The sequence below is a fragment of the Mucilaginibacter terrigena genome (assembly GCF_004168255.1).
GTDB lineage: Bacteria > Bacteroidota > Bacteroidia > Sphingobacteriales > Sphingobacteriaceae > Mucilaginibacter > Mucilaginibacter terrigena.
On sequence record NZ_SEWG01000005.1, the window covers coordinates 1 to 461,373 of the forward strand.

At 44.3% G+C, this 461,373-nt stretch carries 446 protein-coding genes, 4 tRNA genes and 2 pseudogenes (1 of these 452 only partly in view); 219 read left to right on the forward strand and 233 right to left on the reverse strand.

Annotation, left to right across the window (positions count from 1 at the left end; translation table 11 throughout):
• Positions 1 to 529 precede the first annotated feature (529 nt).
• The 13 genes from pgl to EWM62_RS12800 all read right to left on the reverse strand — a co-directional run bounded on the left by pgl (position 530) and on the right by EWM62_RS12800 (position 16,816).
• Complete coding sequence (gene pgl / locus EWM62_RS12750; RefSeq protein WP_129877060.1) at positions 530 to 1,249, reverse strand: 6-phosphogluconolactonase; 720 nt, start codon at positions 1,247 to 1,249, stop codon at positions 530 to 532.
• Between the two features lie 80 nt (positions 1,250 to 1,329).
• Complete coding sequence (gene zwf, locus EWM62_RS12755) at positions 1,330 to 2,847, reverse strand: glucose-6-phosphate dehydrogenase (RefSeq protein WP_129877061.1); 1,518 nt, start codon at positions 2,845 to 2,847, stop codon at positions 1,330 to 1,332.
• A 92-nt stretch (positions 2,848 to 2,939) separates the two neighbouring features.
• Positions 2,940 to 4,367, reverse strand: coding sequence for an NADP-dependent phosphogluconate dehydrogenase (gene gndA / locus EWM62_RS12760; protein ID WP_129877062.1), 1,428 nt, complete (start codon positions 4,365 to 4,367; stop codon positions 2,940 to 2,942).
• A gap of 1 nt (position 4,368) precedes the next feature.
• The gene (locus tag EWM62_RS12765; protein ID WP_129877063.1) at positions 4,369 to 4,992 is read right to left on the reverse strand and encodes an HAD family hydrolase; all 624 of its coding nucleotides are present in this window, start codon (positions 4,990 to 4,992) and stop codon (positions 4,369 to 4,371) included.
• A 9-nt stretch (positions 4,993 to 5,001) separates the two neighbouring features.
• A complete protein-coding gene (gene tal, locus EWM62_RS12770) occupies positions 5,002 to 6,096 on the reverse strand; it encodes a transaldolase (RefSeq protein WP_129877064.1) in 1,095 nt (364 codons plus the stop codon).
• Positions 6,097 to 6,314: 218 nt separating this feature from the next.
• Positions 6,315 to 7,013, reverse strand: coding sequence for a ribose 5-phosphate isomerase A (gene rpiA, locus EWM62_RS12775; protein ID WP_129877065.1), 699 nt, complete (start codon positions 7,011 to 7,013; stop codon positions 6,315 to 6,317).
• An 80-nt stretch (positions 7,014 to 7,093) separates the two neighbouring features.
• Positions 7,094 to 9,100 (reverse strand): transketolase, encoded by a 2,007-nt coding sequence (tkt, locus tag EWM62_RS12780; protein ID WP_129877066.1) that lies wholly within the window; start codon positions 9,098 to 9,100, stop codon positions 7,094 to 7,096.
• Positions 9,101 to 9,126: 26 nt separating this feature from the next.
• Positions 9,127 to 9,882: an ROK family protein gene (locus tag EWM62_RS12785; protein WP_129877067.1), complete on the reverse strand. Its 756-nt coding sequence runs from the start codon at positions 9,880 to 9,882 to the stop codon at positions 9,127 to 9,129.
• A 396-nt stretch (positions 9,883 to 10,278) separates the two neighbouring features.
• On the reverse strand, positions 10,279 to 10,788 hold the full coding sequence (locus tag EWM62_RS19485; RefSeq protein ID WP_203235042.1) for an alpha-L-rhamnosidase C-terminal domain-containing protein: 510 nt from the start codon (positions 10,786 to 10,788) through the stop codon (positions 10,279 to 10,281).
• 5 nt (positions 10,789 to 10,793) lie between these two features.
• Complete coding sequence (locus EWM62_RS12790; RefSeq protein ID WP_203235043.1) at positions 10,794 to 12,662, reverse strand: alpha-L-rhamnosidase-related protein; 1,869 nt, start codon at positions 12,660 to 12,662, stop codon at positions 10,794 to 10,796.
• 25 nt (positions 12,663 to 12,687) lie between these two features.
• Complete coding sequence (locus EWM62_RS19335; RefSeq protein WP_162499836.1) at positions 12,688 to 12,849, reverse strand: hypothetical protein; 162 nt, start codon at positions 12,847 to 12,849, stop codon at positions 12,688 to 12,690.
• Between the two features lie 59 nt (positions 12,850 to 12,908).
• Positions 12,909 to 14,441, reverse strand: coding sequence for a carboxylesterase/lipase family protein (locus EWM62_RS12795; RefSeq protein WP_129877068.1), 1,533 nt, complete (start codon positions 14,439 to 14,441; stop codon positions 12,909 to 12,911).
• Positions 14,442 to 14,485: 44 nt separating this feature from the next.
• The gene (locus tag EWM62_RS12800; protein ID WP_129877069.1) at positions 14,486 to 16,816 is read right to left on the reverse strand and encodes a glycoside hydrolase family 3 protein; all 2,331 of its coding nucleotides are present in this window, start codon (positions 16,814 to 16,816) and stop codon (positions 14,486 to 14,488) included.
• Between the two features lie 268 nt (positions 16,817 to 17,084).
• Between EWM62_RS12800 and EWM62_RS12805 the strand changes: the two genes are divergently transcribed.
• Together EWM62_RS12805 and EWM62_RS12810 are read left to right on the forward strand one after the other, a co-directional pair.
• Complete coding sequence (locus EWM62_RS12805) at positions 17,085 to 17,498, forward strand: VOC family protein (protein ID WP_129877070.1); 414 nt, start codon at positions 17,085 to 17,087, stop codon at positions 17,496 to 17,498.
• A 32-nt stretch (positions 17,499 to 17,530) separates the two neighbouring features.
• Positions 17,531 to 17,911 carry an iron chaperone gene (locus EWM62_RS12810; RefSeq protein ID WP_129877071.1) on the forward strand — a complete coding sequence of 127 codons (381 nt, stop codon included), beginning with the start codon at positions 17,531 to 17,533 and terminating at the stop codon, positions 17,909 to 17,911.
• Here the strand turns inward: EWM62_RS12810 and EWM62_RS12815 are convergent, their stop codons facing one another.
• Together EWM62_RS12815 and EWM62_RS12820 are read right to left on the reverse strand one after the other, a co-directional pair.
• Positions 17,912 to 19,189 carry a DUF3472 domain-containing protein gene (locus EWM62_RS12815; protein ID WP_129877072.1) on the reverse strand — a complete coding sequence of 426 codons (1,278 nt, stop codon included), beginning with the start codon at positions 19,187 to 19,189 and terminating at the stop codon, positions 17,912 to 17,914. It lies immediately after the preceding gene.
• Between the two features lie 46 nt (positions 19,190 to 19,235).
• Positions 19,236 to 21,194, reverse strand: coding sequence for a beta-galactosidase trimerization domain-containing protein (locus EWM62_RS12820; RefSeq protein ID WP_129877073.1), 1,959 nt, complete (start codon positions 21,192 to 21,194; stop codon positions 19,236 to 19,238).
• A gap of 224 nt (positions 21,195 to 21,418) precedes the next feature.
• Between EWM62_RS12820 and EWM62_RS12825 the strand changes: the two genes are divergently transcribed.
• From EWM62_RS12825 to EWM62_RS12835, 3 genes are all read left to right on the forward strand, one after another.
• On the forward strand, positions 21,419 to 22,957 hold the full coding sequence (locus EWM62_RS12825) for a YifB family Mg chelatase-like AAA ATPase (RefSeq protein WP_129877074.1): 1,539 nt from the start codon (positions 21,419 to 21,421) through the stop codon (positions 22,955 to 22,957).
• A 20-nt stretch (positions 22,958 to 22,977) separates the two neighbouring features.
• On the forward strand, positions 22,978 to 23,583 hold the full coding sequence (locus EWM62_RS12830; protein ID WP_129877075.1) for an SMI1/KNR4 family protein: 606 nt from the start codon (positions 22,978 to 22,980) through the stop codon (positions 23,581 to 23,583).
• Between the two features lie 129 nt (positions 23,584 to 23,712).
• Positions 23,713 to 24,087 (forward strand): response regulator, encoded by a 375-nt coding sequence (locus tag EWM62_RS12835; RefSeq protein ID WP_129877076.1) that lies wholly within the window; start codon positions 23,713 to 23,715, stop codon positions 24,085 to 24,087.
• 69 nt (positions 24,088 to 24,156) lie between these two features.
• Here EWM62_RS12835 and EWM62_RS12840 read toward each other — a convergent pair whose 3' ends face one another.
• Together EWM62_RS12840 and EWM62_RS19750 are read right to left on the reverse strand one after the other, a co-directional pair.
• Positions 24,157 to 27,078: an outer membrane beta-barrel protein gene (locus EWM62_RS12840; protein WP_129877077.1), complete on the reverse strand. Its 2,922-nt coding sequence runs from the start codon at positions 27,076 to 27,078 to the stop codon at positions 24,157 to 24,159.
• A gap of 225 nt (positions 27,079 to 27,303) precedes the next feature.
• The gene (locus EWM62_RS19750; RefSeq protein WP_317127814.1) at positions 27,304 to 28,149 is read right to left on the reverse strand and encodes a collagen-like domain-containing protein; all 846 of its coding nucleotides are present in this window, start codon (positions 28,147 to 28,149) and stop codon (positions 27,304 to 27,306) included.
• 204 nt (positions 28,150 to 28,353) lie between these two features.
• On the opposite strand from EWM62_RS19750, the gene EWM62_RS12850 reads away from it, so the two are divergent.
• A complete protein-coding gene (locus EWM62_RS12850; protein ID WP_129877079.1) occupies positions 28,354 to 28,626 on the forward strand; it encodes a hypothetical protein in 273 nt (90 codons plus the stop codon).
• A gap of 80 nt (positions 28,627 to 28,706) precedes the next feature.
• On the opposite strand, the gene EWM62_RS12855 is transcribed toward EWM62_RS12850, so the two are convergent.
• From EWM62_RS12855 to EWM62_RS12865, 3 genes are all read right to left on the reverse strand, one after another.
• Positions 28,707 to 31,319, reverse strand: a complete 2,613-nt coding sequence (locus tag EWM62_RS12855) for a zinc-dependent metalloprotease (protein WP_129877080.1) — start codon at positions 31,317 to 31,319, stop codon at positions 28,707 to 28,709.
• Between the two features lie 88 nt (positions 31,320 to 31,407).
• Entirely contained in the window at positions 31,408 to 32,496 is a 1,089-nt protein-coding gene (locus tag EWM62_RS12860) for an aspartyl protease family protein (protein WP_129877081.1), read from the reverse strand.
• A gap of 257 nt (positions 32,497 to 32,753) precedes the next feature.
• Positions 32,754 to 33,758 (reverse strand): YihY/virulence factor BrkB family protein, encoded by a 1,005-nt coding sequence (locus tag EWM62_RS12865; protein WP_129877082.1) that lies wholly within the window; start codon positions 33,756 to 33,758, stop codon positions 32,754 to 32,756.
• 60 nt (positions 33,759 to 33,818) lie between these two features.
• On the opposite strand from EWM62_RS12865, the gene EWM62_RS12870 reads away from it, so the two are divergent.
• Positions 33,819 to 34,433 (forward strand): SixA phosphatase family protein, encoded by a 615-nt coding sequence (locus EWM62_RS12870; protein ID WP_129877083.1) that lies wholly within the window; start codon positions 33,819 to 33,821, stop codon positions 34,431 to 34,433.
• Between the two features lie 97 nt (positions 34,434 to 34,530).
• Here EWM62_RS12870 and EWM62_RS12875 read toward each other — a convergent pair whose 3' ends face one another.
• From EWM62_RS12875 to porX, 3 genes are all read right to left on the reverse strand, one after another.
• Positions 34,531 to 35,757 (reverse strand): alanine dehydrogenase, encoded by a 1,227-nt coding sequence (locus tag EWM62_RS12875; RefSeq protein WP_129877084.1) that lies wholly within the window; start codon positions 35,755 to 35,757, stop codon positions 34,531 to 34,533.
• A 48-nt stretch (positions 35,758 to 35,805) separates the two neighbouring features.
• A complete protein-coding gene (gene tsaE / locus EWM62_RS12880; protein ID WP_129877085.1) occupies positions 35,806 to 36,225 on the reverse strand; it encodes a tRNA (adenosine(37)-N6)-threonylcarbamoyltransferase complex ATPase subunit type 1 TsaE in 420 nt (139 codons plus the stop codon).
• 125 nt (positions 36,226 to 36,350) lie between these two features.
• Entirely contained in the window at positions 36,351 to 37,904 is a 1,554-nt protein-coding gene (gene porX, locus EWM62_RS12885; RefSeq protein WP_129877086.1) for a T9SS response regulator signal transducer PorX, read from the reverse strand.
• Positions 37,905 to 38,043: 139 nt separating this feature from the next.
• Between porX and EWM62_RS12890 the strand changes: the two genes are divergently transcribed.
• From EWM62_RS12890 to EWM62_RS12910, 5 genes are all read left to right on the forward strand, one after another.
• Positions 38,044 to 39,270, forward strand: coding sequence for an HD domain-containing protein (locus EWM62_RS12890; RefSeq protein WP_129877087.1), 1,227 nt, complete (start codon positions 38,044 to 38,046; stop codon positions 39,268 to 39,270).
• A 127-nt stretch (positions 39,271 to 39,397) separates the two neighbouring features.
• Positions 39,398 to 40,441: a UDP-3-O-(3-hydroxymyristoyl)glucosamine N-acyltransferase gene (lpxD, locus tag EWM62_RS12895; protein ID WP_129877088.1), complete on the forward strand. Its 1,044-nt coding sequence runs from the start codon at positions 39,398 to 39,400 to the stop codon at positions 40,439 to 40,441.
• A gap of 97 nt (positions 40,442 to 40,538) precedes the next feature.
• Positions 40,539 to 41,936, forward strand: a complete 1,398-nt coding sequence (locus EWM62_RS12900; protein ID WP_129877089.1) for a bifunctional UDP-3-O-[3-hydroxymyristoyl] N-acetylglucosamine deacetylase/3-hydroxyacyl-ACP dehydratase — start codon at positions 40,539 to 40,541, stop codon at positions 41,934 to 41,936.
• Between the two features lies 1 nt (position 41,937).
• The gene (gene lpxA / locus EWM62_RS12905) at positions 41,938 to 42,723 is read left to right on the forward strand and encodes an acyl-ACP--UDP-N-acetylglucosamine O-acyltransferase (protein ID WP_129877090.1); all 786 of its coding nucleotides are present in this window, start codon (positions 41,938 to 41,940) and stop codon (positions 42,721 to 42,723) included.
• Positions 42,724 to 42,801: 78 nt separating this feature from the next.
• A complete protein-coding gene (locus EWM62_RS12910) occupies positions 42,802 to 43,422 on the forward strand; it encodes an ABC transporter ATP-binding protein (RefSeq protein WP_129877091.1) in 621 nt (206 codons plus the stop codon).
• A gap of 54 nt (positions 43,423 to 43,476) precedes the next feature.
• On the opposite strand, the gene EWM62_RS12915 is transcribed toward EWM62_RS12910, so the two are convergent.
• The 4 genes from EWM62_RS12915 to EWM62_RS12930 all read right to left on the reverse strand — a co-directional run bounded on the left by EWM62_RS12915 (position 43,477) and on the right by EWM62_RS12930 (position 46,515).
• A complete protein-coding gene (locus tag EWM62_RS12915) occupies positions 43,477 to 44,412 on the reverse strand; it encodes a hydrogen peroxide-inducible genes activator (protein WP_129877092.1) in 936 nt (311 codons plus the stop codon).
• Between the two features lie 188 nt (positions 44,413 to 44,600).
• Entirely contained in the window at positions 44,601 to 45,368 is a 768-nt protein-coding gene (locus EWM62_RS12920; protein ID WP_129877494.1) for an exodeoxyribonuclease III, read from the reverse strand.
• Positions 45,369 to 45,438: 70 nt separating this feature from the next.
• The gene (locus EWM62_RS12925) at positions 45,439 to 46,149 is read right to left on the reverse strand and encodes a peptidylprolyl isomerase (RefSeq protein WP_129877093.1); all 711 of its coding nucleotides are present in this window, start codon (positions 46,147 to 46,149) and stop codon (positions 45,439 to 45,441) included.
• 12 nt (positions 46,150 to 46,161) lie between these two features.
• Entirely contained in the window at positions 46,162 to 46,515 is a 354-nt protein-coding gene (locus tag EWM62_RS12930) for a hypothetical protein (RefSeq protein ID WP_129877094.1), read from the reverse strand.
• A 135-nt stretch (positions 46,516 to 46,650) separates the two neighbouring features.
• On the opposite strand from EWM62_RS12930, the gene EWM62_RS12935 reads away from it, so the two are divergent.
• Positions 46,651 to 46,980 carry a hypothetical protein gene (locus tag EWM62_RS12935; protein WP_129877095.1) on the forward strand — a complete coding sequence of 110 codons (330 nt, stop codon included), beginning with the start codon at positions 46,651 to 46,653 and terminating at the stop codon, positions 46,978 to 46,980.
• Positions 46,981 to 47,045: 65 nt separating this feature from the next.
• On the forward strand, positions 47,046 to 49,346 hold the full coding sequence (locus EWM62_RS12940; RefSeq protein ID WP_129877096.1) for a TonB-dependent receptor: 2,301 nt from the start codon (positions 47,046 to 47,048) through the stop codon (positions 49,344 to 49,346).
• 54 nt (positions 49,347 to 49,400) lie between these two features.
• Here EWM62_RS12940 and EWM62_RS12945 read toward each other — a convergent pair whose 3' ends face one another.
• From EWM62_RS12945 to thrA, 5 genes are all read right to left on the reverse strand, one after another.
• The gene (locus tag EWM62_RS12945; protein WP_129877097.1) at positions 49,401 to 50,015 is read right to left on the reverse strand and encodes an HAD family hydrolase; all 615 of its coding nucleotides are present in this window, start codon (positions 50,013 to 50,015) and stop codon (positions 49,401 to 49,403) included.
• The gene (locus EWM62_RS12950; RefSeq protein WP_129877098.1) at positions 50,012 to 50,434 is read right to left on the reverse strand and encodes a hypothetical protein; all 423 of its coding nucleotides are present in this window, start codon (positions 50,432 to 50,434) and stop codon (positions 50,012 to 50,014) included. The genes EWM62_RS12945 and EWM62_RS12950 overlap by 4 nt, the downstream gene beginning before the upstream one ends.
• Positions 50,435 to 50,444: 10 nt before the next feature.
• Complete coding sequence (gene thrC, locus EWM62_RS12955; protein WP_129877099.1) at positions 50,445 to 51,755, reverse strand: threonine synthase; 1,311 nt, start codon at positions 51,753 to 51,755, stop codon at positions 50,445 to 50,447.
• Positions 51,756 to 51,939: 184 nt separating this feature from the next.
• On the reverse strand, positions 51,940 to 52,926 hold the full coding sequence (locus tag EWM62_RS12960) for a homoserine kinase (protein ID WP_129877100.1): 987 nt from the start codon (positions 52,924 to 52,926) through the stop codon (positions 51,940 to 51,942).
• A 102-nt stretch (positions 52,927 to 53,028) separates the two neighbouring features.
• A complete protein-coding gene (gene thrA / locus EWM62_RS12965) occupies positions 53,029 to 55,479 on the reverse strand; it encodes a bifunctional aspartate kinase/homoserine dehydrogenase I (RefSeq protein ID WP_129877101.1) in 2,451 nt (816 codons plus the stop codon).
• Between the two features lie 360 nt (positions 55,480 to 55,839).
• Here thrA and rsgA point away from each other — a divergent pair, with 360 nt between their 5' ends.
• Together rsgA and dtd are read left to right on the forward strand one after the other, a co-directional pair.
• Positions 55,840 to 56,757 carry a ribosome small subunit-dependent GTPase A gene (gene rsgA, locus EWM62_RS12970; RefSeq protein WP_129877102.1) on the forward strand — a complete coding sequence of 306 codons (918 nt, stop codon included), beginning with the start codon at positions 55,840 to 55,842 and terminating at the stop codon, positions 56,755 to 56,757.
• Between the two features lie 104 nt (positions 56,758 to 56,861).
• Positions 56,862 to 57,314 (forward strand): D-aminoacyl-tRNA deacylase, encoded by a 453-nt coding sequence (dtd, locus tag EWM62_RS12975; RefSeq protein ID WP_129877103.1) that lies wholly within the window; start codon positions 56,862 to 56,864, stop codon positions 57,312 to 57,314.
• A 5-nt stretch (positions 57,315 to 57,319) separates the two neighbouring features.
• Here the strand turns inward: dtd and EWM62_RS12980 are convergent, their stop codons facing one another.
• On the reverse strand, positions 57,320 to 58,108 hold the full coding sequence (locus EWM62_RS12980; RefSeq protein ID WP_129877104.1) for a LytR/AlgR family response regulator transcription factor: 789 nt from the start codon (positions 58,106 to 58,108) through the stop codon (positions 57,320 to 57,322).
• Between the two features lie 140 nt (positions 58,109 to 58,248).
• Between EWM62_RS12980 and EWM62_RS12985 the strand changes: the two genes are divergently transcribed.
• The 4 genes from EWM62_RS12985 (at position 58,249) to EWM62_RS13000 (ending at position 61,556) form a co-directional block, all read left to right on the forward strand.
• The gene (locus tag EWM62_RS12985) at positions 58,249 to 58,887 is read left to right on the forward strand and encodes a dioxygenase family protein (protein ID WP_129877105.1); all 639 of its coding nucleotides are present in this window, start codon (positions 58,249 to 58,251) and stop codon (positions 58,885 to 58,887) included.
• Positions 58,884 to 59,327 (forward strand): DoxX family protein, encoded by a 444-nt coding sequence (locus tag EWM62_RS12990; protein WP_129877106.1) that lies wholly within the window; start codon positions 58,884 to 58,886, stop codon positions 59,325 to 59,327. Before EWM62_RS12985 ends, EWM62_RS12990 begins: the two co-directional genes overlap by 4 nt.
• A 43-nt stretch (positions 59,328 to 59,370) precedes the next feature.
• Entirely contained in the window at positions 59,371 to 60,948 is a 1,578-nt protein-coding gene (locus EWM62_RS12995) for a M1 family metallopeptidase (RefSeq protein ID WP_129877107.1), read from the forward strand.
• Positions 60,949 to 61,178: 230 nt separating this feature from the next.
• Entirely contained in the window at positions 61,179 to 61,556 is a 378-nt protein-coding gene (locus tag EWM62_RS13000; RefSeq protein WP_129877108.1) for a hypothetical protein, read from the forward strand.
• A 71-nt stretch (positions 61,557 to 61,627) separates the two neighbouring features.
• Here the strand turns inward: EWM62_RS13000 and EWM62_RS13005 are convergent, their stop codons facing one another.
• From EWM62_RS13005 to pdeM, 3 genes are all read right to left on the reverse strand, one after another.
• Entirely contained in the window at positions 61,628 to 62,071 is a 444-nt protein-coding gene (locus EWM62_RS13005) for a cupin domain-containing protein (protein ID WP_129877109.1), read from the reverse strand.
• A gap of 98 nt (positions 62,072 to 62,169) precedes the next feature.
• Positions 62,170 to 62,604 carry a CBS domain-containing protein gene (locus EWM62_RS13010; protein WP_129877110.1) on the reverse strand — a complete coding sequence of 145 codons (435 nt, stop codon included), beginning with the start codon at positions 62,602 to 62,604 and terminating at the stop codon, positions 62,170 to 62,172.
• An 85-nt stretch (positions 62,605 to 62,689) separates the two neighbouring features.
• Positions 62,690 to 63,355, reverse strand: coding sequence for a ligase-associated DNA damage response endonuclease PdeM (gene pdeM / locus EWM62_RS13015; RefSeq protein WP_129877111.1), 666 nt, complete (start codon positions 63,353 to 63,355; stop codon positions 62,690 to 62,692).
• A 300-nt stretch (positions 63,356 to 63,655) separates the two neighbouring features.
• On the opposite strand from pdeM, the gene EWM62_RS13020 reads away from it, so the two are divergent.
• Together EWM62_RS13020 and EWM62_RS13025 are read left to right on the forward strand one after the other, a co-directional pair.
• Positions 63,656 to 63,982: a nucleotide pyrophosphohydrolase gene (locus tag EWM62_RS13020; RefSeq protein WP_129877112.1), complete on the forward strand. Its 327-nt coding sequence runs from the start codon at positions 63,656 to 63,658 to the stop codon at positions 63,980 to 63,982.
• Between the two features lie 117 nt (positions 63,983 to 64,099).
• Entirely contained in the window at positions 64,100 to 65,032 is a 933-nt protein-coding gene (locus EWM62_RS13025; RefSeq protein ID WP_129877113.1) for a DUF4349 domain-containing protein, read from the forward strand.
• Here EWM62_RS13025 and EWM62_RS13030 read toward each other — a convergent pair.
• From EWM62_RS13030 to EWM62_RS13045, 4 genes are all read right to left on the reverse strand, one after another.
• The gene (locus EWM62_RS13030) at positions 65,019 to 65,735 is read right to left on the reverse strand and encodes a 2-phosphosulfolactate phosphatase (protein WP_129877114.1); all 717 of its coding nucleotides are present in this window, start codon (positions 65,733 to 65,735) and stop codon (positions 65,019 to 65,021) included. The genes EWM62_RS13025 and EWM62_RS13030 overlap by 14 nt on opposite strands.
• 96 nt (positions 65,736 to 65,831) lie before the next feature.
• Complete coding sequence (gcvT, locus tag EWM62_RS13035) at positions 65,832 to 66,911, reverse strand: glycine cleavage system aminomethyltransferase GcvT (RefSeq protein WP_129877115.1); 1,080 nt, start codon at positions 66,909 to 66,911, stop codon at positions 65,832 to 65,834.
• Between the two features lie 57 nt (positions 66,912 to 66,968).
• Positions 66,969 to 68,162 (reverse strand): glycosyltransferase family 4 protein, encoded by a 1,194-nt coding sequence (locus EWM62_RS13040; protein WP_129877116.1) that lies wholly within the window; start codon positions 68,160 to 68,162, stop codon positions 66,969 to 66,971.
• 60 nt (positions 68,163 to 68,222) lie between these two features.
• Positions 68,223 to 68,915, reverse strand: a complete 693-nt coding sequence (locus EWM62_RS13045) for a ribonuclease HII (protein ID WP_129877117.1) — start codon at positions 68,913 to 68,915, stop codon at positions 68,223 to 68,225.
• A gap of 129 nt (positions 68,916 to 69,044) precedes the next feature.
• Here EWM62_RS13045 and EWM62_RS13050 point away from each other — a divergent pair, with 129 nt between their 5' ends.
• Positions 69,045 to 69,509, forward strand: coding sequence for a DUF4920 domain-containing protein (locus EWM62_RS13050; protein WP_162499837.1), 465 nt, complete (start codon positions 69,045 to 69,047; stop codon positions 69,507 to 69,509).
• Between the two features lie 259 nt (positions 69,510 to 69,768).
• On the opposite strand, the gene EWM62_RS13055 is transcribed toward EWM62_RS13050, so the two are convergent.
• Both EWM62_RS13055 and carB read right to left on the reverse strand, forming a co-directional pair.
• Positions 69,769 to 70,461 carry an acyl carrier protein gene (locus EWM62_RS13055; RefSeq protein ID WP_129877119.1) on the reverse strand — a complete coding sequence of 231 codons (693 nt, stop codon included), beginning with the start codon at positions 70,459 to 70,461 and terminating at the stop codon, positions 69,769 to 69,771.
• Between the two features lie 83 nt (positions 70,462 to 70,544).
• Positions 70,545 to 73,361 (reverse strand): carbamoyl-phosphate synthase large subunit, encoded by a 2,817-nt coding sequence (gene carB, locus EWM62_RS13060; RefSeq protein WP_129877120.1) that lies wholly within the window; start codon positions 73,359 to 73,361, stop codon positions 70,545 to 70,547.
• A 284-nt stretch (positions 73,362 to 73,645) separates the two neighbouring features.
• Here carB and EWM62_RS13065 point away from each other — a divergent pair, with 284 nt between their 5' ends.
• Positions 73,646 to 74,161, forward strand: a complete 516-nt coding sequence (locus EWM62_RS13065; protein ID WP_129877121.1) for a hypothetical protein — start codon at positions 73,646 to 73,648, stop codon at positions 74,159 to 74,161.
• A 4-nt stretch (positions 74,162 to 74,165) separates the two neighbouring features.
• On the opposite strand, the gene panD is transcribed toward EWM62_RS13065, so the two are convergent.
• On the reverse strand, positions 74,166 to 74,516 hold the full coding sequence (panD, locus tag EWM62_RS13070) for an aspartate 1-decarboxylase (protein WP_129877122.1): 351 nt from the start codon (positions 74,514 to 74,516) through the stop codon (positions 74,166 to 74,168).
• Between the two features lie 106 nt (positions 74,517 to 74,622).
• Positions 74,623 to 75,453: a pantoate--beta-alanine ligase gene (gene panC, locus EWM62_RS13075; protein WP_129877123.1), complete on the reverse strand. Its 831-nt coding sequence runs from the start codon at positions 75,451 to 75,453 to the stop codon at positions 74,623 to 74,625.
• Between the two features lie 154 nt (positions 75,454 to 75,607).
• Here panC and EWM62_RS13080 point away from each other — a divergent pair, with 154 nt between their 5' ends.
• From EWM62_RS13080 to EWM62_RS13110, 8 genes are all read left to right on the forward strand, one after another.
• Complete coding sequence (locus tag EWM62_RS13080) at positions 75,608 to 76,432, forward strand: glycogen/starch synthase (RefSeq protein WP_129877124.1); 825 nt, start codon at positions 75,608 to 75,610, stop codon at positions 76,430 to 76,432.
• A 15-nt stretch (positions 76,433 to 76,447) separates the two neighbouring features.
• Positions 76,448 to 77,815, forward strand: a complete 1,368-nt coding sequence (locus tag EWM62_RS13085; protein ID WP_129877125.1) for a DUF4270 domain-containing protein — start codon at positions 76,448 to 76,450, stop codon at positions 77,813 to 77,815.
• A 141-nt stretch (positions 77,816 to 77,956) separates the two neighbouring features.
• Entirely contained in the window at positions 77,957 to 79,792 is a 1,836-nt protein-coding gene (gene glmS, locus EWM62_RS13090; RefSeq protein ID WP_129877126.1) for a glutamine--fructose-6-phosphate transaminase (isomerizing), read from the forward strand.
• A gap of 161 nt (positions 79,793 to 79,953) precedes the next feature.
• Complete coding sequence (locus EWM62_RS19690) at positions 79,954 to 80,076, forward strand: hypothetical protein (protein WP_262708473.1); 123 nt, start codon at positions 79,954 to 79,956, stop codon at positions 80,074 to 80,076.
• A 144-nt stretch (positions 80,077 to 80,220) separates the two neighbouring features.
• Complete coding sequence (locus tag EWM62_RS13095; RefSeq protein WP_129877127.1) at positions 80,221 to 80,493, forward strand: hypothetical protein; 273 nt, start codon at positions 80,221 to 80,223, stop codon at positions 80,491 to 80,493.
• A 197-nt stretch (positions 80,494 to 80,690) separates the two neighbouring features.
• Positions 80,691 to 82,646, forward strand: a complete 1,956-nt coding sequence (locus EWM62_RS13100) for a tetratricopeptide repeat-containing sensor histidine kinase (protein ID WP_129877128.1) — start codon at positions 80,691 to 80,693, stop codon at positions 82,644 to 82,646.
• A 1-nt stretch (position 82,647) separates the two neighbouring features.
• A complete protein-coding gene (locus EWM62_RS13105) occupies positions 82,648 to 83,280 on the forward strand; it encodes a response regulator (RefSeq protein WP_129877129.1) in 633 nt (210 codons plus the stop codon).
• A 120-nt stretch (positions 83,281 to 83,400) separates the two neighbouring features.
• A complete protein-coding gene (locus tag EWM62_RS13110; protein WP_129877130.1) occupies positions 83,401 to 83,928 on the forward strand; it encodes a hypothetical protein in 528 nt (175 codons plus the stop codon).
• Between the two features lie 54 nt (positions 83,929 to 83,982).
• On the opposite strand, the gene EWM62_RS13115 is transcribed toward EWM62_RS13110, so the two are convergent.
• From EWM62_RS13115 to EWM62_RS13155, 9 genes are all read right to left on the reverse strand, one after another.
• Positions 83,983 to 84,783 (reverse strand): carboxylesterase family protein, encoded by an 801-nt coding sequence (locus EWM62_RS13115; RefSeq protein ID WP_238989341.1) that lies wholly within the window; start codon positions 84,781 to 84,783, stop codon positions 83,983 to 83,985.
• A 97-nt stretch (positions 84,784 to 84,880) separates the two neighbouring features.
• Positions 84,881 to 86,230 carry a glucoamylase family protein gene (locus EWM62_RS13120; RefSeq protein WP_129877131.1) on the reverse strand — a complete coding sequence of 450 codons (1,350 nt, stop codon included), beginning with the start codon at positions 86,228 to 86,230 and terminating at the stop codon, positions 84,881 to 84,883.
• Positions 86,231 to 86,297: 67 nt separating this feature from the next.
• Positions 86,298 to 87,974: a glucoamylase family protein gene (locus tag EWM62_RS13125; protein ID WP_129877132.1), complete on the reverse strand. Its 1,677-nt coding sequence runs from the start codon at positions 87,972 to 87,974 to the stop codon at positions 86,298 to 86,300.
• Positions 87,975 to 88,068: 94 nt separating this feature from the next.
• Positions 88,069 to 88,974 (reverse strand): LamG domain-containing protein, encoded by a 906-nt coding sequence (locus EWM62_RS13130; RefSeq protein ID WP_162499838.1) that lies wholly within the window; start codon positions 88,972 to 88,974, stop codon positions 88,069 to 88,071.
• Between the two features lie 29 nt (positions 88,975 to 89,003).
• Positions 89,004 to 90,476: a RagB/SusD family nutrient uptake outer membrane protein gene (locus EWM62_RS13135; protein ID WP_129877134.1), complete on the reverse strand. Its 1,473-nt coding sequence runs from the start codon at positions 90,474 to 90,476 to the stop codon at positions 89,004 to 89,006.
• 17 nt (positions 90,477 to 90,493) lie between these two features.
• The gene (locus tag EWM62_RS13140; RefSeq protein ID WP_129877135.1) at positions 90,494 to 93,493 is read right to left on the reverse strand and encodes a SusC/RagA family TonB-linked outer membrane protein; all 3,000 of its coding nucleotides are present in this window, start codon (positions 93,491 to 93,493) and stop codon (positions 90,494 to 90,496) included.
• 258 nt (positions 93,494 to 93,751) lie between these two features.
• Entirely contained in the window at positions 93,752 to 96,637 is a 2,886-nt protein-coding gene (locus EWM62_RS13145) for a triple tyrosine motif-containing protein (RefSeq protein WP_129877136.1), read from the reverse strand.
• A gap of 218 nt (positions 96,638 to 96,855) precedes the next feature.
• Positions 96,856 to 97,818: an oxygen-dependent tRNA uridine(34) hydroxylase TrhO gene (gene trhO, locus EWM62_RS13150; RefSeq protein WP_129877137.1), complete on the reverse strand. Its 963-nt coding sequence runs from the start codon at positions 97,816 to 97,818 to the stop codon at positions 96,856 to 96,858.
• A gap of 122 nt (positions 97,819 to 97,940) precedes the next feature.
• Positions 97,941 to 100,421 carry a DUF5686 family protein gene (locus EWM62_RS13155; RefSeq protein ID WP_129877138.1) on the reverse strand — a complete coding sequence of 827 codons (2,481 nt, stop codon included), beginning with the start codon at positions 100,419 to 100,421 and terminating at the stop codon, positions 97,941 to 97,943.
• A 129-nt stretch (positions 100,422 to 100,550) separates the two neighbouring features.
• Here EWM62_RS13155 and kbl point away from each other — a divergent pair, with 129 nt between their 5' ends.
• The 13 genes from kbl to EWM62_RS13220 all read left to right on the forward strand — a co-directional run bounded on the left by kbl (position 100,551) and on the right by EWM62_RS13220 (position 111,882).
• Positions 100,551 to 101,741, forward strand: coding sequence for a glycine C-acetyltransferase (gene kbl / locus EWM62_RS13160; protein WP_129877139.1), 1,191 nt, complete (start codon positions 100,551 to 100,553; stop codon positions 101,739 to 101,741).
• A 43-nt stretch (positions 101,742 to 101,784) separates the two neighbouring features.
• The gene (locus EWM62_RS13165) at positions 101,785 to 102,045 is read left to right on the forward strand and encodes a DUF6364 family protein (RefSeq protein ID WP_129877140.1); all 261 of its coding nucleotides are present in this window, start codon (positions 101,785 to 101,787) and stop codon (positions 102,043 to 102,045) included.
• The gene (locus EWM62_RS13170) at positions 102,042 to 102,449 is read left to right on the forward strand and encodes a type II toxin-antitoxin system VapC family toxin (RefSeq protein WP_162499839.1); all 408 of its coding nucleotides are present in this window, start codon (positions 102,042 to 102,044) and stop codon (positions 102,447 to 102,449) included. Before EWM62_RS13165 ends, EWM62_RS13170 begins: the two co-directional genes overlap by 4 nt.
• Positions 102,449 to 103,483 carry a phenylalanine--tRNA ligase subunit alpha gene (gene pheS / locus EWM62_RS13175; protein ID WP_203235044.1) on the forward strand — a complete coding sequence of 345 codons (1,035 nt, stop codon included), beginning with the start codon at positions 102,449 to 102,451 and terminating at the stop codon, positions 103,481 to 103,483. The genes EWM62_RS13170 and pheS overlap by 1 nt, the downstream gene beginning before the upstream one ends.
• Positions 103,484 to 103,897, forward strand: coding sequence for a Rieske (2Fe-2S) protein (locus EWM62_RS13180; protein WP_129877141.1), 414 nt, complete (start codon positions 103,484 to 103,486; stop codon positions 103,895 to 103,897).
• A gap of 3 nt (positions 103,898 to 103,900) precedes the next feature.
• A complete protein-coding gene (locus EWM62_RS13185; protein WP_129877142.1) occupies positions 103,901 to 104,482 on the forward strand; it encodes a TetR/AcrR family transcriptional regulator in 582 nt (193 codons plus the stop codon).
• Between the two features lie 66 nt (positions 104,483 to 104,548).
• A complete protein-coding gene (locus tag EWM62_RS13190; protein ID WP_129877143.1) occupies positions 104,549 to 105,187 on the forward strand; it encodes a hypothetical protein in 639 nt (212 codons plus the stop codon).
• Between the two features lie 44 nt (positions 105,188 to 105,231).
• Positions 105,232 to 105,537 carry a winged helix-turn-helix domain-containing protein gene (locus EWM62_RS13195; RefSeq protein WP_238989342.1) on the forward strand — a complete coding sequence of 102 codons (306 nt, stop codon included), beginning with the start codon at positions 105,232 to 105,234 and terminating at the stop codon, positions 105,535 to 105,537.
• Between the two features lie 93 nt (positions 105,538 to 105,630).
• A complete protein-coding gene (gene creD / locus EWM62_RS13200; protein WP_238989343.1) occupies positions 105,631 to 106,950 on the forward strand; it encodes a cell envelope integrity protein CreD in 1,320 nt (439 codons plus the stop codon).
• 106 nt (positions 106,951 to 107,056) lie between these two features.
• The gene (locus tag EWM62_RS13205; RefSeq protein ID WP_129877145.1) at positions 107,057 to 107,809 is read left to right on the forward strand and encodes a ferritin-like domain-containing protein; all 753 of its coding nucleotides are present in this window, start codon (positions 107,057 to 107,059) and stop codon (positions 107,807 to 107,809) included.
• Positions 107,809 to 108,270: a hypothetical protein gene (locus EWM62_RS13210; RefSeq protein WP_129877146.1), complete on the forward strand. Its 462-nt coding sequence runs from the start codon at positions 107,809 to 107,811 to the stop codon at positions 108,268 to 108,270. The genes EWM62_RS13205 and EWM62_RS13210 overlap by 1 nt, the downstream gene beginning before the upstream one ends.
• 229 nt (positions 108,271 to 108,499) lie before the next feature.
• Positions 108,500 to 109,924, forward strand: coding sequence for a 23S rRNA (uracil(1939)-C(5))-methyltransferase RlmD (rlmD, locus tag EWM62_RS13215; RefSeq protein WP_129877147.1), 1,425 nt, complete (start codon positions 108,500 to 108,502; stop codon positions 109,922 to 109,924).
• A gap of 167 nt (positions 109,925 to 110,091) precedes the next feature.
• Positions 110,092 to 111,882, forward strand: a complete 1,791-nt coding sequence (locus tag EWM62_RS13220) for an ATP-binding protein (RefSeq protein ID WP_129877148.1) — start codon at positions 110,092 to 110,094, stop codon at positions 111,880 to 111,882.
• 182 nt (positions 111,883 to 112,064) lie between these two features.
• On the opposite strand, the gene EWM62_RS13225 is transcribed toward EWM62_RS13220, so the two are convergent.
• Positions 112,065 to 113,033: an NAD-dependent epimerase/dehydratase family protein gene (locus EWM62_RS13225; RefSeq protein WP_129877149.1), complete on the reverse strand. Its 969-nt coding sequence runs from the start codon at positions 113,031 to 113,033 to the stop codon at positions 112,065 to 112,067.
• Between the two features lie 148 nt (positions 113,034 to 113,181).
• Here EWM62_RS13225 and EWM62_RS13230 point away from each other — a divergent pair, with 148 nt between their 5' ends.
• Together EWM62_RS13230 and EWM62_RS13235 are read left to right on the forward strand one after the other, a co-directional pair.
• Positions 113,182 to 114,363: a formimidoylglutamase gene (locus EWM62_RS13230; RefSeq protein WP_129877150.1), complete on the forward strand. Its 1,182-nt coding sequence runs from the start codon at positions 113,182 to 113,184 to the stop codon at positions 114,361 to 114,363.
• A gap of 49 nt (positions 114,364 to 114,412) precedes the next feature.
• Positions 114,413 to 115,579, forward strand: a complete 1,167-nt coding sequence (locus EWM62_RS13235) for a TlpA disulfide reductase family protein (RefSeq protein ID WP_129877151.1) — start codon at positions 114,413 to 114,415, stop codon at positions 115,577 to 115,579.
• A gap of 123 nt (positions 115,580 to 115,702) precedes the next feature.
• Here EWM62_RS13235 and purD read toward each other — a convergent pair whose 3' ends face one another.
• Both purD and EWM62_RS13245 read right to left on the reverse strand, forming a co-directional pair.
• The gene (purD, locus tag EWM62_RS13240; RefSeq protein WP_129877499.1) at positions 115,703 to 116,980 is read right to left on the reverse strand and encodes a phosphoribosylamine--glycine ligase; all 1,278 of its coding nucleotides are present in this window, start codon (positions 116,978 to 116,980) and stop codon (positions 115,703 to 115,705) included.
• A gap of 228 nt (positions 116,981 to 117,208) precedes the next feature.
• Positions 117,209 to 118,738 (reverse strand): Do family serine endopeptidase, encoded by a 1,530-nt coding sequence (locus EWM62_RS13245; RefSeq protein WP_203235045.1) that lies wholly within the window; start codon positions 118,736 to 118,738, stop codon positions 117,209 to 117,211.
• A gap of 172 nt (positions 118,739 to 118,910) precedes the next feature.
• Between EWM62_RS13245 and dapF the strand changes: the two genes are divergently transcribed.
• Positions 118,911 to 119,696 (forward strand): diaminopimelate epimerase, encoded by a 786-nt coding sequence (gene dapF, locus EWM62_RS13250; protein ID WP_129877153.1) that lies wholly within the window; start codon positions 118,911 to 118,913, stop codon positions 119,694 to 119,696.
• A 26-nt stretch (positions 119,697 to 119,722) separates the two neighbouring features.
• Here the strand turns inward: dapF and EWM62_RS13255 are convergent, their stop codons facing one another.
• Complete coding sequence (locus EWM62_RS13255) at positions 119,723 to 120,286, reverse strand: dihydrofolate reductase family protein (protein WP_129877154.1); 564 nt, start codon at positions 120,284 to 120,286, stop codon at positions 119,723 to 119,725.
• Between the two features lie 5 nt (positions 120,287 to 120,291).
• Positions 120,292 to 120,852 carry a dihydrofolate reductase family protein gene (locus EWM62_RS13260; RefSeq protein ID WP_129877155.1) on the reverse strand — a complete coding sequence of 187 codons (561 nt, stop codon included), beginning with the start codon at positions 120,850 to 120,852 and terminating at the stop codon, positions 120,292 to 120,294.
• 138 nt (positions 120,853 to 120,990) lie between these two features.
• Between EWM62_RS13260 and EWM62_RS13265 the strand changes: the two genes are divergently transcribed.
• Both EWM62_RS13265 and EWM62_RS13270 read left to right on the forward strand, forming a co-directional pair.
• Entirely contained in the window at positions 120,991 to 121,962 is a 972-nt protein-coding gene (locus EWM62_RS13265) for a GlxA family transcriptional regulator (RefSeq protein ID WP_129877156.1), read from the forward strand.
• A gap of 22 nt (positions 121,963 to 121,984) precedes the next feature.
• Positions 121,985 to 124,777: a hypothetical protein gene (locus EWM62_RS13270; protein ID WP_129877157.1), complete on the forward strand. Its 2,793-nt coding sequence runs from the start codon at positions 121,985 to 121,987 to the stop codon at positions 124,775 to 124,777.
• A 65-nt stretch (positions 124,778 to 124,842) separates the two neighbouring features.
• Here the strand turns inward: EWM62_RS13270 and EWM62_RS13275 are convergent, their stop codons facing one another.
• The 3 genes from EWM62_RS13275 to dnaG form a co-directional block, all read right to left on the reverse strand.
• The gene (locus tag EWM62_RS13275) at positions 124,843 to 125,916 is read right to left on the reverse strand and encodes a glutaminyl-peptide cyclotransferase (protein WP_129877158.1); all 1,074 of its coding nucleotides are present in this window, start codon (positions 125,914 to 125,916) and stop codon (positions 124,843 to 124,845) included.
• Between the two features lies 1 nt (position 125,917).
• Positions 125,918 to 126,286 (reverse strand): YraN family protein, encoded by a 369-nt coding sequence (locus EWM62_RS13280; protein WP_129877159.1) that lies wholly within the window; start codon positions 126,284 to 126,286, stop codon positions 125,918 to 125,920.
• Positions 126,287 to 126,495: 209 nt separating this feature from the next.
• On the reverse strand, positions 126,496 to 128,427 hold the full coding sequence (gene dnaG, locus EWM62_RS13285) for a DNA primase (RefSeq protein WP_129877160.1): 1,932 nt from the start codon (positions 128,425 to 128,427) through the stop codon (positions 126,496 to 126,498).
• 276 nt (positions 128,428 to 128,703) lie between these two features.
• Here dnaG and EWM62_RS13290 point away from each other — a divergent pair, with 276 nt between their 5' ends.
• From EWM62_RS13290 to EWM62_RS13300, 3 genes are all read left to right on the forward strand, one after another.
• On the forward strand, positions 128,704 to 129,189 hold the full coding sequence (locus tag EWM62_RS13290; RefSeq protein WP_129877161.1) for a DUF6252 family protein: 486 nt from the start codon (positions 128,704 to 128,706) through the stop codon (positions 129,187 to 129,189).
• A gap of 145 nt (positions 129,190 to 129,334) precedes the next feature.
• On the forward strand, positions 129,335 to 130,771 hold the full coding sequence (gene asnS / locus EWM62_RS13295) for an asparagine--tRNA ligase (protein ID WP_129877162.1): 1,437 nt from the start codon (positions 129,335 to 129,337) through the stop codon (positions 130,769 to 130,771).
• A 122-nt stretch (positions 130,772 to 130,893) separates the two neighbouring features.
• Positions 130,894 to 131,358 (forward strand): SRPBCC family protein, encoded by a 465-nt coding sequence (locus EWM62_RS13300; RefSeq protein WP_129877163.1) that lies wholly within the window; start codon positions 130,894 to 130,896, stop codon positions 131,356 to 131,358.
• 82 nt (positions 131,359 to 131,440) lie between these two features.
• Here EWM62_RS13300 and EWM62_RS13305 read toward each other — a convergent pair whose 3' ends face one another.
• The 4 genes from EWM62_RS13305 to ffh form a co-directional block, all read right to left on the reverse strand.
• Complete coding sequence (locus EWM62_RS13305; RefSeq protein WP_129877164.1) at positions 131,441 to 132,625, reverse strand: M20 metallopeptidase family protein; 1,185 nt, start codon at positions 132,623 to 132,625, stop codon at positions 131,441 to 131,443.
• The gene (locus EWM62_RS13310) at positions 132,618 to 133,088 is read right to left on the reverse strand and encodes an SPOR domain-containing protein (RefSeq protein WP_129877165.1); all 471 of its coding nucleotides are present in this window, start codon (positions 133,086 to 133,088) and stop codon (positions 132,618 to 132,620) included. Before EWM62_RS13310 ends, EWM62_RS13305 begins: the two co-directional genes overlap by 8 nt.
• A gap of 109 nt (positions 133,089 to 133,197) precedes the next feature.
• Complete coding sequence (gene secA, locus EWM62_RS13315) at positions 133,198 to 136,506, reverse strand: preprotein translocase subunit SecA (protein WP_129877166.1); 3,309 nt, start codon at positions 136,504 to 136,506, stop codon at positions 133,198 to 133,200.
• Between the two features lie 177 nt (positions 136,507 to 136,683).
• Positions 136,684 to 138,012: a signal recognition particle protein gene (gene ffh / locus EWM62_RS13320; RefSeq protein WP_129877167.1), complete on the reverse strand. Its 1,329-nt coding sequence runs from the start codon at positions 138,010 to 138,012 to the stop codon at positions 136,684 to 136,686.
• Positions 138,013 to 138,178: 166 nt separating this feature from the next.
• Here ffh and EWM62_RS13325 point away from each other — a divergent pair, with 166 nt between their 5' ends.
• Complete coding sequence (locus EWM62_RS13325) at positions 138,179 to 140,629, forward strand: DUF5916 domain-containing protein (RefSeq protein ID WP_129877168.1); 2,451 nt, start codon at positions 138,179 to 138,181, stop codon at positions 140,627 to 140,629.
• Between the two features lie 11 nt (positions 140,630 to 140,640).
• Here the strand turns inward: EWM62_RS13325 and EWM62_RS13330 are convergent, their stop codons facing one another.
• The 7 genes from EWM62_RS13330 to ruvX all read right to left on the reverse strand — a co-directional run bounded on the left by EWM62_RS13330 (position 140,641) and on the right by ruvX (position 145,537).
• The gene (locus EWM62_RS13330; RefSeq protein ID WP_129877169.1) at positions 140,641 to 141,666 is read right to left on the reverse strand and encodes a DUF3078 domain-containing protein; all 1,026 of its coding nucleotides are present in this window, start codon (positions 141,664 to 141,666) and stop codon (positions 140,641 to 140,643) included.
• A 42-nt stretch (positions 141,667 to 141,708) separates the two neighbouring features.
• The gene (locus EWM62_RS13335; protein WP_129877170.1) at positions 141,709 to 142,038 is read right to left on the reverse strand and encodes a hypothetical protein; all 330 of its coding nucleotides are present in this window, start codon (positions 142,036 to 142,038) and stop codon (positions 141,709 to 141,711) included.
• On the reverse strand, positions 142,017 to 142,772 hold the full coding sequence (locus tag EWM62_RS13340) for a hypothetical protein (protein WP_129877171.1): 756 nt from the start codon (positions 142,770 to 142,772) through the stop codon (positions 142,017 to 142,019). Before EWM62_RS13340 ends, EWM62_RS13335 begins: the two co-directional genes overlap by 22 nt.
• Positions 142,773 to 142,834: 62 nt before the next feature.
• Positions 142,835 to 143,665, reverse strand: a complete 831-nt coding sequence (locus EWM62_RS13345; protein WP_129877172.1) for a glucosaminidase domain-containing protein — start codon at positions 143,663 to 143,665, stop codon at positions 142,835 to 142,837.
• A 49-nt stretch (positions 143,666 to 143,714) separates the two neighbouring features.
• Positions 143,715 to 144,266, reverse strand: a complete 552-nt coding sequence (locus tag EWM62_RS13350) for a glycoside hydrolase family 73 protein (RefSeq protein ID WP_129877173.1) — start codon at positions 144,264 to 144,266, stop codon at positions 143,715 to 143,717.
• Between the two features lie 2 nt (positions 144,267 to 144,268).
• Positions 144,269 to 144,907 (reverse strand): O-methyltransferase, encoded by a 639-nt coding sequence (locus tag EWM62_RS13355; protein ID WP_129877174.1) that lies wholly within the window; start codon positions 144,905 to 144,907, stop codon positions 144,269 to 144,271.
• Positions 144,908 to 145,126: 219 nt separating this feature from the next.
• Entirely contained in the window at positions 145,127 to 145,537 is a 411-nt protein-coding gene (gene ruvX / locus EWM62_RS13360; RefSeq protein WP_129877175.1) for a Holliday junction resolvase RuvX, read from the reverse strand.
• Positions 145,538 to 145,726: 189 nt separating this feature from the next.
• On the opposite strand from ruvX, the gene EWM62_RS13365 reads away from it, so the two are divergent.
• The 5 genes from EWM62_RS13365 (at position 145,727) to EWM62_RS13385 (ending at position 150,627) form a co-directional block, all read left to right on the forward strand.
• Entirely contained in the window at positions 145,727 to 146,869 is a 1,143-nt protein-coding gene (locus EWM62_RS13365) for a DNA polymerase III subunit (RefSeq protein WP_129877176.1), read from the forward strand.
• Between the two features lie 2 nt (positions 146,870 to 146,871).
• Positions 146,872 to 148,359: a regulatory iron-sulfur-containing complex subunit RicT gene (gene ricT, locus EWM62_RS13370; RefSeq protein WP_129877177.1), complete on the forward strand. Its 1,488-nt coding sequence runs from the start codon at positions 146,872 to 146,874 to the stop codon at positions 148,357 to 148,359.
• Entirely contained in the window at positions 148,359 to 148,838 is a 480-nt protein-coding gene (locus EWM62_RS13375) for a gliding motility lipoprotein GldH (protein WP_129877178.1), read from the forward strand. The genes ricT and EWM62_RS13375 overlap by 1 nt, the downstream gene beginning before the upstream one ends.
• A 69-nt stretch (positions 148,839 to 148,907) precedes the next feature.
• Positions 148,908 to 149,156 (forward strand): hypothetical protein, encoded by a 249-nt coding sequence (locus tag EWM62_RS13380; protein ID WP_129877179.1) that lies wholly within the window; start codon positions 148,908 to 148,910, stop codon positions 149,154 to 149,156.
• A gap of 64 nt (positions 149,157 to 149,220) precedes the next feature.
• Positions 149,221 to 150,627, forward strand: a complete 1,407-nt coding sequence (locus tag EWM62_RS13385) for a DNA recombination protein RmuC (RefSeq protein ID WP_129877180.1) — start codon at positions 149,221 to 149,223, stop codon at positions 150,625 to 150,627.
• A 24-nt stretch (positions 150,628 to 150,651) separates the two neighbouring features.
• On the opposite strand, the gene thiL is transcribed toward EWM62_RS13385, so the two are convergent.
• Together thiL and nadA are read right to left on the reverse strand one after the other, a co-directional pair.
• Complete coding sequence (gene thiL, locus EWM62_RS13390; protein WP_129877181.1) at positions 150,652 to 151,701, reverse strand: thiamine-phosphate kinase; 1,050 nt, start codon at positions 151,699 to 151,701, stop codon at positions 150,652 to 150,654.
• 9 nt (positions 151,702 to 151,710) lie between these two features.
• Entirely contained in the window at positions 151,711 to 152,703 is a 993-nt protein-coding gene (nadA, locus tag EWM62_RS13395) for a quinolinate synthase NadA (RefSeq protein WP_129877182.1), read from the reverse strand.
• 407 nt (positions 152,704 to 153,110) lie between these two features.
• Between nadA and nadB the strand changes: the two genes are divergently transcribed.
• The gene (nadB, locus tag EWM62_RS13400; protein ID WP_129877183.1) at positions 153,111 to 154,703 is read left to right on the forward strand and encodes an L-aspartate oxidase; all 1,593 of its coding nucleotides are present in this window, start codon (positions 153,111 to 153,113) and stop codon (positions 154,701 to 154,703) included.
• Positions 154,704 to 154,706: 3 nt separating this feature from the next.
• Here the strand turns inward: nadB and EWM62_RS13405 are convergent.
• Positions 154,707 to 154,779 (reverse strand) — tRNA-Gly (locus EWM62_RS13405).
• A gap of 74 nt (positions 154,780 to 154,853) precedes the next feature.
• On the opposite strand from EWM62_RS13405, the gene EWM62_RS13410 reads away from it, so the two are divergent.
• Positions 154,854 to 155,366, forward strand: a complete 513-nt coding sequence (locus tag EWM62_RS13410) for a gamma carbonic anhydrase family protein (RefSeq protein ID WP_129877184.1) — start codon at positions 154,854 to 154,856, stop codon at positions 155,364 to 155,366.
• On the opposite strand, the gene EWM62_RS13415 is transcribed toward EWM62_RS13410, so the two are convergent.
• The 5 genes from EWM62_RS13415 to EWM62_RS13435 all read right to left on the reverse strand — a co-directional run bounded on the left by EWM62_RS13415 (position 155,356) and on the right by EWM62_RS13435 (position 161,784).
• Positions 155,356 to 156,999, reverse strand: coding sequence for an Ig-like domain-containing domain (locus tag EWM62_RS13415; protein WP_129877185.1), 1,644 nt, complete (start codon positions 156,997 to 156,999; stop codon positions 155,356 to 155,358). The two genes, EWM62_RS13410 and EWM62_RS13415, sit on opposite strands and share 11 nt — an antisense overlap.
• Before the next feature lie 115 nt (positions 157,000 to 157,114).
• On the reverse strand, positions 157,115 to 158,977 hold the full coding sequence (gene mnmG / locus EWM62_RS13420) for a tRNA uridine-5-carboxymethylaminomethyl(34) synthesis enzyme MnmG (RefSeq protein WP_129877500.1): 1,863 nt from the start codon (positions 158,975 to 158,977) through the stop codon (positions 157,115 to 157,117).
• 38 nt (positions 158,978 to 159,015) lie between these two features.
• Positions 159,016 to 159,261 carry a CBU_0592 family membrane protein gene (locus EWM62_RS13425; protein ID WP_129877186.1) on the reverse strand — a complete coding sequence of 82 codons (246 nt, stop codon included), beginning with the start codon at positions 159,259 to 159,261 and terminating at the stop codon, positions 159,016 to 159,018.
• A 1-nt stretch (position 159,262) separates the two neighbouring features.
• Positions 159,263 to 161,128: an ABC-F family ATP-binding cassette domain-containing protein gene (locus EWM62_RS13430; RefSeq protein WP_129877187.1), complete on the reverse strand. Its 1,866-nt coding sequence runs from the start codon at positions 161,126 to 161,128 to the stop codon at positions 159,263 to 159,265.
• Complete coding sequence (locus EWM62_RS13435; RefSeq protein ID WP_129877188.1) at positions 161,128 to 161,784, reverse strand: NAD(P)H-binding protein; 657 nt, start codon at positions 161,782 to 161,784, stop codon at positions 161,128 to 161,130. The genes EWM62_RS13430 and EWM62_RS13435 overlap by 1 nt, the downstream gene beginning before the upstream one ends.
• A gap of 115 nt (positions 161,785 to 161,899) precedes the next feature.
• Here EWM62_RS13435 and EWM62_RS13440 point away from each other — a divergent pair, with 115 nt between their 5' ends.
• The 4 genes from EWM62_RS13440 (at position 161,900) to EWM62_RS13455 (ending at position 165,044) form a co-directional block, all read left to right on the forward strand.
• Positions 161,900 to 162,610, forward strand: coding sequence for a pirin family protein (locus tag EWM62_RS13440; RefSeq protein ID WP_129877189.1), 711 nt, complete (start codon positions 161,900 to 161,902; stop codon positions 162,608 to 162,610).
• 78 nt (positions 162,611 to 162,688) lie between these two features.
• Entirely contained in the window at positions 162,689 to 163,465 is a 777-nt protein-coding gene (locus EWM62_RS13445) for an MlaE family ABC transporter permease (protein ID WP_129877190.1), read from the forward strand.
• 2 nt (positions 163,466 to 163,467) lie between these two features.
• A complete protein-coding gene (locus EWM62_RS13450; RefSeq protein WP_129877191.1) occupies positions 163,468 to 164,253 on the forward strand; it encodes an ABC transporter ATP-binding protein in 786 nt (261 codons plus the stop codon).
• Positions 164,250 to 165,044 (forward strand): MlaD family protein, encoded by a 795-nt coding sequence (locus EWM62_RS13455; protein WP_129877192.1) that lies wholly within the window; start codon positions 164,250 to 164,252, stop codon positions 165,042 to 165,044. The genes EWM62_RS13450 and EWM62_RS13455 overlap by 4 nt, the downstream gene beginning before the upstream one ends.
• 148 nt (positions 165,045 to 165,192) lie before the next feature.
• On the opposite strand, the gene EWM62_RS13460 is transcribed toward EWM62_RS13455, so the two are convergent.
• The 4 genes from EWM62_RS13460 to EWM62_RS13475 all read right to left on the reverse strand — a co-directional run bounded on the left by EWM62_RS13460 (position 165,193) and on the right by EWM62_RS13475 (position 169,936).
• The gene (locus EWM62_RS13460; protein WP_129877193.1) at positions 165,193 to 165,708 is read right to left on the reverse strand and encodes a glutathione peroxidase; all 516 of its coding nucleotides are present in this window, start codon (positions 165,706 to 165,708) and stop codon (positions 165,193 to 165,195) included.
• Between the two features lie 61 nt (positions 165,709 to 165,769).
• Positions 165,770 to 166,195 carry an rRNA maturation RNase YbeY gene (gene ybeY, locus EWM62_RS13465; protein ID WP_129877194.1) on the reverse strand — a complete coding sequence of 142 codons (426 nt, stop codon included), beginning with the start codon at positions 166,193 to 166,195 and terminating at the stop codon, positions 165,770 to 165,772.
• Positions 166,195 to 166,629 (reverse strand): ATP-binding protein, encoded by a 435-nt coding sequence (locus tag EWM62_RS13470; protein WP_238989344.1) that lies wholly within the window; start codon positions 166,627 to 166,629, stop codon positions 166,195 to 166,197. Before EWM62_RS13470 ends, ybeY begins: the two co-directional genes overlap by 1 nt.
• Positions 166,619 to 169,936 carry a DUF4175 family protein gene (locus tag EWM62_RS13475; RefSeq protein ID WP_129877195.1) on the reverse strand — a complete coding sequence of 1,106 codons (3,318 nt, stop codon included), beginning with the start codon at positions 169,934 to 169,936 and terminating at the stop codon, positions 166,619 to 166,621. Before EWM62_RS13475 ends, EWM62_RS13470 begins: the two co-directional genes overlap by 11 nt.
• Before the next feature lie 264 nt (positions 169,937 to 170,200).
• On the opposite strand from EWM62_RS13475, the gene EWM62_RS13480 reads away from it, so the two are divergent.
• Positions 170,201 to 170,881, forward strand: a complete 681-nt coding sequence (locus tag EWM62_RS13480) for a response regulator transcription factor (protein ID WP_129877196.1) — start codon at positions 170,201 to 170,203, stop codon at positions 170,879 to 170,881.
• Positions 170,882 to 170,885: 4 nt separating this feature from the next.
• Here the strand turns inward: EWM62_RS13480 and EWM62_RS13485 are convergent, their stop codons facing one another.
• Positions 170,886 to 173,123 (reverse strand): T9SS type B sorting domain-containing protein, encoded by a 2,238-nt coding sequence (locus EWM62_RS13485; protein ID WP_129877197.1) that lies wholly within the window; start codon positions 173,121 to 173,123, stop codon positions 170,886 to 170,888.
• Positions 173,124 to 173,393: 270 nt separating this feature from the next.
• Between EWM62_RS13485 and EWM62_RS13490 the strand changes: the two genes are divergently transcribed.
• Positions 173,394 to 173,467, forward strand: a tRNA-Pro gene (locus EWM62_RS13490).
• A 60-nt stretch (positions 173,468 to 173,527) separates the two neighbouring features.
• Here the strand turns inward: EWM62_RS13490 and EWM62_RS13495 are convergent.
• Positions 173,528 to 174,400 carry an OmpA/MotB family protein gene (locus tag EWM62_RS13495; RefSeq protein WP_449406687.1) on the reverse strand — a complete coding sequence of 291 codons (873 nt, stop codon included), beginning with the start codon at positions 174,398 to 174,400 and terminating at the stop codon, positions 173,528 to 173,530.
• Positions 174,401 to 174,559: 159 nt separating this feature from the next.
• On the opposite strand from EWM62_RS13495, the gene EWM62_RS13500 reads away from it, so the two are divergent.
• Positions 174,560 to 175,030 (forward strand): hypothetical protein, encoded by a 471-nt coding sequence (locus tag EWM62_RS13500; RefSeq protein ID WP_129877199.1) that lies wholly within the window; start codon positions 174,560 to 174,562, stop codon positions 175,028 to 175,030.
• 4 nt (positions 175,031 to 175,034) lie between these two features.
• Here EWM62_RS13500 and EWM62_RS13505 read toward each other — a convergent pair whose 3' ends face one another.
• Positions 175,035 to 176,525, reverse strand: coding sequence for a sialate O-acetylesterase (locus EWM62_RS13505; protein ID WP_162499840.1), 1,491 nt, complete (start codon positions 176,523 to 176,525; stop codon positions 175,035 to 175,037).
• Between the two features lie 214 nt (positions 176,526 to 176,739).
• Here EWM62_RS13505 and EWM62_RS13510 point away from each other — a divergent pair, with 214 nt between their 5' ends.
• The 7 genes from EWM62_RS13510 (at position 176,740) to EWM62_RS13540 (ending at position 185,448) form a co-directional block, all read left to right on the forward strand.
• Entirely contained in the window at positions 176,740 to 177,216 is a 477-nt protein-coding gene (locus tag EWM62_RS13510) for a hypothetical protein (protein WP_129877200.1), read from the forward strand.
• A gap of 155 nt (positions 177,217 to 177,371) precedes the next feature.
• Positions 177,372 to 177,827 carry a hypothetical protein gene (locus EWM62_RS13515; protein WP_129877201.1) on the forward strand — a complete coding sequence of 152 codons (456 nt, stop codon included), beginning with the start codon at positions 177,372 to 177,374 and terminating at the stop codon, positions 177,825 to 177,827.
• Positions 177,828 to 177,910: 83 nt separating this feature from the next.
• On the forward strand, positions 177,911 to 179,104 hold the full coding sequence (locus EWM62_RS13520) for a threonine synthase (protein WP_129877202.1): 1,194 nt from the start codon (positions 177,911 to 177,913) through the stop codon (positions 179,102 to 179,104).
• Between the two features lie 155 nt (positions 179,105 to 179,259).
• Complete coding sequence (locus EWM62_RS13525; protein ID WP_129877203.1) at positions 179,260 to 179,658, forward strand: VOC family protein; 399 nt, start codon at positions 179,260 to 179,262, stop codon at positions 179,656 to 179,658.
• A 63-nt stretch (positions 179,659 to 179,721) separates the two neighbouring features.
• On the forward strand, positions 179,722 to 182,454 hold the full coding sequence (gene ligD, locus EWM62_RS13530; protein WP_129877204.1) for a DNA ligase D: 2,733 nt from the start codon (positions 179,722 to 179,724) through the stop codon (positions 182,452 to 182,454).
• Positions 182,455 to 182,962: 508 nt separating this feature from the next.
• On the forward strand, positions 182,963 to 183,325 hold the full coding sequence (locus tag EWM62_RS13535) for a BlaI/MecI/CopY family transcriptional regulator (RefSeq protein ID WP_129877205.1): 363 nt from the start codon (positions 182,963 to 182,965) through the stop codon (positions 183,323 to 183,325).
• Positions 183,322 to 185,448, forward strand: a complete 2,127-nt coding sequence (locus EWM62_RS13540; RefSeq protein WP_129877206.1) for a M56 family metallopeptidase — start codon at positions 183,322 to 183,324, stop codon at positions 185,446 to 185,448. Before EWM62_RS13535 ends, EWM62_RS13540 begins: the two co-directional genes overlap by 4 nt.
• Before the next feature lie 126 nt (positions 185,449 to 185,574).
• Here the strand turns inward: EWM62_RS13540 and EWM62_RS13545 are convergent, their stop codons facing one another.
• The 7 genes from EWM62_RS13545 to EWM62_RS13570 all read right to left on the reverse strand — a co-directional run bounded on the left by EWM62_RS13545 (position 185,575) and on the right by EWM62_RS13570 (position 189,670).
• Entirely contained in the window at positions 185,575 to 186,318 is a 744-nt protein-coding gene (locus tag EWM62_RS13545; protein WP_129877207.1) for a zinc ribbon domain-containing protein, read from the reverse strand.
• Positions 186,318 to 187,415, reverse strand: a complete 1,098-nt coding sequence (locus EWM62_RS13550) for a Nif3-like dinuclear metal center hexameric protein (RefSeq protein ID WP_129877208.1) — start codon at positions 187,413 to 187,415, stop codon at positions 186,318 to 186,320. Before EWM62_RS13550 ends, EWM62_RS13545 begins: the two co-directional genes overlap by 1 nt.
• Before the next feature lie 243 nt (positions 187,416 to 187,658).
• The gene (locus tag EWM62_RS19695; protein WP_262708474.1) at positions 187,659 to 187,784 is read right to left on the reverse strand and encodes a hypothetical protein; all 126 of its coding nucleotides are present in this window, start codon (positions 187,782 to 187,784) and stop codon (positions 187,659 to 187,661) included.
• 29 nt (positions 187,785 to 187,813) lie between these two features.
• Positions 187,814 to 188,173 (reverse strand): TM2 domain-containing protein, encoded by a 360-nt coding sequence (locus tag EWM62_RS13555; protein WP_129877209.1) that lies wholly within the window; start codon positions 188,171 to 188,173, stop codon positions 187,814 to 187,816.
• A 296-nt stretch (positions 188,174 to 188,469) separates the two neighbouring features.
• Positions 188,470 to 188,829 carry a TM2 domain-containing protein gene (locus EWM62_RS13560; RefSeq protein ID WP_129877210.1) on the reverse strand — a complete coding sequence of 120 codons (360 nt, stop codon included), beginning with the start codon at positions 188,827 to 188,829 and terminating at the stop codon, positions 188,470 to 188,472.
• Positions 188,830 to 188,958: 129 nt separating this feature from the next.
• A complete protein-coding gene (locus EWM62_RS13565; RefSeq protein ID WP_238989345.1) occupies positions 188,959 to 189,264 on the reverse strand; it encodes a DUF2752 domain-containing protein in 306 nt (101 codons plus the stop codon).
• Complete coding sequence (locus EWM62_RS13570; RefSeq protein ID WP_129877211.1) at positions 189,254 to 189,670, reverse strand: DUF4199 domain-containing protein; 417 nt, start codon at positions 189,668 to 189,670, stop codon at positions 189,254 to 189,256. The genes EWM62_RS13565 and EWM62_RS13570 overlap by 11 nt, the downstream gene beginning before the upstream one ends.
• A 138-nt stretch (positions 189,671 to 189,808) precedes the next feature.
• Here EWM62_RS13570 and mfd point away from each other — a divergent pair, with 138 nt between their 5' ends.
• Positions 189,809 to 193,159 carry a transcription-repair coupling factor gene (mfd, locus tag EWM62_RS13575; protein WP_129877212.1) on the forward strand — a complete coding sequence of 1,117 codons (3,351 nt, stop codon included), beginning with the start codon at positions 189,809 to 189,811 and terminating at the stop codon, positions 193,157 to 193,159.
• A gap of 6 nt (positions 193,160 to 193,165) precedes the next feature.
• Here mfd and EWM62_RS13580 read toward each other — a convergent pair whose 3' ends face one another.
• Both EWM62_RS13580 and hpt read right to left on the reverse strand, forming a co-directional pair.
• Entirely contained in the window at positions 193,166 to 194,224 is a 1,059-nt protein-coding gene (locus EWM62_RS13580) for a toxin-antitoxin system YwqK family antitoxin (RefSeq protein WP_162499841.1), read from the reverse strand.
• An 82-nt stretch (positions 194,225 to 194,306) separates the two neighbouring features.
• Positions 194,307 to 194,843 carry a hypoxanthine phosphoribosyltransferase gene (hpt, locus tag EWM62_RS13585; RefSeq protein ID WP_129877214.1) on the reverse strand — a complete coding sequence of 179 codons (537 nt, stop codon included), beginning with the start codon at positions 194,841 to 194,843 and terminating at the stop codon, positions 194,307 to 194,309.
• Between the two features lie 60 nt (positions 194,844 to 194,903).
• On the opposite strand from hpt, the gene EWM62_RS13590 reads away from it, so the two are divergent.
• Together EWM62_RS13590 and def are read left to right on the forward strand one after the other, a co-directional pair.
• On the forward strand, positions 194,904 to 196,133 hold the full coding sequence (locus EWM62_RS13590; protein ID WP_129877215.1) for a M16 family metallopeptidase: 1,230 nt from the start codon (positions 194,904 to 194,906) through the stop codon (positions 196,131 to 196,133).
• Between the two features lie 22 nt (positions 196,134 to 196,155).
• The gene (gene def, locus EWM62_RS13595) at positions 196,156 to 196,728 is read left to right on the forward strand and encodes a peptide deformylase (protein WP_129877216.1); all 573 of its coding nucleotides are present in this window, start codon (positions 196,156 to 196,158) and stop codon (positions 196,726 to 196,728) included.
• A 155-nt stretch (positions 196,729 to 196,883) separates the two neighbouring features.
• Here the strand turns inward: def and EWM62_RS13600 are convergent, their stop codons facing one another.
• From EWM62_RS13600 to EWM62_RS13610, 3 genes are all read right to left on the reverse strand, one after another.
• Complete coding sequence (locus EWM62_RS13600) at positions 196,884 to 197,504, reverse strand: peptidase associated/transthyretin-like domain-containing protein (protein ID WP_129877217.1); 621 nt, start codon at positions 197,502 to 197,504, stop codon at positions 196,884 to 196,886.
• 104 nt (positions 197,505 to 197,608) lie between these two features.
• Positions 197,609 to 197,887: a NifU family protein gene (locus EWM62_RS13605; RefSeq protein ID WP_129877218.1), complete on the reverse strand. Its 279-nt coding sequence runs from the start codon at positions 197,885 to 197,887 to the stop codon at positions 197,609 to 197,611.
• Between the two features lie 25 nt (positions 197,888 to 197,912).
• The gene (locus EWM62_RS13610; RefSeq protein WP_129877219.1) at positions 197,913 to 199,001 is read right to left on the reverse strand and encodes an Mrp/NBP35 family ATP-binding protein; all 1,089 of its coding nucleotides are present in this window, start codon (positions 198,999 to 199,001) and stop codon (positions 197,913 to 197,915) included.
• Positions 199,002 to 199,123: 122 nt separating this feature from the next.
• Here EWM62_RS13610 and EWM62_RS13615 point away from each other — a divergent pair, with 122 nt between their 5' ends.
• The 6 genes from EWM62_RS13615 (at position 199,124) to EWM62_RS13640 (ending at position 204,798) form a co-directional block, all read left to right on the forward strand.
• A complete protein-coding gene (locus EWM62_RS13615; RefSeq protein ID WP_129877504.1) occupies positions 199,124 to 201,376 on the forward strand; it encodes a biosynthetic peptidoglycan transglycosylase in 2,253 nt (750 codons plus the stop codon).
• Positions 201,376 to 201,768: a hypothetical protein gene (locus EWM62_RS13620; RefSeq protein WP_129877220.1), complete on the forward strand. Its 393-nt coding sequence runs from the start codon at positions 201,376 to 201,378 to the stop codon at positions 201,766 to 201,768. Before EWM62_RS13615 ends, EWM62_RS13620 begins: the two co-directional genes overlap by 1 nt.
• A 131-nt stretch (positions 201,769 to 201,899) precedes the next feature.
• Positions 201,900 to 202,265, forward strand: coding sequence for a response regulator (locus EWM62_RS13625; protein ID WP_162499842.1), 366 nt, complete (start codon positions 201,900 to 201,902; stop codon positions 202,263 to 202,265).
• A 91-nt stretch (positions 202,266 to 202,356) separates the two neighbouring features.
• On the forward strand, positions 202,357 to 202,590 hold the full coding sequence (locus tag EWM62_RS13630; protein WP_129877222.1) for a hypothetical protein: 234 nt from the start codon (positions 202,357 to 202,359) through the stop codon (positions 202,588 to 202,590).
• 95 nt (positions 202,591 to 202,685) lie between these two features.
• Positions 202,686 to 203,864: a DNA cytosine methyltransferase gene (locus EWM62_RS13635; protein WP_129877223.1), complete on the forward strand. Its 1,179-nt coding sequence runs from the start codon at positions 202,686 to 202,688 to the stop codon at positions 203,862 to 203,864.
• Entirely contained in the window at positions 203,848 to 204,798 is a 951-nt protein-coding gene (locus EWM62_RS13640; RefSeq protein WP_129877224.1) for a DUF4928 family protein, read from the forward strand. Before EWM62_RS13635 ends, EWM62_RS13640 begins: the two co-directional genes overlap by 17 nt.
• A gap of 4 nt (positions 204,799 to 204,802) precedes the next feature.
• Here EWM62_RS13640 and EWM62_RS13645 read toward each other — a convergent pair whose 3' ends face one another.
• The 6 genes from EWM62_RS13645 to EWM62_RS13670 form a co-directional block, all read right to left on the reverse strand.
• Positions 204,803 to 205,873, reverse strand: coding sequence for a PA0069 family radical SAM protein (locus tag EWM62_RS13645; RefSeq protein WP_129877225.1), 1,071 nt, complete (start codon positions 205,871 to 205,873; stop codon positions 204,803 to 204,805).
• Between the two features lie 30 nt (positions 205,874 to 205,903).
• The gene (locus EWM62_RS13650; RefSeq protein WP_129877226.1) at positions 205,904 to 206,542 is read right to left on the reverse strand and encodes a response regulator transcription factor; all 639 of its coding nucleotides are present in this window, start codon (positions 206,540 to 206,542) and stop codon (positions 205,904 to 205,906) included.
• Positions 206,511 to 207,329 (reverse strand): sensor histidine kinase, encoded by an 819-nt coding sequence (locus EWM62_RS13655; RefSeq protein ID WP_129877227.1) that lies wholly within the window; start codon positions 207,327 to 207,329, stop codon positions 206,511 to 206,513. The genes EWM62_RS13650 and EWM62_RS13655 overlap by 32 nt, the downstream gene beginning before the upstream one ends.
• Positions 207,302 to 207,769 carry a hypothetical protein gene (locus tag EWM62_RS13660; RefSeq protein WP_162499843.1) on the reverse strand — a complete coding sequence of 156 codons (468 nt, stop codon included), beginning with the start codon at positions 207,767 to 207,769 and terminating at the stop codon, positions 207,302 to 207,304. The genes EWM62_RS13655 and EWM62_RS13660 overlap by 28 nt, the downstream gene beginning before the upstream one ends.
• A gap of 217 nt (positions 207,770 to 207,986) precedes the next feature.
• A complete protein-coding gene (locus EWM62_RS13665; RefSeq protein WP_129877229.1) occupies positions 207,987 to 208,853 on the reverse strand; it encodes a hypothetical protein in 867 nt (288 codons plus the stop codon).
• A gap of 91 nt (positions 208,854 to 208,944) precedes the next feature.
• A complete protein-coding gene (locus EWM62_RS13670) occupies positions 208,945 to 209,331 on the reverse strand; it encodes a lipocalin-like domain-containing protein (protein WP_129877230.1) in 387 nt (128 codons plus the stop codon).
• A 232-nt stretch (positions 209,332 to 209,563) separates the two neighbouring features.
• Between EWM62_RS13670 and EWM62_RS13675 the strand changes: the two genes are divergently transcribed.
• From EWM62_RS13675 to EWM62_RS13685, 3 genes are read left to right on the forward strand one after another with little or no spacing between them, the layout of a single operon-like run.
• Positions 209,564 to 210,217, forward strand: a complete 654-nt coding sequence (locus tag EWM62_RS13675) for a hypothetical protein (RefSeq protein ID WP_129877231.1) — start codon at positions 209,564 to 209,566, stop codon at positions 210,215 to 210,217.
• 29 nt (positions 210,218 to 210,246) lie between these two features.
• Entirely contained in the window at positions 210,247 to 210,714 is a 468-nt protein-coding gene (locus tag EWM62_RS13680; RefSeq protein WP_129877232.1) for a hypothetical protein, read from the forward strand.
• A 46-nt stretch (positions 210,715 to 210,760) separates the two neighbouring features.
• Entirely contained in the window at positions 210,761 to 211,861 is a 1,101-nt protein-coding gene (locus EWM62_RS13685) for a metallophosphoesterase (RefSeq protein WP_129877233.1), read from the forward strand.
• A 44-nt stretch (positions 211,862 to 211,905) separates the two neighbouring features.
• Here EWM62_RS13685 and EWM62_RS13690 read toward each other — a convergent pair whose 3' ends face one another.
• The 3 genes from EWM62_RS13690 to rsfS form a co-directional block, all read right to left on the reverse strand.
• A complete protein-coding gene (locus tag EWM62_RS13690; protein ID WP_129877234.1) occupies positions 211,906 to 212,544 on the reverse strand; it encodes a LutC/YkgG family protein in 639 nt (212 codons plus the stop codon).
• A gap of 81 nt (positions 212,545 to 212,625) precedes the next feature.
• On the reverse strand, positions 212,626 to 214,737 hold the full coding sequence (ftsH, locus tag EWM62_RS13695; RefSeq protein ID WP_129877235.1) for an ATP-dependent zinc metalloprotease FtsH: 2,112 nt from the start codon (positions 214,735 to 214,737) through the stop codon (positions 212,626 to 212,628).
• 64 nt (positions 214,738 to 214,801) lie between these two features.
• The gene (rsfS, locus tag EWM62_RS13700) at positions 214,802 to 215,176 is read right to left on the reverse strand and encodes a ribosome silencing factor (RefSeq protein WP_129877236.1); all 375 of its coding nucleotides are present in this window, start codon (positions 215,174 to 215,176) and stop codon (positions 214,802 to 214,804) included.
• A gap of 92 nt (positions 215,177 to 215,268) precedes the next feature.
• Between rsfS and EWM62_RS13705 the strand changes: the two genes are divergently transcribed.
• From EWM62_RS13705 to pfkA, 5 genes are all read left to right on the forward strand, one after another.
• The gene (locus EWM62_RS13705) at positions 215,269 to 215,994 is read left to right on the forward strand and encodes a biotin--[acetyl-CoA-carboxylase] ligase (protein ID WP_238989346.1); all 726 of its coding nucleotides are present in this window, start codon (positions 215,269 to 215,271) and stop codon (positions 215,992 to 215,994) included.
• Positions 215,995 to 216,441 (forward strand): protein-disulfide reductase DsbD N-terminal domain-containing protein, encoded by a 447-nt coding sequence (locus EWM62_RS13710; RefSeq protein WP_129877238.1) that lies wholly within the window; start codon positions 215,995 to 215,997, stop codon positions 216,439 to 216,441.
• A 28-nt stretch (positions 216,442 to 216,469) separates the two neighbouring features.
• Positions 216,470 to 216,922: a protein-disulfide reductase DsbD N-terminal domain-containing protein gene (locus EWM62_RS13715; protein WP_129877505.1), complete on the forward strand. Its 453-nt coding sequence runs from the start codon at positions 216,470 to 216,472 to the stop codon at positions 216,920 to 216,922.
• A 2-nt stretch (positions 216,923 to 216,924) separates the two neighbouring features.
• Positions 216,925 to 218,661, forward strand: a complete 1,737-nt coding sequence (locus EWM62_RS13720; protein ID WP_129877239.1) for a protein-disulfide reductase DsbD family protein — start codon at positions 216,925 to 216,927, stop codon at positions 218,659 to 218,661.
• 119 nt (positions 218,662 to 218,780) lie between these two features.
• Positions 218,781 to 219,758: a 6-phosphofructokinase gene (pfkA, locus tag EWM62_RS13725; RefSeq protein WP_129877240.1), complete on the forward strand. Its 978-nt coding sequence runs from the start codon at positions 218,781 to 218,783 to the stop codon at positions 219,756 to 219,758.
• A gap of 173 nt (positions 219,759 to 219,931) precedes the next feature.
• Here the strand turns inward: pfkA and EWM62_RS13730 are convergent, their stop codons facing one another.
• Positions 219,932 to 221,824, reverse strand: coding sequence for an SPFH domain-containing protein (locus tag EWM62_RS13730; RefSeq protein ID WP_129877241.1), 1,893 nt, complete (start codon positions 221,822 to 221,824; stop codon positions 219,932 to 219,934).
• A gap of 308 nt (positions 221,825 to 222,132) precedes the next feature.
• A complete protein-coding gene (locus EWM62_RS13735; RefSeq protein ID WP_129877242.1) occupies positions 222,133 to 222,489 on the reverse strand; it encodes an endonuclease domain-containing protein in 357 nt (118 codons plus the stop codon).
• Positions 222,490 to 222,771: 282 nt separating this feature from the next.
• Here EWM62_RS13735 and EWM62_RS13740 point away from each other — a divergent pair, with 282 nt between their 5' ends.
• From EWM62_RS13740 to rplS, 13 genes are all read left to right on the forward strand, one after another.
• Positions 222,772 to 223,326 (forward strand): 30S ribosomal protein S16, encoded by a 555-nt coding sequence (locus EWM62_RS13740; RefSeq protein ID WP_129877243.1) that lies wholly within the window; start codon positions 222,772 to 222,774, stop codon positions 223,324 to 223,326.
• A gap of 77 nt (positions 223,327 to 223,403) precedes the next feature.
• The gene (rimM, locus tag EWM62_RS13745; RefSeq protein ID WP_129877244.1) at positions 223,404 to 223,931 is read left to right on the forward strand and encodes a ribosome maturation factor RimM; all 528 of its coding nucleotides are present in this window, start codon (positions 223,404 to 223,406) and stop codon (positions 223,929 to 223,931) included.
• Between the two features lie 246 nt (positions 223,932 to 224,177).
• A complete protein-coding gene (locus tag EWM62_RS13750; RefSeq protein WP_129877245.1) occupies positions 224,178 to 224,609 on the forward strand; it encodes a hypothetical protein in 432 nt (143 codons plus the stop codon).
• A 340-nt stretch (positions 224,610 to 224,949) separates the two neighbouring features.
• Entirely contained in the window at positions 224,950 to 225,411 is a 462-nt protein-coding gene (locus EWM62_RS19700; protein WP_129877246.1) for an IS1595 family transposase, read from the forward strand.
• A complete protein-coding gene (locus tag EWM62_RS19705) occupies positions 225,356 to 225,880 on the forward strand; it encodes an IS1595 family transposase (RefSeq protein WP_203235046.1) in 525 nt (174 codons plus the stop codon). Before EWM62_RS19700 ends, EWM62_RS19705 begins: the two co-directional genes overlap by 56 nt.
• 8 nt (positions 225,881 to 225,888) lie before the next feature.
• The gene (locus EWM62_RS19340; RefSeq protein ID WP_162499844.1) at positions 225,889 to 226,032 is read left to right on the forward strand and encodes a hypothetical protein; all 144 of its coding nucleotides are present in this window, start codon (positions 225,889 to 225,891) and stop codon (positions 226,030 to 226,032) included.
• Positions 226,033 to 226,070: 38 nt separating this feature from the next.
• On the forward strand, positions 226,071 to 226,520 hold the full coding sequence (locus EWM62_RS13765; protein WP_129877248.1) for a hypothetical protein: 450 nt from the start codon (positions 226,071 to 226,073) through the stop codon (positions 226,518 to 226,520).
• 83 nt (positions 226,521 to 226,603) lie between these two features.
• Positions 226,604 to 227,047, forward strand: coding sequence for a hypothetical protein (locus EWM62_RS13770; protein ID WP_129877249.1), 444 nt, complete (start codon positions 226,604 to 226,606; stop codon positions 227,045 to 227,047).
• A gap of 22 nt (positions 227,048 to 227,069) precedes the next feature.
• Positions 227,070 to 227,972, forward strand: a complete 903-nt coding sequence (locus tag EWM62_RS13775) for a hypothetical protein (protein ID WP_129877250.1) — start codon at positions 227,070 to 227,072, stop codon at positions 227,970 to 227,972.
• Positions 227,973 to 227,983: 11 nt separating this feature from the next.
• On the forward strand, positions 227,984 to 228,184 hold the full coding sequence (locus tag EWM62_RS13780; RefSeq protein ID WP_129877251.1) for a helix-turn-helix transcriptional regulator: 201 nt from the start codon (positions 227,984 to 227,986) through the stop codon (positions 228,182 to 228,184).
• Positions 228,185 to 228,206: 22 nt separating this feature from the next.
• The gene (locus EWM62_RS13785) at positions 228,207 to 228,590 is read left to right on the forward strand and encodes a VOC family protein (RefSeq protein WP_129877252.1); all 384 of its coding nucleotides are present in this window, start codon (positions 228,207 to 228,209) and stop codon (positions 228,588 to 228,590) included.
• Positions 228,591 to 228,677: 87 nt separating this feature from the next.
• Positions 228,678 to 229,352, forward strand: a complete 675-nt coding sequence (trmD, locus tag EWM62_RS13790; RefSeq protein WP_129877253.1) for a tRNA (guanosine(37)-N1)-methyltransferase TrmD — start codon at positions 228,678 to 228,680, stop codon at positions 229,350 to 229,352.
• 203 nt (positions 229,353 to 229,555) lie between these two features.
• Positions 229,556 to 229,903, forward strand: coding sequence for a 50S ribosomal protein L19 (gene rplS, locus EWM62_RS13795; protein WP_129877254.1), 348 nt, complete (start codon positions 229,556 to 229,558; stop codon positions 229,901 to 229,903).
• Between the two features lie 520 nt (positions 229,904 to 230,423).
• Here rplS and EWM62_RS13800 read toward each other — a convergent pair.
• From EWM62_RS13800 to EWM62_RS13815, 4 genes and pseudogenes are all read right to left on the reverse strand, one after another.
• Positions 230,424 to 231,077: pseudogene (locus EWM62_RS13800) on the reverse strand (phosphatidylserine decarboxylase family protein); the annotation flags it as partial.
• A gap of 26 nt (positions 231,078 to 231,103) precedes the next feature.
• Positions 231,104 to 231,946, reverse strand: a complete 843-nt coding sequence (locus EWM62_RS13805) for a phosphatidate cytidylyltransferase (RefSeq protein WP_317127816.1) — start codon at positions 231,944 to 231,946, stop codon at positions 231,104 to 231,106.
• Entirely contained in the window at positions 231,943 to 232,155 is a 213-nt protein-coding gene (locus EWM62_RS13810; protein WP_129877255.1) for a putative signal transducing protein, read from the reverse strand. The genes EWM62_RS13805 and EWM62_RS13810 overlap by 4 nt, the downstream gene beginning before the upstream one ends.
• On the reverse strand, positions 232,136 to 233,080 hold the full coding sequence (locus EWM62_RS13815; RefSeq protein ID WP_129877256.1) for a CPBP family intramembrane glutamic endopeptidase: 945 nt from the start codon (positions 233,078 to 233,080) through the stop codon (positions 232,136 to 232,138). Before EWM62_RS13815 ends, EWM62_RS13810 begins: the two co-directional genes overlap by 20 nt.
• 37 nt (positions 233,081 to 233,117) lie before the next feature.
• Between EWM62_RS13815 and dusB the strand changes: the two genes are divergently transcribed.
• Both dusB and apaG read left to right on the forward strand, forming a co-directional pair.
• Positions 233,118 to 234,110 carry a tRNA dihydrouridine synthase DusB gene (dusB, locus tag EWM62_RS13820; protein ID WP_129877257.1) on the forward strand — a complete coding sequence of 331 codons (993 nt, stop codon included), beginning with the start codon at positions 233,118 to 233,120 and terminating at the stop codon, positions 234,108 to 234,110.
• A 46-nt stretch (positions 234,111 to 234,156) separates the two neighbouring features.
• Positions 234,157 to 234,543: a Co2+/Mg2+ efflux protein ApaG gene (gene apaG, locus EWM62_RS13825; protein ID WP_129877258.1), complete on the forward strand. Its 387-nt coding sequence runs from the start codon at positions 234,157 to 234,159 to the stop codon at positions 234,541 to 234,543.
• A gap of 109 nt (positions 234,544 to 234,652) precedes the next feature.
• Here apaG and EWM62_RS13830 read toward each other — a convergent pair whose 3' ends face one another.
• Complete coding sequence (locus EWM62_RS13830; protein WP_129877259.1) at positions 234,653 to 235,477, reverse strand: ion transporter; 825 nt, start codon at positions 235,475 to 235,477, stop codon at positions 234,653 to 234,655.
• A 304-nt stretch (positions 235,478 to 235,781) separates the two neighbouring features.
• Entirely contained in the window at positions 235,782 to 236,498 is a 717-nt protein-coding gene (locus EWM62_RS13835) for a zinc metallopeptidase (protein WP_129877260.1), read from the reverse strand.
• 110 nt (positions 236,499 to 236,608) lie between these two features.
• Between EWM62_RS13835 and EWM62_RS13840 the strand changes: the two genes are divergently transcribed.
• On the forward strand, positions 236,609 to 237,748 hold the full coding sequence (locus tag EWM62_RS13840) for an NAD(P)/FAD-dependent oxidoreductase (RefSeq protein WP_238989347.1): 1,140 nt from the start codon (positions 236,609 to 236,611) through the stop codon (positions 237,746 to 237,748).
• Positions 237,749 to 237,945: 197 nt separating this feature from the next.
• Here the strand turns inward: EWM62_RS13840 and EWM62_RS13845 are convergent, their stop codons facing one another.
• Both EWM62_RS13845 and recQ read right to left on the reverse strand, forming a co-directional pair.
• Positions 237,946 to 239,304, reverse strand: coding sequence for a UDP-N-acetylmuramoyl-tripeptide--D-alanyl-D-alanine ligase (locus EWM62_RS13845; RefSeq protein WP_129877262.1), 1,359 nt, complete (start codon positions 239,302 to 239,304; stop codon positions 237,946 to 237,948).
• 19 nt (positions 239,305 to 239,323) lie between these two features.
• Positions 239,324 to 241,465, reverse strand: coding sequence for a DNA helicase RecQ (gene recQ, locus EWM62_RS13850; protein WP_129877263.1), 2,142 nt, complete (start codon positions 241,463 to 241,465; stop codon positions 239,324 to 239,326).
• A 100-nt stretch (positions 241,466 to 241,565) separates the two neighbouring features.
• Between recQ and EWM62_RS13855 the strand changes: the two genes are divergently transcribed.
• Positions 241,566 to 244,067: a M14 family metallopeptidase gene (locus EWM62_RS13855; RefSeq protein WP_129877264.1), complete on the forward strand. Its 2,502-nt coding sequence runs from the start codon at positions 241,566 to 241,568 to the stop codon at positions 244,065 to 244,067.
• Positions 244,068 to 244,225: 158 nt separating this feature from the next.
• Here the strand turns inward: EWM62_RS13855 and EWM62_RS13860 are convergent, their stop codons facing one another.
• The 3 genes from EWM62_RS13860 to EWM62_RS13870 all read right to left on the reverse strand — a co-directional run bounded on the left by EWM62_RS13860 (position 244,226) and on the right by EWM62_RS13870 (position 249,128).
• Complete coding sequence (locus EWM62_RS13860) at positions 244,226 to 246,673, reverse strand: outer membrane beta-barrel family protein (protein WP_129877265.1); 2,448 nt, start codon at positions 246,671 to 246,673, stop codon at positions 244,226 to 244,228.
• Between the two features lie 435 nt (positions 246,674 to 247,108).
• Entirely contained in the window at positions 247,109 to 248,770 is a 1,662-nt protein-coding gene (locus EWM62_RS13865; protein WP_129877266.1) for a PspC domain-containing protein, read from the reverse strand.
• A gap of 22 nt (positions 248,771 to 248,792) precedes the next feature.
• Positions 248,793 to 249,128 (reverse strand): PadR family transcriptional regulator, encoded by a 336-nt coding sequence (locus tag EWM62_RS13870; protein WP_129877267.1) that lies wholly within the window; start codon positions 249,126 to 249,128, stop codon positions 248,793 to 248,795.
• Between the two features lie 186 nt (positions 249,129 to 249,314).
• Here EWM62_RS13870 and EWM62_RS13875 point away from each other — a divergent pair, with 186 nt between their 5' ends.
• From EWM62_RS13875 to EWM62_RS13885, 3 genes are all read left to right on the forward strand, one after another.
• The gene (locus EWM62_RS13875) at positions 249,315 to 252,452 is read left to right on the forward strand and encodes a SusC/RagA family TonB-linked outer membrane protein (RefSeq protein WP_129877268.1); all 3,138 of its coding nucleotides are present in this window, start codon (positions 249,315 to 249,317) and stop codon (positions 252,450 to 252,452) included.
• Between the two features lie 12 nt (positions 252,453 to 252,464).
• On the forward strand, positions 252,465 to 254,057 hold the full coding sequence (locus EWM62_RS13880) for a SusD/RagB family nutrient-binding outer membrane lipoprotein (protein ID WP_129877269.1): 1,593 nt from the start codon (positions 252,465 to 252,467) through the stop codon (positions 254,055 to 254,057).
• Positions 254,058 to 254,120: 63 nt separating this feature from the next.
• The gene (locus tag EWM62_RS13885; RefSeq protein WP_162499845.1) at positions 254,121 to 255,005 is read left to right on the forward strand and encodes a BT_3987 domain-containing protein; all 885 of its coding nucleotides are present in this window, start codon (positions 254,121 to 254,123) and stop codon (positions 255,003 to 255,005) included.
• 387 nt (positions 255,006 to 255,392) lie between these two features.
• Here EWM62_RS13885 and EWM62_RS13890 read toward each other — a convergent pair whose 3' ends face one another.
• From EWM62_RS13890 to EWM62_RS13905, 4 genes are all read right to left on the reverse strand, one after another.
• On the reverse strand, positions 255,393 to 256,094 hold the full coding sequence (locus tag EWM62_RS13890) for a toxin-antitoxin system YwqK family antitoxin (protein ID WP_129877271.1): 702 nt from the start codon (positions 256,092 to 256,094) through the stop codon (positions 255,393 to 255,395).
• 348 nt (positions 256,095 to 256,442) lie between these two features.
• Entirely contained in the window at positions 256,443 to 256,793 is a 351-nt protein-coding gene (locus tag EWM62_RS13895; RefSeq protein WP_129877272.1) for a hypothetical protein, read from the reverse strand.
• A 211-nt stretch (positions 256,794 to 257,004) separates the two neighbouring features.
• Positions 257,005 to 257,412 (reverse strand): DoxX family protein, encoded by a 408-nt coding sequence (locus EWM62_RS13900; protein WP_129877273.1) that lies wholly within the window; start codon positions 257,410 to 257,412, stop codon positions 257,005 to 257,007.
• A 20-nt stretch (positions 257,413 to 257,432) separates the two neighbouring features.
• Positions 257,433 to 258,341: a S66 peptidase family protein gene (locus EWM62_RS13905; RefSeq protein WP_129877274.1), complete on the reverse strand. Its 909-nt coding sequence runs from the start codon at positions 258,339 to 258,341 to the stop codon at positions 257,433 to 257,435.
• Between the two features lie 128 nt (positions 258,342 to 258,469).
• On the opposite strand from EWM62_RS13905, the gene metG reads away from it, so the two are divergent.
• The 6 genes from metG (at position 258,470) to EWM62_RS13935 (ending at position 264,249) form a co-directional block, all read left to right on the forward strand.
• Entirely contained in the window at positions 258,470 to 260,536 is a 2,067-nt protein-coding gene (gene metG / locus EWM62_RS13910) for a methionine--tRNA ligase (RefSeq protein WP_129877275.1), read from the forward strand.
• 122 nt (positions 260,537 to 260,658) lie between these two features.
• Positions 260,659 to 260,730, forward strand: a tRNA-Arg gene (locus EWM62_RS13915).
• Between the two features lie 937 nt (positions 260,731 to 261,667).
• Positions 261,668 to 261,970: a hypothetical protein gene (locus EWM62_RS13920; RefSeq protein WP_129877276.1), complete on the forward strand. Its 303-nt coding sequence runs from the start codon at positions 261,668 to 261,670 to the stop codon at positions 261,968 to 261,970.
• A gap of 10 nt (positions 261,971 to 261,980) precedes the next feature.
• On the forward strand, positions 261,981 to 262,781 hold the full coding sequence (locus EWM62_RS13925; protein WP_129877277.1) for a hypothetical protein: 801 nt from the start codon (positions 261,981 to 261,983) through the stop codon (positions 262,779 to 262,781).
• A 534-nt stretch (positions 262,782 to 263,315) separates the two neighbouring features.
• Positions 263,316 to 263,855, forward strand: a complete 540-nt coding sequence (locus EWM62_RS13930) for a DUF4199 domain-containing protein (RefSeq protein WP_129877278.1) — start codon at positions 263,316 to 263,318, stop codon at positions 263,853 to 263,855.
• Positions 263,856 to 263,868: 13 nt separating this feature from the next.
• Positions 263,869 to 264,249, forward strand: coding sequence for a VOC family protein (locus EWM62_RS13935; protein WP_129877279.1), 381 nt, complete (start codon positions 263,869 to 263,871; stop codon positions 264,247 to 264,249).
• Between the two features lie 79 nt (positions 264,250 to 264,328).
• On the opposite strand, the gene EWM62_RS13940 is transcribed toward EWM62_RS13935, so the two are convergent.
• The gene (locus EWM62_RS13940) at positions 264,329 to 264,931 is read right to left on the reverse strand and encodes an FMN-dependent NADH-azoreductase (RefSeq protein WP_129877280.1); all 603 of its coding nucleotides are present in this window, start codon (positions 264,929 to 264,931) and stop codon (positions 264,329 to 264,331) included.
• Positions 264,932 to 265,040: 109 nt separating this feature from the next.
• Between EWM62_RS13940 and EWM62_RS13945 the strand changes: the two genes are divergently transcribed.
• Complete coding sequence (locus tag EWM62_RS13945; protein ID WP_129877281.1) at positions 265,041 to 265,397, forward strand: winged helix-turn-helix transcriptional regulator; 357 nt, start codon at positions 265,041 to 265,043, stop codon at positions 265,395 to 265,397.
• Positions 265,398 to 265,509: 112 nt separating this feature from the next.
• Here EWM62_RS13945 and EWM62_RS13950 read toward each other — a convergent pair whose 3' ends face one another.
• Positions 265,510 to 266,904 carry a Gfo/Idh/MocA family protein gene (locus tag EWM62_RS13950; RefSeq protein WP_129877282.1) on the reverse strand — a complete coding sequence of 465 codons (1,395 nt, stop codon included), beginning with the start codon at positions 266,902 to 266,904 and terminating at the stop codon, positions 265,510 to 265,512.
• Positions 266,905 to 267,129: 225 nt separating this feature from the next.
• Between EWM62_RS13950 and EWM62_RS13955 the strand changes: the two genes are divergently transcribed.
• Positions 267,130 to 269,034, forward strand: coding sequence for a beta-N-acetylhexosaminidase (locus EWM62_RS13955; protein ID WP_129877283.1), 1,905 nt, complete (start codon positions 267,130 to 267,132; stop codon positions 269,032 to 269,034).
• 86 nt (positions 269,035 to 269,120) lie between these two features.
• Here the strand turns inward: EWM62_RS13955 and EWM62_RS13960 are convergent, their stop codons facing one another.
• The 6 genes from EWM62_RS13960 to EWM62_RS13985 all read right to left on the reverse strand — a co-directional run bounded on the left by EWM62_RS13960 (position 269,121) and on the right by EWM62_RS13985 (position 271,682).
• On the reverse strand, positions 269,121 to 269,555 hold the full coding sequence (locus EWM62_RS13960) for a hypothetical protein (protein WP_129877284.1): 435 nt from the start codon (positions 269,553 to 269,555) through the stop codon (positions 269,121 to 269,123).
• Between the two features lie 117 nt (positions 269,556 to 269,672).
• The gene (locus tag EWM62_RS13965) at positions 269,673 to 270,053 is read right to left on the reverse strand and encodes a DoxX family protein (protein WP_129877285.1); all 381 of its coding nucleotides are present in this window, start codon (positions 270,051 to 270,053) and stop codon (positions 269,673 to 269,675) included.
• A gap of 30 nt (positions 270,054 to 270,083) precedes the next feature.
• Entirely contained in the window at positions 270,084 to 270,626 is a 543-nt protein-coding gene (locus tag EWM62_RS13970) for an SRPBCC family protein (RefSeq protein ID WP_129877286.1), read from the reverse strand.
• 2 nt (positions 270,627 to 270,628) lie between these two features.
• Positions 270,629 to 271,009 (reverse strand): DoxX family protein, encoded by a 381-nt coding sequence (locus tag EWM62_RS13975; RefSeq protein ID WP_129877287.1) that lies wholly within the window; start codon positions 271,007 to 271,009, stop codon positions 270,629 to 270,631.
• 18 nt (positions 271,010 to 271,027) lie between these two features.
• Positions 271,028 to 271,438, reverse strand: a complete 411-nt coding sequence (locus EWM62_RS13980; protein WP_129877288.1) for a VOC family protein — start codon at positions 271,436 to 271,438, stop codon at positions 271,028 to 271,030.
• Positions 271,439 to 271,469: 31 nt separating this feature from the next.
• Complete coding sequence (locus EWM62_RS13985) at positions 271,470 to 271,682, reverse strand: hypothetical protein (RefSeq protein WP_238989348.1); 213 nt, start codon at positions 271,680 to 271,682, stop codon at positions 271,470 to 271,472.
• A gap of 114 nt (positions 271,683 to 271,796) precedes the next feature.
• On the opposite strand from EWM62_RS13985, the gene EWM62_RS13990 reads away from it, so the two are divergent.
• The 3 genes from EWM62_RS13990 to EWM62_RS14000 all read left to right on the forward strand — a co-directional run bounded on the left by EWM62_RS13990 (position 271,797) and on the right by EWM62_RS14000 (position 274,302).
• On the forward strand, positions 271,797 to 272,777 hold the full coding sequence (locus tag EWM62_RS13990) for a GlxA family transcriptional regulator (RefSeq protein ID WP_129877289.1): 981 nt from the start codon (positions 271,797 to 271,799) through the stop codon (positions 272,775 to 272,777).
• A 118-nt stretch (positions 272,778 to 272,895) separates the two neighbouring features.
• Complete coding sequence (locus tag EWM62_RS13995) at positions 272,896 to 273,693, forward strand: alpha/beta fold hydrolase (RefSeq protein ID WP_238989349.1); 798 nt, start codon at positions 272,896 to 272,898, stop codon at positions 273,691 to 273,693.
• Positions 273,694 to 273,789: 96 nt separating this feature from the next.
• Positions 273,790 to 274,302 carry a DinB family protein gene (locus EWM62_RS14000; RefSeq protein ID WP_129877291.1) on the forward strand — a complete coding sequence of 171 codons (513 nt, stop codon included), beginning with the start codon at positions 273,790 to 273,792 and terminating at the stop codon, positions 274,300 to 274,302.
• Positions 274,303 to 274,327: 25 nt separating this feature from the next.
• Here EWM62_RS14000 and rlmF read toward each other — a convergent pair whose 3' ends face one another.
• A complete protein-coding gene (gene rlmF / locus EWM62_RS14005; RefSeq protein WP_129877292.1) occupies positions 274,328 to 275,239 on the reverse strand; it encodes a 23S rRNA (adenine(1618)-N(6))-methyltransferase RlmF in 912 nt (303 codons plus the stop codon).
• Between the two features lie 47 nt (positions 275,240 to 275,286).
• Here rlmF and EWM62_RS14010 point away from each other — a divergent pair, with 47 nt between their 5' ends.
• Entirely contained in the window at positions 275,287 to 275,772 is a 486-nt protein-coding gene (locus EWM62_RS14010) for a GyrI-like domain-containing protein (protein ID WP_238989350.1), read from the forward strand.
• A 6-nt stretch (positions 275,773 to 275,778) separates the two neighbouring features.
• On the opposite strand, the gene EWM62_RS14015 is transcribed toward EWM62_RS14010, so the two are convergent.
• The 3 genes from EWM62_RS14015 to EWM62_RS14025 all read right to left on the reverse strand — a co-directional run bounded on the left by EWM62_RS14015 (position 275,779) and on the right by EWM62_RS14025 (position 279,012).
• Entirely contained in the window at positions 275,779 to 277,215 is a 1,437-nt protein-coding gene (locus EWM62_RS14015) for a glucoamylase family protein (RefSeq protein WP_129877293.1), read from the reverse strand.
• A 62-nt stretch (positions 277,216 to 277,277) separates the two neighbouring features.
• Positions 277,278 to 278,261 (reverse strand): glycoside hydrolase family 43 protein, encoded by a 984-nt coding sequence (locus EWM62_RS14020; RefSeq protein ID WP_129877294.1) that lies wholly within the window; start codon positions 278,259 to 278,261, stop codon positions 277,278 to 277,280.
• Between the two features lie 7 nt (positions 278,262 to 278,268).
• A complete protein-coding gene (locus tag EWM62_RS14025) occupies positions 278,269 to 279,012 on the reverse strand; it encodes a YdcF family protein (RefSeq protein WP_129877295.1) in 744 nt (247 codons plus the stop codon).
• 97 nt (positions 279,013 to 279,109) lie between these two features.
• On the opposite strand from EWM62_RS14025, the gene EWM62_RS14030 reads away from it, so the two are divergent.
• The 3 genes from EWM62_RS14030 to EWM62_RS14040 all read left to right on the forward strand — a co-directional run bounded on the left by EWM62_RS14030 (position 279,110) and on the right by EWM62_RS14040 (position 282,079).
• Positions 279,110 to 280,423 (forward strand): S41 family peptidase, encoded by a 1,314-nt coding sequence (locus EWM62_RS14030; protein ID WP_129877296.1) that lies wholly within the window; start codon positions 279,110 to 279,112, stop codon positions 280,421 to 280,423.
• 334 nt (positions 280,424 to 280,757) lie between these two features.
• Positions 280,758 to 281,276 (forward strand): hypothetical protein, encoded by a 519-nt coding sequence (locus EWM62_RS14035; RefSeq protein WP_129877297.1) that lies wholly within the window; start codon positions 280,758 to 280,760, stop codon positions 281,274 to 281,276.
• Between the two features lie 116 nt (positions 281,277 to 281,392).
• Positions 281,393 to 282,079 carry a response regulator transcription factor gene (locus tag EWM62_RS14040; RefSeq protein WP_129877298.1) on the forward strand — a complete coding sequence of 229 codons (687 nt, stop codon included), beginning with the start codon at positions 281,393 to 281,395 and terminating at the stop codon, positions 282,077 to 282,079.
• A gap of 275 nt (positions 282,080 to 282,354) precedes the next feature.
• On the opposite strand, the gene EWM62_RS14045 is transcribed toward EWM62_RS14040, so the two are convergent.
• From EWM62_RS14045 to EWM62_RS14060, 4 genes are all read right to left on the reverse strand, one after another.
• Positions 282,355 to 282,987 carry a gluconate 2-dehydrogenase subunit 3 family protein gene (locus tag EWM62_RS14045; protein ID WP_129877299.1) on the reverse strand — a complete coding sequence of 211 codons (633 nt, stop codon included), beginning with the start codon at positions 282,985 to 282,987 and terminating at the stop codon, positions 282,355 to 282,357.
• 6 nt (positions 282,988 to 282,993) lie between these two features.
• Complete coding sequence (locus EWM62_RS14050) at positions 282,994 to 284,730, reverse strand: GMC family oxidoreductase (RefSeq protein ID WP_129877300.1); 1,737 nt, start codon at positions 284,728 to 284,730, stop codon at positions 282,994 to 282,996.
• Positions 284,731 to 284,765: 35 nt separating this feature from the next.
• A complete protein-coding gene (locus tag EWM62_RS14055) occupies positions 284,766 to 285,428 on the reverse strand; it encodes a 3-keto-disaccharide hydrolase (RefSeq protein ID WP_129877301.1) in 663 nt (220 codons plus the stop codon).
• Positions 285,429 to 285,587: 159 nt separating this feature from the next.
• A complete protein-coding gene (locus tag EWM62_RS14060) occupies positions 285,588 to 286,544 on the reverse strand; it encodes a hypothetical protein (RefSeq protein ID WP_129877302.1) in 957 nt (318 codons plus the stop codon).
• Between the two features lie 215 nt (positions 286,545 to 286,759).
• Between EWM62_RS14060 and EWM62_RS14065 the strand changes: the two genes are divergently transcribed.
• Together EWM62_RS14065 and EWM62_RS14070 are read left to right on the forward strand one after the other, a co-directional pair.
• Positions 286,760 to 288,007, forward strand: a complete 1,248-nt coding sequence (locus EWM62_RS14065) for a DEAD/DEAH box helicase (RefSeq protein WP_203235047.1) — start codon at positions 286,760 to 286,762, stop codon at positions 288,005 to 288,007.
• Between the two features lie 200 nt (positions 288,008 to 288,207).
• On the forward strand, positions 288,208 to 289,092 hold the full coding sequence (locus EWM62_RS14070; protein WP_129877303.1) for a TIM barrel protein: 885 nt from the start codon (positions 288,208 to 288,210) through the stop codon (positions 289,090 to 289,092).
• 234 nt (positions 289,093 to 289,326) lie between these two features.
• On the opposite strand, the gene EWM62_RS14075 is transcribed toward EWM62_RS14070, so the two are convergent.
• Positions 289,327 to 289,902 (reverse strand): pentapeptide repeat-containing protein, encoded by a 576-nt coding sequence (locus EWM62_RS14075; protein ID WP_129877304.1) that lies wholly within the window; start codon positions 289,900 to 289,902, stop codon positions 289,327 to 289,329.
• A 99-nt stretch (positions 289,903 to 290,001) separates the two neighbouring features.
• Here EWM62_RS14075 and EWM62_RS14080 point away from each other — a divergent pair, with 99 nt between their 5' ends.
• A complete protein-coding gene (locus EWM62_RS14080) occupies positions 290,002 to 291,162 on the forward strand; it encodes an alpha/beta hydrolase (protein ID WP_238989351.1) in 1,161 nt (386 codons plus the stop codon).
• On the opposite strand, the gene EWM62_RS14085 is transcribed toward EWM62_RS14080, so the two are convergent.
• The 3 genes from EWM62_RS14085 to EWM62_RS14095 are packed head-to-tail and all read right to left on the reverse strand — an operon-like array spanning position 291,163 to position 293,433.
• The gene (locus EWM62_RS14085) at positions 291,163 to 291,984 is read right to left on the reverse strand and encodes a molybdopterin-dependent oxidoreductase (RefSeq protein ID WP_238989352.1); all 822 of its coding nucleotides are present in this window, start codon (positions 291,982 to 291,984) and stop codon (positions 291,163 to 291,165) included.
• Positions 291,938 to 292,630, reverse strand: a complete 693-nt coding sequence (locus EWM62_RS14090) for a cytochrome b/b6 domain-containing protein (protein ID WP_238989353.1) — start codon at positions 292,628 to 292,630, stop codon at positions 291,938 to 291,940. Before EWM62_RS14090 ends, EWM62_RS14085 begins: the two co-directional genes overlap by 47 nt.
• A gap of 5 nt (positions 292,631 to 292,635) precedes the next feature.
• The gene (locus tag EWM62_RS14095; protein WP_129877306.1) at positions 292,636 to 293,433 is read right to left on the reverse strand and encodes a DUF1223 domain-containing protein; all 798 of its coding nucleotides are present in this window, start codon (positions 293,431 to 293,433) and stop codon (positions 292,636 to 292,638) included.
• Between the two features lie 183 nt (positions 293,434 to 293,616).
• Here EWM62_RS14095 and EWM62_RS14100 point away from each other — a divergent pair, with 183 nt between their 5' ends.
• The 5 genes from EWM62_RS14100 to EWM62_RS14120 all read left to right on the forward strand — a co-directional run bounded on the left by EWM62_RS14100 (position 293,617) and on the right by EWM62_RS14120 (position 296,031).
• A complete protein-coding gene (locus EWM62_RS14100; protein WP_129877307.1) occupies positions 293,617 to 294,204 on the forward strand; it encodes a sigma-70 family RNA polymerase sigma factor in 588 nt (195 codons plus the stop codon).
• A 1-nt stretch (position 294,205) separates the two neighbouring features.
• Positions 294,206 to 294,481: a hypothetical protein gene (locus EWM62_RS14105; RefSeq protein WP_129877308.1), complete on the forward strand. Its 276-nt coding sequence runs from the start codon at positions 294,206 to 294,208 to the stop codon at positions 294,479 to 294,481.
• A gap of 61 nt (positions 294,482 to 294,542) precedes the next feature.
• Positions 294,543 to 294,797, forward strand: coding sequence for a hypothetical protein (locus EWM62_RS14110; protein ID WP_129877309.1), 255 nt, complete (start codon positions 294,543 to 294,545; stop codon positions 294,795 to 294,797).
• Between the two features lie 78 nt (positions 294,798 to 294,875).
• On the forward strand, positions 294,876 to 295,454 hold the full coding sequence (locus EWM62_RS14115) for a peroxiredoxin-like family protein (RefSeq protein WP_129877310.1): 579 nt from the start codon (positions 294,876 to 294,878) through the stop codon (positions 295,452 to 295,454).
• 67 nt (positions 295,455 to 295,521) lie between these two features.
• Positions 295,522 to 296,031: a molybdopterin-binding protein gene (locus tag EWM62_RS14120; protein WP_129877311.1), complete on the forward strand. Its 510-nt coding sequence runs from the start codon at positions 295,522 to 295,524 to the stop codon at positions 296,029 to 296,031.
• 44 nt (positions 296,032 to 296,075) lie between these two features.
• On the opposite strand, the gene EWM62_RS14125 is transcribed toward EWM62_RS14120, so the two are convergent.
• The 3 genes from EWM62_RS14125 to modA are packed head-to-tail and all read right to left on the reverse strand — an operon-like array spanning position 296,076 to position 298,126.
• Positions 296,076 to 296,693, reverse strand: coding sequence for an ATP-binding cassette domain-containing protein (locus EWM62_RS14125; RefSeq protein ID WP_129877312.1), 618 nt, complete (start codon positions 296,691 to 296,693; stop codon positions 296,076 to 296,078).
• On the reverse strand, positions 296,690 to 297,361 hold the full coding sequence (modB, locus tag EWM62_RS14130) for a molybdate ABC transporter permease subunit (protein ID WP_129877313.1): 672 nt from the start codon (positions 297,359 to 297,361) through the stop codon (positions 296,690 to 296,692). Before modB ends, EWM62_RS14125 begins: the two co-directional genes overlap by 4 nt.
• A 3-nt stretch (positions 297,362 to 297,364) precedes the next feature.
• Positions 297,365 to 298,126, reverse strand: a complete 762-nt coding sequence (modA, locus tag EWM62_RS14135; RefSeq protein ID WP_129877314.1) for a molybdate ABC transporter substrate-binding protein — start codon at positions 298,124 to 298,126, stop codon at positions 297,365 to 297,367.
• A gap of 132 nt (positions 298,127 to 298,258) precedes the next feature.
• Here modA and EWM62_RS14140 point away from each other — a divergent pair, with 132 nt between their 5' ends.
• From EWM62_RS14140 to EWM62_RS14160, 5 genes are all read left to right on the forward strand, one after another.
• Complete coding sequence (locus EWM62_RS14140; protein ID WP_129877315.1) at positions 298,259 to 299,497, forward strand: glycoside hydrolase family 5 protein; 1,239 nt, start codon at positions 298,259 to 298,261, stop codon at positions 299,495 to 299,497.
• 265 nt (positions 299,498 to 299,762) lie between these two features.
• Complete coding sequence (locus EWM62_RS14145) at positions 299,763 to 300,509, forward strand: ABC transporter ATP-binding protein (protein ID WP_162499846.1); 747 nt, start codon at positions 299,763 to 299,765, stop codon at positions 300,507 to 300,509.
• Positions 300,509 to 301,777 carry a coiled-coil domain-containing protein gene (locus tag EWM62_RS14150; protein ID WP_129877317.1) on the forward strand — a complete coding sequence of 423 codons (1,269 nt, stop codon included), beginning with the start codon at positions 300,509 to 300,511 and terminating at the stop codon, positions 301,775 to 301,777. Before EWM62_RS14145 ends, EWM62_RS14150 begins: the two co-directional genes overlap by 1 nt.
• A gap of 6 nt (positions 301,778 to 301,783) precedes the next feature.
• Complete coding sequence (locus EWM62_RS14155) at positions 301,784 to 302,770, forward strand: ABC transporter substrate-binding protein (RefSeq protein WP_129877318.1); 987 nt, start codon at positions 301,784 to 301,786, stop codon at positions 302,768 to 302,770.
• A 142-nt stretch (positions 302,771 to 302,912) separates the two neighbouring features.
• On the forward strand, positions 302,913 to 303,548 hold the full coding sequence (locus EWM62_RS14160; RefSeq protein ID WP_129877319.1) for an ABC transporter permease: 636 nt from the start codon (positions 302,913 to 302,915) through the stop codon (positions 303,546 to 303,548).
• On the opposite strand, the gene EWM62_RS14165 is transcribed toward EWM62_RS14160, so the two are convergent.
• From EWM62_RS14165 to EWM62_RS14175, 3 genes are all read right to left on the reverse strand, one after another.
• Complete coding sequence (locus EWM62_RS14165) at positions 303,545 to 304,225, reverse strand: hypothetical protein (RefSeq protein ID WP_129877320.1); 681 nt, start codon at positions 304,223 to 304,225, stop codon at positions 303,545 to 303,547. The two genes, EWM62_RS14160 and EWM62_RS14165, sit on opposite strands and share 4 nt — an antisense overlap.
• A 76-nt stretch (positions 304,226 to 304,301) precedes the next feature.
• Entirely contained in the window at positions 304,302 to 304,487 is a 186-nt protein-coding gene (locus EWM62_RS14170) for a DUF6358 family protein (RefSeq protein WP_129877321.1), read from the reverse strand.
• A 1-nt stretch (position 304,488) separates the two neighbouring features.
• The gene (locus EWM62_RS14175; RefSeq protein WP_129877322.1) at positions 304,489 to 304,803 is read right to left on the reverse strand and encodes a rhodanese-like domain-containing protein; all 315 of its coding nucleotides are present in this window, start codon (positions 304,801 to 304,803) and stop codon (positions 304,489 to 304,491) included.
• Positions 304,804 to 304,924: 121 nt separating this feature from the next.
• Here EWM62_RS14175 and EWM62_RS14180 point away from each other — a divergent pair, with 121 nt between their 5' ends.
• From EWM62_RS14180 to ypfJ, 4 genes are all read left to right on the forward strand, one after another.
• Positions 304,925 to 306,043: a DUF4407 domain-containing protein gene (locus EWM62_RS14180; RefSeq protein ID WP_129877323.1), complete on the forward strand. Its 1,119-nt coding sequence runs from the start codon at positions 304,925 to 304,927 to the stop codon at positions 306,041 to 306,043.
• Positions 306,044 to 306,161: 118 nt separating this feature from the next.
• Positions 306,162 to 308,000 (forward strand): M61 family metallopeptidase, encoded by a 1,839-nt coding sequence (locus EWM62_RS14185; protein ID WP_129877324.1) that lies wholly within the window; start codon positions 306,162 to 306,164, stop codon positions 307,998 to 308,000.
• A 2-nt stretch (positions 308,001 to 308,002) separates the two neighbouring features.
• Complete coding sequence (locus tag EWM62_RS14190; protein ID WP_129877325.1) at positions 308,003 to 309,298, forward strand: M20/M25/M40 family metallo-hydrolase; 1,296 nt, start codon at positions 308,003 to 308,005, stop codon at positions 309,296 to 309,298.
• 150 nt (positions 309,299 to 309,448) lie between these two features.
• Complete coding sequence (ypfJ, locus tag EWM62_RS14195; RefSeq protein WP_129877326.1) at positions 309,449 to 310,297, forward strand: KPN_02809 family neutral zinc metallopeptidase; 849 nt, start codon at positions 309,449 to 309,451, stop codon at positions 310,295 to 310,297.
• Between the two features lie 145 nt (positions 310,298 to 310,442).
• Here the strand turns inward: ypfJ and EWM62_RS14200 are convergent, their stop codons facing one another.
• The 4 genes from EWM62_RS14200 to metK form a co-directional block, all read right to left on the reverse strand.
• Entirely contained in the window at positions 310,443 to 311,180 is a 738-nt protein-coding gene (locus EWM62_RS14200; protein ID WP_129877327.1) for a lysophospholipid acyltransferase family protein, read from the reverse strand.
• A 47-nt stretch (positions 311,181 to 311,227) separates the two neighbouring features.
• Positions 311,228 to 311,788, reverse strand: coding sequence for an NUDIX domain-containing protein (locus tag EWM62_RS14205; protein ID WP_129877328.1), 561 nt, complete (start codon positions 311,786 to 311,788; stop codon positions 311,228 to 311,230).
• 354 nt (positions 311,789 to 312,142) lie between these two features.
• Positions 312,143 to 313,081, reverse strand: coding sequence for an EamA family transporter (locus tag EWM62_RS14210; RefSeq protein ID WP_129877329.1), 939 nt, complete (start codon positions 313,079 to 313,081; stop codon positions 312,143 to 312,145).
• 78 nt (positions 313,082 to 313,159) lie between these two features.
• The gene (metK, locus tag EWM62_RS14215) at positions 313,160 to 314,410 is read right to left on the reverse strand and encodes a methionine adenosyltransferase (RefSeq protein WP_129877330.1); all 1,251 of its coding nucleotides are present in this window, start codon (positions 314,408 to 314,410) and stop codon (positions 313,160 to 313,162) included.
• A gap of 234 nt (positions 314,411 to 314,644) precedes the next feature.
• Here metK and EWM62_RS14220 point away from each other — a divergent pair, with 234 nt between their 5' ends.
• From EWM62_RS14220 to EWM62_RS14370, 30 genes and pseudogenes are all read left to right on the forward strand, one after another.
• Positions 314,645 to 315,565, forward strand: a complete 921-nt coding sequence (locus EWM62_RS14220; RefSeq protein ID WP_129877331.1) for a diacylglycerol/lipid kinase family protein — start codon at positions 314,645 to 314,647, stop codon at positions 315,563 to 315,565.
• A 197-nt stretch (positions 315,566 to 315,762) separates the two neighbouring features.
• Positions 315,763 to 316,098 carry a translation initiation factor gene (locus EWM62_RS14225; RefSeq protein WP_129877332.1) on the forward strand — a complete coding sequence of 112 codons (336 nt, stop codon included), beginning with the start codon at positions 315,763 to 315,765 and terminating at the stop codon, positions 316,096 to 316,098.
• A gap of 160 nt (positions 316,099 to 316,258) precedes the next feature.
• The gene (gene pckA, locus EWM62_RS14230) at positions 316,259 to 317,863 is read left to right on the forward strand and encodes a phosphoenolpyruvate carboxykinase (ATP) (protein WP_129877333.1); all 1,605 of its coding nucleotides are present in this window, start codon (positions 316,259 to 316,261) and stop codon (positions 317,861 to 317,863) included.
• A 298-nt stretch (positions 317,864 to 318,161) separates the two neighbouring features.
• Positions 318,162 to 318,995 (forward strand): MotA/TolQ/ExbB proton channel family protein, encoded by an 834-nt coding sequence (locus EWM62_RS14235; RefSeq protein WP_129877334.1) that lies wholly within the window; start codon positions 318,162 to 318,164, stop codon positions 318,993 to 318,995.
• A gap of 104 nt (positions 318,996 to 319,099) precedes the next feature.
• Positions 319,100 to 319,717: an ExbD/TolR family protein gene (locus EWM62_RS14240; protein WP_129877335.1), complete on the forward strand. Its 618-nt coding sequence runs from the start codon at positions 319,100 to 319,102 to the stop codon at positions 319,715 to 319,717.
• 6 nt (positions 319,718 to 319,723) lie between these two features.
• Complete coding sequence (locus EWM62_RS14245; protein WP_129877336.1) at positions 319,724 to 320,257, forward strand: ExbD/TolR family protein; 534 nt, start codon at positions 319,724 to 319,726, stop codon at positions 320,255 to 320,257.
• 33 nt (positions 320,258 to 320,290) lie between these two features.
• Positions 320,291 to 321,115 carry an energy transducer TonB gene (locus tag EWM62_RS14250; RefSeq protein WP_129877337.1) on the forward strand — a complete coding sequence of 275 codons (825 nt, stop codon included), beginning with the start codon at positions 320,291 to 320,293 and terminating at the stop codon, positions 321,113 to 321,115.
• A 226-nt stretch (positions 321,116 to 321,341) separates the two neighbouring features.
• Complete coding sequence (locus EWM62_RS14260; protein ID WP_129877339.1) at positions 321,342 to 322,256, forward strand: PstS family phosphate ABC transporter substrate-binding protein; 915 nt, start codon at positions 321,342 to 321,344, stop codon at positions 322,254 to 322,256.
• Between the two features lie 33 nt (positions 322,257 to 322,289).
• Entirely contained in the window at positions 322,290 to 323,999 is a 1,710-nt protein-coding gene (locus tag EWM62_RS14265; protein ID WP_238989354.1) for a tetratricopeptide repeat protein, read from the forward strand.
• Positions 324,000 to 324,074: 75 nt separating this feature from the next.
• Positions 324,075 to 324,446 carry an NADH-quinone oxidoreductase subunit A gene (locus tag EWM62_RS14270; protein WP_129877341.1) on the forward strand — a complete coding sequence of 124 codons (372 nt, stop codon included), beginning with the start codon at positions 324,075 to 324,077 and terminating at the stop codon, positions 324,444 to 324,446.
• Between the two features lie 202 nt (positions 324,447 to 324,648).
• A pseudogene (locus EWM62_RS14275) lies at positions 324,649 to 325,190 on the forward strand (NADH-quinone oxidoreductase subunit B).
• Positions 325,190 to 325,693 carry an NADH-quinone oxidoreductase subunit C gene (locus EWM62_RS14280; protein WP_129877342.1) on the forward strand — a complete coding sequence of 168 codons (504 nt, stop codon included), beginning with the start codon at positions 325,190 to 325,192 and terminating at the stop codon, positions 325,691 to 325,693. The pseudogene EWM62_RS14275 and the gene EWM62_RS14280 overlap by 1 nt, the downstream one beginning before the upstream one ends.
• Before the next feature lie 6 nt (positions 325,694 to 325,699).
• Positions 325,700 to 326,911, forward strand: coding sequence for an NADH-quinone oxidoreductase subunit D (locus EWM62_RS14285; protein WP_129877343.1), 1,212 nt, complete (start codon positions 325,700 to 325,702; stop codon positions 326,909 to 326,911).
• A complete protein-coding gene (locus tag EWM62_RS14290) occupies positions 326,904 to 327,428 on the forward strand; it encodes an NADH-quinone oxidoreductase subunit NuoE family protein (RefSeq protein WP_129877344.1) in 525 nt (174 codons plus the stop codon). Before EWM62_RS14285 ends, EWM62_RS14290 begins: the two co-directional genes overlap by 8 nt.
• Position 327,429: 1 nt before the next feature.
• Entirely contained in the window at positions 327,430 to 327,612 is a 183-nt protein-coding gene (locus EWM62_RS14295; RefSeq protein ID WP_129877345.1) for a hypothetical protein, read from the forward strand.
• A 2-nt stretch (positions 327,613 to 327,614) separates the two neighbouring features.
• Entirely contained in the window at positions 327,615 to 328,979 is a 1,365-nt protein-coding gene (gene nuoF / locus EWM62_RS14300) for an NADH-quinone oxidoreductase subunit NuoF (protein ID WP_129877346.1), read from the forward strand.
• A gap of 180 nt (positions 328,980 to 329,159) precedes the next feature.
• Entirely contained in the window at positions 329,160 to 330,158 is a 999-nt protein-coding gene (locus EWM62_RS14305) for a 2Fe-2S iron-sulfur cluster-binding protein (RefSeq protein WP_129877347.1), read from the forward strand.
• Positions 330,158 to 331,189 carry an NADH-quinone oxidoreductase subunit NuoH gene (gene nuoH, locus EWM62_RS14310; RefSeq protein WP_129877348.1) on the forward strand — a complete coding sequence of 344 codons (1,032 nt, stop codon included), beginning with the start codon at positions 330,158 to 330,160 and terminating at the stop codon, positions 331,187 to 331,189. Before EWM62_RS14305 ends, nuoH begins: the two co-directional genes overlap by 1 nt.
• 16 nt (positions 331,190 to 331,205) lie before the next feature.
• Positions 331,206 to 331,703 (forward strand): NuoI/complex I 23 kDa subunit family protein, encoded by a 498-nt coding sequence (locus EWM62_RS14315; RefSeq protein WP_129877349.1) that lies wholly within the window; start codon positions 331,206 to 331,208, stop codon positions 331,701 to 331,703.
• Between the two features lie 63 nt (positions 331,704 to 331,766).
• Positions 331,767 to 332,276 (forward strand): NADH-quinone oxidoreductase subunit J family protein, encoded by a 510-nt coding sequence (locus EWM62_RS14320; protein ID WP_129877350.1) that lies wholly within the window; start codon positions 331,767 to 331,769, stop codon positions 332,274 to 332,276.
• A complete protein-coding gene (gene nuoK, locus EWM62_RS14325; RefSeq protein ID WP_129877351.1) occupies positions 332,276 to 332,605 on the forward strand; it encodes an NADH-quinone oxidoreductase subunit NuoK in 330 nt (109 codons plus the stop codon). Before EWM62_RS14320 ends, nuoK begins: the two co-directional genes overlap by 1 nt.
• Before the next feature lie 121 nt (positions 332,606 to 332,726).
• The gene (gene nuoL / locus EWM62_RS14330; RefSeq protein ID WP_129877352.1) at positions 332,727 to 334,646 is read left to right on the forward strand and encodes an NADH-quinone oxidoreductase subunit L; all 1,920 of its coding nucleotides are present in this window, start codon (positions 332,727 to 332,729) and stop codon (positions 334,644 to 334,646) included.
• A gap of 8 nt (positions 334,647 to 334,654) precedes the next feature.
• Complete coding sequence (locus tag EWM62_RS14335; RefSeq protein ID WP_129877353.1) at positions 334,655 to 336,121, forward strand: complex I subunit 4 family protein; 1,467 nt, start codon at positions 334,655 to 334,657, stop codon at positions 336,119 to 336,121.
• Positions 336,122 to 336,137: 16 nt separating this feature from the next.
• A complete protein-coding gene (locus tag EWM62_RS14340; RefSeq protein WP_129877354.1) occupies positions 336,138 to 337,517 on the forward strand; it encodes an NADH-quinone oxidoreductase subunit N in 1,380 nt (459 codons plus the stop codon).
• Positions 337,518 to 337,573: 56 nt separating this feature from the next.
• Complete coding sequence (locus tag EWM62_RS14345; protein ID WP_129877355.1) at positions 337,574 to 338,212, forward strand: DedA family protein; 639 nt, start codon at positions 337,574 to 337,576, stop codon at positions 338,210 to 338,212.
• An 18-nt stretch (positions 338,213 to 338,230) separates the two neighbouring features.
• Positions 338,231 to 338,776, forward strand: a complete 546-nt coding sequence (locus EWM62_RS14350; RefSeq protein WP_129877356.1) for an inorganic diphosphatase — start codon at positions 338,231 to 338,233, stop codon at positions 338,774 to 338,776.
• Positions 338,777 to 338,784: 8 nt separating this feature from the next.
• Positions 338,785 to 340,125 (forward strand): hemolysin family protein, encoded by a 1,341-nt coding sequence (locus EWM62_RS14355; RefSeq protein ID WP_129877357.1) that lies wholly within the window; start codon positions 338,785 to 338,787, stop codon positions 340,123 to 340,125.
• A 92-nt stretch (positions 340,126 to 340,217) separates the two neighbouring features.
• Positions 340,218 to 340,925 (forward strand): 16S rRNA (uracil(1498)-N(3))-methyltransferase, encoded by a 708-nt coding sequence (locus tag EWM62_RS14360; protein ID WP_129877358.1) that lies wholly within the window; start codon positions 340,218 to 340,220, stop codon positions 340,923 to 340,925.
• On the forward strand, positions 340,926 to 341,588 hold the full coding sequence (locus EWM62_RS14365; RefSeq protein ID WP_129877359.1) for a DUF4159 domain-containing protein: 663 nt from the start codon (positions 340,926 to 340,928) through the stop codon (positions 341,586 to 341,588). It begins immediately after the preceding gene.
• A 50-nt stretch (positions 341,589 to 341,638) separates the two neighbouring features.
• Positions 341,639 to 342,136, forward strand: a complete 498-nt coding sequence (locus tag EWM62_RS14370) for an acetyl-CoA carboxylase biotin carboxyl carrier protein subunit (RefSeq protein ID WP_129877360.1) — start codon at positions 341,639 to 341,641, stop codon at positions 342,134 to 342,136.
• A gap of 88 nt (positions 342,137 to 342,224) precedes the next feature.
• Here the strand turns inward: EWM62_RS14370 and EWM62_RS14375 are convergent, their stop codons facing one another.
• The 4 genes from EWM62_RS14375 to EWM62_RS14390 form a co-directional block, all read right to left on the reverse strand.
• A complete protein-coding gene (locus EWM62_RS14375; RefSeq protein WP_129877361.1) occupies positions 342,225 to 342,773 on the reverse strand; it encodes an NUDIX hydrolase in 549 nt (182 codons plus the stop codon).
• 78 nt (positions 342,774 to 342,851) lie between these two features.
• A complete protein-coding gene (locus EWM62_RS14380) occupies positions 342,852 to 343,652 on the reverse strand; it encodes a TPM domain-containing protein (protein ID WP_129877362.1) in 801 nt (266 codons plus the stop codon).
• 9 nt (positions 343,653 to 343,661) lie between these two features.
• Positions 343,662 to 344,096 (reverse strand): TPM domain-containing protein, encoded by a 435-nt coding sequence (locus EWM62_RS14385; protein WP_129877363.1) that lies wholly within the window; start codon positions 344,094 to 344,096, stop codon positions 343,662 to 343,664.
• Between the two features lie 103 nt (positions 344,097 to 344,199).
• Entirely contained in the window at positions 344,200 to 344,778 is a 579-nt protein-coding gene (locus EWM62_RS14390; protein ID WP_129877364.1) for a LemA family protein, read from the reverse strand.
• A 201-nt stretch (positions 344,779 to 344,979) separates the two neighbouring features.
• Between EWM62_RS14390 and EWM62_RS14395 the strand changes: the two genes are divergently transcribed.
• Positions 344,980 to 347,268 carry a GH92 family glycosyl hydrolase gene (locus EWM62_RS14395; RefSeq protein WP_129877365.1) on the forward strand — a complete coding sequence of 763 codons (2,289 nt, stop codon included), beginning with the start codon at positions 344,980 to 344,982 and terminating at the stop codon, positions 347,266 to 347,268.
• A gap of 209 nt (positions 347,269 to 347,477) precedes the next feature.
• Here the strand turns inward: EWM62_RS14395 and EWM62_RS14400 are convergent, their stop codons facing one another.
• A complete protein-coding gene (locus tag EWM62_RS14400) occupies positions 347,478 to 348,047 on the reverse strand; it encodes an RNA polymerase sigma factor (protein ID WP_129877366.1) in 570 nt (189 codons plus the stop codon).
• 431 nt (positions 348,048 to 348,478) lie between these two features.
• On the opposite strand from EWM62_RS14400, the gene EWM62_RS14405 reads away from it, so the two are divergent.
• Together EWM62_RS14405 and EWM62_RS14410 are read left to right on the forward strand one after the other, a co-directional pair.
• Positions 348,479 to 350,029 (forward strand): NAD(P)/FAD-dependent oxidoreductase, encoded by a 1,551-nt coding sequence (locus tag EWM62_RS14405; RefSeq protein ID WP_129877367.1) that lies wholly within the window; start codon positions 348,479 to 348,481, stop codon positions 350,027 to 350,029.
• A gap of 113 nt (positions 350,030 to 350,142) precedes the next feature.
• Positions 350,143 to 350,628, forward strand: coding sequence for a DinB family protein (locus EWM62_RS14410; RefSeq protein ID WP_129877368.1), 486 nt, complete (start codon positions 350,143 to 350,145; stop codon positions 350,626 to 350,628).
• A 40-nt stretch (positions 350,629 to 350,668) separates the two neighbouring features.
• Here the strand turns inward: EWM62_RS14410 and EWM62_RS14415 are convergent, their stop codons facing one another.
• The 3 genes from EWM62_RS14415 to EWM62_RS14425 form a co-directional block, all read right to left on the reverse strand.
• Complete coding sequence (locus tag EWM62_RS14415) at positions 350,669 to 350,884, reverse strand: hypothetical protein (RefSeq protein WP_129877369.1); 216 nt, start codon at positions 350,882 to 350,884, stop codon at positions 350,669 to 350,671.
• A 95-nt stretch (positions 350,885 to 350,979) separates the two neighbouring features.
• Complete coding sequence (locus EWM62_RS14420) at positions 350,980 to 351,381, reverse strand: hypothetical protein (protein WP_203235048.1); 402 nt, start codon at positions 351,379 to 351,381, stop codon at positions 350,980 to 350,982.
• Between the two features lie 20 nt (positions 351,382 to 351,401).
• Positions 351,402 to 351,980 carry an RNA polymerase sigma factor gene (locus EWM62_RS14425; protein WP_238989355.1) on the reverse strand — a complete coding sequence of 193 codons (579 nt, stop codon included), beginning with the start codon at positions 351,978 to 351,980 and terminating at the stop codon, positions 351,402 to 351,404.
• 211 nt (positions 351,981 to 352,191) lie between these two features.
• Between EWM62_RS14425 and EWM62_RS14430 the strand changes: the two genes are divergently transcribed.
• Positions 352,192 to 352,557, forward strand: a complete 366-nt coding sequence (locus EWM62_RS14430) for a CoA-binding protein (protein ID WP_129877370.1) — start codon at positions 352,192 to 352,194, stop codon at positions 352,555 to 352,557.
• A gap of 79 nt (positions 352,558 to 352,636) precedes the next feature.
• On the opposite strand, the gene EWM62_RS14435 is transcribed toward EWM62_RS14430, so the two are convergent.
• Positions 352,637 to 353,209 carry a C40 family peptidase gene (locus EWM62_RS14435; protein ID WP_129877371.1) on the reverse strand — a complete coding sequence of 191 codons (573 nt, stop codon included), beginning with the start codon at positions 353,207 to 353,209 and terminating at the stop codon, positions 352,637 to 352,639.
• A gap of 97 nt (positions 353,210 to 353,306) precedes the next feature.
• Between EWM62_RS14435 and EWM62_RS14440 the strand changes: the two genes are divergently transcribed.
• The 5 genes from EWM62_RS14440 to EWM62_RS14460 are packed head-to-tail and all read left to right on the forward strand — an operon-like array spanning position 353,307 to position 356,749.
• Positions 353,307 to 353,729: a very short patch repair endonuclease gene (locus EWM62_RS14440; RefSeq protein ID WP_129877372.1), complete on the forward strand. Its 423-nt coding sequence runs from the start codon at positions 353,307 to 353,309 to the stop codon at positions 353,727 to 353,729.
• Between the two features lie 53 nt (positions 353,730 to 353,782).
• Complete coding sequence (locus EWM62_RS14445) at positions 353,783 to 354,016, forward strand: helix-turn-helix domain-containing protein (protein WP_129877373.1); 234 nt, start codon at positions 353,783 to 353,785, stop codon at positions 354,014 to 354,016.
• Positions 354,013 to 355,203, forward strand: coding sequence for a DNA cytosine methyltransferase (locus EWM62_RS14450; RefSeq protein WP_129877374.1), 1,191 nt, complete (start codon positions 354,013 to 354,015; stop codon positions 355,201 to 355,203). Before EWM62_RS14445 ends, EWM62_RS14450 begins: the two co-directional genes overlap by 4 nt.
• 6 nt (positions 355,204 to 355,209) lie before the next feature.
• Complete coding sequence (locus EWM62_RS14455; RefSeq protein ID WP_129877375.1) at positions 355,210 to 356,286, forward strand: HpaII family restriction endonuclease; 1,077 nt, start codon at positions 355,210 to 355,212, stop codon at positions 356,284 to 356,286.
• Between the two features lie 52 nt (positions 356,287 to 356,338).
• Complete coding sequence (locus EWM62_RS14460; RefSeq protein WP_129877376.1) at positions 356,339 to 356,749, forward strand: DUF4476 domain-containing protein; 411 nt, start codon at positions 356,339 to 356,341, stop codon at positions 356,747 to 356,749.
• Between the two features lie 55 nt (positions 356,750 to 356,804).
• On the opposite strand, the gene EWM62_RS14465 is transcribed toward EWM62_RS14460, so the two are convergent.
• Positions 356,805 to 357,332, reverse strand: coding sequence for a YfiT family bacillithiol transferase (locus tag EWM62_RS14465; RefSeq protein ID WP_129877377.1), 528 nt, complete (start codon positions 357,330 to 357,332; stop codon positions 356,805 to 356,807).
• An 85-nt stretch (positions 357,333 to 357,417) separates the two neighbouring features.
• Between EWM62_RS14465 and EWM62_RS14470 the strand changes: the two genes are divergently transcribed.
• On the forward strand, positions 357,418 to 359,244 hold the full coding sequence (locus EWM62_RS14470; RefSeq protein WP_129877378.1) for an FAD-dependent oxidoreductase: 1,827 nt from the start codon (positions 357,418 to 357,420) through the stop codon (positions 359,242 to 359,244).
• A gap of 24 nt (positions 359,245 to 359,268) precedes the next feature.
• On the opposite strand, the gene EWM62_RS14475 is transcribed toward EWM62_RS14470, so the two are convergent.
• Genes EWM62_RS14475 through EWM62_RS14490 form a run of 4 tightly spaced genes read right to left on the reverse strand, consistent with a single transcriptional unit; the run spans position 359,269 to position 362,453 of the window.
• Positions 359,269 to 360,669 (reverse strand): hypothetical protein, encoded by a 1,401-nt coding sequence (locus EWM62_RS14475; protein WP_129877379.1) that lies wholly within the window; start codon positions 360,667 to 360,669, stop codon positions 359,269 to 359,271.
• A gap of 8 nt (positions 360,670 to 360,677) precedes the next feature.
• On the reverse strand, positions 360,678 to 361,475 hold the full coding sequence (locus tag EWM62_RS14480) for a hypothetical protein (RefSeq protein ID WP_129877380.1): 798 nt from the start codon (positions 361,473 to 361,475) through the stop codon (positions 360,678 to 360,680).
• 23 nt (positions 361,476 to 361,498) lie between these two features.
• Positions 361,499 to 361,999 (reverse strand): heavy-metal-associated domain-containing protein, encoded by a 501-nt coding sequence (locus EWM62_RS14485; RefSeq protein WP_129877381.1) that lies wholly within the window; start codon positions 361,997 to 361,999, stop codon positions 361,499 to 361,501.
• A 55-nt stretch (positions 362,000 to 362,054) separates the two neighbouring features.
• On the reverse strand, positions 362,055 to 362,453 hold the full coding sequence (locus EWM62_RS14490; RefSeq protein WP_129877382.1) for an HYC_CC_PP family protein: 399 nt from the start codon (positions 362,451 to 362,453) through the stop codon (positions 362,055 to 362,057).
• Positions 362,454 to 362,574: 121 nt separating this feature from the next.
• Between EWM62_RS14490 and EWM62_RS14495 the strand changes: the two genes are divergently transcribed.
• Positions 362,575 to 363,492: a DUF6607 family protein gene (locus EWM62_RS14495; protein ID WP_129877383.1), complete on the forward strand. Its 918-nt coding sequence runs from the start codon at positions 362,575 to 362,577 to the stop codon at positions 363,490 to 363,492.
• A 212-nt stretch (positions 363,493 to 363,704) separates the two neighbouring features.
• Here the strand turns inward: EWM62_RS14495 and EWM62_RS14500 are convergent, their stop codons facing one another.
• The 7 genes from EWM62_RS14500 to EWM62_RS14530 all read right to left on the reverse strand — a co-directional run bounded on the left by EWM62_RS14500 (position 363,705) and on the right by EWM62_RS14530 (position 369,019).
• A complete protein-coding gene (locus tag EWM62_RS14500; protein WP_129877384.1) occupies positions 363,705 to 364,193 on the reverse strand; it encodes a DUF3347 domain-containing protein in 489 nt (162 codons plus the stop codon).
• Positions 364,194 to 364,237: 44 nt separating this feature from the next.
• Positions 364,238 to 364,627 carry a hypothetical protein gene (locus tag EWM62_RS14505; protein WP_203235049.1) on the reverse strand — a complete coding sequence of 130 codons (390 nt, stop codon included), beginning with the start codon at positions 364,625 to 364,627 and terminating at the stop codon, positions 364,238 to 364,240.
• 40 nt (positions 364,628 to 364,667) lie between these two features.
• Positions 364,668 to 365,102: a low molecular weight protein-tyrosine-phosphatase gene (locus tag EWM62_RS14510; RefSeq protein WP_129877385.1), complete on the reverse strand. Its 435-nt coding sequence runs from the start codon at positions 365,100 to 365,102 to the stop codon at positions 364,668 to 364,670.
• Between the two features lie 88 nt (positions 365,103 to 365,190).
• Entirely contained in the window at positions 365,191 to 365,991 is an 801-nt protein-coding gene (locus tag EWM62_RS14515; RefSeq protein WP_129877386.1) for a S1/P1 nuclease, read from the reverse strand.
• Between the two features lies 1 nt (position 365,992).
• Positions 365,993 to 366,490, reverse strand: coding sequence for a fumarate hydratase (locus EWM62_RS14520; protein WP_129877387.1), 498 nt, complete (start codon positions 366,488 to 366,490; stop codon positions 365,993 to 365,995).
• A gap of 58 nt (positions 366,491 to 366,548) precedes the next feature.
• Positions 366,549 to 367,946 carry a class II fumarate hydratase gene (fumC, locus tag EWM62_RS14525; protein ID WP_129877388.1) on the reverse strand — a complete coding sequence of 466 codons (1,398 nt, stop codon included), beginning with the start codon at positions 367,944 to 367,946 and terminating at the stop codon, positions 366,549 to 366,551.
• 83 nt (positions 367,947 to 368,029) lie between these two features.
• Complete coding sequence (locus EWM62_RS14530) at positions 368,030 to 369,019, reverse strand: tetratricopeptide repeat protein (RefSeq protein ID WP_129877389.1); 990 nt, start codon at positions 369,017 to 369,019, stop codon at positions 368,030 to 368,032.
• A 111-nt stretch (positions 369,020 to 369,130) separates the two neighbouring features.
• Here EWM62_RS14530 and EWM62_RS14535 point away from each other — a divergent pair, with 111 nt between their 5' ends.
• The 3 genes from EWM62_RS14535 (at position 369,131) to EWM62_RS14545 (ending at position 371,564) form a co-directional block, all read left to right on the forward strand.
• Positions 369,131 to 370,342: a serine hydrolase domain-containing protein gene (locus EWM62_RS14535; protein ID WP_129877390.1), complete on the forward strand. Its 1,212-nt coding sequence runs from the start codon at positions 369,131 to 369,133 to the stop codon at positions 370,340 to 370,342.
• Positions 370,343 to 370,451: 109 nt separating this feature from the next.
• On the forward strand, positions 370,452 to 370,766 hold the full coding sequence (locus EWM62_RS14540; protein WP_129877391.1) for a YbaB/EbfC family nucleoid-associated protein: 315 nt from the start codon (positions 370,452 to 370,454) through the stop codon (positions 370,764 to 370,766).
• Between the two features lie 120 nt (positions 370,767 to 370,886).
• Positions 370,887 to 371,564, forward strand: a complete 678-nt coding sequence (locus EWM62_RS14545; RefSeq protein WP_129877392.1) for a metal-dependent hydrolase — start codon at positions 370,887 to 370,889, stop codon at positions 371,562 to 371,564.
• A gap of 65 nt (positions 371,565 to 371,629) precedes the next feature.
• Here EWM62_RS14545 and EWM62_RS14550 read toward each other — a convergent pair whose 3' ends face one another.
• The 9 genes from EWM62_RS14550 to EWM62_RS14590 form a co-directional block, all read right to left on the reverse strand.
• Entirely contained in the window at positions 371,630 to 372,892 is a 1,263-nt protein-coding gene (locus EWM62_RS14550; RefSeq protein ID WP_129877393.1) for a glucose-1-phosphate adenylyltransferase, read from the reverse strand.
• Positions 372,889 to 374,313, reverse strand: coding sequence for a glycogen synthase (locus EWM62_RS14555; protein WP_129877394.1), 1,425 nt, complete (start codon positions 374,311 to 374,313; stop codon positions 372,889 to 372,891). Before EWM62_RS14555 ends, EWM62_RS14550 begins: the two co-directional genes overlap by 4 nt.
• A gap of 231 nt (positions 374,314 to 374,544) precedes the next feature.
• Positions 374,545 to 375,642 (reverse strand): S41 family peptidase, encoded by a 1,098-nt coding sequence (locus tag EWM62_RS14560; RefSeq protein WP_129877395.1) that lies wholly within the window; start codon positions 375,640 to 375,642, stop codon positions 374,545 to 374,547.
• A gap of 89 nt (positions 375,643 to 375,731) precedes the next feature.
• Positions 375,732 to 376,133 carry a hypothetical protein gene (locus EWM62_RS14565; protein ID WP_129877396.1) on the reverse strand — a complete coding sequence of 134 codons (402 nt, stop codon included), beginning with the start codon at positions 376,131 to 376,133 and terminating at the stop codon, positions 375,732 to 375,734.
• 36 nt (positions 376,134 to 376,169) lie between these two features.
• Entirely contained in the window at positions 376,170 to 376,565 is a 396-nt protein-coding gene (locus EWM62_RS14570; protein WP_129877397.1) for a hypothetical protein, read from the reverse strand.
• 4 nt (positions 376,566 to 376,569) lie between these two features.
• Positions 376,570 to 379,377, reverse strand: a complete 2,808-nt coding sequence (gene polA, locus EWM62_RS14575; protein WP_129877398.1) for a DNA polymerase I — start codon at positions 379,375 to 379,377, stop codon at positions 376,570 to 376,572.
• Between the two features lie 114 nt (positions 379,378 to 379,491).
• On the reverse strand, positions 379,492 to 379,992 hold the full coding sequence (locus EWM62_RS14580) for a DNA-3-methyladenine glycosylase I (RefSeq protein ID WP_238989356.1): 501 nt from the start codon (positions 379,990 to 379,992) through the stop codon (positions 379,492 to 379,494).
• Between the two features lie 171 nt (positions 379,993 to 380,163).
• The gene (locus tag EWM62_RS19590; RefSeq protein WP_262708475.1) at positions 380,164 to 380,430 is read right to left on the reverse strand and encodes a four helix bundle protein; all 267 of its coding nucleotides are present in this window, start codon (positions 380,428 to 380,430) and stop codon (positions 380,164 to 380,166) included.
• 59 nt (positions 380,431 to 380,489) lie between these two features.
• Complete coding sequence (locus EWM62_RS14590) at positions 380,490 to 380,843, reverse strand: carboxymuconolactone decarboxylase family protein (protein ID WP_129877400.1); 354 nt, start codon at positions 380,841 to 380,843, stop codon at positions 380,490 to 380,492.
• A 49-nt stretch (positions 380,844 to 380,892) separates the two neighbouring features.
• Here EWM62_RS14590 and EWM62_RS14595 point away from each other — a divergent pair, with 49 nt between their 5' ends.
• From EWM62_RS14595 to EWM62_RS14615, 5 genes are read left to right on the forward strand one after another with little or no spacing between them, the layout of a single operon-like run.
• Complete coding sequence (locus EWM62_RS14595; protein WP_129877401.1) at positions 380,893 to 382,140, forward strand: hypothetical protein; 1,248 nt, start codon at positions 380,893 to 380,895, stop codon at positions 382,138 to 382,140.
• An 18-nt stretch (positions 382,141 to 382,158) separates the two neighbouring features.
• A complete protein-coding gene (locus tag EWM62_RS14600) occupies positions 382,159 to 382,536 on the forward strand; it encodes a VOC family protein (RefSeq protein ID WP_129877402.1) in 378 nt (125 codons plus the stop codon).
• 57 nt (positions 382,537 to 382,593) lie between these two features.
• On the forward strand, positions 382,594 to 383,835 hold the full coding sequence (locus EWM62_RS14605; protein ID WP_129877403.1) for a hypothetical protein: 1,242 nt from the start codon (positions 382,594 to 382,596) through the stop codon (positions 383,833 to 383,835).
• Between the two features lie 37 nt (positions 383,836 to 383,872).
• Positions 383,873 to 384,238 carry a VOC family protein gene (locus tag EWM62_RS14610; protein ID WP_129877404.1) on the forward strand — a complete coding sequence of 122 codons (366 nt, stop codon included), beginning with the start codon at positions 383,873 to 383,875 and terminating at the stop codon, positions 384,236 to 384,238.
• Positions 384,239 to 384,289: 51 nt separating this feature from the next.
• On the forward strand, positions 384,290 to 384,661 hold the full coding sequence (locus tag EWM62_RS14615; protein ID WP_129877405.1) for a hypothetical protein: 372 nt from the start codon (positions 384,290 to 384,292) through the stop codon (positions 384,659 to 384,661).
• Here EWM62_RS14615 and EWM62_RS14620 read toward each other — a convergent pair.
• From EWM62_RS14620 to EWM62_RS14670, 11 genes are all read right to left on the reverse strand, one after another.
• Positions 384,642 to 384,974, reverse strand: a complete 333-nt coding sequence (locus EWM62_RS14620; RefSeq protein WP_129877406.1) for an MGMT family protein — start codon at positions 384,972 to 384,974, stop codon at positions 384,642 to 384,644. The two genes, EWM62_RS14615 and EWM62_RS14620, sit on opposite strands and share 20 nt — an antisense overlap.
• 5 nt (positions 384,975 to 384,979) lie before the next feature.
• Positions 384,980 to 385,627 (reverse strand): tRNA (guanosine(46)-N7)-methyltransferase TrmB, encoded by a 648-nt coding sequence (gene trmB, locus EWM62_RS14625; protein WP_129877407.1) that lies wholly within the window; start codon positions 385,625 to 385,627, stop codon positions 384,980 to 384,982.
• 208 nt (positions 385,628 to 385,835) lie between these two features.
• Entirely contained in the window at positions 385,836 to 386,291 is a 456-nt protein-coding gene (locus tag EWM62_RS14630) for a hypothetical protein (RefSeq protein WP_129877408.1), read from the reverse strand.
• 4 nt (positions 386,292 to 386,295) lie between these two features.
• The gene (locus tag EWM62_RS14635) at positions 386,296 to 386,637 is read right to left on the reverse strand and encodes a phage holin family protein (RefSeq protein WP_129877409.1); all 342 of its coding nucleotides are present in this window, start codon (positions 386,635 to 386,637) and stop codon (positions 386,296 to 386,298) included.
• 45 nt (positions 386,638 to 386,682) lie between these two features.
• A complete protein-coding gene (locus EWM62_RS14640; RefSeq protein ID WP_129877410.1) occupies positions 386,683 to 386,949 on the reverse strand; it encodes a YtxH domain-containing protein in 267 nt (88 codons plus the stop codon).
• Positions 386,950 to 387,014: 65 nt separating this feature from the next.
• Positions 387,015 to 388,061 carry an AI-2E family transporter gene (locus EWM62_RS14645; RefSeq protein ID WP_129877411.1) on the reverse strand — a complete coding sequence of 349 codons (1,047 nt, stop codon included), beginning with the start codon at positions 388,059 to 388,061 and terminating at the stop codon, positions 387,015 to 387,017.
• Between the two features lie 82 nt (positions 388,062 to 388,143).
• Positions 388,144 to 388,344: a histidine kinase dimerization/phospho-acceptor domain-containing protein gene (locus EWM62_RS14650; protein WP_129877412.1), complete on the reverse strand. Its 201-nt coding sequence runs from the start codon at positions 388,342 to 388,344 to the stop codon at positions 388,144 to 388,146.
• Between the two features lie 2 nt (positions 388,345 to 388,346).
• Positions 388,347 to 389,759: a sigma-54-dependent transcriptional regulator gene (locus EWM62_RS14655; RefSeq protein ID WP_129877413.1), complete on the reverse strand. Its 1,413-nt coding sequence runs from the start codon at positions 389,757 to 389,759 to the stop codon at positions 388,347 to 388,349.
• 170 nt (positions 389,760 to 389,929) lie between these two features.
• Positions 389,930 to 390,514 carry an outer membrane beta-barrel protein gene (locus tag EWM62_RS14660; RefSeq protein ID WP_129877414.1) on the reverse strand — a complete coding sequence of 195 codons (585 nt, stop codon included), beginning with the start codon at positions 390,512 to 390,514 and terminating at the stop codon, positions 389,930 to 389,932.
• A gap of 270 nt (positions 390,515 to 390,784) precedes the next feature.
• A complete protein-coding gene (locus EWM62_RS14665) occupies positions 390,785 to 391,567 on the reverse strand; it encodes an enoyl-CoA hydratase/isomerase family protein (protein WP_129877415.1) in 783 nt (260 codons plus the stop codon).
• 12 nt (positions 391,568 to 391,579) lie between these two features.
• The gene (locus EWM62_RS14670; RefSeq protein ID WP_129877416.1) at positions 391,580 to 392,002 is read right to left on the reverse strand and encodes a cobalamin B12-binding domain-containing protein; all 423 of its coding nucleotides are present in this window, start codon (positions 392,000 to 392,002) and stop codon (positions 391,580 to 391,582) included.
• 395 nt (positions 392,003 to 392,397) lie between these two features.
• Between EWM62_RS14670 and EWM62_RS14675 the strand changes: the two genes are divergently transcribed.
• Positions 392,398 to 394,056 carry a glutamine--tRNA ligase/YqeY domain fusion protein gene (locus EWM62_RS14675; RefSeq protein WP_203235050.1) on the forward strand — a complete coding sequence of 553 codons (1,659 nt, stop codon included), beginning with the start codon at positions 392,398 to 392,400 and terminating at the stop codon, positions 394,054 to 394,056.
• Positions 394,057 to 394,175: 119 nt separating this feature from the next.
• Here the strand turns inward: EWM62_RS14675 and EWM62_RS14680 are convergent, their stop codons facing one another.
• A complete protein-coding gene (locus EWM62_RS14680) occupies positions 394,176 to 395,003 on the reverse strand; it encodes an N-acetylmuramoyl-L-alanine amidase (RefSeq protein ID WP_129877417.1) in 828 nt (275 codons plus the stop codon).
• 177 nt (positions 395,004 to 395,180) lie between these two features.
• On the opposite strand from EWM62_RS14680, the gene EWM62_RS14685 reads away from it, so the two are divergent.
• The 6 genes from EWM62_RS14685 (at position 395,181) to EWM62_RS14710 (ending at position 399,309) form a co-directional block, all read left to right on the forward strand.
• Positions 395,181 to 395,516, forward strand: a complete 336-nt coding sequence (locus EWM62_RS14685; protein ID WP_129877418.1) for a tRNA-binding protein — start codon at positions 395,181 to 395,183, stop codon at positions 395,514 to 395,516.
• Positions 395,513 to 395,887: an SdpI family protein gene (locus EWM62_RS14690; protein ID WP_129877419.1), complete on the forward strand. Its 375-nt coding sequence runs from the start codon at positions 395,513 to 395,515 to the stop codon at positions 395,885 to 395,887. The genes EWM62_RS14685 and EWM62_RS14690 overlap by 4 nt, the downstream gene beginning before the upstream one ends.
• Entirely contained in the window at positions 395,887 to 396,360 is a 474-nt protein-coding gene (locus EWM62_RS14695; protein ID WP_129877420.1) for a nucleoside deaminase, read from the forward strand. The genes EWM62_RS14690 and EWM62_RS14695 overlap by 1 nt, the downstream gene beginning before the upstream one ends.
• Positions 396,361 to 396,527: 167 nt before the next feature.
• Positions 396,528 to 397,139 (forward strand): superoxide dismutase, encoded by a 612-nt coding sequence (locus EWM62_RS14700; protein WP_129877421.1) that lies wholly within the window; start codon positions 396,528 to 396,530, stop codon positions 397,137 to 397,139.
• Positions 397,140 to 397,295: 156 nt separating this feature from the next.
• The gene (locus EWM62_RS14705) at positions 397,296 to 398,291 is read left to right on the forward strand and encodes a quinone oxidoreductase family protein (RefSeq protein ID WP_129877422.1); all 996 of its coding nucleotides are present in this window, start codon (positions 397,296 to 397,298) and stop codon (positions 398,289 to 398,291) included.
• 4 nt (positions 398,292 to 398,295) lie between these two features.
• Positions 398,296 to 399,309: a ferredoxin--NADP reductase gene (locus EWM62_RS14710; protein WP_129877423.1), complete on the forward strand. Its 1,014-nt coding sequence runs from the start codon at positions 398,296 to 398,298 to the stop codon at positions 399,307 to 399,309.
• Between the two features lie 203 nt (positions 399,310 to 399,512).
• Here EWM62_RS14710 and EWM62_RS14715 read toward each other — a convergent pair whose 3' ends face one another.
• Together EWM62_RS14715 and EWM62_RS14720 are read right to left on the reverse strand one after the other, a co-directional pair.
• The gene (locus EWM62_RS14715) at positions 399,513 to 400,691 is read right to left on the reverse strand and encodes a PepSY-associated TM helix domain-containing protein (protein WP_129877424.1); all 1,179 of its coding nucleotides are present in this window, start codon (positions 400,689 to 400,691) and stop codon (positions 399,513 to 399,515) included.
• Positions 400,691 to 403,135 (reverse strand): TonB-dependent receptor, encoded by a 2,445-nt coding sequence (locus EWM62_RS14720; protein WP_203235051.1) that lies wholly within the window; start codon positions 403,133 to 403,135, stop codon positions 400,691 to 400,693. Before EWM62_RS14720 ends, EWM62_RS14715 begins: the two co-directional genes overlap by 1 nt.
• 148 nt (positions 403,136 to 403,283) lie before the next feature.
• On the opposite strand from EWM62_RS14720, the gene EWM62_RS14725 reads away from it, so the two are divergent.
• Positions 403,284 to 403,817 (forward strand): 5' nucleotidase, NT5C type, encoded by a 534-nt coding sequence (locus EWM62_RS14725; RefSeq protein WP_203235052.1) that lies wholly within the window; start codon positions 403,284 to 403,286, stop codon positions 403,815 to 403,817.
• Between the two features lie 5 nt (positions 403,818 to 403,822).
• On the opposite strand, the gene ruvC is transcribed toward EWM62_RS14725, so the two are convergent.
• Genes ruvC through EWM62_RS14745 form a run of 4 tightly spaced genes read right to left on the reverse strand, consistent with a single transcriptional unit; the run spans position 403,823 to position 408,956 of the window.
• Positions 403,823 to 404,419: a crossover junction endodeoxyribonuclease RuvC gene (gene ruvC / locus EWM62_RS14730; protein ID WP_129877426.1), complete on the reverse strand. Its 597-nt coding sequence runs from the start codon at positions 404,417 to 404,419 to the stop codon at positions 403,823 to 403,825.
• A 19-nt stretch (positions 404,420 to 404,438) separates the two neighbouring features.
• Positions 404,439 to 405,077, reverse strand: coding sequence for a leucyl/phenylalanyl-tRNA--protein transferase (aat, locus tag EWM62_RS14735; protein ID WP_129877427.1), 639 nt, complete (start codon positions 405,075 to 405,077; stop codon positions 404,439 to 404,441).
• A gap of 10 nt (positions 405,078 to 405,087) precedes the next feature.
• The gene (locus EWM62_RS14740; protein ID WP_129877428.1) at positions 405,088 to 407,022 is read right to left on the reverse strand and encodes a DUF3857 domain-containing protein; all 1,935 of its coding nucleotides are present in this window, start codon (positions 407,020 to 407,022) and stop codon (positions 405,088 to 405,090) included.
• Positions 407,022 to 408,956 carry a DUF3857 domain-containing protein gene (locus EWM62_RS14745; protein WP_162499847.1) on the reverse strand — a complete coding sequence of 645 codons (1,935 nt, stop codon included), beginning with the start codon at positions 408,954 to 408,956 and terminating at the stop codon, positions 407,022 to 407,024. Before EWM62_RS14745 ends, EWM62_RS14740 begins: the two co-directional genes overlap by 1 nt.
• Before the next feature lie 222 nt (positions 408,957 to 409,178).
• Here EWM62_RS14745 and EWM62_RS14750 point away from each other — a divergent pair, with 222 nt between their 5' ends.
• Positions 409,179 to 411,029, forward strand: a complete 1,851-nt coding sequence (locus tag EWM62_RS14750) for a sensor histidine kinase (protein ID WP_129877430.1) — start codon at positions 409,179 to 409,181, stop codon at positions 411,027 to 411,029.
• Between the two features lie 3 nt (positions 411,030 to 411,032).
• Here EWM62_RS14750 and hisS read toward each other — a convergent pair whose 3' ends face one another.
• The 8 genes from hisS to prfA all read right to left on the reverse strand — a co-directional run bounded on the left by hisS (position 411,033) and on the right by prfA (position 419,413).
• Positions 411,033 to 412,406, reverse strand: coding sequence for a histidine--tRNA ligase (hisS, locus tag EWM62_RS14755; RefSeq protein ID WP_129877431.1), 1,374 nt, complete (start codon positions 412,404 to 412,406; stop codon positions 411,033 to 411,035).
• Between the two features lie 486 nt (positions 412,407 to 412,892).
• The gene (locus EWM62_RS14760) at positions 412,893 to 413,573 is read right to left on the reverse strand and encodes an OmpA family protein (protein WP_129877432.1); all 681 of its coding nucleotides are present in this window, start codon (positions 413,571 to 413,573) and stop codon (positions 412,893 to 412,895) included.
• A gap of 206 nt (positions 413,574 to 413,779) precedes the next feature.
• Positions 413,780 to 415,120, reverse strand: a complete 1,341-nt coding sequence (locus EWM62_RS14765) for a sensor histidine kinase (protein WP_129877433.1) — start codon at positions 415,118 to 415,120, stop codon at positions 413,780 to 413,782.
• Between the two features lie 4 nt (positions 415,121 to 415,124).
• A complete protein-coding gene (locus EWM62_RS14770; protein WP_129877434.1) occupies positions 415,125 to 415,808 on the reverse strand; it encodes a response regulator transcription factor in 684 nt (227 codons plus the stop codon).
• Complete coding sequence (locus tag EWM62_RS14775; RefSeq protein WP_129877435.1) at positions 415,809 to 416,687, reverse strand: hypothetical protein; 879 nt, start codon at positions 416,685 to 416,687, stop codon at positions 415,809 to 415,811.
• Positions 416,688 to 416,706: 19 nt separating this feature from the next.
• Positions 416,707 to 417,003: a hypothetical protein gene (locus EWM62_RS14780; RefSeq protein ID WP_162499848.1), complete on the reverse strand. Its 297-nt coding sequence runs from the start codon at positions 417,001 to 417,003 to the stop codon at positions 416,707 to 416,709.
• Between the two features lie 200 nt (positions 417,004 to 417,203).
• Complete coding sequence (locus tag EWM62_RS14785) at positions 417,204 to 418,154, reverse strand: FAD:protein FMN transferase (RefSeq protein WP_129877437.1); 951 nt, start codon at positions 418,152 to 418,154, stop codon at positions 417,204 to 417,206.
• 185 nt (positions 418,155 to 418,339) lie between these two features.
• Complete coding sequence (prfA, locus tag EWM62_RS14790) at positions 418,340 to 419,413, reverse strand: peptide chain release factor 1 (protein WP_129877438.1); 1,074 nt, start codon at positions 419,411 to 419,413, stop codon at positions 418,340 to 418,342.
• Positions 419,414 to 419,711: 298 nt separating this feature from the next.
• On the opposite strand from prfA, the gene tatA reads away from it, so the two are divergent.
• Both tatA and EWM62_RS14800 read left to right on the forward strand, forming a co-directional pair.
• Positions 419,712 to 419,876: a twin-arginine translocase TatA/TatE family subunit gene (gene tatA, locus EWM62_RS14795; protein ID WP_203235053.1), complete on the forward strand. Its 165-nt coding sequence runs from the start codon at positions 419,712 to 419,714 to the stop codon at positions 419,874 to 419,876.
• A 153-nt stretch (positions 419,877 to 420,029) separates the two neighbouring features.
• Positions 420,030 to 420,386 carry a hypothetical protein gene (locus EWM62_RS14800; protein ID WP_129877440.1) on the forward strand — a complete coding sequence of 119 codons (357 nt, stop codon included), beginning with the start codon at positions 420,030 to 420,032 and terminating at the stop codon, positions 420,384 to 420,386.
• Positions 420,387 to 420,476: 90 nt separating this feature from the next.
• On the opposite strand, the gene EWM62_RS14805 is transcribed toward EWM62_RS14800, so the two are convergent.
• The 9 genes from EWM62_RS14805 to EWM62_RS14845 all read right to left on the reverse strand — a co-directional run bounded on the left by EWM62_RS14805 (position 420,477) and on the right by EWM62_RS14845 (position 429,359).
• Positions 420,477 to 421,235: a UDP-2,3-diacylglucosamine diphosphatase gene (locus EWM62_RS14805; protein WP_129877441.1), complete on the reverse strand. Its 759-nt coding sequence runs from the start codon at positions 421,233 to 421,235 to the stop codon at positions 420,477 to 420,479.
• 120 nt (positions 421,236 to 421,355) lie between these two features.
• Complete coding sequence (locus EWM62_RS14810) at positions 421,356 to 421,913, reverse strand: DUF922 domain-containing protein (RefSeq protein ID WP_129877442.1); 558 nt, start codon at positions 421,911 to 421,913, stop codon at positions 421,356 to 421,358.
• 23 nt (positions 421,914 to 421,936) lie between these two features.
• Positions 421,937 to 422,878, reverse strand: coding sequence for an SPFH domain-containing protein (locus tag EWM62_RS14815; RefSeq protein ID WP_129877443.1), 942 nt, complete (start codon positions 422,876 to 422,878; stop codon positions 421,937 to 421,939).
• 109 nt (positions 422,879 to 422,987) lie between these two features.
• The gene (locus EWM62_RS14820; RefSeq protein WP_129877444.1) at positions 422,988 to 423,974 is read right to left on the reverse strand and encodes an L-histidine N(alpha)-methyltransferase; all 987 of its coding nucleotides are present in this window, start codon (positions 423,972 to 423,974) and stop codon (positions 422,988 to 422,990) included.
• Positions 423,975 to 423,992: 18 nt separating this feature from the next.
• A complete protein-coding gene (egtB, locus tag EWM62_RS14825) occupies positions 423,993 to 425,147 on the reverse strand; it encodes an ergothioneine biosynthesis protein EgtB (RefSeq protein ID WP_317127818.1) in 1,155 nt (384 codons plus the stop codon).
• 1 nt (position 425,148) lies between these two features.
• On the reverse strand, positions 425,149 to 426,720 hold the full coding sequence (locus EWM62_RS14830; RefSeq protein ID WP_129877445.1) for an ABC transporter permease/substrate-binding protein: 1,572 nt from the start codon (positions 426,718 to 426,720) through the stop codon (positions 425,149 to 425,151).
• A complete protein-coding gene (locus EWM62_RS14835) occupies positions 426,713 to 427,678 on the reverse strand; it encodes an ABC transporter ATP-binding protein (protein WP_129877446.1) in 966 nt (321 codons plus the stop codon). The genes EWM62_RS14830 and EWM62_RS14835 overlap by 8 nt, the downstream gene beginning before the upstream one ends.
• A 6-nt stretch (positions 427,679 to 427,684) precedes the next feature.
• The gene (locus tag EWM62_RS14840; protein ID WP_129877447.1) at positions 427,685 to 429,076 is read right to left on the reverse strand and encodes a mercuric reductase; all 1,392 of its coding nucleotides are present in this window, start codon (positions 429,074 to 429,076) and stop codon (positions 427,685 to 427,687) included.
• Position 429,077: 1 nt separating this feature from the next.
• Entirely contained in the window at positions 429,078 to 429,359 is a 282-nt protein-coding gene (locus EWM62_RS14845) for a DUF427 domain-containing protein (RefSeq protein ID WP_129877448.1), read from the reverse strand.
• Between the two features lie 216 nt (positions 429,360 to 429,575).
• Here EWM62_RS14845 and EWM62_RS14850 point away from each other — a divergent pair.
• Positions 429,576 to 429,647, forward strand: a tRNA-Glu gene (locus tag EWM62_RS14850).
• 234 nt (positions 429,648 to 429,881) lie between these two features.
• Positions 429,882 to 430,253: a response regulator gene (locus EWM62_RS14855; protein WP_129877449.1), complete on the forward strand. Its 372-nt coding sequence runs from the start codon at positions 429,882 to 429,884 to the stop codon at positions 430,251 to 430,253.
• Here EWM62_RS14855 and EWM62_RS14860 read toward each other — a convergent pair.
• Positions 430,250 to 432,652 (reverse strand): CHASE3 domain-containing protein, encoded by a 2,403-nt coding sequence (locus EWM62_RS14860; protein WP_129877450.1) that lies wholly within the window; start codon positions 432,650 to 432,652, stop codon positions 430,250 to 430,252. The genes EWM62_RS14855 and EWM62_RS14860 overlap by 4 nt on opposite strands.
• A gap of 201 nt (positions 432,653 to 432,853) precedes the next feature.
• Between EWM62_RS14860 and EWM62_RS14865 the strand changes: the two genes are divergently transcribed.
• Entirely contained in the window at positions 432,854 to 436,543 is a 3,690-nt protein-coding gene (locus EWM62_RS14865) for an ATP-binding protein (RefSeq protein ID WP_129877451.1), read from the forward strand.
• Here EWM62_RS14865 and EWM62_RS14870 read toward each other — a convergent pair.
• Both EWM62_RS14870 and EWM62_RS14875 read right to left on the reverse strand, forming a co-directional pair.
• On the reverse strand, positions 436,540 to 436,815 hold the full coding sequence (locus EWM62_RS14870) for a mechanosensitive ion channel domain-containing protein (protein ID WP_129877452.1): 276 nt from the start codon (positions 436,813 to 436,815) through the stop codon (positions 436,540 to 436,542). The two genes, EWM62_RS14865 and EWM62_RS14870, sit on opposite strands and share 4 nt — an antisense overlap.
• The gene (locus EWM62_RS14875; RefSeq protein ID WP_129877453.1) at positions 436,802 to 437,905 is read right to left on the reverse strand and encodes a hypothetical protein; all 1,104 of its coding nucleotides are present in this window, start codon (positions 437,903 to 437,905) and stop codon (positions 436,802 to 436,804) included. The genes EWM62_RS14870 and EWM62_RS14875 overlap by 14 nt, the downstream gene beginning before the upstream one ends.
• A 390-nt stretch (positions 437,906 to 438,295) precedes the next feature.
• Here EWM62_RS14875 and EWM62_RS14880 point away from each other — a divergent pair, with 390 nt between their 5' ends.
• From EWM62_RS14880 to EWM62_RS14895, 4 genes are all read left to right on the forward strand, one after another.
• Positions 438,296 to 439,084: an SDR family NAD(P)-dependent oxidoreductase gene (locus tag EWM62_RS14880; protein ID WP_129877454.1), complete on the forward strand. Its 789-nt coding sequence runs from the start codon at positions 438,296 to 438,298 to the stop codon at positions 439,082 to 439,084.
• Positions 439,081 to 439,959 carry a glycoside hydrolase family 130 protein gene (locus tag EWM62_RS14885; RefSeq protein WP_129877455.1) on the forward strand — a complete coding sequence of 293 codons (879 nt, stop codon included), beginning with the start codon at positions 439,081 to 439,083 and terminating at the stop codon, positions 439,957 to 439,959. The genes EWM62_RS14880 and EWM62_RS14885 overlap by 4 nt, the downstream gene beginning before the upstream one ends.
• 147 nt (positions 439,960 to 440,106) lie before the next feature.
• Positions 440,107 to 440,595, forward strand: a complete 489-nt coding sequence (locus tag EWM62_RS14890; protein ID WP_129877456.1) for a YkgB family protein — start codon at positions 440,107 to 440,109, stop codon at positions 440,593 to 440,595.
• A 128-nt stretch (positions 440,596 to 440,723) separates the two neighbouring features.
• Positions 440,724 to 442,085 carry a lactonase family protein gene (locus EWM62_RS14895; RefSeq protein WP_129877457.1) on the forward strand — a complete coding sequence of 454 codons (1,362 nt, stop codon included), beginning with the start codon at positions 440,724 to 440,726 and terminating at the stop codon, positions 442,083 to 442,085.
• A 91-nt stretch (positions 442,086 to 442,176) separates the two neighbouring features.
• Here the strand turns inward: EWM62_RS14895 and EWM62_RS14900 are convergent, their stop codons facing one another.
• From EWM62_RS14900 to EWM62_RS14935, 8 genes are all read right to left on the reverse strand, one after another.
• Positions 442,177 to 442,692: an RNA polymerase sigma factor gene (locus EWM62_RS14900; protein WP_162499850.1), complete on the reverse strand. Its 516-nt coding sequence runs from the start codon at positions 442,690 to 442,692 to the stop codon at positions 442,177 to 442,179.
• A gap of 72 nt (positions 442,693 to 442,764) precedes the next feature.
• The gene (locus EWM62_RS14905) at positions 442,765 to 443,634 is read right to left on the reverse strand and encodes a sensor histidine kinase (protein WP_129877459.1); all 870 of its coding nucleotides are present in this window, start codon (positions 443,632 to 443,634) and stop codon (positions 442,765 to 442,767) included.
• A complete protein-coding gene (locus EWM62_RS14910; RefSeq protein WP_129877460.1) occupies positions 443,612 to 444,202 on the reverse strand; it encodes a hypothetical protein in 591 nt (196 codons plus the stop codon). The genes EWM62_RS14905 and EWM62_RS14910 overlap by 23 nt, the downstream gene beginning before the upstream one ends.
• Positions 444,183 to 444,881, reverse strand: coding sequence for a response regulator transcription factor (locus tag EWM62_RS14915; RefSeq protein ID WP_129877461.1), 699 nt, complete (start codon positions 444,879 to 444,881; stop codon positions 444,183 to 444,185). The genes EWM62_RS14910 and EWM62_RS14915 overlap by 20 nt, the downstream gene beginning before the upstream one ends.
• A gap of 27 nt (positions 444,882 to 444,908) precedes the next feature.
• The gene (locus EWM62_RS14920) at positions 444,909 to 445,907 is read right to left on the reverse strand and encodes an L-histidine N(alpha)-methyltransferase (RefSeq protein ID WP_238989357.1); all 999 of its coding nucleotides are present in this window, start codon (positions 445,905 to 445,907) and stop codon (positions 444,909 to 444,911) included.
• 138 nt (positions 445,908 to 446,045) lie between these two features.
• Positions 446,046 to 446,375: a DUF6799 domain-containing protein gene (locus EWM62_RS14925; RefSeq protein WP_129877462.1), complete on the reverse strand. Its 330-nt coding sequence runs from the start codon at positions 446,373 to 446,375 to the stop codon at positions 446,046 to 446,048.
• Positions 446,376 to 446,557: 182 nt separating this feature from the next.
• On the reverse strand, positions 446,558 to 447,145 hold the full coding sequence (locus EWM62_RS14930) for a cupin domain-containing protein (RefSeq protein WP_129877463.1): 588 nt from the start codon (positions 447,143 to 447,145) through the stop codon (positions 446,558 to 446,560).
• 551 nt (positions 447,146 to 447,696) lie between these two features.
• On the reverse strand, positions 447,697 to 448,551 hold the full coding sequence (locus EWM62_RS14935; RefSeq protein ID WP_129877464.1) for a reverse transcriptase family protein: 855 nt from the start codon (positions 448,549 to 448,551) through the stop codon (positions 447,697 to 447,699).
• A 512-nt stretch (positions 448,552 to 449,063) separates the two neighbouring features.
• On the opposite strand from EWM62_RS14935, the gene EWM62_RS14940 reads away from it, so the two are divergent.
• The 7 genes from EWM62_RS14940 to EWM62_RS14970 all read left to right on the forward strand — a co-directional run bounded on the left by EWM62_RS14940 (position 449,064) and on the right by EWM62_RS14970 (position 458,320).
• Positions 449,064 to 450,386 (forward strand): sigma-54-dependent transcriptional regulator, encoded by a 1,323-nt coding sequence (locus EWM62_RS14940; protein WP_129877465.1) that lies wholly within the window; start codon positions 449,064 to 449,066, stop codon positions 450,384 to 450,386.
• A gap of 418 nt (positions 450,387 to 450,804) precedes the next feature.
• Positions 450,805 to 450,882 carry a K(+)-transporting ATPase subunit F gene (gene kdpF, locus EWM62_RS19805; RefSeq protein ID WP_203235058.1) on the forward strand — a complete coding sequence of 26 codons (78 nt, stop codon included), beginning with the start codon at positions 450,805 to 450,807 and terminating at the stop codon, positions 450,880 to 450,882.
• A gap of 9 nt (positions 450,883 to 450,891) precedes the next feature.
• Positions 450,892 to 452,607 carry a potassium-transporting ATPase subunit KdpA gene (gene kdpA / locus EWM62_RS14950; RefSeq protein ID WP_129877466.1) on the forward strand — a complete coding sequence of 572 codons (1,716 nt, stop codon included), beginning with the start codon at positions 450,892 to 450,894 and terminating at the stop codon, positions 452,605 to 452,607.
• Positions 452,608 to 452,702: 95 nt separating this feature from the next.
• Positions 452,703 to 454,736, forward strand: coding sequence for a potassium-transporting ATPase subunit KdpB (kdpB, locus tag EWM62_RS14955; RefSeq protein WP_129877467.1), 2,034 nt, complete (start codon positions 452,703 to 452,705; stop codon positions 454,734 to 454,736).
• 12 nt (positions 454,737 to 454,748) lie between these two features.
• Positions 454,749 to 455,315, forward strand: a complete 567-nt coding sequence (locus EWM62_RS14960) for a K(+)-transporting ATPase subunit C (protein WP_129877468.1) — start codon at positions 454,749 to 454,751, stop codon at positions 455,313 to 455,315.
• A gap of 135 nt (positions 455,316 to 455,450) precedes the next feature.
• Positions 455,451 to 456,569, forward strand: a complete 1,119-nt coding sequence (locus EWM62_RS14965; protein ID WP_129877469.1) for a sensor protein KdpD — start codon at positions 455,451 to 455,453, stop codon at positions 456,567 to 456,569.
• Positions 456,566 to 458,320, forward strand: coding sequence for a HAMP domain-containing sensor histidine kinase (locus EWM62_RS14970; RefSeq protein ID WP_129877470.1), 1,755 nt, complete (start codon positions 456,566 to 456,568; stop codon positions 458,318 to 458,320). Before EWM62_RS14965 ends, EWM62_RS14970 begins: the two co-directional genes overlap by 4 nt.
• 326 nt (positions 458,321 to 458,646) lie before the next feature.
• Here EWM62_RS14970 and EWM62_RS14975 read toward each other — a convergent pair whose 3' ends face one another.
• Complete coding sequence (locus EWM62_RS14975) at positions 458,647 to 459,045, reverse strand: GNAT family N-acetyltransferase (protein WP_129877471.1); 399 nt, start codon at positions 459,043 to 459,045, stop codon at positions 458,647 to 458,649.
• Between the two features lie 391 nt (positions 459,046 to 459,436).
• Between EWM62_RS14975 and EWM62_RS14980 the strand changes: the two genes are divergently transcribed.
• Positions 459,437 to 460,531, forward strand: coding sequence for an MBL fold metallo-hydrolase (locus EWM62_RS14980; RefSeq protein WP_129877472.1), 1,095 nt, complete (start codon positions 459,437 to 459,439; stop codon positions 460,529 to 460,531).
• Positions 460,532 to 460,542: 11 nt separating this feature from the next.
• Here the strand turns inward: EWM62_RS14980 and EWM62_RS14985 are convergent, their stop codons facing one another.
• A protein-coding gene (locus EWM62_RS14985; RefSeq protein ID WP_129877473.1) for a PAS domain S-box protein crosses the window boundary here: on the reverse strand, positions 460,543 to 461,373 show its end. The gene runs 1,560 nt beyond the window's last position; the window shows 831 of its 2,391 coding nt (coding positions 1,561-2,391); its start codon lies beyond the right edge, outside the window; its stop codon occupies positions 460,543 to 460,545.

A 461,373-nucleotide genomic window follows, 5' to 3' on the forward strand; every position in this document is an offset into this window, starting at 1 on the left:
TAACGGACGGCATGACGGGTTGAGTGGTTACTTGTCCTCTGAGATTGCCACGCTATCGCTCGCAATGACACCTTTTACCACTATCTCATTGCGAGGAACGAAGTGACGCGGCAATCTTAGCATATCCGTTTTGCTTGCGACGAGATTGCCACGCTACCGCCCGCAATTATATGGTAGAGAGTGGTTAGTTCGCACTTTGCATGTGGTGCCGATCCGTTGACTAACGGACGGCGTGACGGTTAGCATAGCGGCTGATAGATGCTTCACTACGTTCAGCATGACAAGCTTTTATCGCTTCATTAACACACCCCAAATCCTCTGAAGACGACACCTGTGCGGCTAACGGCTATATAAATTTTCCTTAACAAAGTGGTGTCACCACCTTGCCACCACTTTAACATTTAACCTACTGATTATTAATTAATTACGAAAAACACACCTGCTTGCGCAAACGTGAACGTGAACATTTTAGTGAACGCAGACCTTATTTTTAAACAGAAAAACCTCCGATTTGCGGAGGCTTTTCTGTTTATTTCTTTTCCAACTTAGCGGCTGCGGGTTCGTCTAAAAACCATTGAAGGTCCTTGCCTTTAATGAGTTGGGCGGGGTACTCCTGGATATTTTTGTTGTCTTCTAAAATATGCTTTACAGCTTCGGCCTTGCCTGCACCGTACACTAAAAACGCGATGTGATGGGCGTTATTAATAAGCGGGGCGGTGAAGGTAATACGGTTCATTTTTACCTCATCGATATACAATGCCTGGATGGACGCGCTTTCGTCCGTCAACACAGAAGTATGCGGGAACAGCGACGCGGTGTGCGAGTTATCGCCCAACCCCAATATCACCAGGTCGAAACAGGCGTTGTGCCCGTCAAAAAAGTGGATGAGGTGGCGGGTGTAATCTTTAGCGGCTTCCTCGGCACCCAAAGGCGTTTGCACCGCGTAAACATGCGAGGGATCTATCCCCAGCGGGTCGAACAAGGTTTGCTTGGCCATCAGGTAATTGCTTTGCGCGTCGGTTAACGGCACATCGCGCTCATCGCCAAAAAAGAAGTACACCTTATCCCAGTCAATTTTATCGCGGTACTCGCTGGCCAGCAGCTCGTGCAATTTTTTGGGCGAACTGCCGCCGCTTAGCGCCACTATAAAGCGGTCGCGGGCGTCTATGGCCTCTTTGGCGCAAGCTGCAAAGTAGTCGGCCAGTGCGGCCAGTACTTCGGTGTCCTTTTCAAATACGTTCAGTTTCATCTTTCAATTTGAAGATTTGTTAATTTGAAGATTTGAAGATGCCGGGTCAATTTTCAAATCTTCAAATCTTCAAATCAATATTATTTTTTTCCATTTACAGGTAGGGTAAACCAGTTAAACCCGTCGCGGGCAATTAATGCCTCGGCAGATTCAGGCCCCCATGAGTCGGCAGAATAATTAGGGAAATTCAAACTCTTTTTGTTTTGCCAGGTGCTTAATATCGGCATAACCAAATCCCAGGCAGCTTCTACCTGGTCGCCACGCATAAACAGGGTTTGGTCGCCCAGCATAGTGTCCAGTATCAACGTTTCGTAAGCTTCGGGCGCTTGGTTGGTATAAGTGCCTTTATAGTCGAACACCATATCAACGGCATTTAGTACCATATCTATGCCGGGGCGTTTGGCCTGTACCTGTAAACGGATGCTCATTTCGGGCTGTATGCTGATGATAAGCCTGTTTTGCTGCCAGCTTTCGGCCGCTTCGGTAGGGAATATCAGGTGCGGCACATCCTTAAACTGGATGGTAATAACCGATGACGACTGGTGCATGCGTTTACCGGTACGCAGGTAAAACGGCACACCCTGCCAGCGCCAGTTATCAATAAAAAATTTAATGGCGGCAAAGGTTTCGGTGTTCGATTGCGGGTCTACTTTTTGCTCCTCGCGGTAGCCCGGCACTTCCTGGCCCTTCATCCAGCCGCTGCCATACTGGCCCCTTACGGCCGAGTTACGCACATCCTCGGGACTAAACCTGCGCATCGCCTTCAACACGTCAACCTTGCGGTCGCGCACTTCATCGGCGTTGAAACTGACAGGCGGCTCCATGGCTACGTGGCAAAGCAACTGCAGCAGGTGGTTCTGGATCATATCGCGCATAGCGCCCGAGCCGTCGTAATAATCGCCGCGGTCTTCCACACCTAATTGCTCAGTAACCGAGATCTGTACGTGCTCGATATAGTTACGGTTCCACAGTGGCTCCATAATGGAGTTGGCAAAGCGGAAGGCCATGATGTTCTGCACGGTTTCTTTACCCAGGTAATGGTCGATGCGGTAGATCTGGCACTCGTCAAAAATGCCTTTAAGCAATTCGTTAAGTTCTTTGGCGGTTTCCAGGTCATGGCCGAATGGTTTTTCGATAATGATGCGCACCTTTTGTTTATCCTCGGCCAGTTTGGCTTTTGATATGTTAGAGGCGATGATCGGGAAAAAGTTTGGCGCTACGGCAAGGTAAAATATAACATTGGCAATGGTTTTCCATTCCTCGTTATGCGCATCGATGCGCTTGCCAAATTCTTTATAGGTCTCCGAATCGGTAGCGTCTGATACCTGGTAGTAGATGCTTTTTGAAAACTCGGCCCACTTTTTGGCTTCCACTTTTCCGCTGCGCGAAAACTGGTTGATATCGTTATGCAGGTTTTCCCTGAACTGTTCGTCGGTAAGTTTGGTACGGCCGGTGCCGATGATAGAGAACTGGTCTGGCATCCAGCCATCTAAGAAAAGGTTATAAAGGGCCGGTGCAATTTTACGGGAGTTTAGATCGCCCGTACCACCAAATATGATAAATATGGTGGGTTCTGATTTTGTGCTGTTACTGCTCATTGTAGTATGTTATAAGTTTTATCGTATCAAGTAGTTAGTATCAAGTATCAAGATTTCGATTGGTCTTGATACTTGATACGATATACTTGCTACTAACCGGCCGGTTCCCACTGCGTGTGGAATGTACCTTCTTTGCCTATCAGCTCGTAAGTGTGCGCGCCAAAATAGTCGCGTTGTGCCTGTGTAAGGTTCGATGGCATCCTCTCGTTACGGAAGTTATCAAAATACTCTAACGATGCCGCGTAAGCAGGGATGGCTATACCCGCATTAACTGCCGATGAAACCACCTTACGGATGCCCGGAAGCGTACCTTTAACAAGTTCGGCTACATCACTGTCTAATAACAAATGCTCAAGGCCTTTATCTTTACCATACGCGCCGTAAATGTTTTCGAGGAATTTAGAACGGATGATACATCCGCCCCTCCAGATCTTGGCTATCTCGTCAAGCTTCAGGTTGTATTTATATTCGGTAGAAGCAAGCGATAACATGTGCATCCCCTGCGAGTAGCTGATGATCATGGTGAAGTAGAAAGCCTGCTCTAAATCGGATAATAATTCATCTACGTTACCCTCAATAGTCTGGTTCTCATCCTTACTGTAGATGCCTGCGGCTTTTGTACGCAGGGCTTTGTATTTAGAAAGGTCGCGCATTTCAACCGCGCTATCTACCGTTGGGATTGGTGCCTGCAGGTCCATCGCGCTTTGCGATGTCCATTTGCCGGTACCTTTTGCGCGGGCTTCGTCTTTAATATCGTCTAAAAGCAAATGGTCAGTTCCCGGCGCTTTAAAGGCGAAAATATCCTTTGTAATATCTAAAAGGAACGATTGCAGGCGGCCGTTATTCCAATCGGTAAAGATCTTACCAATGGCGTCACCATCCAGCTTCAAACCTTTTTTCATGATCTCGTAGGTTTCGGCCAGTAATTGCATAATGCCATACTCGATACCATTATGCACCATTTTCACGAAGTGACCGGATGCACCGGGACCAATGTAAGTTACGCAAGGTGCGCCATCAACCTTGGCAGCGATAGCTTCGAAGATTGGTTTCATTACGTTGTAGGCATCCTTGTCGCCGCCCGGCATCATGCTTGGACCGCGGCGTGCGCCTTCTTCACCACCGGATACACCCATCCCGAAGAAGTGCAGGCCTTTAGCCTCCAGCTCTTCAACACGGCGGTTGGTATCGGTAAAGTGCGAGTTACCGCCATCAATTAAAATATCGCCTTTCTCTAAAAGCGGGGTAAGTTCCTCTATAACGGCGTCTACAATTTTACCCGCAGGTACCAGCATCATAATGGCGCGCGGCGTGGTAAGGCTTTGTATAAATTCCTTTACATCGCCAAAACCCTTTACTTTTCTGTCGCCTGCTTCTTCGTTTAACGATGCTACTTTCCCGGCATCTTTATCATGACCGGCGGCTGCATATCCGTGGTCGGCTATGTTTAGTAAAAGGCTGCGGCCCATTACGCCTAAGCCTATCATGCCGAAAGCATATTTATCTTTTGTATTGCTCATGTTAATTGAGATTTTCTTTCTTAAGGTCGTTTAATATTTTTTTGGTTGTCTCAAAATCGACGTGCTGAAACGAGCGGATGCCCAGCTTTTCGGCTGTGCGCACAAACATTATCCGGTCGTCAAAATAAACGCATTGGCTTGGTTTGGCCTGGGCAATACCCATGGCCAGCTGCCATATACCCGGGTCAGGCTTGCGCATTTTCACTTCGCACGATGATATAAAGGCATCAAAGCATTCGTGCAGCTTAAACTTCTGCACGCGGTAATCGTTCAGCTCTTTTCCTTCGTTGTTAACGGAGATAATACGGAAACCACAATCCTTTTTCCACTCCTTCAACCACTTCAGCATATCAGGCAGCTCAACCGACTGCGCATAGATAAACTCTTTAAAGTCCTCGCGCACAAAATCGCGCGGGTGGTTAAAAATTACGGTATCCAAATACTCGTCCAGCGTGATGCTCCCTATCTCGTACACGTTAAATATGAAGTTGTGCAGGGCGTTCACCTCGTCATAATCCAGACCAAATTTTTTGGCTGCTTCGTGGCGCGACTCGTGCCCCCATCCGTTGGTAAGCAAAATACCGCCAACGTCAAAGAAAAGGATCTTCAGATCTGAGTTTTCCATCGGCTTAAATTATGCCTTTGCTTTTTGGTCTTCGATAGCTTTCAGCAGTTTTTCAAATGGCTTGTTAAATTTCTCGATACCTTCATCCTCCAGGTCCTGGGTGATTTTATCCAGGTCGATACCTAAGGCTTTTAACCTGCCCAGAGTTTCGGTAGCCTGGTCTAAGCCCAACATCAAAGTATCAGCAGCTATACCATGATCGCGGAAGGCATCGATAGTTTCCAACGGAACAGTATCAACAGTGTCCGGGCCAATAAGGGCCTCAACGTATTTGGTATCTTTAAACGCGGGGTTTTTGCTGCCTGTGCTTGCCCAAAGTAAACGTTGTGGTTTAGCGCCTTTTGCTTCCAACGCTTTCCAGCGCTCTGTACTAAATACGCGTTTGTAAATTTCGTACGCCTTTTTTGCTGACGCGATAGCAACTTCGCCAACAAGCTCCTTAGCGCCTTTTTCTTCCAATAACGGGTCAACAACCACGTCAATACGGCTTAAAAAGAAGCTCGCGACAGATGAAATGTGGCCGATGTTATGGCCTGCTGCCAGGTGGTCTTCCAAACCGGCTATGTATGCTTCAGTTACCTCTTCGTAACGCTCTAAACCGAACAGCAACGTAACGTTGATGTTGATGCCTTTGGCGATAGACTCGCGGATGGCTTTTAAACCCGGTTTTGTACCAGGGATCTTGATCATCACATTTTTGCGATCAACTTGTTTCCAAAGCAATTCGGCTTGTTTAGCGGTGCCTTCGGCATCTAAAGCTAAAAATGGAGATACTTCTAAACTTACATACCCGTCAGCGCCAACAACACCTTCGTTATATACACCTTCAAATAGTTGGGCGGCAGCCTGTATATCTTTGATAGCTAACCCAAAGAAAAGCTCTTCGGTTGTTTTGGCTGTTGCGCCAAGTGCTTTTATATCTGCATCATAATCAGAACTGCTGGTTATGGCTTTTTCAAATATCGCGGGGTTAGAGGTTACACCTCTGATGCCATCCTCATCTATCAGTTTTTTTAATTTACCTGATGCGATGATCTCGCGGTCAATAAAATCAAGCCAGATGCTCTGGCCGAAATCATGTATTTGTTTTACGTTGTTTGCCATGATAAATGTATATAATATTGTTTTTGATTCTTGTTAATTTTTTATTGCTTTTAGCCCCCTCTAAATCTCCTCCGCTGGTTAGCGGAGAGACTTTTAAAGCTTATCCTTTTTGGGGGAGGCCAAATTTTTTTTATTTTCCGTTGCACAAATCTCAGCTTTAATAAAGCTGATAGTGTAATCTTAATCTCCTTATTATGTTAGGTTTACGTCACAAATAGTTAGTCATTTTCTGCTGTTAATATTTGCAGATTATAACCTATAAACAGGCCGCTTTCTATCACCCCGGTTATGGCTTTTATATCCCGTTCAAGGCTGTCTTTAATTTCATTAAAACGGCAATCTAAAATTAAATTATTATTCTCGGTTACTACCGGGCCATCCTTGCCTTTGGCAGGCCTTAGGGCAATGCTGTTAGCGCCAAGCTCTTTCAACTCGGCCTCTACGTGCAGTAATGCCTGCGGGTACACTTCTACAGGCACCGGGAAGTTAGTCCCCAACTTTGGTACCAGTTTGCTGTCGTCTACAATAATAAAATTAAGCGGACTGCTCCTGATCAATAGTTTTTCTTTAAACATCGCCCCGCCTCGGCCTTTTATTAAGCCGTTGTTGGGGTCAACTTCGTCGGCACCGTCAAATAACCAATCGGGCGTATGTTCAAACAGGGTAGTCAACGGTATACCAAGTTTGGCGCAAAACATCGTTATTTCTAATGATGTAGGGATAGCCAGGATGCTTAACCCTTCGGCCTTGATCCTTTCAGCTATCGCCAGCAGCGCCATGTAAACCGTAGAACCCGAGCCCACGCCAAGCACATCGCCATCCTTTACCTTTTGGGCAATTTGCTGCGCCACCTTTTGCTTGCCGGCCGGGTTAATGATCTGTGATGACCACTCCAGGTTACTGATTAAACTATCCATTTTTGAGAGAGTCAAGAATTAGGAGTCAAGAACCAAGAGCGAGGTTTGTCTTGACTCTTGATTCTTATCTCTTGTATCTTTTACAATAATGCTTTCGCCCTTTTAACTACGTTATCAACTGTAAAGCCAAAGTGTTTGTACAGGTCATCTGCCGGGGCGCTCTCGCCAAAGGTGGTCATGCCCAGCATATCGCCTTCATCGGTGGTGTATTTATGCCATCCCATTGGCGATGCCATTTCTACTGCCAAACGTTTGCGGCTTGCTTTTGGTAATACGCTTTCTTTATACGCGGCATCCTGCGCTTCAAACAACTCCCATGATGGCATGCTTACCACACGGGTAGAGATACCGTCTTTTTCGAGCTGTGCCTGTGCATCCATTGCCAGGGCAACTTCAGAGCCGGTAGCCAATAAGATCAGGTCATGGTTTTTACTTTCTTTAGATACAATGTACGCGCCTTTTTCAAGTCCGCTTGCTTTGCCGTATTTATCCTGGTCGAGGATAGGTAAGCCCTGGCGGGTGAACACCAGTACAGTTGGGCCGCCTTTTTTCTCGATAGCTACCTTCCACGCGAAGGCTGTTTCGTTTGCATCTGCCGGACGAATAACCGTAACATTTGGTATAGCGCGTAATGATGCTAAATGCTCTATTGGCTGGTGTGTTGTACCATCCTCGCCAAGGCCAATACTATCGTGCGTGTAAACAAATATCGGGCTTATCTTCATAATGGCCGCCAAACGGATAGGCGGGCGCATATAATCGGCAAATTGCAGGAAGGTTGCGCCGAATGGCAGCAGGCCCTTTGTTAAGGCCATGCCGTTTAATGCCGAACCCATTGCATGCTCGCGGATGCCGAAGTGGAAATTACGCCCCCCCCTGTTTTCGGATGTAAACGAATCAAAATCTTTAAGGTTGGTTTCTGTTGACGGCGCCAAGTCGGCAGCACCGCCCAATAAGTTTGGCAAACTTGCAGCAACAGCGTTCAATACTTTACCGGATGCCTGGCGGGTTGCCATCTTAGGGTCGGATGCTTTAAAGGTTGGCAATTTATCGGCCCAGCCTTTTGGTAATTCGCCAGCAAAAGCAGCTTCGTATTCGGCAGCAAGCTCAGGGAATTTCTCTTTATATTTAGCAAAAAGTTCGTTCCATTTGGCTTCGGTCTTTTCGCCACGCGCGCCTTTTTCGTGGTAATATTTTAATACTTTGGCAGGCACATCGAATGATTTTTCAGGGTCGAAGCCGAAGAACTCTTTCACCAGCTTTATCTCATCGGCACCCAGCGGCGAACCGTGCGAACCCGCGGTACCCGATTTGTTAGGGCTACCATAGGCGATCAGCGAACGAACACGGATCAAAGATGGTTTCTGTGTTTCGGATCTCGCGTTTATCAAAGCCAACTCTAAAGCATGGGTATCGTTAACATCGGGCAGGTCCTGTACATGCCAGCCGTATGCACGGAAACGCGCGCTTACATCTTCGTTGAAAGCTATATTTGTACTGCCTTCTATCGAGATATGGTTATCATCGTATAGGTATATCAGGTTACCTAACTCTAAGTGGCCCGCTAACGAAGCAGCCTCAGAAGTTACGCCTTCCATCATATCGCCGTCGCTCACTATCGAGTAGACCTTATAGTTGAAAAGATCGAACCCCGGTTTGTTATAACGCGCGGCTAAATGTTTTTGGGCGATGGCAAAACCAACACCGTTTGCAAAGCCCTGGCCAAGCGGGCCGGTAGTTACATCAACACCCGGTGCCAAACCATACTCGGGGTGGCCGGCGGTTTTGCTGTTTAACTGGCGAAAGTTTTTGATATCATCTAAAGAAAGGTCGTACCCTGTTAAATACAGGAAATTATATTGTAAGATACAGGCATGACCGGCAGACAGGATAAACCTGTCGCGGTTTGCAAAATCGGGGTTTTTGGGGTTATAATTTAAAAACTTGGTCCAAAGTACGTGGCCCATTGGCGCCAAAGCCATTGCCGTGCCGGGGTGGCCCGAGTTTGCTTTTTGTACTGCATCTGCCGAAAGTATCCTTACGGTATCTATTGCTAACTGTTCAAGTTCTTTGTTTTGTTTTTCCATTGTTGTGTGTAAAAAAAGAAAGATTATTATTTTGTTGGGGTTGCCATAGCTGTGTGCGTAACCGGATGTTTTTCCTCTTGCCACAACTTCGCCCCGCCTTTAATGCCATCGGCATTGGTTACTATTTTCATGTTTTTATCCAGCTTAAAATCAAGCAGGTCAGAGTTACCGCCGCCTATATATAAGTAGTCGTAATTGAATACGGTTTTCAATATTTTAAAAACCTTCTTCATACGGCGGTTCCATTTTTTTTCGCCTATATCCTCAAGCGCCTTATCGCCGATATACTGGTCGTAATCGCGGCCTTTTGATACCGGGTGGTGCGATACCTCCAAATGCGGCAGCAGGTGCCCGTCCATTAACAGGGCAGTGCCAAAGCCTGTGCCCAAGGTAATCACCATCTCCAGCCCTTTGCCGCTTACCACACCAAGGCCCTGCATGTCGGCATCGTTAACTACCTGCGCATCTTTGCCCAGGTCAGCTTCCAGCTTTTTCCTGAAATCAACGTCCTTCCAGAAATCGTTACCCAGGTTGGGCGCTGTTTTTACAACACCGTTACGCACGTAGCCGGGAAACCCCACAGAAACCTTATCGAAGGCGGGATAATCTTTTACAAGCGTATTAATAGCCTTAACCACATTGTCGGGATTGGCCGGATTTGGGGTAGCTATTTTCTTGTAATCCATGGTAAGGTCGCCCTTACTGTCCAGTATTGTAGCTTTAATACTTGAGCCACCGATATCAATGGAAAGGATCTTGAGCCTGGAAGGTGTAGTTTTCATGTAACCGGTGATAATGTGTTGAATGCGTTTACAGGTATTGCGCTGTAAATATCACATTTTAAATAATAAATAGGTATTATTAGCTATAATATTAACGCCAAATAAACGGTAAACAGGTAATATAAATGTAATGCAGGTGTTATTTTATCTGCGAAGACGTTGTAGTAGTAACCAGTTTAAGCCCTTGAGGTTTTTAAGGGGTGTATTTATGACATTGGAGCAACGGATGGGGTAGTTAAAGTTTGTGGATTATAAGATTAATATAATCGCATAAATTTTAATAATAATGATGTTGCCTGCGGCCCGGGCTTTCCGCTCATACTGCACGGGCCTTAGCCACAGGGCCGGTATCCGCTGCAATCCCTAACACAAAAAAGTTATGCGTCTTCGTGCACCTTAAATGGCAAACTTGTTAATGCCGCCCTTTAAATAATAGCTCTTCCCTTTCCAAACCAGCATCCCATCCGTTTTTATAGGCAGGCTGATACTGATATTCCATTTAGCGCCGCTTTTAACGTAGCTTACCGCCACAGTCCCGTTCGGGTGCGGGATCTCGCCGGAAGCATTTTCCATTTTACCCAGGTGTGGCTCTATTTTTACCTTGCTAAAACCAGGGGCATAACTGTCTATCCCCAGCACCGTGCGGAAAAACTCAATATTAGGGCTGGCGCCCCATGCGTGGCAATCCGACCGGTTATGCTCCAGGTCTGAGATCTCGGCCCAGGTGGTGAGGCCCATTTTAATGTTATTACGCCATACATCAAGCCAGCTGATATAGTCGTTGCCTAAGCCTGCTTTTACCATGGCCTGGTGCACGTAATATTTAAAATAGATGGTAGATTTTACCAGTTGAGCATCATTCTCTAATCTTTTAGCCAAAGCGGTCGCCGCGGGGCCGCTTGCCACGCCGCTTAATATGGCCAGCGCGTTGGCATGCTGCGAAAAGAGATCCTTATCCTTGGTATCGGCATAAAGCCCTTTGGCAGCATCCCAATATTTTTTTGGATGGATAATTTTAATTGCGCCGCTTTGGCTGTATACTGACTGGCATAAACCGGCATGCCCAGTTTGGTTTCCATTTCGGCGGCTTGGCGGTAGGTGAGCAACAGTTGCATGTCCAGTATGGCCGAGTTGCCGTCCTTATCTTTTGGCGGCTGTCCAAAATCCCAGCCCTTGGTATCAATCCAGTCAACAAACGTCCAGTAGGGTGGGTTTTTTAATAAACCATCGGCTTGCTGGTATTTACCGAAAAAGGCCAGCACCTGGCGCATACCGTCCAGCTTGCCCTTTACAAATTTTGGGTCGTTGCGGTACATCCAGTAATCGTGCAGCATGCTGATGTACCAAAGCGAGAAGGTGGAGATGATCTGCGGACTGTAGGAAGGGTGCCTGCTGAGGGTAATGCCCTCGGCAATGCGCGAGTGGTCTATCAGATTAATGGCATTGCGGGCAAGGCGGTCGTCGCCGGCGTTGTAGTACGATATCATGGCCTGGATGCGGCCATCGCCAATGTACTGTAACTGCTCGTAGTACGGACAATCGAAATAAGTTTCAACCGCGCATAAGCGGGCGGTGCGCCAGCCAATATCCAATATCTGCTGGTTATCGGGGTTGCCCGTTTGCAGTTTGGCATTCATTTTAAAAGGGTACCCGGTAAAGGTGCCGTAAATATCATCGATGGTCAGCGGCTGGTTTTTGGTGGTGATGTTCACCAAAATATACCTGAACGTACGGAAAGCCAGCGTTGTAAAGCTTTGGTTTGACGAGCCGTCTGCCGTAATGCTGTCTTTGCGGCCAACAAATTTGTAGCCTTCTATGTCGTTACGGTTCGGCTTAACCATCTGGTAGGTGTTACCCACATTAACCATCGGCGATTCGCAATAGGTGAACGATATGCCCGCTTTATCGCCGCCGCTCATGTTCAGCGTTAGATAGGCATTGGTCAGGAACGACTGATCGAGCAGCATAGAAGCTGTCGTATTGGCCGGGATGGTCACGGTGGCTTTTTCAACAGGGAAACCCGCGGGGGCATTAAAGCCTTTTGACCGGCGCAGCGATGCCAGCCGTTGTGTTTTTAATTCCATTTGCGGTATAGCCGAGGGTACCAGCATCCACCCAAAACCATTGGTAATACCTTTGGGGTTGCCATTATCAATCTGCTGCGCCTGCAGCCATTGGTTGTCGTTAAAGCTGCTGCCCGCCCAGTTTTTTAGGGTTTGGTGCATATCCACCATTTCGCCGGGCCCGGCAACATAATAGGTGGAGTAACCTACACCCGTTAATGGCTTATAGGCCTGGTTGCGGATGCATTTCCAGGTTTTGTTGGTGTTAAGCGCCTCTTCTATTTGAGTATCGCCCTGTAAAATAAACGCGGTGCGTTCAGATATTTGGGCTTCGGCACGCACGTCGCCATCGTTCCAAACCAGGGCGGCAACGGTATTTTTACCCGCTTCTAAATAGGGCGCTATATCAATGGTTTCGTAATTCCAGTAATAGGTATCGCCCCGGGCAGGGCCCATCGATACCAGTTTCTCGTTCACATAAAGTTTATATCGGTTATCTGCCGATACATGGATCACGAATTTGGCAGGTTTGGTGGGGAGGTCGATACTTTTGCGGAAGTGGTAAACGCCGTATTCCTTATTAGGCTCGTTTGGGACAGAGATCCACTGCGCCCGCCATTTTTTATTTAAGATGTCGGGATTGATGCTTTGCGATACGGCAGTTTTAGAAATAAAAAAGCATAGCAATAAGGTTGCAACAGTAAATGTAGATCTCATCGGGAAATGTATTATAGGTTTATCTTTAAAGATACGATTTGTAATAATACGATTTACCTATTTGGAAGGTGTGCTGTGGGGTGAGGTAACGTAAAATTTCGGTTGCTGTCGCGAGTTTAGCGCAGCGTAACTCGTGATAAAGCATAAAGTAAGCTTCCAGCTTACGACAGCTGAAAGCTGTAGCCATGCAGTATCACGAGCTAAAAGCTCGCGACAGCAACAAATCGCAATCACAATTTGGGTTATCTACTTCATCGCGTCCTTCACCATAAACTCCAATGCGGCTTTATCCGCAAGGGTTTTGGCTGCAGGCTTTTCGCCCAGATACATTACCTGGCTGGTGGTATTGTTGTAGGCAGGCCAGGCGAGTAAGCCGGTACCATTGGGATTACCTGTTTTGGCAAAGTTTACCCAGTACGATGATATGGTATTTGCAAGTTCATTGTCAACCGGCTCAAACGGGCGGTTTAAAAATTTTAGGTTGTTAAATACATAAGCCACCTCGCCGGTGTGGAATGCACCATACTTTTTAAAATCTTCAGTAGCGGGCAAACGGCGTGTAAAGCGGTACAGGTAAACCTTTGCCTTGCCTTTTGCGCTTTGCACCTTTGCCCAGGTATAGTTTTGCACGCCGAAGGTTTGGTCGCGGGAGATATTGATCTGAGAGCGTTCGGCCTCTGCGTCGGTAGCGCCGGGGTAAAGTTTTAAAAATTCTGCCGCGCGGGCACCATATCTTTTTTTAGCGTCGGCCTGGTAGGTGGCCGCGTCTTTCATTTTTCCTATAAATGCATCATCGGCGTTCCAGCCGGTTAGTACGGGTACCTGGTTCTCTTTACCGGCAGCAAAAATAGCAGCGATACTTTCGGGCAGTACATAACCATCAATAATGGGGCCGCCGCCAAATTGCTTTAGTAATGCTTCGGCCGGTAGTTTTCTCAGTTCGGCTAATGATGCCGCGCCAAGTATTTGCGCAGTTTTTACACCGTTCTCTTCTGCGCGTTTCAAAGTGGAGCCACCAAACGGCCCGGTAATGAAACTGGCCCCGCTTTCAGCAATCGCTTTCTGGAACAGACCCTTGCCTAAGGGCGAAGCCACTAAACTATTCACAGCCATTGATCCTGCCGATTGCCCCGCTATAGTCACATTATTCGGGTCGCCGCCGAAGGCAGCTATATTGGTTTTTATCCATTTTAAGGCCGCCAGCAGATCCATCAACCCATAATTGCCTGATGCATGGTTGGGCGATTCTTTGGTAAGTTCGGGATGTGCCAGGAAACCCAGTACGCCTACACGGTAAGGGATGCTTACCAGTATCCCACCTTTTTTGGCCAGCGCTTCGCCATCATAAATTGGTACGTTGGTACCACCGCTTACAAAGCCGCCACCATAAATCCATACCATAACCGGGCGTTTTTCCGTTGGTGCTTTAGCGCCTGTCCATACGTTAAGGTACAGGCAATCTTCGCTTAGGGGTTCGTCTTTTATTAAAAACTCGCGGGTATAAACGCCAAACTCGTTGGGTTTGCCCTGCATGGGGCTTTTGGCAAATTCGGTACATTGTTTTACGTCAATCCAATGCGCTACAGGCTGGGGCGCTTTCCAGCGCAGTTCGCCAACCGGCGGTGCCGCAAACGGGATGCCCTTAAATATATGAACGCTTTTATCCTCGCTCGTGGTTCCCGAGATCTTACCGGCATCGGTTTGTACTACATCAAAAGCGGTTTGCGCGGAACATCCGAAACTTAATAAAATCAGCGGAAGTAATAATAAGCGTTTCATAATTCAGGGTTGAGGTTTTACCACAGTTTAGAGATCAACCGAATTTACGGTTTTGCAGCGGGTTTACTATACTTTGCTGTGCGGCTATCTTTGATAACACCTTTCCAGTTTAAACCGTAGCCAAAATCGTAGGTGTGGCCTTCAGAGTCGGTATAACATTTCATATCGTGCGGTACATCCTCGTACTGTGCCTCAACAGTTTTCATATCCAGGGGCATTTGCAATGGCAACAATGCCGATGGTTCTGCTTTGCCGGTAATAATATCCAGGCTGGCCTGCCCCTGCACGTCAAAATCGGCGATTATGGCGTTAGCTTGTTTTTCGATCTCAGCAAAAACCATAGGGTTGCTTAAGTTTACCGATACGATAACCGGCTTGCCTTTCATTTTGGCATAGGTATCCGCTACCATGGCCATATCCGTTACATTGGTTGATATTTCTGATTTGCCTTTATAACTGCGGTTGGTGAATTTTTCGAGCGGATCGCCGCCTGCAAGGCTGTTTTCGCGCGCGGTTTCGGCCACGTACTTTCCATATTGTAATGATACCGGCAGATAGCCGTTACCACCAGCTTTAGCGTCATCTTCGCTATAACCACCATGGCCGATAGGGCTGGCAATAAATACCAACGCGTAGTCCGCCTCATCAGGGTTATCGGTTACCTTAAAATATTTTTTAACCGTTTCTATATTTACCGGGTATTCCAGCTTTTCTGGCGTTGGCATACCCATAAAGTTCCTGCCGGCCGGGGTAAACTTTTTAGGCACATACACCGTTTTGCCTGTTTGCAGCGGCAATATGTTCGCCTTATTCTTCAGCATTACTATCGATCTCAGCTGCGCATCGTATCCGGCCTTCATAAATTCGGGATTACCCACGGTTTTCCTGGTCGTTTCTACATCAAGGTACGGGTTCTCGAACAACCCGGTACGGAAGCTCCCCCTCAACAAACGCACAGCCGATTGCTCGAACCTTGATCGCATAAACGGCTCGCCGTGTTCTTTAACCCCCATCCGGTAGGCTTCCAGTACCGGGGCTATGTCGTTATTACCGCCAAACTGGTCAACGCCCGCCATCAAAATCTTGTAATGGCGCTCGGCAATGGTAGCTTTCTCCATTCCCCATGATTTACCCGACAAAAAGCTGTTGATAACGGTTTCATCCCCGGTTACCAGCCAATCGGTACAAACCACACCATCGTAATGGTACTTGTTACGCAGCAGGTCGGTGATGATATATTTATTGTAGTTATTGGCCACGTTCTCGTGGTTCTTGGTATCCTGGTTAAAGCTGATGGTGTAGTATGGCATTACCGCTGCAGCCATCCCGGTTTTACCGGAAAGCTTAAACGCGCCCTGTGTAAACGGGATCATTGCTTCACTGAAATTATTGCCGGGGTAAACCGCGTATTTTCCATAACCGTAATGCGCATCGCGGCCACCTTCGCCCGCGCCGCCGCCCGGCCAGTGTTTCACCATGGCGTTAACGCTGTTGTAGCCCCAACCGCCACTTATTTCTTTAGTGCCGGATGATGTCTGGAAGCCGTCGATATAAGCGCGGGCCATATCGGCAGCCAGCTGCGGGTCCTCACCAAAGGTGCCGCTTACGCGGTTCCAGCGCGGGTCTGTTGCAATATCCACCTGTGGCGATAACGCTGTTGCAATGCCCAGCGCCCTGTATTCCTGCGCGGCTATGTGCCCAAAATTTTGCGTTACCGCCGGGTCGAACGTTGCGGCCATACCTAACGAGCCTGGCCACATGGATATATTGCCACCCGCGCCGGCGTTAAACTCGGCAGTAGCCTGGGTGCCGTTGCGTGGGTCCGAACTGTTGTTCGCCGGGATACCCATGCCGGTGCCTTCGGCAAATGCCTGTACATTGTTGTTCCATCTGGCGGCAACTTCGGGGCTTTTTACCGATGTTACCAGCACGTGGCGCACATTATCTTTAGACAGGAATTGTTTTTGCTGATCAGACAGGTCATACGGGTTTGCACCGCTTTCGGCAAGGGGTTTGCCACCGTAAGTTCCTGCAAATGGCCCAACCGAAATAGACGGGATCATTTGGTGGCGGCTGTACAACATCAGGCCTGCAATTTGCTCAACGCTCATTTTAGCGGCAAGGTCTTTGGCACGCACATCAACCGGTAAACGCCAGTCTTCGTATTTGTCCAGTTTACCGTTCCTGTTTAGGTCCTTAAACGCAAGGCCATCAACAGTAAGTAGTTTAACGCCCGATCTAGTTGAATAGCCCAGGCTTTGGCCGCCCTTATTGGTTACAATGGCCAAATCGCCTGTTTGGGTTTCTGTCCATTTGTTTTGTGCCGATACGGCGCATGGCAGCAGCGCAATCAGCATTAGGTAATTTTTTCTCATAAAACACTTCCGGGTTAAGGCGGTTTCCATACAAGCGCTGTGCCTGTACGGTTAATTGGTTAAAACACAGCCAGTGGCATTGTGTCATTATTACACAATAGTATATATTATATTTTTAAATACCAAGCGTTGATTAAATTAGCTTTAAATTTTACACAAGGGGGCAGCATGGCGGGATTTACCCTTTAAATGGTCGCAATAACACCCTGCTGGCATGCAAAAACGCCCCTAACTTTGAATTATCATTAACCATTAAAAAACTGTAATCATGACAAAGGAACTATGGATGAACCTGCCTGTAAAGGACCTTAACCGCTCAAGAGAATTTTTCAATGCTATAGGATTTTCTTTTAAAGATGGCCCCGGCAATAGCGATACTATGGCAGCCCTTGCAGTTGGCGATAAAGGAACAATTGTGATGCTGATAGTAGAGGATGTATTTAAAGGCGCGACTCAAAACCCTGTATCGGATACCGAAAAAGGCACCGAGGTTATCTTTTCATTCAGCGCCGAAAGCCGCGAAGAAGTAGAAGAAGTTGCCAGAAAGGTAACCGCTGCAGGCGGTAATGTTTTTGCACCGCCTGCCGAGATCCAGGGCTGGATGTATGGCTGCGCCTTTACCGACCTTGACGGCCACCGTTGGAACGCGCTGTTTATGGATATGAGCAAGCATGGAAAATAGCAACATTTAATATAGTAAAACCAATTACAGCTATGAATAAACCAAAAGATGTTGACGAGTACATCGGCAGTTTTCCTGCCGGTGTACAACAAAAGCTGCAGCAGGTGCGCAATGCTATTAAAAAAGCCGCGCCACACGCAAAGGAAATAATTAGCTATAGTATGCCTGCCTACAAGCAGCACGGTAACCTGGTGTATTTTGGCGGCTGGGAAAACCACGTTGGCTTTTACCCGGGTGCCGGGGCAATTGTGCAGTTTAAAAACGACCTGGCGGCTTATAAAGGTGCAAAGGGTTCGGTTCAATTTCCGCTTGACGAACCCATGCCGCTGAGCCTGATAGCAAAAATTGTAGCATACCGTGTAAAAGAGGATGCCGGACATGCCGAAACAAAAAGGTTAAAAAAGGCGAAGTAATTATTGCGGCAAGTTTTTAAGATCAATTGCCGGCTGATGACTGCCGGCGCTGAGGCTAAACTTTTGGTTTAGCGGCGTAAGATCATTAAAAAACCCGCCATTACGCAGATAAAGCTTCCCGCCTGTAAGCCCGCCCGAATAATCCTTTCGGTAATTTTTACGTGCTGTTTCGTCGCCGGTGTAGGTTGCGCCGGTTATGCGGTGCCATTTACCCGCACTATCGCCCAGCCATTGCCCGGTAAAATAAGCCATGCGTACCTTGTCGCCGTTATTGGGTTCAAAGTTTTCTACAAACGAGTAAAGGCCGTTAAGATAACTATTGGTTTGGGGGCGGCTAAAGCTGGCTATCAGCAACCATTTACCGGCAGCAATATCTTTAAACCAGGCGGTATAAGTAGTGATATTATGCAAATTGTCGGGCTCGGCCTTTAATAAAAATGCGTAGGTTTTACCGGCCATCCAGGGGTAATTCATATAACTTTGCCCGCCCGAACCTTCATCCCCAAACTCGCCGCCGTGTACGGTAGCTCCTTTTTTCAACAGTTTTACGCGCAAACTATCTGGGATGCTTTTAGGGTCATCGGTGTTAAAGGGGCTCCATACCGAAAACAGCACCCTGCGTTCGGTTGCCGAGTTTACCTGCATGCCAAAATACCCTCCGTTAAAACCATCGGCCATAAAGTACGAGCCCGTCACGTCCATTTTTTGAGGAACGGTTATCTCGTTATAAAACCATTTAACATCTTTTTTTATTTCCTGCGGGATATCGTACCTTAAATGCACCGATGGCCCCCTGCGCCCAAAATGGAACGATGAGCCGGTTTTTACATAGGTGAGTTCGTTACCTGGATTTATACCACTTACAACCAGGTCGGTTACATCGGCATATGTCCTTCCGGTTTTGCTTAACCCTTTCAGGTCGATTTTTAAATAGCCGGGCTGTACCGCAACTGTACCAATAGTTATGGTATCAAACACGGGGTTGGCAACCTGCTTTATAAAAACATTTTTACCAATCGTTATACTCACCCTGCTTTTACCCATGGGCACACGTAAGCGTAATGCCAGCATAAGCTCCTGCGCGGCATCTGCCCTAAAATAAATGCTGATGATATCCTTCGCGCTTTTCCAGCTTGTTACACCAGTATCTGTTAATAAAGCATTGCCCTTAACCCAGGCATTGCCGCCAAGCGGTATAATGGCTTTAGAGGGTTGTGCGGCTGCATAAATTGTGCAGCCGAGTATGATACATACGATAAGCAGGGAAGTCTTTTTCATTTTTTTGCAATGGCAGCGCCGGGGGCTAAATTAAAAAATTAACCCGTTACACCCATTTTATCACCAGCGTTTCTTCGGCTTCTATACTAATGTGGTTGCCCCCGGCCTTGCCGCCTTTATTGGCAAAAAGCACAACCGGCTGAAGCATTGGGTCTTTTACCAGTATTTTAAATTCGCGGCGTATCGGTGCTTTGTTGATGATGATGGTCACCACTTCGTTATTAGCCCCCAATACTTTCATCAGCACGCCCTTTTGCGGTTCTTCAAAAACAAATGGCAGGTTTAGGGATGCATAATTAAGTGCCTTTACCATAAAAAGATTCAAGTGGGTATAATCGCCCATCATTCGGCTGCCCAAGCCAACAAGCGATGGCAGCCAGTAAGCTGTTCCATGGCCAAAGTTATTTTGCGTGGCGGTAACATCTCCATTACTATTAGCCATTGGGGTGGCTGTAGTGATATTAAGCTGCCCTTTCCATTGGTAAGCAGGGAGGGCAATACCGTTGGCTACCAACTCTTCCATCTCATCAATGGCTTTATATTCCAGCACATCGGCACCCATCAGATCACGCAGCGGGAAGCCCAACCGCATCAGGCCGACAGCATTCTCGTCATAATAACCCGTTAATCCATCGGCGATAAGCTTGCCGCCCTTTTGTACAAAGGCTGTAAGTAAAGGCCAGTATTTCGACGGGATGGAGATCTGGTGCGCCAGGATAATGGCCTTGCCCCGGTAATCGTCTTCCGAAAAATCAAACTCGCTTACCTCTTTAAAATTTGCCTGCACACCAGCCTCGCTTAACGCTTCGAAATAGGCCAGGGCAGATTTCATTACCCCGCCTTCATCGCGGCCCTCGTAACTTTTGCCTCCCATTTGCAGCGTTTTTTCTATCCATAACGATTCGCGGGTGTATAATATATTAACGCCCGATTCCATCTCCTTGGCCTGCTCAAAAAATCCTATATGCTCATCTACGGTTTCAATAACTTCGGCAGCAACCAGCAGCCTGTCTGATGGTTGGTTGTGATAGTTGAGCATCGCCCATTCCCCGGCTTCGATACCTGATGAACGCGGGTTAAGGCACCAAAATATGGCGCCCTTACTTTCTGTGCCAATGGCTATCCATAACCACTGGCAAATTTCTTCTTTAGTTGGGCAAAGCGATAAAAAGCCGCTGTAGGTATTATTGCCCCCCTGCAGTTCGGTCATAAACCACGGAATATCGCCCGCACCCGAGCGAATGATCTGGCAATTTGCCGAAACCGCCAGGGCATACTGCCCGCGGTTAAAATAACTAAAATGCCAGCTTGCATGCGCCGAACCCCCAAGACTGGTGAGAAAGCTTCGCCAGCTTGTAAAATCGTACTCGGCAACATTCTTAAAAATGGCGTGGTTGTTTACATGTATAATGCTGTCGGGGTCGTGCTTGTGGACCTCATCTGTAAGCCATTGCAAAAACCAGGTGTTATAGTACAGGTGAAAGCGCTCGTCGGCAAAATCAAAATGATCGTAACCGTTGCTGTTATAATCTACCTGCGCCTGGGCTGCCTTCCATTCCTGATATTTATCGGTAGCAAATTGTCCTTGCGGAAAATGCCCAACGCCCGGCTCGTTCACCGGCACCCAGCCATAGCACGATTTGAACTGCTTAAAGTGGACAACTACATTTTCTATATATCTGGCGATAGCGCCAAGGTGGTCTTCATCTTTCGGGAATTTTAAACCGCCCAGGTCGGTAAAGGCCGTGGCGGGGAACAGGTTACCGTATATTTTAATGCCATACTTTTCGGCTGCTTTATAGGCCGCGTCAAACAGGGAGTAATCCCATCTGCCGTCGGGCTGGTGCATATAGGTTTCAAACAGGCGGATACGCGTAACCGTCATGCCGGCATCCTGCAGCCTGCGAAACCAAAGGTCGATCTCTTCGGGTGTTTGCCCCGGTTCAATAAAAACCTCGGCGCCGATCATGATAGGCGTAGCCTGTGCTTTTGATGAATTATGCATATAATATCCTGAGGGATGTTTTTATCCTGCAAATGGTTAACTTTTAAAAAAACGAATGGTTTTAATAATGCACCACCTGCCTTGTTAAGATAATAACGGCCCTTAAGCCCCGGAGGTATATTTTAGCCTTTTTATTTGATAACGGTTACGCTAACAAATATTCAATATTTCAATTATCGCCTCAAATAAATTCTATATCTTTCGGTTTACAAAAATCCTGTAACGTGTTAGTTAAGACCTTTGGAAGTGCGGTATATGGTATCCAGGCAATTACCATTACAATTGAAGTGAATATTGCGGCTGGCACTAAATATTTTATAGTTGGCCTGCCCGATATTGCCGTGAAGGAAAGCTATTTCAGGATAGAATCGGCCCTAAAAAATTGCGGATACCGCATGCCCCGGCAGCAGGTAGTAGTTAATATGGCGCCCGCTGACATAAAAAAGGAAGGATCGGCATATGACCTGACCATTGCTACCGGTGTTTTGGCAGCATCGGGCCAGATAGAAGCCGAAGATCTGGATAAATATCTTATTATGGGCGAGTTATCGCTTGATGGTGGCCTGCAACCTATTAAAGGCGCATTGCCAATAGCAATACAGGCTCGCAAGGAAGGCTACAAAGGGTTTATCCTGCCCAAACAAAACGCCCGCGAAGCAGCCATTGTAGATAACCTTGAGGTTTATGGTGTTGAAAATATAAAACAGGTTGCCGACTTTTTTAACGGCGATACCACACTCGTGCCCGAAGTAGTAAACACCCGCGATGAGTTTTTTAACAGCCTTACCGCCTACGACAGCGATTTTAGCGAGGTGCGCGGGCAGGAAAACATCAAACGCGCCTTAGAAATTGCCGCCGCCGGTGGCCATAATGTAATACTGATAGGCCCGCCGGGAGCCGGGAAAACTATGCTGGCCCGCAGGCTGCCATCTATATTGCCGCCCCTGAGCCTGCACGAATCATTGGAAACCACCAAGATCCACTCCGTAGCCGGAAAACTCTCCGCAGCCGATGCCCTGGTTACTACAAGGCCGTTCCGCTCGCCGCACCATACCATTAGCGATGTTGCGCTGGTAGGCGGCGGCAGTAACCCACAGCCCGGCGAGATCTCGCTGGCGCATAATGGCGTATTGTTTTTGGATGAATTGCCCGAGTTTAAACGCAGCGCCCTTGAAGTAATGCGCCAACCGCTGGAAGAGCGCAGGGTTACCATATCTCGCGCCAAGTTTACGGTTGATTACCCCAGCAGTTTTATGTTGGTTGCTTCTATGAATCCATGCCCTTGCGGGTATTACAACCATCCCGAGAAGGATTGCATATGCCCGCCAGGGACAGTGCAAAAATACTTGAGCAAGATCTCGGGCCCGCTTTTAGACCGGATAGACCTGCATGTGGAGGTTACGCCGGTTAACTTTAGCGAGCTATCGTCTGACAGGCTGGCCGAGAAAAGCGAACTGATCCGCGACAGGGTGATAAAAGCCCGAGAGGTGCAGATGCAACGTTTTGGCGACCGCCCCGACCTGCACGCCAACGCGCAGATGAGCCCGCAAATGGTAAGGGATATCTGTAAAATAACCACCGCCGGCCAAACGCTGCTTAAAAAGGCGATGGAGAAGCTTGGCCTTTCCGCCCGAGCTTACGACCGGATCCTGAAAGTTGCCCGCACCATTGCCGACCTTGCCGGCAGCGAAGAAATATTATTAGAACACCTTGCCGAAGCCATACATTTCAGGAGTTTGGATAGAGAGGGGTGGGCGGGGTAATGTAGACTTGTAAGTAAATAATGTACAATACAGAAATAATAAATACGGCAATTGAAATATTTTTCGATACCGTAAAAAGATTTAACAAGAAGTTATACAATAACTTAGATAGCGGACTATCAGAAATTGAAATTAAAAATTTTGAATCTACGGTAAATTTCAAATTCCCTCCAGAGGTTTTTAGTTTATATCGTTTAAAAAATGGATTTAAAATAGAAAGTAAATTGAATTTACACCAAAGCCTCTTATTCGATAATGGACTGTTTTTATCAGTTGAACAGGCCACAAGCGAATACAATGCTTTATACAAGAACATTCCAGAATTAAAATTTAAGCTTCCGCTATTTGATAGCGGAGGTGGTGATTTTCTGTTGCTGGATTGCGACCCGAATAGTCCGAATTACAGAAAGATATTGATTTGGTCCCCACCGTTGGAAATTGTTGAGCCCGAAGTCATTTATCGTTCTTTGGCCGATTTGTGTCTGACTAACACCAGATGTCTTACAACAGATGTGTACAGATATGATGATAATGGGGATTTGCAATTTGATTTTCAAAAGTTAAAAGCCGCAGCAATATTAGCCAATGGCAGATTGGAATACTGGAATAAAAGATTTGATGTTTAATAGTAAATTTTTTGACAAGACCTTTCTTAAGATATATAAATTTGGAATAAGTACGCCTTACTTTCCACCCCAATTAAAAAATTTGCTTTTTTTAAAAGTTATTTATAGCTTCACGCCTCTACATTACCCATGAGCGATAAAACAAAAAAGATCATCATTTTTGATGATGATGAGGACATCCTATCTATCTGCAGCTACATTTTAGAGGAACAGGGCTGGGAGGTTCACACCTTTACCGATTGTAATAACATTACCGAAAAAGTTGCAGGCATTTCCCCGGATGTGATACTGATGGATAACTGGATCCCGGATGCAGGCGGCATTATTGCTACACAAACCCTTAAAAAAGAAGAAACCTTAAAAAATATACCGGTAGTATACTTTTCGGCCAATAGCGACATTCAATTGCTTGCCGACCACGCAGGCGCCGAAACTTTCCTGGCTAAACCTTTTGACCTGGAAGAACTTGAGCGTGTTATCAACTCGGTGCTGCTCAAAAACTAAAATATTTTCAAGATACAAAAAGAGCCATCCTGATAAATCGGTATGGCTCTTTTTGTTATGCGGCAACTCTTAAAATTCACCGTCGCGTGGGGGCCTGTTTCCACCGCCGCCGCCGCCTCTCATACCACGTCCCGGTTCTGCCGATGGGGCCTTACCCGAAAATTTTTGCAGGCGGAAGGTAAAGGTTAACAGGAAATAACGGCCAAGCTTATTTACATTAGACTGAGTGACCGTACTGCCATTGGTTACGGTAGAAAAGCCTGTATTTTCGTTGAACAGGTCATACGCCGCTAAGCGTAACGTACCGCGGTGGTCTTTTAAAAACCGGCGCTCTACGTAGGTATTAAATATGTTGGGGTTTTTAACCGGAATGGTGTATCCATAATTTAAATTTTTGGTGTAATCATAGCTAAAGGTCCAATCTTTCCAAAAATAATTTTTACCGTTTATACCCAATTCTAATCCCCGGATATTGGTGTTTTGATTACCTGATGTAGTTATCGAATTATCAGATTTATTAATGGTGTATCTGGTGTATATCTCCGCGTCAATTACATCGGTTATATTGGTACGGAAACTTAAACGCGGACTTAACGTTAGTGTTTTCGCAATGTTCTTCGCAATCGCTGTTTCTGTATTGTCTTCATTTACATCCTGCGAAAAGCCTATATTATTAGTATAATTAACATTGGCATTTAATGATAAAGTGTATTTACGCTCGCTCCATGGTTTCGAATACATGAAGAACGCACCCGCTGTATAATAGCCATCAGTATTTAAATACCGTATTAACGTAGCCCCTCTAAGTTTATCCAGGGTTGGGTTGGCAGCCAATACCGACGGGGTAAAGCTTGGGGCATAATTTACTATATTCTGTACAATTTTATTGTTGGTTTGGTTATAGCTTAAGCCTATCAGGAATATATTACCTGTTTGAAAACTGAACGCGTTATAGCGCAACGATACATTATTAGCAAATTCTGGTTTTAAATTAGGGTTACCCTGTACCGGATAAGATGCGTTTGAAAAATCGATAACCGGCTGCAATTGGTTAAATGCCGGCTGGTTGCTGCGGCCATTGTAGTTAAAACGCAATGCCTGGCTCCTGTTAAAGTTGTAATTAAAGCTTGCCGCAGGTATAACATTAAAGGTTGATACGCTTGTGGATACATTATTAAGCAGGTTTACACCATCCAGCTTTGAGGGCTGGCCGCCAACACCCAATGTAAGATTGTATTTTTTCTCAACAACCCGATAGTTTAGACCAAAGCGGTTTGTGGTAAAGGTGTAGTTATAATCATTACTCGATAAGTCGTACTTATGGTACCTATCCGGCGATGCCGAATAAAGCGTATCCGTTTCCTTATTGCTGGTTGTAAAATTATGGTTGAAGGCATAGTTGAACTCCAAAAACGATACCCGGCCTATCGGCTCCTGGTACGACAGGTTTAAGCCGTATGATGTAGTGCGGCTATCCGTATAAATAACCTGGTTAGCCGGTGCGCGTTCTGTTAAACTTATGGTGTAATTATTTATTGTGTTTTCGTAATCGTTGTTTATGTTATTACTTGCATTAAAGCCAATATTTAAATTACGCTTGCTGTTTTTAAAACGATGATTGAAAAACCCGTTCAGGCCGTAGTTTGGCGCGGTTGATGTATTGATGGTTGTTGATGTGTATGCCAATTGTGTAACGCCACCCCTAACAAGCGATTGATCATCAAAGCTGCTTACATCGGCGCCATTATAGCTAAAAGTTGGTGTAACCTTTAAATAATTAAGCGTATCGGGTTTCCATTCAAGGTTAAAATTAAACCTGTGGTTGGTTGGCGAACTGGTTTCCTGGCTGCTTTGGTTACTAATACTTGGGTTAGAAGATGTATTTGTTTGCAGCGTGGTTGAATTAGTAAATGTGCTATTGTTGCTAAAGCTATAGCTACCATAAACAGACAATGCTTTACCCCACTGGTCCCTAAAGTTTAACCCTATTGAACGGGCGTTAGTTATACCGTTTGCATTGGTGGTAGAGCCACTGCTTCCACCACGTAATGCATTGCCACGCCCACCGCCGCCGCCTCCAAAACCACCGCCACCTGAGGCGCCGCCGGTTGGTGAACCATAGCTAAAAGTATTAACGTTGGTATTATTAAGGTTGCCCAATACAGATATTTGCTGGTCGCCTTTAAACTTGAAAAAATTTACCAGGCCTATGTACCGGTTCTCGTTTTTAACACCTGGCTCTTTTGGTAACAGGTCAGAGCCATCCCCGGCTGTAGCCTGGCCAAAGTAGCCATAGTTTTTATCCTTGCGAATAGTAAAATTTAATATCTTATCAGGCTCGCCGGTTTTAACGCCGGTAAGGTTGGCCTGGTCGCCATAGTCGTCAATAATCTGTACGCTTTCAATCACATCGGCGGGCAGGTTTTTGGTAGCGCTTTGTACATCCCCACCAAAAAAGTCCTTACCGTTTACACGCACCCTGGTTATTTGCTTGCCCTGCGATGATACGGTACCGTCCTTGTCTACATCCACGCCGGGTATCTTTTTAAGCACATCCTCTATCGGTGCGTTTTCGCGCACCTTGTATGCCGATACGCTGTACTGCACCGTATCCTCTTTAAATACTACCGGGTTTACACCCACAATAGTAACGGCACCCAGCTGCCTGGTTGCTGATTTAAGAATTATAGGGTCAAAATCAATTGGCTTACTATCGGCAGGGAGTGTATAATGTTTTATTAAACCTTCGTATCCGATGGAGCTGATGGTTAGTGTTATTTTTGTGCCTCTTACTGATGGAAAAGTAAATTTACCGTTCACATCTGCAATGGTAACTGAGCTGTCGCCAAGTTCGTTGCGCAGCTTAACATTACTACCGGGCAGGGATAATTTGGTAGAATCAATTATAGTTCCGCTTACAGACCGTTGCTGCGCTGCTGACCTGGAAGCGTTAAAGCAAATTAATGCTAATATTAAATATAGGTATTTCATAATTTTAATAACATAAAGGGCTGTTACAGTACCCTATAGACACATTTATTGTGCAAATGTTCACTTAATTAAATTTATATATTTAATAATCATAGCATTGTTACATATTTTAATATCAAACAATAGGATTGTTACATATTATAAAAGTAAAGCCCTGCAATTGCAGGGCTTCATACAAACTTTTAAGAATTTTACCTGTACATATTAATGTACAACACTGGTTTTTTAGTTTAACCTGAAAGTAGAGGCTACCTGGTTAAAGTTTCTGACATTTAATCCGGGGTGACTAACAGATAGTGTAGTAATTGATGTTCCTTCTATTACAACTACCCTGAAATCTAACCCGGTTGCTGTAAAATTAGCTTTGATATCAACATATCCTACTCCGTAATTCGACACGCTGATGGTACGGTCAGCCTCGCTGTATGGCAACGCGTAATATCCTGTACCCGAACCATTTACCCTAAAATAAACCAACACCAGGCCCTGGTTAACAATACCTTGTGTAATAGCCGGCACCGAAAGCCTTGTAAGCCCGGTTAATGTAACGCTCTTATTTGGAAGCAAAAAGCTTTGTACGTTGGCGTTGCCATCCTGTCCGTTTTGTCCGTTTTGTCCGGCTTGCCCGGTTGCGCCGGTTGCACCAGTTGGGCCTTGCGGGCCTTGTGGTCCACGCGGGCCGGTGGCACCTGTTGCGCCTGTAGCACCGGTTGCGCCTGCCGGGCCTGTAGCACCTGTTGAGCCGGTTTCACCCTGCGGGCCTTGCGGGCCTGTAGCGCCGGTTGCTCCTGCTGGGCCTACCGGTCCTCCTGCCGGGCCTGCCGGGCCTTGTGGTCCTGCCGGCCCGGCCGGGCCTTGTGAACCTGTAGCGCCTGTGGCACCAGTAGCCCCGGTTGCTCCTGTTGGGCCTTGTGAACCCTGTGCGCCTGTAGCGCCCGTTGCACCGGTAGATCCTTTCGCTCCTGTTTCACCCTTTGGCCCTGCCGGCCCCGGGGTTGTTGATTTTTTACACGCGCCTACCGTTAAAAGACTAAGCGCTATAGTGGCTAATAAAAGTCTGTTTTTTTTCATATCCATTTTGTGAGTGTTAGGGTCTTGTACGGAGTTATTAACATTTGGTTTCATAAATTGGCGTTTGTGGATAATATTTTTATAAAACCCGGGATAATATGCTATAGATATCCACAATAGCTGTCAACCTTTGTTAATAATTATTTCTATTAAGCCATAACTTTGGGCACGGTTTTTTCGTTAAACATTAAAAACATTTAACCTATGGATAATTTTAGAGGGTCTTTGCACGCTAAAGTGCATAAATGGACAGATGCTATTGGCTTTAGGCTTAATACGTCGCAAACCAGTGGTAAAAGTAAGGTAACCACTAACCATTATTTTTTTGAAACTTTCAATTTTTTTGAAAAGTGGAAGGACAATGACCCCGCCAAAGCAAAATTCCTTTGTTTTGATACTTACGGCGAAAAGGTAAGCGTTAAAACATTGTTAGACCTGCAAACAGCTTTTTTTGAAAATATAAGTCAGTTAAAATAATATGCCGGTATGGCTTTCTGAAAGTTATACAAAAAACGCCCCTGTAAATTTACAGGGGCGTTTTTTGTTGCATTGATATATTACTGTTTTGTTTGCGGGAAGCAATCGTAATCAATTTGCGGGGCTTCGTCGTTTAAACGCCCCGGGCCGCCGGCTGCAATATTAACAACGGGGCGGGTTGGATACAAAGCTTCTTTAATGCGTAAACGCAGATCGGCAAAGTGAGCTGATGTTAAAGCATCGCCACCTTTTGGCAGGCTTGCGCTTATTTTAGCCAATTCGGCACGTACCATTGGCCTGATATCTGATAACGCTATATTAATTGGCGTTAACCCGTAACCCGCCAGTTGTGCCGGCGTAGCACCGGGGAAACTCGGGTTGGCATCATCATTCAATAAAATCCTTAACCTATCAATGTAACCGCGTTGCAGGTTGCGTTTAAACTCATCGGGGGTGCTGTTTGTAAAAATGCCCGGGCGCAGATCGTTAAACATATCGGCAACGGTATATGCGCTGGCACCGTTTTTGGCCTGGTTATCAAACATACGGGCCAGGCGCGATTGATTAAGTACGCTGGCAACCGAGTTTACCTGCAGGGCTTTTATACGCCCAATAACAACGCCGTTATCAAATTTGCTAAGTTCGGCATTGTTAATTAACCAGCGCGGTGTAATATATACTTGCTGATTTAAAAACACCAGCGCATCGTGCTGAAGGCTTTTGTTTACAAAACCGTAAACCGCTCCTTGCTGGTCGTAAGTTTTAAAGTTTTCGTTCATCCCGCCGATATTCATGGTAACATGGCCTATGTAACGGTTAAACTGCCCAATAACTTCGTTATATAATGTTTGTACGTCATCATAATCCTCACCTTTCTGGAAGGTCCATTTTTCAATGTTAGGCAGTATCCGTTTCAAATTGGCAATACCATAAACGCTGGCTTTCATGGCATTGTCGCCAAGGTCTTCGTTCTGTAAGCGCGGATCGATAGAGGTGCCCTGCCTGCCATAGTAATAAAGCGGGTTGCCGGCTTTCTCTTTTGTCCATACATCTAATAGCTCTTTTTCCTGCTTTGGAGTTTTCTTGCCAGGGAAATAACTGTATCCCCACTTAACCGCCCATAGATCGTACTCGCCAATTTGCGGGTATAAATGGGTTACACCATCGCCCGGTTGGGCAATATAATTAAAACGGGCGTAGTCCATTATAGAAGGGGCGGTACCGTGTTTATCAGTAAATGATTTTGAACGCAGCGAATCAACCGGGTAAGCATAGCTCGACCCAAAGTTGTGCGGCAGGCCTAAAGTGTGGCCAATTTCGTGCGATGATACAAAGCGGATCAGCTCGCCCATTTGCGCATCGGTAAATTTAGCCATGCGTACATTTGGGTTAACGGCTGCTGTTTGTATAAAATACCAGTTGCGCAGCAGGCTCATAACATTATGATACCAGCCAACATGGCTTTCCAGGATCTCGCCGCTGCGTGGGTCTGATATATGCGGGCCGTAAGCATTCTGCACATCAGATGCAAAGTATCTTAAAACGCTGTAGCGGGCATCTTCGGTACTAAATTCGGGGTCTTGTTTGGCAGTTGGGGCTTCTTTACCCACAATAGCATTTTTAAAACCGGCGGCTTCAAAGGCTTTGTTCCAATCATTTATACCTGCAATAAGGTATGGCACCCATTTTTTAGGTGTTGCCGGGTCAATGTAATAAACAATCTGTTTTTTAGGTTCAACAAGTTCGCCGCGACTATAGGCAGCCTCATCTTTGGGCTCCAGTTTCCAGCGGTGAATATAACCCGTAGCTTCTGCCTTTTGGGCGTCGGTGCCATAATCTGTTTGGCGCTGGCCAAAAAAACCTACCCGGTCGTCATTCAAACGCGCATTCATTGGCGTTTTTGGCAATAACAGCATCGAGGTGTTTAACTCAAAAGTAACCGCGGCGTTACTGTTATCAGTTGGCGATTCGCCGGCACGATAGGTTTTAAGCGTACGTGCCTCAATGTTTATCGGAAAGCTTTTTACCGTATCAATATACGAGCGCGTGTTATCCAGCGCGCTTATCTTATACATTTTTTTGATGTTATCCGGCAGGCCTATGGCAGCGACATCGCCATTATAAAGATCTGTAACATCAATTAATACACCGGTAGTATCTTTATTATAGGCTTTAATATCAAAAGCAGCCAGTACTGCATCAAGGTTTGAGTTTTTAACAGACTGGTACATATCGCTGGTGCTATCGGCCCTTACCGAGTAGCTTGGTACACGCACGAAAACCTGCTTATCATGCCGCTCCCATTTCCACACCTGGTCGTTAATTTCTTCACCGCCATACTGCTGCCCAAATGATTTTAAGCCCGTGGGGGTTTTTACAAAGCGGGTAACCACCAGCATTTCGCGGTTAATAAGGCTATCGGGTATTTCAAAATAATACTTGCCATCAACTTTATAAGTGTTAAAAAGGCCTGTATCGGCCTTTACTTTTCCAATAAGATCGCTGAATTTTTTAATGCCCTCTTTTTTGCCGGCGCCAATTGTAGCAGTAGCGGTTGAACCGCCTGGCGTGGTTGTGGTTTTTAAGGTAACTGTACGCTCTGTCTGTTTTTTAGTAGCGCACGAGCTTGCGAAAGCTGCTATTGTAAAAGCGGCTATGGTTAGGTAAGTATTTACCCGTAAATTTCTGTTCATTGGCTGTTTAAATAATAAGTAGGCTAAAAATATAGAATATATGCTTGAGAATACGAACGCAACAAGTTCGTTACGTTTGGTAACTGTGTTATATGCGGCGCTTTAGATTGATGATAACTCTATCATACTTTTTATCGTGATAAACTTCGAGCAATAAGCTTCGCTCGTTTGTTTTAAAGAACCCGTCAATTTCTTCGGCAGTCATTTTTGATATGGGTTTAAAATTTATAGAAGTAATTTCATCATCCTTTAACAACCCGATATCATCGGCAGGCGAACCGGGAGCTACACGGCTTACTATCAAATGCGAGTAATTTTCACCGGCCATGTAATATTCAATTCCGCTCATATCATGCTCAAACGCCTCTTTAAACTTTTCATTCGATTTTAAATAAAGCAAGTTGTTGCTATAATCAAATGCAAGGTTAAATTTTTTAAGTATGCCAATCCCGATGTTACCATCGCGGGCTATACTGAATTTTCTTTCTATATAATCTTTATCCGGAAAAGAGGTAATAACATTTTTTATTTTATAACTACCCAGCGTAATGTCTTTTATCCGGCTTAAATATCCAGTTATAGGCCCATTAAGCGCAACCCCTAAGTTTGCTTGTATAGCTTTTTTAGGAAGCTCATGCTTTTGCAGCATGTTTTCGAGTGATAAAGGGTGCCCCGCCCCAAGATCTATGATAAATTTATTAGTTGCTTTACTGCCATCGGGGAACGTTATCATTGCCTCCATATATGGTTTTTTATCCTCTATGGTAATGGGTATCTTCTGGCTTTTTTTAAATGGTTTAAGATCCTGTGGGCGGCAAACATTCATTGTACTGTCGCTAAAATCTATTTTTACGCCAAGGGAGTTAAAAAATTCATATCCCAATAAGCCGTGTATAGGCATGCCTACATAAGTCGACAGGTTAAAATAATCGGTTTTTAATATAGCTGCGGATACATTGTTACTTGTTAGCCCGGGGATCATAACATTTAAGGGCGATGTAACATAGGCTTCGTATGCCTCGCCCTCGCCAAGGCCGGATAACTTAATAATGCGTTTTGATGCAATGTTTATAGAATCTACCAGTTTAGGCTCGGTTATGATCATGAGCCCAACGCCAGTGTCTAATATAAAATTAAAGGGGCCTTTATTGTTAATATTAAGCTTTATCACCATCATGTTGCGGACAAGCTTAAACGGGACGTTTACATTTTTACGGTTACTGTCAACATCAAAAGATTGCGCATTTGCCGATATGAAAAGGCAATTTAATATGACAGCGAGCCATATATGTTTAAACTTGGGATATTTGTATATACCGGCTAACACCTGGTTTGAATTGGAAGCTAAAGCTACACTATTTTTTTATAAAATAACAGTTCGCTTTATGCCCGATACAGATAACAGGCTGTTTTAACAAAACTAATTTTTATGGCCTAACAACCCTCGGGCTTCTTACCATCTTTGTCATCATCGCATTTAAGATTGCCTTGTAGTTCGGGGTTTTGCGGGGGCAGTTTGGTAACAGTGCGCTCCACTTCGGTTTGCTGAACATGTACTGCGTACTCGGCGGGTTCAATGCGGCTGCCTATGGCTTCTGCATATACCTGGGTAAACTCCGCGCCTATGTAAAGTATAGCTGATGTGTAATAGATCCACACTAAAATAACGATAAGTGACCCTGCCGCACCATATGTGGAGCCTTGCGCGGTATATTGTATATACAAGCTAATGATGTATTGCCCCAACATGAATAAAATAGCGGTAAACATAGCTCCCGAACGTACATCCTTCCACTTGATCTTAACATCGGGCAGGAATTTAAATATGATACCAAACAAAACAGAGATCACTACAAAAGTAATAAACAGGTTGATGCCTTTCATCACCAGTTCTGTAACAGCGGGTAAAAAGTGTGTTATCTTATCACTTAATGCGGTTATCACAATATTAACCGCGAGCGATGCTATCAATAAAAAGCCAAGGCTGATGATAAGCGAAAAAGATAAAAACCTGTTTTGCAACATTTTTACCCAGCCTTTTTTGGGCTTGGCCTTTACACGCCATATAATGTTCAACGAATCCTGGATCTCTAAAAATATACTGCTTGCACCAATTAAAAGGGTAATAACCGATATCGTAACTGCGATACCGGATTTCCCCGAGAACTCAAGATTTTTTAACATCTCCTGGATTTGTTTGGCAGCGCTATCGCCAACAAAATGTGCAATTTCGGGGTATAAACGACCTGTTGCGGCATCATGACCAAAGAAAAGACCTGTTAACGAGATAATAAGTATCAGCAAAGGGGCTAATGAAAAAACAGTGTAGTATGCTAATGAAGCGCTAAATTTTAACCCGTTATCAGCCGAAAAGCCACTGAAGGTGGCCATCAGCACTTTCCATAGCTGTTTTAAATATTCTTTGCTAAAAACTTTCATATCAAAAATCGAATATATTTGTTAGTATCTTACCCTATTAAAAATAGACAACACCATTTTATGAAAATTGTAATGATGCCGGCTAACTTTTTTAAGTTATTGTTTATTTGTTTGTTACTAAGCAATTTTAGTGCCCGGGCGCAAAAAACCAATATCTGGATAGTGCGCCATGCCGAAAAAGCGGCCAATAGCACTAATGACCCCGACCCTGTTTTAAGCCCCGCAGGGCAAAAACGCGCCGAAGCCCTGGCTAAAGAATTAAAACGCGAAGACATAAAGGCCATATACGTAACCAAGTATAAACGTACCGGGCTTACCGCAAGGTCATTGGCTTATAAAATAAAGGTTTTGCCTCGCGTTTATGATACTGACACCGCCGCCCTCAAGAAATTCGCGAAAGCAATTTTAAAGAATTTTAAAGGCAACAATGTTTTAGTAGTAGGGCACTCAAATACGGTAATGCTGTTATTGAACGCCTTTGGTGCCGAGATGCCTTTTACCGCGCTTGATGAAGAAGATTATGATATGCTGTTTAGGGTAACGGTAAAAGATAACGGCAAGGTTGAACTGGCAATAGACTATTACGGCGATAAGCACCATACTAACGAGATCCCCGAAAAGTATCAGCCCGAAATAAACCATCCTGAAGCGATAAGGCCGTTTACTAACTATTGAGTAGAAGCAAGAAATAAAGACTCAGGAGCCAAGAAATAAATAAGAAGCTTGCAACATCGTTATATTTCTTGCCTGTTAATTTCTTGTCTCTCTTAACTTAATGGTTAGATACTACCAGCAGATCAAGATCTTTACTGGGGATAGAGAAGCGCTCGCCCATGTGCTTGTTGGTTAGATGCCCCTGGTATATGTAAACCGCGTTGCGAATCCCTGCTTTTTGCCAAATCACATTTTTAAGGCTGCCCTGCTCGCCAATGTCCAGTAAAATAGGCGCGAAGATATTGGTAAGCGCATAGGTTGCGGTACGCGCCACCCGCGATGCTATGTTAGGCACACAATAATGGATCACATCGTACTTGCGGAAAACCGGATGCGTATGATTGGTAACTTCTGATGTTTCAAAACAGCCCCCCTGGTCAATGCTCACATCTATAATAACCGAGTTGGGTTTCATTTTGCTAACCGTTTCTTCAGAAACTATACATGGGCTGCGGCCATCATCGGCGCGCATGGCGCCAATGGCAACATCGCAGGTGGTTATGGCTTTTTCGAGCACTATGGGCTGCACTACCGATGTAAATATCCGGGTACCGATATTGTTTTGCAACCTGCGCAGCTTGTAAATGGACGGATCGAACACTTTAACCTGTGCGCCAAGCGATATGGCGGTGCGCGCGGCATACTCACCAACGGTACCGGCGCCAAGTATCACAATTTCGGTTGGTGGTACGCCGGTTATACCGCCAAGCATCAGGCCTTTGCCTTCAAAAATATTGCTCAGGTATTCGGCGGCGATAAGGATAGATGTGGCCCCTACAATTTCGCTCATGGCGCGCACAACGGTTAACGAACCGCCCTCGTCTTCGAGGTGCTCAAAGCACAAGGCCGTTATCTTTTTCTTCATCAGCGCATGCAGGCACTCTGCTTTTAGGGTTGAAACCTGCAGGGCCGATATAAGCAGCTGGCCGGGTTTCATCATTTCTATCTCCTCCTTAGTAGGCGGGGCAATTTTTATAATGATATCGGCTTCGTAAACTTTTTTGGTGTCGTAAACTATCTGGGCGCCCTGCTCGCTGTAATTGCTGTCAGAAAAATTGGCGGCCTGCCCGGCGTTGCTTTCCAGCATTACATCGTGCCCGTTATTTACAAGCAAGGCTACGGATAAGGGGGTTAAAGGAATCCGGTTCTCCTGGAAGGAAACCTCTTTAGGGATGCCAATGTAAAGTTTGTTCTTTTTGCTTTTAACTTCCAGCATCGACTCCTGGGGCTGCATCATTGCCTGCCTGGCAACATTTGAGAACCCACTGTATTTCCCTGTACTCATGATAGCTATTTTTTCCGGCTGATGAAGATAAGAAAAAAACAGGTTTGATTATGAAATGTTTTCAACGGTTATTTGCCTGGATGTGGCATCTAAAACATGGATGCGTACGCCCGTATAGCTATCGGGTACAAGGTCGGCAATTTTTTCGGGCCACTCTATAAAGCAGTAGTTACCCGAGTAAAAATACTCTTCGTAACCCATGTCCATCGCCTCGCTGTGGTCTTTTAAACGATAAAAATCGAAATGGTAAACAGGCCCGTCGCTGCTTTCGTATTCGTTTACGATAGAAAATGTTGGGCTGGTTACTTCATCGTTAACGCCGAGCTTTTTACAAAGCGATTTGATAAGCGTGGTTTTACCCGCGCCCATATCGCCATAAAAAAGGAAGATGCGGGTATCGCCGGCATACTTAAATATCTCTGCTGCTGTCGCAGGCAGGTCGGTTGTGGATGTGGTGTGTAAGTCCATAATATACTCTCCCTAATGTCATTGCGAGGTACGAAGCAATCTCTCGAAGATGCATACCGGTTATGCAAAGTTCTGAGATTGCTTCGTACCTCGCAATGACGGGGCGAAATTAATACTTCAAAATCTTATTTAGGCCCGTAAGTAACTATCGGGATGATCATTTCTTCTAACGAGATACCTCCGTGCTGGAAGGTTTCGTTATAAAAATTAACAAAGTGGTTATAATTATTGGGGTACACAAAATAGCTGTCGCCTTTGGCGAATACAAAACTGCTGCTTACGTGCAGTTTTGGCAGCATGGCATCGTGCGGGTTACGGATGTGGAATACCTCTTTGGCATTGTAATTCAGGTTTTTACCTTGTTTGTAGCGCAGGTTGGTATTAGTGTTACGGTCGCCGATGATTTTACTTGGGTTTTTAACGCGGATGGTGCCGTGGTCGGTAGTAATAACCACCCTTACTTGTTTTGATGCCAAAAACTTCAACAGATCGAACAAAGGCGAGTGCTCGAACCACGACAGCGTTAACGACCGGTAAGCCGCATCATCGCTGGCCAGCTCGCGGATCATCTGCATATCGGTACGTGCATGGCTAAGCATATCTACAAAATTATACACCACCACGTTAAGCTCGTTATTCATCAGGTTATTTACCGATTCGTTCAGCGCGCGGCCTTCGTCGATATTTAAGATCTTATGGTACGAGTGTTTGATATCCTTGCGTAAAACGCGTTTAAGCTGATCGGTAACAAAGTCAGATTCGTAAAGGTTTTTACCGCCTTCGTCTTCGTCGTTTTGCCACATTTGCGGGTAACGGGTTTCCATCTCCAAAGGCATTAAGCCCGAAAAAATAGAATTACGCGCGTACTGGGTAGCCGTTGGCAGGATGCTGTAATACGTATCCTCTTCCTCCAGCCTGAAGTATTCCGAAATAATGGGGTTGATGATCTTGAACTGATCGTACCTTAAATTATCTATCAATATAAAAAACAGCGGCCCTTTGCCATCCAGCTTAGGGAATACCTTCTTTTTGAAAAGCTGCGGCGAAATGGTCGGCCCGTTCTCGGGGTCTTTTATCCAGCCTAAATAGTTACGCTCAACAAACTTGCAGAACTGCACGTTGGCTTCGGCTTTTTGCAGGGTTAGTATCTCGTGCATGCCGGCGTCTTCCAGTGTTTCCAGCTCCAACTCCCAGTAAATCAGTTTTTTATAAACATCAACCCACTCCTGGTAGCTTAAGTTATCATTCAGCGTCATGCCCAGGGTACGGAAATCCATTTGGTAGGCCATGGTTGTTTTTTCGGTAACCAGGCGCTTGTTCTCGGTAAGTTTTTTAATAGTAAGCAGTATTTGCTTAGGGTGTACCGGCTTAATCAGGTAGTCGTCAATTTTGGAGCCAATGGCGTCCTCCATCAAATACTCTTCCTCGTTTTTGGTGATCAGTACAATCGGTACGTCGTTATTAATATTTTTTATTTGCTGCAGCGTTTCCAGCCCGGTTAGTCCCGGCATGTTCTCGTCCAGGAAAACCAGGTCGAAGTACTGCTTCTTAAATTCTTCAATAGCATCGTTACCGCTGGTAACGGTGGTAATTTTATAACCCTTCTCGCTCAGGAAAAGAACATGTGGTTTTAGCAGATCAATTTCGTCATCGGCCCATAATATAGTGGTATCCTGCATAATATATTTATTTTTACTCCCCTATAACCCCGGGGTTGTATGTTTTGTTGTAAAAATATACAAAGGATTAACATTAATTAACAAATACACCGTGCTTGTTTTGTCATAATTCAACACATTTGTATTCTTAACAGCTGCTTTGAATAAAAAGAAAATTATAAACGACCCGGTTTACGGGTTTATCAGCATCCCAACCGAGTTGGTGTACGATCTGATAGAGCATCCTTACTTTCAGCGGCTGCGCTACATTAAGCAATTGGGGATGACACACCTGGTTTATCCAGGCGCGCTGCATACACGTTTCCATCATGCCCTGGGCGCCATGCACCTGATGAGCCTGGCCATAGAAACGCTTTGTAATAAAGGTGCCGAGATCTCGGCCGAAGAAAAGGAAGGCTTAATGATAGCCATTTTGCTGCACGATGTAGGGCACGGCCCCTTCTCGCACGCTTTAGAGCATACGATTGTAGAAGATATTAGCCACGAGGATATCTCTATCCTGCTGATGAATAAGTTGAACCAGGAGTTTGGTGGCAGGTTATCTTTAGCAATCAGCATATTCAAGGGCGATTATCCGAAGCATTTTTTACATCAACTGGTATCCAGCCAACTGGATATGGACAGGATGGATTACCTGAACCGCGACAGCTACTTTACCGGGGTATCCGAGGGGGTTATCAGTTCTGACAGGATCATCAAAATGCTGAACATTAAAGACGACAGTATTACGGTTGAAGAAAAAGGCATTTACTCGATAGAGAAATTTTTAATAGCCCGCAGGCTGATGTACTGGCAGGTATACCTGCACAAAACCGTTATAGCTGCCGAGCAGTTGCTTTGCAAAATTTTTACCCGCAGCCGGGAACTTGCGCTGCAAGGGATGCACTTTCCGTTAACACCCGCCTTAAGCTATTTTTTAGAGAACGTTATTACCAAAGAACAATTTATAGCGAGTGAACGGCATTTAAAAACCTTTGCCCTGCTGGATGATACCGATGTAATGGCCGCCGTAAAGATCTGGGCCGATAGCGACGACTTTGTACTGGCTACCCTTTGCAACAAACTGATAAACCGCGGATTGTACCATGTTGATATTACCGCCGAAAGGCCCGATGAAGCATTTGTAAGGCAATTAACCGCCAGCGCTATAAAAAAATATAACATCAGCGAGCATGAAGCCTCGTACTTTGTTTTTACCGATACTATACGCAACAATGCTTATAATAAAGGGGATGGGAATATCCATATATTAATGAAAGACGGCAGTATTAAAGATATTACGCTGGCCAGCGATAACTCTAACCTGGAGGCATTATCAAAAACTGTAAAAAAATATATACTTTGCTATACCAAAGACCTGTTATAGATAATGAGGGTGGATCTGCCGGTAGCTATCGGGGGATGAACAGTTAACATACAGTTCATCTTCGAGCACCATTAACTACTCATTATTAATAATTTGTTGCTATGGTTTTAACATTTAAATTTGTACAATGCAATTTACCGCAAAGGATATAGCCTTTATGCTAAACGGAACAGTTGAAGGCGATCCGCTTGTTGCGGTTAACCACCTGGCCAAAATAGAAGAGGGTGGCGCCGGTTCGTTATCATTTTTGGCTAACCCTAAATACGAGCAGTACCTGTACACAACCGATGCATCGGTTGTTATAGTAAACAACAGCCAGGAATTAACCGCACCGGTAAACACTACATTGATACGGGTAGATAACGCTTATGGCGCATTCACCTTACTGCTCGAAAAATACAACACCATTAAACTAAACAAAAGCGGGATAGAACAGCCAAGCTTTATACATACATCGGCCAAAGTGGGTACCGAGCCATACATTGGTGCGTTTACCTATATCAGCCAGGATGTTGTTTTGGGCGATAACTGCAAGCTCTATCCCGGCTGCTATATAGCCGATAACGTAACATTGGGTAATAACGTAACTTTATTCCCAGGTGTTAAGGTTTATTTTGATTGTGTAATTGGCAATAATGTTGTAATACATTCGGGCGCGGTAATTGGCAGCGATGGCTTCGGCTTTGCCCCCAATGCCGATGGTACTTACACCAAAATAGCACAAATAGGTAACGTTGTTATTGAAGATAACGTTGAAGTGGGTGCCAATACTACTATAGACAGGGCGACAATGGGGTCGACCATAATACGCAAAGGCGTAAAACTGGATAATCTGGTGCAGATAGCCCATAATGTAGAACTTGGGCAAAACACGGTAGTAGCGGCACAATCTGGTATTGCGGGCAGCACTAAGCTTGCCGAAAATGTAATACTTGGCGGACAGGTAGGTATTGTAGGGCATATTAACGTTGCAAAAGGCACACAGGTGCAGGCGCAATCGGGCATTAGCCGCACTATAACAGAAGAAGGAAAAAAATGGGCCGGTACGCCGGCAATTGCGTATGCAAACAACATGCGCTCAAACGTGGTTGTAAGCAGGCTGCCCGAACTGGAAAAAAGAGTTAACGAACTGGAAAAGATAATTACAGAACTAAAGAAAAAAGGCGATTAGTTCAGTTTTCATTGGTTTATTAGCATTGCGAAAGCGATTAATTGAATAACCCACCAATGAACAACTGAACTGACGGACCTATGAACATCTTCATAACATGAATGTAAAACAAAGAACTATTAAAGAACCCGTTTCGGTTTCGGGTACGGGTTTACACACCGGCGAAAGAGTTATCATGACCTTTAACCCGGCCCCAGAAAAACATGGCTACAAATTCCGCCGGATCGACCTGCCCGGCCAGCCTATTATTGATGCCGATGTTGATAATGTAACGGATACATCAAGGGGTACAACCCTTACCCAAAACGGCGCCAGCGTAAGTACTGTTGAACATGTACTTGCTGCATTAGTTGGTTTAGAGATAGATAATGTGTTGATTGATATGGACGGCCCCGAAACGCCTATTATGGATGGCAGTTCGATACAATTCATCGATGCTATTGAAAAAGCCGGGTTTGAAGAACAGGCTGCTGACAGGGAATATTACCATATCCCATACAATATCCATTATTCTGAAGCTGACCGCAAGGTTGATATGGTTGCCATGCCTTTAGATGATGAATACCGCTTTACCTGTATGGTAGATTATAATTCGCAAGTGCTGGGCAGTCAGCATGCAACAATATCTACACTTGCCGAGTTCAAGAAGGAAATAGCATCAAGCCGAACCTTCTGCTTTTTGCACGAACTGGAAATGTTGGTTAAGCACGACCTGATAAAAGGCGGCGACCTTAATAACGCTATTGTAGTGGTTGATAAGGAGGTTGACGAAGAAGAACTTGCACACCTGGCAAAGCTATTTAACCGTAAGGATATTAATGTTGCACCGCAGGGTATTTTAAACAACATCGAGCTTAGGCATCAGAACGAGCCCGCCCGCCATAAACTGCTGGATATGATAGGCGATCTTGCTTTGGTAGGTGTACCGCTTAAGGGCCACATTATGGCTGCAAGGCCCGGCCACGCGGCAAACGTTGCCTTTGCTAAAAAAATAAAAACGCTTATTAAAAAAGAGCGCAGCCGTAAGCATGTAAAAGTGTATGACCCAAACATGACCCCGGTGTACGATACCGTTCAGATCATGAACATATTGCCACACCGCCCGCCAATGTTATTGGTCGATAAAATTTTAGAGCTTACCAAAACGCATGTGGTAGGTTTAAAGGCCGTAACCATGAACGAACCTTTCTTTGTAGGCCATTTCCCGGGTGCGCCCGTTATGCCGGGCGTTCTGCAAATTGAGGCCATGGCACAAACCGGGGGCATACTGGTATTAAATACCGTGCCCGATCCCGAAAACTGGTTAACGCTTTTCCTTAAAATTGAGAATGCAAGGTTTAAAGACAAGGTTTTACCCGGCGATACGTTAATATTCCGTTGCGACTTGGTTGCGCCTATCCGCCGTGGCATTGCACAAATGAAAGGTATTGGAATGGTTGGCGAAAAAATTGTTGTTGAGGCCGAGCTAATGGCACAAATAGTTAGATACAAATAATATGATACAGCCCTTAGCATATATACACCCACAGGCAAAAATTGCCGACAATGTGGTTATCGAGCCTTTTGTTACCATACACAAAGATGTGGAAATTGGCGAAGGTACCTGGGTAGGTTCAAACTCTGTAATTATGGACGGTGCCCGCATTGGTAAAAATTGCCGCATATTTCCGGGTGCTGTTGTATCTGCACCGCCGCAAGACCTTAAATACAAAGGCGAACCCAGTACCGTTACCGTTGGCGATAATACCGTTATTCGCGAATGCGTAACCCTAAACCGGGGTACCGCCCTTGATAAAAACACAACTACCATTGGCCAAAATTGCTTATTAATGGCCTATGTACACGTAGCCCACGATTGCGTAATTGGCGATAATGTTATTATAGCAAACGGCGTTCAGCTGGCGGGCCATATTAACGTGTACGATTATGCTTTTATCGGCGGCACATCTGCCGTGCACCAGTTTGTTGAGATAGGCGCGCACAGCATGATATCGGGTGGGTCTTTGGTACGTAAGGATGTACCCCCGTTTACCAAAGCCGGTCGCGAGCCATTGTCATATATCGGCATCAATTCGGTTGGCCTGCGCCGCAGAGGGTTTTCGGCCGAGACCATTAACGAGATCCAGGAGATCTACCGCATTATCTTCCTTAAAAAATATAACATCACAAAAGCTTTAGATATCATTGAAGCCGAATTTAACCCCACCATCGAACGCGACGAGATCATTAATTTTGTGCAAAACTCTCAGCGTGGTATTATGAAGGGCTTTGGAAGCAGCTAATTAGTCGATAGTCCATAGTTAATAGTCCATAGAAGAACTTTACTATGGACCATGGACCATGGACTATGAACCATCCCCATGAACATCACCCTCCAAAACATTGGCCGCCGTTTTAACCGTGAATGGATCTTCAGGGGGGTAAACTACACCTTTGAAGGTAATGGCAATTATGCCGTTTTGGGGCCAAACGGATCAGGCAAATCTACGTTGCTGCAGGTTTTAAACGGTAGCCTGGTACCATCTGCCGGCACTATCAGCTATATTGACGGTAGCCATAGCATAGACCCCGGCGAGATCTTTAATTACCTGAGTTTAGCCGCGCCCTACTTAGAAGTTATCGAAGAGTTTTCGCTTAACGAGATGATCGATTTTCATTTTAAGTTTAAAGCGTTTAAACCGGGGATGGATAAAATAGCTGTTGCCGATATCCTGAATTTAGATGGCAGCCGCAATAAACTCATTAAATATTTTTCATCGGGCATGAAACAGCGCCTTAAACTGGCGCTTGCCTTTTGTGCCGATACCCCGATGTTGATGCTGGACGAACCTACCTCGAACCTGGACACGCAAGGGATAGACTGGTATTTAAGCCTTATAGAAAAATTCAGCGAGGACCGTTTAACCATCGTGTGCTCTAACCAGGAGCATGAATATAGCTTTTGCCCCAACAGGCTAAACATATCAGATTATAAAGCATAGATACAGGCGGTTAATAAACACCTGTCATAAGCAACATACTATAGCTTTCGTCTGCTATATTTCCATTATTTCCTTCTTCTTTTTAGTACGCAACCGTTTGGGCACAAAATCCAATATCTCGGCTCTCAAAGCCTCTATCATCCTGCGCTTTAAAAAATTGCGGTGCATAACAATGCTCACCTCGCGGGCGGGTTCGGGGCTTTTAAAATAGCGTACACGGTCGCGCTGTTTGTCGCTCATTTCGGCAAGCGCAAGTTCTGGTAAAATAGTTGCACCATTGTTCATGTCAACCATTCGCTTAAGCGTTTCTACGCTGCCTGTGTTGTACTCAAAATGCTGGAACCCCTTTGTTGCTTTGCGCCGCTGGCAAATATTCAATACCTGCTCGCGCATGCAGTGCCCCTCATTCAGCACCCATATCTCTTCCATATCAATATCATCAGGGCTTATGGTCTTCTTTTTGTAAAGCTTGCTGTTTTTTGATGCATAGGCCACAAAATTCTCGTAAAAAACCGGGATCTCCGTAAGGCTGCTTTCATGCAGGGGGGTTGATAGGATGCCGCAATCAAGCGTGCCCAGCTTAAGCTGCTGAATGATCATCTCGGTGGTTTGCTCCCAAACAATAAGTTTTACCTGCGGGTATTTCTGTATAAAACCGTTTAGTATCTTGGGCAGGATATAAGGCGAAACAGTAGGGATAATCCCTACCTTTAACTCGCCCGACAGTTCCTTTTGCCTGTCGCTTATAATCTCTTTGATCTTTTCGCTTTCGGCCAATAGCACCCTGGCCTGGGCTATTATCTCTTCTCCAATCTCAGTAGGGACAACCGGCTGATGGCTGCGGTCAAAAAGCTTTACACCCAGGGTATCTTCCAGCTTTTGTATTTGCATACTTAAAGTGGGCTGGGTAACAAAGCATTTATTAGCCGCTGTTACAAAGCTGCGGTAAGTATCAACCGCTATCACATATTCAAGCTGTGTTATAGTCATTATCAATAATATCTATATAAAGATAATAATTAATTGATTTTTACTATCAATTGCTTTAAAGAAACTTACTGCCTGGAGTTGGGCTATCTTGCGTATACTAGTTATTCGGTTTTAGTTAACAACGCATGAATGATGTGGTTGTTTGGAAAGCGGCAGGCTATCCGGTGCCCCTTTATATGGGCATTAGGCTAAAACTCCAACTCCAGCAGCACCGGGCAATGATCGGAATGCCTTGCTTCCGCTAATATGGCGCAGCGTTTAATGTTATCTTCCAGTTCTTTACTGGCCATGGCATAATCAATGCGCCAGCCCAGGTTTTTGGCGCGCGAGTTTGCACGGAAGCTCCACCAGGTATAATTATGCGGTTCGTTATTACAATGGCGAAAGGTATCTACAAACCCCGATTCTATAAAATTCTCCATCCATTCGCGCTCTTCGGGTAAAAAACCGGATGAATTGGCGTTTGATTTCGGATTGTGAATATCAATAGGGCGATGGCAAATGTTATAATCGCCGCAGATAACCAGGTTGGGTTGCGTAACTTTTAATAACGTCAAGTACTTTCCAAATTCATCCAGGAAGCGGTATTTGAACACTTGCCTTTCGTCGCCGCTTGAGCCGGATGGAAAATAAGCGCTCATTACAGAAACCTCATCAAAATCTACCCGGATACAACGGCCCTCGCGGTCAAAATCGGGGATGCCACAGCCGTATTCTACATGGTTAGGCAGTCGCTTGGTGAAAATGGCCGTACCGCTATACCCTTTCTTTTCGGCCGGGAACCAAAAGTGCTGGTAGCCCATATCATCAACCAGGCCAAGCTCTTTGATCACATCGGGCGTAGCCTTAATTTCCTGCAGGCAAACCACATCGGCATCGGTAGCCTGCAGCCAGGCAAGCCAATCCTTATTTATTGCCGACCGGATACCGTTAACGTTATAGGTAATTATCTTCATACCCCCTAACCCCCTGAAGGGGGAATTTTTGTTTAATGTCATAAAATTTAGTTCTCAAAAAGCTCCCTCTTCAGGGGGCTGTGGGGCTAAGTATCTTATCCAGCTGCTTACACTCCTTTTTGCTCAGCAGTTCTACAGTCATGGGTATATCAGTTATAGGCCTGTCGCGCTCATCTTTTTTAACGGCTACGATCAGGTCAACCATATCAATACCGCTTACTACCTCGCCATAAACGGTGTAGTTTTGGTCAAGGTGGGGCACACCACCCACGGTGGTATAAATATCGCGCTGCCATGCCGGGATCTTGCGGCCTTTCAGCCGGGTCATTTCCAGGGTATCCAGCTTGCCGGCTGTCCAGCGTTTGCCTTCTACAATATAAAACTGGCAGGCGCTGGATGCTTTTTTAGGGTTATCGTCCCTTGCGGCGGCCAGTACACCGCGCTTGTGGAACAGGCTGTCCCTGAACTCGGCAGGCACGGTATATTTAAGGTCGCCATTACCCAGTTCAACGCCAGGTTTGTTTTTAGCCGTGTCGCGCGAATCGGGGTCGCCACCCTGTATCATAAAATTTTGGATCACCCGGTGAAACAGCGTTCCGTTATAAAAGCCCTGTTTGGCAAGCTTTATAAAATTATCGCGGTGTAATGGCGTTTGGTTATACAAGCGGATAATAACACTGCCGTAGCTGGTTTTTATACGTACGTATTGATTTTTAGGCGGTTTGGCAAAGGCAATGCTTATGGTAAGCATCAGCACAAAAAGGGTAAATATTTTTTTCATTTGTTTAAAGTATTAAAATTCCCACTCCATCTCCGCTTCAAAGTAATCAATTATTAAAGATTTTATCAGCATCTCCTGCTCCAATATGGTATAGTTGGGCACTGTTTTTACCAGTTTCCAATGCGGCCACCCGTCCTGGTCAAGCCCCTCCAATTCATAAAACCCCATTTTGCTGAACAGTTTGCAATTGGCAATATGCATTAATTCTTCTTTTTGCCGCTTGCTGAATTTTTTTGGCCCCTGGCCCAGTTCCTGCACCCCTATCAGGAACATTACCACTTTTATATCCGGTTTCTCGTTATCAAACTCGGTGGCAATGCGGTCTTGCAGGGCGGCCCATTTCAAATTAATTTCGGCAGGTTTCATATGGGCAAATATACTGATGTAATGCGGTTAAATGCTTTTTTGGTGACATACAATTAACAACATTGTTACGTTTTAAAAATATGGATAACATATTATTAATTACTTTTGCGGTGTACCGTTAAACGGTAAGTGGTTTTGAAAAAAAGCAAATATCATATTTTTTGCGCCTGGGCGCTATTGTTCTGCTTTGTTGCGGGGCAGTATATGGTATATGCCCACCAGCACCCTATAATAAAAGCCGCCCACGAAGCAAACTGCCACGATTGCCATAACACCGCGAAACAAACCCTGGCCGAGAAATGCCAGCTTTGCGATGCCATGCACCACAACAGCATGGAGCTGGCGAGCCATACTAACTATTCCTTGTTATCTGCTACGGACCATGTTTTTGTAACTTTTGAATATAATTTCAAAAGCATAGCCCTAATCCTCTCCCAGGGCCGTGCACCTCCTGTAATTTCATAATAATTACGATCCCCAATTAACGCCGCTTATGTGGCATTTTCTTGAATTTTCTTGAACTTTTTATTATGAAACTGAAGATTTTTAGTTGCTTTTTATATTTTTTCATCCCGTTTGCTGCCTTTGCAGAAGTTATAGATTTTAAAGGTAAAGTTGTTGATGCCAAAACCAACCAGGCCCTTATTGGTGCCACCGTTAGCATCCCCGACCTGCGCATAGCTGTTGCCACAAACATTAACGGCGAGTTCACCATTAAATCTATCCCCACTAAAGGCCGCTTTGTGGTGCAGGTACAATATCTTAGCTATAAAACACTTACCCAAACGGTTGATTTTTCGTCGCCGGCGCAAATGGTATTTGTCTTGCAGCCCAGCGTTATCGAGTCGCACGAGGTGGTTATAACCGGCACGCCCATTACATCGGGCAGCCGCAGCAATAGCACGTCTGCATCTGTAGTTACCAAAGAGCAGCTGCAGGGTTCGTCAACCAATTTAATTGACGCCCTGGCCAGGCAGGTTCCGGGCGTAAGCCAGATAACAACCAGCCAGGCCATCTCCAAGCCGGTTATCCGTGGGTTAAGTTATAACCGCGTGGTTACCTTAAACGACGGTGTTAAGCAGCAAGGCCAGCAATGGGGCGATGAACATGGTATAGAGATGGACCAGTTTGCTGCCGGGCGTGTGGAGGTGCTGCGTGGCGCGGCGTCCTTACAATATGGATCGGATGCGCTGGGTGGCGTAATCAACGTTATCGATCCGCCGACACCTGCCGAGGGTAATATTCGGGGCGAGTTTTTAACCAATTACTCCAGCAATAATGGGCTTAGTAATACATCGGTAATGCTTAGCGGCAACCAAAACGGTTTTGTTTGTAGGGGCCGCGGCACCTATCAGAACGCCTATTCGTTTAACACACCTGCAGGCCGGTACATTAACAGCGGCTTTAACCAAACCAATGTTAGCGGTATGTTTGGCCTTAATAAATCGTGGGGCTATTCGCATGTAAACTTTTCTTATTTTAAGGATAATATCGGCTTTTACGATGCAGAGCCGGGCGACCCGCTGTACAATGATAACACCAGCCGCACTATAGATTATCCCCGACAGGATATCCGCCACTATAAAATAGCCCTGAACAATAATTTCCTGTTCGGTTCAAGCTCGCTGAAGCTCGACCTGGGTTATCAAAAAAATCAGCGCCGCGAGTTGGAGGACAGCCCAACGCCAAACCTGTTCTTCGACATGAATACTTATTCGTTAGATGCAAAATATTACCTTCCCGAAAGCCATGGATGGCACCCGGTAATTGGCTTAAGCAGCAGCCTTGGCCACAGCGTTAACCTGGGCGAGGAGTTACTAATACCTGCTTATGACGAATACAGCACCGGCGCGTTCATATACTCCAAAAAAGTATGGGGCCAAAATACCTTTAGCCTTGGAGCAAGGTTCGATTATATTAAAAATAAGGGCAAGGCGCAAAACGATGATGAGGGCAATACGATCTTTACCGGGTTCGACAACAAATTTTCGAACGTGAGCGGGGCAATGGGCTACACCCACATTTTTAACGATGTGTTGAGCTTTAAGGCCAATGTGGGTTCCGCGTTCCGAGCACCAAACCCGGCCGAGTTAGGCAGCAACGGAGTGCACGAAGGTACGAGCCGCTACGAGATAGGTAATGCCAACCTTAGCCCCGAAAGAAGCTACCAGGCCGATGCCACTTTAGAGTATGGTTCGGGTTTTATAACCGGCAGTTTCGGCATCTATGAAAACTATATACATAACTTTATTTATGCATCAAACACCAATAAGGAGCAGATAACGGTTATCGATGAAGAATCGGGCTTGCCACGGGATTATGACGCTTACCGTTACGGGCAGGTAAACGCTAATCTTTATGGCTTTGAAGGTAATTTAACCCTGCATCCGGTATCTTTTATCCATTTCGAAAACACCTTTAGCTATACCGAGGCAAAAAACACATCGTTAAACAGGCCATTGCCTTTGATACCAGCCGGCACGCTGCATAATACACTGCGTTTTGAGCCAAAAGTAAAAGGCCTTACAGACTTTTACTTTTATGCCGGTATCGACAATTACTTTAAACAAAACCGCATTGATGCCACGTTTGAAACACCAACAGATGGTTATACTTTGCTTAACGCGGGTATAGGCGCAACATTTAATATGGGCAAACAGCCGCTGAAACTTTATGTATCGGGCACCAACCTTACTAATAAAGCATATTACGACGCGCTTAGCCGTTTAAGGCCAGGCCGCTATAGCCAGGAAGACCCAACCTACGGGGTTTACAACATGGGCCGCAACGTAACCTTCGGGGTTTATATCCCCTTTGGAACCAATAAATAGTATAGTTAGTTTAGTTAGAACGAAAGCCCCGGAGTAGTTACCGGGTTTTCGTTTTTATTGGGGTCGGTTGATCCCTAAGATCTCCAGTTCCCTCTTCAGTTTTTCGGGCGAAGTGAAATGAATGGATTTGATGCCCAGCTTCTCTGCAGCCAAAACATTGCGCAGGTTATCATCCATAAATAAGGCTTTTTTGGGTGATATGTGATACCTGTTTAACAAAATCTTATAAAAAGCAGGCGTTGGTTTACGCATTTTCTCCATACCGGATACCACGATGCCGTCGAACCAGTTCAGGAAATCATAACGTTCCAAAGCAACCGGAAATGTCTCTGCCGACCAGTTGGTGAGCGCATAAATCTTATACTTGCCGCTATCTTTTAATTGTTTGAATATCTCGACAGTGCCCTCAATGGCGTCGCCAAGCATCTCGTCCCAACGGCCATAAAACGCGCGGATATTTGCTTCATGTTGTGGGTGCTGGGCAACCAATAGGTCTGTCCCTTCCTGTAACGAACGACCCGCGTCCTGTTCTTCGTTCCAATCGGACGTGGTGATGTTACCCAGGAAATCAGTCATCTCTTGCTCATCAGCAAATAAATTACGGTAGAGGTAATGCGGGTTCCAGTCGATAAGCACTGCACCCAAGTCGAATATGATGGTATTGATCATTTCTTCTCCGCGTTCTGTTTCTCAAACTTCAGTTTCAGCTTCTCTTTATTGTCCTTCTCGGTAACTTTATAATTGCTCACCACCGAGTCCTTATTCAGATAAAGCACAAGGCTTTTGGCATATATGGTATCTATTCCATCCATCTTGCGTATGATCTCGTATTCCATGCTTTTTTGCACGAGGCCGTTGCGCTGTGGATATTTTAATAATCCTAAAGCTTGTTTATATGTAAGACCTTTTAATTGGTGGGTTGCCAGCAGGTCGTCGATCATTCCGTCGCGCTTTGGGAAGGTTATGCCGTCGCCCTCGTCCCAGCCCTTGGTGGTGAACTTTTCTTTTTTGATAACATAATCGCAACTTGATAGCGCTGCAACAAACGAAACGATCATAACAACCTTTAAAACAGCACTTTTGAACATGGTATTATTGCTAAGCATTATTTAGCAAATATCCTTTAAATTCTTCAAAGCTTGTACCTAAACTTGTTGCGTGGTGCGCTTTTTTCTCCAGGGCTGTCACTTGTTCCGGGATATCAATTTTATCGGCCTGCTCTTGTGTAAATACATCCGGGAATTTACAAGGATGCGCGGTTGATAAAAATACACCCGCGGTATCCTTGGCATCATGCCCCTGCTGATACGCTTTTAACGCTTTCCAGGCAATAGCCGTATGCGGGCAAGCTATGTAATTGTATTCTTTAGAGATCGCTTCTATGGATTGCAGGGTTTCCTCATCGCTGTAAGTGTAACCGACGATCAGTTTTTTAAGCGCTTCGGGGTTTTCTTTAAACAGATCGGCAATACGTACCCAGTTGCTTGGGTTACCCACATCCATGGCGTTTGAAAGCGTTGCTACTGATGGTTTCGGCTGATAAACGCCGGTTTTTAAAAACTCGGGAACAGTATCATTAGCGTTTGTTGCCGCGATAAATTGCTCTACAGGCAGGCCCATTTTCCATGCTAACAGCCCCGCACCAATATTACCAAAATTGCCACTTGGAACGGCAAAAAACACTTTATTAATACCCTCGCGAAGCAATTGGGCATAGGCGTTAAAATAATAGAATGTTTGTGGGATAAGCCTTGCTATGTTGATAGAGTTAGCCGATGTCAAACGGAACTTCTCATTCAGTTCCTGATCGGTAAAGGCTTGTTTAACCAGGGCCTGGCAATCATCAAATGTACCGTCGATTTCCAATGCGCGGATGTTTTGGCCGTTGGTGGTTAATTGCAATTCCTGGATCTGGCTTACTTTGCCTTTTGGGTAAAGAATAGTTACCCTCGTATTTGGTACACCTAAAAAGCCGAGGGCCACAGCACCGCCGGTATCGCCGGATGTGGCAACCAGTACATCGAGCTGCTTTTCGCCTTCTTCAAGAAAATAACTCATTATACGGCTCATGAAGCGGGCGCCAAAATCCTTAAATGCCAATGACGGGCCATGGAAAAGTTCCAGCACGTAAACGTTCTCTTCCAGCTTTACTACCGGCGCGTAAAAGTTGATGGCATCTTGGATAATGGCTTTCAGATCATCCGAAGGTATATCATCGCCCAAAAGATTCTGCGCCACATGGAACGCTATCTCAGGCAGGGTATATTGGTCCAGGTTGTTCAAAAATTTATCATCAAGCCTTGGTATCTCCACCGGCATGTATAAACCTTTATCCTGCGGCATGCTGTTAAAAACCGCCTCTTTAAAGCCAACCCGCAGGTCTGTATTGTTAGTGCTGTAGAATTTCATAAACCCCCTCTAAATCTCCCCCGAAAGGGGAGACTTTTATTTTATGTGTTAAATATTTCCTTTATGTCATACCCCCGCGTGTCATTGCGAGGTACGAAGCAATCTCTTTAAGCAAGTCCCTCATGCAAAGTGTACAATTGTCCTAAAGAGATTCTTCGTACCTCGCAATGACGGATTGGTGCAATTACCCCAACACCCTCGGCCCGGCATCATTTATGGTTGATACGTAGCCATTAGAGCCTATTTTAATATTGGTTAAGTGTTGTTGTAATTTTTGGGTGATACGTTTGGCAGTTTCCTCATCGCGGGTAAACGCGAATACCGACGGCCCCGAGCCGGAAATGCCAAAACTTACCGCGCCCATTTCCATGGCCATTTCGCGCATCAGGTAAAAATCGGGGATCAACATGCTGCGCACGGGTTCTACCAATACATCCTTCATGCTGCGGCCAATCAGGTCAATATCCTGCATAAACAAACCGCTCACTAAGCCTGCAATGTTACCCCACTGGGTTACGGCATCTTTCATCTGGATGTTCTTGCGAATGATCTGCCTGGCTTCCCTTGTCGGGACATCCACATCAGGGAATACGATGGCACACCACAACCCGGCAGGATGTGGCAGGCGCACCACATCCAATGGCTCGTAACTACGAATCAATACAAAACCACCCAACAAGGCGGGCGCAACATTATCCGCGTGGCCATGGCCACACGCCATTTCTTCGCCTTTCATGGCAAATGGCAATAATGTCGATGGATCGGTATCGTCGCCCAATAGTGTTTTAATAGCAAACAAACCCGCAACCGTACTGGCCGAGCTGGAGCCAAGGCCGCTACCTATTGGCATTTTTTTGTGCAGTTCGATATCCAGGCCAATATCCAGCCTGTCGATACTGCGCAGGTAATGCTCCACACTTACACTTACGGTATTTTTTGCCGGGTTAAGCGGCAGCCTGCCATCATCGCCGGTGATTTTACTGATGGTGATGCCGGGCTTATCCGTTACGCGCATAATTACTTCATCGCCCGGTTCGTTAACCGCGAAGCCCAGCACATCAAACCCGCAAACCACGTTGGCAACGGTTGCCGGCGCAAAGACGTGGATACTATCCAATTGCTTTTGCCCAGCCTTAGCCGGTTGTTTCAAATCTTTTATATCGTTACTCATAAACTATCTATCTTTTAAGGACACACCCCAACCCCTCTCAAGAGGGGAGCCGGAAATTTTGTGTCTTTATCTTGTCTCTTGACTCTAAAAATCCTGCTTCCCTTAATTAGCACCCACATTTATCAGATCGGCAAATACGCCTGCGGCGGTTACTTCGGCGCCTGCGCCGGGGCCTTTTACTACCAGCGGGCGCTCTTTGTACCGGTCGGTAGTGAAAGATATGATGTTGTCGCTGCCGCTAAGCATGTAAAAAGGGTGGTTCTCATCAACACTTTGCAGGGTAATGGATGCCTTGCCATTTTCCAGCTTACCTATGTAACGCAGTACTTTTTTGTCTTTCGCAGCCTGTTCCTTAAGATTGGTAAAGAAAGCATCTTCGGCCTTTAACGCCGCGTAAAAATCTTCCACCGTTTGCGCTTCCAGGCATGCTTTTGGCAAAACGCTTTCTATCTGTACATCTGCTTCTTCCATTTCGTGGCCGGCATCGCGGGCAAGGATCAGGATCTTACGCATAAAATCTTTTCCGCTCAGGTCGTCGCGTGGGTCCGGTTCGGTATAGCCTTTTTCCTGGGCTTCTTTTACCACATCGTGAAAATTGGCATCACCTTTAAAATGGTTAAAAATAAAGGAGATAGTTCCCGACAGGATAGCCTCTATTCGCTGGATACGGTCGCCGCTGCTCATCAGGTCTTTTAAGGTACGGATGATAGGCAGTCCCGCACCAACGTTGGTTTCGTAGAAAAAGTCGACACCATGTTTGCGTGCGGTATCCCTGAATGTTTTGTATTGAGCGAATGATGCCGAGTTGCCTATTTTATTACACGTAACAACCGATACGTTCGCTTTAAAAACGTGCTCGTAAAACGCGATAGGTGCGGGGCTGGCGGTGTTATCAATAAATACGCAGTTTGGCAAATTCAGTTCCTTCATTTTAGCGACGAAACCTGCCAGGTCTGCTTTATGGTCCGAGGCCTGCAGATCGTCCTGCCAGGTATCCAATGATAAGCCATCGGAATTGAAAACCATTTTACGGGTATTGCTAATGCCCACTATTTTTACCTGGATGCCGTTATTTTTTTGGAGGAAATCGGTATGCGCATTCAATTGGTTAAACAAGGTTTTACCAATGTTGCCGGTGCCTAAACAGAAAGCATGCAGGGTTTTGGTCAGTTCGATAAAGAAGGCATCATGCACAGCGTTAAGCGCCTTAGCCAAATCGTGAGCCGAGATGATCACCGAGATGTTATACTCCGACGAACCCTGGGCTATTGCCCTTACGTTAACCCCGTTACGGCCCAGCGCATGGAAAAGCTTGCCGCTCATGCCCGGGGTTTGTTTCATGTTTTCGCCCACTACGGCTAATATGGCCTGGTCTTTTTCTACTACCAATGGCTCAAGCTTGTTGGCTAAAAGTTCCAGTTCAAACTCTTGCTCTATTAAAAGTTTTGCTTTATCGACTTCGTTTGGCTGTACGGCGAAGGTGATGCTATGTTCTGATGATGATTGGGTGATCAATATGATGTTGATCTGCTCCCTTGCCAGCAGCGAAAATAACCTGCCGCTAAAGCCTGATTTACCAACCATGCCGCTACCCTCTAAGTTAAGGATGCTGATGTTATTGATAGACGAGATACCCTTGATAGGCAGGTTTGATGCCTTACAATCGTGGCGGATAACCGTACCGGCAAAAGCAGGCTCGAAAGTATTTTTGATAACAATGGGGATCTTCTTTAAAAATGCCGGGATCATGGTTGGCGGATAAATCACCTTGGCACCGAAATACGAAAGCTCCATCGCTTCGGTGTAGGTCAATTCCTCCAGCGGGAATGCTTTTTGCACCATGCGCGGGTCGGCGGTCATCATCCCGTTAACATCCGTCCAGATCTGGATCTCTTCGGCATTTAAAGCCGCGCCAAATATCGCCGCGGTATAATCGCTGCCGCCGCGGCCAAGAGTTGTGGTTTGGCCGGCATCGTTACCCGCAATAAAGCCGGTTACGATAAGCAGTTTATCGCTGTTCTCCTGGTAAAAAGTTTTAATAAGCAGGTCGGTTAACTCGCTGTTGACTTTAGCATTGCCGAATGAGCTATCAGTTTTGATCAGGTCTGATGCATCAACAAAAAGTACATCCTTAAAATGCTGCGCGGCAATTTTGCTCACCATAATAGATGAACAGCGCTCGCCAAAACTCAGGATCTGGTCGCGGGTTTTGGGAGTAAGCTCGCGCAGGGTAAGTACGCCTTGAAGTAATTCCTCCAATTGATTGAAGTGAATTTTTAATCGGGTGTAGGCAGGGTTTTGGTTTTGCACGCTAAGCAAGGCCTTTACGGCATCAAAGTGGCGTTTTTCCAGTTCGGCTAATTGCGCGGTAAATTCTTTGCCATTTGCGGCATCCTCTGCCATGGATACCAGCAGGTTGGTTACCCCGCCCATGGCAGATAAAACCACTACCGGGCGGCTACCGGGCTTGTCTTCGTTCTTTAAAATATCAAGTAAAGTTTGGATACTGCTTACCGAACCTACCGAAGTGCCACCGAATTTTAGAATTTTCATTTTTAGTATCAAATTAAATGCTACCGTTAGCCTCACCCTGCCCTCTCCAAAGGAGAGGGTTGTAACTCCTTTTCTTTTTAAGCCCCTCTCCCTCGGAGAGGGGTTTGGGGTGAGGCCGTAAGGCTAAAAAAAAGCCTTCCTCTTTGCGGAGGAAGGCTTTCATTTGGTTTTGTTTATGTTTTTACACCATACGATTATCTTCCTCCGTCTTTTATCCCGGTGGTAATAATGGTTGTAATTATGGTGGCGTTAATGTTCATATATATAATGTCGGTAAAGTAAGTAGATTTTATTTGAAATAACAAATGCAATGTTGTTTTATTTTTTCAAAGCCTTTAAATCTTCCTAAATTGCGGACTTATGCAGGGACTGATAACAAAATCAACCGGGAGCTGGTACCAGGTGCGCAGCGGCGACGAAACCATCGATTGCCGCATCAAGGGGAAATTCCGGATAAAAGGTATAACTACTACCAACCCATTAGCGGTTGGCGATTTAGTTGATTTTGATATGGAACCGGAGCAGGGCACAGGGGTTATCACCAACCTGCACCAGCGCAAAAATTATATTATCCGTAAGGCTATCAATCTTTCCAAGCAGGCGCAGATCATCGCGGCTAACCTGGACAGGGCGCTTTTAGTAGTTACCCTTGCATCGCCACGCACTTCGTTAGGTTTTATCGACCGCTTTTTGGTTACTGCCGAGGCTTACGATATCCCCGCCTGTTTAATATTTAATAAGCTCGACTTATTTAGCGACGAAGGGCTTGAGATATTGGCCGATTACCAGGCAATTTATGAGAACATTGGTTATCCCTGCTATTCTGTTTCGGCATTAGAGGGTACCAATATAGATAAGGTACGGGTCCTGTTAAAGGATAAGGCAACGCTTATTTCCGGGCATTCGGGTGTTGGTAAATCCAGCTTGATTAACCGTTTGCTTCCCGATCTCGACCTGCGCACGCACATGGTATCTGAATGGAGCGACAAGGGGATGCACACCACCACCTTTGCCGAAATGTTTGAACTGCCGCAGGGCGGATACATTATTGATACCCCCGGCATCCGCGAATTGGGTGTTATCGATATCGAAAAAGAGGTGTTAAGCCACTTTTTCCCCGAGATGCGCGAACGTATGAACCAATGCCGTTTTAACAATTGCCGCCATATAAACGAACCCGGCTGCGCTGTGCTGGACGCGCTGGAAGAGGGCGAAATAGCACAGTCGCGGTATAATAGCTATTTAAGTATTTATCATGGGCACGATACCAGAGCTTAAGCGAGGCAGGATTTTAAGAAGCAAGGGACAGGAAGAAAAATATTTAATAACATTAAACAAGGTCTTGATTCTTATGTCTTGACTTCTTGATTCTATTTTATTCTATGAGGGCAGTTATACAACGGGTTTCAGAAGCATCATGCAAGGTTGATGGTAGCATCACAGGGCAGATTGGCATTGGGTTTATGATTTTATTGGGTGTTGAGGATGCCGATACCGACGAGGACCTGCAATGGCTTGCCCAAAAGATAACCGGCCTGCGCGTCTTTGGCGACGAGAACGGACTGATGAACAAAGCCCTTGCCGATATTGGTGGGGATATCCTGCTTATATCGCAATTTACTTTGTTTGCTGCAACTAAAAAGGGCAACCGTCCTTCGTTTCTCCGCGCGGCAAAACCGGATAAGGCCATCCCGATGTACGAGCAGATGATAAAAACACTGGAAACCATCACCGGTAAAAAAATAGCCACCGGTATTTTTGGCGCCGATATGAAGGTAAGCCTGGTGAACGATGGCCCGGTTACCATCACAATAGATACTAAGGTTAGGGAATAAGCCCCTTAAAAACCCTCCAGCCTGTCCTGGAAACTGCGGCCAACGGGTACGCTCACCCGGCCGTTCAGCACTACTTTAGTGCGCTCTACAGATGCTATTTTGCTTTTGGCAATGATGTAAGATTTATGCACCCGCAAAAAATATCCGGCAGGTAAAATCTCTTCCACATGTTTTAGCGAGCCTTTGGTGATCACTTTATCGGCATTGGTATAAATGATAGAATAGTCTTTCAGCGCCTGTATGTAAATGATCTCGGCTATACAAACTTTCACCGTTTTTAACCCCGATTTAAGATAAAGGTATTCGGGCGCTTCGGTTTTGATCTCAACCGAATCGGCCGCTGCGGCCAGATCCTTTTTGTGGCGGAACCAATCGAGGCTTATTTTAAAGCTTACCGTTATCAGCAGGTACCACGCCGAACTTACCGCGTTATAAGGCAGCGAGCGCCAGAACTGTGCGTAACGCGTATCGCCAATAATAAACCCGAACAAAAACATGTCATATGCACTTTGCAGGCCAACGTATAGCGCAAGCGATACTATAAGAAGCAGCGTGAAAACCACATACCGCTGCCGGTTAAAAAAACGTGGTATAAGCACATATAGGTTAAGGTAGGCCAACCCCATAATGAGCGCCAACCTAACGCTAACACACGCAATAAAATTTGGTAAACCCGCCTTATGTATAAGGTATCGCCGTTCGTATAAAAACAGCAGCGTTATCAGCAGCCAAAAGCACACCTGTGGCAATACCTTTTGCCATGTAATGGATTTTATTTTAACAGCCTGTTGCATTGTACCTGTAAAAATAGGGCATTAAAGTTTAATAAGCAGCAGCAGGCATAGCGGTTGGTCTATAAAACTTCGCGTTGGTCTACTAAATATATTTTTAACCCGTAAACACCCCAAATTGCCCTTATTAAATCAAATTTATTATGAACAGGCAAAAATTTATAATGGCATTAACGCTGGGCCTGGTGCCCATAGTAGTATCGGCAAAACGGGCATTAAAGATACTTGACCCAGGCCCGGTGGGCGGCGGCTGCGATGGCCGCGAACTGATGTACGAGGGAATGCCCGGCAAGCTTAGCAACACCAGCTACCTGCCCGGCTGGGCAGCTGGCGGGAAAAAATTGATCGTTGAAGGAACAGTGTACCGCAAGGATGGGCGTACGGTAGCGCCCAATATTATTGTGTACATATACCATACCGATAGCAAGGGATATTACAGCCCTTTTGCCAACCAGGTACAGGGAAAACGCCATGGTTATTTACGCGGGTGGGTAAAAACCGGTTGCGATGGCAAATACAGGTTTTATACAACCATGCCCGCGCCTTATCCGCAGCGTAGTAACCCGGCGCACATTCACCCGGTTATCAAAGAGCCGGGCATAAACGAATATTATATTGACGAATACCAGTTTGATAACGACCCGCTGCTTACCCGCGAATTACGCGATAAGGCCGAAGACCGTGGCGGTACCGGCATTATAAAGCTGCGTAAAACCACAAGCGGCATACTGGTTTGCAAACGCGATATTATCCTGGGCTATAATATCCCCAATTACAGATGAACGGGCGCAATATCAACATAGGATTGCTGGTGCTGCGGATAGGCATTGGCAGCATGTTTATTTTGCATGGCTGGCCAAAACTGCAGGGCGGTATAGCGGGTTGGGAACGCCTGGGCAATAACATGCAGTATATAGGCATCAGCTTTTTACCGGCCTTTTGGGGTTTTATGGCCATGGCTGCCGAACTTGTTGGCGGCATTTGCCTGGTACTTGGCGTTGGTGTGCGCGTAGCATCGGCCCTGATGCTGTTTACCATGTTTGTTGCTGCCGCAGGCAACCTAAGCCAGGGCTACGGCTTAGAAGGTGTGGTAGAAATAACCGAAGTAAGCAGCGCCCTGTTTATGCTGCTTATTGTTGGCGCGGGGCAGTGGACGGTTTTAGATGCTGTAAGACGAATAACCGGAGGCTGCTTGCAAACCCGGGGTGATATTACTTTGTGATAACCGCGTATTCCGTTTGCCGGATTTTTAGTAATATTACCACATGCGTAAGATCCTCACCCTCTTATTTTTTGTCCCGCTGATGGCTGGTTTATCAGCCCGTGCCCAGGCGCCGGGCGCAACTATCGACGTGCAGCATTACCGCTTTGCCATTACTTTAAACGATGCCGACAACATAATAAAAGGACAGGCTACCGTTACCGCAAAATTCCTGAGAACCACAAAGCAATTTGAGCTGGACCTGGCCGGGCAAAACAACGATGGTAAAGGTATGCTGGTAACAGCTTTAAAAGAACAAGGCAGGCCGGTTAAATTTACACAGGATAGCGATAAGCTGATCATCAATACAAAGTCCATTGCGGGAACGGTACATAGCTACGTAATAACCTACCGGGGTATCCCTACCGACGGGCTGATCATATCAACCAACCTGCACAAGCGCCGTACCTTTTTTGGCGATAACTGGGCAACCCGCGCGCGCAACTGGCTGCCATGTGTAGATCATCCTGCCGATAAAGCTTCCGTAGAGTTTTTGGTGACCGCGCCCGCCCATTATAAAGTTGTAGCCAATGGTTTAAAAATTGCGGAGAAGGTACTTCCGGGCAATAAAAAGCTTACCCACTGGAGCGAGACCGCTAAGCTGCCCACAAAGGTGATGGTAATAGGCGTGGCCGATTTTGCGGTGGCTAACGCGGGCAACCCGGGTGGTACGCCGGTTTATACTTACGTATTCCCCGAGGACAAGGAAGCCGGGTTTAAAAGTTATGCGGTAGCGACTAAAATACTGCCTTGGTTTGTAAAAAGAATAGGCCCGTTCCCGTATAAAAAGCTGGCTAATGTGCAGTCTAAAACCGTTTTTGGCGGTATGGAAAATGCAGGGGCTATATTTTATTACGAAAAATCGGTGTACGACTTTAAGGGCATGGAATCCCTGATGGCGCACGAGATAGCCCACCAGTGGTTTGGCGATGCCACAAGCGAAAAAAACTGGTGGCATGTATGGCTTAGCGAAGGCTTTGCTACCTACATGACCAACCTTTACCTGGAAGGGACTTACGGTGCGGATACCCTGAAAAGCCGCCTGGAAGCTGACAGGAAAACTATATTCGGGTTTGAAAAAAGATACCTTGCCCCTGTGGTAGACTCTGCGTTTAAAGGACCCATGATAAACATGCTTAATGATAATGCCTATCAAAAGGGTGGTTGGGTATTGCATATGCTGCGCCGCAAAATTGGCAACGAAGCTTTTTGGAAAGGGGTAGCCAATTACTATAAACAGTATAACGGTGGCAATGCTAATACCAACGATCTGCGCTTGATAATGGAAAAAGCCGGAGGGACGGACCTGAAGCAATTTTTTAACCAGTGGCTTCGTACGGCCGGGCACCCGCAGTTAAAAATAACCCGGGATTACAACGCAACCGATAAAACGGTTGCCATCCATATAAACCAGCTACAGGAAAAGCCTTATCAATTTACGCTGGAGTTACTGGTTGATGGTAAATTGTATAAAACCGAAGTTAAAGATGCCGTTACTACATTCAGCGTACCTGTCGCATCGGCTGCGCCGGAGATAAAGATCGACCCTAATGTTAATTTGCTGGCCTCGTTTACCGAATAGTGGATTAAACCTTATAACAAGGTAAACGTCAAAACTGTGTGTATTTACTACAATTATTAAATTTAATTTAGTTCGGATAATTTAAATATAACCTATATATAATTTGGAAAAATAAAAAATTTCAAAACAATATATCTTTTTAAAATGTTTTTCGTATAATTGAAATATATAATAACCCGGTGAGGCTATTATAAGAATTAACCCGATCTGTTCACTTAATTTTTAACATCATGACAAAAGCGTTTCAATCCATTTATGTAAAGTTTTACAGGTGGGGCTTCAAAAATTTCGGTCAGGGTACATTGCCCCAGTTTAAATCGTTGTTTAACGTAAGCTTTTTGCTGGTTGTGGTGTTAACAAATGCTATGCTGTTTACCGAACTGCTTGTTAAAGCAAAGTGGCTTACATTAAACCTGTCATCCTATGTGGCTATCATGTTTGGCGCCGTAGGCTTTTTGCTTATAAACCATTTTATATTATTAAATAACCGCATGTTTAAGCAACTGAACGCGCGGCTGGCTACTATAAGTGTGCATAATAAAAACCTGTTTTCGGTTGTATTGCTTGTAAACGTATTGTTTGCCTGCGGTTTATGCTTTATCAGGTAAAATATAAATTTTCATCAAAAAAAAGCAGGGCACTTACGGTGTCCTGCTTTTTTTACAGCCGGTGGCATGCGTTATTCAAATACCACATTGTATTTTTTCGCCACATCCTGCACAGCGGCGGTATTTTTACCGAACACCTTAACGGTTTGGCTTTGAGGTTTAAGCAAGCTTTTTTGGCCACCGGGTGTTAATGTAACCAGCAGTATACCTGTTTGTGTGCCCACGTTTTTAATGCTGTGTATGGTGCCGTGCGGGATATAAATATTTGCACCCTTTGCAGCCTCGTATTTTTTGCCGTCGGCAAATAGCATGAAGTTTCCATTTGTTACTAAAATTACTTTGTCTTCGCCGTTGCAGATGTGAGGCGGCGAGCCGGCGCCCACATTAACTTCCTCTTCAATAATGGTAAGGTTTCCGCCACTGCATTCGGTACTGAGAATTACACTCGTGCGTACCCCTTTTATTTCTCTGCTTTCACTCGGTCCCTGCTGTTTAAAATTCCTGGTAGATATCATTATGGTAACGTTTTATTACTATTATGACGGAAGTTCATTGCAGGGTGTTACAAGTACACCAAGAAAAAGTTGTGTGTTTAAACGTGTTTTGGCCGGTATTAAGTGGATTGTATGTAGCTGTGCAACTGCTCTATAGTTTCTTTTTGCGAGTGTATAGTTTCGTAAACCACATCGTTGATGGAGATGATACCGCAAAGCTGTTCTTCCATATCAAAAACAGGCAGGTATCGGATGTTGTTCTCGCTCATGATAAGCATGCAGCTATCAACAGACGACTCGGGCGTTATTTTAGGGAAGTTGTTACTCATGATCTCGCCAACGGTGGTATCGTCCGAGTGTTTACCCATTAATATGATCTTACGGGCGTAATCCCTTTCGGTTACCAGGCCAAGGTATTGGTCGTTTTCGGTAACTACTACCGAGCCGATATTTTTTTCGGACATCAGTTTCAGCACGTTTAAAACAGTGGTTTGGGCGGGCACAGCAATAACGTTGCTGCCCTTGCGGGCAAGGATGTGTTTTACGCTTTTCATATAAATTAAGGTTATTGGAGACCTCAATTTACAAATAACTAATAGAAAAACAATAAGTTATATTGAAAAAATAAATTGGACGGGTTTAATTGATGGCGATCACCTTATCCTTTAATACCCCAAAAATTCTGTCGGCTTTGCGGCTTAGTATAGCCACCTTTCCCGTAAATTTCCCAAACGATGGCAGTATGGCCTGGTTTTTACCAAACGCGAAGCATGGCAGCGTAACCTTTTGCCTGCCCCTGCCAACCAGGCTAACGCCGGGGTGGATATGGCCGCATAGAACATATCCATCTTCCTCTTTTTTCTCCGGATCGGCCAGCGGGTGATGAAGCATCAGGAACGGACCGACAACCAAACGTTTGTGCAGGATGACGCCGAGGTCGGTGTAATGTTTATCGCTAATGATATCGTGGTTACCCTTTATCAAAATGATCTGCAACCTGGGAAACTGACTGCGCCAAAGCACAAACCAATCCCAGTCGTTATTCATATCGCTGTGGAACAGGTCGCCCAAAAAGATCACCTTATCCGGGCGGTGTTCGTGGATAAGGTCGGATAGCATGGCCAGGTCGTCCTGCTCCATATTGCGGGGAATAGCGATACCCGCCTTGCGGAAATGCCCCACCTTGCCAAAATGCACATCGGCAGCAATCAGGGCTTTTTCCTGCTGCCAGTAAATGGCCTTTTGAGGTAACAGTAACAGATCCTGGTTTAAAAATTGGAAAGGGGTGCCCGCACTTATCGTCATATCGGGGGCAAAGATAAGAATTGTAAGCCTCTCCCCAACCCTATCCGAAGGAGAGGGAGTGAGTTAGGTGGTGAATGGTTGAGTGGCTGCTTTATAGTGAACACCTGCCGGAGAGTTTACTCACCCCGCGGCACTGCGTGCGCGACCCTCTCTGCTTCGCAAAGAAGATAAGAAATTTGAAAGGTTTTTATACCCTCTTTCCGCGTAGCGAAGAGAGGGTCGACCAGCGAAGCGATGTCGGGGTGGGTAAACTCTTAGAGCGATATAGTAACCGATTACTAATTATTGTAATATTGTTTTATGGAAATTAAAGAAGCGCAGCATCTTGTAGATAACTGGATAAAAACAACCGGGGTAAGGTATTTTAACGAACTGACCAATACCGCCATGCTGATGGAAGAGGTTGGCGAGGTTGCCCGCATTATGGCAAGGCAATACGGCGAGCAATCGTTTAAAGCATCGGATACGGAAGTTAACCTGGCGGATGAAATGGCCGATGTGCTGTTCGTACTCATCTGCCTGGCTAACCAAACCGGAATTGACCTGACGGACGCATTGGAGAAAAACATGCAGAAGAAAAGTATCCGCGATGCCGAAAGGCATCAGAATAATGAGAAACTAAAATAGCATTCTGCGTTATATAATTCCATAAACAAAAATAAAACAGAATATTATTCTGTTTTATTTGCGATATCAAAATATAATAATGTAGATTTGCTATTGACTAATCAAATCTATGTTATTATGAAAAAGTACCTATTTATACCGTTTGCTGTTGCCCTGGCATTTGCAGCTTGTAAACATGAACCATCCCACAACAAAGGCGAAAGCGTGAGCGAAGTGCGTTTTGCGCCGCCTGTTGTAAAGCCCGATGCAGAAAGTATAGACGCAACGGCCGAAAAATCAATGGAAGTAGCGATGCCTGAGGCAAATGCAATACAGATTGACGAACCCGTTGGCGTTGCCGATGTTAAACAGGTAGTTGAAGAAAGGCCGGCGGAGGTACAAAAGAAGATCATCAAAGAGGGCGATATCCGTTTTGAAACGAGCGATGTAGCCAAAACCCGCAAACAAATTATCGCTTCATTAAAACATCTCGGCGGCTATGCGGAGGACGACAGCGAAACCACCGACGGAGATGCAGGCAGTAAGGAATATACCCTGAGCGTTCGTATCCCTGCCAAAAACTTCGATGCCTTTTTGGGTACGGTTTCATCAACTGCCACCAAAATAGATAGCCGCAACATCCACATAAAAGATGTTACCACGCAATTTATTGATACCAAAACCCGGTTGGATAATAAACTACAGCTCGAAAAACGTTACCTGAACCTGCTAAACCGTGCCGATAAAATGCGCGACCTGCTTGATATTGAGGAGAAACTGACCCAGATCCGCAGCGAGATAGAATCGACCCAAAGCCAGCTGAACTATATGAGCAAGCAGGTTGATTACAGTTCGCTAACTGTTACGTTTTACACCAAACAACCGGAACAGGTTGCAGCAGGCAATGGGTTTGGTTACAAACTAAAAAATGCGCTGATAAACGGCTGGGAGTCATTGCAAGGCCTGTTCTTTGGTTTATTGGCAAACTGGTACTTGCTACTAATGATTGCGGTACTTATCATTTGGATAAGAAGATGGAGAGGTAAAAGAAGACTGGCTAAACAAGCTTAACCAGCCGCTCGCCATGAAGAACCGGTATAGCGGTTGTCAGATTAACCTGCAGGCAAAATTCAATGTCTTTTTCTATACCCAATTTTCTGAGGCGCTCGCCGTGCGATGTTTTGCCAAGGTATTGGCTAATATTGTTTTTACCGAGATGGAACAGGTCGTTAGCGGCAATGGCGGGGTCGTCTAACGTGTAGGCGCCGGTCTTTAGCTGCTCTATTACTGCACCGGCAAAAAGGGTGTCCTCCAAATTAAAATTGTTTTGCCAGCCGGCGCAAACCAGCAGGATGTTTTCCGGCTGTGTTTTTAACCAGTTACAAAGCGCTGTTAAATTTAAAAAAGAACCTATGACAACCTTTTTGGCCTTGCGCGATAAATGCAAGGCATGCGTTCCGTTGGTGGTAGTAAGTACAATGGTTTTACCGGCTACCTTTTCGGCGGTGTACGAGAATGGAGAGTTGCCAAAATCAAACCCGGCAACTACCTCACCGTTGCGCTCGGCAGCCAGTAAATAGCCAAGGCCTTTCTGGCGGTAAGCGGCGCATTGTTCCACTTCAGCTACCGGGATAATAGCCTCTGCGCCATTCCCGATCCCATAACAAATAGAGGAAGTAGCCCTGAAAATATCTATCACCACCACAATATAATTTTCAACATTATACAAGGGGATCAGGGCAGGGGTTAGGCAAACGTCTAAACTTCGTGTCATTGGGTCATTGAGTCATTAGGTCATTGGAAAAAACATTAGGTCACTGGTCACAAAAAATGACACAATGACCTAATGACACAATGACGGGCAAAGCCCTTATTTATAAAACGGCGGTTTTACCACCTGTGCTTTTACTTTATTATCGCGGATAAGGATATAGATCTCGGTGCCTTCTTTGGCAAATTCGTTTTTCACATAACCCAGGCCGATAGCTTTTTGCAACGATGGCGACTGGGTGCCCGATGTTACCCGGCCTATAACGTTGCCATCGGCATCCACGATCTCGTAATCGTGGCGGGGGATACCGCGGTCTATCATTTCAAAGCCTACCAGCTTGCGTTCTACACCTGCTGCTTTTTGTTGCTGTAAAGCCTCTGAATTGGTAAATGTTTTGCTGAATTTAGTTACCCAACCCAGTCCGGCCTCTAATGGCGATGTGGTATCGTCTATATCATTACCGTAAAGGCAAAAGCCCATCTCTAAACGCAGGGTATCGCGCGCGGCCAAACCAATTGGTTTTATACCGAATGGCTCACCTGCTTTAAATACCTCGTTCCAGATAAATCCGGCGTGCTCGTTATCAAAATAGATCTCGAAACCACCCGCACCAGTGTAGCCCGTTGCAGATACAACTACATTTTCGATACCGGCAAACCGGCCTTTTTTGAAGGTATAATACTCCATCGAACCCAGATCGATATCTGTAAGGCTTTGCAGCGCGTCGGCAGCTTTAGGGCCTTGTACGGCAAGCAGCGATGTACGGTCTGATATATCTTTCATCTCCACACCGTTGGTGTTGTATTTAGAGATCCAGTTCCAGTCTTTTTCTATGTTAGAGGCGTTAACAACCAGCATGTAAGTTTTCTCGTCTATGCGGTAAACCAGCAGGTCGTCAACAATGCCGCCGTCCTCGTTTGGCAGGCAGGAGTACTGCACTTTGCCATCGTATAGTTTAGATGCATCGTTGCTGGTAACGCGCTGTATCAGGTCGAGCGCGTTCTCGCCTTTTAAAATAAACTCGCCCATGTGGCTTACATCAAACACACCCACGCCTTTGCGTACGGTATCGTGTTCGGCATTAATGCCAACGTATTGTACGGGCATGTTATACCCGGCAAATGGTACCATTTTAGCACCCAGGTTGGTATGTACTTGTGTTAAAGCTGTATTCTTCATTTATTATTTTTTGTCGCGTGGCAAAAATAGCAAAATAGCTGTAGTGAACAGGCTTGTTTATGCAATTGATTTATAAAAATCAGCCAGCTGGCGGGTTACGGCATTTACATCGTGCTGCTCCTCTATCAGCTTACGGGCGTTACGCCCAATTTCACGGCAAAAATGCTCGTCGGTAATGCATTTTTTAACGGCCTCGTAAAACTCATCCAAATTGTTGGCAATGATGATATTGTTACCATTCTCGATATTGATGCCCTCGGCCCCAAGCGAGGTAGAGATAATACATTTTTCCATCGCCATCCCTTCAACGATCTTCACCCGCATACCACCACCCGAAAGCAGCGGTACTATCATGATGGATTTGCTGTTCACAAATTCCAGCGCATCGTCAACTTCGCCGTGGATAAACACTTTGCCCAGCACTTCGTAATCGTCGAACCGCTCGGGGATGTTATGGCCGGCCACGTAAAATTTGGCTTTCAGGCTGCCGTCGGTAAGGTCTTTATGGAAATTATCAATAAACCATTCTATCCCCTCGCGGTTGGGCAGCCAGTCAAGCGAACCCAGGAAAAACAGGCTTGGGTAATCGGTTTTGGTATAGTCGGGGTTGTAAAGCGAAAGGTCTATCCCGATAGGCAGCACCGTAAGTGGGATGTCGGTGCCAAAGGATAGCATAGAAGTTTTATCCTGCGCTGTAAACACCACCATGCCGTCAAATTTATTCAGCAATTCCAGCTCATAGTTTTTTATGCGGCGGGCCAGCAGCTGCAGGTACCAGCGCTTAAACGGGTCGCTTTTTTGCTGGGCCAGCTTTTGCCAAACCTGGTGCTCGATATTATGCGCCCTGAAGATTACTTTTGCTTTTGAATTTCTGCGGATAACCCCAAGGTATGGCGCAACAAAAATGCCCTCCAACTGGATAATATCGTACTGGTTTTCCTGCAGGTTTTTTTGCAGGAGTTTCTCGAACCCGGCGTTGTAGTACTTATCAATATTGTACGAGTTGTTGGTAAACAGGTTGCTCACCGCCTCTATCATGGTAACGCGGGTATCAATATCGTACTCGGTGTAGTTTATTTTATCAAGCAGTTCGTCGCGTTCGCGCGGGGCGCTGTTCTTTTTAACATTGAGGGATATCAAAGTAACATCGTGCCCAAGGCCAATAAAACCTTTAATGGTATTGCCAACCACTATGGGGTAGCCCCCATTCTGCGGGAACGGCGCACGATGTGTTAATATCAGAATCCTCAAAACGCGTAGATAATTGGTAAGGCAAAGGTATTAATCCTTACAGGGTTTGGCAAGCCCCCTCTAAATCTCTCCCGGTAGGGGAGACTTTTTCTTAATGCCTCTCTCCAGCCGGAGAGGGGTTTGGGGTGAGGCGTTTTCAACAAACTCTTCAGAAATTGGTACGCCCCTTTGGCCCGGCTGGGTAACTTTAAATGTTTTACGGTGATATGGTGTGTGGCCGCGTTCTAAAACCATTTTACGGTGACTTATAGTTGGGTAGCCCTTGTTGGTATGCCAGTCGTACTCGGGGTGTTCTAAAGCAATCTGCTTCATATAATCATCGCGGTAGGTTTTGGCCAGTATGGAAGCCGCAGCAATGCTGAAGTATTTGGCATCGCCCTCTACAATACAATGGTGCGGGATTTCGCCGTATTTATTAAAGCGGTTGCCATCTATAATTAAAAACTGGGGGATGCAAAGCAGCTTATCAATTGCGCGGTGCATGGCCAGAAAGGATGCGTTAAGGATATTGATTTCGTCTATCTCGGTATTATCGCACCAGGCCACGGCGTGGGCAATGGCTTTTTCTTCTATCTCGATGCGCAGCTGGTACCGCACTTCTTCGGTAAGCTGTTTAGAGTCGTTTAGCAAGTGGTGGTCAAAATCGCGGGGCAGGATAACCGCGGCGGCAAAAACAGGCCCGGCAAGGCAGCCGCGGCCGGCCTCGTCACATCCTGCTTCAATAAAATCGTGCTGGTACCTTGCTAATAACATCCGTTCGCGCTTGCTTCCTCTGGTGCAAATATCTTAAAATAAGCCGTGCGCATACAATACCTGTTGATAAATAAACTATGGATGGTACAATTGTTCAAACTAACAACTATTACGAATGTTAAACATTTGATGAAGAAATTAGTATTTATCGCCTTTGTTTTTTGCAGGATAAACTGCTTTGCCCAAAAGCATACCCCATTGCCACACGGAATGGTTTTTGGCGATAAACCTACTGAGATAGCGCCAGTACCTGCCGAAAAGATAGAAACCCTTATGGGAAAAAAAATCCGCCAAACTACGGCCATCGTTGGCAGGATCATCCGGGTTACCAAAGAAAAAGGCGGCTGGTTTGACATGGATGCCGGCAACGGGAAAGTGATTGCTGCGCATTTTAAAAATTACAACATCAGGCTCCCCGAAGCCATAAACGGGCGTACGGTAATTATCGAAGGTGTAGCCCAGCGCCTGCTAACGGCAGATGATATGCAGCACTTTGCAGGCGATACGGTTACCGGTGCCAAACAGCACCAGGAAAAGGTTAACCCCAAAGCAAGGATAACATTTGAGGTGAGGGGGTTGATGGTGGATAGGTGAGTTTGCAGTTTTAAAAATGTCATGGTTAGCTTGTCGAACCATTAGCCGTTGGGCCTGCGCGCCCTTCAACAGGCTCAGGATGACCGAGCGTGCATATTGCAACGATGGTTTCACTTCCTTCGGTGGGAGGAGTGTGGCGGTCGGTGTTGTGGGAGGGGGTTCATCGCTTGGTTACCTTATTAAACAAAATAGCGATGGGTATAAAACCCATCGCTATGTCAAAAAGCTTTACGCTTTATTCCTTTCAGCTTTACGCTACCTATGCAAACCTTGCTTCTTTTCGTAATGATGCCGGTTCTACGTGCAGGTAATCGGCAAAAAGCTCCCGCACCTTCTCGGCTACCTCGGCGCGGTTTATGGTTGATGCGTTGCGGCGGCAGCTCAGATAATGCTCGCGGGCAATTTTTTCGGCAAGGTCGCCAAGGGTTTTTACCTTTAGCTCCTTGCCAAATTTACCTGCAAGTACCAACCCTGTAACCGCAATACCGGCCAAAATAAACCCGGTTATATTATTATAAAATGACAGGGTAATAGCGGCCAGCAATAATCCGGCAAAGCCGTAAACAATCCATTGCTTAGGCTGTAACAGGTTAACGTGGAAACCCATTTCGCTTTCCAGTTCGCCTACAACTTCAATACGGTTATCGCGGGGAAAAAGCTCACAAAGTTTGGTCTGCGGCCTCAACTCGCATTTTTCAATGGGCTTTTTGGCGTTAATGGCGTTACGCAATTTGTAAAAGGCCTGCTGCGTGGTGCAGCTGTCGCTTTGTACTAATTTAACTTTTTCAACCACCAGGTCGCATAGTGCGCCAAAGGTTTTTATTGTGCTAATGTCGTTGTCTGTGAACCTGATATTGAACGATCTTTCGATCTTTAGTAAAACATCACTTACATCCTCCGGGTCGATATTGCTCAAATTACCAACCGGCGCATTCTTCAAATTAACTCTCAATACTATAGTACTAAATTAAACCATCCAGCGCCGTAAAATTAACGGCGGCTAATCCTAAATTCAAAACTGATGCCAGTTTTAAATTACTTGCTCAAATACATTGATTTTTCTTTATACAGATGCCTGAAATAAGGGTCTTCCAGATCAGGGATAAACCTGATGGCTTCGCCTGTAGATTTCATTTCGGGGCCCAGTTGTTTTTCAACCTCAGGGAACTTATCAAACGAGAACACAGGCTCTTTTATTGCATATCCTTTAAGCTTGCGCTCAATGGTAAAATCCTTTAATTTGTTTACGCCAAGCATTACTTTGGCGGCTATGTTTATGTAAGGTACATCGTATGCTTTAGCTATAAACGGCACCGTACGCGATGCGCGCGGGTTAGCCTCTATCACATACACCTTATCATCTTTAACCGCGAACTGAATATTCAGTAAACCGCGAACGTTAAGGGCACGTGCAATTTTTTCGGTGTATTCTTCCATTTGGCGTATCACGTTGTCGCTCAGATCGAACGGTGGCAGTACCGCGAATGAATCGCCTGAGTGGATACCGGCCGGCTCGATATGTTCCATCAAACCAATAATGTGCACATCCTCGCCATCGTGGATAGAATCAGACTCGGTTTCGGCAGCGCGGTCAAGGAAGTGGTCAATTAATACCCTGTTACCGGGTAAATTTTTCAACAGGTTTACCACAGCTTTCTCCAGATCCTCATCATTTATCACAATGCTCATGCCCTGGCCGCCAAGCACGTAGCTTGGGCGCACCAATACCGGGTAACCTACCTCATGTGCCACAACCAATGCTTCTTCGGCACTTTCGGCAACGCCATATTTAGGGTATGGGATTCCCAGTTCTTTCAACAGGTCGCTAAAGCGGCCGCGGTCTTCGGCAACATCCATGTCATTGAATGATGTACCGATTATCTTAATGCCATGCTGATGCAGCTTTTCGGCCATTTTAAGGGCTGTTTGACCACCCAGCTGTACAATTACGCCTTCTGGCTTCTCCATATCGATTATCTCGCGTACATGCTCCCAAAATACGGGCTCAAAGTACAGCTTGTCGGCCATGTTAAAGTCGGTTGATACAGTTTCGGGGTTACAGTTGATCATGATTGCTTCGTAACCGCTTTCTTTGGCGGCAAGCAGGCCATGTACACAGCTGTAATCAAACTCGATACCCTGCCCGATACGGTTCGGGCCCGATCCTAATACGATGATCTTCTTTTTATCGGATACGATTGATTCGTTCTCGCCTTCGTAAGTTGAGTAATAGTATGGTGTTTTGGCAGCAAACTCGGCCGCGCAGGTATCCACCATTTTGTAAACACGTTTTATGCCCAGGGCTTTGCGGCGCTGGTAAACGTCCTCTTCGGTTACGTTACCTAAAACGTAGGCAATTTGCGTATCCGAGAAACCACGTTGTTTAAGGGTGAAGAAGAAATCCTCAGGAATATTATTTAATGAGTAACGACGAAGTTCTGTTTCAATGTTTACCACATCCTGGATCTGGTTCAGGAACCAGCGGTCAATTTTGGTTACCTTACGGATAGATTCGATAGGTACACCCAGGCTCATGGCATCGTAAATGTGGAACAACCTGTCCCAGCTTGGATGCTCAAGGCTGTGCATGATCTCGTCCAGGTTGCGGCTCTGGCGGCCATCGGCACCAAGGCCGGCACGACCAATCTCTAAACTCTGGCAAGCCTTCTGTAGAGCCTCGATAAAGCTGCGGCCAATACCCATTACCTCACCTACCGATTTCATGGTAAGGCCAAGCTCGCGGTTAGCGCCTTTAAATTTATCGAAGTTCCAGCGAGGGATCTTCACGATCACGTAATCCAAAGTTGGCTCAAAGTAAGCCGAAGTTGTTTTGGTGATCTGGTTCTCTATTTCGTCGAGGTTGTAACCAATGGCCAGCTTCGCAGCTATTTTAGCGATTGGGTAACCTGTTGCTTTTGATGCTAATGCTGATGAGCGAGATACACGCGGGTTTATCTCTATGGCGATGATCTCTTCATCTGCCGGGTTTACCGAAAACTGTACGTTACAGCCACCCGCGAAGTTACCAATGGCACGCATCATTTTGATGGCCTGGTTACGCATTTGCTGGTAGCAGCGATCGCTCAGGGTCATGGCCGGGGCCACGGTTATAGAGTCGCCGGTGTGGATACCCATCGGGTCGAAGTTTTCGATAGAGCAGATGATGATAACGTTATCATTGCCATCCCTTAATAACTCCAGTTCGTATTCTTTCCAGCCTAAAACCGCCTGCTCTACCAAAACCTCGTGGGTTGGCGATGCCTGCAGGCCACGGCTTAGCGCCGCGTCAAAATCTTCTTTTTTATGTACAAAGCCTGCGCCTTTACCACCAAGGGTATAACTTGGGCGGATAACCAGCGGGAAACCAATTTGCTGCGCGGCCTCTTTACCTTCTAAAAACGAGTTGGCAATTTTTGATGTAGCCACCCCAACGCCTATATCAACCATTAACTGGCGGAAGGCTTCGCGGTTCTCTGTTTTTTCGATGGCATCTAAATCAACACCAACTATTTTAACGCCATATTTTTCCCAAATGCCACGTTCGGCAACGCTGATGCAAAGGTTAAGCGCTGTTTGCCCGCCCATGGTAGGCAGCACCGCATCTATCTGGCGTTCCTGTAATATTTTCTCTATGCTTTCCGGCTCAAGGGGTAAAAGGTAAACGTGGTCGGCAATAACCTTATCGGTCATGATGGTTGCCGGGTTGCTATTGATGATGGTTACAGATATACCTTCATCTTTCAACGAAAGCGCAGCCTGCGAACCGGCATAATCAAACTCACACGCCTGGCCTATAATAATAGGGCCCGAACCAATAATTAAAACGGATTTGATGGAAGTATCTCTGGGCATAGTTTTTTAAGTCTTAAGTCTTATGTCCAAAGTCTTAAGCCAGGGTCTTAGATCAAGCGATAAAAGACTAACGACTACCGACTAAGGACTTGAAAATCCTATGCGCTGAAAGGCGAAAAATCCCGACCTCAGCGTCGGGGTGCAAAGATAGTAATTTGCGGGGATTTGAAATTTAAATTTGTAATTTTAATGTGATATCCGCTTCGTGTGTTATGCTGATGATATACAAATCATTAATTATTTTTAATTGCACTACTAAAAACTACCTTGCACAATATAAAATCATGAAAAAATCCTTACTTATCGCCACCCTTTTTATTTGTGTTATTTGTGGCTGCGCCACGGTACAATCCATTGTAAAATCAACCTTCCCTTACACGGCCGCGGTGGTTATACCTGCATCGGCACCGGTTGGCACAGCGCAAACCGCTACAAGTACCGGCAACAGTTTCGACCAAAATTTTGGTAACACGGGCACCAGGGTTAATGATGTGCGCATTGTCTCTGCAAAAATATCGGCAGGAAATCCGTCAGAGTTTAATATTGGCAACCTGGCATCGGCTAAAATTTATATGTCGAAAATGAATGGCGATGAAGAAGTTATGGTAGCATCGCGCAGCGATATTGGCCCTAACGTGGGTAACTCGCTGGTGCTGGATATCGATAACACCAAGTTTTTGGATGCGCTTATCCGCGAAAAAAGTGTGCGGATCCGCATGGTTTACCACCTGCGCAATAAAATTGATATTGATGCCAGGTTAAAAGTTGTACTGGGCATATCTGCCAGCCCGGCCAATTAAGCAGTTACTTTAATAATTTATTATTCGCATCAGGAAATACCAATATAGGTTCGTATGCACGGGCTTCTTCGGTTTCCATGTAAGCGTACGACATGATGATAACAACATCGCCAACCTGCGCAAGCCTTGCGGTTGCGCCGTTAAGGCATACGGTACCGCTGCCGCGTTCGCCTTTTATAACGTAGGTTTCAAAGCGGGCGCCGTTATTATTGTTCACTATCTGTACCTTCTCGTTAGGGATAATGTTGGCCGCTTCAATAAGATCCTCATCAATGGTAATACTGCCAACATAGTTCAGTTCGGCCTGTGTTACCTTAACGCGATGAAGTTTTGATTTTAATACCTCAATGATCATGGCGCAAAGGTAGGAATAATTGGTTGATGGTTCATAGTTGATGGTTCATGGTAATGTTTTGCATTTGTAATATATCTATGACGGTTCTATGAACATATGCCATTAACTATCGTATCAACACATTATCTATCAGCCTTGTTTTACCCACGCGGGCAGCGGTTAGGGCTACAATAGTTAGGCTGTTACTATTGGCGGGTAAAAGCGTTTTACCATCTACTATCCTGAAGTATTCGGGCTGTACGCCATCTTCAGCGCCCAGCCTTTCCATAGCCTGCTGCTGTAGGGTGGCTATATCATCGCCGTTAAAATTGGCTTTAACCCAGTTCAAGGTTTTTGATAGTACAAGCGCATGCTGCCTGTCTGCGGGCGTTAAATGAATGTTGCGCGAACTCATGGCAAGGCCGTCGGGCTCGCGTTCAATTGGGCACATCACCATTTTAACAGGGATGTTCATCAGCTCTACCATCCGTTTAACCACCATAAACTGCTGGTAATCTTTTTGGCCCATATAAAGCGTATCGGGCTTAACAATATCCAACAGTTTATATACCACCTGCGTTACACCCTGATAATGGCCGGGCCTGAATTCGCCTTCGAGCAAATGCTCCAGCGGGCCTATATTTAAATGCCATTGCTCATTATCGTCATAAATTTCGCTTACACCGGGGTAAAACAAAACATCGCAGCCTGCTTGCTCCAGTTTGGCTTTATCAGCTTCAATGGGGCGGGGATAATTTTCCAGGTCTTTGGGGTCATTAAACTGGGTTGGGTTTACAAAAATGCTGCAAACGGTAACAGTGTTGGCCTCTTTAGCCTGCGTAATTAGCGATAGATGGCCGTTATGCAATGCGCCCATGGTAGGTACAAACCCAATGGTTGCAGTGGTTTGCGCAGCTAAAAATTCCCGGAGATGCCGGCGGGTAGTAAATGTTTTCAAGCTAAAATAAGGTTGCGAAAATTTGGTAAAGGTGTACAAATACTTAAAAACTACCAAACCCTATTGCACAAGTGGTTGCCAGTTCATATAATAATGCTTATATTTGCAAACTCAAATTTTTTGACTTCTTTACATTTATTAATACTGATTAGTGATGGGTAAATCTAAGCTTTTGTTCATAACTCATGAAATGTCTCCTTTCCTTGAACTCACAAAAATTGCCGAAATAACACGCCAGCTTCCGCAAGCAATGCAGGAAAAGGGGTTTGAAATACGCATTTTGATGCCGCGTTTCGGGAATATTAATGAGCGCAGGAACCGCTTACATGAAGTTATCCGCTTATCGGGGATGAATATTGTTATAAATGATAACGATAATCCGCTGATCATAAAGGTTGCTTCAATCCCTGCAGCACGTATGCAGGTGTACTTTTTAGATAACGAAGAGTATTTTCAGCGTAAGCATGTGTTTAACGATAAAGACGGTAAGTTTTATGCCGACAACGATGAGCGCATGATCTTCTTTTGCAAGGGCGCTTTAGAAACCGTTAAAAAACTTGGCTGGGCACCTGATGTTATCCATTGCCATGGCTGGATGAGCGCTTTAGTGCCTGCGTATTTAAAAACAACATACAAAGACGACCCTACCTTTAAAAACTCGAAAGTAGTTTATTCTATTTACGGCAATGATTTTAAAGAAACAATGGATCCTGATTTTGCACGTAAAGCTGTAATGGGCGATATGACCGAAGCAAACACCGAAGTTTATAAAGAGGGCACCAACAATGCCATGTATGCAGGTGCTATCCACTACAGCGACGGTATTGTATTAGGCAGCGCCGATATTGATGCAGATGTGTTAAATAATGTTAAAAACAGCAATAAATCGGTATTAGAATACGTTTCCACTTCTGATTTCGAAAATTATTACAATTTTTACGACGAAATCACCAACGATCAATTGGTGGATGTTGCATAAGCTTTAAAATTATATATGAAATTTTACAAATTAGGCTTATTAACCCTGTTAATAAGTCTTTTTATTTTGAATAGCTGTAAAACCCAGGATGGCATAGGCCTGGACCCGGATACGCAGATAAAGGGTAGCATGGTAACAGACACCGGTATGATAGCCACTACTGTGCCCGAGGATAGTGTTGTAACTAATAATTTATTTGCCAGGGCGCCTTTGGCGTATTTTAAAGACACGGATTTTGGCACTACCGAAGCGAATATAGCCGCGGTATTATCTTTACCCGGAAGGGCCGCTTACACGAAGCCCACCGGCGAAATCAGTATTGACTCGGCCCGGTTAGTTTTGCCTTATTCCTCCAATGGTTTTTATGGTGATTCGCTTATATCAACATTTAAGGTAGATGTACACCAGCTTACTGAGAATATTGTTGCTTCAAAATCATACTATAACACCAAACATTTTGCATTTAACCCCGACCAGATAGGTACAAAAACCTTTTATGCAAGGGCTCATGACAGCATACGTATATATCAGATTATTAAAGGCGCCCCGGATACTTTAAGAAAAGTAAGGCCGCAAGTGCGCATACCTATAGACCCTCAGTTTATTTATACTAATTTTTTTAACGCTTCGGCATCCGCGCTGGCCTCTAACCCGTTGTTTGAAAATAATACTAAAGGGATTTACCTCACAATAGATAAAAACCATGTTACAGATGGTGCCGGCGGTAATATGTTTTTCAGCCTCGATTCGGCAGCGTTAGTGGTTTATTATAAACTGGCTGTAGGATCTACCGTAGATACCGCGTCAATAGCTTTGCCATTGGGTGTAAACGTGAACGAGATAAAGCACACATACACCGCAAATGTACAGGCCGCTTTAGATAAAACATCAACAGATGGCAATGTATATATGCAAGGGCTTTTGGGGCTAAAGGCTAAATTAACGTTCCCGAATGTCAAAACCATGTTCGATTCTATACAGAATAAGGTAATTATAAACCGGGCCGAATTAATTGTTAAAGTGAGGCCCGGTACTACTACGCCCTTTGCGCCCAATAAACGATTAACGTTATATAAATACGATATTGCTCATCAGCGTATAAACCTGCAGGATGCGTCCACTTCAGACCCGCGTGCATCTGTTTTTGGGGGGCAGTATGATCCTGCAACCGGCGAGTATCATTTTATAGTAACAGCTTATATGCAAGATCTTATCAGGGGGAAAACAGTAGATTATGGCACGTTTTTAGCGCCTACCGACCCAACCACAGCCAATATTGATATTACGGCTACCCCATCGTATGCGGAACGATCAATACTGGTAGGAAAGGACTCCCCATACCGGATAAGGCTTAAGATAATTTATACCAAATTAAACCAGTAAAAAACTTTTTAAAGGCATTGAAAAATACCCCAAATGGGGTATTTTTTTTTATATCCGTTTTTTAGCATTGATAATGCTATTTATCTCCTTACTTTTGTCGCACATCTAATTCTATTTTTTACATCAAAATTCTATTCATTTATGTGCGGCATAGTAGGTTATATAGGTTTTAGGGATGCCTATCCAATAGTAATAAAAGGACTTCACAGGCTTGAGTACAGGGGGTACGATAGTGCAGGTATCGCGTTAGCAAATGAGGGGCTGAAACTTTTTAAAAAGGCCGGAAAAGTAAGCGACCTGGAAGCGCATGTTAGCGGCGAAGACCTTGCCGGTTCGGCTGGTATGGGGCACACCCGCTGGGCAACCCACGGCGCGCCAAGCGACAGGAATTCGCACCCGCACTCATCGGGCGATAGAAAACTTACTATCATACACAATGGTATAATCGAAAACTATGCTACCCTTAAAGAAGCGTTATTATCAAAAGGCCATGTGTTTAAAAGCGATACCGATACCGAGGTATTGATACACCTGATAGAAGAAATAAAAGACGTAACCGGCCTTGGCCTGCGCGAAGCCGTAAGGCTTGCCCTGAACAGGGTTGTAGGTGCTTATGCCATTGTTATTATGAGCGAGGAAGAGCCTGACGAACTTATTGCCGCCCGCAAAGGCAGCCCGATGGTTATTGGCGTTGGCAAAGGCGAATACTTCATTGCATCAGACGCTACCCCTATTGTTGAATACACTAAAAACGTTATTTATTTAAATGATAACGAAATTGCCTATGTAAGGCGCGATGACCTGCTGATAAAGCACATTGATAATACCATACAAACCCCGTATATACAGGAACTTGAGCTTAAGCTGGAAATGCTTGAAAAAGGCGGCTACGACCACTTTATGCTTAAAGAGATATACGAGCAGCCCCGCTCCATCCGCGACTGTCTGCGAGGCCGTATATACCCCGAGCAAGGTTTGGTTAAGCTTGGTGGTATAAAAGAGTATATCGAGAAGCTTAAAAATATCGACCGTATTATTATTGTGGCTTGCGGTACATCGTGGCATGCCGGGTTGGTTGGGGAGTATTTGATAGAAGAATACGCCCGTGTGCCGGTAGAGGTTGAGTACGCGTCGGAGTTTAGGTATCGTAACCCTATAATTTCGTCGAAAGACCTGGTTATAGCCATATCACAATCCGGTGAAACGGCCGATACCATGGCAGCTATTGAACTGGCTAAAGAAAAAGGCGCTACCATATTTGGCATTTGTAATGTGGTGGGGGCATCTATCCCGCGTATAACCCACGCGGGGGTTTATACCCACGCCGGGCCGGAAATTGGTGTAGCATCAACCAAAGCGTTTACTGCGCAGGTAACCGTGTTAACCCTTATAGCTTTCTACATAGCCCAGCAGCGCGGTACCATTACCGAAAGTAAGTTTATTGAATACCTTACCGAACTGGACGAGATCCCCGCATTGGTAGAGCAAACCTTAAAATGTAACGATACCGTTAAAATAATTGCCGAGCGTTTTAAAGATTCGGCTAATTGCCTGTTCCTGGGCCGCGGCAGTTCGTTCCCTGTTGCTTTAGAGGGCGCGCTTAAGCTTAAGGAAATCTCTTATATCCATGCAGAAGGTTACCCTGCTGCCGAAATGAAACACGGGCCTATCGCGCTTATCGATGCAGATATGCCTGTGGTATTTATTGCAACTAAAAACTCATCGTACGAAAAGGTGATCAGTAACATACAGGAAGTAAAAGCACGCGGCGGCCACGTTATAGCCATCGTATCAGAAGGGGATACCGATGTTAAGGAGATGGCCGATTACACCATAGAGATCCCGTTAACAGGCGAAACCTTTGTGCCATTATTAGCTACCATACCGTTGCAACTGTTATCATACCATATTGCGGTAATGCGCGGCTGTAATGTAGACCAGCCACGTAACCTCGCCAAATCGGTGACGGTGGAATAATAAGTTCAGATGTGAGATATTAGATGTGAGATTTGAGACCCTGAACAGGGTCTTAAATCTCACTTTTTTTAACGAGTTTTTCATCTTACATCTAAAATTTCACATCTCAAATCTAAATTGGAACAATCCTTGCCATAATCTTTTAAACTAAAATTAATATTATGGCACATCGTGGAAAACGGGGGCCCTGCTGGGCAGGCTACAAAATAGCGGGTATGAAAAAGAAAAATGGCCGAAAAGTACCTAACTGTATAAAGGCAGCTACCAAACGCTCGCCATATTAGCTGTAACCAGGCATTCCGATCATTGCCCGGTGCTGCTGGAGTTGGAGTTTTAGCCCAATGTCAATATAAAAGGGACACCGAATAGCCTGCCGCTTGCCAAACAACCACATCATTCATGCGTTATTATTTAAAAAACGAATAACCATGAATACTCCAGATAGCCCCACACCCGGCAATAAATTTCCTTTAGAAGGCGAAACCGGCGACCCGAAAGTAAATGCCGCCGAACAGGATGTGATCACCAATAAAGATGACACCGAAAAGGCCACCAACAAGGACGGCGTTGTTGCCGATATAGGCGGCATTGCCGAAACCCTGAGTGAAAGCGAGCCCACAACCGAGCTGAACGCCGACAACCACATTACCAATAACGATAGCGCCGGCACTGATGAACTTGAAAATGATGAGCGATTTTAAGCCCTAATAAAATGAATACTAACAGCAGCCCAACCGGCTGCTGTTTTTGTTTACACCCACCGCGCATCGGGTTGAAATTTAAAAAATGCGTAAATCCCGCAGATATATATACGTGATAGACGGTATTTTATCAGAATTGGCAAAACCTACTTTTATAGCTTCCCCTTAAACTGTAAATCCGCCGGTTCTGATTAAGAATGCACAAATTAAAATTTGCTTTAGTCCTGCTGCTTAGCTTTTTGCTGAGTAATGCTTTCGCGCAGGATAAAGTCCGGGTAGATTCATTGGTAAAAGTGCTTAAAACCACCAAGCAGGATACTGTTAAGGCAAAGGTGTACTACAACCTGATGATGGAGTATGTGGATGCCGACAGCGCCCTGGCGATCAAATACGCCAACAGCGGTATGGCCCTTGCCTTAAAAAGCCATGCTGATAAAATATTAGGCAATATCCAAAACAACCTGGGTACCTTCTACAACTTCCGCGGCGAGCGCAGGATAAGCGATTCGCTGATAAACCTCGCGCTTAGTACCCGCCTGCGGATAAAGGATAGCCTTGGCGCGGCCTACTCGCTCATGAACCTGGGGCACAATAACTATGACCAGAACAGCTACGTAAACGCACTGCGCTTTTACACCGAAGCCGCCCGCATCCGCGCTAAGATCAACGATAAAAAAGGCCTGGCCGGTTCCTACATCTGGATAGGCAATGTGTATTACGAGGGCATTATCAACTATCCCCGCGCCTTAGAGTATCATGGCAAAGCCCTCGAGATCTATAAAGAACTGAACGATGAGCTTGGCCAAAGCTACGCCTACTCCAATATGGCCAATGTATATATGGAGCAAAAAGATTATGACAGATCGTTAAAGTATAACCTGGCATCGCTTAAGCTCAAATTAAAGTTAAATAACGTGCGGGGTATTGGGGTGCTGTATAACAATATTGGCAATATGTACTTCTACAGCGGCAAACCCGATAAAGCTTTGCCTTATTATTATAAATCATTAGAGATCCGTAAAAGCCAGGACGATAAGATAGGCGTGGCTACATCCTACGTAAACATAGGCAACGTATACTTAGACAAAAACGACTTGGCTAAAGCGCAGGACCTGATGCTGAAAGCCATTGCCATTTCAAAAGAACTTAACTTTAAAGTAGGCCTGCGCGATGGGTACCTGTCGTTGTTTACCATTTATAACCGCAAAAAGGATTATCCAAAAGCTATCGAATATTTTAAGCTGCATACCGATTATAAAGATTCGACGATGAACGAGGCTTCGGCAAAGCAGATAGCCGAGATCCAAACCAAATACGAAACCGAGAAGAAAGAAGAGCGTATAAATTTGCTTAATAAACAAACGCTGATACAGCAATTAAAAATAGATAAGCGAAATACCACAATATTTATAATATGCTGTATATTTATTGTGTTTGCTGCTTTTGCTTACCTATTTTATAACCGTTACCGTTTAAAACAGGCCGCCATTTTACAGGCCGAAGTAATGAGGCAGCAGGACATGGCCACAAAAAGCATTATAGAAGCTGAAGAGAATGAGCGCAGGCGTATAGCCGGTGATTTGCACGACGGTGTGGGGCAGCTGCTATCGGCCACGCGGATGAATTTTGATACCTTACTGGAGCGATTAAATATAGCCGATACTGAAACGCGCGAACTGGCCGATAAAACCATGGCCATGGTTGATGAAAGCTGCAAAGAGGTACGCACCATTGCACACCAGATGATGCCGAACGTGTTGCTTAAGCTGGGGCTTACATCCGCGCTGCGCGATTTTGTGAATAAGATAGACTCGCACAGGCTTAAGATAGTGCTTGATGTTGCAGGCTTGGCAAACCGGCTGGATAGCAGTATAGAGATTGTGCTTTACCGGGTGATACAGGAAACGGTGAACAATGTAATAAAGCACGCCAAAGCATCCTTACTGGATATACAGCTACAGATGGAAGGCGACGAGGTATCAGTGACCATTGAGGATAACGGGCGGGGGTTTGATACATCAGACAAAGAAAAATTTGAAGGCATTGGGTTAAAGAACATCATAACCCGTGTTGAATATTTAAAAGGCACGGTAGATATTTCATCATCGCCGGGCAAAGGTACACTGGTTGCTATTTTAATTCCCCTAAACTAATATGGAAGCTGTAAAACGTATTTTTATTGTAGATGACCACCAGATGGTTATTGATGGCCTGAGGCTAATAATTGACACCATTAGCGGCTTTGAGATAGTTGGCGAAAGCACCAGCGCCACGCAAGCCCTTGATTGCCTTGCCGCCCTGAATGCCGATATTTTGTTAACCGATGTAAGCATGCCCGAAATGAGCGGCATCGAACTTACCCGGCTGGTAAAAAAGAAGTTTCCGCATATTAAGATCATTGCCCTGTCCATGTTTAGCGAGAGCCAGGTGGTTGCCGAAATGATTGATGCCGGCATCAGCGGGTATATCTTAAAAAATACCGGCAAGCAGGAACTGATAGAAGCGCTTAACAAAGTATCATCAGGCCAAAATTATTTTGGGCAGGATATTACCCTGCAGCTCATGAAATCCTTTAAGCGCAACCAGGACGAATCATCGCGCCTTACCGACCGCGAGATAGAGATCATCCGTATGATAGAGCAGGATTTTGGCAACAAGCAAATTGCCGATATGCTTTTTATAAGCGAGCGCACTGTAGAAACCCATCGCAAAAACATCCTGCGCAAAACCAACACCCAAACAGTGGTAGGCCTGCTTAAATATGCCTACGAACGCAAGATCATTTAATATGTTCCTGATGTTGTCTTGCGGTTAGTACGTACTAAAAAATGCCCTTTAAAGGCGATTGTACAGCCTTGCCGCTTTCATCAACTTTGTTTACAACAAACAACTTAAAAAAACAAAGCGATGAAAAAACTTAAAAACGCATTTATACTAACAATGCTAATTGCCGTAACAGCGGTATCATGTAAAAAGGATGACAACGTTAAGGCATCTACCGGGGCGGTAACCGTAAAAGCAAGCAACTATGGCTTTGATGGTGTTAACGGCACAAACTTTACAAGCACAAAAGCAGCAATCGTACAGGTGGGCAACCTTTGGACGTTGACTGCTATCCGTGATAATGGTAACGAATCCATCACTATCGTATTAGGTAATGTAACCGGTGCAGGTACATTTAGCCTTGACGATACCAACAACGACGGCAATGGAGCTGTGTTATTAAAAGACTACACTAAAACTGCCGATCCGACATTAAATTACAGTACTGCTTATGCCGCAACTGGTGGCATGACAGGTGGCGGCGAGGTTAAAATAACCAAGCTTACCGATACAGAAGCCGAAGGTACATTTTACATAGTTGCCCACACACAAGCCGGTAAAGAGGCTTTTGTTGAGCAAGGCACTTTCACAGGTAAAGTAACCAAACAATAATATCAACTAAACCTCAACTAAAAAGGTGGCCCCGGATATTCGGGGCCGCTTTTTTTATTTACTGTGCGAGAAAAGCCACGGTATTAATTGGGGTTCGGCAAAGGCATCGTCCCAGCTGTTGTGGTCGTCATTAGGGTAAACGGTAAACTTTGGGTCGCCGCCGGCTGCCTTAATGGCATCAACCATTACCTGCGAATGTTCAAACGGCACCACACTATCCTTAGCCCCGTGGAAGATCCATAGCGGCACTTTTTTCGCATACTTTTCGGCATTGTTGGTATTATCTCCGCCACAAATGGCAAAAGCGGCCGCAAATACTTTTGGCTTGCGCCGTAACATTTCAAATGTACCCATACCCCCCATAGACAGGCCGCCAATGTAAACCTGTTTATCATTTATAAAAGGCTTATCAAGCAGTTGGTCAACCAGGCCAAGCAGGGCGTGCATGGCGGTAGTGGGTTCGCCGCCTTCCTGAAAGTTGAAAACGTATTTATTGGCCGTGTTCTGTTCTATTTTTACGTTGGACCAAAAGCTGTTTGCCGGGCATTGCGGGAAAACTACTATAGCAGGGTAGTTTTGGCGGATAGTATCGTTCAGAAACAATTTTGGCCCATATTTAATTTGTGCTTCATTATCGCTGCCGCGTTCGCCCGCGCCGTGCAGCACAATGATAAGCGGGTATTTTTTAGTTGGATCGAACTTTTTGGGGAACAAAATACGGTACGCAAGGGTATCCGTTTTATTGATGAACGAGCCCCTGTCAAAAGCGCTGTTGGTTTGTGCCTGCGCTAAAAAAGGCAATGCCAGGTACATGGTACCCAGCATTGCCAATATTGCTAATTTTTTAAATGTCATTGATAGAAGTTTAATTTCGGTTAACCCTTTTTAAACGTAAATTAACGCCTTTCTATCTAAAACCTGCAAAGTATTTTATTAAAGCACAGGCTAATAACTATTTACCAGCAAGTGCAGGGCTTTGAAAATCAAGCTTTTTTAACCCCTGCTGTACTTCGGGGCAGCTCATAAATAACTTCCATAACAGGCCGCTGCGGTAATTCTCTATCATCACCACAATCGGCCCCTGGTCAATAGCCAGGTACGATTTTGCATACCAGTTATGCGATTCGCTAAAGGCATCGGTAAACCCATATTCGCCCCATATTTTGTCCCCTAAGTCGTAGTAAAAATGACGCAGCGCCTTCATGGAATATTCTGGTGTATACGGGAAAGCGGATAATGCGGCTGTCGGGCTTATTACACCTAAATCGTTATTGGGGGCATGGGCGTTGTAGCCCTCGTAGTTATCGCTTGCGGTTAAGCCCCATGAGTTTTCGCCGTAACCTTTGTACTTTTTAGGGTTATCAATACAATATGCCCGGTTAATAAGGGTATGGTTAACGTTTTGCTCCCAGTAATCGGCATAACGGTCTTTTAAACCTTTAGGGTTTAGCCCAAGGAAAGAATATTGAGAAAAGAATAACGGCCCGCCATACGGGAAGCCTAAAGGCAACTTATAGCCGTAATAGGTATGCCCGTTCTTAAAAAAGTCGCTTTGTGCCCAGCCGCGGTGGTAAACATCGGCGCTAACCGGGTAGCGGTCTGCAGATGCGGCAAGGATATATGTTATTAAACACTCGTTAAACCCGCGGATAGGGAAATTCATTGCCCATCCGTTGTTTGGGCTCCAGTGCCAGTACAGGTTATCGCGGCCTTCGTGCGTGTACCAGCTCCATTCCACCTCACCCCAGATCCAGCTGATAACATCGCGTATGCGGCGTTCTTTTGGGGTATTGGCGGCGTAGTATTGCTTGGCGCACAAAAGCCCCTGCAGCAGGTAGGCGGTCTCTACCAGGTCGCCGCCATCATCTTTGCGGCCAAAACGGATGGTTTTACCGGTTTCTCCATTTAACCAATGCGGGAACACGCCATGGTAAGCATCGGCCCTGAATAAAAACTCAACTATCTTAAGCATCCGGTCAACAGATTGGTCGTGTGTAATAAACTTCCTGTGATCGGCCGCTATCATGGCCATAATACCAAAGCCGGTACCGCCGGTGGTTACTACCTCGTCGCCATAATCAAAAGAGCGGTTGCTGCGTTCGCGGGCAAGGCCGCTTACCGGGTGCCCAAAATCCCAAAAGTAACGGAACGTTTGGCGCTGTACCACATCTAACAGCGCGCTGTCGCCGAGGTTTTTTATGATCCCCACCGGTTTTATACCACCCGTATTGGTAGCAGGCTTTTGGGCCACGCAGCAAACGGATGCTATTGCCATAAAGGCTGATAGTAATATTTTCTTCATCAGTTAATTTATTAATAGGTTAATAAAGCCGCAATACAAGGCTTGCAGCCGATATATAATTGGCAAACTATAATGATGGACCCGTAAATCCTAAGCCTTTCATTCCATTCTTAACTTCGGGGCAGCTCATAAATAAATTCCATAAAAGCCCGCTTCTGTAATTTTCTATCATTACAATTATCGGCCCCTGGTCAATAGCCAGGTACGAGTCGGCAAACCATGGGTTGGTTAGGTTAAAAGCATCGTAAAAACCATATTGCCCCCACATTTTATCACCCAGCTTGTAATAAAAAAAGCGCAGCGCAGCCATCGATTCGGTTGGAGTATACGGCAGCGACGATATTGCCGCTGTAGGCGCTATAACACCCACATCATTTGTTGGCGAACTGGCAGTATAACCGCCCTCAATGTCGCTTGCGGTTAAGCCCCAGCAATCGGCTCCGTAATGGTAATAATTCTTAGGGTTTGCCAGGGCGTATTTATAATTGATCTGGCTGTGCGCTTTATTTTGGCCATCGTAATTGGCATATGCATCGGCCAGCCCGTTGGGGTTAATCCCAAGGAATGAATAATGCGCGAAAAATAGCGGGCCGCCCTGCGCAGGGCCCAATGGCAGTTTAACGCCATAATAAGTATTCCCGTTCTTCATGCTGCCATTGCCCGCCCAGCCATTGTCATAAACAGCCTTCGGCACGCCATGTGTTGTTGACGATACCGCCAGCACGTATGCTATCAGCCCTTCGTTCCAGCCGCTTATTTTCATGTTGATGGCCCAGCCATTACTTGGGCTCCAGTGCCAGTATAACACATTTTGATCGCCCTGCCTAAACCAATCCCACTCTACATTATTCCAAAGCGTGTTGATATCGGCACGAAGGGTTGTTTCATCGGCACCGGCCCCGTTAAAGTACTGGCGGGCAGTTAATAAGCCCTGCATCAGGTACGATGTTTCGATCAGGTCGGCACCGTTATCCTGCGCGCTGAAAGGCTGCACCGCGCCTGTTGCTCCGTTTAGCCAATGCGGGAACGCGCCATGGAAAGTAGCGGCTTTTGTCTTTAAAAACCCAACTATCTTTTGCATACGGGCAAGGCCCCCGGCGCGGGTTATAAAGCCGCGGTTTACACCAACCACCATGGCCATAATGCCAAAGCCCGAACCGCCTGTGGTAACCACATCGCCCGATGAGTTGCGCTCGCGGGCGAGGCCGCTTACGGGGTGCCCAAAATCGTAAAAGTATTTAAGCGTTTGCTTTTGTACCAGGTCCAGCAGTTGATTGTCTGATATGGCAGTAAACTTATCTGTAGAATCGATACCGGTTGTAAGGTTAATGTTAAGGGCTGATTGTAAGCTGCCGCCTTTGGCCGATTTAAGGCCGGTGGTGGCATCCAATGTGTATTTGGTTATGGCAGCCAGCGCAGGCTTTATAATTACTGTGCTGTCGTTGTTTTCGTAAGTGGCTGTGTAGCTAATTGCCGTGCCCGATTTATCTTTTAAATTGATTGCAGAGGCAACGGATGACTTGTTAAGCGGTGTTGAGAAAGTGATTTTGATAACCGGTTTTTTGTTTACGTTGGTATAGGTAAACCCACTGTATATTCCGTTAACCTTTAACGCGTAAAAGCTAAATGATGCAGGGGTAACCGGTGGCGGCACCGGCGGTACCGGGTTTGGCCCACCCCCGCCTTTGCAGGCAAATAGCAATACCAGTAAACCACAACCTGCAAAAATCTTTAAATCTCTCATCATCTATACGTTTAAGTAAGCCATAGCCGCAAAATCTTCCAAAAAAAGAGGCTGCCCGGCTATTAACCGAACAACCTCATACTCAACCAAATGTTTATCTTCCCGATTTTTCGAGCAAGTAAAGCGATTTTACTTCCTCTGCATTCAACGCTTTATTATATATCCTGAAATTATCTAATCCCCCGGAAAACCCTGTAGCCCAGCCTTGTGCCGATGCTGTGGTTGTTAAAGGAGGCATAGTTTGAAACTGCCAGCTACCTACAACCATTGCTGTGGCGTTAACAAACTTTAACGGGCCGTACGGCACATCGGCAGCTGCAGGGTCGTCGCCATGCAGTTTAGGGCCAACCTTGGTGGTGTTTCCGGCCGTACTAACTTCTATAGGTTCGCCGTTCGCGAAAATGTTAAACACCGAAGTAGTATCGTTGTAAACGGCTGTCATGTGTACCCATTTACCCCACGCGTTAGAAACCAGCGCGTTGGTAAACTGGCCTTTCCAGTTAACCGCATCGTTGTTAATGTGCACTTTAAAGTTCATGGTATCTAAGCTGCGGTATCCATCAAGGTAAATGTCAATATTCCCCCAAAAGTCCTTATTGTTATTTAACGAGAATATGCCACGTGCCGGGTCGTCTTTTTTAGGCGCCTGGGCGTTTATCCAGAACGATACCGTAAAATTCTTCATCACAGGGATAGTAGCCCCGGTGCTTCCGTAAGTTACATAACCGGTAGGGTCGCCTTCAAAGCCCTGGCCTTTTATACCTGCACCAAAACTTGTTTCGGTGGCAGTGCCTGCTAAATTGCCAACACTATCGGTAGTTGAGCCGTTAAATGGCAAATACATAACCAGGTTACCCGAGCCAACCTCATTAGCGCTATTGTATCCGCCAATTTTAGGGATCGGTTTTTCGGGACGGTAATCGTTAGCTTTTTCCTGGCAGCCTGTTAATGCCACACTTACCCCTATGCCGCAAAGCAGGGTCACAGTAAGCTTTCTCATTATATTTTTCATTTTGCTGATATTAATTATTAATAATTGGGGTTTTGTGTAAGCACACCGGCAGATAGGTCGATCTCGTTTTGCGGTACCGGCCAAACTTCATTTTTATTAGGTTTCCAGCCCTTAGGGCCAAATATGGCTTGCGCGCGTCCCTGGCGAATAACATCGAAGTAACGGTCAAACTCCATAGCCAGCTCAACCTGGCGTTCATGCCAGATAGCTGTGCGCAGGGCGTCTTTATCTGTGGTAGTAACCTTAGGTAAAACGGCGTTGTTGCCATTTCTTGCACGCGCCCTAACCAGTTCAAGATCGGCTAATGCTTTTGTAGCATCACCTGTTTCGTTGGCAGCTTCGGCATTCATTAACAAAACCTCTGCATATCGTATAACCCTCACATTTTGGTCTTCGCCCTCGTTTTGCACAAACGGAACGTTAAAAGGCACGTATGATTTTTGGTTATAGCGCGGGTTGTCGCCGGTTGCGGCAATAGCATCTCCTTCGGGTGTTGTTTCACCGCGGAAAATGATGGTGGCATCCCTGCGGGGATCACCGGTTTCAAAGGCATCTGCCAGTGCCTGGGTAGGTACGTTAAAGCCCCATCCGCCGCCTGACTGGCCACGCACACCCTGAATTTGTGAGTACTGGCTTGTAGACGCATCTTTTATGCCCGGCAAGCTTTTAGCCTGGATCTCGAACACCGATTCGGAATTGTTTTCGTTAGCAATGCGGAACGACTGTTCAAAGTTAGGGAACAGCGTATAACCCATGCCCATAACCTGGTTGGTATAGGTTAAAACATCGCCCCATTTTTTCTGGTACATGGCAACTTTGGCATGTAGCGCCAATGCAGCGCCTTTTGTAGCACGGCCAACATCTGCCGAACCATAATTTTGAGGTAAAACGGCAGCAGCATCAGTAAGGTCGGTTTCAATCGCAGCCCAAACTTCTGCTTTGGGTGTGCGCGGCAAGTTATACTCTGATGCATCTTTTGGTAAATGCAGCCTTAATACTACATCGCCAAACGCGCGTACTAACCTAAAATAATTGTAAGCGCGAACAAATTTTGCTTCGGCAAGGTAGCGGCTTTTTAAACCGGCATCCATATCTATCCCCGGTACATTATCAAGCACCTGGTTACAAAGCTGGATGCTTTGATATTGGCCGTTCCAAAAATCCTGCAGCTGCCCGTCGGTTGCCGATACGGTAAAATTGTCGTAAGCGTTCATGTAAGTAGCATCGCCTTCACTGCTGCCTTTCTCGGTCTCATCGCTGCCCAGGCTTTCTACAGCCATGGGGGCAAATGCTGTTTGTTTCCATTCGCGCAGGTTAGCGTAAATAGAGTTAACCGCCTTGGTTGCATCTTCCTGTGTTTTAAAGAACTCAACGCTGGGCTGTTGTGCTTGTGGCGGAACGTCAAGGAAGCTTTTTTTGCAACCTTGCGATATCGTCAGCACTGCGCATATATTTAGTGCAAGTGCGTATTTTATGTTTTTATTAAACATGACTGAATATTTTTAAGTTAAAAAGTAACATTTACACCAAAATTGTAGGTTGCATACAACGGGTAAACACCGTTATCAATGCCTGCATTAGTAGCCGAGCCGCCAATTTCGGGGTTAAAGCCCCTGTATTTAAAGCTGTTAAAGGCATTTTGCGCGTTTGCATATACCCTAAGCCTTTTCATAAATAATTTTGATGCTAAAGCTGATGGCAAAGTATAACCTAACTGAAGGTTACGCACCCTGAAATACGCACCGCTTTCTACATAAAAACTGCTTGGCTTATAGTTTTGGCCGCCGCCGATATTAGCAGATGGGTAGGTGTTAGAAGTACCTGCACCATGCCAGCGGTTGTCATAAAAATCTTTAGTGAAGTTTTCTGAACCATAACGCAAACCTAAGTTAGCGTTGTAAACATCCACACCGCCTACGCCCTGGAAATCAACACTAAGGTCAAACTCTTTATAATTGAAAGAGGTGTTTAAACCGTATAGATATTTAGGATTAGGGTTACCAATTACAGCGCGGTCCTTAGCATCTATCTTGTTATCGTTGTTCAGGTCCTTATATTTAAAATCGCCCGGTTTGGCATCCGGTTGTATCGACGAAGCGATCTCTGCAGTAGTTTGGAACACACCATCAACCACCAGGCCGTAAAACTCGCCTATTGGCTGGCCTACAATAGTGCGGGTGCTTAACTGCCCACCTGTAGCTGCGCCGCCACCTGCATATATAGGGTTGGCACCTGTAACAGTATTTAAAACTTTGTTATTGTTTATGCTGAAGTTACCATTAACCGAGTATGAGAAATCTTTCCCTACATTATCTCTCCAACCTAAGGCAAACTCAAAACCCTGGTTACGGAAGGTAGCCTGGTTGCCTATAATTGTGCCTCCATCGGTACCTAACGATCCTAATACAGGTATTGCAAATATTGCCTGTTGAGTTTCCTTTTTATAGTAATCGGCCTCGAATGTTAGTTTATTACTAAGGAACGCCATTTCCAGGCCAACATCTGTACCTACACCGCGCTCCCAATAAGTAATTGGAGGAACGATCTGGGTGATGTTTGCACCTGTTGCAGGTTCGTTATTATAAACTGCCGTAAAGCCGGCTTTTTGATTTACAAGCAGGGTAGATAAATTTGCCGGAACTGATGCATTACCTATTTTACCCCAGCTGCCCCTTATTTTCAAGTTATCAAAAATGTGCTGATCCTTCATAAACTCCTCGTTGCTGATAACCCAGCCCGCGCCGATAGATGGGAAATAACCCCAGCGCTCGTTACCGATGAATTTAGATGACCCATCCGCACGGAATGATGCATTTAACAGGTATTTATCGGCAAAAGAATAGTTAACCCTGCCAAAAAACGACTGATAAGTAGCCAGCGAGCCACCATCAGATACAGACCGTGGGTTAGCTGTATCATTACTGCCCAGTGTAAGGTATTGGTCGCCATCGCTGGTGTTTGGCACATTCTGTGCCGAAGCCGATATTGAATAGGCCTTATAACGCTGTGCCGACTGGCCGGCCAGCACGGTTAAGTGATGCTTGCCGAAGGTTTTATCAAAGGTAAGCGTGTTTTCCCAGATCCAGTTGCGCACTTCAGCGCGCGATACATCAAGGTCGCTTATTTTATTAAATTGTGTTGTAGTAGCCTGGTAAACCGGGTTATAGCTTAAAACTTCGCCCTGGCCAAATTCGCCGCCGAAGCTTGTTTTAAAGGTTAAAAACTTCACCAGTTTAAGCTCGGCAAATACATTACCGGTAACCCTGTAGTTGTTTGATTTCTGATTAAAAAAATCAAGCTGGGCTTTAGGGTTGTTTGGTATGTTACCAACCGGATAATCGTTAGGGTCGCCATAACTTCCGTCGGCATAAAATACCGGTACTACGGGCGCTGCGGTAAACGCTTTGTAAATTACCCCGCCCGGTATATCTTTTGATTTGCTGGATTGTAATACCGCGTTATACCCTAACCTAAGAAAGTTTGTGGCTTGTACGTCCTGCTGTAAGTGCGCGGTGATACGGTCGTAATCGTTACCGGTTACAACACCCTGCTGCTTAAGGTAGCCGGCAGAAAACGAATAACTCGACTTCTCTGTGCTGCCACTAACGGTCAGGTCATGCTTCATGGTGAAGGCATCGCGCAACACAACATTAAGCCAATCGGTACCTGTGCCCAGGCTTGCCGGGTCAGCAAAGGTATTTTTTCCGTTAAGCTCGTTTATCAATGTAGCATATTCCGAGGCGTTAGCCAATTGCGGTTGGTTGGTAACTTTTTGCCAGCCCGCATATGCATTGTAGCTGATACTGGCATTGCCTTTACCTTTTTTAGTGGTTACAAGCACAACACCATTAGCCGCCCTAACCCCGTAAATAGATTCGCTCGAAGCATCTTTTAATATGCTGATGTTTTCAATATCATTAGGGTTAAGGAAACTGATATCATCAAACCAAACCCCATCTACCACATACAGCGGGTTGGCATTACCATACACGGTACCTAAACCGCGGATACGGATCTCCGGTGATGAACCTGGCGAACCATTGTTGGTTATCTGAACACCGGCAACCTTGCCTTGTAACGAACTGATAGCATTTGTTGAGGCCTGTTTTGAAATATCCTCGCCTTTTACCGAAGCTACCGACCCGGTAACATCAAGTTTACGCTGGGTACCATAACCCACAACTACCACGCCCTGTAATTCGTTAGTAGCACTCTGGAGCCTAACATCAATACTGGTTCGGCCACTTATTACAATATCCTGCGTTGTGTACCCTATATAGGATACCTGCAGTGTAGCATTTGATGCGGCGTTTATGGTATAAGCGCCGTTAACATCTGTTTGGGTACCTGTTGTTGTACCTTTTACGCCAACGGTAACACCTATAAGGGCCTCACCAGTTTTCGCGTCGCTAACCTTACCTTTTACGGTAACATTCTGCGCGAGAACCGCGGTTGTGAAAAAAGTAAACAATAAGAGTAACCCCGAGATTGTGTAAATTCTCTTCATAGTGGTTAATTAATTTTTAAGTACTGGTTTAATTGGTTTTTGTAGGTTCGAAATTGTGCAGATATTACAATTTAAGCAAATAATGTAACTCTACATTAATACATCAACCGCAAATTACTTTCACAAAAATTTTAAGAAGAATATTTAAACCATTGATAAACAGTTTTTTACAGCACAGTAGTGTACGCACTACATACTACAAATGCCTTGGGATACAATTTGTGGGTTTTTAGCCTGTTGTGTGGTAATGATGTAGTGTTACAGCTCGATGAGAAACTCAACGAGGTTTTTATCGTGTGCTAAATTGAGCTTTTTACGCAGGCGGTAGCGGCGTATCTCTACCCCGCGCAGTGAAATGTTTAATAAGGATGCCATTTCCTTACTGCTCATATTCATACGCAGGTAGGCGCAAAGTTTCAAATCGTTAGGCACAAGGTCCGGATGGCCGTGTTTTAATTTTTTGAAGAAGTTCTCGTGCGCTTCGTTAAAACTGTTCTCAAAAACGTTCCAGTCGCGGTCATCACTCATACCCTCGTCAATAACCTTGTGGATCTTTTTAAGCTGTTCTTCTGAAAGTTTTTTGCCTGTACTATCTTTAAAATTATTGATCTCGTCGCTTATTTTTTGCAACAGTTCGTTCTTATAAACAATATTCATAGCCGAATTAGCCAGTTCGCGGCTTTTGCTTGCCAGATCGGCCTGTAGCTGTTCGTTTTTTATTGTTACGATATGCTGCTCGTTGGCCACGGCCTCGCGGCGTAAAAATTCCTCTTTTTCGCGCTGCAGTTTTTCATGGATTTCCTGGCGGTGGCGTTTTAATTTTGAACGGTAGTAATACCTGATGCTGTAATATATTAGCACCAGGAGTAATAAGTAAAGTATAATGGCAAACTTACCGGCATACCATGGTGGCAATACTTCGAAGGTAAAGGTTGTTACCGCCGATACATTCTCGTCGTTTATTTTTGCCCGCACCTTAAAATGATATGTGCCCTGGTTAAGGTTTGTAAACTCCTTTTGGCTCTGCGGGCTCCAATCGCTCCATTGCCGCGAGTAGCCTTCCAGGTAAAATTGGTATTTAATTTTTGACTGTTTATAGTACGGCAGCGAGTATGAAATGCGGATGTTATTTTGATTGTAAGGGATGGATATCACAATGTCATCGCTGTTCATATCACTCAGGGCCGATGTTTTATCGGTGATATTCTCCACCTTCCGTATCAATACCGGCGGCAGTTTTAACTTAGGTTGTCGCGATGCATCCTCATCGTTCAGTATCACAAAGCCATCGTCAACACTTATCAGGTAAATTTGGTTATTAATTAGGTTGATGTTTTCGTAGTTCTGCACCATCTGGCCGTTTAGCATGCTAAACCTGTTAGAGTCGATACTTAGTTTACCCGGTACAGAAAGGTCTGCCAGGGCAACCCGCCCATGGTTTATAAACCAATATTTTTTGCCCACAGCTGCTATTACCTTATTTGACGATGCAAAAGTGTTTAGCTTTTTATTAAGCTGCTGATACTTGTAAAACCTGTCGGTAATATCATCATAAACATAAAAGCCCGAGTCTGATGAAAACACGATGCGGTTATCGAGGTTAAATACACCCACGTTGTAACTATCGGGCAGGCCCGAACGCTTATCATAATATTTTTGCGACACCACTTTTTTACTATCCTCACTAAGCGTAACCTTGTAGATGCCCTTATAGGCATGGCTTACCCATATCTGGCCTTTGTTATCCTGTTCTACATAGCGCGATGGCTCGCCAAAGCCCTCTACCTTATGATCAAACACCCAGTTGCCAAACGCGTCTTTATGATATATGATAAGCCCCGTATATGTGCCCTGGATGAGCTGGTTACTATTAAATTTTTTGATGGTCCACCCGCCGCTTAGCGATGTTATTTTGGTGATAGAGCTGCCATTAACCTGGAAGGTACCATCATTATGCCCGCAAAGCAGGCGGCCATCCTGTAACGACAACTCCCATACCTGCCCCTGCGAGCCGGGAATAAGCTTAAAATCAAAAGACTGGAAAAGCCGCTTGGTGCCCGAACTTATCCACTCGCTGTAAAAAAGACCCTGGTTGGTGCCCAGGTATATTTTATTATTGAAAATAATGCTGGAATAAACGGTGCCAAACCTGCCGGTTTTATCAAAGTAAAAATAAAGAGGGGAGTTGATCTCGATACGGTCGATGCCATTATCCAGCCCGGCCCAAAGGTTTTGCTCGGTATCTACATATAAACTCAGCACCGTATTATTTTGCAGCCCGCTCGATTTATTGATATGCTGTACCACATTGCCCGCGGTATCAATAATGATCACGCCGTTTAAAATAGTCCCGTAAGCAATGTATTTACCCAGTATAATAGTGCCATTGTTAAGCTGGTAAGTTTTTAAAAAGTCGTTGGCCTGGTTTTGCCAGGGGGTTATTTGCTTGCCATCGTAAATAAACAAGCCGTTTTTGGCCGTGCCTATAAGGTATTTATCCTTTTGGAAAGGCAGCACAGATAAAACACGACCGCCTAATACATTGCTGCCCTCAATATAGCTAAGCTTATCGCCTTTAAGTTCAAACAAACCCGCGTCAACCTGCTCTACAAAATACCGGCTGCCTGTTTTAAATAAAAAAAGGAAAGGCTTTGGCGCTTTTACAACAGTAATTTTGCCATTAGCATAGATGTATATGGAGCCAAACGACTGGAATATCACCCTATCATTGTCTACATATATTTTCCAAATCTCTTCTTTTATGGGCTGGTACCTTTTAGGGATAAGTTGTGTAAGCGAGTTGTATTTAAGGAAGCCCTTTGAGTTGTTTTCCCAAAAGCCAAACTCGCCAAAGCCGCCCGAATATATTTTGCCCTTGCCATCGGTAGCTGCCGAGCGCACGATAAGCCCGTTGGGCATGCGGTTAAGCTGCCAGTATTTACCGTCGAACGAGAGCAGGCCCTCATCATTGCCAAAATACATAATGCCATGCTCATCGCGCGTTACCGACCAGTTTTGATTACCCGACTGGTATTGCGCCTTGGTATAATTTTGAACATAGGGCACACCAATACTCTTTATATCAGCCGCCCTGGCCAATATATTGCTCAATAAAAAAAATGCAAACAGGATGTGTTTACGCATAGGTGTTTATGGCACGATGTAATTGTACGAAAATACAATTTGCTATTGAATAAACAGTAGGTTACATTTTGGCTGAAGCCAAAACCCGAGCGATTTTGATCCGTCGGCTAAAGCCCACAGTGAGGATGGGTCTTAATACTTCGGCCGATAGCAACTTTTATTCATTGCCGTCCTATAAATGCGATGGCAATGATAAGCAAATCCGGCTTTAGCCGAAACTATTCGCCAGCTAACTGAACGGTACCTTTTTTAGCGGTGTTAACCGGTTGCGGTACTTTTACATAGTATCCGGTGCCATCATAAACACGTTTACGCGGGTGCTCCTGGCAGGCATCGCTGCAGCAGCCATCCATTTTGGTGCCGCACTCGTCGCATTGGGTAAAATGCTCGTTGCACTCGGGGTTGGCACAATTGATCATTTTTGGAGTGGTTTTGCCACAGTTGCGGCAGGTTGAGATAACCACCGGGTTTACGCTGTTTACATCAACCGACAGGCGATTGTCGAACACGTAACATTTGCCTTCAAAATCCTCGCCACCGGTTTCCTTGCCGTATTTAATAATTCCGCCGTGCAGCTGGTAAACATCGCTAAAGCCTTCGTGCAATAGCAGGGCCGATGCCTTTTCGCATTTGATGCCGCCGGTGCAGTAGGTAAGTATTTTTTTATCCTTGTATTGGGCAAGCTCGTTGATCATGGCAGGGAAGTCGCGGAAGTTCTCGATATCCAAAGTAACCGCGTTTTTAAATTTGCCCAGGGAGTGTTCATAGTTGGAGCGTACATCCAGGATAACTACATCGTCGCGGTCTTTCATGGCCAAAAAGTCTTTTGGCTCCAGGTGCTTGCCGGTTTTTTGTTGCGGGTTGATGATGTTTGGGTCGCGCAGGCCCGAATGTACAATCTCTGATTTATAGCGGCAGTGCATTTTCACAAACGAAGGTTCTTCTACCTCATCAACTTTAAAATCGATACCGGCAAACCGCTCGTCTGCGTGCAAGGTATCCATATAGGTTTTGCATGCATCGGCTGTGCCGGATACTGTGCCGTTCAATCCCTCGTTGGCTACAATAATGCGCCCGGTTAATCCAAGAGATCTACAAAATTTTAAATGATCGGCAGCAAATTGCTCGCCATCGGCTATTGTTGAATAACAATAGTAAAGTAGTGTGTTGTATTTTATCATAACCACATTGATACCGCTGCAAACGGTGTTAAATGAGGTGCAAATGTAGTAAAAAGTTGAAAGTTCAAAGTCGAAAGTAGTAAAGATTAACTTTTGACTTCGAACTTTAGACTTTCAACTCTCTACCGTATCCCGTAAAATATCCTGATACCCTGCAGGTATTTTTTGTTGCCCATGTAAGATACGCCGTAATCTACGCGGAAAATAAGGCGCTGAACGCCAACGTAAAATTCGCGGTAATTGGGGTTTTCTTTGGTTGTTAAAAAGTTGGCGCCTATAACCTCTTCGAGTTTTAGTTTACGGATGAGCGGCACTTTACTTAATATCGACCCTGCAAAATTATGCTGGTAATGCGCCTCGAAGAATGCCCCGCCCGTGCTAAACTGATAAAAAGGAAGGAAGTGGAAGCTACCGATGTATGTCGGGTCGAAAGTGGTACCCTGGTTACCTAAAAAGTGGTAATTATCCATGTAGTACAGGGTATTGTGGTTAAAAAAGTTGCCCCCGGTTAATTTGAACGATGAAAAGCCTGAAAGCCCTATCCGCAGGTTATTTTGCGAAATATCTGCCGATGCGAAATCATAATTTACATCCGAGCCGAAAGCCTTGTTGATCCCTTTACGGTAATTGAGGGTTAGGGTGGGATATTTTGATGGCAGATTAAACTTGCCTGTAGGCCGGGTGATATACTGCTGATCGAACGTAAAAGTTACCGACGTATTAAAAGTTAACGCCTGGTTCTGCGGGAATAAGAACGAGTGGTCATCGGCTGGAGCGTCATCAGGTGCTTTAGGGTTGTTAGAGGTGTACTCTTTATCTTTCACATCTCTGATATGCCCAAAAGCTGTATTGTACAATTGTGTGCGACTGGCATAGCTTAATCCCCCCATCCACAAAATGCCGTTCGATAGTTCGCGCTGGTAGCCAAAGCCGCCAAATTGCGAACGGTAATATTTGACATAGTTATTCTCGGATAATAGCGTACTCAGCGTATTAAAGTATAACGACCGCGTACCAACATTATTCAGGTCGAGGATATCGCTTCCAAAATCAACATAAAATTTGGCGTTATGGAAAGGGTCATTCAAATACTCGGCATGTACATTGGCGCTGAATAACTTATTAGCAAACCCATACCGCAGGGCAGGGGTAATACTGTACGAATGCCAATCGTCAATAACATGGGTATAGCGTACTTTGGCGTTTATACCAAAGCCTTCTACAGTGTTGTAATAAAACGTTTGTAAGAACGGGAAAACGTGCAGCGAATCGCGCTCATCGCGGCTACTGGCATCGTAGCCGAATATCAGGTAGCCGGGGTAGTTAATGCCGTTTTTTTCGTGCTGCAACGAATCTAAATACCTGTCTGTTTTTTTGTATGCCGCAATGCTGTCCTTCTTTTGATAATCGCGTGTTTCTAACCGGGTTAAGGGCAAAAGGCGGCGTGTATCCCAATATGCCGATGGTTTACTGTTGGCGGCTGTATCTATCCGTAATATTTCGCCATTGAAAAAGCCGGGCGGAAACTTGGGATTTATTTTGTAGTTGTTAAAAATCCCTTCGTAATAACCGCCAAACTTAAACCCTAATACCGAACCTTTAAAATTAAATTGTATAGCAGCCGGCATCCAAACGCTATCCGTAATAGGGATGTATTGCTGACTTATACGCATGGTATCAACCAGGTTAAGGCTGCTCATGGTATTGGTTAGGTAAAGGTCGGCGCTGTAAATTCGCCAGTCGCCTTCCACTATATATAAGCTCCCCTGAAAATACATCCCATGCTCCCGCTTGGGTATAACTTCTATCTTATCAATAGTACGCCCGTTTTGTATGGTGCTGCCAATTAGCTTGTAATTATAAAAATCGAACGCGTTTGATGCCAGCGGCGATATGTAGCCGCGGGTACTAAGGCCGTTAATTTTAAAAACATCATTATAAAAATTCACCTGCAGGTCTGACGCTTTGCTATAATCAAACGCCGTATTTATACCTGCTTCCCTTGAGGCTATGGTAACCTCCCTAACTTTGTTTGGCCTGGCAAAATTATACGTAGATAGCAGCTCTGACTGATAAAGGATACCCCGCCCGTTCGAGTCGAGGTCTAATGCCTGAGTTACTGCTTTGCTGGTTAACGATTTTGGTGAACTAAGCAGCCTTTGCACTGCTTTAATATATACCGAGCATGAATAGCTGTTTACTTCTTCCAGGTGCTGCTTGCGTTTGGCAATGGCCATGCGCATAATGGTATCGCCGGGGTCAAGGTTTTCCTTCCACTTGTCAGATAAAGCGCTGAATTTAAAAACCTCGCCGGCAAGCTGCACATCATGCACCTCATTATGGTCGGTTATGGTAATGCTTTCGGTTTGTTCTTTATAGCCCGTAAAGCGGTAGGTAACGTTGTATGTACCGGGGCTTAATTTAAACTGGTAGCTGCCTTCTTCGTTGGCAGTTGTGCCGTAAGTAGAGTTACGGATATATACCGATGTAAAGCCCACCGTCTCGTTATTTGGGCCGGTAACAAGCCCCGATAGCACATACTGCTGTGCCGAAACACTCAGGGAGGTTAGTATAAATAAAACAAAAGGTAAATATCTTCTCATATGGAATTTTACGATTAATAGTATTTACAGGCAAAATGTTTGGTGGTACACGTAATTTACATAAAATGTTTTGCATAACCGTTCAATTACAGGTTATTGTTTAATTTTGAGCCATTAATATCATCACATATGTATAAAACATTGCATCCCGTTTTACAGCAGGAACTTACCGACATTGAAAGTGCCGGCTTATATAAACGCGAAAGAATTATCACCTCGCCGCAGGGCGCTGATATTACCGTACAGGGCGGTAAAGAAGTTATAAATTTTTGTGCCAATAATTACCTGGGGCTTTCGGCACATCCAAAAGTAATTGCGGCTGCCAAAGCCACTATGGATACGCATGGATACGGCTTGTCGTCAGTTCGTTTTATTTGCGGTACGCAGGATATCCATAAAAAATTGGAGCAAAAGATCTCGGAATTTTTAGGCACCGAAGATACCATTCTTTATGCCGCCGCTTTTGATGCCAATGGTGGCGTTTTCGAGCCGCTTTTTAACGATCAGGACGCCATTATATCCGATGAATTGAACCATGCGTCCATCATCGACGGGGTGCGTCTTTGCAAAGCACAGCGCAAACGTTATAAGCACGATGACATGGCCGATCTGGAAGAGCAACTAAAAGCCACGCAGGACCTTCGCCACCGTATCATCGTTACCGATGGCGCGTTCTCTATGGATGGTACCATAGCGCAGCTGGATAAAATTTGCGCCCTTGCCGAGCAGTACAACGCTTTGGTGATGATAGACGAAAGCCATTGCAGTGGTTTTATGGGCAAAACCGGTCGCGGTACGCACGAGCACCATAACGTAATGGGTAAAATAGATATCATTACCGGTACATTGGGCAAAGCTTTAGGCGGTGCATCGGGCGGGTTTACATCGGGCCGTAAAGAAATTATCGACATGCTGCGCCAGCGCTCGCGCCCATACCTGTTTAGCAATACTTTGGCCCCCGCCATTACCGGCGCATCAATAGCCGTGCTGGATATGCTTAGCGAAACTACCGACCTGCGCGATAAACTGGAAAGCAACACCCAATACTTCCGCGAGAAAATGACCGCAGCAGGGTTCGATATAAAACCCGGTGTGCACCCCATTGTACCGGTAATGCTTTACGAAGCTAAACTTGCGCAGGAGTTTGCAGCTAAAATGTTGGAAGAGGGTATCTACGTGATCGGTTTCTACTACCCGGTTGTTCCGCAGGGCAAAGCACGTATCCGTGTGCAGATCTCTGCCGCGCACGATGTTGCGCATTTGGATAAGGCCATCGCCGCGTTTACCAAAGTGGGCAAAGCTTTAGGGGTGATTAAATAGTTACGTATAAATTATTTATATTTGTACGTATAAATTACAGGGTATGAAACTGACTTTAAACATAGACCCCGGATTAATTCATCAAATTAAAGAGGTCGCAAAGAAAAAAAATACAAGTCTGTCAAAAATAACGGAAGGCCTTTTTAAAAAGGTGATAGATACTGAAAGTGAGCCTTTTCAAATGAAAAGCCTTGATGAATTAGATAAACTGGCAAAAAGGTTTTCTATCGCAGGTGATCCTGTGCCTGACTTTGACCACAAAGCCGAATATCATAACCACCTTGAACAAAAATACGGGGTGTGAAAAAGCTTTTTTTAGACAGCGATATTCTGTTAGATTTATCGTTAAAAAGGTCGGTGTTTTTTCTACCAGCACTTAATATTATACACTTGCTTGAAAAGGGTTACTTTAACGCTGTAACCTCCTCAGTAGCTTTTGTAAATATTCATTACTTTCTTAACAAGTACGATAGATTGAATAAGTTTTCCTTGTTAAATGAAATACGGTCAGTTATTTCCATAATCAATGTAGACGAAGAAATAATTGATATGGCGTTAAAGAGCAACTCGCCCGATTTTGAAGATGCTGTTCAATACTACGCTGCAATTAGTGGGGGATGCGATGCAATCATCACCCGAAATATAAAAGACTACAAGCAATCGACAATACCGGTATTAACTGCCGAACAATTTCTAAGAACATTATAATGCAATCTAAAATAGACCAATATACTGCCGAGATAAAAGCTTTCACTGCCGCCAAAGCGGATGAGCTGGAAGCCTTCCGCATAAAATTTTTGGGTACCAAGGGTATAATAAAAGACCTTTTTGAGGAGTTTAAAACCGTTGGCCCCGAAGAGAAACGCACCTTTGGTAAAGTACTGAACCAGTTTAAGCAATTTGCCGAAGGCCGGTATAACGAGATCAAAGAATCTTTAGACTCAGGACCTAAGACTCAAGACTTGGAACTTGATCTTACGCTGCCCGGCGATGGCTTTGAGGTAGGCTCGCGGCACCCGCTTTCGCTGGTACGTAACGAGATCATCGATATATTCAAGCGCCTTGGTTTTGTTGTAGCCGAAGGACCCGAGATAGAGGACGACTGGCATAACTTTTCGGCGCTTAACTTCCCGCAGGAACACCCGGCAAGGGATATGCAGGACACCTTTTTCATCCGCAAGGGTGATGGTACGGATGATATCGCTTTGCGTACCCACACCTCATCGGTACAGGTGCGCATGATGGAGAACGGTAAACCGCCGTTCCGCGCTATTATGCCGGGTCGCGTTTACCGTAACGAAGCCATCTCGGCACGCGCACATTGCTTTTTTCACCAGGTTGAAGGATTGTATGTTGACGAGAATGTTTCGTTCAGTGACCTGAAGCAAACCCTTTATCATTTTGTACAGGAGCTTTACGGCGAGGGTACTAAGGTGCGTTTCCGCCCTTCGTACTTCCCGTTCACCGAGCCATCTGCCGAAATGGATATATCCTGTACCATTTGTAAAGGCGCGGGCTGCAACATGTGCAAGTACAGCGGCTGGGTAGAGATATTGGGCTGCGGAATGGTTGACCCGAATGTTTTAGAGAATTGCGGTATCGACAGTAAAAAATATACCGGTTTTGCCTTTGGCATGGGTATCGAGCGTATTACCAATTTGAAATATGTGATCCGCGATCTGCGTTTATTCTCTGAGAACGATCTGCGTTTCTTAAAACAATTCACCACCGATATTATATAGATGAGGAATATCCCGGCCCTGCTTATTATTTGTCTGCTTTTTTTAGGCTGCGGTAAAGCCGAAAATGTAGTGCCGCGTGTACCCGTAAACGTAAAAATTGTAAAAACAGATCCGCGGTACACCTCGCTTAGCGCTCCCGGAGGGTTTGCTTACGTAGCGGGTGCAGGCGTTGCCGGGATCATTATTTATCGCCAGGTGGATGGTTCATACACTGCTTACGACCGCTGCAGCAGCTACCAGCCCGAAAAACTTTGCGCTATTACGGTTGATGATACCGGCTTTACCGCTACCGACCCATGCAGCGGGTCAAAGTTCTCATTATCTGATGGCAGCCCGGTTAAAGCCCCGGCCACCAAATATCTCAGGTCGTACATTGTAAATACGACACAATTTGAGATATTTGTTTCAAATTGACCCATGGAAGCCGATAAAATCAAAGACAGCATTAAGCGGGCGGCGCAGGACCTGTTCCGCAAATTCGGTTACCACAAAACCAGTGTGAACGAAATAGCCAAACGGGCTAAAATTGCAAAAGCAACCATTTATAAGTATTTTGATAGTAAGGAAGCGCTTTTGCACGTTTTGCTGATGGATTATATTAAGGTGAGTGTTGACGACCTGATAACCACCAACACCCCCGATATGGACGAGGAAGCCCACCTGAGCAACCTCATCATGAAAACCTGCCGCCTGTCGTACACCGTTTGTAACGAATTTATTGGCTGGGACTTTATCCGCGAAAGCACCAACTCGCAGGATTTTTTAAAGAACCTGTCAAACGAGCTGGAAGAACTGCTGGTCCTCTCGTTTACCCAACTGGCCGGTATCCGCAAGCACGAAACTTACCAACAGCGCATCCGTTTCCTCATCAAATGCAGCAAAAGCATTGTGTTCAGCTTCGCGTTCACCTCGGTAAGCGACAGCGATGTGCGCAAAAATTTCGTTTCTTTTCAAAAAGAGATCCTGCCTTATTTGGTTAAGGCGGCTATCATCGTGTAATTATTTTGATTTTTATTTGGATTGTACGTTTTTAATAACTTACTTTGAATAACAAAGTGCTTTTAAGTGAAAGAAAACGAAATACAAGACGAGCTTACCTCTATCCGCAGCATGATGGAGCGCTCCTCAAAATTTATTTCGCTAAGCGGCCTTAGCGGGGTGCTTGCGGGTGTTTACGCGCTGATAGGAGCGGGCCTGGCCTATAATATCATTTATGGCTCCGGTGGTTTTTTTAATTACCGCGATTATGTTATTGCCAATTCGGGCAGCTCGTCTGCAGATCTTTACACTTTAATACTTATTGCATTGGTTGTACTGATTGCATCCGTGGCTACCTGTGTAATACTCACCATGGGTAACGCTAAAAAGAAGAACCAGCCCATTTGGGGCAGCAGCAGCCGCCAGATACTATTTAACATGACTGTACCTTTATTAGCAGGCGGCGCATTAACCCTTATTTTAATAAGCCGGGGTTATGTGGGCATTGTAGCATCGGCAACGTTAATATTTTATGGCCTGGCACTTATAAATGCAAGTAATTTTACTTTTAAAGATGTTAGATACTTAGGCATTTGCGAAATTATCTTAGGTTTGCTTGCCGCTTTACTGCCGGGTTATGGTTTGCTGTTTTGGGCTGTAGGTTTTGGCGTACTGCACATTGTTTACGGCAGCATTATGTACTTAAAATACGATAGTAAAGCTTGATGTGTACACACATGAAGGGCTATCCTATCTAAAAAATAATATTGGTGAAAGTTCCATTTGAAAAACTTGATAAGGCGTTTGAGAACCGGCTGCGTTTGCAAATAATGAGTGTGCTGATGGTTAACGATCGTTACGATTTTAACTCGCTGAAGGAGCTGCTGGATACCACCGATGGTAACCTGGCATCGCACCTTAAAGCGCTGGAGAAAGAGGAGTACATTATCATACATAAATCGTTTTTGGGGCGCAAGCCAAATACCAATTACCAGGCGAGCGACAAAGGCAAGCAGGCCTTTAAACAACACCTTAACGCTTTAGAACAGATCATTAAAAATCAGAGATCACTATAAACTATATTTTTTTACCTAAATGCTTTGTAATTCAAAGTACTTTTAAATAAACAAATGATACAAGAACAACAACCATCCGCCTTTAGGGGATTTATGAATTGGCTCAAGGAGTCGATCACCGTTAAATTAGTTTTTATTGGCTTTTTAATATTGGTGCTGCTCATCCCATCAGCATTAATTGGCGACCTTATCCGCGAGCGTGCCACCCGGCAGGATGAAATGGTAAAAGGGATAGCCGATACGTGGTCGGGCAGCCAAACGGTAAAGGGCCCGGTTTTGGTGATACCTTACCACAAAATCACAAAGTTTAGTGATAATGATAAGAAAGAAATAACGCGCGATGTAATTGAGAATTTATACATCCTGCCCGAGAATTTAAAAATCAAAGCAAACTTAAAACCCGAACTGCTGCACAGGGGCATGTTTGAAACGGTAGTTTACAATTCGTCTATCAGGGTATCGGGCAATTTTGGCAAAGCCGAACTGGGCAGCCTGTCGTTAATGCCCGAGCAGTTGATCCTGGATAAAGCGAGGCTGGAGTTTAGCATCTCGGACCTGAAAGGGTTAAAAAATAACCCCATGGTAAACGCCGCCGGCCAGCAGCTTACCGCCGAGCCGTCGTTTAACGCCCACCCGTTATTTAACGGTGGCCTGCAGGCAAACCTGAATTTGACCAATGTATCAAACGGTGCTTTTACTTTTGATTACACGCTCGACTTAAAAGGCAGCCAGGAACTTCATTTTTTACACCTGGGCAAAACAACCGATGTTGAAGTGGCGGGCAAATGGTCGTCGCCAAGTTTTGATGGCCGTTACCTGCCCGATGACCGCCATGTAGATACCAGTGGCTTTACCGCAAAGTGGCGCATGCTATATTACAATCGCCCGTTCCCGCAGCAATGGGTGGCTGATAATAATTTGCTTACTGATGAGAATAAACTTGCCGATGCGTCGTTCGGCGTTAAGCTGCGCCTGCCGGTTGACCAGTACCAGAAAATAACCCGCACCAGCAAGTATGCCATACTGATAGTGCTGCTAACCTTTGTATCACTCTTCCTTACCGAGGTTATCCGCAAAAACAGGATCCATCCGTTTAATTATATCCTTATCGGCGCAGCCATGATCATTTATTACACCCTGCTGCTATCGTTCTCAGAACAGGTTGGTTATAACATGGCCTACCTTATAGCCTCGGTGGCTACCATAGGGCTGGTGTCGGTTTTCATCGCTTCGCTGCTTAAAAATAAAGGGGCGGCGGCGCTGTTCGCGCTTATATTATCCATTATCTACGTCTTTATTTTCGTCATTATCCAACTGGAAGACCTGGCATTAATGATAGGCAGTATCGCGCTGTTCATTATTACAGGTTTGCTCATGTATTTCTCGCGCAAAATAAACTGGGATAAACATTAACCCGTAGAGGCGCGATACTTCGCGTCTCTTTTTAATCCGGTATCATATTACTCATTAAAGGCGCGAGGTATAGCGCCTTTACAAAAACCTAATAAACATCAAAACCATGCATACAAGCAATTATTGGATCAGGTATTTCCAGGAAAATGCCCGCCACAAAAGAGTGAACTGGACCTTAGCCCCCGCTATTACGCACGACGAAATCGCCACTATCCTGCCATCGTTACAGGCCTGGCAGCTTGGCGAAACATCAGAGGGCGAACACCTGATAGCGGCATCAACCCGTTATGCTTACCGCCTGGGCGACCCTGATTATGTAGATGCCGTTAAGCTATTTATCAAAGAGGAACAAAAACATGGCTATAACCTTGGCCGCTACATTGATAAAATTGGCCAAAAACGCATCAAGCAAAACTGGGGCGATACCCTGTTCAGGAAGGTGCGGTATTTTAACACCAGTATGGAAATATGGACCCTGGCCGTGATCGTGGTAGAAAGCACCGCCCAGATCTTTTACCAGGCGCTTAAGGATGCTACAGACTGCCGCTTGCTCAGAGAGATCTGTACCGATATTTTAATTGACGAGGCCCCGCATATCACCTTTCAGACCGAGCGGTTGGCCATCATTTTTGAGGGAAAGCCGGCCTTCTCAAAAGCCTGGCGCAAGGTGGCGTACAAGCATTTTTTCCATGCCACATCGTGCCTGGTATGGTTTGCCCATAAAAAGCTTTTTAAAGCCGGCGGTGTAACGTTTGATATGTATGTTAAAAAGATGCAGTATAAATACAGAAAAACCATCGAAGCTTTGACGGCCGCGCCGGCAGATCATAAATCCATAAGCTATAAATACAACTGCTAATGGGCTCTTTTGTATATCTATTCATCGGCGCACAATCAAACTCATTTTCTTACAGTTTAAAAGTATGGCTAACAAGTGTTGTCGTTGGGCCTTTAATCTATTTTGGAGCAACTAATCTTTTTCACTGTTATGATGATGAATTTCTTGGACATAATTTCATTGATTACTTAGCTGGCGCTTACATGTTTATAGTACTTTTTAGTGCTATATTTTCGCTGACAACATGGATTAGCTTTTACTTTTTGATAAGGTTGCTTGTAACGAGAGACGTTTTAAAAATCAAATATTTGAAATATCTGATTGCATTAATAGGTGTTTTATTAACTGTTATTACTTTTTCTGTTATGCCAGGATTTAGAATAAATGCAGATTATATCTGTATTACATTTGCCTACTGTTTTTGTATTGCAGGCTGTTCATATTTTTATAAGTTGGAAATTATGCCTGATGAAAATACCTGAGTACAAATCAATAAATTAAAACCGCTATTTGCTCACCTGATTATTCGGCTAAAGCCTAAGTGCATATCTTGTTCTCCGTCGACTAAAGTCGACGGCAATGAATAATGATATTATTTCTATCATTATTCATTGCCGTCCCTTTTAAGGGACGGTTAAATAAAATGCCCAAGATGGCTTTAGCCAAAACCCCGTTCCAAAAATTAATAAATACATTTACCTTTGCAGCCTGATGAGTAGATCTGCAAAAAAACCTAAGTTCTTTGAGAACGTAACCGTTATTGATATTGCCGAGGAAGGCAAGGGTGTGGGCAAAGCCGAAGATTTTGTGCTGTTTATTGAAAAGGCCGTTCCGGGCGATATTGCAGACATAGAAGTTTACCGCAGCAAAAAAAGCTTCGGCGAAGCCAAGATCACCAAACTCATCAAACCATCAGAATACCGGGTACCTGCTTTTTGCGAGCACTTCGGCACCTGCGGCGGCTGCAAGTGGCAGCACATGACCTACGAGGCACAGCTTAAATTCAAACAAAAAGCTGTGCACGATGCGCTAACCCGCATTGCCAAAATAGATGTGGAGCACATGGATGCCATTGTGCCATCCCCTGCCGACCGCTACTACCGCAACAAACTTGAATACACTTTTTCCAACAAGCGGTGGCTTTACGATGGCGAGAACCGCGAAGATGAAACCCTGGATATGAACGCCCTGGGTTTCCATATCCCAGGCCGTTTTGATAAGATCCTGAACATAAACCATTGCTACCTGCAGGCCGAACCATCAAACGATCTGCGTAACAGCATCAACGCATTTGCCCGCGAAAATGGCATCAGCTATTACGATGTACGCCAGCATACCGGCGCTTTGCGTAACCTAATCATCCGTACCTCGTCTACAGGCGAGATCATGGTGATCGTGGTTTTCGCTCACGCGGACGAAGAGCAGGTAAACCTGCTGATGAATTACGTGGATGCCGCGTTTCCAAACATCACATCGCTGCTGTACATCCTTAACCAAAAAATGAACGACACTATTTTTGACCAGGAAGTACACGCATGGAAGGGCCCCGAATTTATCCACGAGGAAATGCCGGCGGCTAATGGCAATGTAGTACGCTTCAGGGTTGGGCCAAAATCATTTTATCAAACAAACTCGATACAGGCCCTGCGCCTTTACGAAATAACCCGCGATTTTGCAGGCTTTACAGGTAACGAACTGGTTTATGACCTTTACACCGGTGCCGGCACCATCGCCAATTTTATTGCGGGCCATGTACGCGAAGTGGTAGGGGTAGAGTACGTACCGTCGGCTATTGAAGATGCTAAGGTAAACTCGCAGATAAATAACATCACAAACACCAAGTTCTACGCCGGCGATATGAAAGATGTGCTGGTGCACGAGTTTGTTGTGGAACACGGCAAACCCGACGTGATCATTACCGACCCGCCCCGTGCAGGCATGCATGCCGATGTTGTTGCCCGCCTGATGGAAATTGAAGCCGATAAGATAGTTTACGTAAGCTGCAACGCCGCCACCCAGGCCCGCGATCTGCTGATACTGAAAGAAAAGTACGATACTGTAAAAATTCAACCGGTAGATATGTTTCCGCACACGCAACATGTTGAAAATGTGGCGCTTTTGAAACTGCGTAAATAACACCCGCCGGTTAAATTAATTGCCGGTTGCTTAATTCCCGGCGTAGTTCATCGGCAAAAGTTAATTATTATTCCTTAACAGCTATTACAGGGCAATATTTGTAAAAATGTTTTGGTAAATTAGCTTGCAGAAAGCAACCCTTACCTACCCTTTTAATTGCAGTTACTATGGATGCTCCTGTACCTTTTTTAAATTTCTCCATTAAAAAGGTATTGGCCGGGCAGTCTGATAATTTGAAACGTGCCCGCATAAAAATTGTATATACCACTTTACTGCTAACCCTGTTAAAAATAGTTATACTATTCCCTTTGGTTTACGGCAACATACAAAACCACCAGCTATATCGTGTTATCTTTATATTTTTATTCTACATAGGGTTAACCAAATATTTGCTGTATAAACCCAACAAAATTGATGTAGTTGCGCATGCTATCCTTTTAACCGGCCTCGGCGGCATTTGGTCAAACCTTATCATCCTTCATCAAAACCTTAACCTGGTTACCGTGCAATTTGTATTTATGGTAACGTTTGTAGGGTATTACCTTATCAATAACCGTTTCGCTGTTGTATACAGTATTTTGGCTATAGTGCCCGTAATGTATTACCTGGTAGTTACAAGCAGGAGCAACTGGCGTTTGGATGCTGTTACACAGGAACTGCCATCGCCGGGGTTCGAGGTGATCGTTTTCCTTAATTTTGTAACCATTGTACTTATTCATTACCTGTTCTACCGGGCCTTCCGGGATAATGTGAACGAAAAAGAGGTACTGAATAAACAATTGGAAGCTACCGTTGCCGAAACAAAGGCGCTGGCCGAGTCGCGCTCGGTATTTCTTTCCACCATGTCGCACGAACTGCGCACGCCGCTTAATGCGGTTATTGGGATGACCAGCCTCATCAAAGACACTGCCACGCCCGATCAAACCGAGAACCTGGACATCCTGGAGTTTTCGGCGGTTAGCCTGCTTACGCTGGTAAACGATATCCTGGATTATAATAAAGGCGAAAACGATAAGATAGTGTTAGAGGCTATCCCCGTTCACCTGCCGGTACTGCTTCATAAGGTGTGCTCGGGCTTGCAGCAAAAGGCATCCGAAAAGGGTTTTCAGCTGATCCTGGATGTAGACCCGCAGCTTAAAGATCAGTGGGTGGTTACCGACCCAACCCGCCTTACGCAGGTGATATATAACCTGGTGGGCAATGCTATTAAGTTCACCGAATCGGGCGAGGTAAGCGTAAAGGCGATCGTTAACGAGAGCACCGCCGACCACCTCACCATCAATTTTTCGGTAGCCGATACGGGCATTGGTATCCCCGCCGACAGGCTTGATGTAATTTTCGATCCGTTTATGCAGGCATCGGCAGATACCACCCGCCATTACGGGGGCACGGGCCTTGGGCTTGCCATAGTAAAGCGGCTGCTTAACCTTTTTGGCAGCACCATCCGGTTAAAAAGCGAACAAAACAAAGGCTCGGTATTTTCATTCGTTATTCAATTCGAGTTATATAAAGGCAATGTTAGCCCGGTATCGCTGCACACCGTAATGGGTGGCTCCCTCGAAGGAATGAGGGTTTTAATTGCCGAGGATAACCATGTAAACTCGTTGTTGCTGGTGAAGCTTTTAAACAAATGGCATATAAATGCGGTAATTGCCAACAACGGGCAGGAGGCGGTAAATAAATTACTGGAACAAGATTTTGATGTGCTGCTGATGGACCTGCATATGCCCGTGATGGATGGTTACCAGGCCACCCAGGTTATCCGCGCGCTACCTGACCCGGCCAAAGCATCTGTCCCGATAATAGCGTTAACGGCTTCTGTTTCGCATAATATCTACGATAAAATTAAAGAAGCCGGCATGCACGATTACCTGTCGAAACCATTCCAGGGGGCTGCCTTATACCAAAAACTTGAGAAACTGAGCGCTTTAAAAACGAGTAAGGCGCTGGCAGGATAAGTTTAATTATCCGGTATACGGGGGTTTACATTCCCTAACAAAAAAAGCATGCATAGTGGTGACACTACAACGTCAGTGTTTTTTATGTAATTCGCTTACTATTAGTTGTTTACAAAAACAGGGGCTGCATGTGCAAACGTGAACGTGAACATTGGGGCGCAAATAACACCGTAGCGAATGCCTTAATTACCCAGTACCTGGCAAACTTCTTTTATGGTTTCGCTAACCGGTTTAAACTCCACCTCAACAGCCTTTTTTATTTTACTGTTATCAAACTCCCGCGTTACCGATGCAGCACGTGCGCTGGTTTTATCCAATGCCGGGGCTTTGCCCGTTATCGCACCCATAAATGCCGCGCCGCGCCAGGCCAGTTCCATCATCCAGGGTTTGGCCAATGTTTTTGGGGCAGGCACGCCCAGGCATCCTGCTATTTCCTCGAAAAGTTGCTTATATGCCCTGTTTTCGGCATTTATGATATAACGTTCGCCACTGATGCTGCTTTCCATCAGGGCGATCATACATTTGGCTACGTCATGCACATCAACAAACCCAATTGTGCCGCGGGTATAAAATTTAAGGCCTTTGCGCACGGTCTCAAATATTTGCCCGCTGCCCGCGGTACCTGCGCTTGCGCCAATAATAATAGTAGGGTTTACAATAACGGCGTCGAGGCCTTCGGCAATGCCGCGCCAAACTTCCATCTCGCTTTCCAGTTTTGATATCGCGTAGCCATCTGTTTCTGTCGATGAATCCAGGTGATGGTTCTCAGTGATCAGTTCGCCGGGTTTAGCCTCGCCCACGGCCGCTACCGAACTGGTGTGCACCATGCGAATGCGCTTTTGGGTACAAAGGTCAACCAGGGTGGCAGTGCCGCGTACGTTGGTACGTATCATGGGTTCTTTATCGGCTTGTTTTAGCGATACAAAGGCGGCGCAGTTGTAAACCTGCGTAATCCCATCCAGGGCATCTTCCAGCGCGGCTTCGTCCATCAGGTCGGCATCCACCCACTCAATCTTTGATGTATAAGGCATCAAAATTTTGGGTATTGTTGACGATACCCGTTTGGTGCAGCGGATGTGGTTTTTACGCAGGATAAGTTCCTTTGCTAATTCGGCCCCTAAAAAACCCGTCGCACCGGTTACTAAAATCATATTATAATTTGACGATTTGAAAATGTAAAAGTGCACAAAAGTAATTTGAAGATTAATCAAATTCGGAATTTGAAATTTAATATGTTTGTTCAGCTTATTGGGAGTTGATTTTTCAAATCTTCAAATCAATATATTTTCAAATTAAACAATGTCTTTAGCCGATTTTTTTACACCCATCGATCTAAAAAAGATCATACCAAAAAATGGATACTTCACCAGCCAGCTGGGTGATAAGATCGAACATTATTCGGTTGATTTCCCCAACCTGGAGCAAAAAACGGATATTGCCATTATTGGTGTGCTTGAAGACCGCAATGCTACAAATAATCCCGGCTGCGCTTTAGGCCCCGATTACGTACGCGAGAAACTATACCAGCTAAACGAGGGCGGCTACAATACCAAAATAGCAGACCTGGGTAACATTACCCGTGGCGAAACAGTTGTTGACACCTATTACGCGCTAAAAACCGTTGTAGAAGAGCTGATAAAAAAAGACATTATCCCGCTTATCATCGGCGGCGGGCAGGACCTTACCTATGCCCAATACCTGGGTTACGAAAACCTTGAGCAAAAGGTAGATATGCTGGTAGTTGATTCGCAGTTTGACCTCGAGGACGATGGCTTTAGTGAAACTATCGAAACCACATCGGCATCTTACCTAAATAAAATATTCCTGCACGAACCTAACTACCTGTTCAACTACAGCAATATGGGCTACCAAACCTACTTTGCCAGCCAGGATAGTTTAAGGGTAATGGAAAAACTTTATTTTGATGTGCACCGCCTGGGCGAACTTACCTCAAATATAGCAGTGGCCGAGCCGATCATCCGTAATGCCAATATGGTGAGTTTTGATATGAGCGCTATCCGCTCGTCGGACGCGGCAGGCAACGCCAATGCCAAACCAAACGGCTTTTATGGCGAAGAGGCCTGCCAGATCTGCAGGTACGCGGGGTTTAATGATAAACTAACTTCGATAGGGTTTTACGAGTTTAACCCTGCTTATGACAGCAACGGCCAAACTGCCATGCTGCTTTCGCAAATGATATGGTATTTTATTGATGGCGTTTACAACCGCAAGCGCGATTTTCCGCTGAACCCAAAATCGCAATACCTTATTTACAAAACCAGCCTTAAGCACGACGACCACGAAGTGGTATTTGTAAAAAGCAAAAAAAGCGACCGCTGGTGGATGCAGGTACCCTATCCGGCAGGTGGCTCCAAAAACGAACGCTTCCACCTGGTGCCCTGCCGGTACGATGATTATAAAACCGCTGTATCCGGCGAAATGCCCGACCTGTGGTGGCGCACCTATCAAAAACTAAACTAACCTGCAATTGATTAAGCGTTTACACGTTATTGATATTTACTGATATTAAATGAAGAAATTTCTATTCGCCATTGCGGCGTTTCTGCCGGCATTGGCCTTTGCACAAAACGCGCAGCAGTATACCGTTAAAACCAGGCTTAGTACGATTAAAGGCCCCGCCAAAGCTTATTTGGTTTACTATATAGGGGCTAATAACATTATAGACTCTGCCGATGTTGTTAACGGCGAATTTAGCTTTGAAGGCGTTGTAATGGAGCCGCTCACCGCATCGTTGTTTATAGATCATAACAACATGGGCTTAAAAAAATATATCGACCAAAATTTTACAGCTGCCGGCCCCTCAAAATCCGTGGATGGGTTAGGCTTTTACCTGGAGAAAGGCAATACAACTATTACCGGTAAAGATTCGATAACAAGCGCTGTTATAACCGGCTCGCCAACCAATGATGATGATAAAGCGCTTAGGGCGCTTGTTAAAACAGTTGTTGACAAAGCAAAAACCATAGCAGGCGACGCGCAGAAAGCCACTGTGGATCAGCAGCGCTCGGCAGCTTTTCAGAATGCCATACAGGCCCGGTACATTGCCCTGCAGAAAGAGCAAAAGGAACTATTAAAAAACTTTATAGCTAAGCATCCGGGCAGTATTGTAAGCCTGGCGGCACTATCTAATACCGCTGGCCCGGCCCCGAGCGCGGCTGATATAGAACCTTTGTTTAACCAGTTATCGGCCGAAGTAAAAAACTCTGAAGGCGGCATGCAAATAAAAGCGGCTATCGACCGGTTAAAAATAACCGACCTTGGTTCTACAGCCCCGGATTTTTCTCAAAATGATGTAAACGGGCTGCCGGTGCAGCTATCATCATTACGCGGCAAATATGTGCTGGTAGATTTTTGGGCTTCGTGGTGCGGCCCTTGCAGGCAGGAGAGCCCCAACAAAGTGAAATTATATAATAAGTATAAAGGCAAGAATTTTACCGTGCTTGGCGTATCATTAGACCAAAACAAAGCATCGTGGCTTGCAGCCATAAAAAGCGACGGGCTGGCCTGGACACAGATATCCGACCTGAAGGGCTGGGGCAACCTGGCGGCCAGGCTTTATGACGTGTACTCTATCCCACAGAGTTTTTTGATAGATCCGCAAGGAAAAATTGTTGCAAAGGGCTTGCGTGGTGACGAGCTTGACCAAAAGCTGGAAGAACTATTAGGAAAAATATAATTGACGGGCTCCGCGTCATTGAGTCATTGAACTTTAAAAAAACCGGGATTGCCAAAATGCAATCCCGGCATTGCTTTTTAAAATTATGCAATGAACGAAGACGCAAAGCACATTGACCAATGGCTAATTTAACAGATCAAATCCAATATCCTTACGGAAGTAAGCGCCGTCGTAATAAATTCGTGCAGCATCGGCAGTGGCTTGCTGCAGAGCGTCAAACATATTATCCTGCAGGCTGGTAACGGCTAATACCCGGCCGCCGGTTGCCTGTATGTTATCGCCATCTAAGGCAGTTCCCGCATGAAAAACATGCGAATCGCGCACATTCTCTATCCCGATTATGGTTTTATTTTTAAGGTATTCGCCGGGGTAACCACCCGCAACGCAAACCACTGTAGCAGCCGTTTTGTTGGATATGATCAGTTCCTTCTCGTTCAGATTTCCTTCGGCAACACCCATCAACAGATCAACAAAGTCCGATTCAATGCGCGGCATTACACTTTCCGTTTCCGGGTCGCCCATGCGGCAGTTGTATTCAATTACCCAGGGTTCGCCGTAGGTATTCATCAGGCCAATAAAGATAAACCCTTTGTAAGGGATGCCTTCTTTTTTCAGGCCTTCCACGGTTGGGATAATTACCCGCTGCTCTACCTTCTGCATAAATTCAGCATCGGCAAAATGTACCGGTGAAACAGAACCCATGCCGCCGGTATTTAGGCCTGTATCGCCTTCGCCTATACGTTTATAATCTTTGGCTTCGGGCAATATTTTGTAATTGGTGCCATCGGTCATTACAAAAACTGAAAGCTCTATGCCCTGTAAAAATTGTTCTATCACCACTTTCGAGCTGGCATCGCCAAATTTGGCTTCGGTCAGCATCTCTAAAAGCTCCTGGCGGGCTTCTTCAAGGGTAAGGCATATCAAAACGCCCTTGCCCGCTGCCAATCCGTCGGCTTTTAACACCACGGGCAGGCCGGTAGTAGCCAGGTAATCAAACCCTTCCTGTAAATTATCGCGGGTAAAAGTGCGCGATGCCGCGGTTGGTACGTTATGGCGCTGCATAAATGCCTTTGAATAATCTTTGCTGCCCTCTAATTGCGCGCCTTCCTGCTGCGGCCCAATAACCGGGATGCTTTTTAACTGTTCATCAGCCAGGAAAAAATCATGGATGCCTTTTACCAGCGGCTCCTCGGGGCCAACCAGTACCATTTTAATATCATTTGCCAAAGCAAAGGCTTTAATGCCCTCAAAATCGGTAACTTTTAAATTTATGTTGGTGCCATACTGGCCTGTACCGGCATTACCCGGCGCAATAAAAAGCTTGTCGCATTTTGGGCTTTGCGAAATTTTCCAGGCGAAGGCGCTTTCCCTTCCGCCCGAACCAAGGAGCAGGATATTCATGCCGGCAAATATAATGTTTGATGTGCAGATGTGCGAATATCCTGCGCGCCGTTTATCCGGTAGTACCATAAGTAAGCGGCGGCTTGCACCTATGGCTAATAACATCATTTAGTGTTCAACAACGGCCTGTCTTTTTATTACTACAGGTAGGCGATACTTTTTATAAAGGTATTCAATAAAAAAACCCGGACTTTCGGCCGGGTTTTACATTAGAATCGAACTTATTAATTATTGAACCTCAAAAACATTGCTGAAGCTACCACCATCAGGGTAGTAACCGGTGATGATCAGCCTGCCGTTTCTTAGGGCGGTTATTACCTTATCCATATCGGCAACGCTGTTAATTGGCTGCTTGTTGATCGAAGTAATTACCGAACCTACCGGTATCTCGGTGTCATCAAATATACCGCCAGGGCGCACCTGGGTAACCAATACGCCCGAGTTTACATGAAACTTGGCTTTCTGCGCTGCATTTAGCGGCTGAAAGCTTGCGCCCATTTTATTGAACAGTTCTGCAGCCGATTTTGAAACAGCAGCTGTACGTGGCGCAGGTGCATCGGCCTTTAAGGTAATGGCAAATGATTTTTCGCCGCCATCGCGCAAAACAGTCAGGTTAATTTTATCGCCGGGTTGTAAACGGGCTACACGCTCCTGCAGGTCAGACGATTCAAAAACCGGGTTACCTTCAACCTTTGTAATGATATCACCGGTTTTAAGTCCTGCTTTTTCTGCACCGCCGCCGGTTATCAGGCTGGTTACGTATAAACCGTTGGTTTTATCGCTGCCTACTTGTTTTGCAGCATCAGGGTCGCTAAGGTCGGCAAAGCCAATACCAATGTAACCACGTTTAACCGCGCCGTATTTTTTAATATCATTCAATACCTTTTTTGCAAGGTTGATAGGGATGGCAAACCCATAGCCCTCATATGAGCCGGTATGCGAGGCGATAGCGGCATTTATACCTATCAGTTCGCCTGCGGTGTTAACCAGCGCGCCGCCGCTGTTACCGGGGTTAATAGCAGCATCCGTTTGTATAAACGATTCGATACCTTTTCTTAATGTTGGGTTTTCCTGCTGCCGAACCGGATACGGGCTGTCTTCATCCTCGTCGCGGCCAATAATATTGATGCTTCTTCCTTTAGCGCTAACGATCCCCGCGGTTACGGTTGAATTAAGCTTAAACGGATTACCTACAGCTAACACCCACTCACCTACGCGTACCGCGTCGGAGTTACCCAATTTTACAATTGGCAGGTTAGTAGCATCAATTTTTATCAGTGCAAGGTCGGTATTGGGGTCGGTACCAATTACCTTCGCCTCAAAGTTGCGGTGGTCGTTAGTAACTATCTGGATCTTCTCGGCCTTGGCCACAACATGGTTGTTGGTTACAATGTAACCGTCCGGAGAAATAATAACCCCTGATCCTGAAGCCATTTGCGGGCCCTGCGGACGCATACGCTGGCCGAACATCTGTCCGAACATTTGCTCCAGCTGGTCCTGCTGACCGCTGCTTTTATCTGAATACGTTGTGCGGATATAAACCACTGCCGGTGTTACGTCTGCAGCGGCTTGTGTAAAATCTACCGAACCGGCAGATGAAGTAACTGGTGCACCTGCACGGTTGCTGGCAAAATAAACTTTTTGTTTGTCTTCTAAGCTCATGCTGTCGGCATACTTGTTTTCGACAAGTTTATATACGCCTAACGCCATGGCACCACCTGCAAAGGCGGTTAATAATGTTAAACCGATTTTTTTCATATTATTATTCACTTTCTTTTTTACTTTTTTGATACGAGATTCAAATTTAATACCATATAGACGATATAATCAATAATAAGGTATATGTAATAATGTTAAAAAGTGTTAAATTACTATAAATAGTAGGGTATATTTGTTCTTGTAATTTAACGTGTAAAGATAACAAACTGTTGTGCAGATAACCTTTTATAAATACCAGGGCGCGGGAAACGATTTTATCCTGATAGATAACCGCAGCAATATTGTGAACAGTATTGATAAACAGTCTGTTGCAAAATTATGCGACAGGCGCTTCGGTATAGGAGGTGATGGCCTGATGCTACTTGAAAATGAAGCGGGTTTCGACTTTAAAATGGTTTATTACAATGCCGATGGCAACGAAGGCAGCATGTGTGGCAACGGCGGCCGCTGTATAGTGGCTTTTGCCAAACACCTGGGCATTATTCAAAGCACAACAAAATTTCTGGCTACGGATGGCGTGCACCATGCTAAAATTTCAGATGCAGGCAACTGGGTTAGCCTGCAAATGATAGACGTAGCAAATATTGATACCGATGGCGAGGCCTATGTACTTAACACCGGCTCGCCGCATTATGTTAAACTAACCGCCAACCTGGATATTAAAGATGTGTATAACGAAGGTTACGCCATACGCAATAACCCCACTTATAAACAGGATGGCATCAACGTAAACTTTGTAGAAAGAAACGGCGAGGGGTACTTTGTGCGCACCTTTGAACGTGGTGTAGAAAACGAAACCTACGCTTGTGGCACCGGTGTTACTGCTGTGGCATTGGCTATGGCCAAACATAATCTGCAAATCGGCACAATTGCTACCCCCATAAAAGTTTTAGGCGGCGATCTCAACATCCGCTTTGACCACGACGGCGAAAAATTCAGCAATATATTTTTAGAAGGGCCTGCCGAATTGGTTTTTAAGGGAGAAGCTGCGATTTAATATAATCGCGCTTCCGCTGGTCACCCTTAATTAGTTTTATAACACATCAGCACAACCCCTGTATCAAAAACCCGCGTTTTATAGGGCCGTATGTCCAGCCTTGTTTTAAAGAGCGGCCGGCCTTGTTTTATTGCCACCGGATAAATCCATATTAAGTATTCATCTACCAAATTTAGCTTTATAAGCTGTGTAACCAGCTTGCCGCTGCCATATACAACCATATCCTTCCCTTTAAGGGCTTTTAAAGCCATAATTTCTTTGCTGATTGGCCGGCTGGCCAGGCGCGCGTTTTGCCAGCTTACGGTTTTAAGCGTTTTAGAAAATATTACCTTTTTGTACCGGTTCATCATATCGGCAAAGTCTGCCGCATCCCGTGGCGCAGAAGGGTTTGCCTGCTGAGCCTGCCAATAGGGCGCCATACACTGATAGGTGTTCCTTCCTATCAATAAAGTATCCGCATCGCCCAATTGCTTGGCAATAACCTTTCCCATTTCTTCATCCCAATAAGGTTCATGCCAGTCCAATTCGCCATCGGGGCCGGCCATAAAACCGTTAAGGGTTATATTCATCGATACAATTAACCTGCGCATAGTATTTACGCGGGGTTATAGCAAAGCACGGTAATACCGCAATCAAACGTTGTAGCTTTAACCAGTTTCAGGGCAAGCTTTGCTTCCAGCGCCTTGTAAATGCTTTTGCCTTTGCCAATGGCAACCGGGTTAACAAAAATATGGTACTCGTCTACCAGGTTGTGTTTTATTAGCGCCGATGCAAATGTTGCTCCGCCATATACCACAATATCACCGCCGGGCTGTCCCTTTAATTTATTTATCTCCTCAACTATATTGCCTGTAGCAAGGGTGGTGTTTTCCCATGGGTTTTCGGTAAGGGTTTTGGTGAACACTACTTTAGGGGAGTTTACCATTTTATGAGTAAAGCTGTCGGCGGCCGGGTCGGCGGCGCGTTCTTTCCAAACCGGGATAAAACCTTCCGCCAGTACACGGCCAAGTACAATGGCATCTACCGGTCCGGTAATTTCCTGTACATATTCTTTCAGTTTATCGTCCCAGTTCCAGGTCATCCAGTCCATTTCATTATTTGGCCCGGCTACAAAACCATCAAGGCTAACCTGCATTTGTAATTTTAGCTTTCTCATTTTTGCTGTTTGTTTTGATAATACAAATGTACCGCACAGCTAAATATTCCATCAGGTGCAAAAAGGACTTATTAGGGGTTGTTTACGACTTTGTTCTTTCCTACATTTATTCCTGCAAACCGCTAACTACCTTTCATCATGAGACACGTATCCATACTGATAACCAACGAGGCCGTGCTGGCAAGCATTGTAGACCCGCGTATTATTTTTACCGGCGCTAATGATTTTTTGGCCGCATTGGGTAAACCGCCCGCATTTAACGTGCAGCTGGTGGGGCTGCAAAAAGAGATACGCCTGCATGGCGGTTTGTTTTCGGTACATACCGATGCGGTGCTGGGCGAGATTAAAAAAACCGACCTGATCATCGTTCCGGCCTTTGGGGGAGATATGGCTACCGCTATAGCGCGCAACGCGGAGTTTATCCCCTGGATAACCGATCAGCATTATAAAGGCGCCGAGGTAGCCAGCCTTTGCGTTGGCGCGTTCCTGCTGGCGGCAACGGGTATGCTAAACGGCAAAGAATGCTCTACTCATTGGCGCTTTGCAAACGAGTTCCGCGAAATGTTCCCCGATATTACACTTGTTGACGACCGTATTGTTACCGAGCAAAAAGGCTTGTACAGCAGCGGTGGCGCTACATCCTATTGGAACCTTCTTTTGTACCTGATAGAAAAACATGCCGGGCGCGATATATCTATTATGGCTGCAAAAATGTTTGCCCTGGAGATCGACCGCAAAAGCCAATCGCCATTTATTATGTTTAACGGGCAAAAAACGCACGAGGACGAGCCCATTAAAAAAGCGCAGGAATTTATCGAGGCCAACATTACCGAAAAAATTTCGGTAGAAGACCTGGCCCTGAAATATGCCATCGGCAAGCGCCACTTCGAGCGCCGGTTTAAAAAGGCAACCAACAACAGCCCGCTGGAGTACATACAACGCGTTAAAATAGAAGCAGCCAAAAAGCACCTGGAAAGCAGCCGTAAAAACATCAACGAGGTGATGTATGATGTTGGCTACTCGGATACCAAAGCCTTCCGTACGGTTTTTAAAAAGATAACCGGTTTATCGCCTGTAGAATACAGGAATAAGTACAATAATATAAATTAGCCCTCCGCCTACACAAATACCCATGCCTAAACCTATCCTTACCGCGCCGCTTTTTTTAATGGCATCTATATTATGCCTGTTAAATATTTCGGTATCCGCCCAGGAATCGGCCAAAGCCGCTATCAGCAATATTATCACAACGGTTAACAGCCGTAACGCCAGCCAGGCTATCGAAAAAATATACCTGCAAACAGATAAGCCTGCTTACCAGGCCGGGGACACTTTGCGGTTTAAAGCTTATTTATTAGAAAGCACCACACTTAAGGCGAGCGAAAAGAGCGGGATAATGTATATCGAGATAGCCAACGATAGCAGTAAGTTGATAAAACGGATAATGGCGCCTATTAATGCCATAACTTATGGTAATATAGTGCTTGATGAAAAAGAGATGCCCCAGGGCACCTACATATTAAGGGCATATACCAGCTGGATGCGCAATTTTGATGAAGCTTATATTTACAGCAAACCCTTTTATTTCAGCAAGCTTGCCAACAGCGACTGGCTGATAAATTACAATGCTCAAACCCAAAAAAAACAGGAGGCCTATAACGCACAGCTCGCATTAAAAGCTAATACCCTGGATGACGGCCCCGTTGGCCTGCGCGAAATGCAGTTAAAACTAACCGATGGCAAACGTACCTGGTTAAAAAGCAATATTAATACCGATTTAGAGGGCCTGGCAAACGTAACCTTTGAATTACCACCCAAGGCCGACTTTAAAAACCTGTCGTTATCCCTGCGCGACCTGCGGAAAGGCGAGGGCAACCGTACGCTGGTAATGCCAATGACGCTTAACCGCCCGCAAAATATCGATGTGCAATTTATGCCCGAAGGGGGAAACCTGGTTGCAGGCTTACCCGCCTACGTTGCTTTTAAAGCCATCAACGAAGACGGGCACGGTACCGATGTATCGGGCAGTATATACAACAGCAGGCAGGAAGAGGTGGCGGCGTTTACTCCGCTGCATACTGGCATTGGTGCATTCCATATGCTGCCGCAAGCGGGCGAGGTTTATTCGGCCAAAATAAAAATGCCCGATGGATCTTATAAAAGCTTCCCGTTGCCGGCTGTTAAACCTTCGGGCTTTGTGCTTAAAGTGAATAACCCGTTCAAAAGCGACTCCATTACGGTATTTGTTGCCGCCACGCCCGATATCGCGACAGCGGTAAACAGCTATTACCTGTTAGGGCAAATGAGGGGGATGATTTTTTTTGGTGCTTTAGTAAAATTTGATAGTAATGGCATTGCAAAACTGCTTATCAATAAAAAAACTTTGCCGGGCGGGATATTACGCGTTACTTTAATGGGTGCCGATAAAAAACCCCTTAACGAGCGCCTTGTGTTTGCCGACCGCAACAGTAAATTAAGCATCGATATTATCAGCAATAAAACAGTATATAAACAGCGCGATAGCGTTGCGCTAAGCATGAAGGTAACAGACGCTTATGGTACCCCCGTTGAAGGCAGTTTTTCGCTTGCTGTAACTGATGACGGGCAGGTAAAACCCGACAGTTTAAAAAGCAACCCGATAATAAGTTATATGCTGCTTACATCCGACCTTAAAGGCGGGGTGGAAGACCCTGGCTATTATGAGAACAGCGCGGATGATGTTACCAAATGGCAGAACCTGGACCGCCTGCTTTTAGCGCAGGGATGGACAAGCTACGACTGGACAACCGCATTTTTACCGGCCAAGCCCCTGCCACATGCAGCCGAATCTGAATTTTTGATCACCGGCCGCGTTACCAATATATTTAACAAGCCTGTACCCAATTCAAGGATAACCCTGCTCTCCAAAAAACCCCTGATGGTAACAGATACCCTTACCAATGCTAACGGGGTTTTTACATTTAAAGATGTAATGCCTTCAGATACGGCGGTATATTTTATCCAGGCGCGCAACAAAAAAGGGAAAAGCAGTAACGTAGGTATAGAAATAGATGAATTTCAGCCACCTGTTTTTACACCCCGGGCCGAACGGCTTGTACCCTGGTACCTTAATATTGATAACAGCAGTTTAAGCAGGGCGAAAAACCAGGTGACCTTAAAACAGAACTATGATAATTTTAGGGGCAAAATGCTTAAAGGAGTTACTATAAAAAGCAAACGTATAGTTAAAGATTCGAAGAACCTGAACGGGCCGGGCGAGGCTGATGTTATCATTGACGAAGAACAACTACAAAAAGCAGGCAGGACAACCCTGCGCGACCTGCTTTATAAAAACATTAAGGGATTTGGCCCAATTGCAAATAAGTTTGGAGTAATCTACTACCGGGTGAGGGGGCAGTTGCTCCACATTATTATAGATGGAATTGATATTGACTTTTTAAAACCCGACGGCGTTAAGCCGTACGATTATTTTAACCAGTATCTTGAGTATTACGATGCAGAGGAAATTAAAGGGATTGAACTTATGGCCGGAGCGAAAAATGTAGCGGCTTATACCTCTCGTTTTGTAGACCCTATGGCAGTACCGTGGGAACATGCCTTTATTGAGGTTACCACGCGAAGCGGGCACGGGCCATTTATGAAAAAAGCGATTGGCACTTATGTACTAAGGCCAATGCCAATTAACATCCCCAGGCAGTTTTACGCGCCAAAATACAGGTTAGATCCCTTGCCCGATATGACAGATATCCGATCGACCATACATTGGGAACCAAATATTATTACCGATAAAGACGGCAAGGCTACCATAAGTTTTTACACTGCAGATGCGCCGGGCAAGTACACTATTATTGCCGAAGGCGCGGATCTGGATGGGAATGTTGGGGTAAAAAGGGCAAGCATCAGCGTTAGCCCCCCGGCCCCCTAATGGGAGGGTTCAGGAAAACGCCTGATATCTATGCCTCTGCATGGTTTTGGGAACGAGCCCCTGCGCTACTTCTTATAAAATTTAACCTGGAAAAGTTTATCCCATTTTTTGCCGGTGACAAATATGCGGCCCGTAGCCTTATCGTAGGCAATTCCGTTAAGCACGTTTGCTTCGGGATTGCGGCTGGCTTGGGGATATAGGCTGGTCATATCGGCCTTTTGCAGTACGGCCCCGGTTTTGGGGTCAATTACAACTATGTTATTGGTGCCGTAAACGTTGGCGTATATCTTTCCATCAATATATTCCAGTTCGTTCAGCTCGTTAACCGCGCCTTTATCATCGTATACATCTACAAAGCCTGTTTGTTGATAAGTATCTTTATTTAAAAACCAAAGGCGGTTGGTGCTATCGTCCATGTAAATTTTGGTGCCGTCATAGGTCATGCCCCAGCCTTCCACACCAACATTATTATCAAATTTGCTAAGCGGTTTCAGGGTTTTGCGATCGTAAACGTAGCCAATTTTGTCTTTCCAGGTCAGCTGCATTATTTTATCGCCGATCACCACTATCCCTTCCGCGAATATTTTATCATCTATAGGTTGTTTTTGCAGTATTTTACCGGTATTTAGGTCGGTTTTAACTAATTTAGAAGGGCCATCAACAGGTATGCCGCCCATGGGCACACCGTAACCGCCGCCACTTTCGTAAAAGCCGTTATCCGCGTATATCAAACCTTCCGTGTAAAGTGTGGTATCGTGAGGAAAAACATTTTCAACCTTGTATATAAGCTCCTCGGGGGCTTTGGCTGCCAGCAAATTAATATTGGTGGTAACATCCTGGCTTTTGCCGGCCTGGAAAATACGGGCGGTTACAACACGCGCGCCCAAAGCAAGGCTGTCGGTTTTTAAGTTTACTGCGGCTGAATCCTTAACTGCACCTACACGGGTAGAGTCTACCAAATAAACCACCGAATCTACCTTGGTACCGGCCGGATAGCCAATTTTAAGGGCGATAGACTCGCCCGATTTATAGTTGCTGCCGGCATCGGGGCTTATGGTAAACTCGTCGGCTTTATCCTTGTCTTTACAGCTGTATGCAAAAAGGGCTATCAGGGCTAAGAGGGTTATACGTTTATTCATCTTAATAGGCAGAAGGCCAAAAGGCATCTTCAATATGTTTTAATGTGTGGTTATTATTACGGTCGAAAAGGATAGATATTATATCAAACCTCACTTCGCCCTGGTGGTTCATCAAATATATGTACTCATCGGCAGCTTCAACAAGTAAACGCTGCTTGCGGGCATCTACAAAATCCTCCGGTTCGCCAAAGGCATTGCCGGTGCGGGTTTTTACCTCTGTAAAGATGATAACCCCGGCTTTGTAAGCTATCAGGTCGATCTCGGCTTTGCCAAAAACCCAGTTCTCGTCCATTATCTCATACCCGGTGGCTTCCATATGGGCTTTTGCCATTGCTTCGCCTTTTTGGCCCAAATCGTTGTGGGTTGCCATTATTTTATATTGATACTGCTTAAATTTCCGTATAACATTCCCATCCCAGTTCTTTAACGGACGCTTTTATTTTACGATAAAAAACGCACATCAATAACCCCGATAACAAAACGAATAGGAAAACAACGGCCACAAGCACTAAATTATAAATCCAAAACAATAACGATAATTGAAAAGCGAGCGTCAGTATAAAGCTCCCGGATTTCATGTTATTTTAATATTACGATACCTAAATAATCGGCAACTGTTCTTTCAACTTTTTTTAAGTGATTGAATTGACTAAGTAAAATATCTACTTCGTCGGGTATGGTAGACTCTTTAATTTGCTTAGATAGCAAAGTTTTCATTCTTTCTATTTTTGCTTTTTTTAAATGATAGATACCGCCCAAAATAGTGGATTTCATATTTTTAGTTTCATCGTTGACATTAATTCGATGTAATTCTAACCAGTTTGGGCTCAAAACATATGGTGATAATAATAATTGAATAGCAAGGGTTGATATATCTAACCTAATATGACTTATAAAAAATGTTTCGTCAGGTGTCTTTCCCGCTTCAATTTCATTTTTATAAATTTCTATAAAGTCGAGTCTTGTTTTATTTGCAAATATTACATCAGCTATATTGGCAATTATAAAACTGCCAATATATGTATCAGCAATTCCATCCCAATTAATCAAATTATGACCATAAGTAACTAATAATCTTATAACTTCCTCTTCTTGGCTTTTGTCCTCGACATTAGATTTACTTACGGGCGGATTTTCCTTAATTTCAATCTTTTCAACATCAAGTTTACTCAGTTCAACCTTTTGTTGATCATAATATTTTTTTTGTTTACCAAGCTTTATTTTGTTTACCTCCGTAAGTAATGACCTTTCTTGTATTGCTAATAAGCTACTACATTGTTTTACGAATAATTCTACTTTAATAAAATCAGGAATTTTTGCAATAGATTCTACAATATCTCTGATTGCGTCTGCCTTTCGAATAGGATCGTCCCCTACTTCTTTTAACAGTATATCTGTTTTAAAAACAATAAAGTCTTTTTTATTTTGGTCGATATGCGTTTTAAAGGCATTTGTACCAAATTTTTGCACGTACGAATCCGGGTCGTGCCCATCAGGTAACAGTACCACTTTTACATTGAGCCCTTCTTCCAGGATCATGTCCAGCCCGCGCAGGGATGCCTTTATCCCCGCCGCATCTCCATCATATAAAATAGTGATGTTTTTGGTGAGGCGGCCTATCAGGCGGATCTGCTCAACCGTTAGGGATGTACCCGATGATGCCACCACGTTTTCTATCCCCGCCTGGTGAACCGATATCACATCGGCATAACCCTCTACCAGATAGCAGTTATCCTCCTCGCGGATAGACCGCTTGGCAAAATACAACCCGTATAAAATGTTCGATTTATGGTAGATCTCCGACTCGGGAGAGTTTACGTACTTCGGTACGTTCTTGTCACTTTTCAGCGTTCGCCCGCCAAAGGCTATCACCCTGCCGGTAAAGCTATGGATGGGGAACATTACGCGCCCGCGGTAACGGTCGTACAGCGATCCGTTGTCCCGTTTCACCGAGAGGCCGCTCTCTACCAGGTACTCCTCCTGGTAACCCTGCTTTATGGCTTCTCCGGTAAATGCCTCCCATTGGTCGGGCGAGTAGCCCAGCTCAAATTTCTTGATGGTATCGTTACTAAACCCGCGCTCTTTAAAATAGCTAAGGCCTATGTTTTGCCCTTCATCGGTATCCAGCAGGCTCTCGTGAAAAAACTTTGCCGCGTAGCCGGATACGATCATCAGGCTCTCGCGATGATTTTGTTCTTCCAGGTTTTCGGTCGTATCTACCGTTTCCTCAACCGGTATCCCGTATTTTTTGGCCAACCACTTTAAAGCTTCGGGATAGGTAAACTTTTCCAGCTCCATTAAAAAGGTAACGGCGCTGCCCCCCTTGCCCGACGAAAAATCTTTAAAAATACCCTTTGCAGGCGATACCGTGAACGAAGGCGTACGCTCGTTAGCGAACGGCGAAAGGCCCACATAATTGGCACCGCGTTTTTTTAATTGCACAAATTCGCCAATCACCTCCACAATATCTGTGGCTTCCATTATACGGTCGACGGTGGGTTTGGTGATCATGTTTGTTAATCGCGATTGAGCGGGTACAAAAGTAAGTTTTTACCTGCTCCCTAAATATAGAAAATTCTAATTAAATGTAATGCGGATTCAGTCTCCCCGCCCCCCAATAACTCTCGCATTTGCTGCCCTCGCTTACTCACCCCCGACGACGCGCTGGTTCCGAAAGAGAGGCCAAGGATGAATAAACCCTCAGGTTTTGCAAAAAAACATTCTCCTTGTATCACCGGCAAGTTTTTTAACGTATAGTAGAAATAACACATTCAAAAAATACTGATCATGAAAAAATTAACATTTACATCAATTGCGGCGTTGGCATTGTTGCTTACGGCATGCATAAAAAATGATGACAATTGCTGCACCGCGCCTTATCAGCCATATTTTGTTGCCGAAAAGAATGGCCTGCAGGTTTATGGTGAACCGGGAAGCGCTAAAGTAGGTGCCGATTCTATTTCTATAATGGGACGAAGCCAGGATGCAGGTATCAAAATGCATATTAAATACACCGGTAAAGGTGTTTACGCATTAACAGGCAACCAAGCTAAATATTATCAAAAAATTAACACCGATACCGTTAGCCGCTACAACATTGGGGTAGCCAACGGCAGCTCGCTTGAAGTTACCGATGTAGATTCTGTAAACCATGCAATTGCCGGGAAATTCACCCTTAAGCTTAAGCGTACGTTCCCAACATCGTCAAGCATTTACCCGGATAGCGTTAAATACACCAACGGTAAATTCCTGATATATCTGCCACGAAACTAATTCGCACTACCTAATGACCTCAGAAGGGTAACGAAGGGATCAAAGCTGTAATTAAAGCCCTTTCTAAATTCTCTCCTGCCGGGGGGACATTTAGAGGGGGCTTTTTAGCAAATAATTGTATTTTTGCCGCATATACTTTATTTATATGAGCTCTCGTACAAAAATTAAAGCACTGCTTGAAAGCGGTAAAACCGATATTGATGTAACCGTTAAAGGTTGGGTGCGCACCTTCCGTAACAATCAATTTATTGCTTTAAATGATGGCTCTACCAATAACAACCTGCAAATTGTTGTTGATTTTGAGAACACCGACCCTGCTTTATTAAAACGCATTACCACCGGCGCGGCGCTTAGCGTTAGCGGCAAGCTTGTAGCATCGCTTGGTAAAGGCCAAAGCGTTGATGTTAAAGCAACCTCTATAGAAATATTAGGCGATAGCGATCCTGAGAAATACCCACTGCAACCTAAAAAACACAGCCTTGAGTTTTTACGTGAGATAGCGCACCTGCGTTTCCGCACCAACACATTCGGGGCTATATTCAGGGTGCGTAACACGTTGTCGTTTGCTATACACACCTTTTTCCAGGAACGCGGTTTTGTTTACCTGCATACCCCTGTTATCACCGCGAGTGATGCAGAAGGCGCAGGTGAAACTTTCCACGTAACCAACTTCGATTTGGCCAACCCGCCAAAAACCGAAACGGGTGAAATTGATTTTAAACAAGACTTTTTTGGCCGTGCTACCAACCTTACCGTATCCGGCCAGCTGGAGGGCGAACTTGGTGCTATGGCCCTGAGTGATATTTACACTTTTGGCCCTACCTTCCGTGCCGAAAACTCGAATACTACCCGCCACCTGGCCGAGTTTTGGATGATAGAGCCCGAAATGGCTTTCTATGACCTAAAAGACAACGCCGACCTGGCCGAGGAATTATTGAAATACGTTATCCGCTACGCGCTGGATAAGAACAAGGACGATATCGAATTTTTGAGTCAGCGTTTGTTGGACGAGGAAAAGCAAAAACCACAGCAGGACCGCTCTGAACTTAACCTGTTAGAGAAACTGCAGTTTTGCCTGGATAACAATTTTGAGCGCCTTACCTATACCGAGGCTATCGAGATCCTGAAAGAATCAACCCCAAACAAAAAGAAGAAATTTCAATATTTGATTGAGGGCTGGGGCACCGATCTGCAATCAGAACACGAGCGCTATTTGGTTGAAAAACACTTTAAAAAACCGGTGATCCTTACAGATTACCCTAAAGAGATAAAATCTTTTTACATGCGCCAGAACGACGACGGCAAAACCGTTGCCGCAATGGATATCCTTTTCCCGGGTATCGGCGAAATTGTAGGCGGCTCGCAGCGCGAGGAACGCCTTGATAAACTGGAGCAGCGTATGGACGAGATTGGCATCCCCAAAGATGAACTTTGGTGGTACCTGGATACCCGCCGTTACGGCGGCTGCCCGCATGCCGGCTTTGGTTTAGGTTTCGAGCGATTGGTGCTGTTTGTTACCGGTATGGGTAATATCCGCGATGTTATCCCTTTCCCAAGGTTCCCGAAAAACGCGGAATTTTAGTATTAGGATTACACAGATTCTAAGATAGATTTCACAGATTCCTTGCGCTCGTCTGTGACGAGTGCTTAATGTGGGTGGACGTTTGCGACGCGATACTACCGAATAGCTTTCACTCAATAACAATGGCCAAAATCATACTTGTTACCGAAATTAAAGCATCTGTTCAAAGCGTTTTTGATGTTGCAAGGGATATCGACGTGCATGTGGCATCTACCGCCCATACCGGCGAGCAGGCTGTTGCAGGCCGTACCAGCGGCTTAATTGAATTGGGCGAAACCGTTACCTGGCGGGCAAAGCATTTCGGCATCTGGCAAAATCTTACTTCAAAAATCACGGAGTTTAACGCGCCTTTTTTCTTTGCTGATGAGATGGTTAGCGGCGCTTTCAAAAGTTTCCGGCACGAGCATTATTTTACCGGGGACGACAGGCAAACCGTTATGCGGGATGTATTTATGTTTGAATCGCCATTGGGTGTATTAGGTAAACTGGCTGACTGGCTATTCCTGAAAAGATATATGACAGGGTTGTTGGCGAAGCGTAATTTGGTTATAAAAGACGGGGCGGAGAAAACAGACCATAGTCGATAGTCAATAGACCATGGCCGAAATGATATTGTTAGAATATAGAAAAGGTTTTTCCATGGACCATCGACCATAGTCTATGGACTAACTAATTCCCCAATTGCTTAATAGCCAAATAAGCCATCAGGCCAACGCTTTGTTCAAGGGCGGTTTCTTCCACGTCAAAGGTTGGGGTATGTACCGATGAGGTGATACCGCGAACTTCGTTACGGGTTCCCAGGCGATAAAAGCAGGAATCAGCTACCTGCGAGTAATAGGCAAAATCTTCTGCCGCCATCCATATATCAAGGTCGAGCACGTTCTCTTTACCCAAATAATCCTCGGCATTCGCCCGTGTTTTGGCAGTTAATTTTTCTTCGTTGATCAGGAACGGGTAACCCCTCATGATGTTGAACTCGCAGCTGCCTCCCATACTTTCGGCAATGCCTTCGGCCATCTTTTTAATTTTGACATGTGCCTCGCTGCGCCATTTTTCGTCCATCGTACGGAAGGTACCTTCCAGGTAAACCTCGTTGGGTATTACATTGGTGGCCCCGTTTGCAATTACTTTACCAAAGGATAGTACCGATGGGCTCTTGGGGTCTGCAGAACGGCTAACGATGGTTTGCAATGCGGTTAAAATATGGGCGGTGATGATAACCGGATCCACATTTTGCTGCGGCTGTGCGCCGTGGCCCCCCTTACCTCGTACAGTTACGTAAAGTTCATCCGTAGAAGCCATATACTTGCCTGCGCGAAAGCCTACCTTACCGGCATCTATCAGCGGCATAACGTGCTGACCGATAACGGCCTGTGGTTTTGGATTTTCCAACACACCCTCTTTGATCATCAGGCTGGCACCGCCGGGCAGTTTTTCTTCGGCAGGTTGAAAAATGAGTTTTACAGTACCGCCAAATTCACTTTTCAGGTCGGTTAATATCTTAGCTACGCCTAATAACGATGAAGTATGCACATCGTGCCCGCAGGCGTGCATTACGCCTGGGTTTTGCGATTTGTATGGCACATCGTTAGCTTCGGTGATAGGCAGCGCGTCCATATCGGCACGCAGGGCTACTACCTGGTCGCCCGGCTTATCGCCTTTTATGAGGGCCACCAACCCGGTGTCGGCCATTTTATGGTATTCCAGTCCAAGCTCTTCCAGCTTATTCGCAACAAATACCGAAGTTTCTACCTCATGAAAAGAAAGCTCGGGGTGTGAGTGCAAATGCCGGCGGTTAGCTACTACCTCATTAAAAATATCTTTTGCTAAAGCCTGGATCTTTTCTTTAATCATTAGTGATAACCGTTTTGGGTGGATTGATTTTTTCTGACACGATGAACATAGCCGGGAACATGGGCTTTAACTGTTCTTTCATCCGCTCGGCCTCGATGCGCGACCTGAAATCGCCGGCCCTAACTTTAAAGTTTGGCTCGCGGTAAATGATATAGGTACGCATTTCGGGGAACTCGCGGTTAAACTTTGCCTGCGCGTTATACGCCGAGTTGCGGTTGCTGCCGCTGTAGATCTGCACGCGGTAACCATATGATGATGAGTATCCCGCTGCGGCCCCGCCTTTGGTATTTTTGTTAAGTTCGGCACGTTTGGCTAAAAGTGTATCAAATAAGGGCGGCGCCACTACTTGTACTTTCCCCCGTTCCTGTGCAAATGTTTTAGCAGATAGCGATAGCAGTAAAAACAAAAAGCAATATCTGATGAGGCTTATTGGGGCTTTGTTATCAGGTATTGCTTTTTTCATGTTCTATTATTAATAATTGTCATGCTGAACGATAGTGAAGCTTCTATAGGCGACATGCATATTCACTAACAGATCCTTCGCTATCGCCCAGGATGACAAAAACTTATTTTTAATTTTGCCCTACGCCGTGGCAGTTCTTATATTTTTTGCCGCTGCCACATGGGCAAGGGTCATTCCTGCCAATTTTTTGCTCAACCTTTACCGGGGTTGGCTTTTGTATTTCGCGGGTATCGTCCATCGGCATGCCGTTAGCCTCGCTTACCAGCTCGGGTTTTGAGGTGCGCATATTCCGCAGATCAAGCTTTGGCTGCGGTTTTGCCTCGCGCACCTGCTCGGGTGCCTGCTGTACCGGGATACCTCCCCTGAACAGGAAGCTAACCAACTCCTTATTCACGGTTGATAACATTTGGCGGAATAACTCAAACGCCTCAAACTTGTAAACCAACAGCGGGTCCTTTTGTTCGTAAACGGCGTTTTGTACGCTTTGCTTCAACTCGTCCATTTCGCGCAGGTGCTCTTTCCAGGCATCATCTATCAGGTAAAGGGTTACGTTCTTTTCAAACGATTTAAACACCTCCATACCTTTATTTTCAACCGCCTTTTTCAACGGAACAGAAACCTGCAAGCCATGTACGCCATCAGAAAAAGGCACTACAATATTCTCCACGTACTGGCCGCGGGTATCATAAACATCCTTTAATACCGGGTAAGCCTGCTGCGCAACCGCTTCGGCTTTGCGTTTATAGAAGTTTGTAACCTCTGTAAAGGTGCTGTCAACCAGGGTGGCTATGTTAGTTGCCGAAAACTCCTCCGCGTTAACCTCGGTATCTATCGAGAACAGGCGGATAATTTCCATTTGGAAGCCTTCGTAATTGTTGGCTTCTTTGTATTCGGTTACAACATCTTCTATAACATCAAAAACCGTATTACTTAAATCAACGTCAAGGCGCTCGCCAAACAGGGCGTTCTTACGTTTAGCGTAAATAACGGTACGTTGCGAGTTCATTACATCATCATACTCCAGCAACCGCTTACGGATACCAAAGTTGTTTTCTTCAACCTTCTTTTGTGCACGTTCGATAGATTTCGAGATCATAGAGTGCTGTATTACTTCGCCCTCTTCTATACCCATACGCACCATCAGGTTCGAGATCCGTTCTGATCCGAATAAACGCATCAGGTTATCCTCTAACGATACAAAGAACTGTGACGAACCGGGGTCGCCCTGGCGACCTGCACGGCCACGCAACTGCCTGTCTACACGGCGGCTTTCGTGGCGCTCGGTACCTACAATGGCTAAACCGCCTGATGCCTGTACACCCTCGCCCAATTTTATATCTGTACCACGGCCTGCCATGTTGGTGGCAATGGTAACAGTACCAGCCTGCCCGGCTTCGGCCACAATGTCGGCCTCCTTCTGGTGCATCTTGGCATTTAGTACATTATGTTTGATGCCGCGCAGTTTAAGCATACGGCTTAGTAATTCCGAGATCTCTACCGATGTTGTACCTACCAGCACCGGCCGGCCGGCTTTGGTAAGGTTTACGATCTCTTCGGCAACGGCGTTGTATTTTTCGCGAACGGTACGGTAAACCAGGTCTTGCCTGTCGTCGCGGCTTATGGGTGTATTGGTTGGTATCTCCACCACATCCAGCTTATATATTTCCCAAAACTCTCCGGCCTCGGTAACTGCAGTACCTGTCATACCGCAAAGCTTATGGTACATCCTGAAATAGTTTTGCAGGGTTACTGTTGCAAAAGTTTGTGTCGCGTCCTCAACCTTAACATTCTCTTTAGCCTCGATAGCCTGGTGCAAACCATCAGAGTAACGGCGGCCATCCAATACACGGCCTGTTTGCTCATCAACAATTTTTACTTTACCATCATCAAGGATGTATTCGGTATCTTTTTCAAATAAAGTATATGCCTTAAGCAATTGGTTAACCGAATGGATACGTTCTGATTTTATTGAGAAATCGCGCATCAGCTCATCCTTCTGTGCGATCTTCTCTTCGGCCGGAAGGTCTGATTTTTCGATGTTGGCAATTTCGGTTCCTACATCAGGCATTACAAAAAACCCGGGGTCTTCGCCCGATGCGGTGATCAGCTCGATACCCTTTTCAGATAACTCTACCGAGTTGTTCTTTTCGTCGATAATAAAGAACAGGTCCGAGTCTACCCTTGGCATTTCTTTGCCCTGGTCCTGCATGTAATGATTCTCTGTTTTTTGAAGTACCTGCCTGTTGCCGCCTTCACTTAAAAATTTAATCAGGGCTTTGTTTTTGGGTAATGCGCGGTGGGCACGTAACAGCGATAAACCACCACCATCAATACCTGTATCTCCCTCGTTCATCGCTTTTTTGGCGTCGTTTAAAATGCCGTTAACATATGCTTTCTGGGCGTTAACCAAACGCTCTATACGCGGTTTTAACTCATAAAATTCGTGTTCATCGCCACGCGGGATAGGGCCTGATATAATTAACGGCGTACGCGCGTCATCAATCAACACCGAATCCACCTCATCAACCATGGCATAATGAAGCTTGCGCTGTACCAGCTCTTCGGGGCTGCGTGTCATATTGTCACGCAGGTAGTCAAAACCAAATTCGTTATTGGTCCCAAAGGTGATATCGGCAAGGTATGCTTTGCGGCGTTCTTCAGAATTTGGTTCGTGTTTGTCGATACAATCAACCGCCAAACCATGAAACTCGTACAATGGGCCCATCCACTCGCTATCGCGTCGTGCCAGGTAATCATTCACAGTTACTATATGTACCCCCTGGCCGGCAAGCGCGTTAAGGTAAGCAGGCAGCGTAGCTACCAGTGTTTTACCCTCTCCCGTAGCCATCTCGGCAATTTTACCCTGGTGCAATACAATACCGCCTATCAGCTGCACATCGTAATGTACCATGTTCCAGGTAACCTCGTTACCGGCAGCCAGCCATTTATTATGGTGGATAGCCTGATCGCCTTTAATAATTACATTGGTCTTTTTAGCCGCAAGTTCGCGGTCAAACTGGTTGGCCGTAACCTCAATAGTGGGGTTTTCGGCAAACCTGCGCGATGTTTCTTTCACCACGGCAAACGCCTCGGGTAAAATATTCATCAATATATCTTCAAGCTCCTTGTTGCGGTCTTTCTCCAGCTTATCCAATTGTGTATACAGGGCAACCTTTTCGCTTACCTCCATGGTCAATTCGGTTTCGGTACGGGTTTTTATGGCCTGTATCTCGCTGTCGATGCCGGCAAGTCCGGCCGCAATGGTCTCTTTAAATTCTATGGTTTTGGCCCTAAGTTCATCATTACTTAACTGGTCAAGTTTCGCATATGCCGCCTTAACCTTCTCAACTATAGGCGAAATGGCCTTAACGTCCCGTTCTGATTTGCTTCCAAAAAGCTTACTGAAAAAATCTAACATATTATTTTATATATGATGCACCAAACTCAATAATTGCGCCAGTGCAATTTTAAAGTCATTTTGACATGCGAAGGTACGGAAAAAGGCCGTGTCTTTGGTTATTACAATACTACCCTTCAACCAAAGGTACCGACGAGTTACCGATCCGTGCAGTTTTTTTGTTTCCCCTACAGGTAATTACATCTTCGGCATCCGGCGCATCATGTTAGCCATGGCTGCCGGGTTGCTCATCTGTTTCATTACCTTGCGCATATCGTCAAACTGCTTCATCAGGCGGTTAACCTCCTGCAGGTCAGTTCCCGAGCCCTTGGCAATGCGGTTGCGGCGACTTGGGTTGATGAGGTCCGGGTTTTCTTTTTCCTTCGGAGTCATGGAGTTGATGATGGCTTCTATTCCTTTAAAGGAGTCGTCGCTTACTTCCACGTCCTTCATCATTTTACCAACGCCCGGTATCATGCCCATCAGATCTTTCATGTTACCCATTTTTTTGATCTGCTGTATCTGACTGTAAAAATCGTTAAAATCGAATTTGTTCTTGCGGATCTTGCGCTGTAGTTCGGCGGCTTCCTTCTCGTCAAACTGCTGTTGCGCGCGTTCAACAAGCGAGACCACGTCGCCCATGCCCAGGATCCTTGATGCCATACGGTCCGGGTGGAAAACGTCAAGCGCTTCCATCTTTTCGCCGGTACCAATAAATTTAATAGGCTTGTTAACAACCGATTTTATGGATAAGGCGGCCCCGCCACGGGTATCGCCATCAAGCTTGGTTAAAACTACACCTGTAAAGTCAAGCCTGTCGTTAAACACTTTGGCGGTGTTCACTGCATCCTGGCCGGTCATGGAATCGACCACAAACAGGATCTCGTGCGGTTGTACAGCAGCTTTCACCTGCTCAATCTCAACCATCATGGCCTCGTCTACAGACAAGCGGCCCGCGGTATCAATAATAACCACATTGTTTCCGTTCTGCTTAGCCTGGGCAATACCTTCGCGCGCAATGGCTATAGGGTCTTTCGATTCCAGGTTGGCATAAACCGGTACGCCTATCTGCTCGCCCAAAACCTGTAATTGGGTTATGGCCGCGGGGCGGTATATATCATCGGCAACCAGTAATGGTTTTTTGCCCTTTTGTGTTTTAAGGTAATTGGCCAGCTTGCCGGTAAAGGTAGTTTTACCCGCACCGTTCAGCCCCGCTATCAGTATAATGGTTGGCGATGCCTTCAGCTCCAGTTCGGCGGTGGTGCCGCCCATCAGCGCGGTAAGCTCGTCGTTCATCAGCTTGGTTAAAAGCTGCCCCGGCGAAATAGAGGTCAATACGTTTTCGCCCAATGCCTTTTGCCTTACATCATCTGTAAAGGTTTTGGCGGTTTTATAGTTAACGTCGGCATCCAAAAGAGCTTTGCGGATCTCTTTCATGGTTTCGGCCACGTTTATTTCAGTTATTGAACCCTGTCCCTTCAGTACTTTAAACGCCCTGTCGAGTTTATCCGATAAATTTTCAAACATTATTTATTCCTAATTTTTGAGGATACAAAGTTATGATTTTGAAGCAATTTGCTTACTAATCGTAACACAAAAACAATAAATAACGCTTCTTAACCAACATTTAACAAAAAATCCTGTAACGTTTACACATTCTAAAGCATCTTATGGAAACTGTTAACTATCCTAAATGAAGGTATTTATACTTGCCATATCGCTATCTGCTATAACACTAACGGCTTTTTCACAAAACGAGAAAAAAACATTAGTGGCCGTAAAAACTGAAACCCCGCCAAAAATTGATGGCACCCTTGACGATGCCGTATGGCAAAACGTACCCATAGCTACCGATTTTGTTGAACTACAGCCAAACGCCGGCAACCACGAAAAACATGAAAACCGAACCGAGGTAAAGATCATTTACGATAACACGGCTATTTACATAGGTGCCCGTATGTATGAGAAGGACCCGTCGAAAATTGCGCGTGAGTTTGCTACGCGCGACCAGGTTGGCAATGCCGATTTTTTAGGGATAATTTTTGATACCTATAAAGATGGCATCAATGGATCGGGCTTTTTTGTGACATCAACCAACGGGCAATTCGACGCTAAATACGCGCCCAATCCTAACGGAAACTCAGAGGATGAGACCTGGAACGCGGTATGGACAAGCAAGGTAAATATCGACAGCCTGGGCTGGACATGCGAGATGAGGATTCCGTATTCTGCATTGCGTTTCGCGAAAAAGGACATGCAAACCTGGGGTATGAATTTGATACGCAGGCGCCAAACCGTTCAGCAGCAGCTTTGGTGGAACGAGCTGGACCCAAAAATGAACGGCCTGATAAACCAGGAAGGGTTGCTAACCGGGCTTAAACAAATTGTACCACCGGTGCGCCTGGCCTTTTACCCTTATTTTTCTACCTACGTAAACCATTACCCGTATAATACGCCGGGGATTGCCAATACAAAAACCAGTTTTAACGGCGGGATGGATGTTAAATACGGTATTAACGAAAGTTTCACGCTCGACCTTACCCTGATCCCCGATTTTGGGCAGGTACAGTCTGACAACAAGATCCTGAACCTGACGCCTTTTGAGGTAAAGTATAACGAGAACCGCGCCTTTTTTACCGAGGGAACCGAGTTGTTTAACAAGGGCAACCTGTTTTATTCGCGCAGGGTTGGCGGACAGCCGTTGCACTACTACGATATTACGCTGAACGACCACGAGGCCATTATAAGCAATCCCAGCGAAACCAAGCTGATCAACGCGGTAAAATTATCGGGCCGCCTGTCAAACGGGTTGGGCATTGGCGTTTTTAACGGCTTAACCAATACGGCCTATGCCACCGTCGAAGATTCGGTTACCGGCAATCGTCGCCTTGTGCAAACCAGCCCGGTTACCAACTATAACATTATCGTGCTGGATCAAAACCTGAAGAATAATTCGTCTGTAACGTTTATCAACACCAATGTTAACCGCTTTGGTAAAGATTATACCGCCGATGTTGGCGGCTTTGTGTGGAACCTTAACAATAAAAAGAATACCTATAATCTGGCAGGTTACGCGCTGATGAGCAACAAATTTTACAAAGGAGAGCAAACCGTAACCGGGTACAATTACGAGGTGGTTTTTGGTAAGGTATCGGGCAATTTTACCTGGAATATTGGCGAAGACCGGGTTGACGGTAAATACGATTCAAACGACCTTGGGATATTGTTCAACAACAACTATATCGACCATTTCCTGAACCTTCAATACGCTAACTATAAACCCAAGCACCTTTTTACGCAGTGGAATGTTTGGACAAACACCTATTCGTCGTACCGGGTATCGCCAACGGCTTATCAATATTTTAACCAAAACTTTGGGGGAAACGCCAGTTTTAAAAACTTTTGGCAGGTGAACATCAACGCCCATTACCGCGTTGAAGGAAACGACTTTTATGAGCCCCGTTTTGCAGGTAGGGTATTCAAAAATCCTGAAAACTTTGTGCTGAACTGGAATTTGAGCACAAACCGGGCTAAGGTATTATCGGGCGGGTTCTGGTACTCGGACCAATGGCTGGCTAACGGCCACGGCGGGCACGGTAACGACCTGGAGCTGTTCTACAATGTACGTATCAGCAATAAGTTCTCATTTGGTGAGGATGTAACTATCAGCCCCAGGATAAACTATACCGGCTTTGCAACTTTTGATGATGACAAGAACGATGTTTTTGCCCTGCGCGATGTGCACACGGTTGATAATACCTTTACCCTTAAATATACCTTTAGCAGTATTATGGGCCTTAATTTGCGTTTAAGGCATTACTGGAGTAAGGTTAACAATAAAAAGTTTTTTGGCCTTGGTAAGGACGGCTATCTTACCGACCTGGCATCAGAAAATTTTGATCACGATATAAATCAAAACGCCAACATCTGGAATGTGGACATGGTATATATTTGGCAGTTTTCGCCCGGCAGCGAGCTGAGCCTGGCCTGGAAAAACTCGACATATACCGATACAAATTTGGCTACACAGGGCTATTTTAGTAATCTTAGGAATACTGTAGAGCAGCCACAGAATAATAATTTCTCTTTAAAGCTCCTTTATTACGTAGATTTTCAAAGCCTGAAAAAACACAATAAGGGATAAACAACCTTAAATTACGGGAACTTATACAAGATACCCAGCGACAGGCCCTCGGTGCCCTGCACGGTTGGAGATGTGTTTTTATCGAACAGTAACGTGCCGTTTATAGATACGTTTATAAGGCGGTTAACTTTTGCTGCCAGTATGGCATCTACACGGTGGCGCACGTAACTAAGCGATTGCCCATAAGGGATAAACATATCGTAACGTGCATTAAGGTGCATATTTTTGGCAATATCCTTATCAAAAATAGCCACCATCTGGAAAGCCACATCGGTGCGGATTGTTTTGCCCGGCGTAACGCCATAGTTGGCAGGCTGGTTATGGTAAATGGTGGTATCGAGCACAAAGGTTTGGCGGGCGGTGCCCGTACCCAAACGCAGATCGAAATAGGTGGTTGGCTTATACTCAAAACCTATCGATTCGGTAAGATAGCCCGGCGACATAAAATTTGAGATCAGCAACGGCTGGGCAAGCACCGCGCCGGCAGCATCTGTATAGGTATACCCTTTATCAAACTGCGATTCGAAGCTTAACGACCCGAAGAAGAACCAATGCTTTGATAGCTGCGTGGCTACCTTGTTATCAAAAAATATACGGTCGTTGCTTTTACGGGATGACTGGCCCTTGTTTTTTGATTTGCCGTAAAGCAAGTTAAGTTCTGAAGTATAACTAAACGGGGCTTTGTTGTATTCTACCCGGTATATAAAGTTTGAGCTTAACGCTACCGCGGTTACCCCGCCGGCGGCATAGTTGTCGCTAAAGGCGGCCTGGCTAAAATTTAACCCGAATGTTACATATTTGCGCCAGTAGCTTATCTTATAATCAAGCATGGTTACCGGTATCAGTTCCTGCTGAATCTGAATCGGTGTTGGCGGCACAGGTATAATATTCTTCTTTGCCGGGATGCGGTACCTGTTTAATAAATTGGTGTCTATTTTAACCGTGTCCTTTTTAAGGGTATCGGTAGTTTGCGCATTTGCCGACAATGTAATTGTGAACGACAGTAAGAAAAAAAGCCTGATACTGGTTTTCAACATATCACAAATAAAACGCAAAAATCTGTTATTTCATTGCATTAATTAAAAATACCTGAGCCAGCCCAGCCATTTGCGCCGGTTTAAATAACCCATATCTGCTTCGTTGGCATAAGCCTCGCGTTCAAAAACAATATTTAAATACGCCCGGTTGTGGTTGCGGTATATGGCATAATTTACCATATAATTGAGCAGGTATAACAGGTAAAAGGGTATAACAAGCAGTTCGGCCTGTTGCTTCAGATGGATGCGTTCGTGGTTAATAACCACAGCATCATTTAACAGCTTCTCGCTATTCACCAAAATAAACGGAAACAGCGCTATGCCGCTAACCTTTAAAAAAGGTACAATAATTATTTTGAAACGGTATCCCATTTAACAGGTGGAAGAGGTGCAAGCTGGTACGCGTTAGGGCGGCGCAGGTAGCGTTTCAGGTTAGTTCTGATATAGGATATAAAATCATAATCGCCGGCAGTGGTAACCAGGTAATACCCCGGGCGGTACTTCTGCATAAAATCGGTAAGCCGGGGCTCTTCCAAATGGGTAACGCCCTGCACAAAGGCTTTGTTAAACCTATAATCAATAATGCTTTGCCGGTACTCGGCATCAATAATACCCCGCAGCTTTTCGGCGTTGCGCCCGCTTTTGCTAAATGCGTTGTAAAGCGCATCCATACTAAAGCCAAAGCCCGCCGGGCTTATGCTCAGCAGGTCGGCGTTATTTAACGATCCATATATTTTGCTGTATTCGCGCTGCGTGTTGGCCAATCGCCGTTGCGGGGTAAGGAAACTATCGCGTATGGTAACCTCCTGTAAGGGAATGGCTTTGGGGCGCATGTATACGGCCAGCGCGGTATAGTTTATAACCTTAACCGTATCGCTGTAAAGGTCGGGTTTGCTAAAAACAAGCACATCGCCCGGTTTGGCGGCAATATTAAACTCACCCTTAAATGTGTTATAAACAGCCTTGCCCGATGTGATGTTTTGAACATTTACTTTGGCAATACGCGCCTTGGTATCTTTATTAAACACAATGCCGGTAACCTCATTTTCCTGCGAGAAAGCGGCAGCGCATAAAATGCTAAAAAAAAGGGTAAGCCATAACTTCATGATAAAGTTTAAAGCTACGGGTTTGGGGAGGGATAAACTATACTTTAACAATCTTTAACACACTATTTCACCACAACAAGTTTTTGCCCTATCCTGAGATTATTGTCGGCCATTTTATTAAGCGCTTTTAATTCATCAACGGTGATATCAAAACGCTTAGAAATATTGTATAGTGTATCGCCCTGTTTTACGGTGTAAATTTTATCGTCGGGCGTGGTTTTAGTGATCGAATCGCGCTTTGGCTGGCCTATACTATCGTTTATCTCGGTAAGCACACGGTCCTCGCGTTTTATTTTGGCAAGTTCGCCCTCTGGCCGGTCGTACTGGTCAAGCTGGTATTTTACAATAATATTCAACAGCAGCTGCGGATATTTAGGGTTGGTGGCATAGCCGCAAGCCTTTAACCCGTAGGCCCATCCTTTAAAATCGTTTTTGTCCAACTCAAAAAGGCGGGCGTAATTTTTCTTCTTTAAAAACTCGGAGTGGTCGCGGAATGATTCTTCAGGGTTATTGTAAACCCTAAAGCAGTCGTTCTCGTTATCGTCATTTTTATAATAGCTTTCGCCGGCCCAGGTACTGCCGCATTTTATCCCGAAGTGGTTATTGGCAACTTTGGCCAGCTCGCTGTTGCCGCTGCCGCTTTCAAACAAACCCTGCGCCAGCGTAATGCTTGCCGGTATACCATAGCTGTTCATTTCCTGTATGGCAATGGCTTTAAAACGCTCTATATACTCCAGCGAGGTAAAATCCCGGTGCGATGCAATAGATGCACGGTTTTTTTTTTGGATGGCTTTGTTGTTTTTTGAGGCCTTGCTGCGGCTAATAGTGCCCTTATGTGCCGAGCACGATGTAAATAACAGAACGGCAACTAATAATGTATAGATCCTACGCATGCAGCTTTAGCTTTTTTGTTAGCCAAACTTAAGGTTAAAAATATAATTATTAATTATTGTTAGCTATTTCCTGTTTAGCAGGGGCCGATGTAGTATCTTCATCAAGTTCGTTAAGGTCGTATCTGTTGATGATGCCTAAAACCTGGGCCGCCCATGTTTTGCTGCTGGCATATCCACTGCGTTGGATACCTTTTGCCCAGCCCTTATAATCAGATGTTGAGAATTTATCAAGCAAATGACTAAACTGCTTGCGCTCTGTCATGATGCGGGCGAAATCCTTGAAGGAATCCAAAACACTATCGTAGCGTTTGTATGATGAGCGTACTTTTTTGTTGTGTTTGTAATAAACTACAGTCCCTCCGCCTTTTACTCCAAACTGGTTGTTCAGGTTTTTTGCTACGGCGCTCTTTCCGCTGGCCGATTCGTGTATGGCCACGCCTAAAATAATACTTGCAGGCACACCTGTTTCATGCATAATGCGAATGGCATTATCTTTGAACTTCTCAATGTATGATTGTGCTGCGCTTTGTGCCGATACGGCCGTTGTAGATGCAATTAATGCGGAAACTGAAAGAAGTGTAATAGTTAAGAGTTTCTTCATAATTATTTTTTTCTGATGATCAATAGGCCATCACGCACTGGCAGGATGAATTTTTCCACCTGTGTGTTAACGGTTATTAGTTCATTTAGTTTGCGGATATTATCGGTATCGGCATCTTTGTCGGCGCCAAACACCTTTCCTTTCCACAAAACGTTATCAATTATTATTAAGCCTCCTGGCCTTACTTTATCAATTATTAACTCAAAGTACTTAAAATTATTTCGTTTATCCGCATCAATAAATACCAGGTCGATGTTATTGAGCTCTAAATCAGCTATTACAGCCTCTGCTGCGCCAAAATGAAGTTTTACTTTTTTATCCACATTTGTTGATTTAAAATGTGAATTAAGCATTTCCTCAAACTCGCGGTTAACTTCAATGGTATGTAAAATGCCATCATCAGCCAAACCTTCGGCCAGGCAAATGGCCGAGTATCCGGTGAACGTCCCGATCTCTAAAATAAGCTTTGGCTGTATCATTTTGCTGAGCATACTCAGCACCCGGCCCTGGTAATGGCCCGATAGCATGTGCGGTTTAAGCACCTTCAGGTAAGTATCCCGGTTTATTTTTTGCAACGCCGCGGGCTCCGGGTCGCAATGGTTATCAAGGTAAGCCTGCAAGGCCGGATCAAGGATCTCCATGGCTGCAAAGGTACGGAAATTATTTTTGACCGCGATTTCGATAGTTATGGTGACACCATTTTGACACCAATCAAAAACGCAAACATTTGATTATAAATTAATTACAATAATCGCGCTGGTTGTGCAATCGTGAACGTGAACAAAACTGTAAAATCGACAATTAAAAACCCCCATCATAAGCAGGGCATCAGGCAATCCTTTAATCAGGCTAATTATGCTTCAGAAACTCTTGCTCATCCAACTCTGCAGCAGTATCACTGCCGATATTGTATCCACCAACTCTTTATTTTGTCTTGCTTTTTTACCCATGCCGCTTTGGGCGATGGTGGCTGATGCCATTTTGGATGTGAAGCGTTCATCAAACATTTCTACCGGGATCTCGGGGAAAGTTTTTTTAAGCAGGTTGGCAAACCCCTTTACATGTATGGCCGATTGTGATGGCGTATTGTCCATTTGCTTGGGTTCGCCAACAATAAAGCGCTCCACAGGTTCGGTTTGCAGGTATTTTTTCAGGTAATCGATAATTTTTAGCGGGTGAATGGTATCCAGCCCTGTAGCGATGATCTGCATCGGGTCGGTAACGGCAATGCCTATTCGCTTGGTGCCATAGTCGAAAGCCATGATCCTCATAGTAGATGTGAGATTTTAGATATGAGATGTGAGATAATTTGCATGGCTTAACGGCTAATTTATAAGACTCTCAAAGATAGATTAATCCCGGGCCAGTCTCAAATCTCAAGTCTCGTATCTCACATCTATTTTAGCCCTGTCTCAAATCTCATATCTAAAATCTCACATCTAATTTTTACCTTGCACCAAATGCAGTTTAAGGATATTATAGGGCAAGGGGCAATTAAGCAAAGGTTGATCACATCGGTAAACGAGAACAGGGTGAGCCACGCGCAGTTGTTTTTGGGTCCCGAGGGTGCGGGTGGTTTAGCGTTGGCCGTCGCTTACGCGCAGTATTTATCGTGCGAGGATAAGCAGACGGATGACTCGTGCGGGGTATGTTCGTCATGCCGCAAGTATCAAAAACTAATGCACCCCGACCTGCATTTTTCGTACCCAACCTTTGGTACTCCCAAAGAAACATCACTCGACTTTATTGAACAATGGCGCGATGCTTTTTTAACTAATACTTACCTAAGTTTAGATATTTGGCGCGGTTATGTAGATTCGGGCAATAAACAGGCAAATATCAATATCGCCGAGTGCCATCAGATCATCAAAAAGCTTAGCTTTAAACCCTTCGAGTCGGTGTACAAGGTATTGATTCTTTGGCTTCCGGAGTTTTTAGACAAGCAGGGAAATGCCCTTTTAAAGGTGATAGAGGAGCCGCAGCCTAATACACTGTTCTTATTGGTAGCCCAAAACCAGGACCAGATATTGAACACCATCCTGTCGCGCACGCAACTCATCAAAATACCTTGCTTAAATTACGAGGATATTAAAGGCGAGCTGATGAATAAGCATCATCAAACAGAAGCAGCGGCATCAGAAATTGCTTACCTGAGCAACGGCAATATGACCGAAGCCCTAACCATGCTGCAGCACGATACCAAAAGCTACCACACCTTATTTGTGCAGTGGCTGCGTTTGTGTTTTGGGAATAAGGGGCTGGAAATTTTAAGCTTTGTTGACCAGATGGCTAAAATGGGCCGCGAAAACCAAAAGAACTTTTTACGCTATGGTACAAGCTTTATCCGCGAATGTACGCTTCTGCGTGCCGGCGCCGAACGCATTGTGAAACTGCCCGAACAGGAGATGGAAACGGCCAAAAAAATGTCGGCGGTTATCAATAACGCCATGGCGCAGGCCATTATAACCGAGCTTGAAAAGGCTCATTATCATATAGAACGTAATGCTAACCCTAAAATCTTGTTTTTAGACGTATCTTTACAAATTATAAAAGTTCTAAATTTGAAAACTGTCCCTGCGGGGAATCATTATATACCGAATTAATTATGGGATGCGGAAGTTGCTCAACAGGCGGCGGTTGTTCGCCTGCAGGCTGCAAAAGTAATGGCTCGTGCCTTACAAATGGTTGCAGCAAATTAGATGTACACGATTGGCTATCGCATATGGATATGCCGACTAACTATAAGCCTTACTCAATAATCGAAGTAAAATTCAAGGGTTCGCGTAAGGAGTTTTATCATAACAACGATAACATTTACCTGGAAGCCGGCGACCTGGTAGCGGTAGAAACCACTACAGGCGGCTACGATATTGGCCACGTTTCTATCACCGGCGAACTGGTGCGCATGCAAATGACCAAGCGCCACGTAAAGGAAGCCGATGTGGTTAAAAAGATCTATCGCCGAGCTACGGTTGCCGATGTTGACAAGTGGAAACTTGCCAAGGATATGGAATGGGAAACCATGCACAAATCGCGCACGCTGGCACTGGAGCTAAACTTATCTATGAAGATAAGCGATGTAGATTACCAAGGTGATAAAACCAAAGCCACCTTTTATTATACTGCCGAAGGCCGTGTGGATTTCAGGGAGCTGATCAAAAAAATGGCCGAGAGTTTCCGCATCCGTATCGAGATGCGCCAGATAGGCATGCGCCAGGAAGCAAGCCGCCTTGGTGGTATTGGCTCATGCGGCCGCGAACTTTGCTGCAGCACCTGGTTAACCGATTTTAAAACTGTTTCTACCTCTGCGGCACGTTACCAAAATCTATCATTAAACACGCTTAAACTGGCCGGGCAATGCGGTAAATTAAAGTGTTGCCTTAACTACGAGTTGGATACTTACATGGATGCGCTGAAGCATATCCCTGATAATGTGAACGTGCTGAGGACTGAAAAGGGTGATGCCCGCCTGCAAAAAACCGATATTTTTAAAAAGATAATGTGGTTTAGCTACCCGCGCGAAGAAGCCTGGGTACCTATGCCTATTGCCAAAGTAAAAGAGATACAGCAACAAAACCGTGAGGGTATTATCCCTGCCGATTTGGGCGAAATTGTTGAGATAGAAACCAAACCGGTAAAAGTATTGGATTACGAGAACGTTGTTGGCCAGGATAGCCTTACCCGCCTTGACGATCGCCGCAATGCCAATCGTAATAACAACGGCAATAATAATAACCGTAATAAAAATAGCAAGAACCGCAATCGCAACCAGCAAGGCGGAAATAGGCCTGATGGTACGCAGGCAGGCCCAAGGCCCGATGGCAACCGCCAGCAGCAACAGCAAGGTGGTAACCGCCCCGAGGGCCAAAGGCCGGAAGGCGGAAACAGACCCGAAGGTGGCGGCAATCGCCCGCAGGGCAACAGGCCCGAGGGTAACCGCCAGCAAAATCAACAAGGCGGCAACCGCCCCGATGGGCAGGAAGCCAGGCCAAGGCCTGAAGGTGGTGGCAACCGCAATAATAATAGGCGCAATAATCGTCCGCGGCCAAATAACAACCAATCATCTAACGATAACCCCACCAGGCCGGAATAATGCGAGCATTTAAATTTATTTTTGGTGTATTGGTTGCTTTTGGGATTTTCGGGGCACAAGGCTGTTCTGACCCAAACGCGATAATTGATCAGAATGCCGAGATAAGCAATCATAACTGGTCGTACGTTAACCGGGTAAAATTTGATGTTAAGATAGATGATATCAGCGTGCCATATAACCTTTACTTTAATGTAAGGGTAAGCGGCAGTTACAAGTACTCCAATATTTTCGCGCTGTTAATGCAAACATCCCCCGGCAAAAAAACGCATACTACCCGCTACGAGTTTAAACTTGCCAATAAAGACGGCGAATGGCTGGGCAGCGGCAGTGGTAATTTATACAGCTACCAATTGCCTTTGCGTACCAAGTACAAGTTTCCCGCTAAAGGTATCTACCATTTTGAAATTGAGCAGAACATGCGCGATAACCCACTCCACGAGGTTATTGACGCCGGTTTAAGGGTAGAGAAAGCTCAATAGCATCTACAATAAAATAATTAAAACCCTAAATAATTCTGCTTGTAGTTTATGTACACTAAATACTTAATTATGAAAAAGTTATTTGTTTATTTATTTACCGTGCTGGCAATTTCCATAGCATCTTGCAAAGGCAGTTCAACAAGTAATAGCACTGATACATCTGCTGCGGATTCTGGCCAGGCACATGTTGGCAACGAGGCTCCTGCGGATAGTAATAAATACCCAACTACACCTACAGAAACCGGCGGGAAGGATAGCAGCGGGAATGGGTCTGGTACTACAAATACTCCAAAAGATACATTAAAGAGCAATCCATAAATTACTAAACATTTTATTTTAATACTAAAATTACTACATTCGTTTTGCTAATATTTTTATCAAAATGGATGCTATTATTTTATGTGCCGCTTTAGTTGTATTGTTAATTGCCGTTTTTTTATTTATAAAACGGCCGGCAGCAAACGGTATTTCTGCGGATGAGGTTTCGCAATTAAGATCTGATAACGACTCCCTAAAAATAGCGGTAGCTAAAGCCGAAGAAAAGGCAGCGGGCATTTTTACCGAAAAAGAAAACCTTACCAAACATTTTAAAGATGAGCAAAGCCGACTGTTAGACGAGCTTTTATACGAGCGTACACAACTGGCCCAGGCTAATCAGTCGTTAGAATCATCGCGTACATATTTTAAAGCCCAGCAGGAAAAACTGGCCGAGCAAAAAGAAGAAATTGAGCAAACCCGCAAGCATTTTCAACGGGAATTTGAAAACATCGCTGAAAAATTATTGAAGGAAAAATCACGGGAGTTTACGGATGTGAATCGGCTAAGTATCGACACTATTTTAAACCCGCTAAAAGAAAATATAAAAGCTTTTGAAGATAAGGTAGATAAGGTTTACAACATGGAAGCCGCTGAACGTAATACCCTTAAGGGTGTAATAACGCAGTTGATGGACCTGAACAAACTGATCAGTACCGAAGCATCAAACCTTACCAAGGCTTTAAAAGGCGATAACAAAAAGCAGGGCAATTGGGGTGAGGTAATATTAGAAAAGGTTTTAGAGCGCAGCGGCCTGGTGCGCGACAGGGAATACCGCGTACAAGCCAGCCTGAACCACACAGATGGCAGCAGGCTGCAACCCGACGTAATTATTGACCTTCCGGATGATAAACATTTAATAATTGATTCTAAGGTGTCGCTGATAGCTTACGAGCGTTTGGTGAATTGCGAAACTGAAGAAGAACGAAAGCTTTATTCAAAAGCGCATGTAGAATCGTTACGGAACCATGTGCATGGGCTATCCTCCAAAAATTATCACGACCTGTACCAGGTAAACTCTCCCGATTTTGTTTTACTTTTTGTGCCGATTGAATCCTCATTCAGTTTTGCCGTGCAGTTGGATGCCGACCTGTTTAGCGATGCCTGGGATAAACGGGTGGTAATTGTTAGCCCAAGTACCTTACTGGCCACTCTGCGCACTATAGCCAGCATATGGAAACAGGAACGCCAAAACCGCAACGTATTGGAAATTGCCCGCCTCAGCGGAAGTATGTACGATAAGTTTGTAGGCTTTATGGCCGATATGGAAAATATCGGCAAAAACATCAACCAAACACAATCGGTTTATAACAGTGCTTTTAATAAACTGGTTGATGGGAATGGTAATTTAACCAAAACGGCCGAAAAAATAAAAGGCTTGGGTGCTAAGGCCAATAAGCAGTTGGATGGTAAGTATCTTGACGAAAGCCCCCTTAACCTCCTGAAGGGGGAACCGAATTTAACTTCTTTGTAAGAATTGCTTTTAAAAGCTCCCCCTTCAGGGGGCTGGGGGGCTAAACGCATTCCAACCCTGCGCCTTTAATTCATGCAAATTGCCCGATTTTGTAATTAAGCTGCAACCCTCATTGGGTTCGGTAATGTAACCGATAATAGAGAAATCCATTTTATGTTTAATCTTATCGTAATCGGCTTGTTTAACGGTGAAAAGCAGTTCGTAATCTTCGCCGCCACTTAGCGCACACACGGTTGGGTCCAAGCCAAACTCGCGGGCAGTTTCGTAAGTCATTGGGTCGATAGGAATTTTTTCTTCGTATAATTTACAGCCTTTGTTGCTCTGTTTGCAAATGTGTAATATCTCTGACGCCAAACCATCGGATACATCTATCATGGCTGTGGGTTTAACACTTAACTCTTTTAAAAGGTCAATAATATCTTTACGCGCTTCGGGTTTTAATTGGCGTTCAACTATATAATCTTTACCTTCCAGGTCTGGCTGGATATTAGGGTTTTCTATATAAACCAGTTTCTCTCGCTCTAATAACTGTAGCCCGGTATATGCACCACCTAAATCGCCTGATACGCATATCAGGTCACCTTCTTCGGCGGTGTTGCGGTAAACTACATCCTTTTCATCGGCATAACCAATAGAAGTTATACTGATAACCAATCCCTGTTTTGACGCGCTGGTATCACCACCAACTATATCCACATTATAGTTACCGCAAGCCAGGTAAATGCCTTCGTAGAGTTCTTCAATGGCCTCTAACGGAAATTTACTACTCATACCAATAGAAACCGTAATTTGGCTGGCCGTACCATTCATTGCATAAATATCGCTCAGGTTAACCTGTACAGCTTTGTAACCCAAATGTTTAAGTGGGGTATAAGCCAGATCGAAATGGATCCCTTCTAAAAGCAGGTCGGTAGATATCAGGGTTTTCTTTTCTTCAAAATTCAATACCGCGGCATCGTCTCCAACACCCTTTATTGTGCTTTTTTGAGTAAGGATTATGTTTTTAGTGAGGTGGCTTATCAGGCCAAACTCTCCAAGATTTTCTATATTGGTTTTCTCTTCTTTCTCGAACATAATATTTTTTTATAAACCTAAACTTGCCGATATCTCCAGCATCCTTTCAATAGGTTTTACAGCTTTTTCTATAATATGTGCCGGTACTTCAATTTCGGGCATTTCATTTTTTAAACACAGGTACAGCTTTTCAAGTGTATTGCGTTTCATGTGCGGGCAATCGTTACATGCACAGGTGTTATTTGGCGGCGCCGGGATAAATGTTTTATCCGGGTTATCCTTTTGCATCTGATGTAATATACCTGCTTCGGTAGCTACAATAAATTCCTTTTCGGGACTATTAGTAGCATATTTTAAGATACCAGTAGTAGATCCTATGTAATCTGCCAGTTGCAATATAACTTCCTCACATTCAGGATGCGCCAGTATCTTTGCATTTGGATAGCGTTCCTTCAGTTTAGTTATTTTTTCTCTACTGAAAATCTCGTGTACCATACAGGCGCCGTTCCAAAGTACTAAATCTCGACCTGTTTTTTTAGCTACCCAGGCACCCAAATTTCTATCCGGGCCAAATATTATCTTCTGTTCCTCTGGCAAGCTTTCCACTATTTGTACCGCATTGCTTGATGTACAAACTATATCGCTTAAAGCCTTCAGTTCAGCAGTACAATTCACATAGGTGATAACCAAATGATCAGGATAATTCTCTTTAAATTTCCTGAATAAATGGGGCGGGCAGCTGTCCGCCAACGAGCATCCTGCCTTCATATCCGGTAACAGAACTTTTTTATTTGGTGATAATATTTTTGCTGTTTCGGCCATGAAGTGTACACCGGCAAAAACAATAATATCTGCATCAGTTTTTGCTGCCTGCTGAGATAGGCCCAGGCTATCGCCAATATAATCGGCAATATCCTGTATATCTCCTTCCTGGTAATAATGCGCCAGTATAACAGCATTTTTCTCTTTTTTAAGTTTTTCTATTTCGGCGAAAAGATCAAGCGACGGATCGATGTACTCGTCTGCAAAACCTTTCACTTTTATTTCTTCGAAGATATCCATTCAACAAATCAATTAATAATAACTCTTTTTTTATATATAAATAAAACTATTGTTATTAAGGTGTTAGTTATGTTTAAAAGTTGTGATACGATTTATATGAAAAGTTGTTTTTCACTATTTACTAACAATTAACAGCATTCTTTATTTTTTTATATTATTGATTTAAAGATTAATATGACAAACAAGTTTTAATTTAAATACTTATTTGTTAATAATTAGCTGCTCAATAAAATGTTAGTTATGATGTAAAATCGTCTTACAAATTGCTCAAAAGTAAACGTAAAAACTGTAAATTTCAGACTTACCAACGTTATGTTTATTTGTTACATTTTTACTTACACAAAGTTAACATCTTTTATACCCCTTATTAACATAAAGGCTAATTTTACACAATACATATACTAAACATGACAAAAACTGTTGATTTTCTGGTTATAGGGTCGGGTATAGCCGGGTTAAGTTTTGCACTAAAAGCTGCAAAGCATGGTAAGGTACTGATAGTTACAAAAGCTAATGAAGATGAAAGTAATACTAAGTATGCCCAGGGTGGTGTTGCGGTTGTTGTTGATAAAAAAGAAGATTCGTTTGAAAAACACATTAATGATACCCTAATTGCGGGTGATGGCCTCTGCGATAGAGAAGTTGTAGAAGCCGTTGTTAAAGAAGGCCCCGAGCGCATCCGCGAGATTATTGATTACGGTACCAACTTTGACATGACCAATGAAGGCATTTATGATCTTGCTAAAGAAGGCGGGCACAGCGAATTTAGGGTATTACATTATAAGGATATTACCGGCTTTGAAATAGAACGTTCGTTATTAGAAGAGATCCATCGCGAACCTAATATTGAGATACTTACTCATTACTTTGCAGTTGACCTGATTACCCAGCACCATTTGGGCGAGTTTGTTGATAAATCATCAGATAATATAAAGTGCTATGGTATATACGCTTTTAATACTGAAAATAACCAGGTAGAAAATATTGAATCAAAAATTACTATAATGGCATCAGGCGGTGCCGGGCACATATATTCGGTAACTACCAATCCTGTTATTGCCACCGGCGATGGCGTAGCTATGGTTTACCGTGCTAAAGGTAAGGTGCGTAACATGGAATTTATCCAGTTCCACCCAACTGCTTTATATAACCCGGGGGAATATCCGTCGTTCCTGATTTCGGAAGCTGTGCGTGGTATGGGTGGTGTTTTAAAACGTACCAATGGCGAAGAATTTATGCAGGAGTACGATGAACGTAAATCATTAGCGCCAAGGGATATCGTAGCAAGAGCTATCGATGCTGAAATAAAAAAATCGGGCGAAGATTTTGTTTACTTGGATATCCGCCATAAAAAGAAGAAAGATATTATCGAACATTTCCCTAATATATATGCCAAATGTTTGGAGATTGGTATTGATATGACACGTGATATGATCCCGGTTGCACCTGCCTGCCATTACATGTGTGGTGGTGTGTTGGTAGATCATCAGGGCCGGTCGTCAATTAAGAGGCTTTATGCTTGCGGCGAATGTTCATCAACCGGTTTGCACGGTGCTAACCGGCTGGCCTCAAATTCATTATTGGAAGCTTTGGTTTTTGCGCATCGTATCTATAAAGACGCTATTGTTGATTTTGCAAGTTTAGAGATCCCAACAAACATCCCTGATTGGAACGAGCATGGTGTACAACTTTCTAACGAGGATATCCTGGTTACCCATAATATCCGCGAGATGCAGAAACTGATGAATGATTACGTAGGTATCGTCCGGTCCGATTTCCGATTGGAAAGAGCCATGCGCCGGCTGCGCTTGCTATACGAAGAAACAGAAGATTTCTATAAAAAAACCAAACTATCAGTTAAGCTTTGTGAACTGCGTAACCTTATCCAGGTAAGTTATTTGGTTGTAAAATCGGCTACTGCAAGGCACGAGAGCAGGGGGTTGCATTATACTACCGATTACCCTGAACATCAGGAAGTATTGGAGGATACAGTTTTTTAATTGAGCGGAAAACGGGATTCGAACCCGCGGCCTTCAGTTTGGGAAACTGATGCTCTACCAACTGAGCTATTTCCGCTTATATTAGCATTCAAACATAAGAAAAGTAAATCAATCACTAATTCACTAATTGAAAAAATCACTAAATAAACTATGCCTGTTATTCTTCCCGTAAAAGATAAATCTCCGCAATGGGGGACGGACTGCTTTATTGCCGAAAATGCTACTATTGTTGGTGATGTGGTAATGGGCAACAATTGTTCCGTGTGGTTTAACGCGATTATCCGTGGAGATGTGCATTATATTAAAATAGGCGATAACACAAACATCCAGGACGGTGCAGTGATCCACGCCACCTATTTAAAAGCGCCAACTAATATTGGTAATAATGTATCTATTGGCCATAACGCAATTGTGCACGGCTGTACGCTGCAAGATAACGTTTTGATAGGTATGGGGGCCATTGTTATGGATGATGCCATAGTGGAAGAATATGTGATAATAGGGGCAGGTTCCGTAGTGCTGGAGAATACCATCTGCGAATCAGGTTACCTATACGCCGGCACACCAGCCAAAAAAATAAAGCCCCTTACCCATGAGCAAAAGGCTTTATTAAATAAGCTGCCGCAAAACTATATTATGTATTCCGGCTGGTTTAAGGAATAACAGGCTCCCTTGGTATATCAATAGGCTCTTCAGCCTCCCAGTTTGGCCTTAATGTAATTTCTTTTTCATACAGCCATATATTTTCGGGCTGTGTTTTGCGCCTTACATTACCACTATCCCAACGACCGTTGCGGTTGCTATCATATATAACCCTTACCTTGTATTTGCCTGTTAAAAAGTTTTTGTAAATAACAGACGTGCTTTTACTGACCGGGTCGCTGCGCATTAATACCTTTTGCTCATCAAGTAATTCTACCACATAACGTTTGCTGGTATCAGGAACAGAAACCTTAAGGGTAAGCATGCTGTAGTTTTCTGGCTTATCCGCTTCAAAACTAATACCTGCACGTTTATTTTTATCACCATATATGTCGGTAACCGCCGCTTCATTTAAAAGCAACTGGTACCTGCCACCCGGCTTAAAACGATATTTTAGGAACAGGTTCCGGGTATTTGCCGTGTCTTTTTGAATGGTAAAGTTTGTTAAACTGGCCGAATCCTGCATTAACACGATCAGCCCGGGCTCAAACGATGCTATTGGTAAATTAGAAGTAATACGTAGATCGGTATTGGGTTTTAATTTGTTATCCCGGTTAATGCTGTATTTAAAATTAAGGTTACGTGCAAAGCTTTCTTTACGGCCTTTTAGCTGGTAAACGGTATCTATCGGTTTGTTATTGTCAAGTATAGCAACACGTAACGAGTCGAAGTCCATATTACGCATATAAATCAAAGCGGTATCCTTGGTTTTACTTATCTCCAATATTTTTTGACTATCAAACGCGGGTGGATATACGACCTTTATAGAAGGATTTTCCAGGCGCTTATTAAATATCATTGAAAAGATACCATCGGGCGTAAATTTCTTTTCCATCAGGCGAAACTTTTCGGGTATCTGCTGGAATAGCGACAACTTGATATTTGATGTGTCTTTGGTAAGATTTATGGTTTTGTTAGAAAACGCGATAAGTTCTTTGTCGTTATCAAAGATCTTATTTGGGCTTGGTTCTTTTAAGGCATAAATCTTATACTCACCATCGTGCAGGTTATTAAGCGAAAAATTGCCCGAGGAATCGGTAGTTGCAAAAATGGTTGGTTTCTTTTTCCCGAATAGTAACGAATCCTGCCTTATCGGGAAGATCATAACTGTAGCTTCTTTTTCTTTTTCCTGCGTGATGCTGTTTATCACAGTTCCCGACATGCTTAACGAATCGATATGCGGACCGGTAGAGAATACATAAGTAAAATTGGGCAGCACGTTGCTTTCATTCACATCCTGTATCGCTTTACCAAAGTTGATAACATAGGTTGTGTTTTTCTGCAGCGTGTCCTTAAAATCAATGATCAGGTTTTTGCGGTCTATCTTATACTCGGCCGGTTTTTCCTGGGCAGGGCTGATGCTAATTTCCTGGTACTGGTTGCTCAGTTTAAAAAATTCATCAAATTCTAATTTTATTTCTTTCGCCGCGAAATTACGGGTCATATTTTCGGGCGTTGCTTTTAATAACTTCGGCGGGGTAAGGTCGCGCGGGCCACCCATGGGCTTTTGTATACTCGCGCAGCCAAAAACGATTAAAGCGACTAATATGAAAAAGAAATTTTTGCTGAAAATAACCGATTTTGGATTTAACATTGTTTTTATGCCCTATAAACGATTTTTATGTTTTGATGAATTGCGATATTAAAAATTAGAAAAAATGCTTTATAAACGATATTTTATAATTTATTGATTGTCAGTTATTTATATATTATCTTGACACATGTACCATCAAAACCGAGACATCCGAAGGGGATACACCCGAAATTCGGGAAGCCTGGCCTAAAGTACGTGGTTTTATTCGCATCAGCTTTTCGCGTGCTTCTTTTGAAAGCGAAACCAATTGGTGGTAGTCAAACTCGGGATTAATTTCCCGGTCTTCCATTTTTTTCATCCTGTCAACAATTTCCAATTCTTTTATAAAGTAACTCTCGTATTTGATTTTTATTTCAGCCTGTTCAACAGTTTCTTTATCATAACCCGACAACTTATCTTGTAATGAGCCATCTATGCGCTTTAGCTCATTAAAACCAATTTGAGGCCGGGTAAGCAAATTAAACAATTTGGCGCTTTGGTTTATTGGCGATGTACCGCTTTCTTCCAGTAATGCATTTACTGCAGATGGATCGATGCTTTTGGTACGTGTAAAGGCAACAATATCGTCGGAGTTTTTGATCTTTTGGTTTACCTTATCCAAACGCTCATCGCTTATTAATCCAAGTTCATGGCCTATTGGGCTCAGCCTGATATCCGCATTATCCTGGCGCAACAATAAGCGGTGTTCGGCCCGTGAGGTAAACATACGGTAAGGCTCTTCTGTGCCTTTTGTTACCAGGTCATCTATTAATACACCAATATATGATTCTGACCTTTTAAGGATCAATTCGTGCTTATCATTTATCTTTTGATGCGCGTTTATACCGGCAATAAATCCCTGTGATGCCGCTTCCTCGTAACCGGTGGTGCCGTTTATCTGCCCTGCAAAATATAAATTACCGATCAGTTTTGTTTCCAGCGTTAAGCCCAACTGGGTAGGCGGGAAAAAATCATATTCGATAGCATACCCCGGGCGGAACATTTTTGCAGTTTCAAAACCCGGTATTTGTGTTAATGCTTTATATTGCACATCCTCGGGCAACGAAGTGGAGAAACCATTTACATAGATCTCGCAAGTGTTCCAGCCTTCCGGTTCAACAAATATCTGGTGTCGGTCGCGCTCGGCAAAACGATTTATTTTATCCTCTATAGAAGGGCAATACCGAGGGCCTAAGCCTTTAATTCGGCCGGTAAACATCGGCGATTTTTCAAATCCTTCTTTTAGCGTTTCGTGTACTTTGGTATTGGTGTAAGTTATCCAGCAACAGCGTTGGTCTTTGGCTAACTCTACATCTGTATAAGAGAAACGACCGCGTTCTTCGTCGCCCCATTGCTCTTCCATTAACGAATAATTTAAGCTCCGTCCATCCACACGGGGAGGGGTGCCTGTTTTCATCCTGCCCGATTCAAAGCCCAGGGTAACCAATTGTTCAGTTAGCCCGGTAGCGGCTTTTTCACCAGTACGGCCACCTCCAAATTTCTTTTCGCCTATATGTATCACACCGTTAAGGAAGGTGCCATTGGTTAACACTACGGCATCTGCTTCAATCTCAACACCTATAGATGTGCGTACTCCGGCAATTGTATTTCCTTTAACTAATAGCGATGTAACCGTATCCTGCCAAAAATCAACGTTTGGTGTCTTTTCCAGTGCAATACGCCACTCCTCGGCAAACCTTGCACGGTCGCTTTGTGCCCGTGGGCTCCACATAGCAGGGCCTTTGCTTAAGTTAAGCATCCTGAACTGCAGAGAAGTTTTATCGGTTATAATACCCGAGTATCCACCTAATGCATCAATCTCGCGCACTATTTGCCCTTTGGCTACACCGCCCATAGCAGGGTTGCAACTCATTTGTGCTATCGTTCCCATATTCATGGTGATGAGCAAAACAGACGAACCTAAATTAGCAGCGGCTGCAGCAGCTTCACAGCCCGCGTGTCCGGCACCAACTACTATTACATTATATTTTTTAAACATATAACCTCCATGTTCCACGTGGAACATTATGTGATTTTTTACTTAGATGTTCCACGTGGAACATTCAAAAAGGAGTAGAGTGCAAATGCGCCCCAAACGCCTTCTAATACTACAAACGGGTAAAAATCAATCAAATACGACGAAAAACAGCAAATCGCAGCTCCTAAAAAGTTCATTCCTGTATAGACGCGGCCTTGGGCCGAAACCTTCTTATACATATTTAATAGGAATGCAATCAATAAAATAATAACCCCAACAGATGCAATTATGTCTGATGTTTTCATCTTATGCTTCTTTAATTTCGCCTAATTCCATCCAGCGCGATGTTTTAGCATCCAGCTGTTTGTTTAAGTAGGTTATCTTATCCGTTAGTTGAGTTAATTCTTTAGGGTCAATATTTATTTTATTTAACGCCTCCGTTGTTTCTAATAACTTATTTTCAATATCGGCAATTTCTTTTTCCAGGCCTTCAAATTCTTTTTCTTCTTTGAAACTAAGCTTGGCTTTCTTAGGTGATTCAACTTGTGAAGGAGCAGCCGTTGCCGGCTTTTTATTTTGCTGTTTGGCTTCTTCCAGTTCTATACGGTACGAGGTGTAATTGCCGTTATAAATAACAACTTTGCCTTGGCCTTCCATTATAAATAGCTGGTCGGTTAGTTTATCAAGCAAATACCTATCGTGCGATACCATAATCAATATTCCCGGGAAGTTTGTTAAAAACTCTTCCAGCACATTTAATGTATCAATATCCAGATCGTTGGTAGGCTCATCCAATATCAAAAAATTAGGATTTTTGATAAGGATACTCATCAGGTGCAGGCGTTTCTTTTCGCCACCACTTAACTTTGATACCATGCCATACTGCTTAACAGGCGGGAACAGGAACAATGTAAGCAATGCTGAAGCAGAAATGAGCTTGCCATCAGCCATCGTAATAAACTCTGCAACATTCTTTACAATATCAATAACGCGCTCGTCTTCCTTAAAACTTAATCCAGCCTGGTTAAAATATCCAATAACGGTAGTTTCGCCTTTAATGATCTCGCCGCTATCAGGCTGCAGGCCATCTGTAATTAAGTTTAATAAAGTTGACTTACCACTACCATTTTTTCCAGCTAAGCCAATACGGTCGCCTTTTTTAAACGTGTAGCTAAAATCTTTTATATAGGTGTTGCCATTAAAGCCTTTGCTTATATGGTGCATCTCCATGATCTTATTACCCTGGCGGGAAACCTTAACGCTTAGTTCAACGTTTTCTTTACCGCCACGGTCTTTCGTTTTGGCTTCCAGGTCGTAAAAGGCGTCTATCCTCGATTTTGATTTAGTACCACGGGCTTTTGGCTGCCTGCGCATCCACTCCAGTTCCTTACGTAATAAGTTGGAGTTTTTTTGAAATGTTGCTTCATCAGAGGCTTCCCTTTCGGCTTTTTTCTCTAAATAGTAACCATAGTTGCCAAAATAAGGGATGATCTTGCCGCGGTCTATTTCCAATATCTCATTACAAACGTTATCCAGGAAGTACCTGTCGTGTGTAACCATCAGGATAGTTTTGCTGCCTTCGGTCAGTAATTTTTCCAGCCACTCAATGGTATCGATATCAAGGTGATTGGTTGGCTCATCTAAAATATATATCTCAGGGTCCTCAATTAACAATTTAGCTAAAGCCAAACGTTTCTTCTGGCCACCTGATAGTGTACTGATGTGCTGGTTAAGGTGATGTATGTCAAGTCTTCCTAAAATTGTTTTAATCTTATATTCATACTCCCAGGCGTCTATCTCGCTCATCTCTTCCATCACTTTATCCATTTCCTTCATGTTATCAGGATCGTTCTCCAACAACTCCTCATAACGGCGGATCAATTGCTGCTGGATATTATCCGCATGAAAAATATAGTCGCTGATACTGATAGCTCCTTTAAAATGCGGATCCTGCTCCAGGTAGCCTACGTTAAGATCTTTACTTTGCGCAACTTTTCCCTCGGTTGGTTTTAACGAACCCGACAGTATTTTTAACAAGGTAGACTTACCAGCTCCATTAATGCCCACTAATGCCACCCTGCGGCCGCGGTTAATGCCAATGGTTAGGTTCTTAAACAACCAATTATCATGAAAGGAGTGGCCTAAATTCTCGGCCGATATATAAGTGCTCACTAAATAGTATGTATTTTATCTGATGTATATATAAAAGTGCCCTTTGCACTTTCTAATGATTTTTTGTACATGGCATGGGCAACGGTAATGCCTTTAATGCTTCTGTATTTTTTTAACCCGCCAACAAGCAACGGATCTATTACTTTAAATATGGCACCGGCCATTTTTTCCAAAATGCTTCTGGTTTGCGCCCGCTCGCCCATCAGCATCGATGGTTGGTAGATATGAAGGGTTTTTAAGTCTAGTTTTTGCAATGCTTCTTCTAACTTGCCCTTTAGTTTAAGGTAAAAGGTGGATGAGTTTTTATCTGCGCCAATAGCAGTTACCACATGAAACTGTTCAACGCCGCTTTGCCGTACTAATTGTGCCAGTCGCAGTGGGTAATCGTAGTCTATTTTCCAGTATGTCTTTTCGTCAGGCGTTTGGTTCTTAGTTGTACCTAAGCAAGAAAAAACGGCGTGGCCGGTAATCGCTGCGGCATGCTTATCCAGCTCATCAAAATCAATTACCAGCTGCGTCAATTTTTGATGTTGTATAGGAAGTTCCTTTCTTACTAAAATTAATACCTCGCTATAGGCAGGGTGTTGCAGCAGTATATTTAGTAAATTACTGCCAATAAGGCCGCTTGCGCCTGCTATAATTGCTTTATATGCCATTAATGGTCAGTTTAACGTGCAAAAATACACATAATTAAATTGTGGAATAAATATTGTATGTTTAAACATGTATTTAATTACATAATATTGGTTTTACACATTAAACATTATTAAAATGAAAACAGTATTTCATCCTGCAAACGAGAGGGGCCATAATGATATCGGCTGGTTAAAAGCAAACTTTTCTTTCAGCTTTGGCCCATATCATAATCCCGAAAAAGTACACTTTGGTGCATTACGCGTGTTAAATGATGATACCATTGGCGAAGGTATGGGCTTTGGCAGCCACCCGCATGACAATATGGAGATAACCACTATTGTATTAGAAGGCGCTGTGGAACATAAAGATAGCATGGGCAATAAAGGAATTATAAAACCCGGCGATGTACAAGTAATGTCGGCTGGTACCGGCGTTGTGCATTCGGAGTACAATCCATCTCAAACCGAGCCCGCAAAGGCATTGCAAATCTGGGTATTTCCTAAAGTGAGGAATATACAGCCGCGCTACGACCAAAAGAACTTTACTGAGGTGATGGTTCAAAACCAGTTTACGACTATGATATCACCTGTAAAAAGCGACGATACCCTTTGGTTAAACCAGGATACCACGTTTTCGCAAGGGAAATTTGATGCCGGACAAACGGTTGATTACACTATAAAAACCGCCGGGAATGGTGCTTACATATTTGTGATTGAAGGCGACGTTAATATTGCCGGCACAGCCTTAAACAAAAGGGATGCCATTGGCGTTTATGATACTGAAGAGTTCACGATAGAAACCAATAGCGAAAGCCGGATATTGATCATAGAAGTACCGATGTTGTAAGCTGCCACAAAATAAAGTTTCGGCAGTAAAAACATTTTGCAGATGATTTGTTTATAACTGGCAAGTAATAAGAAACTTATGGCAGAACAGGCAATTACCGGATATAAAAAATGGCTGGAAGGCATTGGGGAGCAGGGCGTGTTCTTCAAAAGCTTTTTCCGCAATATTTTTAGGGGCGGTTTTGAGTGGTCGGAGTTTGTACGCCAGTGTTACGAAATAGGCTACCGCTCTATGATGCTGGTAGGTGTTACCTCCTTTATCATGGGGCTTGTGCTTATTCTGCAGTTGCGCCCATCTATGTTAGAAATGGGTGCCGAAAGCATTTTGCCCAAAACCCTTGCCGTAGCTTTTGTGCGCGAAATCGGACCTGTTATCATCGCTATTATTTGCGCGGGCAAGGTAGCATCAGGTATTGGCGCTGAACTTGGCAGCATGAAGGTTACCGAGCAGATAGACGCGATGGAAGTATCGGGCGCAAACCCGTTGCAATACCTGGTAGTTACCCGCATCATCGCTACCAGTTTAATGATCCCATTGTTAACCCTTATTGGCGATGCGATTGGGCTTTTTGGAGGGTTTTTAGCGTTAAACTTTACCGACGATGTCAGCTTCTCATTATATTTTCATAAATGCATCGCATCGCTGGAGTTTTATGATTTTTTCCCCGCTCTTATTAAAACCGTGTTTTTTGGCTTTGCCATTGGTTTTGTAGGCTGTTATAAAGGGTACAACTCTAATAAAGGTACAGAAAGCGTGGGCATTGCAGCCAATTCGGCGGTGGTAACCGCTTCACTGTGGATCTTTGTTATCGATGCCGTCGCTGTACAGATCACCAGCTTATTATTTTACAGGTAACAATGGAAACAGAAACAAAACATACCGAAGAAGTAAAGCGGCACGATAAAAACGAAGTGGTGGTTGATATCGATCATATCAGCAAATCTTTCGGCACAAAGCAGGTGCTTACCGATATTAACCTGCAGCTAAAGCGCGGCGAGAATGTGGTCGTTTTGGGAAAATCGGGCCAGGGAAAATCGGTAACTATTCAGTGCATTGTTGGCCTCCTTACACCCGACAAGGGCAAGGTTACGGTTTTTGGTGATGATGTTGCCGAAATGAATGATGAAGAACTGAAAGAATTACGAACTAAAGTTGGCTTCCTGTTCCAAAGCGGGGCATTGTACGATTCGATGACCGTGAGGGATAACCTTGAATTTCCGCTCACTCGTATCCTGAAGATAACAGACCAGGCCGAACTGGATAAAAGGGTGGAAGAAGCCCTTGACGGTGTTGGCCTGCTGGATGCCATAGATAAGCTTCCATCGGACCTTTCGGGAGGTATGCGTAAACGTGCAGGGCTGGCCCGAACGATGATCGTACGGCCGGAAATTATGCTCTATGACGAGCCTACCACCGGGCTGGACCCCATCACTTCGCGCGAGATAAGCGAACTGATACTGAACATGCAGAAGAAGTATAAAACATCATCCATCATTATAACCCACGACATGGAATGCGCCAAAATTACGGCCGACCGTGTGGTGATCATGAATGAGGGAACATATATAGCCGAGGGCTCGTTTGATGAGCTAAAAAAATCGGACGATAAATTGGTAAGGTCATTTTTTAACGAAACAACATGAAAACCACATCATCTCAAAAAATAAAAATAGGGGCATTCGTCATCGTAGGGATGGCTGTGCTGTTCCTGGCGGTGTTTTACATCGGCAATCAAAAAAGCCTGTTCAGCTCCACCTTCAGGGTGTACGGAACGTTTAAAAACGTTAGCGGCCTTACCGTGGGTAATAACGTGCGCTTTGCAGGGATAAACGTGGGGGTGGTTGATGCCATTAACATTGTTACCGATAGCTCGGTACGGGTTGACCTTACGCTGAATAATTCTGTAAAGAAATTCATCAAGACCGATTCGAAAATGAGTATTGGCAGCGACGGTTTAATGGGCGACAAGCTAATTGTTATTGCGCCCGGGGGCATAAAAAGCCAAACTGAGGTGCAGGAAGGTAACGAGCTTGGCTCGGTTAACCCTGTTGATGTGGATAAGATCATCAATAAACTAACTAAGGTAGCAGATAATGCCGAAAGCCTTACCGGCGACCTATCTGAAATTGTAGCCAAAATAAACAATGGCAAAGGCAGTATAGGTAAGCTGCTTAACGACGACAAAATGGCTAAAGACCTTGAAGGGACTGTTAGGCAGGCTAAAACCACCATGAAAGGCGTGCATGCCACCACCGCAACGCTGAATGAAGACCTGAAGGCCGCGCAAAGCAACTTCCTGTTAAAAGGTTTCTTTAACAAGAAAAAGAAAGCGGCCAAAGCCAAACAGGACTCTATCAAAAAAGCACAGGAAAAGATCCAGGAAGCTAAAGAAAAAGCAGCTAAAGAGGCAGCGAAGAAAAAGGAAGGTAATTAAGATATAGTAAGAAAAGCCGTCATTACGAGGAACGAAGCAATCTCCCAATAAGCATGTCGACTATGTATTGTTTTGAGATTGCTTCGTTCCTCGCAATTACGGATAGGGTATTGATAAACAAAAAAGGGAGGCTAAAGCCTCCCTTTTGTTATAATGCTTTTGTAATATCGTCAGATAATGGTTTTGTTGTTGAGCGGTAACGGTGTATCAGTTTACCGTTCTCGTCTATCAGAAACTTTTCGAAGTTCCATTTGATCTCACCGGTAAAATCAGGATTTGGCGCTGTTGTTAAATAGGCAAATATTGGGTCGATATCATCGCCCTTAACACTCACCTTTGAACTTAGCGGGAAAGTTACACCAAAGTTTTTCTGGCAAAACTCTTTTACTTCGCTGTTTGTGCCGGGTTCCTGTCCGCCAAAGTTATTTGCGGGGAAGCCCACTACAACAACCTTATCTTTAAACTGGTCAGCAAGTTTTTGCAGCTCGGCGTATTGGGGAGTAAAACCGCATTTTGACGCCGTATTTACGATCAATAACTTTTTTCCTTTGTATTTAGCCAGGGAAAAATCTTTACCATCGATTGTTTTCAGCTTAAAGGTATAAACCGATGAAGGGGCCGATGTAATAAACATCATGGCGCATATTAATGTCAGTAATTTCATGTTTTTATAATGTTACGAATGATTTACGCAGATGGTTGGTTAACAGATGTAAAATTAGTTATTAAAAACCTCTTTTATCCAAATAGAAATCTTCTTTCAGCGTCATTTTTTTCTTATCTGCCGGCAATTTATCTGCGTAACCAAGCAAATGAAGCGCGCCATGTATCAATACACGGTGCAGCTCCTGGGCTTCTGTAACATTAAATTTACCTGCATTCTCGCGGATGCGCTCTATCGAGATGAAAATATCGCCGGCAATAATCCCATCCTCTTCCGAATTATCAAAGGTAATAATATCGGTGTAGGTATCATGGTCAAGATATTGCCGGTTTATCTGCAGCAGGTATTCATCTGTGCAAAATATATAGGTAAGCTCGCGCAGTTTATAGCCCTCGGTATTAATGGTATCGGTTATCCATTTACGTACCGCGGTTTTGTTCTTTAACTTATAGTTGATGTCTTCCTCGTGGAAAGTTATGGCGGGCATTAGATCTTAAAATGTAGTTCAACCTCGTTACCGGCGGCATTAAATACGCATTGGTCGGCCAGGTGTTTTAAAATGAATACACCACGGCCGGTAAGTTCCTCCAAACGTTCCGGTGCGGTGGGGTCGGCCAGGTTGTTATAGTCAAAACCCGGGCCTTCGTCGGTAATGGTCCATATAATACGTTTGCTATCAACCTCTACATTAACAAAAACAGTTTTATTAGGGTCTAATTTATTTCCGTGTATTATAGCGTTCATCACGGCCTCGTTAAGGCAGGTCATCATGTTGGCAAAAGTATCCTCGCCCACCAGGTATTTATCCGCTACCTCTTCTATCAAAGCCTCAAGCGGTGTTATGCTCTCGTATTTCGACGGAAGTTGTAAGGTATAAAGTTGAGATGTCTGAACATTTGCCTCTTCCATATCATTTTCCATTAAGTTGATCAAAGTAGTGTTTAATTTTTTGCCTGTAATATAAGTTAAGCGCCGCTGGTACTGTTTTAATCTGTTCCGTTTGCTTTGCCTTAACCTGCTCGTAGTACTGCAAAGCTTTAATATACCCCGGCGGCATATTGCCTGCCGCGCGGCTTTCCCTTTTCTGGTCCTGCTCCCTCTCCTGTTCCGCCTTTTCGGCCTCCAGCAAGCGTGTTTGTATTTGCTGTTGGCGTTTTAACGCTTCGTTTGTAATTCTCTTGTTTACGAGATCGTTCTCAGTTTGTTCCATTTCTTTTGAAATTTTATCCAAACTTCCCAAACCGTTAGTGCCATCCTTATTGTTTTCCTTATTTATCTGCTGTAAGGATTGCCGTATCATTTGCTGTTCGCGCGCCATTTTAGCAAACTGTTCGCTCATGCCCTGCTGCCCGGTTTTGCCCTGCTGCGGGTTGCCCATCTTTTGCATTTGCTCGCGCGCCTTTTGCATGTTCTGGTTAAGTTGCTGCTGCATTTTGCTTAACTGCGATAATGAGGGCTGCTTTCCTTTGCCCTTACCGCTTTTATTTTGCTGCTTTTGCAACTGGTCAAGCGCTTCACTCAATAGCAGTGCCAAATTGTTCATGGCGGTCATGGCAAACTGCTGGTTGCGCATGGCTTCGGGTGTTTTTCGCTCGCCTAAATTTTCAAGCGCCTGGTCTATCTGGTCGTTAATGCCCGAGATCTCTTTGTTCACTGTCGACTGGATCTGCGGGATTCTGCGGCTTAACGAATACAAGCTGTCTTCGGCCGTTTTTAAGTTATCCTTTACATCCTTTTGCTTTTGCGCCAGTGCTATATAGCCAGGGTCGGTAGGGTTGGTTTGACGTAACGACTGCATGATCTTTTCCTGCGTGAAAGAGCTGTTAACCAGCGACTTTAACAGTTCCCGCAGTTGGCGTGCGTCAACAGCATTTTCGCTTTCCTGGCCTTCCGATTCTTCGTTTTGCAGCTTATCGGCAAGCTGTTTCATTTGTTTGGCAGCCTGTTGCTGCGATTTTGAAGCCTGCGCGCGATTGTTCTTTTTAAGAGACTCGGCGCTCTTGTTCATTTGTTCGTCAATGGCCTGCTTCTCGGCTTCCGGATTTTTAAAATCCTGCTTATTGCCGCTTTTTTCGTTTTCCTGGTGTAGATCGTCTAACGCCTTTTTAACATTGTCGAACTGCTTGTTTAGCTTTTCCTGCTGCTGCTGCAGGTCTTTATCATTACTGCCTGTTTTTTGGGTCTCGTCGGATAGCTTTTTCTGGTCTTCGGCAAGTTGATTCAGCTGATTTATATTTTGATTGAGTTTTTGTTCAAAATCCAGTTTTTTGTAAAGCTCAAGTATGCGGTCCAATTCCTTCTTCAGCGATTTATTATCCATCTGCATTTTAGACAGTTCATCGCGGGTGCTGTCTTTTTGGTTTTCCTGCAATAGTTGCTGTAGTTTTTGAAGCAGATCTTTTGTCTTTTCATCAAGCACATTATTAAACAGGTTTTCTATCTGCTTTTGCAGGTCTATAAGTTCCTGTGTTTGCTGCTGGTTTTCCTGCCGGTTGTAAAGGTTTTTTTTGTTTTCGGCCTGTATATCTTTTACCAGTTCGTCCAGGTCCTTGCGTTTTTGCAGCAATTCTTCAACCTGCTTTTTCTCATCAAATGAGAGGTTGTTTTTATCGAGCAGTGCCTGGTTTAGCTTTTGCGCGGCTTTTTCTATCTGCGCGGCCAGTTTTACTGCCGATTGCATTTTTTCCTTTACAGCTTCCGACCCGGCGTTCAACTGATCGGCTAACTGTGCCGCATCGGGGATATTCAATGTCCGCTCGGGTGTGCGTGTTGCTTTTGGGCCGGCAACGCCGTCGTTATCCGCAACCTCGAAATAATAAATAATCGTTTCGCCGGGTTTTATGCCAAGATCTTTCAGGTTCCACAGGTAAAAAAAGTTGGATTGGGTTGCGGCCAAATCGGCTTTGACGGGCCTGCTGACAGAACGCCCTGCACCTTTGCCGCCCGTTTTATAATGGAACGTTAAGGACGAAAAGCCATGATCGTCCTGTATCCGGCCATTAAAATAAAAGGCCCTCATACTTACCGAATCGGCTTTTTCCTGCACCTCGATAACAGGTGCCTCATCGGCAATTACATTGATGTGGTAGCTGGCCGAATCGCTGCGCTTAACCGCATTGTTAAGCGGACTAATATTGTACGAAGTGGCTTTTACTATCCGCTCGCGGTGTTCAAAGATATCGTCAGCCGATAGCGGGATGGTTTTATTAATGCCATTGATTTTAAACAATAACGATGACGTGTTTTGTGTGTGAAATTTCCAGTTAACGGTTGTCCCTACAGGTAGTGTCAGGTCGCCGGCGTTGGTTAGGGTCTCATTTTTTTTATGAAGATAGGCGGGGTAGCTCAACTCCGCGTCAAAATGTAGTAGTATGGGTTTAAGATTAACCTTTATCTCGTAAGGGGCAGACTCAAAGCCGTTGCCCAACAAACGGAACGAGGTGTTTTGCTGTAAGTTGGTAAACAGGTAGTGAAACCGGCTGATGTTTTCTTTATCAAGCTTGAAGGTAGTGTTTGCTGTTTCTACATAGATATCGGCAGGTAGCTTATCACCGGTTAATTTCAGGTCGAGTTTATAATCTTCGCCCTGCACTGCCGACATGTTTTTGTTGAGCAACACAAATTGAAAAGGTGCAACCGGTGCAAAATACTCGTTATGGCGGATAAGCCTTTTGGTGCTTTCTGTTAGTATCGATGGCGCCGCGAATGCGATGATGCAAATAATAGCCGCCGGAGGAATAACCCACTTGAGGTATTTACTGTTCTCGCGGATGTTTACTGCCGATGGAAAGCTTACGGGCTTTAAGGTTTCTATTTTTTGATTGATGCTGGCCTCTATCAGGTCGCGGTGCGCGGTATTATCATCTACTTGTTTTTTTAGCTGCAGGGTATTTAGCAGCTTATCGTGTACATCGTTGAAATGACGGCCTATGATCTCGGCGGCCTGGTCGTGGGTTAGGGTTTTGCCCAATTTTAATCGCGCCAGCAATGGAGGCAAAACCAGCCAAACAATAAGCCCAAGGTTAAGCAGGATGAAGAAATAGAACAGAATGGTACGCAGCGTAGTATTAAAATTACCGAAATATTCGCCCAGCGCTATCACCACATAGGCCGAAAACAAACCCGCGCCCAAAAATATAAACCCGCGCAGCAGGTTGTTATAATGGTATTTGCGGATAAAGGTGTTGATCTTTTCGATCAGCAGATCATAGTTTTCAGCAGAGGTCATATTAGCTTTAAGGTACCAACTTACGCAATAAACGAAATTAAAGTATTAATTAATATGGATGAAAGGTATTTTAACCTATTTGATGTGCAAAGGGTTAATTATCCGCCTCCTCTAATTTAACAGGTGTGAGTTAAAAGTATCGGCGATATTGAAGACTGACGACGGGTTGTTGTAATTTTTAAAAGCAGTATTGCGGAGTTTTAACCCAGCATGTACCGTGAAATAACGGGTTGCCGCCAATGTTTAAAGGTGTATTTTAGAGGCATGCTAAACAAAACGCGGGTTAAAAAAGAGCTATTGCCACAAATTGAAGAATACGCTGCGGCATATAACCACTTACCATGTACTGTGATTATACACGATTTGCGCGATTGGTCGGTTGTTTATATGTCTGACAGGGGGTTGAGCCAATTAGAGGTTTCTTTAGATGAGATAACTGCACTTTCATCCGGCGATTATTATAAATTGTATTTTAACCAGGAGGATGCCGAGGATTATGTTCCCAAAATTTTGGCATTACTTGAGCGGAACAACGATGAAGAGATGGTTACATATTTTCAGCAGGTGCGTTTTCCCGGCAAAAGCGACTGGAGCTGGCATATGTCGAGCACCAGGATATTTACACGGGATGAAAACGGCACACCCGGCACAAGCATAACCATTTCGGTGCCGCTTGATGCTATGCACCATATGACAGCCAAAGCCGAGCGCTTACTGCAGGAAAATAATTTTTTGCGGCAGAACTATGAGCGGTTCTCCAGGCTCACCAAACGCGAAAAGGAAGTGCTTGCCCAGATAGCATTGGGAAAAAGTGCTGCAGAAATTGCCGCGGAACTGTTCATATCTGTTGCTACCGCCGAAACTCACCGTAAAAACATCAAACAAAAGCTAAGCGCCAGCACTTACGAGCTGATGCAATATGCCCGGGCTTTCGACCTGGTATAATGTGCTACCTCAATATAGTCACACTCCCGTTTAACGGGTGCGACCCATCTTTAAGATCGATGATATAATAATATACACCAGCGGGTAGCGGCTTGCCGCCGCTGCTGCCATTCCAGGCCTTACCATAGCCGTTTGATTGAAACACCAGCCCGCCGTTACGGCTGTAAACATTTACAGCGCATCGGGGATAGCTGTCCAGGTACTTTATCGCCCACTGGTCGTTGCTGCCATCGCCATTTGGTGTAAATGCATTTGGAACGGCAATATTGTGTACTACAGTGATCTTAACGGATGCATCCGCCTCGCAACCCATATCAGAGGTTGCGGTAAGCGTGTATGTTGTGGTAACATCCGGGTTGGCAACAGGGTATTGCGAGTTTGCATCACTAAGGCCTGCGGCGGGCAACCATTTGTAAGCAACTATATTGCCCGGTACCAAAGGGTTAAGCGTAATACTGTTACCGGCTAATATTTGTTCTGTTGGGTTTAGCGCAATAACAGGCTTTGGCGATACTACCATCTGCACAGGTTGGCCAAGCACCGGCACCCCGCAGCCACCGCCGGTAGTAACCACGCAGGTAACTATATCGTTACTTTTTAGTCCGCTGCTTACAAAATCGGGACTATCGGTGCCCGTATTAAGGCCGTTTACCTGCCATTGATAAGTAGTGCCCGCATCGGCCCCCGTTACTTCGGCATGAAAGCGCGCCGGTTCGCCCTCGCAAACCTGGCTGTTTTGCGCGGTAACGCTAACCGTTGGTGCAGAAGCCCCCACGCTGGTATTGGTAACGGTGAACGACTGTACATCCGTACCCCCGTAACTATCGGTAGCCGTAATGGTAACCAAAACTGGGCTGTTATCGGTAAAGGGAGTACCTGCCGCGGGCGACTGGCTGTACGTGATTGTTGGCGAAGGGCAGTTATCGGTTGCGGTAAGGCGTATGGTATAATCGGCCAGCGTAGCACAGCCGGATACAACAACCGGCGGCAGAATAGATGTTATGGTTGGCTTGCTTTGAATGTAAACCGGGATCGTGGCTTCGGACATTTGACAAGTGCTTGCTTGTATATAGCCTGTTTGTGCCCCAAAAGGCCCGCCGGCTATTAAGCTATACTGTTTGGATAAAGTAAGCTTACGGAGATACTCATAGTCAAAATAGATCAGGTTGCCGCAAGGATCAACGATAAACTGTGGGGCGGCATAGTCGTAAAAGCGACTGACTACACCATCCGGGCTTATTCTTTTCATCACAAACGAATCGTTAACAAACAAAGAGCCATCGGTGCCGAAAGCGATACAAAAGGTTTCGCCAAACCTGGCATCAAGCCTGTTGCCCAGCACATCACCATATATTTCTGAGCCCGCATAGAGCTCGCTTTCGGTAACTCCCGGTTTAATACGGTAAATCGCATGCCCGTCAGTTCCCCCGACGGAGCTAATTCTATTAACCCAATACAAATATCCATCAGGGCCAAACGCGAAGCTGACGCAGGGCCCGTCAGTAGTACAAACAATGCTTACTATACCATCCGGGGTAATTTTACGTATTTGGCGGTTTTCATAATCGTTAATAAATAAATCCCCTTCGCTATTGATGGCCAGGTTTTTAGGGGTATTAAAGGCTGCCGTAGCCCTTGGCCCATTAACATTGCCCGCGGCACCCGTGCCGGCGTAATTAGATACAAACCCATCGGGCGTGATTTTTTTGATAGTATTGCGCCCCGCATCCGCAACATAAATGTTATTGTTGGCGTCTATGGCTATACCATGCAAATCTGCGAATCGCGCAGTTGCTCCTGGTCCGTCCTGTGAACCCAGAACACCTGTGCCGGCTATTATGGATACATATCCATCCGGCGATAACTTTTTAACAAATTTAGCGTGTAAATAATATAAGTTGCCATAATAATCATACACAGCACCACTAAAATAAGGGAAAGCGACATTGAATACCGGCGGCCCTACAGCGGAGCCATTTGTTAAAGCTTTAACTTTTATAGTTTGGTTTCCCAAATTATCGCAGGTTAAACGGGTTGGCACGGTAGATACCACCAAAGGCGAATCGGTATTATTTTGATAAGTGGCGATATCATCCTTAAGCACAGTGTATTTACCGCTGCCATCCAATGGAAGCACAGGTATTGGTTTAGGTGTAATTACTGGCTTTTGCCCATACGCGTAAAACCCCAGGCCGTTGCACAGCAATAGCAGCATTAATAAAGCACGGCAACGAATTAGCATTGGTGAGGTGTTGTTACTTTTTTAATAAAGTAAATATATTAACTAATGAGGCATTTAACAGCGGATATCAAACGAATGAATTTTAAATTTTTAACAACTTTATTATATTTGGCGTTCCCTTTCGGGATGTAGCGTAGCCCGGTATCGCGTCCCGACAAGAGTCGGGAAGGTGGGAGTTACCTGCATAAAAGTTTTCCGGGATGTAGCGTAGCCCGGTATCGCGTCCCGACAAGAGTCGGGAAGGTGGGAGTTACCTGTATAAAAGTTTTTCGGGATGTAGCGTAGCCCGGTATCGCGCCAGCATGGGGTGCTGGAGGTCGGAAGTTCGAATCTTCTCATCCCGACGGAAAACAAAAAACGGCCTGCTCATTTGAGCAGGCCGTTTACATAAAAACTAATTTATATTACTGTTTGGCTGGTGCTGTTTCGGGCGCTTTACCTATCAGGTCCATAAACTGATCCAGTTTAGGGGTGATGATAATTTGTGTACGCCTGTTTTGCGCTTTACCGGCAGTGGTGTTATTATCGGCTATCGGGTTATACTCGCCGCGGCCGCCTGCGGTTAAACGTTTAGGGTCGACCTGGTAAGTGGTTTGCAAGGCCTGCACTACAGACGATGCCCTTAAAGCGCTCAGATCCCAATTGTTACGGATGTTCTTCATGGTGATAGGCACATTATCTGTGTTACCTTCAATCAGCACATCGTAATTTGCGTAATCTTTTATGATCTTGGCAATTTTGCTCAGGGTTGTACCTGCTTTGTCAGTCAGGTCGTAACTGCCCGATTTATAAAGCATATTATCAGCTAAAGAAACGTACACTACGCCTTTTAATACTTTCACATCAACATCCTGCATTTCCGACTGACTTAACGATCGGGTAAGGTTGTTGGTTAGCACCATATTAAGCGAATCACTTTTATTTTTGGCGTTCACCAGTTGTTGTATGTATTTGTTCGAACTGTTTATCTCGTCAACCAGTTTTGAAATGTTCAGGTTCCCTTGCCCGCTTGAGGTTAAACACTTATCAAGGGCCGATTGTAATTGCTTGTTGTTGGCCCGTTCAGATGCTAATTGCTCATCAAGGCTTTTAACACGCTCGGTTGCAAGGCCAAGGTTGCGTTCGGTAAGCAGGTAACGGCCTTTCATTTCACGTGTATTACTGTCAAGCTTATCATAAGAGGCTTGCAATTCTTTATACTTTTTGTTGCTCACACAACTTGTTGCTGCGATAGCTACAATAAAAAGCACCGGCATAAATATTCGGAGTTTCATAATGTAAAAATTTGGTTAAAAATTTAATTGATAATGAGTTAACCAAATTTTATGCCGAAAAGTTTTAACAAAAAGGAATATTGCCACATCAGTTAATATATAATTGGCGCTTTTAACCTTTAGATAAAAAATGCATATTTGCCGAACATCAATACTACTTATATGAAAAAGACACTATCAATTGTGCTGTTTTCAGCCACGATTTTATTAGCCGCATGCACAAAAAAATCCGACGATCCGGTAATACCAAGTAACAGCTGGTCGTTAAACGGAACAGAGCATGTTGTAGCAAACACAAGCCGTACAATAGGGCCAAATTCTGAAACAGCGATTTTGTATAAAGATGATACAGAAGGCGGAAAGGCAACAGTAAGCTTAAGTTTTAAAACGCTGCCTGCAGCAAGTGGAAGCTACCAGCTGGTGGCATCAAATGCTTCACTCACAGATAATCAATGCCACATTACTTTAACTAATGATAACGGGAATACCGCCTACTTTACAGGGGATCCGGTAGCTGTAGATGTATTGGTTACAGCAAACAACCAGGTAATTGTAAACATCCCCGAGATAAATGTGGCCGTTCCATCGCCTGGCGACACTTATAAATTTAAGGCCTCGCTTTACGAAAAGTAAAAACCTAATTATTCCAGTTATCCGTTCTAAACGGCTCCATTGGCAAACCTGCATTGTTTTGCAGGTTTGTTATGGGGAAATTGGTAAAAGCATAGCGTACCGCCACAACGGGTAATGGTGTATCTGCGGGTGCAACAAGTAAAATTTTATCCCCGCTGATATTTGCCGTAGCCTGCCTGAAAACCTGGTCGGCGCCGGCAACAAAAAAATATTGTTTGATCGGCGCGCCTGCAATGGTATTCAGGCCGTTGGCCGTACCGCTTACAAAATCAATGGTTACTTTATTGCCGCTTTGCGAAAAGGACGCGTATTGCGGACCGGTATCCGGCACATTTTCGGCGTAGGTTTTATTCAGCGCCAGTAAAGCCAGGCGCTCGCCTACCTGTTTTTTATACTTGGGGTGATGGTTGTCTGCCTCGCCTATATCCAATGTAACCACCATGCCAGCCGAGGGGGTACCTTTGCGAACATTTGCCTGGGTTTCACGAAATTTGGCCAGGTAATTTTGCGTTGAATTGCCTGCCCCGCCATCGTCAAAGGGCGTTATCTGCACATAATAAAAAGGCAGTTCGCCCTGGGCAAATTCTGTCCGCCAGCCATTGATCAAAGCAATATTCAGGCTGGTATAATCAGTTACAGGCACCATTTTCTGATTGTTTTCGCCCTGGTACCAGGTGAAGCCCTTTATAGTCATTTTGGTTAAGGGCGCTATCATCCCGTTAAAAAGCGCTGAACTTTGGTGCTGGCCGACGTAACCGCTTGTGGCCGGGCTGGCTTGCAGCGCCGCTTTGTTTGTCCAGGTTTCGCACCAGCTGCCGTTAACTGCCGAAACTATTATGCCGATAGGTACATTAAGATCGGTGTGCAGTTTCCTGGCAAAAAAGTATGCCGTGGCGCTTAAGCCGCCGGCGGTTGACGGGGAGCAGGTAACCCATGCTGAAGGGTTGGTGAATTGGGCCAATGGCTTATCCTGGTAATCTTCTTTTACGGTAAATGCCCGTATTTGCGGGTAGTTAGCCGCTGCTATCTCTGCCTCGTAATTTTCAACCCCGCCAAACGATGGAGGCAGTTTGCCAACTGGCATGGCCATGTTTGATTGGCCCGAGCAGATCCATACATCGCCAATTAAAATATTATCCAGCTTTACTGTTGTTTCGCCGGGGGTAGATATGGAAATGTTTTGAGCGGTTGCATTTGCAGGTGCAGCAGGTATAATAGCCTCCCATTCGCCGTTGGCCGAAGTTGTTGCTGTAATCGGGGCCCCGGCCCAACTGGCAGTTACTGTAATTGTACTTTGTGCTTTTGCATAGCCCCATATTTTGGCAGGCTTATCGCGCTGTATAACCATATTGCTTTTCAGCACATTGGCCACCGAAAACGGCTTACTCACAGGGACATCAACGGGCGGTTTCCCCGGCGGGTCTGTTATTTTATCTTTTTTACAACCGGCTATAAGTATGGCACACAACAGGCACAATAGTAAACGTAGTCTCACGGGTTAAAAATAATACAATATTTAATTTCAGGGGCTGGTTTTTTAATAAAAAGGCTGCTTGCTATATTATTAAATACAACATTGGCGGTTGAAGATAATAAAGCATGGAAAAGCGCTATAGCAGATAAATATACCGTACAAGTGGTATTGATGCAGGGGCTGTAATGCTGTTGGTTTGTATAGTCAAATTAATGGCAATAAAAATCCTGCTATCATGAAAAAAATATTATTTATTATGGCTGCGGCAATGCTGGTTTTTGCAGGCTGCAAAAAAGACAAAACTGAAAAAACCGGCGGGAACAATACCTGGACGCTGGCCGGAACAACTTATAAAGTTGCTTATACCAACAAAAGTGCTACCAGCGGCGCACGCCCCAGCACGCTTGTAATATTTGCCGATGCCGGGTTTAACGATCCCAAAGTAAACACATTTAACTTAAGCTTTGCCACTCCACCAACAGCGAGCGGTACCTTTCAACTTATGGGCGGCGCCGGGGGCGATATTACCGGTAATCAATTTGAACTTTTTGCCGGTGGCGATGGAAAAGCATATGCCTATTTGGGTACAGCAATAGATGTTGCAGTAGAAGTTACCGGGGGTAAAATAAAAGTAACCATTCCCGAAATAATGCTTAAGAGCGCATCTGGCGGCGCCGATGTTAAGCTAACCGCATCAGTTTACGAAAAGTAAACGTATGTTTTTTACAAAAAAGGCCGCCGGTATACCAGCGGCCTTTTTAATAGGCCGTATCACCGGCTTATCGGTAAATTAGTTGTTTAAAATAAAAAACATCATGTATCTTAAGCCATTGAAAAAGCAGGGTACAAAACCCTGTTAGCTTAAATATGATGAAGAAATACGCACTACTGATAATTTCGTTTATAGTAATTTTTGCAGCGTCATGTAAAAAGGATGCACAAAAGCCGGTTCACGAAAGTTCATGGACAATCAACGGCACTAAATATAATATCGAATTTATTATCTGGTCGGAGAGTGGGGGCCAGGGAGAATATGTATTACAGGATAAAGATGGTAACATGCTAAGGTTAGGGTTTTTAACCAAGCCCGCCTCGGGCATATCCTACGGGCTTGTATCGTCCGATCTGGAACTAACAAGCTCGCAATTTCATCTTAAAGCGATAGGTAGTTATGGCGCGGTATCCTACAAAGGCGAGCCTAAAACCATTAATTTTACCAATGATGATCAGGGCATTACCATAAAGATCCCCGAAATTACATTATCAAGCGATACCAACACGCCAAACGACGTAAAACTTACCGCGTCTATATTTATTCCCTGAGGCGGCGACATCCGGGTAACATTATCGCTAAAAATTTGTGGATGAATAGGCTTGTTGATACCTTGCCGCCTTATTAAAAGGCCATGTTAAGTAATACCGTGTTAGAAGGCAGATCACTATTAAAAAATTTAAAATGCCCGCAATGCGGCGCCGAATACGATGCACCGGTTCCTAATACTTTTTGTAAAAACACGGCATGTGCAAGCACGCTGTTCGCGCAATACGATCTAAGCCGCCCCCTTGATATAGCTATCCTGAAAGGCCGCCCCGCAAGCATGTGGCGTTATCGCGAGTTATTGCCCATTGTCAACGCGGAAAATATAGTAACCATGGGCGAAGGGTTCACCCCTATATTGCCAATAGAAAACCTTAAACAATTTACCGGCGGCATTAACGTATTCTGGAAAAACGAAGCAGGCAATCCAACCGGGTCGTTCAAGGCCCGCGGGATAGGCATGGCGGTGTCAAAGGCGAAAGAGTTAGGTATAAAAGCCATTGCGACGCCAACCGCCGGTAATGCAGGCGGTGCCCTGGCGGCTTACGCGGCAAGGGCGGGCATAAGGGCCATCGTATATATGCCAAAGCTTACCCCTCAGGTTTTTAAAGATGAATGCCGCCTTTACGGAGCCGACCTAATAGAGATTGACGGCAATATTGCCGACTGTGGTAAATTGGTGACAGATGGCGCCGCCGAGCACGGCTGGTTCCAGATCTCGACATTGAAGGAACCTTACCGCCTGGAGGGCAAAAAAACGATGGGCTTTGAAATTGCCGAACAATTTAACTGGCAGCTGCCCGATGTGGTATTGTACCCAACAGGAGGCGGCACCGGGCTAATCGGCATCTGGAAGGCTTTTGATGAGCTGGAACAGTTAGGCTGGATAGGCAGCAAGCGGCCCCGCATGGTAGCAGTGCAATCCGAAAGCTGCGGTGGCATAGTAAGCGCGTTTAACGACGGGCAAACCAGCGCCCAATTTGTTGATGGCGGCTTTACCATAGCCAATGGCCTGCGTGTGCCAAAATCATTTGCCGATAAAATAATCCTGAAAGTGCTTCGCGATAGTAAAGGAACGGCGCTTACCGTTAGCGATGCGGAAATGCACGCCGGTATAAAAGAGATTGCCCGCAACGAGGGGATGCTGATAGCGCCCGAAGGCGCCGCGTTATGGCAGGCCTTTAAAAAACTTAAAACCACCGGGTGGATTCAACCCGGCGAAGTGGTAGTATTGGTAAATACAGGCAGCGGGTATAAATATTTAGAGAACATCAGCGTTTAACCTTTAGCCGATTATTTTTGCACCATGCAGTAGCGCCAAATTGTCCAAATTGGCCACCTAACTTGTCGCGTTCACGCCCTCTTATTGTGGTTTATTGGCAGCAAATTTGTAACTGTATATCTTAATCAGTAACAAAACATTAAAACACCAACGTCATGTTAAAAGATTCAAAAGCATTCAGCGGCTTTTCGGTAAATGATATCGATGCCGCCAAACAGTTTTACGGCGAAACGCTGGGCCTGCAGGTTGATAAGAACGATGATATGGGCGGCTTGCTCACTATCCACGTTAATGGAAACGGCAATAATATATTGGCTTACCCAAAGCCAAACCATACCCCGGCAACTTTTACTATCCTTAACTTCCCGGTAAAAAATATTGAGGCGGCAGTAAAAGAGCTAAAAGCACGCGGCGTAACGTTTGAAAGTTACGATAGCGAGTATCTAAAAACCGACGAGAATAATATTTCTAAAGGCAACGGTGGCCCAAGCATAGCGTGGTTTACAGACCCGGCCGGCAATATTTTATCGGTGATTGAGATAGGTTCGGAATAGCACGCGCTTTCTTATTAATTAACTTCTTTTCAAACCATAATTGGGACTGAATGTTAGTTAGTTATGAGCCTGAAAAAATACGTCGAAAAGAGGGATTTTACAAAAACCTCGGAACCCAAAGCCGGCAGAAGCAAGGATAAGGACAAGTTGATGTTTGTGATTCAAAAGCACGATGCAACGCGCCTGCACTACGATTTCAGGCTGGAGATGGAGGGCGTATTAAAAAGTTGGGCTGTACCAAAAGGGCCTTCAACCGACCCCAAGACGAAACGCCTGGCCATGATGGTGGAAGACCACCCGTTTGACTACCGCAACTTTGAGGGCATTATCCCGCAAGGTGAATATGGTGGCGGCACCGTTATTGTTTGGGACGAGGGTACCTACGAGCCTATTGAAGAAATAAAGGGCAAAAAAGCGCAGGAGAAACACCTGCTAAAGCAACTTAAGGACGGTTCGTTAAAAATTAAGCTGCACGGAGAAAAGCTGGAAGGCGAATTCGCGCTGGTAAAAACCCACGGAATGGGCGAAAATGGCTGGCTGCTGATCAAGCATAAAGATGATTTTGCGTCGGCTACGGATATCACCAAAAAGGATAAATCGGTACTCTCCGGAAAAACCATTGAGAAAATGGAAAAAACAAGCGAAAAAGTTTGGAAGGATGGCGGGGAGCGGGACGTAGAAAAAGAAAAGCCTAAAAAGGCATCAAAAAAAAAACTCCATGAGCCTGCGGATGAAATAGCCGACATGGCCGACGATACAGCTGAAGAGAAACTGGATGCCTCCGCAATCCTCAAAAAAGCGCCTAAAGGCAAAATACCTACAGGCATAAAACCCATGCTGGCTACCCTTGTGAACGAACCCTTTGATGACCCGGACTGGATCTACGAAGTAAAGTGGGATGGCTACCGTACGCTGGGCTTCATCAACAAAGGCGAAGTGCAACTCCTATCGCGCAATAACAAAGATTTTAACGAAAAGTACTATCCGCTAAAAAAACTGCTGGAAAGCTGGAAGCTGAACGCGGTTATAGACGGCGAAATATTGGTGCTGAATGATAAAGGCGTTTCAAACTTTGGTGCCCTGCAAAATTGGCGCAGCGAGGCCGACGGTGAATTGGTGCTGTATATATTTGATATCCTTTGGTACGAGGGCAAAAACCTGATGGATCTGCCGCTGATAGAACGCCAGGCTATTATGCGCGATGTGATCCCAACGGATGACGACCGTGTACGACTGAGCCAAACCTTTAAAGCCAACGGCACCGAGTTTTTTGAGGCCGCCGGTAAAATAGGTTTGGAAGGCATTATGGCCAAAAGGGCAAGCAGCACCTATTCGGCAGATAACCGGTCTAAAGACTGGCTGAAGATCAAGATCAACAAGCGACAGGAGGTGGTTATCGGCGGCTTTACCAAAAACGAGGGGACGGCCAAACAGTTCAGCTCGCTTTTGCTGGGGGTTTACGAGGGCGGAAAACTGCAATATGTCGGCAAAGTGGGCACAGGGTTTTCTGATAAGCTACAGAAAGAAATGATGGCGAAATTTGACCCGCTAAAGGTAGACAAAAGCCCGTTCGGCTATGAGCCGGACGTAAACAAGCCGTCAAGATTTCGCCCTAACCCGCCAAAAGCAAAAGCCACGTGGCTAAAACCCGAACTGGTTTGCGAAGTAAGTTTTGCCGAAGTTACAAGCGATGGTGTGTTCCGCCACCCTTCATTTGAGGGCATGCGCGACGACAAAAAAGCTAAAGATGTGGTCCGCGAAATGGAGGCCGAGACGGATGAAATTGTGGAGGAAGAACACCATCCCGAAAAGAAAACCAGCGCTAAACATAAGCTGGTTAGCGCCCCTAAAGAAGGTGTAAAACGCACTTTACTGAACCCCAAGGAAGAAACCCAGGTAAAGAAGATCTGCGGGCACGACCTGAAATTTACCCACCTGAGCAAGGTTTACTGGCCCGAAGACGGCATTACCAAGCGCGACATGTTCAACTATTATTACCAGGTTGCCGAGTATATTTTACCATACCTTAAGGACAGGCCGCAATCTTTGAACCGTTTCCCTAACGGGATCCACGGGCCAAGCTTTTACCAGAAGGATGTGCGTGGTAAATCGCCCGATTGGGTAAAAACATTCCCCTACACCACCAGCGAGGGTGAGGACAAAGATTACCTGGTTGGCCACGATGAAGCCACCCTGCTTTGGATGGCATCCCTGGGCTGTATTGAAATGAACCCCTGGTTTAGCCGCATCCAGTCGCCGGATACCCCGGACTATTGCATCATAGACCTCGATCCGGACAAAAACACCTTCGACCAGGTGATAGAAGCCGCCCAGGAAGTAAAAAAAGTTTTGGATGCGCTTGATGTGCCAAGTTTCTGTAAAACATCCGGCTCAACGGGCATGCATATTTATATCCCGCTGGGTGCGAAGTACGATTATGATCAGTCGCAAATGTTTGCCAGGCTTATTGTAAACATTGTGCACCAGCAGATCCCCGATTATACTTCGCTTGAGCGGATGGTTAAAAACCGCGGCGGCAAAATGTACCTCGACTTTTTACAGAACCGCCCCGGCGCAACCATTGCGGGCCCGTATTCTCTTCGTCCAAAGCCTGGCGCAACCGTTTCTATGCCCCTGCATTGGGACGAGGTAAAGCCCGGCCTTACCATGAAGCACTTCACCATTCATAACACTATCGACAGGCTGAAAAAAGAAGGCGACCTGTTTAAAGGGGTGCTCGGCAAGGGCATCGACCTGGAAAAAACCATTAAAAAGGCGCAGAGCATATTTAAGTAGACCAAGCCATTTTGTGTATTGTAGGGGCTTATTTAAGTATCAAAATGTTCACGTTCACGATTGCACATACAGGCGCTTTTTTGTAACTGGTTGGTAGTAAGGCGTTTTGAAGCGTTAGTGCTGACAAAACAGCGCCACCATTTCATAAGAAAATTATGATATCCACTGTAGCAGGATTTTAGCATAGCGTAAGCCGTGGCAGCCATATTTCCCACCTTGTTATCCTGAAGGATCTATCGGCGAACTATCCATCACAAACTTTTACGGCGGCGATTTGATGCCTCGCTACCGCTCAGCATGACAGTTTAAATGTATATAGTGAGCCTGTCGACCATTGGCGGACTATGCCCCTCGCATAACCTTCGCCAGGCTCAGGCTTACACCCACCGCACGTAATAAAATTATTGTTCTCATAATCAGTTTGTTATAAATAATTTGAAATCAATACTAATCAATTAGTTGTAATACTAATTGATTAGTATTAAACTTGTTTTATAATTAGAATTTTATGCAAAAACTGGCTAAGCGCGAAGAACAAATAATGCAGGTGTACTGGAAACTGGGAAAAGCTTTTATAAAAGAAGTAATACCCGAACTACCCGATCCTAAGCCGCATTACAACTCGGTAGCAACCATGGTGAAGATACTGGAGGATAAAGGCTTTTTAGGCCATGAAACCATCGGTAACATTTACAATTATTACCCCAGGGTAAGCCGCGAGGAGTATCAGAAGCATGCTATGAAGGATATCGTGAGCCAGTATTTCGACGATTCGTACCCCAGCATGCTGGCCTTTTTCGCCAAAGAGCAAAAAATATCTGAACAGGAACTGGAAGAGATCTTAAACCTGATTAAAACCAAAAAGAAATGATACCATACGTATTGCATGTTGCATTGCTGATAGGCGTTTGCCTTTTGTTTTACAAAGTACTGCTGCAAAAGGAAACCTTTTATCATTTAAACCGCTGGGTGCTATTGGCCTGCCTGGCCGTTACGTTTTTGCTGCCGCTTATACGGGTGCCGCAGCAATGGGCTTTTAGAAAAGCCCAGGAAGTAGCTGTAACAACACCGGCAAGTGTAATACCGCAGGGCCAATTGAAAACGCCTGTTGTAGAAACAACGGCAAAGCAGCCGGCCACGGTTGCCAGCCCAACAAGCGTCGTTCAGGAGACGGCGGTTTCCTTGCTTCCGCAGCTTTTAAAGTGGACGCTTTGGTTATACTGGTGCGGCGTGGCCGCGTTTGGGTTAAACTTTCTGTTGCAGGTTTTAGTACTGGTTCGGCAGGCATATAAAAGCCCCTTTATACAGGACGGGCAGTTTAGGATAGTGGAGCTGGATACCGATAAGGCCCCCTGCTCGTTTGGCAATTACATTTTTATTAATCCCGAAAAGTACGATTGGGAAACCTATAGCCAGATATTGCTGCACGAGAAGATCCACATAAAACAGGGACATAGCTTTGATCTGCTGCTGGCCGAACTGATGCTGGTTTTTCAGTGGTTTAACCCCTTTGCCTGGCTTTACCGGAAAGAACTGGAGAACAACCTTGAATTTTTAACCGACAGCGATGTATTAACCAACAACGAAGTAGAGCGGGAGCTGTACCAGATGAGCTTGCTGAAAGTATCGGTACCCAACCTGTCGCTTAGGATAACAACCAACTATAATCAATCACTTCTTAAAAAACGAATAGTTATGATGAATGCTAAAAGATCGAACATACACACCACCTGGAAATACTTTTTCCTGCTGCCTTTAATGGCATTTTTGATGTGTGCCTTTAACGAACCGACCGCAAGCCGCCGCCCGATGGTGCTGCGGTCACAAACCACCGCCGATACTTCTTTTGACCCGCGCGAAGGCGTGTGGAAGGGCACCATCACCGGCACCAGGATAAGAATGGAGTTCAGGAGCAAGGACGAGGACCACAATAGCAGGAACAGCAACGAGTACACTCTTAGCGAATTTACCTCCCTGCCAAAAGGCACCCCCGGCGACTTTAAATTGATACGCGAGGCAGGCACCATGAACCTGAACGGTAAGTTTGACGGCAACACCGGCAGCGGCCATTATAAGTTTACCGGTAACCCCGGGTATTACAAATACATGGAAAGCCAGGGCATAACAGGAATTGATAAAAACGACGAGCTTGCCTTTTTTATGATCAACATTAAAAAGGAGTTTGTTGCTATGCTGCAGCGCAAGGGCTTTAAAAATGTATCAAAGAACGACCTGATAGCGCTGGCCGCTTTAGGGGTGAACGAGCAATACATCGTATCGCTAAAGCAAAATGGTTTTCCGCATGCATCAGCTAACGACCTGATAACCGGGAAGGCCATGGGTATTAACGGCGCATTCATCAACGAGATACGCAAGGCCGGTTACCCTAATGTAAGCTTTGATAAGCTGGTGAGCTTTAAGGCACAAGGCATAAACGGGCAATATATTTCGAAGTTTAAAAGCGCGAAAGCCGCGGCAAGCGGGAAGGGTAAAACCCCGGCAAGAAGGGCTAACAACCCCGACGCTGATGATATGATAGCCTACAAAGCCCTTAATGTTGACGAGGCGTATGTAACGAGTTTAAAAAACGCGGGCTACACCAACTTAAGCACCAATGACCTTATTGCCATGAAATCGGTAGGGGTTACGCCCGAGTTTATAAAAAGCTTTAAAAACGCGGGATTTACCAATATATCGCACGATAACCTGGTATCTATGAAAGCGCTTGGTATTACGCCGGAGTACCTTAATAGTTTTAAAAATGCCGGGTTTACAAATATAACGCCTGATAAGGCCGCTGGCTTAAAATCGCTTGGTGTTACGCCGGAGTTTATTAAAAGCTTTAAAAGCGTGGGTTTTGATAATGTTTCGTTAGATAATGCTACTGCGCTTAAAGCCCTTGGCATTACCCCTGAATATATTTCTCAAATGCGCGAAAAAGGCTTTAAATCTGACGATATTAATAAATATATAACGCTAAAATCTGCCTTTTAACCAAATTTGATAATAATGTAAGCCGGGCCATATGCGGCCCGGCTTTTTTGTTAAGCCAAATTTCGGGGCAATAAAAAAGCCTCCGTTAGGAGGCTTTAAATATAAGTTTATGAATGTGGTTTGCTATTAAGCGTTCTCTTCTTCCAAAGCCATCAGCTCATCAACCAGGATACGGCCGCAATGCTCGCAAACGATGATCTTTTTACGCTGACGGATATCAGACTGGCGCTGAGGCGGGATCTGGTTAAAGCAACCTGAACATGAATCGCGCTGGATGGTAACTACCGCCAAACCATTTTTAGCGTTTTTACGCAAACGGTTATAAGCGATAAGCAAACGCTCATCAGTAGTAGCGGTAGCTTTTTCGGCCTGTGCGGTTAATTCTGTTTCTTCTTTTTCGGTTTCGGCGGTAATGGTGCCTAACTCATCCTTTTTGGCATCAAGGTCGCTGCGGCGTGCTTCAAGGTCGGCCTGTGCTTTTTCGTAAATAGCTGTTTTTGATGCGATCTCGAAACCGTACTCGCGAATTTTTTTCTCGCTTACCTGTATGTCTAAGCCCTGTATCTCAATTTCTTTCGATATGGCATCGTACTCGCGGTTATTCTTAACCTCGTTAAGTTGCGTTTCGTATTTTTTTATGTTCGATTGAGCGTCTTTGATCAGGTTCTTGCGGGTTACAATTTCATCCTCCAGATCATCAAGCTCATTTTTGATTTTTTGTATGCGGGTTTCAAGGCCGGCAACATCATCCTCAAGGTCGGCAACTTCCATAGGCAGTTCACCTCTTACCTGGCGTATCTTGTCAATTTTGGTGTGGATGGTTTGCAGGTCGTATAAAGCTTTCAGCTTTTGTTCTATGGTTTGTTCCATTAAATAAAATATTTGACGGGGTTTGTATTCACTTTTGTTAAACGGATGGCAAAGTTAACAAATTTTTCTTGAATAATTTCGCACAATAATTGTTGCGTAAATTGCTCACTTTCAAAATGTCCGATGTCTGCTATCACTATTTTTCCCTCGGCATCAAAAAACTCATGGTATTTATAATCCGCAGTGATAAAAACATCGGCCCCGGCCGCTATGGCATGCTTCAATAAAAAGCCGCCCGAGCCGCCGCAAACTGCCACTTTCTTAACGGGTTTGCCGGTAAAGGCGGTATGCCTGATAACGGCGCAGTCCATCGCGGCCTTAACTTCACCTAAAAATTCGGCCTCATCCATCGGCATATCAAGTTCACCTATCATGCCGCTGCCAATTTCCTGGTGCTGGTTGGTAAGGTTGTACAGATCGTACGCAACCTCTTCGTAAGGGTGAGCCAATACCAGCGCCATAATAATTTTGCTTTCCAGGTTGGCGGGGTAAACGGTTTCTATGCGCATCTCCTCTTCGTGGTGGCGGATGCCCGGCTCGCCAACGTATGGGTCGGTGTTTTCGCCGCCTTTAAAAGTGCCGGTACCTTCGGCGTTAAAGCTGCATTCGCTGTAATCGCCAATATGGCCGGCCCCTGCATGGAACAGCGCTTTACGCACCTGCTCGGCCTGCGCCACAGGCACATAAGTAACCAGTTTTTTAAGCAGATTATGTTTGGGGGCTAATATGCGGGTATTGGTTAAACCTAAAGTTTCGCAAATGCGGGCGTTAACCCCCGTCATCACGTTATCCAGGTTAGTATGGATAGCATAAAGCGCTATGTTGTTGCGGATGGCCTTTTCTACCACGCGCTCTACATAGGTTTTGCCGTTAAACTTTTTTAAGCCTTTAAAAACAATGGGGTGGTGAGATATAATTACCTGGCAGCCGGTGGCAATGGCCTCGTCAACCACGGCTTCCGTACAGTCCAGCGAGATCAGGGCCTGGTTCACCTCCATATCCGGCTGGCCAACAATAAGGCCGCTGTTATCATAATCTTCCTGGTAGGCCAGCGGGGCCAGGCTTTCCAGGTAAGCGGTTAGCTGTGCTAATTTCATAATTGTACTAAGGTAACAAGGCGGGGCGAGGTTTGGAAATTTTAGCCCCCTCTAAATCTCCCCCGATAGGAGAGACTTTTAATCCCCCGCTTTACGACGCCCCTTTAAACGCCTTCCCCTAAGGAGAGGGCCGGTTAGAAAATAAAAAAATCAAAACGTGCAGGTAATATTTTCTTTGGCGCAAGCCGTTTGGCCTTCCAATTCTTACCTCGTTTTGATTCTTTTAGGATGTAAAGGTTTCCCTTATAGCGTGGCGTACATCAGTTTGCGTGCCTTAATAATTTTAAGGTCGTTTAGCAAAATGTTCATTAGCTCTTTATCAAAGCGCGACACTAATTTATGGATAACCGGTTTTTTGTAAGTTTTCATTTTGTGATGTATTAAAGGTTTCTATTTAATTACAAGCCCATCTTGGCTATGTTAAAGGCTTCGTAAGCCATTTTTTGGTTGTATTCGTTGGCAAGCGATTGGTGGTTGATCAGGTCGACAATTGTGCCTATCCAGCAAAAACCAATAGTTAACAGGTAAAATATACCCATTGCTGTTTGGCCTAATAAAAACCGTTGTATCCCGGCAATGCCTAAAAAGCCAAGCAGCGTGAATATTAAAATATCCTGGGCGCTTTTTCTTTTACTGGAATATACCATGTAAAAACTTTGTTTTTGTGTGTCGCTAAGGCTGCTTGTAGCCTGGTGCAATACTGCCATTTCCTCTGGTGTGATGCCTGGCAATGACATATAAGGATTGTAAGTGTTCATTTTATTTAGTTTTATATTGTGATTGATGATGTAAAACTAATATCCGAATAAAAATTCACCTACACCTAATAGGCAACCTGTAATAAACCATCGGTAAGCGTGGTTATTTATTCGGCGAATAAGGCGTAGGTTTTTTACCGATGAGGGCTAATGCAGCTATTGTTATTTAAATTGCGAATATACCAGCGTATTGCATTGTGTAATAAGAAACAGTGGGCTTACAATTTAGTGTAAAAATAAAATGCCCGTATATACAGGCGGGCATTACTTTATTTATGATTATGAGGCTGGGGCCGTTAAACACCCAGTTTAATGATGTTAACACTTTCGTAAGCCATTTTTTGATTGTAATCGTTGGTAAGCGATTTGTAATTTATCAGGTCCATAATGGTACATACAAAAAAGAAGCCAGCGGTAAAAAGATAAAGTATCCCCATCGTTATCTCGCCCATCATAATACGATGAATGCCGGCAATGCCAAAAAGGCCAAGTAGCGCAAATATCAATATCTCTTGCGGGTTTTTCCTTTTACCTATATACACGTTATAAAAACTTTGCTTTTGGCTATCGCTCAGGCCGGTTGTGGTTTGGTGCAAAATTGTCAATTCTTCGGTAGTAATACCCGGCAACGACATGTACGGATTGTAGGTTTCCATCTTTTTATGTTTAAGTGTGTTTTAAGAATGCAAAAGTAATATCGGGATAAAAACCCTTATATTGCTAATTGGCAACCTGTTACAATCTATCGGTAAACGCGGTTATATATCCGGCGAACAGAATTATTATTATTGACCTTGCTTATCGAATCGGTATTTATGCCCGATAGCGAGTTTGCAGATACGATACACCAATACCACCAGCACGGGCACACCCAGCCAGTGCGCGTGGAAAGAGTTTTTAATATCGCCATGAAAAAGATACGATATGGCATGGCCAAGGCCGCAGCCGGGGCACCAGGTTATGCCAAATGCCTTTAAAGGGCACAAACTAAAATGGCTTTCGCCGGCCGGGTTAGTAAACGCCAGGCAGGCCAAAGCCACGATCCAGAAGATTAATTCGAAATACCGGTTAAAGATCTTTCTAATCGACACGGTTGCTTTTGGTGGTAAGCAATAAAGATACTGCAAAAGCCTCTATTACACCAACCAGCAGGGCGCCAAAAATACGGCCGCTAAAACTTTGAAACGTAGTATCGGTGCTTTGTGCGCCGCCCCAGTTTATAAATATGATGCCTGCAAAAACGGCTAAGATACCGCCGACTATCAGGATCTTAAAACTTTGTATCAATGCTTCTAAAAAGCCCATATTCCCTTTTAACTCACCATCGCGAAAGTTTTTAACGCCAAAGTACAAGCCGATAAGAGGGATCAAAACCGAAACATATTCTATTGGGTTGGCCTGGCTATCGGTTAAGTTATAGCCGGTTTGGCGCATAACAAATAGCCATATTAAACTTAAAACGCCTATTACTAATCCAAATATTACTGAGTTCTTCATGTTGTATAAAGTTTGGTGCTTTGTTGCAATTTCGAAATATCATTTAAAAGTAAACATAAGCGCAAATTGTTTGCTATAATTTTATGATAAATAGTTCGGCCGCCGAAAAAAGGCTTTTTTACCTATATTTACAACGTTTTGAACATCCGTGATATTTTAGAGCGTTATAAGGTTGACGAACGGATAAAGGCATTGGCGCAAGCCTTAAATGCCGGTAAAAATCCAAAGGTGCAGCTTAGGGGGCTGGTCGGATCGGGTGATGCGGCCATGGCGGCAGCATTGTATTTTTTGCAGCACAAGCACATGATCTTCGTGCTGCCCGAACGCGAAGAAGCCTCGTACTTTTTGGCCGACCTGGAGAATTTGACCGGGAAGGAAGTTTTGCTTTTCCCATCATCATACCGCAAACCGTTTGAATTTACCCAACCCGACAGCAGTAACGTGCTTACCCGCGCCGAAGTATTGAACGAGCTAAACCACGCCACAGCATACGGCCAGCTGATAGTAACTTACCCTGAAGCCCTGGCCGAAAAGGTGATAGACCGCTCATCGCTGGAGAAGAACACGCTGGAAATTTCGGTTAACAATAAATTAGGGATCGATTTCATCACCGAGTTTTTGGTAGAGTATGATTTTGACCGGGTTGATTTTGTTTACGAACCGGGGCAGTTCTCTGTCCGTGGTGGTATCGTGGATATCTTCTCTTTTTCGCACGACTTGCCATACCGGGTAGAGTTTTTTGGCGACTTAATAGAATCCATCCGTACATTTGAAATAGAAAGCCAGCTATCTGTAGAGCAGGTGAAGAACATCACCATTGTACCAAACGTGCAATCTAAATTCCTTACCGAGAATAATATTTCCCTGCTGGAATATGTGGAACCTGATACGCAGGTATGGATAAAAGATGTACAGTTTACACTGGATATTATCCAAACCGGGCACAAAAAAGCCAACCAGCTTTGGAAGGCCCTTTCATCAGACGAAAAGAACCAGAACCCCGATTGGATAGACCCCAAGTTCAGCTTTACCGACGAAAAACTGATTGCCGACCAGTTGCACGATTTTGCCCTGGTTGAATTTGGCAAGCAGTTTTTTTATACCGATGCTACGCAGATCAATTTTGACATGCGCCCGCAGCCATCGTTCAATAAAGATTTTAGCCTGCTGATCCATAACTTTAAAAATAACGAGGCCGAAAAGATAGAGAACTATATCCTTACCGATTCGGCACGGCAGGTAGAGCGGCTTTACGCTATATTAGAAGACCTGGATAAAACCGTAAAATTCACCCCGGTAAGCATCAGCATCCGCGAGGGTTTTATAGATCGCGAACAAAAACTGGCCTGCTACACAGATCACCAGATCTTCGACCGCTATTATAAGTATAAGCTTAAAAAAGGTTACCAGCGTTCGCAGGCCATTACACTTAAAGAATTACGCGACCTTAAGCCCGGCGATTTTGTTACCCATATTGATCACGGCATTGGCAAATACGCCGGCCTGGAAAAAGTGGAGGTGAACGGCAAAACGCAGGAAATGATCCGTTTGGTTTATGCCGATAACGACCTGCTGTATGTAAACATCAACTCGTTAAACCGCATCAGCAAGTATAGCGGCAAGGAAGGCACCGAGCCCTGCATGAACAAACTGGGTACCGATACCTGGGAGCGCCTTAAAAAAACCACAAAAAAAAAAGTTAAGGACATTGCCCGCGACCTGATAAAGCTGTACGCCCTGCGTAAAGCGCAGGATGGGAATGCGTTTTCGCCTGATAGCTACTTACAGACCGAGCTGGAAGCATCCTTCCTGTACGAAGACACCCCCGACCAGGAAAAAGCGACCGTTGATTTTAAGAAGGACATGGAATCGCCGCACCCTATGGACAGGCTGATATGCGGTGATGTGGGCTTCGGTAAAACCGAAATTGCGGTACGTGCCGCGTTTAAGGCTGTTGCAGATAGCAAGCAGGTAGCAATACTGGTCCCCACAACCATTTTAGCGGCCCAGCATTACAAAACATTCAGCGACAGGCTAAAGGGCTTCCCGGTAAATATCGATTACGTAAACCGCTTTAAAACCACCAAACAGATCAAGGACACCCTTGCAGGCTTGAAGGAAGGCAAAGTAGATATCATCATCGGTACGCACCGTTTGGTAAGCAAGGACGTAAAGTTTAAAGACCTGGGGCTGATGATCATTGACGAGGAGCAAAAGTTTGGCGTTTCTACAAAAGAAAAGCTGAAACACATGCGCGCCAATGTAGATACGTTAACGCTGACGGCTACGCCCATACCGCGTACCCTGCATTTTTCGTTAATGGGCGCGCGCGACCTTTCTATTATCTCAACCCCGCCGCCAAACCGGCAGCCGGTTGTTACCGAGCTGCATGTGTTTAACGATACATTGATCAAAGAATCGATACAGCACGAAATTGAGCGCGACGGGCAGGTGTTTTTCATCCACAACCGTGTTGCCGACCTGCCGCAGCTTGGGGGTATGATCCATAAGCTGGTGCCGAAGGCGAGAATAGGTATTGCCCACGGGCAACTGGAGGGCGATGCCCTGGAGGATGTGATGCTGAAGTTTGTGAACCACGAGTACGATGTGCTGGTGGCGACCACCATCATCGAGGCCGGGCTGGATATCCCTAACGCTAATACCATTATCATAAACCATGCCCACATGTTTGGGCTTAGCGACCTGCACCAGATGCGCGGCCGTGTGGGGCGGAGCAACAAGAAGGCATATTGTTATTTGCTTAGTCCGCCGTTGAGTACTTTAACCAACGAGGCCCGCAAACGCCTGAGCGCTATTGAAGAATTTAGCGACCTGGGCAGCGGCTTTAACGTAGCAATGCGCGATTTGGATATCCGCGGCAGCGGGAACCTTTTGGGGGCCGAACAAAGCGGTTTTATAGCCGAGATCGGCTTTGAGATGTACCACAAGATATTGGACGAGGCCATCCAGGAGCTGAAGGAAGACGAATTTAAGGGTGTGTTCCCTGATGATAAGCCGAAACCGTTTATTAGCTTCACCCAAATAGATACCGACCAGGAGATCCTGATCCCCGACGAATATGTAACCAATATAGGAGAACGTTATAATCTGTACACCGAGTTAAGCAAGCTGGAGAACGAAACCGAGCTGCACGCCTTTAAACAGCAGCTGCACGACAGGTTTGGCCCCATTCCCGAACAAGTTAACGACCTGCTTAATTCCATGCGCCTGCAATGGCTGGGCAAGGCTATAGGCTTCGAAAAAGTATCACTTAAAAAGAATGTGCTGCGCGGCTATTTTATCACCAACCAGCAGTCGGCTTATTTCGAGACCGAAGCCTTTAAGGAAGTACTGGAATTTGTACAACGTAACCCGCGCCGCACCAATCTGAAAGAAGTAAAAAACACCCTGCGTTTAAGTATCGAGAGGGTAGCCAATATTGACGAAGCGCTGGAGATTTTGAGCGAGATGACGGTTGTTGGTGTATAATAAATGCTACTTAAGTTCTTTAGGGATAATTGGTATAGCACCGAGTGGAATACCGCGATATAATGGGATCTGGTAGTTTTCTACCGTCTTACCTATATAGCTAAACTTGCTGTTTTGCTGAAAGCCTAAGTTTACGGCGATTTGTGTTCGCAACGGGATTCCGTAGATTTTTGCCGGTTGCCATTTAGGGCAATGGTCGATTGCTAATTTTAATGCGTTCAACAATTTATCTGAAACGGGCTCAATTGTTGAAAAATGGGTAATGGCCCCATTCTCCTCAATCTCAAAGTAAATCGCAATCGAGTCAATTTGCTTAGTGTTCAATATAGTGTTTTCCGGAATTTTCAAGTTTTTCCGGAATTTCTTGACAAAGGTAACGATATCCTTTTCATTATGTGCGGGAACATATAAGGCTGTGAAAGTGTATGATTTACCTGTTGTTAACTCATTGCTCATACCAGATTGATAAACATTGTCCTTAAATATTAACTGATATTTAACATCACTGATATCTCTTGAAAGTCCTTCCCAAATGCCATCCATTTTGCCGTTTTTTATTGGGCCTTTTAAAATAGCTAATAAGTCGGAATCGTACATTATAGCCATTCCGTTACCATCTTTGCATATTTGATTACCCCCTTTATCGTAAAAGTCTATTATCTTACTGTCGTAGTTACGATAAATATAATTAATTTGGTTCTTAACAACTAAACGAGGCTTACCATCTTTATAATATTGATACTCCATCCCATTCTTTTTCCCATCAGTATAGTCACAGATACTTTCCCTTGTTCCTGACGGGTAAAATGTAATACGTTTTCCGTTGTACTCGCCAATACCTGTATATAAATTAATAAATGCCGTATTACATTGTGTAACCGATTTCAACCTCCCGTCAAGGTAAATTTCTTTTACCTCAACTACTTTATCTTCTTTATTAAAAGGCGGTAAAACGCGCTTAAAATCGGCGCTGTCCATCGATGGTACAATCATTTGCGAAAAGCCGGTCGATTTAACATAATAGATTTTTGTACCCAATGTTTGCGCATCGCATATCTTTGCCAAAAAGCAGAGTAAAAAAAGTAAGATTTCTTTTTTTAAAAGGCGAGAGAGAGTCATAATTGTGATAAACCTATATCCAAAGGTATCAAATCTTCTTATAAATCCCCTTCAAATTTCTGCCCAGCTCTTTATAATCAAGGCCGTAGCCTACTACAAACTGGTTGGGGATCTGGAAGGCTACGTATTTTAATTCTTCGATACTGTGCTCAACCGAATCGGGTTTAAAAAGCAGGGTGCAAACGGTAATGGATGCCGGGTTGCGCAGCAGCAATTTTTCTATCAGGTACTTAATGGTGTTGCCGGTGTCAATTATATCTTCCACCAAAATAACATCTTTGCCGGTTATATTTACATGCAGGTCAAAATCGTCGCGAAGGGTGCGCGTGCTCGATACACCACCTAAGTACGAGGCCAGTTTGGTAAAGGTAACTTCGCAGGGCACAACAATCTCTTTCACCAGGTCGGCAGCAAACATAAAGCTGCCGTTAAGGATGCCTACAAATATGGGCCTGCGCCCTTCAAAGTCGATGTTTATTTGTTCTGCTATTTCGGCAATGCGCTTCTGTATGGCTTCGGGCGAGAACAATGGCGCAAATTCAAGGTCGTCTATTTGTAATTTCATAAGGTAAACATAAGCAATACCAAACAATTTGGAGGTTTATACGCTATCTTTGAACCTTTTATGACAGATCACCAGGTTCACGCGCTGCCAAATGGCATCCGTATATTATTTAAACATTCGCCTTCGCCTATTACGCATTGCTGTTTTGTACTAAACGCCGGATCGCGCGATGAATTGCCCCAAAAAGAAGGGCTGGCGCATTTTATTGAACATCTGCTATTTAAAGAGACCGAAAGGCGCAACACCCCGCAAATACTGAACAGGCTGGAACTGGTTGGCGCAGACCTTAATGCCTATACCACCAAAGAGTATACCTGCATCCATGCGTCGTTGCTGAAACAGCATTTGGAGCGCACGGTTGACCTGTTCGAAGATATCCTGTTCCACTCTACCTTCCCGGCAGAAGAGATGGAGAAGGAGCGTGGCGTGATCCTGGACGAGATCTCGTCATACCTTGACCAGCCCGAGGAAGCTATACAGGACGATTTTGAGGAATACTTGTTTAAAGGCCATCCCATAGGGAATAACATTTTGGGCACGCCCGAGAGTGTTGGGGTATTAAACGGCGACGATATTAAACAGTTTACCACTGCCAATAACAATACCCACCAAATGATCTTCGCGGTTTATGGCGATTATGATTTTAAAAAACTGGTAAAGCTTTGCGAGAAGTACTTTGGCAGCGTACCTGAAAACACCAATCAAAAGAACAGGATAACACCGGGCGAAGTTAACAGTGGCATATATCATTTACCCAAAGCCATATCGCAAACGCATTGTATTTTAGGCGGCAGGGCGTATCCATCGGCACACAAAAACAAGTATGGCTTACTGCTGCTCAACAACGTTTTGGGCGGTATGGGTATGAGCAACCGGCTAAACCTGGAGATCCGCGAAAAACATGGCATCGCTTATACCATTGAATCAAACTACACCTCGTTAACCGATACCGGTATATTTTCTATTTACTTTGGTACCGATGCCGAAAAGGCCGACAAAGCATTAAAGCTGGTGCATAAAGAACTGAAGAGGCTGCGCGATAATAAGCTGGGGGCGGTACAGTTAAAACAAGCCAAAGAAAAGTTTATAGGGCAGATAGCCCTGGCCGAAGAAAGCCGCATGAGCCTGATCGTATCCATGGCCAAAAGCCTGCTTGATTTTAACCGGATCGATTCGCTGGAAGACATATTTGCCAGGATAAACGCGGTTACTGCCGAAGATCTGCTGGAAATAAGCAACGAAATTTTTGATAATGACCGTATGATAACCTTATTATTTGAGCCTAAGTAATAAAACTTTTACCTTTGCACCTATGAAATATCCTATAATAGCATACGGCGACCCTGTATTAAGGAAAAAAGCCACATCTATTGAGCCTGATGAATACCCGCATATTAAAGAGTTGGTAGCCAACATGTTCGAAACCATGTATGGTGCCCGCGGTGTTGGGCTGGCGGCCCCGCAGGTGGGTATGTCTATGCGTTTGTTTGTGGTTGATGTTACTCCTTTCGACGATGAAGAACCGGAACTAAAAGATTTTAAGAAAGTTTTTATCAACGCCTGCATCCTTGAAGAAAGCGGCGAGGAATGGGCTTTTAACGAGGGATGCCTCAGTATCCCGGATATAAGGGAGGATGTTTCTCGAAAATCGACCATTAAAATATCATATTACGACGAGAACTGGAAACACCACGAAGATACCTTTAGCGGTATGGCAGCACGCGTTATACAGCACGAATACGATCATATTGAAGGCAAACTTTTCACTGATAAGTTAAGCCCGCTGCGCAAGCGCCTGATAGAGAAAAAGCTGAACGATATTTCGAAAGGAGCTGTAGATGTGGAGTATAGAATGAAATTCCCCGCTGCGAAGAAAGGGAGGTAAGAGAATCAAGAGGTCAGGACACAAGAGCCAAGACCGAAGAAAACATATAGCGAAAAGGAAAGGGCTTCGAATTATCGAAGCCCTTTCCTTGTATATTATTCAGCTTTCGCAGCTATCTTCTATCTTGATTCTTGACTCTAATGGTCTTGCCTCTCTTACTTGCTGTCCCCGTCGGTAATGGACTTGATTAAACTGCCCCAGGCAAGCGGGTTGAGTAAAGGGTTGCTGCGCGAGTGTTGGTTAACAATGTCCTGGTGCATGCCCTGGGCCGTGGCCGATTGTATTTCCTGCCCATCCCTTGGCAGCGAATTGGTCATGGCTGTTAACGAGGCGCGGCTGATGTTTTTGCGGGCTATCTCCAGGTCGTCATCGGCTATTTTTGCGTTAACAAAATCCCTCCTGAACTCATCCGTAGTAGCCCAGGGAAATACCCTAACCATTGGCAAATTGGTAATTTGTGGTTTTATTAAAACCTTTGCCGTATAACTTTTGCTTTTTATGTTGGCCGGGATAACTACAGTAACAGGCGCATAGCCAATGGCAGTAAACCGGAGGGAATCCTGCTCGTGCGCCACAAAAGAGAAGTAGCCTTTAAAGTTGGTAATGTTAACCGTGTTGTTGTTACTTAAGTTGGTAACGCTAACATAGGGTACCACAACCTCTGCGCTATCGGCATTATATACCACACCCGTAAACTGTATCAGCGGGCTTTCCTTTTTCTGGGAAAAAGCCGATAAGGATGTAAGTAAAAATAATACGCCAATTAATCTTTTCATTTATTTTTTTAACACAAATTACCTGCCATGTTTATCAACGTTAAACAAGCAGGTAAAAATACATCATTGATGGCTATCAATAAGGTATTTAACACTTCTTAACACTATCGCAAATTTTCCGGAAGCACGGCATTGGGGTCGTCAACGTCGGTTAGGTTTATTGCTTCTATGCCGGTTATTTCTGGTACGGCCTTTAAAATGGCTTGTTCAATTCCTGCCTTCAATGTCATAATGCTCATAGGGCACGAACCGCATGAACCTAAAAGCTTTAGTCTTACCACTTTTTCAGGAGTAATTTCTTCAACAGAAACGTTACCTCCATCAGCCTCTAAATAAGGCCTTATGGTATCCAACGCTGCTTCCACCTGATCTGTTAAACTCATTTTATTAAATTATAAAGTAAAGTTATTAATTATTTACCACATTTAAGTTATCTGCCTTTTGGGCATTACATATAGAAACCTGCTGGGCTACACGCCTGGCCATTTCCATAAAAGCGGTGGTCATTATGCCATCATCATCCAAAACTATCGGCCTGCCTGCATCACCCGATTCGCTTATGCCTTTTATCAGCGGGATCTCTCCTAAAAAAGGCACATCCAGTTGCTGCGCAAGCTTTTTGCCGCCGCCCTGGCCAAATATGTAATATTTATTATTGGGTAGTTCTTCGGGCGTAAAGTAGGCCATATTTTCTACAACACCCATAATAGGTACATTAATGGCCGGCATCATAAACATGCCAATGCCTTTTTTGGCATCGGCCAGCGCTACGTTTTGCGGCGTGGTTACAATTACAGCGCCCGTAACCGGGAAACTTTGCGTAACCGTAATGTGGATATCGCCGGTGCCCGGTGGCAGGTCTATCACCAAATAATCCAATTCGCCCCAGTCTGCATCGTTAAACAATTGCTTTACCGCGGTTGATACCATTGGCCCGCGCCATGGCACGGGTTGGTTTGGGTCGGTGAAAAAACCTATCGATAATAACTTTATCCCGTATTTCTCAATTGGCTCTATCCGGGTTTTACCGTTGTCCTGCGTGGCTTTTGGGCGTACGCCTTCCAGGCCGAACATAATGGGGATAGACGGGCCATAAATATCGGCGTCTATTAATCCAACCTTAGCGCCTGTCTTAGAAAGCGCCAGCGCCAGGTTAACCGATACCGTAGATTTACCTACCCCGCCTTTACCGGATGCTACCGCGATGATGTTCTTCACGCCGGGTACACCCGTGTTGCGCTGGGTGGTCACCTGCGACGTCATGTTTACCGTAACCTCGATATCTTTACTGATAAAATGGCTGATGGCGTTGCGGCAGGCATTTTCTATCAGGGCTTTTAAGGGGCAGGCAGGCGTGGTTAACACTACCGAAAAGCTCAGCTTATTGCCGTCGATATGTATATCCTGGATCATGTTAAGGGTTACCAGGTCCTTTTTCAGGTCCGGTTCTTCAACATTGCCGAGGGCTTGTAAAACTTGTTCTTTAGTAAAATCCATATTTATTTAACCGTAAAAATACGAAAACAGGTACCTGCATGCGTTTGTTATGAAAAACAATTTGCAGTTTGCAGCCGTTTGCACCACATTGTAATTGTTTAGTTTTGAAGCAAATTTCCTATATGCGCCGTATTAACCCCAAATATATCCGTATTGCAGGTATAACCGCCCTTGTATTAGTAGTTATTATGCTGATAGGCGGATACATTGCCTATACAAAACGAGAGGTATTGCTTCAAAAAGCTATCTACAAAGCTAAAGCAAAAGCAAAAAGGGATTATAATTTAGATGTAAAAATAGGTTCGGCACGTTTTACAGGCCTTAGTACCGTTGCTTTTTCTGATATCAGCGTGGTGCCTTACCAGCGCGACAGCCTGGTTTCGGTTAAGCAATTTAGCGTAAGTGTTAAGATCTTTCCGCTGATATTCGGTAATATAAAACTGGCCGATGTGATCCTGCAGGACGGCCAACTTAACTTAACCAGTGTAAAAGGCGTTAAAAACTTCGATTTCCTTTTCAAAAAGAAAAAGGATACTACCAATACCGGCAACCGGGTAGATCTGGCCGAACTATCTAACAACCTTATTAACGAAGTGTTGTACAAGATTCCCGATAACCTATCATTGCATAATTTTTTAGTGAGTTTTAGGGACGATAGCACCCATGTTAAAATGCTTGCCCAAACCGCCATTATTAAAGATGGCAGACTGGCATCAACCATCAACGTAAACGAAGGTGCGGCAACCTGGCATATCGACGGTAAAATGCAGCCATCTGATAAGGATATTGATGTGCACCTGTACGCCGATGGCAAAAAGGTAGAGTTACCCTTTATCGAAAAGAAATTTAAACTAAAACTAAACTTTGATACCATTAGCACCAAACTGAGTAATGTTGAGCATAGCGATGGTGAAACAAAAATATATGGCTCGTGGAGCGTGCGTAACCTGTTGCTTAACCATCCGGGCCTCTCGGTTGCAGATATCGTAGTGCCAAACGGGTCAATTGACGCCAATGTATTTGTGGGTACAAATTATATATCGCTGGATAGCTCATCGGTTATTCACCTTAAAAAACTTACCGCTAACCCCTACGCCAAGTACACGCTTAACCCTGTAAAAATCTACGAGTTAAAGTTAAAAACCGGCTGGCAGAACGCGCAGGATGTGTTCGACTCGTTCCCTACCGGGATGTTCGAGTCTTTAGAGGGGATAAAGGTAACGGGTAAATTAAATTATAACCTTAACCTGTTTTTGAACTGGGCGCATATTGATGATATGGTATTTGATTCGCGGCTGCAAAAGGACGGCGACTTTCGCATACTTAAATACGGCAAGGCCGACCTGGGTAAACTGAACAAAACATTTGTGTACACGCCGTACGAAAGGGGGAAGGCTATGCCACCGCATACTATTGGTCCCGGCAACCCCGATTTTGTGCCGTTGCAGGACATTTCGCCAAACCTGCGCAATGCGGTTATGACAGCCGAAGACCCTTCTTTTTATACCAACCGCGGGTTTGTGGACGAATCGATCCGTAAATCGTTTGTTACAGATATCAAGGAAAAGAAATTTAAGCGCGGCGGCAGCACCATATCTATGCAGCTGATCAAAAACTCGTTTTTAAGCCGTAACAAAACCTTGTCGCGTAAAATAGAGGAGATCCTGATCGTTTGGCTGATAGAGAATAACCGCATCATGAGTAAGAACCGTATGCTGGAGGTTTACTTTAATATTATTGAGTGGGGCCGCGGCATTTATGGTATAGGCGAGGCATCCAGGTATTACTTTGGCAAATCACCATCAGAGCTTACCGTTGGCGAGAGTATTTACCTGGCCAGTATTGTGCCAAACCCCAAAGCGGGATTGTACGCTTTTCAGCCGGATGGTACTTTAAGGCAGGGCCTTCATGGGTATTTTAACCTGATAGGCCGGTTAATGGCAAGCAGGGGGCTGGTACAGCGCGATACCAATGCTTACGGCTTTTATAACGTACGTTTACGCGAGAGCCTGCGCAGGGAAGCGCCGGCAGATACCCTTGTGGCCGACAGCCTGATACGGCAAACGGGCGATGATGATACCGACGTTGGCGTTGCACCGGTTTTTGAGGAGCCTAAACATCCTAATTTTTTCCAAAGGCTTTTTGGCAAAAAAGATACGGCTGCAGCAAAAATGGAAAAGAAAATAGAGGAGACCAATGACGCTATAAAAGCCCGCCTTAAGCTGGAAATTGAAAAGGTAAAGGCCGATTATAAATTACGGGTTGATAACGTAGATACCGCGGGGAGAACAAAAAAGGAAATTAAAGCCGAGAAAAACCGGTTGAAAGATGAGGGTAAAGAAAAGGTGAAAGAACTAAAAGACCGCATGCCCTAATGCAGGAGAAGTTTGATTTGGCCCTGCCCGGGGACTTTACTATCCCCCGGGATAATAGCCGGGTGCAAAAAAACATGAACGCTATTTTTAGCCAGGGCGGCGAACCATATATGACTTTAGTAGCAGCGTTAACCGAAGAAAATAAAGAGAAATTTGGTTCGCCAAAATTTACTGGGTTACATTTTGAAGTTAAACAGTTTAACCCCAGCCTACTAAGCGGGCGCCTGCGGATAAAATACAATATGGAACTTACCTTTAGCTGTTCGGGTATTATAAATTACTTAAATAACCAGCATTCTTACTGGAATTTTAAGATAGATAAAGCTTTGGCCGTAGTACGTTTTGTTGGCGATGAATACGGCGATCTGCGCTCTACTGCCGACGAATTTTAAGCCGTTCGTTGATAATTGAAACAGATTAGTACGTAACCGGCGACACACACCCAAACAAACTCAAGTTTAAATATTTTAACCAAATGTTAATTTCGGCATGGGCTTTGCATAACTATCTGAAATACATAGCCATGCCCAAGAAGATACTAATAGTTGACGATAATGAATTGATAGTTGAAGTGATGAGCTACATACTGATCAATAGCGGATACGATGTATCATCATTAAGCAACGGCGATATGGTGGTGGATGAAGTAAAAAACACCCACCCCGATCTTTTAATTATGGATGCTGTAATGCCGGGCATGGATGGCCGGGCTATTTGTAAAATATTAAAGGACGATAAAGAAACCGGGAACATGCCCGTAATTATCTGTTCGGCCGAGGACGATCTTGATGAAGCCCTTAGGCAGGATGGCGCCCCCGACGATATTTTGCATAAGCCATTTGACATTACCGCGCTTATCCACAAAGTGGAGCTGCAACTTGCCGCATAAGCTTAATAATGGCTTAAAAACCCCTAAATTTTCAAATAAAATTATATAACCCGCGTTAAGGTTTATCTTTACCCCCGAGAAGATTAGAGATATGGGATTACCGCTGAGGATTACTTTTAACGATAAGGATTATGTTTACCAGATTGTAAATAGCCGCCTTATCAACCAAAACACTACCGAACTTGAGTTATTGCTTAACGGCGAAAAGCTACAGCTTACAAAACAAAACACCATCTGGATCCAAAAAGAAGGCGAGCACCACACCCTCGACCCGCAATTTGTGCAGGCGCTGGGAAGATCGGTATCGCTGAGGTTGAGGATGTAGTAGAGTTGGATAAGTTATGTAACTTAAAACACGTCTTTGCTTAAATATAATTAAATCTTATATTAGATAAATTTTGCAAGACCCTATTGCATTTCATGATAAAAAATATTTTCAAAAAAAATGTCGTTGAATTCTTTGCTGGAATAGGATTAATGCGTTTGGGCTTAGAGAAAGCTAATTGGAACGTAACATTCGCCAATGACATCGATCCGATAAAAGAGAAGCTATACAAAAACAATTTTAATAATTTCGAAGACCATTTTTGTCTTGAAGATATTCATTTACTTAAGCCAGAAGCTATTCCTACAAGCGCCTTGGCAACGGCATCGTTTCCCTGTACAGACCTTTCGTTAGCTGGACGTAGAGCGGGATTAAATGGACAACACTCTTCTGCATTTTGGGGATTTATTAATATTTTAAAAGGCATGGGAAAACGAAAGCCGCCATTAGTGCTTTTGGAAAATGTAGCCGGATTCTTGACATCAAATGAAGGGAATGATTTTAAAGATGCTCTTACCGCGTTGAATAAACTAGGTTACTCTGTAGATGCATTTATTATAAACGCTGCTAATTTCGTTCCTCAAAGTAGAGTTCGTCTATTTGTAGTTGGTAAATTTGTTAATCAACTTACAAAAGATACTTTTAAAGTTCGCGAGTATTTTCCAGAAACGGATTTTAGACCCACCAAATTAGTCAAGTTTATTTATAATAATCCAGAAATTAACTGGGATATAAATCATGGCTTAGCTCCATTACCTCAACTGGGAAACACCATCGAAAGTATTGTAGAAAATGTAGATTCGAACTCTGACACATGGTGGAACGCACAAAGAGTTGAATATTTTTTAAATCAAACATCAAACGCACACCTTTCTAAATTGCTTAATTTAAAAAGAGGCAATGATTACACTTATTTAACCGCTTTTAGACGTGTAAGAAATGGACGTTCAATGGCTGAAATTCGCTTTGATGGTATTGCTGGTTGTTTGCGAACCCCTAAAGGAGGTAGTGCAAGACAAATTCTTTTACAAGTTGGAAAAGATGAAGTTAATATAAGATTATTAAACCCTAAAGAATGTGCTCGATTAATGGGCGCTGATGATTTTAATATTTCAGGTACATTAAACGAAGCTTTATTTGGCTTTGGAGATGCTGTCTGTGTTCCTGTTATAACTTGGATAGCTAATAATTACCTTAATCAAGCGCTTACACAAGTTATTAATCTAAAAGAACAATCTGTTAAAGGAATCGAAAAGTATGCAAAACTTGCCTAAAGAATTTATTAATTGGTATGAATCCCTAAAGATGGTCAAGGCCAATAAAGGCCCAGCCAATGGGAGTATTGCAACCGCATTGGTAGTTTTAAATCGACTTCAAGCCGAGTACATTCTTGATTTTAACGAACATGTAGCTGATGGAGGGATGCAGATAAGAGGAGCCAGTGGTTCTGCAGTTTCCGCAATTTTAAAAAACTTTGGTGAAGATAGACCCTTTGCAAAAGAAGGCGGGCGCACAAATCGTGGTGGACCTTCAGAAGTTAAAGAGTTGTTATTGGCACTATCTCATTTACAACTGGATCAGCTTAATAAACATGAGAGAAATAGCATTTTAATAGATATGCAATCTTTTCTTGTTGAAAGAGTAAAAGATTATCACAACCGACAAAAAATAAGATTGCTGTTTAATCCGGATCTCTCAACTTGGTATATCATTCATAACCTATTGCAAATATCAATCGAAGAAGGTAAAGCTGGTTATATTGCTCAACATTTAATTGGAGCAAAACTACAATTGCGCTTTCCTAATATAGAAATATCTAATCAATCGGCGAGTACAGCTGATATGCAGACAAATCGGCCGGGGGATTTTCTAATAGGACAAACTGCATTTCATGTTACTGTCGCACCAATGCCAGCAGTTTTTGAAAAATGCAAGTATAACATCACTCAAGGTTATAAGCCTTTTTTAATAGTTCCCGATAGCAAGCTAATAGGCGCAAGGCAAAATGCAGAACAATTTTGTCAACAACAAATCGCCGTAGAATCCATTGAATCTTTCGTTTCGCAAAATATTGAAGAAATCAGTGGTTTTAATAAAAACGTTTTAGGATTAACCATTAAAGATTTGGTGAAAATATACAACCGTCGTGTTGATTCAACAGAAACAGATAAATCTTTAATGATTGAATTGCCTTCTAATCTCTTATAATCCTCTAAAACATACTCGTCTGTTTTCCTCTTTTAGGTGTAAACAAGGAATAGTCATACGGTGGCATTTCGCGGCCCGCCAGGAAACGAACGCATGCCATGCGGTATAGCTGGTGTATTGACTGGGCAACATGCCCCTCGCCGCTCATACGGCGGCCAAAATCGCTGTCGTTCAATCGCCCATCGTGGCAAGCCTTTATCATATTAAGTACTTTTTCGGCCCTGTCTGGATAGGCTTTGTGCACCCAGTCGGTAAAGATCTCGGCAATAGCGCCATTAAGGCGCACTATGGTAAACCCGGCAGATACTGCGCCCCTATCGGCTGCCGCTTTAATAATATCCGGGATCTCGTTACTGTTTAAACCGGGGATAATGGGGGCCACCATCACCCTGCACGGAATGCCTCTTTCGGTCAGTTTTTGGATAACTGCCAGGCGGCTCATCCCGGTTACGGTGCGCGGCTCCAACTTTTGGCGCAGCGATTCGTTTAGGGTGGTAATGGATACATTAACATGTGCCAGTTTCATGCTGGCCAGCTCGCTTAATATATCCATGTCGCGCAGTATTACGTTGTTTTTGGTGATGATGCTTACCGGGTTACGGTATCTTAAAAAAACCTCTAATAACCCACGTGTAATTTTAAGTTTACGCTCAATAGGCTGATAGCAATCTGTATTGCCCGATAGCATGATAGACACTGGTTCGTATCCTTTTTTGTTAAAATATTTTTCGAGCAGCTCCGGCGCATTTCGCTTTACAATTATCTTGCGTTCAAAATCGAGCCCGGCGCTAAAACCGTAATATTCATGACTGTTGCGGGCATAGCAATATATACAGCCGTGCTCGCAACCCTGGTAGGGGTTAATTGAGTACATATGGCTCAGGTCGGGACTATTGGATTCGCTCACAATCTTTTTTGGGGTTTCCTCAAAAAGCTGCGTATGCGTGTTTTCCAGCAGCTGTTCGTCAAGCCCTTCAATATGCTCCAGCACATATTTGTTTTTTAAAAACTTGTTGTGGGTGTTTACCTGCGCCCCGCGCCCCTTAAAAAATTCATCGTTTTCCGCATGCGACATAGAAACAAATTTGCTAATTATTTTAGCAAATTACAATTCTATCATATTATTTTTTATGGCGTAAAGCACAAGGCCAACACGGCTTTTAATTTGTAGTTTTTCAAAAAGCTGGTCGCGGTAACCATCAACTGTGCGGGCGCTTATGCACATCTGGTCGGCAATTTCCTTGTAAGTGAGTTCGGTGCCCGCCAGCATTAAAAACTCAATCTCGCGGCTGTTTAGTTTAACTTGCTCGCTGTGTTTATTAAAAGTTTGCACCAGGTGGCGGGTAACAAAATCGGGATAATATATCTCGCCCTGCGATACTTTTTTTAGCGCCTGTTCAAACTCGTTAGGCTCGGCATCTTTAAGTAGATAGCCCTTAACGCCCATTTTAACCATGGTAAGCACCTTTTCGGCATCTTCGAACATGGATAATATGATAATGCATATATCAGGATAAGTGTCGCGTAGCCATTGTGCCGTGCTTATGCCATCCATAACGGGCATATTAATATCCAGCAAAATTATGTCGGGCTTAAATTTGGGCGATATTTTACGCATCAGCTCCTCGCCGTTGCCGGCTTCAAAAAGGATCTTGTAGCCGGTAAAGCTGTTTATTAATGATACAATACCGCTCCTGAAAAGGCGGTGATCATCAACCAGCGCTATTGTGGTTTCGGTTGGCATGTGTATATTGTGTAAGGGGGTCAATGCTAATTTTTATACAACAACCCTTGCCTGGCGCGCTGTCAATAACAGCAGCAGCACCAATTAAGGCAGCCCTGTTCACCATGTTTTTTAAGCCGGAGCCGCCGTTTGGCGCTTCACCGGCAGAAAACCCCACCCCGTTGTCGTGGATGGTTAAGTTAAACAAATGCTCAAAATAATCCAAACTAACCTTTAGCTGTTTTGCGCCCGAGTGTTTAAGCGCGTTATTCAACGCCTCCTGGAAAATGCGGAACAACACCAGCTCCCGTTGTTCTCCCAAATTATGCGCATCGCCGCCAACGGCCAACTCAATTGCAATAATGCCACTCTTGTTGATGCGCCCAACTTCTATTTCAATAGTTTTCACAAGGCCAAGCTGCACAATATGGTCGTAACTGAGGCTTTTAGAAAGGTCGCGCAGGTCGTTTATTACCTGTGCTATCAGGTTACGGCTTTCGCCTATCTTTAATTCGGCCTGCTCGCGGGTGGCTTTGGCCGGTATAGCCAGGTTTAACTTTACAAAGGATAAAACCTGGGTAACATTATCATGTATCTCGCGGCTGATGTGGGTAAGCGTTTGCTCCTGCATCTCGTTTTGCGCTTTAAGGAGTTCCTGCTGAAATTTGGATTCGAGCAAAGCTTTTTCTTCGATATGCTTTTTTTTGCGTTGGTTGTACATGTTTACATAAAGCACCAAAAAGGTTGGTGCCAGTAAAAAGATAACGGTTGCAATAAGTACTATTTCTTTAATATCGACGTTTGCCATTTTTTGCAGATAAACGAATAGCTCCAGCAGCTGTATAATATGATGTTAAGCGCATAATAAATATAGGCAGTTAAAGATCCTTTTGTGGTTATTAAAATAACCGATAATTTATAATAGAAAAGGCTGGAAATAACGCTGCCAAAACAAAAGAATAAAATGCCGGTAACCCACCAAAAACCAGCCGAGTACCGCAGGTTAACATAGCTATCGTCTTTTAATAAATTATAAAAATAGTATAGGCTATAAATGATGAACTGTATTGATAGCGTAGTATTGGTAAGGTTGTGATATTTATACAATCCATGATCAAGCGATTCATAAAAATACAGCAAGGCTGTTAAAGCAAGCCCGCTAATAATTAGGGGCTTGCTGTTTACATAATTACCTATTAAATATTTAAAATGCAGGCTTATAAATAACGCCTGGAAAATCAAAAGCAAATTGTATATCCATGAATTTGGCAGGTTATGTACGGTATCTTGCAGGTATATTGTTTTCAGATACTTCCCTGATATCTCGGCAATACATATTATTATCAACAGGGGCACCATGCTAAACCAGGCTTTTCCCGCTTTTTTATTTAAGCATACTATTGCAATAATTAGGCAGATAAGTTCTACTGAAATATTTAGGGTAAGATATCTGAGCATGAGATTTTTATGGTTTTGGCCAGGTTACGCCGTTACAATTGTTAGGGCATTGCTCGCCGTTATCCAGATCTCTAAACTTTGTGGTACAGGTATAATAATCATCATGCGTACTACTGTTTGTGCCAGAAGGTTTGGTAGTTGTTATAACAAAACCATGTGTGTTTTTAGTTGGGTTGGTGTTGCGGGCGTAATAAATACGGATGCCATCGGCGCTTGAATTACCATTTAACTCTTTAGATAAATTATCTAACACCTCTATATCAAACCACTCGCTTGTGGTCAGAAATTTGTCATTAGTAAAGTTTTTAACTCTCGCGGCAGCCTCATCGCATTTTAAATAATGGGTGTAAGTAGCGTTGCAATTATCGGTACCCGGGCACTTTAAAGCCGGGTCATACAGGGTTGCGCCTTTTCTACCTGTGTAATCCACTACACCCCTTGCGTCGGCTGTTTTTAAAAACTTAGACGAATGTTCAAAATAATCCTGGTGGGTATCGGGTACTCCGGTTTCACGGGTAGATGTAATGATAACATTATGCCCGTTTGGATAGGTTGCAAAGTAAATACGGAAGCCATCAGCACCCTCTTTGTAAAGGAGCGCTTTTAGGCTATCCACATAGGCTTTACTAAACCAGATACTTGTCGGGCTTTTATAAACACTTGGCTTATTTATAAAATTGCTTACAAAAGTATCAGCCGTTGCCAACGGCACACCATTTAGCGTAATTAGTTCGGGCAAGGCGTTAAGGGAGTTTAAATGCGACTTAGCAGCAGTTGTTAATGCGGTAGTGTCTGCAGCGGGTTTGTCGCCATTGCTGGTGCAGGCCGCCATCATAAGCGGGATCAAGCTTAATAATAATAATAGTTTTTTCATTGTGTGTGTTGTTTAAGTGGTTGTAAATTAGGTTTAAACTTAGATATCGTCAAGCAAAAAAATCGAATCGGTTTTTTTGCCTGCAAACCTATTATCTTTTAAAATAAGCCGTTGAAGTTTCTCCGTCATCATTTGTAGACATTACCAATTCGCTGCCGGTCAGCTTTTCTACGGTGGCTACATGGGGGTCGCCGTCTACAACAAATGTTATTTTATTTCCGGCTACGCTCCATTGCGCGTTATCGTCATCCATGCTGTCATAAGCTGTACCGTCTTCATTAAACTGGAAATATTCGCCATTGTTAAAGGTTTCGGTGTCGCCATCTTCCACAAACTTCACATAAAGCCATTTGCCAATGAGTTTGCTTTTTGATACCGAACCGGATGGGCTGCCATCGTCATCATTTTTTTTACTGCACCCGGTAAATGCTGCCGAGCTGCCTATAAGTAATAAAGCAATTAATAATAGTTTTTTCATGATCGGAATAATTAATGTTTAGTAATGAATTTAATGATGGCTAAGGTATTGCCGCCGGTCTTTTAAGTCGCCCGTGTTTTCACGGTATTTAACTGGTTTAAACACAGTATAACTTGGGTGTTATAAGGGTTGGTGCGGCTTGCTTACAAACAGAGATTTGTGATCAAGCAATTGCAGATAATTGCGGCCGGGTAAGCCGAAAACGGAACAGAGTAGGCAACTAATTAATAACATGAAAAACCTTAACTTTTCAAAACTCTTGTTTATTCCCCTGTTATGTGCAGGTATTAGCGCAAGTGCGCAAAGCTCCCTTGTGAGTAACCACTATGTAGCCGTAACGGCCAACACCCAGGCTATCGGCCCTGCTATTACCGTTCCGCCGGCCGAAAACAGCCTGCCTGGGCAAAAGGGATATTTTAAAAACGTTGCCGCCGCCGATGGCTCTGCCTCGGGGTTTGCAATTGGCCTGGAGCCGGAAGCGCTATTGCCGTTGGGTAATTTTAAAAATTCGGTATCGGCGGGTGCGGGCATCAACCTTAAGGCGCTTTACCATTTAAGCGATGCCGGCGCGGTAACCGGTACAGTTGGCTATAATTATTTTTTACCAAAAGAGGATGTAGATTTTAAATACGCAGGTATACCCGTTAAAATAGGCTACCTGGCTAAGCTTGGCGATATGTTTTTTATTGAGCCACAAGTTGGCCTTTACAGCCTGCGTATATCAGACGATGACGGCAACTCCGCAAGTGATACCAATTTGCTTTTAGCGGCTAAAATAGGCTTAAATATTGGCGAAAAATCTCATTTGGGCTTTGGCTATAACTATATAAAGGTGACCGGCGGCTCGTATGCGTTTGCAGGGGTTAGCTACCTGTTCACATTCTAAAAAAATCACAATTATAAAAAATACGAACTATGAAAACTTTAAAGAGAAACATTTTTATTAAAAGCCTGCTGCTTATTTTAGTAGTAGCATGTTTAGGCAGTTGTAAAAAAGATGACGATAACGATATAGGCGCAGGCGCAACCGGTACTTTTACGGTAAAGGGCACAAAATTTAGTGGCCCATGCCAATCTATACCGGCAACAAGCGGTGTGTCGGGTAACATTGATGCTATTATTGCATCAAGCACCGGCGCTTCGTTCATTGTTTACAATATACCCACGGGCAGCAGCGGTACAAGCAATGTTGTAGAGATTGATGATAATGTGCCGTTTTCTTCACAATTGTATGTGATATGTACGGTTAACAGCAGTACCATATATTCATCAACCGGCGGCACCGTTACAAAAACAGGTTCAAACTCCTACACATTCTCTGTTAATATGATAGACCTTACCACCGACGAAACAGTAACCGTAACCGGCTCCGGTAAATATTGAATATATACCTTATCACACAATTACCAACGGCGCATGTTAACACTACATGCGCCGTTTTTTTCAACGCTTACTTTATAAACCGGTTTCGCGCCTTGCCAACAGGTTTTCTTCGCGGCCAAACAAGGCAAGGGTAAATAAAGCCTTAAGCGCCCTTTATAAAAATATTACTACAAAGCCCGGCAAAAAGGGGTTGGTTATCCCGTTTGATATTCATAAGGACAAGTTCATCATTCTATCCGACCAGCACAAGGGCGCGCGTGACGGGGCGGATATTTTTGCCAAAGCCGCAGGCAATTACCTGGCGGCGCTCGATCATTATTTTAACGAACAGTTCATTTACATAAACCTGGGCGATAGTGAGGAGCTTTGGGAGAACCTTTTTGTAACCGTAAAGCGCCATAATAAAAGCACTTTCGAAAAAGAAAAGCTGTTTATACAGCAGGATAGGTTTGTAAAGATATTCGGCAACCACGACCTGTATTGGGATAACGACCCATTATCGCAGATAAGCCTGATGCAGATATACGATAAGGCTATCCGTATATACGAAGGCGCGGTGCTGCAAACAATCATTAACAACAAACCCTTTGAAATATTTATGACCCACGGCCACCAGGGCGATCTGCAGAGCGATGGCAACTGGTTTAGTAAATGGTTCGTATCGGATATTTGGGCGCCCCTGCAATCCTACTTGCATATTAACTTAAATACGCCGGCTTATAATAACCAATTAAAAACAGATCATAACCGCATTATGTACGAGTGGAGCAGTGAGCGGAAAAACATGCTGCTGATAACCGGGCATACGCACCAGCCGGTTTTCAGATCCTTAACCCAACTGGAGATATTATACATAGGCCTGGATAAAGCTAAACAGGCTAAAGACCTTGTTAAAATAGCCGAACTTGAAAAGAAAATAACCGGCTTGCACCTGCAGGGTAACACCCAGCCAGATTTTAACGGCTACCTGGACACGTACTTTAATACCGGCTGCTGCTGTTTTAACGATGGCGATATCACCGGGATAGAAATTACAGATGGCTGCATACGCCTTATCAAATGGGCATACCACAAAAAAGTAAGCGAGCGGATAGTACTGGAAGAATGTAAGCTGGAGGAGTTGAATATTTTAAGAGGAGCGGAGTGATATATACGAAGAGCGCCCTCTCTGCTCCTTAAACGGCGAAACCCTTAACCATCCAGCAAAAACACAAACAGCTCTTTAGGCCCGTGGGCACCCAAAACAAGTGTTTTTTCGATATCGGCAGTGCGGCTTGGGCCGGTAACATGGGTGATCATAGATGGCATGCGCGGGCCATACTTTTCTTTAAGCAATTTAAACCCATCCTTAAGATCAAGCACCAACTGCGAAGTGTAGGCCAGTACGATATGCACCGGGGGATAAATGCTTAAGCGCCTGCCCGCGGCGTTGGCGTTGGTTAATAAGATAGTGCCATTACGGGCTATTAAAGCCTCGCAAAGGGTAAAGCCCACATCGGCCTGGTCAAAATCTTTATCAGTTTCAAAAAAAGGATACTCGTACTGCTTAAGCATATCTTGCAAGGCGGGTTCCCAACAATAAATTTTATGCCATTTGCGTTCTTCTGCAAGCTCCAGCAGGTTTTCAATAAACTGTACTTCGTCCTCACAAAAAACAAACTGGCCGCTTACGGCTGTAAACTCTTCGGCAAAAACCACCTCCAGCATCTCCTCGTTGGGTGGGTACATAGGCAGTTCTTCCAGGTTTGGATAGGGATTATCGCGTTTCTCCAAAAGCGCCTTACGCACCTTTTTCAATAACTTTTCTTTAGATGTAGTAATATCCCTCATTTATAAGTCGAAAGTTAAAAGTATAAAGTCAAAAGTCGCAAGCCTTTTTCAGACTTACGACTTTTAACTTCAAACTTAAGATTACTCTTTAGTTGTATCTGTTTCTTCGGGGTTACGGTCAAATGTACCCGAGTGGTCGCCAACGCCTTCATGAACCAGGCTTTGTGCCGCAGGTTCCTGGTTTGATTCCGGTCCGTTCACAAACTCATCGTAAGTGGTGCGGTTATCAAACGGGCGTTTACCCAATATTTCTTCCAGGTCTGATTGGAAAAGGATCTCTTTTTCCAGCAGTTTATTAGCCAGGGCAATTAATCCTTCGCGCTTGTCAATCAGTAATTGCTTGGTGCTTTGGTAAACATCGCCAATTAAAGTACGCACCTCGTTATCGATCAGTTCTGATGTTTTTTCAGAATAAGGTTTGTTAAACTGGTATTCGCCCTGCGTATCGTTGAAAGATACGTTACCAACTTTTTCGTTCATACCATAAATGGTAACCATTGCGTAAGCCAGCTTGGTAATACGTTCCAGGTCGTTTTGCGCGCCGGTAGATATTTTACCGAAAGTGATATCCTCGGCAACACGGCCACCCATGGTCATGCTCATACCATCAAGTAATTGCTCTGTAGTGTAAAGGAATTGCTCTTTTGGCAGGTATTGGGCATACCCCAGCGCAGCAACACCACGCGGAACGATAGATACCTTAACCAGCGGATCGGCATGCTCCAGGAACCAGCCTGCAATGGCGTGGCCGGCCTCGTGGTAAGCCACAATGCGCTTCTCTTCCGGAGATATGATCTTGTTCTTTTTCTCTAATCCGCCAATAACACGGTCAATAGCATCCTGAAAATCCTGCATATCAACAGCCTCTTTGTTTTTACGTGCGGCTATTAAAGCAGCCTCGTTACAAACGTTGGCAATTTCGGCTCCGGCAAAACCCGGTGTTTGGGCCGATAGCTTCTTGGCATCAACGCCTTCCGCAACCTTAATAGGTTTTAAGTGCACTTTAAAGATCTGCTCACGGCCTATCAGGTCGGGTTTATCGATAGATACCTGCCTGTCGAAACGTCCCGGGCGCATTAAAGCGCTGTCCAGTACATCGGGGCGGTTGGTGGCTGCAAGGATAATGATACCGCTATCGGTACCAAAACCATCCATCTCAACCAATAACTGGTTCAGGGTATTTTCGCGCTCATCATTGCCACCCATCATGGTGTTTTTACCACGGGCACGGCCAATAGCGTCAATCTCATCTATAAATATGATACAAGGGGCTTTATCTTTTGCTTGTTTAAACAGATCGCGAACACGCGATGCACCCACACCCACAAACATCTCCACAAAATCGGAACCCGAAAGTGAGAAAAAAGGTACCTGTGCCTCACCTGCAACGGCTTTGGCTAAAAGGGTTTTACCCGTACCCGGCGAACCTACCAGCAACGCGCCTTTAGGGATTTTACCCCCCAGGTTGGTGTATTTTTTTGGGTTTTTAAGGAAATCTACAATCTCCATAACCTCTTGTTTAGCTTCTTCGAGGCCGGCAACATCATTAAACGTTACCGATACCTGGGCTTCTTTATCAAACAGGGTAGCTTTTGATTTGCCAATGTTAAAGATCTGGCCACCGGCGCCACCGCCTGCACCACCGCCCATGCGGCGCATAATAAACAGCCATATGGCAACCAGCAAGATAGCCATGATAACGCATTGCACCAAAAAGTTGCTTAGCAAGCTTTCTTTACCCTGTTGGTATTCTATCGCCGTTTTTTGGCCTTCGGGAACATCTTTTTGCGCTGCAGCTATAGATTGCTTTAAGCTTTCGTAGGATGCATCGGTAAAGTTATACTGCGGATCTTTAGATACACCTAAACCGCGTTGGCTTTTGCCGGCATCTTTATACTCGGGTTTGGTAAGGCTGTCTTTTTTAATAAAGATCTCGGCGGTTACCAGGTCTCCGTTTTTGTAGGCAACAATTTTTTCAACATCACCGGTGCGCAGCATTTTGGTGCTAAACCTTTGAAAATCTATCTGTGTGCCGGTGCCGCCGGTTATTAAGGTAGGTACAACCACAATACCAATAATGGCGATAGCATACAGCCACATCAGGTTAAACTTGGGCGGCTTAGGCGTAATTTTTTTATTCGGAACCTTGCGTAAAGGTTTTGAGGAATCGGACTTTTTATCTTTAATTTCCATGTTTGTACAAGCTCAACTTATCAAATAAATAATTTTAAAAGGGTATTGTATTTTTGAGCTTTGTTTAAGCGCTTTTATAGCTTTTAATTTCAGCATCACCCCATAGGTCTTCAACACCATAAAACTCGCGTTTATCGGTCCTGAAGATGTGTATGACAACATCTATATAATCCAGCAGTATCCATTCGCCGTACTCAAGCCCCTCTTTGCGCCAAGGGTCCTGCTGTACCGCTTTATAAATTTCTTCCTCAACACTATTTGCTATTGCTTTTACCTGTGTGGCCGAATCGGCGTGGCAAATTACAAAGTAATCTGCTACCGAGCTGTTTATATTACGAAGATCGAGCCTTACAAGATCATTCCCCTTTTTTTCCTGCATGCCATGTATGGCAAGTTCAGAAATATAGGTGGATTCATTTATCACTTTACTTTTTACCATTAAAAAGATTTAGTTTTGAACGATTTAAGGTTAAATAATATTATACGTTGCAAAATAACATATTTTCAGGATTATTTGTTGGACAAAATTTAGTGTCACTAAAAGAAGTTGACTCAACAAACACATTCCTCAAAAATATCTTGTCAAATTCCAAGCCAGTACCTGATGGAACGGTCATTATGGCAGAACACCAGTTTGCCGGCCGCGGCCAGCGCGAAAACACCTGGCATGCAGAACCGGGCAAAAATTTAACCTTCAGCATATTGTTAAGGCCATCCTTTTTATCGGCATCGCAGCAGTTTTACCTTACCTGCGCCGTTAGTATGGGTATATATGACGCACTGCACCCCCTGTTACGTGACAGCCTGAAGATAAAATGGCCAAACGATATTTATTACGGAGATAATAAATTGGGCGGGATGCTTATTGAAAACATATTACAGGGCACCCAAATAAAAAGCGCCATAATTGGTATAGGCCTTAATGTAAACCAGCAAAATTTTCCCGACAATGCCGTTAACGCTACTTCTGTGAGAAAGATATTACAGAAGGATTATGATTTAAAAAATATATTAGCAGAAATTTGTAACCATATTGAAGCATATTACCTGCATCTTAAAGCCGGCAGGCTGGAATTTGTAAGGGATACTTATTTAAACCGACTATACCGGTTAAACGAACGGCACCAATTTAAGTCGAACGGGCAGGTTTTTGAAGGTGTTATAAAGGATGTTAAAGAAAGCGGCCTGCTGTTGGTTGAACAGGATACAGGCGGGCAGCTTTACAACTTAAAGGAAATAGAGTTTGTAAACACGTAAATGAAAATAGTACTTTTAACCATAACCGCCCTGATGATATCCATTGGAGCAAAAGCACAGGTGCAGCACCCGGTTAAATGGGCTTACGCGTCTAAAAAAATAAGCGCTACCGAAGTGATGGTATTATTAAAAGCCACTATTGATAAGGGATGGCATATATACTCGCAAAACCCTGATGGTGGAGGTTTAAAAACAACATTTACTTTTAAGCCCTCAAAAGAATATATATTGATGGGTAAAACTTTAGAACCAAAGCCTATTGTTAAATATGAGCCGGCAATTAAAGCAAACGTTATCTATTTTGAAAACCTGGTAGTTTTTCAGCAAAAGGTAAAATTAAAATCGGCAAATAAAAAAACTATAAACGGCAAGTTAGAGTATATGGCTTGTAAAACACAGTGTTTACCACCCGAAGAGATAACGTTTAACATCCCGATAGGGAAATAAGAACAGGATAAGAATTTAAACAGATATGATGAAGAAAGTATTTTTAGCAGTAATTGCATTAATGATAACCTTTGCTGCGCAGGCGCAGATAGAAGCGCACGTAAAATGGTCGTACGCTGCCAAAAAAACCAGCGCCACCGAGGCGGTTGTTTTGATAAAAGCGACAATGGACCAGGGCTGGCATATTTACTCGCAAACGGTTAAAGAAGGCGGGCCTATAAAAACCAGTTTTACCTTCGCGCCATCAAAAGAATATATGTTGGTTGGTAAACCAAGTGAGCCGAAACCGATAACTCATTTCGAAAAGGTTTTTAACATGAATGTTGGATACTTTGAGAACGTGGTTATATTTCAGCAAAAAATAAAACTAAAGTCGGCCAAAGCTTCGGCAGTTAAAGGTAAAGTGGAATTTATGACCTGTAATGATTCAAAATGTCTTCCACCAGACGAAGTAGCATTTTCTATCCCGTTAGGTAAATAATAATGAGGACAATCACATCGGCCGTCAGCCGCAACCGGTTCCGTAACGGGCTTTTATTTTTGATAACGCTTTTAGCGCTCACCGTTTTAGCGCCGCAGCAGTTAAGGGCGCAAACCGCCGATACGGTTTCGACCAATGATGTGGAATTTACGGATGTTCCTTCGGCATCGCAGCAACTTATAGCCAATAAGAAAAAGGCTGATTCGCTGGCCCAAGTAAAAGCCGATCCGGTAAAAAAATCCAGTGCAACAAGTGTTTCTACAAATACAGGCACCGAAAAGAGTGACGTTCCCAAAACCCTGTGGCAGTTATTTATTTTTGGCTTTGCCGGCGGCTTCGCGGCTTTTTTACTGCCTTGCGTTTACCCAATGCTGCCATTAACAGTTAGCTTTTTTACCAAAAGGGGGGGCAGCCGCGGCAGTGCCATATGGCAATCCTGCTTATATGGCCTTTCCATCATATTTATTTATGTTGTCTTCGGGTTGATCATAACCATCATTTTTGGCGCCGCCGCTCTTAATGGATTGGCGACCAATGGCGTTTTTAACTTCTTTTTCTTTTTAATGCTGTTGGTTTTTGGGGCATCATTTCTCGGTGCGTTTGAAATAACGCTACCCAGCTCATTAGCAAACAAACTCGACGCAAACTCTGATAGGGGCGGCTTTGCCGGCATCTTCTTTATGGCGGCTACATTGGTAGTAGTATCCTTTTCTTGTACCGGGCCGGCAATTGGCGGCATATTACCAAGTATTGTGCTTAAAGGCGAGCGACTTGGCCCTGCAGTATTAATGTTTGGCTTCTCGTTAGCCATAGCCCTTCCATTTACCATATTTGCCATGTTCCCGTCGGCGCTTAAAAGCCTGCCAAAATCTGGCGGGTGGTTAAATAGCGTTAAAGTGATACTGGGTTTTATCGAAATCGCATTCGCCTTAAAATTCTTATCAAATGTAGACCTTGCTTATCACTGGAACCTGATAGACCGCGAGGTGGTACTTTCCCTTTGGATAGCGATAGGCTTATTAATGAGTTTATACCTCATAGGGAAGATCAAATTTTCGCACGATAGTGAACTAACGCACCTGTCGGTAACCCGCACATTTATTGCCATGGGTATGTTTGCGTTTACCATATATATGGTGCCCGGCCTTTGGGGTGCGCCGTTAAAATCCATCAGCGCTTTGTTGCCACCTTTAAGCACACAGGATTTTGACATATCCGGCGGCGGCAGTGCTACAATTGCTACGCCGGCCAATACATCCACCATAAAAGTTAAAAAATACGAAGAGCTTTTTAAGCGCTTGCCAAAAGTAAAAGGCCTTGATGAATGGTATGATTATGACCAGGCGGTACAGCTTTCAAAAGAATTGCATAAACCAATATTTATTGATTTTACCGGCTGGAACTGCGTTAACTGCCGCGAAATGGAGCAAACGGTACTGCCAACCCCCGAAGTATTAAAGCGACTGCAAAATGAGTTTATAATACTACAGCTGGTTATAGATGATAAAACAGACCTGCCGGTTGCCGAGCGATATAAATCAACCTCGGGAGGAAAAGAGATTACTGAAATTGGCGCTAAATGGCTTGACCTGGAGATAACCAAATACAATTCTAACGCCCAGCCAAACTACGTAATTACTAATGAAAATGGCGATGCGCTTGTACCATCAATAGGCGCTACGGATGTTAAAACCTTTATTTCTTATCTTGATAGCGGTATCGCAGCTTATAAAAAGTAGGCGGGTAAAAAAAATTAATGTAAATTCGCGGAACTTTACGAAAACGATGTAGCCAGCCTGCATGGCTTTTGTAAAGTTCTTTCTGTTTACACTTACAACGCGACAGCGCCCTTTTAATAATGACGCAGATCAAAAATATAGGAGTTTTTACTTCCGGTGGGGATGCCCCGGGTATGAATGCCGCTATCCGTGCGGTTGTACGTTCAGCAATTTATTATGATATTGAGGTAACCGGTATCCGCCGTGGGTACGAAGGGATGATAAACGGCGAGTTTTTTGCAATGGACCGCAAATCTGTTTCCAATATCATTCAGCGTGGCGGTACTATTCTTAAAACAGCCCGCAGCGAGCAATTCAGAACAGCGGGTGGCCGTAAATTAGCTTACGACCAATTAAAAAAGCATGGCGTTGATGCCCTTGTTGGCATTGGCGGTGATGGTACCTTTACCGGCGCGCACATTTTTGGCCAGGAATACGATTTCCCTATAGTGGGTTTGCCCGGTACTATAGATAACGACCTTTTAGGTACCGATTTTACCATTGGTTACGATACTGCCATTAACACGGTAATTGATGCGGTTGATAAGATCCGCGACACCGCCGAGTCGCATGACAGGGTGTTTATTGTAGAGGTAATGGGCCGCGATAGCGGACTTATTGCTTTGCGTACGGGCATCGCATCTGGGGCAGAAGCAATTGTTATTCCCGAAAGTAAAACCAATATCGATGCCCTTTGCGAGCGCCTGGAGCATGGCCGTAAAGACAAACTATCAAAAATTGTAATAGTTGCCGAAGGTGATGATGCAGGTGGCGCGTTCGAGATAGGTCGGCATGTGAAAGAGCGTTTCCCGCATTATGATACCAGGGTATCTATTCTTGGGCACATCCAGCGAGGTGGCCGCCCGTCTTGCCAGGACAGGGTGCTGGCAAGCCGTGTTGGTGTTGCCGCCGTTGAAGCCCTTAAGAATGGCCGCCGTAACGAAATGATAGGTGTTATCCATAACGAAATATCGTACACCCCGTTTGAGCACGCCTGCAAACACAACATCGAAATTAACCCCAACTTTTTAAAGATAGTAGAGATACTGGCAATATAAGGTTGGACAAACGGTAAAGAAAAGCCCCGCAGATTTCTGCGGGGCTTTTCTTTATATAAACATGTCATTGCGAGGAGCGTAGCGACGTGGCAATCTCGTCGCATGCTTATCGTTTATGCATTGGCTACGATATTGCCGCGCTATCGCTCACAATGACATGGTATTCTATGGCATTACTCCGCCTTAGGCGTAATATCAACTACTTTCTCACCGGCTTCCCGCTGCATCTTCTTTAGCATTTCGCTACCGATGAGGGCATCTATCATGCCGTTGCCGCCACCATTTTGCCCGCTCACCAAAATCTCGGGCACCAGCTTGATGCCGTTGTTGGCCAGGGCTTCGGCTACACGCACAATGGCGTATTGCTCGGTACCCATAGCTTCTGTTTTTTGTTTGGTAACCTCGGCTTCGGCCAAACCTATGGCTTTAATTTTACCGGCATCGGCATTACCATTTACTTCGGTTGCAGCTGCATCCGCTTTGGCGTTAATGGTTTTTGCTTCGGCATCCGCACGGGCAATAATGGTTTTATTTTCGGCGTCCGCTTTGGCGTTGATCACTCTCGACTCGGCATCACCCCTTGCAGCGGCAACTTTAGAGGCGGCCATCTGGGTGTTTATTTCCACCTGGCGGGTTGATTTTACAACCTCGGGCTGCATATCGGCACCTGCCTTGGCGCTTTCAAATTCCTTACGCTCTACCTGCGCGCTTTTTTGGATCTCGTAGGTAACGCGTTCCTGCTCGGCAATTTTACGGTCGGTAAGCGTTTTCATAAGGGCTTCCGGCGGCACAATATCGCCTATCAGGGTATCTACACCCTCTACGTTATACTCGTTAAGTACCTTGCTTATCTGCGCACGCGCATCTTCCTGCCTTTGCGAACGGTTGGTTAAAAACTCTATCACACCACTTTTTTGTGCCGAGTTACGGAAGTAGTTGGCAATGGTGGGTTCCAATACCTGCGATACCAGGTTTTTTGTGTTACCGAAACGGGCTATCACCTTTGGTGCCTCGTTACGCGGGATGTGGATGATCTGCGAAACATCCAGGTTAAATGTAAAACCATCGGATGAACGCACACTTATGGTACACAGGTTTTTATCCAGCTCGTGGCTTTCGGTACGGCTGTTTGCCCAGTTCAATACGATGTTGGTGGTAGGCACTATCTCTACCGTGTGGGTGTAAATATTTACAGGGTGTTTACCAGGGTCCAGCGGTTCGTCCCAAACACCTTTATCGTATTTTTTGACTATGTTACCATGTGTAAAGCCCGTACCGCTGGTATCTTTACCTTCCGGGCCAACAAACGAGTTCACAACACCCACAAAACCAATGTGGATATGTACCATCTCTACCTGTTCTACAATAGCAAACCAGGGGTTAAGATAATAGGTACCGGCCAGGATAACATCTTCCTGCAAACCTTTTTTACCGCCCGCCTTTATAAAAGCCATCGGGTCCTGATAGTTACGGTGGCCCACTACCGATCCGCCCGCGATCTCGCCTTTTTCCAAAGGCTCACCATCCAATGTGGTTACAATACCCACTTTGTTTTCGTGAATGCTGGTAGTGGGCACCATCACAATCTCGAACAGAAAAGTGTTGATACGGTAACTACCCGGTGTAAGGAACGCGGCCTGCGGGCCTTTTTGGCCATTGTTTTCCAGGAAGGCCTGCGAGTCTTGGAACTTGTCGCAATCAACCGGCTTGCCCAGTACACGGCCAATATCCATCGGCGCGCCGTCCTTAGCTTTTACCAGGCCCAACCTGTCCTGCGGGATCACCGTAAACTGCTCCATTGTAATTACATACTGCCACGGCCACATGCGCCAGTACAAACCCGGGGCAAGGGGCTTGGCCTGCATACCCGCTTCGCCGCTAATGGCAATGATACGGCCATCGGGCAGCCGCTTGCTCCCATAAAGGGTGAATTTTTTAACAACCAAACCAATACGGTCATCAGGAACGATGATCATACCACATAAAACGCGCAATACAAATTTGTAAAGCACCAGAGCGCCAACCAGCAGGAATACCCACCAGAGTTGAATAATTGTTTCAGACATTTTTGTTTTTGATTTATTTAACGGGGCCCTTAAGGTGCGGGCTCCTCACAATAACTTATAGCTTTATGAGACCTTGGCTATATAGCGATATTATGATGCAGGGTGATATTTGTTGTTACAAAAAACGGCGAAAATATTTTTGGAGTGATGCGCCCCGGCTATTTACTCACCCCGCGGCACTTCGTGCGCGACCCTCTCTGCTGCGCAAAGAGGGTGGGGAAATTGAAAAGATGTTTTGAACATCCCCTCTTTGCGTAGCAGAGAGGGGGCAGGGGGTGAGTAAACTAATGAAGCGGTAGGCCGCCCTGTTACAAGTATTCCGTAATTTTCTTTAAAACGGCATCCAGATGTTCCTCAATTTCCCGGTTTTTAAATCTTAAAATGGTCAATCCTAAGTCTCTTAATACCACATCTCTATTCTTATCGTATTCTTTCTTAAATAAATGTACCGGGCCATCCGCTTCAACAACTAACCGTGCCTCAGCACAATAAAAATCCGGAATGTAATATTCGTATCTACCCATTGCTGATTTTACGCAAATAGGGTGCTGCCTCAAAAACTTCTTCCCTATTAAGCCCCGGTTTCGTAATATATTCCAAAGTAAATTTTCAGCGGGAGTTTGTCGTTTTCTCAGATCCCGGCATAACTGAATGATAGAAGGCATAAGTGAATTTACAAAACTTGTTACAAAGTGCAATACCTCCGCGCCAGCTACTCACCCCGACTACGCTGCGCTTGTCGACCCTCTCTGCTGCGCAAAGAGGGTGAAGAAAAAAGAAAAAAAGACCCCCTCTTTGCTTTGCAAAGAGGGGGCAGGGAGTGAGTAAACTAAATGAAACAGCTACCTATTTAACTACAAGCCTTTTATATATAAATAATAATTTATACCTTTGCATCCCCGCAGAAAGAACTCCGGGGACAATGTTGAATACATAAAAACAAAAGAATGGCAACTAAGATCAGACTGCAAAGACACGGTAAAAAAGGAAAACCTTTTTATTACATCGTAGTAGCAGATGCCCGTGCTCCAAGAGACGGTCGTTTTATTGAGCGTGTAGGTTCATACAACCCAAACACCAATCCGGCTACAATTGACATCAATTTCGAAAAAACCCTTGAGTGGGTTAACAATGGCGCACAGCCAACAGACACCTGCCGTGCAATACTGTCTTACAAAGGCGTATTATACAAAAAACACTTACAAGGTGGTGTTAAAAAAGGTGCTTTAACCGAAGAACAGGCAGAAACTAAATTTGCTGAGTGGTTAGATCAAAAAGACGGTAAAATAACAGGTAAAAAATCAAATCTTAACGCTGCAAAAGACGAAGCTCGTAAACTGGCTTTAATTGCTGAAGCGAAAAAGAAAGAAGATAAAGCTGCAGCTATCGTTGCTAAAAACACACCTGTTGCTGAAGAAGTAGCAGAGGAAGAAGTTACCGAAGAAGCACCGGCTGAAGAAGCTGCCGCAGATACTGAAACCGAAGCAGAAAGCGCTGAATAATTATTTGGACGTAAGTTCTAGAGCAAATGGCGAAGCAACCCAACGGTTCTTCGCCATTGTTATTTAAAAGTATTATTATGAAAACCGAGGATTGTTTCAGGCTGGGCAGTATTTTAAAAACCAAAGGGTTAAAAGGCGAAATGCAGCTGTACATTGATTTTGAGGATGCTGATACCATTAAGATAAAATCACTGTTTGTGGATATTGCCGGCAAGCTGGTGCCCTATTTTGTAAGTTCGATAAAGTTTTTGCAAAAGAACCAGGCCTACCTGTACCTGGAAGATGTAGATACTATTGAAAAAGCAGCCATGCTGGTTAAGAAAGATATATACCTGCCCAACAAGGTAAAGCCCAAAAAAAAGAAAGAGGAATTTACCCTTAAAGATGTAAAAGGCTTTATTGCCGTTGACGAAACCCACGGCGAACTTGGCGAGATCCTGGATGTGGTAGAATACCCGCAACAGCTGATTGCATCGGTAAACTTTAAAAATAAGGAAGTGCTGTTCCCGCTAAACGTTGATATCATCAAAGGGATTGACGTGGATGGCGGCGAGATCTATATTGCGCTGCCGGATGGTTTGCTGGATGTATATCTGGAGAGTTAGCCGAAGCCCCCTAACCCCCCGAAGTGGGAATAAGATTAAAGCGCTTAAATAGCGCTTTTTTTGTTTCAAAAATATTTTGTCAAAAAAACTGGTAACTATATATCAGTTGGGACAAACTAATAAACATGATTTTACATGGTAGACAAGGGGCTTTAAAGCCCCTTTCATTTTTATTTGTCTTTTTTACGAAAATCATTTGCAACCTAAGTTTTATTTTGTAATTTTATCCCCCATAGAGTAGTAGCTATGAGTTTAGAAATAACAGACGAACAGGTTGTTCAACATTTAAAACAAAAGGAATCAAATTTATTAATGCAACTGGAGAAGGTGCGAGCCGCCTTGTTCGTTTACGATATTGTAGGGGCTGATACATCAGAACCATCTCAATACCTTCAAGGTAGCGGAGTTCAATTAGAATTCGACCCATTTATGTCTTATGACCAAAAAGTTATTTTTTCTCTAAGAGGAATAGAGGGTGGGTATATAAACCACATGGTAGACTACCTTTTGAAAGCAGGTGATGATACAGATCAAAAGAAATTATATAACGGATTGACAGGCGCTGCAAGTAGGTTGTATAGGGCTGGTATTTTAAAAGCTGATACAAGAGGGAAGAAATACAAGTATTATTTAAATCCAGATACAGAAAAAGAAAGGGCAGAAATTCTGCCCCTCTAAGGTTGTTTAAGATTGTGCGGGCGAAGACGGTCACATTTGCCGTAAGAATTGAGAGTAGTAGCTTTCAAACTTAGCAGTAGTGTAATGGACTACAACGCACGACTTTAAACGATGACGGGTAAACTTGCTTTTAAGGGCATTGATAGTAGGGGGTAAGGCCGCGAGCCCAATCCCCCACTCCTGTCATTGCATGCTCTAAATTACGGATAATAATTTAATTATACAAATTAATTATTATGCACAATCGTGCGTTTCTATTTTCTCCATCTCAAATTATTTTCAAATAAATTTGTCCCATTAAGTTATTAATATTATATTTGTATAAGCAAACAAAGAAACAATGACAACTCAATTCAAAAGCCTTATCCAAGTATTAGATTTCTTCAAAGAAGAAGATACCTGCAAAGCGTACTTAGCTAACAGCCGTTGGGGTACTGAACCAGCATGCCCACATTGCGGTAACGTTGGCGCATACATTACTAATAGAGGTTTTAAATGCAAGGCTAAAGAGTGCCAAAAGAAATTTACTGTAACCACTGGTACAATATTCGAGAATACAAAAATATCGTTACGTACATGGTTTGCTGCAATGTACTTATGTACTGCTCATAAAAAGGGCGTTTCTTCTTTGCAGTTGTCACGTGATTTAAACCTTACTCAAAAAACAGCATGGTTTATTTTACATCGCATACGTGAAATGTTAAACGCTAACCAACCTAAACAATTAGACGGTACGATTGAAATCGATGAAACATACGTCGGCGGTGCAACCAAAAACAAGAGCAATAAAAAAACGCGCTGAATTACGTGCAACAGGTGCGCAGTACTTTAGCAAAACAAGTGTTATCGCAATGGTTAATCGTGAAAACGGACAAGTGCGTACACAGGTATTAAAAGCTAATAGCGTTAAATATTCTGATGTGTTACCATTGATACAGGCAAACGTTACCGAAACCTCTTTAATCATTACCGATAGTTCAACTATGTACGGTAGCCTTAAGCATTCTTACAACCACGAAGTTGTTAACCACGTGAATAAAGAGTACGTAAGGGGTGCAATGCACACTAATACTATCGAGGGTTTCTTTAGCCAGCTTAAAAGAGGTATTTACGGGATATATCATCAAGTTAGCCCTAAACATTTAGGCCGTTACTGTAATGAGTTTCAGTACCGCTATAACACCCGCAAAACAACAGATGTTAACCGTTTTGAGGATGCTGTTAAAAACATCAACAATGTACGTTTAACTTATGCTGATTTAATTAAGTAATTTTGCGTATGGCAAAAGAAACGAAGAAAAAATCAGAACCTAAACCACGTGCAGAGAAGTATGAGGAAAAGGTAAAGTTTGAGGGGACTTTAGAGCAGATGATTAACATGGCTGTAAATACTAAAGCCCCTGACAAAAAAGAAGAAAAGTAATATCTATATTAAGCCTCCCTAAATCGGAGGCTTTTTTTATGGTTAAAATAAAACACAAGCAAACTAAAGAATTATCAGAGGTTACTATTTCTATTTGGCTACGTAAGATAAACCAAGACCTATACGATGTAGTGAGCTACAAGGATGTTGTTAGCCTATATCAGAATAATAGAAATAAAGAGCAGGGTTTTTATAAACTATTCTTAGGTATTGTTGAAAAAGAACATGCAGAGCGTTCTGTAAAAGAACACCCTAATGAGTTTTCTTATGAAATATGGACGCCCGAACCAACAGACACATTGTATCACAAAAATAAAACGGGTTACGCCCTATCTGACTTCAAAAAATCTGTTTTGAATATAATGAATGCTATTACTCCGAAAGCTATTAAGTCGCTAAACTCTATTTGGAAATTCATAATTTTAATTGTTACTGGTGTGCTGGCGAAAGTTATTGTTGAGTTAATTGCTAATTATCTTAAAAATTAGTTTGTCCCAACTGATATATAGTTACCAAAATACTTGACATTTGTAAACTTTGTTTTACATTTGGTAAATCAAACTTTACAACCATGAGATCACGATTCCTTTTCCCGCATTATTTTAGAAGTATAGGGTACCTATGCTTTGCGATAATAATTTTATGTGCTATCCTGATCAGGATCATTCATCCACAGGTAAGCATGCAATCCATCCACCATACAACAATACCAGGGATAAAGACCTGGCATGACATTACCGCCTTGCTGATACTTGGGGGATTGCTATTTATCGCCTTCTCTAAAGAAAAGGTAGAAGACGAGCACATTACACTCATCAGGTTAGAATCGTTACAATGGGCGGTGTACCTAAACTACTTTATGCTGGCTGTTTGTGTTGTGCTTGCCAACACCATGGAATTGATGCATATCATCTTAACCGCCGTATGGGCGCCGCTGATATTTTTTATTATCCGTTTCCGCTGGATGATATACCGTCTGAACAGGGATGCAGGAAAAGAAACAGACCTATCATAATCATACTATAAACTTTACAGGCATGAGATCACGATTATTATTTCCACACCGCTTTAAGCTATTGGGATGGCTTTTGGCGTTACCCGGCTTTGTACTGGGCTACCAGGTTGTTTACAACGACTATAATATTCCGGGCTTTGAATTGGTACTGCGGGAAAAGAGCTCGCTCTTTTTATCAGCTTCAGAAAACTTTACCAACGAACTTGCGCTAACCATGGTGATTACCGGGCTGCTTTTAATAGCGTTTAGTAAGCAAAAGACAGAGGATGAATTAACGGCAAAAATGAGGCTTAATGCGTTATATTGGTCAATACTGGTAAATTTTTGCTGGTACGGTGTGCTTGTAGTTTTTGCTGTTATAAATACCATTGTGCATATTACAAGTATCGGGAGCATTGTATCGTTCGCTTCAGATAACCTAACCTTTACTGTATACAACCTGTTTATGCCTTTGGTTATCCTGATAGTAAGGTTTTACTATTTGTTATATAAAAACAAGGAAGAATATGAGATAAAGCCGCTGAGATTTTTATCCTATAAGCCATACCGCATCCTGGGCATAATATTGTCCGTAGGGTTATTCACGGGGCTTATAATTGCAAATTTAGCCGGGGTTGACGAAAATAAACTTTCGGTCGCTTACCTTTTGCCGTTGGTGATGTTGTTGTGGGTTTACTCTAAAGAGAAGGAAGAGGACGAATATATAAATACCATAAGGCTAAATGCTATGCAAATAGCCGTATATGTAAATTACGCTATACTTTTAATTGGGAATTTTGCGGTTTATGGCCTGGGATTTTTATACGTACTGGTATTTAACCTGGCTACCATCCCAACCATATTTTTGATCGTGTTTCATTACCGGTTATATAAGATCCGGCAGGAAGACAGTGAAAGAAGCCGTTTAAATCTTAACCTTTTATAACCCGCGCAAACATGAAAAACACATTGCGTGTAGAGCGCGCTATAAAAAACATTACCCAGGCCGACCTGGCCGCAGCAATAGGCGTATCCCGGCAAACCATCAACACCATCGAAAGTAATAAATACGTACCGTCAACCGTGCTTGCCTTAAAAATTGCAAGGGTTTTTGATAAACCTGTTGAAGCTATTTTTGAACTGGAAGATGGTGATTAGCAACTATTAACTAAATTAGCATATGGCCACACCAATATTTGCACCCATGCTTATCGTCCCTAACGGGTTAACAGATGTAAGCTTTTACACCAAAGCCTTTGGTGCCGAAGAGATACGCCGCTTTAGTAACGACGATGGCACCATCCATGTAGCAGAGCTTTCCATGAACGGGGCAACGTTTCATTTACACGAACAATGGAAAACCAAACTGGTAAGTCCGCAAAAGGCCGGCGCAAGCACTGTGTCGGTAAATATATTTGTAGATGATGTAGACGCCGTGGTTAACCAGGCAGTGGCTGCCGGGGCAAAGATCACATCGCCCGTACAGGATTTTGATTACGGATACCGCCAGGGCGATATCATCGATCCCTTTGGCCATTGCTGGCAAATACAGAAGAAGATTTAGAAGAATCAAGACAGCAAGATTCAGGATTCAAGAACCCAGATTAAAACTAATCTCTATTCTCCAATCACTAATCACTAAATTTGCCCCATGCGTTTCGATATCATCTCTGTTTTGCCAGGTTTGCTGGAAAGTCCCTTTGCCCATTCTATTTTACAGCGCGCGCAAAAAAAGGGCATCTCCGAAATTGTGGTGCACAACCTGCGCGATTACGCCACCGGAAAGCAAAAAAGCGTTGACGATTACCCGTACGGCGGCGGCAGCGGCATGGTAATGACCATACCACCCTTCGCGGCCTGTATCGAGAAACTAAAAAGCGAGCGCGAATACGACGAGATCATTTTTATGAGCCCCGATGGCGAAACCCTTAACCAGGGGATAGCTAACCAGCTGTCTATCAAAAAAAACATCATGATACTTTGCGGGCATTACAAAGGGATCGATCAGCGCATCCGCGACATTTACGTTACCCGCGAGATCTCGATAGGCGACTATGTGCTGTCAGGCGGCGAACTGCCCGCTGCGGTACTGGTTGATGCCGTGGTGAGGCTGATCCCGGGCGTACTGAGCGACGAAACATCAGCCTTGTCTGATTCTTTCCAGGACGATATGCTGGATGCCCCCGTTTACACCCGCCCTGCCGACTGGAACGGGCATAAAGTACCCGCTGTATTATTAAGCGGCAACACCCCTGAGGTTGAAAAATGGCGTTTTGAACAAGCCCTTGAGCGCACCAAAATCCGCAGGCCCGATCTCTTGGATTAGCACCCCAATCCCCTAAAAAGGGAACCTGATTTAGAAAGTTCAGGCCATTCAAATGCTCCTCGTTCAGGAGGCTGGAGCCCCCAATTTGTGGACAAAACACAATTTGTGGAAATTTTTAAAATACGTTTTCAAATTCAAAATAATATCCTTATTATTGCACTCCGATTTTTACGGGTTAAAAATCGCTTTAAGAGCTTAAAATCATGGATTTAGTAAAATTTGTAGAAGAGCAATCAGTAGTTAAAAATACATTCCCGTCGTTTAAGGCTGGTGATACTGTTAGTGTGCATTATAAGATCAGAGAAGGTAATAAAGAACGTATCCAACTTTACCAGGGTGTTTGTTTACAGCGTAACAGCGTTGGCAACAGCGAAACTTTTACCGTACGTAAGGTTTCTAACGGTATAGGTGTTGAGCGTATTTTCCCTATCAACTCTCCAAACATCGATAAAATAGAAGTAAACAGTGTTGGTAAAGTACGCCGCGCTAAATTGTTCTATCTGCGTGCCCTTACCGGTAAAGCAGCCCGTATCAAATCAAAAAGGGTTTAATTATCTTTTCGCCGCAAGGCGGATACATATAAAATTTACAGAACCTGCCCGTTATACGGGCGGGTTTTTTTGCGTTGATTGGGATGTGATGGCGCCCTTCTTCCCCACGCTTAACACTACGCATCATTGAGGGGCACAAAGTAATCTCTGAACTAAGCTTCAACGCCCTGCATTACCATTTTCTATCGGGAGATTGCTTTGTCACCACGCTCCGCGCAATGACGTGCAGGTTATGTGCACCACAAAAAAGCCCCTGTGCAAATACACAGAGGCTTAAAAATATATTTAAAAACGCTTATTTCTTATCGTCCTTTTTTACTGCTTTTGGTTTAGCCACGGGCTTTTTTGCAGGTTCGGTTTTAGCTGCGGGTTTCTTTTCGGCTGCCGGTTTTTCTTTTTTCGGCTCGTGTTCTATCACCAGGGTTTCTTCGCCATGCTCTTCGCTTAAAGGTTCAGTGTGATCGGGGATAGTTTCGTTCACCACATCCGATGTTTCATCGGGCAATGCAGCGTTGTTTAACAATTCGGCCAAAACCGTACGGCCGCCTTTTACTACCTGGTTCAGCTCTACATTTATTTTGGTACCCAGCGGCAGGAAAATGTCCACCCTCGACCCAAATTTTATAAAGCCAAATTGCTGGCCCTGTTCAACCACATCGCCCTCTTTTACATACCATACAATACGGCGGGCAAGCGCGCCTGCTATCTGGCGGAATAATACCTGGGTGCCTTCGCTATTTTCGGTTACAACGGTGGTACGTTCGTTCTCGGTTGATGATTTGGGATGCCATGCCACCAGGTATTTGCCCGGGTGGTACTTAAAATATTTAACAACCCCGCTTATTGGGTTGCGGTTTACGTGCACGTTAACCGGCGACATAAATACCGATAGTTGAATGCGCCTGTCTTTAAAAAATTCGGTTTCTTCCGTTTCTTCAATTACTACTACTTTACCATCTGCAGGGCAAAGCACCTGCGATTCTTCGGCGCTAATGTGTAAAATAGGGCTGCGGAAAAACTGCACAATGGTTACAAACAGCAAAAACGACAAGATGTAAACTATCCATTTTACAACATGTGCATCCGGGAAATAAAATGAGATAAGTGCGTTCAATACAAATATGAACAGCACCGTAAGGGCAAGTGATGTATATCCTTCTTTATGAAAAGTCATATATAGGGTAATAAGTTTCTACAAAATTAAACATTTACAGCGAAGTATAAGTAAGTATATACAACAGGCGCTGCCAGCAGCAACCCGTCGAACCTATCCAGCAAGCCCCCATGGCCTGGCAGTATGGTGCCCGAATCTTTGATGTTGATGCTGCGCTTAAACATAGATTCTACCAGGTCTCCCAGCGTACCGAAGCAGGAAATAAGGATGGCCACAGACACCCAGTTCTTCCAGCTAAGTTCAGGGAAATAAAGGCTGATGATATAGCCAACCGCGGCACTGATAACTACGCCGCCAATAAAGCCTTCCCAGGTTTTTTTTGGCGAGTGGCGTTCAAAAAGCTTGGTACGGCCAATGCTCATCCCTACCAGGTAAGCCCCGGTATCGTTACTCCATAGCAGTAATAAAAAGCCCAGCGGGATATGAACAGTGTAAGGTCCGCTTACATAGGCCAACGCATGAAAAAATGTAAAAGGTATTACCACAAACACTACACCTAAAAGGGTATAGCCAATATTGGCAAAAGGTGCAACGGAAATTTTAAACAGCTCGAAGATAAATACTATGATCACGCCCAGGGGAACCAAAAACAACAGCGTGTGGCCTATTCGCATACTGCTTTCGCCGGCCGGGGTTAATGATGCGTCATAAGTAATAAAGGCAAACGCCGCGTAAATAAGCGCCCCGCTTAGCAAGCCTGCAACTATATTAGGGGCGGCTGTCTCTTTCTTAATAAGCGTATAAAACTCGTACAGGCAAAAGCCGCTTAGCAATAAATAAAATGCGCCAAACACATTGTGCCCCAGTAAAAAGGAGCCAATCATCACTATGGTAAAAAAAAAGCCCGTTATGGCGCGTGTCTTCATCATAAATTAATTTGGTTCAATATCATTATTTCAATAGCGCGGCTAAAATCTTCCTGGTGTATATACACTTCAATATCGCCAAAAGCCTGGTGCGATGATGCCTGCTTGTTAAACAATACAGCATCTATCTGGTACCCGGTAAGCACCTGTTTGATGATCTCCGACTGATAGAAATTGGATGAAGTATAAATTTTAACCCAATTTTTCTCCATTTACTACAGGGTTAAGTTTTTTATCCAATGCTACCTTTTTATAAACTATCAGCAAAATTATAATAATTATCAGGCTAAACAGGTAGATAGGGGTATTAAATACATTCGTGTCTTCGGGGTTTAGTGTAATAATGTTTTTCTGATACAAATATGTTACCACCACAATAGTGCTATTGTTTAAAAAATGCCCCCATATGGCAGGCCAGATACTGCCACTATATGCCACTAAATAACCGAAAATGCCACCCAGCAACATGCGTGGCAAAAAGCCATAAAACTCCATATGAAACGCGCTGAATAAAGCCGCGCCTATCCAGATAGATGCGTGAATATTTTTGGTCCATTTATGTAAAATAGTTTGTAACACACCGCGAAACATAATTTCCTCGGCAATGGCGGTTAAAACACCTAACAGGATAACGTTTTTTATTACATCCCAAATGGTGTTCATTTTTAAAATGGCTGCGGTAAGCAGTTCGGCTGCTTTTTCAGAAGCCCGCATCCAATCTTCCAACCCCTTTAACCATTTTGGAAGTACCAAACCCTGGTTAAAATTACCCAGCACCTCTATCAGGGGTACAGACACCATCATTATCACAAAAACCAACGCCAGTAAAATAAGGTGGAAGCGCTTATTTGTTCTAAGATATTCTTCCGTGTTTTTTACTACCCATTTACTAAAAACCCAGGGGCCCAAAAAAATGGGCAGGGTCATAGCAAGTATCTGCAATATATAAAGGGCGCGTAATGTTTGCGGATTGCTAAAATTAGCCGTGCCAATATCGGTCAATATTTTTAGCCCGAAAAACACCGCAATAACTACAAAGCCCAATATATTGCAAGCAACAAATACCCCTGCAAATACAGCTACAAAAAGCAGGAATTGCTTAGCCGGGGATAGGTGATTTACCGGGCTTTTCATCATTTAGCTTAAATTTCGTAAATTTGCACGAATATAACCGATGTCCGTACAAATAGGAAATATTGATTTAGGAGAGTTCCCGCTGTTGCTGGCGCCGATGGAAGATGTGAGCGATCCTCCTTTCCGTTACGTGTGCAAGCAAAATGGCGCGGATATGATGTACACGGAATTTATTTCGTCCGAAGGGTTGATCCGCGATGCGGCCAAGAGCCGTCAAAAACTTGATATTTTTGAATACGAACGCCCGATAGGTATCCAGATCTTCGGAAGCGATATCGACCACATGCGCGAAGCTACTGAGATAGCCTCGCTGGCCGGGCCCGACCTGATGGATATTAATTACGGCTGCCCTGTTAAACAGGTAGCCTGCCGTGGTGCAGGTGCCAGCCTTTTACAGGATATTGACAAAATGGTTGCCATGACCAAAGCGGTTGTAAATGCCACCCATTTGCCCGTTACCGTTAAAACCCGCTTGGGCTGGGATGATAACACCAAAAACGTTTACGAAGTTGCCGAACGGCTTCAGGATGTAGGTATAAAGGCTTTGACCATACACGGCCGCACACGCGCGCAGATGTACAAAGGCGTTGCCGACTGGACGCTGATAAGCCAGATAAAAAAGAACCCGAGAATAAAGATCCCCATTTTTGGTAACGGGGATATCGATTCGCCCGAGAAGGCGGCTAACTGGCGCATTGAATATGGTGTGGATGGGATGATGATTGGCCGCGCGGCTATAGGTTATCCGTGGATTTTCCGCGAGGTTAAACACTATTTTAAAACCGGCGAACACCTGGATAAGCCAACCATTGCCGAACGCATTGAGGTTTGCAAAACGCACCTGCAAAAATCGATAGAATGGAAAGGCCTTAGAACGGGTATTTTTGAAATGCGCCGCCACTACAGCAACTATTTTAAAGGCGTACCCGACTTTAAAGAATACCGTATGCAACTGGTTACTGCTGCTACCATCGAAGAAATAATGGATATTTTAGCGCAGGTTGACAAAAAATATGCTTTTGAAATGGCGTAATATTTGTTTGTATGCTATATATTTGAATATAACGTTACAATAAACAATGGCCACTACCATAACTGAAGGTGTTAAGGTTTCAGTTGAAACAATTTACCAACCCGAGTATTCAAACCCCATGAATGATCATTTTATGTTTGCCTATAAGGTGAATATAGAGAATATGGGCAATTATGCCGTACGCTTGGTAAGCAGGCACTGGTATATCTTCGACTCGAACGGGGCCAAGCGCGAAGTTGAAGGCGAAGGCGTTGTGGGCCTGCAACCTGTTATTGAGCCGGGCAGCTCGCACGAGTATGTAAGCGGCTGTAACCTTAAAACAGATATGGGCAGCATGAAAGGCGAATACCAGATGGAGCGCCTGCTGGATAACTCGGTTTTTAATGTACAGATCCCCGAATTTTACCTGATTGCACCTTACAGGTTGAATTAGCAGACCCCTAACATCCTGAAGGGGGAATAGAATATACGCCCCGGCAGAAATGCCGGGGCTTTTTGTTGCCGAAATTACTATCCTGTCATCCCGAACGAATACCTTTGTTTTACAACAAAGCCGAGCCACAAAATTTGCAAAAGGTAGCATCGCCATCGTGCCCTTCGCGGCCGCAGGTGGGGCAGGCTTCGGGAAGTTCCTTTTTCTGGCGTGCCGCGGTTGCAAGATCATGGGTTAAGATCCCGGTGGGTACAGCAATTATGGCGTAACCTATCAGCATTACTATCGAAGCTACGAATTTTCCGGTAGCTGTGACGGGGGCGATATCGCCATAACCAACTGTGGTAATGGTAACAATAGCCCAGTAAATACTTTCGGGAATGTTGGAAAATCCGTTCTCGCGCTGCTCTACCAGGTACATCACCGAGCCCAGTATTACCGTGAGCGACAACACCGTAAGCAGGAAAATACTGATCTTACGCAGGCTACCTTTCAGCGCTACCGTTAAAAAATTGATCTCTGTTAAAAAGCGGCTCAGCTTAAAGATCCTGAACACCCGCAGTAATCGCAAGGCCCTGAATACCAGCAACGACTGTGCGCCGATAAAAAATATACTTAGATAAGATGGGATCAGCGCAATAAGGTCAATAATGCCTAAGGGACTAAATACATACTTCCAAGGTCTTTTTATACTGACCAGCCTCAGCGTATATTCAATGGTAAACAACGCCGTATAAACCCATTCAACATATTTAAATGTATGCCCGTACTGCTGGTGAATGCTTTCTACGCTATCCAACATCACCACAATAATGCTGGTAAATATGGCTATTAGCAGGCCAACATCAAAAGCCTTGCCCGCACGCGTGTTAGATTCGTAGATGATCTCGTGCAGTTTAAAACGCCAGTCTTTTTTGGTTTCGGTTGATGCCATTATTAAAGATAACACAATATGCAATGTATTGTGTGCAAATCAAAAGCTCCCCCTTCAGGGGGGCGGGGGGCTACAAAAAAGGCCGCCCTTAAGGCAGCCTTCAACACTAAACTAATTAAACTAAAAAACTACTGCTTACCGTTGCTAACCGGTTATATTTATTGGGGCATATCAGCCTGCTAATTTCATTTACTATATACATGACGAAGTATAGTATTAGTTTGTTACAAGCCAACAAAAAACGCCCCGGTAAATTCGGGGCGTTTTTATCTTATCCTTTGTCTTTAATCCTATCTAAAAAGACTTAGTTCCTGCGGTTAAATAAAAACGACGCGTAGTAAACCAGGGTTGCCAGTGCGCCTAAAGCAGCTACAACATAGGTCATGGCGGCCCACCAAAGGGCATCTTTGGCCTGCTCATGTTCCTCGCGTGTTTGCATAACGGTGTAGTTATTATTTAACCAGGCCAAGGCACGCTGACTGGCGTCAAACTCTACCGGCAATGTTATAAAGCTGAACAGGGTTACCAATGCCAGCGCGCCAACGCCAATAGCCAGCACAAAAACGTTGTGGGTAAAAAACAGCAGCATAACGCCTATCATCAGTGTCCACTGGGTTAAGGTTGATGCCACATTTACTACAGGCACCATTGCCGAGCGGAAGCTAAGCCAGCTGTAGGCTTTAGCATGTTGTACGGCGTGGCCGCATTCGTGCGCCGCAACTGCGGCCGCAGCAACACTGCGGCTGTGGTACACATCGGGGCTAAGGTTAACAGTTTTATTTTCGGGGTTATAGTGGTCGGTCAACTGGCCTTCAACAGAAGTTACCTGCACATCGTAAATGCCGTTGTCTTTCAGCATGCGCTCGGCCACATCCTTGCCAGACAGACCGGAGAGTAAAGGCATTTCGGCATATTGTTTAAATTTACTTTTGAAACGCCATTGCACAATAAAGCTTACCAGGGCAATTGCTATCATTAGCAGCCAGGCAGAATTATAGGAAACAAATAATAGGTTCATCATTTTTCAATAGTTTTATAAAAACAGCAATTCAAAAAGCATTCCACATTAAGTTAAAACGCAAATGCTTTCTGAAATCGCGTTTTTGAATTTTGAATTTTTACTTTTGAATGATGTCAAATAACTTTTCGTACTGGGAGCGTACCGCGTTTGTTGATAATGCCGATGTGATCATTATTGGCAGCGGCATTGTGGGGTTAAGTGCCGCCCTTCACCTTAAAACCCGGGGACCAACGCTGAAGGTGCTGGTTTTAGAACGCGGCTTTTTGCCCAGCGGCGCAAGTACAAAAAACGCCGGCTTTGCTTGCTTTGGTACCGTTTCCGAGCAATTGGAAGCGCTTAAACATTCCACTGAAGAGGAGGTTGTGCAACTGGCCAATTATAAATGGCGCGGCCTGCAGCGCCTTAGGCAAAACCTTGGCGATGAAAATATTGACTATCACCAGTACGGCGGCTATGAGTTGTTTATGCACGATGAGGAAGCCAGCGCACAAGAGGCGCAGGATAACATCGAACGCCTAAATAAACTATTGAAACCGGGCATTGACGGGCATGACATTTATGCAGTTGCGGATGCTAAAATTGCCGATTTTGGTTTTAAAGGCGTGGGCAGCATAATCTATAACCCATTTGAGGGGCAGATCCATACCGGTAAAATGATGCGGGCCTTGCTGAATAAGGTTCATGCACTGGATGTTTTGGTGTTGAACGGATGCGAGATCTTGTCTATCCATAATAACGGCGACCATATTCTGTTAACATCCCCGCAGGGAAACTTTAAAGCCAGTAAGGTTATTATGGCTACCAATGCTTTTGCCAAACAGCTTTATCCCAAGCTGCAAGTTACCCCCGGCCGCGGGCAGGTATTGGTTACAAAGCCTATTCCTGGCTTAAAAATAAAGGGCACCTATCATTTTAATGAAGGGTATTACTATTTCCGCAATATAGATGGCCGTATACTTTTTGGCGGTGGCCGCAACCTGGATTTTGCAGCTGAAGAAACACCTGAATTTGGGCACACCGATACTGTTAAACAAAAGCTAACCAATTACCTGCACCAAGTTATCCTGCCCGGCCAAAACGCCGAGATCGATTACTGGTGGAGTGGCATTATGGGCTTTGGCGACGAGATAAAGCCAATAGTAAAGCAACTGGAACCCAACATATTTTGCGCGGTACGCTGCAATGGCATGGGCGTAGCCATGGGTAGTTTGGTTGGGGAAGAGGTAGCGGAATTGGTGCTTAAGGTTTGATTATTTTACAATTTAAAATCTTTAAAAATCGCAAATATCTTAATTACAGCGGTTTGCGTGTTCACGTTCACGATTGTAAATGCTACATGTGCTTTTCATAATCAATTGATTATTAACTGATTGGATTTTGATCAAATTAATAAATCGTATAATCGGTTGAAAGCCAGATGTTTGTGCTTTTCCAATCATGAACACATTTAAAACAATTCGACAAGCCTCTCCAAAGCCATCCCGCGCGATCCTTTTATTAATATAGTAGCGTTGGTTATGGGGTTTTGCTTTAATCCGATAATGGCATCTTCCGCGGTAAGGTAAAAGGTAGTATTGATAAGTGCGGTATTCTCCACTTCGGTTTGCTGGCTCGAAAAATCCTTGCCAATAAAAATGCGCTCATCCACCTGCGCGCCCATGGCTTTTTTTATAACCGAGGTATGCTCAACAGCCGATTCGGCACCCATTTCAAACATATCGCCCAGTATCATTACTTTGTGGGATGCCTGTACCTTGTCCATATTTTCGATAGCCACAAACATACTGCTTGGGTTGGCATTGTAAAAATCGCATATAAGCGTGTTTGTAGCCGTTTTTGTGATCTGCGAGCGGTTGTTTTTGGGCTGGTAGCCTTCTATCCCCTGGTTTATCTCATCAGAATCTAACCCGAAAAAGCAGCCGATACATATGGCAGCCAATATATTATCCAGGTTATAAGAACCGGTTAATTGCGACTTTACATTATACGACGAGCTTTTACGATCATGCCATTTTAAGGTTAGGAACGGCGAGTTATCCAATAGTTTACCGCTCACTAAATTATCGGAATAGGTATTTTTGCCATAGTAAACCACATTTGATAATTCCCGGGCTTCCTGCATTTCCAGTAAGGTTTTATCATCGCTGTTTACAAATGCAATCCGACTTACGGACTTCCCATCGCCCTGACTTTCGGAGCGGGCTAAATAATCGTATAATTCACCTTTGCCTTTTTTGACACCCTCAACACCGCCAAAACCTTCTAAATGGGCCTTGCCTACATTGGTTATCAAACCATGTGTTGGCTGTGCTATTGTGCAAAGCAGCGCTATTTCTTTTTGATGGTTGGCGCCCATTTCTATCACCGCCATTTGGTGCGAACTATCGATAGTCAAAATAGTCAACGGTACACCTATATGGTTATTCAGGTTGCCCTGTGTGGCCAATGTTTTAAATCGTTGCGATAACACGGCATTGATCAGTTCCTTAGTAGTGGTTTTACCGTTAGTGCCCGTTAGCCCTATAACAGGAATGCCTAATTGGCTGCGGTGGTGCCTTGCCAGATCCTGCAGCGCGGTTAATACATCGTCAACCAGTAAAAACTTTTCACCAAGGGCATATTCAGCGTTATCAATAACCGCGTAAGCCGCACCGGCTTCGATAGCTTGTTCGGCAAAGGTGTTAGCATCAAACTTATCGCCCTTTAGCGCGAAAAACAGGCTGCCCGGCGCTATTTTACGGGTATCAGTGCTGATAACAGGGTGCTGCAGGTAGAGTTGATATAATTGTTCAATGGTAGTTTTCATGATAAATCTGTAATCTAAATTACACTTCTCTATTCATCCAGGCAATAACTGCCTTTATTTCGCCGTAGCTATATGCGTCTCCCAAAACTTCTTTAAGGGGCGCCAACATCAGGCTGCCATAACTTTCAACGGCATCCTTTATCGCGGCTATCTTGCTTTCATTAACAAATTCGTATACATCCAGTTCGCCGGTTTGTACAAAACGGCTTAAATGGCCCTCAATTGTCGTTGGGGATAAACCCCGTTCCTGCGAAATTTCGGTAACACTTTTACCTTCTTTATACAGCAAATAAGTCGCCATGAACGTATCCGATACTTTACCGCTTTTTGGTTTTGCTTTGCGTTCCCGCTTTGCAGATTTTTGCGTTATACGCGATGTTAAGCCTTTTTCCTGGCTGTAACTATTAACGATCGCCAAAAATTCCCGCCCGTATTTGGCCAGCTTTACATCACCAAAGCCGGATATTAGTCTTAGTTCATCCATTTTTTGGGGCAGGTAGGTAGCAACTTCCAGCAGGGTAGCATCCGACAGGATAATATATGCCGGCAGGTTTTCGCCAACGGCAATTTCCTGGCGCGTTTTGCGCAGGTTGGCAAGTAGTTCGGTTTCGTAGCTTAACGTTTCTTGCTCCTGTTCGGTAGTAACTTCTGATGCTATCAGTTCAACTTTTAGCTCGCTTTTTAATACTGCTTCGCTTTTTGGTGTAAGCTGTAAAGCCGAGTAACCGTCTTCGCTGATGCGTAAAAAGCCCTGGGCTATCAGCTCGCGCAGGTAGCGCTGCCAGTCGGCCCGGCTAATGTCTGCCCCTGCACCATATGTTTTTAATAGCTTATGCTCCTCCCATATCCGCTGGCTTTTTGCGCCAACTAAGAAGTGTACCACATAGGTCAGGCCGAATTTCTCCTTTAACCTTGCAACTGCCGAGAGCGCTTTTTGTGCTAAGAGTGTGCCATCGAACTTTACAAACTCGCTGAGGCAAAAATCGCATGAGCCGCAGTTATCCGGGAACGGCTCATCAAAATAATGCATCAAAAACTGTCGGCGGCAGGCATGCAGCTGGCAATAGTTTACCATATCGTCCAGCTTTTTAAGCATAATAGCGCTTTGCTCTTTGTTGTTTTCTACCGTGGCAAAACCGCGCAGTTTCATAGCGTCGCCGGGCGAGTATAACAGCAGGGCATCTGATGCCAAACCATCACGGCCTGCACGGCCGGTTTCCTGGTAATAGCCCTCTATGTTTTTGGGCAGGTCCGTATGCACCACGTAGCGCACATTGCTTTTGTTAATGCCCATACCAAAGGCAATGGTGGCTACGATGATCTTGATCTCGTCTTTCAAAAATGCTTCCTGGTTGCGTGCTTTAACTTCGTTGGTAAGCCCGGCGTGGTAGGCTTCGGCAGCGTAGCCCTCTTCCTTCAGGTCTTCGGCTAAAGCCTCTGTCGACTTCCGCGACAGGCAATAAATGATGCCCGAGTCCTCTTTACGGGCATCCAGAAAATTAAGCAGCTGGTTAAAGCTGTTCTTTTTTGGGTTGACCCTATACGTGATATTCTCGCGGTTGAAAGATGAGATAAAAACCGCAGGTTGATGAAGATTTAACTTTTCCAGTATGTCTTTTTGGGTAAGCTTATCGGCAGTGGCGGTAAGGGCTATGACGGGCACATTAGGGAACTCGTTTTTTAAACCGGCCAGCATCAAGTATTCGGGGCGGAAATCGTGGCCCCATTGCGAGATGCAGTGTGCCTCATCAATCGCTATCTGTACCACGTTCAGCGTTTTCAGGAACGCCATCATGCGGTTATCGGTGCCAAATAAACGTTCGGGGGCTACATACAGAAGCCTTATTTCGTTATTTTTTAGTTGAATGGCGATATCCTTTTGCTCATCCGGGCTTTGGCTGGAGTTGAGGAATGCCGCGGGGATACCTGTTAGGTTTAGGCTGTCAACCTGGTCCTTCATTAATGCAATAAGGGGCGATATCACAATGGTAAGTCCATCCAACAATACAGCGGGCAGCTGGTAGCAAAGCGATTTACCGCCGCCGGTAGGCATCAGCACCAGCGTATCTTGTTTGTTTAAAACGTGGTTGATGATAGCTTCCTGCGAAAGCCTGAACTGGTTGTATCCGAAATATTTTTGAAGCGCTTGTATAGGTGTCATTACGTTGTATGCAAATGTGCAGATTTGAATTAATAGCCTGATGATGAAACCTCAAAAAAATATCTTTAGATTAGCCTTTACTGACACAAGCATTTAATACATGTTAAAAAAGCTACTCCTTATAATTATAATAGCGCTTTACGGCCAAAGCACTTTCGCGCAGCAAATACAATCTCCCGCCGAATTTTTAGGATACAAAGCAGGTGAAAAATTTACACCGCATTACCGTGTGGTAGAATATTTTAAATACGTTGCCGGCGTTGCCAAAAATGTTGAGCTGCAGCAGTTTGGAACAACCAACGAGGGCAGGCCGCTGATAGCCATGTTCATTGCATCTGAAGAGAACATTAAACGGCTGGATGAGATCCGCCATAATAACCTGCGTATTGCCGGGATGGAAAGTGGGGCTGTATCACCCAACTCGCCGGTGATTACCTGGCTAAGTTATAATGTGCATGGTAACGAGCCCGCATCGAGCGAGGCCGCGATGTGGACCTTATTTGACCTGGTTGACCCTGCCAATACCCGCACAAAACAATGGTTAACCAACAGCGTGGTGGTTATTGACCCCTGCCTTAACCCCGATGGCCGCGACCGCTATACAAACTTCTATAACTCGGTGCGTGGGATGGTGCCCGATGCAAGCCCCACATCGCGCGAGCATATGGAACCATGGCCGGGCGGGCGCGTAAACCATTATTATTTCGACCTGAACCGCGATTGGGCATGGCAAGCCCAAAAAGAAACGCAGGCGCGTGTAGGCTTATTTAACAAATGGCTACCCGAAGTGCATGTTGATTTTCATGAGCAGGGATACAATAACCCTTACTATTTTGCCCCTGCCGCCGAACCATACCACAAAGATATTACCCAATGGCAGCGCGATTTCCAGGTGACGATAGGAAAAAACAACGCGAAATATTTTGACCAAAACGGGTGGATGTATTTCACCAAGCAGGAATTTGACCTGCTTTATCCATCGTACGGGGATACTTATCCGTTATATAACGGTGCCATAGGGATGACCTACGAGCAAGGCGGCATAAGCGCCGGCCTGGCGGTGGTTACCCGTAACGGCGATACGCTTACTTTGGCCCAACGCGTATCGCATCATCGCACCACCGGTTTAAGCACAGTCGAAATAGTATCAGAGCATGCTCAAAAAGTGGTGGATGAGTTTAAGCGGTTTTATGATAACAGCCGGCAGAACCCGCCGGGAGAATATAAAACATACGTTATTAAAAACGATAATAACGAAAAGGTAAACGAACTGGCAAAAATGTTTGCCCGTAACGGCATCCAATACGGCTACGGATTGGCCAATAAATCGGTAACCGGGTATAATTATTTTACCGGACTAACGGAGCAGTACAATGTAAGCGCCAACGATTTGGTAGTTAATGCCTATCAACCAAAATCTGTATTGCTGCATGTGCTGCTGGAACCCAAAACCTTTATCCCCGATTCGGCCACTTATGATATTACCGCATGGGCATTGCCTTATGCCTACGGTTTAAAGGCATACGGGTTAAAAGATTCGTACAAACCGGCAGCAAGTACATGGAGCGTGGTAAAACAACAGCCGCTTACCAAAACAAAAGCGTATGCGTATGTTTCGGCCTGGCAATCAATTGCCGATGTAAGATTCCTGTCGGCCTTGTTGAAGAAAAAGATAAAGGTGCGCTATGCCGAAACCCCTTTTGAAGCACAGGGCAAAAAGTTTACGGCCGGGTCATTGATCATAACGCGCGCTGGGAACGAAAAAATTGATTTTGACCAGGTGGTTACCCAAACAGCTGCCGATATGGAGCACGAAATAACACCATTGTCATCGGGGTTTGTTGATAAAGGGTCGGATATCGGGTCGGACGATGTACGCTTTATACGCCAGCCGCGTGTGGCATTGGTTACCGGCGACGGTATAAACTCGGAAGCGATGGGCGAGGTATGGCACTTTTTTGAGCAACAGATAGGGTATCCCATTAATCTTATACGCTACCAGGATATCAACAGGATAAAGCTTGGTGATTTTGATGTGCTGATAATGCCCGATGGAAGGTACAACGATTTGTCATCTGACAATTTACATAACTGGGTGCGCGATGGCGGGAAGCTGATTGCCATGGAAAACGCGGTTTCTTCGCTGGTTGACAAAAAGGGGTTTAGCATCAAAAAGAAAGAAAACAAGAAAGAGGATAAGGCGGAATCAAAAGGCAGATCAACAATAAAGATCTATGCCGACCGCAACAGGGATGCCATCCGCTCGAGCATACCGGGCGCAATTTTTAAGCTGAATATGGATAATACCCATCCGCTGGCATTTGGCTTCCCTAATTATTATTACTCGTTAAAGCTAAGCGATGATATTTACGAATTGCTTGGCGAAGATGATTGGAACGTTGGAACGATAGAGAAAAACGGATATGTAGCGGGTTTCGCCGGCTTTCAATCCAAACAGAAAATTAACAATGGCCTGTTGCTGGGCGTTCAATCGCTTGGCCGCGGCTCAGTCGTATATATAGTAGACGACCCCTTATTCCGCAGTTTTTGGGAGAATGGAAAACTGCTGTTTAGCAACGCTGTGTTTATGGTGGGGCAATAAACCGACAAGCAAGCCTCCAGCCGAAGCCCCCCAGCCCCCTGAAGGGGGAGCAAACCCTCTAACGCCCTGGAGGGGAACATAATAAAGCCCTTTGACAAATATCAAAGGGCTTTATGCGTGTCAAAAGCTCCCCCTTCAGGGACTGGGGGGCTGGGCTTTTATCCTCCGCTCTTCACCCTTCCCTTTTCGTCTTCGGCGCCGGTTTGGTGTTTGCGCGCCTTAATTTTACTGTTGCCAAAATTGTAGGTAAAGGTTAGGCGGGCTACGCGGGTTTCGTTTTTCTGTACCAGGTTAAGGTTTGTGCTTCCGTAATCGGTAGACAGCCTGTTTTTGCGGGTATTAAATATATCTGACACAGCTAATTTGATATTCATTTTCTTTTTATAAAACGAATGGCTTACACCAGCATCAACAGCATATTGCGATTTAAGCTTAAATATGCTGTAACTTGAAGCCGACTGGTAAAAGGCCGATAATTCGAATTTGTAACCCGGCACCAAAAATGTTTGGGTAGCGCGTCCCTGGAAAGCGGCTTGCCCATTGCTAAGCATGCTGCCATATAAAGATGCTGATTTAAATTTTTGGTAAAAGCCGGTAACATCCAGGTTTCCTGTCCACCATTTGGTAATAGTATACGGTGTATTGATATTGATGTTGTAGTTATCCCGGGTTTGCAGGTTTTCGTTGGTTTTGTAGGTGGCTTTTTTAACGGTATCGGTATATAAAACATCTACGCTTGCATCGGTAGTGTGACTGTACCCCAAGGTAACGTTGATGTTTTTATTATAAGTGTAGCTAAGCTCGAACGAGTTGGTGTATTGTGGTTTAAGAAAAGGGTTACCTTTTTCGTAGGTGTATTGATCAAGGTAATACACAAACGGGTTAAGGTTATCGTAGTCAGGCCTGTCGATACGCCTGCTGAAATTGAAGCCCACCTCATGTTTGGCAGAAATAGTTTGATTGATGAATAAACTTGGGAACAGATCAAGATACGACCGGTGAACCACCTGGCTGTAGGTTATTAAATTACCGGTTGATACGGTGCGTTCGGCACGCAAGCCAATTTGCACCGATGTGTTTTTGAATGTTTGGCCCAGATTAAAGTATGCCGCGCTCACGCTTTCGTCGTACACAAAGCGGTTGGTGCGCGAAGTATCATTTATAAACGTGCCACTACTTTCAATTTCGGCGCGCAGGTCGTTATCTGTTTTAACCGAGCTTGCCTTTATGCCTGCTTCCAGTTTAAGGGTTTTGTTTATAGGGTAAGTATAATCAACCTTGCCGGTATAAATCCTAATGCTCGACGGGGTTTGGTTGCGTAAGAAAAGCGACGGATGCTGTACGCTGCCATCGGGAAGGAAAAAGTAGGTATCGTTATTGGCGAATGAATTGTTTTTAAATTTGGAGTAATCCAGGTCTATACTTATTTCTTGTCCGCTGGTATCTATAACCAATTTATCATTCAGGTTTACAGCAATATTGCGATATGTTTGATTTACGCTTGTAGGGGTATTCTGTACCGAATCTACAACAAAAGGGGTTGAGCCAATCTTAGTAACACTTTTATTGTTATTGTATTCGTTGGTATGATCTCCGCTTACCACAAACCCTAAAGTGTTTTTTGATGATGTGTTATAATCGGCACCAACACGAAAGTTGTTATAGTGCAGCTTCCTTTTCATTAGTGTATTTTGCATAAAATAAGTTGTAGTAGGCCCACTTATTACTGTGCGGTTAATATCAATTATGTTTTCACGGGTAAGGTCGCCATGGCTAAGCGTACCAAACACACTTAAATTGCCCACTTTATGGTTCAGGTTAAGGCTGGTATTATCCCTAAAGTTTTTACCGTAAGCAACCCCTGCAGTTAAGCTGCCGTTGGTACCGCTTTGTTTGTTCTTTTTTAGTTTAATGTTGATGATGCCCGAGTTGCCCGAAGCATCGTACCTGGCAGATGGGTTGGTGATGATCTCGATAGATTGTATCGTTGTGCCATCGGTAGAACGCAGCAATGCCGCTAATTGTGTCGACGAAAGATAAGTGAGCTTATCGTTTATCATCACGGTTACACCCTGTTTGCCTTTCAGGGTAATGTTATCGTCCTTATCAATAGTAACACCGGGGGCGCGTTCCAGTATCTCTAATGCCGAGTTGCCAGCGGCAAGCACACTGTTTTCTACGTTCATTACCGTACGGTCAAGCTTGCGTTCGATAAGGGGTTTTGATGATGTTACCGTTACACCCTGCAGTGTGCGGCTGCTTTGCCGCATTTTTATAAGAGGTGCGTTAACGGCTGGCTGGGCAGCGCTTACTTCAAAAGCCGCGCTAAAGGTTGGCTGGTAGCCAACATTGGTTGCTTTGATAATGTATTTACCGGCAGTAACACGATCGATCAGGTAATTACCGGCATCGTTAGTAAGTGTGCCTTTAACAACCGATGAATCTTTTGCTCTTAACAGGGTTACGGTAGCGTAGTCCAAAGGCTTTTCCTGTTCGTTATGCAACAAGCCCGATACGCTGGCTGTTGGCTTAGTTTGCTGTGCATTAACAGATGCGGCAGTTAACAGGATGAACAGGATATATAATAGTTTAGTAATTTGTTTCATGAGTAAAAAAATTTAGGCAATAAAAGCCCCGCGAAGGATGTTCCTTCGTTTTTTTTGAATGGGCGTAAGTTTGTTGTATTGCGGTTAACCCGCGCGGCTTATGTTATAGCTGGTGTAGGTGTTTGCATAGGTATGGGTTTATGTTGTATGCCGGCCACAGGGTGGGCATGTAATTGTCGTTTATGTTAAGATGTTAATCAGCGGAAAAGGTTACACTCAAATTTCAATTTTCGGATTCAGGCAAAAGCAATTCTGCGATATCCTGATATATAAAGTATCGTATTTGCCCGTCATTCCCCGGGCGCGTTTTGTTGAAGGCAGTATTGGCCTTTGCATTATGTGCCACCCCTGTTTTTTTAACGCAGGGCGAATTATAAAAAGGTAATATAAGCCCGCTGAATAACAGCAGGCTTATATATTTTATAATAGTTTTCATTATTGTTCTTCGTTTGCCCTTGCAGCGCTATCTGCAGCAGCTTTTTGTTTTGGTGTTTGTGGGATAACTAAAGTATCTACCTTACATTGCAGGCCGTTATCAGTCATAATGAATGTTGCCGATGGTGCAGCTTCTTTTTTGTTATCGCGTTTACAATCGTAAACGTTTATACCACTTAACATGCTGTCAAGCTCCTCATCAATAATAAGTTTGGCATTAAGCGGTAATTTTAAAGTAAGCCTTACATCCTGGTTGCGCCACCTGCGGTCTGCCCCTTTGTCAAAACGGCGGTTAAACTTTAACACATTGCCAATTTGTTCAAAATGGTAAATTATGGCACGTGCATTAGTTAAAGCGTCCTGGTAATCTCCGCCACGGGCGCTAAATGATTCTATCAGCACCGGTTGTTTTACATCTCCACGCTCAACAGTAATATATGCTGTTGAATTAGGCGAATCAAAATCATTGTCATTGTCATCAAGGATAACACCACCTTTAAAGCCTTTAATATCATAACGGATACTATCCTCTGCTGTCATGAATTTAATAGCATTCAACGTTAAATGATAAGTACTATCGGCCATCGGTGCAATATTTACGGTACGGCTGTAGCTGGCGCTTGATTTAAACTCGGCGGAGATCTTAACAGAGTAGTATATAACCACGCTTAATGCCACTATCCAGCACATTAATAAAGTTGAGGCAATAGTGCGGCCAATGCTTTTAGTATTAAACACATATGTTAATATAGCCAGTATTATTGCCAATAACGGTATAACTGCCATTAACACGGCGCATACCAGAAATATGCTGCTTATCCTGTCGGTGGTTAACGTGAACGGAAAGGCATGATAGATGCCACCATGGCCGGTAACTATAGCTACAACTACAGCGCCAATGGTAAATACAATACCGGCAAAACAGGCGGCTACGATGCCTATGGCTATAAGCCTGCCTATAACTTTACCGGCACCACCTAAAAAGTTGCCAAAGTGGCCAAAAATATCGCCGGCAAAATCACGGGTTTTGTATATTAACGGGCGGGCTTCCTGGTGCAGATTAGAGAGGTTATGGCGTACCCCGCTTATTTCTTCCTCAAAATTATTCTTAAATCCCTGCAGGTCCAGTTTCTGGCCTTTCATGGCCATGCGGTCGGCGCGGGTAACGGCTTTAGGCACAACTATCCACAGTATTATATATAGTATAAAACCGGTACCTGCAAAAACAACACTTAAGGCAAATAGCAGGCGTACCCATACCGGGTTAAAATCAAAGTAATTGGCAATGCCCGAGCAAATGCCGGCAACCAGATGGTCGTCAGGATCGCGGAACAAGCGGCGTGGCTCGCTGCTATAGGTAAAGGCTTGCTGCATATGTGGTTTTGCACCACCTTCCTCTACTTCAAAATCCTCAACCGAGCCCATTTGTTCAACAACGGTTTTAACATCCTGTATAACTACAACCTGTTTGCCCTCTTTAAGCAAAATCTCGTTAAACATTTCTGCTATGCGGTTCTCAATATCAGTTGTGATCTCCAGGCTATCCGCCGAATTTAAAAAATGACGCTGTACATCGGTCATGTAATTTTTCAGTATCTCGTAGGCATCTTCCTCTATATGAAAAACGATGCCGTTTATATTTATGATGATAGTTTTATTCATGATGGGTGATAATTAATGGTTTTTAATTGTTTCTGTCGCCAATAGCGGTTTGCACGGCAAATGCCAGTTCCTGCCAGGTGCCGTCAAGCTGCTCAAGCACCTTGCGGCCGTCATCGCTTAACACATAATATTTGCGTGGCGGCCCCGATGTCGACTCCACCCAGTTGTATGAGAGCAGGCCATTGTTTTTTAAACGGGTTAATAAAGGGTATAGCGTACCCTCAACTACAAGCAGCCGGGCCTTCTTAAGCTCAGCAATTATGTCTGAGGCATAGATCTCGCCCTTTGCTATTATGGAAAGTATGCAGTACTCCAGTATGCCTTTCCTCATTTGGGTTTGTGTATTTTCAACAATCATATTACAAAGATATATGTTTTAGAATGTATTATGCAATACATAGTACTATATTTTTTATCTTTTTTTTATTTTTAAAAATTATTTTCATCAAAAAGCATCTTTTTTTACTTTTTAATTTGATTTATTGATACCGGAACACTACTTTTATGACTAATTAACTATTAACTGATCTTATTATTAACAAACATGAAAAAACTTCTACTAGTAAGTTTGTGTTTCCTGATGTTATGCATAACACAGGTATATGCACAAAATCGTACAATTACTGGTACAGTTACTTCAAAGGATGACGGCTTGCCGTTGCCAGGAGTAAGTGTTACAGTAACCGGAACTACAGTTGGTACTCAAACCAATGCTTCCGGTAAATTCTCATTAAATGTGCCTGCTACGGCAAAAACATTAAGCTTTTCGTTTATTGGTTTCGACAGGCAGTCCGTGTCTATCGGTTCGGGCGATGTTATAAACATTGTTCTGGCATCAACAGCCAATCAGCTTAGCGAAGTGGTAGTAACAGCGGGTGGTTTGGAAGCCCGTAAAAAAGAGCAGGGTTATTCTTCAACCACTATTAAGCCTGCTGCTTTAACAGCTTCTAAGCCGGTGAATGCCATTGCAGGTTTAAACGGTAAAGTTGCCGGTTTAAGAATCAACGCAACAAGCAGCGGTGTTAACCCTAACTATCGTGTAGTTTTACGTGGTATGCGTTCTTTAAAGGGTAATAACGACGCGTTAATCGTGGTTGATAACGTTATTGTTCCTAACGCTATCTTAAGCAACATCAACCCGGAAGATATCGATGATATCCAGGTTTTGAATGGTGCAGGTGCTGCGGCGTTATATGGTTCTGAAGCATCAAACGGTGCGATCATCATCACTACCAAAAAAGGTACAAGAGGCCAAACTTCAATTCGTGTGTCTAACACTACAACAATTGAGCAGGTTTCTTTTTATCCTAAATTTCAAACCGGTTTCGGTTCAGGTTCATCTGGTGATATTCAGGCTTACATCGCTTACGAAAATCAGCAGTTTGGCCCGGCTTACGACGGTGTTGTAAGGCCTGTAGGTTTACCGTTAGAAAATGGCGATCAACAAATGATCCCTTACTCTTATAAGGATGCTAAAAATAAATTTTGGCAAAACGGTTTAACCAACCAAACAGATTTCAACTTATCATCTGGTAACGATAGGTCTACTATCTATACCTCTGGCCAGTACGCTAATGTAACAGGTACTACTCCTGGTGATAAATTTAACCGTGCTAACTTAAGGGTTAACGGAACTCAAAAGATCCTTGACAACCTTAACTTAACTTATACTGTTGGTTACACTCAAAACAGGTACGATATTACCAACCAAACAGCAACTATTTACAACAACTTGTTGAACAGCCCCGGTCAGATCGACATTACCGATTATTCAGACTGGAGAAACAATGAGTATGCAAACCCTAATGGTTACTTTAATGCTTACTATAACAACCCTTACTTTATTGCCGGTAACTACCGTCAAAAAACAAGGAATGATTATTTGGTAGGTAACGTGGAGATGAAATACAACCCAACAAAATGGTTGGACTTCACTTACCGTGTAGGTATTACAACCCGTAATACAAGCCAAAAGGTATTTGCTGATAAATTCGCGTTTACTGATTACACTAAAACCCGCCCCGAGTTAGCCGGTACATACAAGGTAAATGATATCTTAGGTTCAAACCAGGATTACGCATATTATCAAACCCGTATCAATTCAGATTTCCTGGTTGGTATCAGAAAATCGGTTGATGATTTTAGCTTCAAACTTATCTTAGGTGCCAGTATCCGTAATGATAACCAAAAAGATTTAACAGCTACTGTTAATGGTTTGGTTGTGCCGGGTGTATTTAACTTAGGTAACAGTACTAATACACCAACTGCTTCCGGATCACAATATAATGCTCACCAAGAGGGCGTATACGGTGACTTTACAGTTGGTTACAAAGATTACTTATTCTTACACGCTACAGGCCGTAATGACTGGGTTTCGGTATTATTACCTAAAAACCGCTCATTCTTCTACCCTGCAGCTGACGTATCATTCGTAGTTACAGATGCTTTTAAAGAATTAAAGGACATTAAAGGTATCGATTTCATCAAAATACGTGGTGGTATATCTAAAGTTGGTCAGGTTAACTTACCAGGAACTTTTGGTGCTTACTCGTTAGATCCTACTTTCGGCCAGGGTGCTGGTTATCCGTATAATGGTGCTGGTGGTCACACTATCAGTAACACCATTGTATCTACCGATCTTAAACCAGAGATCACCAAAGGTTATGAGTTAGGTTTTGATGCAAACTTCTGGGATAACAGGGTTTCTACAAAGTTCACTTACTTTAGTACAAAAACTGATGCACAAACTATCGAAACAGGTGTATCTACTGCTACAGGTTTCAACACTTACAGAACCAATGTTGGCCAAACAAGTTCAAAAGGTTATGAAAGCTCCGTTAACTTAACTGCTTTCAGAAACCGCGACTGGGATTTAACAATCGGTGCTAACTATACCCACATAACTAATAATGTTGAATCGATATCTGCTGATATCCAGCGTTTAAGCTTAGGTGTTTATGGTGGTGGTGCCGGTTCTTATGCAGTTGCTGGTCAGCCTTTCCCGGTTATTATGGGTCATGATTACACCCGTGATGATCAAGGACGTATCATTGTTGACCCAATCACTGGTTACCCAACAGCATCAGATCAGGTTACTGTTTTAGGTAACGCTCAGCCAAAAGATGTGTTAGCTGTTAACCTGTCGGTAAAATACAAAGGTTTGCGTTTTTCAGCTTTAGCTGAATATCGTGGTGGTTACAACATCTACAATGCTGCAGCCGGTACTTTTGACTTCTCTGGTTCATCATACTTTAGCGGTTACTACAATCGCGATCGTTTCGTGATCCCTAACTCGGTTTACCTTGACGCAGCCACTGGTTCTTATGTTCCAAACACTAATATCACTGTACGTGATGGTGGTACCGGTTACTGGACAGATGATCCTCGCTCAAGCATGGATATCAACTACGTTTACTCTGGTGCTTTCTGGAAAATACGTGAAGCCGCTTTATCTTACGATCTGCCAAAATCATTATTAGGCAAAACTAAAGCTATTAAAGCTGTAACGCTAAGCGTACAAGGCCGTAACTTGTTCTTGTTTACTCCAAAATCAAATGCTTATACCGATCCTGAGTATAGCGATGGTGATGGTAACTCAAGCGGTAACGCAATTGGTTTAACAAACTTGGGACAAACACCTCCGTCTCGTTACTTCGGTGGTACTATCTCAGTAACTTTTTAAGTAAAAAATATCATGAAAAAAATATTTAGTATAGTTTTATCAGGTATCTGTTTATTATCTGCAACGTCTTGCAAGAAATATTTAGATGTCAACACCAATCCTAACGACCCGCTGCAATCAACGCCGGAGTTAGTGTTGCCCCAGGCAATTGTTGCCACAGCCGCGCTGGCTGTTAATACCGGAGATTATAACTCTTACGGATCAGCCCTGAACGGTTACTTTGGTAATGCAGGTGGTTTTGGTAGCTTAGGTGTATTAATATCTTACGCTTTCACCACCGGTGATTACAACGGACTGTTCCAAAACACTTATGATAACCTTGAAGATTATCAATATGTGATAAACAAAACAGATGAAGCCAACGTATTTAACGCTGCGGCAAACATCATGAAGGCATATGACTACCAAATGCTGGTAGATACATATAATGATGTACCTTATACTGAAGCATTAAAAGGACTTGATAAATTGCAGCCAAAATATGACAAGGCTGAAGATATTTACAAAGACCTTGGCGACAAACTTGATGCGGCTGTTGCTTTCATGAACACCGTACCTGCTGCCAGTGTGCCAAAAATATTCAATGGTACTTCTGATCCAATGTTTGGTGGCGATCCAAAAAAGTGGGCCAAATTTGGTAATACCCTTAAATTGCGCTTAATTATTCGCGCAGGTGGTAAAGTTGCTTTCACAAAAGCAACTCCCGATGCAGCTGTTGGTTTTGTAACCAATGATGTTTTAGTACAACCTGGGTACACTAAAGTTGCAGGCAAGCAAAATCCATACTGGGACAGATGGGCTTATTCAGAAACCGGTGCTGCGCGTACTGCTGCTAACGTTTACATGCCATCTCCATATGTTTTGACATTCTTTAACGGAACAAAAATACTTGATGACACCCGTGGCGTGCTTATCTTCCAACAATGGGGCGGAACAAATGGCACAACTACACCAGCTAACCAGTTAGGTTATACCGGGGCAGATGCACCTAAAGCACCAACCCCTGCATTTTGGTACACTTACGCATCTTTAGGAAGCAATGGTGAAGGGATATTCAAAGGCGAAACGGCTCCTCAACCAATTATGCTTGCGTCTGAAAGTTACTTCTTACAGGCAGAAGCTAATCTTAAAGGAATATTGGCCGGTACAGCTAAGACTAATTTTGATAATGGTGTTAAAAGTGCTTACGCTTATTTGTTTAGGGCGAATGGTCCAAACAGCGCAACTACTCCTAATTATGTAGAAGATTGGGAGCCATATTATCAGGATTATATGGACAAGGAAGCTAACGAAGGCAATTACTTAGTTCATTACGAAGACGCAACAACTGATGCCCAAAGACTTGAAGCAATAATCACCCAAAAGTATATCGCTTTAATTTACCAATTTGGTGGCGAAAGCTGGAACGAGTACAGAAGAACGGGTTACCCACGTTCTACAGGTAACTCTGCTACCACTTCGTTTGCTTCGATAGTATCACAGGCTACAGGTCCGGATAAATTGCCTACCCGCGTATTATATCCTGTTTCTGAATACACTTACAACAGCTCGAATGTGCCAAGTGGTGTAAGTCCTTATACTGACAAGATTTTCTGGGCTAGATAAAAGTTAAATTGTTTAAATTTTAAAGAAATGAAAAAATATTTAAAAATAGCTTCGGTTTTAGCCTTGGTAACAGGATTAAGTTCTTGTTTAAAGGATGAACCGATAATTGGGGGGAAGCCTCAAAATATAGTTGAGTTTTATACAACCGATGCATATACGTCTGGAACTACAGATCTATATCCAGCGTATACAAAGGGCTTTACATACTCAACTTCGGATAAGTTTGATGTAACAGTAAGTTACTCAGGAACTGATGTAGCACCTGAAGACATTACCGTAAATTTAGGTGTTAACGGTGACGCGGTTCCGCGCACAAATGCCAAAACTATTGCAGATGCCAGAGCAGACGCAATAGCTAACGGTGAAGATCCTGATGACGCTGAAGCAGACGTACAAGGCGACTTGCTTACCAACGCGCCAACAGCATCTTACCAGATACCCGCAAATGTGGTTATCAAAAAAGGCACACGCAGGGCAGTGGTATCAATTACTGTTAACCCAAGCTTGTTTGACTTTGACCATAATTATGTAATACCTCTTACTATTACATCAGCATCTATGGGTACTGTTAGCGGTAACTTTGGTACGGTAATATATGGTGTGAAATACAAAAACCAATATGATGGTGTATATCATTCAAGCGGTCAGTTTGTTCACCCAACTGCAGGCCCAAGGGATCTGAATGCAGATAAATCGTTATTAACAACCGGCCCTAACTCTAACTTATCATCTATTGGTGACGTTGGTGGATCGTTGATAATAACTGTTAATCCTACTACTAACCTGGTTACTTTCGACGGAGCATTAAGTGCCTCTCAGCCTATCGTTCCGGTACCGGGTCAGGATAACTATTACGATCCTGCTACCAAAACGTACCACTTAAACTACCAATATACTGGTGGTGGAGGTTTCCGTGTAATACACGAAACGTTGACTTTAAAACCATAATCTACGCTGTAGATTTGATAATAAAAGGCTGCCCAGAAAGTGGGCAGCCTTTTTTGTTTAACGTTGAATATTTATAATGTATTTAGCTGAAGATAGGAATAGTTGATACTATCAGTAGGGAATGTGATAGCTTATCAGAACAGGTGTTTTAATAGCATTCTGCCTAAGAGCATGTTGCAATGCGTTGTATTTAGCAAGCTATTCCTATATTCTAAGTAAACAGAAAATACAGATAGCGAGAATAAGAGATCATAAAGTGATTTATGCTAAGCCGCAAATTATGTGAACGGGGTACAACAAATGAGTTATGATAATAACGAATGGCCGGTTAGTGTAAAAAAAACCCGATAGTTGTAAAACTATCGGGTTTTTTATAAAAAAGATAATCTAATTTTTCTGACTGTTCATGATCTGGTTATTATAATTAACCTTTATAAGGTCGGTGCCAACAGTAGTTGCTAAAATAACAGTGCTTTTAACCGGTTGCCCATCAACTTTAGCGGGTATAAAATCAAGCAGGCCCGATGAATTCGCTTTTACATAAAGTTTTTTATGTTCCTGGGTTCCGTTGCTTTCATAATCTGCATATACATCGGCAATTTGTCCGGTGGGTTCAACATTTACAGTATACTTTATACTTATATCCGATTTCTCTTTTGTAATTGCCGGTGGGATATCTTTTGAGTTATAAAAGGTAAGGAATGCCAGGGTTGAACCGCCGATTTTTACCGGAGGTAATACCGTAGCCTTATCCGGTGCAGAAACAGAGTAATCCGTTTGAACATACGAGCCCGAATCCAGGTTAGTATACACCATTCGTGAGTTAGTATAATCGTACTGCTGTACTAATTGATTATTCGGGCCATAAAACATCCATACGCCTGTTTTTTTGCCCTGATCATATTTCCCCCTTACAAGGGCGCCACCGTCGGCATCGGTTACCATATATAAGCCTTGCCGTACATCTTTATCGGCTAAAACACGGTATTGCTCTGTTAAATTAAGTGAGATCTTTTTTGTTACAACTTTGTCTTGCGACATGGCTACCAGCGGTGTCAGCAAAAGCGCTAAGGCGGTTATCTTTTTCATGTGGTTTATATTTATATATAAATATATAAATTTTATTGTTTTATAATTAAACTCTTTAAGCCCGTTATTTCTATAAAGCATTATTTTAGAACGGCAAAATTTGCAAAGCATTAAAATGAACGTAAAACTTAGTTTTGCCAGAAGAAAGCACTCGATACGTAACGTTATTGTTACAAAATAGCAACTAAAAATTTAGTGAATCTTAGAGTTGCCTCGTGATTATTGCTTACTCCCCGATACTATCAATGGCACTTGGCAAAGAAGCTAATGGTGTTTTGTTTTCGCTATCAGTTATAAAAAAAGGGAGATGTTATACCTCCCTTTTAAAGGACAAAGATTTATGATTAGTTAATATGTAACCGGTCCTTTATAATGTTTTGAAGTGCCATCAGTGAAGGTTACGTTAACAGAAGCGGAATATGATGGTGGCGGGGCAGTATAACTATAACCCGAAAAAGTTGTAATAGCAATACCATCCGGGTTGCCCTCACCTGGGCTTCTGTAGAGGGCTACAATTGTTCCTTCCTGTTGATCAGCATACGCATGGTACATTTGGCTGCCTACGGTAAAATAGCCCGCATCCCATGTTTGCAACTGTTTTTGATGAACTGAGATGATCTTTTGATTTGATACACTTTTAAAAGAGGACAGGGGCAAAATTAAAAGCACGCTTCCTAAGAAGATTAGAGACTTTTTCATGATAAGGTGATTAGGTTAATAATTTATTAATTAATCTAATTTACCAAAAAACGATTGGTTGAAAGAAATTAGCAACAGTTATATTTTCAACACATTTAAAATAACAAGCAGATAAACTGCATAACAGAAAATTTAACCGTTACGATTCGCCTTGTATTAATACATTTAAGTAAACTTAAGGCTTAGGGGGGCTAAGCACAAAGTTCTTCATTCACTTTTTATCTACACTGTATTTACCGGGCCCTACAAATATCAGCCCTGCAAATACAAAAGCAAGTTCAACAGCATGCGCAGCCCCGTTTAAGCCATCACCTTTGCCCAAATGGGTGGCCGCTGCAACAATCAGATTGATCATTAAAAAAAATGCTGCCGGCCTAAAAGCCAGGCCTATCAGTATTAGAAAGCCGCCCAGTGTTTCGGTTAAGGCAGCTAAAAACCCCCACATTACCGGTAAAAAGGTTACGCCTACATATTTTGTGGAACTGCCAAGGCCTGCCCACATTTCGGTGCCGCCCAGTAATTTGGGGTAACCGTGGTATATCATCATTGCACCAAGCCCGAGCTGCATAATTAGCAAGCCGGTGTTACGATAGTTATTTAAACTGCTTAAATATGTCATATTCACTCTGTTTTATCTTATTAATAACTCATATTAACCTCATCGGTTTGCACCGATAAATGCAGCGTTTTACCCAGTATAAGGCTGCAATTATTTGACACATGCCCCGCCGGAAAATCGAAACAAACCGGGTAGCCGTATTCTGCAACTACATCCATTACCAATTCGGGGAGTGTTTGTCCGAATGGGATGTCGTTATCTTTCAGATCAGTGAAGGCACCCACAATCAGGCCTGCCAGGTTTTTCATCTTGCCGGCGCGTTTAAGTGCGCGCAGCATACGGTCAACAGCATAAAGGTATTCGCCAACATCTTCTATAAATAAAATGCTTCCGGTATAGTCCATATCGCTTACCGAATTATTTACGGCCAATAAAAGCGAAAGGTTGCCGCCTATTAATATGCCGCTGCATTCGCCTTGTCGGTTTAAAAGGTTCGGTTTGATCCGGTAGCTTAATACTTCGCCAAATAATGCCTTCCTGAGCGTTTCAAGGGAGTATGCCGAAGCATCGGGAATGTTCAACGGCATTTGGCCGTGGATGCAGGGCAGGTTATAATTGGCAATAACATGCGAATGCAACAAAGTGATATCACTAAAGCCAACCAGCCATTTAGGATTGGTTTGTAAACGACTAAAATCAACCCTATCAACCATCCGGATGGTACCGTAGCCTCCCCTGGCGCAAATGATGGCCTTAATGGTATCGTCATCGATAAAGCGCTGCAAATCTGCCGCCCTGAGGGCATCATCCCCGGCAAACTGGTGGTAGCTTGCATTCACGGTTTTGCCAAGCACTACTTCAAGTCCCCAGGATGTTAAAAGGTTCACAGCATCCGTCATGGGGATGGGCAGCTTTTTGGCCGGGCAGGTAATGGCCACTTTGTCGCCTCTTTTAAGGTAGGGTACTTGTGTTTCGGTTGATACTGACATTATTCGGTAAGTTGTGGGTTAATGTTCCTTAGAAAAGCAGTCTTTAATCCTTTGTCTTTCTGTCTTTCGTCCGTTCTATCTCTCCGACTAAAAAGTTATCTTTGCAAATTAATAAACATCCCTGTTTAATGTCGCAACTTAATAAATATAAAAGATACACCATAACATCGGCATTGCCTTACGCAAACGGGCCGCTGCATATTGGCCATTTGGCGGGCGCCTACCTGCCGGCAGATATTTTTGTACGTTACCTGCGACTGATGAAAAAGGATGTGGTGTACATCTGCGGCTCGGACGAGCACGGCGCGGCCATCACCATAAAAGCTAAAAAGGAAGGCACTACGCCCCAGGCTATTATTGATAAATACCATACCCAAATAAAGAATAGTTTTGAAGAGTTTGGGATAGCTTTTGATATTTATCACCGCACCTCATCGGCCATACATCACGATCTGTCGCAGGAGTTTTTCCTGAACCTGTACGAAAAGGGTGAGTTTATTGAGAAATACTCCGAGCAATATTATGATGAAGATTTCGACCAGTTTTTGGCCGACCGTTATATTACCGGTACCTGCCCCGTTTGCAGCTACGATAAAGCTTACGGCGACCAGTGCGAAAACTGCGGCACATCGTTAAACCCAACAGACCTGATCGACCCTATATCAACCCTAAGCAATAAAAAGCCTGTTTTAAAACCTACCAAGCACTGGTATTTGCCTTTAGATAAATACCAGCCATGGTTAGAGAAATGGATTGATGAAAAAGAAGGCGAGTGGAAGGTGAATGTATTTGGTCAATGCCGCTCGTGGTTAAAATCGGGCCTGCAGCCACGCTCCATGACCCGCGACCTGGATTGGGGAATAGATGTGCCCCTTGAAGAAGCGAAGGGCAAAAAGCTTTACGTGTGGATGGATGCGCCAATAGGCTATATATCCGCCACCAAACAATGGGCGATTGATAAGGGTAAAGACTGGCAGCAATACTGGAAAAAACAGGTTAATACAGAAGACGATGCCTGCCTGATGCACTTTATTGGTAAGGATAATATCGTGTTCCATTGCATTATTTTCCCGGCGATATTAAAGGCGCATGGCGATTATATACTGCCGCAAAACGTACCTGCCAACGAATTTTTAAACTTGGAGGGCGATAAGCTGTCCACATCCCGCAACCACGCGGTTTGGCTGCACGAGTACCTGGAGGAATTCCCCGGTAAGCAGGACGAGCTGCGCTACGTACTTACATCCATACTGCCCGAAACAAGCGACAGCGAATTTACCTGGAAAGATTACCAGGCACGTGTGAATAATGAGCTGGTTGCCATTTTGGGTAACTATGTTAACCGCGTAATGATACTGATGCACAAGTACTATGATGGCAAGGTAGAAAGCGACAGCGCTGTTATTAAACTAACCGATGCCAAAATAGATGCCGAGTTAGGCGGGTATTATGACGACCTGGGTAAAAACCTGGAGAACTATCGTTTCCGCGCGGCCTTGCAAAGTGTAATGGATATGGCCCGCCTTGGTAACCGCTACCTTACCGAGCAAGAGCCATGGAAAACTATTAAAAGCGACCCACAGGCCGCCAAAACAGCCTTACATAACAGTTTGATACTAATAGGCCACCTGGCCACCTGCCTGCAGCCATTTTTACCGGCCACGGCCACCAAAATATTTGGCATGCTGAATTTAGATCCCGTGACTTTTGATCAGGAATTGGAATTTGTAAATGGCCACCAATTAAACCCATCTGCTTTATTGTTCGAAAAAGTGGAAGACGAAGCGATTGAGAAACAGATTCAAAAACTGGCAGATAAAAAAGCGGCATCGGCAGTGGTACAGCAGCCCGTTGTAGCGCCGGCAAAAACAAATATTACCTTTGATGAATTTGTAGGGATGGATATCCGTACCGGCACTATCCTAACCGCCGAAAAGGTTGCCAAAACCAAAAAACTGTTAAAGCTAACAATAGATACAGGCATCGACCAGCGTACCGTGGTATCGGGCATTGCCGAACATTACGAACCCGAAGCCATCATAGGCAAACAGGTAAGCATACTGGTAAACCTGGAACCACGCGAAATAAAAGGCATCATGTCGCAAGGGATGATACTGATGGCCGAGAATGCCGAGGGCAAGCTAAGCTTTGTAGCCCCTGCTGATGAAATGCCAAACGGATCTGTAATAAGATAAATTATATATATGCAGATATGAAAATATGCATATGTGCGTGTTGAATTTTCAAGTATAATTTGCACCTTTGCACCCGGACAAGGAAATTCGAAATCGAACATCCGAAATCCGAAATAAACATTGGTCCCGTAGTTCAACGGATAGAATAGAAGTTTCCTAAACTTTAGATATGAGTTCGATTCTCGTCGGGACCACTGAACCTTAGTGGTAGAAACCACTAAAACCCTATAAATTACATATTTATAGGGTTTTTTAATTGTAAAAAACCTCCATTTTGAATGCTCTATTTGAATAAGTAGTGTGATTAGGTGAGGAAATCCACTTATTCTTACTCACCAATTGCTATATAGTGTCTTTAAATTAGATACTTATATGTGGATTAATTAAATTCTGTGCAGGTTAAAATCCAAATTTTAGAAAATTCGTAACATTCTTTAAATCAGAATTTTAAAAAACTCTATTTAGGTTCGATTCCGACCCATATCTGAACGTAGGCTGCAGAAACGAATGAAAACGCCTAAAACAATACCATTGGGTGTACTTTTCCCGTGTTTTTGAGCTCACTATTTGTGTTATTTAGCCTGAAAACAGGTGAGTTACATGTCAAATTAGAATTATTCATAGCCTTAATCCCGAACATGTTTCACTTTGAAACATCTTGATGCGAAAACTTCGCAAAGGTAGATTTGGAGCTTAAACAACAAGAAAATGAATACAAACCTGTACGTAAAGAATGGAATATTAAAAATAGTTGCCTACATGGGTTGTTAAGAATTGATAAAATAAGACGATTCTGTATTATTAGGGATAAGGTTTTCCACCTAAAATGTTAATAAGATGGCTTTGTTGAAAGTTTTTAGAAGACGTATTTTTGTTACTTAAATATTTGATAAACAGTATTTTACGTTTAGTTAAAGCGAAAGGAGCTATTGGTTATCCACATTTTGTTAATAACTAACAAATTCTGTTTTATAAAAGATGCTGTTTTTTGTAATTAAATACTGGAATGATAAAATCTATGCAAGTGTTAACAACTGCACATGGTGTTGATAACTATTGTTTGACATTTATTAATGTTGTATCTTTGCATCCTGTTTATTCAAAAAGTTATATATGCTTAATATGTCGATTATGAAAGAAAAGGGCCAAACGCCGGCCCCTGATTTTTCAAAAAATTTGGAGGGAGATATACAAAAATATCAGGCCGAAGGAAAGACAATAGAAGCTTTTTTAAAGGCCCGGTATCAAATTACTGATTTAAAAGATTTGGATTTCGATCTCAAAGATAAAGATGAAAGTCAGTTTGGTTTTCAAAAGGTTCGCGGCAGCGTTAACCTGATGATGGGTAATATTAGAACCTATAAACAATCTCAGGATTTAATTGAAGAAGTTTTAGGTTATGATTTGGAATCTTTAATCAATTATAAACCGTAACCTTAGCTAAATGGCTGATAAATCGAAAGAATTCCATGAATTCTTTCAGGAGACCTATGCTTTGTTCGAAAAAACAACGCAGTATGCAAAATACCTGGAAACTCTAGGTGATAAAGTAGAAATAACTTACATTAATGAGTTACGCAGCGTGCTGTTTCATTTATATAGCTATTTAGATAAAGCATGCGAAAATGATGACAAAAAGTTCGAGGAAAATTATTACGGAGCAAGAGAACATTTGTATAGGTCTTATTATGATGTGTTTTCGTTAATATGTGTTATTTTAATTAAAAAGTTCAAAAATTACAGCGATGATTTTTCGCACAGTGTTATACATGCAGTCTATCCAGCGTATTTTAGTAAAATAATGGTGGAACTGGCAGAGGTCCAAAAACTCATTTCAAAAATCCATTCTTCCAAGCAGCTAAATGAACAGTTGAGTTCAGAAATTGATCCACAGCTAACTACGGCAGAGAAAATTATTAAGAATGAGAAAATTACAACCGTTTTAATGAACTGGGATGTTGAACTGTTAGCTTATACTGGTCTATTCGTTGAGCATCAGCAAGAACGTATTCTTGAGGAAAAAAGACTGGAAGCACTGGAACTGGAAAAGGAAAGAGCACATGAACTTGAATTAGCAAAGATTGGTAAGGAGGACAATCGCTTTAAAGTAAATATATGGGTAACCATTGCAATAGCTATTTTTTCTGTGATCGCGACCTTGGCATTCACTTATTTTTATATCGTGCCACACGAGGCTGAACTAAATAAGCCGGCAACGAGTAGTCCCGCTTCAAAAGCTAAATAGGTTACTATTCAAATTAATGATTTTTGACTATTACATGTTGGAAATTGTTTCCTTTAGCTACTTTTATAGCTGATTCCTTCAAGAGGAAAATTTCCTCATATCTCCAAGTTCATCACAAACATTTCGTTATGCAGTTGAATAGCGGATTCGATGACCAGATCGGACGGGTTTCCTTAAAGATTAAGCAAGAAAGGGTTTTATTATTTGCTAATTAGGTTTAAATTGACGAAATTTATATTATAGCATTTGCAACCAAAAACAACTGAAAATTTGGTGAGTGTACAAAGCGAATTTACTAAAAACACATTAGAAAGTGTGTTTAAATCAGAGTGGTACGTTCGATTCTCGTCGGGACCACTAAAAAGTTAAAACCCTTTAGATGAAATCTGAAGGGTTTTTTGTTTAACTTACATAAGCCGGATATTTATTACATTAGTTATAGTAGCTTTCCTTTAAAATCACCCAAAAGTATGACCCAAAACATAAAGCATTGCTGCATTTTTGAGCAGACTTTAAACTAAACCAATAAATAAAATGAAAAAGATAATCTGGGTTTGCGGGATTATAGCGGGCATTATAAGTGTATCGTGGGGCGTGCTGAGCGAGGCGGTTATTGGCGATAGCTTAAGCCTGACCACCCGGATGATCTTCGGGTACGCCACTATGGTATTGGCGTTTTCGCTGATCTTTGTGGGCATCAAAAATTACCGGGATAATTACAGTAATGGCCAGATAACTTTTGGTAAAGCGCTGGGTATTGGCCTTTTGATAACACTTATCGCCTCTACGGTTTACGTGGCGATCTGGATGATAGACTTTGCTTATTTTGTGCCCGATTTTGGCGAAAAATACCAGGCGCAGGCGGTAGCCGAAATGAAGGCCGGCGGACTCAGCGCTGCGGAGATACAAAAGCAGTCGGCAGAGATGGCTGCCATGATGACCAGGTATAAAACAAGCGCTGCCTTTAGGGCGATGTTTACCTATATGGAAATTGCGCCGGTTGGCATTGTAATGTCGTTAATTGCAGCGCTTGTACTTAAGCGCAGATCTGAACCTACTACAGTAAACGTATAAAACAACAAACTATATGAAAAAAGTAACAGGCCTGGGCGGGGTGTTTTTTAAATGCAGCGACCCTAAAAATATGAACGAATGGTATGCTAAAAACCTGGGGCTAACAACAAGCGAATACGGAACTACGTTTGAGTGGCGGCAGGCCGATGATCCGTCCAAAACAGGATCCACATCCTGGTGCGCGTTCCCGCAGGATACCAAATACTTTAACCCGTCCGAAAAGCCCTTTATGATCAATTATCGGGTAGAGGACCTGGTTGCGCTGGTTGAGGAACTGAAAAAGGATAACGTAACCATTGTTGATGAAATTGCCGAATATGATTACGGCAAGTTCCTGCACATCCTGGATCCCGAAGGCAACATCATTGAGCTTTGGGAACCCAAGGACGAATAGAACGGGATATCATAATGGTCTAAAAAAACAAAATGCCTGCAGGTTTTCCTACAGGCATTTTGTTTTTATGGGAAAACGCTTAAGCTATCACAACGCTATTAATGCCTTTTTCTAAAGCAGAATCCTGTATGCCTGGTATCGACAGGCCTTCTGCCCTTACAACGGTAACATCGTTAAGGCCAATAAAGCCCAGCAGGTGCTTCAGGTAAGGGACAGCAAAATCGAGCCCGGTCATAGGCCCTTCAGAAAAAACACCGCCGGATGATAGGGCGAGGTAAACCTTCCTATTGTCAAGTAACCCCTGGGGGCCGTTCTCGTCATACTTAAAAGTAACGCCCCGCCTAACAATATGATCTAACCAGGCCTTTAGGGTTGATGGGATATTAAAATTGTAGATAGGCACGCCGATAACGATAATATCTGCATCCCTTATCTCTGCAATTGCTTCTTCCGAGTGCTGTATAGCTGTCAGGTCTGCGGGTGTGCGGCTTTCTGCCGGGGTAAAGAACGAGGTTAGGTGCGATTCTTCCAGGTGGGGGAATTGCTGCGTAACCAGGTTATGCTCGTGCACACTGCTGCCGGGGTATCCGGCCTGTATTTTTTCAATTATAGCGTTTCCGAGTTTAATACTCATGGATGCATCGCCCCTTGGGCTGGATATTATATGAAGTATCTTTTTCATTTTATTAAAATTTATTGGTCAAAGCTATGTACATTTGCTTATAAAATATTAGTAGTATACAAAAGGTTAGCGGTAACCTTTTCGTTAGTTTTCTTAATATCAATAAGTTATGAGTAAAGCACAAAGGCTTACACAGGGTGAATGTTCGGCGAGATTAACATCTATCGGCGATGCGCTGTATGTAATTGGGGGTAAATGGAAACTGCGGGTAATAGTGGCATTGCGCGAAGGCAGCAAACGCTTTAATGAGATACAGCGCGCAGTAGACGGGATATCTGCCAGGGTATTATCCAGCGAATTAAAAGAGCTTGAGCTAAACGGCTTTGTAACACGGATAGTGCATGCGCAAACGCCCGTAGTGGTAGAGTACCAGATAACAGCCTATGCCGATACCCTGGGCGATGTGCTGACTTCGTTATCTGAATGGGGCACCCGGCATCGCGATAAACTACGGAACGAAAGGTAGACAACCTGTAAAGCAGAAAGCTTCTATCGCCGGGACAAAAAAAATGGCTGTCGAAAATCAACAGCCATTCATTATATTTCTAAGTGTCCCTTCGGGGATAGGGCGCCCGGTTTTAAACTATCTTCATATTTTCTGCATCCCAGTGGATCAGCCTGTTTTCAAAATAGCTGTCGTTACAGGCCAGGGCAGGCGCCGCGGCCCTAAAGCCAAACACGGCATCTTCCACAACAGGTTTGCCCGTGCGCACCGATTCCATAAAGTTGGCGAAGTGGTCGTTAGAAGCGTTATAGCCCTCTGGTGCACGGTAGTTAATGGCCTGGAACTGTGGGGTATCCTGCTGTGCTTTTGTCCAGCGTTTGTTGTAATCGTCCATCAGGGCTTTTTGCTCGCTTTCGGTGTAGGTGAACAGCGAATCCCAACCGCCAATACCCGGCGCTTCAGGCATTTTATTCTGATGGATGGTAAAGGCTTCGCCTTCGCCGCCAATATCCATCACCCCTTCCGAGCCAACAATTTTGGTGGTGGTTTTATCGCCCTCGCCGCTAATAAAGTTTACACGCAGAGTAACCTGGAAAGCGGGGTGCTCCTTGGTTTCGCCATAGCGTACAACCGCGCTCATTACATCAGGTACATTGCGGCCATCCTTCCAATACGCCAGGTCGCCGATAGAATAAATGCTCTCGGGGCCCTTTGATCCGGTGATAAAGTGGATGCCGCTAAGTAAATGGACAAATAGATCGCCGGCTACACCGGTGCCATATTCGCGGTAATTCCTCCAGCGGAAAAAGCGGTTCTTATCAAAATCGTGCTTAACACTTGAGTTTGCCTGGAAACGCGCCCAATCTACATTTTGTACATTGCCGTCGCCGGGTATGGTATACTGCCAGGCGCCCAAAGCGCTTTGGCGGTTAAACGATGCTTCGATGGAGTTGATCTTACCAATAGCGCCCGATTCGTACATCTCTTTTGCCTTGCGGTAGGCAATGCTGCTTACCCGCTGGCTGCCCACCTGGAAAACCATCTTGGTATCCTTTTGCACCTGGATCTCTTCAAGCCCCTGGCTTATCTTGTGGATCATCGGCTTTTCGCTATACACAGCCTTGCCCTTACGCATAGCGTCGATGGCGATCTGGCTGTGCCAGTTATCGCTGGTAGCGATGATCACCGCGTCAATATCCTTGCGCTCCAATATCTCGCGGTGGTCCATGGTGGTAAATAGGCTGCTGCCGTATTTTTCTTTTGCATGTAGCAGGCGGCCTTTGTACAGGTCGCAAGCCGCAACCAGCTCCACACCGGGGACAGTTAAAGCCGCATTGGTATCATTAAAGCCCATAATACCCATGCCAATGGTAGCTATCCGTATTTTGTCGTTTGGCGTTACGCGCTTCTCGTCGCGCAGTATCCTTACTTCATTTTCTTCTTTAGCGGCTAAGCTGGTAAGCGAGGCCGATGTCAGTAAAACTGATGTGCCCAGGTGTTTCAAAAACTTTCTACGGTCGGTTGACATGGTTTAATTTTAATTAAGCTTAATAATTGGTTAATAATTGCAGGCGCAATTAGCGGTTTAACGGTAGGCAATTTAACAAAAAAACTAAAACGATAATATGTTTCCTAATATTAATAACCAGCCAGTTATAAACCGTATTCTAAACTATAAAAAACTTTTTAATATTATTTAAAAAGTTATAAATTGCATGTTGTTACCTAAATTGTAAAAACTCAATTATACTCCATGAAAAAACTATCATTACTGGTATGCTCATGCCTTATGGGCACATTAGCGTTTGCCCAACAAGCCAGCACAAGTATTGCCATTATCCCCGAGCCTGTTAAAATCACCCAGCATGCCGGGCGGTATGTATTGCCAAAGATTTTGGTTGTGCAATCCGGATCGCAGGACGCAATGACACCGATACTTAACCTCATTAAAAATAAGTTTAGTACGGCTACCGGCAAAATCATCCGCGTTAAGGCTGCTGCGCCAACTGCAGCCATTAAGCTGGTGTTAAATAAAACAACCGATAATGTAATTGGCACAGAAGGGTACTATCTATCAGCAAAAGCAAAAGGTATAACCATAAGGGCAAATACCGAAGCCGGCTTATACTACGGGGTACAAACGCTGCTGCAATTACTGCCTAACCAAATTGAAGGTAAAGAGATAGCAAAAAATGTTACCTGGGCGGTACCGGTTGTAGATATTACCGATTACCCGCGTTTTGCGTGGAGGGGTTTGATGTTTGATGTATCGCGCCATTTCTTCACCAAAAAAGAGGTAATGAGCTATATTGATAATATGGCTAAATATAAACTGAACCTTTTTCACTGGCACTTAACGGATGATGAAGGCTGGAGAATAGAAATAAAAAGCTTCCCTAAACTTACTACTGTTGGCGCGTTCAATGTAAAGCGTGAAGGCGAGTTTGGTAACTTTACCCCACCAAAGCCAAACGAACCGCGCAATTATGGCGGTTTTTATACCCAGGATGATATCCGCGAAGTAATTAAATATGCTAAGGAACGCTTTGTAAACATTATGCCCGAGGTTGATGTACCTGGCCATAGTTTAGCTGCAGTTGCATCGTACCCCGAATTATCGGCTACCGCGGGTGCAGATAAATATGTAGTACGTTCGGGCGAGAAGATCATGGACTGGTCCAAACCGGGCCATCCGGCATTGGTTGATAATACCTTAAACCCGGCGGGCGAGTTTACTTACACCTTTCTGGATAAAGTAATTGGCGAAATAGCGGCATTGTTCCCTTTCCCATATATACACATGGGCGGCGACGAGTGCGCTAAAAACTTTTGGGAGCAAAGCGACCAGGTTAAGGCCTTAATGGCCAAAGAGAACCTGAAAACGCAGGAAGAGGTGCAAAGTTATTTTGAAAAACGCCTTGAAAAGATAGTAGAATCGAAAGGCAAAAAATTTATGGGCTGGGACGAGATCCTGGAAGGCGGCATTGGCCCCAATGCTGCTTTAATGAGCTGGCGCGGTGTTAAAGGCGGTATAGAAGCGGCCAAACTTGGCCACGAAGTGGTAATGAGCCCCACTACATTTGTGTATCTTGATTATATGCAAAGCGACCAGGTAATGGAGCCGCGTGTTTATGCATCATTGCGTTTAAGTAAAACGTATGAGTTTGACCCTGTGCCCGAAGGTGTTGATGCCAAGCTGATAAAAGGCGGGCAAGCGAACCTATGGACCGAACAGGTTTACAACATTCGCCAGGCGGAATATATGACCTGGCCGCGTGGCTTTGCGCTGGCCGAGAGCGTTTGGTCGCCGGCATCTAAAAAGAATTTTAATACCTTTTTCACCAAGGTTGAAAAGCATTTTGACCGATTTAATCAATCGGAAACCAAATACGCGCCAAGCGTATACGATCCTGATTTTAAACCAAGCCGTAATGCCGATAGCACCATTAACGTAGCTTTAACTACCGAAGTGCCGGGCCTGGATATTTACTACAGTTTTGATAACTCGTATCCGGATAGGTTTTATCCAAAATATACAGGCATACTTACCGTGCCTATTGATGCTACGTTATTACGTGTTGTTACCTATCGTGGCAAAAAGCAGGTTGGCCGTATGGTGAATATGCCAATAAGCGAATTAAAGAGAAGAGTGAGGTAATTCTTCAGTTGGGAGTAATTAGTTTGCAGTTTGCGAATAAGAAAGCCGCGCCAGTTTGGTGCGGCTTTCTTATTAGATACGAGGGGTTACTCCACCCTCTTCATTCGTGAAAACGGGAACCCGTTACAGCCTTTTTTTGGGTTTTGCCTGTCGGCTTTGGCGGTAGTTTCGGCAATCTGGTCGGTTTTGGCATCGTACACGCTGAGGCAAAAGCCCCATTTCCAGGGCTCCATATTACTGAACTGCATATAGTCTATCCGGGTGTATAAACCGCCCTCGCCGGGATTTTGATCGTCGTTGCGGGCAACAATGTACCGGTCTTTTACATTCCACCTAATAACATGGTATTTAGTGCGGGGATATTGTATAAACAGGGTATCGTTAACGGTGTAACGGATGCCGTAATCGTCTACAAAGTTCCCTTTGAACATAGCAGGTACCTTTTCATTGTTACGTATCGGTTTTTTATCGCCGATGCTTATCATCGACAGAAAAAGGATCATAAAAGCCAGTTTTTGCATGCGCTAATTTATTAATTTTTAACCACAGCGTATACGAAGGATCAGCGAGCGCTTAAACCACAGAGAGCACAGAGGTTGAACCGCTGTGCTCTCTGTGAGGTATTTGTGGTTAATATCCTATTTCACTGCAAATAACGGCGCGTAATTTTTGCGGTAGTAATACGCCAGGAACAGGCAGCCTACTACCAAAAATGCCCCTGCCGGTACACCGCTTGGTGCAAGTGTAGCGTGAAACAGCAATATGTTTATGGCAATGGGGAATATTACAATATTAGCCAGCGTTACAAAACGGCCGCTAATAAACATAAGGGCGCATATCAGCTCTATAATTTTTACAATATTCATCATGTGCACGGTGGCCAGGCCGGCGTTATACGTTTGGGCTGCCTCGCTCATCGCAGGCATTTTACCCATGTTAATTTTAAAAAGAAATACAACCGATGCAAAAAGCAATAAAAGCCCCATCAGCGTACGTACAATAATCATCGTGATCTTCATAATATTTAAGTTTAGTGTTTAAGATTTTTATTATTTCTCCAGTACTCGTTTTAAATTGTTCAGGCTTTCTTCCATATCGTTCCCCAGCATTTTTTCCATATTTATAAACAACAGCATGGCGTTCATAGGGAATGGCATACTGCTATCAAATGACCATTTTACTGTTGTGGTGTCATCCGTTACAGTTTGCGTGGCTATGTAGGTATCGGCAACGCCGGCAAAGGGTTTTATAAATACCACGCGGATCTCTACCCGCTCTCCCTCCACAATTTTTTCGAGGGTTTGATGGCCCTTGCCTGCTTGTTTTATATCGCTGTCCCAGGCGGCGTTATAGCCCTCGGTACCATCGGTGCCGGTATAGGTCATGCGCTTGTTGGGGTCCATCATAACCCATTTGCTGTAATGGTCCTGGTTACGCAGGTATTTAATGTAATCAAAAACCTGCTGCCGCGGTTTATTGATAATAATGCTGCGCTGTATGGTGTATGCTTTAGGCGCTATTAAGGCCAGTACAATCACTATTACAATTATGCCGGCCAAAATCCCGGCGATGGTCAACAAGGTATCGTTCATGGTTATAGGTTTTTAACAGTTTCGTACCGTTTCCAGAAGTAATACAAGATAAACATTATCACCAACATTACAACCGGCGGCATTAACAACCCGGCAGCATCGCCTACAAACGCCCTTGATGCAAACGCGCCAATAAAGTTTATGGCAAAGCCTGCAAAGGCCCATTCCTTTATGGTTTTAAATTTATTTTGCAGTATAGCAATGGCGCCTAATAATTTAAAAACACCGGTTATTACCATAATATAAATTGGATAGCCTAAGTGGCGCATAACCTCCTGCCCGGCCTCCTGTTTGCTAATGCCTCCGTAGGCATCGCCCAGCATAGCCAAGGCGAATAATAAGGTGAGCACCCAATAGATGATCTTAATTGTTTTTGGTTTCATGGTTGTATCGTTTAATTGTTATTTTTCTTCGGTAAATACGCCCCAGCCAATGCCGTACTTATCAATAACATTACCCATGGTACCGGCAAAAAAGGTCATTATCTCGTGTACTACCTGGCCGCCCTCAGCAAACCGGGCAAACTTTTGTTGCACCTCGGCTTTGGTTGCGCAGGTTATCGTTAACGATACCAAACCTACGGTAGCTTCGATGTTTGAATTTGGCATATCCGTGCCAAGCAGGTTAAAATCCGGCCCGGTAAGGTCTGCGTGCAGTATGCCGCCTTGTGCCTCAGCCGGGAAGTTATCCTTCATAGGCGAATCTTTTAACGGCATCAGGTTTAGTTCGCCTCCTAATACGCTTTGGTAAAAGTTCATGGCCTCGGCACATTGGTTATTTTTAAAGTTGATGTAAGCGCTGATCTTTGACATGGTTTCTATTTTTTAATAAATTTATAATTTGTTATGTAAGCACCTCGCAGTAATGTCCGTTCAATTTAAGCAATTCTATAATGCTATTGGCGCAAAAGTCTTTACCCTCAACACGTAATATTTTATCACAATCTTCCAGGTCGAAATTTATTTTGCTGGCGGGGTAATGCTCCAGCAACTTTTGGATAAGCACCCGCGAACTTTCCTTTTCCTGCACATTTGTTTTAAAAACCTCGATCATCATAAATAAATGTGTTGATACAATACAAAGGTGCAGGGCTTTGTGATATTTAAAAGGGTGTAATTACGACAATCTAAGGGGTTGATTGCGACGGTGATACCCGCTACCTTTGAAACTATGAAACACATATCGATACTTATACCGCAGGGCGAAACCAGCCTGAGCAACATTGAGGCAACTTATAAGATGTTCTCGATGGTGAACCAAACGCTCGACCGGATGAAGAAAGCGCCGCTGTTTAAAATACAGCTGGTGGGCTTGAATAAGGAAACCGCACTTACAAACGGGCTGTTCACCGTTAAGCCGGATATGACATATGATGAAGTGGCCAAAACCGACCTGATCATTATCCCGGCGGTGCATGGCGATATCAATAAAGTATTAAGCGATAACAGCGATTTTATCCCCTGGATAATAAAGCAATATAAAACCGGTGCCGAAGTGGTTTCGCTTTGCATAGGGGCCTTTATTTTAGCCTCTACGGGGCTGCTTAAAGGCCGCAGCTGCACCACGCACTGGCTAATGGCCGATGAGTTCAGGAAGATGTTCCCGGATGTTAACCTGATGCCATATAAGATCATCACCGATGAAGGCGGGATCTATACCAGCGGAGGGGCGTACTCGTCGTTAAACCTGCTATTGTACCTGGTAGAGAAATTTGCAGGCAGGGATATGGCCATCAATTCCTCAAAAATATTCGAGATAGACATCGAGCGCAACAGCCAGTCGCTGTTCATTATCTTCCACGGGCAAAAAGACCATGAGGACGAGGTGATCAAAAAAGCGCAGGATTTTATAGAGCATAACTACCAGGGCAAAATTACCGTCGACCACCTGGCCGATATGTTTGCCATCAGCCGCCGCCACCTGGAGCGCCGTTTTAAAAAGGCAACCTCGAATACGGTAGTTGAGTATATGCAGCGGGTACGCATCGAGGCCGCCAAAATGAGCCTGGAAACCATTCGCGAGAACGTAAACGAAGTAATGTATAATGTAGGCTATACCGATACTAAAGCCTTTAGGATGATATTTAAAAAGATAACCGGCCTTTCGCCCATAGAATACAGGAACAAATATAGTAAGGATAAGGCGGCGTAGGAGCCTCTCCCCGGCCCTCTCCGAAGGAGAGGGGGTATAACCCTTGTTTCGGTCTCCTAAACTTAACGATAGATGTATGCGAATTATTAAGATAATTATTTTTAACCTGATATTACTTATGACTACTTATCAATCACAAGCCCAAACCACCGGCAAATACGCTAATGTTAATGGCATAAAAATGTACTGTGAGATCCATGGCGCGGGCAGCCCGCTGGTTTTGATCCATGGCGGGGGCTCAACCATAAAAACAAACTTTAGCCGGATAATGCCCGAACTGGCCAAAACACACCGGGTTGTAGCTGTTGAGCTGCAGGCCCACGGCCACACCGGCGACCGCAGCGCCCCCGAAAGTTTTATACAGGATGCCGATGATGTGGCCGAACTTTTAAATCAGCTTAATATACCTAAAGCGGATATACTGGGCTTTAGCAACGGTGGCCAAACCTGTTTGGAACTGGGCATCCGCCACCCGGATAAAGTGGGCAAGCTAATAATCGCCTCGGCCTTTTACACGCGCGATGCGGCACCCGAAGGCTTTTGGAAAGGTTTTGAAAACCCCGACTTTAGCCATATGCCCCAGGTTTATAAAGATGAATACCTGAAGATAGGCACAAAAGAAGGCCTGATGAATATGTTTAACAAGGATGTGCAGCGCATGCTAACTTTTAAGGGTTGGACAGACGAGCAATTGAAAAGTATACAAGCACCTGCATTGGTAACAATTGGCGACCAGGACCTGCCCACGCCAGAGCATGCCGCCAAAATGGCCCGCACCTTACCGCATGCACGTTTGGCTATACTGCCGGGCACACACGGCAGCTACATTGGCGAAGCTTACAACCCCAAACCCGAAAGCAAAATACCCGATCTGTTTGTAGCGATAGTGAATGAGTTTTTGGCGGGGGAGATGTAGAAATTCACAAAACAAATAAATATTCTCAGTTACTGCTGACATACTGCTGTCATTCCCCTGTGGTTTATTTGTATCATAAACTTAAAACAACAAGCCATGACAACTACAACAGCAACAACAACAAACACACCGGTAATAACATCTGATGCTTTTTTAAAAAACTGGCAGGCGCACCGCGGGTTAAGCCGCAGGGTATTGGCGGCCTTCCCCGAGAAAGATCTTTTTGAATTTAGCATAGGCGGCATGCGCACTTACAATCACCTTGCCGGCGAAATGCTTGGCCTGGCCAGCGCGGGCATGAACGGCATCGTAACCGGCAAATGGGAAACCTCCCCCGCGCTCGATCATTTTAACGACAATGTACACCTTAGCACCAAAGCCGAAATATTAGAGGCATGGGATGAGGTAACCGAACAAATAGATGTATTATGGCCGCAGATACCAGCCGAACGTTTCTCTGAAACAGAAGCTGCTTTTGGGCAGTACCCAAATACTATTATCAATACCCTGCAGTACCTTTTTGATAATGAGATCCATCACCGCGGCCAGGGTTATGTTTACTTGCGCGCCCTGGGTATAGAGCCGCCTGCATTTTGGGATAGGTTTTAGCCTCGCCCTTCAGGGTGTTGCTTTGCTAAAACTTCCAAACCAACACCCTGCTGGTTTTTTGCCCTTGCGACATCGTGATGGTTTTTACATCGGCCGCCTTGTAGTAATCAAGCGATTTATAGCAGCCATCCAGCGTAGCTTTTTGAGAGATAAGCGACGAGAACCATTTACACGATCTGGCAAACTGCTTGCTTTCGGTGATCATTTTGTTCAGAAAACGGGGTTCGCCGCCTTCGTACCAAAGTTCGTTGTTGCGGCCGCCAAAGTTAAGTTCGGTACCTTTATCCTGCCCCAGGTTTTTCCACTTGCGGCTCGATTTTTCGTTCACTTCTTTTGACGATGTATGAAACGGCGGGTTGCACATGGTGATATCAAACTTTTCGCCGGGTTTTATAATACCGTCAAAAATATTAGCGTACGATGTTTGCTTGCGGATCTCTATGGCAGCAGCCAGCCCGTTGTCTTCAACTATCTTTTTTGCCGATGCGGCGGCTATGTAGTCAACCTCGCTGCCAACAAAGTTCCAGCCGTAGGTTTTGTGGCCTATAAGCGGATAAATGCAGTTGGCACCAACACCAGTGTCCAGCACTTTAACTGTGTTACCTGTCGGCACTTCGCCTTTATTGTGTTCGGCCAGCACATCGGCTAAGTAGTGGATATAATCGGCACGGCCGGGGATGGGCGGGCAAAGAAAGCCTTCGGGGATATCCCAGGCTGCAACGCCGTATTGCTGCTTTAACAATGCTTTGTTAAGGAATTTAACGGCTTCCGGGTCGGTAAAGTTGATAGACAGATCGTCAAATTCGTTCTGCGATACAAACTGCCGCAGTTGCGGAACAGCTTTAATCAGCGCCTGGAAATTGTACCGGCTGCGGTGCGCGTTGCGCGGGTGCAGGTTAGTTTTTTCATCCTGGATGGGTTTTGATGTGTCTGCCATATATTTTGTAAAGTTAGAAAGTATATTTGTCATTCAGGATAAAAGCGATGATACAGCCACACACCAAAACCATAGCTGCAAAAAAGTTGGTTGGCCAGCACATGTTGATGAGCCTTGCCGATAACAAAACCGGCGAGTTGTTCCGCGGGTTTATGCCACGCCGCGGCGAAATAAAGAATGCGTTGAGTGCCGACATTATTTGCATGCAGGTGTATAAACCGGATTTAAATTTTAACGACATCACTCTTAATACCATCCATCAAAAATGGGCGGCCGTTGAGGTTGATGGCTTTAATGATTTGCCGGATGGGATGGAAGCCTTTACCATTCCCACCGGTATGTATGCGATATTCCTGTATAAAGGCAACCCTGCAGAGTTTGGGCCAACGTTCAACTATATATTTAACACCTGGCTGCCTGCATCACCCTACGAAACAGATAACCGCCCGCATTTTGAGGTACTGGGCGAAAAATATAAAAATAACGACCCCGCATCAGAAGAAGAGATCTGGATCCCGGTAAGGCTTAAGTAAATCGGGTTATTCCTTTATCCATTTGCTTTTAAACCCAAGCCGTTTCAGGCCGTTTTGGATGTCGGGGTTTTTCATCAGCAGTTTCCATACGAGCCCGCTTCGGTAATTTTCTATCATCACCACAATAGGGCCCTGGTCAATGGCCAGGTGGGTTTTGGCATACCAGTTATGCGATTCGCTGAACCCATCGGCAAAGCCATACGGCCCCCAGATCTTATCCCCCAGGTCATAATAAAAGTGTTTAAGCGCCTGCATGGAATACTCCGGCGTGTAAGGGAACGACGACAATGCCGCCGTAGGCTGTATCACACCATAATCAACTTCAGGGCAATGGGCAACATAGCCCTTATAGCTATCACCGGCAGTTAGCCCCCAGCTGTTTGCGCCGTAACCTTTATAATGTTTTGGGTTCTCGATGCAATATGCCCGGTTTATCAGCGTATGGTTTTTTGTCTGCATAGCATAGTCTATCCCGTGGTCGTCTTTCAAACCATTGGGGTCGATGCCCATGTAGGTATATTGTTCAAAAAATAACGGGCCGCCTTTATCAAAATTCCCCAGGGGCAATTCGTAACCGTAATAGGTCTTACCATTTTTCCAACTGTCAGATTTCACCCAGCTGTTTTCGTAAAGCTCTTTAGATATGGGGTGCCTTGGTGATGATGCGGAAATGATGTATGTTATCAGGGCCTCGTCGTATCCGCCAACCGGGAAGTTCATATCAAAACCGTTGTTAGGGCTCCAGTGCCAGTAAAGGTGTTTGTTATCCTCCTTGCTGTGCCAGTTCCAGTTGGCGGCATCCCACATCTGCTGCACCCTTTTCTGAAAATACTTTTCGGGTACCGAGTTGCCGTTAAAATATTCCTTAGCACCCAGCAGTCCCATCATCAGGTACGATGTTTCTACAATATCGGCAGCGTCATCTACCCTGTCAAAAGCGATTGCTTTGCCCGTGGCGCCATTCATAAAGTGTGGGTATATGCCATGGTAACAATCGGCTTTAATTAAAAAATCTACAATTTTTATAAGGCGTTTAAGGGCCGTGTCGCGGCCTATCCAGCCGCGGTTTGTGGCTACTACAGTAGCCAGTATGCCCATGCCCGTACCGCCAATGGCGCAGGCTTCGGGGCCAAAAGTACCTTTGCTTAAGTTCGGTTCGTCGTAAGCTTCATTTATGTAATCCCAATAGTACTGGGCTTTAACCGTATTATCCCGCTCCCTTGCCAGGCCGCTTACCGGGTGCGCAAAATGCCAGAAATATCTGAACGTTTGCCGCTGTACAATATCAAGCAAGGCCGAATCGCTGATGTTTTTAATAATGCCAACCGGTGCTATGGAATTGCGTTCGACAGGTTTAGAAGGCTGTTTTTTGCGGATTTGCGAAAATGCACCTAAGCTTATCAGTAAACCTATAATGGCGAGTGTAAGTATTCGTTTCATCATGATAGCAGCTACTTAAATGGTTAAGCCAATATGACACAATGGGTAACCATCATAATACGTTATTATTTGATCGGGTTAGCGCTAACGCCTTCATATGTAATTTTAACCGGGTTTATCAGGCCATCTTTATCAAAGGTCATTTTATCAATGCAGGTTACGCGGTGGTTGCCATTTGTTTCGGTAAGGGGGCGGCGATGGTATATGATATACCATTCATCCTTGCCCGGTACTTTTATAACCGAGTGGTGGCCTGCGCCTGTGGCAACAGCAGGGTCTTGTTTTAGCACGATACCTATTTTTTTGAAAGGGCCGTTTATACTGTTACCTACAGCGTAAGCTACGCGATAATCGGGGCCGGTCCACCCGCCTTCGCTCCACATAAAGTAATATTTACCATTGCGGATAAACATAATTGGCCCTTCCACGTATCCCTCGGGTGTAATTTCCTTAAAAGTTTTGCCATCGGCGGAGGGCTCGATACCTGTAAAATCATTTTTTAGCTTCGCGATGTTGCAATGGCCCCATCCGCCGTATATGATGTAGTACTGGCCGTCGGTATCCTTAAAAACAAACTGATCTATCGGCTGTGCGCCATTCACTATTTTATCAATAAGGGGTTTGCCTAAATAATCTTTAAACGGGCCTTCGGGTTTATCGGCAACAGCTACGCCAATACCGCCATATTCGTTATCGCTTTGAATATCGTTAGCGCCAAAGAAGAAGTAATATTTGCCATCCTTTTGTACAATGGCAGGGGCCCACATAGCGCGTTTTGCCCATTTCACGTTCGATGAATCCAGCACGTTATTGTGTTTGGTCCAGTTCACCAAATCAGGCGACGAAAAAGCGTCGAAATGCACCTGCTTCTCGTATTTATCAGAGTACGTTGGGTAAACCCAGTATTCTTTACCAAATATGGTTGCTTCAGGGTCGGCATACCAGCCCTGCGCTATAGGGTTGCCCGATGTTTTTTTAACGGTTTGCTGCGCGCAGGCTGCCTGTATTAAAACAACAGGCATTGCCAATAAAAGGTATATTTTTTTCATGTTTGTATTAACTAAAGTAAACGGTTAAGTACCCTATTATCTCTTTAATATATAAATTCCATTTGCCCACCGCGTCGGATGCCGGCAAAAAATCTGCTAAATAAATATGCCTGGCGTTAAACAGGTTATTTGCCGGATACGGCACAATATCAACCCCAGCCCTTTTATATATTAACTGCGCGCGCCGCATATGAAAAGCCGATGTTACCAATAAATACGGTGCTTTTAAATGCGCATCGTTCAGTAACTTTTTAGAGTACTGTGCATTTTCTAATGTATTACGCGCGCTTCGGTCTAAAAGTATCAGGCTATCCGGAAAATTCTTCTTTTTAAGTTCAGCCTTAACAATATCGGCCTCAGCAAAGCCATCCGGGTAAATATCAGAGTTACCACCGGTAAACAGCAGGTGTTGCGCAGTATGATTTGCGAGCAGGCCGGTTGCTTTCGTATACCTATCGGCAGCCCAGTTAAAGTAAGCGTTTCCATCGTTATCACGGGTTATAAATCCGCCAAGAAGTATAACACAGCTGTATTTAACCCCGCCTGGCTGGTATGGGGGCACATCCCATAAGTTCGCAAAAGCGTTTATAGTAAATCGGTTCGAAAAAAAGTAAAGCAGCGCGGTGGCTATGATCAACAGCCTTTTCCTCAACCTTTGTTTTTTTGTGATAAGTGCATAAAGCATTAAGGCAAATACCCAGGTAAGGGGTAAAATAAACACCAAAAGCACTTTCGACAGGATAAAAAACATAGTTGTAATTAGGCTTGCAATTTATTCATTTTTATGAATGTGGCGTGTAACGAAATTTTCTTACAAACGTCAATGTATAAAATAGCCAATTACTCAAATGAAACATATACTTATCAAAAGTTTTTTATTAAGTGCGTTAACTATAAGCGTGTTTGCGCAACAACCGGGCGCGGCCTTAACACAGCAACAAAAAAACGAGACTATAGACAGCGCTGTGAAAATTGTTAAAACACGATACATATTTCCGGAGGCTGCTTTAAAGGTAGAGAAATACCTGCGTAACAGACAGGCTAAAAAGATGTACGACCCTATTACAGATGGCAACCAGTTTGCACAGGCATTAACCCATGATATGCAGGCCGCAGGGAACGATAAACACCTGTGGGCGGCATACTCACCCGAAGAATTACCCATTGAAAAAACCCGCGAATTGATGAGTATACCGGATGAGGAGCGCTCCGGGTTGGCAGAGATGTTTCAACGTACCAATTACGGCATAGAAAAATTGGAAATTTTAAAGGGTAATATTGGTTACTTATCTTTCAATATGTTGATATCGCCTGAATTTGCCGGCGAGGTCTACGACAGCATGATGGCCTACGTGGCCCATACTGAAGCACTGATCATAGATCTGCGCAAATGCGGGGGCAGCATGTCGCCGGATGCGGTGCCTTATTTTTGCAGCTACTTTTTCCAGTCGCCCGTGCATTTAAATGATACTTATTATGGCAAAGATGCAAAGCTTACCCAATCATGGACCTACGCGCACGTAAATGGCCGCAAATATTTAAATAAACCCATATACGTATTAACCAGCGGCGGCACATTTTCGGGCGCCGAAGAGATGGCATATGATCTTAAGGCGCTTAAGCGTGCCACTATTATAGGCCAGCCCACCGGTGGCGGCGCTAACCCCGGCGGTGTGCTTAGGTTAACCAGCCATTTCAGCATGTTTGTTCCTGTAGGCAAAGTAGTTAACCCGGTAACCAAAGGTAACTGGGAACACGTGGGTGTACAGCCCGATACGGTTATTAATGCAAAACTTGCCCTACAGAAAGCGCAGGAACTTGCTATGCTATCGTCTATAAAAGCTACTAATGACGACAGGTGGAAAGGGGCGCTGATAGGTTGGATGGCAGAACTTGCTGCAAGTACGCCTAAACTTAAAGCCGTTACCTTTGAATTGCGAGGCTTTGATACTGCTAAAGAAGTGTACGTAGCCGGATCGTTTAATGATTGGGATTCGCGCGCCGCAAAAATGGAACGTAAGAAGGATAAATGGGTAGTAGTTGCAGAGGCGGAACCGGGTAAGGTTACCTATAAGTTTATTGTAGACGGCAAATGGATACCCGACCCGGCTAACACCCAAACAGAAGAGCCTAACGGTGATTCGGTAATTGTTATAGAATAACAATTTTCACGGAATGCGCTGCCCGGAAATATTATTTACCGGGTTTTTTAAATACCTCTCCGTTTATAAGAACATTAATTGTGACTTTGTCAGATATCAAATAAATCTCAGCATATTAATTCGCGCTTGCGTATTATTAATATTTGTTTAAATATTTTTATGCATAGCTAATATGGGTTGTATTTGAACATATTATACAGGCTTAAATATTTTATAGTGTATAATTACGTAACAATATACCACATATGCGGTATTGTAGGGGCATCAATATTGCCGTTGCTTAGTACTATTAAAAAACCTAACAAAAATCAGTAAATAACTTAATCTTAAAACAATGAAAAAACTTTTTACTATCGCAATTATTATGGTGGCAACACTAACCACCTCAAACCTTTTTGCACAGGCCGGTTTTAAACTCGGTTTAGCTGCAGAAGGCGCCTTACCTTTGGGTAACTTAAAATCTGCGTATACCGTTGGTGGTGGTTTAACCATCCGTGCTGCTTATGGGCTTGACGAAACAAGCGCTATTACTTTAACAACTGGTGCAATTGCATTTTTACCTAAAGACTTTTCAAACCTTGGTGTTGACAGCAAAGCGCAGTTAAATATCCCTATTAAAGCAGGTTACAAATACATGCTGAGCAGTAATTTTTATGCTATTGGCGAAGCTGGTATGTCAATCATCCGCTCTTACTACAGCGATGCTAACGGTGATCTGCAATCTGTAAGCGGCTCTGAATTTACCTATGCACCGGGTGTTGGTGTGCAGTTAGGCGGTTTTGATGCCAGCGTACGTTACGAAGCATACAGTGGCGCAAGCTTTTTAGGCCTGCGCGTTGGCTTTAACTTCTAAAAAAGCTAATACAACAAACAAATACCATTCAAATCAACAATTGATAAAGCTGTTCATTAATTTGAACGGCTTTATTAATTTATATCATTATTTTTAGAGTGATAAACCTAAGGACCATGAGCAGTATACCCGTAGCAATTGTTGATGATAAAACGTTGCTTCGCGAAGCGTTATTCAACAATATCTCGTATTACAAAGAGATAAGCATTGTGCTGCAGGCTTGCGATGGTGCTAACTTTTTAGAGGGGATAAAGGCGCTTAAACCCGAAGAACGCCCGCAGGTGGTATTAATGGATATTGAAATGCCCGTAATGGATGGAATTGAAGCCGTTGCCATTGCCAAAGACCTATACCCCGAAATGCATTTTTTAATGCTTACAGTTTTTGATGATGATGATAAACTTTTTGAAGCCATTAAAGCCGGGGCAAGCGGTTACTTGCTTAAGGACGAGAAGGTATCAAACATAGTAAAAGCCATTGCCGAAATTGTTTACGAAGGCGGGGTGCCTATGTCGCCCCGCATAGCCCGCAAGGCGCTGGCCCTGTTAAGAAATGTGCCCGGGGCCGCTCAGCTACCCAGGCCGGGGGAAGAAGAGCCGGAAGACGACCACACCCTATCCACCCGCGAAATGGAGATCCTGAACCGTATTGTGGACGGGTTAAACTACCAGCAAATAGGCGAGCGGCTATTCATCAGCCCACACACCGTACGCAAACACATTGCCAATATTTACGATAAGCTGCATGTAAGCAACAAGGCATCGGCCATAAAAGTGGCAACGAGTAAGAAGTGGTTTAATTAAGATTTCTTTTCGATTATTTCAACCGTTTTAGGCGACTCCTATGGAGTCTGGCTTGGGACGTAAGGGTTTTCTACAAACACGTGGCTCCTATGGAGCCTTCAATAGTTGTAAGCTCCGTTGGAGTATTCTGTAACAGAAAATTGGAGGGCAGACGCTCCGTAGGAGCAACCTGTTTATAGAAAAGCGAGCAAAATGGTATTGACTCCAGCGGAGTCACCTAACGCCGCCTCTAAATTGGCTATTTAAAAAAATGCCCCTTCGCAGGGGCGTTCATATTATATCTTTACATTTTCCATGCCGTACTGCTTTAATACATCGGCTGGTACACCAGTCCATTTGTTTGGGGCGTTACCGGCATAGCCAATGTCCTTAGTGCCCATTTCGCTGCTCCAGAAACCAGAGGCGGTGAGGTCGCGCATGCGGTTAAAAAAGGCTACGCCCTGCTGCATTTCTGCCTTGGCCTTATATGGGTATGCTATCTGGTCCAGTATTTCTGTTTTTTGGGTATTGTTACACTTAATAAAAGTGTTGCCATAGCGGTTAAGGCATTGCATATCCAACCATTTAAGGCCGCCTCGCATAGGTAGCTTATGGCTTGGGATATCCTTTACAATAAACTCTATAAACTCGGGCACCTTAGCATCAGATGCGCTGCCCGAGTGTGCATCCTTAGGGATGATAATATCGGCCAGCACCGTAATAGTAGCCATTTCGTGCTCATCGAAATACTTGTCAGCCTTTAACTTATTTTCACGTTCTACTTCGTAGGGCTGCCTGCCGGGTACCGCGCCCGCTTTGGTGTCGGCTGTTTCGGTAGTGGTTTTATCGCCCGGCTTGCAGCCGCCTAATAGTAACCCGGTTGTTATGGTTCCTAAACCTATTGCTTTGAGGGAGTCGCGTCTGTTCATGATGCGTTATACATTAAGTTTTTTACGTTCTTGTAATATATATTCTGCTGTGCGCATGCTCAGGGCCAGGATGGTCCAGGTGGCGTTTTTATCGCCCTGCTGCACAAACGGCGCGGCATCAACCACAAAAAGGTTCTTACAATCGTGCGCCTGGCACCATTTGTTCAATGCCGATTTTTTAGGGTCGTCGCCCATGCGGATGGTACCCACTTCGTGGATGATCTTACCGGGGGCCTCTAAACCGTAATTGGTTTCGGGGCCTTGCATAGTGCCGTAAATAGCGCCCATGTTATGCAATATTTCCTGGAAGGTTTCCTGCATGTGTTTGGCCTGGTTTATCTCGTCGTTGGTCCACTTATAATTAAACCGCAATACCGGGATCCCGTATTTATCTACCACACCGTTAGGGTCTATCTCGCAATAATTATCAGCGCGGGCAATGGCAGTACCACGGCCGGCCATGCCAACCTGTGTTCCGTAAAAACGGCGGTAATCGTCTTTTAACCCAACACCGTAACCGCCGCCGTCTTTCTTCTTACCATCGCGGCCCGGTACAGCGCCGTTCATATCCTGTATGCCGCCGCCAAACCCGTACGAAGGCATATGCATGCCGCCGCCATATTCGATATGATAGCCACGCGGGAAGTTCAGTTTTTTATTATCAAGCCACCAGGGCGAGTAGATGTGCACACTGCCCACACCGTCTTCGTTGTAACGCTTGCGGTCCATCAGCTGCGGAAGGAAGCCGCCAGCGCCCGAGCCGGTACTGTCGTGCAGGTATTTACCAACCACACCGCTGCTGTTGGCCAGGCCGCCAGGGTGGGCTGCCGATTTAGAGTTGAGCAGTATCCGTGCCGATTCGCCCGCGCTTGCACCAAGTATCACCGTTTTGGCGTTTACCTGGTACTCCTGCATATCATCCTTGTTAACATACGATACGCCGGTGGCCAATCCGTTCTTATCGGTGATCACCTCGCGCACCATGGCGTTGGTAATCACCTTTAAATTACCGGTTTTTATAGCCGGGATAACCAAACATGAAGATGCCGAGAAATCGCCGTAAACCTTACAGGCGCGGCCGCATTGCCCGCAGAAGAAGCATGCACCGCGGTCCTTATTATTTGGTAAAGCCTCGGTTAGTACCGAGCCGCGGCCCGTAATCACCTTAACGCCCGCTTTGCTTGCACCCTGTTTAATAAAAAGCTCGTTCAAGCGTGGTTTTGGCGGCGGCAGGAAAATACCATCCGGCTCGCTTTCAATATTTTCAACCGTACCGTAAATACCTATCAGGCGGTCAACCTTATCGTAATAAGGCTTAACATCGGCGTAGGTAATTGGCCATGGGTCGGTAAGGCCGTCCTTCGGTTTAAAATCTTCGGGGCCCATGCGTAGGGAGATCCGCCCCCAGTGGTTGGTACGCCCGCCCAGCATCCGCGCGCGGAACCAGGCAAACTCGGTGCCATCTTTTTGGGTGTAGGGTTCGCCCTCTAATTCCCATCCGCCGTAGGCTGCATCAAAATCGCCGAAGGGGCGCGTAGTGCCTGCGCCGCGGCGTGCCGATTCCCAGGCCCATTTTAGCTGGTGCGAATCTGTTTTGGGGTCGAAATAGGCACCTGCTTCCAGCATTAAAACTTTAATGCCTGCATTTGCCAGTACGTAGCCGGCCATACCCCCGCCCGCACCCGAGCCTACAATTACTACATCGTAGGCTGTGGTTGATTTTTTTATTTGTAAATCTTCCATTTATATGTCGAACTATAAATATTTTAGGTGATTGATTAAAGTTGCTTTATGGTGATGTTTTTGTAAGCCACCACCGCCCCGTGCGATTGCAGGGCAATGTGCCCTTTAGGGTAAGCTGCAAAATCCTTCCAGGTTTTAAACTTGCTGTTGTTCAGCAGTTCGGTCCATTCGGGGCTGCCTATTTGTACGTTGATCACCTCTTTGCCGTTCAGCCAAAAAGTAAGATGGCCTTTATCTTTACGGATCTTAACCGCGTTCCACTGGCCGGCGGGTTTTGCCGCATCGGCAGGGGCCGCTTTCATGTCATATAACGAACCTGCAAGGTGGTTCGGTTTTTTATTGTCTTCGGCGTTTTGGTTATCCAGTACCTGCATTTCGATACCCGAAAGATAGGTTGCGCCCAGTGCCGGGTCTTCGTGCACGCCGAAAATGATCCCGCTGTTGCCGCCCTCGGCAATTTTCCAGTCTACGGTAAGCTCATAGTTTTCGTATTCGCCGTCGGTTACCAGGTCTGCCGAATTTGGTGCCTTAGGGTCAAACTGTAAAGCGCCGTCAACAACGCTCCAGGGCCCTGCCGTTTTTGTTAAATAGGCGTGCCAGCCGTTGGTAGTTTTACCATCAAAAAGTTTTTTAGTTTGCGCCGATGCCGAGTACTGCAATGCCGCAACGGCCATAACGCCGAGGATCAATTTTTTCATATGGTTATCAGATTTAGCAGCGCAAGGGGGCACTACTTGTTTTATATTAGAACAGCTAAATGTAGTATTTATTTTTATTGATGCTATATCAACGTAAATTATCAATCAAAATTTTTACAAGATCCCTTGTGAGTTATGCTGCTTAATAAAACGCTAAATCTAATTTTTATGAAATAAAAAATTCAGCCCCGAAGCTATCCCAAACTGCATGTACGCGTAGCTGTCTTCGAAATAAATATTGTAATCGTCCTGCCCGCGGTAGCCGCCGCCTACTATGAACGATACATTTTGCATAAACGGGAACTGGTAATAATATTTAAGGCTGGCGTTAAGCCGCTTTTTTAGGTTAATGGCGCTGTATCCCCGGTACTTATCGGCTATGTAGGTAAAATCGAACTGGATGCGCTGCCAGTTTTTAAAAGTAGATGCGTTAGGGTCGATATCGTCTTTATATTTTTTGGCTATGTTATATATATAGCCGCCATTTACACGCGTAAAACCGTAGCTGCCGGGCAGGCCCATGGCAGCATCGTTTCCAAATAAACCCCGGTGCAGTTCGATACCCACGGTGCTGTATTGGTTAATAATGGTATTGGTTTTATCTACCCGCTTGCCAATGGTATAATTAAGCGAATAAAAATCGGTGCTGAATTTGCCGCTGTCGCGGTTAAAGCCGCCATTGGGCAATAACGTTGAGCCGCGGATACCGTTGGAATGGTGGGTGTACGATAATTGCAGAAACTGGGGTTTATAAGCATCGCGGTTTAGCCGGTAATATAAATTGCCACCGGGCATATAGCTTGGCGATTTTACCGGTTCGCCATATTGGGCCAGCAGGCGTACCTTTATCCTGGCCGACAGGTCAAAAAAGAAACGTGATCTGGCGCTGTTGAACAATACAAAGTGCGCGTTGATATCGCCTACCAGTTTTGTTTTAACCGGCTGAAAAAGCTCCTGCCCAAAAAATGAGGGCTTTAAATTTTGTACGTAGATGTTATTAAAATCGCGGTTGACGATGCGGGTAGCTATTTTGCCGGTATCGGCTAAAGGCCTGATAGCCGATGTATCTGGAATGGATGCGTAACTATATGCTGAGGATAATAGAAACAGAGACATTAAAAAAAAGCGAACTTTAGCCGGGCAGATGGTAGGTGTAGACATATATTAACAGAAACCTTATAAATACTTTATCCTGAAAATAGTTTTCTTAAATAGCAAATTGGAGTGCTTTTATCACGGCTTCAAAATTATGCGATACTTCATCATAATAAAGTAAACATGTATAAAACCACAAAAATGCTTACCTTGCATGCTCACCTTTAATAACATAAGTGACTTTTCAGGATTTTAATTTCAACGAACACCTTTTAGAAGGCGTTTTAAGCATGGGGTACACCACCCCAACACCTATACAGGCAATGGCCATCCCGGCCATCCTTAATGGCGACGACCTTATCGCCTGCGCGCAAACAGGCACAGGCAAAACAGCGTCATATTTGCTGCCGGTTTTAAATTACATCTGCAATACGCATAAACACCATACTACTGCCCTTGTGCTTGCGCCAACGCGCGAACTTGCCCAGCAGATAGACCAGCAGGTTGAAGGCCTTGCCTATTTTACGGGCGTAAGCTCGCAGGCGGTTTTTGGCGGTGGCGACGGCATGGCTTACGAGCAGCAGCGCCGTGGTATTCAAAACAACGTAAACATTATTATAGCAACCCCGGGCAGGTTGATAGCCCACCTTACATCGGGTGTGTTAAAATTTAATGATATCACCCACCTGGTATTGGACGAGGCCGACCGCATGCTGGATATGGGTTTCCAGGATGATATTATGCGCATTATTGGCTACCTGCCCAAAAAACGCCAAACGCTTTTGTTCTCGGCTACTATGCCGGGACGTATCCGTACTTTGGCTAAGGCAATATTGACCGATCCGCAGCAAATAAATATTGCCATATCGCAGCCCGCAGCAGGTATCGATCAGCAGATCTACCGCTTGCACGACGGGCAAAAAACACCATTACTAAAAATGCTTTTAAAAGACGGGGGCTACCTAAGCTCCATTATTTTCGCATCCCGCAAGGAAATTGTAAAATCGCTTTATAAAGAGTTAAAGTCGGCGCATATCAACGTGGCTGCCTTCCACTCCGATCTGCAGCAGAACGAGCGCGAAGAGATCCTGCTCCGTTTTAAAAACAAACAGCTACCCGTTATTATTGGTACCGACGCGCTATCGCGTGGTATTGATGTAGAGGGGATAGACCTGGTGGTTAACTACGACGTACCCGGCGACCCCGAGGATTATGTGCACCGTATTGGCCGTACCGCGCGCGCCGCATCTAAAGGTACAGCCATCACATTTGTAAACAACCGCGATTTAAAACGGTTAAAGAGCATTGAGGAACTGATAGAGAAACCAATTGCCCTTAAAGAACTGCCGGAGGTGCTGCAAAGCATTGAAGCGCCGCCAAGAGAAGACCGCCCACATGGTTCTGCATCCGGCCAGCGCCGAGATGGGCGGCGTAACCCTAAAAGGTTTGGTAACAATAAACCATCGCGCCCCGCAAAACAATAGCAGGCTATAAAACATAAATAATTAATCCCCCGGCGACACTGTTACCGGGGTTTTGTTTTTTATGGATGGACTGGATCCATATCCCGCCGGGGAAAGCATAATATCTGCCGGCAGATTAAACCTTGTAATATTTATGCGGTCTATTTGTTTTGTATAGTCAATGTGTTACATTTACACAAACCAATTAAACTAACCAGATAATGACATCAAGACGTTCGTTCCTGAAAAGCACCGCGGTGGTTTCGGCAGGCCTGTTAATGGCCCCCCAATTATTTGCAGGGGATAAAAAAAGATATGTAGGCGTACAGCTTTATACTGTGCGCGATGCAATGGCTAAAGACCCGGTTACCACCCTGGCTAAAGTTGCCAAGGTAGGTTTTAACTCGGTTGAAGGTGCTACCTATACCGGCACCCAAAAATTCTACGGAATGGAGCCCGCCGCGTTTAAAAAAGTTTTAAGCGATAACGGTTTAATTATGCCAAGCGGCCACTTTATGCTGGGCGAAGGCATGCCTAATACAAAAGGTACCATTAGCAACGACTGGCAAAAGGCCGTTGACGATGCAGCCGCAGTAGGTTTGCAATACATGGTTTGCGCTTACTTGTTAGATAACGAGCGCGGTACCCTTGATCATTACAAAGAAACGGCCGATAAGCTTAATAAGGCAGGCGAAATAGCCAAAAAGGCAGGTATACAGCTTTGTTACCACAACCACGATTTTGAATTTGCATCTCAGGATGGCAAATACCCATACGACGTACTGTTGGAAAACACCGACGCCGACCTTGTAAAAATGGAAATGGATATTTACTGGATGTTTAAAGCCAAGCAGGACCCTATTGCCATGTTTGAGAAACACCCGGGCCGTTTCCCGCTGTGGCACGTTAAGGACATGGACAACACCCCTAAACAGATGTTTACCGAAGTTGGCTATGGTGTTATCCCTTTCAAAGAGATCTTTAAGCATACCAAAACATCGGGCTTAAAGTACTTCTTCAATGAACAGGATATTTGCCCCGGCGACCCGTTTGTAAGCATCACCAAAAGCTACAACTACATGGCCGCTAATAAATTCCATGTTTAATTAGAGAGAAAATAATACGATAAGAAAGCCCATTTGCGTTTGCAGGCGGGCTTTTTTGGTTTCCCCTGGATGTCATTTCGAACGAGCGGGAGCGAGGAGAAATCTTATACGTTACGCATCTGGTCATGCAAGTTCGCCACCTGCCTGTTGTATAAGATTTATCTACGATGAGCTCCCTTTGGTCGGTTCTCCTCGTACCTCGTTCGAAATGACATTTTGGATTATTGAGAATTTCTACACCACCTTTATCCCATACTTGGTCAGCAAACCTTCCAGGCCTGTCATCGCGAAAATGGCTTTTTTGAGGATATTCAACTCCGGGTCGAGGATGTAATTATAAGCGGTGGTAAAGTTTACGGAGGTAAGATCGGTACGGTTAAAAACGGCATCCAGCAGGTCGCATTCGTCAAATACGGATCCTGTTAAATTGGTCTGGGTAAAACTTACTTCTTTTAATGATGATCTTTTAAATTTAGTCTTTACCATTTTCTTCCCGGCGAAGGATGCATAATCCAGTATGCAGCCATCAAAACCAACACCAAACAAAAAATCCTCGCATTTGCTAAAGTTTACACCCATGATCTTGCAGCCCTTAAACACTACATCGTTTATGGTCGATGCGTCAAAATTAGCCATCGAAAGGTTACATTCCTCAAAAGTACATTCCAAAAATTTGCAGCGGGTAAAGGTGCTGCTGCTAAGTTCGCAATTGCGAAACGTGCAGCTTTGAAATTCCTTGTTGCGGGTGATGCCATCGGTAAGCACCAATTTCTCGAAGGTTTTATCGTCGTAAGCGGGCTGGTCAAACATGTGGTAAAGTTAAGGATTTGCGGGGGCAGTAAATAATTTCCAGCAGCAGGGGTAAATTATATATGTTTACACCAAATCAACAAACAACATTCATCGTATATGAAGCATGTACCAAAAACAAAAAGCATGATAGTGCTTATACTGCTCATTGTGCTGCTGCTTGCTTCGTTACTTACCGTATTTAAAGCGCCCACCTATCATTTATGGTTACTGGCTATCGCCGTGTCCGAGTTCCCGCTGATATTTATTGGTATTACAGGGGTATTGCTTATCGCGATAGTTTGGGTAGAGAAGTACCGGCTTACATCGGCAATTATTGGTGTGTTGGCTTTGTTGCTGTTTTCATCGCCTATCATCAGGGGTTACATAGTTGCATCCACTGTAAAGCAGGAATTTGCTGCTGTGTTTGGGCCGGGCAGCACTATTGTAAACGGTGATAATAACCAGCAGCCTTTCAGCTTTTTTAACCTGTTTAAAACATCCAACACAAAAGCAACAGATTATAAAACGTTAACCTACGGTAATGATACCGAGCAGACGCTTGATTTTTACCCGGCACGTTTTGCCGGTAGAAAGCCCTGCGTTGTAGTGGTACACGGCGGATCGTGGAGCAGCGGCGATAGCAACCAACTGCCCGAACTGAATAGCTATCTTGCAAATGCGGGTTACAATGTTGTCTCGATAAATTACCATTTGGCACCTAAATATCAGGCACCGGTGGCGGTGAATGATGTAGTTGAAGCTTTTAACTACTTGCGCAAAAACGCGGAGAACCTAAATATTGATACCAATAACTTTGTGCTTTTGGGGCGTTCGGCGGGTGCGCAGATAGCGCTTTTATCCGCCTACAAGTACCCTCAAAAAGGCTTGAAAGGCGTGGTAGATTTTTACGGCCCCGCGGATATGGTTTGGGGCTACTCGATGCCGGCAAGCAAACTGGTGATGGATTCGCGCGCGGTGATGGAGCGGTACCTGGGAGGCACCTACAAGGGTGTACCCGATAATTACTTCGCCAGTTCGCCGATAGAATTTGTAAATAAACAAACCGTGCCCACCTTAATTATTCATGGTGATAACGATGTGCTGGTATCGCCCATCCATAGCTGTAAACTGGATGCGAAGCTTACTAAAACTGGGGTAAAACATTACTACCTGGATCTGCCCTGGGCAACCCACGGGTTCGATTACAACATTAACGGCCCGGGCGGGCAGCTATCTACCTACGTGGTAGAGCGGTTTATAAATATCGTTTGCAGGTAATTACAAACCCGAATAATAATCATATCCCTTTTCGGCCCAGTAATCGGGCGGGCGTTGGTTGCTGAAAGCCATGCTGCCAATGCGTTTTAAGTTTTTGATGCCATATTTTACCGGGATGATGAGCCGCAGCGGTTCGCCATGTTTTGGGATAAGCGGCTTATCGTTCATCTCGTAGGCCAACAGCGTTTGCGGGTGCATAGCGCTGGGCATATCAATACCTACATAGTATTTTTTATCGGGCGTAGCCAGGCCAACATAATCAAGTTTAGCCTGGTCGGTAAGGTTAAAGTGCGTTATAAAATCGCTGAACTTTACGCCGCCCCAGTGCGAGATCTGGTTCCAGCCTTCCACACATTTAAAATCGAAGATCAGCTCTGTTTTGGGCAGGGCTTTGATCTGGTCCAGCGTGATGTTGAGTACTTCGCCCGATTGCTTTTTTACCTGTAATTGCCAGTCTTCTACGTCGATCATCGACTTTAGGCCTATGCCGCTGTTGTAACGTACCACTTTTGCGGCGCGTTCTTTAGGATAGGTTTTAACCAGGTGGTTATTACTGAAAAAATTACGGAAGAAAAGCTCGGTTTTGTTTAGCGCACGGCGCAATGGCGCTTTGGCGCCGGCAGTAGCCGTACGGATCTCTTTCGGCGAGTTTTTAAGCCAACTCCAGCCGCCATATGCCACACCCGAGAGCACCGTGAACGTACCAAACGAGATGAACGTGCGCCGGTTTATTTGCTGCTCGATGGTGAGGGGTTTTTTAACCTTTTTTAGCTTGCTATTTTTCATCAGCGGCAGGTTTAATAACAGGTTTTGGATTATCATTTACTACCTCGAAGCCGGTGATGACAGACTGGAAATTTCGCCACCCGGCAATTACTACCTGCACAACATGAATAATAAAGAAAAATACGTAGCCAATGGTGAGTACAAAATGTTCGATACGTGCCGCGTGGTAACCGCCGCAAAGCCAGGTAATGGTATTAAACTGCACGGGCTTGTAAATAGCCAGCCCGGTGATAACCGAGCCGATACCCATAATAATGATAGCCGTATAAGCGATGCGTTGCGCGGCATTATATTTTTTTTGCGGCGGAGCAATTTTGCGGATATGCAGATCGTGCAGCAGCACTTGCCAGGCCTCTTTAAATGAATTGCGTTTGGGCACCAGTTCGCGCCACTCTCCCGAGAAAATGGTGTACAGGATATACACTATTCCGTTAATGGTAAAGAACCACATAAACAAAAAGTGGAAGGCCATACCCTCGGCCAGGCGGCCGGGGATGTTAAAGGCATCATTAAACCATTTGGGGAAAAACCTGAAAAACGTATGCCCGAACAAGCCAAACGTGTAGGTATCATTGGCCCAGTAGATAAGCATCCCGCTCCATATCATAATGGTTAGAATGGGGAAGTTTACCCAATGTGTCCACCGCATGGCTAAGGAATGTTTCTGTTTAATGGTTTTCATGGGCATTAATTACTTGCCGTGACAGTTGCGGTGAATGCGGCGCGTGTAGCGCCCGTAATTTCGCCGGTTGCATTGTTTTGTACAAATGCTATCAGCTCAAAGCCTGCTGCTGTAAAATTTCCGGGCAATTTGATATTGGTTTCGCCTTGTTTATGTTCACCTAACGGGATGCCTTTAAGCTCATTCACGATCTGGATGTGCGACAGGGTGCGGCCGTTGTTCTCGCCGCTCTTTATATGGCTTACCGCATTTTTTTGAACAAGCGCCAATTGCAGCGTAGTGTTGTCGGCAGCATTGGCGGCATTGTATTTTAAAACGGCGTTATGGCCGCTTACATTAACGTTGGTTAACGATACCGGGGTAACAGTTCCCTTGCCAAGGCCTGTGCGGATGGCATTATACAAAGACCCCTGTTCCGAGCCAACAAACTCGGTTTTGCCGTTTACAATGGCCTGCGGCGTATAAACGCCCTTAAGCTTTAACCAAACGGAATAAGCGCTTTGCCTGTGGCTAAATTCGGCTTTGCTGAATACATCTTTCCAGCCAAGGCGGTTCCAGTAATCAACGTGGTACGCTAAAATATAAACCGGTTTGCCGGCGCTTTCCTTTTGAATTTTGGCGATAAGCCCGTCGGCAGGGGGGCAGCTGGAGCAGCCTTCGGAGGTGAACAGTTCTACCACGGCAAAACCATCGCCGTTGGTAACAATTACCGGCTTTACCGTGCTTTTATTGATGAATGCTGCCGATGCCAATGCCATAACGGCAACTGCAAAGACAACGAATAGTATTTTTATATTTTTCATGATGATGCTTGTTTTCGGGATATCAGTCGGCGGTGCGATAAAATCCTTACAAGAAAATATACATTTAAAACGGGTTGTTTTAAATATACGTAAATAGGCATATTGAGGATTAAGTTTTTTTAGAGGATATTAAAAACAAGTTGTAAGGATTTAAATCCCCAAGCGACTAACATGCGTTTTACTATGGATAATAAAGAAATAATTGCCGAACGAACGCAGCTTAAACCACAAGGGTGGGTTAACGCCCATGCCGATTATTTATACGCTTACACCATTACACGGGTAAATAATGAAGAGCAAGCCCGCGACCTGGTGCAGGAAACCTTTTTAGCCGCGCTGGAAGGTATGCACAAGTTTGAAGGCAAAAGCTCGGAACGTACCTGGCTTACGGCTATACTACGGAACAAGATCATCGATACCTATCGCAAAAAAACAAAGGGGCTTAAAACACTAAGCATAAACGATGCCTACGCGGGCGAAACTGAGTTTTTTTGGAACGAAGAAGGCCACTGGCACCAGGAACATTGGCCCGCGCACTTCGGTATTGACCATATCGACCCATTGGCTGCAAAGGAGTTTAACCACATATTGCAGAAGTGCATGCAAAAGCTGCCGGCGCTTTGGCTATCGGTATTTACCATGAAGCATATGGATGATGAAACAACCGATACAGTTTGCGCCGAGTTAAAAATAACCGCCTCAAACTTTTGGGTAATTATACACCGGGCTAAGTTAAACATGAGGGCCTGCCTTCAAAAAAACTGGATGTAATATGAACAAGCTTACAAAAATACTTTACAACTGCCGCAAGGCCACCTTTATGATCGAAAAGCGGATGGTGCAGCCATTGAGTTTTCAGGAAAATATAGAGCTACGCCTACATTTGGTTACCTGTGGCGTATGCCGCTTGTATATTAAGCAAAGCCATAAAATCGATCTGATGGTAAAACAGATCCTTAAAAGCCCGCCGCCGGCCAACATCCGCCTTGACGATGATTTTAAAAAGGAATTAAAGCAGCGGATAGAAAAAGAATTGAATAAAAGTTAAACCATTTGTAAGGTTTGTTAATTAGAAGCGACAAAGCCGGCAAATTAAAAAACTTAAAAAAATGAAAACGTACAACAAATCAGTTTTAAAAGGTGCCCTTATAGCCGGCGCCATCGCGTTATGCTTTAGCCTTAACCTTAGCGCAGGTGTCACCAAACATTCTTCACCGTCGCTTACTGCCGTTAGCGATACCGGCAAAATGAAAAAGATGGATAAAATGAAAAAGAAGGATATGAAGATGAAAAAGAAAAAGATGGAAAAATCGAAAATGGAACCATCAAAAATGGAAGAGGATAAAATGGGCAGTAAAATGTAATTCCCCTTTGGCTTAGTTTTGTGTTGAAGACGGGGGTTGTGAATGGCCCCCTCTTTTTTTACCTATTGATTTTAAAAAATGAAAAAATTTATTGCAGCAGCTATAGCGTTGGCGTTTTCGGTACAGCTTATGGCGCAAACAGGGTTAAAAAAGGGCGATACAGCCCCGGTATTTGTAGCTAAGGATAATTCGGGTAAAACGATTGACCTGAAAGCCGTGCTTAGATCGGGCAAATCGGTGGTGCTGTTTTTCTACCGCGGCCAATGGTGCCCATATTGCAACAGGCAAATGCAGCATATCCAGGATTCGTTACAACTACTGACCGGTAAAAACGCCTATGTAGTTGGTGTAACGCCCGAAGCTGTTGAAAATATTGATAAAACCATCGCTAAAACAAAAGCCACCTATTCTATTGTACAGGATAAGAGCTACAGTATTATGAAAAGTTATGGCGTAAACTATGTTATGGACGCGGCTACCGTTATCAAGTACAAAGGGTATGGGCTTGATATGGCCAAGGCAAACGGCAATACCGACAATGTATTACCCGTACCGGCAACTTATGTAATAAACAGCGACGGCAAAATTGCATTTGTGCATTTTGATAAAGACTATAGCAGGCGCGCGTCGGTAAAAGATATTTTGGCGGTGCTTTAATTAAATGGCACTTATTTATTAATTTGCCCGGGGCTGCTAATGTGGCCCCGGGCTTTTTATTACTATTATGAAAAAAATATTACTTCTTCTTTTACTATGCTCCGGTGCGGCCATGGCGCAGGAAAAAAACCAGCAAACCCAAAAATTTGCCATCACCGGCGAGGTGGAAAAGGAATCGGTCATTACCCTCGACTCGCTGAAGCAATATACCATAAGCCCTATCGGCGATATCAAAGTGACCGACCATACCGGCGCATTCAAGCACAAGGATGATGAACTGAAGGGCGTTTTGCTTAAAGATGTATTATCGCATACCAAATTTAAAACCACCAGCCCCAAATTACTGAGCCGTTTTTACTTTGTTTGCACCGGGGTAGATGGCTATAAAGTGGTGTATTCGTGGAATGAATTGTATAACACCGCCGTGGGCGACCATGTGTACATCATTATGGAAAAGAACGGCATCAAGGCCGATAAAATGCCCGAAAGTATCCAAATGACATCCGCTACTGATTTTAAAACCGGCCGCAGGTATTTGCATAATCTGGATAAAATAGTGGTAGGGCAGGTGCAGTAAATGCGATCAGATTTGACAACTTTTTAAAAGTTGTCAAATCTATATCACCCTATTTCCAACTCATCCCCTGTAACCCCATCCAATTCCTGCGGGTTGTGGCTTACAATTAGCGTTGTTGCGCCAAGTTCGGTAAATATTATTTGCAGGTCTTTTATCAGTGCCGATTTCATTTTGAGATCAAGCGCCGAAAAGGGCTCGTCCATCAGGATCAATTTTGGTTTAATGGCCAATGCCCGCAATATGGCCAGCCGCTGTTGCTGCCCTCCGGATAGATGGTTGGGTTTGTGACCGGTAAAGTTATCCAGTCCGCCTGTTTTCAAAAGCCGGGTTATCCATTCTGCATCATTGGTAGCGTATTCCAGGTGTTGTTTCACCGTCATGTTGGGGAACAGGGCATAATCCTGAAAAACAAAGCCAACCCTGCGCTGCTGTGGACTTAGGTCGATATTTTGTGCGGCCTCAAACCAACTAATACTGTTTGCTTTTATGCTGCCGCTATCCGGCGTAATTAAACCCGCAATCATTTTCAACAGGGTTGTTTTACCCGCGCCGGATGGGCCCGTAATGCGGGTGATACTGCCGGGGACAAATACCTTTTTTATCCGTAGCATTTGCAGCCCGTTATGCGCCTTTAGCTTTTTTTCAATGTCAACTGCTATCATTCTAACGGACTTTTAGCCTGGTACTTGTTATAAATAAACACGCTTAATACCATCACAAAGGTAATGGCGAAAAGCACAAGCGAATAATTATTGGCGGCAGTGTAATTCATTTGTTCAACAGCATCGTAAACGGCTATGGATGCCACGCGGGTAACGCCGGGGATATTGCCGCCTATCATCAGCACCACGCCAAACTCGCCCAGGGTATGTGCAAAGGTGAGCACCGCGGCAGTGAGCAGCGAAGGTTTGATGTTGGGCAGCAGCACATGCCAAAGGGTTTGCCACCGCGTTTTACCAAGCGTATACGATGCCTGCGAAAGCGATGCCGGCAGTTGCTGAAAGGCTGATTTTACCGGACTTATCATAAAGGGCATGCTGTAAATAACTGATGCCAGCACCAAACCCGGAAACGAGAATACAAATTGCACATTAAACGTTTGCTGCAACCAATGCCCCAACCCCCGCTGCGGACTAAACGCCAGCAGCAAATAAAACCCCAGCACCGATGGCGGCAATACCAAAGGCATGGTTATAATGGCCTCGATAATGATCTTCGCTAACGACCGCTTTTTTGAAAGCCACCAGGCCAAAGGCAAGGCAACCAACAGTAGTATCAGGGTGGTTACAGCTGCTAATTTAAGGGTAAGCCAAATGGGTTGCAGGTCCATACGTTATAGGGTGTGGTAGCCGTAGGCTTTAAAAATGTTTTTTGCCCGCGGGCTTAATATGTATTGATAAAATTTTTCGGCCGCGGCATTTTTAGCTGAGTGCTTTAATAATACCATGGCCTGTTCTATCGGCGCGTAATTTTTAGGGTTTATGAGGCTGTAAAATAGCTTTTGCTTGTTGGCCTGGTCTTTTACCAGCGACAGTGTGGTAAACCCGGCCTGCACAACGCCGGTAATTATATAAGTGTTTACCTGGCTGATGCTTTCTCCAAATACAATTTTGGTTTGTACTTTATCATAAATGCCTGCTTTTATAATGGCTTGCTGCGCGGCCTTACCGTAAGGGGCAATCGCGGGGTTACCAATGGCTATTTTTTTAACATTATCTGTCAGTAATAGCCCGTTCCAGTTTGCAAGGCTTAGGTTATGTGTGCTGCAAATAATAAGCACCCCCTGTGCGTAAACAACCGGATCTTTTATAGTAAGGCCATCCCGCTGTAAGGTTTGCGGGAAATCCCTGTCGGCAGATAAAAACACATCATAAGGCGCACCGTTACGGATCTGCGCTGCCAGGTTTCCCGATGAGCCGGAGATCACATCAATGTTTATCCCGGTATTCAACTTAAAATCTTTTTTTAGTGCTTTCATTACCGGCTGCAGGTTTGCGGCAATGGCAACCTTCAAAGTTTGTGCCTGCACACCGGCAGTAAAAAACCACAATGCGATAAAAAAAAGCGAAAACGTTTTAGTGAATAGTTTTACCATCCTTGTTATGTTGTTTCACAAAATACGTAATATTGACACATTGGCACAAATGTAAAATGATAATACAGATCGTTACATTTGTTAGGGCGCTTGCCAATTTGCGCACAAACTAACCAACATCTTTAAAAAGCAATGAAAAAACTCATCACCAGCGTGCTCCTTACAGCTGCAGTTATGTTTAGCGTATGCGCGCAAACCCCAAAGTTCATCAGCGTAAAAGGAAAAGAAATTATCGGCACAAATAACAAGCCCTTTTTAATCCGTGGCACAAACCTGGGCAACTGGCTGGTACCAGAAGGCTACATGTTCAAGTTTAAAGCTGTTAACTCGCAGCGCCTGATAAATGAAGCGCTTACCGAGCTTGTTGGCCCCGAAGAGATGAAACTTTTCTGGCGGAAATTCCAGGACACGTATGTTACCGAGGCTGATATTAAGTTTTTGAAAGCTACGGGCATGAACTCCATCCGTATACCATTTAACTACAAGCTTTTTACTTACGAGGATTACATGGGGCAAAACAACCCTAATCGTGGTTTTGAGCTATTGGACAGGGTGATAGGCTGGTGTAAAAAAGCCAACCTTTATGTAATACTGGATATGCACTGCGCACCCGGCGGCCAAACCGGCGATAATATTGATGATGGCAATGGTTACCCCTTTTTGTTCACCAGTGCGGCAAGCCGTAAGTTAACATCGGATATCTGGCGTAAAATTGCCAACCACTATAAAAATGAAACCATTATAATGGGGTACGATCTGCTGAACGAGCCCATTGCCCATTACTTTGATGTAAAAGCCCTAAACCCGCACCTGGAGCCTACCTTTAAGCAGATCACGGCCGCGGTACGCTCGGTTGATAAGAACCATATTGTGTTTATCGGCGGTGCGCAGTGGGACAGCAATTTTAAACCATTCGGCAAACCGTTCGACAGCAAAAGCGTGTACACCTTTCACAAGTATTGGACGGATGTTAAGCAGGACGTGATACAGGAGTATATGGATTACCGCGATAAATACAACGTACCTATTTACGTTGGCGAAACAGGCGAAAATACGGATGAATGGGTAAGGGATTTTAAGGTCCTTTGCGAAAAGAACAACATTGGCTGGCATTACTGGCCATACAAAAAGCTTGACAACCTGAAAGGTATAACCAGCTTTAATGTACCCGATGGTTACGACGAGATCATCGCCTATACCGAAAAGCCGCGCGGCAGTTTCGAAGAGATCCGCAAAGCCGCACCTGCCGATGCTGACAGGGAAAAAATAAAGAAAGCTTTATGGCAGTTTTTAGAGAACAGCAAGTTTATAAACTGTATCCCCAACAAAGGATATATTGAAGCGCTGGGATTGAAGGTGCCGGCGAAATAGATTATTAATCTATATATAATTAAAGGGGAGTTGTTATTTAAGTATAAAATAACAACTCCTTTGATATTTAACATTAATTATTTTGTAACGATTGGGTGGATGCTAAAGCTAAGGGGTTAATTACGCTGTAAATTTGCAAGAGTATTAATTATTTATAGCCGGATATTTAATATCTCTTTTAATTCAGATTTAAATTATTTAGATTTGATAGTGCGGTATCCATAACCGAAACCTAACCTTGATAATCAATTCTTTAATGAAGTTAATGTCTCTGAATAACATTAGTAAATCTTTTAACGGAAAAGAGATATTAAAGAATATTGATCTTAACATTAAGCAAGAGAACTTTATCAGCATTTTTGGCCCAAATGCCACTGGCAAAACCACCTTATTAAATATTATTTCTGGGCTGTTACAAGCAGATAACGGAGCGGTTGTTTGGGAAAACGAGTTTTATAAAAATAGGGTATCTTATGTGTTTCAAAATTATAGGGAAACACTATTCCCCTGGAAGCGCGTTTGGGAAAATATTTCTCTTCCACTAAAGCTACAAAACGTTAAATCAGCCGAATGCAAAGACCGAGCGACAGATTTACTTGGTAAGTTTGCTATAAATATTGATCTTGAAAAATATCCTTACCAATTAAGCGGCGGGCAACAACAACTGGTTGCCATACTAAGAGCCATAATTACCGATCCCGTATTATTATTATTGGATGAGCCATTTTCAGCATTAGATTTCGCCAAAAAATTTGAGTTGCAGCAAAAAATATTAGAAATATGGCATGAAATAAAAGCCACTATTATTTTCGTTTCGCATGATTTGGATGAAGCCATTTATTTGGCTGACGAGGTGGTGCTGCTTGGTGGTACCCCAACAGGAATAATTAGTAATGTAAAAGTTGAAATAGACCGCCCACGGACGCCCGGCGACTTATTAAGTAAAGAATTTGTTAGCTATAAGCGTTTAATGCTTGATAACTTTTTATCAACCCAAAATATAATGTTATAATGGCCAAAAACGTGCAAGACCATACAAATAATGAAAAACCACAATGGTGGATAAGATATATAAGCGGTAAATATCTGTCTATATTTTTAGCGGGAACTACAATACTTTTCTTCGGTATAAAAGGCTTATACTACCAGCACCTTAATTGCACAATAGGCGAATGTTTCTGGTTGACTTTAAATGATGTTATTCATCATACAGATTACATTGGTTACATCGTTGGTATTTTGGGGATATATGTAGGGTGCTATGTAGCTAAAAAAGTTGAGGAGAGCAATGAAATTAAAAATAAGGAACTTGACAAGAAAATAAGAGAACTAAGCAGCATTGAGAACCAGATTTCGAATTCTGTAGACGAACTTAGAGGTACCACATTAAATATAGAAGCGACAAATGCCGAGATAAAGGAGAGTACAAAAGCACTTGAAGATAAAACAGAGCGCTTAAAAGAAGAAACAAAAAATGCAATAGATGCGTCAAGAAGGATAATTGTGGACGTTTTTGAAATTTTTAAGAGTATTGAAACAACCCTTGAGGCTGTATCTGCAAGAACGATAGATAAATTTTATTACATGAATGGGCCTGCATCTTTTGGTAAATTACATACATATAATAAAAGAATATTGCGTGTTTTTAAAAAGAAGGAAGATAACAATGATATTGGCGCGGCTGAAATAATTACCTGTAATAATATCGCTGTTAAAATTGCAAGCTTATTAATTGGTATTAGTAAACAGGCTGTTGATTTTAAAATGATAGTGAGTCCTCCGGATAAAGTATCAGAATTTGCTGATGAATATTTTGAAAATGAAAATAAAAGAAGCGAAAAATTTGAAGGGCTGTTAGATTACAAGATTACCAGCAGTGTGAATTTTTCGCAAATAAATTACGACGATGAAATAAACAATGATAATGTAAAAGTTAAGATAACATTATCTGATGAAAATAATAAAGAAGATATTCAAACAACAGTAAAAGAAAAATTTTTAAAATTTAACAACACTGTTATTGATATGTGCAAAAAGAACAGGGAAAATAAAAGTCTTGATTCAATAAAGTTTTGCCAGGAAGATCCACAATATCAAATATATCTGATTGACTGTAATACTGATAAATATTCTCTTTTGATTTTTTACCACGACGAAGATAAAATCGAGAATGGCCAGGCAGTTAAAATAAGGCGATTAGTTGGTTTTTCCTCAGATAATCGTCATATATATAAGGGTTTAGAAGACATGTATTTGGACAAATTTAAAAACGCAAATTAAAATAGTATGAAAACAAGATCGCTAAGCTATAAAGTGATAATATTACTTGTAACAGCATTGGCCCTATATGGTTGTAACCAGGCAAATGATAAGAGCAATGCTATAAAGGTTAATTTAACCGCCCCGCAAACTGCATATTCCATCCCCACTATAATCGCTATTGAAAAGGGTTTTTTTAAGGAGAATAAAATTACCGTAAATATAAATTATGTAAAAACAGGAAAGATCGCTATGGACGATTTGCTGGCGGGCAAGGCTGATTTTGCAAATATTGTTGAAACCAATGTTGCTTTTGCGGGATTTAGCGATCCTAAAATAAAAGTTTTGGGCAATATCGAAAAAATTTACGATGCGGTAATTGTTGCCCGTAAAGACAGGGGAATAGCTAAAGAGGCCGATTTAAAGGATAAAAAAATAGGGGTAATACTTGCTACTACCTCACAGGTTTATGCCGAAACATTTTTAGAAAGCAGAGGAATTGATAAAAAAGATGTAACGATAGTTAATCTTTTACCCCCCGCATTACAATCGGGTATTATTGAAGGGAGCGGCGTTGATGCAATAAGTTTATGGCAGCCGTTTATTTATAATGTTCAAAAGGCACTGGGCAATAATGCCATCACCTTTCCCGATAGGAAGATATTTACCGGCTACATGAATTTGGCCGGGTCAAATAATTTTATTGAAAAAAATCCTGATGCGGTCGACGGCTTATTAAAAGGCTATGAAAAAGCCGAAGCGTTTTTACTAAGTAACAAGGCCGAAAGCATTGATATAGTTGCAAGGGTATTAAATTTAAACAAGGCAGTGGTAGAAAAAATTTGGGAAGAGTATGAATTTAAGCTTTCAATGGACAACGCAATATTAGAGGCAATAATAAAAGAAGGAAAATGGATTATAAAAACCCAAAAAGGATTCGAGAAAAAGGTGTTGCCCGATTATTCAAAGTTTTTTGATTCAAGCTACCTTAAAAAAATACAGTTGAATAAATAAATTGAGAAATAAATTTTTTGATATTAAGCTGCTAAAGCTTTGGGGTGTTATTATATTAATAATAGTTTGGTGGCTAATTAAATTGGTTTTTTTTAACGGAACCAATTTTTTGCCATCCCCGGGCGAGACCTTTGCTAAGGTTATGGAGTTGTTTATAACGGGTTCAATACTGGCAGATATTTCTTCTACGCTTAAACAATTTGGGGTAGGGTTTGGGATAGCAGCCATTTTCGGTATTCCGCTTGGGCTTATATTAGGGTTTTCGAAAAGGGGTTATGCAGCATTTGAAATTGTACTTGATTTTTTCCGTTCGATACCGGTAACTGCTTTATTCCCATTATTTATTTTGTTTTTTGGAATAGGCAGCTCTACCATAATAGCTATGGTAACTGTAGCTTGTTTTTTTGTTATTTTGATAAACAGCGCTTATGGGGTGATATATGTAAACAAAACATATTTGGTAGTAATGGACTCCTTAAAATCAACTTGGTTTCAAAAATTTACAGAAGTTATCTTTTATGAAGCCTTACCTTTTCTGTTTATAGGATTAAGGGTGGCTGTTTCTTTTGGCTTAATTGTAGTTGTGGTATCAGAAATGTTTATTGGCAGCGAATTCGGGTTAGGATCGCGCGTTTATAAAGCCTATGAAACCTATTTAATCACCGAAGTGTATGCGCTTACAATCATTATTGGCTTATTGGGTTATTTTCTAAATAAAATTATTTTAATCCTCGAAAAAAAAGTTGTTCATTGGAAAGGCAATATAACAGCAAACTAAGCCTGTACAAGATATTGGATATTGCCGGCAATTTCAGGTAAATCAACTGACGCTATGCCATACATTTTAAACTTGATTGCCCGCTCCTCCTTTATGGTGCACCTGTATGCTCCACCTGTTTTTAAAATATAACTTTTCAATATCTCATAAAGTGGTACAATGTCTTTAATAAACCCTTGCATGGTAAGTACCAAAAACTCCCCATCTTTTTTAGGTATATACGCCCCATATAGGCCACTGTCCAACAATCTCTTCATTAAAACCGGGCTCGATTGCGACTTTTCCATCGTTAAATGAAATTCGGTTTGCCTAAACGCCTCCTTTTCCGAGCCACTTAAAACACGTCGTTCAATTTTAAACGGAACTGGGTGGTCAGTAAATTCTTTGTAAGGGATATACTCGTCTTTTGGTATAAATTCACCCTCTAAATATCCTACAAAATCAGGATGCTCATTAGTTTTTAGCTCCAATTTATCCCAAATTTCACTAAAATCTTCTTTGGTTTTTACTTTAAGGGTTAAATGCCTGATAGGTTCAAAATGCTGATACCCTTCCGGATGCCCGTTAAAGTCAGTGTCATAAAACCCTAATTCTTTAATAGCAAACTCGTCAAATAATTGAGGCATTTTTTTCGCATCTATATGGATGTGAAAAATATTAGGCTGTGTTAATTCCATTGTACAAATAGTTATTAAATCAATTATCAGGAATAATAGATTTAATGGTTTAGGATCGTGCTAAAATATCATTTTTTTAAGGTTTTTGCAGGCGTTTTATTTCTTTTATTAGCTTTATTTTAAGGGTGATCAATATCCCCGCAATAAACGCGCATGCAAGTACATACTCGTAACGGGCATGCTCAATGGCAGAGTATATAATTATCGCACATAAAAAGATACCTATGTTATAAAACACGTTAAGTGCTACCTTTTTACCCATGTTAGTAAACGTTAAGTTCGGGATCGATCTCGGCCTTCCATGCTAAAATGCCGCCCTGCAGGTTGCTTAGGTTAGTGTAGCCCTGGCCCTCTAATTGCATTATGGCCGCTGCGCTGCGTTTGCCGCTGCGGCACATCACAACAACAGGTTTATCTTTAGCAACTTTATCAGCTTCAATTAAAATACCGCCAAGGGGGATGGATAGTCCGCCGATGTTTGATGTTTCGTATTCAAAATCTTCACGAACATCAATCAGTTGAAAATCTTCGCCGTTATCTAATTTCTCTTTAAGTTCCTGTACGCTTATTTCTTTCATCTTAAATGTAATTAATAGCCAAAGGTATGTTTTTCTCTATCAAATATTTGTAGTCAATCTGTAACAATCAGTACCTAAGTGCGTTTTATGGTTAAGCGTATATTATTATGCTATTACCTGAATGAAAAAAGTAACCAGGTTTTTTTGGTTTTGTTCCGGCGCGCACGTGGACACGCTAAAAAAATACCCTATAGAACATAACAAATATGTGGGCATTGGTGCCACCATATTCTTCACCGCTTTGTTTGCATCGCTATCCGGCGGGTATGCCATGTATTTCGTATTCAGCGGTAATGCCTTTGCCGTTGGTTTTGCCATTTTATTTGGGCTGATATGGGGCACCGCCATTTTTAATATGGATAGGTACATTGTATCCAGCATCAACAAAGAGGGCAGCATGAATAACCAGATACTGCAGGCAACGCCCCGTATTTTACTGGCTATTATGATAGGCGTGGTAATATCGCGCCCGCTGGAACTAAAGATCTTTGATAAAGAGATCCGTACTAAGCTTAAAACCGCTTACCTGAAAGGGCAACACAGTAAGATAGACAGCCTGCAAAAAACCTATCAGCAAAAATACGCGCAGGAACTGGGTAAAAATAGCGACTTGAAAAAGGAAAAAGATTCGCTGGAACGGGACATCAACCGCTCGCGCTACCAGCTTAACCAGGAAGTTTTTGGCGATAAAACCAATCAAACATCGGGCATAACCGGATATGGCACCTACGCCAAGCAAAAAGCCCAGGTATTGCAGGAAAAGGAGGCGCGTTTAAAAACGGTTACAGACAATCTGGGGCAGGTAGATGATTACCTGAGCAGGCGTAAAGATTACGAAGGCGTAAACGCTACCCGCCTGTTTAGCGAAAAGCAACTCGATAGCCTATCCAACGTGGCCGGGTTTGCCGACCGTAACTGGGCGCTGGGGCAGCTATCGTATAATGTAGACGGCACCCGCGACCTGGATACTTACCTGGCCATTTCTTTCATAGGCTACCTGTTTATTTTATTTGAATGCTTGCCGGTTTTTGTAAAACTGATGTCGCCAAAAGGGCCGTACGACGCTGCCATTGCTAAAGTTGCAGAGGCAAATATCTATTATGCCGAAAAGGATAAAGACCGTGATATGGCCGTAACCGATAGTACTTACGACCATGGGCTGGATGCTGATATTGACCGCCGAAAGCAGATCATAACGGCGCAATCTGAGTATGACCTGGGCAGGCATAGCTACGATTGATAAATAGTTTTGCTCCCTCTCCGAAGGAGAGGGTTGGGGAGAGGTTCTTTTGTAATAAAATTGATAGATAGCAGTTATTAATAAATTGGTAATTTCATCACCTGAATCATATCACCAAATGAAAAAAACTATACTATTGGCGGCCGCCGCACTATTCGCGTTTACGGCTAATGCCCAACCCCAGGTACGTAAAGCAATTTACTATGCGGTTTCATTTCCAAACGCGGCGCATCACGAAGCCGAAATTACCATGACCATACCAGATCCGTCTGCAATGGCATTTCGGGTAAGGATGAGCCGCTCTTCACCCGGGCGTTATGCTACGCACGAATTTGGGAAGAACATATATAATGTTAAGGCAACCGATGTTAGTGGTAAACAGATCGAAATAAAACAGGTAGAAGGCGATGTTTACGAAATTGGCGAGCATAAAGGTACCGTAAAAGTAAGCTATACCCTTTTTGGTAACCATACCGATGGCACTTATGTGGGCATTGATGCAAGCCACGCCCATCTTAACATGCCCGCAAGCTTTATGTGGGTTATAGGCATGGCCGACAGGCCAGTTAAGTTTGAATTTAACGACCTTGATAAATATGGCTGGAAAGTAGCCACACAGTTGAAGCATGAAGGCGATAATGTTTACAGCGCACCCGATCTGCAATACATGATGGATAGCCCAACCGAGCTTTCGGCAGTTAAAACAAATTACTGGGAAGTAGTTAATACCAATGGCAAAAAGCAAAAGATGGGTATTGCGGTGCATTCTGATGACGATCAGGCTACTGTTGACAACTTTGCCAAAATGGTGCAAAAGGTTGTACTTGAAGAGAAAGCAGTTTTTGGCGAACAGCCCGATTACGATTACGGCAGCTATACCTTTCTTGACGATATCCACCCCACTAATTTTGGCGATGGCATGGAGCACCGCAACTCTACCTGTATTGTTGATGGCGCCGAAAAAATTGCCGGGAACGAAAACAATCTGTTAGGCACCTACTCGCACGAATTCTTTCACAGCTGGAATGTAGAGCGTATCCGCCCAAAATCATTGGAGCCTTTTAATTTTGAGCATGCCAACATGAGCAGCGAGCTTTGGTTTGCCGAAGGCTTTACCCAATATTACGGCGAAATGCTGCTGGTGCGTAGTGGTTTTAACTCGGTTGAGGATTACACACGTACTATTGCAGGTTTGGTCAACTCTGTATTGGTGCCGCCGGGGTCGTTAAAATATCCGCAAACGCAAATGAGCCGTTATGCTGTGTTTACGGATGCAGGCGTAGCCGTTGATGCTACCAACTATGGCAATATTTTCACCAGTTATTACGTGTATGGCGGCGCTACCGCCCTCGCCCTTGATTTGCGTTTACGCAGCGAGTTTAAAATAACGCTTGACGATTACATGCGCCAGGTTTGGCTTGCTTATGGCAAAACCGGCAAACCATACACCATACCCGATCTGCAGAACGTGCTTGGTAAGGTCACCAACCCTAAATTTGCAGCCGCATTTTTCAACGATTATATCTATGGTGTAAAGAAAAACAATTATGAGGCATTACTTGCAAATGCGGGGCTGTTGCTGCAAAAAGCACAGCCGGGTAAAGGCTGGGCCGGGCGTATCAATGGCAGGCCCGCGAACGGTGGTTTAATGATAACCGCTTCTACCGTAGCGAATACCCCGGTATACAAAGCAGGCCTTGATGCCGGCGATATTATCCTAAAAATTGACGGAAAAGATGTTGCCGCCGCTAATGCCATTGCTGATATTATAAAGGATAAAAAGCCGGGCGATAAGCTGGCTGTATCGTACAAGAACCGGACAGGCAATCACGATACCACCATTGTTTTAGAAGAAAGCCCCGCATTTGAGGTAGTGACTTACGAAAAGGCGAACAAAGAATTAACCCAGCAGGAAAAGGATTTCCGCAGCAGCTGGTTATCATCCAAAGTAAAATAATAATGAAAGTAAAGATCTTAATAGCGATAACCGCTTTAGCAGTTTCACCAATACTTGGTTTTTGTCAGGATGTAAACAAGCTGATAAAGCAGGACGATGTGGAGCGCATCATTAAAACCCTTAGTGCCGATGATATGGAAGGGCGCGGCACATTTACCCCGGGTATAGAAAAGGCCGCCAAAGTTATTGAGGGCGAGTTTAAAGCTGCTGGTTTAAAACCAATGGCGGGTAATGCAGGCTACAGGCAAACATTTAGCCAAATACGCGTAGTGCCGGTTAACCCTAAAGTTGTATTTGATGGTATGGCCGTGCCCGATGAGAAAGTTGCCATTACCACAAGCACGTCGTTTAGCTGGAAGAGCGATTCAACGGTACTGATAACAACCTTAACCGACGAAAAAACTTATCGCAGCCAATTGGGTACGGCTATGCGCAGCGGTAAAAAACTATTGGTGATTTTTGATGCATCAATGGCAGGGCTTTTCAAAAAAGTCCGGGACAGGGCTATTAAAGGCAGTATCGCGGGCGGCAGGCAAGCACAGCCAATAGTATATGTGCTTGGCGTTGCCCAGCCAAAAGCTTTTGAAGCAAGCTGCGAAGTTAAATCTCAGGAACTGCCGTTAAGTAATATAGTAGGTGTTATCCCCGGAAAAACAAAACCTGATGAATACGTGGTTTTTGGTGGCCATTACGATCACCTGGGGATATTAAAACCTATGGAAGGCGATAGCATTGCCAACGGCGCCGATGATGATGCATCGGGTACTACGGCAGTTATTACCCTTGCCAAGTACTATAAAAAGCTAAACAATAACGAACGTACTTTAGTATTTGTGGCCTTTACGGCCGAAGAAATAGGCGGGTTTGGTTCTCAATACTTTTCTAAGCAGTTAAACCCGGACAAAGTAGTAACACTGTTTAATATTGAGATGATTGGTAAGCCTGCGAAATTCGGACAAAATTCGGCGTTCATTACCGGTTTCGAGCGCTCTGATTTTGGGGCTATCTTGCAAAAGAACCTGGAAGGCACGGCCTTTAAATTTTACCCGGACCCATACCCCGAGCAAAACCTGTTCTACCGCAGCGATAATGCCACGCTGGCTGCCTTAGGCGTACCGGCGCATACCATCTCTACAGATCAGATCCCGACGGATAAGTTTTACCACACCGTAAAAGACGAATATGCGACGCTTGACATAAATAATATTGTGGCCACCATCCGCGCTATAGCGCTAAGCTCGCGTAGCATTGTATCTGGAAAGGATACCCCAACAAGGATCCCTAAACTGGAGAAGTAGGGTTGTAGAAGTTATAAAAGTTAAAGAGGTTGTAAGGGTTGTAATAGCCTTTACAGCCTTTTTTATTTTACAGCTTTTCCTAACCTTTGCAACAATGTCAAACCTTTTACAACCTAACGCTGTTTAAAAGCTAAATTAATCCGGAATATTATGCAATGGTTTGGCAGGCGCGAAAGCAGTAACACAGAAGATGGCAGCAGCAGCGGCGGCCGGGGGCTTGCCCTTGGGGGTGGCGTGATAAGCATTATCGCTGCTGCGATATACTTTTTTACAGGGATAGACCCATCGGCAGTACTTAACGGGGTCCAAAACGGCGGCGCACCGCAGGAAAATAACCAGCAGGCCATCCCCGATACAAAGGAAAAGAAATTTGCCAAGGTTGTTTTTGCCGATACCGAGGATGTTTGGAATAAGCTTTTTGCCGATATGGGCAAAACTTACCAGGAACCCACCCTGCACTTTTTTGAAGCCGCTGTAAGCACCGCCTGCGGACAGGCGGGCGCCGCAACCGGCCCTTTCTACTGCCCCGGCGACCAGAAGGTGTACCTCGACCTGTCGTTTTTTAATGAGCTGTCTCAAAAATTTGGCGCAGCGGGCGATTTTGCCCAGGCCTACGTAATAGCCCATGAGGTTGGCCACCACGTGCAGGACCTGCTGGGCTTATCGGCCAAAATGGAGCAGGCGCGTAACCAGCTGAGCCAGGAGGAGTATAACAAGCTATCGGTGAAGCTGGAATTGCAGGCCGATTTTTATGCCGGTGTTTGGGCTTATTATGAAAAGAACCTGAAGAATGTATTAGACCCCGGCGATATTGAAGAAGCACTTAATGCCGCCCACCAGATTGGCGACGACCGCCTGCAAAAGGAATACCAGGGCGAAGTGCACCCCGATAGTTTTACACATGGTACCAGCGCCCAGCGCATGTATTGGTTTAAAAAGGGGTACGAAACGGGCGATGTAAGGCAAGGCAATACTTTTGCAGCGCCGGATCTTGAGTAGATAAATGTTCACGTTCACGTTTGCGCATGCAGGCGATTTTTTGCAATTAGCTTATAATCAGGTAATTGAATTCCAAAATGGTGGCGGAGTTGTGTCACCATTCTATTGGATTGAATTGTTATGGACTATTAATCGAAGATGCTATTTAACTCGGGTCAACAATGGCCCTGATCCTGTCTTCGGCCTGCTTTACCAGTTCATCAACAGGGGCGGTACCAGGTTCAATGGGTTCCAATACCTCCCATTTCATGGGTGTAAAGGTGTTTAGCGGGTACAGGCCGTATTGTATCATTTTCCAGCTATCGGTAATGGCTACCGGCACCAGCAGCGCATCGGGGCATTTCTTTAAAAGGGTAGCCACGCCTGCCGATTGGAAAGGTTTTACCCTGCCATCTTTTGAGCGTGTACCTTCGGGGAAGATCACGGCCCCCCATTTATTATCCTTCATCCGGCCGGCAAATTTTATCAGTTCGGTAATGGATTGCCGCGGGTCTTTCCTGTTGATGTTGGCACCGCCCCCATGTTTTAGGTTAAAGGATATGGATGGGACACCTTTAGTTAATTCTACCTTCGAGATAAACTTTGCGTGATACTTACGCAGGTAATATATCATGGGGGGTATATCGAATAGGCTTTGATGATTGGCCAAAAAAATAATAGGCCGGCCAAGCGGCAGGTTTTGTTTATTAATGAAGATAACCCTGTTGAACAAAATGTAAAAGGTGTGCAGCAAAAAGAAGTTTAATATATCCACCGATTTTTTATGTGCCGAATACCCGCCCAGTTTAAGGCACAGCCACTGTATAGGGTGAAATATCACCAGCGATAAAAGAAATGCAAAAATGGCAAATGGGGATAGGATATACCCTAAAAACTTTTTCATGCGCCCGGCAAATTTAAAGTTTTTTTGAAGATTTGATAAACCTTACTTTACAAAGTGTCCTCTAACTGCATTAAACGGGCTTTCAATACAGCCGCCACCGCCAACGAATCGGTTATTTCGCCGGCACAAACCATGCGGTAAACTTCCTCAAATGGCACTTTTTTTACAACGAGCTGCTCGGTATCCTCGGGCTCGGCCTCAAACTGTTGCAGGCCGCGGGCAACGTACAGTATGCACAGTTCATCGCTAACCGAATTGGACAGGTGCATCCGCTGGATCTCTGTCCATTTCGATGCTTTCAATCCTGTTTCTTCCAGTAGTTCCCGCTTCGCCGATTCCAAAGGGTCGACACCAATAATGCCGCCACCTTCGGGCAATTCCCAGCTGTATTGGTTCAGGGTAAAGCGGTCTTGGCCAACAAGGTAAGTGTTCATATCATCATCCAGGGGCAAAATGCCGATGGCTATATTTTTGTAATGCACCTGCCCGTAAATGCCCGGGTTGCCCGATGGGTTGATCACCTGGTACTCGGTAACGTTTATCCACGGGTTATCGTAAATTTCCTTTTCTGAGGTTATTTTCCAGGGATTGGCTTCGGGGTGCTGCATAGGGTAAAGGTAGGGAATATGTCCGTTTTTTTAAGCGTTGCAATGCAATCGCTAAACATGTTAAGCAGTCGTTATAGACGAGCGCAAGTAATACCACCATGTCATTGCGAGCGATAGCGCGGCAATCTTCGATAGACAGTTCGTCGATCAGTACTTCGTGAGGAATGGCATTATACTTTATGAGCCGTCAGTGGATGTTACTTTCTTTTCTCTCAAAAGAAAGTAACCAAAGAAAAGTCGCGGCTGCGCCCTGCTCTGTGAAAGTTAGTGCTTTATCAGTTCCTGTGCTACCCGAACAGGCCAATGCCGCATTTTTAGCTAACGTTCCGTTCGTCAGGCTCGCAATAAAATCCCTTAATCCGGCGAATCTGCTAAATCCCGGTTCCGTTTCAAATACCCCGGCACATTCACCAACAGTATCCCTGCTAAAATCACAAATAAACAAATCAATTGCGCAGTATTCACATGCTCGTTTATCAGCAGCCAGCCTAAAAACACGGCAACAACCGGGTTTACATAAGTATGCGTACTGATGATGGCCGGCGGCTTGATACTGATGAGCCAAACAAAGGAAAGATAAGCCAGCAGCGAACCAAAGACGATTAAAAAGATCAACCCGCCCCAGGCTTGCAGGCTAACGGAAGCAAACGAGAAACCAACCTGCTCGCTTTTGGCAAAGGCAATAAAGGCGCTTGCCGCACCTGCTGCCAGTAGCTGGATGCTGGCGTTCATAGTAGACGAGCTGTTGCCCTTGCTGTCTTTGGTGATTAACGATCCCAGCACCCAAAGCACAGCGCTAAATAATACCACTATACTGGCAATAGTCGCCATGGGCGATGGGTTAGCTACCGCCACACCCAGCTTTAAAAACAGGAAGATGCCGGTAAAGCCAATGAGCAGGCCGCTGATGATGTATTTATTGGAGAAATATTCCGACCAGTTCTTTCTATCCAGCAACAAAAATATAAGCGGCTCGGTGGCAACCAGTATCGCGGCCTGGCCCGAGCTGATGTATTGCTCGGCCCAGGCTATCATGCCCGTGCCGCCTACCAGCATCATGGTACCGCTGAGTGCATGCCGAAGCAGGAGTTTGCCTTTTGGTAGTTGCTCGCCTTTAATTTTACACCAGGCAAGCATCAATATCCCGGCACTTAAATAACGCAGGCCAACCAATATAAACGGCGGGAAACTTTGCAGCCCGTAAGCCACCGCCAGATAGGTAGAGCCCCATATGATATAGATGTTGAAGAACGCGAAGGCAACCAGTAAGGGCGAAGCAAGTTTTTTCGTCATTGCGTATTGTGGCTTAGGGATTTAACAAAAAAGGCGCCCCATTGTGGTGCGCCTTTGTATATTTATCAGTTTGTCTTATTACAAACCGAAAGCGCTTTTTACTTTATCAACGTAGTCAAGCTTTTCCCAGGTAAACAGTTCCACCTCGCGGGTTACGGTGCTGCCATCGTGCGCGTTGAACGATTTGGTTACCGTTTCGCTTGGGCGGCCAAAGTGTCCGTATGCAGCGGTTTCACTGTATATCGGGTTACGCAGTTTAAAGCGGGTCTCGATAGCGTATGGCGTCATGTTGAAGATCTCTTCAACTTTTTTAGCTATCTCGCCATCGTTTAAACCAACTTTAGCGGTGCCGTAAGTGTTTACGTAAATACCCATTGGTTTTGCAACACCAATAGCGTACGATACCTGCACCAATATTTCGTTACAAACACCGGCAGCTACCAGGTTTTTAGCGATGTGGCGGGTTGCGTAAGCAGCAGAGCGGTCAACCTTTGATGGGTCTTTACCACTGAAAGCACCGCCACCATGTGCACCTTTGCCACCGTAGGTATCTACAATAATTTTGCGGCCGGTTAAGCCGGTATCGCCATGCGGGCCACCTATCACAAATTTACCGGTTGGGTTAATGTGGTAGGTAATATCGTTGTTAAAGAAGTGGGCGTATTTTGGATATTTTGCCTTAACACGCGGGATAAGGATCTCTACAATGTCCTTGCTTATTTTTGAAAGCATGGCTTCTTCCTCGCCAAAATCATCATGCTGGGTCGAGATAACTATAGCATCTATGCGGGTAGGCTGGTTATCATCGCTGTACTCTAAAGTAACCTGCGATTTTGCATCCGGGCGAAGGTATTTGATGTCGGTATTTTCGCGACGGATAACGGCCAGTTCGCGTAATAAAGCGTGGGCGATATCTAAAGCCAATGGCATGTAGTTGTCAGTTTCGATGGTGGCATAACCAAACATCATCCCCTGGTCGCCTGCGCCCTGCTCTTCTTTAGCCTTGCGATCAACACCCTGGTTAATATCAGGCGATTGCTCGTGAATGGCGGATAACACACCGCAAGAGCTGCCGTCAAACATATACTCGCCTTTGGTATAGCCAATACGGTTTATTACATCGCGGGCAATTTTTTGTACATCTAAATAAGCTTTTGATTTTACCTCGCCGGCTAAAATAACCTGCCCGGTTGTTACCAGCGTTTCGCAGGCCACCTTCGACTCGGGGTCGAATGCTAAAAAGTTATCAATTAACGCGTCCGAGATCTGGTCGGCAACTTTATCCGGGTGCCCTTCTGATACGGATTCGGATGTAAATAAGTATGGCATATTATAATTAAATAAACGTTAAAACCGAAAGGTGAATAAACTATTTTGAAACGTTGTAAAAGGAGCAGGGTTAGCACTTTTTTACGTGGTTGCTCCCGATAGCTATCGGGAACGGCCTTAATGTCCCAAAATAAACGGGGGCGTTAAATCAGTCCACTTTCGGGTGGCAAAAATAAAACAATTTTTCACAAAGCCGAAAATACATTTACTTTTGCCCGTTGTAAACCTATATAGTTGAAAAGGAAAGCTTTATTTATAATAAACCCGGTATCGGGAGGGAAGAAAAAAGATGGTGTGCCGGAGCTTGTAGAGAAGTACCTTGACCCAACTGTTTTTGAATACGATATAGAATTTACCACCGGTATATTCCACGCGCACGACCTGGCGAGGGCGGCCGTGGGCGAGTACGAGGTAATTGTAGCCGTTGGTGGCGATGGTACGGTTAACGAGGTAGCATCGGCAATAGCCGGTACCGATACGGTGCTGGGTATTATGCCCTATGGCTCGGGTAATGGACTGGCCCGGTTCCTGGGCATCCCGATGGATGCCGCGGAAGCGCTTAAAACCATGAATTTTGGACGTACCATTAGTATTGACGCCGGCAAAATGAACGGGCAATGGTTTTTTAATATGGCCGGGATGGGTTTTGACGCCCACATTAGCCACGTATTTGCCAATGGCAGCGAGAAACGCGGGTTTGTGAGCTACTTTAAATCATCCATAAAAGAGATCTCCAACTATCAGTCAAAAACTTACCATGTAGAAATTGACGGCGTGCCGTACGACCGCGAAGCCTTTATGCTGAGCATGGCCAATTCATCGCAGTACGGTAATAACGCGCACGTATCGCCGCATGCATCGGTGCAGGACGGGATGCTGGATGTCTGTATCATTAAACCGTTCCCGCTGTGGCGCTTCCCCGAAATGGGCCTGCGTATGTTCACCAAATCGGCGGATAGTTCAAAGTATGTAGAGATCATAAAAGGTAAAAACATCCACATTACCCGGCAGCAGGAAGGCCCCATCCACCTGGATGGCGAACCGCAGGTTGCAGGCACGGATATAAAAATTGAAGTGGTGCCAGGCGCGTTAAACGTTATTGTTGGGGCTGCGTATAAGCCCCACCCAAACCCTCCCCGAGAGGGAGGGCTTTAGAGCATTTAAACATATTTAAAAAAGTCTCTCCGCTAACCAGCGGAGGAGATTAGAGGGGGCTTAAGCCCCACCCAACCCTCCCCGAGAGGGAGGGCTTAAGGGCATTTAAATATATTTAAAAAAGTCTCTCCGCTAACCAGCGGAGGAGATTTAGAGGGGGCTTAATTTAGAGGGGCTAAAATAAAAGAGGGGGCTATATGGCAAAGAAAAATTTCACCGGCATCATGTATTCTACCGATCCTGATTTCGAATACCAGGAAGAGGGCGCGGGCGGGCAGCAAACCCTGCCGCCACAGCAGCAAAACTTAAAGATATTTTTAGACAGGATAAAAGGCAACAAATTGGTAACCCGCGTAAGCGGCTTTATCGGGGTGGATGCCGACCTGGAAGTTATCGGCAAAAAACTGAAAACCAAATGCGGTGTTGGCGGCTCTGTTAAGGATGGCGAGATACTGCTGCAGGGCGATTTTAGGGATAAGGTGTTAACCATGCTGCAAACGGATGGTTATAAGGCAAAAAAGGCCGGGGGATAGTGTATCGGGATTAATTTTATTTATCATTGTTAATGGCTTGCTGTCAGCCAGTTACACAGTGTGTAAAATATACATTATGTAAATAAATATTGCAAAACGCTTGTTTCTTAGTGTATCAAAAGGGTAATTTTGGGGCAACCAATTATAAATTATCTTCTTAATGAACAGCATGAATAACCGGGTACCCGATTTAGGGTATCTAAACCTGGCTAATGGCCCTGCTATTTTATACCAGCTAACCCCTGCACAACTTGTTGAAGCCGCAATAAAAAGGAACGAAGGCGTACTGAGCGACTCCGGCGCCCTGGCTATTGATACCGGTAAATTTACCGGCCGCTCGCCTAAAGACCGCTTTATTGTTGACGACCACGTTACCCATGATAATGTATGGTGGGGCAGCATCAATTTTAAGTTTGATGGCGCGAAATTTAACGCCTTATATAATAAGATGGCCAAATACCTGGCCGGTAAAGAAATTTTTGTGCGCGATTCCTGCGCCTGCGCTAACGAAAAATACCATATCGATATCCGGGTGATCACCGAAACAGCTTACCAGAACCTGTTTGTGCACCACCTGTTCATCCGCCCAGAGGTGGTTAACCCCGAGAGCCGGCCCGAGTGGACCATTATTGCCGCACCCGGCTTTATGGCCGACCCTGAAAAGGACGGTACCCGCCAGCCAAACTTCTCTATCATCAGCTTTAGCAAAAAAACAATACTGATAGGAGGTACAGGTTACACCGGCGAGATCAAGAAAGCCATTTTTTCGGTATTGAACTTTGTGCTGCCGCACGATAAGCAGGTGCTGTCGATGCATTGCTCGGCCAATACGGGCAGCAAAGGCGATACCGCGATATTCTTCGGACTATCGGGCACGGGTAAAACCACCCTTTCTGCCGACCCCGACCGCGGCCTGATAGGCGACGACGAACACGGCTGGAGCGATTACACCATATTTAATTTTGAAGGCGGCTGCTACGCCAAATGCTCGGGCCTTACCGCCGAAAAGGAACCGCAGATCTTCAGCGCCATTAAATACGGCGCGCTGTTAGAGAATGTGAACTTCTTCCCCGGTACACGCAGGGTTAATTTTAATAATATAGATAAGACGGAGAATACACGCGTTGCCTACCCTTTATCTAATGTAAGCAATGCCGTTATCCCGTCAATCGGTGCATCGCCAAAAAACATCTTCTTTTTAACTGCCGATGCTTTTGGGATACTGCCCCCCATATCAAAACTAACGCCCGAACAGGCCATGTACCACTTTATATCGGGATACACAGCCAAAATAGCCGGTACCGAAACCGGTATTACCGAACCCAAGGCTACCTTCTCGGCCTGCTTTGGCGAAGCCTTTTTGCCGCTGCACCCTGTAGAGTACGCTAAACTGCTGGGTAAAAAGATAAAAGACCACCAGGTAAATGTATGGCTGGTAAACACCGGCTGGACCGGCGGTGCCTATGGAACAGGCCAGCGTATGAAGCTTGCCTATACCCGCGCCATGATAACCGCTGCAATGAACGGGGTGCTTGACCATGTGCATTACCACCAGCACCCTATGTTTAATATGATGATACCGCTTACCTGCCCCAATGTGCCCGATGAAGTGCTTGACCCTAAGAACACTTGGGCCAACGCTGAAAATTATGAGGATAATGCAAACAAGCTGGCTACAGCCTTTGTTAATAATTTTGAAAAATATGCCGCATATAGCACCGCTGAGATAATAAATGCAGGCCCAAATACGGTATTAGCCGTGTAGTTAGACGGTATTATATCACTACTGTTACATACTTTTTATAAGTTAGGGCTTGTTATTATTAAAAAAAATGGGTTGTATTGTAAAAAATTGTCTGCCTGACAGACAATTTTTCTGTTTCAGAGCGTTATGTAATCACCAATTTACAAAACGCTTTAAGCTGTATATTAAATTATTATAAAGAATTGCATAAAAAGTTTTTTTATTTCATTTAAATTCTATTTTTGTTATTCGCTAAAAACGCACACATTTTTTATTAACTTATATTATAAACAAAACGAAAACTAAAATTTAAAAAGTAATGGCAAACGCACCAACAAAACCAACTACTCCTGTTAAAGAAAGCTCAAGTGCATCGGGCGCATTTGCAACTTTGACCATTCCTATCTGCATAGTAGTGGCAATTTGTATCTTTGTATTTATCTTAGGTCACCCAAGCCACTATAAAGGCGGCGACCCTGCTAACGAGCCAAACCCAGGCGATTTATTCGGTACTGTACACAAAGGTGGTGTTATCGTACCGCTTATCATGTCATACCTGTTAATGGTTATCGTGTTCTCAATTGAAAGGTTTGTAGTTATTGGCAAAGCATCAGGTACAGGTAATGTAGATGCATTCGTTAGAAAGATCCAATCTTTCTTAAACGCCGGTAACATTGATGGCGCTAACGCTGAGTGCGACAAACAGAAAGGTTCTGTAGCAAACGTTATCAAATCAGGTTTAAAAAAATACCGCGAAATGGAAGTTGATCAAACTATGGATGTTGATCAGAAAGCATTAGCTATCCAAAAAGACATTGAAGAAGCTACGGCTTTAGAAATGCCAATGTTAGAGCAAAACTTAACCATCATCGCTACTTTAGTATCTATCGGTACGTTAACCGGTCTGTTAGGTACGGTAATCGGTATGATCAAGGCCTTCGGCGAGTTAGCATCTGCAGGTGCTCCAAACCAGGCAGCGCTTTCAAACAGTATCTCTGAGGCCCTTATCAACACAGCGTTAGGTATCGGTACTTCTGCTATATCAATTGTAATGTACAACGTGTTTACATCAAAAATTGATAAACTGACTTACGCTATCGACGAAACCGGCTTCAGCATTGTTCAAACGTTTGCTGCTTCACATAAAAAATAATAATTGTAAAATATTAGTGCGTGTTTTCTCGCTTTAACCAAATTAAATTTGGATTATTGAGATAATTAACTATCTTTACATTATATTTTCAAACAAAGAACAATATGCCAAGAGTAAAAGTCGCAAGAAAGAGCACTTCGATAGATATGACCGCCATGTGCGACGTAGCTTTCCTGTTGCTTACTTTCTTCATATTAACAGCAAAACCCCGTACAGAAGATCCTGTGCCGGTAGATATACCCGCATCGTCTGTCACTCAGCCAATACCTGATGATAACGTGCTTATGCTTACGGTTTCGCAGCAAAAAGTGTTCTTTACTGTAGATGGTAATGATATCCGTAGACAAACGCTTAAACAAATGAGCGAAAAATACGGACAACCTTTTACAGAAGAAGAATATGTTAAATTCTCGGGCACGCCAATATTTGGTGTTCCGATGAACCAGCTGAAAGCATTTCTGCAATTAGATGCTGCCCAAAAGAAGGAATATAAGCAACCGGGTATCCCTAACGATACTACCAACAACAACGAGCTGTCTGACTGGATCCGCGAAGCACGTAAAGCTGATGTGGCATTACACAACAAAGCTTTAAGGATATCTATTAAGGGAGATAATAAAGAGGAGTACCCAACCATTAAAAAGGTGATCGGTATTCTTCAAAAGCAAAAAATTAACAAATTTAGTCTAATTACAACGATTAGAGCTGCACCTAAAAAATAATTAAAAATGGCAGAATTAGACACCTCCTCCGGCGGGGGAAAAAAAGGCGGGAAAGTAAGAAGTAAGAAAGCCTCTACACGCGTGGATTTAACCGCGATGGTTGACCTGGCCTTCTTGCTGATAACCTTCTTCATGCTTACCACCACGCTTTCGAAACCAAAAGCAATGGATGTGGCCATGCCTGATAAGGATGAGAATACTAAAGAGCAATTGCCTGTAGCAGCCTCACGATCGATGACAATTTTGTTAGGCTCTAACAATAAACTGGAATGGTTTATTGGCGAGCCGGGTAAATCTCAGCCCACTACCGAAGGTTATGGGAAAGAAGGTATCCGCAAAACCCTTATCGAAAAAGGCAAAGAAGTTCAGGCGAGTTTTGGTAACTATATGGTAGTTCTTATTAAACCGAGCGATAAATCAAATTATAAAAATTTGGTTGATGTTTTGGATGAGATGAAAATAACCAATATACAATCATTCGCGATTGTAGATATTTTACCGTCTGAAATTGAATTGCTTAAGCGCGATGGTAACTATTAAGGAATTATTAAAGTAAATTAACGTTATAAGATAATGTTTGGATCAAAATTAGACATACTAAACCAGCAGTGGATTGACGTTGTTTTTACAGGCCGTAACAAAGCTTATGGTGCATACGAACTTAGAAAGGAAAATCCTCGTAATACAAACAAGGCCCTTATAATTGGTGTAGCAGCATTTGTTTTACTTATATCTTTTAAAACAATCCTCAATGCAATAGAGGGATTTATCCCCAAGGCTGACGAGAAGGTGAAAGTTACCGAAGTGGTGCTGCCGCCGCCACCGGTGAACGAGCAGGTGAAACCACCACCGCCGCCGCCAGAACCACCTAAACCAAAGGTAGACCAGGTGCGTTTCCCTCCTCCGGTTGTAAAACCAGATAACGAGGTACAGGAAAAAGAACCGCCAACCGTAAAAGAGCTGGAGGTTGCAGATCCTGGGCAAAAAGACCAGAAGGGTGACCCTAACGCCGATATCAGGATTGAAGAGCCGGTAGGTAACTCTGATGTTAAACAGGTAGTTGAAGAAAACCCTAACCAGATCTTTACAGCTGTAGAGCAATCTCCGGGATTTCCGGGGGGTGAAGGTGCATTTGGAAAATACTTAAGTAAGAATATCCGTTATCCTGCTATTGCAAGGGAAAACAACGTTCAAGGGCGTGTGGTTTTAACCTTTGTGGTAGAAAAAGACGGTTCGTTAACCGATATTAAGGTTTTACGCCAACTGGGTAGCGGCACCGATGAAGAAGCTATACGTGTGTTAAAAGCTTCTCCTAAGTGGAAACCAGGTATTCAAAACGGGCGCCCGGTTCGTGTACAATACAGTATACCTGTAAACTTCCAACTGGCGCAAGAGTAAAAATTAATGTTATCAAATAACAATGAGAAGCAAAAATCGCCCAAAAGGCGGTTTTTGCTTATTTTAGGAGTCGCAGCATTTATTGGCTTTTGTGTATTGGGCTTAATGATCATTTTTTGGGATAACTTCCCCCTTGATCTGCCTAAATCGCAACGGACCATTTTTGGTTCGGTTATATTAATATATGCAGTTTTACGTTTTTCGCGCTATTTAAGAAAGGACCCTAATGAAAATTAGTTTTAAGCCGCTATTAGCAGGGTTAGCGTTATTAACTGTATTACAGGGCTGCGAGCAAAGTACAAGTAAAAAGCCGGTACTTGATGGTTTTGCATCGGGCACCGCGCCGTTTTCTGTCGATGAGTCTTTTTCGCCTATTATCGACGAAGAACTGTATATTTTTAAGGCAATGTTTACAGCCGCCAACCCCGTAATAAGCTACAAGCCCGAGGCCGAAGTTGTAAATGATTTGCTGAACGATAAAGTGAGGGTAATTATACTATCGCGCAACCTTGATACAGCAGAACTTGGGGTATTAAAAAGGCGCAGTTTAACAGCAGACACTATTAAATTTGCTGTAGATGCCATTTCGATCATTGTAAATCAGGCATCTAACGATACAACAATTTCGGTGAAAGAAATTAAAAATATGCTAAATGGGAAATCGAAAACAGATAAAAACATCGTGTTTGATAACCCTAACTCAAGTTTGGTAAGGTATTTGAAGACCTTATCAGGTAACCACGAGTTGAAACAGAAAAATATTTACGCGTTAAGTTCGAGTAAAGAAGTTATAAAGTACGTTAGTACACATCCAAACTCGGTTGGAATAACTGGCTTTAGTTGGCTAAACGATCCGGATAAGGATTATGCCGATGCGGTTGATAAGGTTAAAATTGTTGGTGTTAGGGATGAAAACAGCAGGATTGCCCCTAACGAGTACTTTAAACCTTCGCAGACAACGCTTGTCCAACATACGTATCCGTTAAGCAGGTCGTTGTATATAATTGATTGTACAGGCCGCAAGGGTTTAGGTTCGGGCTTTGCATCGTTCCTGGCCAGCGAACGCGGACAAAGGATAATATTAAAATCGGGTTTGTTACCAGACTCGATCCCCCAAAGGGAAATAAACATTATACACTAACTATATATATTTATAAACTAAGATAAGATGAAAATGATCAGTAAGATAAGTAAGATAGTATTAGCACTTACACTGGTAGGTTCATCAACTGTTTTTGCGCAAAGTATAGCCGATGCAAAAAAAGCGATTGATGCCGAGCAGTTTCAGAAAGCTAAATCGATGCTTAAGAATTTAACAGTTACCCAGGGTACAAAAGACGAGAACTTCTTTTACCTGGGCTGGGTATATATTCTTCAGGATTACCCCGATTCGGCAAAAACTATCTTTCAAAAAGGTATAGCTGTAAACCCAAAATCGGCATTGAACTATGCAGGTTTAGGTGCTGCCGCGTTTTTGGATAAAGATAAAGCAACCGCTACAACTAATTTTAACCAGGCGGTATCGTTAGCCGGTAAGGATAGCAAGCCATATTTGTATGTAGGCCGGGCTTACCTGTTGAATGACGAGGATGGCAAGGTGCCTGCAGCAGATGCAAACGCTGCCATTAACGTGCTGAATAAAGGCAAACTGGTAGATAAAAAAGATGCTGAAATATTGGTGGCTTTGGGTGATGCATTGCGCACACAAAGCAAAAACACCGATGCCTTGGGCAATTACCAGGCCGCATTGGAGATAGACCCTAAACTGGCGCACGCTAAAGTGGCTACGGGTGTTATCTGGAAATATGCGAACAACTTTGAAAGTTCGGAAACTGAGTTTAAAAACGCGTTAGCTATCGACCCTAACTACGGGCCGGCTTACCGCGAATGGGCGGAAACTGATGTGCGCTGGGCATTATCAGACCCTAAAATGGCGTCTGTGAAGATCAAACAGGGTGCTGATAACTATCGCAAATACCTGTCGTTAACAGATATGTCTATCGAGTCGCGCTTACGTTATGCCGACTTCCTGTTATACGCCGGTGATTATAAAACACTGCAAACAGAAGCCGCTGCATTGGCCGGTTCTGCAAACAGCAACCTTAAAGTGTATCGTTATATAGCCTATGCTGCATACGAGAATAAAGATTATCCCGCAGGTTTAGCAGCAATGAACACCTGGATTACAAAGGCCGACCCTAAACGTATCATCACCCGCGATTATGTTTACCAGGGCCGTTTACAACTTGCCAATAAGCAGGATTCGTTAGGGATCTTAACCTTGCGTAAAGCGTTGGCTTTAGATACAAGCAAAGTAGATGTTTACCCAGAGATAGCTAAAGCGCTTTACGGGCAAAAAAAATATGTAGAATCGGGTGAGGCTTATGCAACATTTATTGCAAAATCAAACAAAGCCACTTTAAACGATTACCTGTCAGAAGGTTTAAGTTATTACAAAGGGTTTACCGAGCAATACTTTAGTACCGCTAAGCCAAAGCCAGTACCTGATACCACGTTATTGGTAAAAGCAGATTCGGCATTTAGCTATATTCAGCATAAGGCAAGCGCCCCTGTTGCAATAGTTGCATTGTACCAGGCCCGTGTAAATGATTTTAAAGAACCGGACAGAAACACTTCAAAAGGTTTGGCAAAGCCATATTACGAGCAATATATCCAACTGCAAACTGCTAAAACCACTACAAGTGATAACGACAAGTTATTTTTAGCAGAAGCATACGCTTACTTAGGAACTTATTATGAGTTTAAAGAAAAGGACGATGCTAAAGCTGCCGAGAATTACGGCAAGGCAAGGGAGTATGACCCTACTAACAAAACTGCTGTAGCTTACTTCTCGCGTAAAACCGGGGGTACCAAAGGCAAATAACTTATAGATAAATAAAAAGCCTCCGTTAACAAACGGGGGCTTTTTTTATTATGTACCCATTTGTATATTTGCGCCATGGAATTACACAGTTTGCCGGTTAATTATTTACCAATCATATTCCAGATGCTGGTAGCTATTGGTTTTGTTGTTACAACCATGTTTGTAACCCACAAAATAGGCCCTAAGCGTGTTACCAAGGATAAGCTGACACCCTTTGAATCGGGTATCGAAGTTATTGGGAACGCACGTACCCCGATGTCAATCAAATACTTCCTGGTGGCTATACTATTTGTATTGTTTGATGTGGAAGTGATTTTTATGTACCCCTGGGCGGTAAATTTTCGCGATCTGGGGCGCGATGGCATGATAGAGATGTTCATATTTATGGGCACGCTCCTTGCCGGTTTCTTCTACATTATCAAAAAAGGCGCTTTAAACTGGGATTAGTTTACACAGCCTTTCTTACAGCAAGGGTTAAAGTCTCTCCATCGGTAGCGATTAGAGAGATGTTAAAAGGACTAAGACGTAATTAGTTTAGACTGATTCTAAATATATTCCTGAACCCGCATAGTGTATTTGTTACAGCGTATTTATTGTAAATTTGCGCATCAGTTTTAACTGATGAGTTAATATTATTTGATAAGAATTAATGAGTGATATTCAAATAGTTGAAGCCCCTGCGGGTGTTGAAGGATCGGGGTTTTTTGCCACCAAGCTTGATCAGGCAGTGGGTTTGGCACGTTCACACTCTTTATGGCCATTACCTTTCGCAACATCATGTTGCGGTATCGAGTTTATGGCTACTATGGGTTCGCATTACGATTTAAGCCGTTTTGGCGCCGAGAGGCTTAGCTTTTCGCCTCGCCAGGCCGATCTTTTAATGGTAATGGGTACTATCTCAAAAAAATGGGTCCGGTTTTACGCCAGGTTTACCTGCAAATGGCCGAGCCCCGCTGGGTTATGGCTGTAGGCGCCTGTGCATCAAGCGGTGGTATATTTGATACATACTCTGTACTACAGGGTATTGATGAAGTTATCCCGGTGGATGTTTATGTGCCTGGTTGCCCACCGCGCCCCGAGGCTATTATTGATGGTTTTATGGCTATCCAAAAACTGGTACAAACAGAAACTTTGCGCAGGCGCGAAGAACCTAAGTACCAGGAATTGCTGGCTAAATACGGTATCCAATAATGGCTAAAATATCTAACGAAGAATTACTGCAAAGGCTTAACGATAAGTTTGCCGGCCAGGTTACCCAAACAGGTGCCGATTTTGGTTTGCTTACTGTTGAGGCCAATAAAGAAAGCATCAGCGAAGTGTTAAGTTTCTTAAAAACAGATGCTGCATTGCAGTTCATCTTTTTAACGGACCTTACCGCGGTGCACTACCCCGAGCTGGAAAAACAGATCGTAGTAGTTTACCACTTACATAGCTTAACCACCAATACACGCATCCGTATAAAAGTTGGCCTTACTTTAGAGGACCTGCATATCCCAACGGCATCAACTATTTGGGATGGCGCCAACTGGATGGAACGTGAAACATACGACTTTTTTGGGGTGATATTTGACGGCCACCCCGACCTGCGCAGGATACTTAATGTTGATGACATGACGGTATTCCCGATGAGGAAGGAATTCCCGCTGGAGGATCCAAACCGCGTTGATAAAAAAGATTACTTTTTCGGGAGATAATATAAAATGCAGAACCACCCGGTATACACTGATAACGATCCGCAAACGGAGTACTCCACGCTAAACCTGGGCCCAACACACCCTGCAACCCACGGTGTGTTCCAGAATGTATTGCAGATGGATGGCGAACGTATTGTAAGCGGCGTATCAACCATTGGCTACATACACCGTGCATTTGAAAAAATTGCCGAGCACCGCCCTTTTTACCAGATAACCCCACTTACCGATCGTTTAAACTATTGCTCATCGCCCATAAACAATATGGGATGGCACATGACGGTTGAAAAGCTGTTGAACATACAAACGCCAAAACGTGTTGATTACATGCGTGTAATTATCATGGAGCTGGCCCGTATTGCCGATCATATTATTTGTAATGGTGTATTGGGTGTTGATACAGGCGCTTTCACGGGCTTCCTGTATATGATGGAGCATCGCGAGGAGATCTACGAGATCTATGAAGAAATTTGCGGCTCGCGCTTAACAACAAACATTGGCCGTATAGGGGGTTTCGAGAGAAACTTTAACCATATCGCATTCGCCAAGATCAAAAAGTTTTTGGTGAGGTTCCCGCCGGTATTGCGCGAGTTTGAGGCGCTGTTTAACCGCAACCGGATATTTGTTGACCGTACTAAAGGTGTAGCAGCAGTTACTGCGGCCGATGCTTTAAGCTACAGCTGGAGCGGCCCTATATTGCGCGCTACCGGTGTAGATTATGATGTACGCGCCATGGAGCCGTATTCATCATACGAAGATTTTGACTTTGAAGTACCCGTTGGTGAGAACGGCGACGTTTACAGCCGCTTTTTGGTACGTAACGAAGAAATGTGGCAAAGCCTGCGCATAATTGAACAAGCGCTTGCCAAAATAGAAAAAGAACCAACCGATATATTCCACGCGGATGTGCCGGCGTTTTACCTGCCTCCAAAAGAGGAAGTATATAATAACATGGAAGCTTTGATCTATCACTTTAAAATTGTGATGGGCGAGGTGGATACCCCAACTGCCGAAGTTTACCACGCGGTTGAGGGCGCAAATGGCGAACTTGGCTTTTACCTGATCAATGATGGTGGCCGCTCGCCGTACCGTTTGCATTTCCGCAGGCCAAGCTTCATCAATTACCAGATGTATGCACCAATGAGCAAGGGTATGTTATTATCTGATGCTATTATTAACATGAGTAGTTTAAACGTTATAGCCGGAGAGTTAGATGCTTAGTGTACAGGATACCAACACACCGGTAACATTTTCACCGGAATTGCTCAGCAAATTTGCTGATGTGGTTAGCCGTTACCCCGCGGGGAAGCAAAAATCGGCATTGTTGCCTATACTGCATTTGGTGCAGGCCGAATTTGGCTGGACCAGCGTACCCGCAATGGATAAAGTTGCCGAATATCTTTCTATCCAGCCGATAGAGGTTTACGAGGTAGCATCATTTTATACCATGTACTTTTTAAAGCCACAGGGCAAGTACATGTTAGAGGTTTGCCGTACCGGCCCATGCGAAATTGTGGGCGCAACCCCAATAATGGAGCATATTGAAAAAACACTTGGCGTTGCCGAAGGTGACGTTACCCCCGATGGCTTATTTAGCTGGAGAGGTGTAGAATGCCTTGCTGCATGTGGCTTTGGCCCTGTGCTGCAAATTGGCCCCGAGTATACTTTTTACGAGAACTTAACCACCCAATCGGTTGATAAACTGATTGGTGATTTAAGGCAAAAAGGTAACAGCTAATATGAAAGACAGAACAAGGCTAATCACCTGGGACATCGCATTATTGACAGGCATCCTGATCTATATAAATATTCATATGCCCGAGCGTTACAGCCTGATAGTTGGTTTGTCAACGGTTATGGTACTTACAAATTGTATAAATAATCATATTGCTGCTTATAAATTTAGCGGTAAAATATATTAGTAATGGCACGTAAATTACTTTTAGAACATATAAACGTACCCGGCATCAATACATTTGATGTTTACCGCTCAAAAGGCGGTTACGCTGCTGTTGAAAAAGCCCTGAAAACCTTAACCCCTGATGAAGTGGTGGAAGAGGTAAAAAAATCGGGTTTGCGCGGCCGTGGTGGTGCGGGTTTCCCTACCGGGATGAAATGGAGCTTTTTGGCCAAGCCCGAAGGCGTTGAGCGCTACCTGGTTTGTAATGCCGATGAATCTGAACCCGGTACTTTTAAAGACCGTTACTTAATGACCTATATCCCTCACTTATTAATTGAGGGGATGATAGTAGCCAGCTTTGCGTTGGGTGCAAAAACATCATACATATACGTACGCGGCGAAATGATGCCGCAGATCCGCATCCTGGAAAAAGCCATTGCCGAAGCAAAAGCGAAAGGCTTTTTAGGCAAAAATATTTTAGGCACCGATTACAGCCTGGAACTTTACGTACAACCCGGTGGTGGTGCTTACATCTGCGGCGAAGAAACCGCTTTGTTAGAATCACTGGAAGGTAAACGCGGTAACCCGAGGATAAAACCTCCGTTCCCGGCTATTGCAGGTTTGTATGGTTGCCCAACGGTAGTAAACAATGTTGAATCAATCGCGGCTGTTGTCCCTATCATTAATGAAGGTGGCGACGAGTACGCAAAATTAGGTATCGGCCGTAGTACCGGTACCAAACTGATCTCGGCAGGTGGTAACTTAAAAAAACCGGGTGTTTACGAAATTGACCTTGGCCTGCCTGTTGAAGAATTTTTATACAGCGACGAATATTGCGGGGGCATTGCCAATGGCAAACGTTTAAAAGCGGTTGTTGCGGGTGGTTCATCTGTACCTATCCTGCCTGCTAACCTGTTCATGAAAACCATTAATAACGAACCCCGCCTGATGAGCTACGAATCATTGGCCGATGGTGGTTTTGTTAGCGGTACCATGATGGGCTCAGGTGGTTTTATAGCTTATGACGAAGACCAGTGTATCGTACGCAACACCTGGAACTTCGCGCGTTTTTATCATCATGAAAGCTGCGGACAATGTTCGCCTTGCCGTGAAGGTACTGGCTGGATGGAGAAAGTTTTACACCGCCTGGAATACGGCCACGGTAAAATGAGCGACATGGATCTGCTGGTTGATGTAAGTAAAAAAATTGAAGGGAATACCATTTGTCCGCTTGGTGACGCGGCAGCATGGCCTGTAGCCAGTGCTATCCGCCACTTTAGGGATGAGTTTGAATGGCATGTAACGCATCCGCACGAAGCAACAACCAGGAATTTTGGTATCGCGCATTACGCGGATCCGCTTCCTAAGTTAGAAGCAACAGCGAGTTAAGAAAGTCAAAATAAAACCATGTCATTGCGAGCCAGGGCAGTGCGGTGACATGAGCGGTGAAGCAATCTCGTCGCATACAGGGGCGACAGGCAAGGCTACGAGATTGCCGCGCTACGCTCGCAATGACACAAAAGAATAAACGCATCGGCAACGATGAAAAAATAAAAAGACGAAAGTCAAATGAAGGTAACGATAGACGGATTTCCTATTGAAGTAGAAGCCGGGACAAGCATCCTGAACGCCGCGAGGCTGATAGGCGGCGATATTGTTCCGCCTGCTATGTGCTATTACTCCAAGCTGGAAGGCAGTGGCGGTAAATGCCGTACCTGTTTGGTGCAGGTAACCAAGGGTTCTGAAAAAGACCCGCGCCCTATGCCAAAGCTGGTAGCAAGCTGCCGTACTACTGTGATGGATGGTATGGAAGTGAAAAACATCACTTCGCCCGAAGTTATTGAGGCACGTAAAGGCGTGGTAGAGATGTTATTGATCAACCACCCATTGGATTGCCCTGTGTGCGACCAGGCCGGTGAGTGCCACCTGCAAGATCTTGGTTACGAGCACGGCGCGGCTAAAACCCGTTACGAGTTTGACCGCCGTACATTCGAGAAAATAGATATTGGCGATAAGATCCAATTACACATGACGCGCTGCATCCTTTGCTACCGCTGTGTTTTTGTTGCCGACCAGATAACCGATCACCGTATCCATGGTATCTTAAATCGCGGCGACCATTCAGAAATTTCTACTTATATCCAAAAAGCGGTTGATAACGATTTCTCGGGAAACGTAATTGATGTTTGCCCGGTAGGCGCTTTAACCGATAAAACCTTCCGCTTTAAAAACCGTGTTTGGTTTACCAAGCCTGTTGAGGCACACCGCGAATGCGAGAACCCAAAATGCTGTGGTAAAGTTACCTTATGGTATAAGGGCGAGGATGTTATCCGTGTAACCGCACGTAAAGATGAGTACGGCGAAGCAGAAGAATTTATCTGCAACACCTGCCGTTTTGATAAAAAGAAAACCAATGACTGGGTAATAGAAGGCCCGCGTAAAATATCGCATAAATCTGTTATCAACTCAAACCACTATGATACGCTGCACCCGCTGCCGGTTGTTAAAACCAACCCGGTATTGATGGAAGCGAATAAAGAACAATTTGAAAGGGAGACACGCCTGTAATGGAATTAACAGATATCGCCATAAAATTTGGGCTTATAATAGTCATATTCCTGATAAGCCTGGTAGTAGCCATGTATTCTACCTATGCCGAGCGTAAAATAGCAGCATTTTTCCAGGATAGGATGGGCCCTAACCGCGCAGGCCCGGGTGGCATGTTCCAGCCATTGGCCGATGGTATGAAGATGTTCATGAAGGAAGAGATCATCCCGACGAACGCGACGCCATTTCTTTTCATTGTTGGCCCTTCGTTAGCTATCCTTACCGCGTGTATCGGTTCGGCAGTTATTCCGTGGGGACAAAACTTTGTAATTGGCGATAAAATTATCCCGTTACAGGTTACAGATATTAATGTAGGTATCCTATATATTTTCGGGGTTGTATCATTAGGCGTTTACGGCGTTATGATAGGCGGCTGGGCATCAAACAATAAATACTCGCTATTGGGTGCTATCCGCGCGGCATCACAAAATATCAGTTACGAAATTTCAATGGGGCTTTCCATCATCGCCCTGTTATTGGTTACCGGCACGCTAAGCCTTGGCGAAATTGCCCAACAGCAACACGGCTGGCACTGGAACGTGATCTATCAACCGGTAGGTTTTATCCTGTTCCTGGTTTGTGCCTTTGCCGAAACTAACCGTACACCATTTGATCTACCGGAGTGTGAGACCGAACTGGTTGGTGGTTACCACACCGAATACTCGTCGATGAAACTTGGTTTTTACTTGTTTGCCGAGTATATCAACATGTTCATATCATCGGCAGTAATGGCTACCCTTTACTGGGGTGGTTACAACTACCCGGGTATGGATTGGGTTACCGCGCATGTTGGCCCGGTTATCGGCCCGCTAATTGGTACCGCGGTTTTCTTTGCCAAGATCTTCGCGTTCATCTTCTTTTTTATGTGGGTACGCTGGACGATCCCGCGTTTCCGTTACGATCAGTTGATGGACCTGGGCTGGAAGATATTGATACCTTTAGCCATCGCAAATATTGTTGTTACCGGTATTGTTATTACTTTATTAAATTAGAGAGAGGTTATTTTCAATGGAATCATTAAGTAATAAAAAGAAGCAACTGACAGTAAAGCCGCTCAATTTTTGGGAGAGGGCTTACCTGCCTGCTATTGTGAGTGGCCTGGCCATCACCATGAAGCACTTCTTTAAAAAGCCGGTTACAATAGCCTACCCTGATGTAAAGCGCGAGTTTTCTGAAAACTACCGCGGGCTGCACTCGCTTAAACGCGATGAGAACGGTGCCGAGCGTTGTACCGCTTGCGGCCTTTGCGCATTATCGTGCCCTGCCGAAGCCATTACGATGCAAGCCGCCGAGCGCCAGAAAGGTGAAGAGAACTTATATCGCGAAGAAAAATATGCTGCCGTTTACGAGATAAATATGCTGCGTTGCATTTTCTGCGGATTATGTGAAGAAGCCTGCCCTAAAGAAGCGATATACCTTGATGGTGACATAGTGCCATCAGATTACCTGAGGAAAGATTTTATATACGGTAAGGACAAATTAGTAGAGGCACCTTTAAATCAATAACAGAAGTTTTATACCTTTGCCCTGCTATTTAAGCAAGGCAAAAGTATTTTGTAAAATATAAACATGAGTACATTTTACTTCATCGCGTTTTTATCCATATTCTTTTCAATACTGGTTATTTCTGCAAAAAACCCGGTGCATAGCATACTGTACCTTATACTTACCTTTTTTACCTTCACCATCCACTATATATTAATGAACGCCCAGTTTTTGGCTATCGTAAACTTCATCGTTTACATGGGCGCCATACTGGTATTGTTCTTATATACGCTTATGCTGATAAACCTGAACAAGGAGAGCGAGCCCGTTAAGCCATTTATGGTAAAGATAGCCGCTGTGTTTGGCGGTGGCATACTGGCGGTAGCGCTGGTATCGTCACTAAAATCGTTAGGCGTATCAGACCCGGTGGTTTTGAAAAATCCCGAGCTTGGCCTGGTAAAAAACCTTGGTAAAGTATTATTCAACGAATTTTTGTTACCGTTTGAGGTATCGTCGGTATTGCTGTTATCGGCAATGGTAGGCGCGGTATTGCTGGCAACAAAAGACCCTAAAGAACCAAAAGTAACCATCTGATGGAAAGTTTAACCCAAACCATTCAAGCGGTTCCGCTTAACCACTACATTTTATTAAGCGCTATCATATTTTCGATAGGTGTGATGGGTGTTTTATTACGCCGTAACGCCATCGTGATATTTATGTCGGTTGAGCTGATGCTTAACTCGGTTAACCTGCTGCTTACCGCGTTTTCGGTTTACCGTGGCGACGCAGCCGGCCAAGTATTTGTATTTTTTATTATGGCCCTGGCCGCTGCGGAAGTTGCAGTAGGCCTGGCTATTATAGTAATGATATACCGCAACACCAACAGCATAGATATTAACGTGCTGAACAGGTTGAAATGGTAGTAGCCCCACCCAAACCCTCCCCGAAGGAGAGGGCTTAAGAAAGGCAAATTTGAAAGTGTTTACAATTTAAAAAAATAAAAAGTCTCTCCGCTAACCAGCGGAGGAGATTTAGAGGGGGCTTATGGACAATTTGATCTGGCTTATTCCTGTACTACCCTTAGCCGGTTTTGTTATTAACGGACTGGGGCGCAATACCCTGTCAAAAGGTATTATCGGTGCTATCGGTAGCTTATTGGTATTGGTTGCATTTGGATTAAGTGTAGCTACTTTCTTCCAGATAAAAAACTCGGGTGTACCAGTTGATGTAAACCTGTTCGACTGGATCTCGGTTGGTAATTTCCACATCCCGTTCGCGTTCCTGGTAGATCAGTTAAGTTCTATTATGTTGCTGATTATTACAGGCGTTGGCTTTTTGATCCATCTTTATTCTATCGGATATATGCATGATGATGCAGGCTTCGGTAAGTTCTTTGCTTATCTGAACCTCTTTGTTTTCTTTATGCTGCTGCTGGTTATGGGCAGTAATTATGTGGTTATGTTTATTGGCTGGGAGGGTGTAGGTTTATGCTCGTACCTGCTTATCGGTTTTTGGTACAGCAACCCAAGTTATGCCGATGCTGCTAAGAAGGCGTTTATCATGAACCGTATTGGTGACCTTGGCTTTTTGCTGGGCATCTTCCTGTTGGTAAACACATTTGGCAGTACAAACTTTGCAGATATTTTCCCCAAAGCGCCGGAGGCGGTTGCTGCAGGTGCACCAATAGTATTAATTACCTTATTGTTATTTGTGGGTGCGGTTGGTAAATCGGCACAGTTGCCATTGTTTACCTGGCTGCCTGATGCGATGGCCGGCCCAACCCCGGTATCGGCACTGATCCACGCGGCTACGATGGTTACAGCAGGTATCTATATGATTGCCCGCTCAAACATTCTGTTCACGCTTGCGCCGACTACTATGGAAGTTATAGCCATTATCGGCTTAGCTACCGCTGCGTTTGCGGCATTGATCGCTTTGACACAAACCGATATTAAGAAAGTACTGGCATATTCAACCGTATCTCAATTGGGTTACATGTTCTTAGGTCTTGGCGTTGGCGCATATACCGGGGCATTCTTCCATGTGTTAACCCACGCGTTCTTTAAAGCATTATTGTTCCTGGGTGCAGGTTCTGTTATCCACGCCATGAGCGGTGAGCAGGATATGCGCAAAATGGGCGGGCTGAAAGGCAAGATCAAGATCACGTTTATTACCATGCTGGTTGGTACAATCGCTATCGCGGGTATCCCTCCATTCTCGGGTTTCTTTTCAAAAGACGAAATTTTGGCTGCGGCCTTCGCGCATAGCACAACGTTTTATGTGGTGGGTGTTATTACCGCGGGGTTAACCTCGTTCTATATGTTCCGGATGATGTACCTTACCTTTTGGGGTAAATTCCGCGGTACGTACGAACAGGAACACCATCTGCACGAGTCGCCTGCAAACATGACCATCCCGTTGATCGTGCTGGCTATATTATCTGCTATTGCGGGTATGATAGGCGTACCGGCGATTTTGGGCGGCCATCACGAATTAGGCGCTTACCTTGCACCGGTATTTGAGGCATCGAACAAATTGTTAGGCGAGCACGAGTTAAGCCACAGCACCGAATGGGTGCTGATGGGCACATCGGTTTTATTAGCACTGATAGCGATGGGCTTTGCTTACAGTAAATATGTATCAAAAGGCCACGTACCGGTATCTGACGAGCAGGAACGCCCGGCATTGGCCAACCTGTCGTACCATAAATTTTATATCGACGAATTATATGATAAGGTTATCCGCAAGCCGTTGGATGCCATATCGGTATTCTTTTATAAAGTAGTTGAACAACTGGGTATCGATGGCTTTGTAAATGGCCTGGGTAAAAGCACTTTGGAAACAAGCAAGGGCCTGCGCCTGTTGCAAACAGGCAATGTAGGTTTCTACATATTTATGATGGTGGTAGGTATTATTGCCATTTTGGTGTACAGTTTAATTAAAATAAATGCGCTTGGCGTTTAACATATAAAATGACGGTTAGTATTTTACTTTTTTTACCGGTTGTGGCAGCACTTTTAGTGTTGTTGTTTAAGAACGAGGCAGTAAAGCACGCGGCTTTGTTCTTTTCTATAATAGAACTTGCGGTAGCTATTTATTTCCTGGCAGGCTTTGTGCCCGATGCATCGGTACAATACGCGGTTGATGCAACCTGGATCCCACAAATGGGTGTACATTTTACAGCGGGCATCGATGGTATAAGTATGGTAATGGTATTATTAAGCACTGTACTTGTTCCGCTTATTATTTTAACAACCTATAAACACCAGTATAAAAACGCCAAAGCATTTTACGCGCTGATATTATTTATGCAGGCGGGGATGTTAACTGTATTTACCGCGTTAGATGGTTTCCTGTTTTACGTAGGCTGGGAAGCAGCATTGATCCCTATTTACTTTATCTGCGCGCTATGGGGCGGCGAAAACCGCATCCGCATTACTATCAAATTTTTCATATACACCTTTGCCGGTTCACTGTTTATGTTGCTGGGTATCATTTACCTGGCGCTGCAAACACCAAGCGGCATTTACGACCTGAGGAGCTTTTACGATCTAAGCCTTAACTTAACCCAGCAATCGTGGGTGTTTTGGGCGTTTTTTATTGCCTTCGCTATCAAGATGCCTGTATTCCCTTTCCATACATGGCAGCCCGATACTTACACCGAAGCCCCTACAGCCGGTACCATGATGTTATCGGGTATTATGTTAAAGATGGGGATCTATGGCGTTATACGCTGGCTGATACCAAACGCGCCTGCGGGTTTCCTGCAATGGCAAAACCTGGCAATGATTTTAGCGGTAATAGGCATTGTTTACGCTTCGCTTATCGCGTTCAATCAAAAAGACGGTAAACGGTTGGTGGCTTACTCCTCAATAGCCCACGTAGGCCTCATAGCCGCCGGTATCTTCGCCTGGACAACGCAAGGCGTACAGGGTGCTATGATACAGATGTTGAGCCACGGGATAAACGTAGTGGGGATGTTCTTTATCTGGGATATCATCAGCCGCCGTTTAAACACCCGCGACATCAGCCAAATGGGCGGCATCGCCAAAGTAGCGCCAAATTTCTCTATCGCGTTTTTAATTATCCTGTTAGGTACAGTTGCCCTGCCGTTAACCAATGGTTTTGTAGGCGAATTTTTGTTGCTGAAAGGTGTTTATAACTATAACATCTGGTTTGCCGCGGTTGCAGGCTTAACCATCATATTTGGCGCGGTATATATGCTGCGCATGTATAAAGGCGTAATGCAGGGCGAAGCAAATGAGCTGACGCTAACCTTTACCGACATATCTGGTTCAGAGAAACTGGTTCTTGGGATCATCTGCGTGCTGATCATCGCAATAGGTGTTTATCCGCAACCTATCCTGCACATATCAGAAGCTGCTGTTACCAATTTGGTTAATACGGTAAGCGCTAAATTTGTCAATGCTAAATATTAATACAGATATAAAATAAATGACGACTCTAATAATCATATCTGTTTTACCCATCGTAATATTATACCTGGGTTTATATAAAGTTCAAAAGGCTTTGTTGCCGGTAACCATTATTGGTTTACTTGCGGCTATGACTGCGGCTATTACCCAATGGAATGATAGCGCCGTGCCGATCTACCACGGGATGATGTTGTTCAACAACTTCTCTGTCGCGTTTTCGGTGGTAAGCATTGTTTCAACCATATTGATATTATTATTGTCGAAAGGATATTTTGAAAGGATAAGCAGCCATATTGCCGAGTATTACGCCATTATTTTGTTTTCGTTAGCGGGCATTATCGTGATGGTATCGTACCACAACCTGGTAATGCTTTTTATCGGTATCGAGATCATGTCGGTAAGTTTATACATCCTGGCAGGCATCCGTAAAAAAGACTTTGCATCAAACGAAGCCGCTTTAAAATACTTTTTGATGGGCGCATTTTCAACAGGCTTCCTGTTGTTCGGTATTGCCCTAATCTATGGCGCTTCGGGTTCATTTGACCTGGATGGCATCCGCGATTGGATAGTTACCCATTCGCGCAGTAACGACCCGTTATTTTATACGGGTGTTATGCTCATCATCGTTGGCCTTTGCTTTAAAGTGGGTGCAGCCCCATTCCATTTCTGGACACCCGATGTTTATGAAGGTGCGCCATCGCTTATCACTCTGTTTATGTCTACCGTGGTTAAGGTGGCTGGTTTCGCGGCGTTCTTACGCCTGTTTTCAGCTTGCTTTTTTACCATCTCGTCCTTTTGGGCACCGGTGCTTTTGGTTATTACCATTATCACCCTGTTCATTGGCAATATAACCGCGCTTTATCAGCAAAGCTTTAAACGCATGATGGCTTTTTCGAGCATCTCGCACGCTGGCTATTTGCTATTTGCTATTGTGGCTTTAGGCGCGGGTTCGGCCAATTCCATATTTGTATACGCCGCAGCATATTCAATTGCCTCTATCATCGCTTTTGGCGCCCTTATACTGGTAAAACAACAAACCCGTACCGATAACTTCGACGGCTTTAACGGGCTTGCAAAAAACAATCCCTTCCTGGCGCTGGTGCTTACTGTAAGCATGCTTTCGCTGGCTGGTATACCGCTTACTGCTGGTTTTATTGGTAAGTTCTTCATGTTTTCGGGTGCGTTGGCACACTACAACACTTTGTTGGTGGTTGTAGCGGTGGTTAACGCTATCATCAGTATTTTCTATTATTTCCGGGTTATTATTGCCATGTATTTCCGCAGCGCCGAGCGTGCCGAGGTTGAAGTACCTGCTTATTATAAGTTTGTATTAGGCATTTCGGCGATTGCAACCATCGTTATCGGGGTATATCCGGCCTTTATATCCGCCCTTATTTAATAAGGGGCTGCTAACTACAATTTGATTTAATATTTGTAGTTTTACGGATATAGTTAATGGAAAACTTTTGGGAATACCTTCAAAATTTAACCGACGCACAGTCTATTTTAAGCAGTGGTGGCTTTTACCTGTTGCTGATAGTAGTATATGCTGAGACCGGTTTGTTTTTCGGGTTTTTTTTACCGGGCGATTATTTGCTGTTTCTTGCAGGCCTGTTAAGCGCCGCCGGGATAATCCATGTGCCTATTTACACCTTAGTACTTTCGCTTATTGCTGCCGGTATTTTAGGCAACTATACGGGCTACTGGTTTGGCTACCGTACCGGGCCGGTATTATTCAGTAAAAACGATTCCTTTTTCTTCAAAAAGCGATATATAGCTGTTGCCGAAGAGTTTTATGCCAAATACGGTGGTATGGCTTTGATTTTAGGCAGATTTTTCCCCATAGTTAGAACATTTGCCCCTATATTTGCAGGTGTTGTAAAAGTTGATCTTAAAAAGTTTACCATTTACAATATTATAGGCAGCGTAGCCTGGGTAACAACCTTAACCTTAACCGGTTATTTTTTAGGCAGGCGCTTCCCCGAGTTAAAGGATTATCTGGAGTACATTGTACTTGGTTTGATAATTATTACAACAATTCCGCTGATTTTTGCTTTTGTGAGAAGACGAATTGCAAAATCAAAAGAACAGTAAAATTAATAGATAGAATACATGAGCACACAACATCCCTGGCATCAGGTTTCACCGGGTGATAATATTCCTGAGATAGTAAACGCGATAATTGAGATACCAAAAGGGTCAAAAGCTAAATACGAGATAGATAAAGAGTCGGGCCTGTTAAAGCTGGACCGTGTTTTATTTTCATCGGTAATGTACCCGGCCAATTATGGCTTTATCCCGCAAACCTATTGCGATGATAAAGATCCGCTTGATATTTTGGTGCTTTGCTCAATAGATGTTTTCCCGATGTCCATCATCGAGGCCAAGGTTGTAGGGGTGATGCACATGGTTGATAACGGCGAACAGGACGATAAGATCATCGCGGTAGCAAAAAACGATATGTCGGTTAATTATATTAACGACCTTACGGAACTCCCACCACACGCCATGACCGAAATTGTACGCTTTTTTAAAGATTACAAGAAGCTGGAAGACAAGAATGTTACTATTGAACATTTGTTAGGTGTACGCTACGCCCATAAAGTAATTACCGAAAGTTTAGAGTTATATAAATCTACTTTCCCTGTTTACAAATAAAATAATTAATGGACCCCGCACATTACGAAATTAGTGTTTTCTACATTTTCGCTACCATTTTCCTGGTATTGCTTAACGGCTTTTTTGTGGCGGCAGAATTTGCCATGGTTAGGGTTAGAGGCTCGCAGATCGAGCTCAGGGCCAAAGCCGGCAGCGGCGTTGCAAAAGTAGCACGCGGCATCCTCCATAATCTTGATGGTTACCTGGCCGCAACCCAATTGGGTATCACCATAGCATCACTGGGGCTTGGTGTTGTTGGCGAGGGCGTAGTTACCAATATTGTATTACGCGGGTTTTTAAGCGTAGGCATTACGCTTACCCCAGGCTTTATTACCGCCAGCCACATCGTTTCGTTTGCTGTTATTACCATATTACATATTGTATTTGGCGAGTTGGCGCCAAAGTCGCTTGCTATTCAAAAATCAGCCGGAACGGTTATGGCCGTATCGTTACCATTAAGATTTTTCTTTGTGGTTTTCAGGCCGGCTATATGGCTGCTTAACGGCTTTGCCAACTTTATATTAAAGCTGTTTGGTATAACAACCTTAGAGGGCGGCGAAACACACCATAGTTCTGAAGAACTGCAATACCTGTTAGAACAGGGACGGGAAACCGGCGCGCTGGACTCTAACGAGCACGAACTGATCCAAAATGTATTTGATTTTAACGAGCGTGTGGTAAAGAACATTATGGTGCCCCGTACCAAAATATCGGGTATTGAACTGGATACCACCAAGGAAGACCTGTTGGAGTGCCTGATAACCGAAGGTTACTCGCGCATGCCTGTTTACGACGAGGTGATCGATAAGATCGTGGGTATTGTTCACGCTAAGGATATCCTGCCTTTGCTGGCCCGTAACGAGCCGATAGTATTGAAGGACATCATCCGCAAGCCATACTTTATCCCGGAAACAAAAAAGATAAACGACCTGATGGCCGAGCTGCAACAAAAGCGCATCCAGATAGCCATCGTGTCCGACGAGTTTGGTGGTACGGCCGGGATGGTTACTCTGGAAGATATTGTAGAGGAGTTGGTTGGCGAGATCCAGGATGAGTTTGACGAAGAAAAGCCAATTGTTGAGAAACTGAACGACCGCGAGTTTGTGGTAAATGCCCTTGCGCCGATATACGACGTGAACGAGCACCTGCCGCACGACCTGCCCGAGGATGGCGACTTTGATACCGTATCCGGATGGCTGGGCCATATTTTTGGTAAGATACCTGATGTAGGTGAGCAAAAGGAAAGTAACGGCTACAACATTACCGTGCTGAAAAAATCTGACCAGAACATCGAATCTGTAAAACTGGAGCTGCTGATAAACGAAGAGGACGCTGTAGATTTACATTAGTTTCGAGTATCAAGTAGTTAGTGTCATGACCAGGATCCACTACTTTAAAAACCTTGATACCTGCTACTAACTACTTGATACTAAAAAAGAAAATGCAGCTTTTTTACACACCTGATATCGACCCCACTTTATCCCAATACTTTTTAAGCGAGGAAGAGAGCAAACACGCCGTGCGCGTACTGCGCCTGAATGTTGGTGATGCCGTCACCCTGATAGACGGCAAGGGCGGCCTGTATAAAGCCGAAATAAAGGATGCCCACCCCAAGCGTACCATCCTGCAGATCAACTCCGTTACACAGCAGTTTAATAAACGTAACCATTACCTGCATATAGCCATAGCGCCAACAAAAAATTTAGACAGGGTAGAATGGTTTTTAGAAAAAGCCACAGAAATTGGGATCGACGAGATAACGCTGATCATCTGCCAGCGGTCGGAACGGAAGGAAGCTAAGGCCGAACGCCTGAACAAGATCATTACCTCGGCCATAAAGCAATCTATCAAAGCATATCACCCTGTTTTGAATGCGCCGGTTAACCTGGCCCAATTTATAAAACAACCATTTGACGGGCAAAAGTTTATTGCGCATTGCGATGAGGGCGAAAAAGCAAGCCTGGCACAATCTATCTTAAAACAAAACCGTTATTTGATACTGATAGGCCCCGAGGGGGATTTTACCCCCGCCGAAGTAGATGCCGCTTTGCAGAGCGGTTATAAAGCCATAACTTTAGGTGAAAGCCGTTTGCGTACCGAAACAGCCGCATTAGAAGCATGTTTCGAAGTAAATTTTTTAAACCGATAAATGAGGAGATCCATTTTTGTTACCGCAGCTATTGCCCTGATGTTTTGCATCAGTAGCTTTACCGCGCCATCGTACAAAATGGGCAGGCTAAAATATAACGGCGGCGGTGATTGGTATGGTGACCGCACAGCCCTGGTAAACCTCATTAAATTTTGCAACGAAAACCTGAAAACAAATTTTCAGCCCGAGGAAGAGGTGGTTGAGGTGGGCAGCGAGCAGATCTATAATTACCCTTTTGTGTTTATGACCGGGCACGGCAACGTGCTGTTTAGCGACCAGGAGGCGCGCAACCTGCGCAAGTATTTAACCGGCGGCGGCTTTTTGCATATCGATGATAATTACGGGTTTGATAAATTTATTCGCCCGCAAATGAAAAAGGTATTCCCCGAGCTTGATTTTGTAGAGCTGCCGGCAAATTACGCCATTTATCACCAAAAATATAGTTTCCCTGCAGGCCTGCCAAAAATTCACGAACACGATGGTAAACGCCCGCAAGGCTTTGGGTTGATCTATAAGGGCAGGCTGGTATGTTTTTATACCTACGAGTGCGACCTGGGCAATGGCTGGGAAGATTATGGCACTTATGCCGGCGACAGCCAGGAAGCGCGGTTAAAAGCCCTTAGAATGGGCGCGAACCTTATCCAATATATCTTCACTAAATAAGATAAATTATCTGTTAATTCATAAATTCGGAAGATCCTGATCCAGACAATATGTACAAGATAAAAGTTAATAATACGCACGATTTTGAAGTTGAAAGAAAAGGCGATACGCTGTCAGTAAATAACGATACCGTCGACGCGGATATCAAGCAACTGAATGACCTGCTGTATCATGTTATTAACAATAATGGATCGTACAACGCCGAGGTGGTAAGTTTTGACCCGCAAGCAAAGACTGCCGAAATAAAGGTGAACAACAATATTTACACCCTTGCAGCAAAAGACCAGTTTGATGTACTGCTGGACAAGATGGGCCTGAGCAATCTGATGACCGCCAGGGTAAGCGATATTAAAGCCCCGATGCCCGGCTTGGTATTAAAGGTTTTGGTTGAAGAAGGCGCCGAAATTAAAAAAGGCGATAACCTGTTTGTACTGGAAGCCATGAAAATGGAAAACATTATTAAAGCCCCGGCAGATGTTACGGTAAAAACCATCAAAATAAAGCCCGGCGATAAAGTTGAAAAAGGACAGATATTAATTGTGTTTTAAGAAATATGGTGAGCCTGTCGAACCATTAAGAAAGCGTATAAGTCTCCGACAAGCTCAGACTGACAGTTGTAATAATTATCGGGCGGGCTTAAAGTTCCCCCAATTTCATCAAAGCGTAAAACAACCCGGTGCAATGTAAGGCCTGGGCTATTTTATTATCTGCCAGCAGCTGTTTTACTTCGGCTATTGTATACTCTTCCACCACAAGTTCTTCGTGTTCGTCAAGGCTTTGGCCCTGTACTTTTTTGCCGCCTTTGGCCAGGTAGCAAAAGGTTTTGTTATTAGCGGTGGATGGGTTGGCATATACGGTGCTTACCAGTTCGATATCATCAAACCGGTAGCCGGTTTCTTCCAGCAGTTCGCGGCGCATAGCGGCCTCAGGTGCCTCGTCGCCATCAATTACCCCACCAGGTATTTCAAGCGAAACCAGGTTGGCGGCATGCCTGTACTGGCGCACCATTAAAACTTTATTATCCTGGGTTATGGCAACAGCGTTTACCCAGTTAGGGTACTCCAGCACGTAATATTGCTCCACTATGCGGCCATCGGGCATTTCGCACTTATCGCTGCGCAGGGTAGCCCAGGGGCCTTTATGTATGTAGGTAGATGAACAGGTCTTCCAGTTAAGCTCACTCATAAGCATAGTAATTAAGCGCCTCACGCTATGTCAAAGGCACAATTTCGGATTTAGAATTTAGTGTTTAGGATTTAACCCTTACCAGCTGCCGCTGCTTCCGCCGCCGCCAAAGCTGCCGCCACCAAAACCGCCCCAGCTACCTCCTCCGCTGCTGCCTCCGCCACCGGAAAAGCCACCCCAGTTGCTGCCACTGCTACGGCCACCACCGCCAAGCATATTACCCGCCAGGAACCACCAAAACGGGCTTGCGCCGCCGCGGCTGCCAATTATACGGCCGCCACCACCACCGCCGCCGCGTTTACGGAATACGATGATAAGTATAAAGATGACAATAATAATAATGAAACCGATTGAGCCGCCGTCCTTTTTACTTACGGAATTCTTTTTTTCGGCCTTGTATTCACCTTTGGTGTATTTAATGATATTGGTAACGGCAGCATCTAACCCTCCATAGTAGTCGCCCTCCCTAAAGCGGGGCTTCATATCGTTCTGGATGATCTGCTGGGTAATGATATCAGGAAGCGCGCCCTCGGTGCCGTAGCCTGTTTGAATGGTCATCTTCCGATCGTTAAGCGCCACAAGCACCATTACGCCGTTGTTCTTATCCTTTGTGCCCACACCCCATTTCCGGCCGAGCTTTAAAGCGTAGTCGCTTATTTCGTAATCGCCTACTGTAGGCACTATAACTACGGCTATCTGTATCGATGTTGAATCTTCAAATGCCTTTAATTTAGTGTCCAACTGTTGTTTTTGGTCGCCGGATAGGGTACCAGTAAAATCACTAACAGGGCTGGCAGTTGGCTTATCAGGGAGGGTCTGCGCAAAGGCAGGGGCTAAACATAGCACCAGGCACAAGCAGAAAAATAGTTTCTTGATCATTATATAAATTTATTGACCGTCCATAAAGGCGATATCGTCCGGAAGCTCGTTCTTATCGTTAAGCATGTACGGGAAGTATTTTTTTAGCTGTTCGCCGGCTTTTTTAACACCGGTTGTAATGCCCTCAACCAGGTTGCCATATTTAAAATGGTTCAGCATTTCTTCTTTGGTGCCATCCCAAAAATCGGCAGGTACCACGGCGTTTATGCCGGCATCGCCAATGATGGCAAACTTACGGTCAACAGTGGCCACATAAATAAGTACACCGTTGCGTAGCTTGGTTTTATGCATCTCCAACTGGGCGAAATATTTTACCGCACGGTCCAGCGGGTCGCCGGCACAGGTTTTCTCCATACATACGCGTACCTCGCCCGATGTGTTCTTCTCGGCATCGGCAACAGCCTTTTGTATCCGCTGCTGTTCCTCTTCGGTAAATACTGCCATGGTTAATTAGTGATTTAGTGAATTTTAAATTTAGTGATTTATAAAAAGGAGTTAGCAAACAAGCGATCTCGATCACTAATTCACTAACTCATTAATTCACTAATTAAAAAGCGACTTTTGGCGCTTTATCGGCACCGGCATCGCTTTGGAAATAACCTTTTACAGCGAAACCGAATATTTTAGCGGTGATATTAGCCGGGAAAGTACGGATCTTGCTGTTGTATGCCTGTACCGATTCGTTAAAATCGCGGCGGGCAACGCCGATGCGGTTTTCGGTACCTTCTAACTGCACCTGTAAATTCCTGAAAGCATCATTAGCCCTTAAAGTAGGGTAGTTTTCTGATGCAACCAATAAACGACCCAAAGCAGTGCTTAACTGGCCCTGTGCCTGCTGATACTGCTGAATAGCTTCTGGTGTAAGCTTAGTTGGGTCAACCTGGATAGATGTTGCCCTTGCGCGTGCATTGGTAACTTCGGTTAACGTACCTTTTTCAAAATTGGCTTCGCCTTTTACGGTTGATACAAGGTTAGGGATCAGGTCGCTGCGGCGCTGGTACTGTGTTTGCACCTCGCCCCACTTGCCCTGTACGTTCTCGTCAGATTTTACCATGCCATTGTAACTGCAGCCACCCATAAGGGCCAGTACTACTACAACAGCTATTGCGATCAATAAATTTTTCATTGTGTGTTTTTAGTTTTTATAGTGATGTGAATTTACAAATTAGATTACAAAACGCATACCGTTGTTACAAAACGTAACATTTACGCCATAATGGCAATAATTGGCTGTGTAAATGTAATTAAATACGGCTAACATGCTATATGATTTTATATTTGCCTTTACTTAACTATTTACTGACACGCAATATCATACCATCAATAAATGAAAAAGATATTTTCTGCGCTATTAATTTGTACCGGCCTGCATGCAGCCGCCCAAAGCACACACGAAAATTTAGTGCAATACGTAAAGCCTATTATCGGTACACAGCGTATGGGCCATACTTACCCGGGTGCGACTGTTCCGTTTGGAATGGTGCAGCTTAGCCCCGAAACCGATACCGCCAGCTACGAGCTAAACGGTAAATATAACCCCAAAGTTTATGAGTACTGCGCCGGTTACCAATACGAGGATAAAACCATTGTGGGCTTTAGCCATACCCATTTTAGCGGTACAGGTCACTCGGACCTGGGTGACTTCCTGATCATGCCAACCGTAGGCGCTTTAAAGCTGAATCCCGGCGTTGCAGATGTACCGGGCAGCGGTTACCGCTCGGGGTTTTCGCATGCTAATGAAGTAAGCGCGGCCAACTACTATAAAGTAAAACTTGATGCCTCAAACATCACTGCCGAAATGACCACCAGCGCGCGTGTTGGTTTCCATCAGTACACTTTCCCAAAGTCAGACCAGTCGCATGTTATTCTGGACTTGATGGCAGGCATCTACAACTACCCCGACAAAACCGTTTGGACCTATGTAAAGCTATTAAATGACAGCACACTGGTAGGTTACCGCCAAACCAATGGTTGGGCGCGTACCCGTACCTTGTACTTCGCTATGGCTTTCAATAAAAAGTTCATTCAGCATGGGTTTAAAAAATATGATAAACGCGAAGTGTACGGTGGTTTCTGGGGTAAGTTCAACCAAAGCAAAAACTTCCCCGAGATAGCCGGCAAGCAGATCCGTGCATACTTCGACTTTAAAACCGAAGAAGGCGAGAAGATCAAGATCAAATTCGCCCTGTCGCCGGTGAGCATGGATGGCGCCCTGGCCAATATGCAGGCCGAAGTACCGGGTTGGGATTTTGACAAGGTAAAAGCCGACGGACAAAAGCTTTGGGAAACCGAACTGGAAAAAATAACGGTTAAAGCCAGCACCGAGCGCAAGCAGGACTTTTATACCGCTATGTACCACACCATGATAAACCCAACCATTTACATGGACGTTGACGGGCAGTACAAAGGCCTCGACCAAAACATACATAAGGCAGATGGCTTTATCAACTATACCACCTTCTCGCTTTGGGATACCTACCGCGCCCTGCACCCCCTGTTTAATATTATACAGCCACAGCGCAATGCTGATATGGTACGATCGATGATGGTGCATTTTGACCAGAGCCCTGAAGGGATGTTACCGGTTTGGAGCAACTCGGCTAACGAGAACTGGTGCATGAGCGGTTACCACAGCGTATCTGTTTTAGCCGATGCGGTTGTTAAAGGTAATGCGCCTTTTGATGCCGAAAAAGCATTGGCGGCTTGTGTGGCCACCGCCCGCCATCGCAGCTACGAGGGCATTGGCGATTATATGGATAAAGGCTACATTCCCGACGAAAGGACAGGCGTATCGGTATCTAACACGCTGGAGTATGCTTATGACGACTGGGCAATAGCGCAGATGGCTAAAAAGCTGGGTAAAACGGACATCTATAACGAATTTATCAAACGCAGCGAAAACTATAAAAATGTATACGATGAAAAGTCGGGCTTTATGAGGCCGAGGAAAGCAGATGGTACCTTCCGCGCTAAGTTTGACCCATTGAGCACCATCAACGAAGGTTTTATTGAAGGCAACGCCTGGAACTATACCTTGTTTGCACCGCAGGATCCCGAAGGTTTAATAAAACTGATGGGCGGCAATAAACGCTTTGTGCCTTACCTCGATTCGCTGTTCACCATGAACCTGCCGGATAAATACTTTGCCGAAACCGAGGATATTACCCGCGACGGCATTATTGGTAACTACGTACATGGTAACGAGCCATCGCACCACGTGGCTTACCTTTACAACTGGACAGACAAGCCCTGGAAAACGCAGGAACGCATCCGCATGATACTGCCGCGCATGTACAAACCAACACCCGATGGTTTAGGCGGTAACGACGATACCGGCCAGATGAGCGCCTGGTACATATTCAGTTCGATGGGTTTTTATCCTGTAGCCCCGGGCTCAGTAAATTATTCTATCGGCAGTCCATCGGTAAACAACGCCACCATACAGGTTGGCAATGGCAAAACGTTTAATATCGTTGTAAAAAACCAAAGCGAAAAGAATGTTTATGTGCAAAAAATGACCCTTAACGGTAAACCATATACCAGCTTAACCATCACCCACCAGGATATTATAAATGGCGGCGAAATGGTGTTTTACATGAGCAGTAAGCACAAGTAGAGGTTGGTGAGTAGAGATTAGTTGTCCGGTTGATATCGAACACTGATTGATAATTGAAAGGTGGGTAGCGAGAGCTGCTCACCTTTTGATTTATTGATTAACCCGGCGGGCTTGCCGGTCGGTAATCAATAAATCATTGTGAAGTTGGTTTTTTCTCCCTCTCCTTCGAAGAGGGCCGGGTTCAAAGAACTCCTTTGGAGGAGAGGCTTTTACCCTGCCATGCAATGGCGCTCTCTTACCGCTAATTTGTTCAGCTTATCTTTAAGGATAACGCGTGCACGGTGCAGCGTAGTGCGCGATAAAAGTTCGCTCATACCTAATTTAGTGCTGATCTCCTGGTGCGAGAACCCCTCTATAGCGTACATATTAAAAACAGAGCGGTAGGTGGTTGGCAGCTCCTGAACCATGTTCATCAGGTCGCGGGCTTCCAAACCATTATCATTATAGCTTCTGCTTACGGGGATGTTCTGCTCTGCAAAATCATCAACCAATACCATGCTTTTAGCTTTGCGGTAACGCGATATAGCGCTGTGCACCATAATACGGCGGATCCAGCCTTCCAGGCTTCCGTCGCCACGGTAGTTGCCCATGTTTTTAAACATTTTTATAAAGCCTTCCTGTAATATATCCTGTGCTTCGTCTTTATCTTTAGCATAGCGCATGCAAACCGCAAGCATTTTAGGCGCTAATACTTTATATAACATCTCTTGTTGCTTCCTGTCGTTACGCAGGCAGCCTTCCCAAAGTGTTTGTAAACGGTTATCAACGGTGGTCATCATTTTAGTAATTTTTAATTCTACAACGGGCTATGCCAAAACAGAGCCGTTTTTGTAAGTGATTGGTTTTCAGTTAAATAATTATTACTTTATTTTTTTAGTGTACGATAGCGAACAGTTAACCGTCCCTTACCGAACGCTTTTTGGTGTATTTTATACACTAAGCCGTAAGCCATACGTAACATACTGACAGGGTGTAACAATGGGATTGAAATTTTTTTATAGGAAAGCGAAATGTGACCACAAAGTGCACGAAGATTTTCACGAAGGGCGCAAAGGTTTTGATATCAAAAGGCTCTGTGTTCTTTGTGGTTATAAACTGCTGATCCTTCGTGCTCTTTGTGGTTAAAAGATCTACCTGCAAACCGCAAACTAAAAACTGCCAACTGAATACTTATCTTTGCATTATCCGGGATAAAAACCCGGCACACAGCATGATAAAAGAAGTAGAGATTGTTTGCCCCCCCGGGCAGCACGAAGACGAGACGGTTTTAACAGCACTGGCTTCGGCAGCTATCAACATTCCCCAAACACGCATTAGCGGAATAAAAATATTAAAGCGCTCCATCGATGCGCGCGGCCGTAAGGTGCTTTACCGCATGCAGGTAAGGGTATTTGTTGACGAACCTGTGCAAACCGAGAGCTACAATCCACAATATAAAAATGTAAAGGACGCCAAACGGGTTATTATCATAGGTGCCGGCCCTGCGGGGATCTTTGCCGCTTTGCAATGTATTGAACAAGGCCTAAAACCGGTGATCCTGGAACGTGGTAAGGATGTAAAACAACGCCGCCGCGATTTGGCCAACATTAATAAACAAGGCCTGGTAAACCCCGAAAGCAATTACTGCTTTGGCGAAGGCGGCGCAGGTACCTACTCGGATGGTAAGCTTTACACCCGCAGCACCAAGCGCGGCGACGTAAATGGCGTATTGAAAACCTTTGTAGCCCATGGCGCAACCGAAGATATTTTGGTAGATGCCCGCCCGCACATTGGCACCAACAAGCTGCCGCAGATTATAACCGCCATGCGCGAAAGCATTTTGGCGGCAGGGGGCGAGGTTCTGTTTGATACGAAGGTAACAGTGCTTATGGTGGCTTTTGGCAAGATAAAAGGCGTGCAGCTGGCCAACGGAGAAAAGCTTTTGGCTGATGCCGTGATACTGGCTACCGGCCACTCCGCGCACGATGTTTTCAGGATGCTGCACAGCCAGGATATTTTGATTGAGGCCAAGCCTTTTGCCCTGGGTGTACGCATAGAGCATCCGCAGGAAATTATTGACCGCGCCCAGTACCATTGCGAATACCGCGGCCCCGACCTGCCACCTTCCTATTATAATTTGGTTGAGCAGGTGGAAGACCGCGGCGTATTTTCGTTTTGTATGTGTCCCGGTGGTATCATAGCCCCCTGCGCTACCGCGCAGGATGAAATTGTAGTGAACGGCTGGAGCCCCAGCAAACGCAACAACCCCTTTGCCAATTCGGGTACTGTGGTGCAGATAAACATGGAAGATGTAAAGGGTGATATGAGCGACCCTTTCAGGATGCTGAACTTTCAGCAGCAGGTAGAGCATATGGCCTTTAAGGCAGGCGGCGGTAACCTGGTTGCCCCGGCCCAGCGTATGATAGATTTTGTGGAGGGCCGGGTATCGGCAGACCTGCCCGAAAACTCGTACCTGCCCGGCTGTAAAAGTGTAGACCTGAAAGAGGTACTACCCGAGTGGATCCACAACCGTTTGCGTAAGGCGTTACCCGCCTTTGGCCGTAAAATGAAAGGGTATTATACCAACGAAGCTATCCTTGTGGGCGTAGAATCGCGCACATCATCACCTATAAAAGTCCCTCGCGATAGGCAAACCTTCCAGCACCCGCAGGTAGCAGGTTTGTTCCCCTGTGGCGAGGGCGCAGGTTATGCAGGCGGTATTATCTCCGCGGCTATAGATGGGGTGAATTGTGCTGATGGGGTGGCGAGATATTTTAATTGAGGTGCAGATTCAGGCTTGCTTTTTATAATTCGCGTTTCAAAATCTGTTTAATCCGTCATATCGTATAAGTCGCGGTTCAAAACCAAAGCGCCGGCCCGTGCGTTTAACCAGGTATGACAATCATCGCCCAAAAACTCCAAAATTCGTTACAGCAGATTCTTTCACACGACCCATGGTATGGCCCTGCAACGTATGATATTATCGATAATGTTAGCTTTGAAGCAGCCTATGAACTGCCGCCCGGCTCGGTACATAGTATTGCCGGTATATTATTGCACATGCTGGGCTGGACGCAGGAAGTTACCGCACGTATGAACGGGCAAGCCGCCGGCGAACCCGCAGGCGGCGACTGGCCCGACCCCGGCCATCCCGATGAGGCTAAATGGAAACAACTGATCGCCGATTTTAAACTGGCCAACGTTACCCTGGCAGGGATTATCCAAAACTTGCCGGCGGATAAGTGGGATGCGCCTACTAACGATGCCCGCAACCGCGAAATGGGTACAGGAGTAAGCCACGAATCTTTGATTGAAGGCCTGGTACAACATCACGTTTACCACAGCGGCCAAATTGCCTTACTCCATAGGATTGTAGGTTAGTTTTCAGTTGTCGGCTCGCAAATAGCTGCAAACTGCCAACTTAATAAGGCAACTCCTCGCAGGTAAACCCGGCTATTTGCAGCATGTGGTTAATGGTTTGCGGTTCGATGCCGCTGCTTACCACACGTAGAATATTATCGCAATCTTCCAGGTCGAAGTTGTACTGGCGGATCTCGGCCAACGAGGTTAATAGCGGATGGATCCGGCTTACTTCCTGCCTGCTGGCAACACTTGTTTTAAATATCAGCACATCCATAGTAGTAGGGGTTTATTGTTATGTTGGTACGGGGGGCCCGGTGTGGAGAGCGTTAAAAATAGCTGTTACCGCTCCCCGTTCCTCTATCCCGAAACTTATTCCTTCGTCTCTTTCTCAGCTATCGGGGCATCTTTCCAGGCTTCGCGCCAGTCGTCGCGATGGCGGCCACGGCCACCCCAGCCACAACGGCTTTTCATTTGCTCTTTAAAGTGCTCGCGCTCCTCGGGCGACATGCTTTTCAGCCTTTCTTCCATCATTTGTTTGCGGCGCATCCACGGGGCACCACCGCCGCGGCCTTTAGGCCCGCCAAAGCCAAACAGTATTTTGCAGAGCACAAATATGCCCATGGCCTGCCAGTAGGTAATGGTACCTACGTGTAAAATATCGGGCAGCAGGTGGTTCCAAAGCTGCATTACTACAAAGCTTACCAGCGTTAATATGGCTGCTATCCCTATGGGGATAAATATAAACCGCCATTTATAAAATGTATTTTTCATTGTCTTATTTCTTTAATTTTTTAATATTCTGTAATTTCTTTATACAATTGTTTTAACCGTTTGCGTAAATGTAATACCGCGTAACGCTTACGCGATACCAGGGTGTTAATGTTCTCGCCTGTTTTTTGGGCGATCTCCTCAAAAGGCATATCATCAAGCTCCTGCCAAATAAATACCTGTCGCTGATTTTCGGGCAGCTCATCAAGCGCTATAAAAAGCTGTTCCCAAAAAAGGTTGCGCAGGTATGCGGTTTCCGGCGTTGTGGCCTCGGTAAGCAGTATCGACTGAAAATCCAGGTTATCCTCGTCGTCATCATCACCGCTTGCGGGCAGCATATCCTCCAGCAAGGTCTCGGTATGTTTTTTATGCTTATCGATGATCTTGTTTTTGGCTACCCTGTATAGCCACGCGCTGGTTTGCTCTATAGGCCCCGCGTTTACCACATTGCTAAACTGGTACCAAACATCCTGCAGAATGTCTTCGGCATCAGCATCATTTTTTACCTGCTTGCGGATAAACCCCAACAGGCTTTTACCATACGACGCAATGGTTTGTATGATATGGCTGTTGTTATCCTGGGGCATCGATGCTGCTGTCAATTTATGGTGTGTTTAAAGATAAAGACGAGCAGGGTTTGAAAACATTTTAAATTATTTTATTTTTTTGGAAAGGGATTGAAGAGGGAGGTGCGTGGAGCGGGGATTGATTGCGGATGTTAGGTATATTAGCCAAAGTGATTTCCCCGCTCCCCACTCTACAAATCCCGCACCAGCTTGCAAACTAAACAGCTACCTTGCATGTTCTACACATATGGCCGATAAAAAAACATTGATACTGGGCGCCACGCCCGATGCAAGCCGTTACGCTTACCTTGCTGCCAACCGCTTGGTGCGCAGCGGGCACAGCATTGTTAACGTAGGCATAAAAACCGGCGAGGTTGCCGGTGTACCCATCGAAAAACCTGAAACCATCCATACCGATATTGATACCATAACGCTGTACGTTGGCCCGCAAAACCAGCCGCCGCTGTACGATTATATCATTAACACTCACCCCAAACGCATTATATTTAACCCCGGCACCGAAAACAGCGAGCTGCGCCGCCTTGCCCACGATAATGGCATAGCCACAGATTACGCCTGCACGCTGGTGTTGCTGAGTATTGGACAATACTAAAAAGCGAAAAGCAGTAAGACTAAAGCTAAAAGCCGGATATCAGTAAGCTTTCTGCTGCTTTGGTCTTTTAGCTTTTCGCTTATTCAAATATCCTCACAACTTTTACAAATCTTTCCTGGTATCCTTTGGTGAGGACGGAGATGGTGACGCCGTTATCGCGACCCGAGGTGGAATGGATAAACTGCAGTTCCTCATTAGGGTTGGTAATTACAATACCCATATGGCCTACAATGCGCACGGTGCTATCGGTACCGGTGAAAAGTATGAGGTCGCCGGCGCGGGCGTCTTTTAACGGTACTTCGTGATCTACGTTGGTAAAATCGGCCGAAGTACGCGGCACGGCAATCCCGAAATGATTGAACACATAGGTAATAAAACCTGAGCAATCGAACCCCTGCTGCGGGTCGGTAGAACCGTATTTGTAGGGGATGCCCATAGCGGTACGTGCAAAAGCTATCAGTTCGGCAGGGGTGGTGCTGCCGGTGTTGATATGGTTCATATCCGCGGTGCCATCCGTTGGCGCCAATATCACCGTTTTGCGGCCCGCCGTATCGGTAACGGTATCCGCCGCGGTAATGGTGTACGTGGGCTTATCACCACCGCAGGAGAGTAGAGTGAAGAGGAGGAAGGCGAATGGGATGGGGAAGCGCATAAAATATTAACAGGGTGTACGGGGTTTTGTTCATTTTTGAAATAAAGCAAAGAATTTGAACTAAAAAACAAACCCCAACTATATAAGTTAATATAAAATGGCAGACGTACACAGTAAAGAAACCCGCAGCTATAATATGTCGCGCATTAGAAGCAAGGACACCAAGCCTGAATTACTCGTACGTAAATTTCTGCATAAAAACGGGTTTCGATACAGATTGCATGTAAAAGATATGCCCGGCAAACCGGATATTGTATTACCCAAATACAAAACCGTGATTTTTATACATGGGTGCTTTTGGCACGGGCATGAGGGGTGTAAAAAGGCTGCCTTGCCTGAAACAAGGAGAGAATGGTGGGAAACAAAAATTAACTATAACAATAAAAATGACGTCAATGTCGAAGCCTTGCTAAAGGCTGCGGGTTGGAATATAATAACTATTTGGCAATGTGATATGAAAAAGTCTTTGCTTGAAAACACTTTCAATAATTTGCTCGAAAATCTTCGTCAAATTTCTTAAAAGTTCACTTATATCCGATTGACTTATAGTCGAATAGAAGATAGCTTGCAGCTATGGATATTCGAAAGAAAATAGGTCTTCGTATAAAGGAATACCGCACTAATTTACAACTCACACAGGAAGCTTTAGCCTTTAAAGCTGAGATAGATAAGACTTACGTAAACGAGGTTGAAAACGGAAAAAGAAATATTTCTGTGATCAATCTTGAAAAATTAATTTTTGCTCTTGAGATTAGTTTAAGAGAGTTTTTTAATAGCGAAGCTTTTGATGGAGGGTTAACGAAATGAGCTTAACCTCATCAAAAAATAACACCCTTGATATTGACAAAGCTGTTGTTTCACATTACGTTGTATCAAAAAATAAAATATACAAAAATAGAGCTTATGAAATAGTAAATGATAGTAAGGAATACAATGAGCCCGAAACATTTTACCATGCTTTGCAGCAAAAATTATTTGGTGCGGAAGATGTTCCTTTTTTAGAACCCGAAAAAAAGAAATTTACGTTTATTGATCTTTTTGCAGGAATTGGTGGTTTTCGAATAGCTATGCAAAACCTTGGTGGAAAATGTGAGTTCACTTCCGAATGGGATGAATCAGCGAAGAAAACCTACTATGCAAATTTTGGAGAAGTTCCCTTTGGGGACATTACCAAAGAAGAAGTTAAAAGTTTTATTCCCGACGGGTTTGATGTCCTATGTGCCGGATTCCCTTGTCAGGCATTTTCTATTGCCGGGAAAAGGGGCGGATTTGAAGATACTCGCGGAACACTGTTTTACGACGTGGCTGAAATATTAAGGCGAAAAAAGCCTAAAGCTTTCTTCTTAGAAAATGTTAAAGGTTTAAGAAGCCATGATAAAGGAAAAACTTTAGAAACCATCATAAACGTACTTAGGAATGATTTGGGCTACTACGTTCCTGACCCCCAAATAATGAATGCCAAAAATTTCGGTGTTCCGCAAAACAGAGAACGGATATTTATAGTTGGCTTTAGAAAAGATTTAAACATCACCGAATTTCAATACCCTGAACCTTTTGACGCAAAGAAAGTGTTAGAAGATATTAAAGAACAAAATGTTGTTTCTTCAAAGTACTACCTATCAACCCAATATTTAAAAACCCTTCACGAACACAAAGCAAGGCATGCTAATAAAGGCAATGGATTTGGATTTGAAATAATTCCTGACGATGGTGTAGCGAATGCCATTGTTGTTGGAGGAATGGGCCGTGAAAGAAATTTAGTTTATGACCACCGTATTGTTGATTACACACCAGTAACTAAGATCAAAAGCGAAGTAAATCGAGAAGGTATTAGAAAGATGACACCAAGAGAATGGGCGAGGTTACAAGGTTTTCCGGAAGACTACAAAATAGTTGTTGCTGACGCATCTGCATATAAACAGTTTGGTAATTCAGTAGCGGTGCCAGCAATTCAAGCGACGGCAGAAAAAATTATTAAGATAATACTTAAATAAGATTATATGCTTACAGGAAATAAAGGAGAATGGAGCGAAATCTATGCTTTTTTTAAAATTTTAGCAGAGGGGAAACTGTATCCAGGAGATGCCAATTTAAATAAAATAGCAGGCTTCTTTTATCCTGTAATATCAGTTCTGAAAAATGAACTGTCGAAGGAAAAGACTTTCTCGCTAAGCGGGACTGATATCATAATCTCAGATGGTAAAAGCCCTTTAATACGTATACCTGTAACTCAATTTGCATCACATGCGTTAAGTTTATTAGCAAATATAAAATCGTCGAGTTCATCCTTTTCAGTGGCCTCAACAGAGACTTTTCTAAAAAGCTTAGGTTTATACACATTGAAAGCCAATTCATCGACAAAAGCCGATATAGTAATTCAGATACATGATTCAAGAACGAATTTTCAACCAATTTTAGGTTTTAGTATCAAATCAAAGTTAGGAAGCCCATCAACATTGTTGAACGCAAGTACCGCTACGAATCTTAATTTTAAAATCAAGGGCATTAGTCTTTCAACCTCCGAAGTAAACGTAATTAACAGTATTAATACATCAAGCAAAATTAGAGATAGAGTTCAAACTATTTATAAAAAAGGTGCATCACTTGAATTTGTTGATACTGATAATAAAACATTTTATAATAATCTCGTTCTTATCGATTCATTATTGCCTATCATAGTTTCAGAGGCTCTAATAGCTTATTATAAAGATCATATAGTTACTTTATCAGCATTATGTACTTATTTAACAAATACCAACCCCGTAGGATTTGATCAATCTTTAAAGCATAAATTCTATGAGCATAAACTAAAACGGTTTTTATCTGAAGTTGCATTAGGAATGATGCCCAATACGACCTGGACAGGAGAGTACGACGGAACTGAGGGTTATATTGTTATCAAAGAGGATGGAGAGGTTGTTTGTTATCACATCATAAATCGCAACTTATTTGAAGATTATCTTTTAGCTAATACAAGAATAGACACTCCGAGTTCAGCAAGACATGGTTATGGATTAATCTATAATACGAATGGGGACAACTTTTTAAAGCTTAATTTTCAAATAAGATTCATTTGATTCTCTTTTCCTCAATTCTTCCTACATTTAATCCCAACAACCCTAATCAACAATGAAACTATTGATCCCAATCCTATTGCTTTGTGCCACAATGGCGCAGGCAAACCCGCCAAGCGTTAAACCAACCGCCCCGGCCATTAGTTACGATAAAATTAACCACCCGGAAAAAGCAATGACCGGCGAGCAGGCCAAAGCTATCCTGAAAGAGATGCAGCAACAGCGTACCGACGAGGAGAAGATAGCGGTGATAAAAGCCAAAGTGAATGATAAGGACCTGGGCATCACCATAAACCAGCTGGTAACCTTCATGAACCAGTTTTTGACCGATGATTCAAAACTTGCCGCCGCCAAATACGCTTTCCCGTACGTTACCAACTACAAATCGTTCCTTGACCTGGCCAATCTGTTCAGTCGAGAGGAGTATAAGGATGCACTGGAGGATTTTTATAAAAAGAATAAGTAAGGCAGGGTTATCGAAGGTTCTTTCGTCTCTTGCAATAAACCAAAGAAAAAAGCGCCTACCTAAACTTCTTAACCGTTTCTGTTAAATGCGCCAAATGATGGTTGCCGTGCCATGCATACAGCGCCAGGTTTTTTTTAAGCGGTGTTACACTGCCCGATTCGGGGTGTACAAAAGTACGGTTCCATTGGTCTTCGCTAAAGCTTTCGAAAAGGGCCACCATGTGCTGATGGATACCATCAAGCATTTTTAATGACGGCTCTACCGGCAGGCGGTAATCCGGTTGTATAGCCCAGCCTGTTTCATCGTATGGCTTTATGGTGGGGTTATCTTCGGTAAGGGCCAGCTTAAAGCGGCATAACGAGTTCATATGGCTATCGGCCAGGTGATGCACCACTTGTCGCAAGGTCCAGCCGCCGGTGCGGTATTGGGTATCAAGCTGTTGGTAGTTAAGGCCGATAATGGCTTCGCGCACGCGGCCCGGCAATGTGGCAATATCGTGGACCCAGTGGCGCATGGCATCGTCTGTGTATGATACCGGCGGCACAAATTTCCCTATGGGGTAGCGCATTTGTTCGTCTGTCATGTTCTTTTTGGTGGATATAACTAAAAATTTATCGTTAGATAAGGAATTGGGCTAAATTAGCGTTTTAGTGTTATTTTGCCTTAAGATGTATAAAAAATTACTCCTGGTATTATTGTTTTTTAATTGCTCTGCAGCTTTTGCCGAAACCATCCGCACCGATGTATTGGTTATAGGCGGTGGTGCAAGCGGCGTTGCGGCCGCCATACAAAGCGCCCGCAGTAAAATAAAAACCATGCTGGTTGAACAAGGCCCCTGGCTTGGCGGCAGCATGACCAGCGGCGGCATGTGCATACTGGAAGGAAACCGAAACCTGGCGTCGGGCATTTACGCCGAGTTTAGGGGGCACATCCGCGATTTTTACAAAGCCCGGTTAGGTTACGATACTACGCGCAACGCCCCGCTACGGTTTGAACCTTACACCGGTGCAGCCATCCTTAAACGCATAACTGATACGGTGAAGAACCTTACCGTAAAAATGAACACGCCCTTTACCGCCATCAAAAAAGACGGCACCGGCTGGGAAGTTACCATTATACAGGCCGGCAAGCCTGTTACCATAAAAGCCAAACTGGTTGTTGATGCCACCGAACTGGGCGATGTGACCGCCGCGGCAGGTGTGCTGCTAACGTCGGGTTTTGATAGCCGGGCCGATACTAAAGAAGCGCTGGCCCCCCAAAACGCCACCAACCAGATCCAGGATATCAGCTACTTAACCATTTTAAGAGATTACGGCCGCGCGGCCGACCGCACCATTGCCAAACCCGAAGGTTACGAGGCTAATGAATACGCCTGTTTAAAAAGCGCAGATATAAAAAAAATGCTGGCATCGGCGCAATTGCCTAATGATAAATACCTTATAAAATGGAGCGATTGCGGAAACCAGTACTCGGTAACCAGCGACGATTTGAAGCCCGAAAGTCGCGAAGCTACTTTCCGCAAGGCAAGGCTGCGCACACTGGGCCTTATTTATTACCTGCAAACAGCGTTGGGCTATAAAAACCTGGGCCTCACCGATGATTTTAAAACACCCGACCACTTGCCCTATATCCCTTTTATCCGCGAAAACCGCCGCTCGGCAGGCGTGGTTCGAATGGTGCTTGACGATATTTATACGCCGTACACCCGCGGCTCGCAATTGTACCGCACCAGCATTGCCGTTGGCGATGCCACGCCCGGCCAGCATTATAGCGTAGCAGGCGCGCCGTATATCAATTACCCGCCTTTTCCTGCGTATTCCATTCCGCTGGGCGCCGTGGTGGTTAAGGACCAGGAGAATTTACTGGTGACGGAGAAGGCTATGTCGGTAACGCATTTGGTAAATGGCAGCATCACCTACCCATCGGTACAGATGACACTTGGGCAGGGCGTGGGCGCCACAGCGGCTTATTGCATATTTTTTGAAACCACCACCAAAAACCTAAGGCCCCGTATTATACAGGGCGAGATACTGGATTTTAAAGGGATGCTGATGCCTTTTGCCGATATTAAAACCACCGACCGCGATTACCGCGCTATACAACAGGTAGGCGCAACAGGCTTACTGCAGGGCATTCAGAAACCAAACGGCAACAGTGCGCAGGTTTTATTTGTGCCCGATAGCACCGTGCATACCGCCGAAGTAAAACCTTTTTTAAACGAGATCTATTCGCGTTCCTTTTTGTGGTTTAATAAGGAAAAGCCGGGCGAACTGTTCACCATTGCCAATCTGCTCAGCTACATCAGCGAAATGACCCTGCGCGACCCCAAAAACCTTCAGGACGATATGCAGAAAGCCTGGAAAACATATTACAAGTTCACCACCGACTTTAATGCAAACCGCGCCGTTACCCGCCGCGAATTTGCCGTATTGGCCAACCGTTTTTTCAACCCTTTTGCAAGGAAGGTAGATATCAGCGGAAGATTGGTGAATTAGCATGCAGTAAAGCATAAAGCCTTACTACATACTCATCATATCATGGTCCATCTTTCGTTTGCTGCCACCCATTTTCATCAGGGAGGGGGTTATACGCAGGTACACCTGGAAACCTACCGGTGCCGTACCGTATAGCGGCGTTAACGCTTTCGGCGAAGCGTTAAGGGTTGCTTGCAAGCCTAAGGTAATATTGGTTTGTTTATAGGTAGCCAGGATGCGGTTTGTGCCTAAAGTTATGGCATTAATATTAAAGTTTGGGTCGGCGGAGAACAAGGTTTCTAAGTCCATCTCGCCGGCATCCTTCTGTACATATTCGTAGCGGCCATAAATGGCGGTTTTGTTTAGCTGCAGGCTGTGCTCTAACAACACCGCGGGCTGTGTTTTGCCATGGTGACGGTTTTGCCCGTAAACCAGTGTGGTAGCTGTATAGCTGTTATTGCCCAGCATTTTGGTGTGTATGGCCGATGCGGTAAAGCGGTTCACATCATCGTGCGGTTCGGCCTCCTCAGGGCTTTTGAGCCAGCCGTTTGACACCTGCAAGGCCCATTCTTTTGAAGGGTTAACCGACAGGCGTACCGAGTACGAATCAAACCTGGGCTTATCAAAATTATAACGGTGTTCATCGGGTTCGCGCCCGGTAAATACCGAGCCTTCGAGCTTTACATTTTTGTAGCGAAAGCCCAGCGTTGCTGTACCAAAGGTAATGTGCGTGGCATCGGCATAGTGGTGGCTTAACGGCGCATCGGGATTATTCATGGCCGAAACGCGGTGCATAAACACCGGCGGACCAAGGGCGGGTTCGCCCGGCATGCCTACCGAAAGCGAGATATCGGTATTTTTGGCAACCCGCTGGGTATAGGCAATACTTAATTCGGCAAACAGATCATGCGGGTGCTGGCGGTCTACCAGCTTATTGCCTTTGTACGATTCGCCGGTTTGGTACAGCAGCGGGTAACCGCCCGCACCAACCGTGAACGGATCTAACGAGAACATGGTATTGATAGCAAACAAGCCGTTGCTACCCATCCTGCGCTGCGCCATATACATAAACCAGTTGGGCGCATCAACCTGGCCGCCACCACGGCTGCCTTTGTTAAACAGGTCCTGCTTATTATATCGTGCAAAAAAGCTCCCGTGAAACATGTGCATCCATTTTTTGCTGTGCACCATATACATGTACATCGGCGTTTCATCGGGCACCCACGATGTTCCCGAACCATCTCGGTTCATAGGCAGGTCGAGCGAGAATTGGCTGCTCATGCTCATATGGTGGGTGGTATCGCGCTGCGTTTCGGCCATCATCTTCGCATGATCGTGCGGCGCAGCTTTTTTGGTGGTACTATTGTGCTCCATGTGGTCCATTTGCTGCGCTTTGGCCGTAATGGCCATTATCAGCAAACAGAGCGTTAAAAGATATATTTTCATTGGTGATGCTATAAATTAAAAAAATTGTACTCGAACCGTACCAAATACATGTTGGCGCTGTTGCGCTGCATATTGTTGTAAAGTGGGGTACGGTACGAGAAATCGAGCCTGCAAACGCTGTTAAATATCAGCTGTAGTGCAGGTGCAACATCCAGGTAGCTTTGCGCGTAACCCGGGTTGGTTTTACCAAGCAACTCGGCATACAGGTTTAAGTTTACCTGGTTATAGCTGGTGTAGTTTTTGGGCAACAGCAGGTACCCGGCAGATATGGTATACGCCAGCGATCCTTTAGCTCCTGCAATTGCGCCCTTATCATTGGCGCTATTTAATCCACGCAGGTAACTTGCCGAGCCGGAGAATGCCAGTTTATGAATTAACTTCGTAAAAATAACGCCGCCCTGCAATCCCGAGTTATCGCCCTCCAAAGCTATCTCCTGCATCATATAGGGGTTACGGCTCACACCCACTTTGCCAAATATGGCCCCGCGAAAATGCGCCTGAACGGTATCGACAGAAAGGAACCTGTATTTGGCGTAGAAGCTACCGCCCTCAAACCGCTGGCTGCGTTGGTAAAAATTGGAACTGTACAAAGCCCCGTGCAACATTAATTTACCGGTTGCTCCGTACATTGCCTCTAAAGTAGTGCGGTTTTTAAACCCGTTCGAATTATAGCCCTGGTTCTCCAGCCTGATACCTAAAGACCGGGCAGCCATATTGCTGGCGGGTTCGGTGTTTACATATAATTCCTGCGCGTGCACAGTGTACGCCAATGCCGTAAGGCAAAAAGCCAATAAAATAACCTTCATAAATTAAAATTTTTATGAGGCGCTTAGATAGCTAAATGATAGGTGCGGCCGGCCGCGGTTGGTGTTTCTTCGGGGTTTTTGCCCAAATGTTTTTTGGTGACCGATTTTGGTGCGAAGCCCTGGTCTACAATGGTTAAAACCACCGGGCCTGTAAGCGGCTTATCGGCATTTAAAAGCTTGTAGTTATTGTCGCCATAAGTAAAGGTATTATCGGCAACTTTGGTGTTATCAAAGTTAAAAGTGGTTTTCAGATAATTTACCGAGAAGCCCGAGCTTTTTACCTTCTTGCTGATCTGTTCAAAATCTACAGGCACACCATTTTTAAAAGTGATGAAGTAAACATTGCGGATCAGGTCGGGTTTTATTTCGCTCACAAAAGGCAGCGCTTTCAATGATTTTTCGGTAGTGCGCGCGCAAAGCGAGCAGGTAAGGCCGCTAACTTGTAATTCGGCTTTGGTGAACTGGGCTTTTGCAGCAGTAACTGTTGCTATAAAAAGGATGATATATATTTTAAGGGTTTTCATGATATTAAAAATTGAATTTGTATTGATGATTAAACTGTGCGGAAACAGGTAACGATCAAATTTTCAAAGTTCGATTTTTAAGAAATACCGGCACGTTTTGCTTTGGTGCGGCATCGGGCGGGTCGCGGTCAAAAAACAACTCCATTAATGCCTGTTGTGCCGGCATCAAAAAGTCGCCAAGCGATAGCTTTGGCAAATCAAATGTAGTTGTTTTGGGTACCGATGAGTTTGGCTGGCTTTCGTGCCCGTCCTTAACTTTCACATCAACCTTAACATCCTTACAGCATTTCATTTTGCTTTTAGATGCACCCGGGGGCTTAGCACAAGGTTTTGGTGGTGCATTCACTTTAACGGCAACTACAATATTGCCGCAATAATGTAAATTAAGGGCAAAGCCGGATGATGTAACCATGTACATCAACACTAACAATATTACGCCTGCCTTTTTCATCATTAAACAAAAATACACTATTAAGTATTCGATTTCAAACAGTTAAAATTATTTTTTTAGGCATATGATTTGCAAAATAAATAATAATGCTTTTCTTTGTTTAGATTTAATCTAAATAAACGCAATGAAAAAAATTATATTCTTGTTGTCGCTTTGTATTTGTGCACTTAGCGTATCGGCGCAATCAAAGTTTGAGCAGGACAGGGCTGCTATAAAATCATTAGCCGGCTATTATAAAGTAACGTTTAATTATGCCGAAACTTTTGCGCCGGATACTGCTTATAAATTCTATCCCCGCTACCATTCCTGGGGTTACGAATGGGCTATAGTAGTTGAAGATTCGCCAAAGAAGATATCGATACAACACCTGCTGGTTGTTGGTGACAGCACAGTTATTAAACACTGGCGCGAAGACTGGGTTTATGAACAGCCAACCATACTGGCCTTTGATAAAGATAATACGTGGAAAAAGGTATCCCTTAAACCTGCCGACGTAAAAGGCCGCTGGGTGCAAAAAGTTTACCAGGTTGACGACAGCCCGCGTTACGAAAGTATTGGCACCTGGGTACATGTGGATGGCCGCCACGAATGGCAGAGCAAAACCGATTCGCCGTTGCCGCGCCGCGAGTTTACCAAACGCAGCGATTACAATGTGCTGGCCCGCGGTAACCGTATTTACCTTACCCCGCAAGGCTGGATGTACGAGCAGGATAATAACAAAGTGGTACGCAGCGCCGGTGGCGATAAAGTGATAGCGCAGGAAAAAGGCTACGAAGAGTTTACCAGGGTTGATGAAGCTAAGTTTGCTTATGCCAAAAAATGGTGGGCAGGCCAGCAGGGTTACTGGGCCGATGCCCGCGCCGCCTGGGATGCCGTTTATGCCAAAAACGCCTCTATTAAACTAAGCGGTAAAAAAGATGGCAAACTGCTTTACGAACAATTGTTTGCTCTGGCAGAGAGATCTGAAAAAGAAAAATGGAGCCCGGATAAAAACAAGGAGGAAACCATTAAAGTGATCAATAACTACGTTAACGCGTCGTAATATGATATACTTAAACAAAAAATGCCCTGCAAATTGCAGGGCATTTTTTGTTTATAGAAATTTTATCGTAAATATTGGTGACACTGTTCTGTCAGATATATACTCCTTAATACGCTGACTTTAAGTTGATTATAAAATATCTTAACTATTGTGCAAACGTGAACGTGAACATTTCCGTGAACATTTCTATGAGTACGACGACCTAATATCGGTTATTTCGCCCCTTTTAAAGTAGCGGTAACCTTGCCGCATTCCAGCATATCATCGCCGTAGTAGGGGTTGCGGATATCTTCCGTTTCGCTTAACCAGGCAGCCTTTTTCATGGGGCAATATTGCTGGTAAAGGGTGGCGCTGTTTAGTTTTAATCCGGCTAATAAAGCGTACATGTTTTTCGACAGGCTTTCAAAGTGTTCTCGCTGATGGTCTAAAACGGTGGTTTCGCTTATGTGCCGGCTGTCAAACTTCAGCTTATCCAGGTAGGTAGCCATTAGTTTTTGCTGTGCAGGCAGTAAACCTTTAACCGGCGCAGAAAGTGCTGCAAGCAATTCGGCCGATCGCGTTTTAGCCAGTGTGGAATTACTGCCAACCAAAGCGTTTTTTACGCCGATGTATGATGAAGTAATTTTATCGACAGCGGTGTTTTGTGCTTTTACCATCACAATGGATAGCACAAACATGAGGGTTAAAAATATTTTTTTCATGTTTTATAAAACTGTAACGTTTAAATTTAACATTATGTATTTGCTTAAGCCTGAGCATTAGGATGCCGATTAAACAAGATGCCGAACAAGATAGCAAATACCGAATAGATACCCGCCAATATCCAAATGGCCGCGGGCATATGATCATCGGCTAAAACAACTTTAACCAGGGCAATGCCCCCGATAAAAAAGTGGGCAAAGTTACCGATAACTAATGGCCTGTTATAAATACCACCAATTATACTTCCTTTTGCCATCCAGTTTATCATCGCGAATCCAAAATAAAGCGCACCCATTATTTGAATGATAAGTGTAAAGTATTTGTTAACCCCAATGGCGATATACGCGTTTAACTCTTGCGGAAAAAATGTTAAGCCCATTCCCGCTACCGCTAAAAACATGGCGCTTAATATCATTATTAGTTTAGTGTTCATTTGTAATAGATAAAGCAGGCCTAATTAAGTAAGCCCTAAGTTAAGCATACTGTTTTATAATTTCTTTACAGCCCTCCTCTATCAGCTTAAAAACCGGGGCAAATTGGGCGTCGTCATAATAAGGGTCGGGCACTGCTTTATCGCCTAAAAGCATTTTTACTTTTCTGCGGTCTCCATCGTTACGGGCCATAGCCAGTACATTGCTTAAGTTGCTTTTATCCATCACCAGTATCAGGTTAAACCCGTCAAAATCTTCAGTGCGGAACAAACGGCAAACCTGTTTGCTGATATCTATACCCTGGTCGCGGGCGGCTTTAACCGAGCGCCTGTCTGGCACTTGCCCAATATGCCAGTCGCCGGTACCTGCCGAATCAACCTGCCAGTTAAGCCCGGCTTTATCTGCCAGATGCTGCATTATTCCTTCCGCCAGCGGCGAGCGGCAAATATTACCCAGGCAAACCATTAATATTTTCATGGTTAAAGTTGTTGAAATGTTGTAAAGTTTGAACGTTATAATGTTTTCTAACCTTTCAACATTATAACGTTCCAACCTTCAAACGAGATTATGCACCAAACAATTGGTTCAACACCCCGGCTAACCTTACACCACCTTTTAACAGCTGGTTGTTAAGGGTGCTTATATATTTGAAATTGTAATTGTAAACGTTCATCTTGTCGCCATCTTTATTATCGGCGTAGATCTTATTGGCTATTTGGCTCGATTCGAACAGCCATTGGCTAATGGGCGCTTTTTGCCATTCGGTGCGCTGGGCAGCGGTGGTGTGGTTTATCCAGCCCACATATTCGGTATAGCTTAGTTGCTGGAAATCTATCAGCTGACTATCCCATATCGAGTGCAGGTTGGTTTGGTTGTTAAACCAGGTCACCTTAATATCGTTACCCCCCTTATCAGCTGTATGGGCGGTGTGCATGGGCTGGTGGATATCCTCAACAATATGGATCAGCATACGCAATGCAAGCAGCTTGTTGCTTTTGGTAAGGTTTTTCTTTTTCAGTTCGCCTATTAAAAAATTCAGTTTGGTGTAGGCATCGGTTGCTGTATCCTGTTTCAGGAAGGCCTGCATCTCGGGGTAGCTGTACTCCTTGTCAAAATCAACATAATGCCATGATGATAAGTACTTGTACTGCGGGTCCGACTTAATAAAATCGGCCCAGTTGCTGGTCATGGCTATCGATTCGGTGCCTAATATAGCTTTTATCGCAGCGCGTGCTTTTGCATTCAGGTAACTATCGGCAATTTGCCCGCTGATGCGGTGGCCGTTGGTGCCCCAGGCCATGGCTTGTACCGGCAGATACATGATGGCAATGCCCAGGATAATTTTTTTTACTAACGTGATCTTCATTTTATAATGGTTTTGGTGTGCAGGTAGTTCTGTTTATTAAACGCGCATTAAATGATATAACGCTCGACATTGGCGAAAACTGCAATACCGAATCGGCTATTTTACTCACTTTAAAACGCTCTTCATAAATTCCCGAACGGAAACATCCCGTTGGGTTTTTATAGCTATAATTGGCATTGCAAAATAAACCGCGTACATGCAGGGTGTCGTTCCGTTGTTCGTACACGCCTTTGGCGTACTCTGTCCAACTGCCGCTTTTGGTGCAGCTATCGGCCCCGGCGTTTATTTTACTGATAGTTTTAATGCTCACAAAAAACGAATCGCAATTAAACTTAAGGTTATATAAAGAATAACTTACCAATTGCTTTTGCATTGTTACACTATCCTGCTGCCACTCGCCCTGTATATAGCTCTCGCCGGGCATTTGCACATCGGGGTTGAAGGTACAGGCAGTTAATAAGGTTAAAGCTAAAAGGTAAAAGGCGAAAGCTTTTTTCATAAGGTCTAAGCAAATAAAAAGCCCCTCTCTTTTGGAGAGGGGTTGGGGTGGGGCTTTCTTACTTTAAGCCGCCTATCATATCTTCGGGGCGTACCCATTGGTCAAACTGCTCGTTGGTGAGGTAACCCAGGCCAACCGCGGCTTCGCGAAGCGATTTGTTTTCTTTCAGCGCTGTTTTGGCAATTTTTGCCGCGTTTTCGTACCCGATGTGCGGGTTAAGGGCTGTAACCAGCATCAGGGAATTTTCCAGGTGCTTTTTAATGCCGTCGTAGTTTGGTTCGATGCCTACAGCGCAATGGTCGTTAAACGATACGCAGGCATCACCGATCAATCGCGCCGATTGCAGAAAATTTGCCGCCATTAACGGTTTAAAAACGTTCAGCTCGTAATGGCCGTTTGATCCGCCTATGCTGATGGCAACATCATTGCCCATTACCTGGGCAGCTACCATAGTAACCGCCTCGTTTTGGGTTGGGTTAACCTTGCCCGGCATAATAGACGAACCAGGTTCATTATCCGGGATATGGATCTCGCCGATACCCGAGCGTGGGCCTGAGGCCAGCATGCGGATGTCGTTTGCTATTTTCATTAAGGATACGGCGATTTGCTTTAAAGCGCCGTGGCTTTCTACGATGGCGTCGTGCGCGGCAAGGGCCTCAAATTTATTTTCGGCAGTGATGAATGGCAGGTTGGTGAATTTGGCAATGTACTCGGCAACTTTAACATCATAACCTTTGGGGGTATTTATGCCGGTACCTACGGCTGTACCACCGAGGGCAAGTTCGCTCAGGTGGTCAAATGTATTACGCAGGGCCTTTAAGCCGTGATTAAGCTGTGATGCATAGCCCGAAAATTCCTGGCCCAGGGTAAGCGGCGTAGCATCCATCAGGTGCGTACGGCCAATTTTTACCACGCTTTTAAAAGCTTCTGATTTTGCCTGCAAGGTATCGCGCAGTTTTTCTATACCGGGTATGGTTACATCTTTCAAAATTTTGTAGGCTGCAATGTGCATGGCCGTTGGGTACGTATCGTTTGACGACTGCGACTTATTCACATCATCATTTGGGTGAATAAAGGTTTTGCCCTCGCCCAGTTGGTTACCTTGTATAACATGCGCGCGGTTTGCAACCACCTCGTTCACGTTCATGTTCGATTGCGTGCCCGAACCTGTTTGCCATATCACCAGCGGGAACTCGCCATCCAGCTTACCGTCCAGGATCTCGTCACATACCTGTGCTATCAGGTCACGCTTATCGGCAGGTAAAACACCCAGGTCGGTATTGGTGTAGGCCGCTGCTTTTTTCAGGTAGGCAAAGGCCTCTATAATCTCCGTTGGCATGCTTGCCTCAGGGCCAATTTTAAAGTTGTTGCGCGAGCGCTCGGTTTGCGCACCCCAGTATTTGTCGGCGGGTACCTGTACCGCGCCCATGGTATCATGTTCGGTTCTGAAACTCATATCGATAGTATGTTTTTGCAGGTGCAAATTTAGGGTTTTATGTGGGTTTAAGCTACAGGAACGGAGGTAATCTTTTTGTTATTTTACTGTAGCTTATTCGTTTTTACCCAGCTATCCAGGGCGGCCACCTTCTCAGCATTTCCTTTCACCCATTCCGCATTTTCCGGGATACCACTCTGACTGATCACCCTTACAAAAGTTTCAAAACTATCTGTTTGCGATAGATCATTGTAGTATTGCGCGTACCGGTATGGCTTGACCGTTACCGATCCAAGCGCAGCAAATAATTCTTTCAGCTGCGCGGTAAGCAGCGCCGTTTGCGATGCATATTTCCGCGTCATAAAGCCCGCCAGTACTTTGGTAATGGATTTGTTTTGTGTAAAGGCTTCGGCTTTGGTGGCCGATGTAGGCTGGTAGCCTTCTTCAGCCTCCAATGTTCCTCTTTGCAGGATATTTTGCAGGTTGTCAAAGGTCTCTTTACTGCGGGCCGTATTGGGTTCTAACTGTAAAAACCTGCAAAATCCCAGTAAGGCTTCGGCACGTTTATTTTCGTGAAAAGTTGTTAGGGCATACATCCGCACACTTCCCGCGTCGGCCGAATCGCGCTTGATGGCACTGATGAAACTTTGCTCGGCATCGGGATAAAGCTTGCTGCGGTATTGCACAATACCCAGGTTGTAGTAAATGCGCTGGTTGGTACTATCGGTTTTGATGCCATTTTTGTAGGCATCAATGGCTTTGGCCAACTGTTTAGCATTACCATAAATACTTCCCATTAAACTGTACGATGCGGCTTTTAGCGGAGCGCCCGCATTGGCATTGACGACTTTATCCAAATACGGCAACCCTTCGGGGCCTTTGCCGCTTGCAAAAAGCGCGAAAGCCAACTGGTAGTTTGCCGCTATATTTCCGGGCTCAATGGTTAAGGCGCTTTTGTATTTTTCAACAGCGCCGGCATAATTCTTCTGGTTGCTTAGCTGGCGGGCATCTTTAATTAGGGCAGCGGCATTCTGGGCGGTTGCTATGCCGGTTCCCATTACCATCAATAGCAGTGTTTGCACTAAAAATTTCATCCTCAAATTTAACAGTTTATAATTTGTTGAAACATTAATCGAATTTTAAGCTTATACCTCCTATATAATTTCTAATTTTCGCCTTCGTTTAAGTGAAAGAACTTTTTATCTATGAAACAAGTGTGCACAGCTGCCATTTCCACAATATTTTCCATACTCGTATTTACTTCCTGCTCATCCGGCAACGGCGATAATAAAAAAGGTATAGCCGATAATGGCAAACCTTTTAACACCACCGAATTGCTGAAGTACGACCCCAGCAAAGGCGATAAAAAAATTGAGGAGTTTATGCAGCACCTGCATAAGGTTAGCGGGTTTAACGGCAATGTACTTGTTGCTAAAAAGGGCAAAATAATATACGAGGGATCTTTTGGCTGGGCAAACCACTTAACCCGCGACAGCCTGAAACTAAGTTCGCAATTTGAACTGGCATCGGTTACCAAAACCATGACGGGTACCGCCATTATGCAGCTTTGGGAAAAGGGCAAAATAAAGCTGGACCAAAACGTAAAGGAGTTTTTTCCTGATTTTCCGTACGATGGGGTTACCATTCGCCTGTTGCTTACGCACCGCAGCGGTATGATGAACTACGTTTATTTTGTAGATAATATTTATCGCAGCCAGCACCTTAACCAAAAGAAGGGCCTCACCAATAAAGAGGTGATGGATATGATAGCCAAATACAAGCCTGCGCGTTTTAATAAACCCAACGCCAGCTTTTTGTATAACAACAGCAACTTTATGGTGCTGGGTGCTATTATAGAAAAGGTATCCGGCATGAGCTATGCCGACTACATGAAAGAGAATATTTTTAAACCTGCCGGGATGACGCATACCGCCGTGTACTCTAAGGCGGTTTATGATAAAATACCGGTTGATGTGGTTGGGCACGACCGCACCAGCTGGAAATACTCGGTTGCGCAAAACTTTTTGGATGGCCCCGTGGGCGATAAAGGCATATACAGTACTGTTGCCGACTTATTTATTTTTGACCAGGCACTTAAAGCGGGACGTTTGATAAAACAAGCCACCCAAGATTCGGCATATACAGCCCACAACCCCATGATACGCGGGCATTTTAGCTATGGCTACGGCTGGCGGGTGTTTGAGGGACCGGGGCAAAAGGTGATCTATCATACCGGCTGGTGGCATGGTTTCCGCCATATATTTTTGCGCGATATGAAAAACGATGTTACCATTGTTTTGTTAGGTAATATGGTGAACGGAAGCCTGCTGCACCTGGACGACCTGTTTAAAATGACAGGTATGCCGGTAGTACGCAAAGGGGCATACAACGGCGCCGGCGATACGGCGGAGGATTAGGTTGCCCCCCAGCCCCCTGAAGGGGGAGTTTTTTGAAATTCTTAAAGGTTATAAATTATATATAAAACTTCTATTCCCCCTCTAGGGGGTTAGGGGGCTAAGGGGGCACATGTTCGATAAATTAATGGAGGCCCAGCAAAAGGCGGGCGAAGTAAAAAAACGTTTGGATGCCATAACCGTAATAGGCACTGCCGAGGGTGGCAAAATAACCGTACAGGCAACCGGCAACAAGGCGGTTAAATCTGTAGCAATTGACGAGGCATTTTTAAAAGAAGCCGACAAAGAAGAACTGGAAGAACTGCTGGTTGTTGCCATAAACAAAGCGCTTGAACAGGCCGAAAATGTAAGCCAGAGCGAAATGGCCGCCATGACACAGGCCATGCTTGGGGGCATGGGCGGCTTAGGCAACCTGTTTGGTAAATAAAGTAATAGACGTACAGATGCGTGGATATGCAAATGTGCAGATGAAATTATAAATATTTAGTAACAGGGTATGCAAACTGCTGATTCATCCGCACTTTGCATATCCGCACATTTAAGATCTATGAAACTTACCTATTATGGCCAGTCGACCGTTGAACTGGTGGCTGACGGGAAAACGTTATTATTCGATCCATTTATTACGCCAAACGAGCTGGCAAAACATATTGATGTAAACAGCCTTAAGCCCGATTATATACTGGTATCGCACGGGCACGGCGACCATGTTGCCGACCTGGTTAGCATAGCCAAAAGAAGCGGCGCTAAAGTTATCTGCATTGCCGAAATTGCCGGCTGGCTTGGTAAGCAAGGCATCACCAACGTACACGGTATGAATATTGGTGGTGGCTTTAACTTCGATTTTGGCCGTGTAAAGATGGTTAACGCCGTACACTCCAGCGCATTGCCCGATGGCAGCAACGGTGGTAACCCCGCCGGTTTTGTGATCTCGTCCGAAGGAAAAAATATATACTTTGCCGGTGATACCGCCCTTACCTATGACATGAAATTACTGGAAGATGAGAACCTTGATTGGGCCTTGTTGCCGATAGGAGATAACTATACCATGGGTGCCGATGATGCTATAAAAGCCGCGGCATTCATCAACTGCAAAAACATCGTAGGGGTGCATTACGATTCGTTCCCGGTTATTAAGATAGACAAAACAGAGGTTGAGCATAAATTTATCCAGGCCGGGCTAAACCTGAAACTGCCCGCCATTGGCGAAAGCATAGCATTATAAATAGCCACAAAACTGAAAAGCCCCCGCAAAAAAACGGGGGCTTTCGCATGTATATCAATTTTAAATTATATCACTGTGCCGCTTGGGATAACCGCGCGTTTTTTAACGATCACAATTCCATCGGTTACCGTGTGGGTTGGGAAATCGCCATCGGGTAGGGGTTCGCCGCAGTTGATCTTTACATCATCACCTATATAAGTATTTTTATCGATGATGGCGTTTTTGATGCTGCACCTGTCGCCAATACCCATGATAGGTGCGCCGGTAACCTTGGCTTCGGCTATTTCTTCAAGCGTTTGGTAATTGTCGCTACCCATTACATAGCAGCTTTCAATTTCGCTTGCCGTACCAATACGGGTGCGGATACCTATAATAGAGTGGATAATGTGCGCCGCGTTGATGATACACCCATCGGCGATAATAGAACGGTCTATCAGCGTACCCGATATTTTGGTTGGCGGCAGCATACGCGCGCGGGTGTAGATCTGGTTTTTGTTAAACAGGTTAAACTGCGGGATATCATCAGTAAGGCCAAGGTTGGCTTCAAAGAAGGAAGGGATGGTACCTATATCTGTCCAGTAGCCTTCATATTGATAGCTTAACACTTTGTGGCCAACAATAGCCTGCGGGATGATCTCCTTCCCGAAATCGGGATGGTCGTTTCCTTCTAAAAGCTCGTATAACAGCTTGCGGTTAAACAGGTAAATCCCCATCGAGGCCAGGTAAATGCGGCCTTCGGCTTTCATTTCATCGCTTACGTCAGATGCCCAGCTCTCAAAATCCTTTTTAGGTTTTTCAACAAACGAGGTGATCATGCTATGTTCATCTGTCTTAAGGATCCCGAAGCCCGGCACATCATTGGCGTGTACGGGTATGGTAGCAATAGAGATATCGGCATTGGTATCAATATGCTTTTGGATCATTTCCTCAAAATCCATCTGGTACAGCTGGTCGCCCGATAGGATAAGCACGTATTCAAAATCGTGCGTGGCCAGGTGGTGCAGGCTTTGCCTAACCGCATCGGCCGTGCCCTGGAACCAGCCACCGCTGGTAGGTGTTTGCTCGGCAGCCAAAATATCGACAAAAGCCGTACTAAAAGTGCTAAAGTGATAGGTGTTTTTGATGTGCTTATTTAACGATGCCGAGTTAAACTGTGTTAACACAAATATGCGGCTGATATTTGAGTGAAGGCAGTTGGAAATAGGGATATCAACCAAACGGTATTTACCCGCAATTGGCACTGCCGGTTTCGAACGGGTTTGTGTAAGTGGCGCCAAACGGCTGCCCTGGCCGCCCCCAAGTACAATACTGATTACTTTTGATGTCATATCTTTGGAATTAAACTTTCATACAGGTTTATATATTCTTTAGCCGAGCGGTCCCACGAAAAATCGAGGGCCATCATGCGCTTGCGTAATGTTTGCATTTTACGGCTATCCTTGTACAGCACCACCGCGCGGGTAACCGATACACAAATATCATCCACACTTACCTCTTCAAATCGTATGCCGTAACCCCCTTCTTCACCAAAATCAATCACAGTATCTTTTAAACCGCCAGTGCTCCTAACCATGGGCATGGTACCGTAACGCATCGAGTACATCTGGTTTAAGCCGCAAGGCTCCACCCGCGACGGCATCAGCAGGAAATCGGCCCCGGCGTATATCAAATGCGCCAGCGATTCGTCGTAACCGATAAATACATTTACGTTTTGCGGATGTAGCTTTTTGAGCAGGTTTAACGATGTTTCCGTCGCGGTTTCGCCTGCTCCCAATATCAAAAAGTTGACCTTATCGCCATGTTCCTTTATGCTTCTTTCGATAGCGGCTGGCAGCAGGTCAGATCCTTTTTCGCTAACCAAGCGGCCTATAAAGGCGATCAAAGGTTTATCGGCAGACAGCGCGAAACGTTCGCATAGTATTTCCTTATTTTTTTGCTTGCCTTTGGTAACCGTTGCCGTGGCAAAGTTTTCGGGCAGCATAGGGTCGGTTTCGGGATTCCATACATCGGTATCAATACCGTTGATAATGCCTACCCCTTTGTCGCGTTCTACATAAAAAAGGTACTCTAAACCGTTTGAATTAACGCTGAGTTCCTGCAAATAGCTTGGCGATACGGTAGTATATTTCCAGCAGCATTTTACTGCCGATGCCAGCGGATTTATGCCGCCGTTCCAGTCCAGCAGTCCGGTTTTATAAAAGTCGATCTCGGGCAGGTAGTTCAGTTTTTCCCAGCCAAAGGCGCCGTGATATTGGCCGTTGTGGATGGTAAATATAGTTGGGATATGCGCCAGCCTGCGGTACAGGTTTGAGTGGTACATCATAAACGGCACCAGCCCAGAGTGGTGATCATGGCAGTGCACCAGATCAGGCGTTTGGCCGCTCCAGTTTATCCAATCTAAAAAGCAGATCTGGAAGGCGATGAACTGTTCCTTTTCATCCGGGTAACTGTAAACATTTTCCCTGTCCAGCAGCCCAGGTATCTTCACCAAATACAGTTCGAAACCAAGCTTATCGGTTTTTTCTTTTAAGATCTCGAAAAAGAGCCTCCGTGTGCCTAACAGCGTAGCGCCCTGAAATACGGTATCAAACTCATTCTCGTGAACAAATTTGCGGTTATAAAAAGGCATCACAACGGCGGCTCGCAACCCTGCCAGGTTTTGGTATTTTGGCAATGCGCCAACCACATCGGCAAGGCCCCCAACTTTGGCAATAGGGTAGCATTCGGCACTCAGGTGAAAAATTCTCATTCGGGATTATATAAGGGTTAAGGTACTAAACATTTACCCAAATGAACAAACACATAATTTAAAAAATGTGTTTAAAAAAGTGACATAATTTAATCAGGAGTAGCGGTTAATTGCAATTTCGGCATAAATGGGAAGTGAGGGGTGGGTTTTATTGTGAAATTGTTAAATGTTTGGTAGCGAAAAGGTGTGCACTCTGGGTTATGGCAGCAGCGTTACTATGAGATACCCTGCTTATTGCTCTAATTTTTTTTGTATAAACCCGATCTTGTCTTTTTCAGTAGTCTTGATCTTTACATTTGGTGTTACCCCAATGTTATCTATCGGGTGTTGAGGTAACCTTTTAGACCTTGCAATAGGGATAACAAGGTTAAAGTCGGGACATGGAATATCAAAGTATTGATAGCTGCCATAATCTAACATGCCTGTTGAATTTTCTCCGTAAACTTTTACCTTTTTGCTTTGCATCGCAATTAGTAAAAACGATTCTGTAGAGCTTGCGCTGTTCCTGTCTATCAATATAGCTACTTTTTGGGGGAATGAATAAACAGAGTCGAGTTTTATTTCAAACGATTCTTTACCCGAAGGATTTACAAATTGGTTAGGATGTAATTTCATCAGGTTAATCAGGTTATTTAAAAATCCTTTAGCATCTTCAGATACGTCGGGATCTTTTAAATTGCTTTCTAAAACGGCAATATTGTTTTTTGACGATCGGTATTCATCCGGTTTAATGTGTACAGGGTTGGCATAAATGTAGGGCAGTAAAGAGCTGAATGCATAATCGGTTCCGCCGCCATTGTCGCGGACGTCTATGATCCAGTTAGGTATTTTTTTAAAGTTTTTGTAATTGGCTTTAAACAGGCTGTCGATAATTTTCTTTTCATTCCATTCAAAAGAAGGTAGCCTTAATAATATGGTATTTGCATTTAGTTGCTTTATAACGGTTTGGTTGCCCAGTTTTTCATCAGGCGCGGGTATGGCCGGTTTATTTGCAAAAAGCTTATTAAGCCGTTTAACTTGCTCGGGGTACTTTTTCCGGTACCTCCAATCTAATTGTACCCGCAAATGCTGATCCTTAAAATAATTAATCCACGTTTTTAATATAACGTAGCAAGAATCGGTGCCGGTTGCATTCGCCGCCCTTTTTCGCAGGCGTTCGGTGAAACTATTAAATTCTTTAAGATTCTTACTTTTTACCTTATCGGTATAACCCGAATAACTATCTGCTACGTGGCTCGTGGTGTAATCAAAATTTACAAGGCAATCACAACTCTGGGCAAACGTATTTACAGGACAGAAAGCGATAAAACAAAAAAGTAATTTTTTCATAACAAGGTAAACTATTTAGAAGACGATAACCGAAGCTAAATAGTTAAAGTAAGTATTCTTAATGCGCTTCCAGGCAATGAGCGTATTTATTAATAATCAATAAACCAATCATATCCCGTAATCTTTAAATATTCTTTAGGCACAGCTGCTAAAACCTTTCGCTTTTCTGGACAATTATTATCTCCGTAGCGTTGAACTAAATAAAATTTCTTTTTAAGTGTATCTGCCGGATAGATATATTCCACAGTATCAACATTTAATCCGTTCCACTTATATTTATATAAAGGTACTTCACCAGGATGGCCGTAATCAACACCCCGTACTAACTTTTCTTTGGGAAAAAATGAAGGATTTATAAAATCAAAGTAATTAGAAAATGTATTGTCTTTTTGATATAAATAAACATGGAAATTATTGCGGGCACAACACCCGGAACTTGGATACCAATTAACGACAAAATCGTTAACTCCATCTCCATTAATGTCAGCCACTTTATCACCAACATAAGTTAAATCTGACCAATCGTCTCAAATTTCCCGAATCATCTTGCCTGTAGGCTCAACTCGATAAATATATAAGATCATTCTCCAATCTACATGACTTCTCAATATCAAATGCCTTAAATCTTTAGAGAAAAGCTTACCTAAACTAATATGAACTGAAATAGATGTATCTTTCCAAAGCCTGAGTTGTTTATTCGCTTGTATAAGTTTATTGCCCTTGATATACGCTATTGCATCATTAATTATAGCCTCATCTTTTAAACTATCAAGGTGCCATTCTTTTTCAAGTTTTATCCGCCTTGCAGCGCGATTAAGCCGCGCCGTATCTTTTTTAACTGCTTTATCCTTTTGTAAGGATGCTCTCTCTGGTTGATAGCAACCAAACAAAACAATTATCATCAGCAGGAAAATGTATTTCATATTCTTAATGCGCTTCCAGCCAATTTAACCCCGTACCAATCTCCACCATTATCGGCACTTCGGTTTTGATGGCGTTTTTCATGTTTTGCATAATAATAGGCTTTACAATCTCTATCTCGTGATTAGGCACGTCAAACACCAACTCATCATGCACCTGCATGGTCATGCGGGCATCCAGTTTCAGAGCTTTAAATTCGCGGTGGATGTTGATCATGGCTATCTTGATCATATCCGCGGCCGAGCCCTGGATAGGGGCATTAATGGCATTTCGCTCGGCAAAGCCGCGTACGGTTTGGTTGGCGCTGTTAATATCGCGCAGGTACCGGCGGCGGCCCATCAGTGTGCATACGTAACCGTTCTCGCGGGCAAAGTTCATGGTGTCGGCCATGTATTGTTTAATGCCGGGATATTGGGCAAAATAGTTTTCGATGATCTCGGCAGCCTCCTTACGCGGGATGCCCAAATTTTGCGATAACCCAAATGCCGACTGCCCGTAAATGATCCCAAAGTTTACCGCTTTGGCGTTACGGCGCTGGGTGCTATCCACATCCTCAATACCTATACCGTAAACTTTGGCTGCGGTAGCCGTGTGGATATCGATATTATCGATAAAGGCCTGGCGCATGTTCGGGTCTTTGCTGATCTCGGCGATGATGCGCAGTTCTATCTGCGAATAATCGGCAGATACTATGCTGTGGTTCTTGTCGCGCGGGATAAACGCTTTCCTTACCTCGCGGCCACGTTCGGTGCGAATCGGGATATTTTGCAGGTTGGGGTTGTTTGAACTTAACCTGCCAGTTGCAGCCACCGCCTGGTTGTAGCTTGTATGCACGCGACCTGTCTTAGGGTTAACCATGGTTGGCAAGGCATCTACATAAGTAGATTTCAATTTTTGTAACTGACGGAAATCCAGTATATCCCTCACGATATCGCTTTTGGCGGCAAGGCCTAACAACACATCCTCGCCGGTTTGATATTGGCCGGTCTTGGTTTTTTTTGCTTTGGGATCGAGTAATAGTTTTTCGAATAATACCTCGCCGAGTTGCTTCGGCGATGCGATATTGAACCGTACACCCGCTTTTTCAAACACGGTTTTTTCCAGTTTAGCAATATCGGTTTCCAGTTCTTTCGAAAACTCTTTTAGCGTTTCGTGATCAATACGTACGCCCTCGTGCTCAATATCGGCCAGTACGTATATGAGCGGGTTTTCAATTTTATGCAGCAGGTCTTCGGCCTGTACTTCTTTTATTTTTGGTTCGAAAACCGTGCGGAGCTGCAGGGTCACGTCGGCATCCTCGGCGGCGTAATCCTTTATTTTCTCAATCTCCACATCGCGCATGTTACCCTGGTTTTTACCTTTGGGGCCAATCAGTTCGGTAATAGAAACAGGTTTGTATTGCAGGTAATTTTCTGACAAAATATCCATCCCGTGGCGGGTATCCGGGTCTATCACGTAATGCGCCATCATGGTATCAAACAGGTCGCCCTTCATTTCCACATCATACCATTTCAGCATCAGGATGTCGAACTTCAGGTTCTGGCCTGTTTTGCCGATATTGGGGTCTTCAAACACCGGTTTAAATTCGGCAACTAATTTCTTGGCTTCTGCTTCGTCATGCGGGGCAGGCACGTACCAACCGTGGTTATGTTTAATAGCAAACGATAAACCCACCAACTCGCAATGGTTAGCATCGGTACCGGTGGTTTCGGTATCAAAGCAAAAATGCTTTTGTTGTTTTAATGTATTTATCAGCTCGGCACGTTTCTCGAACGTATCAGCCAAAATATATTCATGCTCAATGGTGTTGATGTTTTTGATATCAACAGGTGTCGGCGCTTCGTAAATATCCTGCACGTCAACTTCCAGCGTACGGCCTTCGCCAACCGGGGTGCCAAACAGATCAGTTTGTACCGATACGGCGCGGGTTTCGGTAATGCTGAAATCATCGCCAAATACACGGCGGCCTAACGTTCTAAATTCAAGCTCAGCAAAAAGCGGCTCCAAAAGGTCTTTGCTTGGCGCGCACATTTCCAGCCCGGCTTCATCCAGTTCAACGGGCGAGTTCAGGTTAATGGTCGCCAGTTTTTTCGACATCAGGCCTTGCTCTGCAAAGGCCTCTACGTTCTCGCGCAGCTTTCCTTTAAGCTCATGGCTGTGCGCGATAATTTCTTCTACCGAACCATATTGTTTAATAAGTGTTTTGGCCGTTTTTTCGCCCACGCCGGGGATCCCGGGGATGCCATCTACCGCATCGCCCCAAAGGCCAAGAATATCTATCACCTGTTCCGGGCGCTCGATCTCCCATTTCTCCAGGACTTCTTTAACGCCCAGTATCTCCATATCGTTACCCATTCGGGCCGGCTTGTAGATGCGGATATTCTCGGAAACCAGCTGCGCAAAATCCTTATCGGGTGTCATACAATAAACCTGGTAGCCTTTCTGCTCGGCTTTTTTGGCAAGGGTGCCTATAATGTCGTCGGCTTCGTAACCATCGCTGGTGATCAGCGGGATGTTAAAGCCCAGTACCACTTTAAATATATATGGAAGGGCTTTGCTCAGATCTTCGGGCATGGCCTCGCGGTGTGCCTTATAGCCGGCAAAATCGGTATGGCGCTCGGTTGGGGCATCGGTATCAAAAACCACGGCCATGTGGGTGGGTTTCTCTTTACGCAAAACCTCCAGCAGGGTGTTTGTAAAACCCATAACCGCCGAAGTATTCATACCTGCAGATGTAAAACGCGGGTTTTTACTTAAAGCAAAATGCGCCCGGTATATCAGGGCCATACCATCCAATAGAAAAAGCTTCTTCATAATCTGTTGATTGCACCGATTTTTGAGTGATTACACTGATTGCACCGATGATTTCAAAAATACAATTTATGTTGAGTACTCAATCGGTGAAATCTATTTTAAAAATCAGTGTATTCATCTGAACGAGCACTCCGGCACATGATCGTTCACCATTCCCGTAGCCTGCATAAAGGCGTAGCAAATAGTGGTGCCGAAGAATTTAAAGCCACGCTTTTTCATGTCTTTAGCGATCGCGTCCGACTCAGCGGTACTTACATGCGCGCCGGTATATTCGGTAATGGGCTTACCGTTAGGCATAAAGCTGTACAGGTATTTATCAAACGAGCCGAACTCCTTTTGGATATCTATAAAAAGCTGTGCGTTCCTGATGGCCGAACTTATTTTTAACCGGTTACGGATAATGCCTTCATCGTGCAGTAACCGCACTTTGTCTGCCTCATCAAACCTGGCTACCTTCTTTACATCGAAATTTGCGAAGGCTTTGCGGTAACCATCGCGCCTGCGCAAAATAGTGATCCAGCTAAGGCCGGCCTGTGCAGCTTCGAGGGTAAGGAACTCGAAAAATGTATCATCATCGTGTACGGTTTTGCCCCATTCTTTGTCGTGGTATTCCATGTAAAGGGGATCAGTCCCGCACCAGCGACAACGCTTTAAGTCTGAAGTCGAAAGTCTTGAGTCTGAAGTCATAGCTTATTTAAATTTATCGGGGTTATTGATCATGTATATTAATAAGTAACTCACTTCTTCACTTTGCTTGTTAAGTTCATCATATTTCTCCTGCGTGATTTATTTGCATGCCAAGGCGGCGTCAAGCCAGGATTGAGTTTCGCCATTTTCCATGTCAGAATCGGTAAGCTTACTTACAAAATGATTTGGGTACTTCCTTTTTTTGTAAGCCTCCGCAATACATGCGAATACAGACCGTGATGACCTTCTTATTTGGTCGATTAAACTATATGTTTCTTCTTTCGGGAAAGTTTTTGTCAGCCAAAAGATATCCATAGCGAGGGCAAAGGATTTCTTGTACGCGATCAAGTCTCTAAACGAACTCATTAAAAATAGATTTAAGTTGGTTTAAAGATATAATTAATGATAGCTTTTTACTAAAGACTTTAGACTTCGGACTCAAGACTCAACTCATCCCAATACTCCACTGCCCTGCGGTAATGCGGGATAACTATGGAGCCGCCTACCAGGTTGGCTATCATAAAAACTTCGTTCATTTCGTCGTGCTTTACACCGGCTTCGTGGCATTTGCCCAGGTGATATTTAATGCAATCGTCGCAACGTAAAACCATTGATGCTACCAAGCCCAGCATTTCCTTTGTTTTTATATCCAATGCGCCATCTGCATATGTGGTGGTATCCAGCGCGAAGAAGCGTTTGATATTGGTATTGGCGGTTTCCATTATCCTGTCGTTCATTTTTGTACGATAGGCTTCAAAGTCGTTTATTAATTGTCCCATGGTAATAATATATTTGCCTTTGGTATAATTACAAACCTAAACTTAAGTAATGAGATCTTTTTACGCCTTTTTATTTTTTCTTTTTTTAGCCCCTGTAGTTGCCTTTTCACAATCAAATTTTAAACCTGGTTATATTGTTAATTTAAACAGCGATACAACCCGTGGCTATGTAGATTATCGTGAATGGGTTAATAACCCATCAATGTTTATTTTTAAACCCACCACTGATGCGCAGCCTCAACAGATAGACATTAACAATACAAAGGTTGTATCTGTGAACGGGCTTGAACAATATGAAGCTTACACGGCACAAATAAGTACAGCTTATATATCATCGCCTTTACCCGACCATTTGGATACCAGCTTCCGTAAAGGAAAGGTATTTCTGAAACTGATAACCAAAGGTAAAAATGCCGCAATGTATGCTTATACAGATAAAATTAAACCGAGATTTTATGCTTTTGATAATGAAAATTCAACATTGGCAGAACTTGGCCATTATGTATACATGGAACCGAAAAACCGGGTTGAAAAAACAGATAGCCGTTACAGGGCCATTTTATATAACCTGGCCTCTAAATTTAATGCATTGGATGAAAAGCTTAACCGTAAAATAAGGGTAGCCGACTATAACGAGAATGAACTGGTAACAATATTTATTGCGCTAAACGGGAATGCAAATAGCCCTGTAATAAGTAAAAATTTATCTGGCGTGCGTTTTTTTGCCGGTGCGGGCATAAAATTCAATAACGTTTCATTTAACGGGGCGACAGATTTTTTTACCGCGGGCACTTCGTCAAGCAGCACTACACCTACAATTTCTATAGGTGTAGACTATATGATCAATAAACAAACACAACAGTTGTTTATACGCGCCGAAGTAACGGCATCGGGTGGCAGCTATGCCTTCAGGGAATCGTTTTCTGATGTATTAAATACCACAACGGCATTTAAATTTAAGCAGTACAATATAGCCATTGTACCGCAACTGATATATAATTATTACTCCGCCGAAAAATTTAAAGCGTATATTGGGGCTGGCGCAGCTATTAACTTTGCCTTTTACCAGGATTACTCCTACTCTAAAACATCGCCTATGTATGGCCCAAGCGGGGGGCCGCAGCCAAACTTAGAGAAAATATGGTTTTCGGTGCCGCTAAGGGCGGGGTTTATTATAAATAAACGTGTTGAGCCTTTTGCTGTTTACTCGCTACCGGGTTCTATTATCATAAATCAAGTTTCGGGCGCGAGGCTAAAATCGCTGCAACTGGGCGTTAATTATTTATTCGGCAATTAATTATAAAATCATCAAACTATGGAAAGCTTATCCCCAAACATTTTTGTAACCGATATGAAAGCCACGGTAGCCCTTTACCGGATATTGGGCTTTGAAGTAACTATGAGCGTACCCGAAACCGGCGAAGAACTGATTTGGGCCATGATGGCCAACGGTAAGGTTACCATCATGTTTCAATCTTTTGAGAGCCTGGCAAATGAACTGCCCGAGATTAAGCGTACCGATGGCGGCTCGCTGCTGCTTTACATAAATGTTAGCGACATTAATGGTTTGTTTAATAGTGTTAAGGGTAAAGTAACCGTGCTCAAAGGCCTTGAGAAAACCTTTTATGGGGCTACCGAATTTTCTATCGTTGATAACAACAACTACGTTTTAACCTTTGCCCAGCACGAATAAATGAAGTTTCGTTAACTAAATTCATTTTGCATACCTTCGTTTACTTAAACCTTATTCATGAGATATATTTACACGTTGCTGTTTTTTTACCTTCTATTTTCTTTCGCTGCCAAAGCACAATCTAATTTTAAACCCGGATATGTTGTAAATACAAAACAGGATACGGTTATTGGCTTTATTGATTACCGCGAATGGGTTAGAAATCCAACGCAGGTTACCTTTAGAAAAGATATGAACCAACCCGATCAAAAAATAACGCTTGAAAACAGCACTGCTTTTGGGGTAAACGGTATTGAGTATTATTATAAGGCTACTATACAAGCCAGTACCAGCTCATTAAACCCCTCAGTTGTAAGCAACGGTATCGACACGTCAGTTACGACTAATACAGTTTTCCTGAAAACACTTGTTAAAGGCAAGGTATTATCGCTGTACTCTTATAACAACGAATATAAAGCTCATTATTACATTATTAATGAGATCACTAATAAGATCATCGCACTGAATAAATACGTTTATTTAAACGAAGCGAAAGTATACGTAAATGTTAACAGCTATATAAACCAACTGTTAAGCCTGGCTATACAATACCAACCCAACGATAAAAACTTACAGCCGCTGATAGCAAGATCGGGCTATAATGCCGGCGACTTTACCAATATAGTTCTTCAGTTAAACGGGGAGGCAGGGTTAAAACATACTATAAAACATAATAATGGCATGCGTTTTTTTGTTGGTGCAGCTGTAAAGAATAACAAAGTTTCGTTCGACGGGCCAAATTTTCTATTTGTTAAACATAGCACAAGTACTGTGGTCCCGGAACTATCTGCAGGGATAGATTATATACCGAATAAAAATATTGGTGTATTGGTTTTTCGTTTTGAACTTGCGGCATCCCAAAGTCGCTTTACAATAGCCGACCCGCAATCAAATGCGGTTGCGCTGCACAGCCTTGACTTTAAACAAACGGCTATGTCTTTAACGCCTCAAATGTTATACAATGTTTACTCTACCGATAAACTGAAGGTTTTTGTTAATGCAGGCGCTTCGTTTAATTTTTATAGCTACAATAAACATTCGTACATATCAAAGTTTAACAACAGCACAGAAAACATTCAGGAAGGCTACCCTAAATTTAAATCCTTTCAGTTAGCCGTTCCTATTAATGTTGGTGTCGAAGTAGTAAAAAAATTCCAGGTTTTTGCCGGATACGTTCTACCTGCTGCAATTCACGAGGATGCCGTACGTACAACTCATATTTCTTCGATCCAGGGGGGCGTAAAATATTTATTTAATTAAGGTATATCTATCATTATAGCAATATTATGTTCTGCCAATGATAACTTTTAAACGCGTAGACCATTTTCATATTTGTGTACCGCCGGAGAAGCTGGAAGAAGCAAAAGAATTTTATACAAAAGTGCTTGGGCTGGAATTGATTTACCGGCCCGATCACATTTTCTCATCTGCCGGTTACTGGTTTAACATTGGCGATGCGCAGCTGCACATTGGCATTGAGCCTGCCTTGCCCCGCAGCATCCGCCATACGGCACTGGAAGTTGTTGATGTGGCTGCCGCACGGAGGCATTTAGAAGCGAATGAGGTAAAGATTTTGGAAGAACCCGTTATCCCGGGCCGCACGCGTTTTGCATTTATCGACCCCTTTGGTAACCGTATGGAATTGCTGCAAATTACCGGCTAACAAAAATCATTGGCCTGATTTATGCGTATATAGCAAAAATATTAAGGCTGCATGAAACTGATCTCCCCAAAACTACACGGTATTATAGATTATGTACTAATACTTTTCCTGTATTTATCCCCTACGTTATTTGCCATGCCTAAGGATATCGCCTCAGATACCTACCTATTGGCTACAGCACAATTGCTGCTTACAGTTATCACCAATTACAGTTTTGGGTTGTTTAGGGCTGTGCCATTAACTACGCATCGTATAATTGAACTGGTTATATCTGCCGGGATGATAATTGCGGTATTTACATTATTTAAGTACGATGAGCGTGCGAAACCTTTTTATTTAGGTGTGGGTATATTTTGGTTTATTGTGGCATTTTTTACCGACCCCGATAAAAGGCGTGATACTATTAAAGCGCCAATTCTATAGCCGGATCCCAAAAGATCCCGTTAAAATTCTGCACCTGGTTATCCACTACTTCAACGCCTTCGCTTTGCAGCATTTGCTCCATGGTGTCGCCGCCAAAATGGAATTTGCCGGTTAGCAGGCCTTGCTTGTTCAATACACGGTGTGCGGGTACCGGCGGGTTTGCCGTGCCACAGGCCATCATGGCATAGCCCACTATCCGTGATGATTGCTTAGACCCCAGGTACGCAGCAATAGCCCCGTAAGATGTTACCCTGCCCCGGGGTATCTGCCTCACCACATCGTATACGTTTTCGAAAAAATTATACTCGGGCATGGGGGTTAAAATGAGAATTTAAGGTAATTAATATTCTTATTATGCTGAAGGTATTTTTTCTCGTAATAGGTTTTGATAGATAGCACATCATCCGCATACTCAGAGTGGTACAGGTCTTCAGTTTTTGCGAACAGCTTTAAATTTAGTTCGGTTATTTTATCGGCAGTGTAGGTATGCAGGCCGTCGTTATCTGTTTTTAGGTTCATGTAGCCGCCTGGTTTTAGCACCACACGGTACATATCTAAAAAGCGCGGCGAGGTAAGTCTTTTTTTCTCGCGGCTTAGCTGTGGTTGGGGGTCCGGGAAGGTGATCCAGATCTCGTCAACTTCGCCTTCGGCAAAATAATCTACCAGGTTCTCTATCTGCATGCGTAAAAAGGCAACATTTGTTACGCCGTCTTCCAGCGCGGTTTTGGCCCCGCGCCAAATGCGGTTGCCCTTGTAATCTATCCCGATGAAGTTTTTACCGGGAAACATTTGCGCAAGATTAACGGTGTATTCGCCTTTGCCGCAGGCCAGTTCTAATACAACCGGATTGTTGTTTTTGAAAAAGCCACCGGCCCAGTTGCCTTTAAAAGGTTTGCCGGCATCTAATTGTAATACATTGCTAAATGTTTCTATCTCGGCGAAGCGCCGTACCTTATCTTTTCCCATAAAATGCAAAAATAAGTATTTGTTTTTAAGATGGATGATTTTAACCACAGAGGTTCACAGAGAGAAACACACAAAGTAAAAGCTAATATTTAAAAGTAAAATTTCCTGCTAACTCGCCGGTAAAAGTATCAAACAAAAAAAGGGATAAACCCTGTAGGTATATCCCTTTCCCTTTTAAACCGTATTTCGCAACAGGGTTTAAAGCTTTTTAATATGGCTGGTATGCCGGTACGTCGTCTTTTTCCAGCACTATGCCGGTTTGTTTGTCGGCTTTATCCTTCTTTTTAAACAGGTTACCAAACAATCCTTTGGCCTTATCCCAAACGCCGCTCACATTATCTTCGCTGATATAGTGCGATGCTTTTTGCGAAAGGATACCAACCAGTGTTTTAACAATAAAGTTTGAATGCCTGAATATGGTTTTGTTGAGCGTTAGCGGGAGTACAAACCTCGATATCAGCCCTAAAAAATCCTGGTTAAAAAAGCTTGCGCCTTTTATACCATCGGTAGCGGCTGATTTTGGAAACAACGAAAGCACGGTTGAAAATATAGCAGACGGGCCGCTAAAGCGCGCTTTTAAAGCGATAGCTTGCTGAGCCTCTAAATTTTTTAGCCTGCCAATTTCGCCCTGCAGTTCAAATATATTTCTGATAGGTGTTTCCATGTTCTTATTTAAATAACTTACGGATCATAGCATTAATAATTGGCCGTTCGAAGCTGCGTTTTGCCACCATTATCAATACGGCTATAAACAGGTATAAAAGCGCTACGCAGCCAAATCCCTGCCAGTACGAATGCAATACATCGGCCAGGAAGAGTGCCAGCGTAAAACTCGCGAACAAAAAAGTTAACAATAGCCCCAGAATAATAACTATATCTGTTATCAGGTCGGCTACTATTGATGTGCTGCGCTCAATAACTTCGTATTTTAAAAGTTTAAAGCGCGTTTCAGCGTAGTCTTTCAACTGGTCGACAATAGGGCGTGCCGTTTCTTCTTTTTCGTTTTCCATATAAATTGTTATTTACGGCATATTAAATAGTATCCGCAAGAGTAATTATGCGTGCTCCAGGTCGTCCTGATATTCTTCTTCGGCGCCTTTAACTTTGCTTTTAATGTTTTCTACAACTTTATCTTTTAGGCCTACAAGTTTATCGATCTCATTAGCGGCGGTTTCTTTGATCGAATCGCCAAGGTTAGCTAATGATTCTGAAAGCTTGTCGCGTGTTTCGGTACCTTTATCGGGTGCAAATAAAATTCCCAGTGCCGCACCTGCCGCTAATCCTGCCAGTAGGGCGACAATAACTTTTGTGTTATCGTTCATATTGTATTAATTTTTAAGTTGAATATTTGTTTTATAATTATTAAATAATTTTATTTCTTGTGTGTTTATTGCATTTCGGGGCCGGTCCTTATCCGCTCCAGTCTGTCGGCGGCCATGCGGTTGGTTTCGTATATCTCCAATAATAGTAAAAAATACGACAGCAACACAGGCCCAAAAACCAGGCCAAGAATACCAAAAAGCGGCAAGCCGATAAACACTCCTATAACTGATATAATGGGGTGCGTATTGCCTATACGCTTATTGATGATCATTCGTAACACGTTATCTACATTGCCAATAAACAGTAACCCATAGGCTAACAGCAATATACCTTTTACATTATGCCCTCCGGCAAATAATATAACACTTGCGGGTATGCACATGGTTGGCGCACCAACCACCGGTAAAAACGACAGGAACGACCCTATAACACCCCAAAAAATAGCGTCAGGGATCCCAAAGGCGTAAAAGCCCATGGCCAGCAATATACCCTGTGTAATAGCTATTATACCTTGCCCCAATACATTGGAGTAGGTAGAGTTACGTAACTCTGTCGCAAACTTTAAGGCATGCTGCTCGCGGAAGGGGGCATATTTTAACAGGCCTACTTCAAACTCGCGCATTTGCACAAACATAAAGTACAATAAAAAATACATTACCAGCAAGGTAAGTATGATGCTTGCGGCGCTGCCCAGCAACGATGGAAACAGATCGGCAGCGTAGGCCCCTAATTTTTGCAAGGTATTTTCGGCAAAGTGGGGCTGGTTTAAGTTAGCGGCGGTAAACGCGTCAATCTTTTCGGTCCATTTATCAATATTGATAGCCTCGCGGTTAATGCTTCCTATTTTGCCTATCACCATAATACTTAACGACAGGAACGGGATAACAATAACTATTAGCGATATGAGGATGATAATAATGGCGGCCAGCGCGCTGTTAAGCTTGCGCCGCTCTATCATGTATATGTAAAAAGGTCTGAAGATGGTGAAAAGTACGATAGCCCCCAATATGGAACTGAAAAGGTCGCTTAAAGCGTACAATAAAAAGCAGCCGAGCACAACAATACTTACCAGTATAATATTATTGCGCTGCTTATAATTAAAAATGGACATTGTTTACACTGGAAAGCTAATTGTGATACTAATATATAAACAAAAAAGCGCTAAAAAGTTTTTAGCGCCTACGGCATAATTTCTATTCAAAACCCTCAAGCAGTTTATCAATTTTTTGTGCCGATTGCGTAAGGCTGTCCAGGTAAAGGTTAAGGTCGCTGTTATTATCCTCTACCTCGTATCTAAGCCCTTCTAAAGCCAGTTGAATATTTGATAGCTGGTTTTTAATATCGTGCTTTAACATATCAAAATCCCGGGGCTTGTTGGTGTCCTCGGCAGCCATAATTATTTCAGGTTAATGGCTTTCATTTTATTGTAAAGCGTTTTACGGTCAATATTCAATATCTCGGCGGCTTTGGTTTTGTTAAAGTTTACCTCGCGCAGCACCTTTAAAATGGTTTCGTGCTCGGCACCTAATGCAGCATTCTTCAAGTCGTGCTTAGGTTCTTTAACCTCGTTATTATTGGCCGATGGACTTGAAGGTTCGTAAGAGGATACCTTAAAGTTCGAGATCTCCAGCGGAAGCGTTTTCATGGTTATCTCATTGCCTTCGCTTAGCAGGGTTGCACGGCGCACCACGTTCTTCATTTCGCGGATGTTGCCCTGCCAGCGATAGTTCATAAAACATTCTATCACCTCGGGCGCAAAGGTGGTTACATTACGTTCCAGCTCGTGGTTGGCAATTTTCAGAAAATGCTCGGCCAGCATCATAATATCGTTTCCCCGTTCGCGCAGGGGTGGCATGTAAATACTGAACTCGTTAAACCTATGATAAAGATCTTCGCGGAACCTACCCTTTTGGATGCCTTCCTGCAGGCTTTCGTTGGTAGCTATAATAATACGCACATCCAGGTCAATTTCTTTGGTGCTGCCTATGCGCTTTACCTTGCGTTCCTGAACGGTGCGCAGCAGGGCGGCCTGTATCTCGTACGATAGGTTGCCCACTTCATCAAGGAAGAGCGTACCACCGTTAGCCATTTCAAAATGGCCGATTTTGGTATATAATGCACCCGTGAACGATCCTTTTTCGTGGCCAAAAAACTCGCTCGCGGCCAGTTCTTTGGTAAGCGATCCGCAGTCCATAGCTACAAAAGGTTGATTATGGCGCGGGCTGTTCTGGTGTATGCTTTTAGCAACCGACTCTTTCCCGGTGCCGCTTTCGCCTAATATAATAACGCTGTAATTGGTTGGCGCAACCAGCTCAATTTGTTTTAGTAATTCTTTTGATGCCCGGCTGGTGCCCACTACAAACTCGCTTGATAACACCTGCTTTTTACTCTCTTTTACAGGCTTATCGTTTTGGCTGTAATCGTTAGCGGCCATTTCCTGCAATGCATATTGGGTTTCAATAGCCTTATTTATGGTATTTAGTATCTCATCGGGATATAGGGGCTTGGTGATGTAATCGTACGCACCCATTTTAATAAGTTCCACTGCCATTTTAATATCCGAATAGCCGGTAATAATAATGACCCCTGTTTTTGGATAAAGCGCTTTAATGTTTTTCAGCATTTCGCGGCCATCGGTATCCTCCAGTCTAAAATCGCACAGCACCAGGTCGAAATCATTTTTCTTAAGACATTCCATCCCGGCACCACCATTCGCAGCCGTACTCACCTCAAAACCATTGCGTACCAAAAATTTTGATAGCAATAGCCCAACATTAACTTCATCATCAATGATGAGTATTTTTTTCATATCAGCAATTACTGTTTACAGGTAAATGTATTCGCAGGTTAAGGTACAAATATTTGCTAATTTATCAGAATTATTATTGATAGTGGCTAAAAAAGGCTTTTCTTAAACAAGAAAAAAGAGGCCATGGCCTCTTTTTACAATCACTGTTTTTAGCGGATATTGTTTTATTTTTAAAAGCCGTATGCTACGCGCACGCCTAAAAAGCTTGGTTTGCTGTTATCAAACGCGCTGTTAAATTTTGTGGTTGCCTCGTACCGGATACCGGCGTCAATAAAATTACCGCTTGCGCTAACCGGGAACTGAACACCAACCTGCGGCGCATAAACAAACGCCACCGATTTATTCTTATAGGTATCGTCGCTGTTAAGCAGGAAAGCTGCACCCGCTTCGCCCTGTATGTAAAAGTTTTCGACCGGGAAGAATTTTAAACCTGCTTTTACTGGTAATAATTTAATGTCGGTGTAATCTATATTAGCTGCGCCTACGTCTTTTTTACCAAAAATGTTATTGTAACCCGCGTTAACGGTAACAAATAGTTGTGTTGCTACAGGGATATCCGCCTGTACCGAACCTCCCAGGTTCCATTTGTGCGTGTCCTTCAGGTCGCCAATCGGGATACCTGCGTCAACACCGATGCTGTAACGTATGCCGCTTTTTGTAGTAGTGCTTGTAGATGTAGTAGTTTGGGCATTAGCGGCGAATGATAATCCGGCGAAAGCTAAAGCCAGTGTTGCGATCTTTAATGTACTTTTCATGATATTATAATATTAAAATAACGTGCCTTTTTGTTTAGCACGAGGCAAAGTAAAGCACCAGATCCGCTACATTTTTTCATCCGATTGTCACGAATATTCAATGGATTGATTGATAGATAATTAATTTTGACCGATTGGGGCAAATGGTCAAACGAGTGTAAATTAAGTGTTAAAAAGTGCCTTGATTTATGAAATTTACGTGAATACGGGATTTCTACAGCCTTTCGAAGAAAAGGCAAACGAGCACCAAAATAGAAAAGGGTAAAAAATTTACCGGCCTTTAAATTCCGCTTTACGTTTTTCCATAAAGGCCGATACGCCTTCCTTAAAATCGTCGGTACCGAAGCACTTTCCAAACTCGCGGATCTCGGTTTCGTAACCATTGATACATTCGGTACCAAAATCGTTTACCGCTTTTATGGCCGAGGCCAGGGCCAGCGGCGCACGGGTCAGTATTTTGTTCATGATCTCCTCGGCCTTTGGCAGCAGGTCGTCCTGGAAAACCACATGGTTAACCAGGCCTGCGGTGAGCGCATCGGCGGCAGTAAGCATATCCGCCGTCATGATCATTTCAAGGGCTTTGCCCCTGCCTACTAATTGGGTAAGGCGCTGTGTGCCCCCATAGCCGGGTATCAGCCCTAAAGTAACCTCGGGCAGGCCCATTTTGGCATTGTCAGCTGCTATGCGGATATGGCAGGCCATCGCCAGCTCTAAACCACCACCTAATGCAAAACCATTTACGGCTGCTATTACGGGTTTATTACCATTGGCTATTATATCAAAAACGGTCGACTGCCCGGTGCGTGCCAGGTCGGCCCCACCCTGTACATCCAGATCGGCAAATTCAGAGATATCCGCACCGGCAACAAATGCCTTTGTACCCGCACCTGTTATGATGATGCCGCCAACGCTATCGTCTTTAAAAGCCGTGGTAAAAGCCTCGTGTAACTCGGCAAGGGTAGCTTTGTTCAAAGCATTAAGTTTGCTTTCGCGGTTGATAGTTATATATTGTATGCGGCCTTTATTACCGACCAGTATATTTTCAAATTTCATAAAATATCAAGGTTAAAAATTACGGTTCTGGTGTACCCAGTTGGTAATGTAGGTAACAATATCGGCCGTGCTGGTACCCGGCGGAAAAAGTTCGCCCACGCCAATTTTTTTCAGTTCGGCCATATCATCGGCAGGGATGATACCACCACCGGTAAGCAGCACATCATCCATCTTTTTCTCTTTTATCAGCGCCATCACCTTCGGGAAAACCGTCATATGCGCGCCCGATAGTATAGAGATCCCTATAGCATCCACATCCTCCTGCAGGGCGGTGTTCACTACCATTTCGGGCGTTTGGCGCAGGCCGGTGTATATTACTTCCATACCGGCGTCGCGCAGGGTAGTGGCAATAATGCGTGCACCGCGGTCGTGCCCGTCGAGGCCTACTTTGGCTACTAATACGCGTATCGGGCGGTTAAATTGGGTTTCGCTCATGGTTATGAAGGCGGTAAAAACTGTATCAAAGTTAAGAGAAAATTGTTGATGTTTTTATCGCTTGTATTATGACGAATTTATTTCGGCTCATGTGCTGTAGTGTTCTCAATGAACGTTAGTCTGCTCATGGCCGCAGTTCATACAATAACAAATGCATGGTGGTGACTAGATGCTTCGCTACCGCTCTGCATGACAAAGAAGGGTAAAATCAAATAAATCGCATAAATCCGTTTAATCCTGGTTCAGACAATTTTCCGCGTTAGGGACAGAAGCGGATACCGGCTGTGTGGCTAAAGCCTGTGCAGTATGAGCGGATGGCCCGGGCCGCAGGCAACGCCCTATTAACTGTGAAAAAATGTATAATTTCCGTACTTTTGCACCCTGTTAGAAACATCATGAGCGAAGAAAGATCACTGAATTTTATAGAGGAAATTGTTGAGGGCGATATTGAGGCCGGTAAAAACGACGGCCGGGTTTTAACCCGTTTCCCGCCCGAGCCTAATGGTTACCTGCACATTGGCCACGCGAAAGCGATATGCCTTAGCTTTGGCCTGGCGCAAAAATATAATGGCAAAACCAACCTGCGTTTTGACGATACCAACCCCGCTAAAGAAGAAGTTGAATATGTTGACAGCATTAAAGAGGATGTGAAATGGCTGGGCTTTGAATGGGCCAACGAGTGTTACGCATCCGATTACTTCGACAAGCTTTACGATTTTGCCGTTGCCCTGATAAAACAAGGCTTGGCTTACGTGGACGACAGCAGCGCCGAAGAAATTGCGGTGCAAAAAGGCACACCTACCGAACCCGGCGTGGCCAACCAATACCGCAGCCGCTCGGTAGATGAGAACCTGCAGTTGTTTGCTGATATGAAGGCCGGTAAATACCCGGATGGTGCCAAAGTTTTGCGTGCAAAACTGGATATGGCATCAACCAATATGCATCTGCGCGACCCTTTGATGTACCGCATTAAGCACACGCACCATCACCGTACCGGCGATACCTGGTGCATTTACCCGATGTACGATTTTGCACACGGGCAAAGCGATGCCATTGAAGAAATCACCCACTCGATATGCACGGTTGAGTTTATACCCCACCGCCCTCTATACGAATGGTTTATAGAGAAACTAAGCCTGTTCCCGAGCAAGCAATACGAGTTTGCCCGCCTTAACCTTAACTATACCGTAATGAGCAAGCGTAAGCTGCTGCAACTGGTAGAGGAAGGCCATGTAGACGGATGGGACGACCCGCGCATGCCTACCATTAGCGGCTTGCGCCGCCGTGGGTACACCCCGGCCAGCATCCGCGAATTTTGCGAACGGATTGGTGTGGCTAAGCGCGAAAATATGATAGACGTTGGCTTACTGGAATTTTGCATCCGCGAGGACCTGAACAAAACCGCCTGGCGCCGTATGGCCGTGCTTGACCCGGTTAAGCTGGTGATAGATAATTATCCTGAAGGTAAAACAGAGGTCTTCCATGGCGAAAACAACCCCGAAGCTGAGGGTGGTGATGGCAGTCGCGAGTTTCCGTTTGGGCGCGAACTTTGGATAGAGCGCGACGATTTTATGGAAGAGCCGACCAAAAAATATTTCCGCCTGGGTATTGGCTTGATGGTACGCCTTAAAAGCGCTTATATTATTAAAGGCGAAAGCGTTGTAAAGGATGCCGACGGTAACATTACCGAGATCCATTGTTCGTACATCCCCGAATCGCAAAGCGGAAATGATACCAGCGGCATTAATGTGAAAGGAACCATCCACTGGGTAAGTGCGGCGCACGCCAAAACTGCCGAAGTGCGCCTGTACGACCGCCTGTTCCAGGTGGAAGATCCCGGCAACGAGGACGGCGATTTTAAAGATTACATTAATCCAAATAGCCTGCACATATTACCAACTGTTTACGTTGAACCCGACCTGGTTAACGCAAAGACTGGCACACCGGTACAGTTTATGCGCAAAGGTTATTTTACGCTTGATAAAAATTCGACTGGCGATAAGCTTGTGTTTAACCGCACGGTTACGCTGAAGGATGGGTGGGTGAAGAAATAGCCCAAAGCCAAAGCCCCCCCGCCCCCTGAAGGGGGAGCTTTTGAAATGCATAAACGCTTGTCTGATTTTTTCAGACAGGCGTTTATATTTTGCTCCCCCTTCAGGGGGCGGGGGGGCTTCTAATATTTCTTATAAACATTGAATAAAACATCCAAATCGAATTGTGTTAGCCTGGTCGATTCCTCGCGCTGTACAAAGTGGCGTTTAAAGGCGCCGATGGCGGCGGGCAGGTTGCGGGTATCGTACCCTATAAGGCGCAGGGCGGTGGCGCTGTCGAAATTGGCCGGGGCAGGTACGATCAGCATGTCAGAATAATAGCCGAAGCCTTTTTGTGCCAGCAGTTCCCAGGGGAAAAGTATGCCCGGGTCGGGTTTGCGGCCGGGAGCGATATCGCCATGGCCAATAAAATTAGCGGTTGGGATATTGTAATCCTTTTTTAGCTTAGCCAGCAATGTTATCAGGCTGCTCATTTGCGCGCCGCTAAAAGGTTCGTTTCCTTTATTATCCAGTTCGATACCTATCGAGCAGCTGTTCATGTCGCTGATGCTGCCCCATTTGCTTACACCCGCGTGCCAGGCACGAAGATAATCGTTAAGCATATGTACCACCTTTCCATCCTTACTGATCACGTAGTGCGCGCTTACCTGCGGCTTTACCAGTGTAAAGGTTTTGATAGTTTGCCCAAGCGAATCCTGCGCGGTATAATGGATGATAACGTAGTTTGGCTTGCGCAGGTTAAAATTAACCGTGCCTATAAACTCCGATGGTACGGATCTGCCCAGGCTGTCAGTAAGCATGGCCGGGCTTTCGGCAAGCAGTGTGTGGCTTAGGCTGTCGGCATGTTCGCTATAAACTTTATTGGTTGCCGCATAACGGCTGGTAATTTTTGGTGAACATGCGGATAGGATGGTAGCGGTAAGCAGGAGCGGCAGCAGGCGGTTTTTCATAGTGTTGCTAAATTAGCAAATTTTGTGCCTTATCAGTTTCTGCGCTACTCCAAAAGTCAAAGCCGATTTTTATCCAATGTTCCGTTCATCAGGCTCGTTGAATGCTGCGGCGGGGGACCTCTAAATAAATTCAACATCACAGGTGCGTTGTAAACCTAACACCCTACCTTTGCTATTATGGAAACCATAACCTGGAATGATTTTGAAAAGGTGGAACTGCGTGCCGGTACCATATTGGAAGTGGCAGATTTTCCCGAAGCACGTAAGCCTGCGTATAAACTAACGGTTGATTTTGGCCCGCTTGGGATAAAGCAAAGCAGCGCGCAGATCACCAGGCATTACACCAAGGAAGAACTGCCTGGCAGGCAGATATTGGGCGTGGTTAACTTCCCCAAAAAACAGATAGCCAATTTTATGTCGGAGTTTTTGGTGACCGGCCTTGCCGACGAGAACGGCGACATCGTGCTAACCGCTATTGATAAACCGGTGCCCAACGGCAGTAAACTGATATGATATTTGTAAACTGGATAATAGGGCCGCACCTGATAGGGTTGATATTTATCCTTGCCGGGTTGATACAAAAACGCTACCCGCCTAAAAAGATAAACAGCCTTTACGGTTACCGAACAACCCGATCGATGAAAAATCAGCAAAACTGGGACGAGGGTAACAGCTACTCTACCAGGCTTATGATCAAATGTGGTTTAATATTGTTTGTTGCCGGGATCATCATCACTTTTGGGCTAATGTTAATTGATATGACTCCCGAATTAAGAACACTGATCAAAGCTATCATGATGGTGGTTGGGGGAGTAGGTACAGCTATAGTGCTGTTTGTCGTTACAGAAAGACATTTAAAAAGAACGTTTCACGATACATTATAATGCGATATTACACTTTTGGCGATGAGCAGCCTGCCATTTCTCCGGATGAATTTTTTATGAACGAGGCCCTGAAGGAAGCCCGCCTTGCCCTGCAGGAGGACGAGATACCGATTGGCGCCATTGTGGTTTGCAAAGGGCAGATAATCGGCCGCGGGCATAATCTAACCGAACGGCTTAACGATGTATCGGCACATGCCGAAATGCAGGCCCTTACTGCTGCCACTAATTTTATGGGGGGTAAATACCTGCCCGAGTGCACCCTGTATGTAACTTTGGAACCCTGCGTAATGTGCGCCGGCGCAAGTTACTGGTTCCAGGTAGGGCGCATTGTTTTTGGGGCTTACGATACCAAGCGCGGCTTTGGCAGGTTAAACCAAAGTGTTACCCACCCCAAAACGCTGATATCCGGCGGAATCCACGAGAATGAGTGCGCACAACTGGTGAAGGACTTTTTTAAAGGGAAGAGAAAATAGGTCATAGTTGATGGTTCATAGATCATGGACGACCCCCACTATGAACTATGATCTATGAACTAAAAGCTTCCAAACAAAAACTTGACATTGATATAGAACAAAAACACACCCCAACCCTTATATTTGCTACATCACACGAATAAGTTGAACCTTTAAATTTTAATATTATGGCATTTACACTACCGGCGTTACCGTACGCTACCGATGCTCTGGAACCGCACATTGATAAAGCTACCATGGAAATCCACCATGATAAGCACCACCAGGCTTATGTTACCAATTTAAACAAAGCTTTAGAAGGTAAACCAGAGGCGGATGGTAAAATTGAAGACATCATCAAAAATATATCAAAGTTTCCGCCTGCTGTGCGTAACAACGGCGGAGGTCACTATAACCACTCTTTGTTCTGGACAATATTATCGCCTAATGGTGGCGGTGAGCCTACAGGCGCACTGGCCGATGCTATCAAAAGCACCTTCGGTTCGTTTGCCGATTTTAAAACCAAAGTATCTGAAGCAGGCGCTACACGTTTTGGTTCGGGCTGGGCATGGTTAATTGTTACTGCCGATAAAAAGCTGGCGGTTACATCAACCCCTAACCAGGATAATCCGTTAATGGATATTGCCGAAGTAAAAGGCACACCGGTTTTGGGTATCGACGTATGGGAGCATGCTTATTACTTAAAATATCAGAACCGCCGTCCAGAGTACCTAACCGCTATCTGGAATGCTATTAACTGGAACCACGTTTCAGAATTATATACAAAAGCTATCGCTTAAATAAAGCAGGCATTTTATATTTGAAAGCGGCAGATTGGAACATTCTGCCGCTTTTTTTATTTTTACAAATACGCTATAGCCACTATGTCATTGCGAGCGATAGCGTGGCAACCTCGTCGCTACGCTCCTCGCAATGACATAGTTAAATATTACTCTATGAAAGCCATCGTCCTCGAATCTGCAGAAAACCCTTTGGTTGTAAATGATGTTGCCAAACCCACACCCGGGCCGGGCGAAGTGCTGGTGCAGGTAAAAGCCGCGGCCCTAAACCGCCGCGACTGGTGGATAACCCAGGGTAAATACGCCGGGCTAAAATATCCAACCATATTAGGTGCCGATGGCGCTGGTATTGTTGCCGAAGCAGGGGATGATGCAAGCGAATGGCTGGGTAAAGAGGTTATCATCAATCCATCGCATAACTGGGGCGAACACCCGGAGTTTCAATCAAAAGAATTTAAGATCCTTGGACTGCCGGATAATGGCACCATGGCCGAATATGTGTTGGTGAAAGCCGAATACCTATACCCGAAACCCGCTTATTTAACATTTGAACAGGCAGCTGCTTTACCTTTGGCAGGGCTAACCGCCTACCGAGCTTTGTTTACAAAGGCGAATATTAAAAAGGGCGATAAGGTTTTGGTTGTTGGGGTTGGCGCGGGCACCGGCTCGTTTCTGCTGCAATTTGCTTTGGCGGCCGGGGCGCAGGTTTTTGTAACATCGGGCAGCGGCGAAAAAATTGAACAGGCCAAACTGCTTGGGGCGTGCGCGGGTGTGAATTATAAGGCGCAGGATTGGGCGCAGGAACTAAAGCATTTTAGTGGCGGCGGCTTTGATATTATTGTCGACAGCGCCCTTGGCCCTGATTTTGCAAAAATGCCCGACTTGTGCAATCCCGGCGGGCGCATGGTTTTCTTTGGCGGGACGGCCGGTAATGTTCCGGAACTTAATGCCCGCCCCATATTTTGGAAGCAACTACAGATAATAGGTACCACTATGGGCACACCCGATGATTTTAAAGCCATGCTTGCCCTGGTTAACCAGCATAAAATAGTGCCGGTTGTTGACGAGGTATTTCCGCTGGCAGATGCTAAGAAGGCTTTCGACAAAATGGGCGCTGCAAAGCAGTTTGGTAAACTGGTGATCAAGATCTGAGCGGATGCTGCAGCTGCGGGTTGATGAAATAAAATGGGAGCTGCCGGATACGGCGACCTTTTACCTGCTTGAAGTAAGCGGAAGTAAAGTATCGTACAAAGCGGGGCAGTTTCTTACACTAATATTTAATCACCATAACCAGGAGATCCGGCGGTCGTACTCGCTAAGCTCATCACCTGATGAAGACAGGCTTGCCATTACCGTTAAGCGGGTTACCAACGGCGAGATCTCGCGTTTCCTGCTTGCAAAAGTTAACGTTGGCGATGTGCTCTTCGCCGCCGAACCGGCAGGTGTCTTTACCATTAATGATCATCAACTTAAGAAAGATCTGTTATTTTTTGCCGCGGGGAGTGGCGTTACGCCTATCTTCTCTATCATCAAATACATCCTGAAATGGCCGGGCGAAAGCAGGCTGCACCTTATTTACAGCAGCCAGGATAAACAATCTGTACTGTTTTATAATGAACTGGAGAAATTACAGGCTCTGAATACCGAAAGACTAAACATTACCTATCTGCTAAGCTATGACGCCAACCGCCTTACCAATATTATGGTAGAGCGATTAGTTAATGAGCAGCTGAACTTTGGTAAAGACAAAGCCGAAATTTACCTGTGCGGCCCTTTTGTATATATGCGGATGATCAGGCTTACGCTTTTGTATATGGGCATTGGGCCGGGGCAGATACATAAAGAAAACTTTGTGTTGGAAACCGTGCCGGTTACCGGCAGCCAAACCAATTACCCGCCTAAAAACATCAGCATCAATTTCAATAACGAACAGCACAATATTGTCGCTGGCGAAAACCAATCCATATTGCAGGCGGCCTTGCAAAACAAGATACCTTTACCTTATAGTTGCCGCAGCGGGATCTGCTCGGCATGTGTGGCATTTTGCAAAACCGGGAAGGTAGAGATGGCTAAGAATGAAGTACTAACCGATGAAGACCTCGCCAAAGGCTGGGTCCTAACCTGTACCGGCCACGCGCTTACGGATGATGTGGAAATAGAGTATAGGTAGCGATAGGTAGTGAAACAACTGTCATCTCGAACGAGGAACGAGGAGGGATCTTATACAAGCGATATGCCGCTGTGCAGGGTGTATAAGATTTCTCTTCGCCCGATAGCACATGCCCCACCCCTGCTGCTCATCGAAATGACATTTTGAATATAAAAACAAAGGCCGCAGAAATATCTCCGCGGGCTTTGCTTTTGTCTTTATCCTTATGAAACCTGCATTTGCCGCCTGTGCGTTTTATGATGCACGGCGTTACGTACTTTACTTGTTTTCGATTTTGATTTTTTACGCTTGCCCAACCAGATGATAAACCCGGTTATGGGTAAGCTTGCACAGATCAAACTGGCTAAGAAAGCGATGATCTTGGTAGTTATGCCACCAATCTGGCCTACGTGAATATCATAGTTCATCTCCATTAGCTTTAAGCCAGGGCTTTTCTTATCGTATGCGTATGTCTTTAATACCTTGCCATTGTATTTGTCAAACTCGTAACCACTCGCATATGCGTAACGCATAGATTTAGGGTACGCGCCCGCGCCTATAGCGCCCGATGGTGCAGGGTCATTATGGATCAGATACATTTCGGCATGGGGTGATTGCTGCCGGGCGTGCGCGAATGCGATATCTACCACGGGCTTATCAGCAACGCCTGCTTTTTTAAGCGAATCGGATTTAGGCTCGGTCACTTCCTCCTCGTATTTAATATCCCTGCCAATGTTTGCTGTGTTGTAGATGGCCTTGCTTACCGGTTCAAATGCTATTGCCAGGCCGCTGATGGATAATATTATTGCGATAGAAGTGGCGTAAAAGCCCAGTACATTATGCAGGTCGTAATTTACCCTGCGCCATCTGCCACCCCATTTAATGGTGAAACTGCGCTTGCGGTCGCTTTTGCGTTTAGGCCACCAAAGAATAAGCCCGGTTATCATGATCACCATAAAAATAATAACCGATACCCCTACTATCCACCTGCCTATTTCGGGCGGCATCAGCAGGTACAGATGGATGTATTCTACAATGATGAAAAAATTGGTCTGCGGCGTTTCGGTATGGGTTATCTGTCCGGTATAAGGATTCATAAAGATATACATATAGCCATCTTTGCCGGTATTTGCCAATACCGAAGCAGGCCTTTTTTCGCCGTAGTAGTATATATAATCGGGCGATGCCTTTGGATAATTCTGCTTAGCAACAGCTATGAGCTGCGATGGGTTAAGATAAGGTTTGCCGTGCGACTCAACCGTGCGGTAATCATAAACAGCATCCTGGATCTCGTCCTGGAAACAAAAGATACAACCGGTGATACTAACTATAAACACCACAAGCCCGGAAATAAACCCGAGCCAGCGGTGGCAAAAAAGCATTACTTTTTTAAAAGGCGTCATTATTTAAATTTATATGAAGCGCTTAGTACAAACTGACGTAACCTTTGCGGGTTAATAGTTGTATAACCTGTGTAATAATATTTGTTTGTTAAATTATTGCCGCTTAAACCAAAACGGTATTTAGGCCTATCCAAATATACCGATGCGTTCAACAAAGTATATGATGGCAATTCGAAACTACCCTGGCTAACGCTGTTTATTACTTTGTTAGCGCTTGCGTAATTGCCGCCAACGCCAACACCTAATCCTTTAACAAAGCTTTGTGGTAAACGGTAGCTAATGTAAAGGTTAGCTAAGTACGGCGAGCCGGCAGTATTGGGGCGCAGGCCTAAAACATCAGGGTCGCCGGCAGTGAATTTGGAATCGTTGTAAGAGAAGCCTGCTACAATGTTAACGGCAGATACCGGATTTGCAACAAACTCAGCCTCGAAACCTTTGCTGGTTTGAGTACCATCCTGTACCGAACCAAAGAATGATGAACCCGGAATAGAACGGATGATGTTGGTTACCTTTATACGGTAAACGCTTAAGGTACCGTTTAATTTACCATTTAACAGCGCCAGTTTAACACCGCCTTCGGCTTGGTTTGCATTTTGAATTTTAGGTATAGCAGAGTTGCCTGCGCCATCAGTGTAAACATCCGGGTTACTAAAACCATTCTGATAGTTGGCAAAAATAGATACAGCTTCTTTAACAGGCTGGTAGATCAACCCTAACTTTGGTGAAAAACCTGTTTGGGTGAAGGGTTTAGAATTTTGTGTCCCGTCGATAGCGTAAGTCCCTTTGTTCTCAAAACGGTCAACGCGGGCACCAACAGATGCAATCAATCTGTCAGTAATATTGATCACATCAGATAAGTATGCGGCGTAAGTGTTTTTTTTGTAAATATAAGGGAAGCTGTTAGCTGCCGTAGGGGGGATAGCATCAGCTGCTGTTTTGTTTAATGCCCCATAATTAAAAGCAGGATCGTTTATTGGTGCAAAGTCATAAGTGTTTCCGTAGTAAATTTCGCGGGAGTTTTGACGTTGAAAATCTAAACCAAAAACGAAGCGGTTACGAACTGAGCCGATTTTAAAATCCCCGTTAATGTTTTCCTGTATTTGTATGGCTCCAAACTTACTGTGGTCGGTAGATTGATCGTTACGAAAAACGTAATTGTTATTGCCCGGCGGGTTTGGTAGGGTTACACCTGCAGATTCAGCCAGCGTAACTGCGGTTTCATCGGTAAGCAGGTAAAAATAAGGGTTATGCCCGTTAGAAAAACTGTTTGATGACGAAAAGATAGTTTGCGAAGTAAACTTATCTGATATTTTATAGTTGGCTTGCGCAAAGTAGTTGATATTACGCGAGTACATGGTGATATCATCATTAACGTAAGCTTGTTTGTAATCGATATTCAGATCACTTACCTTACTTACGCCCATTGCTTTTGGAGAATCATAAAAGAAGAAAAACGGCTTGGCCGAATTACGGCCAAAAAACATTTCAGCTTCAAACAAGAACGATAATTTATCATTGGCTTTTATTGACAAGCTTGGCGCGGCCGCAAAGGTGCGGGTTTTGCCATAGTTTTGAAAGCTGCCCTCGTAATTGTAAGCGGTGTTTAAGCGAAAAGCAACGGTTGAACCAATCGGTGTATTTAAGTCAAGGCTGGTGCGGTTTAAATTGTAACTGCCAATAGTTTGGCCAATTTCGGCGCCAAATGTATCGTAAGGTTTTTTTGTAACGCGGTTTATTAAACCACCAAATGAAGTTACTGCCCCGCCAAACAATGTTGCCGAGGGGCCTTTTATAACTTCAACTTTATCAACGTTAACTGCATCAACGCTATTGCTAACTATCCCTGCAATGCCGTTACGTACAGATATTTGGGTAACAAAGCCGCGTTGTGAAAAATAGCCGCCGCCATCGCCTGCGCGGGTAGTAGCATCCCAAAGTTTTTGCACGCCCGATGAGTTTCTAAGCGCTTCGTCAACGCTGAAGATCTGCTGCTCCTGCAAAAGTTCGCGGCTGATGGTAGTATAGCTTTGAGCGTTCTCCAGGTTATCCAAAGGTATCTTTCCTACGTCGGTACTTTGTTTACGTGCAAAACGGTTAGAGCGGTTTGCAATAACATTAACTTCTGTTAATTGCGAAAGGCTTGCGTTTACAGTAATGGCAGGCACGGTAATTACCTGGTTTGCGGTAACAGTAACAGGTACTTCAACAGTTTGTACACCAACGTAAGATATGATAATAGTATATGAACCCGCAGGTGCTTTAAAAGAAAACTCGCCGTTTGATTTAGTGGTTGAACCGTAACTGGTGCCTTCTAAACCTATTGATACGTTATCTGCAGGCTGGTTTTTGCCGGTTACAACTTTACCTTGTATTGTGCCCCTGGTTTGGGCAAATGATAGGTGCGGCATAAGCACCGCAAATAGTACGGTTAATATTAGCGACAACTTTAAAATTGTGGGGTTAGATCGTTTCATTCTTATTAAGACTAATTATAAATAATGGCCAAATGTATAATATATAAGCCTGCTGTGCAAGTTATTTAGAATAATTATAAACAACTGTCTGATTTAAAGGCGTTATATTTGTGTACTTATGACACAACTGAAAAGAATAGCAATTGATATGGATGAGGTTATCGCCGACGCCAACATCCGATTTGCGGAGTGGTACAAGCGCGATAAAGGCATTGAATTTACCCACGAACAACTTAATTCTAAAAAATTTTCAGAGTTGTTACCTGCCGACCATCAGTACCTGATAAAGGAATACGTTTATCATGACGACTTTTTTGTAGACCTTGAACTTATACCCGGCTGCCAGGAAGTGATCGAAGACTTATATGAAAAGTACGAGATCTTTATAACTACCGCTGCTATGGAATTCCCGAATTCTTTATTGCCGAAACTGGCCTGGCTGGGTAAGCATTTCCCATACATCTCGTGGACCAACATCGTTTTTTGCGGGGATAAAAGCATTATCAATGCCGACTACCTGATAGATGACAACGTGAAGCATTTTAAACGTTTTGTGGGGCAGGGGATACTATTTACCGCGAGCCATAACCACGATGTAGAATGGGATGTACGCGTAAATACCTGGGACGATGTGCGCAAACTGCTGTTATAACAGCTTTATTTTTTAGGGGCTATGCTAACTCGCGCGGCATTGTCTTTCACAAAAGCCTCCCAGCCCGAGTGGCTCTTTTTACTGGTGACCTTACCCCCGCGCGATGTTTGTATTTTTTGAAACGAATGGCACACCGCCACGGCAAGGCCATCGGTAGCGTCAAAAAAATCGGGCGTTTCGGTAAATTTTAAAAGGGTTTGCAGCATGGCCGATACCTGCTCTTTGGTGGCATTGCCATTGCCGGTAATAGATTGTTTTATTTTACGCGGCGCATATTCGGTTATAGCAACATTGCGCGATAGCGCCGCCGCCATACAAACCCCTTGTGCACGGCCCAGCTTCAACATTACCTGGATGTTTTTGCCATAAAAGGGCGCCTCAATAGCCAGGCAATCGGGTTTATAGTTATCAATAAGGGCCACGGTTTTTTCAAAGATGCGCTGCAGTTTTAGCATGTGGTCGTCTATCTTATCCATCTTAACCACGCCAAGGCTTATCAGTTCAATTTTTGGGCCTTTTTCAAGCACCAGGCCATAACCCATAACAGCCGTGCCGGGGTCGATACCTAAAATTATACGCTCTTTGTTAATTGCCTGCTCCATCTGTTTACAAAACTAATGTTTAGCCAGTGGTTTTATGCAGAACGGCAATATATTCTTCGCGGCTTATCATCTTTGCGCCCATGCTTTCCAGGTGTTCGGTATGCACCTGGCAATCTATCAGTTTGTATTTGGCGGTGTTGCAAAGCCATATCAGCGCGGTTTTTGAGGCGTTGCTCACCAGACTAAACATGCTTTCGCCGCAAAACACATCACCTGTCTGTACGCCATAAAGCCCGCCAACCAGTTTTTCATCCTGCCAAACCTCAACAGAATGTGCATGGCCATCATGATGCAGGTTAGCATAGGCGGCTTTCATATCATCGGTGATCCAGGTGCCATCCTGGCCTTCGCGTTTTATGTTGGAGCAAGCCGCTACTACATCAGTGAAACAGGTATTGGTAGTAACCCTAAATTTACCTGAACGCAGTACCTGCTTCATTGATTTAGAGATCTTTAGCTCCTGCGGATAAAGCACAAAACGTTCGTGCGGCGAGTACCAAAGTATGGGCTCATCATCGCTGTACCAGGGAAATATACCGTTTTGATAAGCCAGCAGCAAGCGCGCTGTCGACAGGTCGCCGCCAACGGCCAGCAGCCCGTCCTCGTCTGCCAACTCGGGGTTGGGGAATAGCAAACGCTCATCAAGCCTGAAGATCATACTGACAAAATTAAGCCTTCTTTCGTATTACCAGCTTTTTATTTTGTGCTTTGGCAATGTTATCCATGTATTGCTGCATCTCGGTATATTTTGCCGCCGGGATAACATGGTTGGTTAAACTAAACTTGCTTATGCTTATTACCTGGTTCTTAGCTGTGTCGTAAACGTATTTAACATCAAAAGTGCCATAGGTGAATTTTAAGCTTTGGTTTGCAGGCAGGGCCTCTACTTCAAATCCCTCGGGCAGGGTAATGGTGGTTGTGCAATTCTTCAGCATAGGCTGGTTAAAGTAGTAATCCGAGGTTCTTTTTTCCAGCACGGGCAGCGTACTTGCCCATATATCAATTACGCGGGGGCGATAAAACTGTTTGTTGCCGGCTTGTACATCGCAAAACTTATCGTATTCAATGTCAAGGCTTACCTCTTTTACGCCATCCTTATCAATCAGTGGTTTATAATCCAATACCGATGGCTGCTTCATATGAAGCGTATTGATAAGGTATTCCTTTTGGTCATCAACCTTCAGCGCAGCAACAGCCAAATAATCATCACGATACTCGCCTGTACTTGTAATTTTTACCTGCGCTTTGGCGCCGCCATCGGCATTTAATATAACCTGCACATCACTGTTAAACTGGTTGTCTTCGGCCACACTTTTTGGGGTATTTACCAGTTTGCCGCCGCTCTCGGTAACCAGCAAGGCGCGCCTGTTCTCGGTAAAGGGGCCAAGTTTGCCGCACGCCTGTGTGCTGCTGGTGCATTCCAGCCAAGTGGTATCGCCTTTTAACGGAACGCAAAGTATAACATGGTCAAATGAATTACGGGCAAAGCCCGGTTCGGCAGGCTCGGCATTAGCACCCGAATTAATGATGGCATAATTGGCCGGGATATCAACCGCCTTTAACAAGGCATACATGTAGTTTGACAAGGCCTTGCAATCTCCGTATTTTTTTTGGTCTACAAAGTCGGCGGCAAAGGGTTTCATGCCCCCTATACCCAGGCTTATACTTACATACCGCATACTTTGCTGCATGTACTCATATAAAAACCTTACCTTTTCTTTGTCGGTTTTTATATTGGCTGTCATTTTTTTGATCTCTTCGGCCCTTTGCGGGCTAAGGGTGCATACATCGGCGTTTAAGCCTAATATCCATTTACCGAAGCTTTCCCACGAACTAAAATCCCCGTCGAGGCCATAAAATTCAAACTTGTTGGCAGCAAAATATATGCGCGGCAGCACCCGCCATGCTTTAGCTCCATCTTCGAGTTTAATAGCCTTTAAGTTTGATACATGCCACGAATAATTTTCGTATTTACCATCGTTGGTTACCTGTGGTTTGGTGCGGATATTCTTGTTAAGGTACCTGAAACCCGATCCGGGTTTAATAGCGATGTGGCAATACGCGTCTTGTATAGATTGTTCAGTTCCCTGAAAATACCACGATTCGATATTCATTGAACTCCTGTAATTTGTTTCGGAGGTAATTTCTATCGTCGACGGGTACGCCGCAATACTATGATCTATCATCATCAACCGCTCATCGGTAACAATAGAACCGCTAACTGCCGATCGATCGTACATATCGCTTTTGCGATATTTTTTTATCATTTCGCCGGCCGCGTTATAAATGCGCATTTCAAAAGCGCCTATAGAATTGTATTTCTTACTGTAACCTAAAACCGCTTGTGCCTCATCGTTGCCTTTCTCGTTTAAAACGGTTATGATGGAGTGTTCTTTCACAGAGATATCATCGGGCCCGTTTACCGTTATATCTTTCATTTTATACCTAACAACAGAGTTGGCGTCTGCTTTTAACGAATCGGGAATGCCTGCTGCGGTATAAAGCGCTTTTGGTATTTCTTTTTGCTGCGCGTATAAGCCATTTGCCAGGATAGTAAGTGCCACTGCACACAGCAGGGCTTTTATATTCACGTACCTCATCATCAGGATTTTTTAAGAACTATCTGCTCGTTAAGCATCTCGTACATTTTTTTATAGAACTCGTGGATCTCCGGGTAGTCTTCTTTAAAGTAGATGGATTTTTTCTGGTCGACATACAGCCGCACCACTATTGTACCATCCTGCTCGGCCGCTGTGCGCCTAAAAATAATTGTTTTATCAGACATGGTCATGCTTACGCTTTTGGGTAAAACATCAACCTTATAGCCTGCAGGCACTCTAAAAGTGCAATTTATAGTATAGTTACTGCGGTAGCCAAAATCGATATCGGTAAAGCGGTTTTCGCTTAAAAACGGGTTGTTTTTTATGGCGCTTAGCATATTAGGGTTAAAGTAAATGTAGTTACCGTCAGATCCGGTAAGCTCAAGATCAAAAGCTACCGTATGTGTTAACGGCAGCGTATCTGTATCCATACCTTCAAATTTTAGCGAAGATATTTTAAGGTTGTTATCATCATCCTGTATATAATCGATGAATTTTTTTTCTCCATCCTTTTTATACCGGGTGACGGCCGAAACCCTGTTATAGCCAAAGTTGCTTATTGAAGCAGTGCCGGTCATTTTGCCATCTGCCTTTATATCGCCGCTCACCAGTACCACCTGCCTTATTGGTTTTATGTTTTGAAGAAAAAGAGTACTATAGTCCTTTTTATCCTTATTCATGTAAAAACCAAAGGAGTTTAAAAGGTTAGCGGGGATCTGGTTGTAGATATTGTATTTATTTGAGGCATCAAGCACATAAAACGTAGTACTATCAACCGGTACATAGGCTACCGTGCTGTTAAACTGGTAATAATTTGGATAGCCCGGATTAACCCTGCCATTTTTACGCGTACTGGTTATCATTGGGTAAACGGTTACTCCGGCTTTTTTTAGTAAATGATATACGATCATATTTATTTCGCCCGAATTGCCCGCTTTTTTATCCCATGCTTTTGATATGCCATCGTCCGAGTATTTACTGTAATACTCGCTCCATTTCATGTTATTTTTTACCTCGTTAAATATGTAGGCAATGCGCTCATTATCGTTAGCCATGCCTTTTGCTTTGGCAATGATCACATCTTCGCCGGCAATTTTGTGGTTTAGCTGCCCTCCAAATTCGGGCGAATCCATTAGCGTTTCGCCAACTTTTGTCCAGGAGTCAGAGAAACTCATCACCCGCTGCCCAATTGGCCTGATGCTCATTAGTTGGAATAATATGCGCTGACAGTTATCTTCCAGCGAACTCATAAACGGCTCGTCAGGTATTGATGCTACGTTTGCCAAAGCCCTTGTAACCGAACCATCGCGATTGCGGCTATTAACCGCGTACGGCTGGCGGACCGACTCCAGGTTCTTATAATATAAAATATCAGGTGTGCTGGTGGTTAATTCGCTGTAGCGGGTTGGTATACTGGTTTGAAAATACCAATCGGGGAAGTTGCCGAGGTTGCTGCTTACAATAGAATATTTATATTCAATTACCGAACCCGGCTTAACGTTAGGGAACGAAAATACGGTAGCTGTGCGGCTGCGGTCGATATTTTCTGTAAATATCTGCTTCTTATCAACCTTAATAATTTCGGGTGCGCCATTGGTAAGGTTAATGGTTTCGGCCTGTATGCTCGATATATACTCAGACCGGTCGCCGCCATAATACTCTATACGTACGTTGGCATAATCTTTACCGTTATCGTTAAATATTTTAACGCGTTTATGTATGTCGGTTACAATATCATAGTTCGCATTAAAGTATACTTTGCTTTTGTTGAACAGCACCTCTGCATTGGCATTTTTTTCAAAATCGCAGGCTTTAAGCTCCAGGTCTGCAAGGTCAATTTTTCCGTAAGGTTGTGTAGTTGGTGTATTTGTTTCGGTTTGCGCATTAGCTACAGATGTGCCAATGCATAATAACAGGAGGATAATAGCTTTATACATATTAATTAGGTTTAGGGCGATACGAATATAATACATTCCGGATAATTTTAAGAAATACTTAAAAAAACATCTGTTGTAATTAACATGTTGAATAGCCGTAAACTGCGATATTGCGCCGGGCGCTGTACGCATTTGTTACTGTGGGCAATTTTGTTAAGTGCTTGTATATAATCAAATTATTGTATCTTGGATAACCGTTAATATTACGTAATACCCCAATTAATGGATAACATTTATAAGATCATTCTTGAAGAAACCCTTGCCGGTTATTGGGATTGTTATCTGCAGGAAGATAAAGTGATCTTAAGCGCGGCCTTTAAGGCCATGTTTGGCTACCAGGACCACGAGCTGCCTAACACCACCGATACCTGGGCAAAGCTAATTGTGCCCGAAGATATGCCCCGAATGGACGAATGCCTTAAAGGGCATTACGATAGCCACGGCGAAAAACCCTTTAATATTGATGTAAGGTACACGCATAAAAACGGTTCGATTGTATGGATAAATTCTACCGGGCGTGTAATTGAGTGGAATGGCGATATCCCTATACGCATGGTTGGCAGACATATAGATATTACCGAACAAAAAAATACCGAACAAACCCTTGAAATAAGCGAAGAAACATTCAGGAACGCTTTTGAATATTCGCCCATTGGAGTGGTACTGGTATCTACAGCGGGTAAGTTTATGAAGGTGAATAAAAGCATATGCGATATGCTGGGTTACACCGAACGGGAACTGATATCTAAAACTTTCCAGGAAATAACCCACCCCGAAGACCTGGAAGCCGACCTTAGCTTACTGCAAAAAACCCTTAATAACCAGATACAAACTTATAACCTCGAAAAGCGGTACATTAAAAAGGATGGCAACGTGATATGGGTGCTGCTATATGTGGCCCTGGTACGTGATAAAGCCGGCGAACCTTTATACTTCGTATCGCAGATAAAAGATATTACCGAACGCAAAAAAGCCGAAAACAAATTACGGGAAAGCGAGCGCAGGTGGATATTTGCATCGGAAGGCTCTGGCGGGGGCATCTGGGACCTTGACCTGCGTAACAATACCATCTTTCATTCTAAACAATGCCTGAGCATGATAGGCCTGGACGAGCATGAGTTTAGCAACGAGCCCGGACAGTGGACAAGGCGGGTACACCCCGACGACAGGGAACGATATGTAGCAGATGTGCGTGCTTATATCAACGGCGAAACAGATATTTATACCAACCAGCACCGTGTTTTATGTAAGGATGGTACCTATAAGTGGATATTGGACAGGGGAAAGGTGATCGAGTATGATGAAAATAACAAACCTGCCCGCATTATTGGCACACACGTAGATATCACCGACCAAAAGCAGCAGGAGCAGCACCTGCGCGAAACACTGGATGTAGCAAGCAGCCAAAATGCACGCCTGCTAAACTTTGCCTACATTGTATCGCATAACCTGCGCACACACGCCAGTAATTTTAAAATGATAATGGATGTACTGGCCGACCCGGTTACCAGCAACGAGGAACGGCAGGAACTATCCGGCCATTTAACAAAGGTTTCGGAGCAATTGAATGATACCATTGCCAACCTTAACGAGGTGGTATCAATACAAACCAACGTAGACATCCAGACTTCGGAGCTTGACCTGCTCAGCTACTTTAACCGGGCAATAGAGCTACTTGGTAACGAGATAAGCTTATGGCATGTGCATATCGATAACCAGATCCCGGCCGATTGTACACTTACTTACAGCCCTGCATATTTAGAAAGCATTGTACATAACCTGGTAAGCAACGCTATTAAATACCGCTCGGCTATTGAGCACCCCAAAATTACCATCAGGTATTTTAACGAGAACAACAGGCAGGGTTTCACCATCGCCGATAACGGCATCGGTATCGACCTGGAAAAAAACGGTAACGACTTATTTGGAATGTACAAAACCTTTAACGGCAACCGCGATGCCAAAGGTATGGGCTTGTTTATTACTAAAAACCAGGTGGAAGCCCTGGGCGGTAAAATAGAGGTTGAAAGTAAGCTGGGCAAAGGCACAACCTTTAAGGTTTATTTAACCTAAGCCTTATTTCTTAAGTTTCCCCAGGATCTCATTTGCCGATAATTTTTCCTGCTCGCCGCTTGCCATGTTTTTAAAAGTAAGCAGGTCCGTTTCCATCTCGTCGCTACCAATTAATACCGTGTATGGGATCTGCTTGTTATTGGCATACTCCATTTGCTTTTTAATTTTGGCACCTGGGGGGTAAAGCTCGGCATTGGTGTTTTGGCTGCGCAGGCTTTGCAGTAATGGCAGGCCGTATTTTTCGCCCTGCTCATCAAAGCAGCAAATAAGCACCTGCGTACTTTGCTCTGCTGATTGCGGAAACAGGTTAAGCTCTTCCAGTACATCGTAGATCCGGTCGGCACCAAAGGAGATGCCCGCGCCGGTGAGGCCTTTTAGGCCGAACATGCCCGTCAGATCGTCATAACGGCCACCACCGCCGATGCTGCCCATGGCAACCTCGTTTGTTTTTACCTCGAAGATTGCGCCGGTATAATAATTTAACCCGCGGGCAAGAGTAATATCCAGTTCAAGTTTAGCAGTTAGGGGTTTGCAGGTGGCTACATAATTAAACACAGATTCAATCTCGTCGCAGCCCTGCAGGCCGATGATAGAATCTTTTAAAGCTGTGCGTAAACTGGCCAGTTTTTCGTCGTTATTGCCCTCTAAAAGGATAATGGGTTTAATGGTATCGATATCTGCCTGGGTAAAGCCGCGTTCAAACAATTCCTTTACCACGCCATCAAAGCCTATTTTATCAAGCTTATCAATGGCTACGGTCATATCTATAATGCTTTCGTGCTTATCAATAACCTGCGCAATACCCGATAGTATTTTACGGTTGTTTATTTTTATGCTAAAATCCTTAAGGCCAAGCAGGCTTAAGGCTTCATCGTAGATCATGATAAACTCCGCCTCGTTCAATAACGACGATGAGCCTACTACATCCGCATCGCACTGGTAAAACTCGCGGTAGCGCCCTTTTTGTGGCCTGTCTGCTCGCCATACCGGCTGCACCTGAAAGCGTTTGAACGGGAAAGTTATCTCGTTCTGGTGCTGTACAACGTAACGCGCGAAAGGCACGGTGAGGTCGTAGCGAAGGGCTTTTTCAGAAATAGAGGGGGTTGCCTGGTTAGAATTGCGGGTAAGTATAGCTTGTTCGTCTGCTTTGGCTAAAAAATCTCCGCTATTCAAAATCTTAAATATCAACTTGTCACCCTCATCGCCATATTTACCGGTAAGGGTACTCAGGTTTTCCATCGAAGGGGTTTCTATCTGTTGGTAACCATATTTCCTGAATACGCCTTTTATGGTATCAAAAATAAAGTTACGCTTTGCCATTTCGGCCGGAGAGAAATCGCGGGTGCCCTTAGGTACAGATGGTTTGATGGATGCCATGCGGCAAAGGTACAAAAAAGCGTAGAAGCTTAAAGGGTTGCTTTGCGGGTTGACTCACCCCTGCCGTGTAAAGCGACCACGCTTTACGTTAACTAATAGAAAGCGGCCACGCTTTAGTAAGCCTTAGCGGAACCGCTGCGACTAACGGCTATATAAATTTTACCAAACCCCGTGGTGACACCATTTTGTTAGTACCTAAATTTGGAACCAGCTGATTATTAGATTATTACAAAAATACACCTGTATGCGCAAACGTGAACGTGAACATTTCGTGAACACAGATCTTATTATGTCGCCGGCGCAGGTCATCGTGCCGAAGACCTTGCGAAGACAGAAGTTAAATGGTTGCCTTGTAGGTTGCCTCATCCCTGCCAATAGAAAGCGCGGACGCTTAGTGGGCGAGAGGAGGGGCTATAATTTGTCAAAAAGAAAGCCCCATGCTTTATAGCATGGGGCTCCTTAATTAACTATTAACTGATCTTAGTATTAATTTGTAGCTGTTTTCGCCTGGTTTTTCATGGCGTCGTTTGCAACAATAACGATCTCTACGCGGCGGTTTTGTGCACGACCGTCGACAGTGTTGTTATCGCCTATCGGCTCGCTTTCGCCTTTACCACTTGTTGATAAACGCGAACCGGCAACGTTATTTGCAGATATGTAAGATTTAACCGACTCGGCCCTGCGGACAGAAAGGTTTTGATTATACTCATCTGTACCGGTACCATCTGTATGCCCAACAATAAGAATGTTAGTTTGCGGGTTATTTTGCAATGATGTTGCCAGGTTAGCCAGGTTTGTACGTGCGGCCGGTTTAAGCTCTGATGAGTTGGTATCGAATAATATACCCGAATCAAATTTCACCAAAATACCTTCACCTTCGCGGGTTACGGTTGCGCCCGGTACGGTCTGTTTAATTTCGGCAGCCTGCTTATCCATGTTACGGCCAATAAATGCACCGGCTGTACCACCAACGGCACCACCTATAATTGCACCTAATGCGGTATTACCCGCGGCCTTACCTATAAATGCACCAATGGTACCACCGGCACCCGCGCCAATTGCGGCACCTTTTTGTGTTTTGGTAAGTGAATTACAGCCCGAGCCTATTATGCCTAACGAAGCTAATGCTATACTGTAAGTAGCGATTTTTATTTTTAGTGTTTTCATCTTTAAAATTGGGTGTGTGTATAAGTGGTTATTTACAAAGCGAATGCCAAAAACCAAAACTATATATTATTAAAATATTGCCCGTATTTAGAAAACGGAAACATACTATAACAACATATTTTTAAGATTTGAGAAAATAACCCCGACCTGCGAATAATATGTTAAATAATACGCTATGCAGTGCTGCCTTTTATTTAGTACAGCTATTAGTTGACCGGCGAATCCGCGGTAACTTTTTGTGGGAAGGTTAAAGTAAATGTGCTGCCAACTCCCTTTTCGGACACGACGTTTATCCCCATTTGATGAAAGGTTGCTATCGATTTTACAATAGGAAGGCCGAGCCCAAAACTATCCTGCGAAAGGGATTGCTTTAGCTTTTTAAACCTGTTGAATATATAGGGGAGTTCATCGTCGGCAATGCCTATGCCGGTATCGGCAATGCTGATGGTATAATTATTTTTTACCCATTGTGCGGTTACGGTTATCTCGCCATCGGTTTTATTGTATTTGATGGCATTGTTAATAAGGTTAAAGAAAAGGTTGAAGAGTAAAAACTTGTTTACATGGGCTAATTGCACATCCTCGATCACCAAAATAGCCAGGCTAATGTTCCTGTCCTGCAAGCGGATAGAGATCTCTTCATAGATATCCTGCAGAAGCGCCCGCGCAGAGACAATATCTTCCTTTAAAAACTGGTCGTTTTCTATCTGCGATATCAGCAGCAGGGTTTTGGTGATGCTTTTTAAACGGTTCAATATTTTTTGCATCTCCATCAATCGCAGCTTTAGCTCGTCGGCAATATCATCCTGCTCAAACATGTTCTCGATCTTTGATTGCAGGATAGAGATAGGGGTCATCAGTTCGTGCGAGGCATTGGATATAAACTCGCGCTCTTTTTGAAAAGCGGTTTCAATGGTTTCCACCATTTTATGGATACTTAGATCGAGATGCTGAAAATCTGAGGTGCTGGTTTTAACTTCTTTATATACCGTAAACTTTGGGAACTTATTGCCGATAAGCTTGGTGCGGATAATGATATTTAACGGGCGCAGCACATAGGTAGAAAAGATTTGATCGGCCAGGATGGTAAGCAGTATCATCCCCAGCAATATCTGGAAAGCTATGTTTTGCAGCGGGCCGGTAGTTTCGCCAATGGTCTCGGTGCTTTTGCCTATCTCTAACAGGTAATTTCGGTTGCCTGCCTTAAATGTGTGGCTTAATATACGGTAATCAATAGTGTCGCGTTCAACCAGGCGCTGTTCATCGCGTATGGTATCTAAATAATAGCCTGGTTCAACCTCGTCCAAACTAATGTATTCTTCCTTAAGCGGCAGGTAGCTGCCATAGCTTTCGCCATTTTCGATATAGGTTTTGATGCCTTTCTCACTAACAATTTGTAAAAGCTTATTTTTTTGTTTTAACAGGCGGCTATCGGTGTAGCTTTTGTTAATGTTCTCGATAATACCGGGCAGCAGCAATATAAAAAGGGTTACGATAACCAATTTTGATATGGCATTAAACAGCGTAAGTTTAGTTTTAAGTTTCAAGTACTTAAACGTTTGTTTTTATCCTGTAACCTAAGCCGCGTACGGTTTCCAGCCAGTCGGCCGGGGCATATACGCTTAGTTTTTTACGTATATTTTTAATATGGGCATCAATAAAGTTCGAATCGTAATCGTCATTGATAACACTCCCCCAAATATGCTCGCTTAATTGCGCGCGGGTAAGCGTACGGTTTTTATGCAGCAGCATATAGGCTATCAGGTCAAACTCTTTTTTAGTAATGGTATTGATCTGATCTGTATGGTGCATTATGGTACGTTCGGTAATGTTCACCAAAAATCCATCAAGGTCTACAATACTTTGGGTAACGCCAAACTTTCTGCGTGTAATTGCCTGCATCCGGCTTTGCAATTCCAAAAGCGAAAATGGTTTTGCCAGGTAATCGTCGGCGCCCAGGTCAAGGCCTTTTACCCGATCGTTAACCTCGGCGCGGGCGGTAAGTATAATACAAGCTACTTCGGGGTTGGCTTTTTTTGCTTCTTTAAGCAGGTCGAGACCTTCGTAATCGGGCAGGCCCAAGTCTAATAGAATAAAATCATAAAGGTTAACGGCGATTTTTTCGGAAGCAGATGTGCCGTTGTAGCAAATTTCGCAGATATAGTTATTCTTTAACAGGAAAAATTCCAGTTCGTGGGCAAGTGCCTTCTCATCCTCTATGATCAATATGTTCATTTAATAAAACACGTAATAAAAGGTGAAATTAAAAAACGATTCGCGCCGGTTCTTCAGCATCCCCTCAACATTTACCGGGATAGAATACTTATATGATGCCTCGAGTGTGTAATGCGGCATATTGTAGGCCAACGGTATTTTAAAGCTATAATTTAGCATGTTGAACCTGGCGTTTGCCCGCGCGCGCCTGCCGTTCTCGTTTTGTAAATAAATGTTATCGGCCTCTATCCTGTTATCATGATCTACAGAATAGCGCTGCACAAAGTTTTGGGTGCCAAAAATAAGGTTTACAGATGGATTGATGGAAAGGAAATCCTGATCGTTAAAAATATTGAAACTGCTCTCGATGTATTTTGAGTTACTGATGGTGGTAAATATATCGTACGATTTGCCAAACAGGTAATCAACAGTGGCGCTGGTTTTCAAATATTTCCAGTCGTAGGTGTTTTTCCAGTTGATATCGTTTGAAGCTGACGACTTTATAATGTTAGCCTCTTTATTAAATATAAACCGGGTATAGCTTACCGTGCCGGTGAATTTTTTGGATAGCCTGTAATAATATCCGCCGCCAAGGTCTATTTCATCAACCAAAGGTTTGTAACCCAGCACCTTTATAGCTGATCCGTATACAAAAAAGCCCGATTTTGTATTAAAAATAATATCGGTTGACATGAAAGGGTAGGTAATAGGGCCTGTGCGGCCAAAAAATAAAGCATCGCTGCCATAGCTTATACCTGCCGATACCGAGTTTTTGCGCACAACGGTATCCGTATCTGCAACGGCGTAATTATCCCTATATGCTATAAGGTTGGGCGTAGGTGTAGCCGCATTTAATGCATTGCAGGTAATCATCAATAAAAGGGCACCAAAATATCTCATCAATAAAACACTTATAGGTTTAGTCGTTTCTCCTTGGTATTTCGGGCGGGCGCTCCAAACCTTCGGGCCTGCGCTGCCGTTTGGGTTTTGGCTTAACCGCTTCTATCTTTTCGGGCTTGGGCATTTTTTTTGCGCGGGCCACTTCCTTAATTTTTTTCTTGTCTTCTTCTGATTGACGTTGTTTGCCTTTTGTTACAATTGTATCATGCTGTAACGCATAAAAAGTGTTAAATGATACATTATTGACGGCATGAAATGAGCTGCCTTGAAAGCCGGCAGTGTTTTTAGCGTATGACAGGCGTGGCGCGAATATCATTAAGAGTACAATATACAAAAACCACTTTATCATTTCGGGAGTAAGAAACGCTTAATTATTTATAAAAGTACAAACCCTGTACGCTTGTAATTATTAATAGTTATTCTATGTAAAAATGCGCAAAATACCTTGGGCTTTATCCCTGTTTATTTTGCGCTGTAAATTTTATAATAGGTTTATTGGCAATGATAAGCAAAAGCTTACATCATTACATTAATATCTTTTGATGTGTACACACGGGCATGGTCGTCAATAATAATGCAGGCCATTTGGTTTAGCTTGTTAATTAAATACAAGCCCGCGTTTACGCCCATTGCAATAATAGGAGTTGCCATAGCGTCGGCAAGCTCGGCACCCGGTGTAATAATACTTACACTTTTAATTTTACTTACCGGGAACCCGTTTTCGGGGTTAATATCGCCAATAATTTTGCTATTTGTTATGCTGGTGTATTTATCGGTATTATAAGATGTGGCAACCGCCATGTTGCTGATATTAACACCGGCATAAGGCTGGTTAGCCTGCGATGGATCTGCAGTGGCAATGGTCCATGGCGTATTATCGGGCTGCAGGCCCCAGGCAAGCAGGTCGCCGCCGGCATTGATAACGCCGCTGCTAACGCCTTCCATTTGCAGGATGTATTTAGCCCTGTCGGCAGCGTAACCGCGACTGATAGCGCCAAAACCTATACGCATACCTTTGTTTTTAAGATAAACGGTTTGGGCGGCAAAATCCAGCACCACGTTTGTATAATTAGTAAGGTTTACTTTTCTTTTAACTGCAGTTACAACAGGGGTGGCATCCGCGCTTTTATCTAAGCTGATGGTGCTTGCGGCGGCATAAGTAATATCAAAAGCCCCATCAGTAAGAGAGGAGACCTGCAACGCCCTGTCAATAAGGCGGAAGACCTCGGCATCAACCCGCACCGGCTTAATGCCAGCATTACGGTTTATCTTGTTTATGATACTGTCTTCTGTAAAGGTGCTCAGTAGTTTTTCAACCCGGTTTATTTCGCTGATGGCGCTGTCAATACGCGCATAAGCCCAAACCGGATCGTTAGCCACTAAACTGATCTCGAACCTGTTTCCCATCAGGCGTGTTTCGCGAGTGGATATGGTAGAAGCGCCTGTTGATTTTTTTACTGCCAGCATAGATAAATATCGTTATGTACAGTTAAGTTGGTTGTACGCAATACATTACGTATTGTATCGGCCGAACGCAACTCCACAAACGCTAAATTAATTGAGCTACATGAAATTGAGATGAAAGGGAGGTTTCCATAAATGGAAAAAGCACCGTAAAGGTGCTTTCTCATTTATCATAATTTTATAAAAGCTTACGCAGCAGTACCTTCTTTTAATCTTTCGGCGTTTTCTGCAAATTGCAGGGCTTCCATAATTTCCTGCAGGTCGCCATTCATTACACCGGTTAGGTTATATATGGTTAAACCGATGCGGTGCTCGGTTAAGCGGCCCTGCGGATAGTTGTAGGTACGCACCTTGGCGCTCCTGTCGCCCGTGGCCACCATGGTTTTGCGTTTTTTTGATGTTTCTTCCAGGTGCTTTTGCAGCTCCATTTCGTAAACACGCGAGCGTAACACGCCCAGGGCCTTATCATAGTTCTTCAACTGCGATTTCTGGTCCTGGCACTGGGCTACAATACCCGTAGGTATGTGCGTTAAGCGTACGGCCGAATACGTGGTATTCACCGACTGCCCTCCGGGGCCTGACGCACAGAACAGGTCCTTACGGATATCACTCACCTGCAGATCAATATCAAACTCATCCACCTCGGGCAATACCACTACCGATGCTGCCGATGTATGCACACGGCCCTGGGTTTCGGTATCGGGCACACGCTGTACACGGTGCACGCCGCTTTCGTACTTAAAGTTACCGTACGCGTCCTCGGCGTTCACATTAAAAACAATTTCTTTGTAGCCCCCTGCGGTGCCTTCTGTATAATCAACCAGTTCGGTTCTCCAGCCGCGGCGTTCGCAGTAGCGCATATACATACGATAAAGGTCGCCGGCAAAAAGTGCGGCTTCGTCGCCACCCGTACCACCGCGTATCTCGATAATAGCATTCTTAGAATCCTCAGGGTCTTTTGGTATCAGCATCAAACGGATGGCCTCTTCCATCTCATCCTGCTTAACCAGCAGCTCATCCAGTTCCATTTTAGCCATCTCGCGAAACTCTTCGTCCTTTTCGGTAGCTAAAATTTCTTTGTTGCCGTCAATGTTGCTCATAATGTTTTTGTAAACATTATACTGGTCAACAATCTTTGCCAGGTCTTTATATTCCTTATTCAGCTGGGCAAAACGCTTCATATCAGTCATGGCTTCAGGACTGCTTAGTTCAACTTCTACGGCTTTCCAGCGCTGGTATATTAATTCTAATTTCTCTAACATCTTCTTATTTGAAAATCAATTGCAGTGCTTTGTGGGTACTGTAGCCCCGCTTTCCATTACAAGCTTTTGTATTACACAAAAACCTATCGCTAAAAGCTTTTTATTACAATCGGGTTTAGCTTTGTTAGTGCATTGCAAAAAACATGCAAAAATACGCATTTATCGGCACATAATAAATTCAGCGGATTGTAAAGAGATTTGAGTCTCAATAATAATATAATAATATTAAACGGTATCCTTAAAACTATTACCCCATATTAAACGTAACTATAGTATCTATCAATTAAAAAACACTATTATGGGCGCACCAGAAATTATACTGATCATCATCGCTGTTTTACTATTATTCGGCGGTAAAAAAATACCCGAAATGATGAAGGGCTTAGGCAGGGGCATTAAAGACTTTAAAGCCGCACAAGAGCCGGAAACTGTTCCGGTAGAGACTAAAGAGACAAAGATCTAATGAAAAATGGCTGCTGCAAAGCGGCCATTTTTGTTTCCCGCTACACCTGTTTTGCTATATTTGTTCCTGTAGCTCAGCTAAAGAATTGCCTCTATAATCCGCATGAATTTTTTTGATAAAGTTTTGATTAGCCTTTATTTTCATTTTACAAAAATGAAAGAAGATGGAAGGTCAGTTGTGCCGTGGTTTTCCACGTGCATTGCTGCTGCCTTTTTTACAGCCGTAGTAACCTCCATGATCGCCAAGCTAATGATTGGCAGCACTACAACTGATTTTGCCATGAGCGCATTTTTGATCGGCATCATAGCAGTTGGTTTGTTATCCTTCTTTGGCGTTAAAGCCTACTTGTTTAACAATGAAAGAAATATAAAGATATCACAAGTTTATATCGACACCTATACCAACCGGCAGCGGTCTTTTTTCTCGTCGATAGTTGTGACCGTCATCATCATAACGCCCTTTATTTTGATGTTTTTGGTATGGCTGACCGATAAGCCATTACCTAATTAAAGATCTCTGAAAATTTTGAATAATGAATATCCAACGTTGAATCTCGAAATCAACCTCAATCATTATTCAATATTGGTCATTGCGTATTCGTTATTTCCCACCCTTTTCAAACCACTTCAACTCCAAGGTTACCCCGTCAAACACCGCGTAGGTATTGTAATTCACCCATTCGCCAAGGTTTACGTAGCGGCTGTTGCTGGGCAGCGCTATATCCAAAGGCAGGTGCCGATGGCCAAAAACAAAGTAATCGAAATGTTGGGTTTTTAAAACTTCGATCGAATAGGCTTCCAGCCATTCCTGCTGGTGCTGGATCTTTTCGGCATCCTGCTTGTTAGCTATCCGGCTTTGCCGCGACCACGCGTTGGCTATACCTACACCTAAGTTGGGGTGCAGCCTTGCAAAAAGCCACTGGCAAACCTTGCTGCGGAAAAACTTTTTCAGGAACTTATAAAACTTATCGCCCGGCCCAAGGCCGTCGCCATGGTGCAGGTAAAACTTTTTGCCCCCGCGCTCAATTTCCAGCTCGTTTGTAATAATGGTGGCGCCTAACTCCTGCACAAAATAATCAAACATCCACATATCGTGGTTGCCTTTAAACAGGTAAAGCTTTACGCCGGTATCTGTTAATTGGGCAAGCTTGCCTAAAAAACGGATGTAGCCTTTGGGCACCACCGTTTTATACTCAAACCAAAAATCGAACACATCGCCCATCAAAAAAAGTTCGGCAACATCATCTTTAATTGCATCGAGCCAGTGGATGATCCGGTTTTCCCGCCCGCGCGACGAAGCATACCCATTGGCACCCAAATGAAAATCGGAAGCGAAGTATAAGTTTTTACCGGTTGGCATATTGCATCAAAAGTACAGCATTAATTGGCAGATGGCAAATGGGTGATTATGTAACAATGGAATTAAAATCAGTGGTATCTTCAATCACTAAGTCACTAAATCTATCAATCACCCAATAATTCACAAACTGGCGTTTTCCTGCGGCATATATTGCAGGCGTTTGGCAAAATAAATATCCCAGCTATGCTGCTGCTGGCGGTTCCGCATGTTTTGTGTGTCCTCGTCGTAATCCTGGTTAAGCTGTTTGTATTTGGCATCTATCCGATTAAAAAGGTTCATGGCCTCGTTGGTATAGTTTGCCGTAAAGCGCGTACGCTCTATCGCCCGTAATACCTCCTGCTGTTCCAGGTAGGCAATGGTGTAGTGGCCTTGTTCGTGTTTTAAAATCTCGGCCAACTGCTCTGCCGATGTTATCCTCGACCTGTCAATCCACGATTTATAATTGTTCATAAACAGGCGCACGTTGGCGTGTATAATGTAATTGCCGCCGCTGCGGCTGGCCTGGTACTTAAAATCAATGGTGCAGTTGGTGTAGGCAATTACACCCCTGCCGTTTGGCCGTGGCGCGCCCTGGAAATCGTTAACGGTTAAAAACCGGTGCGGTTGCGCCCATGCGGTGGTTAATGTAAAACACAGCAATGCGCTGGCGCAAAAAGCGCGTAAATAGTTTAAAATCATTTAGCCGTTGGTAAAGTAAAACTTTACTTTTTGACTTTATCTTTATCCAAAAGGTTTAAACTCATCATTTCTTTCATGGTGCGGTGCATCCCATCGGTAGATCCATCCAGGAATATCACGTTGCCTTTGGAGTTTTCGGCAAAGTGCTTGATAGACTCCGTCCACATGGTGAAAAGGATTACAGAAGTATCCATATTGGCGCTTTGCATTTCTTTTGCGGCTGTAGACATACCCTTGGCCACTTCCTCGCGGAACAACGCAATACCCTGCCCACGCAGTTGTGCAGCCTGGCGCTCGGCCTCGGCGGAAATCTTGATGGCATTACCATCAGCTTCGGCGGCCTTTGTTTTGGTGATCAGTAAAGCCTGGCCCTCGTTCTCAGCAGCCGCTTTAAGGTTGTTTGATGCCACCACCTGGCTCATCGATTTCATGATGATATCATCAAAGGTGATGTCGTTCAGTTGCAGGTCCTGCAGATGGTAACCCCAGCCTTCCAGTATGGTATCCAGCTGTTCTTTTACATGTTCAACAATATCGCGGCGCAGTATCAGCACTTCGCTTTGGCGCTTGGTGGCCACAAAAGCGCGGATAGAGCCTTCTACGGTACGGATAAGTGCCTGCATCAGGTTGCGTTCGTCCACAAATTTGAAAGCCACGTTTTTGATGCTTTCTTCCTGCTGATCGAGCACAGAATAAAGCAGCATAGCCTTAAAATAAACATTGGCCTGGTCAAATGTAACGGCCTGGAACTCCAGTTCTACAGAACGGTTCTGGATAGATATTTTGGAATAAATGTTTTCGATCAATGGAATCTTGAAGTTAAGCCCCGGGGTAAGTATGCGGCGGTATTTGCCAAATACAGTAACCACAGCAATGGTGCCCTGCTTAACAGTTACAAAGGATGAGAAAATTACAATGAGGATAAAAAAAGCTACAACATAGCCTACAACTGATGACGGTTCCATTTAGGTTTTATATTTTTATAAATATAGGTTTAATTCCTATATAGGCAATAGCGGTTACGAACCTTGTGCACCGATTTAAGTTTTAGCGCAGCCTATTTCAGGCCTAACTTTACTCCGCCGTCCATATCGCATCCACAAACCATTTTTTACTGTCGAAAAATTGGTTTAGCGGTTTAAAGCCTGCGCCAACGGCCATATCATCAACCTGTTCTATGGCGTACTTCTGCGAGATCTCCATGTAAATATACTCGTCCTTTTTAAAGGAGATGGTTTCGTCACCAATTTTTATTTTCTGATCAGCAAGACTTACCAGGTAGCTTTTACATGCCCCTGTTTCCGGGTTGTAAGTGGCGTAATGGTCAAACTGTCGGGTGTTAAAATCGCCGCCAAGTTCGCGGTTTATACGTTCCAGCAGGTTTAAGTTGAAGCGCCTGGTGATACCCTCGCTATCGTTATAAGCCGCTAAAACGGTCTTTGGGTTTTTCTTCAGGTCTACACCTATCAGTATCATATCGCCTTCCGAAAGGTTATTACGCAATTCGCGGCAAAAGCCCTGTGCTACATCAACCGGCATATTCCCCACGTTAGACCCTAAAAACATTACAACTTTACGTCTGTCTGATATCGCCGCGGCTTTTTTTAGCATATCAAAATACTCGCCGTTAAGGCCGGTAATTTTAATACCAGGCAGCGTAACAGGGAGAGTAATATTCAGGTACGAGATCACATTTTCGGAAATATCTATCGGCAGATAAGTAAAATCAGCTTTGTTATCTATCAGGTATTTTAAAAGCTGGGTAGATTTTGTGGCATCACCGGCACCCAACTCTATCAGGTCGAACGCATCGCCACCGGCAATAATAGCTTTACAGATCTCGGCCGTTTGGCTGGTGAAGATCTCCATTTCGCAATTGGTAGGATAATACTCCTCACAACCCATCAGTTCCTGAAAAATTTTATCGCCATGTGCATCATAAAAATACTTCGAGTCGAGTCGTTTTGGGGTAGAGGTTAAGCCTTTAATAACGTCTTTGTAAAACTGTTCATCGGTAAGCACGCTGCTTGTTTGTTGTGTTGCTGTGGTGGTAAATGCCATAGGTATTGTGGTATAATGTTATTTAGCCAAACGAATGCCGGTAAATTGCCAGCGCAGTTCGGGCTGAAAGAAATTACGGTAAGTGATACGGCTGTGGTTTGGCGAGGTCACTTCTGATGCACCTTTTAACACTTTTTGCCCAACCATAAATTTGCCATTGTACTCGCCAATTGCGCCGGGTGCTTTCGCGAAACCGGGGTAAGGGAGGTAGGCGCTTTCTGTCCATTCCCAGCATTTGCCCCATTTAAATTGCTTAGCCGCGGCCTCCCATTCAAATTCGGTAGGCAGGCGCATGCCTTTCCACGAGGCATAGGCGTAAGCCTCGTAATAGCTGATGTGGCGCGCAGGCTCGTGCAGGTCAAGCTTCTCTAAGCCGTGATAGGTGTAATTATGCCATTCGCCATCAATATTATGCCAATACATGGGCGCTTCCACTTTATTGCTGTTTACCCAATCCCAGCCGGCGGCATGCCAGTGGCGGAAATCGTGATAACCGCCATCGTTTATAAATTCCAGATACTCTGCATTGGTTACCAAATCCGGACTTATCTCAAAGCCATTCAGATAAACCTTATGACGGTTCAATTCATTATCAAATGAAAACCCTTCACCTTCAAAACCTATTTCATAAACACCTTCTTCTAATTTGATAAAAGGAGCGCCTGTTTTTTCTGATCTTGGCGAAACGTAATCCTTTGAATAGGCCGGGAACAGCGGGTTATTCCCCAATATGAATTTAATATCGGTGAGTAAAAGTTCCTGGTGCTGCTCCTCGTGGTTAAAACCAAGGATCAGCAGTTCCTTCACTTCGTCGCTGATATCGCCGCAGGCAATAAAATTCAGCATGGCATCGTCCACGTACTTGCGGTAGCGCTTGATATCAATGACCGTTGGGCGGCTTAAATTACCTCTGTCGGTACGGATAACGCGGTTGCCAACGGTTTCGTAATAGCTGTTAAAAACGTAATTATAGTTGGGGTCAAATTCCTGGTATTCGGCAAAATAAGGCTTTAAAATAAACGTTTCGAAGAACCAGGTTGTGTGCCCAATATGCCATTTAGGCGGGCTAACATCAACCACAGGTTGTACAACGTAGTCTTCGGTTTGCAGGGGTTCGCAAATTGCTTCGGTACGCTGGCGTACTTTTTTATAACAGTCGGCTAAATCAATCATATTACTTACTATCTAAAAAGCGCTTCAGGTCCGAAATTGTTTTAATGTGCAGTTCATTTGCCTGCTTTTGGCGCATCATTAATGCATACGCGTTATTAAACCCAATTGGTTTAAGCCATTTTATCTGGTAGCGTTTCGCAAACTCCTGTTGCACGTAATTGTAGGTACTATCCTTGCTTACCTGCAGCCGGGTAACCGTTTTAGGCCATGCCTGTAAAATGGCCAGCAGGCCCGTGCCGGTATATTCCGGGTAAAAATCTATCTGGTCGTTCGTCATGGCATCAAAAACTATTTTGGTGCCGCCCAAGCCTGTTTTTGTAGCCACGTTATAATTGGTATAACCCTTTATCAGCATGGTGTACATGCTGGCCAAAATGTATTGCTCGCCAAAAATTTTTGAGCCGATACGTACTATACCTTCATTACCGCCACGCTCAGGTTTATATAATTTTTTCGATACCAAAAAATCCTTCGCTACCCGCTCCGGCGTTTGGTGAAGGTAGTCAGTACGGTAATTTAATTCGGTCATTACCGAGTCAGTAATTGTACCGGCCAATAAATTCAGGGTTTTTTCCAGTTCCGGAAATTTCCTCAATGCATCCTCCCGAACAATCGGCGCGGCATAATACGGCGGGAAGATCTTTTTATCATCATCCAACACAACCAGGTCATACGCTTTAAGGCGTCCGTCCGTACTGTAACCGCTTATCACATCCAGTTCCTTTTCCTGCGCGGCCTTGTACATCACGGCATCGTTTATCACAATGGTGTGGATCTTTAATCCATACTTGCTGATGAGGCCGAGGTTGCCATCCTGCCGCCCCATAAACTCGGGCGTGAAACCCGCCGTAAGTCTGCTGCCATAAGCCGATGGGATGAAGTATAGACCTGATAATAACAACAGCAAAACCGGTGCTACCTTAACCGCGCCTTTTATCTTTTTAAAGTTCAGCTTTTGCAATCGCGAAAGCAGAAAATCAAACAAGATAGCCAATATAGCGGCAGGAATTGCTCCCGCCAAAATCATGTTGGTATTATTAAGCGAGATACCACCGAAAATAAACTCGCCCAGGCCACCCGCAGCAATGTAGGATGCCAGGGTTGCCACACCCACATTGATCACCGTTGCCGTACGGATGCCTGCCAATATCACGGGCATAGCCAAAGGTAATTCTACTTTAAACAACACCTGCCATTTGCTCATTCCCATGGCAACTGCGGCTTCCTTAACGGTTGCATCAACGCCTGTAATGCCCGTATAGGTATTGCGGATAATGGGTAACAGGGCATAAAGCAGCAGGGCCACAATGGCGGGCTTAGCTCCAATGCCCAAAACCGGGATCATGAAACCAAGCAGTGCGATGCTGGGGATGGTTTGCAGGATGCCTGCAACGCCCAACACAATGCCTGATAATTGTTTTTTACGGGTGATATAAATACCTAAAGGTAGTCCAATCAGCACCGCGATAAACAGCGAAATAAACGTAAGCCCGATATGCTGCATGGTTTGCACACCAAGCTTATCGGCCTGTTGCTGCATAAATTCCCACAATGTTTGCTGATGCTCATTCATGGGATTGATGGTTTTTGAATTTGGAGAATGCCGCCATCAACTGGTCGAACGTTATCGACTTAACTTCCTTATTTTCCTGATTGAGTACATTGATGTTCTCCCTCGGATAGAACTTAAAGTTCTCTAAAGCCTCCCATACGCCGGATGATGCCGGGACCAGCGAGGTATTTATTTTTTTGCCTGCGTCCGGTAGATATTCCCAAACGTCACTCAGTTTGATAGTTTTAAATTCCAGCTGCAGGTGCTGCTCTTTCAGGAAATCGCGCACAAAATCGTTAACCGGGTTAAACAACAAGTCGGCAGGTGAGCCTATCTGCACAATTTTCCCTTTGTCCATCAGCGCTATGCGGTCGGCCAGTTCAAAGGCCTCCTGCACATCGTGCGTTACCATAATGATAGTTTTGCGTTTCAACTCATCCAATGCCAAAAACTCGCCATGAATTTTTGAACGGGTAACGTTATCCAACGCGCCAAAAGGTTCGTCCATTAACAACACGAGCGGGTCGGCAACTAAGGCCCTTGCCAGGCCAATACGCTGCTGTTGTCCGCCGCTTAGTTCGTTAGGGTAAACGTTCAGGTAGTTTTTATCGAGGTGGAGTTTCTCCAATAATTCTTCAACCCTTTTTTGTGTCTTGGCCTTATCCCATTTAAGCAGGTTGGGCACAATAGCAATATTTTCGGCAACGGTATAATGCGGGAACAGGCCGTTATTTTGCAATACGTAGCCAATGCCCCGGCGCAGGTTCTCGGCAGGTTGGTCGAGGATGTTTTTACCGTCGATAGCAATCGTCCCGCTGTCGGGCTCTATCAGGCGGTTCAGCATTTTTAGCGTAGTGGTTTTGCCACAACCGCTGGTACCCAAAAGCACCATGTTCTCACCCTCGTTCACTTCAAAGGAAATATCATCAACAGCGTGTGTTGTGCCAAAGGTTTTTACAAGATGCTCAACTTTTATCATCGGGCCTTAGTCCTCTAAACGCATGAATAAATTATTGAGCGACTCCGAGTAGGTGGGGTGCGCGAACACGCAATACCTGATCCTGTCGTAAGTAATGCCGCCCTCCATGGCCATTTGCAGTACGGTCATGATCTCGCCGCCCTCGGTGCCAATCACGGCGGCGCCTAATATCTTTTTCGTTTTCGGGTCTACAACAGCTTTCATAAAGCCCCTTGTATCGCCGGTTTCAATAGCGCGGGCCACATGCGCCATGGGCAATTTAGCCACTTTATAATTTAAGCCTTGTTTTTGAGCCTCTGTTTCAGAAATACCAATACGGCCCAATTCCGGGTCGGTAAACATGCAATAGGGCACAGGTCTGTTTCGTGTACTTAGATTTTGTTTTTCGATAAGGTTTCTATAAACAATGGTGTAATCGTTGTAAGATATATGCGTAAACGCCGGGCCGCCTTTTACATCGCCCAAGGCATAAATGCCTTTTACATTGGTTTGCAGTTTGGTGTTTACGATGATGTTGCCTTTTTCATCCATTTTAACGCCAGTTTTATCCAGCCCAAGCGTATCTGTTTGGGGCGACCTGCCGATGGCGATAAGCACATGCGTGCATTTAATTTTTTGCTCTTTACCATCAACCATTACCGTAGCTGTTATTTTACTACTTAGCTTCTGCTTAAACTTGGTGGTTTTGGCATTAGTGTAAACGTTTATGCCTTCCTGTTGCAGGATATTGGTTATCTCTTCAGATACGTCCTCATCCTCGCGCGATAATAAACGCGCCGATTTTTCCAATATGGTAACCTTACTGCCAAACCTGCGGAACATCTGCCCGAACTCTAAACCAATATAATTGCCGCCAATAATGAGCAAGTGCCCCGGCACTTTTTCCAGATCAAGGATGGTAGTTGAAGTTAAATAATCTATATCATCCAGCCCCTCAATATCGCCGGGGATAATGGTTTTTGCTCCGGTATTTATGAAGATCAGGTCGGCCTTAAATTCCTGAGCCTTTCCTTTTTTATTGGGTTTTACCGAGATTGTCTTGATACCGGTGAAAGTGGCATCACCAAAAAGTACATCAAGGTTTTTAGTTTCCTCGGCAGCCTTTAAACTGCCGTTGCGCGATTTTAATACGATATCGTCTTTATGCTTTTTTACCTGGCGCATATCAACTTTGTAGCCTTTTATAGCAACACCCATCTCGTTACACTTGCCCGCCAGGTAGGCGACGCGAGCGCTGGCTACCATGGTTTTAGTAGGTGTGCAGCCATCGTTAATACAGGTACCGCCGTAAAAGCGCTTTTCTACTATCAGGGTTTTTTTGCCGGCTTCTGCCAATTTTTTAGCTAAGGGCGCTCCCGCCTGCCCCGAACCGATAATTATAGCGTCGTATTGCTTCATATCAGTTTGTTATTTGCACCCCTTTCCAAAATGCTATGTAATTGGCAATATGTGCCGCGGCAGCCTGGGGTTCCGGGTAGTACCAGGCAGCGTCTGCATTTTGCTTACCATCCACCTCAACGGTATAATACGATGCCACTCCCTTCCATGGGCAGGTAGACTGTGTGGTGCATTCCCTCAAAAATTCGGGCTTTACGCTTTCTTTAGGGAAATAATGGTTGTTTTCTACTACTATGGTGTCATCACTTTCGGCAATAACCTGGTTGTTCCAAACGGCTTTCATAAGAAGTGTGTTTTTATAAAGGTAGTTTATAAGTATTGGAATTATAAATAGGCAAATGTGTTTTTTGTTTGCTTGTTGCGGTTGATTTTCGAGGCGATTGTCATGGAATAAATTTTTTCTGAAAATTTATTTTTAATTTATCCCGAAAGGTATATCTTTGCAATCCCAAAATAAGGGGAACCAAATCAAAAATAACTGATTTTGCTCTACTGAAATGGCCCGTTCGTCTAGGGGTTAGGACGTTAGATTTTCATTCTAGAAACAGGGGTTCGATTCCCCTACGGGCTACTAATTATTTTAGCAAAATGAACTAAATGCCTGCAAATCAAAAGTTTGCAGGCATTTCTTTTTTGTTCAAATCACCACAATATTCACCAAATCGCAACAAAAAAGGAGTGATTCGGTGAGTACTTTAAAGGCAAAATGCTACTCACCGAATTTGTCATAATTAATTGACCTATAGCCTGTTCATCTATTGAACATCTTGACTGAAGTTGCTCGCAAGCTTAATTAAAATTAAAAATGAATAACGCTAAAAAGATTCTTATCGTCGATGACGATCACGACATCCGAGAGATCATTCGTCTGATTTTGGATATGGAAGGCTTTGAGGTAAGTGAACTGGACAGTGGGCATGAGGTAGATGCAGAGATCGAACGTTTTCGGCCGGATGTTATTCTATTGGATGTGATGCTGGGTGATATGGATGGCCGTGATATTTGCAAGCATCTGAAGGATATTGCAATCACATGTGCAATACCTATAATTATGGTTTCGGCTACACACGACAGACACACCATGTCAGAAAAAACGTGCGGTGCGGATGATTACCTGGCTAAACCATTTGACGTTAATGATTTGGTTGACCGCGTCAAAAAACAAATTGCGGCTTAAGTATTTAACCACTCCATCGCGGTATTTTTTTCGTCAAAAAAAGCCACTTGTACTAAATCGAATTCAGAAGGCAGGCTCACATTGGCCGCAATACGGCTGAATGTACTTGGCGAATAAATCCAGGCGAATTTGTTCAGACCAGCCGCGGCCATTGCCGGAAACCAAACTTCGGCACCCCAGTCTGATGCTTCCGACCAATTGCCTTTAACGTGCGTATTATCATTCAAGACTTTATGGCAATTATTCTTCTGCATAAGGTCTAACAATATATTACAGCCCTTAACAACAGATTCATAATTCTGGTAACCTTTCCAATCTACATCCATATATTGACCATCCGGTTGGTAGCGGATCTTAACAAAGCTTCCTTCATAAAAGGTCTGATGATCAGTGCCTGTTTCCGAAAATTCCTGTTTACCGCTTAATGGCAGCAGGAAACTAAAGGTAGAACCTTCACCCGGCCGACTCTCTATCCAAAAACTTCCGCCATGGCGTTTAACGATCTCCGCCGAAATGAATAAGCCCAAACCAAGTCCCTGGAAGCGGGCCGATGAATTATCCACCCGGTAAAAACGGTCGAATAATCCTTTTAAGTGTTCCTCGGCTATACCGATACCAAAGTCCTGTATGGAAACAATGATATTCCGTTCATCCAATTCACAGTGAACGCTCACTTGATGGGCATCCGGTGAATACTTAATAGCATTATTGAGCAGGTTGATAATCACTTGCTCAATGCGGTGCTGATCGCCATGGTAGTCAATAATACAATTGGTATGAAATTCCAGTTGATGGTTACCGGTTGTTTGCTGCATGGCCTCCACAACATCCGAAAGCATCTGGTTAAAATCAAAATCTACCTTATTGTAAACCATTTTTCCGGCATTGATCTTTGACACATCCAGCAGGTCTTCGATCAAACGACCTAAACGGTCAAGCTGGCGTTCTGCCTTACCTATAAATCCGGCCATTTTTGTGCCCCCTTCCATCTCTCTTTTGGTAAGTTGGAAGAAAGCCTTTATGGTTGTCAATGGTGTTTTTAACTCATGACTGGCTATACTCAGAAACTCATCCTTTTTATATTCATTGGTCTTTTGCTGATGGATGTTGGTATTTGTACCCACCCATAATACGGTCCTGCCATTTTCATGCAATGGGATGGCCCGGGCCAAATGCCAGTAATACTCGCCGTCTGCAAAACGCAGGCGAAACTCGGTCAGGTATTCCTTTCCGCTGTGCAAAGCACGCATCCAGCGCTCCAGGGCTAAAGTCAGGTCATCCGGGTGAACGAATTCCTGCCAACCTTGACCGACCACGATATCACCTTCACGGCCAAAATCTCCGCTCACTACTTCATTCACATAGTCCAGCGCGCCTTTTGCCGTTGCTGTCCAAACTTGCTGCGGTATAGCATTTAGCAGGAAATGAAAACGTTCACGGCTGTCGGTCAATTGCTGATTTACAGTGAATAGTTCTTCATTGGTCGCCGTGATCTCCTCGTTACTGGCCGTCAGTTCTTCATTAATGGCCATTAGTTCCTCATTCAGCGCCTGCGTTTCCTCCTCCGTATCCTGCAAAGCTTTAGTACGCTCGGCTACTTTTTGTTCGAGGTTGTCATTAGCCACTACCAGCCCTTCACGGGCTTCAGTTAGTTCTTCGTTAATGGCGCTCATCTCTTCCATAGCGGCAGTGATCTCTTCGTTGGCAGCGGTCAATTCTTCGTTCAGGGCAGCTATCTCCTCTTTTTCATCTGCCAGTTCACGGTAAAGCCGGCCTTTTTCGCGGATATCGCCCATCACTTTGATATAAGAACTTATCGCTATGATCAGTGCCAGCAGAATTCCTATCACGATCAAAACTGGCGCCATTGCCGTATAGCGCTGTAATTTGGCTGTTCTTTCATCAAGTAGCCGCTTTTCATCTACTTCCGCTTTGGCTATGGCTTTTGTTAACTGATCCATCGCAGCTTTACCTTCATCCAGATCAGTTCCGGAAATGGATTGACCGTTGCTGCGTTTGTCTATCAGCGTTTTCAAAATAGCCAGCCTTTTGGTGATGACATCACGTATTGCGGCCATATTCTGCTGCTGCAGGGCATTATCCCTCGTAAGTATCTTTGTACTATCGGTCAGTGCCAGTGCCTGCCGGGCTGCGCCGCGATAAGGTTCCAAAAAGTGTGATTTACCGGTTAATAGGTAGCCGCGCTGACCGGTCTCCGCATCTTTCATATGCGAGATCACTTTCTCCAGGTTTTCAATAATTAAGATACTGTGATCTACCTCGCGGTTGCTGTCCAGCATCCGGCTTAGTGCCAGCCAGGAAATAATACCAACCAGCAAAAGCATACATATCGAGAAGCCATACCCTATCTGCAGGTTACGGTTGAATTTTCGGTCCATAGGAAAAGCAGATGTAAAAGACCCGCTAATTTAAAAATTAAACATAATTTTTAACTATGGATATCTATCAAAAAATTAATTTATAGGACATAACATTATGAACAATCGTAAACAAAAGAGCAACCTTCGAAAAAGAATTAATCATAACAACGTTTTAGTTACGTCCCAATTGGTGCGCAAGTATTATATTTACCACTGTATATGATCACTGAAAGCACTGAGCAATTCTTGTCGGGCGGCGGCGAAATGGGTAAACTGATCCGGTCGATGGATTGGTCGAAAACCGCGTTAGGACCGGTGGAAACCTGGCCGCAAAGTTTGCGCACATCTGTCAGCCTTTGTCTTTCATCAACTTTTCCTATCCTCATCGCTTGGGGGCGGGAAACTATCCAGATCTATAACGATAGTTACCGCCCGATCTGCGGTGCCAAACATCCCGAATCTATGGGCATGAACTTCCGCATTTGCTGGGAAACTGCGTTAGTGGTAGTGGGCGATGCGTTTACGCGCGGCCAGCACGGTGAGGGTACATATATCAATGACCAGCGCATGTTCCTAGACCGATATGGTTACCTTGAAGAGGCTTGGATGACCTTTTCCTTCGCACCAATTAGAGATGAATCCGGTGGTGTAGGTGGCATTTTCCATCCAATTACCGAAACTACCGTTAAAATGCTTAGCGGCCGCCGTACGCAGGTGTTGCGCGATTTGGGCGTGGCCTTTGGGAAAGCCAAAACCGTTCAGGAGATCGGCAGTTTTACGACAGAACGGTACGACGATTACCAGCTGGACATTCCTTTTTTTATCTTTTATCAAATGATGGATGGGCAGGCCAAGCTCATCAGTACCGCCGGCTTACCGGAGGATGGCAAATTCACCGAACCAGAAAACTGGCCGCTGAGTGCTGATGGACTGGCAACCGTTCCGGATCTTAAAGATCGGTTTGGCGCATTCTCTGCCGGGCCATATGAAGAAGCACCACACACAGCGCTCATCCTGCCGGTGAAACTTTCGGGACAGGAAACGCCTTTTGGCTATATCGTTGCCGGGGTAAGCGCCTGCCGGGCGCTCGATCCGGATTACCTGAATTTTTACGATCAGTTAGCAAATACCTTCAATACAGCGGTATCAAATGTATATGCATATGAACAGGAACAAAAACGTGCCGAGGCACTTGCCGCTATTGACCGGTCTAAAACGGCTTTCTTCAGTAATGTAAGCCATGAGTTCCGCACGCCGCTGACACTGATGCTGGGGCCGCTGGAAGATCTATTGAATAAGCCCAACCTTGAAGAAAATATTAAACAACCGGTAGAAGCCACGCATCGCAATGCCTTGCGTTTGCTTAAACTGGTAAACAATTTGTTAGACTATAGCCGGGTAGAAGCCGGCCGTGCCCAGGCTGCTTACCAACAGGTAGACCTTTGCGAAATGACCGTTGACCTGGCCAGCAGTTTCCGTTCGATCATCGAAAAAGCGGGCATGCAATTGGTAGTGGATTGCATCCCACCCAAAGATGCCGTTTTTGTGGACCGGCAAATGTGGGAAAAAATCGTGCTAAACTTGTTGTCTAACGCTTTTAAATATACGCTGGAAGGTACCATCACGGTCAGCCTGAAACAACAATACCACAAAGTGGTGCTGGAGGTTAAAGATACCGGTGTCGGTATCCCTGAAAAGGAATTGCCGCATATGTTCGAGCGTTTTCATCGTGTGGAAAATTCTGCAGGGCGAACCCATGAAGGCACAGGCATCGGCTTATCCCTGGTAAATGAGTTGGTTCAGTTGCACGGCGGGAAGATTTCGGTCAGTAGCGTCGAAGGTGAAGGCAGTACTTTTAGCGTGATCATTCCTGTGGGCAAAACCCACCTGCCACAGGAACATGTACTTGATGCCGCGAAGATCACGGATTCGTCAGCAATGAAGGGGGCGTTTCTACAGGAAGCTTTCAACGTTTTACAGGAAGAAGCGGGTGCCGCGCACAGAGATAATAATATCATTTCTACCGGGGACCTGACCACGCGGCAGGATTTCAGCGCCAGTAAGGAAACGACCATTTTAATAGTAGATGATAACGCAGATATGCGCGCTTATCTAAGCCGATTGCTGGAACCTTATTTTACAGTACAAACGGCGATCAATGGGCAGGACGCATTTAAACAAATAGTCAGGAAGATGCCGCAATTGGTATTGACTGATATGATGATGCCGGTGATGGACGGAAAAGCCTTATTGCACGAGATCAGGAAACATACAGAAAGCGCCCGTTTACCGGTGATCTTCCTGTCGGCAAGGGCCGGCGAAGAAGCACGGATAGATGGTTTAGAAGCAGGTGCCGATGATTACCTGGTAAAACCATTTTCGGCGGCAGAGCTACTGACTAAGATCCGGGCACAGATCAATATATCACAGGCCAGAGGTTTGGCTGAACGTCGCTTGAGAGGGTTACTGACCGACGCACCGGTCGCTATAGCTATTTATCGGGGCGCAAACCATATTATTGAAATGGCTAACAACCGTATGTTGCAATATTGGGGAAGATCGGCTGAAGAAGTAACAGATATGCCTTTATTTGATGCGATACCGGAACTGGCTTCACAAGGCTTTCCACAGGTTATGGACCATGTATTTAAAACCGGGGAACGGTTTATTTCCGGTGAGATACCGGTTAGCCTGACAAAAAATGGAAACACCGAGACCATTTTTATGAATCTGACGGTTGAAGCCCTGCATGATGATCACACAAACGTAACAGGGATGATGGCGGTTGCTGCCGATATTACCGAGCAGGTGCTTTCACGCCTTGAACTTCAAAAAGCCAGTGATACATTAGAGCTGGCTATGGAAGCAGCCGGGATGGGAATATGGAAAACCGAATGGGGAACCGACCTGCTGGAAGTTTCACCTCGTGGCAGAATCATTCATCATCTTCCGTTGGATAAACCTTTATCATTTGATGAAACTATTAAGCTGGTGGTCCCTGAACACCGTGAACGCCTGCTGTTAGCGATCACCAAAGCGGTTGAAAGCGGGGGCAGTTTTAGTGAAGATTATCAAATTCAGCCCCTTAACGGCGGTAATCTGAAATGGTTAAACACAACCGGGAAAATTGGGCCGGACGAACAGGGCCGGGTAAGATCAGTTATCGGTACTATTTTAGATATTACTGAGATAAAAGCGGATGAGCTTCGCAAGAACGATTTTATTGGAATGGTGAGCCATGAGTTAAAAACACCACTCACCTCGCTGCAAGGTTTTTCGCAATTGCTGAAAATGCACGCACGCAAACATAACGATGAATTCTCGAATGAGAAGTTAGATAAGATACTCAGCCAGGTACGAAAAATGACCACGCTAATCAATGGGTTCCTGGATGTTTCCCGTTTTGAATCGGGTAAGATCCATTTAAATAAAGAGCGTTTTGATCTCGATGTACTTATTAGCGAAATGGTTGACGAAAGTGAACTAAGCAATACTAAACAGCAATTGCTTTACAATAGCGGTGTTGCCATTGAAATTACCGCTGATCGTGACAAGATCGGCTCGGTGCTATCCAACCTGTTTAGTAATGCGATCAAATACTCTCCGAATAAAAAACCGGTGAATATTATTGTAGATCAGGACGAGGTGTCAGTAACAGTCAGTATAAAGGATGAGGGCATGGGCATAAAACCGCATGATCTTGAAAAATTGTTCGACCGCTTTTACCGAGTAGAAAACTTATCCACCAAAAATATTTCCGGTTTTGGAATCGGGTTATATTTAAGTGCCGAGATCATTAAACGACACGGCGGACACATATGGGCGACCAGTAAAGATGGCGAAGGTTCAACCTTCTATTTTCAGTTGCCAAAGGTTATCAACGACCAACATGATGCATTGTCCCACTAAACTTCAGAGCGGTCCCGTTGCACATAAAAACAGACGGGCAAATTGATTATCCGGCCGTCATAACCGATGGTAACTGTAGTGTGTACGATTAGGCCATTCACCTGCGAATCACTACTGTAATTGACGGTATGATTGCCCATTACGGTAGAGTTGGGAATAGAAATGATCTCGTTTTGTATGGTGCGGATCCGGGTAACTAATAGTGTACGCCCGATAATATCCCCGGTCACTTCGCCGATCTTTACCCTATCGCCCAGTTTAAAGGCGCGCATGTAGGTCAGTACAAGCCCAGCAACTATATTCCCTAAAGCCAGCTGAGCCAAAGGTGAATAGTACGCCAACAAATACAGACACGCCTTTAAATATCTGCGAATCAGACCCGGGCATATATGGAAAAATTACAACCAGGGCGAAGGCCAGGATTAATACGCGCATAATCTGGTAGGTAGGGTTGGCCCAATCGGCATAAAAGCCGGGGATGGTTAATTTTCCCTGCTCGATCTCCACCTTAATATAGCTAAAGAATTTCAGGACATAACGAAATATCACCACCAGCACCAAAATGGTCATCAGGTTTGGGATATAATCCCAAATTGCGATACCTACCTTTTTAAGCGGCGTGGTGATATAACCCAGCAGGGTATCTGAAATGTTTTTGGTGAAAGGGAAAATACCGAACAATACCGGCAGGGCGAGATAGATCAACACAATTATGGACACCCATTTCACCAGCCTGATGAGCCCGTGCAACACATAGACAGACTGCGAAGCATTAACCAACTCATAGTTTTTGATCTTAATGCCCCGGGTGTACCAGGCATCGGCACTTTGTGTTTTGGACAGGACCCAACGGAACAGGCGGCCGATAGCATAAATTAGCGCAATAACCAGAATGATAACTACCAGCGCCATCCCGCCTTCTTTCAGCAGGGTGCCCCAACTGGTTTCCTGCTGGTTCTGTTTAACCGCTACGCCGATCAGCGTTTTCCATTGCGCGGCCAGTTGTTCTTTACCGGTGTTCTGCCACAAGGCATCCTGATCATTCACCGAAACCAGTAAGTTGTTTTTATAAAAAATATCTTCGGTTTGCTCCGCAGCTACCAGCTTTAGCGAATCGGCGCGAAAACTATAATCGTCACTTAAATTACTGATCCGTTTGGCAATGGCCTCCGCACGGTCTTTCGGTGTAAAACTGCCTTGGCGGGTAAAGATGTAGAACAATGTATCGCGGAATGGCACAACACCAAAACCGTTTACAAATTTTCGTAAAGAATCTACCTGGTGTTTTTGCCTGGCCTGGCGTAACGAATCGCTTTGCCTTAGTGTAGCCAGTTCTTTGAGTAAGCCAGCCCGCTTTAACAAGTCTGATGATTTTAGCTGAGCTATCTGGCTTTCCAGCTCTGCTCGTTTCAGTGAATCGGCCAGCCGTTCGGCCGCTAATTGTTTTACTTTAGAGGATTGCTGTCCAGTCTTTGACTAAGTAGCGAATCATTTTTACGTTTGGTGCTATACACCTGGGCGTAAGTGAAGGTAATTATTAACCCAAACAAAAAAGTAAATAACAACTTCATAGACGCTCCTCCTAAGTCCTCTAAATTAAGGGCTTTTATTTTAATAACGGTGTTTCTATTAAATATCCCTCATCTCAGACTTCTTCTTCTCTAACTCTAATGAAAAATGAACGAACTGATAATTCAGGCTTAATTTTTGAAAGGTTTGTTCAAAATATCCGACTTACCTAAAAATCATCCTATGAAAAGCGAGATCTATCAGACATTAAAAAATAAAGTTGCCGTAATTACCGGCACCGAATCCGGCATTGGGCAAGCCATCGCTATTGAACTCGGTACTCGCGGTGCCGATATCGTTATCGCCTATCATGAAGACGAGAAAGCCGCTAACGAAACGCTGAAAACCATTGAAGACAATGGTGGCAAAGCTATTATCCAGCAAACCGATGTATCCGATTTTAAACAGGTGCAGGCTTTGTTCAAAGCCGCGCACCAATTGGGTACGCCTTATATTTTAGTGAACAGCGCTGGTATCGATGCCTCGGGCATACCAGTTGTTGATATGGATATCGACACTTTCGATCAAACCATACGCGCTAATTTGTATGGCACGTTTTACATGTGCAAAGAATTTATCAGGCTTCGTAAGGCGGCCGGTGGACAAGGTAAGATCATCAACCTCAGTTCTGTTCACGAAGACATCCCGCGCGCCGGTGCGGCTGAGTATTGCGCCAGCAAAGGCGCTATCCGTAATCTTACCCGCTGCCTGGCCTTAGAACTGGCGGAGTTTAAAATCAACGTAAATAATATAGCGCCGGGCATGGTGCTCACCCCAATGAACCAAAAAGCGATAGACGACCCTAAAGAACTTGAAAAACAAGTGCAAAGCATTCCCTGGAAACGCGCGGCCGAGCCTTGGGAGGTGGCTAAACTGGCAGCTTACCTGGTATCGGAAGATGCGTCTTACGCAGCAGGTCAAACTTTCACTCTGGACGGCGGGCTATCACAAAACTTAGGACAAGGGGCATGAGTTACAAAGCAATCAAAATAGAAGAGCTAAAGCTGAAATGCAAGGCTCCGCTGGAAGGGATGTATAAACTCAGCCCCTTGGTGTGGGAAGAAAACGGAATTTACCAGATGCTGGTTCGCGCCGTTAATACTTCAGAAGACCCGACACAAAAAGTGGCCAGGGTATATTCAGGTACTTCCAAAAATGGACTTAGCTTTAAAATGAGCGATGGACCCGTTATTGCACCGGGAACCACCAGCCTGGATAAAGACGGATGCGAAGACCCGACCGTTGTCTGCGTTCCAAAAGGTTATCTGGTTTATTATACCGGCTGGAACCAAACCAAAATGGAAGGCCAATTATTATTGGCCAAGGGTAAAACACTGGAAACATTGAGATTGGATAGTGTGGCGATATCAAGCAAAAAGCCTTATCTCAATCCCAAAGAAGCATCGGTTACCCAATTAAAAAATGGCAAATGGAATTTGTTATTTGAGTATGCCGACCAGCACCGGTCAAAATTAGGCAGGGCGACGAGTAAAAAAGCAGAAGGCCCCTGGAAGATCAAAGGCGAGTTTTTGGAAGCAGTTGATGGTAATTGGGATAGTTATCATTTAAGCCCTGGCCCCGTACTTGCCGATGCTAACGGACAGACCGTGATGTTTTATAACGGCTCGGATGATAAAGCACGCTGGCGCATTGGTTGGGTAAAACTGGGCGATAACGGAAAAATTACTGAACGCAGCAAAGATCCGCTCATTACCCCGCCCAAAAGTAAACCCGGCGAAACGGACATCGCCTTTGCCGCCTCGGCAGTATTAGTAGGCAAGCAGATTTGGTTGTACTACACCACTGCCGATAAATCTATCTTCAGGGCCATTATTGCTTTAACATAAATCTATTAATTAATTACTGGCGCATCAAATTGATTACTTAACCGAAATCTATATTTTATTCTTAATAGTTAAAAACCAAATAAAAGATGTAAGGATTTGATTTTTAGTACGACCAATGATATATATATCATACTAATCATCTAACTTATGAAAATTGAAAACCAAAAACATGATTTTCGAAATGAAAATCAACTATTAACCTTCGGGTCAGGAATTTTACGATATGGGCTGGCGATAGTGCTGATTTGGATAGGTATATTAAAATTTACAACATACGAGGCCGAAGGTATAAAACCCTTAGTTGAACATAGCCCGGTTTTATCCTGGGGTTATCAGTTAATGAGTGTAAGTGCTTTTTCAATGGTTATAGGCTTTATAGAGATCCTTTCGGGCATACTTATCAGTCTCGTATCTTTCTCGCCTAAAATTTCCGTATTCGGTAGTTATGGGGCCATTGTTACATTTTTGATCACTTTAACTTTTTTGATATCTACACCGGGAATTATACAACCAGCGTATCAATTCCCATTTATTTCACCACAACCTGGCCAATTTCTTTTAAAGGATATCGTATTACTTGGCGCAGCGTTGTGGACTGCAGCCGATTCTAAAATAAGGTCGAGAACCTTCCTCTAATATCTGATAATTCAATTTTAACAAACAAAAATTGGCTTAATGAAAAGCCTCATGGCAGCGCTGTGCATTTTTATTACTACAAGCATTAAAATTAAATACATCTAATATCTAACTTAAATATCTAAATTATGAAAAACAAAGTGATCATCGCAGGTGCGGTGGCAGTTCTTGGAATGCTTAGCATAGTCAGCTGCAAAAAGAACAACAATGAAACAGGTAGTAATAACGCGGGCTATTTGTACACTACTGTTAATGGCGCCGACTTGAACAAAGTAGTAAGATTTACCCGACATAGCGATGGTTCGTTGTCGGATGAAACAGCCTTCGAAACAAATAGTAAAGGCGGCGCAGATATTACAGCCGGAGGTGATGCGCATGGTGACTTTGATGCCCAGGGAGCGGTACAGATCATTGGGGATTTTTTATTGAATGTTAATGCGGGAGGTAATCAGGTTTCCATTTTTGCATTAGATAGAAAAACAGGGAACCTGACATTTAAAAACAATGTGAGTTCGGGCGGGACAAGACCTGTGAGTATTGCCTATACAAAAAAAGCAGGAAGCACAGACCAGTATTGGGTGGTAGTGGGCAACCAATGGAATAATCCCAATGTACAAAAAGACGGTGCAAAAATTGAACGTTATCCCAATAACGCTTTCTATCAAACTGATCTGAAACTAGCAGATGCGAGCGATAATGAACGGAACATTCAACTTTTCACATTTAATGCAACATCCGGGGCTTTGAGTTCCGAAAAGCAACTGGATAAATATGTCAGGGAAAATGGTGGTCCAACTACAGTGAGCTTTAGTTCCGATGGTACCAAATTAGCGGTAAGCACTTGGGGTATAGCCCACTTTAATACACAAGTAACCTCCCTTGCTGAGCAACATCCAAGCCGTGTTTATGTGTATAATTTTGCTGGTGGCAATGTAACCGGGAAACGGTACTTTGAAGAAGCAGGTATAGCCGGTACCATTGGCTTTAGCTGGGCAAACGCCAGTAATTCCAAACTATTTGTCTCTAACTTTAATTTGATACCTGCTAAGCAGGATAATAGTGTAACGGTATTAACAGACAACGGTAGCGCTGTTGCTAAAACAGGCAATTTTAGTGCTACATCAGCACTTGCTATAAACGAATCCTGCTGGACAGCGTTAAATCCTAATGGCGATAAGCTATATGTGGCAAGTTTTCAAACTAACCTGGTGTCAACATTCAATGTTGCTTCATCATCCTTAAGTTTTGCTTCGGCAGAGACCAGAAAAGATTTGGCACCTCACGGAGATTCAAAGGAACTTTGGGTTTCTCCCGACGGTAAGTTTCTTTATAATTTAGGATCGTTTCGATCGTTCTCTATCAACCGCTTTGATATTTCAGGTAGTGCGGTTAGCTATAAAGCCCAAACTATTTTGAAAACTACTGCTTCCGGAGCCGGTATAGCAGGTAAATATAATTTCCTTGGATTAACAGGATTTGATATTCAATAATTTTTAATCAATAAAAGGTCTGAAATTTCAGGCTTTTTATTGATCTTAGTTATCCACTGTGATTTCTCAATAAGCGAATTTGAGCGTTTTTCTATCCAGTTTTTTGGAAATAATTCCGCAATTGCAATTTGCTCCGGTGAGTAATTGTCCAAAAATTACTTGATGTAATACCCAGTTTTAGGCAGATCTGGTCCGTTGGTGCTTCCTCTAAATATTTCATCTTAAAAACGGTTGACCAAAGGTGAGGCAATTTGCGAAGCTTCAGTGTCAGCATCGTCAAAAACTCTTTTTGAATAAACAGTTCTTCATTCGAGAAGCGAGCTTGCTGGTTAATTTGCGCGTTAACGATATGGGATTCTTTTGCCTTTTCGAGCGAGCGCTTGCGATAAAAGTCGCATACCTTATGCAATAGAATGCCGGTTAGCCAGGTGCGCTCGCTACTGTTTCCTTTAAAATTTGGTAACTGTTCTAAGCCCGCGAGGAAAGTATCCTGAACGAGGTCGCGGGCTATATTGTGGTCACTTATTTTACTGAGTGCTACCTTTTGAAGATAGCCGCCGTACTTGCCGGCCCATTGTTTCGGATCGGCAGGAATGATGGTGGTCAACTGCATAAAGATACAACCCGTCGGACTAACATAAAGTTATCACAGAAGCATCAAGCTTTCCTAATGAAAGCCTCAATTCGAATACAGCTTCATGCGAATGGTGAACTGATTATGCCGGTTGGTCGTAATGGCAAATTCGTAGTCGTGCAGTTCCAGTATCCGTTTAACAATGGCCAGCCCCAAGCCTGACCTGGCCGGGCGCTTTAAAATGCCGCTGCCTTTATCGGTTCGATTGATCCATTCTATAAGATCGGCTGGCACTTTGGGGCCGCTGTTAGAGAATTGAAGGATAAGATCGGTGCTTTTTTTATGCAACTCCACTTTGATAAAACCATTTTCGGGCGTGTAGCTTACGGCATTACCCATCAGGTTACGGATCACTTTTTCCAGCATGCTCACATCTGCAAAGATCATGTAACTACCTTCGCAACCCAAGCACTCTAATTTAATATGTTTTGCCTCGGCCGGTAAAACCCAGGAGGTGACGATCTCTTTCATCACTTCGGCAATAACAAAAGGCTCGCGCTGCGCTTTAAACTCTACCGATTCGAGTTTTGATAATTCAAACAATTGCATCACCAGGTTCTCTACTACCTGTATTTTATGCTCCACCAGTTGTAAATGTTCAATGGCTTGCGGGTTGAGTTTCCCCTGCAATAATAAAGTTTCCGTATAACCTTTGGCTACCGAAAGTGGTGTGCGCAGGTCATGCGAAATATTGGCAATAAAGTCTTTCCGTTCATCTTCTGATTGCTTTAATTCCTGAATATTGCGATGAAGCCGATCAGCCAAACTATTAAAAGCCAGCATAATGCTATGCAATTCGTTCGGCACGCGGGCATCAAAACGGGCTTCATAATCGCCCTCCCGAAAACGCTCGATGGTACAGATAAAACTATTGAAATTCTTTTGCAGGCGTTTAAAATATAGCCAGGTAAACAACAATGATAATAAAAGCTTCGATAGCCAATGTGGCAATATGGCTCCCGGTAAGCAGATCGGTTACGGTACGATATTGATTGCCGGCCAGGATCACATAGATATAACCGATGGTTTTACCTTTAATGACTACCTCGGCAGCGGAGAAAATTTTGGGCGTAGCAGGATCTTTCGGGTCGGGCCCTTTAATATAATCCGTGCCACCTGTGCGAATATGGGTCTTGATCTTATCCAGTGGTAGCAGTCGTTGTCTGATCAGCGAATCAGGTGATTGGTATTCAATAACTTTGCCCAAAGTATCTAAAAAATAAACCTCGTCATTAGGGTTGATGACCATCGCGTTATAAAATATCGAATCAGCCTTTTGCTTATTGATGCCCTCATTTTCAAATGGCGAAGTAAACTTGGCGATATGGGCTGCTACATCTTTGTTTAGCAGTTGCGTGCTGGCTTCATAAAAATGAGTAGTGGCCATATAGGTGATGGCAATAAACAGTACGCTCAATACACTGATGAGCATAAACATGAATGCGCCTATCCGGCTGAAGATACTATTGTTCGGGTGTTTCATCGGCAAAACGGTAACCTACCCCCCAAGAGGTAAGAATATATTGTGGGTCGCTGATATTAGCTTCAATTTTGATCCTTAAGCGGTTGATGTGCGAAGTAACCGTGTGCTCGTAATCTGAAATGGTATATTTCCAAACCAGGGCCAGCAACTCCAGCCTGCTATAGGTTTTACCGGGATTTTGAGCCAGTTGTAATAACAGGTCAAATTCCTTTTGGGTAAGCTCCAATCTTTTATTTTTTAACGTCGCTTTTTTCAAATGGCTATCTATTACCAGGTCTTTAAAACGTATTTCGGATGGTACCGTTTCCAGCACAGGCTCACGACTACGGAGATGCGCCTTAATCCGGGCGGTCAATTCGCGGATACTAAAAGGCTTGGTCATATAATCATCGGCCCCCATTTCCAACGCTAATACTTTATCAATTTCTTCGGAACGGGAAGACAGCATCATGATTGGCGTTTTTATCTTTTGCTCGCGAATTGCTTTGCAAACTTCTATACCGTCCTTATCAGGTAACATGATATCCAGCAACACAAAATCAAAAGCATTATCCCTGATATTTTGAATGGCTTCGTTACCTGAACTACAAGCGGTCAGGTGATAAGCCGGTTCGCTCAAATGCAGGTTTAGCAACTGAATGATATCGGGATCGTCTTCAACCAGCAGGATCTTTTTCATGGGTATCATAGCAACAGGTTCAGGTGTTTATTGTTTCACGGTCCAGATGGCATCAGTAAACCATTCCTTGCTGTCCAGCAAGTGTTTAACCGGCGTAAAACCTGAACTAACAGCTAACTCATCAACTTCAGCAAGATCATATTTCTGAGAAATTTCCATCCAGATATACTCATTCTTTTGAAATGCTATAATTTCATCACCGATTTTTACCCGTTGTTTTTCTAAGCTGATCAAATAGCTTTTACAGGCACCACTTGCGGGGTCGTAGATGCAGTAATGTTTGAATTGACCCAAATCGAAATCAGCACCTAAATCCCGGTTCATCCGGCTCAACAGGTTTAGGTTAAACCGTGCGGTGATACCCTGCTCATCGTCATAGGCTGCGCGGATAAGGTGTGGGTCTTTTTTCAGGTCGAAGCCAATGATCACCATATCGCCCGGCGACAGATAACTGCGCAATTTGATGCAAAAATCCTGCGCTTCCGCAACCGGCATATTGCCGATATTGGCACCGAGGCACAATACTACCTTCCTGGTACCGTTTCCGGCTGTCTGCGCCAGCATATCAAAATAGTCACCATTCATACCTATCAATCGAAGGCCCGGCAAATCTATCGGAAGCGTGGTTTCCAGGAATTGTATCGTGCTGGTAGAAATATCAATGGGTTTATAAATAAAGTTGGTATCGGTAGCCAGCAGCAGGCTGAGCAGGTGGCGGGACTTGGTGCAATCGCCCGCGCCCAATTCGATCAGGTCAAATGGTTCGCCGCCGCGAATGATGTGATCAGCCATTACACCGGTTTGTTGAGTAAATATCTCCAGTTCACAGTCGGTCACATAATACTCCGGGCAATTCATGATCTGCTGAAACAGTCTGTCGCCTTCGGCATCATAAAAATATTTGACCGGAAGCTGTTTTGGATAGGTGGTAAGACCAGCGAGTGCGTCGGCATAAAATTGTTTCGGATAGGTAGTTTTGTTGTCGGCCAGCATAGATATCACAGAATTATAACATTTCCATCTCATTTTTAAACGCTCATAATCAGATACTTACAATAAATAATTCTGAATACTTTTTGGGTCAGCGTTGTTCTTTTAAATAGGCGGTGTCAAAGAAAAACCCGCCATTTGCATGACAGGCCCTCCACAACTCGTCTGAAAAAATTACATTTTCATCGGCATCTTTTTCATCTTGCCGTTCATCATCATCATGTCGCCGTCTTTCATCTTCATCATTTTTCCGTCCTTCATTTTAACGCTGCCATCCATCATGACCATGGTACCGTTGCTCATGGTCATGTCTTTGTCCATCTCCATGGTCTTACCACCCTTCATCATCATCATCTTGCCGTCTTTCATCATAACGCCATCTTTCATTTTCATGTCAGACTTCATCATTTTCTTTTTCATGCCGGTATCGGCCATCATTTTTGTTTGTGCCATGGCGCTGCAGCTCAATGCAACAGCGAAACAGGCGATCAGAATTTTTTTCATGTTTATTTAGTTTTTTATACCATAGCTGATATAAACATCAAGCCAGTAAAAAAACGTAAGGTTTTACCAGATTTTCCGACTCATGGATATGGCACCATCAGGAAAGTTCACATTAAAGGCTTGGATAATCATCATCCTGGTCGGCTCCGGTTCAGACTATATTCACCATCACCAGGCAGTGGTTAAAACTGGTGTTGCAAGATCGCTACCACATAAGGCGAGTCGATCCTGATATCGTGGTTAGTATGTAGGGGGATATCGAGATAGTCGCCGGCGTTCAGGGTAAATATTTCTTTTCCAACTGTACAGGTACAGGTGCCCTTTAGTATAAAAAAGCTTTCAGAAATAACTTCATGCACTTCAGCGGGTACATCCAGCTTTGTGATGACTAAAGTCTGCGCGATCTTTTCATCTTGTTTTAGGACGTGCGTGAAGAAATCATCAAATGGCTCGGCGGGGATCAGGTGTTCTACCGCTTTTAACCAGTTTTCATAGTTGGAATATTTGCTGGTCAGTGGTAGGTTGTTCAGGTCGATGCTATCATCCGAAAAATCCAGTGCGGCCATAATGCGGCTTTTCAATTCAGGACGCGGGATGATCGAATGGCTGTCAGCTAATTGCTCAATGGTTAGCTCAATTTCTTCCAACTCATGTTTGATCTCCGAATGGATTAGGCGCAAACTTTGTATCTCGCTTGCAAAGTCGGCGTTGAACAACTCAAAGCAATATTGCTCAAGGTTGCCATCATTGATATAAGCTTTAATATCCATGGGAAGATAAATATAGTTAATATATTTTAACTAAATATTCACTGTATTGATTAATAGCAAATGATGTAAGATAAAGGCGTGTTATTACGCTGTCATTTTGTTCAGAAAGCATTACATATTCGGCTATACTAATTTTTTTAAATACCCTTATTCACCACGGTCGCGAAGATAGCCTACCGCCGGGATAAACGTCAAGGCTATACAAGCGGGGCGCGGGTTGTCCGCTTTCAGCGGCTGCGCCCCGGCCTTGACATTTTACCCGGCTCGCGCTGTTGGTTGCTTAAGCGTTGAATAAGGGATGGTGGGCTCAATCGCTCGCAGACCTGTCGCGTCGAGAGCAAAACGGGCAATTTGGCAATTGTAATTTTTGCGGTTAAAGTAACCGCGTTTTACATTAATTGAGTCACACAAAACCATAACTTTTGGATGATATTTTGTATATTTGTTTTATAAGATTTGTGACCAATTTTTAGTCAAAAAAATGCGGTGAGTAGGTCGGTGAGTACCAGATTTGCACACATACACAGTATTAGTAATCAAAGGGGTTTGGGTCAAAGTTCGATTCCCCTACGGGCTACGAAGCCGCTTTGCGAAAGTAAGGCGGCTTTTTTGCTTAATAGATATTTTTCATAACGGTCTGTAAAAGATGCAACGTATTGTTTAACTCCGGCCTTGTTAAGGTTTTTTAAGATTTTGTTTGGCAAGGTTAGTTGCCCTTTATTGACTATTATGCCGGTAATTTCGCAATTATTAATCCTATAATGTATCTTATGATGATTAACGCAAAAACCATTGGTTTTGATAATTTTAATTATTTGATCGGTATGATGCTTAAAGCAGTTAGGCGAAGAAAAAGTGAGATCATCTATATATACGGTAAATGTGATGTTTCTTTCTTTGCAAAAATCTTCTAACAGCAAAGCAGTTGGCGAAAAAGCAAGGCATGCCAGTATTGTAGATGTGGGGGCGCCCTGTGGAAGGCAACCATCCAAAGTAGCTATTCGGGTGATATTCCGCGCTTCATGCCAGGTATGACCTAAACTGATAAGGGTTTGGTGAATACGAGAATTACTAATAGTTCCAAAAAAGTTCTTCAAATCAATCGTGTAGTAAAACCGATTATTAATATGTACTAATGCATTATCGAAATTGCTGTCCCCGGTTGCTCCACCATGCATACAATAAGGCATGCTAAAAATATCCAAATATGCTTTTACCGCTTTTTGAAGCATCTTTAAAGAATAAATAGGCTTAGTTACAATACGTAGCCTGCAGGAATTATTAGAATGATCGATCTGTGGGGCACCATATTTCATCTTTGGCCGTAAATGCTTATGATAAAAATTTTTAGGTGATAGTTTTAAATCTTTTATTAAAGATGTGCTAATGATAGGTGACCAATGCATAGTTAAATTTAAATGAACCGGGTCTGGAGCAGATAGATAAAAGATTGAAAAGCCATTGAGATAACCTTAAGATTAAAGGAAAAACTCTCCTTTTGCTACCCAACCTGGCAATTAGTAATCTAAAAATCAATCGGTCCGTTTTTTGAAACTTTTTTTTGTTCTTAAAATAAATTTTTTCTAATTGTTTATGAATGCGCTTTCGCTTTCTCATGGTATTGGTTTTAATTCGGATTCATTTCCGCCGCGTATACCATTCACCACCATGTATTTTTCAAAAAACTTTGACCCGGTATTTTATAACTCATTATGTTTCCGCCGCGAAGCGATTATCAGCTTTCTCAAGCATTAAATTTGGTGATGAATCAAATTATATATCTTAAAAACGTAGTTAGAGATAACCAATACACGAGAAAAACAATGTCGATTAGAGATTTATTTCATACATTATAAAACGGACAAAAGCAGGATTTATATCATCCGGATATCTTAATATTGCATAAATATAATGCATAATGCAAACCACCATCCTCATCATCGACGACGAAAAAAAACTGAACGATCTGCTTTCGCGCATCATTGGTTTGGAGGGTTTCAGGGTAGTACAGGCTTTTAACGGTAAAGAGGGCATAAAGCTTTTAGAGACCGAGGACGTACTGGTGGTACTTAGCGATGTTAAGCTCCCCGATGTTAACGGCGTTGACCTGGTAAAGACCATCAAAAGCAAAAAACCATATGCAGAGGTGATAAACCTTACCGCTTATGGCACTATAAACGATGGCGTGCAATCCATCAAAAACGGCGCTTTCAATTACATTGTTAAGGGGGATGATAACGATAAGATAATCCCATTGCTAAACCAGGCTGTAGAAAAAGCGCAGCTCCAACAAAACGCTTTTAATGCCGGTAAAAAGGTAGCAGGCAAATTTAGTTTCACGCAGATCATCGGGCAATCACAGCCCGTTTTAGACGCTGTTAACCTTGCCCGCAGAGTGGCTTCAACAGATACCACCGTTTTGCTTTTGGGCGAAACAGGTACGGGTAAAGAGATTTTTGCATCGGCCATCCACTACGAAAGCCAGCGCAGGCAGATGCCCTTTGTGGCCGTAAATTGCAGCAGCTTTACCGGCGAACTTTTAGAAAGTGAATTATTCGGTTATAAGGCGGGCGCTTTTACAGGGGCACTTAAAGATAAAAAAGGCTTGTTTGAAGAGGCCCATCACGGCAGCATCTTCCTGGATGAGATAGGCGAAATGAGCCTCGAATTGCAGGCCAAGCTACTGCGCGTGTTAGAAAGTAAAACTTTCATTAAACTGGGCGATACCCAAACCACCAAAGTGAACATCCGCATTATGGCGGCCACCAACCGCGATCTGCAAAAAGAAGCTGAAGAAGGTAAATTCAGGCTTGACCTCTTTTACCGTTTATCGGTATTCACCATATCCCTGCCATCTCTTAACGAGCGCAAAGGTGATATTGAGACCCTTGCAAAGTATTACCTGAAACAGTTTGCTGATAAAGCAGGTAAACCCGTTAAAATGAGCGACGAATTTTTATCGTTGCTTAATAAGCACCAATGGAAAGGCAATATCCGCGAGTTAAAGAACATCATCGAACGCGCCGTAATACTGGCTGATGATGAGCTGACACCCGCTGCACTCCCCCCTCAATTCAATAACCAAAACGCCGACAGCAACTCGCTCGATCTGCAAAGTATCGAGAAGCAACACATCAGCAAAGTACTGGCCTACACCAAAGGTAATAAAACCGAAACTGCAAGGCTGCTTGGTATTGGGTTAACTACGCTTTATAGAAAGATTGACGAGTACGGGTTGTAATTTTACCATTTATGAATGTCATTTCGAGGGAAGCGTAGCGACGAGAAATCTTCTACGCCAGACTTACCGCGGTGTAGAAGATTTCTCCTTACCCCACAACACCACCTTTTCCGTTCGTTCGAAATGACATGGTTAATTATATTCTTCGTGCCCTCTGTGGTTAATAAGTAACCCCTCCCCAAAACGATAATCAACCCTTCCAAAATGGAAGGGTTTTTTGTTGACCCAAAAACCTCACAAACATTCAATTATTTAAATATCAAATAGTTAAATAAAATTCAGTCTAATCGGCATTCCAATTGGCATAGGTGGTCAAAACGTTAATAAAATGATCACAATACTACTCTTCGTTGCCATCCTTTTAGGCTGGTGGTTCATTTTCAAATCTATCGACTGGTTCGAAAAAATCTAACGCATCATGATCGCATTATTCATCATTTCCGTCGCAGTTTTCATATACATGGTATACGTGCTGCTAAAACCCGAAAACTTTTAATCTACCACAATGAACACTGAACTATTTGGAATATTTGCCTCATTTGCCCTGATGCTGGTTATTGGCGTACCGCTGGGCAAATACCTGGCAAAAATGTTTGTCGGCGAAAAGGTATGGACCGATTTTTTAAAGCCTATAGAGACCGGCATATTTAAACTGTCGGGCATCAATCCTAACGAGGCTATGAACTGGAAACAGTTTTTAAAAGCCATGATGTGCATTAACCTGCTTTGGTTGGTATACGGCTTTTTTGTACTGATGCACCAGGATAAGCTCCCCCTTAACCCCGATGGCAACCCTGGCATGACCGCCGACCTGGCCTTTAACACCATTATAAGTTTTGTGGTTAACTGTAACCTGCAGCACTACAGCGGCGAAAGCGGCGCCAGCTACCTGGTACAGCACTGCATATTTATGTTTTTGCAGTTTGTGAGTGCCGCTACGGGTATTGCCTGCGCAGTTGGTTTATTTAAAGCCTTCCGCGATAAAACCACCACAGATATCGGTAACTTTTGGAATTACTTTTTAAAGGCCATCACCCGTTTATTATTGCCTTTATCTATCGTAGTATCGCTTATATTAACCTTTAATGGCACGCCAAGCAGCTACGCCGGTAAAGATCAATTCATATCCCTGCAGGGCGATACCGTACACGTATCACGCGGCCCGGCAGCGCAGTTCATCGCCATAAAACATCTGGGTACAAACGGCGGCGGCTGGTTTGGTGCCAACTCGTCACATCCGCTGGAAAACCCTAATTATCTTACCAATATTACCGAGATCGTTTCGCAAATGATCATCCCCATTGCCATGGTTTTATGTTTCGGCTATTTCATCCGCCGCAAAAAACTGGGCTGGGTAATTTTCGGGGTGATGATAATAGGCGCCTTGCTCCTGCTCATCCCAAGTATCAGCAGTGAAACAGCCGGCAATCCTGCCATTGCCAAATTAGGCATAGCACAGCCAACCGGCGCTATGGAAGGTAAAGAAGTACGCATAGGCCCAACCGCGACAGCCTTCTGGAGCACATTTACTACTATCGTATCAACAGGATCTGTTAACGGTATGCACGATAGCACCATGCCCCTTACCGGCCTATGGCAGTTATTGGGTATGATGATCAACGGTTTCTTTGGGGGCTGTGGCGTGGGTGTATTAAATTATTTTATCTACCTCATCATAGCCGTGTTTATTTCCGGGCTGATGGTAGGCCGAACCCCGGAGTTTTTAGGCCACAAGGTAGAAGCCCGCGAAGTAAAGATCGCCGCTTTAATAACATTGCTTAGTCCGCTTTTAATTATGGCGGGCACGGCAATAGCAGCTTATGTATTTACCAACCACGGCAGTGCCGACTGGGCGGTTAAGCCATCGGCATGGTTAAACAACCCGGGCTTCCACGGCTTTAGCGAAATGCTTTACGAGATGACCTCGGCCAACGCTAACAACGGTTCGGGCTTTGAGGGTTTAGGCGATAACAATATCTTTTGGAATGTATCAACAGGTTTTGTGATGTTGCTGGGCAGGTTCCTGCAAATTATTGGACCCGTGGCAATAGCAGGTTTACTTGCCCAAAAGAAATATATTCCCGAATCGGCAGGTACATTGAAGACCGATACGGTAACCTTTGGGCTCATGACCTTCGCTGTAATACTTGTCCTAAACGCATTATCGTACTTCCCTGCCCTGGCTTTAGGCCCTATCGCGGAGTTCTTTTCAATGAAATAAAGCCTCACCAGCCTCACCCAACCCTCCCCGAAAGGGAGGGCTTAAAAGTCTCCCCTACCGGGGGAGATTTAGAGGGGGCTTAATATAAAAACACAATGACAACCAAATCAAATAAATTATTCGAACCGGCCCTGGTGCAAACCGCGCTCAGGGAGTCGTTCACCAAACTGAACCCCAAACTCATGATGCGCAACCCGGTAATGTTTACCGTGGAGGTAGGCACCGCCGTAATGCTTTACATGAGTATTTATAGCTTCCTGCACAGCGGCCAGGGTTCATTCACTTACAACCTCATCATTTTTGTGGTGTTGCTGTTAACCCTGTTGTTTGCCAACTTTGCCGAGGCTATTGCCGAGGCACGTGGTAAAGCACAAGCCGACAGCCTCCGTAAAACCCGCGAAGAAACACCCGCCAACGTTTTAATGCCCGATGGCCGCATTGTAAGCAAATCATCAAACGATTTACGCAAAGGCGACTATTTTGTGTGCGAGGCCGGAGACACCATCCCAACAGACGGCGAGATCACCGAAGGTTTGGCAACCATAGATGAATCAGCTATTACGGGCGAATCTGCCCCGGTTATCCGCGAAGCAGGTGGCGATAAATCGTCAGTAACGGGTGGTACAAAAGTACTATCCGACAAAATAAAGGTGGTAGTAACTACCGAGCCGGGCGAAAGCTTTTTGGATAAAATGATTGCCCTTGTAGAAGGTGCATCGCGCCAAAAAACACCAAACGAGATAGCATTAACCATCCTGTTAGCCAGCTTTACGCTGATTTTCATTATCGTTTGTGTTACGCTGAAACCCTTTGCAGATTACGCCAATACCCCTATCACCATAGCAGCGTTAATATCCCTTTTCGTTTGTTTGATCCCTACCACTATCGGTGGCCTTTTATCGGCCATCGGTATCGCGGGGATGGACAGGGCGCTACGTGCAAACGTGATCACCAAATCTGGCAAGGCGGTTGAAACCGCAGGCGATATAGATGTATTGCTGCTTGATAAAACAGGAACCATCACAATCGGTAACCGTAAAGCAACCCAGTTTTGGCCTGCCCCCGGCGTATTGCCCGAGGATCTGGTGAAAGCCGCCGTGCTTTCATCGTTAGCGGATGAAACACCGGAAGGTAAATCCATCATCGAACTGGCGCAGCAAAGCAGTACGCATATTTCCATGACGCCGCCTGCGAATGCTGAGTTTATCAAATTTACGGCTGAGACCCGTGCAAGCGGCATTAATACTATCGATGGTTTACGCATTCGTAAGGGCGCTTTTGACAGCATCAGGAATATGTCGGTAGCAGCGGGAAACAAATTCTTGCCGGATGTGGAAGAGCGTGTAAAAGCCATCGCAAGTAACGGTGGTACGCCACTGGTGGTATCGCAAAACGAAGTTGTTTTGGGTACGATTGAGTTGCAGGATATCATAAAACCCGGCATTGCCGAACGTTTTGAACGGTTGCGCAAAATGGGCATCAAAACCGTGATGGTGACTGGCGACAACCCGCTTACCGCCAAATTTATTGCCGAGAAAGCCGGTGTAGATGACTTTATTGCCGAAGCCAAGCCCGAAGATAAAATGAACTACATTAAGCACGAGCAGCAGCAAGGCCGTTTAGTTGCCATGATGGGCGACGGCACAAACGATGCACCGGCACTTGCACAGGCAGACGTTGGCGTTGCCATGAACAGCGGCACCCAGGCAGCCAAAGAAGCCGGCAACATGGTGGACCTTGATAATGACCCAACCAAGCTTATCGAGATCGTAGAGATAGGCAAGCAATTGCTTATCACCCGTGGTACGCTTACCACCTTCTCTATCGCTAATGATGTAGCTAAATATTTCGCTATTGTTCCGGCACTGTTTATCGCGTCCATCCCGGCGTTGCAGGCCATTAATATTATGCACCTGCACAGCCCGGAGAGTGCTATACTTTCTGCCGTAATATTCAACGCCATCATCATCCCGATGCTGATCCCGCTCGCCTTAAAAGGCGTAGAGTACAAACCGATTGGTGCCAGTGCCTTACTGCGCCGCAACCTGTTGATCTATGGTTTGGGCGGTGTTATCGCGCCATTTATCGGTATCAAATTGATCGACTTACTAATTTCCTTGTTCTTCTAATTAATAAACATCATGAAAAGCAATATTGTAAAATCTATAAGAATTACGCTGGTACTAACTGTGATACTGTGCGTAATATATCCGGTAGCTATTTCCCTTGCGGGTAAGCTATCAAAAGGCCATGGCGATGGCGAAACCATTTTAGTCAACGGCAAAATGGTTGGTTATGCCAACGAAGGTCAAAGCTTCACTCAGCCCAAATACTTTTGGGGCAGGCCATCGGCTGTTGGCTATAATGCGGCCGGTTCTGCCGGTTCAAACAAAGGGCCAAGCAACCCGGATTATTTGAAAGAAGTAAGCAACCGCATAGATACCCTGCTTAAATATCATCCATACCTGAAACGCAGCGAGATCCCCGCCGAAATGGTTACCGCATCGGGCAGTGGTTTAGACCCGGATATTTCGCCTACAGCAGCTAAAATTCAGATAGAACGTGTGGCAAAAGTTCGCAGCCTTGATGTGAAAGCAGTTACCGCATTGGTAGATCAGCATACCGAATCCCCATTACTCGGCCTCTTTGGCCCTGCCAAAGTGAACGTATTAAAATTGAACGTTGCGTTAGATGAATTAAAGAAATAAGAATTTAACCACAGAGAGTATTGAGAGAGAGTCACAGGGATACACAGAGCCGATCCATTCAAAACTCCGTGCACTCTGTGGTTAACCGACATGCAAATTCTCTGTAACCTCTGTGGTAAAAAACAACGAACTATCATGGCAGATACATCCGTAAAAAACTTTCTCGACCTGGTTAAAAAATCCAGGCGGGGTAAGCTTAAGATCTATATCGGCATGAGCGCCGGTGTGGGCAAAAGCTACCGGATGCTTCAGGAAGCCCATGCTTTGCAACGCAACGGCATAGGCATACAAATAGGCTATATAGAAACCCATAACCGCGCCGAAACCCACGCCCTGCTGGATGGCCTGCCCGTTATTGCCCGCCGTAAAACTTTCTACAAGGGCAAGGAACTGGAAGAAATGGACTTGCAAGCTATCATCAACCGCCACCCCGAGGTGGTTATTGTAGATGAACTGGCCCATACCAATATCGAGGGCAGTAAAAACGACAAGCGTTGGCAGGATGTACTGGATATTTTAGAGGCAGGCATCAGCGTGATCACCGCGGTAAATATCCAGCATTTAGAAAGCCTGAACGAGGATGTAGAGCAAATTACCGGTATTGCCATTACCGAACGCATACCCGATAAGATCTTAGACCTGGCTGATGAAGTGGTTAACATCGACCTGACCGCTGATGAACTGGTTGATCGTTTGAAAGAAGGCAAGATCTACGAAAAAGCAAAGATCGAACGCGCCCTGCAAAACTTTTTCCAAAGTGATAAGATCCTGCAATTACGGGAACTGGCCTTGAAAGAGGTTGCCCACCACGTGGAACGAAAGATAGATACCGAGATTCCCAAACAGATCAAACTCCGACCCGAGAAGTTTTTGGCATGTATCTCATCCAACGCCGAAACGGCTAAGATCGTGATTCGTAAAACGGCGAGGCTGGCCTCTTATTATCGTTCGCCTTGGATTGTACTTTACGTGCAAAGCAGCAGCGAAAGTTTAGACAGGATAAAACTCGATAAACAGCGCCACCTTATCAATAATTTTAAACTGGCAACCGAGCTCGGTGCCGAACTCATCAAGCTAAAAAGCGATGCCATTACCCAAACCATTATGAAAGTAGCCGAAGAAAAAGAGGTGACCACCATTTGCATTGGCAAGCCCCATTTAAATTTATGGCAGGTTATATTAAGAACGGCTATATTTAACGAGTTACTAAACAAGATAGCCCTAACAGAAACCGATCTGGTTATATTATCATGAAAGTAAGAACCAAACTCCGCTTAGGCTTCGGCTTTTTATTTTTGGTGGTGCTGTTTTTTGGCGCTGCCGCTTTGTTTTATATCCGAGATATATCTGAGAATTCTAAAGTGATCCTAAAGAATAATTATGAATCGTTGAGTTTTGCGCGGGAGATGCGGTCGATACTGGATGATAGTCCGGTTCCACTCGATAAGGCAGCACTTGATAAATTCGACACCTACCTTACCAAACAGGAAGCCAACATAACCGAGCCTGGCGAGCAAAAACATACACGCGATTTACGCAGTAGCTTATTATTTTTAAAACGTAACACTGACGTTAAACAGCAAAATGTTGCCATAAAGGTTATCCGCAAAAGCCTGCGCGATGTAGAGTATGTGAACATGCAGGCCATCGTTCGTAAGGATAATGCGGCCCGTGCATCTGTAGACAGGGCAACCTTATTCTTAGGATTGGTGGGCGCATTTACTTTTTTGGTGCTGTTTAGTTTCAGCGTGAATTTCCCCGGATACATTGCCGATCCGCTTAAGGCGTTGATAGACGGGATCAGGGAGATTGGTCAGGGTAACTACAGCAAGCGCCTGCATTTTGAACAGAACGACGAGTTTGCCGAGGTAGCAAATGCCTTCAACCAAATGGCCGCGCGACTTAACGAGTGGGAAAATAGCAACCTCGCTACCGTAATATCAGAAAAGCGGCGCATCGAAACCATTATCGAGCAAATGCAGGATGCCATAATCGGTGTGAACGAAAGGCAGGAGATACTTTTTATGAACGATGCCGCACGCAAAACGCTGAACATTACGGGCGATAAAGTGATTGGCCAAAACACAGCCACCCTCACCAAAACCAATGATCTGCTCAAATCCATCCTTCGGGATGATGCCGGCATCAAACCATTTAAAATTGTTTTGGATAGCCGCGAAATGTACTTCCAGATGCAAAGCAGTGATATTGTAGTGCCTAACATGCAGGAAAAAAAGGGCGCGCTGCAACTGGCAAACCGCTCGGCAGGTAAGGTTTACATCCTTAAAAACATCACCGAGTTTAAAGAACGCGACGAGGCCAAAACAAATTTTATCGCCACCATATCGCACGAATTAAAAACCCCTATCGCCTCTATTAAAATGAGCCTGCAATTGCTGAATGACCAACGCGTGGGCACTATTAATACCGAGCAGGAGCAACTGGTTAACCACATAAAGGACGACAACGACCGCCTGCTGAAAATAACCAGCGAACTGCTGGAGCTATCGCAGGTAGAAACGGGGAATATCCAGCTCAATTTTGTGCCGGTAAACCCGATGCAGATCGTGGATTATGCCATCACCTCCATAAAATTCCAGGCAGATCAAAAGCAAGTTCAGTTAGAAATAATTAAAGATGATAACCTCCCCGAGGTACAGGTAGATATCGAAAAAACGGCTTGGGTGTTGGTCAATTTCCTATCAAACGCTTTACGTTACAGCGCCGAAAAATCAAAAATAGAGATCCGGGTAACAGCCAAAAACAAACAGGTACAATTCGCGGTGAAAGATTTTGGTAAAGGTATCGACGAAACTTACCAGAAACGCCTGTTCGATCGTTATTTCCAGGTGCCCACTGATGGGCAAAACAAATCGGGTTCGGGCCTTGGCCTGGCTATTTCTAAAGATTTTATCGAAGCACAGGGTGGTACCATTGGTGTAGAAAGCGAGATGGGCGCGGGCAGCAGATTTTGGTTTCAGTTGCCCGGCAAGCGGGTTTCTTAGGTCTGTAAGGCCTCCTTTATTATATAAAAACTCAAAAACCAATATCCGATAATTATTAGTAGCAACTTAACCATCTAAATGTGTTAAATCCTTTAGAAAAAACTTCAATGCCTTCCCCTGGGGATTTTAAAACAACATATTAACTCCCTAATCGCTTCGGGTCAGCTATAATCGTCTTCAAAATATTCCCCTTACGGGCTACTTAAACAGTATCAAAGGGTGCTAAAACCCTGCAAATCAAATTGCAGGGTTTTTCGTTGGTATCAGATGCTTCAGTAATTTTTGATAATGCTCAGCAGCAGATTTATTGATATAAATGCGATGGATTACCTGGTGCGGTTAATGCTAAAAGCCCTGTCATCCTTTGTGAATCCTATTTTTGGATAATAATCCATTGCTGTTGGAACAGAAAGCAGTAAAAGCATCGAACGTTCTCCCAACTTTTCCCGGGTGAGCTCTACTAACTTTTTCCCGATACCGGATTTCTTATAATTCGGGTCAACAGCAAGGTCTGCCAAATAAGCGCACCAAACCCAATCTGTTATAACGCGACTTACCCCCACCAACTTATCGGCATGCCATGCTGTTACTATCAAATCTGCATTTTCAATCATCTTCCCTATTCTTTCAGGGTCACCGGTTGGCCTGGGCAAAGCCGCAAGATCATACAACCTTATCACTTGTCCGGCCTCAGGTTTCGTGTCTGTTCTATAAATAATCTCCATGATTTATGATTGGTTTTTCTGTTATCAATTCATTAATATAGCTTTAGTAAAGCTACAGCGCTACAAATTCGTTAAATTATTCCCCTAATGCTTTCTATAAAATCAAGTTCTTCTATCGCACTGTAATAGTGTGGCGAGGCCCTAACAGCCCATTCAACGCCCTTTTCATCAAAAATCAATTATACCAAATTCCCTGTAACCGGGCACTACGTTTATTGTTCTTTTCAATAATTCATTATCAATAAACTTCGTGTCGCTGCCTTCGCTTCGGTAATTTGCATGGCCATAACCTGTATAGCAGATATCACTTTAAGGCTGGAAAGTGGCACTATATTGGCTGATTGGCTTTAGATAAAATAATAAGTAAACCTTAAACGTTACATTTTAGGGTATGAGACATTGGTTTTTGAGCTTATGGATAGCCACGCTACTGCTGGCAATAGCAACTGGCTGTGGGTTAGTGAAGTCGGTGGGTAGAAACCCGGAGGGCGAGGCGCTTGCCCATTTGGATACTTTATCTAATTATAAAAATGGAGGGTTTGAGAATTTAGCTGAACTTTCTGATTCGACGGTGAAGCGAAACAAACTACTTTTGTTATTTCACAACCGCTCTAAAATCACCAGGCCTTCCCGCAGCCTGCCATGGGTAAAAACCAACTTGAAAACACTTACTGCCCCCGCACCAACCGTGGTTTGGTTTGGGCATTCATCTTTGCTTATCAAAACCCACCAGGGCAACATACTTATCGATCCTGTTTTTAGCAATCATGCCGGGCCTGTACCCGGGTTGGTTACCGCGTTCCAGGGCACTACCAATTACCACGCGAAAGATATGCCGCCAATAGATGTGCTGATCATTTCGCACGACCACTACGACCACCTGGACTATCGCACGCTTAGAAAATTAAAAGACCATATCAAAATGGCCATAGTGCCCCTGGGGGTAGGGTCTGACCTGGTGTATTGGGGGTTTGACCGCAAAAAGATCATCGAATTAAATTGGAACCAGGGGGTTACGCTGCCTGGCGGACTACGGATTACCGCTACACCCGCGCAGCACCGTAGTAACCGTACTTATAGTAAAGCAAACAAAACGCTTTGGGCATCTTATGTAATACAGGCAGGTAACTACAGGCTGTTTTACGGGGGCGATAGTGGCTATGGATCGCTTTTTAAAGAAATAGGCCAGCAATATGGGCCATTTGATCTGGCGCTGCTGGAGTGCGGACAATACAGCCCGAACTGGCCATGGGCACATCTGTGGTTTGGGCAAGCCGCCCAGGCTGCTATTGATCTGCGGGCCGGTATGCTGCAGCCTATTCACTGGGCCAGGTTTGAGGCAGCCGACCACGCCTGGAACGAACCTATAAAAAAGCTCCTGCCAGCTGCTGAAAAGCTGGGTGTTCCGGTAAACGTACCGCGTATAGGGGAGCCTTATGCTTTAGGTAACCCGCCTAAAAAAGCAGTTTGGTGGAATTTCGAATAGATTATTAGATATTAAAGCGGCAGGCTAAAGTAGAATGTTGAGCCTTTGTCGGGTTCGCTTTCAACCCAGATGCGGCCGCCGTGGCGTTCAACGATCTCGGCACTTAAATATAAACCAATACCAAACCCCGAAATATGGCAGGTATTGCTGCTTTCGACACGAAAATAACGATCAAATATTTTTTCCGTGTCCGAAGGCTTTATACCAATACCTTCGTCGCACACGCTTACGGTTATCTCATTTTCGGTTACTGCGCATGATACCTTTACCGTAGTATTGTTTGGTGAATATTTTACCGCATTGCTGATAAGGTTTGAAATAACAGAGTTGATCTTATCGCGATCTGCATAAACAACAATTGGTGCGCATTTAAACAGGTTAATGTGATGGTTGGTTACACTTAATTTCAGTTCCTCGGTAATTTCCTGTACTAATTCTTGGATATTAAAATGACTTTTTTCGATCATGATCTTCCCGTCTTCCAGCCGCGAGACATTTAAAAAACCATTGATCATTGTGCTCATCCGTTTAACCTGTGCATTGGCTTTTGTCATGGCGCCGGCCAAAAATGCATCGTCGCTGGTTTTTAGTTTGGCGCTGGCCACCTGTATAATTGCGTTTAGCGAGGTAAGTGGTGTTTTAAGTTCGTGGCTCACCATTCCTATGAAATCGTTTTTACGCATCTCGTCCTGTTTGCGTTCGGTTATATCGTGCAGTACACCGGTAAAAAAATCTTTGCCATCGTAATGCTGCATGGTGCCTATGCCGCGCACCCAGCGGGTATTGCCGTCGTGGTGGCCAATTACCGGGTATTCCATATCAAATCGTTCGCCTTTTTTAAA

Coding starts and splice junctions, on each gene's coding strand:
- tsaE (WP_129877085.1), bottom strand. CDS start 36,225: ATGGACTTACACACCACATCCACAACCGACCTGCCTGCGACAGCAGCA.
- EWM62_RS14835 (WP_129877446.1), bottom strand. CDS start 427,678: ATGATAAAAGTTGAGCATCTTGTAAAAACCTTTGGCACAACACACGCT.
- ligD (WP_129877204.1), top strand. CDS start 179,722: ATGAGCCTGAAAAAATACGTCGAAAAGAGGGATTTTACAAAAACCTCG.
- EWM62_RS14445 (WP_129877373.1), top strand. CDS start 353,783: ATGGATATTCGAAAGAAAATAGGTCTTCGTATAAAGGAATACCGCACT.
- lpxD (WP_129877088.1), top strand. CDS start 39,398: ATGCAATTTACCGCAAAGGATATAGCCTTTATGCTAAACGGAACAGTT.
- EWM62_RS13680 (WP_129877232.1), top strand. CDS start 210,247: ATGAAAACTTTAAAGAGAAACATTTTTATTAAAAGCCTGCTGCTTATT.
- apaG (WP_129877258.1), top strand. CDS start 234,157: ATGGCCACTACCATAACTGAAGGTGTTAAGGTTTCAGTTGAAACAATT.
- EWM62_RS14690 (WP_129877419.1), top strand. CDS start 395,513: ATGATATTTGTAAACTGGATAATAGGGCCGCACCTGATAGGGTTGATA.
- EWM62_RS13300 (WP_129877163.1), top strand. CDS start 130,894: ATGGCCAAAATCATACTTGTTACCGAAATTAAAGCATCTGTTCAAAGC.
- EWM62_RS14260 (WP_129877339.1), top strand. CDS start 321,342: ATGAAAATTAGTTTTAAGCCGCTATTAGCAGGGTTAGCGTTATTAACT.
- modB (WP_129877313.1), bottom strand. CDS start 297,361: ATGGACCTGCAACCCATTTGGCTTACCCTTAAATTAGCAGCTGTAACC.
- EWM62_RS14935 (WP_129877464.1), bottom strand. CDS start 448,551: ATGCATTGGTCACCTATCATTAGCACATCTTTAATAAAAGATTTAAAA.
- EWM62_RS19690 (WP_262708473.1), top strand. CDS start 79,954: ATGGCACATCGTGGAAAACGGGGGCCCTGCTGGGCAGGCTACAAAATA.
- pfkA (WP_129877240.1), top strand. CDS start 218,781: ATGACGCAGATCAAAAATATAGGAGTTTTTACTTCCGGTGGGGATGCC.
- EWM62_RS14620 (WP_129877406.1), bottom strand. CDS start 384,974: ATGCCCGAGTATAATTTTTTCGAAAACGTATACGATGTGGTGAGGCAG.
- EWM62_RS14120 (WP_129877311.1), top strand. CDS start 295,522: ATGAAAAAAATATTACTTCTTCTTTTACTATGCTCCGGTGCGGCCATG.
- EWM62_RS13265 (WP_129877156.1), top strand. CDS start 120,991: ATGAGACACGTATCCATACTGATAACCAACGAGGCCGTGCTGGCAAGC.
- EWM62_RS14235 (WP_129877334.1), top strand. CDS start 318,162: ATGGCAAACGCACCAACAAAACCAACTACTCCTGTTAAAGAAAGCTCA.
- EWM62_RS14840 (WP_129877447.1), bottom strand. CDS start 429,076: ATGAAGCAATACGACGCTATAATTATCGGTTCGGGGCAGGCGGGAGCG.
- EWM62_RS13245 (WP_203235045.1), bottom strand. CDS start 118,738: ATGAAAAAAATCGGTTTAACATTATTAACCGCCTTTGCAGGTGGTGCC.
- EWM62_RS14550 (WP_129877393.1), bottom strand. CDS start 372,892: ATGACATCAAAAGTAATCAGTATTGTACTTGGGGGCGGCCAGGGCAGC.
- EWM62_RS12800 (WP_129877069.1), bottom strand. CDS start 16,816: ATGAGAAAAAATTACCTAATGCTGATTGCGCTGCTGCCATGCGCCGTA.
- EWM62_RS14455 (WP_129877375.1), top strand. CDS start 355,210: ATGCTTACAGGAAATAAAGGAGAATGGAGCGAAATCTATGCTTTTTTT.
- EWM62_RS14270 (WP_129877341.1), top strand. CDS start 324,075: ATGGAATTACACAGTTTGCCGGTTAATTATTTACCAATCATATTCCAG.
- EWM62_RS14380 (WP_129877362.1), bottom strand. CDS start 343,652: ATGATCAAGAAACTATTTTTCTGCTTGTGCCTGGTGCTATGTTTAGCC.
- EWM62_RS13720 (WP_129877239.1), top strand. CDS start 216,925: ATGAGGACAATCACATCGGCCGTCAGCCGCAACCGGTTCCGTAACGGG.
- EWM62_RS13440 (WP_129877189.1), top strand. CDS start 161,900: ATGAAAACAGTATTTCATCCTGCAAACGAGAGGGGCCATAATGATATC.
- EWM62_RS14910 (WP_129877460.1), bottom strand. CDS start 444,202: ATGAAACACCCGAACAATAGTATCTTCAGCCGGATAGGCGCATTCATG.
- EWM62_RS14740 (WP_129877428.1), bottom strand. CDS start 407,022: ATGATGAGGTACGTGAATATAAAAGCCCTGCTGTGTGCAGTGGCACTT.
- EWM62_RS13540 (WP_129877206.1), top strand. CDS start 183,322: ATGATACCATACGTATTGCATGTTGCATTGCTGATAGGCGTTTGCCTT.
- EWM62_RS13930 (WP_129877278.1), top strand. CDS start 263,316: ATGAAAAAGATAATCTGGGTTTGCGGGATTATAGCGGGCATTATAAGT.
- EWM62_RS13445 (WP_129877190.1), top strand. CDS start 162,689: ATGGCAGAACAGGCAATTACCGGATATAAAAAATGGCTGGAAGGCATT.
- EWM62_RS12870 (WP_129877083.1), top strand. CDS start 33,819: ATGAAAATTGTAATGATGCCGGCTAACTTTTTTAAGTTATTGTTTATT.
- EWM62_RS13835 (WP_129877260.1), bottom strand. CDS start 236,498: ATGATGAACCTATTATTTGTTTCCTATAATTCTGCCTGGCTGCTAATG.
- EWM62_RS13855 (WP_129877264.1), top strand. CDS start 241,566: ATGTTAAAAAAGCTACTCCTTATAATTATAATAGCGCTTTACGGCCAA.
- EWM62_RS13085 (WP_129877125.1), top strand. CDS start 76,448: ATGAAATTTTACAAATTAGGCTTATTAACCCTGTTAATAAGTCTTTTT.
- EWM62_RS14975 (WP_129877471.1), bottom strand. CDS start 459,045: ATGGAGATTATTTATAGAACAGACACGAAACCTGAGGCCGGACAAGTG.
- pckA (WP_129877333.1), top strand. CDS start 316,259: ATGAACAGCATGAATAACCGGGTACCCGATTTAGGGTATCTAAACCTG.
- EWM62_RS13095 (WP_129877127.1), top strand. CDS start 80,221: ATGAATACTCCAGATAGCCCCACACCCGGCAATAAATTTCCTTTAGAA.
- EWM62_RS13645 (WP_129877225.1), bottom strand. CDS start 205,873: ATGTCGCATGCGGAAAACGATGAATTTTTTAAGGGGCGCGGGGCGCAG.
- EWM62_RS14655 (WP_129877413.1), bottom strand. CDS start 389,759: ATGAAAAAAATACTCATCATTGATGATGAAGTTAATGTTGGGCTATTG.
- EWM62_RS13050 (WP_162499837.1), top strand. CDS start 69,045: ATGAAGAAATTAGTATTTATCGCCTTTGTTTTTTGCAGGATAAACTGC.
- EWM62_RS13005 (WP_129877109.1), bottom strand. CDS start 62,071: ATGATATCTACCAGGAATTTTAAACAGCAGGGACCGAGTGAAAGCAGA.
- EWM62_RS14140 (WP_129877315.1), top strand. CDS start 298,259: ATGAAAAAACTCATCACCAGCGTGCTCCTTACAGCTGCAGTTATGTTT.
- EWM62_RS13845 (WP_129877262.1), bottom strand. CDS start 239,304: ATGAAAACTACCATTGAACAATTATATCAACTCTACCTGCAGCACCCT.
- EWM62_RS14970 (WP_129877470.1), top strand. CDS start 456,566: ATGAAAGTAAGAACCAAACTCCGCTTAGGCTTCGGCTTTTTATTTTTG.
- dusB (WP_129877257.1), top strand. CDS start 233,118: ATGTCCGTACAAATAGGAAATATTGATTTAGGAGAGTTCCCGCTGTTG.
- EWM62_RS13640 (WP_129877224.1), top strand. CDS start 203,848: ATGCAAAACTTGCCTAAAGAATTTATTAATTGGTATGAATCCCTAAAG.
- EWM62_RS14180 (WP_129877323.1), top strand. CDS start 304,925: ATGAAAAAAGTAACCAGGTTTTTTTGGTTTTGTTCCGGCGCGCACGTG.
- EWM62_RS14090 (WP_238989353.1), bottom strand. CDS start 292,630: ATGAAAACCATTAAACAGAAACATTCCTTAGCCATGCGGTGGACACAT.
- EWM62_RS14530 (WP_129877389.1), bottom strand. CDS start 369,019: ATGAAATTTTTAGTGCAAACACTGCTATTGATGGTAATGGGAACCGGC.
- EWM62_RS14495 (WP_129877383.1), top strand. CDS start 362,575: ATGAAAAAAATTATATTCTTGTTGTCGCTTTGTATTTGTGCACTTAGC.
- EWM62_RS13545 (WP_129877207.1), bottom strand. CDS start 186,318: ATGGAACAAACCATAGAACAAAAGCTGAAAGCTTTATACGACCTGCAA.
- EWM62_RS14405 (WP_129877367.1), top strand. CDS start 348,479: ATGATAAAAGAAGTAGAGATTGTTTGCCCCCCCGGGCAGCACGAAGAC.
- EWM62_RS13830 (WP_129877259.1), bottom strand. CDS start 235,477: ATGGCATCAACCGAAACCAAAAAAGACTGGCGTTTTAAACTGCACGAG.
- EWM62_RS13365 (WP_129877176.1), top strand. CDS start 145,727: ATGCAGTTTAAGGATATTATAGGGCAAGGGGCAATTAAGCAAAGGTTG.
- EWM62_RS14885 (WP_129877455.1), top strand. CDS start 439,081: ATGAGTTACAAAGCAATCAAAATAGAAGAGCTAAAGCTGAAATGCAAG.
- EWM62_RS14165 (WP_129877320.1), bottom strand. CDS start 304,225: ATGGAATTAACACAGCCTAATATTTTTCACATCCATATAGATGCGAAA.
- EWM62_RS13935 (WP_129877279.1), top strand. CDS start 263,869: ATGAAAAAAGTAACAGGCCTGGGCGGGGTGTTTTTTAAATGCAGCGAC.
- EWM62_RS14450 (WP_129877374.1), top strand. CDS start 354,013: ATGAGCTTAACCTCATCAAAAAATAACACCCTTGATATTGACAAAGCT.
- EWM62_RS13635 (WP_129877223.1), top strand. CDS start 202,686: ATGATAAAAAATATTTTCAAAAAAAATGTCGTTGAATTCTTTGCTGGA.
- EWM62_RS14500 (WP_129877384.1), bottom strand. CDS start 364,193: ATGAAAAAAATATTTTTAACCCTCATGTTTGTGCTATCCATTGTGATG.
- EWM62_RS14430 (WP_129877370.1), top strand. CDS start 352,192: ATGGCCGATAAAAAAACATTGATACTGGGCGCCACGCCCGATGCAAGC.
- metG (WP_129877275.1), top strand. CDS start 258,470: ATGTCGCAACTTAATAAATATAAAAGATACACCATAACATCGGCATTG.
- EWM62_RS14250 (WP_129877337.1), top strand. CDS start 320,291: ATGTTTGGATCAAAATTAGACATACTAAACCAGCAGTGGATTGACGTT.
- EWM62_RS14045 (WP_129877299.1), bottom strand. CDS start 282,987: ATGAACAGACGCGACTCCCTCAAAGCAATAGGTTTAGGAACCATAACA.
- metK (WP_129877330.1), bottom strand. CDS start 314,410: ATGCCATACTTATTTACATCCGAATCCGTATCAGAAGGGCACCCGGAT.
- EWM62_RS13025 (WP_129877113.1), top strand. CDS start 64,100: ATGAAAAAGTACCTATTTATACCGTTTGCTGTTGCCCTGGCATTTGCA.
- dnaG (WP_129877160.1), bottom strand. CDS start 128,427: ATGATCACCAAACCCACCGTCGACCGTATAATGGAAGCCACAGATATT.
- EWM62_RS13650 (WP_129877226.1), bottom strand. CDS start 206,542: ATGCCAACCGAAACCACAATAGCGCTGGTTGATGATCACCGCCTTTTC.
- EWM62_RS14390 (WP_129877364.1), bottom strand. CDS start 344,778: ATGAAAAATTTATTGATCGCAATAGCTGTTGTAGTAGTACTGGCCCTT.
- porX (WP_129877086.1), bottom strand. CDS start 37,904: ATGCAGGATACCACTATATTATGGGCCGATGACGAAATTGATCTGCTA.
- EWM62_RS14375 (WP_129877361.1), bottom strand. CDS start 342,773: ATGAGTGAGCTTAACTGGAAGACCTGTTCATCTACCTACATACATAAA.
- EWM62_RS14415 (WP_129877369.1), bottom strand. CDS start 350,884: ATGGATGTGCTGATATTTAAAACAAGTGTTGCCAGCAGGCAGGAAGTA.
- EWM62_RS14395 (WP_129877365.1), top strand. CDS start 344,980: ATGAAAAAGATATTTTCTGCGCTATTAATTTGTACCGGCCTGCATGCA.
- nadB (WP_129877183.1), top strand. CDS start 153,111: ATGACAAAAACTGTTGATTTTCTGGTTATAGGGTCGGGTATAGCCGGG.
- EWM62_RS13630 (WP_129877222.1), top strand. CDS start 202,357: ATGGGATTACCGCTGAGGATTACTTTTAACGATAAGGATTATGTTTAC.
- EWM62_RS19695 (WP_262708474.1), bottom strand. CDS start 187,784: ATGAAAACTTACAAAAAACCGGTTATCCATAAATTAGTGTCGCGCTTT.
- EWM62_RS13810 (WP_129877255.1), bottom strand. CDS start 232,155: ATGGAGAAAAATTGGGTTAAAATTTATACTTCATCCAATTTCTATCAG.
- EWM62_RS13665 (WP_129877229.1), bottom strand. CDS start 208,853: ATGAAAAAACTATTATTATTATTAAGCTTGATCCCGCTTATGATGGCG.
- EWM62_RS13410 (WP_129877184.1), top strand. CDS start 154,854: ATGCCTGTTATTCTTCCCGTAAAAGATAAATCTCCGCAATGGGGGACG.
- ftsH (WP_129877235.1), bottom strand. CDS start 214,737: ATGGAAATTAAAGATAAAAAGTCCGATTCCTCAAAACCTTTACGCAAG.
- EWM62_RS13260 (WP_129877155.1), bottom strand. CDS start 120,852: ATGAGAAAGCTAAAATTACAAATGCAGGTTAGCCTTGATGGTTTTGTA.
- ruvX (WP_129877175.1), bottom strand. CDS start 145,537: ATGAGGATCATGGCTTTCGACTATGGCACCAAGCGAATAGGCATTGCC.
- EWM62_RS12920 (WP_129877494.1), bottom strand. CDS start 45,368: ATGAAGATAATTACCTATAACGTTAACGGTATCCGGTCGGCAATAAAT.
- EWM62_RS13450 (WP_129877191.1), top strand. CDS start 163,468: ATGGAAACAGAAACAAAACATACCGAAGAAGTAAAGCGGCACGATAAA.
- EWM62_RS14385 (WP_129877363.1), bottom strand. CDS start 344,096: ATGGCAGTATTTACCGAAGAGGAACAGCAGCGGATACAAAAGGCTGTT.
- EWM62_RS13940 (WP_129877280.1), bottom strand. CDS start 264,931: ATGAAAAAGATACTTCATATAATATCCAGCCCAAGGGGCGATGCATCC.
- EWM62_RS13235 (WP_129877151.1), top strand. CDS start 114,413: ATGAAGAAATTTCTATTCGCCATTGCGGCGTTTCTGCCGGCATTGGCC.
- EWM62_RS14470 (WP_129877378.1), top strand. CDS start 357,418: ATGTATAAAAAATTACTCCTGGTATTATTGTTTTTTAATTGCTCTGCA.
- EWM62_RS13995 (WP_238989349.1), top strand. CDS start 272,896: ATGACTACTTATCAATCACAAGCCCAAACCACCGGCAAATACGCTAAT.
- hisS (WP_129877431.1), bottom strand. CDS start 412,406: ATGGCATCCATCAAACCATCTGTACCTAAGGGCACCCGCGATTTCTCT.
- EWM62_RS14810 (WP_129877442.1), bottom strand. CDS start 421,913: ATGATTTTAAACTATTTACGCGCTTTTTGCGCCAGCGCATTGCTGTGT.
- EWM62_RS14930 (WP_129877463.1), bottom strand. CDS start 447,145: ATGGATATTAAAGCTTATATCAATGATGGCAACCTTGAGCAATATTGC.
- EWM62_RS14305 (WP_129877347.1), top strand. CDS start 329,160: ATGAAGGTAACGATAGACGGATTTCCTATTGAAGTAGAAGCCGGGACA.
- EWM62_RS13965 (WP_129877285.1), bottom strand. CDS start 270,053: ATGAAGATCACGATGATTATTGTACGTACGCTGATGGGGCTTTTATTG.
- EWM62_RS13655 (WP_129877227.1), bottom strand. CDS start 207,329: ATGGCAAACGTCGATATTAAAGAAATAGTACTTATTGCAACCGTTATC.
- thrA (WP_129877101.1), bottom strand. CDS start 55,479: ATGAAAATTCTAAAATTCGGTGGCACTTCGGTAGGTTCGGTAAGCAGT.
- EWM62_RS14670 (WP_129877416.1), bottom strand. CDS start 392,002: ATGAGCGAAACCCAATTTAACCGCCCGATACGCGTATTAGTAGCCAAA.
- EWM62_RS14845 (WP_129877448.1), bottom strand. CDS start 429,359: ATGAAAGCCGTTTGGAACAACCAGGTTATTGCCGAAAGTGATGACACC.
- polA (WP_129877398.1), bottom strand. CDS start 379,377: ATGAAGAAGCTTTTTCTATTGGATGGTATGGCCCTGATATACCGGGCG.
- EWM62_RS13375 (WP_129877178.1), top strand. CDS start 148,359: ATGCGAGCATTTAAATTTATTTTTGGTGTATTGGTTGCTTTTGGGATT.
- EWM62_RS13780 (WP_129877251.1), top strand. CDS start 227,984: ATGAAAAACACATTGCGTGTAGAGCGCGCTATAAAAAACATTACCCAG.
- EWM62_RS13385 (WP_129877180.1), top strand. CDS start 149,221: ATGGATGCTATTATTTTATGTGCCGCTTTAGTTGTATTGTTAATTGCC.
- rlmD (WP_129877147.1), top strand. CDS start 108,500: ATGAGTAGATCTGCAAAAAAACCTAAGTTCTTTGAGAACGTAACCGTT.
- rsgA (WP_129877102.1), top strand. CDS start 55,840: ATGCAGGGACTGATAACAAAATCAACCGGGAGCTGGTACCAGGTGCGC.
- EWM62_RS12990 (WP_129877106.1), top strand. CDS start 58,884: ATGAACGGGCGCAATATCAACATAGGATTGCTGGTGCTGCGGATAGGC.
- EWM62_RS14110 (WP_129877309.1), top strand. CDS start 294,543: ATGAAAACGTACAACAAATCAGTTTTAAAAGGTGCCCTTATAGCCGGC.
- EWM62_RS13355 (WP_129877174.1), bottom strand. CDS start 144,907: ATGGAGATCCTTGATCCGGCCTTGCAGGCTTACCTTGATAACCATTGC.
- EWM62_RS14820 (WP_129877444.1), bottom strand. CDS start 423,974: ATGGCATTTACCACCACAGCAACACAACAAACAAGCAGCGTGCTTACC.
- EWM62_RS13305 (WP_129877164.1), bottom strand. CDS start 132,625: ATGATTAAAGAAAAGATCCAGGCTTTAGCAAAAGATATTTTTAATGAG.
- EWM62_RS13815 (WP_129877256.1), bottom strand. CDS start 233,080: ATGATGAAAAGCCCGGTAAATCACCTATCCCCGGCTAAGCAATTCCTG.
- EWM62_RS14035 (WP_129877297.1), top strand. CDS start 280,758: ATGAAAAAACTTTTTACTATCGCAATTATTATGGTGGCAACACTAACC.
- EWM62_RS13770 (WP_129877249.1), top strand. CDS start 226,604: ATGAGATCACGATTCCTTTTCCCGCATTATTTTAGAAGTATAGGGTAC.
- EWM62_RS14295 (WP_129877345.1), top strand. CDS start 327,430: ATGAAAGACAGAACAAGGCTAATCACCTGGGACATCGCATTATTGACA.
- EWM62_RS14225 (WP_129877332.1), top strand. CDS start 315,763: ATGGCAAAGAAAAATTTCACCGGCATCATGTATTCTACCGATCCTGAT.
- EWM62_RS14555 (WP_129877394.1), bottom strand. CDS start 374,313: ATGAGAATTTTTCACCTGAGTGCCGAATGCTACCCTATTGCCAAAGTT.
- EWM62_RS13905 (WP_129877274.1), bottom strand. CDS start 258,341: ATGTCAGTATCAACCGAAACACAAGTACCCTACCTTAAAAGAGGCGAC.
- EWM62_RS13435 (WP_129877188.1), bottom strand. CDS start 161,784: ATGGCATATAAAGCAATTATAGCAGGCGCAAGCGGCCTTATTGGCAGT.
- EWM62_RS13310 (WP_129877165.1), bottom strand. CDS start 133,088: ATGAAAAAAGCAATACCTGATAACAAAGCCCCAATAAGCCTCATCAGA.
- EWM62_RS14150 (WP_129877317.1), top strand. CDS start 300,509: ATGGCCAAAAACGTGCAAGACCATACAAATAATGAAAAACCACAATGG.
- ybeY (WP_129877194.1), bottom strand. CDS start 166,195: ATGCCCGCCATAACTTTCCACGAGGAAGACATCAACTATAAGTTAAAG.
- EWM62_RS13895 (WP_129877272.1), bottom strand. CDS start 256,793: ATGAAAAAGTCTCTAATCTTCTTAGGAAGCGTGCTTTTAATTTTGCCC.
- EWM62_RS14370 (WP_129877360.1), top strand. CDS start 341,639: ATGTACAAGATAAAAGTTAATAATACGCACGATTTTGAAGTTGAAAGA.
- EWM62_RS12850 (WP_129877079.1), top strand. CDS start 28,354: ATGGATAATTTTAGAGGGTCTTTGCACGCTAAAGTGCATAAATGGACA.
- EWM62_RS13205 (WP_129877145.1), top strand. CDS start 107,057: ATGCATACAAGCAATTATTGGATCAGGTATTTCCAGGAAAATGCCCGC.
- EWM62_RS12805 (WP_129877070.1), top strand. CDS start 17,085: ATGACAAAGGAACTATGGATGAACCTGCCTGTAAAGGACCTTAACCGC.
- EWM62_RS14485 (WP_129877381.1), bottom strand. CDS start 361,999: ATGAAAACCCTTAAAATATATATCATCCTTTTTATAGCAACAGTTACT.
- EWM62_RS14475 (WP_129877379.1), bottom strand. CDS start 360,669: ATGAAAATATATCTTTTAACGCTCTGTTTGCTGATAATGGCCATTACG.
- EWM62_RS12815 (WP_129877072.1), bottom strand. CDS start 19,189: ATGAAAAAGACTTCCCTGCTTATCGTATGTATCATACTCGGCTGCACA.
- gndA (WP_129877062.1), bottom strand. CDS start 4,367: ATGAGCAATACAAAAGATAAATATGCTTTCGGCATGATAGGCTTAGGC.
- EWM62_RS14060 (WP_129877302.1), bottom strand. CDS start 286,544: ATGTCTCTGTTTCTATTATCCTCAGCATATAGTTACGCATCCATTCCA.
- hpt (WP_129877214.1), bottom strand. CDS start 194,843: ATGAAATTACAAATAGACGACCTTGAATTTGCGCCATTGTTCTCGCCC.
- ruvC (WP_129877426.1), bottom strand. CDS start 404,419: ATGGAGCAGGCAATTAACAAAGAGCGTATAATTTTAGGTATCGACCCC.
- kdpB (WP_129877467.1), top strand. CDS start 452,703: ATGACAACCAAATCAAATAAATTATTCGAACCGGCCCTGGTGCAAACC.
- EWM62_RS13990 (WP_129877289.1), top strand. CDS start 271,797: ATGAAACACATATCGATACTTATACCGCAGGGCGAAACCAGCCTGAGC.
- EWM62_RS14660 (WP_129877414.1), bottom strand. CDS start 390,514: ATGAAAAGTACATTAAAGATCGCAACACTGGCTTTAGCTTTCGCCGGA.
- EWM62_RS12960 (WP_129877100.1), bottom strand. CDS start 52,926: ATGAGTAACGATATAAAAGATTTGAAACAACCGGCTAAGGCTGGGCAA.
- rsfS (WP_129877236.1), bottom strand. CDS start 215,176: ATGGTAAAAAGTAAAGTGATAAATGAATCCACCTATATTTCTGAACTT.
- EWM62_RS13805 (WP_317127816.1), bottom strand. CDS start 231,946: ATGATGAAGACACGCGCCATAACGGGCTTTTTTTTTACCATAGTGATG.
- EWM62_RS14640 (WP_129877410.1), bottom strand. CDS start 386,949: ATGAACGATAACACAAAAGTTATTGTCGCCCTACTGGCAGGATTAGCG.
- asnS (WP_129877162.1), top strand. CDS start 129,335: ATGAGCTCTCGTACAAAAATTAAAGCACTGCTTGAAAGCGGTAAAACC.
- EWM62_RS13185 (WP_129877142.1), top strand. CDS start 103,901: ATGGAAGCCGATAAAATCAAAGACAGCATTAAGCGGGCGGCGCAGGAC.
- EWM62_RS12765 (WP_129877063.1), bottom strand. CDS start 4,992: ATGGAAAACTCAGATCTGAAGATCCTTTTCTTTGACGTTGGCGGTATT.
- EWM62_RS13140 (WP_129877135.1), bottom strand. CDS start 93,493: ATGAAGAGAATTTACACAATCTCGGGGTTACTCTTATTGTTTACTTTT.
- EWM62_RS12855 (WP_129877080.1), bottom strand. CDS start 31,319: ATGAACAGAAATTTACGGGTAAATACTTACCTAACCATAGCCGCTTTT.
- EWM62_RS13145 (WP_129877136.1), bottom strand. CDS start 96,637: ATGCGTAAACACATCCTGTTTGCATTTTTTTTATTGAGCAATATATTG.
- EWM62_RS14050 (WP_129877300.1), bottom strand. CDS start 284,730: ATGGAAGATTTACAAATAAAAAAATCAACCACAGCCTACGATGTAGTA.
- ricT (WP_129877177.1), top strand. CDS start 146,872: ATGGGATGCGGAAGTTGCTCAACAGGCGGCGGTTGTTCGCCTGCAGGC.
- EWM62_RS13615 (WP_129877504.1), top strand. CDS start 199,124: ATGCGCCGTATTAACCCCAAATATATCCGTATTGCAGGTATAACCGCC.
- EWM62_RS14365 (WP_129877359.1), top strand. CDS start 340,926: ATGAGGAGATCCATTTTTGTTACCGCAGCTATTGCCCTGATGTTTTGC.
- EWM62_RS12865 (WP_129877082.1), bottom strand. CDS start 33,758: ATGAAAGTTTTTAGCAAAGAATATTTAAAACAGCTATGGAAAGTGCTG.
- EWM62_RS14630 (WP_129877408.1), bottom strand. CDS start 386,291: ATGGAAACACCTATCAGAAATATATTTGAACTGCAGGGCGAAATTGGC.
- lpxA (WP_129877090.1), top strand. CDS start 41,938: ATGATACAGCCCTTAGCATATATACACCCACAGGCAAAAATTGCCGAC.
- EWM62_RS14100 (WP_129877307.1), top strand. CDS start 293,617: ATGGATAATAAAGAAATAATTGCCGAACGAACGCAGCTTAAACCACAA.
- EWM62_RS13740 (WP_129877243.1), top strand. CDS start 222,772: ATGGCAACTAAGATCAGACTGCAAAGACACGGTAAAAAAGGAAAACCT.
- EWM62_RS13020 (WP_129877112.1), top strand. CDS start 63,656: ATGGAAATTAAAGAAGCGCAGCATCTTGTAGATAACTGGATAAAAACA.
- EWM62_RS13110 (WP_129877130.1), top strand. CDS start 83,401: ATGAAAAAACTTAAAAACGCATTTATACTAACAATGCTAATTGCCGTA.
- EWM62_RS14010 (WP_238989350.1), top strand. CDS start 275,287: ATGATACAGCCACACACCAAAACCATAGCTGCAAAAAAGTTGGTTGGC.
- EWM62_RS14940 (WP_129877465.1), top strand. CDS start 449,064: ATGCAAACCACCATCCTCATCATCGACGACGAAAAAAAACTGAACGAT.
- EWM62_RS14340 (WP_129877354.1), top strand. CDS start 336,138: ATGACGACTCTAATAATCATATCTGTTTTACCCATCGTAATATTATAC.
- EWM62_RS13345 (WP_129877172.1), bottom strand. CDS start 143,665: ATGCGTAGGATCTATACATTATTAGTTGCCGTTCTGTTATTTACATCG.
- EWM62_RS14480 (WP_129877380.1), bottom strand. CDS start 361,475: ATGAAGGTTATTTTATTGGCTTTTTGCCTTACGGCATTGGCGTACACT.
- EWM62_RS14155 (WP_129877318.1), top strand. CDS start 301,784: ATGAAAACAAGATCGCTAAGCTATAAAGTGATAATATTACTTGTAACA.
- EWM62_RS13130 (WP_162499838.1), bottom strand. CDS start 88,974: ATGAGAAAGCTTACTGTGACCCTGCTTTGCGGCATAGGGGTAAGTGTG.
- EWM62_RS14890 (WP_129877456.1), top strand. CDS start 440,107: ATGAAAATTGAAAACCAAAAACATGATTTTCGAAATGAAAATCAACTA.
- EWM62_RS13180 (WP_129877141.1), top strand. CDS start 103,484: ATGAGGAATATCCCGGCCCTGCTTATTATTTGTCTGCTTTTTTTAGGC.
- EWM62_RS14170 (WP_129877321.1), bottom strand. CDS start 304,487: ATGGGTAAAAAGGTAGCACTTAACGTGTTTTATAACATAGGTATCTTT.
- rlmF (WP_129877292.1), bottom strand. CDS start 275,239: ATGGCAGACACATCAAAACCCATCCAGGATGAAAAAACTAACCTGCAC.
- EWM62_RS14015 (WP_129877293.1), bottom strand. CDS start 277,215: ATGATGAAACGAATACTTACACTCGCCATTATAGGTTTACTGATAAGC.
- EWM62_RS14000 (WP_129877291.1), top strand. CDS start 273,790: ATGACAACTACAACAGCAACAACAACAAACACACCGGTAATAACATCT.
- EWM62_RS14360 (WP_129877358.1), top strand. CDS start 340,218: ATGCAGCTTTTTTACACACCTGATATCGACCCCACTTTATCCCAATAC.
- ffh (WP_129877167.1), bottom strand. CDS start 138,012: ATGTTTGAAAATTTATCGGATAAACTCGACAGGGCGTTTAAAGTACTG.
- EWM62_RS14710 (WP_129877423.1), top strand. CDS start 398,296: ATGCTGCAGCTGCGGGTTGATGAAATAAAATGGGAGCTGCCGGATACG.
- EWM62_RS14440 (WP_129877372.1), top strand. CDS start 353,307: ATGGCAGACGTACACAGTAAAGAAACCCGCAGCTATAATATGTCGCGC.
- EWM62_RS14335 (WP_129877353.1), top strand. CDS start 334,655: ATGACGGTTAGTATTTTACTTTTTTTACCGGTTGTGGCAGCACTTTTA.
- EWM62_RS14600 (WP_129877402.1), top strand. CDS start 382,159: ATGGAAAGCTTATCCCCAAACATTTTTGTAACCGATATGAAAGCCACG.
- EWM62_RS14030 (WP_129877296.1), top strand. CDS start 279,110: ATGAAACATATACTTATCAAAAGTTTTTTATTAAGTGCGTTAACTATA.
- EWM62_RS13730 (WP_129877241.1), bottom strand. CDS start 221,824: ATGTCTGAAACAATTATTCAACTCTGGTGGGTATTCCTGCTGGTTGGC.
- EWM62_RS14915 (WP_129877461.1), bottom strand. CDS start 444,881: ATGAAAAAGATCCTGCTGGTTGAAGACGATCCCGATATCATTCAGTTG.
- EWM62_RS12910 (WP_129877091.1), top strand. CDS start 42,802: ATGAACATCACCCTCCAAAACATTGGCCGCCGTTTTAACCGTGAATGG.
- EWM62_RS14410 (WP_129877368.1), top strand. CDS start 350,143: ATGACAATCATCGCCCAAAAACTCCAAAATTCGTTACAGCAGATTCTT.
- modA (WP_129877314.1), bottom strand. CDS start 298,126: ATGGTAAAACTATTCACTAAAACGTTTTCGCTTTTTTTTATCGCATTG.
- EWM62_RS14535 (WP_129877390.1), top strand. CDS start 369,131: ATGAAACAAGTGTGCACAGCTGCCATTTCCACAATATTTTCCATACTC.
- EWM62_RS14715 (WP_129877424.1), bottom strand. CDS start 400,691: ATGACGCCTTTTAAAAAAGTAATGCTTTTTTGCCACCGCTGGCTCGGG.
- EWM62_RS13875 (WP_129877268.1), top strand. CDS start 249,315: ATGAAAAAACTTCTACTAGTAAGTTTGTGTTTCCTGATGTTATGCATA.
- EWM62_RS13330 (WP_129877169.1), bottom strand. CDS start 141,666: ATGTTGAAAACCAGTATCAGGCTTTTTTTCTTACTGTCGTTCACAATT.
- EWM62_RS14960 (WP_129877468.1), top strand. CDS start 454,749: ATGAAAAGCAATATTGTAAAATCTATAAGAATTACGCTGGTACTAACT.
- EWM62_RS13030 (WP_129877114.1), bottom strand. CDS start 65,735: ATGACACGAAGTTTAGACGTTTGCCTAACCCCTGCCCTGATCCCCTTG.
- EWM62_RS13230 (WP_129877150.1), top strand. CDS start 113,182: ATGTCTTTAGCCGATTTTTTTACACCCATCGATCTAAAAAAGATCATA.
- EWM62_RS14280 (WP_129877342.1), top strand. CDS start 325,190: ATGGCTAAAATATCTAACGAAGAATTACTGCAAAGGCTTAACGATAAG.
- EWM62_RS14925 (WP_129877462.1), bottom strand. CDS start 446,375: ATGAAAAAAATTCTGATCGCCTGTTTCGCTGTTGCATTGAGCTGCAGC.
- zwf (WP_129877061.1), bottom strand. CDS start 2,847: ATGAGCAGTAACAGCACAAAATCAGAACCCACCATATTTATCATATTT.
- EWM62_RS14265 (WP_238989354.1), top strand. CDS start 322,290: ATGATCAGTAAGATAAGTAAGATAGTATTAGCACTTACACTGGTAGGT.
- EWM62_RS13480 (WP_129877196.1), top strand. CDS start 170,201: ATGCTAAACAAAACGCGGGTTAAAAAAGAGCTATTGCCACAAATTGAA.
- tatA (WP_203235053.1), top strand. CDS start 419,712: ATGGGCGCACCAGAAATTATACTGATCATCATCGCTGTTTTACTATTA.
- EWM62_RS12830 (WP_129877075.1), top strand. CDS start 22,978: ATGTACAATACAGAAATAATAAATACGGCAATTGAAATATTTTTCGAT.
- EWM62_RS14830 (WP_129877445.1), bottom strand. CDS start 426,720: ATGAATGAGCATCAGCAAACATTGTGGGAATTTATGCAGCAACAGGCC.
- EWM62_RS13560 (WP_129877210.1), bottom strand. CDS start 188,829: ATGGAAACCTACAATCCGTACATGTCGTTGCCGGGTATTACTACCGAA.
- EWM62_RS13335 (WP_129877170.1), bottom strand. CDS start 142,038: ATGGGATACCGTTTCAAAATAATTATTGTACCTTTTTTAAAGGTTAGC.
- pdeM (WP_129877111.1), bottom strand. CDS start 63,355: ATGACGATAAGTGCGGGCACCCCTTTCCAATTTTTAAACCAGGATCTG.
- EWM62_RS13470 (WP_238989344.1), bottom strand. CDS start 166,629: ATGGAAAATGATATGGAAGAGGCAAATGTTCAGACATCTCAACTTTAT.
- EWM62_RS14870 (WP_129877452.1), bottom strand. CDS start 436,815: ATGCGCGCCTTTAAACTGGGCGATAGGGTAAAGATCGGCGAAGTGACC.
- EWM62_RS12950 (WP_129877098.1), bottom strand. CDS start 50,434: ATGTTCAAAAGTGCTGTTTTAAAGGTTGTTATGATCGTTTCGTTTGTT.
- EWM62_RS13340 (WP_129877171.1), bottom strand. CDS start 142,772: ATGAAGTTATGGCTTACCCTTTTTTTTAGCATTTTATGCGCTGCCGCT.
- EWM62_RS13325 (WP_129877168.1), top strand. CDS start 138,179: ATGAAGGTATTTATACTTGCCATATCGCTATCTGCTATAACACTAACG.
- EWM62_RS14580 (WP_238989356.1), bottom strand. CDS start 379,992: ATGGAATACCACGACAAAGAATGGGGCAAAACCGTACACGATGATGAT.
- EWM62_RS13010 (WP_129877110.1), bottom strand. CDS start 62,604: ATGAAAAGCGTAAAACACATCCTTGCCCGCAAGGGCAGCAACGTTATT.
- kdpF (WP_203235058.1), top strand. CDS start 450,805: ATGATCGCATTATTCATCATTTCCGTCGCAGTTTTCATATACATGGTA.
- trmD (WP_129877253.1), top strand. CDS start 228,678: ATGCGTTTCGATATCATCTCTGTTTTGCCAGGTTTGCTGGAAAGTCCC.
- panD (WP_129877122.1), bottom strand. CDS start 74,516: ATGATCATTGAGGTATTAAAATCAAAACTTCATCGCGTTAAGGTAACA.
- tkt (WP_129877066.1), bottom strand. CDS start 9,100: ATGGAAAAACAAAACAAAGAACTTGAACAGTTAGCAATAGATACCGTA.
- EWM62_RS13675 (WP_129877231.1), top strand. CDS start 209,564: ATGAAAAACCTTAACTTTTCAAAACTCTTGTTTATTCCCCTGTTATGT.
- EWM62_RS13350 (WP_129877173.1), bottom strand. CDS start 144,266: ATGAAGAAACTCTTAACTATTACACTTCTTTCAGTTTCCGCATTAATT.
- EWM62_RS13290 (WP_129877161.1), top strand. CDS start 128,704: ATGAAAAAATTAACATTTACATCAATTGCGGCGTTGGCATTGTTGCTT.
- EWM62_RS19340 (WP_162499844.1), top strand. CDS start 225,889: ATGGCAAAAGAAACGAAGAAAAAATCAGAACCTAAACCACGTGCAGAG.
- EWM62_RS13220 (WP_129877148.1), top strand. CDS start 110,092: ATGGATGCTCCTGTACCTTTTTTAAATTTCTCCATTAAAAAGGTATTG.
- EWM62_RS13125 (WP_129877132.1), bottom strand. CDS start 87,974: ATGAGAGATTTAAAGATTTTTGCAGGTTGTGGTTTACTGGTATTGCTA.
- EWM62_RS19335 (WP_162499836.1), bottom strand. CDS start 12,849: ATGGCTACAGCTTTCAGCTGTCGTAAGCTGGAAGCTTACTTTATGCTT.
- EWM62_RS14865 (WP_129877451.1), top strand. CDS start 432,854: ATGATCACTGAAAGCACTGAGCAATTCTTGTCGGGCGGCGGCGAAATG.
- EWM62_RS19700 (WP_129877246.1), top strand. CDS start 224,950: ATGACAACTCAATTCAAAAGCCTTATCCAAGTATTAGATTTCTTCAAA.
- EWM62_RS13690 (WP_129877234.1), bottom strand. CDS start 212,544: ATGAGGGATATTACTACATCTAAAGAAAAGTTATTGAAAAAGGTGCGT.
- EWM62_RS13945 (WP_129877281.1), top strand. CDS start 265,041: ATGAGTAAAGCACAAAGGCTTACACAGGGTGAATGTTCGGCGAGATTA.
- thiL (WP_129877181.1), bottom strand. CDS start 151,701: ATGTTCGAGAAAGAAGAGAAAACCAATATAGAAAATCTTGGAGAGTTT.
- rpiA (WP_129877065.1), bottom strand. CDS start 7,013: ATGGATAGTTTAATCAGTAACCTGGAGTGGTCATCACAGATCATTAAC.
- EWM62_RS19590 (WP_262708475.1), bottom strand. CDS start 380,430: ATGAGTTCGTTTAGAGACTTGATCGCGTACAAGAAATCCTTTGCCCTC.
- EWM62_RS12860 (WP_129877081.1), bottom strand. CDS start 32,496: ATGATGGTGATAAAGCTTAATATTAACAATAAAGGCCCCTTTAATTTT.
- EWM62_RS14185 (WP_129877324.1), top strand. CDS start 306,162: ATGAAAAAAACTATACTATTGGCGGCCGCCGCACTATTCGCGTTTACG.
- EWM62_RS13605 (WP_129877218.1), bottom strand. CDS start 197,887: ATGAGTTTAACAGATCAGGTGGAAGCAGCGTTGGATACCATAAGGCCT.
- EWM62_RS14980 (WP_129877472.1), top strand. CDS start 459,437: ATGAGACATTGGTTTTTGAGCTTATGGATAGCCACGCTACTGCTGGCA.
- EWM62_RS14745 (WP_162499847.1), bottom strand. CDS start 408,956: ATGTATAAAGCTATTATCCTCCTGTTATTATGCATTGGCACATCTGTA.
- tal (WP_129877064.1), bottom strand. CDS start 6,096: ATGGCAAACAACGTAAAACAAATACATGATTTCGGCCAGAGCATCTGG.
- def (WP_129877216.1), top strand. CDS start 196,156: ATGAAATATCCTATAATAGCATACGGCGACCCTGTATTAAGGAAAAAA.
- EWM62_RS13670 (WP_129877230.1), bottom strand. CDS start 209,331: ATGAAAAAACTATTATTAATTGCTTTATTACTTATAGGCAGCTCGGCA.
- aat (WP_129877427.1), bottom strand. CDS start 405,077: ATGATCTTCAGGCTTGATGAGCGTTTGCTATTCCCCAACCCCGAGTTG.
- EWM62_RS13000 (WP_129877108.1), top strand. CDS start 61,179: ATGACAAAAGCGTTTCAATCCATTTATGTAAAGTTTTACAGGTGGGGC.
- EWM62_RS13570 (WP_129877211.1), bottom strand. CDS start 189,670: ATGAAGAACTCAGTAATATTTGGATTAGTAATAGGCGTTTTAAGTTTA.
- EWM62_RS14355 (WP_129877357.1), top strand. CDS start 338,785: ATGGACCCCGCACATTACGAAATTAGTGTTTTCTACATTTTCGCTACC.
- EWM62_RS14290 (WP_129877344.1), top strand. CDS start 326,904: ATGCTTAGTGTACAGGATACCAACACACCGGTAACATTTTCACCGGAA.
- EWM62_RS14895 (WP_129877457.1), top strand. CDS start 440,724: ATGAAAAACAAAGTGATCATCGCAGGTGCGGTGGCAGTTCTTGGAATG.
- EWM62_RS14435 (WP_129877371.1), bottom strand. CDS start 353,209: ATGCGCTTCCCCATCCCATTCGCCTTCCTCCTCTTCACTCTACTCTCC.
- nadA (WP_129877182.1), bottom strand. CDS start 152,703: ATGGATATCTTCGAAGAAATAAAAGTGAAAGGTTTTGCAGACGAGTAC.
- kdpA (WP_129877466.1), top strand. CDS start 450,892: ATGAACACTGAACTATTTGGAATATTTGCCTCATTTGCCCTGATGCTG.
- EWM62_RS14545 (WP_129877392.1), top strand. CDS start 370,887: ATGAAACTTACCTATTATGGCCAGTCGACCGTTGAACTGGTGGCTGAC.
- EWM62_RS13860 (WP_129877265.1), bottom strand. CDS start 246,673: ATGAAACAAATTACTAAACTATTATATATCCTGTTCATCCTGTTAACT.
- rplS (WP_129877254.1), top strand. CDS start 229,556: ATGGATTTAGTAAAATTTGTAGAAGAGCAATCAGTAGTTAAAAATACA.
- EWM62_RS14020 (WP_129877294.1), bottom strand. CDS start 278,261: ATGAAAAAAATATACCTTTTATTGGCAATGCCTGTTGTTTTAATACAG.
- EWM62_RS12915 (WP_129877092.1), bottom strand. CDS start 44,412: ATGACTATAACACAGCTTGAATATGTGATAGCGGTTGATACTTACCGC.
- EWM62_RS13890 (WP_129877271.1), bottom strand. CDS start 256,094: ATGAAAAAGATAACCGCCTTAGCGCTTTTGCTGACACCGCTGGTAGCC.
- egtB (WP_317127818.1), bottom strand. CDS start 425,147: ATGATTGATTTAGCCGACTGTTATAAAAAAGTACGCCAGCGTACCGAA.
- EWM62_RS13115 (WP_238989341.1), bottom strand. CDS start 84,783: ATGACATTTAAAAAATTAGCAATATTGGCAATGCTGGGTACCATGTAC.
- EWM62_RS13590 (WP_129877215.1), top strand. CDS start 194,904: ATGACAGATCACCAGGTTCACGCGCTGCCAAATGGCATCCGTATATTA.
- EWM62_RS12835 (WP_129877076.1), top strand. CDS start 23,713: ATGAGCGATAAAACAAAAAAGATCATCATTTTTGATGATGATGAGGAC.
- EWM62_RS13425 (WP_129877186.1), bottom strand. CDS start 159,261: ATGAAAACATCAGACATAATTGCATCTGTTGGGGTTATTATTTTATTG.
- EWM62_RS13225 (WP_129877149.1), bottom strand. CDS start 113,033: ATGATTTTAGTAACCGGTGCGACGGGTTTTTTAGGGGCCGAATTAGCA.
- EWM62_RS13475 (WP_129877195.1), bottom strand. CDS start 169,936: ATGACCTCTGCTGAAAACTATGATCTGCTGATCGAAAAGATCAACACC.
- ypfJ (WP_129877326.1), top strand. CDS start 309,449: ATGCAATGGTTTGGCAGGCGCGAAAGCAGTAACACAGAAGATGGCAGC.
- EWM62_RS12930 (WP_129877094.1), bottom strand. CDS start 46,515: ATGAAACCTGCCGAAATTAATTTGAAATGGGCCGCCCTGCAAGACCGC.
- EWM62_RS13500 (WP_129877199.1), top strand. CDS start 174,560: ATGAAAAAGACACTATCAATTGTGCTGTTTTCAGCCACGATTTTATTA.
- EWM62_RS13415 (WP_129877185.1), bottom strand. CDS start 156,999: ATGTTAAATCCAAAATCGGTTATTTTCAGCAAAAATTTCTTTTTCATA.
- EWM62_RS14760 (WP_129877432.1), bottom strand. CDS start 413,573: ATGAAAACACTAAAAATAAAAATCGCTACTTACAGTATAGCATTAGCT.
- EWM62_RS13460 (WP_129877193.1), bottom strand. CDS start 165,708: ATGAAATTACTGACATTAATATGCGCCATGATGTTTATTACATCGGCC.
- EWM62_RS13520 (WP_129877202.1), top strand. CDS start 177,911: ATGTTAAGTAATACCGTGTTAGAAGGCAGATCACTATTAAAAAATTTA.
- EWM62_RS14145 (WP_162499846.1), top strand. CDS start 299,763: ATGTCTCTGAATAACATTAGTAAATCTTTTAACGGAAAAGAGATATTA.
- EWM62_RS13840 (WP_238989347.1), top strand. CDS start 236,609: ATGTCAAATAACTTTTCGTACTGGGAGCGTACCGCGTTTGTTGATAAT.
- EWM62_RS13210 (WP_129877146.1), top strand. CDS start 107,809: ATGGGCTCTTTTGTATATCTATTCATCGGCGCACAATCAAACTCATTT.
- pheS (WP_203235044.1), top strand. CDS start 102,449: ATGCAATCTAAAATAGACCAATATACTGCCGAGATAAAAGCTTTCACT.
- EWM62_RS13785 (WP_129877252.1), top strand. CDS start 228,207: ATGGCCACACCAATATTTGCACCCATGCTTATCGTCCCTAACGGGTTA.
- EWM62_RS13255 (WP_129877154.1), bottom strand. CDS start 120,286: ATGCGCAGGTTAATTGTATCGATGAATATAACCCTTAACGGTTTTATG.
- EWM62_RS14085 (WP_238989352.1), bottom strand. CDS start 291,984: ATGATAATCCAAAACCTGTTATTAAACCTGCCGCTGATGAAAAATAGC.
- EWM62_RS14240 (WP_129877335.1), top strand. CDS start 319,100: ATGCCAAGAGTAAAAGTCGCAAGAAAGAGCACTTCGATAGATATGACC.
- EWM62_RS12820 (WP_129877073.1), bottom strand. CDS start 21,194: ATGCATAATTCATCAAAAGCACAGGCTACGCCTATCATGATCGGCGCC.
- EWM62_RS14805 (WP_129877441.1), bottom strand. CDS start 421,235: ATGCCAACCGGTAAAAACTTATACTTCGCTTCCGATTTTCATTTGGGT.
- EWM62_RS13165 (WP_129877140.1), top strand. CDS start 101,785: ATGAAACTGACTTTAAACATAGACCCCGGATTAATTCATCAAATTAAA.
- EWM62_RS14400 (WP_129877366.1), bottom strand. CDS start 348,047: ATGATGACCACCGTTGATAACCGTTTACAAACACTTTGGGAAGGCTGC.
- EWM62_RS13900 (WP_129877273.1), bottom strand. CDS start 257,412: ATGACATATTTAAGCAGTTTAAATAACTATCGTAACACCGGCTTGCTA.
- EWM62_RS14880 (WP_129877454.1), top strand. CDS start 438,296: ATGAAAAGCGAGATCTATCAGACATTAAAAAATAAAGTTGCCGTAATT.
- EWM62_RS13880 (WP_129877269.1), top strand. CDS start 252,465: ATGAAAAAAATATTTAGTATAGTTTTATCAGGTATCTGTTTATTATCT.
- EWM62_RS14080 (WP_238989351.1), top strand. CDS start 290,002: ATGAAGCATGTACCAAAAACAAAAAGCATGATAGTGCTTATACTGCTC.
- rimM (WP_129877244.1), top strand. CDS start 223,404: ATGAAAACCGAGGATTGTTTCAGGCTGGGCAGTATTTTAAAAACCAAA.
- EWM62_RS13270 (WP_129877157.1), top strand. CDS start 121,985: ATGCCTAAACCTATCCTTACCGCGCCGCTTTTTTTAATGGCATCTATA.
- EWM62_RS14610 (WP_129877404.1), top strand. CDS start 383,873: ATGATAACTTTTAAACGCGTAGACCATTTTCATATTTGTGTACCGCCG.
- recQ (WP_129877263.1), bottom strand. CDS start 241,465: ATGACACCTATACAAGCGCTTCAAAAATATTTCGGATACAACCAGTTC.
- EWM62_RS13555 (WP_129877209.1), bottom strand. CDS start 188,173: ATGAACACTTACAATCCTTATATGTCATTGCCAGGCATCACACCAGAG.
- EWM62_RS14920 (WP_238989357.1), bottom strand. CDS start 445,907: ATGAGATGGAAATGTTATAATTCTGTGATATCTATGCTGGCCGACAAC.
- EWM62_RS13710 (WP_129877238.1), top strand. CDS start 215,995: ATGAAAATAGTACTTTTAACCATAACCGCCCTGATGATATCCATTGGA.
- EWM62_RS14540 (WP_129877391.1), top strand. CDS start 370,452: ATGTTCGATAAATTAATGGAGGCCCAGCAAAAGGCGGGCGAAGTAAAA.
- kbl (WP_129877139.1), top strand. CDS start 100,551: ATGTATAAAACATTGCATCCCGTTTTACAGCAGGAACTTACCGACATT.
- EWM62_RS14515 (WP_129877386.1), bottom strand. CDS start 365,991: ATGAAGATCACGTTAGTAAAAAAAATTATCCTGGGCATTGCCATCATG.
- glmS (WP_129877126.1), top strand. CDS start 77,957: ATGTGCGGCATAGTAGGTTATATAGGTTTTAGGGATGCCTATCCAATA.
- EWM62_RS14750 (WP_129877430.1), top strand. CDS start 409,179: ATGGATAACATTTATAAGATCATTCTTGAAGAAACCCTTGCCGGTTAT.
- EWM62_RS14775 (WP_129877435.1), bottom strand. CDS start 416,687: ATGAGATATTTTGGTGCCCTTTTATTGATGATTACCTGCAATGCATTA.
- EWM62_RS14560 (WP_129877395.1), bottom strand. CDS start 375,642: ATGAAAAAATTACTTTTTTGTTTTATCGCTTTCTGTCCTGTAAATACG.
- EWM62_RS13715 (WP_129877505.1), top strand. CDS start 216,470: ATGAAGAAAGTATTTTTAGCAGTAATTGCATTAATGATAACCTTTGCT.
- EWM62_RS13275 (WP_129877158.1), bottom strand. CDS start 125,916: ATGAATAAACGTATAACCCTCTTAGCCCTGATAGCCCTTTTTGCATAC.
- EWM62_RS13080 (WP_129877124.1), top strand. CDS start 75,608: ATGGGTAAATCTAAGCTTTTGTTCATAACTCATGAAATGTCTCCTTTC.
- EWM62_RS13775 (WP_129877250.1), top strand. CDS start 227,070: ATGAGATCACGATTATTATTTCCACACCGCTTTAAGCTATTGGGATGG.
- nuoL (WP_129877352.1), top strand. CDS start 332,727: ATGGACAATTTGATCTGGCTTATTCCTGTACTACCCTTAGCCGGTTTT.
- EWM62_RS12945 (WP_129877097.1), bottom strand. CDS start 50,015: ATGATCAATACCATCATATTCGACTTGGGTGCAGTGCTTATCGACTGG.
- EWM62_RS12980 (WP_129877104.1), bottom strand. CDS start 58,108: ATGCAACAGGCTGTTAAAATAAAATCCATTACATGGCAAAAGGTATTG.
- EWM62_RS13455 (WP_129877192.1), top strand. CDS start 164,250: ATGAAAACCACATCATCTCAAAAAATAAAAATAGGGGCATTCGTCATC.
- EWM62_RS14245 (WP_129877336.1), top strand. CDS start 319,724: ATGGCAGAATTAGACACCTCCTCCGGCGGGGGAAAAAAAGGCGGGAAA.
- EWM62_RS14700 (WP_129877421.1), top strand. CDS start 396,528: ATGGCATTTACACTACCGGCGTTACCGTACGCTACCGATGCTCTGGAA.
- EWM62_RS14075 (WP_129877304.1), bottom strand. CDS start 289,902: ATGTTTGACCAGCCCGCTTACGACGATAAAACCTTCGAGAAATTGGTG.
- EWM62_RS13100 (WP_129877128.1), top strand. CDS start 80,691: ATGCACAAATTAAAATTTGCTTTAGTCCTGCTGCTTAGCTTTTTGCTG.
- thrC (WP_129877099.1), bottom strand. CDS start 51,755: ATGAAATTCTACAGCACTAACAATACAGACCTGCGGGTTGGCTTTAAA.
- EWM62_RS14320 (WP_129877350.1), top strand. CDS start 331,767: ATGAGTACATTTTACTTCATCGCGTTTTTATCCATATTCTTTTCAATA.
- carB (WP_129877120.1), bottom strand. CDS start 73,361: ATGCCCAGAGATACTTCCATCAAATCCGTTTTAATTATTGGTTCGGGC.
- EWM62_RS12790 (WP_203235043.1), bottom strand. CDS start 12,662: ATGAGATCTACATTTACTGTTGCAACCTTATTGCTATGCTTTTTTATT.
- EWM62_RS12840 (WP_129877077.1), bottom strand. CDS start 27,078: ATGAAATACCTATATTTAATATTAGCATTAATTTGCTTTAACGCTTCC.
- EWM62_RS14315 (WP_129877349.1), top strand. CDS start 331,206: ATGGAATCATTAAGTAATAAAAAGAAGCAACTGACAGTAAAGCCGCTC.
- gcvT (WP_129877115.1), bottom strand. CDS start 66,911: ATGAAGAATACAGCTTTAACACAAGTACATACCAACCTGGGTGCTAAA.
- EWM62_RS14800 (WP_129877440.1), top strand. CDS start 420,030: ATGAAAGAAGATGGAAGGTCAGTTGTGCCGTGGTTTTCCACGTGCATT.
- EWM62_RS14190 (WP_129877325.1), top strand. CDS start 308,003: ATGAAAGTAAAGATCTTAATAGCGATAACCGCTTTAGCAGTTTCACCA.
- EWM62_RS13955 (WP_129877283.1), top strand. CDS start 267,130: ATGAAAAAACTATCATTACTGGTATGCTCATGCCTTATGGGCACATTA.
- EWM62_RS13550 (WP_129877208.1), bottom strand. CDS start 187,415: ATGAAATTAGCACAGCTAACCGCTTACCTGGAAAGCCTGGCCCCGCTG.
- EWM62_RS14350 (WP_129877356.1), top strand. CDS start 338,231: ATGAGCACACAACATCCCTGGCATCAGGTTTCACCGGGTGATAATATT.
- EWM62_RS14200 (WP_129877327.1), bottom strand. CDS start 311,180: ATGAAAAAGTTTTTAGGGTATATCCTATCCCCATTTGCCATTTTTGCA.
- EWM62_RS14160 (WP_129877319.1), top strand. CDS start 302,913: ATGGAGTTGTTTATAACGGGTTCAATACTGGCAGATATTTCTTCTACG.
- EWM62_RS14490 (WP_129877382.1), bottom strand. CDS start 362,453: ATGATGAAAAAGGCAGGCGTAATATTGTTAGTGTTGATGTACATGGTT.
- EWM62_RS12785 (WP_129877067.1), bottom strand. CDS start 9,882: ATGAAAACTACACCTTCCAGGCTCAAGATCCTTTCCATTGATATCGGT.
- EWM62_RS14605 (WP_129877403.1), top strand. CDS start 382,594: ATGAGATATATTTACACGTTGCTGTTTTTTTACCTTCTATTTTCTTTC.
- secA (WP_129877166.1), bottom strand. CDS start 136,506: ATGTTAGATTTTTTCAGTAAGCTTTTTGGAAGCAAATCAGAACGGGAC.
- EWM62_RS13950 (WP_129877282.1), bottom strand. CDS start 266,904: ATGTCAACCGACCGTAGAAAGTTTTTGAAACACCTGGGCACATCAGTT.
- EWM62_RS14505 (WP_203235049.1), bottom strand. CDS start 364,627: ATGAACACTAAACTAATAATGATATTAAGCGCCATGTTTTTAGCGGTA.
- EWM62_RS12995 (WP_129877107.1), top strand. CDS start 59,371: ATGCGTAAGATCCTCACCCTCTTATTTTTTGTCCCGCTGATGGCTGGT.
- EWM62_RS19705 (WP_203235046.1), top strand. CDS start 225,356: ATGAAACATACGTCGGCGGTGCAACCAAAAACAAGAGCAATAAAAAAA.
- EWM62_RS14510 (WP_129877385.1), bottom strand. CDS start 365,102: ATGAAAATATTAATGGTTTGCCTGGGTAATATTTGCCGCTCGCCGCTG.
- EWM62_RS13135 (WP_129877134.1), bottom strand. CDS start 90,476: ATGTTTAATAAAAACATAAAATACGCACTTGCACTAAATATATGCGCA.
- EWM62_RS14570 (WP_129877397.1), bottom strand. CDS start 376,565: ATGAAATACATTTTCCTGCTGATGATAATTGTTTTGTTTGGTTGCTAT.
- EWM62_RS14860 (WP_129877450.1), bottom strand. CDS start 432,652: ATGGACCGAAAATTCAACCGTAACCTGCAGATAGGGTATGGCTTCTCG.
- creD (WP_238989343.1), top strand. CDS start 105,631: ATGAATTGGCTCAAGGAGTCGATCACCGTTAAATTAGTTTTTATTGGC.
- EWM62_RS14780 (WP_162499848.1), bottom strand. CDS start 417,003: ATGATATTCGCGCCACGCCTGTCATACGCTAAAAACACTGCCGGCTTT.
- EWM62_RS14465 (WP_129877377.1), bottom strand. CDS start 357,332: ATGACAGACGAACAAATGCGCTACCCCATAGGGAAATTTGTGCCGCCG.
- EWM62_RS14210 (WP_129877329.1), bottom strand. CDS start 313,081: ATGACGAAAAAACTTGCTTCGCCCTTACTGGTTGCCTTCGCGTTCTTC.
- EWM62_RS14175 (WP_129877322.1), bottom strand. CDS start 304,803: ATGAAAGAAATAAGCGTACAGGAACTTAAAGAGAAATTAGATAACGGC.
- EWM62_RS14725 (WP_203235052.1), top strand. CDS start 403,284: ATGACACAACTGAAAAGAATAGCAATTGATATGGATGAGGTTATCGCC.
- EWM62_RS14650 (WP_129877412.1), bottom strand. CDS start 388,344: ATGGCTGCCGAGGACACCAACAAGCCCCGGGATTTTGATATGTTAAAG.
- EWM62_RS14590 (WP_129877400.1), bottom strand. CDS start 380,843: ATGGGACAATTAATAAACGACTTTGAAGCCTATCGTACAAAAATGAAC.
- EWM62_RS14105 (WP_129877308.1), top strand. CDS start 294,206: ATGAACAAGCTTACAAAAATACTTTACAACTGCCGCAAGGCCACCTTT.
- pgl (WP_129877060.1), bottom strand. CDS start 1,249: ATGAAACTGAACGTATTTGAAAAGGACACCGAAGTACTGGCCGCACTG.
- EWM62_RS14205 (WP_129877328.1), bottom strand. CDS start 311,788: ATGCAGCACCCCGAAGCCAATCCCTGGAAAATAACCTCAGAAAAGGAA.
- EWM62_RS14615 (WP_129877405.1), top strand. CDS start 384,290: ATGAAACTGATCTCCCCAAAACTACACGGTATTATAGATTATGTACTA.
- EWM62_RS13980 (WP_129877288.1), bottom strand. CDS start 271,438: ATGTCAAAGATCAGCGCTTACATCAACTTTAAAAATAACCAATGTGCC.
- EWM62_RS13610 (WP_129877219.1), bottom strand. CDS start 199,001: ATGGATTTTACTAAAGAACAAGTTTTACAAGCCCTCGGCAATGTTGAA.
- prfA (WP_129877438.1), bottom strand. CDS start 419,413: ATGTTAGAGAAATTAGAATTAATATACCAGCGCTGGAAAGCCGTAGAA.
- EWM62_RS14025 (WP_129877295.1), bottom strand. CDS start 279,012: ATGTTTTTTATCCTGTCGAAAGTGCTTTTGGTGTTTATTTTACCCCTT.
- EWM62_RS13685 (WP_129877233.1), top strand. CDS start 210,761: ATGCGCCGTTTTTTTCAACGCTTACTTTATAAACCGGTTTCGCGCCTT.
- EWM62_RS14285 (WP_129877343.1), top strand. CDS start 325,700: ATGCAGAACCACCCGGTATACACTGATAACGATCCGCAAACGGAGTAC.
- EWM62_RS14595 (WP_129877401.1), top strand. CDS start 380,893: ATGAGATCTTTTTACGCCTTTTTATTTTTTCTTTTTTTAGCCCCTGTA.
- EWM62_RS14095 (WP_129877306.1), bottom strand. CDS start 293,433: ATGAAAAATATAAAAATACTATTCGTTGTCTTTGCAGTTGCCGTTATG.
- EWM62_RS13065 (WP_129877121.1), top strand. CDS start 73,646: ATGAAAAAATCCTTACTTATCGCCACCCTTTTTATTTGTGTTATTTGT.
- EWM62_RS13510 (WP_129877200.1), top strand. CDS start 176,740: ATGAAAAAAATATTATTTATTATGGCTGCGGCAATGCTGGTTTTTGCA.
- EWM62_RS13735 (WP_129877242.1), bottom strand. CDS start 222,489: ATGCCTTCTATCATTCAGTTATGCCGGGATCTGAGAAAACGACAAACT.
- EWM62_RS14705 (WP_129877422.1), top strand. CDS start 397,296: ATGAAAGCCATCGTCCTCGAATCTGCAGAAAACCCTTTGGTTGTAAAT.
- EWM62_RS14040 (WP_129877298.1), top strand. CDS start 281,393: ATGAGCAGTATACCCGTAGCAATTGTTGATGATAAAACGTTGCTTCGC.
- trmB (WP_129877407.1), bottom strand. CDS start 385,627: ATGGGAAAAGATAAGGTACGGCGCTTCGCCGAGATAGAAACATTTAGC.
- EWM62_RS13865 (WP_129877266.1), bottom strand. CDS start 248,770: ATGAATAAAACTATCATCATAAATATAAACGGCATCGTTTTTCATATA.
- EWM62_RS13515 (WP_129877201.1), top strand. CDS start 177,372: ATGATGAAGAAATACGCACTACTGATAATTTCGTTTATAGTAATTTTT.
- EWM62_RS13280 (WP_129877159.1), bottom strand. CDS start 126,286: ATGGCAACCCACAACGATTTGGGCCAAAAAGGCGAAGCAATGGCAAAA.
- EWM62_RS14680 (WP_129877417.1), bottom strand. CDS start 395,003: ATGAAAAACCGCCTGCTGCCGCTCCTGCTTACCGCTACCATCCTATCC.
- EWM62_RS14685 (WP_129877418.1), top strand. CDS start 395,181: ATGGAAACCATAACCTGGAATGATTTTGAAAAGGTGGAACTGCGTGCC.
- EWM62_RS14645 (WP_129877411.1), bottom strand. CDS start 388,061: ATGTCCATTTTTAATTATAAGCAGCGCAATAATATTATACTGGTAAGT.
- EWM62_RS12985 (WP_129877105.1), top strand. CDS start 58,249: ATGAACAGGCAAAAATTTATAATGGCATTAACGCTGGGCCTGGTGCCC.
- trhO (WP_129877137.1), bottom strand. CDS start 97,818: ATGATAAAATACAACACACTACTTTACTATTGTTATTCAACAATAGCC.
- EWM62_RS14785 (WP_129877437.1), bottom strand. CDS start 418,154: ATGCTGGCAGTAAAAAAATCAACAGGCGCTTCTACCATATCCACTCGC.
- dtd (WP_129877103.1), top strand. CDS start 56,862: ATGAGGGCAGTTATACAACGGGTTTCAGAAGCATCATGCAAGGTTGAT.
- EWM62_RS13925 (WP_129877277.1), top strand. CDS start 261,981: ATGGCTGATAAATCGAAAGAATTCCATGAATTCTTTCAGGAGACCTAT.
- fumC (WP_129877388.1), bottom strand. CDS start 367,946: ATGAGTTTCAGAACCGAACATGATACCATGGGCGCGGTACAGGTACCC.
- EWM62_RS14675 (WP_203235050.1), top strand. CDS start 392,398: ATGAGCGAAGAAAGATCACTGAATTTTATAGAGGAAATTGTTGAGGGC.
- EWM62_RS13985 (WP_238989348.1), bottom strand. CDS start 271,682: ATGATGATCGAGGTTTTTAAAACAAATGTGCAGGAAAAGGAAAGTTCG.
- EWM62_RS13380 (WP_129877179.1), top strand. CDS start 148,908: ATGAAAAAGTTATTTGTTTATTTATTTACCGTGCTGGCAATTTCCATA.
- nuoH (WP_129877348.1), top strand. CDS start 330,158: ATGGAATTAACAGATATCGCCATAAAATTTGGGCTTATAATAGTCATA.
- EWM62_RS13920 (WP_129877276.1), top strand. CDS start 261,668: ATGAAAGAAAAGGGCCAAACGCCGGCCCCTGATTTTTCAAAAAATTTG.
- EWM62_RS13870 (WP_129877267.1), bottom strand. CDS start 249,128: ATGATTGTTGAAAATACACAAACCCAAATGAGGAAAGGCATACTGGAG.
- EWM62_RS13970 (WP_129877286.1), bottom strand. CDS start 270,626: ATGAACGATACCTTGTTGACCATCGCCGGGATTTTGGCCGGCATAATT.
- EWM62_RS12940 (WP_129877096.1), top strand. CDS start 47,046: ATGAAACTGAAGATTTTTAGTTGCTTTTTATATTTTTTCATCCCGTTT.
- EWM62_RS14770 (WP_129877434.1), bottom strand. CDS start 415,808: ATGAACATATTGATCATAGAGGATGAGAAGGCACTTGCCCACGAACTG.
- EWM62_RS13765 (WP_129877248.1), top strand. CDS start 226,071: ATGGTTAAAATAAAACACAAGCAAACTAAAGAATTATCAGAGGTTACT.
- EWM62_RS19750 (WP_317127814.1), bottom strand. CDS start 28,149: ATGAAAAAAAACAGACTTTTATTAGCCACTATAGCGCTTAGTCTTTTA.
- EWM62_RS12810 (WP_129877071.1), top strand. CDS start 17,531: ATGAATAAACCAAAAGATGTTGACGAGTACATCGGCAGTTTTCCTGCC.
- EWM62_RS13155 (WP_129877138.1), bottom strand. CDS start 100,421: ATGAGAAGATATTTACCTTTTGTTTTATTTATACTAACCTCCCTGAGT.
- EWM62_RS13525 (WP_129877203.1), top strand. CDS start 179,260: ATGTTAAAAGATTCAAAAGCATTCAGCGGCTTTTCGGTAAATGATATC.
- purD (WP_129877499.1), bottom strand. CDS start 116,980: ATGAATATCCTGCTCCTTGGTTCGGGCGGAAGGGAAAGCGCCTTCGCC.
- EWM62_RS14460 (WP_129877376.1), top strand. CDS start 356,339: ATGAAACTATTGATCCCAATCCTATTGCTTTGTGCCACAATGGCGCAG.
- EWM62_RS14345 (WP_129877355.1), top strand. CDS start 337,574: ATGGAAAACTTTTGGGAATACCTTCAAAATTTAACCGACGCACAGTCT.
- EWM62_RS14815 (WP_129877443.1), bottom strand. CDS start 422,878: ATGGAACCGTCATCAGTTGTAGGCTATGTTGTAGCTTTTTTTATCCTC.
- EWM62_RS12795 (WP_129877068.1), bottom strand. CDS start 14,441: ATGAAACGCTTATTATTACTTCCGCTGATTTTATTAAGTTTCGGATGT.
- EWM62_RS14635 (WP_129877409.1), bottom strand. CDS start 386,637: ATGGAAAACGAAAAAGAAGAAACGGCACGCCCTATTGTCGACCAGTTG.
- nuoF (WP_129877346.1), top strand. CDS start 327,615: ATGGCACGTAAATTACTTTTAGAACATATAAACGTACCCGGCATCAAT.
- EWM62_RS14855 (WP_129877449.1), top strand. CDS start 429,882: ATGAATAACGCTAAAAAGATTCTTATCGTCGATGACGATCACGACATC.
- EWM62_RS14520 (WP_129877387.1), bottom strand. CDS start 366,490: ATGAAAAAAGCTTTCGCCTTTTACCTTTTAGCTTTAACCTTATTAACT.
- EWM62_RS12875 (WP_129877084.1), bottom strand. CDS start 35,757: ATGAGTACAGGGAAATACAGTGGGTTCTCAAATGTTGCCAGGCAGGCA.
- EWM62_RS13535 (WP_129877205.1), top strand. CDS start 182,963: ATGCAAAAACTGGCTAAGCGCGAAGAACAAATAATGCAGGTGTACTGG.
- EWM62_RS14665 (WP_129877415.1), bottom strand. CDS start 391,567: ATGAAATTTGAAAATATACTGGTCGGTAATAAAGGCCGCATACAATAT.
- EWM62_RS12900 (WP_129877089.1), top strand. CDS start 40,539: ATGAATGTAAAACAAAGAACTATTAAAGAACCCGTTTCGGTTTCGGGT.
- EWM62_RS13485 (WP_129877197.1), bottom strand. CDS start 173,123: ATGCTAATTCGTTGCCGTGCTTTATTAATGCTGCTATTGCTGTGCAAC.
- EWM62_RS14420 (WP_203235048.1), bottom strand. CDS start 351,381: ATGAAAAATACATTTTATAAATGGCGGTTTATATTTATCCCCATAGGG.
- EWM62_RS13975 (WP_129877287.1), bottom strand. CDS start 271,009: ATGAAACCAAAAACAATTAAGATCATCTATTGGGTGCTCACCTTATTA.
- EWM62_RS13045 (WP_129877117.1), bottom strand. CDS start 68,915: ATGTTATTAGCAAGGTACCAGCACGATTTTATTGAAGCAGGATGTGAC.
- nuoK (WP_129877351.1), top strand. CDS start 332,276: ATGGAAAGTTTAACCCAAACCATTCAAGCGGTTCCGCTTAACCACTAC.
- EWM62_RS14695 (WP_129877420.1), top strand. CDS start 395,887: ATGCGATATTACACTTTTGGCGATGAGCAGCCTGCCATTTCTCCGGAT.
- EWM62_RS13625 (WP_162499842.1), top strand. CDS start 201,900: ATGCCCAAGAAGATACTAATAGTTGACGATAATGAATTGATAGTTGAA.
- EWM62_RS14070 (WP_129877303.1), top strand. CDS start 288,208: ATGACATCAAGACGTTCGTTCCTGAAAAGCACCGCGGTGGTTTCGGCA.
- EWM62_RS14055 (WP_129877301.1), bottom strand. CDS start 285,428: ATGAAAAAATTGATCCTCGGCGTTATGGCCGTTGCGGCATTGCAGTAC.
- EWM62_RS14115 (WP_129877310.1), top strand. CDS start 294,876: ATGAAAAAATTTATTGCAGCAGCTATAGCGTTGGCGTTTTCGGTACAG.
- EWM62_RS13600 (WP_129877217.1), bottom strand. CDS start 197,504: ATGAAAAGATTAATTGGCGTATTATTTTTACTTACATCCTTATCGGCT.
- EWM62_RS13750 (WP_129877245.1), top strand. CDS start 224,178: ATGAGTTTAGAAATAACAGACGAACAGGTTGTTCAACATTTAAAACAA.
- EWM62_RS12925 (WP_129877093.1), bottom strand. CDS start 46,149: ATGAAAAAAATATTTACCCTTTTTGTGCTGATGCTTACCATAAGCATT.
- EWM62_RS13105 (WP_129877129.1), top strand. CDS start 82,648: ATGGAAGCTGTAAAACGTATTTTTATTGTAGATGACCACCAGATGGTT.
- mnmG (WP_129877500.1), bottom strand. CDS start 158,977: ATGTTTAAAAAATATAATGTAATAGTAGTTGGTGCCGGACACGCGGGC.
- EWM62_RS13620 (WP_129877220.1), top strand. CDS start 201,376: ATGCAGGAGAAGTTTGATTTGGCCCTGCCCGGGGACTTTACTATCCCC.
- EWM62_RS13960 (WP_129877284.1), bottom strand. CDS start 269,555: ATGCAAAAACTGGCTTTTATGATCCTTTTTCTGTCGATGATAAGCATC.
- EWM62_RS14965 (WP_129877469.1), top strand. CDS start 455,451: ATGGCAGATACATCCGTAAAAAACTTTCTCGACCTGGTTAAAAAATCC.
- EWM62_RS13120 (WP_129877131.1), bottom strand. CDS start 86,230: ATGAAGAAAATATTACTATCAGCCTTTATGGCAATAGCATCCGTTTGC.
- EWM62_RS14125 (WP_129877312.1), bottom strand. CDS start 296,693: ATGATAGCAGTTGACATTGAAAAAAAGCTAAAGGCGCATAACGGGCTG.